The 461,373-nt window shown below is 40.4% G+C and carries 407 protein-coding genes, 2 tRNA genes, 4 pseudogenes and 1 riboswitch (2 of these 414 running past the window's edge); of the genes and pseudogenes, 208 read left to right on the top strand and 205 right to left on the bottom strand.

Annotated elements, in window-relative coordinates; all coding sequences use genetic code 11:
• The 7 genes from FCN14_RS05575 to FCN14_RS05550 all read right to left on the bottom strand — a co-directional run.
• On the bottom strand, window positions 1–615 hold the 5' portion of the coding sequence (locus FCN14_RS05575; RefSeq protein ID WP_171032822.1) for an endonuclease/exonuclease/phosphatase family protein. Its footprint begins 381 nt before the window's first position; 615 of the gene's 996 nt are visible here — the first part of the coding sequence; the start codon lies at window positions 613–615; the stop codon falls past the left edge of the window.
• 16 nt (window positions 616–631) lie between these two features.
• Window positions 632–1,513 carry a universal stress protein gene (locus tag FCN14_RS05570; RefSeq protein WP_138430130.1) on the bottom strand — a complete coding sequence of 294 codons (882 nt, stop codon included), beginning with the start codon at window positions 1,511–1,513 and terminating at the stop codon, window positions 632–634.
• 54 nt (window positions 1,514–1,567) lie between these two features.
• Complete coding sequence (gene corA, locus FCN14_RS05565) at window positions 1,568–2,689, bottom strand: magnesium/cobalt transporter CorA (RefSeq protein WP_138430128.1); 1,122 nt, start codon at window positions 2,687–2,689, stop codon at window positions 1,568–1,570.
• A 90-nt stretch (window positions 2,690–2,779) separates the two neighbouring features.
• Complete coding sequence (locus FCN14_RS15705) at window positions 2,780–2,950, bottom strand: hypothetical protein (RefSeq protein WP_171032821.1); 171 nt, start codon at window positions 2,948–2,950, stop codon at window positions 2,780–2,782.
• 121 nt (window positions 2,951–3,071) lie between these two features.
• Window positions 3,072–3,758 carry a YiaD family glycine zipper/OmpA-like lipoprotein gene (locus FCN14_RS05560; RefSeq protein ID WP_138430126.1) on the bottom strand — a complete coding sequence of 229 codons (687 nt, stop codon included), beginning with the start codon at window positions 3,756–3,758 and terminating at the stop codon, window positions 3,072–3,074.
• A 75-nt stretch (window positions 3,759–3,833) separates the two neighbouring features.
• Window positions 3,834–6,380, bottom strand: coding sequence for an ABC transporter permease (locus tag FCN14_RS05555; protein ID WP_138430124.1), 2,547 nt, complete (start codon window positions 6,378–6,380; stop codon window positions 3,834–3,836).
• 21 nt (window positions 6,381–6,401) lie between these two features.
• The gene (locus tag FCN14_RS05550) at window positions 6,402–7,121 is read right to left on the bottom strand and encodes an ABC transporter ATP-binding protein (protein WP_138430122.1); all 720 of its coding nucleotides are present in this window, start codon (window positions 7,119–7,121) and stop codon (window positions 6,402–6,404) included.
• A 124-nt stretch (window positions 7,122–7,245) separates the two neighbouring features.
• Between FCN14_RS05550 and FCN14_RS05545 the strand changes: the two genes are divergently transcribed.
• Window positions 7,246–7,896, top strand: a complete 651-nt coding sequence (locus FCN14_RS05545) for an arylesterase (RefSeq protein WP_138430121.1) — start codon at window positions 7,246–7,248, stop codon at window positions 7,894–7,896.
• Between the two features lie 17 nt (window positions 7,897–7,913).
• Window positions 7,914–8,846: a PIG-L family deacetylase gene (locus FCN14_RS05540; RefSeq protein ID WP_138430120.1), complete on the top strand. Its 933-nt coding sequence runs from the start codon at window positions 7,914–7,916 to the stop codon at window positions 8,844–8,846.
• 64 nt (window positions 8,847–8,910) lie between these two features.
• On the opposite strand, the gene FCN14_RS05535 is transcribed toward FCN14_RS05540, so the two are convergent.
• The 8 genes from FCN14_RS05535 to FCN14_RS05500 form a co-directional block, all read right to left on the bottom strand.
• On the bottom strand, window positions 8,911–9,597 hold the full coding sequence (locus FCN14_RS05535; protein ID WP_138430118.1) for an SIMPL domain-containing protein: 687 nt from the start codon (window positions 9,595–9,597) through the stop codon (window positions 8,911–8,913).
• Between the two features lie 32 nt (window positions 9,598–9,629).
• Window positions 9,630–10,589: a threonine/serine dehydratase gene (locus tag FCN14_RS05530; RefSeq protein WP_138430117.1), complete on the bottom strand. Its 960-nt coding sequence runs from the start codon at window positions 10,587–10,589 to the stop codon at window positions 9,630–9,632.
• 155 nt (window positions 10,590–10,744) lie between these two features.
• Window positions 10,745–10,969, bottom strand: coding sequence for a hypothetical protein (locus tag FCN14_RS05525; RefSeq protein ID WP_138430115.1), 225 nt, complete (start codon window positions 10,967–10,969; stop codon window positions 10,745–10,747).
• Between the two features lie 425 nt (window positions 10,970–11,394).
• Window positions 11,395–12,195, bottom strand: a complete 801-nt coding sequence (locus FCN14_RS05520) for a DUF4097 family beta strand repeat-containing protein (RefSeq protein WP_138430114.1) — start codon at window positions 12,193–12,195, stop codon at window positions 11,395–11,397.
• Between the two features lie 86 nt (window positions 12,196–12,281).
• A complete protein-coding gene (locus tag FCN14_RS05515; protein WP_138430112.1) occupies window positions 12,282–13,175 on the bottom strand; it encodes a DUF4097 family beta strand repeat-containing protein in 894 nt (297 codons plus the stop codon).
• On the bottom strand, window positions 13,172–13,990 hold the full coding sequence (locus tag FCN14_RS05510; RefSeq protein ID WP_138430111.1) for a HEAT repeat domain-containing protein: 819 nt from the start codon (window positions 13,988–13,990) through the stop codon (window positions 13,172–13,174). Before FCN14_RS05510 ends, FCN14_RS05515 begins: the two co-directional genes overlap by 4 nt.
• Entirely contained in the window at window positions 13,983–14,549 is a 567-nt protein-coding gene (locus FCN14_RS05505) for an RNA polymerase sigma factor (protein WP_246043104.1), read from the bottom strand. Before FCN14_RS05505 ends, FCN14_RS05510 begins: the two co-directional genes overlap by 8 nt.
• Window positions 14,550–14,958: 409 nt before the next feature.
• On the bottom strand, window positions 14,959–16,791 hold the full coding sequence (locus FCN14_RS05500; protein WP_138430107.1) for a MutS-related protein: 1,833 nt from the start codon (window positions 16,789–16,791) through the stop codon (window positions 14,959–14,961).
• 222 nt (window positions 16,792–17,013) lie between these two features.
• On the opposite strand from FCN14_RS05500, the gene FCN14_RS05495 reads away from it, so the two are divergent.
• Complete coding sequence (locus FCN14_RS05495; protein WP_138430105.1) at window positions 17,014–17,586, top strand: fasciclin domain-containing protein; 573 nt, start codon at window positions 17,014–17,016, stop codon at window positions 17,584–17,586.
• Between the two features lie 61 nt (window positions 17,587–17,647).
• Here FCN14_RS05495 and FCN14_RS05490 read toward each other — a convergent pair whose 3' ends face one another.
• Together FCN14_RS05490 and FCN14_RS05485 are read right to left on the bottom strand one after the other, a co-directional pair.
• Window positions 17,648–17,926, bottom strand: coding sequence for a Smr/MutS family protein (locus tag FCN14_RS05490; protein WP_138430103.1), 279 nt, complete (start codon window positions 17,924–17,926; stop codon window positions 17,648–17,650).
• Between the two features lie 18 nt (window positions 17,927–17,944).
• Window positions 17,945–19,834, bottom strand: coding sequence for an ABC-F family ATP-binding cassette domain-containing protein (locus tag FCN14_RS05485; protein ID WP_138430101.1), 1,890 nt, complete (start codon window positions 19,832–19,834; stop codon window positions 17,945–17,947).
• 172 nt (window positions 19,835–20,006) lie between these two features.
• Here FCN14_RS05485 and add point away from each other — a divergent pair, with 172 nt between their 5' ends.
• Window positions 20,007–20,993: an adenosine deaminase gene (gene add / locus FCN14_RS05480; protein WP_138430099.1), complete on the top strand. Its 987-nt coding sequence runs from the start codon at window positions 20,007–20,009 to the stop codon at window positions 20,991–20,993.
• Between the two features lie 18 nt (window positions 20,994–21,011).
• On the opposite strand, the gene FCN14_RS05475 is transcribed toward add, so the two are convergent.
• The 3 genes from FCN14_RS05475 to FCN14_RS05465 form a co-directional block, all read right to left on the bottom strand.
• A complete protein-coding gene (locus FCN14_RS05475) occupies window positions 21,012–21,608 on the bottom strand; it encodes a MarC family protein (protein WP_138430098.1) in 597 nt (198 codons plus the stop codon).
• Window positions 21,609–21,798: 190 nt separating this feature from the next.
• Window positions 21,799–22,995 carry an amidohydrolase family protein gene (locus tag FCN14_RS05470; protein ID WP_138430096.1) on the bottom strand — a complete coding sequence of 399 codons (1,197 nt, stop codon included), beginning with the start codon at window positions 22,993–22,995 and terminating at the stop codon, window positions 21,799–21,801.
• A gap of 70 nt (window positions 22,996–23,065) precedes the next feature.
• Entirely contained in the window at window positions 23,066–24,400 is a 1,335-nt protein-coding gene (locus FCN14_RS05465) for an amidohydrolase family protein (RefSeq protein WP_246043103.1), read from the bottom strand.
• 127 nt (window positions 24,401–24,527) lie between these two features.
• Between FCN14_RS05465 and FCN14_RS05460 the strand changes: the two genes are divergently transcribed.
• Together FCN14_RS05460 and FCN14_RS05455 are read left to right on the top strand one after the other, a co-directional pair.
• Complete coding sequence (locus tag FCN14_RS05460; RefSeq protein ID WP_138430095.1) at window positions 24,528–25,526, top strand: amidoligase family protein; 999 nt, start codon at window positions 24,528–24,530, stop codon at window positions 25,524–25,526.
• A complete protein-coding gene (locus FCN14_RS05455) occupies window positions 25,519–26,322 on the top strand; it encodes a gamma-glutamyl-gamma-aminobutyrate hydrolase family protein (protein ID WP_138430094.1) in 804 nt (267 codons plus the stop codon). Before FCN14_RS05460 ends, FCN14_RS05455 begins: the two co-directional genes overlap by 8 nt.
• A 63-nt stretch (window positions 26,323–26,385) precedes the next feature.
• Here FCN14_RS05455 and FCN14_RS05450 read toward each other — a convergent pair whose 3' ends face one another.
• The 3 genes from FCN14_RS05450 to FCN14_RS05440 all read right to left on the bottom strand — a co-directional run bounded on the left by FCN14_RS05450 (window position 26,386) and on the right by FCN14_RS05440 (window position 28,605).
• Entirely contained in the window at window positions 26,386–26,706 is a 321-nt protein-coding gene (locus FCN14_RS05450; protein WP_138430092.1) for a Dabb family protein, read from the bottom strand.
• Window positions 26,707–26,783: 77 nt separating this feature from the next.
• On the bottom strand, window positions 26,784–28,319 hold the full coding sequence (locus FCN14_RS05445) for an HU family DNA-binding protein (RefSeq protein WP_138430090.1): 1,536 nt from the start codon (window positions 28,317–28,319) through the stop codon (window positions 26,784–26,786).
• The gene (locus FCN14_RS05440) at window positions 28,312–28,605 is read right to left on the bottom strand and encodes an HU family DNA-binding protein (protein ID WP_138430088.1); all 294 of its coding nucleotides are present in this window, start codon (window positions 28,603–28,605) and stop codon (window positions 28,312–28,314) included. The genes FCN14_RS05445 and FCN14_RS05440 overlap by 8 nt, the downstream gene beginning before the upstream one ends.
• Window positions 28,606–28,846: 241 nt before the next feature.
• On the opposite strand from FCN14_RS05440, the gene FCN14_RS05435 reads away from it, so the two are divergent.
• Window positions 28,847–30,811, top strand: coding sequence for an aconitate hydratase (locus tag FCN14_RS05435; RefSeq protein WP_138430086.1), 1,965 nt, complete (start codon window positions 28,847–28,849; stop codon window positions 30,809–30,811).
• A gap of 185 nt (window positions 30,812–30,996) precedes the next feature.
• Here FCN14_RS05435 and FCN14_RS05430 read toward each other — a convergent pair whose 3' ends face one another.
• The gene (locus FCN14_RS05430; protein WP_138430084.1) at window positions 30,997–32,862 is read right to left on the bottom strand and encodes a CocE/NonD family hydrolase; all 1,866 of its coding nucleotides are present in this window, start codon (window positions 32,860–32,862) and stop codon (window positions 30,997–30,999) included.
• Window positions 32,863–33,214: 352 nt separating this feature from the next.
• Between FCN14_RS05430 and FCN14_RS05425 the strand changes: the two genes are divergently transcribed.
• A complete protein-coding gene (locus FCN14_RS05425) occupies window positions 33,215–34,036 on the top strand; it encodes a ZIP family metal transporter (RefSeq protein ID WP_138430083.1) in 822 nt (273 codons plus the stop codon).
• A gap of 28 nt (window positions 34,037–34,064) precedes the next feature.
• Window positions 34,065–34,403, top strand: coding sequence for a ribbon-helix-helix domain-containing protein (locus FCN14_RS05420; RefSeq protein WP_138430082.1), 339 nt, complete (start codon window positions 34,065–34,067; stop codon window positions 34,401–34,403).
• 30 nt (window positions 34,404–34,433) lie between these two features.
• Here the strand turns inward: FCN14_RS05420 and FCN14_RS05415 are convergent, their stop codons facing one another.
• The 3 genes from FCN14_RS05415 to FCN14_RS05405 are packed head-to-tail and all read right to left on the bottom strand — an operon-like array spanning window position 34,434 to window position 38,171.
• Window positions 34,434–35,582, bottom strand: coding sequence for an FAD-dependent oxidoreductase (locus tag FCN14_RS05415; protein ID WP_138430080.1), 1,149 nt, complete (start codon window positions 35,580–35,582; stop codon window positions 34,434–34,436).
• A 27-nt stretch (window positions 35,583–35,609) separates the two neighbouring features.
• On the bottom strand, window positions 35,610–36,578 hold the full coding sequence (locus FCN14_RS05410; protein WP_138430079.1) for a pyridoxal-phosphate dependent enzyme: 969 nt from the start codon (window positions 36,576–36,578) through the stop codon (window positions 35,610–35,612).
• Window positions 36,579–36,590: 12 nt separating this feature from the next.
• Window positions 36,591–38,171 (bottom strand): DUF748 domain-containing protein, encoded by a 1,581-nt coding sequence (locus FCN14_RS05405; protein ID WP_171032820.1) that lies wholly within the window; start codon window positions 38,169–38,171, stop codon window positions 36,591–36,593.
• A gap of 173 nt (window positions 38,172–38,344) precedes the next feature.
• Between FCN14_RS05405 and FCN14_RS05400 the strand changes: the two genes are divergently transcribed.
• A complete protein-coding gene (locus FCN14_RS05400) occupies window positions 38,345–40,975 on the top strand; it encodes a M14 family metallopeptidase (RefSeq protein ID WP_138430075.1) in 2,631 nt (876 codons plus the stop codon).
• Window positions 40,976–41,321: 346 nt separating this feature from the next.
• On the opposite strand, the gene FCN14_RS05395 is transcribed toward FCN14_RS05400, so the two are convergent.
• From FCN14_RS05395 to FCN14_RS05365, 7 genes are all read right to left on the bottom strand, one after another.
• Window positions 41,322–41,699 carry a (2Fe-2S) ferredoxin domain-containing protein gene (locus tag FCN14_RS05395; RefSeq protein ID WP_138430073.1) on the bottom strand — a complete coding sequence of 126 codons (378 nt, stop codon included), beginning with the start codon at window positions 41,697–41,699 and terminating at the stop codon, window positions 41,322–41,324.
• Window positions 41,700–42,012: 313 nt separating this feature from the next.
• Window positions 42,013–42,588 (bottom strand): PepSY domain-containing protein, encoded by a 576-nt coding sequence (locus tag FCN14_RS05390; RefSeq protein ID WP_171032819.1) that lies wholly within the window; start codon window positions 42,586–42,588, stop codon window positions 42,013–42,015.
• A gap of 108 nt (window positions 42,589–42,696) precedes the next feature.
• Entirely contained in the window at window positions 42,697–44,292 is a 1,596-nt protein-coding gene (locus FCN14_RS05385) for an amidohydrolase family protein (protein ID WP_138430069.1), read from the bottom strand.
• 81 nt (window positions 44,293–44,373) lie between these two features.
• Window positions 44,374–44,844 (bottom strand): methylated-DNA--[protein]-cysteine S-methyltransferase, encoded by a 471-nt coding sequence (locus FCN14_RS05380; RefSeq protein WP_434084069.1) that lies wholly within the window; start codon window positions 44,842–44,844, stop codon window positions 44,374–44,376.
• A gap of 238 nt (window positions 44,845–45,082) precedes the next feature.
• Complete coding sequence (locus FCN14_RS05375; RefSeq protein WP_138430067.1) at window positions 45,083–46,294, bottom strand: MFS transporter; 1,212 nt, start codon at window positions 46,292–46,294, stop codon at window positions 45,083–45,085.
• A 93-nt stretch (window positions 46,295–46,387) separates the two neighbouring features.
• Window positions 46,388–48,808, bottom strand: a complete 2,421-nt coding sequence (locus FCN14_RS05370) for a TonB-dependent receptor (RefSeq protein WP_138430066.1) — start codon at window positions 48,806–48,808, stop codon at window positions 46,388–46,390.
• A 54-nt stretch (window positions 48,809–48,862) separates the two neighbouring features.
• Window positions 48,863–49,174 carry a hypothetical protein gene (locus FCN14_RS05365; protein ID WP_138430065.1) on the bottom strand — a complete coding sequence of 104 codons (312 nt, stop codon included), beginning with the start codon at window positions 49,172–49,174 and terminating at the stop codon, window positions 48,863–48,865.
• A 669-nt stretch (window positions 49,175–49,843) separates the two neighbouring features.
• Here FCN14_RS05365 and FCN14_RS05360 point away from each other — a divergent pair.
• Together FCN14_RS05360 and FCN14_RS05355 are read left to right on the top strand one after the other, a co-directional pair.
• Complete coding sequence (locus FCN14_RS05360) at window positions 49,844–50,197, top strand: hypothetical protein (protein ID WP_138430063.1); 354 nt, start codon at window positions 49,844–49,846, stop codon at window positions 50,195–50,197.
• Entirely contained in the window at window positions 50,190–51,668 is a 1,479-nt protein-coding gene (locus FCN14_RS05355) for a dihydrolipoyl dehydrogenase family protein (RefSeq protein WP_138430062.1), read from the top strand. Before FCN14_RS05360 ends, FCN14_RS05355 begins: the two co-directional genes overlap by 8 nt.
• Window positions 51,669–51,708: 40 nt before the next feature.
• Here FCN14_RS05355 and FCN14_RS05350 read toward each other — a convergent pair whose 3' ends face one another.
• Window positions 51,709–51,888: a hypothetical protein gene (locus FCN14_RS05350; protein ID WP_138430060.1), complete on the bottom strand. Its 180-nt coding sequence runs from the start codon at window positions 51,886–51,888 to the stop codon at window positions 51,709–51,711.
• Window positions 51,889–51,973: 85 nt separating this feature from the next.
• Window positions 51,974–52,849 (bottom strand): succinate--CoA ligase subunit alpha, encoded by an 876-nt coding sequence (gene sucD / locus FCN14_RS05345; protein WP_138430059.1) that lies wholly within the window; start codon window positions 52,847–52,849, stop codon window positions 51,974–51,976.
• 212 nt (window positions 52,850–53,061) lie between these two features.
• Here sucD and dnaG point away from each other — a divergent pair, with 212 nt between their 5' ends.
• Both dnaG and FCN14_RS05335 read left to right on the top strand, forming a co-directional pair.
• On the top strand, window positions 53,062–55,107 hold the full coding sequence (dnaG, locus tag FCN14_RS05340) for a DNA primase (RefSeq protein ID WP_246043102.1): 2,046 nt from the start codon (window positions 53,062–53,064) through the stop codon (window positions 55,105–55,107).
• Between the two features lie 34 nt (window positions 55,108–55,141).
• Entirely contained in the window at window positions 55,142–55,981 is an 840-nt protein-coding gene (locus FCN14_RS05335) for an inositol monophosphatase family protein (RefSeq protein ID WP_138430057.1), read from the top strand.
• A 15-nt stretch (window positions 55,982–55,996) separates the two neighbouring features.
• Here the strand turns inward: FCN14_RS05335 and bshB1 are convergent, their stop codons facing one another.
• Window positions 55,997–56,740, bottom strand: coding sequence for a bacillithiol biosynthesis deacetylase BshB1 (gene bshB1 / locus FCN14_RS05330; RefSeq protein WP_138430056.1), 744 nt, complete (start codon window positions 56,738–56,740; stop codon window positions 55,997–55,999).
• Between the two features lie 144 nt (window positions 56,741–56,884).
• Here bshB1 and FCN14_RS05325 point away from each other — a divergent pair, with 144 nt between their 5' ends.
• The 11 genes from FCN14_RS05325 to FCN14_RS05275 all read left to right on the top strand — a co-directional run bounded on the left by FCN14_RS05325 (window position 56,885) and on the right by FCN14_RS05275 (window position 67,368).
• Window positions 56,885–58,126 carry an ABC transporter permease gene (locus tag FCN14_RS05325; RefSeq protein WP_138430055.1) on the top strand — a complete coding sequence of 414 codons (1,242 nt, stop codon included), beginning with the start codon at window positions 56,885–56,887 and terminating at the stop codon, window positions 58,124–58,126.
• Between the two features lies 1 nt (window position 58,127).
• The gene (locus FCN14_RS05320; protein ID WP_138430053.1) at window positions 58,128–59,351 is read left to right on the top strand and encodes an ABC transporter permease; all 1,224 of its coding nucleotides are present in this window, start codon (window positions 58,128–58,130) and stop codon (window positions 59,349–59,351) included.
• Between the two features lie 109 nt (window positions 59,352–59,460).
• Window positions 59,461–60,705: a glycosyltransferase gene (locus tag FCN14_RS05315; RefSeq protein ID WP_138430051.1), complete on the top strand. Its 1,245-nt coding sequence runs from the start codon at window positions 59,461–59,463 to the stop codon at window positions 60,703–60,705.
• Window positions 60,706–60,782: 77 nt separating this feature from the next.
• Window positions 60,783–60,995 carry a hypothetical protein gene (locus tag FCN14_RS05310; RefSeq protein WP_138430049.1) on the top strand — a complete coding sequence of 71 codons (213 nt, stop codon included), beginning with the start codon at window positions 60,783–60,785 and terminating at the stop codon, window positions 60,993–60,995.
• Between the two features lies 1 nt (window position 60,996).
• Window positions 60,997–61,437 (top strand): hypothetical protein, encoded by a 441-nt coding sequence (locus FCN14_RS05305; RefSeq protein WP_138430048.1) that lies wholly within the window; start codon window positions 60,997–60,999, stop codon window positions 61,435–61,437.
• A 4-nt stretch (window positions 61,438–61,441) separates the two neighbouring features.
• Window positions 61,442–61,825 carry a hypothetical protein gene (locus FCN14_RS05300; RefSeq protein ID WP_138430046.1) on the top strand — a complete coding sequence of 128 codons (384 nt, stop codon included), beginning with the start codon at window positions 61,442–61,444 and terminating at the stop codon, window positions 61,823–61,825.
• 105 nt (window positions 61,826–61,930) lie between these two features.
• Window positions 61,931–63,304, top strand: coding sequence for a TolC family protein (locus FCN14_RS05295; protein ID WP_246043101.1), 1,374 nt, complete (start codon window positions 61,931–61,933; stop codon window positions 63,302–63,304).
• A 12-nt stretch (window positions 63,305–63,316) separates the two neighbouring features.
• On the top strand, window positions 63,317–64,681 hold the full coding sequence (locus FCN14_RS05290; protein WP_138430044.1) for an efflux RND transporter periplasmic adaptor subunit: 1,365 nt from the start codon (window positions 63,317–63,319) through the stop codon (window positions 64,679–64,681).
• An 8-nt stretch (window positions 64,682–64,689) separates the two neighbouring features.
• Complete coding sequence (locus FCN14_RS05285; protein WP_138430042.1) at window positions 64,690–65,424, top strand: ABC transporter ATP-binding protein; 735 nt, start codon at window positions 64,690–64,692, stop codon at window positions 65,422–65,424.
• Window positions 65,425–65,539: 115 nt separating this feature from the next.
• Complete coding sequence (locus FCN14_RS05280; RefSeq protein WP_171032818.1) at window positions 65,540–66,250, top strand: PIG-L family deacetylase; 711 nt, start codon at window positions 65,540–65,542, stop codon at window positions 66,248–66,250.
• A gap of 41 nt (window positions 66,251–66,291) precedes the next feature.
• Complete coding sequence (locus tag FCN14_RS05275) at window positions 66,292–67,368, top strand: AI-2E family transporter (protein ID WP_138430038.1); 1,077 nt, start codon at window positions 66,292–66,294, stop codon at window positions 67,366–67,368.
• Between the two features lie 4 nt (window positions 67,369–67,372).
• Here FCN14_RS05275 and FCN14_RS05270 read toward each other — a convergent pair whose 3' ends face one another.
• Complete coding sequence (locus FCN14_RS05270) at window positions 67,373–68,539, bottom strand: lycopene cyclase family protein (protein WP_138430037.1); 1,167 nt, start codon at window positions 68,537–68,539, stop codon at window positions 67,373–67,375.
• 30 nt (window positions 68,540–68,569) lie between these two features.
• The gene (locus FCN14_RS05265; protein ID WP_138430035.1) at window positions 68,570–69,037 is read right to left on the bottom strand and encodes a TspO/MBR family protein; all 468 of its coding nucleotides are present in this window, start codon (window positions 69,035–69,037) and stop codon (window positions 68,570–68,572) included.
• 550 nt (window positions 69,038–69,587) lie between these two features.
• Here FCN14_RS05265 and FCN14_RS05260 point away from each other — a divergent pair.
• From FCN14_RS05260 to FCN14_RS05250, 3 genes are all read left to right on the top strand, one after another.
• Entirely contained in the window at window positions 69,588–71,666 is a 2,079-nt protein-coding gene (locus FCN14_RS05260) for an amino acid permease (RefSeq protein ID WP_138430033.1), read from the top strand.
• Window positions 71,667–71,938: 272 nt separating this feature from the next.
• Window positions 71,939–72,961, top strand: coding sequence for a serine hydrolase domain-containing protein (locus FCN14_RS05255; RefSeq protein WP_171032817.1), 1,023 nt, complete (start codon window positions 71,939–71,941; stop codon window positions 72,959–72,961).
• A 91-nt stretch (window positions 72,962–73,052) separates the two neighbouring features.
• Window positions 73,053–74,099, top strand: coding sequence for a DUF6920 family protein (locus FCN14_RS05250; protein ID WP_138430029.1), 1,047 nt, complete (start codon window positions 73,053–73,055; stop codon window positions 74,097–74,099).
• 8 nt (window positions 74,100–74,107) lie between these two features.
• Here the strand turns inward: FCN14_RS05250 and FCN14_RS05245 are convergent, their stop codons facing one another.
• On the bottom strand, window positions 74,108–74,479 hold the full coding sequence (locus FCN14_RS05245) for a hypothetical protein (protein WP_138430028.1): 372 nt from the start codon (window positions 74,477–74,479) through the stop codon (window positions 74,108–74,110).
• Window positions 74,480–74,713: 234 nt separating this feature from the next.
• On the opposite strand from FCN14_RS05245, the gene FCN14_RS05240 reads away from it, so the two are divergent.
• Window positions 74,714–75,610: an SMP-30/gluconolactonase/LRE family protein gene (locus tag FCN14_RS05240; RefSeq protein WP_212747574.1), complete on the top strand. Its 897-nt coding sequence runs from the start codon at window positions 74,714–74,716 to the stop codon at window positions 75,608–75,610.
• Window positions 75,611–75,812: 202 nt separating this feature from the next.
• Here the strand turns inward: FCN14_RS05240 and bioB are convergent, their stop codons facing one another.
• Window positions 75,813–76,817, bottom strand: a complete 1,005-nt coding sequence (gene bioB, locus FCN14_RS05235) for a biotin synthase BioB (RefSeq protein ID WP_138430026.1) — start codon at window positions 76,815–76,817, stop codon at window positions 75,813–75,815.
• Window positions 76,818–77,181: 364 nt separating this feature from the next.
• On the opposite strand from bioB, the gene FCN14_RS05230 reads away from it, so the two are divergent.
• Window positions 77,182–77,874, top strand: a complete 693-nt coding sequence (locus FCN14_RS05230) for an alpha/beta hydrolase (protein ID WP_138430025.1) — start codon at window positions 77,182–77,184, stop codon at window positions 77,872–77,874.
• Window positions 77,875–77,978: 104 nt separating this feature from the next.
• On the top strand, window positions 77,979–78,656 hold the full coding sequence (locus tag FCN14_RS05225; protein ID WP_138430023.1) for a response regulator transcription factor: 678 nt from the start codon (window positions 77,979–77,981) through the stop codon (window positions 78,654–78,656).
• 9 nt (window positions 78,657–78,665) lie between these two features.
• Here the strand turns inward: FCN14_RS05225 and FCN14_RS05220 are convergent, their stop codons facing one another.
• Window positions 78,666–79,109 carry a CBS domain-containing protein gene (locus tag FCN14_RS05220; RefSeq protein WP_138430021.1) on the bottom strand — a complete coding sequence of 148 codons (444 nt, stop codon included), beginning with the start codon at window positions 79,107–79,109 and terminating at the stop codon, window positions 78,666–78,668.
• 86 nt (window positions 79,110–79,195) lie between these two features.
• Here FCN14_RS05220 and FCN14_RS05215 point away from each other — a divergent pair, with 86 nt between their 5' ends.
• A complete protein-coding gene (locus tag FCN14_RS05215) occupies window positions 79,196–79,882 on the top strand; it encodes a TrmH family RNA methyltransferase (protein ID WP_138430019.1) in 687 nt (228 codons plus the stop codon).
• 607 nt (window positions 79,883–80,489) lie between these two features.
• Here the strand turns inward: FCN14_RS05215 and FCN14_RS05210 are convergent.
• From FCN14_RS05210 to FCN14_RS05190, 5 genes are all read right to left on the bottom strand, one after another.
• Entirely contained in the window at window positions 80,490–81,464 is a 975-nt protein-coding gene (locus tag FCN14_RS05210) for a M23 family metallopeptidase (protein WP_138430017.1), read from the bottom strand.
• A 121-nt stretch (window positions 81,465–81,585) separates the two neighbouring features.
• Window positions 81,586–82,614: an HPr(Ser) kinase/phosphatase gene (gene hprK / locus FCN14_RS05205; RefSeq protein ID WP_138430015.1), complete on the bottom strand. Its 1,029-nt coding sequence runs from the start codon at window positions 82,612–82,614 to the stop codon at window positions 81,586–81,588.
• Window positions 82,615–82,620: 6 nt separating this feature from the next.
• Window positions 82,621–82,920: a ribosome hibernation-promoting factor, HPF/YfiA family gene (hpf, locus tag FCN14_RS05200; protein ID WP_138430013.1), complete on the bottom strand. Its 300-nt coding sequence runs from the start codon at window positions 82,918–82,920 to the stop codon at window positions 82,621–82,623.
• A 14-nt stretch (window positions 82,921–82,934) separates the two neighbouring features.
• Entirely contained in the window at window positions 82,935–83,858 is a 924-nt protein-coding gene (locus tag FCN14_RS05195) for a tyrosine recombinase XerC (RefSeq protein WP_138430012.1), read from the bottom strand.
• Between the two features lie 72 nt (window positions 83,859–83,930).
• Window positions 83,931–85,097: a glycosyltransferase family 2 protein gene (locus FCN14_RS05190; protein WP_138430011.1), complete on the bottom strand. Its 1,167-nt coding sequence runs from the start codon at window positions 85,095–85,097 to the stop codon at window positions 83,931–83,933.
• A 99-nt stretch (window positions 85,098–85,196) separates the two neighbouring features.
• Between FCN14_RS05190 and FCN14_RS05185 the strand changes: the two genes are divergently transcribed.
• Window positions 85,197–86,279, top strand: a complete 1,083-nt coding sequence (locus tag FCN14_RS05185) for a hypothetical protein (protein WP_138430010.1) — start codon at window positions 85,197–85,199, stop codon at window positions 86,277–86,279.
• A gap of 2 nt (window positions 86,280–86,281) precedes the next feature.
• Here the strand turns inward: FCN14_RS05185 and FCN14_RS05180 are convergent, their stop codons facing one another.
• Complete coding sequence (locus tag FCN14_RS05180; protein ID WP_138430009.1) at window positions 86,282–86,944, bottom strand: lysophospholipid acyltransferase family protein; 663 nt, start codon at window positions 86,942–86,944, stop codon at window positions 86,282–86,284.
• A 324-nt stretch (window positions 86,945–87,268) separates the two neighbouring features.
• On the opposite strand from FCN14_RS05180, the gene FCN14_RS05175 reads away from it, so the two are divergent.
• Entirely contained in the window at window positions 87,269–87,904 is a 636-nt protein-coding gene (locus FCN14_RS05175; protein ID WP_138430008.1) for an O-methyltransferase, read from the top strand.
• 55 nt (window positions 87,905–87,959) lie between these two features.
• Here the strand turns inward: FCN14_RS05175 and FCN14_RS05170 are convergent, their stop codons facing one another.
• Both FCN14_RS05170 and FCN14_RS05165 read right to left on the bottom strand, forming a co-directional pair.
• Window positions 87,960–88,397 carry an FKBP-type peptidyl-prolyl cis-trans isomerase gene (locus tag FCN14_RS05170; protein WP_138430007.1) on the bottom strand — a complete coding sequence of 146 codons (438 nt, stop codon included), beginning with the start codon at window positions 88,395–88,397 and terminating at the stop codon, window positions 87,960–87,962.
• 77 nt (window positions 88,398–88,474) lie between these two features.
• On the bottom strand, window positions 88,475–89,569 hold the full coding sequence (locus FCN14_RS05165; RefSeq protein WP_138430006.1) for a DUF2914 domain-containing protein: 1,095 nt from the start codon (window positions 89,567–89,569) through the stop codon (window positions 88,475–88,477).
• A gap of 107 nt (window positions 89,570–89,676) precedes the next feature.
• Between FCN14_RS05165 and FCN14_RS05160 the strand changes: the two genes are divergently transcribed.
• Window positions 89,677–90,093 carry a CoA-binding protein gene (locus FCN14_RS05160; protein ID WP_138430005.1) on the top strand — a complete coding sequence of 139 codons (417 nt, stop codon included), beginning with the start codon at window positions 89,677–89,679 and terminating at the stop codon, window positions 90,091–90,093.
• 5 nt (window positions 90,094–90,098) lie between these two features.
• On the opposite strand, the gene FCN14_RS05155 is transcribed toward FCN14_RS05160, so the two are convergent.
• Window positions 90,099–90,812, bottom strand: coding sequence for a DUF5673 domain-containing protein (locus FCN14_RS05155; RefSeq protein ID WP_171032816.1), 714 nt, complete (start codon window positions 90,810–90,812; stop codon window positions 90,099–90,101).
• Between the two features lie 72 nt (window positions 90,813–90,884).
• Here FCN14_RS05155 and FCN14_RS05150 point away from each other — a divergent pair, with 72 nt between their 5' ends.
• Window positions 90,885–91,226, top strand: coding sequence for a gamma-butyrobetaine hydroxylase-like domain-containing protein (locus tag FCN14_RS05150; RefSeq protein ID WP_138430003.1), 342 nt, complete (start codon window positions 90,885–90,887; stop codon window positions 91,224–91,226).
• Between the two features lie 48 nt (window positions 91,227–91,274).
• Here the strand turns inward: FCN14_RS05150 and FCN14_RS05145 are convergent, their stop codons facing one another.
• From FCN14_RS05145 to FCN14_RS05135, 3 genes are all read right to left on the bottom strand, one after another.
• Window positions 91,275–92,366 carry an aromatic ring-hydroxylating oxygenase subunit alpha gene (locus FCN14_RS05145; RefSeq protein ID WP_138430002.1) on the bottom strand — a complete coding sequence of 364 codons (1,092 nt, stop codon included), beginning with the start codon at window positions 92,364–92,366 and terminating at the stop codon, window positions 91,275–91,277.
• A 3-nt stretch (window positions 92,367–92,369) separates the two neighbouring features.
• Entirely contained in the window at window positions 92,370–93,074 is a 705-nt protein-coding gene (locus tag FCN14_RS05140; protein ID WP_138430001.1) for an SDR family oxidoreductase, read from the bottom strand.
• Between the two features lie 77 nt (window positions 93,075–93,151).
• Entirely contained in the window at window positions 93,152–94,573 is a 1,422-nt protein-coding gene (locus FCN14_RS05135; RefSeq protein WP_138430000.1) for a pyridoxal phosphate-dependent decarboxylase family protein, read from the bottom strand.
• Between the two features lie 72 nt (window positions 94,574–94,645).
• On the opposite strand from FCN14_RS05135, the gene nfi reads away from it, so the two are divergent.
• The gene (nfi, locus tag FCN14_RS05130) at window positions 94,646–95,356 is read left to right on the top strand and encodes a deoxyribonuclease V (RefSeq protein WP_138429999.1); all 711 of its coding nucleotides are present in this window, start codon (window positions 94,646–94,648) and stop codon (window positions 95,354–95,356) included.
• Between the two features lie 127 nt (window positions 95,357–95,483).
• Here nfi and FCN14_RS05125 read toward each other — a convergent pair whose 3' ends face one another.
• A complete protein-coding gene (locus FCN14_RS05125; RefSeq protein ID WP_138429998.1) occupies window positions 95,484–96,908 on the bottom strand; it encodes a phytoene desaturase family protein in 1,425 nt (474 codons plus the stop codon).
• Window positions 96,909–97,131: 223 nt separating this feature from the next.
• Here FCN14_RS05125 and FCN14_RS05120 point away from each other — a divergent pair, with 223 nt between their 5' ends.
• The 8 genes from FCN14_RS05120 to FCN14_RS05085 all read left to right on the top strand — a co-directional run bounded on the left by FCN14_RS05120 (window position 97,132) and on the right by FCN14_RS05085 (window position 109,404).
• Window positions 97,132–97,470, top strand: coding sequence for a hypothetical protein (locus tag FCN14_RS05120; protein WP_138429997.1), 339 nt, complete (start codon window positions 97,132–97,134; stop codon window positions 97,468–97,470).
• A gap of 109 nt (window positions 97,471–97,579) precedes the next feature.
• Entirely contained in the window at window positions 97,580–100,471 is a 2,892-nt protein-coding gene (locus FCN14_RS05115) for a sensor histidine kinase (protein WP_171032815.1), read from the top strand.
• Window positions 100,472–100,725: 254 nt separating this feature from the next.
• Window positions 100,726–101,394, top strand: a complete 669-nt coding sequence (locus FCN14_RS05110) for a response regulator transcription factor (protein ID WP_138429995.1) — start codon at window positions 100,726–100,728, stop codon at window positions 101,392–101,394.
• Between the two features lie 523 nt (window positions 101,395–101,917).
• Window positions 101,918–103,279: an acyclic terpene utilization AtuA family protein gene (locus FCN14_RS05105; RefSeq protein ID WP_138429994.1), complete on the top strand. Its 1,362-nt coding sequence runs from the start codon at window positions 101,918–101,920 to the stop codon at window positions 103,277–103,279.
• Between the two features lie 90 nt (window positions 103,280–103,369).
• Window positions 103,370–104,404, top strand: coding sequence for an NAD(P)/FAD-dependent oxidoreductase (locus FCN14_RS05100; RefSeq protein WP_138429993.1), 1,035 nt, complete (start codon window positions 103,370–103,372; stop codon window positions 104,402–104,404).
• A gap of 46 nt (window positions 104,405–104,450) precedes the next feature.
• Window positions 104,451–106,253, top strand: a complete 1,803-nt coding sequence (locus FCN14_RS05095; protein ID WP_246043099.1) for an ABC transporter ATP-binding protein — start codon at window positions 104,451–104,453, stop codon at window positions 106,251–106,253.
• 85 nt (window positions 106,254–106,338) lie between these two features.
• A complete protein-coding gene (gene rnz / locus FCN14_RS05090) occupies window positions 106,339–107,601 on the top strand; it encodes a ribonuclease Z (protein ID WP_138429992.1) in 1,263 nt (420 codons plus the stop codon).
• 12 nt (window positions 107,602–107,613) lie between these two features.
• Complete coding sequence (locus tag FCN14_RS05085; protein ID WP_171032814.1) at window positions 107,614–109,404, top strand: ABC transporter ATP-binding protein; 1,791 nt, start codon at window positions 107,614–107,616, stop codon at window positions 109,402–109,404.
• On the opposite strand, the gene FCN14_RS05080 is transcribed toward FCN14_RS05085, so the two are convergent.
• The 4 genes from FCN14_RS05080 to FCN14_RS05065 all read right to left on the bottom strand — a co-directional run bounded on the left by FCN14_RS05080 (window position 109,401) and on the right by FCN14_RS05065 (window position 113,630).
• A complete protein-coding gene (locus FCN14_RS05080) occupies window positions 109,401–110,585 on the bottom strand; it encodes an aminotransferase class V-fold PLP-dependent enzyme (RefSeq protein WP_138429991.1) in 1,185 nt (394 codons plus the stop codon). The genes FCN14_RS05085 and FCN14_RS05080 overlap by 4 nt on opposite strands.
• A gap of 232 nt (window positions 110,586–110,817) precedes the next feature.
• Window positions 110,818–111,123: a methyl-accepting chemotaxis protein gene (locus FCN14_RS05075; RefSeq protein WP_171032850.1), complete on the bottom strand. Its 306-nt coding sequence runs from the start codon at window positions 111,121–111,123 to the stop codon at window positions 110,818–110,820.
• 468 nt (window positions 111,124–111,591) lie between these two features.
• Window positions 111,592–113,094, bottom strand: coding sequence for a DUF5343 domain-containing protein (locus tag FCN14_RS05070; protein ID WP_212747573.1), 1,503 nt, complete (start codon window positions 113,092–113,094; stop codon window positions 111,592–111,594).
• A 146-nt stretch (window positions 113,095–113,240) separates the two neighbouring features.
• Window positions 113,241–113,630: a response regulator gene (locus FCN14_RS05065; protein WP_138429989.1), complete on the bottom strand. Its 390-nt coding sequence runs from the start codon at window positions 113,628–113,630 to the stop codon at window positions 113,241–113,243.
• A gap of 734 nt (window positions 113,631–114,364) precedes the next feature.
• On the opposite strand from FCN14_RS05065, the gene FCN14_RS05060 reads away from it, so the two are divergent.
• Complete coding sequence (locus tag FCN14_RS05060; protein WP_138429988.1) at window positions 114,365–114,829, top strand: hypothetical protein; 465 nt, start codon at window positions 114,365–114,367, stop codon at window positions 114,827–114,829.
• A 199-nt stretch (window positions 114,830–115,028) separates the two neighbouring features.
• Here FCN14_RS05060 and fabF read toward each other — a convergent pair whose 3' ends face one another.
• From fabF to FCN14_RS05025, 7 genes are all read right to left on the bottom strand, one after another.
• Entirely contained in the window at window positions 115,029–116,276 is a 1,248-nt protein-coding gene (gene fabF / locus FCN14_RS05055) for a beta-ketoacyl-ACP synthase II (RefSeq protein WP_138429987.1), read from the bottom strand.
• A gap of 47 nt (window positions 116,277–116,323) precedes the next feature.
• A complete protein-coding gene (locus FCN14_RS05050; RefSeq protein ID WP_138429986.1) occupies window positions 116,324–116,911 on the bottom strand; it encodes a TetR/AcrR family transcriptional regulator in 588 nt (195 codons plus the stop codon).
• A 37-nt stretch (window positions 116,912–116,948) separates the two neighbouring features.
• Window positions 116,949–117,494 carry a DUF2867 domain-containing protein gene (locus FCN14_RS05045; protein WP_138429985.1) on the bottom strand — a complete coding sequence of 182 codons (546 nt, stop codon included), beginning with the start codon at window positions 117,492–117,494 and terminating at the stop codon, window positions 116,949–116,951.
• Between the two features lie 685 nt (window positions 117,495–118,179).
• Window positions 118,180–120,408, bottom strand: coding sequence for a TonB-dependent receptor (locus FCN14_RS05040; RefSeq protein ID WP_138429984.1), 2,229 nt, complete (start codon window positions 120,406–120,408; stop codon window positions 118,180–118,182).
• A gap of 108 nt (window positions 120,409–120,516) precedes the next feature.
• Window positions 120,517–121,017, bottom strand: a complete 501-nt coding sequence (locus FCN14_RS05035; RefSeq protein WP_138429983.1) for a hypothetical protein — start codon at window positions 121,015–121,017, stop codon at window positions 120,517–120,519.
• 118 nt (window positions 121,018–121,135) lie between these two features.
• The gene (locus FCN14_RS05030; protein ID WP_138429982.1) at window positions 121,136–121,465 is read right to left on the bottom strand and encodes a hypothetical protein; all 330 of its coding nucleotides are present in this window, start codon (window positions 121,463–121,465) and stop codon (window positions 121,136–121,138) included.
• Between the two features lie 483 nt (window positions 121,466–121,948).
• A complete protein-coding gene (locus FCN14_RS05025; RefSeq protein ID WP_138429981.1) occupies window positions 121,949–124,357 on the bottom strand; it encodes a BTAD domain-containing putative transcriptional regulator in 2,409 nt (802 codons plus the stop codon).
• 116 nt (window positions 124,358–124,473) lie between these two features.
• On the opposite strand from FCN14_RS05025, the gene FCN14_RS05020 reads away from it, so the two are divergent.
• Complete coding sequence (locus tag FCN14_RS05020) at window positions 124,474–125,574, top strand: hypothetical protein (protein WP_138429980.1); 1,101 nt, start codon at window positions 124,474–124,476, stop codon at window positions 125,572–125,574.
• 891 nt (window positions 125,575–126,465) lie between these two features.
• Here FCN14_RS05020 and FCN14_RS05015 read toward each other — a convergent pair.
• Window positions 126,466–126,550, bottom strand: a tRNA-Leu gene (locus FCN14_RS05015).
• 224 nt (window positions 126,551–126,774) lie between these two features.
• Between FCN14_RS05015 and FCN14_RS05010 the strand changes: the two genes are divergently transcribed.
• From FCN14_RS05010 to FCN14_RS04995, 4 genes are all read left to right on the top strand, one after another.
• On the top strand, window positions 126,775–127,251 hold the full coding sequence (locus tag FCN14_RS05010) for a DUF411 domain-containing protein (RefSeq protein ID WP_138429979.1): 477 nt from the start codon (window positions 126,775–126,777) through the stop codon (window positions 127,249–127,251).
• Between the two features lie 24 nt (window positions 127,252–127,275).
• Window positions 127,276–127,875 (top strand): TlpA disulfide reductase family protein, encoded by a 600-nt coding sequence (locus FCN14_RS05005; protein ID WP_171032812.1) that lies wholly within the window; start codon window positions 127,276–127,278, stop codon window positions 127,873–127,875.
• Between the two features lie 440 nt (window positions 127,876–128,315).
• A complete protein-coding gene (locus FCN14_RS05000; RefSeq protein ID WP_138429977.1) occupies window positions 128,316–132,872 on the top strand; it encodes an FG-GAP-like repeat-containing protein in 4,557 nt (1,518 codons plus the stop codon).
• Window positions 132,873–132,908: 36 nt separating this feature from the next.
• The gene (locus FCN14_RS04995; RefSeq protein ID WP_138429976.1) at window positions 132,909–133,625 is read left to right on the top strand and encodes an InlB B-repeat-containing protein; all 717 of its coding nucleotides are present in this window, start codon (window positions 132,909–132,911) and stop codon (window positions 133,623–133,625) included.
• A 7-nt stretch (window positions 133,626–133,632) separates the two neighbouring features.
• On the opposite strand, the gene galE is transcribed toward FCN14_RS04995, so the two are convergent.
• From galE to FCN14_RS04950, 9 genes are all read right to left on the bottom strand, one after another.
• Window positions 133,633–134,640 (bottom strand): UDP-glucose 4-epimerase GalE, encoded by a 1,008-nt coding sequence (gene galE, locus FCN14_RS04990; RefSeq protein ID WP_138429975.1) that lies wholly within the window; start codon window positions 134,638–134,640, stop codon window positions 133,633–133,635.
• 75 nt (window positions 134,641–134,715) lie between these two features.
• Window positions 134,716–135,078 (bottom strand): Hpt domain-containing protein, encoded by a 363-nt coding sequence (locus tag FCN14_RS04985; protein WP_138429974.1) that lies wholly within the window; start codon window positions 135,076–135,078, stop codon window positions 134,716–134,718.
• A gap of 106 nt (window positions 135,079–135,184) precedes the next feature.
• Complete coding sequence (locus FCN14_RS04980; RefSeq protein ID WP_138429973.1) at window positions 135,185–135,556, bottom strand: acyl-CoA thioesterase; 372 nt, start codon at window positions 135,554–135,556, stop codon at window positions 135,185–135,187.
• A 152-nt stretch (window positions 135,557–135,708) separates the two neighbouring features.
• Complete coding sequence (locus FCN14_RS04975) at window positions 135,709–138,963, bottom strand: S41 family peptidase (RefSeq protein WP_138429972.1); 3,255 nt, start codon at window positions 138,961–138,963, stop codon at window positions 135,709–135,711.
• Window positions 138,964–139,071: 108 nt separating this feature from the next.
• Complete coding sequence (locus FCN14_RS04970) at window positions 139,072–139,977, bottom strand: alpha/beta hydrolase family protein (RefSeq protein WP_171032811.1); 906 nt, start codon at window positions 139,975–139,977, stop codon at window positions 139,072–139,074.
• The gene (locus FCN14_RS04965; protein WP_138429970.1) at window positions 139,949–140,335 is read right to left on the bottom strand and encodes a VOC family protein; all 387 of its coding nucleotides are present in this window, start codon (window positions 140,333–140,335) and stop codon (window positions 139,949–139,951) included. Before FCN14_RS04965 ends, FCN14_RS04970 begins: the two co-directional genes overlap by 29 nt.
• A 366-nt stretch (window positions 140,336–140,701) precedes the next feature.
• The gene (locus FCN14_RS04960; RefSeq protein WP_138429969.1) at window positions 140,702–141,328 is read right to left on the bottom strand and encodes a tetratricopeptide repeat protein; all 627 of its coding nucleotides are present in this window, start codon (window positions 141,326–141,328) and stop codon (window positions 140,702–140,704) included.
• Between the two features lie 78 nt (window positions 141,329–141,406).
• On the bottom strand, window positions 141,407–142,042 hold the full coding sequence (locus tag FCN14_RS04955) for a class I SAM-dependent methyltransferase (protein WP_138429968.1): 636 nt from the start codon (window positions 142,040–142,042) through the stop codon (window positions 141,407–141,409).
• Complete coding sequence (locus FCN14_RS04950; protein ID WP_171032810.1) at window positions 142,042–143,178, bottom strand: BtaA family protein; 1,137 nt, start codon at window positions 143,176–143,178, stop codon at window positions 142,042–142,044. Before FCN14_RS04950 ends, FCN14_RS04955 begins: the two co-directional genes overlap by 1 nt.
• Before the next feature lie 294 nt (window positions 143,179–143,472).
• On the opposite strand from FCN14_RS04950, the gene FCN14_RS04945 reads away from it, so the two are divergent.
• The 4 genes from FCN14_RS04945 (at window position 143,473) to fbp (ending at window position 146,605) form a co-directional block, all read left to right on the top strand.
• Entirely contained in the window at window positions 143,473–143,715 is a 243-nt protein-coding gene (locus tag FCN14_RS04945) for a hypothetical protein (RefSeq protein WP_138429966.1), read from the top strand.
• Window positions 143,716–143,786: 71 nt separating this feature from the next.
• Window positions 143,787–144,906, top strand: a protein-coding gene (prfB, locus tag FCN14_RS04940; protein ID WP_138430714.1) for a peptide chain release factor 2 whose coding sequence is annotated in 2 segments (ribosomal slippage) — window positions 143,787–143,846 and window positions 143,848–144,906 — 1,119 coding nt in all. Because the reading frame shifts where the segments join, the coding sequence is not laid out codon by codon here.
• Window positions 144,906–145,532 (top strand): dephospho-CoA kinase, encoded by a 627-nt coding sequence (coaE, locus tag FCN14_RS04935; protein WP_138429965.1) that lies wholly within the window; start codon window positions 144,906–144,908, stop codon window positions 145,530–145,532. Before prfB ends, coaE begins: the two co-directional genes overlap by 1 nt.
• A 41-nt stretch (window positions 145,533–145,573) precedes the next feature.
• Window positions 145,574–146,605: a class 1 fructose-bisphosphatase gene (gene fbp, locus FCN14_RS04930; protein WP_138429964.1), complete on the top strand. Its 1,032-nt coding sequence runs from the start codon at window positions 145,574–145,576 to the stop codon at window positions 146,603–146,605.
• Window positions 146,606–146,635: 30 nt separating this feature from the next.
• On the opposite strand, the gene FCN14_RS04925 is transcribed toward fbp, so the two are convergent.
• A complete protein-coding gene (locus FCN14_RS04925) occupies window positions 146,636–147,082 on the bottom strand; it encodes a DUF192 domain-containing protein (RefSeq protein ID WP_246043098.1) in 447 nt (148 codons plus the stop codon).
• On the bottom strand, window positions 147,027–149,912 hold the full coding sequence (locus FCN14_RS04920) for a WD40/YVTN/BNR-like repeat-containing protein (protein WP_138429962.1): 2,886 nt from the start codon (window positions 149,910–149,912) through the stop codon (window positions 147,027–147,029). Before FCN14_RS04920 ends, FCN14_RS04925 begins: the two co-directional genes overlap by 56 nt.
• Before the next feature lie 283 nt (window positions 149,913–150,195).
• On the opposite strand from FCN14_RS04920, the gene rimP reads away from it, so the two are divergent.
• The 13 genes from rimP to FCN14_RS04855 all read left to right on the top strand — a co-directional run bounded on the left by rimP (window position 150,196) and on the right by FCN14_RS04855 (window position 164,973).
• Window positions 150,196–150,657, top strand: a complete 462-nt coding sequence (gene rimP / locus FCN14_RS04915) for a ribosome maturation factor RimP (protein WP_138429961.1) — start codon at window positions 150,196–150,198, stop codon at window positions 150,655–150,657.
• Window positions 150,658–150,681: 24 nt separating this feature from the next.
• The gene (nusA, locus tag FCN14_RS04910) at window positions 150,682–151,938 is read left to right on the top strand and encodes a transcription termination factor NusA (RefSeq protein WP_138429960.1); all 1,257 of its coding nucleotides are present in this window, start codon (window positions 150,682–150,684) and stop codon (window positions 151,936–151,938) included.
• Window positions 151,939–152,040: 102 nt separating this feature from the next.
• Window positions 152,041–155,082: a translation initiation factor IF-2 gene (infB, locus tag FCN14_RS04905; RefSeq protein WP_138429959.1), complete on the top strand. Its 3,042-nt coding sequence runs from the start codon at window positions 152,041–152,043 to the stop codon at window positions 155,080–155,082.
• A 34-nt stretch (window positions 155,083–155,116) separates the two neighbouring features.
• Complete coding sequence (gene rbfA, locus FCN14_RS04900) at window positions 155,117–155,497, top strand: 30S ribosome-binding factor RbfA (protein WP_138429958.1); 381 nt, start codon at window positions 155,117–155,119, stop codon at window positions 155,495–155,497.
• A gap of 8 nt (window positions 155,498–155,505) precedes the next feature.
• Window positions 155,506–156,267 carry a tRNA pseudouridine(55) synthase TruB gene (gene truB / locus FCN14_RS04895; RefSeq protein ID WP_138429957.1) on the top strand — a complete coding sequence of 254 codons (762 nt, stop codon included), beginning with the start codon at window positions 155,506–155,508 and terminating at the stop codon, window positions 156,265–156,267.
• Window positions 156,268–156,305: 38 nt separating this feature from the next.
• On the top strand, window positions 156,306–157,241 hold the full coding sequence (locus FCN14_RS04890) for a bifunctional riboflavin kinase/FAD synthetase (protein WP_138429956.1): 936 nt from the start codon (window positions 156,306–156,308) through the stop codon (window positions 157,239–157,241).
• 98 nt (window positions 157,242–157,339) lie between these two features.
• Window positions 157,340–157,609 (top strand): 30S ribosomal protein S15, encoded by a 270-nt coding sequence (gene rpsO / locus FCN14_RS04885; protein ID WP_138429955.1) that lies wholly within the window; start codon window positions 157,340–157,342, stop codon window positions 157,607–157,609.
• Between the two features lie 166 nt (window positions 157,610–157,775).
• The gene (gene pnp, locus FCN14_RS04880) at window positions 157,776–159,896 is read left to right on the top strand and encodes a polyribonucleotide nucleotidyltransferase (RefSeq protein ID WP_138429954.1); all 2,121 of its coding nucleotides are present in this window, start codon (window positions 157,776–157,778) and stop codon (window positions 159,894–159,896) included.
• A 132-nt stretch (window positions 159,897–160,028) separates the two neighbouring features.
• Window positions 160,029–161,285 (top strand): M16 family metallopeptidase, encoded by a 1,257-nt coding sequence (locus tag FCN14_RS04875; protein WP_138429953.1) that lies wholly within the window; start codon window positions 160,029–160,031, stop codon window positions 161,283–161,285.
• 90 nt (window positions 161,286–161,375) lie between these two features.
• Window positions 161,376–162,872, top strand: a complete 1,497-nt coding sequence (locus tag FCN14_RS04870) for an asparagine--tRNA ligase (RefSeq protein ID WP_138429952.1) — start codon at window positions 161,376–161,378, stop codon at window positions 162,870–162,872.
• A 79-nt stretch (window positions 162,873–162,951) separates the two neighbouring features.
• The gene (holA, locus tag FCN14_RS04865; protein WP_138429951.1) at window positions 162,952–164,016 is read left to right on the top strand and encodes a DNA polymerase III subunit delta; all 1,065 of its coding nucleotides are present in this window, start codon (window positions 162,952–162,954) and stop codon (window positions 164,014–164,016) included.
• Window positions 164,017–164,083: 67 nt separating this feature from the next.
• Complete coding sequence (locus FCN14_RS04860; protein ID WP_212747572.1) at window positions 164,084–164,695, top strand: sigma-70 family RNA polymerase sigma factor; 612 nt, start codon at window positions 164,084–164,086, stop codon at window positions 164,693–164,695.
• A 62-nt stretch (window positions 164,696–164,757) separates the two neighbouring features.
• Window positions 164,758–164,973: a hypothetical protein gene (locus FCN14_RS04855; protein WP_138429950.1), complete on the top strand. Its 216-nt coding sequence runs from the start codon at window positions 164,758–164,760 to the stop codon at window positions 164,971–164,973.
• Between the two features lie 394 nt (window positions 164,974–165,367).
• Here FCN14_RS04855 and FCN14_RS04850 read toward each other — a convergent pair whose 3' ends face one another.
• Entirely contained in the window at window positions 165,368–166,333 is a 966-nt protein-coding gene (locus FCN14_RS04850; RefSeq protein ID WP_138429949.1) for a phosphoribosylaminoimidazolesuccinocarboxamide synthase, read from the bottom strand.
• Between the two features lie 189 nt (window positions 166,334–166,522).
• On the opposite strand from FCN14_RS04850, the gene FCN14_RS04845 reads away from it, so the two are divergent.
• From FCN14_RS04845 to FCN14_RS04810, 8 genes are all read left to right on the top strand, one after another.
• A complete protein-coding gene (locus FCN14_RS04845) occupies window positions 166,523–167,500 on the top strand; it encodes a phytoene/squalene synthase family protein (protein WP_138429948.1) in 978 nt (325 codons plus the stop codon).
• A 96-nt stretch (window positions 167,501–167,596) separates the two neighbouring features.
• A complete protein-coding gene (locus FCN14_RS04840; RefSeq protein WP_138429947.1) occupies window positions 167,597–168,307 on the top strand; it encodes an esterase family protein in 711 nt (236 codons plus the stop codon).
• 8 nt (window positions 168,308–168,315) lie between these two features.
• Window positions 168,316–169,821: an acetyl-CoA carboxylase biotin carboxylase subunit gene (gene accC / locus FCN14_RS04835; RefSeq protein ID WP_138429946.1), complete on the top strand. Its 1,506-nt coding sequence runs from the start codon at window positions 168,316–168,318 to the stop codon at window positions 169,819–169,821.
• 12 nt (window positions 169,822–169,833) lie between these two features.
• On the top strand, window positions 169,834–170,187 hold the full coding sequence (locus FCN14_RS04830) for a DUF4260 domain-containing protein (RefSeq protein WP_138429945.1): 354 nt from the start codon (window positions 169,834–169,836) through the stop codon (window positions 170,185–170,187).
• A 56-nt stretch (window positions 170,188–170,243) separates the two neighbouring features.
• On the top strand, window positions 170,244–171,173 hold the full coding sequence (gene murQ, locus FCN14_RS04825; protein ID WP_138429944.1) for an N-acetylmuramic acid 6-phosphate etherase: 930 nt from the start codon (window positions 170,244–170,246) through the stop codon (window positions 171,171–171,173).
• A 5-nt stretch (window positions 171,174–171,178) separates the two neighbouring features.
• Window positions 171,179–171,904: a lysophospholipid acyltransferase family protein gene (locus FCN14_RS04820; protein ID WP_138429943.1), complete on the top strand. Its 726-nt coding sequence runs from the start codon at window positions 171,179–171,181 to the stop codon at window positions 171,902–171,904.
• Window positions 171,905–171,992: 88 nt separating this feature from the next.
• Window positions 171,993–172,622 carry an energy transducer TonB gene (locus FCN14_RS04815; protein ID WP_138429942.1) on the top strand — a complete coding sequence of 210 codons (630 nt, stop codon included), beginning with the start codon at window positions 171,993–171,995 and terminating at the stop codon, window positions 172,620–172,622.
• A gap of 46 nt (window positions 172,623–172,668) precedes the next feature.
• Window positions 172,669–172,756, top strand: a tRNA-Ser gene (locus FCN14_RS04810).
• Between the two features lie 515 nt (window positions 172,757–173,271).
• Here FCN14_RS04810 and FCN14_RS04805 read toward each other — a convergent pair.
• On the bottom strand, window positions 173,272–173,691 hold the full coding sequence (locus FCN14_RS04805) for a hypothetical protein (protein ID WP_138429941.1): 420 nt from the start codon (window positions 173,689–173,691) through the stop codon (window positions 173,272–173,274).
• Window positions 173,692–174,167: 476 nt separating this feature from the next.
• Between FCN14_RS04805 and FCN14_RS04800 the strand changes: the two genes are divergently transcribed.
• The 5 genes and pseudogenes from FCN14_RS04800 to FCN14_RS04780 all read left to right on the top strand — a co-directional run bounded on the left by FCN14_RS04800 (window position 174,168) and on the right by FCN14_RS04780 (window position 181,279).
• Window positions 174,168–174,389: a hypothetical protein gene (locus tag FCN14_RS04800; RefSeq protein ID WP_212747571.1), complete on the top strand. Its 222-nt coding sequence runs from the start codon at window positions 174,168–174,170 to the stop codon at window positions 174,387–174,389.
• Window positions 174,390–174,555: 166 nt separating this feature from the next.
• Window positions 174,556–175,155, top strand: a pseudogene (locus FCN14_RS04795) (Vat family streptogramin A O-acetyltransferase).
• Between the two features lie 249 nt (window positions 175,156–175,404).
• A complete protein-coding gene (locus FCN14_RS04790) occupies window positions 175,405–177,189 on the top strand; it encodes a PAS domain-containing sensor histidine kinase (protein ID WP_138429940.1) in 1,785 nt (594 codons plus the stop codon).
• A gap of 346 nt (window positions 177,190–177,535) precedes the next feature.
• Window positions 177,536–179,767: an autotransporter outer membrane beta-barrel domain-containing protein gene (locus FCN14_RS04785; protein WP_138429939.1), complete on the top strand. Its 2,232-nt coding sequence runs from the start codon at window positions 177,536–177,538 to the stop codon at window positions 179,765–179,767.
• A gap of 18 nt (window positions 179,768–179,785) precedes the next feature.
• Complete coding sequence (locus FCN14_RS04780; protein WP_138429938.1) at window positions 179,786–181,279, top strand: DUF5723 family protein; 1,494 nt, start codon at window positions 179,786–179,788, stop codon at window positions 181,277–181,279.
• Here FCN14_RS04780 and FCN14_RS04775 read toward each other — a convergent pair.
• From FCN14_RS04775 to FCN14_RS04760, 4 genes are all read right to left on the bottom strand, one after another.
• Window positions 181,262–182,059, bottom strand: coding sequence for an ion channel (locus tag FCN14_RS04775; protein WP_138429937.1), 798 nt, complete (start codon window positions 182,057–182,059; stop codon window positions 181,262–181,264). The genes FCN14_RS04780 and FCN14_RS04775 overlap by 18 nt on opposite strands.
• 164 nt (window positions 182,060–182,223) lie before the next feature.
• Window positions 182,224–183,330: an NAD(P)/FAD-dependent oxidoreductase gene (locus FCN14_RS04770; protein ID WP_138429936.1), complete on the bottom strand. Its 1,107-nt coding sequence runs from the start codon at window positions 183,328–183,330 to the stop codon at window positions 182,224–182,226.
• Window positions 183,331–183,333: 3 nt separating this feature from the next.
• Window positions 183,334–183,948: a bifunctional nicotinamidase/pyrazinamidase gene (pncA, locus tag FCN14_RS04765; protein WP_138429935.1), complete on the bottom strand. Its 615-nt coding sequence runs from the start codon at window positions 183,946–183,948 to the stop codon at window positions 183,334–183,336.
• A 17-nt stretch (window positions 183,949–183,965) separates the two neighbouring features.
• The gene (locus tag FCN14_RS04760) at window positions 183,966–185,396 is read right to left on the bottom strand and encodes a nicotinate phosphoribosyltransferase (protein ID WP_138429934.1); all 1,431 of its coding nucleotides are present in this window, start codon (window positions 185,394–185,396) and stop codon (window positions 183,966–183,968) included.
• A 201-nt stretch (window positions 185,397–185,597) separates the two neighbouring features.
• Here FCN14_RS04760 and FCN14_RS04755 point away from each other — a divergent pair, with 201 nt between their 5' ends.
• From FCN14_RS04755 to FCN14_RS15700, 4 genes are all read left to right on the top strand, one after another.
• The gene (locus tag FCN14_RS04755) at window positions 185,598–187,208 is read left to right on the top strand and encodes an Ig-like domain-containing domain (protein ID WP_171032809.1); all 1,611 of its coding nucleotides are present in this window, start codon (window positions 185,598–185,600) and stop codon (window positions 187,206–187,208) included.
• A gap of 30 nt (window positions 187,209–187,238) precedes the next feature.
• Window positions 187,239–189,806: a bifunctional lysylphosphatidylglycerol flippase/synthetase MprF gene (gene mprF, locus FCN14_RS04750; protein WP_138429932.1), complete on the top strand. Its 2,568-nt coding sequence runs from the start codon at window positions 187,239–187,241 to the stop codon at window positions 189,804–189,806.
• 107 nt (window positions 189,807–189,913) lie between these two features.
• Window positions 189,914–193,408 (top strand): methylmalonyl-CoA mutase family protein, encoded by a 3,495-nt coding sequence (locus FCN14_RS04745; protein ID WP_138429931.1) that lies wholly within the window; start codon window positions 189,914–189,916, stop codon window positions 193,406–193,408.
• Window positions 193,409–193,673: 265 nt separating this feature from the next.
• Window positions 193,674–193,922: a hypothetical protein gene (locus FCN14_RS15700; protein ID WP_171032808.1), complete on the top strand. Its 249-nt coding sequence runs from the start codon at window positions 193,674–193,676 to the stop codon at window positions 193,920–193,922.
• Between the two features lie 117 nt (window positions 193,923–194,039).
• Here the strand turns inward: FCN14_RS15700 and FCN14_RS04740 are convergent, their stop codons facing one another.
• Entirely contained in the window at window positions 194,040–195,038 is a 999-nt protein-coding gene (locus FCN14_RS04740) for a LacI family DNA-binding transcriptional regulator (RefSeq protein WP_138429930.1), read from the bottom strand.
• A gap of 446 nt (window positions 195,039–195,484) precedes the next feature.
• Between FCN14_RS04740 and FCN14_RS04735 the strand changes: the two genes are divergently transcribed.
• From FCN14_RS04735 to FCN14_RS04720, 4 genes are all read left to right on the top strand, one after another.
• Window positions 195,485–196,438, top strand: coding sequence for a sugar phosphate isomerase/epimerase family protein (locus FCN14_RS04735; protein WP_212747569.1), 954 nt, complete (start codon window positions 195,485–195,487; stop codon window positions 196,436–196,438).
• 201 nt (window positions 196,439–196,639) lie between these two features.
• Complete coding sequence (locus FCN14_RS04730) at window positions 196,640–197,443, top strand: 3-keto-disaccharide hydrolase (protein WP_138429928.1); 804 nt, start codon at window positions 196,640–196,642, stop codon at window positions 197,441–197,443.
• Between the two features lie 40 nt (window positions 197,444–197,483).
• A complete protein-coding gene (locus FCN14_RS04725) occupies window positions 197,484–199,196 on the top strand; it encodes a GMC family oxidoreductase (protein ID WP_138429927.1) in 1,713 nt (570 codons plus the stop codon).
• A gap of 42 nt (window positions 199,197–199,238) precedes the next feature.
• Window positions 199,239–199,847, top strand: coding sequence for a gluconate 2-dehydrogenase subunit 3 family protein (locus tag FCN14_RS04720; protein WP_212747568.1), 609 nt, complete (start codon window positions 199,239–199,241; stop codon window positions 199,845–199,847).
• A gap of 138 nt (window positions 199,848–199,985) precedes the next feature.
• Here FCN14_RS04720 and FCN14_RS15985 read toward each other — a convergent pair whose 3' ends face one another.
• Window positions 199,986–200,108, bottom strand: coding sequence for a hypothetical protein (locus FCN14_RS15985; RefSeq protein ID WP_281280567.1), 123 nt, complete (start codon window positions 200,106–200,108; stop codon window positions 199,986–199,988).
• Between the two features lie 178 nt (window positions 200,109–200,286).
• On the opposite strand from FCN14_RS15985, the gene FCN14_RS04715 reads away from it, so the two are divergent.
• Together FCN14_RS04715 and FCN14_RS04710 are read left to right on the top strand one after the other, a co-directional pair.
• Window positions 200,287–201,459 (top strand): Gfo/Idh/MocA family protein, encoded by a 1,173-nt coding sequence (locus FCN14_RS04715; protein WP_138429926.1) that lies wholly within the window; start codon window positions 200,287–200,289, stop codon window positions 201,457–201,459.
• A 53-nt stretch (window positions 201,460–201,512) separates the two neighbouring features.
• On the top strand, window positions 201,513–203,129 hold the full coding sequence (locus FCN14_RS04710) for a sodium:solute symporter (protein ID WP_138429925.1): 1,617 nt from the start codon (window positions 201,513–201,515) through the stop codon (window positions 203,127–203,129).
• Window positions 203,130–203,438: 309 nt separating this feature from the next.
• On the opposite strand, the gene FCN14_RS04705 is transcribed toward FCN14_RS04710, so the two are convergent.
• The 11 genes from FCN14_RS04705 to thrS form a co-directional block, all read right to left on the bottom strand.
• Window positions 203,439–204,125: a tetratricopeptide repeat protein gene (locus tag FCN14_RS04705; RefSeq protein ID WP_138429924.1), complete on the bottom strand. Its 687-nt coding sequence runs from the start codon at window positions 204,123–204,125 to the stop codon at window positions 203,439–203,441.
• A 70-nt stretch (window positions 204,126–204,195) separates the two neighbouring features.
• Entirely contained in the window at window positions 204,196–204,879 is a 684-nt protein-coding gene (locus FCN14_RS04700; protein ID WP_171032807.1) for an ABC transporter ATP-binding protein, read from the bottom strand.
• Between the two features lie 6 nt (window positions 204,880–204,885).
• Window positions 204,886–205,707, bottom strand: coding sequence for a TIGR00282 family metallophosphoesterase (locus tag FCN14_RS04695; protein WP_138429923.1), 822 nt, complete (start codon window positions 205,705–205,707; stop codon window positions 204,886–204,888).
• 90 nt (window positions 205,708–205,797) lie between these two features.
• Entirely contained in the window at window positions 205,798–206,091 is a 294-nt protein-coding gene (locus FCN14_RS04690; protein WP_138429922.1) for a cell division protein ZapA, read from the bottom strand.
• Complete coding sequence (locus tag FCN14_RS04685) at window positions 206,088–206,345, bottom strand: hypothetical protein (RefSeq protein WP_138429921.1); 258 nt, start codon at window positions 206,343–206,345, stop codon at window positions 206,088–206,090. Before FCN14_RS04685 ends, FCN14_RS04690 begins: the two co-directional genes overlap by 4 nt.
• A gap of 9 nt (window positions 206,346–206,354) precedes the next feature.
• Window positions 206,355–208,763 (bottom strand): phenylalanine--tRNA ligase subunit beta, encoded by a 2,409-nt coding sequence (pheT, locus tag FCN14_RS04680; RefSeq protein WP_138429920.1) that lies wholly within the window; start codon window positions 208,761–208,763, stop codon window positions 206,355–206,357.
• Between the two features lie 105 nt (window positions 208,764–208,868).
• Window positions 208,869–209,882 (bottom strand): phenylalanine--tRNA ligase subunit alpha, encoded by a 1,014-nt coding sequence (pheS, locus tag FCN14_RS04675; RefSeq protein ID WP_138429919.1) that lies wholly within the window; start codon window positions 209,880–209,882, stop codon window positions 208,869–208,871.
• Between the two features lie 173 nt (window positions 209,883–210,055).
• Window positions 210,056–210,403: a 50S ribosomal protein L20 gene (rplT, locus tag FCN14_RS04670; RefSeq protein ID WP_138429918.1), complete on the bottom strand. Its 348-nt coding sequence runs from the start codon at window positions 210,401–210,403 to the stop codon at window positions 210,056–210,058.
• A 29-nt stretch (window positions 210,404–210,432) separates the two neighbouring features.
• Complete coding sequence (gene rpmI, locus FCN14_RS04665; RefSeq protein WP_138429917.1) at window positions 210,433–210,630, bottom strand: 50S ribosomal protein L35; 198 nt, start codon at window positions 210,628–210,630, stop codon at window positions 210,433–210,435.
• 153 nt (window positions 210,631–210,783) lie between these two features.
• Window positions 210,784–211,344 carry a translation initiation factor IF-3 gene (gene infC, locus FCN14_RS04660; RefSeq protein WP_138429916.1) on the bottom strand — a complete coding sequence of 187 codons (561 nt, stop codon included), beginning with the start codon at window positions 211,342–211,344 and terminating at the stop codon, window positions 210,784–210,786.
• Window positions 211,345–211,391: 47 nt separating this feature from the next.
• A complete protein-coding gene (gene thrS / locus FCN14_RS04655) occupies window positions 211,392–213,338 on the bottom strand; it encodes a threonine--tRNA ligase (protein WP_138429915.1) in 1,947 nt (648 codons plus the stop codon).
• Between the two features lie 193 nt (window positions 213,339–213,531).
• Here thrS and FCN14_RS04650 point away from each other — a divergent pair, with 193 nt between their 5' ends.
• Window positions 213,532–215,997, top strand: a complete 2,466-nt coding sequence (locus tag FCN14_RS04650) for a PAS domain S-box protein (protein ID WP_138429914.1) — start codon at window positions 213,532–213,534, stop codon at window positions 215,995–215,997.
• 14 nt (window positions 215,998–216,011) lie between these two features.
• Here FCN14_RS04650 and FCN14_RS04645 read toward each other — a convergent pair whose 3' ends face one another.
• Complete coding sequence (locus tag FCN14_RS04645; RefSeq protein ID WP_138429913.1) at window positions 216,012–218,732, bottom strand: UPF0182 family membrane protein; 2,721 nt, start codon at window positions 218,730–218,732, stop codon at window positions 216,012–216,014.
• A 229-nt stretch (window positions 218,733–218,961) separates the two neighbouring features.
• On the opposite strand from FCN14_RS04645, the gene FCN14_RS04640 reads away from it, so the two are divergent.
• Window positions 218,962–219,603, top strand: a complete 642-nt coding sequence (locus FCN14_RS04640) for a SatD family protein (protein ID WP_138429912.1) — start codon at window positions 218,962–218,964, stop codon at window positions 219,601–219,603.
• A gap of 4 nt (window positions 219,604–219,607) precedes the next feature.
• A complete protein-coding gene (locus FCN14_RS04635) occupies window positions 219,608–220,348 on the top strand; it encodes a hypothetical protein (RefSeq protein ID WP_138429911.1) in 741 nt (246 codons plus the stop codon).
• A gap of 898 nt (window positions 220,349–221,246) precedes the next feature.
• Here the strand turns inward: FCN14_RS04635 and FCN14_RS04630 are convergent.
• The 7 genes from FCN14_RS04630 to FCN14_RS04600 all read right to left on the bottom strand — a co-directional run bounded on the left by FCN14_RS04630 (window position 221,247) and on the right by FCN14_RS04600 (window position 228,494).
• Window positions 221,247–222,089 carry a CvfB family protein gene (locus tag FCN14_RS04630; protein ID WP_138429910.1) on the bottom strand — a complete coding sequence of 281 codons (843 nt, stop codon included), beginning with the start codon at window positions 222,087–222,089 and terminating at the stop codon, window positions 221,247–221,249.
• Window positions 222,090–222,179: 90 nt separating this feature from the next.
• Window positions 222,180–223,193: a metal-dependent hydrolase gene (locus FCN14_RS04625; RefSeq protein WP_138429909.1), complete on the bottom strand. Its 1,014-nt coding sequence runs from the start codon at window positions 223,191–223,193 to the stop codon at window positions 222,180–222,182.
• 111 nt (window positions 223,194–223,304) lie between these two features.
• On the bottom strand, window positions 223,305–223,652 hold the full coding sequence (locus tag FCN14_RS04620; protein WP_138429908.1) for a cupin domain-containing protein: 348 nt from the start codon (window positions 223,650–223,652) through the stop codon (window positions 223,305–223,307).
• A 470-nt stretch (window positions 223,653–224,122) separates the two neighbouring features.
• Window positions 224,123–225,160, bottom strand: a complete 1,038-nt coding sequence (locus FCN14_RS04615) for a matrixin family metalloprotease (RefSeq protein WP_138429907.1) — start codon at window positions 225,158–225,160, stop codon at window positions 224,123–224,125.
• Between the two features lie 88 nt (window positions 225,161–225,248).
• On the bottom strand, window positions 225,249–226,205 hold the full coding sequence (locus FCN14_RS04610; RefSeq protein WP_171032806.1) for a matrixin family metalloprotease: 957 nt from the start codon (window positions 226,203–226,205) through the stop codon (window positions 225,249–225,251).
• A gap of 120 nt (window positions 226,206–226,325) precedes the next feature.
• The gene (locus FCN14_RS04605; RefSeq protein ID WP_138429905.1) at window positions 226,326–227,171 is read right to left on the bottom strand and encodes a lytic murein transglycosylase; all 846 of its coding nucleotides are present in this window, start codon (window positions 227,169–227,171) and stop codon (window positions 226,326–226,328) included.
• Between the two features lie 618 nt (window positions 227,172–227,789).
• Window positions 227,790–228,494 (bottom strand): DsbA family oxidoreductase, encoded by a 705-nt coding sequence (locus FCN14_RS04600; RefSeq protein ID WP_138429904.1) that lies wholly within the window; start codon window positions 228,492–228,494, stop codon window positions 227,790–227,792.
• 232 nt (window positions 228,495–228,726) lie between these two features.
• On the opposite strand from FCN14_RS04600, the gene FCN14_RS04595 reads away from it, so the two are divergent.
• On the top strand, window positions 228,727–229,758 hold the full coding sequence (locus FCN14_RS04595) for a sodium:calcium antiporter (RefSeq protein ID WP_138429903.1): 1,032 nt from the start codon (window positions 228,727–228,729) through the stop codon (window positions 229,756–229,758).
• Between the two features lie 27 nt (window positions 229,759–229,785).
• Here the strand turns inward: FCN14_RS04595 and FCN14_RS04590 are convergent, their stop codons facing one another.
• Complete coding sequence (locus tag FCN14_RS04590; protein ID WP_138429902.1) at window positions 229,786–229,995, bottom strand: zinc ribbon domain-containing protein; 210 nt, start codon at window positions 229,993–229,995, stop codon at window positions 229,786–229,788.
• 534 nt (window positions 229,996–230,529) lie between these two features.
• On the opposite strand from FCN14_RS04590, the gene FCN14_RS04585 reads away from it, so the two are divergent.
• On the top strand, window positions 230,530–231,891 hold the full coding sequence (locus FCN14_RS04585) for a DNA recombination protein RmuC (protein ID WP_246043097.1): 1,362 nt from the start codon (window positions 230,530–230,532) through the stop codon (window positions 231,889–231,891).
• Between the two features lie 148 nt (window positions 231,892–232,039).
• The gene (locus FCN14_RS04580) at window positions 232,040–232,630 is read left to right on the top strand and encodes a hypothetical protein (RefSeq protein WP_171032805.1); all 591 of its coding nucleotides are present in this window, start codon (window positions 232,040–232,042) and stop codon (window positions 232,628–232,630) included.
• 4 nt (window positions 232,631–232,634) lie between these two features.
• Here FCN14_RS04580 and FCN14_RS04575 read toward each other — a convergent pair whose 3' ends face one another.
• The 4 genes from FCN14_RS04575 to FCN14_RS04560 all read right to left on the bottom strand — a co-directional run bounded on the left by FCN14_RS04575 (window position 232,635) and on the right by FCN14_RS04560 (window position 236,783).
• Window positions 232,635–233,549, bottom strand: coding sequence for an anti-sigma factor (locus FCN14_RS04575; RefSeq protein WP_138429900.1), 915 nt, complete (start codon window positions 233,547–233,549; stop codon window positions 232,635–232,637).
• A gap of 138 nt (window positions 233,550–233,687) precedes the next feature.
• Entirely contained in the window at window positions 233,688–234,566 is an 879-nt protein-coding gene (locus FCN14_RS04570; RefSeq protein WP_138429899.1) for a class I SAM-dependent methyltransferase, read from the bottom strand.
• A gap of 55 nt (window positions 234,567–234,621) precedes the next feature.
• Window positions 234,622–235,311: an RluA family pseudouridine synthase gene (locus FCN14_RS04565; RefSeq protein WP_138429898.1), complete on the bottom strand. Its 690-nt coding sequence runs from the start codon at window positions 235,309–235,311 to the stop codon at window positions 234,622–234,624.
• Window positions 235,311–236,783, bottom strand: coding sequence for a sodium:solute symporter family protein (locus FCN14_RS04560; protein ID WP_138429897.1), 1,473 nt, complete (start codon window positions 236,781–236,783; stop codon window positions 235,311–235,313). Before FCN14_RS04560 ends, FCN14_RS04565 begins: the two co-directional genes overlap by 1 nt.
• 386 nt (window positions 236,784–237,169) lie before the next feature.
• Here FCN14_RS04560 and uvrC point away from each other — a divergent pair, with 386 nt between their 5' ends.
• The 6 genes from uvrC (at window position 237,170) to FCN14_RS04530 (ending at window position 243,691) form a co-directional block, all read left to right on the top strand.
• Entirely contained in the window at window positions 237,170–239,026 is a 1,857-nt protein-coding gene (gene uvrC / locus FCN14_RS04555; protein ID WP_138429896.1) for an excinuclease ABC subunit UvrC, read from the top strand.
• A 386-nt stretch (window positions 239,027–239,412) separates the two neighbouring features.
• On the top strand, window positions 239,413–240,060 hold the full coding sequence (locus FCN14_RS04550) for an RNA polymerase sigma factor (RefSeq protein WP_138429895.1): 648 nt from the start codon (window positions 239,413–239,415) through the stop codon (window positions 240,058–240,060).
• Entirely contained in the window at window positions 240,044–240,697 is a 654-nt protein-coding gene (locus FCN14_RS04545; RefSeq protein ID WP_138429894.1) for a hypothetical protein, read from the top strand. The genes FCN14_RS04550 and FCN14_RS04545 overlap by 17 nt, the downstream gene beginning before the upstream one ends.
• A gap of 156 nt (window positions 240,698–240,853) precedes the next feature.
• On the top strand, window positions 240,854–241,591 hold the full coding sequence (recO, locus tag FCN14_RS04540) for a DNA repair protein RecO (RefSeq protein ID WP_138429893.1): 738 nt from the start codon (window positions 240,854–240,856) through the stop codon (window positions 241,589–241,591).
• Window positions 241,592–241,593: 2 nt separating this feature from the next.
• Window positions 241,594–243,129 (top strand): trypsin-like peptidase domain-containing protein, encoded by a 1,536-nt coding sequence (locus tag FCN14_RS04535; protein WP_138429892.1) that lies wholly within the window; start codon window positions 241,594–241,596, stop codon window positions 243,127–243,129.
• A 10-nt stretch (window positions 243,130–243,139) separates the two neighbouring features.
• Complete coding sequence (locus tag FCN14_RS04530; RefSeq protein ID WP_138429891.1) at window positions 243,140–243,691, top strand: hypothetical protein; 552 nt, start codon at window positions 243,140–243,142, stop codon at window positions 243,689–243,691.
• 96 nt (window positions 243,692–243,787) lie between these two features.
• Here FCN14_RS04530 and icd read toward each other — a convergent pair whose 3' ends face one another.
• A complete protein-coding gene (gene icd, locus FCN14_RS04525; RefSeq protein WP_138429890.1) occupies window positions 243,788–245,035 on the bottom strand; it encodes an NADP-dependent isocitrate dehydrogenase in 1,248 nt (415 codons plus the stop codon).
• Window positions 245,036–245,235: 200 nt separating this feature from the next.
• Between icd and FCN14_RS04520 the strand changes: the two genes are divergently transcribed.
• The 3 genes from FCN14_RS04520 (at window position 245,236) to FCN14_RS04510 (ending at window position 248,599) form a co-directional block, all read left to right on the top strand.
• Window positions 245,236–245,436, top strand: coding sequence for a hypothetical protein (locus tag FCN14_RS04520; protein WP_138429889.1), 201 nt, complete (start codon window positions 245,236–245,238; stop codon window positions 245,434–245,436).
• A gap of 85 nt (window positions 245,437–245,521) precedes the next feature.
• On the top strand, window positions 245,522–247,381 hold the full coding sequence (mutL, locus tag FCN14_RS04515; protein WP_138429888.1) for a DNA mismatch repair endonuclease MutL: 1,860 nt from the start codon (window positions 245,522–245,524) through the stop codon (window positions 247,379–247,381).
• Between the two features lie 84 nt (window positions 247,382–247,465).
• Entirely contained in the window at window positions 247,466–248,599 is a 1,134-nt protein-coding gene (locus tag FCN14_RS04510) for a tRNA-queuosine alpha-mannosyltransferase domain-containing protein (RefSeq protein WP_138429887.1), read from the top strand.
• Window positions 248,600–248,791: 192 nt separating this feature from the next.
• Here FCN14_RS04510 and FCN14_RS04505 read toward each other — a convergent pair whose 3' ends face one another.
• Together FCN14_RS04505 and lysS are read right to left on the bottom strand one after the other, a co-directional pair.
• Window positions 248,792–250,018: an ABC transporter permease gene (locus FCN14_RS04505; RefSeq protein WP_138429886.1), complete on the bottom strand. Its 1,227-nt coding sequence runs from the start codon at window positions 250,016–250,018 to the stop codon at window positions 248,792–248,794.
• Between the two features lie 84 nt (window positions 250,019–250,102).
• Window positions 250,103–251,635 (bottom strand): lysine--tRNA ligase, encoded by a 1,533-nt coding sequence (lysS, locus tag FCN14_RS04500; RefSeq protein ID WP_138429885.1) that lies wholly within the window; start codon window positions 251,633–251,635, stop codon window positions 250,103–250,105.
• 166 nt (window positions 251,636–251,801) lie between these two features.
• Here lysS and FCN14_RS04495 point away from each other — a divergent pair, with 166 nt between their 5' ends.
• The 9 genes from FCN14_RS04495 (at window position 251,802) to FCN14_RS04455 (ending at window position 257,568) form a co-directional block, all read left to right on the top strand.
• A complete protein-coding gene (locus FCN14_RS04495) occupies window positions 251,802–252,437 on the top strand; it encodes a 4'-phosphopantetheinyl transferase family protein (RefSeq protein ID WP_138429884.1) in 636 nt (211 codons plus the stop codon).
• 17 nt (window positions 252,438–252,454) lie between these two features.
• Entirely contained in the window at window positions 252,455–253,216 is a 762-nt protein-coding gene (gene amrB / locus FCN14_RS04490; protein WP_138429883.1) for an AmmeMemoRadiSam system protein B, read from the top strand.
• A gap of 12 nt (window positions 253,217–253,228) precedes the next feature.
• The gene (locus FCN14_RS04485; RefSeq protein ID WP_138429882.1) at window positions 253,229–254,095 is read left to right on the top strand and encodes a Rossmann-like and DUF2520 domain-containing protein; all 867 of its coding nucleotides are present in this window, start codon (window positions 253,229–253,231) and stop codon (window positions 254,093–254,095) included.
• Window positions 254,096–254,181: 86 nt separating this feature from the next.
• The gene (locus FCN14_RS04480; protein WP_138429881.1) at window positions 254,182–254,502 is read left to right on the top strand and encodes an MGMT family protein; all 321 of its coding nucleotides are present in this window, start codon (window positions 254,182–254,184) and stop codon (window positions 254,500–254,502) included.
• 6 nt (window positions 254,503–254,508) lie between these two features.
• A complete protein-coding gene (locus tag FCN14_RS04475; RefSeq protein WP_171032804.1) occupies window positions 254,509–255,036 on the top strand; it encodes a TlpA family protein disulfide reductase in 528 nt (175 codons plus the stop codon).
• Window positions 255,033–255,650, top strand: coding sequence for a thioredoxin family protein (locus FCN14_RS04470; RefSeq protein ID WP_138429879.1), 618 nt, complete (start codon window positions 255,033–255,035; stop codon window positions 255,648–255,650). Before FCN14_RS04475 ends, FCN14_RS04470 begins: the two co-directional genes overlap by 4 nt.
• Before the next feature lie 157 nt (window positions 255,651–255,807).
• Window positions 255,808–256,197, top strand: a complete 390-nt coding sequence (locus tag FCN14_RS04465; RefSeq protein ID WP_138429878.1) for a 6-pyruvoyl trahydropterin synthase family protein — start codon at window positions 255,808–255,810, stop codon at window positions 256,195–256,197.
• The gene (locus FCN14_RS04460) at window positions 256,190–256,846 is read left to right on the top strand and encodes a 7-carboxy-7-deazaguanine synthase QueE (protein ID WP_212747566.1); all 657 of its coding nucleotides are present in this window, start codon (window positions 256,190–256,192) and stop codon (window positions 256,844–256,846) included. The genes FCN14_RS04465 and FCN14_RS04460 overlap by 8 nt, the downstream gene beginning before the upstream one ends.
• Complete coding sequence (locus tag FCN14_RS04455; protein WP_138429877.1) at window positions 256,846–257,568, top strand: SDR family NAD(P)-dependent oxidoreductase; 723 nt, start codon at window positions 256,846–256,848, stop codon at window positions 257,566–257,568. The genes FCN14_RS04460 and FCN14_RS04455 overlap by 1 nt, the downstream gene beginning before the upstream one ends.
• 83 nt (window positions 257,569–257,651) lie before the next feature.
• Here the strand turns inward: FCN14_RS04455 and FCN14_RS04450 are convergent, their stop codons facing one another.
• Window positions 257,652–259,070, bottom strand: coding sequence for an NAD-dependent malic enzyme (locus FCN14_RS04450; protein ID WP_138429876.1), 1,419 nt, complete (start codon window positions 259,068–259,070; stop codon window positions 257,652–257,654).
• 307 nt (window positions 259,071–259,377) lie between these two features.
• Here FCN14_RS04450 and FCN14_RS04445 point away from each other — a divergent pair, with 307 nt between their 5' ends.
• Both FCN14_RS04445 and FCN14_RS04440 read left to right on the top strand, forming a co-directional pair.
• Window positions 259,378–259,932 carry a DUF2267 domain-containing protein gene (locus FCN14_RS04445; protein ID WP_138429875.1) on the top strand — a complete coding sequence of 185 codons (555 nt, stop codon included), beginning with the start codon at window positions 259,378–259,380 and terminating at the stop codon, window positions 259,930–259,932.
• Window positions 259,933–259,946: 14 nt separating this feature from the next.
• Window positions 259,947–260,303 (top strand): sll1863 family stress response protein, encoded by a 357-nt coding sequence (locus FCN14_RS04440; RefSeq protein WP_138429874.1) that lies wholly within the window; start codon window positions 259,947–259,949, stop codon window positions 260,301–260,303.
• Window positions 260,304–260,518: 215 nt separating this feature from the next.
• Here the strand turns inward: FCN14_RS04440 and FCN14_RS04435 are convergent, their stop codons facing one another.
• Together FCN14_RS04435 and FCN14_RS04430 are read right to left on the bottom strand one after the other, a co-directional pair.
• Window positions 260,519–260,767 (bottom strand): hypothetical protein, encoded by a 249-nt coding sequence (locus FCN14_RS04435; RefSeq protein WP_138429873.1) that lies wholly within the window; start codon window positions 260,765–260,767, stop codon window positions 260,519–260,521.
• 136 nt (window positions 260,768–260,903) lie between these two features.
• Window positions 260,904–261,746, bottom strand: coding sequence for a universal stress protein (locus FCN14_RS04430; protein WP_138429872.1), 843 nt, complete (start codon window positions 261,744–261,746; stop codon window positions 260,904–260,906).
• A gap of 340 nt (window positions 261,747–262,086) precedes the next feature.
• Between FCN14_RS04430 and FCN14_RS04425 the strand changes: the two genes are divergently transcribed.
• The 4 genes from FCN14_RS04425 (at window position 262,087) to FCN14_RS04410 (ending at window position 264,504) form a co-directional block, all read left to right on the top strand.
• Window positions 262,087–262,560 (top strand): DUF4175 domain-containing protein, encoded by a 474-nt coding sequence (locus FCN14_RS04425; RefSeq protein ID WP_138429871.1) that lies wholly within the window; start codon window positions 262,087–262,089, stop codon window positions 262,558–262,560.
• Window positions 262,561–262,568: 8 nt separating this feature from the next.
• Window positions 262,569–263,450 (top strand): transporter, encoded by an 882-nt coding sequence (locus FCN14_RS04420; protein ID WP_138429870.1) that lies wholly within the window; start codon window positions 262,569–262,571, stop codon window positions 263,448–263,450.
• A gap of 155 nt (window positions 263,451–263,605) precedes the next feature.
• Window positions 263,606–264,022 (top strand): hypothetical protein, encoded by a 417-nt coding sequence (locus FCN14_RS04415; protein ID WP_171032803.1) that lies wholly within the window; start codon window positions 263,606–263,608, stop codon window positions 264,020–264,022.
• A gap of 35 nt (window positions 264,023–264,057) precedes the next feature.
• Window positions 264,058–264,504: a MamS/MamX family magnetosome protein gene (locus FCN14_RS04410; RefSeq protein ID WP_138429868.1), complete on the top strand. Its 447-nt coding sequence runs from the start codon at window positions 264,058–264,060 to the stop codon at window positions 264,502–264,504.
• Window positions 264,505–264,584: 80 nt separating this feature from the next.
• On the opposite strand, the gene FCN14_RS04405 is transcribed toward FCN14_RS04410, so the two are convergent.
• On the bottom strand, window positions 264,585–265,154 hold the full coding sequence (locus tag FCN14_RS04405; RefSeq protein WP_138429867.1) for a YciE/YciF ferroxidase family protein: 570 nt from the start codon (window positions 265,152–265,154) through the stop codon (window positions 264,585–264,587).
• Window positions 265,155–265,392: 238 nt separating this feature from the next.
• Between FCN14_RS04405 and FCN14_RS04400 the strand changes: the two genes are divergently transcribed.
• The 18 genes from FCN14_RS04400 to FCN14_RS04315 all read left to right on the top strand — a co-directional run bounded on the left by FCN14_RS04400 (window position 265,393) and on the right by FCN14_RS04315 (window position 279,502).
• Entirely contained in the window at window positions 265,393–266,064 is a 672-nt protein-coding gene (locus tag FCN14_RS04400) for a response regulator (protein WP_138429866.1), read from the top strand.
• A gap of 303 nt (window positions 266,065–266,367) precedes the next feature.
• The gene (locus FCN14_RS04395) at window positions 266,368–266,811 is read left to right on the top strand and encodes an Hsp20/alpha crystallin family protein (RefSeq protein WP_138429865.1); all 444 of its coding nucleotides are present in this window, start codon (window positions 266,368–266,370) and stop codon (window positions 266,809–266,811) included.
• A 296-nt stretch (window positions 266,812–267,107) separates the two neighbouring features.
• Window positions 267,108–267,869 carry an SDR family NAD(P)-dependent oxidoreductase gene (locus FCN14_RS04385; protein ID WP_138429864.1) on the top strand — a complete coding sequence of 254 codons (762 nt, stop codon included), beginning with the start codon at window positions 267,108–267,110 and terminating at the stop codon, window positions 267,867–267,869.
• A 20-nt stretch (window positions 267,870–267,889) separates the two neighbouring features.
• Window positions 267,890–270,298 (top strand): phosphoenolpyruvate synthase, encoded by a 2,409-nt coding sequence (gene ppsA / locus FCN14_RS04380; protein ID WP_138429863.1) that lies wholly within the window; start codon window positions 267,890–267,892, stop codon window positions 270,296–270,298.
• A gap of 15 nt (window positions 270,299–270,313) precedes the next feature.
• Complete coding sequence (gene atpD / locus FCN14_RS04375; protein ID WP_138429862.1) at window positions 270,314–271,744, top strand: F0F1 ATP synthase subunit beta; 1,431 nt, start codon at window positions 270,314–270,316, stop codon at window positions 271,742–271,744.
• A complete protein-coding gene (locus tag FCN14_RS04370) occupies window positions 271,741–272,151 on the top strand; it encodes a F0F1 ATP synthase subunit epsilon (protein ID WP_138429861.1) in 411 nt (136 codons plus the stop codon). The genes atpD and FCN14_RS04370 overlap by 4 nt, the downstream gene beginning before the upstream one ends.
• The gene (locus FCN14_RS04365; RefSeq protein ID WP_138429860.1) at window positions 272,148–272,450 is read left to right on the top strand and encodes an AtpZ/AtpI family protein; all 303 of its coding nucleotides are present in this window, start codon (window positions 272,148–272,150) and stop codon (window positions 272,448–272,450) included. Before FCN14_RS04370 ends, FCN14_RS04365 begins: the two co-directional genes overlap by 4 nt.
• A gap of 1 nt (window position 272,451) precedes the next feature.
• A complete protein-coding gene (locus tag FCN14_RS04360; RefSeq protein WP_138429859.1) occupies window positions 272,452–272,736 on the top strand; it encodes an ATP synthase subunit I in 285 nt (94 codons plus the stop codon).
• Between the two features lie 14 nt (window positions 272,737–272,750).
• Window positions 272,751–273,443, top strand: coding sequence for a F0F1 ATP synthase subunit A (locus tag FCN14_RS04355; RefSeq protein WP_138429858.1), 693 nt, complete (start codon window positions 272,751–272,753; stop codon window positions 273,441–273,443).
• A 27-nt stretch (window positions 273,444–273,470) separates the two neighbouring features.
• The gene (locus FCN14_RS04350) at window positions 273,471–273,743 is read left to right on the top strand and encodes a F0F1 ATP synthase subunit C (protein WP_138429857.1); all 273 of its coding nucleotides are present in this window, start codon (window positions 273,471–273,473) and stop codon (window positions 273,741–273,743) included.
• Between the two features lie 3 nt (window positions 273,744–273,746).
• Complete coding sequence (atpF, locus tag FCN14_RS04345; protein WP_138429856.1) at window positions 273,747–274,541, top strand: F0F1 ATP synthase subunit B family protein; 795 nt, start codon at window positions 273,747–273,749, stop codon at window positions 274,539–274,541.
• 5 nt (window positions 274,542–274,546) lie between these two features.
• Complete coding sequence (locus FCN14_RS04340; protein ID WP_138429855.1) at window positions 274,547–276,058, top strand: F0F1 ATP synthase subunit alpha; 1,512 nt, start codon at window positions 274,547–274,549, stop codon at window positions 276,056–276,058.
• A gap of 27 nt (window positions 276,059–276,085) precedes the next feature.
• A complete protein-coding gene (locus FCN14_RS04335) occupies window positions 276,086–276,964 on the top strand; it encodes a F0F1 ATP synthase subunit gamma (protein WP_138429854.1) in 879 nt (292 codons plus the stop codon).
• A gap of 260 nt (window positions 276,965–277,224) precedes the next feature.
• The gene (locus FCN14_RS04330) at window positions 277,225–277,530 is read left to right on the top strand and encodes a sll1863 family stress response protein (protein WP_138429853.1); all 306 of its coding nucleotides are present in this window, start codon (window positions 277,225–277,227) and stop codon (window positions 277,528–277,530) included.
• 160 nt (window positions 277,531–277,690) lie between these two features.
• Window positions 277,691–277,891 carry a dodecin family protein gene (locus FCN14_RS04325; protein WP_138429852.1) on the top strand — a complete coding sequence of 67 codons (201 nt, stop codon included), beginning with the start codon at window positions 277,691–277,693 and terminating at the stop codon, window positions 277,889–277,891.
• Window positions 277,892–278,087: 196 nt separating this feature from the next.
• Window positions 278,088–278,873, top strand: a complete 786-nt coding sequence (locus FCN14_RS04320; protein ID WP_138429851.1) for a universal stress protein — start codon at window positions 278,088–278,090, stop codon at window positions 278,871–278,873.
• 89 nt (window positions 278,874–278,962) lie between these two features.
• A complete protein-coding gene (locus FCN14_RS15695) occupies window positions 278,963–279,124 on the top strand; it encodes a hypothetical protein (RefSeq protein ID WP_171032802.1) in 162 nt (53 codons plus the stop codon).
• A 21-nt stretch (window positions 279,125–279,145) separates the two neighbouring features.
• Complete coding sequence (locus tag FCN14_RS04315; protein ID WP_281280651.1) at window positions 279,146–279,502, top strand: MgtC/SapB family protein; 357 nt, start codon at window positions 279,146–279,148, stop codon at window positions 279,500–279,502.
• Between the two features lie 55 nt (window positions 279,503–279,557).
• On the opposite strand, the gene FCN14_RS04310 is transcribed toward FCN14_RS04315, so the two are convergent.
• From FCN14_RS04310 to FCN14_RS04275, 8 genes and pseudogenes are all read right to left on the bottom strand, one after another.
• Complete coding sequence (locus tag FCN14_RS04310) at window positions 279,558–279,944, bottom strand: hypothetical protein (protein WP_138429849.1); 387 nt, start codon at window positions 279,942–279,944, stop codon at window positions 279,558–279,560.
• A 162-nt stretch (window positions 279,945–280,106) separates the two neighbouring features.
• Window positions 280,107–280,769, bottom strand: coding sequence for a phosphoribosyltransferase (locus tag FCN14_RS04305; RefSeq protein ID WP_138429848.1), 663 nt, complete (start codon window positions 280,767–280,769; stop codon window positions 280,107–280,109).
• A 19-nt stretch (window positions 280,770–280,788) separates the two neighbouring features.
• On the bottom strand, window positions 280,789–281,022 hold the full coding sequence (locus FCN14_RS04300) for a hypothetical protein (protein ID WP_138429847.1): 234 nt from the start codon (window positions 281,020–281,022) through the stop codon (window positions 280,789–280,791).
• Between the two features lie 17 nt (window positions 281,023–281,039).
• Window positions 281,040–281,435, bottom strand: coding sequence for a TraR/DksA family transcriptional regulator (locus FCN14_RS04295; RefSeq protein ID WP_138429846.1), 396 nt, complete (start codon window positions 281,433–281,435; stop codon window positions 281,040–281,042).
• A 790-nt stretch (window positions 281,436–282,225) separates the two neighbouring features.
• Window positions 282,226–282,786 carry a menaquinone-dependent protoporphyrinogen IX dehydrogenase gene (gene hemG, locus FCN14_RS04290; RefSeq protein WP_138429845.1) on the bottom strand — a complete coding sequence of 187 codons (561 nt, stop codon included), beginning with the start codon at window positions 282,784–282,786 and terminating at the stop codon, window positions 282,226–282,228.
• A 104-nt stretch (window positions 282,787–282,890) separates the two neighbouring features.
• Window positions 282,891–284,714, bottom strand: a pseudogene (locus tag FCN14_RS04285) (adenosylcobalamin-dependent ribonucleoside-diphosphate reductase).
• A gap of 122 nt (window positions 284,715–284,836) precedes the next feature.
• Window positions 284,837–285,451 carry a Tll0287-like domain-containing protein gene (locus tag FCN14_RS04280; protein WP_138429844.1) on the bottom strand — a complete coding sequence of 205 codons (615 nt, stop codon included), beginning with the start codon at window positions 285,449–285,451 and terminating at the stop codon, window positions 284,837–284,839.
• A 133-nt stretch (window positions 285,452–285,584) separates the two neighbouring features.
• A complete protein-coding gene (locus tag FCN14_RS04275) occupies window positions 285,585–285,893 on the bottom strand; it encodes a hypothetical protein (protein ID WP_138429843.1) in 309 nt (102 codons plus the stop codon).
• A 275-nt stretch (window positions 285,894–286,168) separates the two neighbouring features.
• Between FCN14_RS04275 and FCN14_RS04270 the strand changes: the two genes are divergently transcribed.
• Window positions 286,169–287,899: a PAS domain-containing sensor histidine kinase gene (locus FCN14_RS04270; protein WP_138429842.1), complete on the top strand. Its 1,731-nt coding sequence runs from the start codon at window positions 286,169–286,171 to the stop codon at window positions 287,897–287,899.
• 70 nt (window positions 287,900–287,969) lie between these two features.
• On the opposite strand, the gene FCN14_RS04265 is transcribed toward FCN14_RS04270, so the two are convergent.
• A complete protein-coding gene (locus tag FCN14_RS04265) occupies window positions 287,970–288,347 on the bottom strand; it encodes a hypothetical protein (protein WP_212747564.1) in 378 nt (125 codons plus the stop codon).
• 244 nt (window positions 288,348–288,591) lie between these two features.
• Here FCN14_RS04265 and FCN14_RS04260 point away from each other — a divergent pair, with 244 nt between their 5' ends.
• Window positions 288,592–288,807 (top strand): hypothetical protein, encoded by a 216-nt coding sequence (locus tag FCN14_RS04260; RefSeq protein ID WP_138429840.1) that lies wholly within the window; start codon window positions 288,592–288,594, stop codon window positions 288,805–288,807.
• A gap of 470 nt (window positions 288,808–289,277) precedes the next feature.
• On the opposite strand, the gene FCN14_RS04255 is transcribed toward FCN14_RS04260, so the two are convergent.
• The 3 genes from FCN14_RS04255 to FCN14_RS04245 form a co-directional block, all read right to left on the bottom strand.
• Window positions 289,278–289,511, bottom strand: a complete 234-nt coding sequence (locus FCN14_RS04255; RefSeq protein WP_138429839.1) for a hypothetical protein — start codon at window positions 289,509–289,511, stop codon at window positions 289,278–289,280.
• Between the two features lie 389 nt (window positions 289,512–289,900).
• Window positions 289,901–290,000, bottom strand: a riboswitch (TPP riboswitch).
• A 692-nt stretch (window positions 290,001–290,692) separates the two neighbouring features.
• Window positions 290,693–293,236, bottom strand: a complete 2,544-nt coding sequence (locus tag FCN14_RS04250; protein ID WP_138429838.1) for an efflux RND transporter permease subunit — start codon at window positions 293,234–293,236, stop codon at window positions 290,693–290,695.
• A complete protein-coding gene (locus FCN14_RS04245) occupies window positions 293,236–294,378 on the bottom strand; it encodes a bactofilin family protein (protein WP_171032801.1) in 1,143 nt (380 codons plus the stop codon). Before FCN14_RS04245 ends, FCN14_RS04250 begins: the two co-directional genes overlap by 1 nt.
• 322 nt (window positions 294,379–294,700) lie before the next feature.
• On the opposite strand from FCN14_RS04245, the gene FCN14_RS04240 reads away from it, so the two are divergent.
• The 5 genes from FCN14_RS04240 to FCN14_RS04220 all read left to right on the top strand — a co-directional run bounded on the left by FCN14_RS04240 (window position 294,701) and on the right by FCN14_RS04220 (window position 308,882).
• Window positions 294,701–295,030: a DUF5335 family protein gene (locus FCN14_RS04240; protein WP_138429836.1), complete on the top strand. Its 330-nt coding sequence runs from the start codon at window positions 294,701–294,703 to the stop codon at window positions 295,028–295,030.
• 9 nt (window positions 295,031–295,039) lie between these two features.
• Complete coding sequence (locus tag FCN14_RS04235) at window positions 295,040–303,745, top strand: GH36-type glycosyl hydrolase domain-containing protein (RefSeq protein ID WP_138429835.1); 8,706 nt, start codon at window positions 295,040–295,042, stop codon at window positions 303,743–303,745.
• A gap of 141 nt (window positions 303,746–303,886) precedes the next feature.
• Window positions 303,887–304,984, top strand: a complete 1,098-nt coding sequence (locus FCN14_RS04230; RefSeq protein ID WP_138429834.1) for a chemotaxis protein CheB — start codon at window positions 303,887–303,889, stop codon at window positions 304,982–304,984.
• Between the two features lie 29 nt (window positions 304,985–305,013).
• On the top strand, window positions 305,014–307,668 hold the full coding sequence (locus tag FCN14_RS04225; RefSeq protein ID WP_212747563.1) for a cation-translocating P-type ATPase: 2,655 nt from the start codon (window positions 305,014–305,016) through the stop codon (window positions 307,666–307,668).
• A gap of 92 nt (window positions 307,669–307,760) precedes the next feature.
• Window positions 307,761–308,882: a site-2 protease family protein gene (locus FCN14_RS04220; protein WP_138429833.1), complete on the top strand. Its 1,122-nt coding sequence runs from the start codon at window positions 307,761–307,763 to the stop codon at window positions 308,880–308,882.
• A gap of 44 nt (window positions 308,883–308,926) precedes the next feature.
• On the opposite strand, the gene FCN14_RS04215 is transcribed toward FCN14_RS04220, so the two are convergent.
• The gene (locus FCN14_RS04215) at window positions 308,927–310,912 is read right to left on the bottom strand and encodes an alpha-ketoacid dehydrogenase subunit alpha/beta (protein ID WP_138429832.1); all 1,986 of its coding nucleotides are present in this window, start codon (window positions 310,910–310,912) and stop codon (window positions 308,927–308,929) included.
• Window positions 310,913–311,202: 290 nt separating this feature from the next.
• On the opposite strand from FCN14_RS04215, the gene speD reads away from it, so the two are divergent.
• The 6 genes from speD (at window position 311,203) to FCN14_RS04185 (ending at window position 316,767) form a co-directional block, all read left to right on the top strand.
• Window positions 311,203–311,607, top strand: a complete 405-nt coding sequence (gene speD / locus FCN14_RS04210; protein ID WP_138429831.1) for an adenosylmethionine decarboxylase — start codon at window positions 311,203–311,205, stop codon at window positions 311,605–311,607.
• Window positions 311,608–311,616: 9 nt separating this feature from the next.
• A complete protein-coding gene (locus tag FCN14_RS04205; RefSeq protein ID WP_212747562.1) occupies window positions 311,617–312,132 on the top strand; it encodes a pyruvoyl-dependent arginine decarboxylase in 516 nt (171 codons plus the stop codon).
• Window positions 312,133–312,187: 55 nt separating this feature from the next.
• Window positions 312,188–313,039, top strand: coding sequence for a polyamine aminopropyltransferase (gene speE / locus FCN14_RS04200; RefSeq protein WP_138429830.1), 852 nt, complete (start codon window positions 312,188–312,190; stop codon window positions 313,037–313,039).
• Between the two features lie 569 nt (window positions 313,040–313,608).
• Window positions 313,609–314,508, top strand: a complete 900-nt coding sequence (locus tag FCN14_RS04195; RefSeq protein WP_138429829.1) for a DMT family transporter — start codon at window positions 313,609–313,611, stop codon at window positions 314,506–314,508.
• A gap of 43 nt (window positions 314,509–314,551) precedes the next feature.
• On the top strand, window positions 314,552–315,292 hold the full coding sequence (locus FCN14_RS04190; RefSeq protein ID WP_171032800.1) for a DUF1499 domain-containing protein: 741 nt from the start codon (window positions 314,552–314,554) through the stop codon (window positions 315,290–315,292).
• A 41-nt stretch (window positions 315,293–315,333) separates the two neighbouring features.
• Window positions 315,334–316,767 (top strand): amidohydrolase family protein, encoded by a 1,434-nt coding sequence (locus FCN14_RS04185; protein WP_138429827.1) that lies wholly within the window; start codon window positions 315,334–315,336, stop codon window positions 316,765–316,767.
• Between the two features lie 314 nt (window positions 316,768–317,081).
• Here FCN14_RS04185 and FCN14_RS04180 read toward each other — a convergent pair whose 3' ends face one another.
• From FCN14_RS04180 to FCN14_RS04155, 6 genes are all read right to left on the bottom strand, one after another.
• Complete coding sequence (locus FCN14_RS04180) at window positions 317,082–318,461, bottom strand: phosphatidylinositol-specific phospholipase C domain-containing protein (protein ID WP_138429826.1); 1,380 nt, start codon at window positions 318,459–318,461, stop codon at window positions 317,082–317,084.
• A gap of 102 nt (window positions 318,462–318,563) precedes the next feature.
• On the bottom strand, window positions 318,564–319,691 hold the full coding sequence (locus FCN14_RS04175) for an EndoS/ChiA family endoglycosidase (protein ID WP_138429825.1): 1,128 nt from the start codon (window positions 319,689–319,691) through the stop codon (window positions 318,564–318,566).
• A 1,025-nt stretch (window positions 319,692–320,716) separates the two neighbouring features.
• Window positions 320,717–321,424: a ribonuclease H-like domain-containing protein gene (locus FCN14_RS04170; protein ID WP_138429824.1), complete on the bottom strand. Its 708-nt coding sequence runs from the start codon at window positions 321,422–321,424 to the stop codon at window positions 320,717–320,719.
• A 232-nt stretch (window positions 321,425–321,656) separates the two neighbouring features.
• Complete coding sequence (locus FCN14_RS04165; protein ID WP_138429823.1) at window positions 321,657–322,061, bottom strand: Cif family virulence factor; 405 nt, start codon at window positions 322,059–322,061, stop codon at window positions 321,657–321,659.
• Between the two features lie 105 nt (window positions 322,062–322,166).
• On the bottom strand, window positions 322,167–322,940 hold the full coding sequence (locus FCN14_RS04160) for an alpha/beta fold hydrolase (RefSeq protein ID WP_138429822.1): 774 nt from the start codon (window positions 322,938–322,940) through the stop codon (window positions 322,167–322,169).
• Window positions 322,941–323,508: 568 nt separating this feature from the next.
• The gene (locus FCN14_RS04155) at window positions 323,509–324,036 is read right to left on the bottom strand and encodes a hypothetical protein (protein ID WP_138429821.1); all 528 of its coding nucleotides are present in this window, start codon (window positions 324,034–324,036) and stop codon (window positions 323,509–323,511) included.
• 526 nt (window positions 324,037–324,562) lie between these two features.
• Between FCN14_RS04155 and FCN14_RS04150 the strand changes: the two genes are divergently transcribed.
• Complete coding sequence (locus FCN14_RS04150; protein ID WP_138429820.1) at window positions 324,563–325,384, top strand: ion transporter; 822 nt, start codon at window positions 324,563–324,565, stop codon at window positions 325,382–325,384.
• Window positions 325,385–325,646: 262 nt separating this feature from the next.
• Here FCN14_RS04150 and FCN14_RS04145 read toward each other — a convergent pair whose 3' ends face one another.
• The 10 genes from FCN14_RS04145 to FCN14_RS04100 all read right to left on the bottom strand — a co-directional run bounded on the left by FCN14_RS04145 (window position 325,647) and on the right by FCN14_RS04100 (window position 337,150).
• Complete coding sequence (locus FCN14_RS04145) at window positions 325,647–326,165, bottom strand: hypothetical protein (protein ID WP_138429819.1); 519 nt, start codon at window positions 326,163–326,165, stop codon at window positions 325,647–325,649.
• 147 nt (window positions 326,166–326,312) lie between these two features.
• Complete coding sequence (locus FCN14_RS04140) at window positions 326,313–326,771, bottom strand: hypothetical protein (RefSeq protein ID WP_138429818.1); 459 nt, start codon at window positions 326,769–326,771, stop codon at window positions 326,313–326,315.
• A 159-nt stretch (window positions 326,772–326,930) separates the two neighbouring features.
• A complete protein-coding gene (locus FCN14_RS04135; RefSeq protein WP_138429817.1) occupies window positions 326,931–328,028 on the bottom strand; it encodes a calcium/sodium antiporter in 1,098 nt (365 codons plus the stop codon).
• 180 nt (window positions 328,029–328,208) lie between these two features.
• A complete protein-coding gene (locus tag FCN14_RS04130; RefSeq protein WP_138429816.1) occupies window positions 328,209–329,105 on the bottom strand; it encodes a c-type cytochrome in 897 nt (298 codons plus the stop codon).
• A gap of 243 nt (window positions 329,106–329,348) precedes the next feature.
• Window positions 329,349–330,200 carry a DUF5694 domain-containing protein gene (locus FCN14_RS04125; protein ID WP_138429815.1) on the bottom strand — a complete coding sequence of 284 codons (852 nt, stop codon included), beginning with the start codon at window positions 330,198–330,200 and terminating at the stop codon, window positions 329,349–329,351.
• A 321-nt stretch (window positions 330,201–330,521) separates the two neighbouring features.
• Complete coding sequence (locus tag FCN14_RS04120; RefSeq protein WP_138429814.1) at window positions 330,522–331,724, bottom strand: hypothetical protein; 1,203 nt, start codon at window positions 331,722–331,724, stop codon at window positions 330,522–330,524.
• A 156-nt stretch (window positions 331,725–331,880) separates the two neighbouring features.
• Window positions 331,881–332,189 (bottom strand): hypothetical protein, encoded by a 309-nt coding sequence (locus tag FCN14_RS04115; RefSeq protein ID WP_138429813.1) that lies wholly within the window; start codon window positions 332,187–332,189, stop codon window positions 331,881–331,883.
• 190 nt (window positions 332,190–332,379) lie between these two features.
• Window positions 332,380–333,504, bottom strand: coding sequence for a hypothetical protein (locus FCN14_RS04110; RefSeq protein WP_138429812.1), 1,125 nt, complete (start codon window positions 333,502–333,504; stop codon window positions 332,380–332,382).
• A gap of 169 nt (window positions 333,505–333,673) precedes the next feature.
• Window positions 333,674–334,903 (bottom strand): amidohydrolase family protein, encoded by a 1,230-nt coding sequence (locus tag FCN14_RS04105; protein ID WP_138429811.1) that lies wholly within the window; start codon window positions 334,901–334,903, stop codon window positions 333,674–333,676.
• A gap of 246 nt (window positions 334,904–335,149) precedes the next feature.
• Window positions 335,150–337,150 (bottom strand): PD40 domain-containing protein, encoded by a 2,001-nt coding sequence (locus FCN14_RS04100; protein WP_138429810.1) that lies wholly within the window; start codon window positions 337,148–337,150, stop codon window positions 335,150–335,152.
• A gap of 219 nt (window positions 337,151–337,369) precedes the next feature.
• Between FCN14_RS04100 and FCN14_RS04095 the strand changes: the two genes are divergently transcribed.
• The gene (locus tag FCN14_RS04095) at window positions 337,370–338,431 is read left to right on the top strand and encodes an IS110 family RNA-guided transposase (RefSeq protein ID WP_138429809.1); all 1,062 of its coding nucleotides are present in this window, start codon (window positions 337,370–337,372) and stop codon (window positions 338,429–338,431) included.
• A 278-nt stretch (window positions 338,432–338,709) separates the two neighbouring features.
• Here FCN14_RS04095 and FCN14_RS04090 read toward each other — a convergent pair whose 3' ends face one another.
• The 5 genes from FCN14_RS04090 to FCN14_RS04070 all read right to left on the bottom strand — a co-directional run bounded on the left by FCN14_RS04090 (window position 338,710) and on the right by FCN14_RS04070 (window position 342,537).
• On the bottom strand, window positions 338,710–339,318 hold the full coding sequence (locus FCN14_RS04090; RefSeq protein WP_138429808.1) for a hypothetical protein: 609 nt from the start codon (window positions 339,316–339,318) through the stop codon (window positions 338,710–338,712).
• 25 nt (window positions 339,319–339,343) lie between these two features.
• Entirely contained in the window at window positions 339,344–339,904 is a 561-nt protein-coding gene (locus FCN14_RS04085; protein WP_138429807.1) for a DUF8453 domain-containing protein, read from the bottom strand.
• Between the two features lie 182 nt (window positions 339,905–340,086).
• Window positions 340,087–340,737: a hypothetical protein gene (locus FCN14_RS04080; RefSeq protein WP_138429806.1), complete on the bottom strand. Its 651-nt coding sequence runs from the start codon at window positions 340,735–340,737 to the stop codon at window positions 340,087–340,089.
• A 176-nt stretch (window positions 340,738–340,913) separates the two neighbouring features.
• A complete protein-coding gene (locus tag FCN14_RS04075; RefSeq protein WP_138429805.1) occupies window positions 340,914–341,606 on the bottom strand; it encodes an ABC transporter ATP-binding protein in 693 nt (230 codons plus the stop codon).
• Entirely contained in the window at window positions 341,593–342,537 is a 945-nt protein-coding gene (locus FCN14_RS04070) for a hypothetical protein (RefSeq protein ID WP_138429804.1), read from the bottom strand. The genes FCN14_RS04075 and FCN14_RS04070 overlap by 14 nt, the downstream gene beginning before the upstream one ends.
• A 300-nt stretch (window positions 342,538–342,837) precedes the next feature.
• On the opposite strand from FCN14_RS04070, the gene FCN14_RS04065 reads away from it, so the two are divergent.
• Entirely contained in the window at window positions 342,838–343,194 is a 357-nt protein-coding gene (locus FCN14_RS04065; RefSeq protein WP_138429803.1) for a hypothetical protein, read from the top strand.
• Window positions 343,195–343,201: 7 nt separating this feature from the next.
• Here the strand turns inward: FCN14_RS04065 and FCN14_RS04060 are convergent, their stop codons facing one another.
• Window positions 343,202–343,435 carry a hypothetical protein gene (locus tag FCN14_RS04060; protein ID WP_138429802.1) on the bottom strand — a complete coding sequence of 78 codons (234 nt, stop codon included), beginning with the start codon at window positions 343,433–343,435 and terminating at the stop codon, window positions 343,202–343,204.
• A gap of 77 nt (window positions 343,436–343,512) precedes the next feature.
• A complete protein-coding gene (locus FCN14_RS04055) occupies window positions 343,513–344,385 on the bottom strand; it encodes a hypothetical protein (protein ID WP_138429801.1) in 873 nt (290 codons plus the stop codon).
• 990 nt (window positions 344,386–345,375) lie between these two features.
• On the opposite strand from FCN14_RS04055, the gene recC reads away from it, so the two are divergent.
• From recC to FCN14_RS04035, 4 genes are all read left to right on the top strand, one after another.
• A complete protein-coding gene (gene recC, locus FCN14_RS04050; protein ID WP_138429800.1) occupies window positions 345,376–348,621 on the top strand; it encodes an exodeoxyribonuclease V subunit gamma in 3,246 nt (1,081 codons plus the stop codon).
• 1 nt (window position 348,622) lies between these two features.
• Complete coding sequence (gene recB / locus FCN14_RS04045) at window positions 348,623–352,243, top strand: exodeoxyribonuclease V subunit beta (RefSeq protein WP_138429799.1); 3,621 nt, start codon at window positions 348,623–348,625, stop codon at window positions 352,241–352,243.
• On the top strand, window positions 352,161–354,074 hold the full coding sequence (recD, locus tag FCN14_RS04040; protein ID WP_138429798.1) for an exodeoxyribonuclease V subunit alpha: 1,914 nt from the start codon (window positions 352,161–352,163) through the stop codon (window positions 354,072–354,074). Before recB ends, recD begins: the two co-directional genes overlap by 83 nt.
• A gap of 1,213 nt (window positions 354,075–355,287) precedes the next feature.
• Window positions 355,288–355,983 carry an inorganic pyrophosphatase gene (locus FCN14_RS04035; RefSeq protein WP_138429797.1) on the top strand — a complete coding sequence of 232 codons (696 nt, stop codon included), beginning with the start codon at window positions 355,288–355,290 and terminating at the stop codon, window positions 355,981–355,983.
• Between the two features lie 157 nt (window positions 355,984–356,140).
• On the opposite strand, the gene bamJ is transcribed toward FCN14_RS04035, so the two are convergent.
• Entirely contained in the window at window positions 356,141–356,887 is a 747-nt protein-coding gene (gene bamJ, locus FCN14_RS04030; protein ID WP_212747561.1) for a BamJ family beta-barrel-assembly machinery protein, read from the bottom strand.
• Between the two features lie 162 nt (window positions 356,888–357,049).
• On the opposite strand from bamJ, the gene FCN14_RS04025 reads away from it, so the two are divergent.
• Together FCN14_RS04025 and FCN14_RS04020 are read left to right on the top strand one after the other, a co-directional pair.
• Window positions 357,050–358,696: a DEAD/DEAH box helicase gene (locus tag FCN14_RS04025; protein ID WP_246043096.1), complete on the top strand. Its 1,647-nt coding sequence runs from the start codon at window positions 357,050–357,052 to the stop codon at window positions 358,694–358,696.
• Between the two features lie 5 nt (window positions 358,697–358,701).
• Complete coding sequence (locus FCN14_RS04020) at window positions 358,702–359,460, top strand: lysophospholipid acyltransferase family protein (protein WP_138429795.1); 759 nt, start codon at window positions 358,702–358,704, stop codon at window positions 359,458–359,460.
• A gap of 33 nt (window positions 359,461–359,493) precedes the next feature.
• On the opposite strand, the gene FCN14_RS04015 is transcribed toward FCN14_RS04020, so the two are convergent.
• Both FCN14_RS04015 and FCN14_RS04010 read right to left on the bottom strand, forming a co-directional pair.
• Window positions 359,494–360,705: an exo-alpha-sialidase gene (locus tag FCN14_RS04015; RefSeq protein ID WP_138429794.1), complete on the bottom strand. Its 1,212-nt coding sequence runs from the start codon at window positions 360,703–360,705 to the stop codon at window positions 359,494–359,496.
• Entirely contained in the window at window positions 360,702–361,100 is a 399-nt protein-coding gene (locus FCN14_RS04010; RefSeq protein WP_138429793.1) for a hypothetical protein, read from the bottom strand. The genes FCN14_RS04015 and FCN14_RS04010 overlap by 4 nt, the downstream gene beginning before the upstream one ends.
• A 59-nt stretch (window positions 361,101–361,159) precedes the next feature.
• On the opposite strand from FCN14_RS04010, the gene nei reads away from it, so the two are divergent.
• The 3 genes from nei (at window position 361,160) to FCN14_RS03995 (ending at window position 363,018) form a co-directional block, all read left to right on the top strand.
• Window positions 361,160–361,987 (top strand): endonuclease VIII, encoded by an 828-nt coding sequence (gene nei, locus FCN14_RS04005; protein WP_138429792.1) that lies wholly within the window; start codon window positions 361,160–361,162, stop codon window positions 361,985–361,987.
• A gap of 19 nt (window positions 361,988–362,006) precedes the next feature.
• Complete coding sequence (locus FCN14_RS04000; RefSeq protein WP_138429791.1) at window positions 362,007–362,456, top strand: DinB family protein; 450 nt, start codon at window positions 362,007–362,009, stop codon at window positions 362,454–362,456.
• A gap of 67 nt (window positions 362,457–362,523) precedes the next feature.
• A complete protein-coding gene (locus FCN14_RS03995) occupies window positions 362,524–363,018 on the top strand; it encodes a putative metallopeptidase (protein WP_138429790.1) in 495 nt (164 codons plus the stop codon).
• A 99-nt stretch (window positions 363,019–363,117) separates the two neighbouring features.
• On the opposite strand, the gene FCN14_RS15690 is transcribed toward FCN14_RS03995, so the two are convergent.
• The 5 genes from FCN14_RS15690 to FCN14_RS03975 all read right to left on the bottom strand — a co-directional run bounded on the left by FCN14_RS15690 (window position 363,118) and on the right by FCN14_RS03975 (window position 367,281).
• Window positions 363,118–363,294 carry a hypothetical protein gene (locus FCN14_RS15690; protein ID WP_171032745.1) on the bottom strand — a complete coding sequence of 59 codons (177 nt, stop codon included), beginning with the start codon at window positions 363,292–363,294 and terminating at the stop codon, window positions 363,118–363,120.
• A 57-nt stretch (window positions 363,295–363,351) separates the two neighbouring features.
• A complete protein-coding gene (locus FCN14_RS03990) occupies window positions 363,352–363,576 on the bottom strand; it encodes a translation initiation factor (protein ID WP_138429789.1) in 225 nt (74 codons plus the stop codon).
• A 520-nt stretch (window positions 363,577–364,096) separates the two neighbouring features.
• Window positions 364,097–364,696 (bottom strand): hypothetical protein, encoded by a 600-nt coding sequence (locus tag FCN14_RS03985; protein WP_138429788.1) that lies wholly within the window; start codon window positions 364,694–364,696, stop codon window positions 364,097–364,099.
• 78 nt (window positions 364,697–364,774) lie between these two features.
• Window positions 364,775–365,704, bottom strand: coding sequence for an acyl-CoA desaturase (locus FCN14_RS03980; protein ID WP_138429787.1), 930 nt, complete (start codon window positions 365,702–365,704; stop codon window positions 364,775–364,777).
• 134 nt (window positions 365,705–365,838) lie between these two features.
• Window positions 365,839–367,281: a carboxypeptidase-like regulatory domain-containing protein gene (locus FCN14_RS03975; protein ID WP_138429786.1), complete on the bottom strand. Its 1,443-nt coding sequence runs from the start codon at window positions 367,279–367,281 to the stop codon at window positions 365,839–365,841.
• A gap of 749 nt (window positions 367,282–368,030) precedes the next feature.
• Between FCN14_RS03975 and FCN14_RS03970 the strand changes: the two genes are divergently transcribed.
• From FCN14_RS03970 to FCN14_RS03935, 8 genes are all read left to right on the top strand, one after another.
• Complete coding sequence (locus FCN14_RS03970; RefSeq protein ID WP_138429785.1) at window positions 368,031–368,462, top strand: hypothetical protein; 432 nt, start codon at window positions 368,031–368,033, stop codon at window positions 368,460–368,462.
• A 121-nt stretch (window positions 368,463–368,583) separates the two neighbouring features.
• Window positions 368,584–369,924, top strand: a complete 1,341-nt coding sequence (locus tag FCN14_RS03965) for a type II secretion system F family protein (protein ID WP_138429784.1) — start codon at window positions 368,584–368,586, stop codon at window positions 369,922–369,924.
• A 172-nt stretch (window positions 369,925–370,096) separates the two neighbouring features.
• A complete protein-coding gene (locus tag FCN14_RS03960; protein WP_138429783.1) occupies window positions 370,097–371,869 on the top strand; it encodes a GspE/PulE family protein in 1,773 nt (590 codons plus the stop codon).
• Window positions 371,870–371,970: 101 nt separating this feature from the next.
• On the top strand, window positions 371,971–372,474 hold the full coding sequence (locus FCN14_RS03955; protein WP_138429782.1) for a cyclic nucleotide-binding domain-containing protein: 504 nt from the start codon (window positions 371,971–371,973) through the stop codon (window positions 372,472–372,474).
• Between the two features lie 171 nt (window positions 372,475–372,645).
• Window positions 372,646–373,896: a type IV pilus twitching motility protein PilT gene (locus FCN14_RS03950; RefSeq protein ID WP_138429781.1), complete on the top strand. Its 1,251-nt coding sequence runs from the start codon at window positions 372,646–372,648 to the stop codon at window positions 373,894–373,896.
• Between the two features lie 23 nt (window positions 373,897–373,919).
• Entirely contained in the window at window positions 373,920–375,596 is a 1,677-nt protein-coding gene (locus tag FCN14_RS03945) for a PilN domain-containing protein (RefSeq protein ID WP_138429780.1), read from the top strand.
• Between the two features lie 15 nt (window positions 375,597–375,611).
• A complete protein-coding gene (locus tag FCN14_RS03940; RefSeq protein ID WP_138429779.1) occupies window positions 375,612–376,484 on the top strand; it encodes a type IV pilus inner membrane component PilO in 873 nt (290 codons plus the stop codon).
• Window positions 376,468–378,372 (top strand): secretin GspD/PilQ domain-containing protein, encoded by a 1,905-nt coding sequence (locus tag FCN14_RS03935; protein ID WP_212747560.1) that lies wholly within the window; start codon window positions 376,468–376,470, stop codon window positions 378,370–378,372. Before FCN14_RS03940 ends, FCN14_RS03935 begins: the two co-directional genes overlap by 17 nt.
• A 36-nt stretch (window positions 378,373–378,408) precedes the next feature.
• Here the strand turns inward: FCN14_RS03935 and FCN14_RS03930 are convergent, their stop codons facing one another.
• Complete coding sequence (locus FCN14_RS03930) at window positions 378,409–379,509, bottom strand: alanine racemase (RefSeq protein ID WP_138429777.1); 1,101 nt, start codon at window positions 379,507–379,509, stop codon at window positions 378,409–378,411.
• Between the two features lie 60 nt (window positions 379,510–379,569).
• Window positions 379,570–380,790, bottom strand: a complete 1,221-nt coding sequence (locus FCN14_RS03925; RefSeq protein ID WP_138429776.1) for a dipeptidase — start codon at window positions 380,788–380,790, stop codon at window positions 379,570–379,572.
• A 156-nt stretch (window positions 380,791–380,946) separates the two neighbouring features.
• Here FCN14_RS03925 and FCN14_RS03920 point away from each other — a divergent pair, with 156 nt between their 5' ends.
• On the top strand, window positions 380,947–382,329 hold the full coding sequence (locus tag FCN14_RS03920) for a M28 family metallopeptidase (RefSeq protein WP_138429775.1): 1,383 nt from the start codon (window positions 380,947–380,949) through the stop codon (window positions 382,327–382,329).
• Here FCN14_RS03920 and FCN14_RS03915 read toward each other — a convergent pair.
• Window positions 382,326–382,838, bottom strand: coding sequence for a hypothetical protein (locus FCN14_RS03915; RefSeq protein WP_138429774.1), 513 nt, complete (start codon window positions 382,836–382,838; stop codon window positions 382,326–382,328). The genes FCN14_RS03920 and FCN14_RS03915 overlap by 4 nt on opposite strands.
• Window positions 382,839–382,997: 159 nt before the next feature.
• On the opposite strand from FCN14_RS03915, the gene FCN14_RS15685 reads away from it, so the two are divergent.
• From FCN14_RS15685 to FCN14_RS03890, 6 genes are all read left to right on the top strand, one after another.
• Window positions 382,998–383,147 (top strand): hypothetical protein, encoded by a 150-nt coding sequence (locus FCN14_RS15685; RefSeq protein ID WP_171032797.1) that lies wholly within the window; start codon window positions 382,998–383,000, stop codon window positions 383,145–383,147.
• Window positions 383,148–383,338: 191 nt separating this feature from the next.
• Window positions 383,339–384,094: a ParA family protein gene (locus FCN14_RS03910; RefSeq protein ID WP_171032796.1), complete on the top strand. Its 756-nt coding sequence runs from the start codon at window positions 383,339–383,341 to the stop codon at window positions 384,092–384,094.
• Window positions 384,095–384,116: 22 nt separating this feature from the next.
• Window positions 384,117–384,464, top strand: coding sequence for a hypothetical protein (locus FCN14_RS03905; RefSeq protein WP_138429772.1), 348 nt, complete (start codon window positions 384,117–384,119; stop codon window positions 384,462–384,464).
• 163 nt (window positions 384,465–384,627) lie between these two features.
• On the top strand, window positions 384,628–385,395 hold the full coding sequence (locus FCN14_RS03900; RefSeq protein ID WP_138429771.1) for a GNAT family N-acetyltransferase: 768 nt from the start codon (window positions 384,628–384,630) through the stop codon (window positions 385,393–385,395).
• 16 nt (window positions 385,396–385,411) lie between these two features.
• Window positions 385,412–386,194 (top strand): lysophospholipid acyltransferase family protein, encoded by a 783-nt coding sequence (locus FCN14_RS03895; protein WP_138429770.1) that lies wholly within the window; start codon window positions 385,412–385,414, stop codon window positions 386,192–386,194.
• 26 nt (window positions 386,195–386,220) lie between these two features.
• Window positions 386,221–388,827 (top strand): alpha/beta fold hydrolase, encoded by a 2,607-nt coding sequence (locus FCN14_RS03890; protein WP_138429769.1) that lies wholly within the window; start codon window positions 386,221–386,223, stop codon window positions 388,825–388,827.
• Between the two features lie 5 nt (window positions 388,828–388,832).
• Here the strand turns inward: FCN14_RS03890 and FCN14_RS03885 are convergent, their stop codons facing one another.
• From FCN14_RS03885 to FCN14_RS03860, 6 genes are all read right to left on the bottom strand, one after another.
• Window positions 388,833–389,390, bottom strand: coding sequence for a tetratricopeptide repeat protein (locus tag FCN14_RS03885; protein WP_138429768.1), 558 nt, complete (start codon window positions 389,388–389,390; stop codon window positions 388,833–388,835).
• Window positions 389,391–389,456: 66 nt separating this feature from the next.
• Window positions 389,457–390,446: a Gfo/Idh/MocA family protein gene (locus FCN14_RS03880; protein ID WP_138429767.1), complete on the bottom strand. Its 990-nt coding sequence runs from the start codon at window positions 390,444–390,446 to the stop codon at window positions 389,457–389,459.
• 52 nt (window positions 390,447–390,498) lie between these two features.
• Entirely contained in the window at window positions 390,499–390,951 is a 453-nt protein-coding gene (locus FCN14_RS03875; protein WP_138429766.1) for a dCTP deaminase/dUTPase family protein, read from the bottom strand.
• 70 nt (window positions 390,952–391,021) lie between these two features.
• A complete protein-coding gene (locus FCN14_RS03870; protein WP_138429765.1) occupies window positions 391,022–392,467 on the bottom strand; it encodes a lipase maturation factor family protein in 1,446 nt (481 codons plus the stop codon).
• Window positions 392,468–392,601: 134 nt separating this feature from the next.
• Window positions 392,602–392,820, bottom strand: a complete 219-nt coding sequence (locus FCN14_RS03865) for a hypothetical protein (protein ID WP_138429764.1) — start codon at window positions 392,818–392,820, stop codon at window positions 392,602–392,604.
• A 90-nt stretch (window positions 392,821–392,910) separates the two neighbouring features.
• Complete coding sequence (locus FCN14_RS03860; protein ID WP_138429763.1) at window positions 392,911–394,029, bottom strand: chymotrypsin family serine protease; 1,119 nt, start codon at window positions 394,027–394,029, stop codon at window positions 392,911–392,913.
• Window positions 394,030–394,603: 574 nt separating this feature from the next.
• On the opposite strand from FCN14_RS03860, the gene FCN14_RS03855 reads away from it, so the two are divergent.
• The 3 genes from FCN14_RS03855 to FCN14_RS03845 all read left to right on the top strand — a co-directional run bounded on the left by FCN14_RS03855 (window position 394,604) and on the right by FCN14_RS03845 (window position 398,116).
• On the top strand, window positions 394,604–395,170 hold the full coding sequence (locus FCN14_RS03855) for an AraC family transcriptional regulator (protein WP_138429762.1): 567 nt from the start codon (window positions 394,604–394,606) through the stop codon (window positions 395,168–395,170).
• Between the two features lie 640 nt (window positions 395,171–395,810).
• Window positions 395,811–396,182, top strand: a complete 372-nt coding sequence (locus FCN14_RS03850) for a SpoIIAA family protein (protein WP_138429761.1) — start codon at window positions 395,811–395,813, stop codon at window positions 396,180–396,182.
• Complete coding sequence (locus tag FCN14_RS03845) at window positions 396,182–398,116, top strand: heavy metal translocating P-type ATPase (RefSeq protein ID WP_246043095.1); 1,935 nt, start codon at window positions 396,182–396,184, stop codon at window positions 398,114–398,116. The genes FCN14_RS03850 and FCN14_RS03845 overlap by 1 nt, the downstream gene beginning before the upstream one ends.
• Window positions 398,117–398,382: 266 nt before the next feature.
• Here FCN14_RS03845 and FCN14_RS03840 read toward each other — a convergent pair whose 3' ends face one another.
• The 5 genes from FCN14_RS03840 to FCN14_RS03825 all read right to left on the bottom strand — a co-directional run bounded on the left by FCN14_RS03840 (window position 398,383) and on the right by FCN14_RS03825 (window position 402,996).
• A complete protein-coding gene (locus FCN14_RS03840) occupies window positions 398,383–399,504 on the bottom strand; it encodes a chymotrypsin family serine protease (RefSeq protein ID WP_138429760.1) in 1,122 nt (373 codons plus the stop codon).
• A 198-nt stretch (window positions 399,505–399,702) separates the two neighbouring features.
• Complete coding sequence (locus FCN14_RS03835; protein WP_138429759.1) at window positions 399,703–400,515, bottom strand: nitrilase-related carbon-nitrogen hydrolase; 813 nt, start codon at window positions 400,513–400,515, stop codon at window positions 399,703–399,705.
• 166 nt (window positions 400,516–400,681) lie between these two features.
• Window positions 400,682–401,527: a DUF5694 domain-containing protein gene (locus FCN14_RS03830; protein ID WP_138429758.1), complete on the bottom strand. Its 846-nt coding sequence runs from the start codon at window positions 401,525–401,527 to the stop codon at window positions 400,682–400,684.
• Between the two features lie 640 nt (window positions 401,528–402,167).
• Window positions 402,168–402,344, bottom strand: a complete 177-nt coding sequence (locus FCN14_RS15680; RefSeq protein WP_165267207.1) for a YegP family protein — start codon at window positions 402,342–402,344, stop codon at window positions 402,168–402,170.
• 454 nt (window positions 402,345–402,798) lie between these two features.
• On the bottom strand, window positions 402,799–402,996 hold the full coding sequence (locus FCN14_RS03825; RefSeq protein ID WP_138429757.1) for a hypothetical protein: 198 nt from the start codon (window positions 402,994–402,996) through the stop codon (window positions 402,799–402,801).
• Between the two features lie 369 nt (window positions 402,997–403,365).
• Here FCN14_RS03825 and FCN14_RS03820 point away from each other — a divergent pair, with 369 nt between their 5' ends.
• The 9 genes and pseudogenes from FCN14_RS03820 to FCN14_RS03780 all read left to right on the top strand — a co-directional run bounded on the left by FCN14_RS03820 (window position 403,366) and on the right by FCN14_RS03780 (window position 412,359).
• A complete protein-coding gene (locus FCN14_RS03820) occupies window positions 403,366–403,665 on the top strand; it encodes a hypothetical protein (RefSeq protein WP_138429756.1) in 300 nt (99 codons plus the stop codon).
• 1 nt (window position 403,666) lies between these two features.
• Window positions 403,667–403,898: pseudogene (locus FCN14_RS03815) on the top strand (helix-turn-helix transcriptional regulator).
• Window positions 403,899–404,129: 231 nt separating this feature from the next.
• The gene (locus FCN14_RS03810; protein WP_138429755.1) at window positions 404,130–405,899 is read left to right on the top strand and encodes a response regulator; all 1,770 of its coding nucleotides are present in this window, start codon (window positions 404,130–404,132) and stop codon (window positions 405,897–405,899) included.
• A gap of 280 nt (window positions 405,900–406,179) precedes the next feature.
• Window positions 406,180–409,626 carry a two-component regulator propeller domain-containing protein gene (locus FCN14_RS03805; RefSeq protein WP_138429754.1) on the top strand — a complete coding sequence of 1,149 codons (3,447 nt, stop codon included), beginning with the start codon at window positions 406,180–406,182 and terminating at the stop codon, window positions 409,624–409,626.
• A gap of 58 nt (window positions 409,627–409,684) precedes the next feature.
• Window positions 409,685–411,112 carry an ATP-binding protein gene (locus tag FCN14_RS03800; protein ID WP_138429753.1) on the top strand — a complete coding sequence of 476 codons (1,428 nt, stop codon included), beginning with the start codon at window positions 409,685–409,687 and terminating at the stop codon, window positions 411,110–411,112.
• 172 nt (window positions 411,113–411,284) lie between these two features.
• Entirely contained in the window at window positions 411,285–411,374 is a 90-nt protein-coding gene (locus FCN14_RS16065) for a two-component regulator propeller domain-containing protein (protein WP_138429752.1), read from the top strand.
• 18 nt (window positions 411,375–411,392) lie between these two features.
• On the top strand, window positions 411,393–411,596 hold the full coding sequence (locus FCN14_RS16060) for a two-component regulator propeller domain-containing protein (protein ID WP_138429751.1): 204 nt from the start codon (window positions 411,393–411,395) through the stop codon (window positions 411,594–411,596).
• Between the two features lie 150 nt (window positions 411,597–411,746).
• Window positions 411,747–411,884, top strand: a pseudogene (locus tag FCN14_RS16055) (hypothetical protein); the annotation flags it as partial.
• 55 nt (window positions 411,885–411,939) lie between these two features.
• Window positions 411,940–412,359, top strand: coding sequence for a DUF1761 domain-containing protein (locus tag FCN14_RS03780; protein WP_138429749.1), 420 nt, complete (start codon window positions 411,940–411,942; stop codon window positions 412,357–412,359).
• Window positions 412,360–412,364: 5 nt separating this feature from the next.
• Here FCN14_RS03780 and FCN14_RS03775 read toward each other — a convergent pair whose 3' ends face one another.
• From FCN14_RS03775 to FCN14_RS03765, 3 genes are read right to left on the bottom strand one after another with little or no spacing between them, the layout of a single operon-like run.
• Entirely contained in the window at window positions 412,365–413,048 is a 684-nt protein-coding gene (locus FCN14_RS03775) for a LytR/AlgR family response regulator transcription factor (protein WP_205720054.1), read from the bottom strand.
• Window positions 413,045–414,091 (bottom strand): sensor histidine kinase, encoded by a 1,047-nt coding sequence (locus FCN14_RS03770; RefSeq protein WP_138429748.1) that lies wholly within the window; start codon window positions 414,089–414,091, stop codon window positions 413,045–413,047. The genes FCN14_RS03775 and FCN14_RS03770 overlap by 4 nt, the downstream gene beginning before the upstream one ends.
• Complete coding sequence (locus FCN14_RS03765) at window positions 414,091–414,738, bottom strand: LptM family lipoprotein (protein WP_138429747.1); 648 nt, start codon at window positions 414,736–414,738, stop codon at window positions 414,091–414,093. Before FCN14_RS03765 ends, FCN14_RS03770 begins: the two co-directional genes overlap by 1 nt.
• A gap of 209 nt (window positions 414,739–414,947) precedes the next feature.
• On the opposite strand from FCN14_RS03765, the gene nfo reads away from it, so the two are divergent.
• A complete protein-coding gene (gene nfo, locus FCN14_RS03760) occupies window positions 414,948–415,790 on the top strand; it encodes a deoxyribonuclease IV (RefSeq protein WP_138429746.1) in 843 nt (280 codons plus the stop codon).
• A gap of 5 nt (window positions 415,791–415,795) precedes the next feature.
• On the opposite strand, the gene FCN14_RS03755 is transcribed toward nfo, so the two are convergent.
• From FCN14_RS03755 to FCN14_RS03740, 4 genes are all read right to left on the bottom strand, one after another.
• Complete coding sequence (locus FCN14_RS03755; RefSeq protein ID WP_138429745.1) at window positions 415,796–416,539, bottom strand: class I SAM-dependent methyltransferase; 744 nt, start codon at window positions 416,537–416,539, stop codon at window positions 415,796–415,798.
• Between the two features lie 6 nt (window positions 416,540–416,545).
• The gene (locus FCN14_RS03750; RefSeq protein WP_171032795.1) at window positions 416,546–417,418 is read right to left on the bottom strand and encodes a DUF1684 domain-containing protein; all 873 of its coding nucleotides are present in this window, start codon (window positions 417,416–417,418) and stop codon (window positions 416,546–416,548) included.
• A 74-nt stretch (window positions 417,419–417,492) separates the two neighbouring features.
• On the bottom strand, window positions 417,493–418,107 hold the full coding sequence (locus tag FCN14_RS03745; protein WP_138429743.1) for a hypothetical protein: 615 nt from the start codon (window positions 418,105–418,107) through the stop codon (window positions 417,493–417,495).
• A gap of 3 nt (window positions 418,108–418,110) precedes the next feature.
• Entirely contained in the window at window positions 418,111–419,130 is a 1,020-nt protein-coding gene (locus tag FCN14_RS03740; protein ID WP_138429742.1) for a glycosyltransferase family 2 protein, read from the bottom strand.
• Between the two features lie 111 nt (window positions 419,131–419,241).
• Here FCN14_RS03740 and FCN14_RS03735 point away from each other — a divergent pair, with 111 nt between their 5' ends.
• On the top strand, window positions 419,242–419,745 hold the full coding sequence (locus tag FCN14_RS03735; protein WP_138429741.1) for a metallophosphoesterase family protein: 504 nt from the start codon (window positions 419,242–419,244) through the stop codon (window positions 419,743–419,745).
• A 57-nt stretch (window positions 419,746–419,802) separates the two neighbouring features.
• On the opposite strand, the gene FCN14_RS03730 is transcribed toward FCN14_RS03735, so the two are convergent.
• Window positions 419,803–421,275, bottom strand: a complete 1,473-nt coding sequence (locus FCN14_RS03730; RefSeq protein ID WP_138429740.1) for a phytoene desaturase family protein — start codon at window positions 421,273–421,275, stop codon at window positions 419,803–419,805.
• A 199-nt stretch (window positions 421,276–421,474) separates the two neighbouring features.
• On the opposite strand from FCN14_RS03730, the gene FCN14_RS03725 reads away from it, so the two are divergent.
• Both FCN14_RS03725 and FCN14_RS03720 read left to right on the top strand, forming a co-directional pair.
• The gene (locus FCN14_RS03725; RefSeq protein ID WP_138430702.1) at window positions 421,475–422,971 is read left to right on the top strand and encodes a S10 family peptidase; all 1,497 of its coding nucleotides are present in this window, start codon (window positions 421,475–421,477) and stop codon (window positions 422,969–422,971) included.
• 18 nt (window positions 422,972–422,989) lie between these two features.
• Entirely contained in the window at window positions 422,990–424,132 is a 1,143-nt protein-coding gene (locus FCN14_RS03720) for a lactonase family protein (protein ID WP_212747559.1), read from the top strand.
• Window positions 424,133–424,294: 162 nt separating this feature from the next.
• Here FCN14_RS03720 and rlmD read toward each other — a convergent pair whose 3' ends face one another.
• From rlmD to FCN14_RS03700, 4 genes are all read right to left on the bottom strand, one after another.
• Window positions 424,295–425,704 carry a 23S rRNA (uracil(1939)-C(5))-methyltransferase RlmD gene (gene rlmD, locus FCN14_RS03715; protein ID WP_138429739.1) on the bottom strand — a complete coding sequence of 470 codons (1,410 nt, stop codon included), beginning with the start codon at window positions 425,702–425,704 and terminating at the stop codon, window positions 424,295–424,297.
• Between the two features lie 10 nt (window positions 425,705–425,714).
• Window positions 425,715–426,263: a cyclic nucleotide-binding domain-containing protein gene (locus FCN14_RS03710; RefSeq protein WP_138429738.1), complete on the bottom strand. Its 549-nt coding sequence runs from the start codon at window positions 426,261–426,263 to the stop codon at window positions 425,715–425,717.
• A gap of 76 nt (window positions 426,264–426,339) precedes the next feature.
• Entirely contained in the window at window positions 426,340–428,778 is a 2,439-nt protein-coding gene (locus FCN14_RS03705; protein WP_246043092.1) for a BamA/TamA family outer membrane protein, read from the bottom strand.
• 62 nt (window positions 428,779–428,840) lie between these two features.
• Window positions 428,841–429,095 (bottom strand): DUF2795 domain-containing protein, encoded by a 255-nt coding sequence (locus tag FCN14_RS03700; RefSeq protein WP_138429737.1) that lies wholly within the window; start codon window positions 429,093–429,095, stop codon window positions 428,841–428,843.
• A 196-nt stretch (window positions 429,096–429,291) separates the two neighbouring features.
• Here FCN14_RS03700 and tatA point away from each other — a divergent pair, with 196 nt between their 5' ends.
• The 6 genes from tatA to FCN14_RS03670 are packed head-to-tail and all read left to right on the top strand — an operon-like array spanning window position 429,292 to window position 434,647.
• Complete coding sequence (tatA, locus tag FCN14_RS03695) at window positions 429,292–429,516, top strand: twin-arginine translocase TatA/TatE family subunit (protein WP_138429736.1); 225 nt, start codon at window positions 429,292–429,294, stop codon at window positions 429,514–429,516.
• A 19-nt stretch (window positions 429,517–429,535) separates the two neighbouring features.
• A complete protein-coding gene (locus tag FCN14_RS03690; RefSeq protein WP_138429735.1) occupies window positions 429,536–431,068 on the top strand; it encodes an amidase family protein in 1,533 nt (510 codons plus the stop codon).
• Between the two features lie 15 nt (window positions 431,069–431,083).
• On the top strand, window positions 431,084–431,851 hold the full coding sequence (locus FCN14_RS03685; RefSeq protein ID WP_138429734.1) for an SDR family NAD(P)-dependent oxidoreductase: 768 nt from the start codon (window positions 431,084–431,086) through the stop codon (window positions 431,849–431,851).
• Window positions 431,844–432,842 carry a M28 family peptidase gene (locus tag FCN14_RS03680; RefSeq protein ID WP_138429733.1) on the top strand — a complete coding sequence of 333 codons (999 nt, stop codon included), beginning with the start codon at window positions 431,844–431,846 and terminating at the stop codon, window positions 432,840–432,842. Before FCN14_RS03685 ends, FCN14_RS03680 begins: the two co-directional genes overlap by 8 nt.
• Window positions 432,843–432,872: 30 nt before the next feature.
• Window positions 432,873–433,712 (top strand): 50S ribosomal protein L11 methyltransferase, encoded by an 840-nt coding sequence (gene prmA, locus FCN14_RS03675; protein WP_138429732.1) that lies wholly within the window; start codon window positions 432,873–432,875, stop codon window positions 433,710–433,712.
• Window positions 433,712–434,647 (top strand): Ppx/GppA phosphatase family protein, encoded by a 936-nt coding sequence (locus FCN14_RS03670; protein WP_138429731.1) that lies wholly within the window; start codon window positions 433,712–433,714, stop codon window positions 434,645–434,647. Before prmA ends, FCN14_RS03670 begins: the two co-directional genes overlap by 1 nt.
• 30 nt (window positions 434,648–434,677) lie before the next feature.
• On the opposite strand, the gene FCN14_RS03665 is transcribed toward FCN14_RS03670, so the two are convergent.
• On the bottom strand, window positions 434,678–435,178 hold the full coding sequence (locus FCN14_RS03665; RefSeq protein ID WP_138429730.1) for an outer membrane protein: 501 nt from the start codon (window positions 435,176–435,178) through the stop codon (window positions 434,678–434,680).
• Window positions 435,179–435,437: 259 nt separating this feature from the next.
• On the opposite strand from FCN14_RS03665, the gene FCN14_RS03660 reads away from it, so the two are divergent.
• Entirely contained in the window at window positions 435,438–436,076 is a 639-nt protein-coding gene (locus FCN14_RS03660; protein WP_138429729.1) for an RNA polymerase sigma factor, read from the top strand.
• Window positions 436,077–436,104: 28 nt separating this feature from the next.
• On the opposite strand, the gene queG is transcribed toward FCN14_RS03660, so the two are convergent.
• The 5 genes from queG to FCN14_RS03635 form a co-directional block, all read right to left on the bottom strand.
• Entirely contained in the window at window positions 436,105–437,058 is a 954-nt protein-coding gene (queG, locus tag FCN14_RS03655; RefSeq protein ID WP_138429728.1) for a tRNA epoxyqueuosine(34) reductase QueG, read from the bottom strand.
• A gap of 111 nt (window positions 437,059–437,169) precedes the next feature.
• Window positions 437,170–437,853: a cell division ATP-binding protein FtsE gene (gene ftsE, locus FCN14_RS03650; protein WP_138429727.1), complete on the bottom strand. Its 684-nt coding sequence runs from the start codon at window positions 437,851–437,853 to the stop codon at window positions 437,170–437,172.
• Window positions 437,835–438,620, bottom strand: a complete 786-nt coding sequence (locus tag FCN14_RS03645) for a class I SAM-dependent DNA methyltransferase (protein ID WP_138429726.1) — start codon at window positions 438,618–438,620, stop codon at window positions 437,835–437,837. The genes ftsE and FCN14_RS03645 overlap by 19 nt, the downstream gene beginning before the upstream one ends.
• On the bottom strand, window positions 438,617–439,630 hold the full coding sequence (gene pdxA / locus FCN14_RS03640; protein WP_138429725.1) for a 4-hydroxythreonine-4-phosphate dehydrogenase PdxA: 1,014 nt from the start codon (window positions 439,628–439,630) through the stop codon (window positions 438,617–438,619). The genes FCN14_RS03645 and pdxA overlap by 4 nt, the downstream gene beginning before the upstream one ends.
• A gap of 3 nt (window positions 439,631–439,633) precedes the next feature.
• A complete protein-coding gene (locus FCN14_RS03635) occupies window positions 439,634–441,046 on the bottom strand; it encodes a GWxTD domain-containing protein (protein WP_138429724.1) in 1,413 nt (470 codons plus the stop codon).
• Between the two features lie 162 nt (window positions 441,047–441,208).
• On the opposite strand from FCN14_RS03635, the gene FCN14_RS03630 reads away from it, so the two are divergent.
• The 5 genes from FCN14_RS03630 to FCN14_RS03610 all read left to right on the top strand — a co-directional run bounded on the left by FCN14_RS03630 (window position 441,209) and on the right by FCN14_RS03610 (window position 448,066).
• Complete coding sequence (locus FCN14_RS03630; RefSeq protein WP_138429723.1) at window positions 441,209–442,837, top strand: acyl-CoA carboxylase subunit beta; 1,629 nt, start codon at window positions 441,209–441,211, stop codon at window positions 442,835–442,837.
• Window positions 442,838–443,004: 167 nt separating this feature from the next.
• Entirely contained in the window at window positions 443,005–444,351 is a 1,347-nt protein-coding gene (locus tag FCN14_RS03625) for an amidohydrolase family protein (protein WP_138429722.1), read from the top strand.
• Window positions 444,352–444,355: 4 nt separating this feature from the next.
• Window positions 444,356–445,762, top strand: a complete 1,407-nt coding sequence (locus FCN14_RS03620) for an amidohydrolase family protein (protein WP_138429721.1) — start codon at window positions 444,356–444,358, stop codon at window positions 445,760–445,762.
• A gap of 27 nt (window positions 445,763–445,789) precedes the next feature.
• Window positions 445,790–447,109: an amidohydrolase family protein gene (locus FCN14_RS03615; RefSeq protein ID WP_212747557.1), complete on the top strand. Its 1,320-nt coding sequence runs from the start codon at window positions 445,790–445,792 to the stop codon at window positions 447,107–447,109.
• Between the two features lie 138 nt (window positions 447,110–447,247).
• Window positions 447,248–448,066 (top strand): carbon-nitrogen hydrolase family protein, encoded by an 819-nt coding sequence (locus FCN14_RS03610; protein WP_212747556.1) that lies wholly within the window; start codon window positions 447,248–447,250, stop codon window positions 448,064–448,066.
• A 7-nt stretch (window positions 448,067–448,073) separates the two neighbouring features.
• Here FCN14_RS03610 and FCN14_RS03605 read toward each other — a convergent pair whose 3' ends face one another.
• From FCN14_RS03605 to FCN14_RS03590, 4 genes are all read right to left on the bottom strand, one after another.
• Entirely contained in the window at window positions 448,074–449,234 is a 1,161-nt protein-coding gene (locus FCN14_RS03605) for a DUF445 domain-containing protein (protein ID WP_138429720.1), read from the bottom strand.
• 91 nt (window positions 449,235–449,325) lie between these two features.
• A complete protein-coding gene (gene ybeY, locus FCN14_RS03600; RefSeq protein ID WP_138429719.1) occupies window positions 449,326–449,763 on the bottom strand; it encodes an rRNA maturation RNase YbeY in 438 nt (145 codons plus the stop codon).
• Window positions 449,763–450,227: a hypothetical protein gene (locus tag FCN14_RS03595; protein ID WP_138429718.1), complete on the bottom strand. Its 465-nt coding sequence runs from the start codon at window positions 450,225–450,227 to the stop codon at window positions 449,763–449,765. Before FCN14_RS03595 ends, ybeY begins: the two co-directional genes overlap by 1 nt.
• A gap of 104 nt (window positions 450,228–450,331) precedes the next feature.
• Window positions 450,332–453,226, bottom strand: coding sequence for a protein O-mannosyl-transferase family (locus FCN14_RS03590; protein WP_246043091.1), 2,895 nt, complete (start codon window positions 453,224–453,226; stop codon window positions 450,332–450,334).
• A gap of 337 nt (window positions 453,227–453,563) precedes the next feature.
• On the opposite strand from FCN14_RS03590, the gene FCN14_RS03585 reads away from it, so the two are divergent.
• Window positions 453,564–455,069, top strand: coding sequence for a sodium-dependent transporter (locus tag FCN14_RS03585; protein WP_138429716.1), 1,506 nt, complete (start codon window positions 453,564–453,566; stop codon window positions 455,067–455,069).
• Here FCN14_RS03585 and FCN14_RS03580 read toward each other — a convergent pair.
• The 8 genes from FCN14_RS03580 to FCN14_RS03545 all read right to left on the bottom strand — a co-directional run.
• Window positions 455,066–455,599 (bottom strand): PH domain-containing protein, encoded by a 534-nt coding sequence (locus tag FCN14_RS03580; protein WP_138429715.1) that lies wholly within the window; start codon window positions 455,597–455,599, stop codon window positions 455,066–455,068. The two genes, FCN14_RS03585 and FCN14_RS03580, sit on opposite strands and share 4 nt — an antisense overlap.
• Before the next feature lie 118 nt (window positions 455,600–455,717).
• Window positions 455,718–456,167 (bottom strand): peptide-methionine (R)-S-oxide reductase MsrB, encoded by a 450-nt coding sequence (msrB, locus tag FCN14_RS03575; RefSeq protein ID WP_138430697.1) that lies wholly within the window; start codon window positions 456,165–456,167, stop codon window positions 455,718–455,720.
• 333 nt (window positions 456,168–456,500) lie between these two features.
• Window positions 456,501–457,115: an acyloxyacyl hydrolase gene (locus FCN14_RS03570; protein WP_171032794.1), complete on the bottom strand. Its 615-nt coding sequence runs from the start codon at window positions 457,113–457,115 to the stop codon at window positions 456,501–456,503.
• A gap of 92 nt (window positions 457,116–457,207) precedes the next feature.
• Window positions 457,208–458,119 (bottom strand): cation diffusion facilitator family transporter, encoded by a 912-nt coding sequence (locus tag FCN14_RS03565; protein WP_138429713.1) that lies wholly within the window; start codon window positions 458,117–458,119, stop codon window positions 457,208–457,210.
• A 70-nt stretch (window positions 458,120–458,189) separates the two neighbouring features.
• Window positions 458,190–459,467: a PQQ-dependent sugar dehydrogenase gene (locus FCN14_RS03560; RefSeq protein WP_138429712.1), complete on the bottom strand. Its 1,278-nt coding sequence runs from the start codon at window positions 459,465–459,467 to the stop codon at window positions 458,190–458,192.
• Between the two features lie 160 nt (window positions 459,468–459,627).
• Window positions 459,628–459,954, bottom strand: coding sequence for a hypothetical protein (locus FCN14_RS03555; RefSeq protein WP_138429711.1), 327 nt, complete (start codon window positions 459,952–459,954; stop codon window positions 459,628–459,630).
• Window positions 459,955–459,992: 38 nt separating this feature from the next.
• Complete coding sequence (locus FCN14_RS03550; protein ID WP_138429710.1) at window positions 459,993–460,580, bottom strand: hypothetical protein; 588 nt, start codon at window positions 460,578–460,580, stop codon at window positions 459,993–459,995.
• A 94-nt stretch (window positions 460,581–460,674) separates the two neighbouring features.
• Window positions 460,675–461,373 carry the 3' portion of a TonB-dependent receptor family protein gene (locus tag FCN14_RS03545; protein WP_171032793.1) on the bottom strand. It continues 1,362 nt past the right edge of the window, so only the last 699 of its 2,061 coding nucleotides appear in the window; its start codon lies beyond the right edge, outside the window; the stop codon is at window positions 460,675–460,677.

Genomic DNA, 461,373 nt, shown 5'->3' with positions numbered 1-461,373 from the left:
ATAAAGGTCCTGCGCTGCTTGTTTTCTGCGATTATATGCCTCTTCATATTCTTCGGCATTATCTCCCGTATTAGCTTTGGCATGTATTACAATAGCATAAAACTCTTTGCCTGAATTCTTATAGCTGAATTGGAAATATAGCGGTAATCGACCGGCCCAGGCATATTCACTTTGTCCCTGCGTAATAGGCCCGGTAGAAATAGAGTCGATGGTATTGGTATTGTAAACAAAGCCTGTTTTTTGGATCCAGTCGATATGATTTGCAACAAAACCTTGATAGCCTTTCATGTTTGAGGCAATATCTTCAATTGCTTTCTGGCTATAGACTTCTTGGAAAGCATACAGGTCGGCCTTTAGAGAATCGGTAACACTGAGGATGTTTTTGGTTTGCTGTAGTTCATCGGACGGACCGTTTCCTTCGTCACCGTCTCCGTACCATTCAATATTCCAAGTCACCGTTTCGAGTGTGTCGTCTGCTGCTACCGGATCGTTAGGTGTTATTTGTGCTTTTGGATCTTCTTTATCCTCAGGCGGAGGCTCATATTCCGTACCGCATGCATTAAAAAAAATTAGGAGTAGTGAAACGGGAATAAGGGTAAGTTTAAGTTGTTTCAAATGCTGCAAATGTAAGTTATTTATTGGTCTTAGGGTTAATACTTAATACAGGGCTTTTAACGTGACGAACGACATTTGTTGTAGTACTTCCCATCATAAGATAATCGATTCCAGTACGTCCAACAGTAGACATTACGATAAGGTCATGAGGATTTTTCAGATTGTAATTTAGTATCGCCTCATGAGGTGTTTCTGGGGAGACAATAACTTTGGTTTCAAGTTGATCTCCCAGTTCATGCATTCCTTCTTTTGCCAATACTCGAAGACGTTGTTTGCGAAGCTCTGTTTGGGATTCATCAGGTTCGTCTTCATGCTGTGGGTCGTAGGCCATAACATTGACGAGCTCGAGTTTGGCATTCGCTTTTTGGGCAATCTCCATAGCAACAGGAAAAGCTGCTTTTGAATGATCCGAAAAGTCGGTGGTAACCATCAGTCGGTCTAGGTTTGAAAGTTCTCTTTCTTCGTTTACAATAAGTACCGGGACATGTGAAAGGCGAAGTACTTTTTCTGAGACCGAACCGAGGAAAAAACGAGAGAACCCGGTACGCCCGTGGGTAGTCATTACGATCATGTCGAAATCTTTAGCGTCTTCGACAATGGATTGGGCAGGGTTACCAATGGAAATAAGGGGTTCTGTTACTAGACTTTCATCAATTGCTTCTATTGCTAGGTTTGATAGTCGTTCATGAAGGGCATCTTCAATCTCATCATAGCTCTCTATTGAGGTAGTTCCCATACCAAACATATAGGGGCCGCCGTCTACTTCATTTAAGGGGAGGTATGAGTGGAAGGGAGTAATTGTTCCATCAAATAAGTCAGCTAATTTTTGTGCCGAATGAAGAGCTCGAGCTCCTAAATCTGAAAAGTCAAGGGGGACAAGTATTTTGATGTTTTCCATGATGATAGAAGTAAGTTAAATTTGAAACGTTAAAATACGAATTTAACTAGATTTTTAGAACCATCCTTTATGTTTAAAGTAGAAAATCATAACTACGGCTGAAGCAACCATAAGTGATAATGAGGCCGGATAGCCCCAGTACCAACTAAGTTCTGGCATATTGTAAGGGCTAACTTGCGGATCAAAGTTCATTCCGTAAATACCCGCGATAAATGTTAAGGGAATAAAAATGGTAGCGATTACGGTGAGAACTTTCATTACTTCGTTCATCTTATTACTTGTATAAGACATATACATATCATGCAATCCAAGTATCATATCTCGATAATTCTCGATAGTATCAATAACCTGGATTGTATGATCATAGACATCACGAAGATATAACTTTGTATTATCTTCTATGAATTTTGAGTCATCTCGAATGATCGAATTTATAGCATCACGCAAAGGCCATACTGTTTTTCGAATGTGTATAATTTCTCTTCTTTTTTTGTGAATATCTTCAAGCAACTGATCTTCAGGCTCTTCTAATAGCTGTTCTTCTAAGGTCTCAATTTCGCTAGCAATATTTTCTATGACATTGAAGTAATTATCAACTACTGTATCAATAAGGGCATATGCGAGATAATCGACATTGTGGCTACGAATACGTGATTTTTTCTCAGCCATCCGTTTTCGTACCGGTTTAAAGTGATTGGTATCTGTTTCTTGAAAAGAGAGAATAAAGTCTGAACCCAATACAATACTTATTTGCTCTGTTTGAATATTTTGATGGTCTTCAGAATAGGTTAGTAATCGTAAAACAAAGAAGATGCAATTATCATAAATCTCAAATTTAGGACGTTGAGAGGTATTGACAATATCTTCTTGGATTAAGGGATGAAGACCAAAGAAATTCCATATGGATTTTAGCTTTTCAATATCGTGAAGTCCCTGGGTCCGTATCCATGTTTTGGTAGAACTGTCGAGATATGGAAGGGCATTTTCTATATTGTCAATGATAAATTCTTCGTAATGATCGGCATCATAGTCTTCAACTGTAATTTTAATCTCTTCCATATGCCGTTCACCGATATGCTCTACCGTACCGGGGGCTGTTCCGGGAGTTAACTGCTTTTTACTTTGACGAAATCGGATGGAGGGCAACAGATGATGGAACTTATTTTGAGAAGCCATATTTCAGCAATTTGGTTAACATGATACCTCTAATGTGTCTAAGCTTAGAAGATTAAACAAACTGGATTCTTTAACATTTCATTAAATATGCTAACGGTTTTTATCACGGTTACGCTTTTGTAAAATCCAGTGAATAATGGGAGGAGCAAAAAAGATGGCAATGATAATATTTCCGGTATAGATATAGATGATTGCTGCTATAAGCAGGCAGATTAACAGGATAATAAATGAGACCAGGTAGGTTTTTTGCTTTGCGTCCATAACGGCTTGTTAATTGAGTTGAACATACTGAAACTACAGGCAAGATCAATGTAATCAAAATGAGAAGTCCCGCACTCTTAACGGGACTTCTCTAATACGCAAGAACTAAATGATTAGGGTACTAGTCACTGAGGGTGCCATTTTTGGCAGCTTTTTTGAGCTTTTCGTTTGCATAAATAGCAACTTCAACCCGACGATTCTGTTGACGCCCGGCCTCTGTATTATTAGAAGCGATAGGATCGTTTTCGCCGTAGCCAATAATCTTCATGCGCCCAGAATTTACATTTACAAAGGCAGTATATTTGGCCACAGATTTTGCTCGTTTCTCAGATAGTTCTTTGTTATAGCTTTTTGAACCGGTATTATCGGTATGACCAGTGAAAAGGATATTGGTGTCATCATATTTTTTAAGCGTTTCGGCGAGCTCTGCAATATTCTCCTTTGACTGTTCTCGGAGGGTATATGAGTCAACATCAAATAAGATACCAGAGTCAAAGGTGATTTTAATCCCTTCTCCAACGCGTTCCACTTTAGCATTTTCGAGATCTTCTCGCATTTCACGAGCTTGGCGATCCATATAGTTCCCGATAGCAGCACCGGCAGTACCGCCTACTGCGGCTCCTATAATAGCACCTTTGACAGTATTATCTCCTGTGGCTTTTCCAATAAAAGCTCCTGCCAAGGCTCCAGCTCCTGCTCCAACTGTGCCGCCTTTGGCTGTTTTACTCCAGTTTTTACAGTTTCTGGCGGTAAGTGATAATATTCCTAGACAAAGTATAAATGTTAGTAGCTGTTTTGATAGTTTCATACCTGTAATATCTGTTGTGATTCATTCATCTCATGAATATTAAATCCAATATGACAGATATTGTTACCCATAAAACTAGGTTGCTTCTTGTCGTAGTACTTCGAGAGGCGTTTTTTTGTAGATGCTACGACTGTTAAACATCCCAATGAGAATAGTGAGTCCTGTTAACACCACAGTACCAACAGAAATCACCCATAGATTTGGTGTGAATGTAATATCGAAATAGAAGTACCCTAATAAACTGGTGGCACCTAATGATAATATAAGGCCCGTTAAAGAAGAGAGAATACCCAGAAACAGGTACTCAACGGATAATATTTTCAATATCTGCTTTTTGCTAGCCCCGATTGTCCGCAATAACACACTTTCTTTAATACGTTGAAAGCGACTGGTAGCTACAGAACTACCCAACACAATAAGCCCCGTGATAATGCTAAAGAGTGCCATAAATTGTACGGCAAATGAGATTTTATCAATAAATTGATTAATCGTTTCCAATATGCGACTCACATTTATTGCCGATACATTGGGATACTTACGAACCACCGTTTGTTGTAGCTGGGCAGAGGCTTCCTGATTAGGGGTGCGTGTAACAGTGACGTAGATCTGCGGAGCCGGTTCCAACACGCCGGTTGGAAAGAGCATAAAGAAGTTGGGTTGAACACGTTGAAAATCAACTTCCCGAATACTACCTACATAAGCTTCAATAGGTACGCCCTGTACATCAAAAGTAAGGGAATCTCCAATAGATAGATTTAAATCTTCAACAATTTGTTTGGCTGCAGAAACGGGGACCCGGCCAGTGTCGGGAGCCTGTCCAATCCATTCTCCTTTAAGTAGTGTTTCTGACCCTATTAATGAATCTCGATAGGTAGATCGGTATTCTCGCCGCAGCGCCCAGCCTCGAACTTTAGTGGTAGTATCTTTGGTAATTTCTTGAACGCCGCGGCCGCGCAGAGAGTCCAGCCGCATCGTGACCATCGGTACATTTTGGACAACCGGAACGTTCTGTTCGTTTAGAATTGTATTTATTCCCTCATTTTGATCAGGTTGAATATCAAAGAAGATAAGGTTAGGGGCATCTTCGCGAGTTGCGAAATCTAGTTCTTCCATCAGCATATCCTGGCTAAAATAGAGCGTACTTACCAGTAACATTCCCAATCCCAGAGAGAGCATCAGAGTAGTGGTCTGGTTATGAGGACGATACAAATTTGCTAATCCCTGGCGCCAAACGTATGTCCAGTTCGAAGGAAAAAAACGTCGAACTAATAACATCAATCCCTTTGCCACTAGAAATAGTAATCCGAAAGAAACAACCATTCCAATGGTAAAGATGCCACCGACTTGCCAACTTTCTGTAAGCAAGCTGGCATACCCCATCACAGTAAGCGTGATTGTCAGATAGATGATACCTTTTGTTTTGCGAGGCAGCAGTGAAGTTATCGTACCTTCAACTTTACGTAGTGCATACAAAGGAGAGCTTTTACGTAGGGCTAGCAGTGGTAATAAAGCAAAGGCCAGGGCCACACCAGTGCCGGTAAACAACCCCAACCCAATAGCTAACCATGAAATAGTTAGTTCCACATTAACAGGCAGGAAATCACTTACCAAACCGGGAAGCAAATATTGTATCCCAATCCCCAAAATAGTACCTGCCAAAGCACCTAAAAATCCCAGCACGATAGCTTGTATGAGAAAGATACTCATCGTTTGATTTGATGAGGCCCCAAAGCAGCGCAGGACGGATGCGGTTTCAATTTTTTGATTAATATATACATGAATAGAACTTGCAACCCCTATACCACCAAGAAGAAGGGCAATAAAGCCGACGAGATTTAAAAACTTTCCGAGATTCCCAATGGCTTCCCCAATCTCTTCGCGTCGTTCTTCTACGGTTTCATAGTCAATATCCATAGCTAAACTCTCTTCAAGTGAGTCCAGTTTAGCCTCAATAGGTGCTAGGTCTCTGCCGTCAGAAAATTTAAAGTACTGTTTATACTCTATTCGGCTCCCGCGTTGAACAAGTTTTGTTGAATCCAACATTGAATGGGGGATAAAAATACGGGGGCCAATCATCGATGCCGCAGCAGCTTCACCGGGTACTTTGGTAATTGCACCACTTATTGCAAAGGTTACGCTACCCACCTTAACCGAGTCGCCAACTTCAATGCCAAACTGGGTCATAAGAGCTTGGTCAACCAGCGCTGTAGTGTCAGATTTGAATTGTGAGGCTGCAGCACTGGGTATCGTTTCCAGTGTGCCATAAAAAGGGAAGGCACCCTTTAGCGCGCGGATATTGGAGAGACGAGAATTTCCTCCTTTTGGGAAAAGAACCATAGAAGGGAATTCCGTTATTTGAGCCTGTTCACCGCCAAGTTTATTGAAATATGCTGTGAGGGTATCAGGTGGAAGCTGTTCAGTCTCAATCTCGAGATCGGCACCCAAAAGTTCTTTTGATTGATTATTGATCGTGGTATTTAAGCTGTCGCGAAATGAGGTAATGGCAACTTGTGCAGCCACACCTATGATAATGGCTGATATATAAACAAAAAGCCGTTTTTTATTAGACCGAGCATCGCGCCAAGCCATTTTCCATGACCAACCAGAAAAAAAAGAAGACATATAAGTAAAGTAAGATCTGCGTTATTTTAACTGTTCTGCTTCAGGAGAGGTAACCCACTCATCCTTAAATATTTTCCCATTTTTTAACCTGATTATACGCTGACATTGTTTAGCCAGGGAAAGGTCGTGTGTTACAAGAATAAGGGTAGTACCGAGTGATTTGTTGAGATCAAAGAGTAGGTTTTCAATTTTTGAACCTGTTTCGGCATCAAGGTTTCCCGTAGGTTCATCAGCAAATAGTATTTTAGGCTTATTAATAAAAGCCCGGGCAATAGCTACGCGCTGCTGCTCACCTCCTGAGAGTTGGGTAGGGTAGTGTTGAAACCGATCTCCAAGACCAACCTTTGTCAGTAGTTCTTCGGCTTCTTCTTGTACTTCAGATGATTTTATTCCCCGCAGTTCCAGGGGAACCATCACATTTTCCAAAGCCGTCAACGTAGGAACAAGTTGAAAGGTTTGAAAAACAAAGCCTACATGCTTATTACGGACCTCTGCTCGTTCATCTTCATCGAGTGGTCCCAGTGGTACCTCGTTAAGTGTTACCTGCCCCGTTGTTGGTCGGTCAAGTCCGGCACATAATCCCAGTAAAGTGGTTTTGCCACTACCCGAAGGACCGACTACAGAACAAATTGTTCCTTCCTGTATCGAAAAATCGACATGATCAAGTACGGTAAGCTTATGATCACCATTCGTAAATTGTTGTGTAAGATTTGTAACTTCCAAAATTGGATTTGAACCCATAAAAATAATATCATAGTTAGATTATGGTTTGAAACAACTTCAAACGGTTGAATCATTCCGTTAAGAAAAGCGTTCCTAAGTTTTAATGAAAATGCTAAAACAATCTTTAACTTTTTTCTTCTTAATGAGACGATTTTTATTAGTATTTGTTATACTTCTCTTATTTCCACTGTTGCTTGCTGCTCAAGATTCGGAACAACGGATCCTCTTTTTTGGAGATAGTATCACGGCAGGTTATGGGATTAATACAAAAAAGGCTTTTCCGGCTCTGATACAACAAAGAATTGATTCGCTGGGATGGAATTTTCAAGCAGTGAATGCTGGATTAAGTGGGGAAACTTCTGCAGGAGGGGTTCGCCGGGTAGATTGGATGCTAAGACAACCGGTCTCTGTTTTTGTACTTGAATTAGGAGGGAATGATGGGCTTCGGGGTATTGATCTTGATGCCACTAAAAAGAATCTGCAAAAGATTATTGATAAAGTGGAACAGCAGTATCCCAAAGCTGAAATTATTATTACCGGTATGCAGGTGCCTCCTAACCTGGGACCCGAATACACAGAAAAGTTTAAAGAAATGTACCCTGAATTGGCAAGAAAGAATGATATTATCTTGCTCCCTTTCTTACTGAAAGGGGTGGCCGGAGATCCAGAGCTTAATCAAGCTGATGGTATTCATCCAACGGCAAAGGGACATGAAATAATAGCAGAGACGGTTTGGGATACCTTAAAACCCATATTGAAGAAAAAAAGAAAAGAAGAGACATACTCTAAATAGTTGAAAATATTCTTGTTATGCGAAAGCTTAATTTATCGATTCTAATAGTATTTTTAATCTGTTTTGTAGGGTTACAGCAGCACATAGAAGCTCAACACCTTGAGTATCAACCAAAGATTTTGTTAGTGACGGCACATCCTGATGATGATGCGCTTTTTGCTGCCACGGTTTTCAAAACAACCCATCTTTTGGATGGGAAAGTTGATTTAGCTCTTATGACCAATGGCGAAGGTGGATATAAGTACTCAACGCTGGGAAACTATATTTATGATCGCGAGCTGGATAAAGAAGAGGTGGGCCGCGAATATCTGCCGGCGATCAGAAAGCGAGAGCTGATGAAAGGAGGTGAGATTGTGGGAATACGTAACTATTTCTTTTTTGACCAGGTGGATGATAAATTCTCAAAAGATATATTAAATCCTTTAAACAGCTGGAATATTAGCTGGATTAAACAGCGACTTCATAAAATCCTTTCGGACCAACATTATGACTTTGTATTTACCATGATGCCATCGAAAGATACCCACGCCCATCATAAAGCTTCGGCTATACTTACACTGCAAGCTATTAACAAATTGCCAGAAGATGATAGACCGGTTGTGCTTACAACTGATATTGTTTCTTCTGTGGATGATACTACTGGTTATAGTGCCCTAGAAGGCTATCCGATTTCAGAGATAAATAAAGATCAAGGTCCCTTTCTGTTTGATCGCACACAAACCTTTGGCCACAATGATCGCCTTAGTTATAAAATTATCGGCAATTGGGTAATAGCAGCACATAAGTCGCAAGGAACGATGCAGATGTATATGGGCCGGGGTAATGTGGAGCAGTATTGGCCATATTCATTTAACAATGCACAACAGATTCAGAAAGCCAGAGATTATTTTAAGGCAGTGAATGAAATACCTATTTATAGGAATCCTGAGATCGATTTTGATAATGAATAGTAAATGATGATAAACATATAAAGCATTATCATCGGAAAAGGATAATAACGCTTTCTGGTGAAATTTACTTTTCTTCAACGTCATAATTGATAGAAACACGAGCCGAAACGCTAACCGTTTGGTCAAATTGCAATAAACTGCCGGAAGAAGGCATAGCAGCTTGTTCCATCATTTTTACCGGTCGGGGCGGATGCTGGTTATAGGAATAGTTGATGTTGGCAATACCAGATATAGTAAGTCCTGTTTCATCAGCTATAGTATCTGCTTTTTCACGGGCTAACTTCAGTGCCTTTTTTAAAGCGTTATCTTCACCTTTCTCTTTTTTACTGGATGAAAAGCTGCCACTAAACTCGTCAAAGTTATTTTTAATAAGGGTTAATTGGATTTCTTCATAAATGTCAAAACTACCCAGCGAGAGTATTACTGCTTGTTGGGTTCTAATTCGCTTTTTTTTCCTGTTTTGATAAGATCGATCATATTGTGAGTGGATAGATATAGGGTCAAAATTAATATTTTTATCTTTGATATCATGTTTTTTGAGCAATTCGACTAGCACCCTTTCGCGCTCTTTGTGCAGCTTATATACTTCTTGTGGGGTATCGGCTTCTGCATTTACGTTTATGCGAAAAGAGATTATATCAGCTGGTAAAAGTACCTGTGCCGAAGCATTTACAGAAATTTGACCCTGATTTTGAGCATGAGCTGTTCCAATGAAGACAAGTAACGAAAATAGTATTGTTATTACTCTCATAGGGAATAGATTAATAATTAATTATATAAGATTTAATTACATAGTACCGATTGTAATTTATCGGTTGATATGTTTGCGCCACAAATGACTATTACAGTTGTTTGATTAGTAAATTGCTTAGGATGTTTAAGCAAGCTTGCAATTGCAACGCCGGCCGATCCTTCCACTAATTTACTGTGTTGTTCGATCATAGAACGAATAGCCCCGGCGATTTCGTCTTCAGAAATGAAGATAAATTCGTCAACTAATTTTTTACACAGGTCAAAGGTTATGGAGTCGGGTTCAAAACCCCCTGCCGAACCGTCAGAAAGCGTTGGTTTTGACTCAAACTCTTTATATACACCGGCTCGTACGCTAATACCCATTTCAGGCGAATTTTCTGGTTGGCAGCCAATAATGTTTGTCGTTGAAGCTTCTGCATTTATATAAGTTCCAATACCTGAAATTAGTCCACCTCCACCAACCGTGGCTAGAATATTATCTGGTTTTTCAGAGAGTTGGTTTAACATTTCTACTCCGATAGTACCTTGCCCAGCTACGATTTGCGGATCGTTATAAGGAGAAACATAAACCCATCCCTGATCGTCTGCTGTTTGGCGGGCATACTTTTCTGTGGTATAGGGATCATCACCGTGAAATTCAATATCTGTATCATAGCCTCTGATAGCTTCAACTTTAGAGGACACAGCATTGTGGGGAAGAAAAATCTTTCCTTTAATATCCAGAAGAGAACATGCCCGGGCGAATCCAAGTCCGTGATTCCCTGTGGAAGCTGTAACGGGCATTTTTTTTATGTTATTCTCCTGCATCCACTTCAATTTATTGAGGCTCCCTCGTGCTTTAAATGATCCGGTTAGTTGCTCACTTTCCATTTTAAGGTACACATCACCATCACATACATTGCTAAGCCAATTCGAATAAAGTAGCGGAGTTTTTAAAATTTCATCACGAATACGTCGGTGGGCCTGTTCAATTTCGTTGCTTAAATCCATCAGTCAAAAATAAGAGATAAATTGATAGTTGTGTGATAAAATAATACGAAGGATTTTTCGCAATAAAAATGTCCCCAGATCATGAAAACATGAGGCCGTTTTATGCTATGTATGCTTAGAAGGCGTAAATGTCCAATCAAGTCACTACCGTAATTTCATCCATAACCATCTAAAACCCACATGTTATAAATGCGGAATAGTTTGGGTGAGGTTTCTCTATAGGCAAGAAAATAGGAGAGAGCATGTGGACCGATTTCGTTAACTTCATAACCCGGACTAACTACGGAATAGCTGAGGGAGCCCCGCCAATGGTTACCAGCAAGCTTACCAAAAGAAAGCTCGCCTGCATAACCCGATAGAGTGGTTTTATTGGAATCCACTGAAAAGGGTAGCTGCTTTAGAATCCTTAGCAGTGTCATAAGCAGGAATTCCTACATATAAAGTATTATTGGAATAAACTATACGAACTTCGGTTTTTCTGTAGCCGGTTGCCCATCATCAGGTATGCGTTGCGTAAATTTGCTGGTTACTTGGGCAGTAGTCCAGACCTGTTCAATTAGCTTTCCATCCAGTTTTATTTCATATTCGGCTGGTAGCTTTATGGGTTTTAGCGATGGATCATGGGGCTATCATCTTGCTTTCTCTTTTCTGTTACTGTGGTTTCCTGACCATAGGCTAAAATAGAAATGCAGAACAGAAAAAAAGTACAGCTGTTAAATTTTTATGCAGGAGGTGTGTCATTATATTTTCATCGGTTAGAATGCTTCTTTTTAGTAGACATGGAGCTGCTTATTAGGTTGCATTTTTATTTTTTTCGGATATAAATATTGCCCCGCATACTTTTGAAATGATATTCGGGTCCGCCGCCGTTGATGTCTCCATAGATCCAGTTATTGACAGAAACTTTATAGACACCGTCATCAGCAGAAGATTTGACCTTCTTTTGCTTGTTTCGGTTAATATCAATTTCAAAGTCAGTAAATACTTCCCCCCATTCCGATTTCATTTTAGCTGTTATTTTTGCTTTTGCCGGAAGAGTTATATCGATATCTCCATTTAGATTACTGAAAGCCATAGGGCTATTGGGAGAAACGTTTTGGAAAATGGCTTTGATATCTCCATTTACTGTATTTACAAGCGCTGCCCCGCCAACATTTGTCAAGCTTACTTCTCCATTAACATTACTGATGTCCATTTCTCCCTGAACATTTTCAACATGAATTCCTCCACCATTCACAGTTGAGAGGTTGAGTGAGAAGTTGCGAGGTACGGTGACCTCAAAATCGATGGATTGCATGGGAGAAGCCCCGCTAATTTCCACCTTATTATTTTCTTCGCTGACTTCAAAGCCTGAGGAGTTAGTTGAAATTTTGCGCAGACCATTCTTAGTAACTTCATGTTCTTTCTTGCGATCTCCTTGGTATCTTACCAATACTTCTTCACCATCATAGCCAGTTACGGTAATAGAACCTCGTACAATGCCGATATCAAGTATCCCCGCTTCTCCGGGTTTAGAAAGGGGCACAGCTATCTGTTCTTGGGCCATAATTTGCATTGGAAACAGGCTAGCAAAGAGAAGAAGTGTTATATATTTAAGTGCTCTCATAACTATTTGTTTTTAGATTGTTATAATTATTAGTGTTCAAATGTTGTCCCAAATGGTTTTTAGATAGTCTGTGGTTAATCGCCGTGTTATTTTTTTCGAATGTAGACATCGCCATTTAAAACGTTAAAGCTAAGTTCAGTACCACCTTCTCCGATTCGGAAAGGGCTCTGTTTACTCAAGTAATACTTGCCTTTGGAGCCGTGCGAGTTTGTTTGTATATCTGTGTGGGACTTCAGACGCTTCACATCCTTGAAGTCGGTATATAGGTCGCCGTGTAAACTTTTAAAATAGATATCAGCAGAGAGGTCCTCGGGTAGAGTGATGTCGATTGTTCCGTTTACAGTTTTAAAGGAAGAGTTATTCTTGGGCGCTTTATCATATGAAAGTGTAATATCACCGTTTACGGTATGGGCTTTTGTTTTTGATACCAGGTGTGAAAGCTTGAGTGCCCCATTTACATTACGAGCCTCTACCGTTTTAAAATGACCATCAATTTTTATATCTCCTTTGTTGATAGTAGAGGTTTTAAGGTGTACATCCTGCGGCACTTTAACCTCTACATTGTGAACAAATTTATAATCATCATTCTTACGATTGACCGAGTAATATACTTCTCCATCTTCAAATCGAACTTTGATAAAGGGGGCGTCCAGATAGGCCAGAACCACGTTTCCACGTTGTTCAAATTTATATTTTAATTCGTTTTTAGCTTGTTTAATATTCTTACTACTGCCATAAAGTTCTTCATTGATGGTAAAGGAAATTCTTTTTCCGTTGTATGATTCAACCGTTACAGAACCATTTAGATTCATGATTTTAAGCATGTTGTCTGTATCTGATATATCGGAAAATGTTATCTCCTTTTTTATAGTATCTCTTTCACCTTGGCCCAAGGCCGTGAAGGGTTTGTTTAGTACCAGTAGTGTAGCAAGCACGGCGATGGTGATGGTTGGACGAAATATAAAGCTAGGGTATTTCATAATGATTGTGGGTTTTTGTCTAAGGCAGCAATAGTATTTTCAAGTTTATCACGTACTGCACCATTTAATCCGTTTTGTTGCAGTAGCTTCTGAAGTTCATCAACAGAGCGGGGTTCTTGCATTGCCAGCATTGCATCGGCCAAGGCTACTTGAACCTGCGGCGATTGTTGTTTAGAAATTGACTGTACAAGACCTTGCCGAACATCTGGGTTGCTGGCATGTCGAACCAAAGCTTCGACTGTAGCTAGCCGAACATTTACATTGGGATCATTATTTAAGGTTTTAAGTAGTGCCGAAATCATTCGACTATCGGCTGATTGTATATTGGTGCTTATATTTACAGCTTTTAGGCGTTCCGAAGAGGACTGGTTATCCAGCAGACTCATCATCATAACTTGGCGCATCTTTGATACTTCCTCAGATAGTTGATTCATCTGCTGGCGGTAATCCTGGAAAGGGGTAAGAAGATTGCCGGCAAAAATACCAACCAAGAAGATCACTGATGCAACGGCTATGCGTCGAATTCCTATTGGGCGAAATAGTGCTTTAAGGCGGTTCAATAATATTGTTAATCGCTGGGGAGCCTGTTGTTTTTTCTCCTCTTCGAGCATAGTATAAAAGGTGTTATGCATCTTCTCCGTGGGTTCCGAAGCAGGTAGTTTGTCCATCTTCTGGTAAGTAGCCTCCATCTGCTTGATCTCAAGGATATCTATTTTGCCTTGATCAATAAGGTTGTTTAGCCGGGCTCGTTGCTCTGTGGTGATGGAATCATCGATATAGGCAATAACCAGATCGATATGTTTTTCGTTAATCATAATCGTTACGGTTGAATTCTTTTATATGTACTTCGATTTCTTGTAGCGCACGGAATATTCGAACCTTAACAGCACTTTCCGAGCACTCCATGATGTTAGCAATTTCTTTGTATTTAAAGCCTTCAAACCGGCTCAGGATGAGTGTTTCTTTTTTGATGTCATCCAGTTTGTTGATGGCTTGTTGCAAAAGTTTGAGTTCATTTTTTCTCCGGTACTTTTCTTTGTAAGCAAAGGTGTCGTCTTCCAGTTGCTCCCAGTTGATAAACTCTTCAGGGGTACCACTGTATTGATTCTTGCGATAGTGATCGGCCTGTAGGTTTCGAGCAATTTGGAATATCCACGTAGAAAAAGAACCATCGTTGGTATACGTATTTCGATATTTTAATATGCGTTCGAAGACACCTTGCACTAGATCTTCACTGAGATCGCTGCGATCTGTCAGCCGGTAAAAAAAGTGATAAAGACGCTTGTTGTAGCGTTCAAAGAGTAACCCCAATTTATCAAGGTCGCCTTCCTTCACTTTTAACATCAATTCATTGTCGGAGATTGAATTCAACACCAGTGTGGTTAGGTTTTTCTTTTGCTTTATCCACTATAGTACACTGATGAAATTAAGAAAGGTTACAAATGAATTAGGATTAGAAGAATTGGGGGATGCCGGACTGAAAAATAAGATCTTACACTTCTTTGGCTGACACTAAACAAGATTATTGCACAAGCACGCTTACGCGATAATGATACCGCGAGCCCTCATGATTTTCCGCTGGTGGGCTTAAGGCTATGCTTTAAGGACAAACTCTTTTTAACAAATGGTGTTAGATAGAATTAGAATTGTACTAAAAACCTCCTCTTTAGAGGGGCGGTGGTCCGTCCAAAAACTCGGGAAGAGTAAGCAAATTGTAATGAAACATGTACTCTTCCTATCACTTAAAGTGGCATATATATTTATTACGATTAATTCCTGATTTTCAAGTAGGCAGGCCTTCCATCTCCATGATTTTGAGGGCGTTGGTAGTAGGGCAGGGACCTGGCTTGAGTTTATATTCAAAGCTCATTTTTCCATCCTCTATCGTTTCTTCAAAATGCCAGTTTGTTAATTCAGGTATGGTTTTTTCGAGCTGAGCCAGCTCCAAATCGTGGGTAGAAACAAGCCCAACTCCATTTTTACCGGCTACATTTTGCAAAAAGGCTTCACTGCCACGCAGCCGTTCCCTGTTATTGGTGCCCCGGTATATTTCATCAACCATAAAAAAGACAGGAGTATGATGATCATCTCTGAGCAACTCAAGAAGTCCGCGAAGTCGTTTTACTTCGGCATAAAAGTGAGAAAGACCGTCGTCAAGAGAATCACTGACATTGATACTGCTATATATGCGAAATGGAATAGTAGAAAGGCTAGAGGCATTGACCGGCGCACCGGCAAAACAGATAGCGAGGTTGACCCCCATAGTACGTAAGAAGGTGCTCTTTCCAGCCATATTAGAGCCGGTAATAAGTAAAAGATCTCCTTTCTCCTTTATAGTAATATCATTGGTCACTTTTTGATCCTCGGGGAGTAGTGGATGACCAAGATCAGTAGCCTTAAAAGGGGTATCCGTTTGAGTATTGGGAGAAGAAAAAATGTAATGGGGATGTAACCAAGAGAAATTAGCCATTCCCGAAAATGCTTCAAGCTTATAAAAATGATCTATCCATTCCGAAAGGTGGGGGGCTAATTCTTTTTTATATGAGCTCAGCTTCTGAGAAAAATAGAGGTCCCAGGGCATTAAAAAGTTTAGCAGTATCCAGACTATTTCACTTTGTTGAGAGGAAGCGGCCCCGGCAATACGAATAATACGTTTAACATATTTCGATGGGGAATATTTGCTATCCCAAAAGGGGCGACAATATTCTTTTAGCTTAGAACTCGATTCATAATTGTACGTTTCTAGAAAATGTAGTATAGCATTAAATCGGCTGAGCAGCTTCTCAATTTGGTATGATTCTGTATAGAGTCCAGCTATTTTCTCACTGTTAAAATTGTATATGACTAAATAAAGGATAAAGGAAAAAATCACATAGGGATTTATTACCCCCGCAAGATATAACCCGCCAAGAACGATGTTGAGGACGGCTAACCCACCCAAAACAAGAAGGGGAACGGTGTAGTTAACCTCATCTGATTTTTCGAGATATTCCAAGAGTTCTTCCAGTGACCAGTCATTATCGGTTTCTTGCTTTTTATTGAGTTCAGCTAGTAGATGAAGTTGATCTCGGAATTTGGGTTTGTTAGCAAGCTCTTGAACTATTTGCTGTCTTGCATTGACTTCTTCAGGAAAAGGTTCTCGAGTTAACAAAAAATTTGTGAGTTGGTCTGTACTTCCCTGGTAGTTTGAGGTATCAATGAGTTGTAGTAATGAATGTTGTCCAATAAGATCCAGGTCGGTGGCAAAAGGATGGTCTTCATAGCTTTTAGATGGTGACTTTTGAGGGATATTTGTCCAATCTAAAGAGAGTCGGGCCAAATGAGTTGATCGTATTTGCTGCCAAACAGATAGTTTTTTCTTAATTCTGTCAACCTGTTTGTGTACCCTTACTAGCTTCCAGAATCCACCAAAGAATGCAAGAAGACTAGCCCAGAACAACCACTCGGGCCCCATTTGTCCAATTAGGTAAACAAGGGCTAATCCGCCAATGAAACAAATAAGCCGCCCCATAGATAACCGACTACTTAATTGGTCAAGATCCTGAATTTTCGATTGCAAGCGACGGAGTTGGTTTTGTAATGCTTGCCGTAGTGATTGTTGGGTATGGTTGTGCATAAAGGTCAGTTATTGAAAAAAGTATCAGCCGAAGGATAGTAAAAATGCAGGTGAAAACAACATTTGAACTACATTTATGATCGATATTATAGTAAATGTAAATATGATTTTGTTAAAGTTCTGTTGGGGGATTATCAGCTTTTTTGTATTTTAAAAAAGACAAAAAGGTCTTTATATCTTATATAAAATGCTTTTACGGTAAACCAAAAAACAATAAATGCTATGACTACGATAAATAAAATAATAAATATCGCCTTGGTGTTAACTATTTCAGGGGTGCTAATTTCTTGTGGTAACACTGATAAGAATTCAAGTTCTTCATCAAAAACAACAAACATATCTGCTTCTAATACAGGACAGGCCGGGGTAGTAGATGATGAATCAAAAGCTAATATTTTGAAAATTGCTAAAAATTCTCCAGATCATACAACTTTAGCTAAAGCAGTAGAAGCTGCCGAAATTCAAAATGTCTTGGTTAATGCAGGGCCATTAACTGTTTTCGCTCCTACAAATGAAGCTTTTGAAGCTCTGCCAGAAGGTACGGTAGAGAATTTGTTGAAACCGGAAAACAAATCTAAACTGGCTAAGATACTCACTTCTCATGCTTCTCCCGCTTCTTTGAGCAAAGAGCAGCTTGCAGATGGTATGAATGTATATCTTGCGACAGGGCAGTATGTTAAGTCCGAGGAGAAAGATGGTGAAGTTTATGTAAACGGTGCAAAAATTTTAGGCACAGTTGATGCGTCTAACGGTGTTGTTCATGTGGTAGATAAAGTTTTCCTTGTTGAAAACTAGAAAATTGAATCTCTTTATGGATAAAGGCCTATCTGTTTTTAGGGAAGCAGGGAGGCCTTTTTTAATTAGCAGGCTGCTTTCTTTTTAGTGATGCAATAGTCGCCCCCCACCCGCTACGGTCGTTGGCTAATGAATAAGTTTGGACATTGGGATTGCGGTCGAGAAGCGCATGTACCGAGCGACGAAGATTTCCTGTGCCTTTTCCATGTATAATTCTAATTTCATAGATCTCTTTTTTTAGGCATTCGGAAATAAAGTTGGGTATTAAAGATCCCAATTCATCAGGGCGAAAGGTATGTAGATCCAGTGTTCCGTCAATAGGCAGCTCTTTTGGATCCATAAGTGATTTGTTTTGAAATTAAGCTCTTTCTGCTAGTTCAAACCAACGTTCAGTGCAATCTTCAATTTCCGATTCCAGTTCGGCATAACGATTAGATTTTTCGCGCAGTTCATCATGGGCTAACTCTCCACTGCTAATCTGTTTTTCTAACGCTTCTTTCTTCGATTCCAGTTCAGCAATTTTGTCTTCGAGCTTATTATATTCCCGACGCTCATTATAGCTTAACCTTTCATCGTACGAAGAACTGTTCTGGCCGTTTTGGGAGGAGGAACTGCTATCTTTTTTCTTTTGAGCTCGTTTTTTCGTTTGTCGTTTCTTACGAAGTTTGCGGTATTCCTCATAGGTACCGTGATGACTCTCAATCTTACCTTCACCTTCAAATACGAAGTAGTGTTCTACCAGCTTGTCCATGAAAAACCGGTCATGAGAAACCAGGATAAGGCAGCCTTGGAAATCCAATAAAAACTCTTCGAGCTTGTTAAGGGTAAGTAGATCAAGATCATTGGTAGGCTCATCAAGGATGAGAAAGTTCGGATTTTCAAGCAGAACCATCATGAGACTCAGGCGTCGTTTTTCACCGCCACTGAGCTTTTCTACCGGAGTATATTGCATCTCTGAAGTGAACATGAAATGCTTAAGAAATTGAGAGGCAGAAATCTTTTTTCCATTGGCAAGCTCTATAACTTTGGCAGCATTTTCGATGACATCAATAACGCGCTGGTTTTCATCAAAGTCGTGTCCCTTTTGTCGATAGTGACCAAAGACAATTGTTTTTCCAACGCGTCTCTTTCCGGAATCGATCGGTTCTTCGCCCGTTAGTATTTTGAGAAACGTACTTTTACCAACGCCATTTTCTCCGATAATGCCGATGCGTTCCCCTTTTTCAAAATCGTAATAAAAGCTATCGAGGATTTTTTCCTCTCCATAGCTTTTCGATACGTTTATTAATTCCAGTATTTTTCCGCCCATTCTACTCATATCCATCTGCAGGCGTAGCTCGGGACCATCAGGTCCGGTATCCAGCTCATTTTCTAGTTCTTTGAAATCATCAATCCGAGATTTGGACTTGCTGGTACGTGCTTTGGGGGACCTTCGCATCCATTGCAGCTCTTTTTTGTAGAGCTGATTTGCCTTGTGGGTTCTTTTTCTTTCCACTTCACGCCGTTCGGCCCGTTTTTGTAAGAAATATTGATAATTGCCTTTGTGGTGATAGAGATTTCCACCTTCAAGTTCGATAATATGATCACAGACACGATCCAGAAAATAACGATCGTGTGTTACCATCAGGAGGGTTAAATTGCTTTGTTTGAGATACTCTTCAAGCCACTCAATCATTTCAACATCCAAGTGATTGGTAGGCTCATCGAGTATAAGCATATCAGGGTCATCTAGCAGTACAAAGGCCAGTGCTACCCGCTTGCGCTGTCCTCCCGACAGGGTAGCGATAGATTGATCAAGATCATGAATACTTAGTTTGCCAAGGATCTGTTCCATACGCTGTTCATAATCCCAGGCATTGGCGGCATCCATTTTAGCAGCAGCTTCTTCAAATGCTTGTTGTGTTTCTTCATTATAATCTTCGGCTTGTGCCTGTACCGCCTGTTCATAGTTTTGGATGAGTTGCACCATCTTATTGTTACTACGGGCAATATAAGAGCGTATGGTCAGGTCTTCATTGAGCTTTGGATCTTGTTCTAAAAAACCAATGCTTACATCATTTTGTATCATTACTTTGCCTTCATCCGGGGTTTCATTACCGGCTAATATTTGAAGCAAAGTGGTTTTCCCTGTACCATTCTCAGCAATTAATGCTGTTTTATCACCTTTGGAAATCCCAAAAGAGAGTCCCTCAAAAAGTGTTTTATGGCCGTAGTTTTTAGAAAGATTTTCAGTAGAAAGGTATGTCATAAATTGTTTATAGTGATCGGTAAACCGTGATCAATTAATTGCATTGATCCAAATAGGATACTTAAAATAAGGAACCAACGGACAATTTAGAAACGCAGAAGGAATGGTATTTGGCTTGATAAAGCCCTAAATTTTATGGCTTTTTGCAGAACCATATAAAGAGACAGCAGTCATGAATTTTTCCACGGTCCCAAAAATTGAGCTTCACTTACACTTAGACTGTTCATTGAGTTTTAAAGTTGTAAAAAAGTTAAGGCCTGATATTACGAAAGCTGAGTACAGAGAGTTTTTTATTGCTCCAGCAAAGTGTAGAGACTTAGCCGATTATATAAAACGGTCTCAACCTGCGATTGAGTTAATGCAAACAAAAAAAGCTCTTAAATTGGTTACCAAAGACCTTTTTGAACAGCTGCAGGCTGATAATGTATTATATGCAGAGCTCCGATATGCGCCATTAGAGCATACACAAAAAGGGTTAACAGCTGAAGAAGTAGTTCAGGTAGTGAATGATACGGTTGAGGACCAGATCAAAGAAACCGGAATTGAAGCAGGTATTATATTGTGTACACTACGACATTATTCAAAAGAGCAAAGCATGGAAACAGTGAAATTAGTAGAAGAGTTTTCGGGTAGCCGTATTGTGGGCTTTGATATTGCTGCTGATGAGGCTGGATATCCCGTTGATAACCATGTTGCGGCATTTGAGTATGCCAATGAAAAAGATATTAATTGTACTGCCCATGCCGGAGAGGCTTGTGGACCTGAAAGTGTGTGGGAAACCCTTAAAAAGTTTGGACCCTCGCGAATAGGTCATGGGGTACGTAGTTATGATGATCCAGAACTGGTAGAATATTTACAAGAGCATAATATCCATCTCGAAGTTTGTCCTACCAGTAATGTGCAGACGGATGTGTTTGAGACTATTTCAGATCACTCCATTGATAGTCTGTTTGATTCAGGAATTTCTCTGAGCATAAACACGGATACGCGGACGATTTCAAATGTAACTTTAGAAGAGGAATATGAGACCGTAACCTCGGTATTTGACTGGGGTAAACAAAAGCTGTTACAGAGTAATTTGGATGCTATAGAGCATGCTTTTACAGATGATATGACCAAAGATAAGCTGCGAAATAAGATTACGGAAGCATATCAATAATATATTTTTTTATCAGCTTTAACCGGTGATATTGGCAATACCATCGTAAACAAATTGTATGGCGAGGGCTGCAAGAATAACACCCAAAAATCGCCGTAGAATCTCATCCCCGGTTTTCCCTATTATTTTCTTCAGATAATTTGATATGAGCATCAAAACCAGCGTTAGTGTAAATATAGACAGTATTGCTGCAGTTACTGCGATATCAGCACTGGCTTCACCAGATTTAGAAAAGAGAAGAATGGAGAGTGTTAACGAGCCCGGACCTGCTAAGAGGGGAATAGACATAGGAAAAACAGAGATGTCTTTTTTCTTTTCTGTTGTACTATATTCTATCTCTTCGGTAACCATATTGAATGCCGTATAGAAAAGAAGCAAACCGCCCGATATTCTCAAAGCATGAATACTTATACCTAGCTGTTCGAGCAAAGGTTCACCATAATTACCAAAGACAATTAGTAGTACCGCGGATATAATAATTGCTTTGAATGCCATGATGCGTCGATGACGCTTTTCTCCCGGTGGTACTAGTGAGTGGAAAATGAGTGCTGCACCTATGGGATCAATGATTACAAAAAGTCCCGTCAAAGCATTTAAATATGCGGGAATATCCATGTTCGCCTACGAAGTTTATTTTTCTTATAAGAACCCCTAGGATAGGCATTAATTATGCACAGGGCAATCAAAGTTTAGTTTTTGCAATGGATAGAGAGTTAGGTATCAGCTGTTCCAATAAAAAATCCCCTCACCATTTTATATAAAGCAAGGGAGGGGATAATAATATTAAAACCTAGAGTTGCCTACGTTACTTTTTTACTACCTTTCCATCAACAATAACGGATTTGATATGAGTTGTATATTCTAGTGGGTCACCATCAAAAAGTACGAGGTCGGCATCTTTGCCTGTTGCCAGAGATCCTACCTTGTCAGAGATACCGAGAAGTTGAGCAGGTTGTTTAGTTAAAGCTTTAAGAGCTTCTTCACGATCCAGACCATATGCAGTGGCAACAGCTGCTTCATAAAGTATGATCCTCGTTTTAGGAACATAGCTCTCAAAACCACTTTGAAAGGCGAAAGGAATCTCTGCTTCGGCCAGTTTTGAAGCAGTAGTAAAGCTGGCATTTTGGGCATCCCCATACGTTCTGGTCATGGTAGGATGGATAAAAACCGGTATTCCGGCATCCTTGATCTCATCAACTACCAAGTAAGCTTCTGAAGCTCCGTCTAGTATCATATTAAAACCAAACTCTTCTTTAAGTCGAAGGGCTGTCATGATATCATTCGCACGATGGGCCGTGATCATAGCGGTCAGTTCCCCACTTAATACATCGGCCAGGGCTTCCATTTTAAGATCGGTGCTGTGGTTTTCATCAGAGTTTCGTTTATCAAGATATTCTTGGGCATCAATAAACTGTTGGCGAAGCATTGCAACACCCTTTGCACGAGTGCCGGGTTTATCAAAATAACGTTCTACTGTTGAGCCGAGGGTAAAGGAGACAGTAGTTTTTGAGTCTAAAACTGCTTTTTTGACAGTATTATATGCTGTTTTAGCGATCATCGTTTGTCCGCTGGCTAATGCCCCGGGACCATGACCGGTATGAACTGTGGTTACCCCTTTGTCGAGTACAAATTTCACGAGTTCTTCTCGGGCATTGTAAGCATCAAAGGCACGTAAATGGGGTTGTATCGCAGACGATGTTTCCAGCTGGTCTTGATCGCTGTCTTGGTTAAATATTCCAGCTAAACCAACCACCGTGTGGGCATCAATGAAGCCCGGTGTTACCACAGAGGTCTTATGCATCTGGTAATCAGAAGGAACTTGAACATCAGTTGCCGGGCCGATCGCTTCAATTTTTTCTCCTTTTACTAAGACGATGCCATCAATAATTTTATCGCCGTCCATAGTGTAAATAGTATCCGCCTGTACGGCTACTTGCGAATAACTGCTCATAGAAATACCAAGAAGCAGCGTAAAAAGAAATAGTGTAATTCGGTTCTTCATAGTTGGATGATTTTTTGTCTTAATTTCTTTGAACTAACCTTTTTTAGTATAAAGTCAGCAGTAAAGAGCATTACTTGCGTCCGTGGTTGTGATTTTGGGTCGTCCGTTCAAAGACGTTATAGCCGCCGGTAGCGTACTTTCGATCTTTAGGATTTGAGATATCGAACCTTTTCTTTCCCTCAACCCACGTTTGTTGCACACGGGTGTACACGCTCAATGGATCACCGGAAAGAATGATAAAATCAGCATCCTTACCTTTTTCAAGGGTTCCTACACGGTTTTGGGCATCCAGCATCTTCGCATTTTCAATAGTAAGTGCTTTGAGTGCTCCTTTACGACTCATGCCGGCTCGTACACCGAAGGCACCTGAACGTAGAAATAAGCGAGTGTCGGTAATAGAAGCATCGGTATGATATCCTACAGTAACGCCTGCGTCTTCCAAGACTGCCCCATTTTTATATTTAATATCTACCGCCTCCATTTTACCTCCGGGAGAATCCAGTACAATAATTGAAGCAGGGATATCAGCTTCAGCAATTTCATCAGCTACTTTCCAAGCTTCGCTTACATGGTGTAGAACTAGTCGGTAATCGAACTCTTCAGCGAGGCGAATAGCTGTTAAAATATCATCATGGCGATGCGTATGATGATGAACAATGCGTTTTCCATTTAATACATCTACCAGTGTTTCCATACCGATATCACGGGTCGGCATTTTTTCCGGGTCGCCATCGGCTTTCTCTACTTTACCTTTATAGTTTTGGGCTTTAATAAAGAGTTCGCGAACCATTGAGGCCGATTTTGCTCGTGTACCGGGAAAGGGCCCCTTACCAATAGGATTCGTACCATTTGCCATTTTTAGACCGCCTGCCACTTCTTCTTGAGGGTCTTCAACAAGCAGCATATCCTCAATTTTATTAGCTTTTCGTAGCTTTAGATAAACAGTTTGGCCACTCATTAAATGACCAGAGCCCGGCATTACATTAACGGTAGTAATGCCACCGGCCAGTGCTTTTTTAAAGGTGTCGCTGCGGGGGTCAATACTATCCATTATACGTGTATCCGGATGGAGGGCCGAAGATTGATCACCACCATCACCTCCGCCAACATGAGAGTGAGAATCTACCAGTCCGGGCATTATTACTTTACCCGAAACATCATAAGTTTTAGCATCAGATGGAATGTCAACTTTCCCCTGAGTACCTACAGCAATAATTTCACCATTCTGGATTACTAATACCCCATTATCAATAGGATCGCCACTGATTGGAATTATTTTACCGCCTGTAAATACTTTTGGTTGTTGTGCTAACAGAAGAGTGGGGATGCAAAAGATCAGCAGTATACTAAGCTGAATAAAACGTTTCATAGATTGTCCCTGTATTTTGTTAATAATATCTTTCATATAAACTGAATATGATTATGTTAAGAACATTAACGGTTGGCAAATTTAACTGGTTCCCATTTTCAATCTTTTACAATACGAACAATTTTTCAACGGCATTTTTAAATTAGCTTTTAATTAGACTGATATGAGTTATCAATTTCCTCCTACGAAAATAAATGCTGATGGGAAGCAGCGAAAGGTTGGTCTTGAACTTGAGTTTGCTGGCATAGAACCTCAAAAAGCTGCTGAAATTATAACTTCACTCTATGGAGGTACTATAGAAAAGGAACATCGGTATCATTACAGGATACATGATACCTCTTTGGGAGATTTTCGGGTAGAGCTTGATGCCCGTATCCTACAAAAGATGGCCGAACATAATATTTTTGACAAGTTGGGCATTAAATTGGAGGAGGATTCTTTGCGCCAGTCTATTGAGGATGTAATTGATAAAATGGCACGATCAGTTGTGCCTATGGAGATTGTAATGCCTCCCTTAGCAATTAATGAACTTCATGAGCTTGAAAAAATACGAAAAGGGCTTCAAGAAGCGAAAGCCAAGGGTACCTATGCTTCTTTCGTAAATGCGTTTGGAATGCATATTAACATAGAGTCCCCGGATCTGAACGTATCAACGCTGGTCGACTACCTGCGTTCTTTTATGATTTTATACCCGTGGTTGTTAGAAGTATTGAATATTGATATGTCACGACGTATTTCTCCTTTTGTTGATCCGTTTCCCGATAAGTTTGTTCGAAAAGTATTAAACCCGGACTATAGTCCCACTCAACGGGAGATGGTGAACGATTATATCGATAAGAATCCGACAAGAAATCGCCCGGTTGATATGATGCCAATTTTTGAATTGTTAGAACCGGAGCTGGTTAATCCCGTAATGGAGGGAGAAAAAAATGATCCACGGCCTACTTTTCACTATCGTTTGCCAAACAGCCGTATTGATAATCCGGCTTGGCGATTTGAGACAGAATGGGAGTATTGGCTACAGGTAGAATTGTTAGCAGAAAACAAAGAAATGTTAAACAAGTTAAGTCGGTTATATATTTTTCGTAAGAAAGAAACGGTTATCTCTTTCAAAAAGGAATGGGTAAGCACCGTAAACATACTATTAGACCTTGATGAATAGTAAGCGACCTAATATTGGTGTAACAGGGCCGGACAAAGGAGGAAGGGCCGCTTGGTGGTTTACGTGGTTTGCTATACTTATTCAGGGGGGGCGAGCAATTCATATATGTCCTAAAGAGGGCATACCGGATGCAGATATTCATGGATTAGTAATTGGAGGGGGAGCTGATGTTAATCCTAAAAGGTATGGCAAATCCCAGCTAGGGGAACTATTTTCGGAAGATCAGAAAGTATCCGGCATCCGGCAACTGTTGATTCGTATTGCAACTATCTTATTTTTTCCCTTTATCTTTTTTCTGCGCAAGCTGTTTTCAACTACATCGGTGGGTATTGATAATGATCGCGACGAGATGGAGCTAGACCTGTTAGGCAGGGCAGTGGAAAAGGGAATTCCCATTTTAGGTATATGTCGTGGAGCCCAATTAATGAATATCTATTTCGGGGGGACCCTGCATCAGGATATTGAAAACTACTATACAGAAGTTCCTCGGCCGCATAGTGTTTGGCCCAAAAAGAAAGTAAAAATTGACGAGCAGAGTAAACTGTTTGATGTGTTAGGTTTTGGGACGGTATGGGTTAATGCCATGCATCGGCAAGCTGTGGATGAAGTGGGAGATTATATGACGATAGTAGCTCGGGAAGAAACTGGAGTCGTTCAGGCGATTGAACACCAGTACCATAACTTTATGTTGGGGGTACAATGGCATCCCGAATACATGCCCCAGGTACCATCGCAGCGACAAATTTTTAAACGAATGTTAGAAGAAGCTCATGGGTTTGTGAAAAACCAAAAATAGGGCAAAAGAAAAAGGGATTTGTAAGCACAAATCCCTTTTCTGATAAATAACATACTGAAAAGATTAAGTGTCTACTTTATAGTCTACAAAGTGACGATCTTCTATTACCGAGTTAATAAATTTAACTGCTTTTTTATGATGATCATTACGAGTATACATCGTATAGTCGAGTTCGGTTTCAAAATCAGAAATTAGTACGACATCGTGCGGAGATCCCGCCTCTTCATCGTCTTCACTGATGTTAATACCGACTTCTACATTTTTTATTTCATCGATATTGGTTTTGAGCCCTTCAAGAATAAGCTTCATTTTTTCAGCATTTTTTTCTTTTGTGGCTCCTTCTGCTTCATCTTTTAATTTCCACATTACTATATGACGAATCATAAATATTTCTCCTGTTAAGTGTGGTTTTATTGCGAATTTAAATTCTTAAAAGTAGTTAGACCTTGAATGTATGACCTTTATTGGGCTTTATTAGCGTATGAAAGGTCAGCTTCATCAATTGGGATGTCAGCCAGGTTCTTAATGTTACTATGGTATACTTTAGCTCCCCACAAATGATTCTTAGCTTTCGGAGAATCCTGTTTTTTATACCACTGGTAGGTAGATAGAAAACCTTTGGCAACACCGACCGAATCGGAAGACGTTAAGTTATTCCGAGGTCCCGAGGGTAGGGGTACAGCAAGAGAACTACCGGCAATAATAAGGTCCGGATCATTTAGTGATCCGTTATTACCGTATATCCAAGGCCAGAGCCGTGGGTTGCCATACTTGTCTTCAGCTATACTCCAAAGGGTCTGCCCTTTAGTAATAGCGTGCTGTTCTCTTTTCTGTGAAGCTGATGAGTTTGTATTCGTTGCTTGTTGAGATTTGTTGCTTGTCGTTTGGTTTTGTGCCGACTGTTTTTGACTGTTGGTTTTTTGAGATTGTTGTCTGTTGTTTGTAGATGATTTTTGAGAAGGTGTTTCTTGATTAGGCCCCTGTTGTAGGTTCGCTTTGGCTGATGATATATTTTTTTGGCTAGCTAGCTGAGAAGGATTATTTGTTGAAAACATCCCAAAATACCAAGCCCCAACAGCTAATAACACCAAAATCGAAATTGCCGCTACTACCAAAGGTAGAGATGAGCTACTTTTACGATCGGGAAGTTTCCGATCAAATGCCCGACGATCGTCCTTTTGTGTTTCCTGATCATCTGAATCAGTAGATTCTTCATCTGATGTTGTGCTCATAGGCGCAAAAGGAGATTCCTCTATTTGCTTGTTCGACGGTTCAGCCTCTTTGTCTTCGGCTTCAATAGGTTCAGACGTATTCGACTCAGCTGTAATCTCTTCTTGTTGTTTATCAGACTTTTCTCGTGATTCCGAAATTTCTTCAGCCTCTTGCGTTGCTCCTATAAACTCTTCAAGGTCTTCGGCCGATTCATCAGGCTGTTCTTCGGTAGTTTCTGCTTTAAATTCCACAATATCTTCTTCCTCATCAGTAACTTCCTCACCTTCTTCTAATGAAAATTTTGATGAAGGTTTGGAACTCATCGCTTCAAAACCGAAAGGATCTTCTTCTCTATATTTTTCTTCAGTCGTTTTTTCTGTTGATTCTTCTGAGGTAGAAGGCGACTTTTCAGAAGTGTCGTCTTCCTTAGGTGTAGGTTCTGTGGTGGTATCTTCACTTTCATCAGTCTCAATAAGTTCAGATTCTAGATGAGCATAGGGTGCATTGACGAGTTCTCTAACGCCCTTATAAGGCTTGAACACCACCTTGTTATGTGCAGGAATGGTCATTTTTTCTTCTGTTTGGGGATTGTACCCCTCACGTTCTGTTACATGACGCAGCTTAAATTTACCAAAACCGGCAATGCTTACATTTCCGTCTTGTTCAAGACCGTTATTAATGACATCGACAAAATCTTTGAGGAAATCGTGAGTAAATTGCTTTGTGTTATCGCTTTCTTCGGCAATTGACTCAATGAGTTCCTGAAATGTTACTTTCTCACTCATTGTCAGACTCCACTTGTTTTAAATCTTCTTTTAACCCCTTGCTGGGCGAAAAATCAACAACTCTTTTGGGCGGTAATTTCATATACTGTTCATAATGAGGATTGTATGACTCCCGCTCTCCACGTGTTGATAATCTAAAAGTGCCAAGGTCCGGGATTGTAAAAGTATTACCATTAGCCAAATTCTCTGTTAACCGTTCGACAATAGTATCCAACAACCGGCGCGTTTCGGCTTGGCTCATATCCCAATTATCTGCAAGTGCTTTAACCAGATCACTTGTATTCATAATGTCTGACGCCTGTGTTGATGTTTAAACAAATTCTTTTACCCTCACACCCTTAATTAAGAAAAAAAACTTTTAAAAACTAAGTAAGAATCCTAATACAGCTTAGAATACTTATAAATAGTGCTTTTTGAGCTATTAACTTGATGGGTAGGGTAATGCTATAGTATTTTATGGAACTATTTACGGGAGTTAAACTTTAGATAAATAAGAATTTAGCGGAAATCAAAACATATAATTATTTATGAGTAAACCACTAAATGTTACGGAAAAACTGATTAAAAGCCATCTTGAGGATGGTGAAATGGTTCCCGGCGAAGAAATTGGGCTTAAGATTGATCAAACCCTTACTCAAGATGCCACTGGTACAATGGTGATGCTTGAGTTAGAGGCGATGGAACTTGATGAAGCTCAAACAGAACTATCTTGTCAGTATGTTGATCACAATCTGATTCAGACGGATTTTAAGAACCCTGATGACCATGTATTTTTAAAATCTGCTGCTGAAAGGTTCGGAATGTGGTATAGTCGTCCGGGTAACGGAGTAAGTCACCCGATTGAAACGGAACGCTTTGCTATTCCGGGTAAAACACTGGCCGGTTCTGACAGTCATACTCCAGCAGCAGGCTGTATGGGAATGTTAGCAATTGGTTCAGGTGGTCTGGATGTTGCTTTTGCTATTGCCGGAGAACCATTATACATAAAAATGCCCAAAGTATTGGGAGTTGAACTTAAAGGAGAACTGCCTGACTGGGTAAGTGCAAAAGATGTTGTACTCGAAATGTTGCGCCGTTACGATGTTGATGGTGCTACCGGTTATGTTATTGAATACTTTGGTGAAGGGTTGAAAAATCTTTCAACTATGGATCGCCATGTGATTGCCAATATGGGTACCGAGATGGGAGCAACAAGTACGGTATTCCCGGCAGATGGTGAGATTCGCCGCTTCATGGAATCGCAAGAACGGGGCCATGAATTTGTAGAGTTGAAAGCTGATGAAGGAGCTGAATATGATAAGTATGAAGAGCTTGTACTTGATGATGTAGAGCCGCTGATTGCTCTGCCAAGCAGTCCCGGTAATGTAGTACCTGTACGTGAGGTCGAAGGACAGGATATCTACCAATCTTATGTAGGATCTTCAGCAAACCCGGGCTATCGAGATTTCTGGATTGCCTCGGAAATTGTAAAAGATAAAACAGTTAATGATAATGTCTCTTGGGATATTAACCCCACATCACGACAGATTATCGAAAATATGGTCAAAAATAATGTGATGTTTAACTTGGTACAATCAGGTGCACGCATCCACCAAGCAGGATGTAACGGCTGTATCGGGATGGGGCAGGCACCTGCATCAGGGCAAAACAGTCTGCGTACTGTGCCACGTAACTTCCCGGATCGCTCAGGAACCCCAGAAGATTCTGTCTTCTTGGTAAGTCCTGAAACGGCAGCTGCTTCGGCACTGACGGGGAAGATTACAGATCCTCGAGATCTCGAAGATCTATATAATATGAAGTATCCTGAGTTTGAGCATCCGGATGAAATTCATGTTAATACCGAGATGCTTACTCCACCAAAGCCTAAAGAAGAGCGCGGTGAAATCAAGAAGGGGCCCAATATATCTACTATGCCCGACTTTGATGAACTCAAAGACTTTGATGTGCCGGTATTACTTAAAATGGGTGATGATATTTCTACAGATGAGATATTACGTGCAGGAGCTGAAGTGCTTCCATTCCGAAGTAATATTCCCGAAATCAGTAAGTTTACTCTCGATGTAGTGGATGAGAATTTCCACGATCGAGCTATGGATGCAAAAGAAGAACATGGCGGACATGTTGTTATTGCCGGTGAAAACTATGCGCAGGGTTCCAGCCGTGAGCATGCTGCTATTGCTCCCCGTTATTTGGGTATGCGTGCAGTGATTGCTAAAAGCTATGCTCGTATTGGTTGGCAAAACCTGATTAATTTCGGTATTCCTCCGTTAGAATTTGAAAACGAAGCGGATTACGAAGATATCGACCAAGGAGATGTCTTAGCTGTGAACGACATTCGTAGTGCCATCAAGAATGGTAATGAAGTTGTTATTCATAACAAGACCAAAGACAAAAAGTATACTGTTAAGCATACTTTCAGTGAACGGCAGAAAGAGGCTGTTCTCCATGGTGGCGTTATTAATCGCTTTAAAGCGAAAAAGAATGGTAGCTAAGTGTTTATCATTTTTTTAGAATTATCATTAAAAGGCCCCGATTTCTCGGGGCCTTTCTATTTTTAAGGGAGATATGATCTTCGTATGCAGGATTGATTATGCTGGATGGAAAAGTATAATTAATTCATACTTTTACTATCCTACAAGCTAGACGCTTGCACGAATCAGACAATTGAACCAATAAATTATTCTTTTTCTAATACCTTTATTTCAATATTGGTTGGATGTTTTTCGGTGTGGTATACCCGCTGGACAGCATCTCTGAAATCACTCTCTTCAGCTTTGAAAATATTTGGCACATATTTTTGGGGGTTCAGATCTATAAGCGGGAACCACGTACTTTGAATCTGAACCTGAATTTTATGGCCTTTTTTAAAGGTGTGGAATATATCTTGTAGGGGAAGGTCGATATAAGTTACCTTGTTGGGCTCGAAGGGTTTAGGTGTTGAGTAGCTTTCCCGAAATCTTCCCCGTATCACTTCACTGCGGACCATCTGGTGATAATTGTCCAGCTCCACACCTTCAGGAGTATGTTTTCCTTCTTCAGTCTTGGCAGGATAGATATCAACGACTTTTACAATCCAATCAGAAGCTGTTCCGGAAGTTGAAACATAGAGATTGGCCAACATATCACCGGCTAGGGTTACATCCTCTTTCAATACGTTTGTCTCAAAAGTAATAACATCGGGACGACGAGCGGAAAATCGTTGATCATCCGTCATATAATCCTGGGGAATAAAAACGAGACTATTTTCTTCTCGATATGGTACAGGATTGTCAATATCACTGGTATACTCGGTATAGTTGGCATCGGCATTGTCTGGCTTTTGGTCTTTTAAAGAACCGTCATGGTGGATATACCAATTCTCTTGGGTAGCTTTTCGAGGAGGCCAGTCTTGAAATTGACTCCATGCTTTTGTTCCTGTATCAAACATATAGGCTTCAGGAAGTTTTTTTGTCTTGGCTCCCTTTAGGTGCTTCATAAAGAACGGGTACTCAATTTCTTTTTGATAAAAATCGGAAATGCCTTCCCCAAAATATATTTCTCCTACCATTTGATGGGATTTATTGCTGGCCCATTGTCCATGACTCCAGGGCCCCATGACGATCGTATTTTGGAGATCCGGATTTTTTTCTTCAATAGATCGATAGGTATTTAAGGGGCCATAGAGGTCTTCAGCATCAAACCAACCGCCAACAGTCATTACAGGATGATTAATGTCATCTAGGTGAGGCAATATGTTTCGTTTTTGCCAAAAATCATCATAATTGGGATGGTTTTTAAGTTCTTGCCAAAAAAAGTTTTCATCAGAGTAATAGTTATCCGCTTTTTTCAGTGGAGTGATACTGTTATAAAACTTGTACATGTCATTCGTTTCAAGATCCGCAAAACTGTACCACGCAGTATTTGTAGGTGCATCATGTTGAATGCCAAAGAGAGGAGTGACAAACCAGTAGCTCATAAAGTATGCCCCGTGATGATGAAAGTCATCGAAGAAAAAGTCTGAAATTGGTGCCTGTGGTGAAGATGCAGCCATGGCAGGATGGGCATCCGGCAGGCCAGCGGTAGTGTAAAATCCGGGATAGGAAATACCCCATTGTCCCACCTTACCATTATTATTGGGGATATTTTTAACCAGCCTTTCTACAGTATCGTAGGTGTCAGAGCTTTCATCAATATTGTTTTTTCCCTCTTTATTAGGGGTCATTGTGGTATAGCTGCCTTCCGACATCCACCGTCCGCGAACATCTTGGCAAACAATAATAAATCCTTCTTGTTGCATATAGGGATTAGAAATGATGCGCTCGGGTACTTGTTTATTGTAGGGCCGACAGCTATAGGGAGTACGTTTTAATATGATTGGATACGTTTCGCTGGTATCATTTGGGGTATAAACCACAGTGTGCAGTTTTACCCCGTCACGCATTTCGATATTATATTGTGATTTAGAATAATCGTCCGAAGTTAACTTTTTGGATCCGCTTTGTGCAAATAAAGCTGACCAAGTGGTTAGCAGAATAACGCAGAAGAGAAGTGAAAACTTTTTCATAAGACACTTGTGAATTAAAGAGTTATTAGTCCTAATATATTAAAATAAAGAAAGTATGTAAGGGCTTACTGCTCATACCAACTAAGTAGAGGTGATATGAGCGCCAATCAGTTTTTTACTGGCCCGGTTTGATATTGATTTATACCTCTCGGCCATAGCTTTTAAGCTAATCAGATATATTCTTGTGTTAATAGAGAAGTTGTTTTTGAGTATGATAGTGTGTATCATGATACACACTAATAAAGTTGCTTGGTATTCCGCTATCCGGTGATTTTATACAGAGCAGTTAAAGGTTGCCTGAGGTACTGTTCTACAATTGATGGCACAATTACAAGATAATGTAAAATGAATTATGTCTAATAAATCTATTATTTACGGAACGCTATTTATTCTGTGTGTATTCACTTTTTTGGCAGCGCTGGAGTCTAGTTGGAAGATTATTGGTATTTCTGGGATTGCTTTTGCTTCTATGGCTCTAGCTATTCCCATAGGAACGAAAGCAGCCAAAAAAAATAAGGTCAATCACTTGGTTATTGGATATGGATTGGCAAGTGGGGCGATGATTACGAGTGCAGCTATCTTTTTGGTACCTACTGCTATTAATCATCATCCGGTCTATGGGGGATTAGGAATTGCGATTGGTATCATGGCGGGCTTTGCCATTCATACTCTTAATCATGATTTAACTCATGCTTCTTCGTCATTGCCACCCGTAGTGTTAGAGTTAACCTCCCATGCTCTTTCTGCGGGACTTATTATCGGGATGGTATATGCAGCAATGCCTGAACTGGGATTATTGCTGGGAATTGCTATTGTTTCACATAAAGCACCAGCCGGTTATGCTGCTTCACGGCGGCTTGCGATTAAGGGTAAATCCCCGATGTTGATACTACTACCGGCTTCGGCTATTGGACTTACTGCTCTCCCGGTGAGCTTGTTAGATATCCCGGAGAATGCTCTTATAAATGCTATCATATTTGGCTTTGCAACGGGGGTTTTCTTTCATGTGGCTATCGACTTTTTACCAGAGTGTGAGGTGGGTGGTAATATTCATCAAGAAACTGATTTAGATAATCATGAACATCACGAATTAGATCGGTATCGCCGTTGGGCTGTCCTTAATACATTTATTGGAGGATTAATCGTGTTTGCAGCTTGGTATATTGTGTATTAAAAGGAAACTTTGAATAAGAAAAGATGTTATGAAACGGTTGAACTTTACCCTAGATAATGAGACCGTTCAACTTTTGGAGGAATTATCTGAGAAATATTATAACGGCAATAAATCCCAAACAGTACGTGCTGCTTTAGAAAGTTTGGCAGTGCATGCTGGTCATGAAGGTTGGGTGATCGCAGGCTATACTCCTAAAGAACTTGATGGAGCGGAAAGCTGTCACAGTTGTGGAGAATCACATAAAAAAGGTGATGTGTTATATCGGCCGGTGTTTGAAAAAGGCAGTAGTCCGAAAGCTCTGCCATCAATGCCATCAGAGCATTGGCTGGATTGCCCTGATTGTGCCGAAAAACAGATTCAAAGCTGATTCCATTGTCCTTTAAAAGTATACTTGTGGTTATTGTTGTATCTCTTTTAATAAGGTTTGTTTGTTTTCGTCAGCAGAGTTGTTGTTTACATGCGAGGTTACCGCTAGGGCACATCCCCAGGAAAGCGTAACCCCGGCGCCCCCATGGCCATAGTTATGTATTACTTTTTTATTTGCTACAGTTTCTGATTCAAGCCGAAGGCCATTCTTTTTATTTCGGATATATCGATAACCTACCGATGGAGTAAGCTCATTCTTTATGCTCAGTTCGGTTTCAAAAAAGGTGTTAATGATCCTACTATTGAGATCGATGATCTGTTTAGGAAATCTAATACCATCAATTTCATAGTAATCTTCACTGACTTGCCATTCTTCGTTTTCAAGGGTTCCAACTTGGCGGCTCCCTCCAAGTATCCAACCATCTTTTCGGGGGTAGCAATATACATCAGCAGCTTTGCCCTTACTATCGGAATAGATCTCTGCTTTTGGGGTATAATTGTAAGATACAATTTCCCCGTTTGAATTTGTGAGTAAAGGGGCATCCGCCTTGTGGAGCAGATGGCCACGGACAACAAGTTGCTTATTGCTGGGGTCATCAAATAAATAAGGGCTACCGGTGCTGCTACAGTTAATAATGATTTCCGCCGGCAGGTCAGAAATTGTTTCCCGGTTAACTTTTTGCTGCCTGATTGTTCCACCATTTTGTAAATAGGTATGGAGCAGTGCCGGTAAGTATAGTGACCAATCAGCGAAAATACAGTTGAAACTCCAGCCGTACAATTTATCAACTACCGGTCGATGTGGTAGTTTTTCTATCTCTGTATTAGAAACAGCTTCAAAATTCAACATCCAATTACAGTAATCGGGGCGGTTGGGTTCAGACTCCCAAAGCTCATAGTGTTTATTGATGGTAATGCCCGGGAAAGCTAGTTTGCGAAGCTCATAAAATATATACTGAGACCGTTTGAATAGCTTCTCCAATTGATTGGAGTATACCGAGTGGGGAATTATTGAAGCGGATGGAAAGAGACTGGCAAATTCCGGGTGTCCATTTTTATTTGAAATGTCTGTAATGGTTTTCTCAGTATAAATTGCAGTCTCATAACCCAGCAATTGTAGGGTAAGGGCTGTAGTAAGTCCCGATACGCCACTGCCAATAATAATGATCTGCTCTGACATTTATGCCTAGGTCTCAATTTTTGATTTTTAACTTTGCCACGGCAGTTTATCTAAATCAATATTGCCGCCTGTTATAATAATCCCAGCTTTTTTCCCTTCAACATCAATTTTTCCGTTAAAAATTGCAGCTGCCGGAACCGCACACGAAGGTTCAATAATTATCTTCATGCGTTCCCAAATAAAGCGCATAGCCTCGACAATTTCTTGTTCTGTTACAGTGTAAATAGCATCTACATGTTTCTGTATGCAGGAAAAGGTGAGGGGACTCAGAGAGGTTCGTAGTCCATCTGCTACCGTATTAGTGCTTTGGACAGGATGAAGTTCCCCCGTTTTGAAGGAAAGGTATGCATCATTAGCTACTTCTGGTTCTGTGCCAATAATTTTTGTCTCCGGAGATAAACCAGATGCTGCAATAGCTGTCCCGCTCATAAGACCACCACCGCCAATAGGAGCAATGATGAGATCGAGGTCGGCCTTCTCCTCCAGCAGTTCTATGGCGGCACTACCTTGTCCCATGATAATATTCGGATTGTCATAGGGATGAATAAAAGTAGCCCCGGTTTTTTTGACTACTTTTTGCAGGGTTGCTTCCCGCCCTTCTTGTGTAGATTTGCTAAACGTAATATTAGCCCCGTAGTCCCGCACGGCATTGACTTTAACTTTTGGAGCATTTTCAGGCATCACAATATGAGCGGGGATACCGCGAAGTTTAGCTGCTAGTGCTACTGCTTGTGCATGGTTGCCAGAGGAGTGTGTGGCAACGCCATTTTTCGCTTCCTTCTCAGAGAGTGTTCCTATCGCATGTGTTGCTCCCCGAAATTTAAAGGCACCTACCTTTTGAAAATTTTCACACTTAAAGTAGAGTTCGCCGCCAGCGCGCTCATTTACTTTTTTGCTACTTAAAACCGGTGTTCTGTGAACGTTATTTCGAATTTTAAGATAGGCACTTTTTACATCCTCATAACTGGGAATGGCAACCGTGTTTAATTCTGACATGAATTGAATTCTTTAGATTCCAATGCTCGTTTTAAGTCCTGATAAAAGGCTTTTCCACCAGTAGTTAAAAACTGATTTATTTGTATCTCGTTCAAATTTAATTGGTGCTTTTTTGAGGTTTTCGCCTTTGTTATGAGTATTAACTTTGAAAGCGTTAGCAAGAAACGATTTTATTTTATTACCAAAGTTTTGGTCTTTATTTCCTTTATTCAACAGTGATATTTTTAAGTCTTGGTATGTAAAGGTCATGGAACCTTTGGCTTTCTTTTCATCTAAAGTCATATTAAAATCCATTCCCAGAATATGCCCATCCTCTATGCGTACAAAGGCCAGGGGAGTCAATGCTTTGTTCAGGGGCTTTATTGGCATTGATGATAAATGGCCGAAGATATATTGTTGTTGAGAACCCATAGGGAAACGAAATGAGGCCTTAAGTTCTGCATGGTCCATTACTTCAGTTTTAACCTGCAGGGTTGGGGAATGAGCACGCCATTCTTTTTTAATATTGGACAAGTTTTGAAAAATAGCTGTGAGATCAGCAAAAATTATATACCCGGCTTTTTGAGCACTCGGCATCCGTTCACTGTACCGGATTTTACCATCAGTAAGAGTAATGCGATTGACAGTAGTAGGAAATGGAATACTTTGTATTATCTCTTGGGGCAATGGTGGGTTGTTATTCGGAGGAAAGGGAAGCCGTTTATCACGATAAATGTCAAAGTCGGGCTTACGGATCAGAATATTTTTTACTCTGAGTATTTGTCTGGAATTTAGTTTATGGCTGTCAATGCCGGACCAATAAATTTGGCTCATTTTTATTTTTATCCGGTCTGCTTCGTGATCAAACTGGTTGGGAAAAGTAGTTTTATCAAATTTCGGTTGGAGTTGTAGGGAACGAATGTCCATACTACTGTCAAAGGATGAAAAGGCTATTTTGTGGGTAGAAAGTTTATATACACCATTTGCTGTATGGTACTGAAGATCACGAAAGTCAGCTACCATATTTTTAGCAGGGATAATCTCGTTACTTGTTAGAGCGGCGGAGTCAAGAGATATTTTATAGAAATGGATATCACTGTTGCGGAAGCTAAAAGATGATTTGTCATTTTTGGTTTTCGTCGTAAAACGAAGGGATAGTCCGGTGATTGAGAGTTTTGGGATTGACAGTTGCTGTAGCATCTTGACATTTGAAAATTGCTTCCGGATATGTCGAGGAGTAGTAGAGGGATTTGAGGAGGGAGCTTTGGCCAGTGAAATATTCGGGTTGTTAATCCGGACCTCTTTTAGTTTAAGCTTTTGATGCACTAATAACTGCCAAAAGCTAATTCCTCGAATTTGGATACCTTCTATTTTAGCATAAAAAGTATTTTTTTCGTCTTGTTTATTTGAAGAAATAGTAGTACCGGAAATATTAATACGCCTTCCCAGCAATTGAAGGTCTAGATCATTAATTGTGAATCGAATCCTATGGTTTGTAGACTCCTGAAAATGGTTTGTGAGCGTTTGTTTAATCTGGGTATCTAAAAAGAAACTAAAATAGATCTGAATACTGCCGACCAATATAATGATGGCTATGCATATGCCGAGTAGCATTTTTTGATAGCCTTTCATAGGAATAGATGCATAAAGTGAACAGGATTATTCGCCAAATCGCTTAACAGGCCTTATTATAGCTAATCACGACTTTTTTTTACGCCATTTTACTTTCAATTTTTGTACCATGATTAACTATTACAACATAAAAAAGTAAACAAACAATGTAACTCATGTTCGAATTTCGATTTCGATACCTCCTTTTTGCTGTTGCTTTCCTTTTTATAAATTCTAGCATTTTACATGCTCAAGAAGAACGCTTCCAGTTTGATCCGGATATCTCTTATGATTCTGAGATCTCATCTCCGGCAGAATTCCTGGGTTATGAGTTGGGCACTGAATTTAGTTTCCATTCAGATGTGGTAGCTTATCTCAAGTATTTGGCTGAAACGTCTGATCGTATCAATTTAGAAAAGTATGCTGAAACCTATGAAGGTAGAGGCCTCTACTTTGCGGTTATCAGTTCTGAAGAAAATCAGTCAAATATCGATCAGCTGCGTAATAATAACCTCCAGCTTACTGATCCGGAAAAATTGGAGGATAATACAGCGGAATCTATAAAGGGCGATCAGCCTGTTATGGTATGGTTGAGTTATAATGTCCATGGCAATGAACCGTCTAGTAGTGAAGCAGCTATGCAGACGGCCTACCGTTTGGTTGCGGGGATGGATGCAGAGACCAAAAAGATGAGGAGTGATGCTATTACTATTATTGATCCGATGCTCAACCCTGATGGGCGAGATCGATATGTGTACTGGTATAAATCTTCACGAAGTGCAGTGTTAAACTCTAACGCGGATGACCTGGAGCATGATGAGATCTGGCCCGGTGGACGTACCAATCATTATTGGTTTGACCTGAATCGCGATTGGGTTTGGTTGGTTCATCCGGAGTCTAGAGGTCGCATAGCCACTTACCAGAAATGGATGCCCCAGGTTCATTTAGATCTGCATGAGCAGGGGTTCAACAGTAATTACTTTACGATGCCCGGAACTACACCACGAAATCATGAGTTGCCAAATGATTATAAAAAGTGGGCGGATGTTTTTGGACGTGGTGTGATCGCGGAGTTTGATGATCACAATATTAATTATGCCACCCGTGAGGCTTTTGATTTCTTTTACCCCGGTTATGGATCTTCTTATCCCAGCAATATGGGAGCTATCGGGATGTTGGCAGAACAAGGGGGACATAGCCGCGGGGGGCGCTCCGTTGAAACTGAAGATGGCTATAAATTGACCCTTCGGCAGCGTGTATTTGATCATTATACGAACTCGATTGCAACAGTCCGGACTTCCATTGAACATCGGAAGCCACTGCTTGATTATTTTCAAAATGCTTTTAGGGAGGAAGCAAAGAAAGGGGATGTGGAGGCATTTATTGTCCCCAATAATGATCGGGCCTACACCGGTGAGTTGATCAATATTATGTTGCAGCATGGAGTTGAAGTAGGGCAGGCAACGAAAGATTTTGAAATAGATGATGCCTATAGTTATTGGGATGGAGAAGCAGAAACCCGCCAGTTCAATAAAGGTAGTTTCATTATTTCTATGAATCAGCCACGTCATATATTTTTGAATACACTTATGAAGCGCCAGTTGGCAATCGGCGATTCGGTGATGTACGACATGTCAACTTGGTCGGCCCCGATGGCATATAATCTGGATGCCGCCTGGTCAAATGATGAGGTAAAAGTAGAAACCACTCCGGTATCAGAAGTTTCAGCGTATGAATATGGAGTAAAAAATAGTGGGGCAGGTTATGCTTATGTAGTTGATGGAAAGCAGCGATATACTCCCAATGCACTGGCTAAACTATGGGATGCTGGTTATCGTGTACGTGTTGCCAAAAAATATTTTACCTACGATGGACAACGATATAGCCGGGGCAGTCTGGTAGTTCTTCTTGGTCGTAATTATGAAAAGCGCGATACCATCGTCTCGGATATGGAGCGTATTGCTAAAGAGGCCAAAGTTACGATCGAAGGTTTTGATACCGGACGCATGGTCAGCGGCATGGACTTGGCCTCACGGGACAGCGAGCCGGTTGATAGGCCCAGTGTAGGGCTTATGGTTGATAGCCCCTTTAGCTCGTATACAGCTGGCCAGATTTGGTTTTTATTCGATCAGTGGACCGAATTTGGGATCAACCGAATTCGAAGTGATCGACTTCCATACTTAGATCTGGAAGAATATGATGTATTAGTACTGCCCGGTGCCTGGGGCGGATTTTCTTCGACCCTTGATTCTACTGCTCTGGATATACTAAAAGGATGGGTGAGAGACGGTGGTACTCTTGTTGCTACAGAAAATGCTGCAGAATTTATGAGTAAAGACAATTCTGGGTTTACTTCTGTAGAGCTTACTGATGAACCTTCAAAAGGAGATAAAGATGAGGACACGATTAAACCAGCGGCCTATACGACATATGCTGCCCGTGAAGATTCATCCGGACTTAAACGTATTCCCGGTTCAGCTTTCCAGGGACATATTGATAATACCAATCCACTTGCCTTTGGAATGCCCAATAAGTTATTCTCACTAAAGTTTAGTGATGAATCATTGGTACCCTCTACGAACTGGCAGGTAGTCGGTCATTATGGTAAGGATCCACAATCGGTACTGGCGTCAGGATATGCCTCTCCTGAAAATAAAGAGCAGGTGGCTGGTAATGCTTTTGCTGGAGTAAAACCCATGGGATCCGGACAGGTAGTCTTTTTGTTGGATAATACCCAATACCGCATGTTCTGGGTAGGTCCAGCACGCATGATGCAAAATGCGGTTATGATTTTGCATGATATGTGAGAAAATTGGTTTTTAAGCTAGGTATTTACTTAAACGATGGCATCACTCCAAGTGATGCCATCGTTAGTTATATGATACGCTGCACAAGTATTTCAGTTGTGAGAATCTGGGAATGTTTATAATAGCTATTAAGTACTGAAGGAGTTGCACACCTGAAGAAATAAGCAATCTGTAGGATACCTATCCTGTTACAGGAAGATGAGAAAATGCGTCTAATAGGATGTTAGGTATGTCAGATGGGTTATAACTCTCTTGTAGTTATTGGGAGGTAGAGAAAAATAGTTTATTAAATCAGACTTTTTCGTGAGCGATACGTTTACTTGGTGTTGCTATATATTACAGAAAACTAGGTTACTTCATCTTCCTCTTGGAGGGGATTTTCAGCAAACATATATTCTTCCACAGGATTACCATTAATAAGGTGTTCTTGGATAATACGTTCCAGCACTTCTGGTTTGCAAGAGTGGTACCAGGTACCCTCGGGATAGACGACTGCTACCGGACCTTTTTTGCAGATACGCAGGCAATTTGCTTTGGTACGATATACTCCACCGGTTCCATCTAACCCCAGTTCCCTTAGCCTCATTTTCAGGAAATTCCACGCACGTATACTCCATTCCTTTTTACAGCACTTGGGTTTGGTCTGGTCGGCACATAGGAAAATATGTCGTTGTATTTCGTCGACATGTAGTTCTTCTGCTTTATCGCTGGGTGTCTGAGCCATTTTTTATTTTCAATTCTTCCATTTTAGAATGATCCAATGATACGAATTTTTAAGGTGAGATCGGAAATTTATTAGCTCATAACTTCTGTCTTGTCCCGGTTGTTGGCCCTGTCTGTTTTTGGTCGTGGCAAAAATTATCGAAAGAAGATGTGGGTAGCTTTTTGAATACTGCTAATAATGATCTATAAGAAAACGTACAGGATCCGTCATTATCATGGGAGTTTGATTAAATCCCCCAACAGTACCATACAAGAGACTGGTTTGCTGGCCTATAAGCTTTATGGACCAATTAAATGGTTCTATATCTTGAAAACTAAGCAGTTATCTCGTCCGATGCTTTTTGTTTCCTTCGGCGTTCTAACTTACGCTCTTTGAGTCGTTTCCGGTTTTGCCATTTAGCAAAGTAGGGGTAGAAAAATAGGTAGATACCTGTAAGCCAAAGAATGAGCACAACAACTGCTGAGGGTAAAAACAGCCACAGTTTGGCCTTATCATGGAACCATGATCCGTCATGTATAGCTTCAATAACATCAGATCGACGGTTGGCCACTTGTAGCTTTTCACCAGTATGGGCATCAATTTGGGCTTCCCATCCGTTGGCTCCGCGGATTTTAATGACTCCATCATCCGGGCGTACATCCAGCCGGTCGATATCTTCCCATTTGCTGACGGCAAGTTCGGGAATTGATTTAGCAGTGTTCAAAATACTATCGAAAGGGAGGGAAGCTCCCACTTGACTGCCGGATTGTGTAGAGGGTTGTATCCAGGCGAACTCCTTTTTTACTTGAAGAAGGAGTCCCGATAATAGAACAATCAAAAAAGGAAGTGCTATCAAGATAGCACCCCAACGGTGTAATTTTCGTGAATCTTTACGTAGATCGAAATCCATCAAGAATTGAAACTTTAAAAATATTTTACTCCTACTGTAATGTAATTATCAAAGATACAGCAGGAGAGATATAGCTAGGCAATAAATATAGGTAACAGGCGGTCAGTTTTAATAATCAAGGCCCGGCTGAGTAATCTCATAATTTTTCTCAGCTTTTGACTTTTTAACCATTTCGGCTACATCCTGAAGCATTTCTTCGGCATCATAGACAATACCATCTTTGATCGTATACTCAACACCGCCGATGCGGACCGGTTTGTTATCATCATTAACGTGGATAGCGCCGGTTCCGTATAATGTTTTAAGGTTTTTCAATGGATTGGCATCTACCAGCACCATATCAGCCAGCTTACCTACCTCAATAGTGCCTAGCTTGTCATCCATATTCAGCACTTCTGCTGCTTTCAGTGAAGCCGACTGGAATATTTCGAGAGGATGAAAGCCGGCTTCCCGAAACAGCTCCATTTCTTGGATATAACCAAAGCCATAGAGCTTATAGATATAGCCGGAATCGGAGCCCAGAGTAACTCGTCCTCCTCGATTCTTGAATTCGTTGACAAACTCAAACCATAGGTCAAAGTTTTCTTTCCATGCTACCTCTTGTTCGGTTCCCCAGTTGAGCCAGTACGAACCATGAGATTTACGGCTGGGTTTATAGAAATCCCAAAGAGAGGGCAGGGTGTATCGTTTGTGCCACTCGGCGCGTCGTTGGGCACTTAAGTCCCGACTGGCTTCATATATCGTAAAAGTGGGGTTGAGCGTTATATCCAGTTCAAGCATCTCGTTCATCACGCTGTTCCATTTATCACTATAGGGTTCAGCAGCCTGTTGCCAGAGTTTGCCGGCCTCTTCAAAACGATGCTGCTCATTACTGTAGTTATAATCGAGGGGATAATCTTGGATAATTTGATCAGTAAATAAGGCTTCTGGAATGCCGTACCAGTGTGTGATGCTGGAAAGTCCCAGCCGGGCCGACTTCAGGGCATTATTGTAGACAACGCGCGTTTGGGCATGGTGTGTCATTGTTCCCAGACCGAGCTTCTTAGCTTCATCAATAGCAGCGGCATACACCGGCTTGCTGGCCCCGAAAAACTTGATGCCATCAGCACCTTCATCGTGTATCATCTGTACCCATTTGCGTGCTTCTTCAGGAGTAGTAATAGGTTCGTCATGCCCCATCCCAAAACCGATGTATGAATAGATTCTGGGCGCAGTAATCTCGTTGTTTTTACTTCGTTTTTTCTGGCGCAAGGTCCAATCCATCCCATTAAATGAGCCTGGTTCGCGAACGGTGGTTATACCATGGGCCATCCATAGTTTATACACATATTCTGCAGGGGTACCTTGTTCAACGCCGCCTGTATGGGCATGCATATCGATAAAGCCGGGCAGCAGATACATGCCTTTAGCTTCAATTTCTTTGGTATTGGCATTTGCTTTGGGACGTTGGTCTTCATCAATAGGAATTCCTGGATATCCTACCGAGCGAATTGAGGTAATTCTATTGCCTTGTACAACAATATCCACCGGTCCGCGTGGTGGGGATCCCGTACCATCAACGAGCATAACACCTCTGATAATCAGTTTTTCATAGGGCCCGTCGCCTATTGTTCGTTCAGGAGCCTCTTGAATTTGGCCCGAAACAGTGGTTACAATCCCGATGATACAGACCAATAAAGCGATTAAGCGTCGATATATTACCATAAAATAAAACTTTCTTAAAGTGAAGATTACTGGAATGTACAAATTGCACAGCCATCCGACAGTAAAAAGTTTTTAAGATGATTATAATAGTAGAGTCCCTTCGTGTTTGAGCAAAAACTTTTTTCTATTGACGCCTCCCGCATATCCTATAAGATTGTTGTTTATACCTATTACCCGATGACAAGGTATAATGATTGGAATGGGATTTTTACCACTTGCCCGCCCTACTGCACGAACTTTATTTGTATCTCCAAGCCGTTTTGCAAGTTCACCATAGGTTATTGTTTGCCCAAAAGGAAGCTGTTGAAGCTTATTCCATACAGATTTTTGAAAGATTGTACCGCTGGGCATTACGGGAATGGAGAATCGGTTGCGCTCTCCGTCGAAATATTCTTTTAGCTCACTCTTTACCTGTTTTTGAATACTATTCTTAGCTTTTAACAGGGGATTGGGGACCGCATCTAACATAGTAAGACTAAGCAAAGAGCCCTTGCAGCTAACCAATTCCAACCAGCCTAAAGGTGACTTGTAATGGCTTTTTATGATGTCCAAAAGAGGGGGGGAGAAATTAATTTAATTTTTTTGTAACAAATACCGTTCGCATTACTCTTGTTAACAGAACGCACTATTATTGTCTCTCTAGACCTAATCTAGTTAGTCAACTAGTCACTCCTAAATGCTGAAACCTAAAGCACAGGGCCTCGGAACTGATACTTCTGAGGTCCTTTTTGTTTTTAGTAATATATAGAATTAAAAAGAGCTATTCATCTTTTACCTTGGATTCCTATCTCTATTCTCGAATTAAAAGAATACCGACACCGATTAAGCAGGCTGCCGTTACTGCTGATACCCAAAATGTGCCTGCAATCCCCACTAAACCATAAACTATTCCCAGTAAAAAAGGTCCTACGGCTTGTCCACTTCGTAATATGGTCCAGTTTACTGAAAGAAATGCAGCTCGGTACTCTTTTGGAGCTTGATGGGTTAACAGGTTTAATATACTGGGAATGTTGATACCCTGGGCAAATCCAAATACAATAATTGGTAGCGTAAATAACCAAATATTATTTATAAAAGGCAGACTAATAAAAACTCCTAGGTATAAAAATGCGGCAGTTATGATGAGGGATGATTCCTTAAATATTTCAGTGAGATTTCCCAATTGAGAGGAGACCGCAGCCGTCACTAATGAAGATCCCGACAACATTAACCCAATAAAAAATGATGATTTTCCAAACTGTTCATCGAGTAGTATTGGAAAATAGGTAAGGTAGCCACCGTAGAGGATGATAAAGGTGAGAAAGTTGGCGGCAAAGAGGCCAATTACTTTTTTAGATTTCAGGGAATCAAATACATTTTCAACATAGGTTTTTAAATCTTTGTGATTGTCAGGTTCGGGGTTGTCAAGTTTTATGAGCACGAAAATCCCTACGGGAATAGCTAACAAGGAAAGAAAGAAAGGGTAGAACCATCCCAGCAATGCCAATCCTCCACCGATGGCAGGATAGGATGCCGTACCTATACTAAGGATGCTCCCATTATATCCCATTGCCGTAGCACGCCTGTTAGCTTCGTAGAGATCACCAATCAGCGTAACGTTTAAGGCACCGAGTGAGGCTCCTCCTATTCCTTGAATAAATCGTAATATTAAAAGCCAGCTAAAGTCGGTTGCAAAAGCGCATGCTGTTCCTGCGATACCAAAGATAAAAAGGGAGGGTACAAGTATAGCTTTTCGTCCAATTCGGTCAGCGAAAACACCAAGAAGAGGGGTTAAAAAAACACCCGGAATAGTAAAAGCCGTAATTAGTAATCCAATTTTCTCATTAGAAACCTCCAATACATGTGCCATTTTTGGAAGGGCCGGTGCAATACTTGCTACCCCCATTACGGCCGAAAGGGTGATGCCAAAAATGACATAGAGGTTCAGATCTTTGAGAAGAGGAGTACGTTGAGTGATAAAGTTATATATGAGTTTTTGGAAATTATTGAGAGTGAATATCAAGAAAATGAATGGGCAAATCGTTCCACAATATTATAAAAAAACCCTGCCAGCTTTGAATACTGACAGGGGATAATTAAGAGGATCATTGGGAGGTTAAAGAATAGTAAAAGGAACCTTTAGTCGAAAGGTGATGTTTCTACCCGGGCTTAAAGCATAGCCCTTATAGGTATCAAGAAAATTGCGATAGTCTTCATTAAGTAGATTTTTAGCAGAAATCTGGACCGATATTGCACGATTCCACAGCGAAATTTCACCGCCTATGGTAGTATTTACCAAGGTATAGGCATCTGTAGAGGCTACTCCAAAGTTATCGAACTGAGGAGCATTGCCGAACTGCCAGAATGGTTCATAGCGTCCGGCCGCTTTTTTTGAAGAAGTGTGGCTTATTCCAAAATCAACAAAGACATTCTGAAATTCCCCCAACTCTTTTTGGATGAGTTTGATGTTGCCGCTAATTTTTGTGGGGGGAAGTAGCGGAAGATCATCAACTTGTGATATCTTATCATCTACATTTTTTCCGGCTACGGTTTCAAATGTTCCTGAAAATTGTAGCCATGGTAACAGTTGGGCCGTTACATCGGCATTGGCACCTATTAAACGCGCATCTCCTTGTACGGTTTTTAGGATAGGCGGTCCGCCATTATTGGGGCCTGCAAACTGTCCGGTGTTTACCAAGAAGATGTAGTTCTGTATCGCATTTCTATAGACTGTTGCTTTCGCTTTCACCTTTGTTGATCGCCATCGTAGCGATAAATCTGTATTTAACGACCTTTCAGGCTCAAGGTAGGGATTACCGATTTGATAGGCCGCAATACCACCATGAACGCCGTCTACATGAAGGTTGAAGAGGCTGGGGGCGCGGAATCCACGGCCGATATTTGTTGCAACAGCAAATGAATTGGTAATTTGGTATGTAGCGCCCATTGATCCGCTAAACTCAAAATAGGACTGTTCCAGGACATCTGCCGTTTCTCCTGCTGGGTAATCAGGCAGATTTAGTTCACTGTTGGAGGCTGCTTCTTGGAAACGGGCATCAGTTCTGGCTCCTAAAGAAAGAGTAAGATCACCAAGTTCTGCTTTTTCAAATATAAAAGCTGCAATATTTTGTATTGTAGCTGAGGGAACGAGAGGTTCAACGCCCCGGCTGTCTTGGTGTTTTTGTTTGTATTCCAGTCCAATAGTTCCCGAAAAAGGGCCTGCTACAGCATGTTCCAAATCCAGCTTACCGGTATAGTTTTTGGTTAATATATCTAGATGAGCATAGCCATTTTCAGGAAGTTCATCACGGGGGTCAGCCTGTGCACCGCCCGGGTTAGATTGGCGAAGATTGCTGGCGTAGGTAAAACTGGGTTTTAGAATGAAATTGTTACCCAGCTGAAGGTTCCCTTCAAACTGCAGCGAATTATTTTCGAGATTTTGTCCTAATCCCTTACCATTCGGTAACAAGAAGTTATGGTTATTTTGCCAGCGGGTATATTCAGCGGTAATTTGGCCTATCGAAGTTTGGTAACCAACACCAAAACTTCCGTTTAACTGATCATAGTCAGTATGATCAAGTTCTCCCGAAAATTTAGGTGCTGCAGGATCAGCTGCTTTTGGGAAAGTGGGTACATCAGGTACTGTCATATTGCCGGCAGAACGGCGAATAATGGTACCGGTAAAACCCCATGGACCGGTGGCACCATTAAGGTGGAGGCCACCTACCAGTTCGTTATTGTTAGTGGCGAATTCACCGAGCATTTGCCCTTTTAAAAAAGAATCTGAATCTATAGCATCCGGTAGGGAATTAGAGATTACATTTACAGCACCTCCCAAGGCATCTGAACCATATTGAACACTGGCTGCGCCCCGAAGTACTTCAATACGTTCAGAAGTAAAAGGATCTACATTAGGACCGTGCCGTACTCCATATTGTTGGTAGTCCATCGCCACACCGTCATCAAGAACACGAACCCGGCTGCCGCTGAGCCCCCGGATAACGGGTTTCCCCATCTGGCTACCGGTTGAGATGCTGGAAACACCTGCAAGATCGTCAAGTGAAGCTCCCAAAGAGGTTTGCTGTTTTGATAACTTGTTGTTTCCTGTCAGTACATCAACATCCGCAGGGGTTGTTAATGGATCTGAAGCAAAGGGGGTTCCTGTTACAGTTATTGTTTCATTCTGAATAAGTGTTTGCTTTAGAGAGATATTCAGCGTTGCTGCTTCTCCAGAATTCAAAATGATTTGCCGGCTTTTACTTTCATAGCCAACAAAGGAAAACACAATGGAATAGGTTCCCGATGGAAGATTTTGAATTGTAAATGAACCGTCTGCTTTTGTAAAAGTCCCCCGATTTAATTGGGGAAAAGCAACATTAACACCTGACAGTGGTTGATCGTTTTCTTGGCTAATTACAGTGCCTTTAATTGTTGCCTTATCTGTTGATTGAGCGAAACTTATTGTTGAGCCAACAAGGAGAATCAAGCAACTTGTAAGTAAAAGTAACTGAAAAAAATTAGATCGATTATTCTTCATATATAATATAGTCTTTATGAATCATGGGTGAGTTGGCGGCAAGAAATCATACGTTTATGTCGGGGGCGATTTGTTATTAAGGTCCGAGTTTATGAATATTTTTGAAACAGGATCACTGGCAGAGAAATGCCGGTCGGTATCAGGGTATTTCTTGATCGTTGTTTCCTGTACAGTATTTGGAGCTTTAATAAGATGTAGACAGGCAATACAATCCGGTTTCTCAACACTGATATGGTGGTTGAGATCGTGGTCATGTAAACTGTAGTCAGGGTGAAACTGATGGATATGGAATGTAGATCCAATCAGGCAAATACTAGCTAATAGTATTACGAACTTACTTAGCTCTTGGGTTTTATGATTGAACATAATCCTTAACTAATGACGTAGGATCCAACCGATCGATTAAAAATACTAACTGCAATCACCGGCAGGGAATACGTAGCTCTTTATAGTGAATAGAATAGAGTGTAGAATAAATTGTCTTTCTGCCTTTAAAATTTACAGCAGGGAGACATATTATTTCATTACACTGCTACGGGATGATGGGTAGTCAAACAGTAAAGGGGGGAGAACGGCCTCTATTAGCAAATAAAGTAACAGAATTTTTATTACTATCCACTAATAAGATATTCCCATCAACTTTAGATAAAGAATTAGCTGACTGAGAATAATTCAGCGTTTCTACATCGATCAAATGTGCACATATTGGACATACCGTGGTGTCAGAAGTGAGACATTGACCTGTGTCTGCAAAATCAGTTGAATTGTGGAGGTCCAGATCATGGTGAGAGTGAAGCGTAGATATAGTAAGGCCAATGCTCATGAGCATTAACAGAAAAAAGCCTACGAATATTTTTAATCTATACTTCAACATGAACTGAATTTATTCGGTATAAAGTTATGTTATTAATCCAAGCCTGCCAAACTGGAGGAAGTAAAAAGATATTTTAATTCTTAGTCTGGAGGCGTTATGAAGGTAAGGTTTGTAAGTTTGTTGCATTCAGTTAAGAAATAGAAATTCATATCCGTGATTTAATGGCAGATTATTTAGAGTTAGTAAAAGTATGGTTTTTTGGACTTGGACAGCAGTATGGTGTAAATCCCATTATTTTTGGCAGTATTTATATAGGTGCTATTCCATTTTTCTCACTAAGCATCGGATGGTTAGTGAGAAACTATCGGCTGCAAAAATCAATAGTTCTACCTTCGCTTTTGGCTACCTTCTTTTTTATATCAGCATACCTATATTTAATTGTTGTGGGACAAAATGTTCCGTGGTGGGTATATGGAATTGTATTATTGATGGTACTGTGTGGAGTGTATTCAACGTATACGAATGTTAAAAAGCGTATAAAAGATATTAATCAGGAACAATCTACAGATGAGTAAATACGATTTCGACGCAATTATTATCGGTGGTGGGGCTGCAGGTCTTACGGCTTCAGGCATTGCTGCTAACTTTGGAGCTAAAACAATGATGGTAGAACAGAATCGATTGGGGGGGGATTGTACATGGACGGGTTGTGTGCCCAGTAAGGTTTTGCTTAAAGCCGGTAAAGTGGCTCAGAAAATTCGGGAAGCAAGCAACTACGGTTTGATAGACCAGGAACCAGAAATCAATTTTCAAAATGTAATTGAACATGTACATGAAACCCGGCAAAAGATCTATGAGGATGCTGATGATCCGGTAATATTTGAGGATATGGGTATTGAGGTGGTACCAGGTTCTGCAAAGTTCACAGATAATCATAATATAGAAATAGATTACTCAGATGGCACCGTTCGGGAAGTGTCTTCACGGTACTTTATCATTTGTGCAGGTGCCAGTGCATTGGTTCCGCCCATTGATGGTATTGATGAAGTGCCTTATCTGACAAATGAATCCCTTTTTGAGATTGAAAATTTGTCTGAAAAAATGATCATTATCGGGGCAGGGCCCATTGGTACAGAGATGGCCCAGGCAATGAATCGGTTGGGGACCCAGGTAACAGTTATTGATATGGCAGATCGTATTATGTTGAACGATGATCCCGAATTAGCTGCCATGTTGCGTGAAAAACTTGAAAGTGAAGGTATTATCTTTGAGCTGGGAGTAGAAGTAAAAAAAGTTAGTAGTAAAAACGGAGTAACGGCAATAATATCATCAGATGGGGGGCTGAAAGAAATTACAGGAGATCAGCTATTGATGGCCACAGGAAGGAGTCCGAATATTAATGGTTTGGGGTTGGATGAAGCGGGTATCAAATATTCGGCTGACGGCATTGAAGTAAATGAAAAGTGTCGTACTAATCAATCTCATATTTATGCCTGTGGAGATATTACAGGGCGGTATCAGCTTACTCATATGAGTGAGCATATGGCTAAAATGGCTACTACCAATGCGTTATTGAAATTTCCTATGAAGATTGATGTGGATCATGTACCTTGGGTTACCTATACCGATCCGGAATTAGGTCATGTAGGAGCCACAGAAAAGCAGCTCCAACTAGAGGGAACAAGCTATGAAACCTATCGTTTCCCCTTTTCAAAAATTGACCGCGCACTAACCGATTCAGAAGAAGAAGGACTCATCAAAATCCATGCAAGAAAATGGGATGGGAAAATTTATGGGGTCAGTATTTATGGGGCTCATGCAGGGGAGCTTATTTCAGAATATGCTCTGGCAATGAAAAATGGGATTTCACTACGAAATTTTGCGGATACGATACATCCGTATCCAACTTATGGGCTCGGAGCTCGGCGTGCTGCTGATCAATGGTATATCAAGAATCAATCGGAATGGCAGGTGAAACTTGTCAAAAAAATATTTGGCTATCGTGGAGAGGTTCCCGATTTCAGCGATCCCGATAGAATTGTATAATAAATGGCTGGGGAAGACTTAGATCTCGCGAAAAGGGGAATTAAGAAAAGACCTGAATAAGCAGGGGCCAGGCTACATAGATAAAGACTAAGAATATGGCACCACTTAAGGCAAAAAGGTAAGAGGGTTTTATCCAGCCTGACTCATCTGGTTTGTGGAAATGTTCAATAAGCCCGCATACGAAAGTACCGATGGCAAATCCAAAGATAAGGTAATGCATAGTCGGAAGGCTTACTTACTTGAATATGGGTATTATAAAACTGATCCGACCATTTGAGAGTGATCGGATCAGTTAAAATAGGGTATTAGGCTGTTTCTAAAAGGTTTTTGAGCGTAATCCCGATTTCAGCAGGACTGTCTACTACAGTAACTCCAGCATTACGCAGTGCCTCTTTCTTGGCATCAGCTCCACCTTCGCCGCCAGAAATAATAGCACCGGCGTGGCCCATTCGTCGGCCGGGAGGTGCTGTGCTTCCGGCAATAAATGCAACAACCGGTTTATCAACATTTTCTTCGATATAAGCGGCTGCTTCTTCTTCAGCTGTTCCACCAATTTCACCAATCAGAACAATGGCTTCAGTGTCATCGTCATTTTCAAAGAGTTTCACGGCATCGGTATGTGTGGTGCCAATTACAGGATCACCGCCAATACCGATAGCAGTACTTTGTCCCAAGTCTGCTTTCGTGAGCTGATCAACAGCTTCATAGGTGAGTGTTCCTGAGCGTGATATCAGTCCTACTTTGCCGGGCGTAAAAATGTTGCCGGGCATAATACCGATTTTCGCTTCGCCGGGAGTGATTACACCGGGGCAGTTGGGTCCGACAAGCGTAGCATCATGACTATCAACGATCTGCTTGGCTACAACCATATCTTTAACCGGAATACCTTCTGTAATACAGATGATAACTTCAATACCGGCAAAAGCGGCTTCCGAAATTGCATCACCGGCGAATGCAGGCGGTACAAAAATAACCGAAGTGTTAGCATCTTCTTTTTCTACAGCGTCAGCTACCGTGTTATAAACCGGCAGATCGTGATGTGTTTGCCCACCTTTTCCGGGGGTAACACCGGCTACTACATTAGTGCCGTATTCTATCATCTGCTCAGCATGGAAGCTGCCTTCGCTGCCTGTAATTCCTTGTACAACTAGTCGAGTATCATTCCCTACAAGTACGCTCATGAACTTTTCTAAATTAAGTTAAATGATTTTCGTAAGTCGGACGGAATATACCGACATCATCATGATTTGGCAAAGATAACAGCTGATAAAAAATAATTTTGAATAGAATGCTCTGGAATGACTAAAATTTATCCGTTAACAGCCAGTTTTTCTTCCTATTCCCCAAATAGCAGGATGATTATCATTCGTAATTCTGTTATCATTTCACTGCTATGGCAACAATGATTCCAGATGAAAAAAAAGAAGAAGTGCGCGGAGCGGCGGATATCGTCGAAGTAGTCGAAGACTATGTTAAATTGAAGCGTTCCGGACGCAGTTGGAAAGGGCTTTGTCCTTTTCATGATGAGAACACACCTTCATTTCATGTGACTCCTGATCTGGGTATTTACAAATGTTTTGGATGTGGCGAGTCCGGGGATGTCTTCAATTTTGTGATGGAGATGGAAGGGGTAGGTTTTGTTGAAGCCATGCGCTCGCTTGCTGATCGATACGGTGTATCCCTACCCGAAGAAGACGAAGAAGAACTTACAGAAGAACATAATCTGAGAGAGGGGATTTATCACGCTCTTAAATATGCGGGTGTGTTCTTTTTTCGGCATCTGATGGAAACTGATCAAGCCAAAAAGGCTCGCGACTATCTCCAGAAGAGGGGCTATAATCGCCAGATTATTAAAAAGTACGGGTTGGGATATGCACCACCTGATGGTGAGAAACTCTACAAGACGGCCATTGATTCAGGAATTAATGAGGAGTACCTGCTGGAGGCCGGGCTTATAAAACCCAGTAAGCGCGATGATGGTTTTTATGATGCTTTTCGTGGGCGATTGATGTTCCCGATTTTTAATCCCTCGGGTAAAGTTATTGCTTATGCGGGTCGCATTTTAGGTAAGAAAAAGGCTGCTAAGTATATCAATTCACCTCAGACAAAAGTATATAATAAGAGCAAGGTACTCTATGGTATCAATTTTGCTAAAAATGATATCCGTAAAAAGAATGAAGTTATCTTAGTAGAGGGATATACAGATGTTATTTCATTACAGCAGGCAGGTATAAATAATGTAGCTGCCTCCAGCGGAACATCGTTGACGCCTGATCAGATGAAGCTGTTGCATCGTTATGGAGATACGATTACGATGATCTATGATTCTGATTCGGCCGGGAAACGGGCAATGAAGCGCGGTATCAATATTGCATTGCATGAAGGAATGGACGTAAAACTGCTGGAGTTGCCTGAAGGAGAAGACCCCGATTCTTTTGTGAGACAGTTTGGCAAAGAGGCCTTTCGCGAACTCAAGAAGGACGAATCGGAAGGATTTCTTGATTATACGGTGCATAAGGCCAGAAGCTCAGGGCGATGGAATGAGGAAAAAGATAAGGTCGTTACAGAAATCCTTGAGTCTATTGCTCATATTCCCGATCAGATAAAACAAGAAGTAGAAGTACAGAAACTTAATAAGGTTTCGAAAATTGGTGATCGAGCTCTTTTTGATGAGCTGGGGAAAATAAATAGTAGACTTAAAGAAGAACGCAAAAAAGCTAAAAAACGGGAGCAGCGTCGCAGAGAACGAGAAGCTCGCAGAAGAGATCAGGAAACAGATGGTCAGGGGCAGCGACCGCAGGCCCCACGTCCACATACGGTAGGGTTTAATGAGCAGCGTAAGCCCAGTGCTGCCCAAAGAAGAGCCCCCAAACAACCCCAGAAGCGGCCTAACTATGAAAAAGAGCTTATTCGTCTCATGTTAGTTTATGATCGGGATATGATTGATTATATCGGCTCGTACTGTAATGAAACACAGTTTGAGGATAAGCAACTCAGGCAGTTTTATGAAGATATTATTGAACGTTATAAAGAAGAAAAGGAAGTTTCCGTTGAAGCTTATGCAGCCCGGGAGCATCCCTACCCCAAATTAATAGGGGAAATTGTGATAGATGAGCATACGGTGAGTGAACGACATCACGAAATGGTAGGTGTGAAATATCAAAAGGATAAAAATCCATACCGGACAGCGAAAGGGGCAATGAAAGCCCTTAAAATTCATTATCTTGACCGCTTGCAGGTAGACCTGTACAAAAGGTATAATGCTGTAGATAAAGAACAACGAAAAAAAGTGATGAAGGCGATGAAAGAAGCAGGGCGTCAGCGATCGCTCTTACAGCAATCACCCATTGATGAACTCTTCCCTGATCCGGATTCTGATGCTGCCAAAAAAGTATCAGACAAAGTATTTGAATATAAAATGAAGCATGAACGGGAATAAGCCACTCTAATTTTATTTTTAAACCAAAAAACTCATGTCTAACTACACAGCTGAGCTAAATATTGCTAAGCAAGCAGCAAAGTCAGCTGCTGAAATTATTAAAAAATACCAGCGCGACCGTAATTTTTCAGTGGATTATAAGGGGAAGAATGACTTGGTTACCGAGGTGGATATAAAAGCGGAACAAAAGGTGCTTTCTGTAATAGAGAAGGAATTTCCGGATGATCATATCCTTGCCGAGGAAACGGGAGGAGAGCTGCGATTACCTGAAGAACGAACTTGGCTTGTGGATCCTATTGACGGAACCACTAACTTTACACATGGATTTCCGGTTTATTGTGTTTCAATAGCCCTTTGGGAACAAAAAGAGCCGAAGATGGCTGTTGTACTTGAAGTATCGGGGGGAGAAATATTTACTGCTTTAGCGGGCAAGGGGGCATATCTGGATGGCAATCCCATTACAGTATCAAAGCTTAGTGATCCCAAAGATGCGTTGGTTGGCACAGGTTTCCCCTATAACGATATGAGTTTAGTGGACAACTACCTGAAGTTTTTTCGCATGTTGATGGACAATATACGAGGGGTAAGACGACCGGGTGCCGCTTCGTATGATCTGTGCTGTGTTGCAAGTGGGCGCTTTGACGGATTCTATGAATATGCACTAAACCCGTGGGATGTGGCAGCAGCAGCGCTTATCGTTAAAGAAGCTGGAGGTAAGGTTTCTGACTGGCAAGGGGGTGATGACTGGCTATTTGGTGAACGAATTGTTGCGGGTAATCCCGTTATGCACGATTTCTTACTTAAAGAAATCAGTAATTATTTTGAAGAAGGTGAAATTGATACCCCTTATAAAGAAAAAAGAGATATCACCTAGAAACCTTGACCCATTCTATCGCTGAGGACTTGTCTCAAATAAGTCATTGAATGCAGCCATCGGTATGGGGCCGTTGTGGTACTTAAACGGTTCACCATAGGTAGCACCAATTAAATGTCCATAATGTTGGGCACGTGCTTCAATGCCTTCAAAGAACTGTTCGTTGGAAATATAGGTTCCCGGTTCTTCTGTAGGATTTTGAACATTAAACTGCGTTTTAAAAGCGAGCAGTGCTTCTTTCTTTATCTCAAAAGTGTCGGAGATATCAAAGACCAGGTCGGGTTCAAAGGGCCGATCTTGCATAAAGTGAAGTACATGCGATGGGCGCCAACGCTCTTGGGGATTACCGTCGGTATCGACAGTTTCAATTTTAGTCAATCCACTGAAGAAAATGGAATCCAGAGCCAATTGAGTAGCATTACCGTGATCGGGGTGGCGGTCTGAAGGCGCCCCAATAAAGCAGATATGAGGACGGTGGGTTCGAATTTTTTGTATAATCTTTTTCTGATATTCTCTCGTGCTTTCGAGCTGGGTGTCTGGTAATCCTAGGTTCTCACGAACTGATACCCCAATAATTTTTGCTGCTTCTGAAGCTTCCTGAAGTCGTGTTTCGGGAGTGCCACGGCTGCCCATTTCACCACGAGTAAAATCTATGACACCTACTTTTCGACCTTGTCTAACAAGGGCAGCAAGAGTACCGCCACAGCAAAGTTCGGTATCATCGGGATGTGCAGAAAGCGCTAGTACGTCGAGTTTCATAAAAGTTTTGTCAGGTTATTTTTCGGTACAATATAGCTTAAAATTGTGGGATCATTAAAATTATACTATGCATTATAAATTAAGTGAAACGATTTTGTTTATATATCGTATTGAGGCTATTGTCAAAGAAAATAACAAGAGGAAATGTCCAGATTAAATCGATTTATCAATAGTAGCTGGGAAGGGTTAAAAATTTCTTTAAATGCATTAAGGATTAATAAAACGCGATCAGTTCTTACAACACTCTGTATTATTATCGGTATTGTGATGGTAACACTGATGAATGCGGTCAGTAATGGGATGGACTCCGAGTTCGATAAAAGCATGGCCATGATGGGACAGAATGTTATTTATGTGGAGACCCAACCTTGGAATCGCGGTCCTGATTATAAATGGTGGGAATACCGGAACCGGCGCGATATGAAGCTGGATTATGTTGAAGAAATTAAGGAGGCCAGCAGGTTAGCTTCTGAAGTATCGGCAACGGTTGCACAATCTGCAACAATACGGTATAAAGATACCAGTACAGAGGGGGTGTTTTTAGCTGGGGTTACGCAAAAATATTTTGATACAGCTGGATTGGATGTCGAACAAGGAAGAGTGTTTACTACTGAAGAGGTTCGCCGAGGTCAAAAGGTGACTGTACTGGGTGCTACGTTGGCAGATAAATTGTTTGAACGGGGAACCCCTTTAGGCAAAGAAATACGTATTAGTGGACAAGAGTTTACTGTAATAGGTATTTTGGAGAAACAAGGAAAGTTTTTGGGATTGGCAGATATGGATCGTCGGGCGATAACCCCTATTACAGTTTACGGACAGATATACGGATTACGTAGCGGTATCCAGTTGGCGGTGAAGTTTCCTAATGAGGAAATCATGAAGGAAGGAGAATATGAAGTTGAAGGTATTATGAGGCGTATTCGTGGTTTAGAAGCTACAGAGGAAAATGATTTTTCGATTAATAAACCACAGGCCTTTAAAGCACAGCTGGAGTCTTTTAAAACCGGTCTTTATATCGTAGGTGGAGCCTTGACGGCTTTATCACTTATTATCGGGGGTATAGGTGTGATGAATATTATGTTTGTATCAGTACGTGAGAGGACCAAAGAAATTGGAATCAGAAAGGCGGTGGGGGCTAAGGCGTGGGAAATTCTCTACCAGTTTTTAATTGAGGCGGTGGTTATGTGTTTGTTGGGAGGTTTGATAGGGCTGGCAATTTCTTATCCCCTGAGCTTGTTACTGAACCAGCTTTTTATAGCTAGTATCGATCTGAGTGTGGTATTCTCAGCTTTTATACTATGCTCTCTGGTTGGATTGGTATTTGGTTTTATCCCTGCTTACAAGGCTGCAAAATCAGATCCTATAGAATCATTGAGGTACGAATAGTATGAACTTAATAGAGGTATTTAAACAGGCTCTCGATTCGCTATGGGCAAATAAGTTACGCTCCTCGCTTACCTTATTAGCCTTGGTGGTAGGAGTATTCTCTGTGATCGTTTCAACAACGGCTGTTGCCGTGCTGGATAACTTCTTCCAGAATACCATGAGTATTATGGGCGGGGATGTAGTGAATGTTTCACGAACACCGTCTGTCCAGATTGGTGAAAGTGATCGGAGTAAAAGAAATCGGGAAGATATTACCTTCGATATAGCTGAAGAACTGCAGGAGCAGATGCGATTGGGTAAAAAAATGAGTCCCGATGAAACCTTTGATTATACCAAAGTGGTTTATGAGGATGAGGAGACCGATCCTACGGTGCGAATTATTGGTAGTAATGAAAATTATCTAGACAATAATGCCTATGATTTAAAAGATGGACGTAATTTTTCTTCAGAGGATATACAATACCGACGCCCCTATGCAATTATTGGAAAAGATATTCGAGATAAACTGTTTAAAAATGAGCATCCCATAGGAAAAGGTATTCGCATTGCCGGTCACCGATACCAGGTTATTGGGGCTTTAGATAGCAAAGGGAGTATTATGGGGCAGTCGATGGATGAGATGGTCATTATTCCATATACGACGGCATTAAATGTCTATGGAGGAGATCGTAATATTGATATTATGGTAAAGGCCCCGGCGATGGATTTGATTGACGCAACCATAGATGAAGTGACCGGTATAATGCGTGTGGTTCGCAGAGTGGCACCGGGAATGGAAAATGATTTTGAAATAGAAACCAATGATACGCTGGCCGGAACCTTTGATCAGTTCACCTTTATCCTTTATGCCGTAGGTTTTATTATTGGTGGAATTACGCTCTTTGGGGCGGGCATCGGGGTTATGAATATTATGTTGGTGTCGGTTACCGAACGGACCCGTGAGATTGGAATTCGAAAAGCAGTTGGTGCCACAAAAAAAGCCATTGTTTCACAATTTTTGGCAGAAACGATTTTTATCTGCCAGCTGGGGGGACTTATCGGTATTATACTTGGTGTATTGGCTGGTAATGGAATGGCACTTTGGATTGAAACCGAACCTGTAGTACCTATTTGGGCTGTAGTAACTGGTTTTATGGGGATGTTTGTAATTGGATTGTTATTCGGGGTTTATCCCGCTTATAAAGCGGCACAGCTTGATCCTATCGAAAGTTTACGATACGAGTAAACGATTTGGATCGGGTCGGTTTTAACAATTTTGATTGCTAATATGGTGTGATACCAAGCAGATTGTAAATGATTTTATAACATGCTTGGGGCTGGCTATATTCGAAGCTATGAAAGAGAAAAAACAGATACTGATTATTGGTCTTGTATGGCCTGAACCCAACTCCTCTGCAGCGGGAGGGCGGATGATGAATCTCATCAAATTATTCCAACAGCAAGGGTGGAAGATCACTTTCGCGACCTCAGCTGCAGAAAGTGAGTATCAAGCTGATCTCAAATCACGAAACATCAATACCGTCCGCATTGCAGTTAACGATTCCAGTTTTGATTTGTTTATTAAAGAATTACAACCCTCTTTTGTACTATTCGATCGTTTCTTGACGGAAGAACAGTTTGGATGGCGGGTGGCGGAGCAGTGCCCGGGTGCCTTGCGTATTTTAGACACCGAAGATCTGCATTTCTTGCGCCGGGCCCGGGAAACGGCTGTGAGGCAGGGACGACCTTTTGAGAAAGCAGATCTATTGCATGAAGAGACTACCAAACGTGAGATTGCCAGCATTTATCGAAGTGATCTTTCTCTCATAATATCAGAATATGAGATGCAGCTGTTAACCAATTTATTCGGCATAGATGAGAAGCTATTATATTATCTGCCTTTCATGCTTTCGAAGATAGACAAACGGGTTATTGATCAATGGTCTGATTTTTCTGAACGTAACCATTTTGTGATGGTTGGCAACTTCAGACATCCCCCAAATTGGGATGCTGTGAGGTTTTTACGAGCTGAGGTTTGGCCATTGATTAGGAATAAATTGCCTGAGGCAGAACTTCATATTTATGGGTCATACGTTACGCAGAAGGCCAAACAGCTTCATAAACCCGAAGAAGGCTTTTATATTGATGGAAGGGCATCTGATGCTCAACAAGTGGTTTCAGAAGCTCGTGTATGTCTGGCACCGCTACGTTTTGGGGCCGGACTCAAGGGGAAGCTTGTAGAAGCCATGCAGTGCGGCACTCCCAGTATAACTACTACGATTGGTGCCGAGGGCATTTCCGGAAAATTTGAGTGGAGTGGAAGCATACAGGATAAGGCTACAGATATTGCTGATGCTGCAGTAGAATTATACCAAAATGAGACGGCTTGGTATAAAAAGCAAAAAGAGGGTATTAGAATTATAAATGAGCGATTTGCGAAGCCGGAATATGGCGATCGTTTTATTCGTAGGATCACTGAATTAGTTGAAGAGTTAGATACCCATCGCCTCCAAAACTTTACCGGCCGCATGTTAGAACACCATACGATGGCCAGTACTAAGTATATGTCACGATGGATTGAAGAGAAAAATAGTCTATAGGTGACAGTATTTTGTCTGAAATTATTTCCTTATAATTAAGCAGACGCTGATATCAGATATTAAGAAATCATATAATTATGGACGAAGAGATACTTGAAAATATTAATGAACGTTTAGATAAGACACTTGATCGCGGTCGACGTATGGTAGAAGAGGAAGAATTGGCCGAACGTATTGATGAACTAAAGTTACGAGCTGAGAAAATAATCCGAAAGCACCCGGTAAAGAGTGTGGCAGGGGGATTATTAGCCGGATATATTTTAGGTAAGTTATTGAGTTCAGACGATTAATATGAAAAAGGAAAAGAGCAAAGATCGATTGGGAAATCAGTTTCGACGAATTTCCGCAGATCTAAAGCTATATATTGAAAAACGTATTGAGTTAATGATGCTTAATACCGGGGAATATTTGTCCGGTTGGATAGCAGCATCACTACATCGGGGGGCGGGTGCTTTGTTGATATTGGGTGGCGTCTGCTTCCTTCTTTTTGCGCTGGCGATCTATTTGGGAGATCTGCTGGGAAGTGATAGCCTTGGATATGTACTCGTTTCGTTGCCCCTGCTATTGACCGGCCTCTTGTTTGTTTATTTAAAGCCGGATGGACTATTTAAACGTCTGCAGCAGATGTTTGAGGCCGAGGTGATTAAGGCTATTAATCAGAATGGAGAGCTTCCTCAAAAGAAATTAGACACAACAGAATCTGCTCGATCAAAAACTCAGAAAGACGATTAGTATTATGGCTAAAGATCAAATAGATGAACTTGAACAGAAGAAGAAAGAACTGGAACAAGAGCTGGGAGAGATCCAGGAAGAGCTGGACGATTCTATTGACCGTGTACGTGATGATGTGAGTACCAAACTGGATCCCAAATCAATTATTAGGGAGCATCCACTGCCGATTGTAGGGAGCGCTGCAGTTATTGGATTTTTATTGGGACACCGGGGCCGCTCATCCGGCAAAAGTTCATCAGCCGGAGAATTCAGCGGTGCTTTGCTGTCTGAACTAAAAAGGCTGGCAACTCGTAAAGCGATCAATTATGCAACAGATTATGTTGAGGAGCTTTTAGAAGAGAAAGCCGAGGAGCATTTATCAGTTTCAAACGGTACTGAAGAAGAATAACAACTCCTTTTTATTTTTTTACTTACTAAAGCCACATCTCACTGTAACAATTACTAATGTTGTTCGTGTAATTGCACAAATCAAATAATTTACAACCAATTTTTTATGGATATGCGCAAAGGGATTCTATTCTTATTTGTAAGTCTGTGTCTGGCAACTACCACAATCGCTCAAGAGACTAAAAAAATATCGCTGCAAGACGCTATTGATATCGCTCTGGAAAATAATTATCAGCTGAAGCAGGCAAATAATAATTTGAATTTTGCTGAAAAGCAGATATTAGGTGCTAAAGCTGATTTTTTGCCTTCTATTAATGGACAGTTTAGTGGTCGTAGTACCCAAGGTCAGCAGTTTAACAACACTACTTTGCAGCTTGAGAATACGATCCGTAATTCTCTTAGTGGGGGAGTTAGTGCTAGTCTTACAATATTTGAGGGGTTTACGAATATCATCAATCTTCGTCGTAACCAGTTGAATGAAAAGTATCAGCAGGCTAATAAAAATCGGGCAAGACAAACTGTTATCTTCAATTCAGCTAGTGGGTTTTTACAGGTTGTTTTAAATAAAGAATTACTTAAGATTGCCCGACGAAATTTGGAATCGGCGCGAGAACAATTAAAGCAGGTTAAAGCTCAAGTAGAGGTTGGATCCCGTCCTACTGTAGATCTATATAATCAAGAGTCTACTGTTGCAAGCAACGAACTAACAGTTACTCAACGTGAGAATGATTTGTCATACAGTAAAACACAACTTATTGGTACACTGCAACTTGATCCTCAAAAAGAGTATGAGTTTATTGCTCCAGACCTCAGGGATTTAACACCTGCTGCAAAATCTTTAGAACTTTCTGAATTGATCAACCAAGCATTAAGTGAACGGAAAGATTTGCAGGCACAACAATTATTGATTAAACGTAATCGGGAGGATTTAGGATTGGCACGTGCCAGCTACTATCCTTCGCTTTCTGCAAATATAGGTATAAGTAGTAGCTATTATGATACCTACAGATTGCGAACAGGTCCCCAAACTGCTGAAGCAGTAAATTTCTCAGATCAGTTTTTTGATCAAAGTGTAAATAAATACGTAGGGTTTTCAGTAAATATTCCGATTTTCAACAATTTGAATAGTCGCATTAATGTTCAGAGCTCAAAGATAACGTATAAGAATAGCAAATTAGAATATCAGAATCTGAAGTATACAGTACTTAAAGAGGTACGACAGGCTTATAATGATTATCAATCATATGTAAAACAACTTAGTTCAACTCAAAAGGCTTTACAGGCTGCTGAACGATCGTATCAAACACAAAAAGAACGATATGAGGTTGGCGCCGGAACTTTAGTTGAGCTTAGTGATGCTAATGCACAATATATTGAAGCTCAATCTAACAGAGCCCAAGCTATTTTCCGATATGTGTTTCAAGAGAAGTTGTTAGACTATTATTTAGGTAAGATTGATCAAGATATATCTTTAAATTAAATAGCGAGAAGGATGGCTAAACAAAAAAAATCAGCTACAAAAAAGTTACTATATGTAGTTGGGGGACTTGTTATTACGCTGGGAGTGGGGCTGGTGGTTGCTAAATCGATGGGATGGTTGGGTGGAAGCGGAGTTAAAACAGAAGTTGAAACCTCAGAGGCAAAGTTGAAAATAATTACTCAGGAAGTTTCAGCGTCAGGAAAGATACAGCCAGAGGTAGAAGTTATTCTGCGTCCCGAAGTATCCGGTGAAATTATTGAACTACCAATTAAAGAGGGAGACTATGTTGCCAAAGGGGATTTGCTTGTTCGTATCAAACCAGATATTTACCAGGCTCGTATTGATGAGATTAATGCTTCAATGCTGACGCAAAAAGCTCGATTGGAAGAGGCTAAGGCAAACTTGTTAGAAGCTAAGAATACCTATCAGCAGAACAAGAAATTATATGAGTCTGAGGCTATCTCAGAGTCGGAATATATTCGTACTAAAACGGCTTTTGAGGCGCGTAAAGCGAGCTTTAAGGCCGCAAAATACCAAGTGCAAAGCATTGAGGCGCAGTTAGAGCAGGCCAAAGAAGAGCTTCAAAAGACTATTATTAGAGCACCTCGAAAAGGAACCATAAGCAAGCTTCCGGTAGAAGTTGGCGAACGCGTGCTCGGTAATACCCAATCGATCGGTACCGAACTGCTTCGCATTGCCAAGATGGACCAGATGGAAGTACAGGTACAGGTAAACGAAAATGATATTGTGAATGTATCGGTAGAAGATACGGCAAATATCGAGGTGGATGCTTACCCGGATAAAACTTTTAAAGGATTAGTGACAGAAATTGCTAATTCTGCGGATGTATCGGGTTCCGGCACGGCAGAACAGGTGACCAACTATGAAGTGAAAATTCGGGTTTTAACACCCCACAACCTCAATATGGCGGGCAATAAGCGTATTGTTCCAAAAGCCTCTCGAGAAGTGCCTGAGGGCACGTTTACACCATCTTTTAAGCCGGGGATGTCCGCATCGGTAGATGTGCAGACTGAGACAGCGCGAAATGTGGTATCGGTTCCTATACAGGCGGTTACAGTACGCGATTTTGCTGACTCCTCAGCTAGTGATGACTCAACAAAAACGGATACTACCAAGCAAGTTGTTATTCCAAAAGAGGACCTCCGGAAGATCGTTTTTGTAGTCGAGGATGGCATTGCTAAACGGCGCGAGGTAAAGACGGGAATTAGTGACAATACACATATTCAGATTTTAAATGGAGTTGAGGCGGGAGATACAATTGTTACCGGGAGCTATCGGACGTTATCAAAGAAACTTTCGGATGGAGACAAAGTAAAAGTTAATAACCAGATCTATAGCGACCTGGTTTCAAATTAAAGGTAAGCATGTCAAATTCAGTTATTACTGTGAACGATCTGACGAAAGTGTACCAGATGGGAACCCAAGAGGTTCGTGCTCTTGATGGAGTTTCATTTGATGTCCAGGAAAACGAGTATATCGCCATTATGGGGCCATCAGGTTCCGGAAAGTCAACGCTCATGAATCTTATTGGTTGTCTGGATACACCTACATCGGGAACCTATATTCTTAACAAGCAGGATGTGAGTGAGTTTGAAGATGCTGATCTTGCTGAGGTTCGCAACCGTGAAATTGGGTTTGTCTTTCAAACTTTTAATCTGCTACCGCGGACAGACTGTTTATCAAATGTTGAGCTTCCACTTATTTATTCCGGGATAAGGACTGCAGAACGTCATAGACGAGCTGCTGAAACGCTCCGAAGGGTAGGACTGGGAGATCGTATTGACCATAAACCCAATGAGCTATCCGGTGGGCAGCGCCAACGCGTGGCTATTGCAAGAGCTCTTGTAAACAATCCATCCATTCTTCTGGCTGATGAACCGACCGGTAATCTTGACACTGAAACCGGTAATGAAATAATGATGCTCTTCGAAGAGCTATATAGAATGGGAAATACCATTCTTGTTGTTACTCATGAGCAGGATATCGCTGATCATGCCCGTCGTATTATAAGACTGAGAGATGGTGAGATTGAAAGTGACGAAGGAGTGGAAAAGCCTGCTTTGGAGGGTATAGAGATAAGAGTACCCAAAGCCGGGTAATGTTCACCATAAGAGTTTAAAGCCTCAACACTTGGAAATGTTGGGGTTTTTTTGTTGCATAAAATATGGTTAAAATCGAGGTACTCATTATTATTTAATTTAGTAACAATCGATTATGAAAATTCTATACGTTTTCCCACATCCCGATGATGAGTCATTTGGTCCGGCGCCGGCGATTGCAGCACAACGCAGAAAGGGAGATGAGGTATACTTGTTGACCCTGACTAAAGGAGAAGCTACCAAGCAACGGTTTCGCTTGGGGGTTGACAAAGAGGAGATGGGGCAGATCCGGTATAAGGAGATGCAGTGTGTTGAAAATGTTTTGGATCTGAATGGGATGAAGGTTTGTGACCTTCCTGATGACGGGCTAAAAGAGTTAGATCCCCAAGAGATAGAAATTGTAATTCGTGATCATGTGGAAGAAATCAAGCCGGATATACTGGTCACTTACGCTGTTCATGGGATTAGTGGATTCGAAGATCATTTAGTAAGCCATGCGGTGGTAAAGAACGTATATTGTGATTTAAGGAGATCAGGTGAATCTTACCCCCGCCGGCTTGCCTTTTTTACACGTTTTAGCGAGGATGATAGTGGAGGGAAATTTAATCTCAGCTCTTCAAAGCAAGCAGAAATTGATTGCTGGGTAGAGGCAAATGATGAAGACTATCAGAAGTTTGAGGATGCACTTGATTGTTATGAAACCTATCAGCAAGTAATAGAGGAGAGCAATGTAAAAGAAGAAGTGGGATACCGAGTGCCGTTTGAAATTTTTCAAGAAAACTTTGATCCGCCATTGCAGGCACTGGATGAGCAGTTAAAGAAGTAATAATGATTAAATTGTCAAATAGATGAGGCAGGTGACAAAGCATGGGTAAATCGTATCCATTTTGGCTAAAAGGAACGACTATTTTATTAGGTATTTTCCTGGTGTTTTTGCTCTTCTCATATGGTAAGTTTATTCTGATGCCTCTGGCTTTTTCTGCACTTTTGGCCATGCTATTGCAACCCATTAGTAACTGGCTGCAGAAATATAAATTTAACAGGGTGTTGGCTATTATTACTAGTATGCTGTTGGTAACAATAATATTGGGAGGAATTATCTCATTATTGTCGTTTCAGCTGGTGCAATTTGCTGATCGTCTGCCTGAGGCGAATGCAAAAATTCAGGCTGTAAGTAATGATTTAATTCAGTTTTTACAGGTAAAATTTAACCTATCGCCCAACAGACAGGTTGAATTTTTAGAACGAGGATTGGAGACTGTAGTTGATAAAAGTGGACAGTATATAAGTACGGCCCTAGGGGCTACTACCAGTGTGTTTACAACTATTGGGCTGTTGCCGTTTTTTGTATTCTTTATGATGTATTATAAAAAGATGTATCGTACCTTTTTACACAAGGCAGTGGAGGGGAAGAATGATGAGATAGATTCGGTGCTTGACGGTATACAGCATGTAACACAGAGCTATTTAGTGGGAATGATGATGGTGATTAGCATTTTAGCTTTACTAAATGCCATAGGTCTCTGGATTGTGGGCATTGATCATGTGCTCTTTTTTGCTGTTTTTGCAGCTGTGTTGGCTATTATTCCCTATATCGGTATCATTATTGGGAGTTTGCCGGCAATCCTTTTTGCGTTATTATTTACGGATTCTTTATTAAATCCACTGGCTGTTATGGGCGTTTTTGCAGCAGTACAATTTTTAGAGGGCAACTTTATTACCCCGAATATTATTGGTTCTAGTGTAAGCATTAACCCTTTTATGGCACTGATTGCCTTAATTATCGGTGGTCAACTTTGGGGGATTTCCGGAATGATTTTATTTGTTCCTTTTCTCGGTATTCTAAAATGTGTTTTTGACCAGGTTGACGGACTTAAACCATACGGATACCTCTTTGGTGATCATCCTGACTATAATGCAGCCCATTTAGAAACGGAAGAATGAATAGTTATATCTCCCAAATTCTATCTCGACTTTCCCAAATGGCGTGTAAAAAGGGGAGGTAAGGGACACTGCTCATAATATGTAGATCCTGCATTATGGTTGTCTCTTCACCAAGGAATCTGAAAATTTCATCAATGGAATTATTCTTAAATAGATGATTAAAAACTTTTCGAGCTTCTTCAGGATGATTGTGAATAATATGTAGCAACCAAAGATCGTAGGCTCGATACCGTTTTTGTGAAGGCGGATCTGCTTTGGGGTGTTCATCTGTGGAAAGCCCCGCAACAATATCTTTTACCTGTTGCTGAATGCGTTTGAAAGTGTAACCAGTAGATGGTTTAGTCCGGCCACCAACAGTGCCAATATTAAGGATGTTGGGTTTATACCAAGGCACGAACGGCCGGTCTTGCATTGGTATTTTCCCAAACTCTCGACGTGTTATATTATAATGAATAGGCTGTAGACCAAATCTGTTATTGAGGTATAGAGATATTTTTTCTTCATACTCTTTTTTCTCTAATAATTGATCTGAAAAAACGGTGTATTCTATAAGCCCGGTTTTGGTTGACCAAGGTAACAAATACATAAAGGCGAGATAATCATCAACAGTCTCATCGAAATCCATTAAGGTAAGTATGGAATCATCAAAAATTGCCTTTTGGCATTGAATCTCCCATCCCAAGAAATGTTGTACTAAAGGATAGTTGGGAGTAGATTGAAGATGCTCGTGAGGAAGAAAACAGCTCTGAAAGATATATTCTGCAGTATAAGAATGATCTGATGTTACCAGAGTTGCACCAGCAGATGTGGGTGTTATATCCACGATATCCATTTCTTTCAAAGTGAAATTTTGTACCGATTCTAATGCCTCGAACACCTTCATTTTAAAATCAATACTTCGCAGGCAGTAGTATGGATAATGATCAAGATATTGTACAACGTGCTCACCAAAAATACTGAGTTCAATCTGATTCCATTTTTTATATATTATGTCTTCAAATGGGGGAGCGCCTGAATCCCAGAAACACCATGTTTTTTCATTTTTTGGCTCCAGGTCAGAATCAACAATTAGCACTTCTTTATCTCTAAGTGGGGAATGCAATAACTCCCAGGCTAAACTGAGTCCCGCTGCACCCGCTCCCGCAATGATATAGTCGTATTGATGACTCACTACTCAAATAAATTATTTACAGTGTTAATTTTAATTGAGCTGCCAGATCGCGAAATTTAATGCTGATGCATAACTAACCCATCCCAAGTAGGGTAGGAGTAGCAGACCAGCTATCTGCTTTTGTCTCCAAAATAGGAGTATGGTAAAAATGATAGCTATCCATAGTAAGAAAATTTCTGCCAAAGCCGTACCAATAAGATGCATTCCAAAAAATAACCAAGACCAGAGTGCATTTAGTACTAACTGTACAAAGAACCACGTAAAAGCATGATCTCTGACAGAGACGGTTTCTCTTTTCCATAAAAGCCATGCCGCCGTTCCCATCATCATATAAAGAATGGGCCAAACAACTGGAAATACCCAATTAGGGGGAGTCCATGTAGGTTTTTGCAGAATTTCATACCAGGTGCCGGGCTCAAACTGTGCGCCAAATATACCTGCCATGCTGCAAATAATAATCCAGCTTATCAGCCCAATAATGGATTTATATTTTTTCATGGTTCAGCTAATGTTCTTTAGAAATAATAAAACAATCTAACAGAAAATATGATATAAACATTTACCATGTTTCTAAGTACCCATGTTTATTACGTCGGTTTATTATTAACAAATTGTTATCAATACAATAATGACCCAAAAAAAGTTGTATTTATTTCATTAATAGCGGTAAATTCCCTTGAATTAGCTAAACTGCAATTACGCTTTAATTAACAGCCTCTGGCTATGTTTTACTTAACCTTTCTGATTCTCACATCAATAAATCACCGTTTGCCAATCTCGTTATATCGGAAAGCCGATCTAAGCTATCACTCAATGGATATTTTAGAACATTAATATGCAGTTAAAATATCTGTAATTCTACTTATATCAGTACGTTAGACAGGAAGACCAATATTTTAAAATAGTGATCCTTCTTGAAATGATAGGGATAAGTATGGTGTTATTTTCTACTTATTGATACTCTTCAAGGGAACTTTTTTTACTCGAAAAAATTATTGAATTTTAAAAGGCCAAAAATTGGTCTAAATTATTTAACAATAAATACAGCATGGCTAAGACGACATTAAAGAAACAATTACGTCTATTCGATATTTTTGCAATCAGTACGGGTGCAATGTTCAGTTCCGGTTTTTTTCTTTTACCCGGCTTAGCTGCAGCACAAACAGGTCCATCCGTTTACCTGGCCTATCTTGCATCAGGGTTACTTATTCTGCCGGCGATGTTAAGTGTAGCTGAACTTTCCACTGCTATGCCCAAAGCAGGAGGAGCTTATTATTTCCTGGATCGGAGTTTGGGACCATTGGTTGGTACTGTTGGGGGACTGGGATCCTGGATCGCATTGATGTTTAAAAGCTCGTTCGCACTTATCGGAATGGGGGCATACCTTTCCTTGTATTTGGATATCTCATTTACCCTGTTGGCATTAGTACTTACAGTGATTTTTGGGATACTGAATGTATTTGGTGCCAAAGAAACTACGATGCTCCAGCGGGTTTTGGTAACGATTCTGGTTGTAATAATGGGTATTTTTGTTATTCAGGGGCTTACCGCGGTACCAGCTTTTAAACTTAGTGGGGGGATTGATAGTTATGGTGATTTTTTTAGAAATGATTTGCATGGTTTTGTAGCAACTATCGGTCTTGTATTTGTTTCGTATGCGGGGTTAACCAAAGTGGCGAGTGTGGCTGAAGAGGTCCAAAATCCTGATCGCAACATCCCGTTAGGCATGGGACTGTCGTTAATTACGGCTATACTGATTTATGTACTGGGAGTATATATAATGTTGAGTGTGCTTGAGCCAGGTGAGTTTTATAAAAGCCTTACCCCTGTTGTTGATGCAGGAGAGCAATTTCTATCGTGGTTGCCCGGCTCATGGGGGGTGATTGCTATGGTGGTAGCAGCTGTGGCAGCATTTGCTTCAACAGGTAATGCAGGAATTATGTCGGCATCACGGTATCCATTTGCAATGGCTCGGGATAAGTTGGTGAGCCCGGCTTTTGGCCGTGTGGGAAAAACGGGAACCCCCACCGTGGCTATTATGGTAACTGTTGTTTGTATGATAGTGATACTTCTAACTTTTGATGTGCAAGCTGTAGCAAAACTTGCCAGTGCATTTCAGTTATTACTATTTGGTTTGCTCTGCTTTGCAGTTATAGTAATGAGAGAAAGTAAGATAGCGGCCTATTCTCCGGGCTTTAAGTCTCCTTTCTATCCCTGGGTACAAATTGCGGGGATGTTAATATCGGTGTGGCTAATCGCTGAAATGGGACTTCTGGCCGTAAGCTTTACGGGAGTAATTAGTGTGTTTTGTGTGGCATGGTACTACTATTATGTGGATAAAAACGTGCAAAGACAGGGAGCTATATTTCATGTCCATGAGCGCTTAGGGCGTAAACGCTATGAGGCCTTGGAACATGAATTGTTATCTATAGTGAATGAAAAAAATGCACCCAAGCGGTTATCGTATGAAGAAATTGTGGCCCGAAGTGTAATAATTGATATTGAAGATGAAGATAAGGAGTTGGATGAGCTGACTAAGGATGCCGCCGAAATTTTTGCTGAAAGAGTTATACTGGATAATGAAACAATATCCGGAGAGTTAACTAAGAGGAGTGAATATCAGCTTTCATCCTTGGGAAATGGGGTTGTTTCTTGTTATGTGAGTTTGCCAGAGGTATCTACAGCAGAGATGGTTGTTTATCGGTTACCAGCAGGATATGAACTATTACTAAATGGTAAGAATACCGGTGTTCATGCTATTATATTTTTGATTACACCCCAGAATGAACCAGGGCTTGATTTACGTGTAATTGGTCATGTGGCTGAAATTATCCAGGTTGATACGTTTAACACCCGATGGAAAGAGGCTTCCACTGAAAAAGAGTTGCGTGAAGTATTAATGAGTGATGAGCATTTTTCTCATGTTTTTGTTGATCATAATCCTTATTTCCGTGATAAAATCGGTCAAAATATTCGGAGCCTTTCATTGCCGGGAGAATGTTTGGTAGCTATCATATACAGACATGGTGAACTTGTAATTCCTCACGGACATACCAAGTTAGAGCCAGGTGATGAGCTTTCTGTAATTGGAGAGCCGGAGGATATTAAGCAGCTTATGAGTGGCTGAGTGAGAATGGGGCGAGCAAATTCCTTTTATTAAAATAGATCTGGGGACTTTATGTTTAATTGGCTATTAACTAAGATTCCCAGTCGGATCTGAATATTTAAAAATATGCCGTCGATTATCTAAATTAACCGCATTATTAGGTTTATTGAAAAAGTATTAAAAGATTCATCGGGGGATAGATGTTGAAGAGATTATTAGCGGCTTTCGGGATTTTGTTTCTAGTGGTAGCTTGTAGTAGTATTAGTGAGCCACTAATAGCAATTAATAGACTAGTGACTGATAATAAGGTTAGTCGGGAACAGAGAGATTCCATTGCATCTGTTTTAAAATATTATCCCAATAATACCCAGTTGGCTATTGGAATCATTGATGACAGTATAACAACATTCTATGGGGCAATAAGGAAGCAAGATACTCTAAAGACTATAGAAAATAGAGACAAGGTTTTCGAGATTGGGTCTTTAACCAAGGTGTTTACTTCTGCTTTAATGGTTCAGCTGTCTCATGAGGGGAAGATTAAAATCAGTGACTCTATTCAGCGCTATTTAAATTTCACTCTAAATATTGAAGAGGATATAGCTTTTAAACAGTTAGCGAACCATACTTCGGGGCTACCGCATCTACCGTCAGGATTTATATGGGAATCAATTTGGCATATGGACAACCCCTACAAAGATTATGATGAGGCAATGCTCAGAGAATATATGAGTACTGAGATGGAAGTTGAAACTACCCCGGGAGTTGAACATCAATATTCAAATTTAGGAGCAGGAATACTTGGCTATGTACTATCTAAAGTAGATCAAAAGCCATATGAAGCAATGTTACAGCAGTATATTGCCTCTCCGCTGGAAATGACGAGTACAACAACGGCACGTAATAAGATTAAAGAACAACTGGTGCTAGGTTTATCTAAGAGGGGGAGTGTTACCTCAAATTGGGATATAGCCGCTTTAAATGGAGCAGGGGCTATCCTTTCTACGGTTAAAGATTTATCAAATTTTGGGATTGCTAATTTTAATGCCCAGGATTCTTTCTATCATCAGATGCATCAGAAAACGTTTACGGTAAATGATAAATTGGATATTGGTCTTGGTTGGTTTATTCTTAAAAGAGATTCCGGAGATCGGTGGCACTGGCACAATGGAGGTACAGGTGGGTATCGGTCTTCAATGACACTGAATATTGAAAAGAAGAAAGGAGTGATTGTATTATCAAACATATCTGCCGGGCATAAAGAAAGCAGCAAAATTGACAAGCTGGCTAGGATATTACTTGAAAGCCTGCAGGAATAAAAGGAAAATATAGAATTCTTAATTTGGTTACCGATTTATGATAAAAGTGGGGTGGAGTGTTATAATCCTGTTACACGGATTTATCCACTTAATGGGGTTTTTAAAAGCATATGACTTGGCAGTTATTGATCAACTTTCAATACCTATTTCAAGAACGGCAGGGGTAGTTTGGTTTGGAGCTTTTTTATTATTTCTAGCTTCAGCAATTACATACTTGTTTGGGATAGATTGGTGGTGGATGATTGTTGCAGTAGGAATTGTTGTTTCTCAAACACTCATTATTACATACTGGGGAGATGCTAAGTATGGTACTATAGCAAATGTTATCATACTGGCAGGATGCATATTGGGCTATGGACACTGGAGCTTTAATGCAATGGTGGATAGGGAAGTCAAACAGTTCTGGGATAGCATACCTGCCAAGCAGACGAAAGTGCATGATAAAGTGATATATGATTTACCCCCTATTGTATCCAGATGGATAGATCAAACGAATATCGCTGATCAGCAATTTGTTCAAGCCATACAACTCAAACAAAAAGGAAAGATGAAGACCACGCCAGATGGTGGTTGGATGTCCGTTCAGGCTGAACAGTTTATTAAAACAGCTAATCCATCATTTTTATGGGTGGCGGAGGCTGAAATGGCTCCTTATATCCATTTAGCGGGACGTGATAAATACAAAGATGGAAAAGGGCACATGCTTATAAAGTTGCTATCCCTGTTTCCTGTGGTTAATGCTGAAGGGGCCGAAATGAATCAGGGAACATTAGTGAGATATTTGGCTGAAATGGTTTGGTACCCCAGTGCTGTGACAGAAGAATATTTACGATGGGAACAGTTAGATAGTAGTAGCGCCCGGGCTACCATAAAATATGGGGGAATTACCACTTCAGGTATATTTGAGTTTAATAAAGATGGGCTTCCGGTTCGGTTTAAGGCCGAACGTTATTATACTCGTCAGGAAAGGGCTACATTAGAGAGATGGGTTATCAATATTGATCCTTCTTCTTATCAATTATTAGATGGTATAATGATTCCCACTCAAGCTAGTGTTACATGGCAGCTTGATGAGGGAGCGTTTAAATGGTATATCCTTGAGATAACAGAAGCTACGTATTATTTATCTAACCATTAGTAATATGGCTATTGGGGCGGGTTCATTGTGAACTTTGCCCATTTGCCTTCCATGTCTGTACATTTTCCGGAAAAAGAGTTTTTATCTTGGATTAGCTTACAATTCAAATAGACCTGCTTGTCAGGCTCATTAAAAGAAAAGGTGAGTGTATCAGCGTTTAGCTTCGGTTTTCTTGTTTGTATAGGGGCACCACTGGGACCAATAAGTATAATTTCCAGCTCATCTGACTCATTATAAGACACGTCATAAGCAACGGGGTTCTCCATCTTTGGGTGATTCATTGGACTTAGAGCTCCCACCCAACGACCTTCTTCCAGTTTGTGTTCATTAGATTGGCATGATACAGTAAGAGTTAATAACAGCAAAACCAAGTATCTCATTATATCAGATCTTTTTAATTTTTAAACGGATTGCCAATTTAGAATAACCGTAAGAAATTACAAAACATATAACATAGTTTTATTTGTTTTATAATTTGCTAACAGGAAGAGGTCTGTTTGAAACAGCTAAATATTAACCTCAATAATTTTTTTAATTAAGGTTTTTGTATATCATAATTCTTCCTGTTAGTATTGTATTTGCTGGTATCTTTAACTGTCAAAACGGGAATAATTATGAGACTTTTGGTAAAAGAATCTATTGCACTTCTGGGTTTTTTATTGGTGATTTGTTCAATATCTATGGGACAGCAATTAATTGAAGAGGGAGCTGAACTGAAAAAAATAACCAGTGATTATGAGTTTGCGGAAGGTCCGCTTTGGCACTCTTCAGGATATCTTTTATTTAGTGATATTCCAGCAAATACTGTGTATAAATGGACTGCTGAGGAGGGCGCTACTGAGTATCTGAACCCCAGTGGGCACGCAAATGGTCTTACTTTTGATGGACAGGGACAACTCCTTTTAGCACAGCATGATGGAGCCATTGCTAAAGAGAATAATGACGGAGAGATAACGATAATTATTGATAATTATAAAGGAAAACGATTAAATAGCCCCAATGATCTGGTCGTAAAATCTGACGGTTCTGTCTATTTTACGGATCCTTCATTTGGAGTGTCTGATGAAGAAAAAGAGCTGGATTTCCAAGGGGTGTACCGCTATTCAAAGGGCAGTGGGTTACAGTTGTTAGTAAAGGACTTTGCCTTACCTAATGGCATCGTATTTTCTCCCACTGAAGATAAGCTATACGTCAATGATAGCAAGCATAATCACATTCGAGTATTTCCGGTTAAAAGTGATGGTACCCTTGGCAGTGGAGAAGTATTCGCTAAAATGGACGCAGAAGGCGTCGGTGCCGCTGATGGCATGAAAATTGATAAAGAGGGGAATCTATATTCTACCGGCCCGGGCGGTTTATGGATTTTCTCAGCTGATGGAGAGCTGCTTAAACAATTTGAAACACCAAGAATTACAAATCTGGCATGGGGTGGACCAAACAACGGGATGCTATTTATGACAGCACCGAATGCCGTTTATAAGCTTAAAATGAACACAAATGGCATACCATAAGGGTATATAGGGTCTTATAATTTTTTTATTCTCGTTCTGAGGAGGTTCTTCCGGTATCGCGTATATATTTTAAAGGGCGTATAACTCTCTTGTGGTTTATGTTTGGGAGCTGTTAGATGATAGGTTTGGCAATTAAACACCTATAAAAATAAAAGAGCTGCAGGATTACCCTGCAGCTCTTTTTTGTAAATGGGTGCATTTTTTATTCAGCAGCTTCTACTTTCTCAGGCACATGCTTTTCTTTGGCCTCTTTAAATGCTTCACGTGGTTGCAAGCCAAGGATATCAAACATCTTTTTGTCTTCCTCAAGCTCATTATTATCAGTAGTGAGTAGCTTTTCCCCGGTAAAGATTGAGTTCGCACCGGCCATAAAGCAGAAGGCTTGTTCTTCCATGCTCATGTCTACACGCCCGGCCGAGAGACGTACCATAGAATTGGGCATGGTGATACGTGCGGTAGCAATCATACGGGCCATATCGTACCAGGGAACTTTTGGCTGATCTTCCAGCGGGGTACCTTCAACAGCAATAAGAGCATTTACTGGTACAGATTCCGGATGTTCGGGCATAGTAGAAAGGTTATGGATAAGTTCTATTCGATCTTCGTCTGTTTCACCCATTCCAATAATACCGCCGGAGCAGACACTGATATCATTTTCCCGAACGGTTTCAATGGTATCAAGGCGGTCTTGGTATTTACGAGTGGAAATAATACGATTGTAAAAATCTTCGCTGCTATCCAAGTTGTGGTTATAAGCATAAAGACCAGCTTCTTTGAGCTTGGCTGCCTGCTCATCAGATAGCATACCCAAGGTACAGCAAACTTCCATATTCATGTCGGTAATGTCACTCACCATTTCGAGCACTTTATCAAAATCTTTTGTTTCGCGACCACATCGCCAAGCAGCTCCCATACAGAATCGAGTACTACCGGCTTCTTTTGCTCGTTTAGCGGCAGATATAATCTCATCTCTGTCCAGCATTTTTTCTGCTTCTACATCGGTGTCATGGTGTGCCGATTGGGGGCAATAGGCACAGTCTTCGGGGCAACCGCCCGTTTTGATAGAGAGTAGTGTACATACTTGTACTTCTCCGGTTTCTTGATGTTCTCGGTGTACTGTCGCGGCGCGATAGACCAGCTCCATTAATGGGGTGTGGTAAATCTCAGAAATCTCATCTTTGCTCCAGTCGGTTCGTACTTCTGCCATAAGTATGGGTTTTCTTCAAGCTGCAATTCAATTTGTCCAAAACTAATAGGATGAATCACAAATCCCAATAGAAAATTACACAAATATAAACCTATACTACTTAGCATTTCTTGTTAAAAATGACTAATGAGTATAGATTTTTTTTATATTTGCAGTCATGTGGTCACTAAACTAATAGAAGATAATCATAGCTTATACTATACCCCTACGAAAGTTCTACTAGAAGCTTCGTAATGACTTTAAAGATATTAAAGTGATGCTTCATGGTATGAATAGCAAGATACAGAAGTACTTTCGGGGATTAATTATAATTTTTATGGTTTTGGCCCTTCGGTTAAAAAGCTTAAAGATTTGATCTAGTGATATGCGAGAATTATTAATGTCTGGAGAAACCACTTTTGAGATAGAGGTACCCTTTAAACTGCTAGAAACTGGGAAGTCTGATGAGAAGCCGCTGATTGTATATCTTCACGGGTTTAAACAAAATATTAAGATTTTTGAGGGATTGGTTGAAGAGCTATTGGATATTGATGCTTATCACCTATTCATTCAGGCACCATATCCTATTTATGATCGCAACCGAGAGAAATCTGTAAAAGAGTGGGGGAGGGCTTGGTACTTGTACGATGGCAGCCAAGAGCAGTTTACCAGTTCTTTGGAAGCCACTTCGGAGTTTTTAGAAGAAACTATTAATAAGATTCGTAAACAGGTTTCACCGACGCATGTTACGGTATTGGGATATTCGATGGGAGGATATTTGGCAGGGTATTTTGGGCTGTCACGGTGGAAATATGTAAAAAATTTGATTATAGTAGGAGCTCGTATTAAGACGGAAATATTTGAAGGCCAACAGCATCCGTTTGATCATATGAATGTGTTGGCTCTGCATGGTGCAAACGACCGGAGTGTGAAAAGTACCCCTCAGAGAAAGTGCTGTAATCAGCTTTCCAAATGGGGAGCAAATGTAACATTTAAGGAGTTGGAAGATTCACATGCTTTAAGTAGTTTATTTCTCAAAGAAATAAAACAATGGCTGTTTGATATCGGTTATTGTTAGGTTTTTAAAATTCTATATTAAATCTTAGCATATTTATGCTTAGATGTTTATAATCAGTTAATTCTAACAACGGGATTAAATCAGGGAAGGAAGATACTCTTACTATGAATGTATTAGTTATCGAGGACGATCCTTCAGTTCGTGCACTGGTGAAAGCGGTACTGGAGAAAAATAATCACACCGTTGATGTAGCAGAAACTGCTACTAATGGTGAAAAGCATGCATCTGAAGATTCATATGACATTATTATCTTAGATCTGGGATTACCCGATGGGGATGGTTTCGATCTTTGTAAAAGTATGCGGGATGATGAAATTACTACCCCCGTACTAATTTTATCCGCTGAACAAGAGACAGATGTGAAAATTAAATGTCTTCGTGTAGGAGCTGATGACTACATTACCAAACCCTTCGATACCGAAGAGTTAATGGCTCGCATTGAAGCTATTAGTCGTCGTAGTACAGATTCTAATGGTGATCGTATATTAGAATGTGGCGAACTTAAAGTAAATATGTTGGAGCGTACCTTTTTTGTTAACAACACTAAGGTTGATCTTACAAATAATGAGTACAACCTGTTGGTATACCTGCTTAAAAAGAAAAATAAAATTGTTACGCAGGAAGAGATTGCAGAAAATGTTTGGGATATCCATTTCGATACGCAAACCAATTACATAAATGTATATATCAGTTATCTACGAAAGAAAATTCGTAGCAATTCAGAGAATGAGTATATCGATACTGTCCGTAAAAAGGGATTTATTATCCGTTGTGAGAGTTAATTAACTAGGTTATCCTGGGTAGGAGCCTTGGCCTTGGATGTAGTGCCTCAAGTTGCTTATTTCACTTTTCTGCTTGGAAATAATACTCTTGACCAGATCACCAATTGAGACAACTCCAATTACTTTATCTTGCTCTATTACTGGCAGGTGGCGTATTTTCTTCTCGGTCATAATTCCCATACATCGTTGTACGGAATCTGAGGGAGTTACACAGTGAACATTAGAGCTCATAATCTCATGAACTTTTGTACTCTTGGAACTTCTTCCTTTAAGAATTACTTTACTCCGGTAATCGCGTTCACTGAGAATGCCTTCTAATGATTCACCCTCTAAAACAATTAAAGCACCTATATCAAGTTCATCCATTGTAGCAATGGCTTCATATACGGTTTGGTTGGGATCTACCGAATAGACTTCTCTACCCTTATTTTTTAAAATGTCACGGACAAGCATAAGACCTCCTTCTTTGATTAAAAAGATCAGATAACAAAAGTAGTATACGATATCTTTGGGACTAAAACATTTGTATTTATAATTTTATGGATAAGTCACTTAAATTACAATTGCTTAACTACCTTAAAGAGTTCATTACTGCCAATCGGTGGGAAAAGATAAATGAGGTACTAAATTCACGAACTCGTTACCTTACTGTAGTTTTGGAAGATATATACCAGCCTCATAATGCCAGTGCTGTATTACGAAGCTGCGACGGCTTTGGCGTTCAAGATGTTCATATTATAGAGAATAAAAATGATTTTGATCCTAATAAGGGAGTCACTATAGGTGCTGACAAGTGGATCTCTCACTACCAATATAATAAAGAGGGGGTAAATAATACCGAGCGATGCTTTCGTTCTTTAAAAGATCACGGATATCAAATTATTGCTACAACGCCCCATCATGATGATGTTACTATTGATGAAGTATCGCTTGATAAACCTACCGCACTTCTCTTTGGTGCAGAACTTACCGGGCTTTCAGATTATGCCATGAATGAAGCTGATGGTTATGCAAAAATACCGATGCATGGTTTTAGCGAGAGTTTCAATATTTCAGTTGGCGCTGCACTTTGTTTATATGATCTTAGTAGTCGGCTTCGAAAAGGTAAACAAGATTGGGCATTAACGGATGAAGAGAAGTTAGACCTTCAACTAGATTGGGTACGGAAGTCTGTACGAGCACCTAAAAAGCTTGAAGAGCGCTTTATGCAGGAAAAAGGGAAATAGAAAGGTTATATGAGTGATTAAACTATCAAATAGTAAGATAGTCAAGCTTCTAAGTAATACGGGAATATAAATGCTTGACTTTGGATGTTGAGTGTTGAATTAAATCGACACTAATAACCTTATATGCATCTTGAATCCCAAATGCTCCAACTGGTTTAACATACAGATATACGATCACTGTGGGTTGAAGGAGCTGATATTACTAAAAACTCTGTGGTCTTATCAAATATGTTCTTAACTTGGTGGTCGTAATGGACAGGAATATGTATTCCTTCTGCTTCGTTAAGAGTATCTGTTTTTGAATGATACTGACCAGTGAACTTTTGAGTAAATAATATCAATCATAATTCCCTTCTCAGTTATAGTGTTATGCAATTTCTTTACTAATTTCATTGTTTTAATTTCAAAAGTACTGTTCAATTATTTTCAGAAGGGGATCTGTTGAGGTAGATCAGCCGAGACATAATCCATAAAAGCCATGGTTGGTATTAATTTATTGAAAGCTTTCCCTTGCATAGATACGTAAAGATATGACTTAAAGATGGTGTTAATCAAAAAAGGCTACCCTTATTGAGCAGCCTTTCATACCTTAGATCAATATTAAATTCTAGTCCATTGATTTGTGGTTATTTTCTACAATATCTTTGTACATCATGTATTCTTCCGGCGTAGTATCTGCAAAGATATAACTAAGCGGATCAATTGATTTATCATTTTTATGAACTTCATAATGTAGGTGTGGGCCTTCAACACGTCCCGTTTGGCCCGAGAACCCGATAAGGTCGCCGCGCTTTACTTTGGCTCCGGGTTTAATGCCTTTGGCATATGAGGAGAGGTGGGCATAGTATGTTTCATACCCAAACTCATGGTCAATGATAATAAGACGACCAAAAGTCCCTTTAAGACCAGCATATTTGACGGTTCCATCACCGGTAGCAACAATTTCGGTGCCTACACTGGCTCTGAAATCAAGTCCCTCATGTGGAGTACGATATCCCAAGATAGGGTGCATGCGCATCCCAAAACCACTTAAAACTATCCCTTTTGTTGGTTTAATAGCGGGTATATGCTTGAGTTTTTGTTTGTTTTTATTGTAATGCTTTTTAATCTCATTAAAGCTTAGCTTTTGAATATTGATACTGCGTTCAAGGGTTTCCAGGTTCTCAGCAGTCCATTTAAGGATATCAGCTGTTTCTTGGCTATATACATCGAATTCCGAATAAACATCAGCACCACCGGCACCTGCTTGTCGTTCGTCGTATGAAATTTTGTCCATTCCCAAAACCGAACGGTACATTTCATTATCGGCCTGTGCAAGTTGGTCAACCTCTTGGTCAAGGTTTTTAATGGTACTTTTGGTTTTTTGGAGCTGATTAATCAATTCTTGGTTTTCAGCTTTAAGGGCAATTTCTGCCGGTGTGCCTACAGAAAAAGATAGAATAGAGATTCCTACACCTGCAAGTACCACTCCACAAAGTATCCAAACACATGCTGTGTATATAATACGTTCTAAGCCATTGTACTCGACGGGAACAAATTCGCAATTTTGTTCGTCGTAGTAGTAATAATTATTGAGAGCCATATATGATATTTTTATTCAAACTGATCCCGACACAGTTACAAGAGAACAGCAGGAGCCGTTTGTTACAGAAGAAATGAATGATACGGAAATTTTATAAATTTTCGAAAACTTGAACTGTTTACTATTCGATATCTCCCTCAAAATATTCTATGGCCCGTTTGGGCATAGCACCTGGGTGTTCTTTTTCTGCGATATGGGTTTTGACTTTATCTTGGAACGCTTCGGCTGCATCATATCCATAATGTCGTAATAGGTAGTTCATAGCAATAACTTCGGCAATAACCGTAATGTTTTTACCCGGTGTTATAGGCAGATTTATCATTGGTATTTCAATGCCCATAATAGAAACAGTATCTCTGTTTAAACCGGTTCGTTCAATATCTTTTGATTCATCCCATAGCGATAGTTCCAGTACTACTTCCAATCTCTTCTGGTAGCGAATTGCTCGTACTCCAAACATTGACATAATATCTATGATTCCCAGCCCTCGAATCTCCATAAAATGTTTATTCATTTCTGTAGCTGAGGTCATGAGAACATTATTCTTTTTAGTGAGAATGACCACATCATCTGCTACCAGCCGGTGTCCCCGTTCAACTAAATCAAGGGCAACTTCACTTTTGCCAATACCTGATTTTCCGGCAATAAGAATACCGATACCATATACATCAACCATTGAGCCATGCACCATTGTTTGAAGGGCAAACTGGTCTTCCAGAAAATCCCGAACAATGTGCATGAAGCGGGTGGTTTCTATCGGAGTGCCATAGATGGGAATATTTGCTTCTTTGGCAATATCGAGTAGGTAATCGGGGAGGGTGTTATTGTGGGTAAGGAATAATACGGGAATTTCGAATTGGGTCAGATTCTTGAATGCTTCAATCTGTTTCTCTTTTGAAAGGTTATGGATATAACGGTTTTCCGTATTGCCGATAACCTGTATGCGTTGATGAGTAAATAGTTTAACATAACCGGCCAACGCCAGACCGGGGCGGTGAAGTTCCGCCTCGGTCACAAAACGTTGGTTATTATCGCTTTCGGCAACAAAGGTGTTCAATGTTAGCTGAACACGTTCACTAAGCCGTTCAATAAGGTATGAAACGCTTATCTTTTCTGTTTTTGGAATAGTTTCATTATCACCGAAAGGCATAACTAATTATCGTTGGTGTAAAGTTTTTTGTTTGTACTTTTTAAGTTGTCGAGAAATATTATCAATGACCATATTTATCGCCTGTTCATAAGATGGTGCCTGCTCTTTGGCATTCAATAGTTTTTGAGGCACTTTAACATTCAGCTCTGCCTGCTGGGGATTATCATCGCTGGGTACAGGTTCCAAGATGATATCGCAGGTTAAAATACGGTCATAAAATTGATCCAGTTTCTGTACAGAATCCTCTGCATAAGCATGTAGGTCAGCACTTGGATCAAAATGTCTGGCTGTGAATGTTGTTTTCATAAGAACCTCCTAAATTAACTTTGATTTTCGGCTCGCGGATGAGCCTGTTTATAAACGTTTTTCAGTCTTTCAACTGAAGTATGTGTGTAAACTTGTGTTGCTGCTAAATTAGCGTGTCCTAATAGCTCTTTAATAATACGTATATCTGCGCCTTGGTCGAGCAGATGTGTGGCAAAACTGTGGCGCAGTACATGGGGACTTTTTTGGGTTACTTCACTAGCCCGCTGTAGAAAATCTTTAACAATACGTTGTACCGCCCGGGCATAAATCCGTTGACCGCTTGCTGCAATAAATACTGCCTGCCGTGCATCTTCATCGGTACGTTCACCATAAAGTTCAGCTTTGGTATCGAGATGATTTATTAGCCACTTTTTAGCTTGCTTACCAAAAGGGACAATTCGCTGTTTGGCGCCCTTGCCCAAAACCTTAAGTTGGTTCAACTTCAAATTAATATCTTTTACATCAATATTTATCAACTCGCTAAGGCGAAGTCCAGTTCCATAAAGCAGTTCCAATAAAGCCCGGTTTTGAGTTGAGCGAGGAGAATCGCCTTCAGCCAATTCCATCATTCGAGAAATATCTTCGGGACTAACCGTTTTAGGTAAGGGCGTATCTTTTTTGGGTACCACTAGCAGGTGAGCCGGATTTTGCACTACTATTCCACGTTTAAAGCAGTATTTGAAAAATGATCTGATTGCAGCCACTTTGCGTGCAATAGAGCTTTTTGCCAAGCCTCGTTCCGAGAGCTCTCCCAACCATAAACGTATTGTAATTCTTTCAATTTGTTCCGGTCTTAACTGTTCGGGGGGGAGTTCAAAATGAGCGCTACAAAAACTGAGAAATTGGGTTAAATCATTTTCATACGAAGTGATGGTATGCGACGAGGCGTTTCGCTCGATATTTAAATAGCGTAAATATTTGTCTATCGCTTTCTTCATCTATCCCTAATATGGATACTTTGATGGTAAAAATAAACAGGAAGTTGTATCAATTTTAGGTGTAGACAAAGGTCAAAGATCACGTCCCTTCCATTGAGTAGGTTTGTTTTTTAAGTAATCGGCGAGCACCTTTATACCCAGTGCTTGAAACCATCCAACTGCAATGGGATGTAGCAATCCAAAAAGAGGATTCCAACCAAACCAGCGATCTACGATAAATCGTTGTATAATCATAAGAGCAACTACTATTAAACAAACAATAAATAGCTTTGATGTGCCAAAGAAAAATAAAAAGGGTAATGCAATTACAGGGAGCATAAAAGTTACAAATTGAAGAAGAGCCATTCCGATAAAAAGGAGGAGATTATTTCCAAAACCTGCTAAAAAATTCTTGCGAAAGCCCTGCCATAGTTCATCTGCCGAACGGTACATTCGGCAGCCTATGGTATCTGCTCCGTGATACATTTTCATGGCATACCCATTTCGCTTTATCTCTTTAGCAAGCTCTACATCCTCAACTACTTTGCTTTTTACGGATTTATGACCTCCGACTTTTTGGTATACGTTTCTTTTAAAAGCCATGAATTGTCCACAGGCAGCAGCAAATTTGGCCCCTATTTTATCTTTTAGAAAAACAGGCAGCCACTTTGGGTGACGGTATACATAGCGGGTAGGAAGGAGGGTTAAAAGTCCCCAATATACAAGAGGAATCACCGTTTTCTCCCAAAAGGTACCTAGTTGTTGTTTTGGCCAGAGGGTAATAAAGTCGACGATATCTCGTCCCATTGCTCGTACAATTTTGGTTGTAGCCTCCGGTTCTATCCAGGTGTCTGCATCAATGAAGGTAATTATTTCGCTGGTCGTCTGTTCTGCGAGTTGGTGGCAGGCCCAAGACTTACCCAACCATCCTTTTGGCTTGGGTTGGCCTGATATGACGGTAAGTGTATCAGGAAATATATCAACAAGCTTTGCAAGGATTTCGGGAGTTTGATCGGTGGAGTTATCATCCAGGACAACAACTTCAACATTTGGATATTGCTGGTCAACAGCGGAACGGACGCAACGCTCAATAGAGTTGGCTTCATTACGAGCTGGAATACAAATACTCACTTTGGGAGCTTGGCGGTCAAAGTAATGATGGGGCACAGGAGGCAGCGGGGTAAAATCGATCCGATTCAAAAATAGTATACCGCTTGTAATAAGCAGATATACCAAGGCTATGTAAAATATTATGATCATTACTTAAATGTAGGATTGTAGAGAAAAAGATCAAACTTTGTAGTAGGCTATAACTCAAAGAGTTGCAGCTATCGTTTCAATTGATTTAATTGCCGACTTATGAGATTATTATCCAATCCCAATGAAGATATACGGCACCTTCCTCATATTTCGGGTGGCTATGAGTGGTGGTATTTTGATGGTCTTTCAAAAGATGAGAAATATAGTTTTGTAATTATTTTTTATGAGGGAAATCCCTTTTCAACTCGTTATAATCGGGCTATTGAAGAGGGTAAAGAGCCAGATCCTTCGGCCCATCCGGCCATCAGTATTTCTATCTATGAGAATGGTACGCCAATATATTATAGTTTCACAGAGTTTGAAGAAGCTGAGTGTAATTTTAGTGAAGATCTACCTTACCTGAAGCTAGGTTCGCACCAAATGAAGTTGGTAGAGCACGAGAGTACCCTCGTATATGAGTTAAGGCTTGCTGAAATATTAGCTTGCGGCGATCAGCTTAATGCAACTATACATTTTGAGAGCCCCAGTTTGAAGTCTCAACTGTTCCAGAATACATCTAATACTGGAAAAGGACATCTTTGGAATTTAGTTCAACCACGAGCTCACATAAAAGCTAACATGCAGATAACACCCAGTGGCGAAGAGCTCCGACCAATTTCTTTTGAGGGCAGAGGCTACCACGATCATAATATTGGGCATGAACCGATGCGAAATGAGTTTGTGGATTGGTACTGGGGACGAATTCATTTTGATTATGCTACTTTGGTATACTATGTGATGAATCGTCAAGAAGAAGAGCAGCACCGGGCCTGGCTTATTAGCAGGGATAACGGTATGGTGCTAGAAACATTTGATGAAGTATTATTAACTGACAAGGGGTGGACCTTGTTTGGACTAAAGCCTGCCCGGAAAATTGGGTTGCGGTCGGATCAAGGAGAAATTCATATCCAACATAGCAGATTGCTTGATAATGGCCCCTTTTACCAACGGTACCAAAGCGATGCTTTTCTACGTTTTAAAGATGAAATTGTGGAAAAGAAGCAGGGAATATGTGAGTATATTCATCCCGATCGTATTTTTAACCGTTTTTTTTGGCCATTTGTCGATATGCGGATACGATATAAAGCTGAGAAACCCCACTGGGTACAGCAATCTAAGCGATTATATCAATGGACTTGGTAATTTTACACAAAACGTTCGAATTCCGAATCGTCAAATCCGGCAGTTGTATGTAACTCATCTAAGATGCTATCCAATGTGTTTTCAAAGTGGCGTGTTCTTTCATCTCCGGTAGTCTTATCATTTATTTTTGCGGGTCGTCCTACTTGTAAATGAAGCTCTGGTTTATCATGTCGTATGGTATGCATATAGATGCCTACGGGAACAAAGTCTACTTCATTGAGCCGTTTGTGTAACCAAGTTAAGCCTTTCTCAAAGTTCATTGAGCTGCCTGCAGGCGTTATGGTACCCTCGGGATATATAAAGAGGCTAGCTTGATCACGTTCAAAAGATTGTACGGCATACCTAAGAGAAGGGAGGGCGTTTCGGGGATTATCCCTATTGATTGAAAAGGCCCCTATTTTTTGGAAAAAGGGATATTCTCTCATCTGCTTATCTTCCATGAGCGCCCGAGCTTGCTGATGAAAACGGAATTCATTTAATAGAAATGGAATCAGACCATCCCACCAAGAATGATGATTAAGGTAATAGACCGTTTTACACTCAGAACAGGGAGAATACTCCTGCTTGAGCCAGACCTTCTTAAATCGTCGTTTAAAAAGTAGCCAGGTATACAGACGGAATCCTTTAATAAAAAGCGAAGACTCTTGTGCGGGGATAAAATCCACAGATAAAATATTTGTTGAGCATTTCTGACCTGAATATCTTTAGGCTTAATTAGAGTTGCCAGTTTTAACTCGGATTATTCAAAAAAAGTATAAAAAATACGGTAAGTAGTCGATGTTACTTCAGATATGGAATATTTTTCATAGCTCAAATTTGAGTGTTTGACAAAAGGGTGTGAAATTTAACTGTGCACGGCGTTCAAATACAAATGGCTCATATATGCCAGGCTTTGTTGAATCGCCTTACGACTTTGCCTGCCGTGACTTGATCACAACAGAATTCCTTACGCAATAATCCGAGTTCAATAAAATTAACGCATTTATTATATGGATTTACGTGTTGCAGAAGAATATGCTCTCGCACATACCACAGAAGATTCTGATATTATTAAGGAATTGATTGCTGTTTCGGAGGAGGACTTAGAGTTTACCGATATGTTAAGCGGCAGGCAGGTAGGGCGCTTGCTAGCAATTTTGATTAAGCTTTCAGGAGCACACCGAGTATTAGAATTAGGAACCTTTACCGGTTACTCTGCTCTAACCATGGCCGAGGCACTGCCCCGGGATGGAGAACTCTTCACGTGTGAATATAACAAGCGGTATGAAAATATAGCACGAACCTTTTTCGAGAAGAGTGAGCATGGTTCAAAAATTACGCTTTGTATGGGAAAAGCACTTGAAACCATTCCTACCATTGACGGTGAGTTTGATTTTGTTTTTTTGGATGCTGATAAAATTAATTACCCGAGCTATTATGAAATGATACAGCCACGCTTAACTCTTGGTGGGATCATGGTTATCGATAATGTGTTATGGGGCGGGGAAGTGTTGGAGCCAAGTACGGATAAAGCAAAAGCAATTGATAGGCTCAGTAAACAAATACACCGTGATAAATCGGTGGAGCAGGTCATGTTAACCGTACGTGATGGGATAACGGTGGTACGGAAAAAAGTAAAAGCCTGAACTCGAATAAATCGAATTCAGGCTTTAAAGAATCAATAACTAAGCTTGGGTGGGATTAGTCCACTTTTTCAACAAGCTCAATTTCAAATGTTAAGTCTTTACCAGCTAACGGGTGGTTAGCATCAAGCTTAACAAATTCATCTTCAACGGCAGTAATTTGAACTGGAATAGCTTGGCCGTTTTCTTGCTGCTGCATTTGTAGCTGCATACCGACTTGTGGTTCGATGTTGTCAGGAAGATCAGACTTTGCAACTTCCAGTTCCAGATCTTCACGGCGCTGGCCGTAGGCATCTTCTGATTCAATTTCTACAGTTGTATCGTCGCCAACTTCCATGCCGATGACAGCCTGTTCAAAACCGGGAATTAATTGACCTTCTCCCAGCGTGAATTCTAAGGGCTCTCGATCTTCGGAACTATCAAATACTGTTCCTTCTTCCGTTAATGTTCCTGTGTAGTGCACTTTTACGGTGTCACCGTCTTTTACTTTAGACAAAATACTTTGGTTTGTTTCTGATTGTCGTGAATTTCTGTCAATATAAGGGTTTTTCTGGAGAATTTAGACCCTAATTGTCAGTTGAATTTACGTTTGGTCAGTTTGTTCTTGTCAAATGTTGAATCTGCTATTATCCTAAAGTCAATTCGGCCCAGAACCATTCCCCCTTCGGTGGTAACATTTACGCGCCATCGCCCGGGCCAGATATTACTTTTATAAGTATGTCCCCTAAAACCGGCTTTACGACCTCCTATTAGGTTATATCGGATATTGTCTGTAGTTTGCCATTGTTTGCTTTTAGGATCATAAAATCGCCATTCGTGTTGGACCGTCTTCTTTAAATTTGTCGGAGCAAAGATAGAAGTGAAGACAAAAACGGAATCGCCGGAAGTGTAATTAAAGGTTCGGTCGTAGGTTTCAAAGATATCATAAAAAGCAGTTTGTTCGTAGGAAACGAGAAATGTGTTGTTTTCTTTCTCTACTTTGTAAGCAACCATTCCGTTTTGAAGAGAGAGGGGAACAGGGGGGATAAGGTTAAAATAATAACAACCGTTTATAGTACCATAGATACAAAAAATGAGAAGAGTAACTTTCCACCGTGATACTTCTTCTCTGGTTGAGGGACTTATTCTATAAATATAGATAATTAAAAATAACGTAGAGATAAGGCTTATAAAACCGGAAACGATGAAAAGAAAGGTATTCATCACTCCGAATAAAACAGGTGTGAAGAAAGTGAAGAAGGTAAAGTTTACAAAGAAGTAAGCTCCAAACTGCAGGTATTTATTTGAGATTCGATGTTTGAGCAGTTCATTGGAAAGCAAAAGAGCAACCAAGATTAAAAAAAATACCATTGCTTTTGAAAAGGAGACACTCTGGAAGAAGAAAATAACATAGGCACTGCTTAAACCTCCGAGGAAGAACTGTATTGCCAATGGTGAATATTCTTGGTAGGGTTCTATAAATGTGTCCTGCCAGTGATTATCATCGGCCAGGTTAAAAATGTACAGACAGGCGGTAAGACAGACAAGATAGGTTGTTAGAATGGTGTTGCTATACCAGCCATCGATGCGTCCGAGGGTAAGGCTGTCCCAGATAAATCCCCCGATAAAGAATACCACAGGAGCATATTTTTTGTGTCTCCGAATGAACTGTTTAGCTGTAGAAACCATTTACACTATTTCTATGCTATTGGGTTAAATGCCAATGATAATTGAAATCAATCAAATCCCGTAATTTTAATTATTTTTGAGTAATTAAAAATTCAATAAATATTTCTATGGATCCTGATTTTAAAAAAAAGCTTGAAAATATTGATACCGTAGTGGTTGTTGGCTGTTCGGCTAATAAATATCGGACGAGTTATCATATTGCCAATTACCTGAAGGAAAATGGAATTAACATAATACCGGTAAATCCAAAATATGATGAGGTGTTGGGGGAAAAGTGCTACGCTTCTATTAAAGAGATAGCTGCTGATGTGGAAGTTGATGTGGTAGATATATTCCGAGATTCTGAATATACCGCACAGATGGTTCAAGAAGTTGTTGATTGGTCGAAAAAGTCGGGACAAAATCCACTGATATGGACGCAGCTTTCAGTATCTTCTCCGGAGGCTAAAGCGCTGGCAGAAGAAGCTGGATTAGACTATGTGGAAAATAAGTGCTTAATGGTACAGCATGGAAAAGTAGCTTGATCATCTTATGCTTTGTTTGTTATCGTCTTTTTATGTTCTTCTTCATTTTCTTCAAGCTTTTTTTTCAGCAGCTTTTCAATGATTCGGCGATCTTCAAATGGTACATAGGTTGTAAAATCTGTTAAGATATCCCCCTTGATGTAATAATCTATCTGTAGTAATTGTTCTGATTGCCAGCTGTACGACACTACTTTTGGCCAGGGTACAAACTGATCTATAATAATAATTCCTTTTTTCCGAAATTCGGGCACTATTTGAACGGTTAACCCGCAGCACCCAAAGCCAATAAGAGACAAGCCGGAAGTAAGGTTGATTCCTGTAAAAGGGCTAAACCATAATATACCGGAGCGAGAGAGTCCAAATAGTATAATGGCAAGGGCTATAAGGGCGGGAGCTGTTTGAGTCCAAATTGACCGGTTTATATATAGTTGAGTCTGGGCCTGCTTGCGCAACTGTAGCATTTTGGTGGCAAATCCCAGAAAAAACCCTCCAATGAGGCAGTAGAAGAGCATCGTGATTTGGGTAACACTCTGTTCTGTGATGATCTGTAGCCACTGTGCGGAAGAAAGGAGGATAAAAACAGCCAGGGCAGTTACAAGCCCGGCAACCACTCGTTGCTGAGTGAGGTGGCGAAACTTTAAGATACGACGATACCCCATCCCAAAAGAAAGTACAAAACCCAAGCCTAAAACAGCCAACAGATGTATAAGTTCGTTCATTAAATTGATAATATCATTGGATTCCATGGTGGTATCGCTTTACCTTTGCACTTAATATAATAAAAGAAGATTATGGATAGCGATATTACACCTACAGGAATTGAAGTTTCTAATAGTGAGCAGATTTTAGAAATAGACTGGTCTGACGGCCACCATTCGGAGTATGCATTATTTGGGCTGCGAAAAAATTGCCCGTGTGTTATGTGCAGGGGTGGGCATGGAAATATGAACACTTTTGAGATGGAGTTGTTTTTTGTTGAGCCTACCCAGTATTTTGAGATCAAAGATATTAAGCAGATTGGCAACCATGCTATCAAGATATTTTGGAGTGACGGCCACGATAATGGTATGTACCAGTGGGAAACGTTACGTGAGATGTGCCCGTGTGAAAAGTGTTATCCTGAGCAGGGTTAATCTCTATATAAAAAATATTTAATGTTGTTTGGTGAGCATTATTGGTTTTTAAAATACAGATGCAAACTCTTGTTTAATTAATGATTGAAAATGGTAAACGCCCTTCTCTCGTTGAACGGAAAACCGTCCTTTATCATAAGCTTTGGATTTTAGGCCTTTTTGGACGAGTTCACATATTTCGATGTCTTCAAGCTGTATTTTGTGACTGTATTCGATATCGTCTTTGATTACTTTTTTGTTATCCTTTTCGAGGTAATAGAAATTGAATATGACTTCTGTTTTTGTGGGGCTAACGGGCTGTATAACATTTGTCTGTAGCCGCCCCGGAAGAATATTGAGCATAATATTGGGAAAGATGAAATAGTAGTAGGCTTGTCCATCTGATGCTTGGTAGAGATTGTCATCATCTTTGTCCTTGAAAGGACTGTGTTGCAGAGAATACCACTCTTCGGTATCTGTTTTATATTTCCCATAGTCGAGTAGTTGGGCTAGCTCGGGATGGACAATGGGGATGTGATATCCTTCCAAGAAGTTATCGACGTAGACTTTCCAGTTGCAGTCAATGGTATATGATTGGGTTTCTACAAATTGGAAGTCGGAAAGGTTAACGGGCGCGATCTGTTTGTCGATTCCGGCTACAAAATGTGAGATCGGCTTAATTTTATCATTTAGCGATACAAAGACCAAGCCTTGCCACTGATCGAGTGTAACCGGTTCAAGCCCAAAATCTTTTTTGTCGAAGAGCTCTACTTTTCGAAAATGGGGAACACCCCGGAGTGAGCCGTCAAGAAGATAGGTCCAGCCGTGATATTGGCACTGTAATACCGAGGTAGTTCCTTTTTTGACTGCAACGGGGCCACCCCGATGTTTGCATACGTTATAAAAGGCGTTTATCTGCTCTTTTTTGTCGCGAACTAACAGCAGGGGATTATCTGCCACCTCCAGCGTGTGCATGTCACCGGTTTTGGGTAGCTCTGACTGGTGAATCCCGAGTTGCCAGTAGTTTGAAAAGATATGCTCATTTTCGAATTCAAATATTGCTTCAGAATGATACCAGCTCGAAGGGATTGTTTCAGCTGATTCTATAGGCTTTTGCTGGAGGTTTTCGGATGTAACATCCGGCAGATCTTGTGTATTCATAATTTACTGTGGATTCGTTGCCCATACACTGGTTTCGGGGATAAAGCCGCGATCGGGTAGCGACAGCATACTGCAGATTGTCTGAGCAATATCGTCCGCAATGAGTTTGCTTTCATTAAAGTCTCGTTCTTCCAGCCCGGCATTTTCGGGAAAAGCAGTTTGTACTTCGCTGGGATTGATCTGCATCACTCGAATGTTATGTGGACGCAGCTCTGATCGCCAGCATTCTGTCATACCGCCCAAGGCAAATTTGCTGGCAACATAGGCCGTGCCCCCTTCAAACCCTTTCTTGCCTGCGGTTGATGATACGTTGATGATGTTGCCATAATCCTGCTCAATAAAATATTTTGCAGATTCGCGTGCTACTACCATTGCGCCAATGGTGTTGGTTCTTAGCTGTTCGGCAAAATCAGATGCTGACAGATCAACAAGCCTCGAAAAGGTACCGTAGCCCGCATTGTTGATAAGCACATTGTAGCCATCCAACGCCTTGATGGTCTTTTCAACAAGCTTGACCACTCCCTGTTCATCGCCTACATCGCATTGCAGGGGTGTGGCCCCAACCTCTTCGGCTGCTTCTTCTAAACGCCCTTTACTTCGAGCAGCTATAACAACATTGCCACCAGCTTCAGTAATGGCTTCTGCTGTTGCTTTTCCGATGCCAGAGCTTCCACCTGTGACTAATGCTTGAATGTTTGATAAATCCATATTTCACTCCTTAATAGTTTTTAATTTGAGCCTATTGCTATTTTCATACTTCCTATAGGTGATCGGAACACAGATCACTAGTGAATTAGTTCAAAAGCTTTTTCTTTGATAATTTTCCATGCCTGCTCAACATGTTTCTTTTCAAGGTTAGTATTCCCTAGTACAATACGAATAGTATACTTTCCGTCTAGCTTAGTATGTGTTAAAAAGAGGGATCCGTCTCTTTGAATATTGTTAAGCAGTTTACTGTTAAGTTCATCAAGTTTCTTTGCATCATCAATATGATTCGGATGAAAACGAAAACAGATCGTATTCAAGGGCACCGGGGCCAACAGCTCAAAATCTTTATGCTCTTCGATTGTTTCTGTTAAATCTTTGGCCAGGGAGATATGCCCGCGTATTTTTTTCTGTAATCCGTCAATTCCAAAGCTGCGCATAACAAACCATAGTTTCAAGGCACGAAATCGTCTTCCCAAGGTGATGCCCCAGTCGCGATAGTTTTTGACGCGCTCATCTTCAGGCGTCTTCAGGTATTCAGGCATAATTTCGAATGTTCGTACCAGTAGGGCTTCATCCTCTACATAAAAGGCTGAGCAGTCAAAATTGGTAAACATCCACTTATGGGGATTAAATACAAAGGAATCTGCATATTCGATACCCTCATTCATCCAGCGTTTTTCGGGCAGTAAAAGGGCTGTTCCGGCGTAGGCAGCATCAACATGCAGAAAGATTTCGTATTTGGAGCAGAGTTTTCCAATCTTTTTTAATGGATCGATAGCGGTAGAGCCTGTTGTACCAATCGTGGCTACAACTGCGGTTGGTTTTTTTCCGTTTTCGAGGTCATTGCGGATTGTTTCTTCCAGTGCTTCCGGTTTCATAGCATAGTCTTTGTCTACCGGTATTTTTCGGAGATTTTTTCGACCAAAGCCCGCAATTTTTACGTCTTTTTCAATGGATGAATGGGTTTCTGATGAGCAGTATATCGTATAATCTTGATTGCCACTAAAACCCGATTGATTGACGCCGAAATCGGTAATCTGTTCTCGGGCCATCAGTAGCGCGCAAAGGGTTGATGTGGAGGCCGTACCTTCAATAACACCGGTGAAAAAGTCAGGCAAGCCGATAAGTTCTCGTAGCCACTCCATTACTTTCTCTTCAAGCTCCGTAGCAGCGGGAGAGGTGAGCCAGCTCATGCACTGTGCACCAAGGGTAGCCGTCAGCATTTCGGCCAATACAGATGGATAACTTTTATTAGCAGGAAAATAGCCCATAAAGTTGGGGCTTTCCCAGTGGGTCATCCCGGGCATGATAATATTTTTAAAGTCAGCAAACATCGCTTCGAAGGATTCGCCTGCTTGTGGTGCCGAATTCGGGAGTTGTGCTAGAATATCACCGGGCTCTACGTCGGGCTTTACCGGATATTCTTCTACTTCTTCAAAGTAGTCAGCCATCCAGTCAACAAGTTCATGAGCGTTCTTACGAAATTCATTATTATCCATAGGTAATCTTTTATTATTCTTTTTCTGCTGACTTTAAATAAACGAATTTTAAAAGAACTTTTTTTCTATCTGATGACCTTAACAAACCATTTGGAATATTATAAAACGATCTCCACCTCAGAAGCAAAGCAGCTACAGCAGAAATTAAAAAAACAGATTGTCATAGAGCCACTTATAGAGACTCCGACATTAGTCGCCGGAGCTGATATCTCTTTTGATCGCGGCTCGGATATGTTGCATGCGGCCATTGTAGTGTTGGAATTACCAAGTCTGCAGCCTGTGGTGTGTTCGCTGGTCTCTGATGAAACGTCTTTTCCATATATCCCCGGTTTGTTGGCTTTTCGTGAGATACCGGTTTTATTAAAAGCCTGGGAACAGCTGCAGCAAACACCGGATGTGCTCATTCTTGACGGGCATGGGGTTGCGCATCCGCGACGTATGGGTATTGCTACCCATTTGGGTATAGAGATTGATCAACCGACAATCGGATGCGCCAAAAATATTCTAATTGGTGAACACAGTGAAGTCGGAACTGAAAAAGGGAAGTGGTGCAATTTGAAAAAAGAGGGTGAAAGCGTTGGAATGGTACTACGCAGTAGAACTGGGATGAATCCTATTTATATCTCACCGGGTCATAAGGTATCTTTTGAAGATACATATGAAATTATAATGAGTGTGTTAACGAAATATAAGCTACCAGAGACAACCCGCCAGGCGCATTGCTGGGCCAATAAATTACGAAAGGGAGAGGCTGAGCAGGGCTATATAAAGATTGAAAAGTAGTAAAGGATGGCTTTTTAGAAGGGGGGCGAGAGATGAGGTGGGGTAGGCTAGGGCATTGTTTGCTATTACGTATCAATACAAAAGTAGTAAGATGAAAGGAAAACGTTGTATAGCTCTCAAAATGAGATTAGAAATAAACCTTATTATATTTTTGCAGTGCCGATTCTGCTGCATGGAACCCACACATACCATGTACACCACCGCCCGGCGGAGTTGAAGAAGAGCAGATATACATATTGCTGTTGGGAATATGATAGGGGTCGAACAAACCGGTAGGGCGTGTAAAAAGCTGCGAGATGTCCTGTCGTCCGCCGTTGATATCACCGCCAATGTAATTGGGATTATAGTTGTGCATAGCGGTAGTGTTCATGGTATGTTGATCGATAATACAATCACGGAAGCCAGGGGCAAAGCGTTCTATTTGATCGATAACAGGGTCCGTCATATCCTGAGTAGCTCCGTTTGGTACGTGGCAGTATGCCCAGCCGGTATGGTAGCCTTCCGGTGCACGGCTGGTATCACCGAGACTTTGTTGAGCTACGAGTACGTAGGGGTTTTTAGGACACTGACCTTCTTCAACCTGCTTTTCTGATGCAGCGATCTCTTCAAATGTTCCACCTAAGTGTACCGTTCCTGCTTTACGACAGATTTCATCTTTCCAGGGAATAGGTTCACTGAGAGCAAAATCAGTCTTAAATACGCCATTACCATAACTGAATTTTTTTAGTTTTTTAGCATAATTCCGATGAAGTCGTTTGCCGGCAATATTCAGGATTTGTTGTGGTGTGGTATTAAAAAAGATCTGTTCTGAAATAGGCAGTTGTTCCAGCGAATGAACCTTAATGCCGGTTTTAATCGTACCGCCGAGCGAAGTAAAATAGCTAGCCATAGCTTTGGTGATAGCATGAGAACCGCCTTTGGGGTAGGGCCAGCCCACAGTGTGAGCAGCAGTGCCAAGCACCAGTCCAATGGCCGAAGTAGCTATTTGGTCAAAAGAGAGAATGCCATGTCCGGCTAAACCAGCAAAGATGGCACTGGCCTTTTCGGTATCAAAGCGTTTGGCAAGGGTTTGGGCAGGTTGTAATCCCCAGAATCCCATTCGGGCCAACAGCAGAGGATGATTGGGAAATATAGAAAAAGGGGCAAGGATATCGGGAAGGAGCTCATTCCAGTGTCTAACAAAAGGTTTCACCAGTTTTCGGTAGCTGCTACCGTCACTGCCGAGGTAATCAATGGTCCGGTCAAGCGAGCGAAAGAGGGCCCCGGCGGGTCCGTTATCTAGAGGATGCGCTACCGGCACTTCTGGCTGAATCCATTCGAGCCCGTGTTCTTCCAATGGCAATGACTGCAAGAAGGGAGAGGCCTTGGCCAGTGGGTGGATGGCCGAGCAGATATCATGATGAAAACCGGGCCGTGTCAACTCCATGGTGCGGGTACCGCCGCCTACTGTATTGGCCTGTTCATAAATGATGACCGTGTGCCCTTCCTGGACTAGGCGAATACCGCAGGCCAGTCCATTGGGGCCTGATCCTATGATAATTGCATCAGCCATAAAATCGTAGCGCTTTTATTGCTGTTAAAAGTCTATTTACATGATACAAAAGTCTTCTAAAACTATGTAAAGTAGTTAACATTCGATAGAACTGGATTCTTTGCAAAAAAAATGGTTAAATGTGATTGTTGGATTTGGGGTCACAAAAAGAAAGAGATAAAAAAATATTACTGACCTTGAAAATTATTATTAGTCACAATTTCAAAATAATTACGGGATCAATATGTCAGATAGAACAATTAAAAACGACTTGGATTTTGCAGTAGAATTTCGATTAGTCAAAGAATCGGGGAGTAATAAGCCATTCAAAGAGTTAGGGTCACATGATGGAGCTCTTATTCCCAAAGAAGATTTGGGGCACGTACGACTGGACTTTAAGACACCCAAGAACAAAGATATTGAAACTGTATTCAGTAATTATATACAAGTACATACAGCGAGTACTATTCAAAGCAAACCTGACTATGATATCTACAGTTACCACATAATTATTTGTGAGCTTAATGATGACTGGGTTGGAGATGATGATGAAGATGTTGAGCTTATTGAACCTAATGTGTGATAGGGTAGGAAAAGAAGTAGATTTATACAATGGCATTAGATTAAGGCGACCTAGTGCAAGTGGGAGGATACTTGAAAAAATACAAACCTTTGTATTAGGTTTTTTTTTCTTGTTTCTCTTTACTAGCACTGTCTTTGCTCAGGAGGATGGGATTAGAATATTTTCGAATCCCATAGTTCACAATTTTTCTGACAAAGAATACGATGGATACATACAAAATTGGGATATTGCTCAAGACAGTAGCGGATTTATATATATTGCCAATCTGGGGAAGATTCTACAATATGATGGGACATATTGGAAAGGTACTCAGGTTGATAATAATCGGGCACTTTCTATTACTGAGGGGAAAGGTGGTAAATTATATATAGGAGGGGTTGGCTCTTTCGGATATTTAGACAAATCGGATAGGGACACAGCTATCACTCCTGAATATCATTCTTTGATACCCCTTTTGCCAGATTCTAATGTTAGTATATCAAATGTTTGGAATGTTTTACCTCATGGCGAATCAGTCTTTTTTCAGCAAAAAAATGCCCTTTTCCATTTAAAAGAAGGTCAGATTAATATTTTTAAACCCCAAAAACAGTTTTTCAAGAGTTACAAAGTTAATGATAAGGTGTTAATTTCTGATGTTTCTGAAGGGCACTATACGGTAGGTGATGAGATGTCATTTTGGCCCAACAGTGATAAACTCGCTGGTCGAAAGGTAATGGTAATGCTGCCATATAAGGAAGATACTTGGTTAGTGGCAGATCTTACGGAAGGCCTATCATTATTTGATGGAGATAATGTTAGGAAGTTAGAATCAGAGGTCGATGAATTTTTGATTGAAAATAAAGTTTATGCTGGTATTGAATTACCTGATGGGAGTTATCTTTTCGGTACACTAAACGGCGGTATTGTGCAGGTAGACAAAGAGGGCAGATTGTTACGAAAGATTGACAATAATACCAAGTTGCAGAGCAACCAAGTACATTCTCTGTTTTTGGATGAAGCAAACAACATTTGGGCGGCATTGGGAAATGGGTTGAGCCTGATCGAAGTGTTGAGTCCTATTTCGTATCTCGATGAAAGAAATGGTATAGCGGGTACTGTGATAGATATAGAGGTGCAAGGTGATTATTTATATGCTTCTACTACTGAAGGACTTTTTCGACTTCATATTTATGATTACAAGGCAGGAGTAAGGTCCAAGTTTGAAACGCTATTAGATAAATCTATTCGGTGTGAAAAAATTAGCAGCTATAATAATCAATTACTTGTTGATTGCGGGAATAGGATATATCGTGTTTTCGAAGGGACCGAAATTGAATTGTTTGAAGAAAAAAATATCCGGATTATATCCAGGTTCACACAAAGAAATAATTATTATGTATTGAGCAGAAATAGCTTCCAGATTTTCAATTCCAATCATAAACCTGTATTTGTAAATAATGAATTTGGTTATGAAGTAATCTCATCAGTTGAGGAAGAAGATGGTGATTTATGGATTGCAACGGTAAGTAATGGTGTATTTCGTATTGAGTCAGATTTTTTTGAATCTTTTGACAACTTTGACTCTCATTTACACCATTATGAAGTCCCACATAACCAAGATGATCAGGCTTTGCGAGTGTTCAATATTTCCGGGGAGGCGGTGATCGGTAGTTCAGCAGGGTTATATCACTATGATGTGGAAAGTGATTCGTTGGTCCCAGATCATCGTTTTGGAGAAGAAATGGCCGATACTGAGCGCCAGGTATTCCTGATGGAAGAAGATGCCAACGGCAATATATATGTGCGGTCAAATCGCGAGCACCAAATACTGCTAAAAGAAGAGGATGGCTATCGCTATACCGAGGCGGGGCTCAAGCGTATTGATGCCAACCAGGTAAACCGCATCTATACGCATGAAAGTGGGCTGGTGTGGATGGCTTCAAATGAGGGTATCATTCAGTACGATTCCTCCATGGACCCGTTTCTGGATCCGGAATACGAAGAATCCTATAATGCTCATGTGCGGGAGGTACGAGTGCGGGGCGATTCGCTGATCAATGCCGACCTAAATAACAGGGGGTATGAGCTAGAATATAAAGATAATGAGTTGCGGTTCCAGTATTCTGCCACTTACTATAAAGAATCATCGAAAATTCGTTACCAAGTCAAGTTGGAAGGATTTGAGGAGAACTGGAGCAGCTGGACACCCGAAGTGCAGAAAGATTATACCAACATCCCGGAAGGCAGTTATACCTTTAAGGTGCGTGCAAAAAATGTATACGACAGCATTAGTGAAATTGATACCTTCTCCTTTACGGTACTGCCGCCGTGGTATCGCTCTTGGTGGGCCTACAGCTTATATGTGGTGCTCATTGGCGGGCTGCTGTACGGCCTTCACAAAATTCGCATTAACCGCCTGATGCGTGAGCATCGCATTCGTAATCGCATTGCCAGTGACCTGCATGACGAGGTAAGTGCGACTCTGAGTTCTATTTCCTATTTTGCCCAAGCCATTCGTCAAGTGTCCGATGAAAAACAATCAGAACGGTTTGTGGACCTTATTTCTGAAAGTGCGGGAGATGCTAAAGAAAAGATTACTGATATCATCTGGTCGATCGATCCTGAAAAAGACTCATGGGTTGACTTACTTTCAAAATGCCGCCGTTTTGCTTCCGATTTGTTCGAAAGTAAGGGGATGGAATATGAATTAAATATTGAAAGTGACATTAATAAACCACTCGATATTGAGTTGCGTCAGCATTTGTGGCTTATTTTTAAAGAGCTTGTTGTAAATGCTGCCCGTCACTCCGAGGCGGATAGGGTAGAGGTCCAATTGGGTATGCAACAAAACACGTTGGAGCTGCGTGTTCGTGATAATGGTATAGGCCTGGAAAAGCCGTTGGATCAATACAACGGTAAGGGCTTGAAGAGTATCAGAGATCGTGTAGAGAAAATAGGGGCAGATTTAGAATTGCATAACAGTGATAAGGGAACATTTTGGCTCATGACTTTGGATATGTGAGCGGTTAGCAGTATTTGATGAATAGTGTTTGAGTTGCAACGTAAGTATCATTAGTGATTAAGGATAAGACTATTTTCTCTTGAAGTGAAGGTTACAAAGCGGCAGGAATATAGCATTTGAGGTTAAGATGGTTAAAGTGCCAGCTAGCATAGCTTGCTATTTACCATTCCAATATCAAGCTTGATTATTGGATCTTTTTAAAGTCTACATATTTATGTAGTGCTAAGGGGGTATTCTTTTTTTATATTTAATTTATGGAAAATTCAGTGCAGGAGCTTATCAAAATTGTTATTGTTGAAGATAATAAGTACATGCGAGAGGGGTGGACTACCATCTTGGATTTTGCCCCGGATCTTCTGGTGTTGAAAGCATTTGAGTCTTGCGAAGAAGCCTTTGATTCCGATGAGATCTCAAAGGCCAATATAGTACTTATGGATATAGAGTTACCGGGCATGTCGGGTATTGAGGGTGTAAAGTATCTTCAGAAAGAATATCCTGAGCTGATTATTATAATGGCGTCAGTATTTGATGATGATAAAAATGTATTTGATGCACTTTGTGCCGGGGCAGTAGGATATTTAATGAAAAAAGTATCACCCGAAGAGTTAAAAAAAGCCATCAGAGATGCCTATGAAGGGGGGTCTCCGATGACGCCCAATATCGCTCGAAAAGTTATTAAAACGTTTCATCAGCCTTCATCCAATGATGAGGGAGAACAGCTTAAAGAGAGAGAGTTAGAAATTTTAGCTGAACTTGCTAAGGGCAAGTCTTATGCTGCCATTGGAGAAGAGATCTATCTTTCTGTTGATGGGGTTCGGTACCATATCCGAAATATTTACCGAAAACTCCAAGTGAATTCAAGGTCTGAAGCAGTTTCCAAAGGTATCGCTCGTCGTTTAATAAATCCCGATCTCTCTGACTAGTTACACCGAAGGCTTTTAGCTATTGAGGTGTTCATATCTCCTATTGTCGTATTATTAATTCCACATGTTTATGTAGTGATACGGACTTGTTCAACCATTACATTGGTAATCCATACATAAAACGGAATATAATATATGAGAGATCCCATTTAGAGCGTAAACGAGTAAGAGAGAGAACCACGAAAACCCCGGCCTGGCGAGAGGTCGGGGTTTTCTATTTTATATAAGGAGAAGAAATTAAAAGCCTTGTTTTCTTGCTCTTAAATTTTCTGACTGTATCAGTAGCATGTTCATCTTTTGTTAGTTGCAATCGCCAGATTTTCCCGCGATTCATTCCAAACTCGACTTATATACCAATATTGTCAAATAGGAACTCCTAAAAAACGATATTAGGATTTTGAGTAGAGGCCTGCTGCAGGCTGGAACTGTTTTGCAATTTATAGTCTTGATTTTTCGTTTATTTTTGTTAGTGTAGCATGAAATCTTATCTTTGCAGAGAATTGTAATACAAGAAATTATTCTCGTGAAAGAATCAATTAGAATAGCTTCAGGACAAGGGTTTTGGGGGGACTTACCAAATGCCCCAATTAATCAGGTTCGCAAGGGCCCCATTGATTATTTGGTAATGGATTATCTTGCTGAGGTAACGATGTCCATTATGCAAAAACAGAAAATACGAAATCCCGAATATGGATATGCTCGCGACTTTGTTGGAGTGGTTTCAGAAGTGTTACCGGATATCGCTGAGAAAGGTATTAAAGTGATTTCCAATGCGGGCGGGGTGAATCCCGAAGCTTGTAAAGACAAAATTTTGGAGGCTATTGAAGAACAAGGATATGAAGATATCACTGTTGCTGTAGTGGATGGCGATAATATCCTCGATCATCTTGATGCGCTTATTGATGAGGGACACGAACTGGCAAATATGGAGACAGGCGAACCGGTTACTACAATCAAAGATGAGCTTCTTAGTGCCAATGTCTATTTTGGATGCCAACCTATTGTAGAGGCCCTTAATAAAGGAGCCGATATTGTTGTTACCGGTCGTGTAACTGATACCGGGTTGACCTTGGCCCCTATGGTTCATGAATTCGACTGGTCATTTGATGATTACGATAAGATGAGTGCAGGCACTATTGCCGGGCATATTATAGAATGCGGTGCTCAGGTGTCAGGGGGTAATTTTACAGACTGGAAACAGGTTGATGATTTTGTTGATATTGGATTTCCCATCATTGAAGCTAAGCCCGATGGCAACTTCTATGTAACCAAACACGAAGGTACTGGTGGGTTAGTAAATGAGATGACGGTTAAAGAACAGTTGATGTACGAGATTGGGAACCCTGCCGAATATATTACACCTGACTGTATAGCAGACTTTACTTCAGTTCATCTGGAGTCGGATGGCAAAAACAGGGTATATGTGCATGGAATTACTGGTAGGCCCGAAACAGATACGTACAAGATTTCGGCAAGTTATAATGACGGCTATAAGCTGTCATCGACGTTGGTCTACTCTTGGCCAGATGCGCTCGAGAAAGCTCAAAAAGCTGGTGAAATTTTAGAAGGTCGGGCAGAAACACTGGGACTCGAATTTGATGAATTCCGTGTAGAGTATGTTGGTGTTAATGGATGTAGTGAGAAACCGATCAGTGATGAACTGCTTGATGAGGATCACGAAGAGGTACAGATTCGGGTATCCGTTTCAGGGTCAAATAAAGAAGATTTGAACCGATTTGGTAAAGAGATGGCTCCTCTTATACTTACTGGCCCCAGTGGGGTTACCGGTTTTGCAGGTGGACGTCCTAAAGCCAGTGGCGTTGTAGCATACTGGCCGGCTTTATTAGATAAAGAGGCGGTATCTCCGCGCGTTCGAGTCTTTTAAAAATACATTACAAATAACTTAGAAATTTGCCGTAATATTTTGGATTTTACGCAGTCTTAATTTAAACGGCTTAAAACAACTTCCGATTACATGGTTATAGGAATTATTGGTGCCAGTATTTCAGGACTAATTGCAGGTAAACGATTAGCTGATGCTGGTCATGAGGTTACAATTATCGAAAAAGAACGCTCTGTTGGTGGACGTTTGGGATCAGTTACACTTGATGAAATAACCTTGGATTATGGTCTTTCGCATTTTAAGGCCAATTCACAAACTTTTAAGACATTTGTTGATGAGCTAGTAGAGAAAGCAGCTGTTGCTGAGTGGACAGATGAATTTAGTTTGTATGACGGTAAAGAAATTCTTGATGTTGATCCTAATGCAGACCCCCAGATGAATTATATTGGCACAGCGGGCAACCAGGCTATTGCCACAGATTTAAGTCGCTGGGTAGATATCAAATCGGAAGAACAGGCCGGGGGAATAACCTATATCGGGCCTGATGCTGCCAAAAAACGTTCTTGGATGATTAACTTAACGGATATAACCGTTTTTGAATGTGATGCTATCATTGTGGCTACTCCTGCTGTTGAAGCTTATGGTATCATACAAACAGTACAAAACCGGACAGCTACCCGAAAAATTATACGTAATATCAATGAGGTACGCTATGATGGACGTATTTCTCTAGCGTGTACTTTTGATCGATCTGTACCTGATTGGGAGGCTATTGAAGTAGAAAATAGTGATATCCGGCTGATCACTAATGAATCATCTAAGCGTGAATCTGCCGATGGTACCGGATTTGTTATTCATTCATCTCCGGAATTTTACCGTTCTCACGCACAAAAAGATGATAAGGTAGTACAACAATTACTCCTTGAAGAGGCGTCTGCAATTATTAATGCACCGTTAAAAAAGCCTAAATCTTCTTATCTGCATCGCTGGAAGTATTTTGAAGCCCAAAATCCTATCGATGAATATTTTATGGAGTTGGAAATGGAAGAGGCTCCACTTGCGTTAATAGGAGACTATCTTGGGGGCAGTTCACTGGATAATGCTTTTGTCTCAGGTTATAACCTGGCTGAGTATTGGATTAATAAATTCAGTGAAGTACCTGCATAAAATCATTATAGTTTCAAGCATTACTTCGAAAATAGATTGGTGATCCGTGGGTTCTCTTCGAAAACTTAATACCTATTTTAAAAAATATAAGGGTACCATTATATTTGGTTCGCTCTTTCTTACCGCATCAAACTTTTTCTTGGTGTGGATACCGGTATTTCTTCGTCGTACGGTAGACCAAATTTCGGAGGTAGATCTTGAGAAATCACCAGAGGCGTATGACAGTATTGTTGGGGTACTTTTTTACAGTTCAGCAAGTTGGCCCCTGGCTAAAAATGCTCTGTTCTTGGTAGGAGCAGTATTACTGTCTGGAATACTGCTTTTTGCTACTCGGCAAACTCTGATTGTTGCATCTCGCAAAATTGAGTTTGATTTACGAAATGATATTTTTGATAAATTGCTGGAGCTTCCCCAGCGGTTTTACAGTAAATACAGTTCCGGAGAAGTATACGTAAGGGCTACTGAAGACGTCTCTAAAGTACGTGAGTATTTTGGCCCTGCCTACATGTATACCATAAATACATTAACTCGCATGGGGTTTATCATAACGATGATGATTATTGTTAGCCCTGAGTTGACGATGTGGGCCCTTTTACCGCTTCCCTTTCTTTCTGTTTTTGCATATTGGGTAAGTGGATATATCAATGATTATTCTCGCATAATACAGGAGCAATATTCCACGATAGCCGGACGAGCCAAGGAGTCCTTTTCCAGTGTTCGACTGATTAAAGCTTATAATAGGGAAGAGTATGAACAACAGCGATTTGAAGATGAGAGTGAATCATATCGGAAAAAAAAGCTTAGGCTTGATCTGGTAGAATCCCTTTTTCATCCTACACTAAATCTCTTGATCGGTCTTTCCGTTGTTATTGTAGTTTGGAAGGCCGGGCAGTTGGTGATAGAGGGGCAACTTACGGTAGGGAACATCTTGGAGTATATTGTATATGTAGCATACCTGACATGGCCTGTTGCTTCACTGGGATATACTGTGAATCGTTTCCAACAGTCTATGGCTTCGTGGAAGAGAATTGATAAAATTCTGACTGAAGGGGTAGATATTGAAGACCACGCCCAAACTGATCAAGGTATAAATGATATTGAGGGCACAATAGAATTCCGAAACGTATCGTTTAAGTACCCAGAAGCCGATGAATATGCATTGAAAGGTGTGAACTTAAAGGTTGAGGCAGGGCAAAACGCTGCTATTGTAGGGCGTACCGGAAGTGGTAAAACTACACTTGTAGAAATGGTTCCGAGACTTTTTGACGTTACCGAAGGTGAAATTTTAATTGACGGTATCAATATTAAGTCTATACCAGTCAGGCTTTTACGAGAAAATATCGGTCTCGTCCCACAAGATACTTTTTTATTTTCTGATACTATTGGAGAAAATATTGCGTTCGGAACACAGGAAGCATCGCAGGATGAAATTGAAGTAGCTGCAGAAAAAGCAAAAGTTCGGGACAATATTTTGGAATTTGAGAAAAAATTTGAGACTATATTAGGTGAACGAGGTATAACCCTGTCGGGCGGTCAAAAACAAAGAACTGCTATCGCCAGGGCCCTGATTCGGGATCCAAAAATTATTATATTAGATGATTCGTTGAGTGCGGTCGATACGAAGACCGAAGAAGCCATTCTGCAACATTTAAGGAATGAGTTAGAAGGACGTACAACCTTAATGATTAGCCATCGCATATCAACCATAAAAGATGCTGATATCATATACTATTTAGAAGATGGCACTATTGTAGAACAAGGAACTCACAACGAATTATTAGAAAATGAAGGTCGTTACTCAGTTATGTATAATAAACAACTCATAGAACAAGAGCTGGCTGAGATTTAACACCCAAATAGTAAACATTCAACTAACGAACCCAAGATTGATTGTTTGACCGCAATTCAATCCCAAATTACATAGGAGTACCAAGATGATTATTGTACCACTAGGAGTTGCCTCAGCAACACCCACAGCAACCCGTCACCTTTCGTCGGTGGCAGTATGGAGAGAGGGAAGTGTTTTTCTTTTTGATTGTGGCGAAAATACACAAATGAGAATGCTTCAAGGGGGGCTTAAGCGCTCACAAATAGACTGCATTTTTATTTCTCATTTCGACACAGATCATTATTCGGGGTTAATCGGGTTACTGTCAACTCTGCAATTACAACGAAGAGAACGAAAATTAACCCTTGTTGGTCCAGAAGGAATACAGGATTTTGTAGAATGGAATTTTGACTTTGCCAATATCGACCTCAACTATCCTATTGAATATGTAGAGGTTGAAGAAGGGTTTGAGGAAGAACGAGTCGTCGATGAAGAAGAATATTATATTGAGGCTCGCCCCCTCAACCATACCAAATTTTGTATCGGATATCGCTTTCAGGAAAAAGATAAGCCCGGAAAGGTCGATGCCGAAAAAGCACAAGAACAGGGTATTAGCGAAGATTGGCAGTATAAAGAGTTGAAGGCCGGAAATGATGTGGAGCTGGATGATGGTACTGTTGTGAAATCAATGGATATTGTCGGCCATCCTCGTCCCGGTGATAGTTTTGCTTATATCACTGATACAAAGTATTGCCCAAACTCTGTTAAGCTGGGTAAAAATACGAATGTATTGTTTCACGAAGCAACGTTCAGTAATAGTCTTTCTGACAAGGCAGAAGAAACAGGACATTCTACTGCAAAAGATGCGGCGCGTGTTGCAAATGAAGCTAAAACTAAGCTTCTGGTTATTACTCACTTTTCTGCCCGTTATACCAACGAATATGTTTTACTGCGAGAAGCTCGTGATGATTTCTTCCCAACATGGGTTGCTACTGAATTACGACCCATCTTTACTGATCCTGCCCATGAAAAAGGCATTATTGAGCCCAAAGTTTATCTGAAAGAAATAGATAATAAGGGCGGTAACAAGAATAAAGGCGGTAAGAACAAATCTTCCAACAAGAGAAAACGGAAACGTCGAAGTAAAGGAAAAAAGAAAAAACGATTCCGTAAACGGAAGAATTATTCTGGTAAGAAGTCGCGAAAAAAGTACGATAAGAGCAGTAATAACGACGATCGGAAAAAGCGAAGGAAAAAGAAGAAAAAAGATAAGAAAAATAACAATAGTGGCAGTAGCAGTCATGATTCGCAGCGTAAACCAAAACAAATTACGCCACGTACTCCATTTGATGATTTCGATCGATTCTAAAACTTCGATAGCGTGAACAAAAATAAGGAAGATGATAAAGCCGTTGACTCGGATCTGATTAGGCGGCTTTATCAATTTATTCGACCATATCGGTGGTATGTACTGCTTGGCATTGTATTGACTCTCAGTGCCGCCTTTTTGGGAACAATACGTCCCAAGCTGACTCAGCTTGCTATCGATGATTATATCCGAAACAGGGATTTCGAGGGCTTACTATGGATCATTATACTGCTCGTTGGTGCCCTTGTCGGAGAGTTTTTTCTACTCGTCGCCAACACCTATTTAACACGCTGGTTCGGGCAGGGTACGTTATTTAAGATGCGTAATGCTGTGTTTGAAAAAATACAGTCTTTACACGTACAGTTTTTTGATAAAACTCCCATAGGTCGACTTATAACACGTACAACCAGTGATATTGAGGCACTGAGTGATCTACTAAGTGATGGAGTAGTTAGCATAATCGGGGATATGTTCCGCCTGTTTTTTATCCTTTACTTTATGTTCAGCATGAGTTGGGAGCTCTCACTGGTTGCTATTTCTGTATTACCACTACTTTTTTATGCCACATTTCTTTTTAAAGCAAAGGTACGGGTATCTTTTTTAAAGGTACGGGACCAAATATCCCGTCTTAATTCTTTTGTCCAAGAGCATATCAATGGAATGTCTATTGTGCAGCTCTTCAATAAGGAAGAGCGCGAGCGTAAAAAATTCCGTAAGATCAATAAAGGACATAAAGATGCTTATATAGAGACGATCTTTTACTTTGCCATTTTTTGGCCGGCCATTGAGATTATAGCAAGTCTTGCCATGGCATTAGTCATATGGTATGGCGGCGGGCGTGCTATGATGGGAGGGGAAGTGACATTTGGTATACTGGTCGCTTTTGTACAGTATGTTCGAGACTTCTTTAGGCCCATACGCGGACTTTCAGAGAAGTTTAATACCTTACAGTCAGCTCTGGCATCCTCAGAACGTATTTTCAATATTCTGGATACTAAAAATGAAATTACCGATCCGGAAGATCCCAAAACGATTGAGAATAGAGAAGGACGTATTCAATTTGAAGATGTTTGGTTCGGATATAACGATGAAGAAACGGTTCTCAAAGAAGTCGCTTTTGAAGCAGATTCGGGAGAAACTATTGCAATCGTTGGGGCTACAGGGGCCGGCAAATCGACCATTATTAACTTATTATTGCGTTTCTATGATATCGATAGTGGATCTATAAAATTAGATGGTGTTGATATTCGTGAAATCAAGCTCGATGAATTACGAACAAATTTTGCTCTGGTACTCCAGGATAATGCATTATTTTCAGGTACCATCATGGAAAACATAACGCTGGGTAACCCCGATATCTCAGAAGAGAAAGTCAAAAAGATAGCTCATCAAATTGAAGCTGATCGTTTTATTAACAAGCTTCCCGGGACATTTGACTATGAATTGGCTGAACGGGGAAAATCAATATCGATGGGGCAGCGTCAGCTTATCTGTTTTATTCGCGCCATGGTGTACGATCCCAATATATTAATTCTCGATGAAGCTACGTCAAGTGTTGACTCTGAGACCGAAGAAGTCGTTAATAAGGCCTGTGATAAAATGATGGAGGGAAGAACATCCATAGTCATTGCTCACCGCTTATCAACCATACAGGGTGCTGATAAAATATTAGTTATGCATAAAGGCAAAATTCGGGAGACAGGAACCCATCAGGAGTTGCTCGGAAAAGAAGATGGTATCTATCGCAAGCTGTATGAATTACAATATAAGGATGAGCTGTTGCCCACTTCAAAATCAGCTTAAGGGTTAGCCTGTGTAGATATTGCCCGAACGGCATCGCTAAATGTTGAAATCTCTTTCTCTGTATTGTAGTAATGTACCGAAGCTCGAATTAACTGATCCAAACTTCGTTGTTCCATATCAAGTCGCGTACTGCTTTTCCTCGAGACGCTTACATTGATATCATTACTGGAGAGTTTTTGTTGTATCAATTCAGCCGATATATTATCAATCGTAAAGGTAACAATACCTCCTTGGGTTGTACCGATATCATGAACTGATACATTCGATATTTGAGAGAGTGTGTTACGGAGAGTTGAGGCGAGAGTTGTAATGCGTTTCCAAATATTAGAAATTCCCAAGTTTGTAGCGTATGAAACGGCCTCTTTAAGGCCCATGACCCCTGCATAGTTGGTTTCCCAATTTTCAAATTGCCGTGCATCATTTCGCACACGGTACTCTTCCTTTTTGATCCATTCTGCAGAGTGCAAATCAAGAAAAGGAGGGGTTAGCTGAGTAAGAATCTCATTGTTGACATAAAGAAAGCCCGTTCCCCGGGGGCCTCGAAGATATTTGCGTCCGGTTGCCGAAAGCATATCACAACCGATCTTCTTTACGTCTACGGGATAGTGTCCTACAGACTGACAGGCATCAACCAAATACAGGCAGGAATAGGGCTTAATGATGTCGCCAATCTGTTCAACGGAATTTACAAGCCCGCTGTTGGTCGGGATATGAGTAATACTCACCAGCTTAACTTTTTCATCCAACATGGATGAAAGAGCTTCTACAGAAGTCATTCCAGCATCTGTATTGGGAATAACCTCAACCGAAATATCCATCATTTTTTGAAGCTTTAGGTAGGCAATATAGTTACTGGCATATTCTGATACTGAAGTAAGAATACGATCCCCCGGCTGAAAATCGATAGCCCAGAAAGCCATATTCCAGGCCATTGTTGCATTTTCTTGAAGAGCTATTTCCTGGGGAGTTGCATTAATGAAAGTTGCGATAACTGGATAAACTTGGTCAATCTGGTCTCGGTAGTTATTTGCAGTTTCATATCCACCTCGTAATGTTTCTTTTTTGAGAAAGGATATAACAGATTCAGAAACAGTAGAGGGCATTAAAGAAGCTCCGGCATTATTAAAATGGATCACATGAGAAGTGCCGGGGGTCTGGTTTCGAAGCTTATCTATATTCATTGCAATTATTACTGATTATTGTGAATTTCATTCTTTATTAAAAAAGGAATCCCATTAACAGTCAACAATAAAAAAGGCAGTAGCAAACTCAATTGCCACTGCCTGAGGGTTACTATGCTTAATGGGGGGTAATCATTAAGTTTGAAAAAACTATCATATCCTTCATTTGATTAGCTTGGCTACTTAGCTCTTCGGAGCTGGAAGAGAGTTCTTGGGCCGTTGTAGCATTCTTTTATAAAACTTCGTTCATTTGTTGTATAGAAGCGTTAATTTGATCGGCCCCAGTACTTTGCTCCACACTGGAGGTGGCAATATCCTTAACGAGATCAGTTGTTTCTTCAATATTAGGTACCATCTCTTTCAAGATATGACCTGATTCTTGAGCTACCGACATACTTGATTCAGAGAGGTCATTAATTTCAACAGCAGCCTCTTGGCTCTGCTCTGCAAGGCCCCGCATTTCTTCGGCAACTACAGCGAACCCTTTTCCATGATTGCCTGCCCGGGCTGCCTCAACTGCTGCATTTAGAGCTAGCAGGTTCGTTTATCGTGCAATATCACCAATAATTGAGATTTTGCCGGCAATAGTTTGCATCGAATCAATTGTTTTAAAAATAGTCTCACTTCCACGGCTAATATCAGTTGAAGCCGCTTCTGCTATCTCCTCGGTTTCACTTGCTCAGCTGGATAATTCCTGTGATGAAATGTTTAGTTCATTACTTGCTGCGGAAATATTAATACTATTGGTTTTTATAGTACGCACGATATCACGCAATTTATTCATCATTTTCTTCATATTGTGCATCATACCGAAATAAGGTGGTATTATGTCCTACCCGTCTTCTGTTTATGGGATTATCGGGGAAAGAAAAAAACTTAAGACTTATTTTTTTCTTATGATAAAAGGTCTTTATTTATGAAACCTTTCGAGATAGGGGTATTATCCCAGATGAGGAGCGACAGGAGTCGGATGTTTTATTGCTGAGATGGGAGAAAACAAGAACTATTATCCAAACATACCCAAAAACTGATTGTAGGCTTTCAGTGCTTCTTCATCTCGGTTCATGTTGTCCAACATTTCGGCTCGCTTTATCATCGCTTTTTGAATATAGTCGGTATGCTTACCACTGCCTTTGAATCGATCAATTAACTTAGAACTTGCATCTAAAATTTCGTCCTCGTTATTGGATTCAAGAATAAGATCAAAACGTTTTAAATAAATATCATCAAGCTTTTCAAGCATCTGAATTTCAGAACTGTCATTAAGACGATTTACGATTGTATTATAAAGAGGCAGCAATTCTTTAGAATTACCGGTCTTTTCCAGGAGTTGCACTTTATGTAGCATAGCATGAGAAGCCTGGTTATAGAGTTCGGGGTTATCCGAATCTTTAAATCTATTAATGACCTGGTCTAGGGCAGGTAGAGCCTTTTCATTGCGATTGAGCTTTAACAAAGATATTGCTCTTCGCATTATTGTTTTGGAAACTTCTTTTTTTAGTGTGGGATATTTTTTGGTGTCGTAGCGGTTAATAATTTCTTCCAGAGTTGGAATCAGTTGTTCCCATCGCTTCATTTTAAACAGGAGATCAGACTTCCGTAATAATGCCTTTTGTACAAACTTCTGTTTTGAAGTACTATTCTTGGTACTTATCTCTGTTCTTTCAGTTTCGTTGAGTGGTATATTCAGATCGATAGGATTCTTATCGTCGATGTTTTGACTGTTGCTGTCTTTTGTGTCGTCCTTTTCCTTTTTTTCTGAAGATTCTTCGAATGGTTCCGGGTCTTCTTGGTTCTCCGAAACAGATTGTGCTGGCGTTGGTGTCTCAGTTTGTTCAGAAATTGAATCTGCTTTACCTTCTTTGGGGATATTAGCTTCAATGGTATTATGTGAACCGGCTAACCTGTTGATAATATCCTCGACATCAGATTTACCGATAGTTTCACCAGAAGGTAAGTTTTTAGTACGATAGGATCCGTTTTGGGTTAGTACAGCTGCTTCTGATTCAACAGGTTGAGAGTCTTCGTCAGTATCTTCATTTAGAGCTTTTGTTATCGTACTTACCCCTACATAGTTAACCATCTTATAAAAGGTATTAGAGATGTATTTAATAATAAGTTCTGTTTTGTGATTCTTAAAAACCTCTAGAAAAGCATTGTTAATTTCATCGGGTTTAGACTGGTAAAGCTTAGGATAATTGTTAAAGATATCCTCATAAGCTGTTGTAAGCCCCTTTGCTAAGGCAAGGTTTGTAGTTTCTGGATTTTGAAACTCTTTAAAATGAGTACTTGGTTTCCCGTCGTTATTGATGATATTTAAATCTTTAAGTAATCGGATAACCAACAGGTCATTGGGGTCAGAATAACCAAGACGTTCAAGCAGATCAGAATCTATTACAATGTCATCAGCGTCATAGGTTGCCAGTGCATTGATGATAGTATCAAAATTCTTTGTATTAACTAAGAAGGCTTCTGAGACTTTCATACCCTTAATATTTGTAAGTTCCATTTGTAAGTTCATGTTGCGCATTTATAAGTAAATGCGCCAATTAGAAACTTTTAACATTATGTGTATCCTGGAATGGCAGATAAAGTCGGAAGGGATGAAAGTTATTTAACGGAATGATGGTTTACAGGCTGTCAAAAGGGGGGTATTTAATTGGGAAAGGCTTTTGCAAAAGTCTCTTCGAGAATATCCTGTGAAATTGGTTTATGCAGATATGCTATAAAGTCGGTTTCTTTTGCTCGTTCCAGTTTGCCCGGATCTTCGGAAGCAGTGATGTAGACGAGTTTAACTTTGCGGTGTTTGCTAATCTCTTTTGCGGCTTCAATACCATCTATATCATCGGCTAGGTTAATATCCATTAAAATGAGATCAACAGCCCCAATTCGCAATGCTGATTCAATAGCTTTGGTCCCTTCAGCACTGGAACCAATGACCGTATGGCCCATTTGAGCAATGATACGTTCAAGAATAATCTGCTGAATATTGTCATCTTCAACAATAAGAATTTTTTTTGCGTCTGTAGATATATCAGTACTCATGGAGCGTGGTAACTGCAAATTAATGTGGCGTAATAATGCAAAAATCGATTCATTAAAACAATTGCTTCCCTAAATTTTAAAGAAATTATATAAAGCTGATCATTAAAAGAGGGTTAAATAAAAAAATAAGTAAAGAATGCAGTTAGGCTCCGTTAATTTAATTATAACAAACTTCTTTTCAATGTATGACCTCAAGTAGATCTAATGGCAAAAGTTTCTATTGCAGATGATTTGCAGAGTCGGATTATAGTACCCGGGAAAACGCTTAATCACGAGGGGGGGAGTAGATACAGTTTATAAAAGGCGCGAAATTATATAATAGTCTAGATAAAGAGATTTCTATTTTAGGTATTTCAAACCTGTAAATATCTGAAATGAATGGGTTTAACCTATATCTTCTATCTATTCCCATAAGAAATATTAATATACTTCTTTCTTTTTTGTTGCATCTTTTAATAAAAAACTCACAATTTAAAAGTAAATGAATGTAGGCTAAATCCATTTCAGGAAACCAGTGGAGGGCATGCCTTCATTTTGGCAGGTTCAAAAAAAATATTTGTATAATTCCATCCTGAATTAATAAATTAATTGAACCTAAGATAGGTTTCCCAATAAATCTTGCGTCACTAAAAATTGTGGGCAGTTTCTATATATATTTATATATTCGGGGAAATTAAGGGTACGACTAGGTTAAGTTAAAAAGAGCATTTAGGTTAAGTTTAGGGGTCTGAATAATGAAAAATATCACTAAGGTTGATGACGAAAATTTTCGCGGCTATTGGGTACGTATACAACGTGACCATAGGAAGGTAAGTAAGCGCTTTCGTCGGCGTAATTTCGACAGTTGGGAAGAAGCTAAGGAAAAAGCAATCGAATATCGCGATAACTGGATCAAAGAGTGGGAAGAGTCTGCTCGCAATCCGGACCAAAAGATTCAGTATAAAAATAGCGTGACCGGTGAGCTAGGTATTCACAAGACTACCAAAAATGGCGTTGTATACTTAGGAGTTAGTTATATTGACGAAAATGATGAACAAAAAGTTAAGTCATTTAAGGTGGGAGTTCCTGATGAGAAGGATTATTCCAAGAAGTATGACGAGGTGATGGAAACAGCTAAAAAGTTTCGGGATAAAGTGAATATGAAACGATTTGGCGTTCGGTGGATTAACTACAAAAAACGAAAAGGGGTAATCAAGTAGGGTCCTCAATATTTAAGTTGAGATTATTTGTCTGTATACCGAAAACAGCATAAGTACGAATTGAATGACAGCATAAACGTGGCCAATCTATTTTGAGAATAGATATTTTCTTTAATTAAAAGCTTTTTATAAATAGGCTGTTTTGTTTTCAGAAATGTAATTAATCATTGCAGGTTGTTTTTTCATTTTTTTTAAACAGTTAGCGGTTATACTTCTTCATCACAACTGCTGAACAATGACCGCCAAAACCGAAACTGTTGCTTAGTGCATAGGTGATCTTTTTTTGTATTTTGGTTTTAAGCGTCAGGTTTATTGGCGATGGTATCTGATCATCAATAGTTCTTGTATTAATGGTAGGTGGAATAAGATTATTATTTAGACTCAGACATGTTGCAATTGCTTCTACAGCCCCGGCTGCACCGAGCAGGTGTCCGATCATAGATTTTGAGGCACTGATCTGCAGTTGATCAAGATCTTTTTTAAAGAGTCGCTCAATCGCTTTTATTTCAGATAAATCACCTAGCCCGGTTGATGTTGCATGAGCATTGATGTAATCAATATGAGAAGGGGTGATTTTTGCTTCCTCAATGGCTTTACTCATTGCTAAAAGGGCACCTTCCCCTTCGGGATGAGTTGCAACAATATGATGAGCATCAGAACTTTCACCGCCACCTACTATTTCAGCATAGATTGTTGCGTCTCTCTTGAGGGCATTTTCCAAACTTTCAATAACAAGCGCACCGGCACCTTCACCAAGTACAAATCCGTCCCTATCGGTGTCAAAAGGGCAAGAGGCTGTTTTAAAGTTTGAGTTGTCTGTAGATAAGGCTCTCATGGTATTAAAACCTCCGATTGAAGATTCGGTAATTGGGGCTTCAGCTCCACCTGTGATTATAAGGTCCGCTTTATCCCATTTTATATAGTTAAATGCCTGAATAAGACCATTTGTTGATGATGCACAAGCCGTTACCGGGGTATAGTTAACGCCACGAAGTTTATATTTTATAGATAGTTGTCCGGCAATACCGTTTGCAATGATTTTTGGGATAAAGAAGGGGTTAAATTGTGGGGTATAGTCATTTTCAGCATAGCTCAACGTTTCTTTTTCGAATGTTTCAAATCCACCAATGCCACTTGAAAATATTACACCAGTGCGATCGGTGTTAAGCTTATTGAAATTGAGACCTGCATCATTTATTGCCTGTTCAGCTGCAATAAGTCCATATTGATTAAACCGATCGAGCCTTCGAATCTCTTTTTTATCAAAATAGGAGGTTGGATCATACTTTTTTAGCTCACAGGCAAAGTTTGTTTTAAACTTTGTAGTATCGAATCTTGTGATTTTATTTGCTCCGGACTGCCCATTAAGCAATCCATTCCAATATTCTGAGGTGTTGCTACCAATGGGGGTAAGGGCACCAAGGCCAGTAATTACTACTCTTTTCATAAGCTTATTTTTTATATACCGTTCGGTATATAGTGGGTTAAAATTTTTTATGGTTTCAATTGTTTAATTTTATTTTCGAGCAGTCGGATGTTATCAATCAAAATTTTGGGTTCATTCATGGTCTTTGCCATCATAATACTTCCCTCAATGAGGGCAATGATCTGATTGACTAATTTATGGCTGTCAACTTTTTGAATTTGATTGTTGGCAATCCCCTCTTCAATAATATTATTGAGTCTTTGTTTCCAATTTGAGAGAGCTTTTACAACTTCCGATCGCAACAATTTGTTACCGTCATCGGCGTCAATGGCTGTGTTAAGTATGGCACATCCCCCGCGATTGAAGATAGTCTGATATTCATCTTTGTAGTATTGGAGAAAGGCCAGTAATTTTTCATCTGCCTTATTAACCGACTGAATGCGTTGATTGATTTTATTTAGCAGTTGACTATAGTTAAACCTAAAGGCTTCTAAGGCGACTTCATTTTTGTTTTCAAAATTACCGTAGATGCTTCCTTTGGTTAAGCCGGTCGCTTTTGTCAAATCTGATAAATGTGTACCGGTATATCCCTTTTTATTAAAAATGGGAGCTGTCTTCTTTATGATTAACTTCCGGGTTTTTTCTGATCGTATCATGTTTGAAATATACTGATCGGTATATGAATCTCAAAAACTAATTATCTTGCTTGGCAAGATTCTGGATAGTGCTTTGTAACATAGTAGGGACAATCAGCCTGTGAAAAGGTTTTACAGGTAAAAAGTAGATTCGTCCAAGCCAGTTATGGAAGGAAACGGTTGTGGTAATAATCAATTTTCTTTTCTGGGATTTCTTTTTGTAAGGCTCAATCAGCATGGAAACCCTGAAGTTGAGGTGTTTGTCATCTTCTCCCAAAATAATTTCACTATCTGTTTTGTTTATGACCTTAAAAAGACCGATTTGTTCACCAGGGTCACAGGTGAAATTATTCAATATTCTTTCCCTGTTATTTACCTTTACCGGCGTCTTAAGGCCAAAAACGGAAACAATAGTATTCCGCAGAGAAAATAAATTGGTAATCCATTTCGGTTCGCTGGAAAAAAATGCTTTGGCTATTTCTTTAGGGGTAGTGTCATGGTGTTTGGCTTTAAGAGTGCCTTGAAAGCTGTCTACATAGTGATAATTATTTTCGGTAGCTCTGAGTACAGAGCTATCGGGTGGTGTGGTTTTAGTAATTTCCATCTCTTGATTTTGAGTGTGTTCTTCCAGCTCTTTATGCCAGGTTTAATTTGTAATTCTTAAAATAGATCTTGAAAGGATGAAAAGTTTAGATCTAATATCAAAATTAAAATACCTTTATTTCCTCAATTGTATAGATGTTTGGTGAGACTATTGAATTCCAGCTTGGAGACAAGTAATAACAGAAATAACTTATCTTATTTTGGGATTCAAGGAAATTTAAAAATTTATCTAAATGGTTAAGAGTAAGGACTTTGGTGTTTGAAACAGCACCGTTCCTTGAAAACAGATTGAAATAATCGGGATAATATTGGTAAAGAAAAGTTTATATCTACTGTATTTCTCTGGAAATTAATATAAATTTATGGATGAACAGCTGTAATAGTGATATCATCTTGAATCTTTTTTAGTCATATTAAAATTTAAACTTTCGTTGAAGTATTGCAGTGATTTAGTAGTCCCCGTTTTAAGCAATCAGGTCTGTTAACTTGTACAGTATCATTCCGATATGCATAAGTTGAAATTTGGGTAAATAAGCCCGTTTGCAGAATGCCCAGTCATTGGGGCCATCGCGAAGTTTCTGCTCTTCCTTATAGTGAGTAACTGTTTTATCTGCTGCAGCTGCAAAAACATTATTTTAAGCTTATCCGAGGATATGAGATATAAGCAGTTATTTTTTTAAACTTCACTAGAAGTACACTCTATAGAGTAGTGATGCTCCAATACCCGGTTCAGGTGTAATTTCCTTTATTCGAGACAAATGGTTACGGTAAGTGGTGTTGAATAGATTCTCAATATTAAGAGAAAAAGTGTGTAGCAGGTTTCCCGACTGGAAGCGGTACTGTGTGAACAGATCAAATACTATGTATTCATTTGTTAGTGTTTCAAACTCACCGGTTCGGCTTTGTTTAGCTGCAAAGTGAACCTTGGTTCCCAGCCGCAGATCTCCCTCAGCATAGGTAATGCTCCCCGTTCCTTGCAGCGGAGGAATCATTGGCAATGGCTGCCATCCTGAATCATTAGTATTATTTATTTTACTATGAGCGTGGGTATAACTTACCGATCCTGTTAGAGCCCAACTGTTTAACACTTGCAGCTGTGAGGAGACTTCAAACCCTTGGAACACCGCATCGACACCGATAAACTGGTAGATATTCAATGAAGGTAAACGGGGACTCGGACTCCCGGTATTACGAGGGTAGATATAACTGTCAAAGGAATTGTGGTAAAGGTTTAGTTCAGCTCTGACAGTAGTTGTTTTATATCGTAAAAATAATTCTTTACCTAGCCCGCGTTCTGGTTCCAGGTCAGGGTTGCCCACTTCATAGGAATAGGAAGCAAGGTGGGGCCCTTCTGAATACAACTCTTCCTGTGAAGGAGCCCGGAAAGAGTGCATCAGTGCAGTCCCTGTGTGAAACCCTTTTCCGAGATTATAAATAATGGAAACAGAGCTGGAAAGGGCATTAAAGGAACGCTCACGAATGGTGCCGATTTGTGAAATAGGATCTTTTTGGGCAGGGATGGTATTGACATAGTCAAATCGAGCACCGAGCTCAAGGTGAAGCGAACCGATATCCTTAGCTTCTATGAAATAACCTGATAGGCTATACGAATCGGAATTGGGTGTGCGTGCACCTTGAACAGCATAGTTTTTGGCTTCTGCCCAGAGTCCAATCTTCCCTTTATCAAAAAATGCGAGTTCATCATGACGGGTAAATATTGAGGCATTTCCGGTCAGCATGCCAAATTCAGTTCCAATGTTACCACTCGATTCTATTTCTCGGTGATAATAATTTTTATACGAGATATCTGCTTTTATAGATTTGAATACCGAATTTTCCAAGACTATTTCTGACCCGACTTCTGCCTGGTATTTCTGCATCTCAATATTAGCCCCATTGGGATGTCCGGCATTAGGATCAGGGGGAATACCGTAGGTATTAAGATACATGCTGGAGGCAAGTCCGACATGACCCCATGGCTGAATGTAACTGAGCCCCATGGCATTATTGGTTGACAGAATTCCCGAGTTCTTAAGTTCACCCTCAGGAGTATTGATATTTTGGGCGCTACGCATGTTCCCATCCAGTTTTAAAGCAATATGTTTGCCCAGCGGAAGACTGGTTTCGAGTCCGGCGACTGCCCCCATATTGACTGATTCTCCTTGCAAACTGGCTGTGCCGTGTAGGTGTTGGGGCTGAACGGTAGCAATCTGATTGCGTACAATATTAATTACGCCTCCAATAGCATTAGCACCATATTGAAGTGCCGCAGGTCCGCGGGCAATTTCGATCTTTTCAGCCGCCATTGGGTCAACCGTTACCGCATGGTCTGCCGACTGGGAAGAAACGTCTCCCGTTTTTTCTCCATCTTGCAAAATCAATAGTCGCTTACCGCCTAATCCACGTATTACCGGTCTACTGGGGGCTGATCCCATTGATCGTGAACCAAACCCAGGAATCTCATCCAGTGTACTGGCAAGGGTGGTACCGAGATCCTTGCGAAGTTCTGTTCCCGATATTGTTTTGGATGCATGTTCCAAATTGGATTCACTGTGTACCGCAGAGCCTATCACTTCAAGTGCATCAGAATTAAGCACGGTTGGTTTTAGTGAGATAGTTATCTCAGTGGTCTTGTCGTCAGTAATGGTTAATCTTTGCGAAAGTGTTTGGTACCCTATCCGATATACAGAAAGGGTATAGGTGTCCGCCGGCAGGTTGCTAAATTGAAAAGTACCGTCGCTGTGAGCCGTAATTGTACGATTAAGTTCTTCAATATGAAGGTAAGCATAAGCTACAGGCTCTGAGGTTTCCCGATCAACCACACGGCCGGATAACACTCCAGAATCATCTGCTAGCGCAAAATTTGGGAAAACCCCGATAAATAGTATTAGGAAAGTTAAGGTATAGTAGTTCATAACAAAATTTATAAAACAGGCAGGCAAGCAATACCCAAACCATCTTGCCCACCTGTTTAATTTTTAATAATTACCTGATTATATCAGTTGGCGAATCCGCATAATCCTTTATGAACTCTGGGTTTCAACATGGATTTCAATGGCATTTTCTTGGTTAGAGGCAGGAGTTTCGAAATCAGAGTGATCGCCATGCATCAGCTGGAACTGTACTCTGGATTCTCCAACACTCTTTCCCTGAAAATGGAAGCTCCAGCGGCCATCTTCTGCATGCTGCTCGATTCCAAGGATGCTCTCGTCTTCAATATTCCAACCAAGGTTATATTCGTCACCGAGATCTTCGTCGTGGATATGCTCACGTTCTTTATTTAGGAATTCAACGGTTACAAGGGGTGTTGCTCCACCTTCCTCAACATGCAGGTGGCCCGTGACTTTTCCATCGAAGTATTCCATGACTGTTTCACCGTTCATGACAAGCACGAGTCCAAATGGCTCGGTGTGTTCATTATGGTCGTCATCAGAACTAGCAGGATTACCACATCCGGTTGTCAAAATTGCTACGGCCAAGGTAAGAGAAAATATAGTTTTGGTAATAAAAGATGTCTTTTCCATTGATCTATTAATTAGTTGTAATAAAGGATATTGAGATTGATTGACGGTATAGTACACCAGACCCACTTCAGCGAGCTATCCCTGTTCAATCATTGATTATACTTTTGAAGAAAAATAATTAGCCCGTGAGGGGAGGGGAGCGTCCTTTATTGACAATTTCAAAAACAGAATGGGAAATAAGATCAACGGTAATTTTAAATTCCCTTGAAAAGAAAAAGGCCAAATCACCAGAGCTGGGATTGGGCAAATTACTTTTCAGAAAGATTCCACAAATGGGGCAATGGCTTTCATCTTGAGAGATACAGTTTCCGGTGTCAGTTGTATCTTCCGGATGGTGATGATCCCATTGTAATTCATGGTGGGAGTGAAGCGTAGAAATAGTCAGTCCCAAAGCCACAAAGGCAACGAGAGACCAAGCAATACCTAATTTTATACTACGCTTAAACATTTCTTTTATTTATGAAGAATCAATTTACGAATTAACGTTCGATCTACAATTGAAGTACTTTTAATTTTTATTAAATGCTACATCGTTGTGTGTCACAATTGACGTAAATTTATAAGCGTTTATATTACGTACGATTTATGAAATTTAAAATAGTTTTCTTTTACTGTTTTTATATCAAACCGTTAACGCAACTACTCGTTCCCAATTTGCCCTGGCCAGCGGGAACACGGTCATTGTCAACTACAACGGCGACGGTTAATGCATCCTCAAAAAACTGAAAGGGGGTCTTGGCAGTTCTACGTGATGGACGACAGTCACTGGTGGTGATCAAAGACGGGAGTCTTTTCCACATCAACCTGGTGGGCAACAGCACCTTCGGGTGCTGGGAACCGACGATAGCAGGCCCATAAGTACGCAACGATTTTCATAAACCACGTATGCATAAGTTTTTTAAAAATCAGGTAGGAAACATTTGTTTAGTATTTAAAGGACATCAACTTTTCGTTCAAGTTTCTTTTCAACTAAGTTCTTAAATCTTATATCGTTACGAATTGAATCGAAAATGGGATCCTTAAATACGCGATGATTAAATCTTAAATTCTGATCAATAAGTCGTAATGCAATTTCGGTCTCACCAATTAATAGTGAAGAATAGAGGCGTGGAGCTATTGGCAAAGATTCATTGTCAAAGCTTTTGAGCGTTTCAGTTCTTTTACCCATAGCTGCAGAGATAATGGTTTTTTCCCAGCCGGTATTATGTCCCCATATTTCATTAAGCATCGTATTCGCATTTTCAATCAATGCAATGGCTTCTGCTTCTCTGCCCTTATTAAACAGTTGTTGGCTCCGTTTTAAACGGGCCGTACTCAAATACTTTTTTGTATTGGGATATAAGCTGCCAAGTTTTAGAGAAGTCTCCAGCTCTATAATGGCATTTTCATAATTACGTGCACAGTAATAGGCATAACCTAAGCCGTGATGGCTAGCCCATGAGACCGGATCAAGGTTTACTGCTTTCTTCATTTGAATCAAGGCTTCATTTATATTGCCCATTCTAAGATGATACCATCCATATTCAACCAATGATTCACTATGGCTGGGATTCAATTCCAATGCCCGTTCGAATGAACTTCTACTCTTTATCCAATCTCTATACCAATACCCGGAGACAATGGCCTGTACCAAGTAAGCATTCACCATTGTTGAATCAAGAGAAAGAGCTTTTTCAGAAGTTTTCATTGCTAGGCTTGATGCGTTTTCAATAGATATTCCATCAACTCCTATCACATCTTTATCGAATCTGGAAATTCGGCCCAGACGTTGAAATGCCAATGCTAATTCAGAATAGGCCGGAGCAAATGTAGTGTCTATTTCAATAGATTGTTCAAAGTAATCAACGGCATTAAAAATATTGCTGGGTTCATTCATATCCATCAAATACTTACCTCTCAGATAAAGGTGATAAGCCGTATTATTGACATCTCTCTGGTTGGAACTATTCTGAAGTTTTGTTGGCAGCAATTCAGCCTGGAGCCTATTTGCTATATGAGTTGCAACCTCACTCTGTACTAAAAGAATGTTTTTCATTCTTCTATCGTAGCTTTTCGTCCATATGTTATGCCCTGTTCGGGCATTTATTAATTTAGCGGTAATCCTGATATCGTTCCCGGCCTTTTGCACGCTCCCCTCAACAACCGCGTTAACACCAAGTTCACGGGCAATTTGACGAATATCTTTTTTTTGTCCCTGGTATTGCATTACCGAAGTTCGAGAGATCACCGAGAGGTCGGGAATACGTGCTAACTTAGTAAGGATCTCTTCTGTCATTCCGATGCTAAAATAATCAATGCTGTCCGGTGCATTGATGTATGTGAATGGCAAAACGGCTACCGTATGATCTTGGCCAATTACGCCGGCATGTTGTTGGTTTGGCTGCCAGCTCCAAGTATAAATTCCTGCTATCAGAACCAGGATTCCAGCAGTAATTATACCTAGCAGCCAGTAATTCCGTTTTTCATACTGGGATGTGAAGGGAGTGGGCCCCGATCCCCCGTTGATTTTTCTTGTATTCTTATCGGCAGTGTTGGCCTTCGATTTTTCAACAGGGAAGGGAAGTTGGGGATTTTCTACGGCCCGTGGTAATTCTACTTCTTGTGTTTTGGGAGATGAATATTGACTTTTTAGTTTTCTGGCAAGTACCTGCAGGTCATCAGGAGGTTGTACCCCTAACTCTTTTTCCAAATGCAATTTATATTTCTCATAGGCTCTTATAGCACTAATCTTTAGATCATTGCTAAGCAACAGTTCCAAATAACTGCTTTGGTGTTTCGGGGACAAAGGTTGTAATTCTATCGCTTTTGCAGCCATCTCAACTGCATGGCTGATGTTACCATTCTCTTCTAATTCATTAGAAAATGAAATGTATCCATCAGCTGCCCGTTTTCGGAGTCTGTTCCTTTCTATATCAAGCCAGTCCTGAAAATGATTTGAAGTATTTTTTACATGAAAGCCTTGGAGTAGATCCCCCTTATAAAGGTTAACTGATTTCCTGAATTGCCCTTTATCCAATGCCTTCTCAAATTCTATGGCATCACACTGTACCAGATCGCTATTTATGGCTATTTCTTCCGTGCCTCTATTAATTATAGTTTCCTTTCCCAGGGCATCCCGAATATTATAAAGAAGGTTACTGAGCGCATTTCTGGCATTTTTTTGCCCTATCTCGGGCCAAAAAATAGCTATTAACCTATCTCTTCTGTGATACCCGCGTGGGCGTGCCAGCACCAAATAGGTGAAAAGAGCTAGTTTCTTTGGACCATTTAAAAAAGTGTGACCATACTCTTCGTTGTCTTTCTGGAGGGATATGGAGCCAAGAATGCGAAAGTTAACCATAACACAATAGAATAAGTTCTCTCTTAGTTGCAATCTAAGAGGAAAAACGGATTAAACAAAGAGTGCTTCCTTATTATGTTGCTGAACTAAAATCTATTCACTTAAAACGAGGTTTTATGAAATATCTAACATGGTTCTTTCATCAGCGACTTACAGCTTTTTTGGTAGTATTCTTAATGCTGTTATCAGGTTGCTCTGACTTTCAAAGTGTTTCTTTTGACGAAGAAAACGGTGAGAGTAATGAGATAAGTAAACAGGAGTCAAAATTTGTTGTAAAAGGCGGGCCAAATGTGGTAGAAATAACCACCGAGCACAACCACGATTCCAATGAACACCTATTTAACCTGAATATAAATGAAGTGCCGGAAGGATGGATACACTTTCGTTTAAATAATGCCACTCATGCTGATCACTTCTTTTTACTATATAAAGTACCGCAGGCAGCGATTGATGCCGCCGAGTCTGCTAACCAAACACTTCTGGAACACTGGTATCAAACGGTAACTGCTCCTTTTCAAGCAGAATGGAATCCTTATATAAACGGTGATATCAGTTTTGGAGTCTTTGTGAATAATTTATTTAGTGCGGTGCTGTCTTCCGCCCCCTGGTTCCCTAATGCTGTGACGGTTGGTGGGCCCGGAATCACATCACCGGGACAGATATCAGAGACGACAGTGCATCTCACGGAAGGGGTTTATATTGCCGAATGTTATGTAAGGGATGAAAATGGTGAATTCCATTCCTATAACGGGATGCTTGAAATGATTACCGTAACGGGGCAGTCTTCTGGTGAACGGGAACCACGAGCTACTATGGACGTTATGGTTTCACAATCAGGAATAGAAAACCCAGACCTTGTACGTCCCGGGGCGCATACCGTTGCCATTCATTTCGGGGAACAACCGCCTTTTGGTTATGAACACCTTTTAGGCCATAATGTTCAGCTGGTATATTTTGAAAATGGGTATAATTCGCAGTTGCTTGACGAACTGGGAACCTGGATGGACTGGACTGAAATGGACGGTCTCGTAAACCGTGCCCCCGACGGAGCTACTTTCCTGGGAGGAGCAATGGAAATGTTAGGTGGTAATAAGGCGTATTTTAAAATTAAGTTGAAACCCGGTGATTATGCATGGATAGCGGAAGTGCCTGATCCCGATGCAAAAGGAATGCTGAAAACATTCACTGTACCTTTCGGCAATACAGCTGGCAAGTGAAATAAATGAGTATTGAGTTTAATCACACTCACTGTAATGACTAGTCTTGGACTTGAGTATAGCTCAATAATTTAAGCCCTGACATCATGTATCACGTCAGGGCTTTTTATATTTATATCGTATTTATTTTTCTGATACTCAATCATAAATGGATAAGGAATGGAGAAATTTAGAACCCAAACGGGGGGGGATCTAGTTTATTGGACTGGATAAAGCAGTTATTATTTATATTTCAGAATCTTGAATCTGCCTGTAATTTTGATCTGCTCAGTTTTATTAATTGTATACTTTAACTAGTATGGTACCAGTAACCCCTTCAAGTGTTCGTTCTTCAATTGTTATCTTAGCTTCATCAAGGATAGTTAACGACGTAGTCTTTTAGGGCATGTATCAGCTAACTACTGGAGAACTAACAATCGATAGAACATTAGGAGAGTCGTTTTTTGGATAGAGAAACATCTCCATAGCCCAGTGGATTTGGTTTTTAACTTTTCCATTTTAAGCTCGTTTTGCCTCCGATGGAGAAGAACAGCCAAAGATCCCGAGACTAAGTATCAGGGCGGTGTAGAAGCTTGATAATGAGTTTATATTTTCAGGATGAATGAAATATGATGTTATTAGATAATAAATCAGTAATGGTAGCATTTTGAGTTGCCAAAGTTCTAATGCAGGAGTGGTAAACTGTCCACGATCACAAAAACCAGTTGTGGCTGCTCATCTTGCATTGCAGAGTGAGGAAAAGGTTTGTATAAGAAGATTATTGGATGAATATGAAGCTAAGGGTAGGAAGAAGAGAGTGTCCAGTTATATGAAACCTGTTTTACCTTTTTTAAAGGGTGATCTTCTAACAAAAAAAAGCTAAGCTCTTTTATATAAGAACCTAGCTTTGAGTACCCGAGGTCGGACTCGAACCGACACGACCGCAATGGCCACCGGATTTTGAATCCGGCGCGTCTACCAATTCCGCCACTCGGGCAGTATGTCATTTTATAACGGTCCCAAATATAACATATATTCCAGCACTTCTACAACGGGGAGTTCTATTTTTTTGAGCCATTATGGTAACAACTTCTATTACATTTTTTTGCGTTTATTTAAATAATATACAAGTAGAATTGGCGTTAGCCATCTCTATAAATTAGTGGTAAGTTACGAGCCATATTTTTTAAATATTGATTCAAAGTTAAACCCATTATTTTCATGAAACCTTCTCGATTCTTAGCCTATGCCGGTGCCGTTATCCTCGTAGCCGGTGGTGCCATCTGGTATATTATCAACGATTATTACGCCAACCAGCCCAACCAGCAGCAGGCTGATGTAGTGATGTATAAAAATGAAGGCTGTATGTGTTGTGAGAAGTGGGCAGATTATATGCAGGGCAGTGGATATACTGTAAAAAGTATCAATGCCCAGAACCTTAATGCCGTAAAAGCAGAGCAGGGTATTCCCCGGAATATGGGTGCTTGTCATACTGCAATTGTCGGTGATTATGTGGTTGAAGGACATGTGCCCGCCGAAGATATTATGCGCTTGCTTCGCGAACAACCCGATGCCAGGGGATTAGTAGTGCCGGGAATGCCGGCAAGTTCGCCGGGTATGAATACGGCACTTAATGAACCCTATGACGTGCTATTGCTTAAGAATGACGGCAGTACCGAAGTTTTTGCCCAGCATTAAGGTTAAAAGATGGAACTGATACATATGTTTAAGACTTCACGAATTTCTTTTTCTACGATGGTTATTTTGGCTGTCGGTTTATTACTGGTCGGTTGTAACAACGGCAAAGAAAAAAAGAAATCAACTCCTAAAGAACCGCTTGAGCAGCTAGATCCCTATTCGGCAACGCTCTATCCGGCACAGGCAGAAGCAGAGGCCAACGATTTTAAGGTTACCCTTATCAACGGCGACTCCTTTCAGCTGTCAAACCACAGGGGTAAGGTTATTATGCTTAATATATGGGCTACTTGGTGCGCGCCCTGTGAGGAAGAGACGCCAGATTTTGTAGATCTTTATAATAAATACAAAGAGAAGGGGCTGCTCGTGCTGGGGGTTTCGATTGATGAGCAGGGCGAGTCGGTGGTGAAGCCATTTATGGATAAGTATGATGTTAATTATCCTATGGTGATAGATGATGGCACAATTATGGATAAATACGGACCTACTATGGGGGTACCTACTACATATATCATTGGTCCCAAAGGGAACCTTCAGTATTTTGCGGTGGGCGCTCTTACCAAGAAAGAGCTGGAACCTCGCCTTCAGAAACTGTTGGATGTAGGTCAGGAGAATAAAAAATCGTAGTCTGCTGCGGTGGAACAACGACCGAATAAGAGCCCAATTTTTTTATATATGAGTGTTTGTTCTCTTTCTTCCAAAGTTTTTTATAGCATCGCTTTGAGAGATTTTGAAAGAATAGAACCTTTGTAAGGGAAAGCGCTCATATTTTTGACTTTTAGAGATGTTATGAAGATTATGTAGTTGTGGCAAATTTAGGTAACGGGGCCATATTGAAAAGGGGTACAGTTTAGTAAAAGGTAGGTTAAGTATATGGGCCAAGCCTTCCTGTTGACTCCTTAATATTTTGTTCTTTACCGCCGATAATTGGGTTTAAGTAAAGATCCATTTACTACCAAAACATTTTACAGTAAAGGCCGGCTATTACAACGATATTGGGTATTAAGTAAAAGCTAATATGTACGGCTGCATTGTTTTAAAACTAACATAATGACCGGGTATCAGTTATGGAATCTATTTGCAGTAAACGTTCAGCTCTCCTTTGCGCTGTATATTTTATTGTATTGGGGATTGTTTTAAGTATTCCTGTCGAACTTATGGCTCAACAAAAGACGTGGAGTGAGAAAATAAATCCGCCCTTCTATCAGAAGAAGCTGGAGCAGATACAACGCCATCTGGAATCCGATGATGGGGAATTGACTCCTGTTGAAAACGGGGTAGATCTGCCGACGCTTAATGAAAAGTATACGGCTTTTATTAATGATCAAAGTTGGAATAGGAATCCCAATACTGACCCTGCTAATAACTTTGTGCTCTTTGATCAGGGTAAACCCGCCGGTAATATTAACGGTGACAGCAGCGGAACCGGTAACAGTATAAATGATTATGTCGTAAGCAGTCCAGCACGTGATGAGCGTACTGCTGCACTGGAAGATCAGGTATGGAAAACTGCTGTTTTTTATGGTGGTAATACCATTGGTACCCCCGATCAGATTATCTATCGGAGGTTGGTACCGATAGGAGATATTAACGGTGATGGTTATGCGGATGCAGTAGCTTTTGAGCCGGGCTTTCTACAGTATCCATCAAACAATGATGACACTCCCTATATTTATACGGGTTCCCCTTCAGGTTACCAAAAAACATCCGTTGTGCTCCAGGGCATACAAGAAAATATGCTCGCATTTAATGATATAAATAATGATGGTTTTGATGATGTTTTCATGTATTCGACCTATAATGGCGACTTTTCTATTACATGGGGACGCACTTTGCAAAGCACCGATTTTAGTCCACAAATGTTTAGCGGACTATTAACGAATAACAATAAAAGTGTTGCTGTTGATGACATAGATGGAGATTCCATTTCAGAGATTGTTGAGCTCAGCGGATACCCCGATTCTGATGGCCAGATCAAGATTTTTGAGATAGATACTACTGCCCAATCCATGTTTCCTTCTGATGCTGTGACAACAGAACAAAGCTTTTCATACAACGCTTTTTTACAGTCGGCTGAATCGAGCACGCTAAATCTTCTTGATTACAATGGTGATAGTTATCTGGAGATATTTGTAGGTCACAATTGGGAAGAGCCCAAATACTTGGTGCCATATGATGCTACCAACTCACAGTATCAGAATACGCCTATTTCTTTGTTTAATGGTCCGCTGTATCCCATGGGAGATATGAATAATGATGGTATCGATGACTTTGTGATAGCCGATACCACCGATCCCAATGAAAAGGCCTATATCGCTTATGGCCCGGGCGATATGAATACCAAGCTCAGCTTGGATGTAACCTTAAGCGGTAATAATAGCTCGAATTGGGAGTGGAGGGCAGAATTTAATCCCCATGGAGGATTTGGCGATCTTACCGGTGATGGAGTGGATGATGCAGTGATTGGGCATGGTGAGTTTGACATTTCTACTCCAACAATTGGCCGACGCATTCTGGCAGGTATTCAAAGTGGCAGTGAAAGTCACAGCTCAACCTTCCATCAATATCCCCTGGAAAATTTCTATAGCAGGGTGGCAGCAACAGAAGAAGTAGGCGATCTCAATAATGACGGTATTGATGATTTTGTTATTGCTTTTTACAACCTCAACAAAGTGGAAATATTTTTTGGCGGGGCCACACTTTCGTCTACTCCAGACAAGACTATAAACTTAAATTATAACCCCAGAGGCATAGCTGGCGGTGATTTTAATGATGATGGTGTTGCAGATCTTGTGATACCAGGAGTGAATGAGGATCAAACATCTGCTACTATTTCGATTTTCTTTGGAGGTTCTTCAATGGATGTAACGGCAGATAATACTTTTAGTGCCTCTAATTTTCAGTCTGTTGATTATCCGGCGTTGGTTAATGCAGAGAATATAGGGGATGTTAATAACGATGGGATTGAGGACTTTTTGATAGGGTCTGGTTCGGCGGCAAATGCATTACCTCCTGATTCATTATATGATCGTGAATATATTAATGATGTCTACCTCTTTTTTGGTAACAGTACCATCGGTTCCCAGACCGCACCTGATATTACTATTTCTGTTGCACCGCCCAGCACCCAATATATGTCGGCGGGTGAAAGTGGGGCCGGACTCGGGGATATAAATGCTGATGGAATTGATGATTTTGCAGTGGGAGCTCCATTTGCTGGCACTCAAACAAACAGCAGTGTGGGCGAGGCATATATTTATCATGGAACTGGGAGTCCCTCTTTTTCTTCTCCGGATGTTACCCTCACTGCTCCGCAAAGCACCTCCGGATTTGGTTTGGGAATTGCAGCCGGTGACTTTACGGGAGATGGCCATAATGATATTGCGGTGAGTGCGTTGAGTGCGTATTCCGAAATGACGAATACTCCTCCGCTTGTTTATATATATAACGGAGGTACTGCATTTGATACACAGTATGATCGAAGTTTGGCGATTCCTGACTTTACCTTTACCAATGGTGCTGATGATAATGGCGTATTAGCTCAAAATCGGGGACAGATTGAGACCGTGGCCGATTTTACTAATGATGGTAGAGATGAACTTGTGGTTGGTACCGGTAGCGGGAATTCTCATGCTGCTTTATTTACATTTAATAGTGCTAATTCACTGCCTGAAATTGCCATTAAGGCCCCAAATAAAGGATCAGGGCTGGGCGGAGAACATGGAATGGCTGTGGGCGATTTTAATGATGATGGGGAGATAGACTTAGTGTTAGCACAGCCAAACGACAATAATGATGCTTTTCAATCCAGCAGGGTTTACAGGTATACTCTGCCCAAACCCTTGGCTATTACCAAGGTCGAAGACGTACCTGATGACCAGGGGAATAGAATTCGTGTTCATGCAGGTGGCTTTTTTATGGATGCATTGAGCCAGGATATTTACGGATTTGATAGCTGGAGCGTATGGCGAATGACCGAAAATGGTGATTGGACTAATCTTAAAACTGTTTCACCATCTAGTGAAGGGGCACAATTTGTTGATGTAACAGTGAATAAAAATCAACCTACCAATGTAGATAGTGTAGACAACAGCTATGTATTCCGGTTAGAGATATTTGAATCGGGAGTAGGTGTGATTGCACGAAGTGACACTGCAATCGGACGGGCCTATGATAATCTGGCACCTGCATCGGTATCTTCCGTTAGTTTGAACGAAGAGAATGGAGAAAAAGTAATAAGCTGGCAACCCGAAGGTTACCAGGATATTGGGGAGTATTTGGTGTATGAAACTGATGCTGCCGGCAGTGCGGTAAAAAAGGTCCTCGGACGAAGTACCAGCAATAATTATTTATTGCAAAGTAGTTTTGAAGGGGTTCATAATTTTGGGGTTAAAGCTCGTGATGTAAATAATAATATTGGAGCAGCATCGGTACCAGTTGCGGGCATCTTCTCCCAAACACAAAGTTATAATCTCACAGAAGGTTGGAACCTTATAGGCTTGCCGGTTGATGCAGCACAAACAGATATCGATTCCCTGATGTCTGTTGTTAGCAATGGGGCTGTATATGAGTATAACGGCACTTATCAGCAAGTGGAAAGTATTAAAGCAGGGCAGGGTTACTGGATGAAAATTTCAGCACAGGATCTGCGAGAGCTTACAGGATTACCGGAGACAGAGCTTACGCTTAATCTGAAAAAGGGCTGGAACTTGGTAAGCGGAGTTGGGGGAGCGCTTGATGTGACCGATATTAAAGATCAAAACAATGTTATTGTGCCCGGTACTATCTATTCTTTTGATCAAAGTTATGCCCAAACTGATACTATTCGTCCCGGTGTTGGCTATTGGCTCCGGGCTTCGGATGCAGCTAGTATAACACTTACACATCCTGAGCTATTAACAAGTAGCACGGTGGCCAAAGAGAAATCCTCCTTTGCCAAGACCTCAAAAGAGGTTGAAGATACCTTTGACAAAGTGATCATATCGGCGGGAAAACACCAGCGTACACTCTATTTTGGCGGTTCGTTAGCTGAAACAGCAATTAGGGCCAGTTACTTATTACCCCCGTTGCCACCAGGCAAGGTTTTTGATGCGCGTTTTAAAAATGGGTCAACGCTTATAGAAGATGATAGGTTATATATCGAAATCAATAAGCTGCCGGGAACAACCGTTAAACTTGAAACCAAAGTAGAATCTTTGGCTAACTATGATTCTTTTGTAGTGAAAGAATTCGGCGATGGACAATTGCTCAAAGAATACACGGTAGCTGCTAATAAAGAGGTAACACTTGCAGGTAGTGAAACAGATTTGGTACAGATGGCTCCGGCAAGGGGGGCTTCACTTTCAGATTCAAAAATACCGGATAGCTTTAAGCTTGAACAAAATTATCCGAATCCATTTAATCCAACAACACAAATAAGTTATTCCGTACCCCAAACAGCGGAAGTTACCCTTGAGGTCTTTAATATTCTGGGTAAACGGGTGGCAACGCTTATTGATGAGCAAAAACAACCTGGTACGTATAAAGTAACCTTTAATGGCTCTAATCTAGCCAGCGGTCTTTACCTATACCGTTTAAAAGCAGGCAGTTATGTAGCAACCCGAAAGTTGATTCTGGCTAAATAAGTGCCTTTATAAGGTGTAATTCCAAAGGATGTTATTATGAGACTTTTTGCTCTGCTTGTAATTTTCAGTCTTCTGTCTATCTCCTGTACGGATGGGGGACTCGGCTATAATGATCCCTTGTTTGATATGAAAAGTTCTGTTACTCCCCCGGGCGCGGGAGAGGTAAATCCACCTTTTGGAACGTATGCAGAGGGTAGGTCGATAACTGTTGAGGCAGTAGATCTTCAGCCGTCGGATACGCTGCATTTTCTAAATTGGACCGGTGATACGACGGCAACCGATAACCCGCTCACTTTTGAGATAACCCGCGATATGAATCTAACGGCCAATTTTGGGGTGCCGGACTATATATTCAGATTGCTAGTAACCGATGGGGTTAATCCCGAAATGGACTTGGTTCTGGGTATGGAAGAAGGAGCTACCGATGGTTTTGATGAAGGTATTGATCGAGATTTACCGCCGCCCCCGCCCGATAATGGATTTGATGCCCGGTTTTCAATTCCCAACTATGGATTGGCTGAAGATTACCGTTCTTTTGATAAAGACACTCTTAGCTGGACGCTCGATATTCAATCGGAACAGGCTAATGATGTGACGCTGAAGTGGAACTATTCCGATAAAACCTATTTCAATACAATTCAATTAACCGATAGTCCCAATGAGCCCTCCTTTATTGTGGATATGAAAACGGAGCGCTCATACATCATTAGCGGGGCTACCAAGACAACTCTTTATATAATTGGTGAGCGATAAACGGTATCTAATAACCAGTAGGATTGTTTGACTGCCAGTTCCAAGAGTGTTTGCACATATCAACCAGTTCATATTTGGCAGCCCAGCCTAGTTCTTTTTCTGCTTTAGCGGGATCAGCATAGCAACTGGCAATATCACCTGGACGCCGTTCTGTAATATTATAGGGCACATTCTGGCCAGAAGCTTCTTCAAAAGCTTTGACTACATCAAGTACACTGTAGCCTTCGCCGGTACCCAGGTTGTATGTTACCACCCCGGGATCTTCTTCCAGCTTTTCTAAAGCTTTCAGATGACCTTCGGCTAAATCTACAACATGGATGTAATCACGAACGCCCGTACCATCATGAGTGGGGTAGTCATCTCCAAAGACCGAAAGTTCATCCAGTTTGCCTACTGCAACCTGTGTGATATAGGGCATCAGGTTGTTGGGAATATCATTGGGATCTTCACCGATTCGGCCACTGGGATGAGCCCCCACGGGGTTAAAGTAGCGAAGTAGCCCAATATTCCATTGTTCACTTGAGACATGGAGATCTCGTAGTATCTTTTCGATAAAAAGCTTGGTTCTGCCGTAAGGATTGGTAGCCGACGTAGGAAAGTCTTCGGTGATGGGTACTTTATGGGGATCACCATAAACGGTGGCCGAAGAACTGAAAACGAGATTATAAACATTATGTTTGCGCATAACCTCACACAGGTATAGGGTACCGGTAATATTGTTATGGTAGTAAGAAAGCGGCTTTGCTACCGATTCACCTACCGCTTTATATCCGGCAAAATGGATAACGGAATCGATGTCGTGTTTGCTAAAAACTGTATCAATCTCCTGTTTATCCAAGAGGTCGGCCTGGTAAAAGGTGAGCGATTTACCGGTGATTTCTTCAACGCGGTCCAGGGCCTCTTTTTTACTATTACTTAGGTTATCAACAACAACAACGTCATCGCCTCGTTCCAGCAGTTCAACAACAGTGTGGCTGCCAATATACCCTGCGCCGCCTGTGACTAATATATTCATTCACTAATTATATTTAGATTTAGATAGAAAATGTGCTAAAAAGTCTGCCCGAAGAAAAAAAGAATCGGCTAATAACTAGCTATTTGCCTTTTCAGCTTTGGCCAGTGTTTTAAGTTCATCTTTAATAGAATTACAGTAGCCCTCCATCGTATCAATTGAATCATCCAGCTCTTGATCTGAAGCATCATTTTCCAGAAGTTCTTTGGCACGTTCATATTCTTCTATCACTTCATCTGCTCCCATCATTTGGGCTCCCGGCTTTATTTTGTGTCCAGCTTTACGAAGTTCTTCCATATTTCTATCACGCAGATGAGTACCAAAGCCTTCCTCAAATTCACCAAAGGATGAGAGCCCGGCCTCACAAAATTCAATGACGTATTCAGCATCATCAAAGAGCATATCTTTTATTTTCTGTGGTTCTATAAACTGGTAATCCATGATAATGGGGTTATTTAAAAATAAATAGCAGAGCCCGTTAAACAGTTAATTTCTGGCTCAAGATATCACTTTTGGTGGACTAGGTAAAGGTATGGTAGCGAATTAGCTAGTCGTTTTGAGGTTCAGTAATGCCGTGAGGAAGAGGTTTGCCATTTTCATCTACATGTACAAAGACGATCTCATCAATTTTGATAATGCTATCTTTTGAAAATTTATTACGAACTTCACAGCGTACAGTAATGGAAGTTTTGCCGAACTTGACGGTCTCCATGCCAATTTCAATAATATCACCCAGTCCGGCCGAACTTACAAAGTTAATTTCGGACATAAACTTTGTAACGATATTGCCTTTGTTGAGCTGGCAGGTTACATAGATTGCAGACTCTTCATCAATCCAGCTGAGTACAGAACCCCCAAAAAGGGTGCCATGGGCGTTTAAGTCTTCAGGTTTGATAAGTTTCCGACTAAAAAATCTCATAATATTGTGTAATTATTAGTATAGTGCACCCAAAGGTAGGCATTTATTTGTGTGGTTGCTTATTGAGATTTTAAATCTTTTATATAACAGGTATCTATGCATGCCACACGTTGTTTTAGAGGTACAGATGGCTTTGCAAAACCATTTCAATATTAATTCCAACCCTCAGTTTTATCGGCACGTTTCCATTTCACCGGTGGCTCAGGTTCTTTCTTCAGTTCGATACCTTCTATTTTTAACAATTCTTGGGCTTCTTTTACGGCACGGATCAGCTGGGGATCCTTCCCTTTTATTACTTTAGCCGGAAGTTGCCTGACAGGGATGTCGGGTGCAATTCCTTTGCCCTCTACTTCCCATTGGCCTTTCGTATTATAGAAACCGCCGCGGGGAGCAATCATACCCCCTCCGTCAATAAATGCGGGGGTATCCCAGGTGCCTACCAATCCACCCCAGGTTCGTGTACCAATGAGGGGACCGATCTCTTTTTTACGGAACATATAGGGCAGTAGGTCTCCGCCAGAGCCGGCTCGTTCATTGATAATCATTACTTTGGGTCCCCAAACACCGGCCATGGGGGTGGTGAATGGCGGGAATTTGTCGCCGGCTTTACTATTGAAATAGCCCAGCAGTTCGCGGTCCATTACATCAATCATGTAGTCTGCTGCCGACCCTCCGCCGTTATTACGTTCATCGATAACGATACCATCTTTGTGCTGTTGAGCAAAATAGTAGCGGTTGAAGGCGTTATAGCCGCCATTACCGGTATTAGGTAACCATACATAACCAAGTCGTCCGTTTGAAAGCTCTTCCACTTTACGTCTGTTGCTTTCAACCCAGTTTCGTAGTCGCAAGGCGCTTTCATCTTCTATTGGCTTTACGGCAACTTGCCGGGCTCCTTCACTTTGGGCTTTGTCATTGACTGTGAGAATGGTGTGGCGATCTGCTGTACCCTCGAAGAGACTGAATGGGTTATCGGGAGCACGCAGTGGATCACCGTTTACGGCCAGGATATAATCACCTTCTGATATATTGATACCGGGCTGAGCCAGTGGTGCACGAAGGTCGGAATTCCAGTTTTCTGATGTATATATTTTTTTTATCTGATAGTATCCGTTGACTTCTTCAAGGTCGGCCCCCAGCAGTCCTATTTCTACTTCTTCGGCCTCGGGAAAGTCGCCCCCATAGGTATAGGAATGCCCAACCGATACTTCGCCCCCCAAGATATCGATAAGATAGCTCATATCTGAACGGTGACGAATATGCTTAACCCATGGTTTATACCATTTGTAAATTTTCTGCCAAGGTGCACCATGTTCGTTATCTACATATAGAAAGTCACGCTGGAAACGCCATCCTTCCCGGAAAATTTGAGCCCATTCTTTTGGAGGATCAACGCGTACTTGTATATCACTAACGTCGATTTTTCCATTTCCCGGTTCTTGTGCTCCACCGGTTGTAGATATGATGCCCCACTGTTTACCGCTGCGGTACAGTAGATTCTTTCGATCTTGTGAGATGGTAACATCCTGTATAGGTCCAATGAATTTCTCTTTCTTGTTTTCTTGTATGTTAAAGCGGTAGAGATCACTCCCTTCTTTAAAGAAGATGTGATTTTCCGGACCGCCCATCAGTTCACTGTACTCTTTTTCGGGGATATCCACAGGTACAATGCGATCGGTAATGCCTTCTATATCAATGGTTGTGTTATTTGAATCTTTCTTTTCATTCCCATTTTTATTTTCGCTATTAGTTTTTGGTTCTTCATCACTTTCGGGAAGGAAGGGAGAGGAGGTATCCTTATCAAGTATTGCTATATAGAGTCCCCATGTCTGTGACATGTCGTATGAACTCATATCAAGCCAGCCGGTATTAAGCCCAAAATTGGTGCTCGATAGAAAATAAATATATTCACCGTTCTCATCCCAAACGGGATCGATGGAGTCTGCCATGCCGTCGGTGATCTGGTAGGTGTCATCGGTTTCAATATTATGTACTTTTATCACATGGTAATGACTGGGAAGACGCTTGGCATAAGCTATCCATTTACTGTCGGGCGACCATTGGGGGTTTAAGGTCCTGTTTGGATGGGCATAGCCGTCGGTATCAATATGATTGGCTTCGCCCGTTTCAATATTTACATACCAGAGGCGATAGTGGGTATCAGTATAGGAGATATATTGGCCGTCGGGTGACCAGGTCGGAGTAAAGAAGAAAGTGGGTTCTGGCAATGTTATCCGACGTGGTTCTTCCAATCCTTTCTGATCGGATATATACAGCTGGTATTCACCGCTTTCATCTGAAAACCAGGCAATATTTTGTCCGTTAGGTGACCAGATGGGATAACGGTTGGCAATGCCCGAGCTCTTGGTCAGGTTGCGCCAGTCGCCGGCTTCTTTGGGTACAGAAAGAATCTCACCGCGAAATTGAAAGAGAGCCCTTTGCCCGGTAGGAGAGAGGGTTGCATTACTTAGGGTTGTAGCTGGGGCATCAACCCAGCGTGGACGTGCCCTGGTCATATCACCACGCACATTAATTTCTATTTGGCTGTGTTCCCCTGTAGTTGGATTCAGTTTGTAGAGGTAGCCTCCTTGCTCATAGACAATGATCTTGTTGCCGGCATCTAGGCTTTTGACATCAAATTGTGAGTGAAAAGTGTATTGTTTGCTCTTCTCGGTCTCCGGATTGTATGACCAAATATTCATCGTGTAATCACGCTCGGAGAGAAAATAAACGGTACCATTGAGCCATACCGGATCAATATGTCGTTCGCGATTGGCGCGTGGTGATGTCTTAAGTTCATCGGTTTCCAGGTTTAAAATCCATATCGGTTTAGCTTGCCCGCCACGATAGTTTCTCCATTCAGGATCCCAAAAGTCTACAGGCTGGTAAGCAATATACTGTCCGTCGGAAGAGAATTCACCAGTGGCTGCTCGTGGCACTTTATGCTTTTGCGGTAGCCCGCCTTCGGTACGTACAGTATAAAAAGTGTTTCCTTTTGTGGGTACTCCTTTGCGTTCGGATACGAAAAGCACCTTTTCTCCGTCGGGGCTCCATCCGGAGACTTCATCATTGTCGCCGTGCCAAGTCAGTCGTTTGGGTTGTCCGCCTTCGGCTGAGACGATATACACATCGGTATTACCGTCATATTCGGCGGTAAAGGCGATTTGTGATCCATCGGGTGAAAAGTGTGGTTCAGATTCTTCACCTTTGCCGCTAGTGAGGCGTCGGGCTGTACCTCCGCTGTTATCGGTTATCCAGAGGTCATCGGCATAGGCGAAAACAATATGATCTTCGCTCACCGTTGGTTCGCGCAGCAAGCGTGTTCCTTGGGCATACAATTCAGCTACTGGGACAGTTAATAATATAGCAATAATGATGAGCAGGCAGACGGAGATAGGTTTTTTCATAGTGAGCCAGTTGTACCCGAAAATTGGTTTTTACTAATTAATCTGTACCTAATTTAAGAGCCTGTTATTGAATAACAAACTGCATACGTTCTTCAATAAATAAAAGCACTATGTAAGTAGCCATTGGGCCCAGTTATTCCAAAGTGGATGGGCAAAGTCATCTTTTAAAAAGCCGAAATGCCCAACCTTTTTTTTGTTGATTTCGGAGGGAGCGATGATTTGAACTTTTGATTCTGTTTGGGGATAGTAGTTCAGCAACTTTTGTACTGATTCTGGGGGACCAAAGAAGTGATCATCGGTAAAGCCCACTGAGAGCAGTGGAAAAGAAAGTTTGTTGTAGCGGTCGAGGGCTTCCTGGTTTATGTTATCCCAGAGGTAATTTGTTGATCTTCCCCATTCAGCCCATTGTCGGGCAACTCCGCTTGGTATGTTAACAGAGGAGATACCCAAAGCTCGGGCTGGAAATTTATCGAACCAAGGAGTGAGTAAGGGTAAGCTGTACCATATGAAGCATACGCCCCAACGGTAAGGGAATTCCCACAGTTTCCAATAACCGGATTGACTGGCTACAAAAATTGCTTTGTCAATGTTGTGAGCATTTTGTGCAAGCCCTAGCACTTGTCCGCCACAACTGTGCCCGAAATAGGTTATTTTTTGTGGCTGCCATTCATTGTTGGCCCAAGCTAGTACAGCATCAATATCTAGGGCGCCCCAGTCGGCCATTTTAATAGATGAACCTGAGACGTTTTCGTTTTGTGATTGATGAATGCCCCGGTAATCGAAAGTAAGGGCAGTACATCCGTTTTGAGCAAAGAAACGGGCCAGTTTAAAATAGATATATCGGGGAACGCCGAGGGCCGATCCGATAACCACAACCTGTGTAATAGTATCATCTTGTGGTACAAACAGGGTTGCTGCCAGCGGGAAACCGTCTTCTGCCTGTATGGTTATATCTTTTTTAGTTACGATAACTTTTTTGAATCTGTTATTCTTCTGCCGGTTCCCAAAGTTCAATTTTATTATTCTCGGGATCCATAATCCAGGCAAATTTTCCGAATTCGGTATCCTGCATACTATTTAGTTGGTTAATGCCTTCTTCTTCCAATACCTGGAGTAGTTCTTCGAGATCATCAACAATAAAGTTGAACATGAAGTTTTTAGAACTCGGTTTCATGTACTCAGTATCTTCTTTAAAGGGACTCCAGAGGGTGTAGCCATTCATTGGGCGTTGGTTTTGATTATTCCAATTGAAGGAGTATCCACCAAAACTTTTGTCAATGGGAACACCCAGATGTTCCTCGTACCAGCTGGCGAGTGCGGCCGGGTTTTCTGCTTTAAAAAAGATACCTCCTATTCCGATTACTCTTCTCATAGTAATTAACTTTTAATTATGATTTATACCCTTTTAGGTAAAGGAGGATCAGTTTTAAAAGTAGTAAATTTCTACAAAAAAAGTAGTTGTATAACAAAACCGCTCCTAATGGCAAAAGCTGCTTTGATCCCAATTAGCTGTTTAGAGATAATAAGTGGGCATTACGGAAATTCCCATCGAAAGACGATTACAAGTAAACTCTCTGGTAGGCACAACTTATACTCTCTTAAAACGCCTTATGTGGATTAGCAGGATAAGAGTATGAAATCCCTTTTTGCGGCAAAGGCAAAATCCATTAAATACTATTGCAATACATCAAATCCATCAGTTAGTCAATATGCGTCAAGCACGATCATATAATTTGAGCTAAGCATCAGCTAGTGCCTCTTTACAGGCAGTTAAATCTCGTTGGGCCGGTTCATAGTTGGGTTCTATTTCAAGGCATTGTTCAAAGTATGAGATCGCTTCCTCATACTCCTGTAGATGCTTCAGGATAAACCCGATATTATTATAGGCTTCGTAAAACTCCGGGTCTTGCTCAATAGCCAACTTATAACAGCGTCCTGCTTCGGCCGTATTATTACACCGGAGATGGAAATTACCGAGATTAAAGTACCCCATAGGATCTTTGGGTTTAATCTTAGTAATATATTCAAAAAGCTCCAGCGCCCGTTCTTTATCTTCGGCCAGCTCATATACATCTGCCAGGTTATTTAGGGCGGGTACATAGTCGGGTTGGATGTCTAATGCATTAAGATAATGATTAACCGCCTTTTCAATGTTCTGTTGCTCAAAAAAGGTGTTGGCAAGATTGAAATGAACCTTGAAATTGTCGGGATCTTGAGCCAGGGATTGCTGATAAGCTTCAGCGGCTTCCTGATATTGACCCAGCATATGGTGTCCTACTCCCAGTTCATTTAAAAGCTGGGCATCTTGCGGGGATTCTTGCAGTTCATTTTTTATCTCTGAAATCTTTTGTTTGATCTGTTCCATAGATCCTTAAAATAAGAAAAGATGAGGGGTAACTCATCATAAAAATAGATAAAATATGGTTCATGCTAATCTTTTGAATCAAATATATTGACCTATAAATTTAAAATAGGACCATAGGCCCAGGTAGGCGTCGTTTCTTTGTGTTTTGATAGGGCGATAATAATTATTGAGAAGGGGTAGGATATGACCGTCTAGGTCAACGTGATTCACTCCCATCCATTTTCGAAACCACCTATAAGGTGAGGTGTCAAAGTCAACAACGGCAATATATCCTCGTTTATTGAGATCTGCCGACATCTGTGTCATAACATATTCAATACCACTACCAAACATGCTAAGAGAATAAGAAAAGAGTATGAGGTCAAAAGGTTCTAGGGCCAGGGCGTCTGAGCCGTATTTTGCTTGTAGTAATTCTACTTGTTGGTTGTCACCTAGTTTATCTCTAGCTATTTTAAGCATTGAAGGGGAAAGGTCGATGCCTACGAGCTGTGCATCGGGGAAATGGTATTGCAATCGATCCAGGTTTTTGCCGGTACCGCAGCCTACTTCCAGGATACGAGGCTGCGAAGGTAGTGTTGGGATCATATCAAGTAGCTGGTCGCGACCAAACAGAAAACTCCAGCGCGTAACATCGTAGATATATGAATGAAAGCGATAGTAATTTTCAACATTGCTATCATGAGAATGATCGGTATAGGTACGTTGTATTTCCATTATTTTACAATCCCCAAATGTGTAGATTCATAAGTGCCCACCCTGTCTTTGGCATGCAAAGGGGTGGTCTGTTCCGGATGGAACTGTATGCGGTCCGTAACAAAATCAGGTATAAAATCTAATGAAGGAGCTGCTGAGCGAAACAGTATTTTTGCACCACTTTGGGCTTTTCTGAGAATGCTTTTCCATTCTTTAGCCAAGAGCTCAGGTTTAGCTTCCCCCATCCAGTCTTGATGGTCAAGAAGGATAAAGTGAGAAAAAGAACCGGGTTGGGTATCTAAAAAATGAGAAAAGGAAGTAGTGTGTGTCTCAATATTATTTATGCGATTTCGCAAGTCACTAAAATTGTACTCGTGTAGGTAGTTCGGACAACAGTCCGTACTATAAGAACCAGTAAGATAAACTCGCCAAAAATAGTTATCGTGCAGGGGCAGGCCAGTAAAAATATTGTGAAGAGACTGGCGAATAAAGTCGAGTATACCGCCTTGGTATTCTCGTTCAATCATATCTCGCTGGGTCGTTGGTACCCCCAGCATCGTCATTGTAGCGTTACGGCGGACCAACCATTTGGAAAAAGCCGACCAAAGTTGAGGTTCAATATCTTCAAAATAGTAAGCTTGTTCTTCCAGGCTTTCAGCATTGAGCATCTCTAGTACTTTTGGGTACAAGCCCTTGCGTTGAATACGATTGTGTATCAAGCGGGCTACATTGCCAGAAGTACCCCTGAAGTAAAAGCTGGGAAGGGCAGAGGTTGGAATAAAGTAATTGATATTTCTATCCCAATACTCCCGGGCAACTTGTGGTAATAGTTGCCGAAGATGTTGGTGGTATTTTAGTTCGGCTCCCTTTTTTGCACCGTTACCAAAAAACTCCCAGAGTAATGGATGGCTGTTATAATTGAAAAGAGCTTTTTTAAGTTCTAGTAAAGCATTTTGAGCAGGATTAATATCCACGCAGTGAATCTCTTCAGGAGCATCAAGCAGGTAGTCTAAAGCATTGCAGCCCGCACTGGTAAGCATTACAATGCGGCTGTCGGGGGTAATATCCAGCAGTTTGCGATCAATGCGCGGATCTTCCCAGCATGTGTTATATATGAGATTGCTGGAGATGACCGACTCGAAAAGTCGATTTTGCAACTTGGTTACTATGTTTGATAGTTTTTGCATCACGGATTTTAACATAAGATATGAGTATGTATTGTGTGTGAATCTATCGTAAAGTTTTTGTTAAGAATTGTTTTTGAAAAAGCTTACTGGCTACAGCTCCCAAGCATAAGTTTCGGGGGAGTTACATTCTCGCTACAACGCACTTTAGTCAGATGCATGACTGTAGAAAAGACTCCTGAGAATTGATAAATTAGTTATAAATTTAAGCTGTGATTCCTTTTGAAATTTGTATCTTTCAAGAAACTGCAATGAACTATTAAAGCTATGGCTGAAGAACAAAACAGTACACAAGAACAGATTGAAGAGAAGAAAAAAGAAGCACTCAAACGTTATGAAAAGCTTATACATAAGCTGAAGAGTGAGCGAGAAGAACTTAAGGATGAGCTTGATAGAGATTATCGGGAGGCCCGCCGATATGTTCGTTCGCACCCCGAAGAGGGGGTACTACTTTCTCTTTTAGGAGGTATTGCTATTGGATACCTTCTGGGGAAGATCGGCAAAAGGTAAAAACTGTTTTTGCAGAATATTTTTAGAAGAACTTTAATTACAAAGCATTTGATACCGTGAGTACTACAACAATCAATACAGACCATCTTAATGAGTTATTCGAGCGTGTTGATGCGCTCAGGGGGTATCTTTGACTATGAGCAACGCAGAGTAAAAATTATTGAGCTTCAAGAGCAGACGCAGGATCCCAACTTTTGGGATGATCCAGATGAAGCACGTAAAATCATGAAGAAGATCGACCATGAAAAAGAGATGGTTGCTCGATGGGATTACCTGGATGAGCTTCGTGACAGTATTCGGGTATACCGAGAATTTTTAGAAGAGGGCGAAGATGTACAGGAAGACCTTGAGAAAGAAGTAAAACAGCTTGAAAAAGAGTTGGATGCCTTGGAGCTTCAGAATATGTTGCGCGGCGAAGATGATCATCGCGATGCTTTGCTGACCTTCAACCCGGGAGCTGGTGGAACCGAAAGCCAGGATTGGGCCGAAATGCTATATCGCATGTATACGCGTTGGGCTAAAGATCAGGGTTATGAAGTTTCTGTAATTGAATACCAGCAGGGAGATGTTGCAGGTCTCAAGAGTGCTACAATTCAGGTTGAAGGAGAGTTCGCATATGGATTTCTAAAAGCCGAAAGTGGCGTGCACCGATTGGTTCGAATTTCTCCCTTCGACAGCAACTCTCGTCGGCACACCTCTTTCTGTTCGGTTTTTGTGTCTCCTATTGTAGATGATACTATCGAAATAGATATCGATCCGAGCAATGTAGAGCTTCAGCGTTTCCGTGCCAGTGGTGCAGGGGGGCAGCATGTCAACAAGACCGAAACGGCTGTGCGCTTGGTTTGGGAAGGAGAACTTTCTGACGGTACCAAAGAGCAAGTAGTGGCCGAATGCCAGCAAGAGCGTTCGCAGAAACAAAATCGTGATAAGGCGTGGGTTTTGCTGCGTTCCAAGGTATATGAGCTCGAAAAACAGATAAAAGAGCGTGAAAAGCAGAAGCTTGAGGATTCCAAAAGTAAAATTGAATGGGGTTCACAAATTCGTTCCTATGTATTCCATCCCTATAATATGGTAAAAGACCATCGTACGGATCATGAAACCTCAAATGTAGAAGCGGTAATGGATGGAGAACTGGATGAGTTTATCAACGCCTACTTGCTTTCTATATCATCATCTTCAAAAACAGAATAATGGTTACTGTAGGTATTACCGGGGGCATCGGTAGTGGCAAATCGACGGTGTGTGAAATATGGGCAGAGAAAGGAGCATATATTGTGAATGCCGATGATTTAGCTAAGGAGTTGATGGTGAGTGATCCCGAGATCAAAGAGGATCTACTGGAAACATTCGGGGAAGAGGCATATATAGCCGATGGCAGCTTGAATCGCCAATATCTTGCTAATGAGGCTTTTGAAAAAGGAAGGGTGGAGGAACTTAATGCTATTGTTCATCCCAAAATACCTGCAGCGGCGCGCCAGAAAATGGCAGAGGCCCAAAAAAAAGGATACGCAATTTTTGTGTATGAAGCCGCCCTCTTATTAGAAAACCTGGAACCGGGTGCGCTCGATTATATCGTATTGGTTTTGGCCAATAAAGAGCAACGACTGCAACGGGTACAGATCAGAGATCAGAGTTCGGCAGAAGATATTAGGCAGAGAATGAATAAACAGCGAAATTTTGAAGATTCTACAGATGTAGCCGATATTATAATTCGGAACAATGGGACGCTGAAAGAACTCAAAAAGAAAGCTGAAATTGTGTATGAAAAATTTTTACCTTTGGGTGGGAAAAATGGAAAAAAATCCCAAGATGAATGAAAATTATTAAAATAGATTAGTCTTTTAATCAAAGAGTAGGCATGGTAGATCGCAAATTTAACCGGGTTATAACGCTAGAAGAGTATATTATTCAGTCCCAAAATAAATTCCCCGGGGCCACAGGAGAGCTATCGCAGCTCGTCAGAGATATAGGGTTAGCTGCAAAAATTATATCGAGAGAGGTTAATAAAGCAGGCATAACTAATATCCTGGGCGAAGAGGGATCAACAAATGTACACGGTGAGTCGGTTAAAAAACTGGACCTCTTTGCTGATAAGCAACTTATTTCTGCCCTGAATCGCTCAGAAATTACCTGTATGGTGATATCGGAGGAGAATGACGGTATTGTCGAGCTCGACAATGAAGGGGGCAAATATATTGTGTATTTGGATCCTCTTGATGGTTCATCCAACATCGATGTTAATGTGTCTATTGGTAGTATTTTTTCAATTTATATGCGCGAAGATACCAGTACGAATGTGCTAACCGAGGATGATGCTTTACAACCGGGAATAAAGCAGGTTGCTGCCGGTTATGTTCTGTATGGCTCTAGCACTTTGATGGCATATACAACAGGGTTAGGTGTTTCGGTCTTTACATTGGACCCCAGTATTGGAGAGTTTATCCTTTCCGACGATGATGTTAAAATTCCAGATCACGGAACGATATACAGCGTTAATGAAGGGAGCTACCATTCGTGGGAAGAAGGGCTTAAAAAGTATGTGAAATATTGCCAGGTGGAAGATCCGGAAACCGACCGCCCATATAAAGCACGGTATATTGGGTCCATGGTGGCAGATGTACACCGAACGTTGATAACAGGGGGAATCTTTATCTATCCCAACAGTAGTCAGTACCCCAATGGTAAATTACGACTGATGTATGAGTGTAATCCGCTTAGTTTTGTTATTGAACAGGCCGGCGGTATGGCTATTGATTGTAATGGACGTATTCTGGAGATTAAGCCTGAAGCTATTCACCAACGCACACCGATTTTTATTGGCTCAAAGGAAAATGTACTAAAAGTGAAAGAATTTTTAGATAAGTATAAAGATAAGGGAGTAGAGGTATAACCTTACTCCCTTGTGGGTCCCATTTATAACTTATAAATGGACTTTCATGCCTTCTTGAATATCATGGGCTATACAATAGCCGGCATTGGTCTCGATTACATATTTAGCCGGTTTCTCTGAGGCAAAACTCTTTTCTGAAAAGGGTTGGGTGTTGTGATGGATACGAACAATTTCATAATTGTTGTTTACGAAAATAATATCTAGGGGAAGAGGGGTGTTGGCCATCCAGAAGCTTCGGGGCTCGTTGTTTTCAAATATAAACAACATTCCCTTTGACTTAGGCAGGTCTCGTACATCCATTAGCCCTTGATTGCGTTCGATATCTTCATCCGCTATAGCAACCTCTACAGTAGAGAGCGTATCGCCCTGGGTTGACAGAAAAGAGACCGAACGCTCGAAAGTAATCGTTCGGCCTTCTTTTTTAGTGTTCTTCGAATTCGATTTCTTCTGGGCTTGAGAACATGCGCTGAGAAGCATTACTGCCGTTATTACGGCTAGTAATCTTAAATGTGGTTTCATCAGTAGATCCATTAAATTCATAAGTAATTGTATAGGTACCTGGCTTAAGGTATGTGTTCAATTCGTCGTCTTTTTCCGCTTCTTTTACTAGTAGGTTCCAATTGAAAGTGTTAAATCCGTAGCTGGCTTTATCAGTAAGTTCTTTCTTCATGTCACCATCTTCTTTTTCAATCGTAATGGTGATTGTTTTATTATTAGCATCTTCGTCACCAATCCAGTATAACCATTCTACGTCCGGTTCGTTTATAGGCCGATAAGCCACGCTGCGGCTTCCCCAACTGTTGGAATAACGAACGTTATCTGTTTCTAGTGCCAAGACTGATTTGTCGGATTGTTTGGCAACGGTACGAACCGGTTCCAGATCCATTACATAAACGCTGCGGCCATGGGTACCAACCACTAACTCATTATCTCTAGGATGCACCACCATATCGTAGGAAGCCACGTTAGGAACACCATTGATGAGATGCCAGTTATTTCCATCATCAAAACTTGTATACGTACCATGGTCGAGGCCGGCAAATAACAGTTCGGGGTTTTCTTGGTCCTGAACAATTACATTTGTAACGTCTTCGGGCAGATTCCCTTTGATCGATTGCCAGCTTTGGCCATAATCAGTAGTTTTATAAACATAGGTTTTGAATTCATCAAAACGATACCCATTGAGTGAAGCATAAGCAGTAGCAGGGTCGTGGGGAGAAGCCTGTACTTCACTAACCCAGCGTTGTTCGGGCAAGTCTTCAGAGACAAGCTCCCAGCTTTGCCCCCCATCTTTTGTAACTTGGATATTGCCATCATCGGTACCGGCCCAGATAACACTAAAGTCTTGTGGTGATTCAGAAATGGTGGTAAGGGTAGAATAGGGGACGTTTCCGCTAGGAAGATCCTTGGTCAAGTCAGGACTGATCGTTGTCCAGCTTTTACCCCCGTCCATCGTTCGGTTTATTTTTTGCGAACCAAAGTAGAGAATATCAGGATTGTGATTACTCATTTCTACTGGGGTATTCCAGTTAAAGCGATAGGGCGCTTCACCAATTTCGTGGCGGGGAGTAATCTTGTTGTAGTTATTTTCAGATCGGTTAATGCGAAAATAATTGCCGAACTGAAAACCCGTATATACAAGCTCACTATTTTCGGGATGTACGGCAACATGCATACCATCTCCACCAAATATACGTTCCCAATGATTGCCGTCATTGGGAGCCCCCTGCGAAGAACCAGTAAAAACGCCATTATCTTGTAAACCACCATATACGTTATATGGTTTTTCCATATCAACAGCTACGGTATAAAATTGACCTACCGAGGCATTGTTGTGATGGATAAAGTTTTTGCCGCCATCGTGACTTTCGTAGAGTCCACCATCATTACCAAGCAATAGATGCTCAGAGTCAGTGGGATCGATCCACAGGGCCTGATGGTCAACATGCACATCCTGATTTTCAGCGATCGGGTCCCAGGTTTTTCCACCGTCTTGTGATTTTAGCATAGGGACACCCATTATATAGAGTTCATCGGGATTGTCAGGTGATATACGTACTTCCCCGAAATAATATCCATAGGTGAAGATTAGTCGATCCAGATCGTAACTGTTGATCAATTCCCAGCTTTTGCCGCCGTTTTCAGATCGATAAACCTGAGCACCTTCAATACTTGTATTAAATAAAGCATCGTTGGCATCGCCCCCTAGGTAATTTGCTAATGCCTTGGGGGTATATTCACCATTTTGAACGTCTTCTTTTACAGATTCAGCCGTGTATTTTTTTTGGAAGCCGTTATTGCGCAAAAAACTATTCAGCTTTTCATTATCGATTTCAAGGAAATTATCCTTGCTCATATCGACAAAATCTTGTTGCGTTAGCTGACCTTCTTCGACTTCTTTTTTTGTTTTCGATTCTTTCTGATTGTCCAAAAAGGCATACATGATATTGGGGTTACTCTCGCTGACATCAATACCAATACGTCCTACATGTTTACCTTTTGGGAAGCCTGTCATTGATTTTTTCCAGCTTTCGCCTCCATCTTCAGAGAGATATATGGCAGAACCTTCACCTGCTTCATCAAAGTTCCATGCCTGTCGGTGCCGTTCCCAAGTAGTTGCCCACAATTTATTTGGATTGTCGGGATGGATCGCTAAATCAATTACACCGGTACTGTCGGCGGGGGTAAGCGTTTGTTTCCATGTTTGACCTCCATCCGTTGTTTTGTAGACGCCTCGAACATCATTAGTAGAATAGAGGGGGCCAAGGCTTGCAACCCATGCAATATCAGGATCGGTAGGGTGGGTAACAATTCTTCCGATATGTTGTGAACCGCGAAGCCCAACATATTCCCATGATTTACCGCCATTAGTACTTTTATATATTCCTGTTCCGGCATAACTCGAACGACTGCTGTTGTTCTCGCCGGTGCCAACCCATAAAATATCTTTGTCTGCATTAGAAATTGCAATATCACCAATGGTGAGTGTACCCTGATGGTCAAAGATTGGCTCAAGGGTATTACCACTGTTTCCAGTTTTGAAAACGCCCCCTGACGCAAAAGCAACATAAAATTTTCGTGTCTTTTCTTCTTCTACAGCAAGGTCGGTAATACGACCGCCCATAACAACAGGACCGATATTACGAAGTGGATACTCTTTAAATATAGAGTTGCTGCGCATTTGTTGCCGAAGTTCAATTGATTGTGCACGCTCGGCAGATGTGGTAGGGGTGATATCGGTATTTTGGGCAGTAAGGGCCAATGGGCTAATGAGAAAGCTAAGAATTAAAAGCAGGAACGTTCGCATAATGTTATTTTTAAGTTTACCTGGAAACAGATTTGAATCCTATTATAGGAAAAGCTGATATAAATTTTTTATTAAAAATCTTAAAAACCTGCATAAATGCAGATAGTCTACTATATTATAGGTGTTAATAAGAATTAATGGCAAAACTGATTCTCAAAGATAAGAATTGCATAAATACAATTTTAAATCAGTTGTTTTTTAGGCGGATTAACGATATCTTTGATTGCTTTGAGTGAGCACCGAAAGGTCCTCACTTTTTTTTGTACCTATAATTGCCAAAATCGTGTCAAACAAAGTTACAGATAAGATCGCAGAAGTTGCTGAGTCGGTTCTTGCAACCACTGACTTTTTCCTCATTGACGTGGAAATAAAAGGTGGTGATACACCGGAGGTGTGGATTTCTATAGATGCCTCAGACCGAGGGGTGAATATGGATGAGTGTGCTGATGTCAGTAATGAGATAAGCTTTTTGATGGACGCGCATGATATTTTCTCAGGAAAATATCGAATGAATGTATCGTCTCCGGGATTAAGCCGACCGCTTGTTGATCGGCGACAATATCCTAAGAACGAGGGACGAAAGGCAAAAGTGAAGTACAAAGAAAATGGTGAATACTGTAAGGTAGAAGGTGTCTTGCACGAAATTCTAGAAGATGAAATTATAATCGAGTTGGAGGATGAATCGACTCTTGCCGTACCTTTTGATGATCTGGTAGAAACGAAGATCATCCCTTCATTCAAATAATTTTAAGAATACAGGAGCCCACTGATGTCAAACGACGTTTCAAAACAAATTATTCAATCTTTTGCTGAAATTGCGAAAGACAAAGATATTGGCAAGGATCTTTTGTTGTCGATTTTGGAAGATGTTTTTCGCACAATGATCCGCAAAAAGTATGGATCTGATGATGCATTTGAGGTTATCCTGAATGCGGATCGGGGTGAGATTCAGATCTTGCATATTCGTGAGGTTGTACCCGAAGAGGAGCTGACTGACGAGGTGCAAGAGATAACCTTGGAAGAGGCACAGAAGAATGATCCGGATCTTGAACTGTACGATGAATACGCACAAGAACTTTCGATCCAGGACTTTGGACGTCGTGCGGTAATGATGGCTCGCCAGCAGCTTGCTCAACGAATACGAGAGATTGAGAAAGATAATATTTTTGAAGAATACTCGGATCGGGTGGGAGAGATTGTACTTGGTGATGTGTACCAGATTCGCAATCGTGAAATGCTCGTTAACCATAATGGGGTTGAGCTGGTTCTGCCGAAAGATGAACAGATATATAAAGATAGGTACCGTAAAGGGGATACAATCCGTGCCGTTGTTAAAGAAGTAAAACGATATCATGGCAACCCTTCGGTTATTATTTCTCGAACATCACCGGTATTTCTCGAGCGCCTTTTTGAGAATGAGATTCCAGAAGTTTTTGACGGTATTATCGATCTCGTTCGTATTGCACGCGATCCCGGTGACCGGTCAAAGGTGGCTGTACGCTCACATGACGAACGCGTAGACCCTGTTGGGGCGTGTGTGGGAATGAAGGGAATTCGTATTCATGCCATTGTGCGGGAGCTTCAGAACGAGAATATTGATGTTATCAACTATACCGATGACAAGCATGAATTTATTAAGCGAGCGCTGCAGCCTGCGAAGGTGTTGAGCGTAGACCTCAGTGATGCAGGACGGCATGCAAAAGTACTTGTGCCGGCTGATGAGGTGTCAAAAGCCATTGGTAAGGGTGGTGTTAATATCCGATTGGCATCAAAATTAACCGATTGTGAAATCGATGTGTATCGTGAAGTTGAAGAAGAAGATGATATCGATCTGCAAGAATTTGAAATCGATTTTGGACCCGAAGTGATTGAGCTTCTACACGAGATTGGTTGTGATACTGCTCGCCAGGTACTGGATCTGGACGAAGAAGAGATTGTTCGCCGAACAGAAGGCAAAATTACCGAGGACCAGGCAGAGCGAATTATTGATATTATTGCTTATGAATTTGAAGATGAGGAGTTGTAATTGAACTTACATTTCCGATAATCCTGTTTTACCTTATACAGTACATATATAAGCGAACTGCTTAACAGAAAACTTTAGAACGTACTTTCAGAAATAAATTTTATGTCCCGAAAGGCCAAGCCAAAACGTTTATTTAAAGTTGCATCCGAATTTAACGTCTCTACTTCATCTATTGTAGATTCGTTGTCGGATGAAGGCTTTGAAATTGCTAATAAACCGAATTCCAAGATAACGCCCGAAATGTATGAGGCGCTAGAAGAGGTGTACGGCGTTGATAAAGCCAAAAGTAAAGAGCATGAAAAGGCAAAAGAGGAGTACGAAAATCGTCGAAATCAGATTCGATCGAGCCGTAACGAAAGCGTTTCGGTAGAAGACTACCTTGAACCTCTCGAAGAGGATATGCCGCTTGAGCCTGAGGATGAAGAAGAGGTTGAAGGGATTAAATCTCAGGATGAGGAGGAAGAACCGAAGCAGGAAGAAGAAGCTGCTGCGGAGCCTCAGTTAGAGCCTCAAGAAGAACAGGATGAAGAACAATCTGCAGAATCTGAGCAAGAACAGGATGAGACTGTCGAAGAAGCTGAAGAGGAAAAAGAAACCGAAGAGGTAACAGTTTCTGAAGATGAAGAAGCTGAACAAGTTGAAAAAGAGGAAGAGCCAGAAGAAGAAACGGCCGAAGGTCCAGAAGAGGTCGAAGCTCAAGATGATGAGGCTAAAGAAGAGGTAAAAGAAGAAACAGTTTCTGAAGAAAAGGAAGAATCTGGAGTTGAGGAGAAAGTTGAAGAAGAGGCTGAAACTAAGACTGTATCTGAGGAAGAAAAGGAACAAGTTGAGGCCAAAGAGACTGAAGATAAGCCTGACGAAGATAGCGATACTGAAAAATCTGAGCAGAAGGAAGTAAAATCAGAAGACTCTGACGAAGATAAAGACGATAAGAAAGAAGAGTCTAAGAAAAAGGAAAGTAAAAAAGACGATGAAGAAGAGGAGGACGAAGAAGAGGAAGAACAGGGTGTCATCCGTGGAAGAGCCGGTCGCCTGAAGGGGACAAAGGTCGTTGGAAAAGTGAAGGTAGACGACAGTAAACCCAAGCGACGTAAGAAACGTAAGCGTAAGAAAGACCGCAAAAAGGATAAGAACAAAAAAGACTCTTCGAAGAAGAAAAAGAGTAAAAAGAAGAGTAAGAAGAAGAAAAAGCGGAAACGACGCGGAGGCGGCGTAGACGAAGAGCATGTTGAAAAGAAACTGAAGGAAACCCTGCAGAAGATGCAGTCTTCCGAGACGGTTGGTAGTAAGCGACAGAAACGCCGACGTAAGCGAAAAGAAGAGCGACAAGAGGAAGAAGAGCTGCAGGCAGAGCTCGAAGAATTAGAAGATCAAATTATTGAGGCGACCGAATTTATTACGGTCAGTGATCTTGCTGATTTGATGGATGTGCAACCCAATGATGTTATCACAACCTGTATGAATCTGGGTATGATGGTGTCAATTAATCAGCGTCTGGATGCCAGCACTATTGAGTTGGTAGCAGAAGAATATAATTATGAAGTTGAATTTGTTGATGCTGATGAAGGCCTTGAAGAAATTGAGCTTGAAGAGGATGATCCGGAAGATTTAGAGCCACGAGCTCCAATTATTACGGTTATGGGTCACGTTGACCACGGTAAAACATCACTGCTTGACTATATTCGTAAATCACAGGTTGCTGCAGGCGAAGCCGGTGGTATTACCCAGCACGTTGGTGCTTACGAGGTAGAAACAGATGATGGACGACCTATTACATTCCTTGATACACCGGGTCACGAAGCCTTTACTGCTATGCGTTCGCGTGGTGCACAGGCTACGGATATTGTAATTCTTGTTGTTGCTGCTGATGATGCGGTGATGCCCCAGACTATTGAGGCTATTAATCACTCTAAAGCAGCCGGCGTTTCTATTATTGTTGCGATTAACAAGATGGATAAGCCCGGTGCCAATCCGGATAAGATTAAACAGCAGTTGGCCGAACACGATGTTATTGTTGAGGAGTATGGCGGTACAAACCAGGCCGCAGAAGTATCTGCTAAAACCGGGGAAGGTATTCCGGATCTGCTCGAAAAGGTTCTTATTGAAGCAGAATTGATGGAGCTAAAAGCCAATCCGGACCGACAGGCAGATGGCGTTGTGCTGGAAGCCCGCGTTGATAAAGGGAAAGGTATTGTTTCGAACATTCTTGTTCAGAATGGTACGCTTGAAGTTGGTGATTCATTTGTTGCCGGTCCATGCTACGGCCGTGTTCGGGCAATGGAAAATGAGCTTGGAGAACGTGTTGAAGCAGCAGGACCATCAGAACCAGTACAGCTTACCGGTTTTGATGATATTCCACAGGCTGGTGATAAATTGGTTGTGCTCGAAGATGAGAAGAAAGCCAAAGAGATTGCCAACCAACGACAACAGATTCGACGTGAACATGAATTGCGTAAATCTAAGCACTTAAGTCTCGATGACTTGTCCAGACGTCTTGCCCTTGGTGAGGTTGAGGATCTTAACCTTATTATTAAGGCAGATGTTGACGGTTCTATTGAGGCGCTTTCCGGTGCACTCCAGAAATTGAGTAACGAAGAAGTATCGGTTAAAGTAATCCATACCGGTGCGGGAGCTATTACAGAATCTGACGTGCTGTTGGCTTCTGCTTCTGATGCGATTATCATTGGATTCCAGGTGCGTCCGACATCAAATGCTCGACAGGTAGCTGAAGAAGAGGAGATCGATATACGACTCTTTAGCGTTATCTACGATGCTGTTGATGAGGTTAAAGATGCAATGGAAGGTATGCTTTCTCCTGAAATTAGCGAGAAGCTCTCTGGAAATGCAGAAGTTCGTGAAATCTTCAAAGTGTCAAGTGTTGGAACTATTGCCGGTTGTTATGTGACTGATGGCAAGATTAAACGTAATAACCCGGTACGGGTTGTACGCGATGGTGTCGTTATCTATGACGGTGAAATTGATGCACTCAAGCGCTTTAAAGAGGACGTTAAAGAGGTGCAAACCGGATACGAATGCGGTATCAGTATCGTCAACTACAATGATATTAAGGTAGGTGACGTTATAGAGAACTATGAAGTGATCGAGGAGAAGCGTCGACTCGAAGATGTCAAAAGTGATGACTAACGATCGATCACAGTAACGTTTAAGATTTGTTGTTATGAGTATTCGTACAGAACGGTTGGGAGCCGTAATAAAACGTGATTTGGGTAAAATAATCCAAAAAGGTTACCAACGCAGCGGCTCGTTTGTAACGGTAACAAAAGTGGATGTGACGCCAGACTTATTGATGGCTAAGGTGTTGCTAAGTGTGTATGCCCCGGGAAAGGATGAAGATGCGCTTTTTGCCCACATCGAAGAGCAAAATGCTGAAATCCGGAAAGAGTTAGCACAGAAGATTCGACATCAGGTACGGCGTATTCCTGAGCTTCATTTTATAAATGATAAAACGGCAGAGCATGTAGAGAAGATGGAAAACCTCTTCCAGAAAATCCGTAAGGAACGTCAGGAACGAGAAAACAAAGACCAGGAAGAGAATTAATATCCTAGATGCCCAGAGCGATACCTCTTGATGAACTGCCTATCTTTTCAAGGAAAAATCGACCGGATCCTTCTTTCAATTTTAATGATGGATCAGCATTTTTAGTTGAAAAACCTAAGGGGTGGACTAGCTTTGATGTTGTTAAATTCCTACGCAAGTGTCTGGATATCAGGAAGGTAGGACATGCCGGCACACTTGACCCCATGGCTACAGGTTTACTTATTTTATGCTGTGGAAATGGGACACGAACTGTTTCTGCTTTTCAAGAGGCAGATAAGGAATATATCGCAGAAATATCTTTCGGTGCCTCAACACCGAGCCTCGATGCCGAGACTACTCCCGATAAGAGAGCTGCTTTTAACCATATCACGAAAGGGGCGATAGCAGAGACCTTAGAAGAGGAACTATCTGGATTGATTGTTCAGATTCCACCCATGTATTCCGCTTTAAAACACAATGGAAAGCCCCTCTATAAGTTAGCCCGAAAGGGTAAAAAGGTGAAAAGAAAGCCCCGGCAGGTTATTATAGAAGAAACTAAAATATTGGAATGTAATCTGCCACGATTAGAGTTATATGTTAACTGTAGTAAAGGTACTTATATTCGTACTCTCGCTGATGATTTGGCTCGATCTTTAAACTCATTGGGACATCTTGTTGGGTTAAAGCGAACAGCCATTGGGAACTTTAAGAATAAAGATGCTCTTTCTATTCAGCAGATGGAAGATATTTTTGGTGTGAAGGATTATGAACAGAAAGTAATGTATCAATAGCCTATAGGGAATATAAATTTAAACAGAATACAGCTATAATGGCCAACTTGGTTTTTTTAGAAGATGTAGAAAAAAATCCTAATACAGTGGTAACTGTTGGTACTTTTGATGGCGTACATGCAGGGCATCGTGCTATTATGGATACGGTGGCTGACAAAGCAGAAAAAAGAGGGGCCCGCAGTGCCATTGTGACTTTTGATCCACATCCACGGGATATAATAAATCCCGGAGAGGCCGGTATCAAACTGTTAACAACTCTGCAGGAGCGAGCCGAGATTTTGGATGAATTGGGCATCGATACGATGGTTGTTATTCCCTTTGACCGAGATTTTTCCCTGTTGAGTTCTGAAGAGTTTGTTCGGGATATAATCTATGAAAAGATAGGCGTAAGTGAGTTTGTAATTGGGTACGACCATCAGTTTGGGCGTAATCGTGAAGGAACCATTGAAACAATAGAGCAAATAGGAGGGGAACTTGATTTTGATACTTATGTAGTCTCAAAGCGTGAGGTAGGGACGAAGACTGTAAGTAGCACGGCTATCAGGGATGCCATAAGCGAAGAGGGAAATATGGAACAGGCTACTCGCTTTTTACAAAGACCTTATCGTCTTAACGGTATGGTGGTACACGGTGATAAACGCGGCAAGAAGATTGGATTTCCAACTGCAAATATTCGTCCAGAACATAACAAGAAGATTATTCCCAAGAGTGGGGTCTATGCTGTAAAAGTGCGTATTAATGGCGATTGGTATAAAGGGATGATGAATATTGGAGTGCGTCCAACTTTTGATGGGGAGCAACAAACCCTAGAAGTACACCTTTTTAATTTTAATAAAGATATTTATGGAAAAGAGGTGCAGGTGCGTTTTTATAAGCGAATAAGGGATGAAAAAAAGTTTGAGGGACAAGATGAGCTTGTTAGTCAGTTACAAAATGATGAAAGAGAGGCCGAAGAGATCTTGGCCGCTCATTAAATATTGCAAACGAAAACATAAAAGCTTATCTTTGACCGCTACTAAGATTTGTCTATAATTTAGTTTTTTCGTAAAGCAAATAAGAATTTATTTAACACATGGCAATAACAAAAGAACGCAAAGAAGAACTTGTCGAAAAGTACGGTGGATCAAAAGAGAATACAGGGTCCACAGAAGCTCAGATTGCAATATTTACTGAGCGGATTAACGATTTAACTGATCATCTCAAAGAAAATGGTCAGGATCATGCCTCTAGAAGAGGATTGTTGAAGTTGGTAGGAAAGAGAAGAAAATTATTGGACTACCTAAAAGACAATGATATTGAAAAGTATCGTGAGCTTATCGATGATCTAGGGATCCGAAAGTAAGTTAAATAAGGCACGCATTATCAGCGTGCCTTTTTTATCTGTATTATATCCGTTTTTAATCTTGTAGGCAGTATACCCTCCTGTAATTGTGCAACAGTTAAAAACGGGAGTGTATGCAATTTAGTTTTTGCAAGGAAATGAAATTTAAATAGAATATAGTATTACGATGAAAGAAGATTTTAAAAGTGTAGAATTTGCACCGGGTAAAACATTATCAATAGAGACCGGTCGTATCGCTAAACAGGCTGATGGTGCAGTAGTAGTACGCATGGGCGATACCATGGTATTATGTACTGCTGTAAGTTCAAAAGAGCCTACTGACAAACCATTTTTTCCTTTAACAGTTGACTTGCGAGAAAGTTTTTCTGCAGGTGGTAAGTTTCCCGGCGGCTTTATTAAACGCGAAGGTCGTCCAAACGATAAAGAAGTTCTTTCCAGTCGTTTAATTGATCGTAGTCTTCGTCCACTTTTCCCGGACGGTTACAACTTCGATACACAGATTGTTTGTAAGGTGCTTTCTTCTGACGGAGAACATGATGGTGATGTTTTAGGGGGTGTTGGTGCTTCTGCAGCATTGCACATTTCTGATGTGCCTTTCGCAGGTCCGATCGCTGAAGTCCGAGTAGGACGTGTTGACGGTGAGTTTATCATCAATCCAACAATTAGTGAGATGAAAAACAGTGACATCGATATGATTATCGGTGGTACTGCAGAGAGTGTTATTATGATGGAAGGGGATATGGATGAGATCTCTGAGAAAGAGATGCTCGATGCCATCAAGGCTGCTCACAAATCTATCATCAAGCTTTGTGAATTCCAGGAAGAGCTTCGCGACGAGTTTGGTGTTGAAAAACGTGAATTCGAACCTGAGCCGGTTGATGAAGATCTAAAAGAAAAAGTACACGAACTTGCTGACGAGAAGATTCGTGATCTCGTTAATGTGGGGCTTGGTAAAGAAGAATACAGCTCACGTCTCAAAGATATTAAAGACAGCGTTGTTGAAGAACTTACCGATACTGAAGAGTATGAGGATGCCGGTGGAGATATCAAAGATATTCTTAGCAAGATTGAGAAGGAAGAGCTCCGCAACATGATTCTCGAAAAAGAGAAGCGTATTGATGGGCGTACTCCCGGAGATATCCGCGATATCTGGACCCAGGTAGACTATTTAGCACGTACGCACGGTTCTGCTATCTTTACTAGAGGCGAGACACAGGCGTTAGTTTCTGTGACACTTGGTACTCAAAAAGATGCACAGGCAGTAGATACCTTACTTACTGAAGAAGATAAAAAATTCTTCCTGCATTATAACTTCCCTAACTTTAGTGTAGGGGAAGCTGGTTTTATGCGAGGACCCGGCCGACGTGAAAAAGGTCACGGACACTTGGCTGAACGTTCTATTAGTAAGTTGATGCCTTCTTTTGAAGAGTTCGGATATGTGATTCGAGTTATTTCTGATATTACAGAATCTAACGGCTCTTCTTCTATGGCTTCTGTTTGTGGTGGTTCGATGGCTCTTATGGATGCCGGAGTTCCGTTGAAGAAACCTGTTGCAGGTATTGCAATGGGAATGATTGTTGGCGACGACAAAGAAGTCGTGCTCTCCGATATTCGTGGAGAAGAAGATTTCATGGGCGACATGGACTTCAAAACGGCTGGAAGCCGAGACGGAATTACTGCTTGTCAGATGGATATGAAAGTAAGCGGTATCTCTTTTGAGAAGCTTGAAGAAGCACTTGAGCAAGCTCGAAAAGGACGTCTGCATATCCTGGATAAGATGGCTGAAACCATTACTGAACCACAAGATCAGATTTCCGAATTTGCACCCCAGTTCTTAAATATGGAGATCGATGCTGACGAAATCGGATCTGTTATTGGGCCTGGCGGTAAAGTGATTCAGACACTTCAGAAAGAAACGGATACTGAAATCTGGGTTGAAGAAGATGAAGAACGCGAAGTAGGTAAAATTACCATTACTGCTGATGATCTTGCCAATGCCAAAGAAGCAAAGAAACGTATTGAAGGAATTGTCGGTCATCTCGAAGAAGGAGCAACCTACCAAGGTACTGTAAAAGCCATTAAGGACTACGGTGCTTTTGTTGAGATTGTTCCCGGTAAAGATGGACTGCTTCACGTTTCAGAAATCAATCACTCACACGTTAATAATGTTAGTGATGTACTTTCTGTAGGAGATGAGCTTGAAGTGAAACTACTTAAAGTTGAACATGGCGGAAAGCTTCGTCTCTCACGTAAAGCATTGATTGATAAAGACAGCGATCAGGGATAACGTTTATTTTTACCTGACTTATGATAATATTAGCGCCATCTCGAATAGTCGGGGTGGCGTTTTATTTTTATCCCCATTTAATGAGCTAGTTACCAGGGAGTTGAACTCCCGCACCTAAAAAGAATATACTTTATGAGTACAGAACGAATAAAAGAGATCGATTTTGTAAATAAGACCGTTCTTGAAAACGGCTTAACCATTGTTACGGAAGAGGTAGAGAGCGTTAAAAGTGTTTCGGTAGGTATCTGGGCCGAAACCGGCAGCCGAAACGAAACAGAAAAACAGGCCGGGGTGACCCACTTTTTAGAGCATATGCTCTTCAAAGGCACCGAAAGCCGTTCTTCTTTAGATATTGCAATGAGCATGGAGTCGGTCGGGGGATATCTCAATGCTTTTACTTCATCAGAGTATACTTGCTATTATTCACGCTGTCTCAATTCACAGCTCGAGCGGGCACTGGATGTGCTTTCTGATATGGTACTACATCCTTCATTTCCTAAAGATGAGATTGAGAAAGAGAAGAATGTAGTTATTGAAGAGATGAAGATGTATCGCGACAGCCCGAAAGACTACCTTTTCGAAAAGTTTAGTGCCAACATCTTTAGCGGACACCCCTTGGGAATGTCGACACTTGGAGTTGAAGAAACAGTTTCTGCTTTTGAACGTGCAGATCTGTATGAGTATATGGATGAACGCTATCAGCCTTCAAATCTATTGGTAGCAGTAGCCGGAAATATGGATCATAATAAAGTAGTAGGTTTGGTTAGTGATTTTTTCAGTGATGTGGAGGCCAAAGAACCTGTGGATAAAAGTAAAGCCCTTCCAGAGTATAGTGTTGATGATGTTGAGCTGACGAAGCCCATTGAGCAAACACACCTTATTACCGGTCGCCGTGGATTGGATTACAATCATGAACATAAGTACCAGCTATTACTAGCAAACACGGTGTTAGGGGGAGGAATGAGCTCGCGTCTGCATCAAAATGTTCGGGAAAAATATGGCTATTGCTATACCATTACCTCATTTAATCAGTCTTATAAAGATACTGGCTTATATGGTATTTATGTGGGTACTGATAAAGACTATGTTGATCATGTTCGAGAGCTTATTGGCAAAGAACTCGATAAGATTAAGCAAGATCCTATTCCTGAAAAAGAACTTTCTGAAGCCAAGGCCCAACTCAAAGGTAAACTTATGCTCTCGCTCGAGAGTATGAGCAACAGGATGTCACGATTAGCAAAAAATGATATCTATTACGAGCGATTTGTGACGATGGATGAGCTGCAGCAGAAGATAGAAGCAGTTCAGTCTGCTGATGTACAAGATTTTGCACAAGAATTCTACGACAATGAACTATTCTCTGAAGCCCTGTTACTGCCCGAAGAGTAATGGTTTCTGTATTTCGAGTTTGACCAGAATTGGTTAGATTCGAGCTCTGACATTTTCACCGCAGTTGTAACATAAATTATTTGTAGAAGCATGGTTTATATCACCAATTTATCCGACCACGTTGATGAAGAAGTAACACTGAAAGGTTGGGTATATAATTACAGGAGTAGTAAAAATCTCTATTTCGTAGAACTTCGTGACGGGTCAGGCATCTGCCAGTGTGTGGTTGCAAAAGATGCCGTTAGTGATGAAGCCTGGGAAGCCGCAGAAGCATTGCGGCAGGAGAGTTCTGTTGAAATTACTGGTACCGTTGTTGAAGATGAACGGAGTATTGGGGGACATGAGCTGCAGGTTACCAACTTGAAGATTTTTCAAGTTGCCGAAGATTATCCTATTACCCCCAAAGATCATGGCGTCGATTTTCTAATGGAGAACCGGCACCTGTGGTTACGTAGCCGACGCCAGTGGGCGGCTATGAGGGTACGAAATGAAATTATTTATGCAATCCATGTTTTTTTCCAGGAGCGAGGCTTTGTGCAAATGGATGCCCCAATTTTTACAGGTAATGCTGCTGAGGGTACTACAAACTTGTTTGAAACCGAATATTTTGATGAAGAGGCTTACCTTACTCAGTCTGGACAGCTATATGGTGAAGCAATGGCTATGGCTCATGGATTGATTTATACCTTTGGTCCGACCTTCCGTGCTGAGAAAAGTAAGACCCGTCGTCACCTTACCGAGTTTTGGATGATTGAACCCGAGATGGCGTTTTATGATCTTGATATGGATATGGATCTGGCAGAAGACTTTATCAGGTTCATTGTGAAACGTGTGCTGGATCGCTGTCCCAAAGAGCTCGATATTCTTGACAGGGATACTTCTAAGCTCCGAAAGACAGTAGAAGAGGGTTTTTCCCGCATATCCTACACCGAGGCCGTAGAACAGCTGCGTAGTGATGAGATGGCAGAGATGCTGGACCAGATGGTTAAAGATCGCAAGCAGGAAGCAGAAGAGCTTAAAGAAGAGCGTGAGGAGATTAAAAAAGAGCACGGACAGGCCAAGAAATGGCGTAAGGCACAGATCGATCAGCGTGTGAAAGAGATTGGTATGCGTCTTGATGAGATTGAAGAGGATCTGCGAAATATTCCTACTTGGAGAGAATCGGCACTTAACTTTGAATGGGGTGAAGATTTTGGCGGCAGTGATGAAACTCTTCTTACCAAAAAGTATGACACGCCGATATTAGTGCACCGTTTCCCCGCCGAAATTAAGGCGTTTTATATGAAGCGTGATCCTGAAGATGAGAAATTAGCACTCGCTGTTGATATGCTTGCTCCTGAAGGCTATGGTGAAATCATCGGTGGCAGTGAACGAGAAGAAGATCTGGATACCCTCAAAAAACGTATAGATGAACACGACTTGCCGGAAGATGTCTTCCAGTGGTATATTGATCTGCGTCAGTATGGCTCGGTACCTCACTCGGGCTTTGGCTTGGGATTAGAACGAACCGTAGCCTGGTTATGCGGACTTGATCACGTTCGTGAAACTATTCCTTTTCCCCGGATGATGGGTCGACTTACTCCGTAGTGTTTAGTTAACTGTTATTGGTTATTAGGAAAACTAATAACCAATAACTAGTAACTGATAATCAATAACTGACAACAAAGTGGCCAAGAAAACCAGTATAGAACTTTATTCTGAAATTCTGAATGAACTACATTCAGAAGACAGAAAGCCCGTATATTTTCTGTATGGGGAAGAAGAGTTCTTCTTGGATAAGTTGCAAGAAGCCGTTGAAAAGCTGATCCCAGAGGATCAAAAAGATTTTAACTTTGATCTCCTCTATGGTCGTGATGTGACCCCGGAAAAGGTCTTATCTATCATTCGTAGCTACCCGATGATGTCGGAACAGCGTGTGGTTATTCTTCGGGATTTTAAAGAGCTGAGCGGTTATGGGGCCAATGCAGAGGGTTATCAGGGGGAGATTAATGATTTGATTCCCTATCTGGAGCAACCGAACCCAACGACTCTTTTCGTCTGTATTGATACAAAGAAACCTTCTGGACGTTCTAAGTTTGGGAAAGCCCTCAAAAAAAGTAAAAACGTAGGGTTTCATGAGTTCGAAGAAGTGCCCGATTATCGCCTGCCTGATTGGATAATTGCCTGGGCACGAGATCATCATAATAAAAAAATTGAACCGCCGGCGGCACAGATGCTGGCCCAATATGTTGGCAACAGCCTACAGCTACTGTCCACAGAAATAGATAAAGTGTGTACTTTTGTGGACACTTCTAAAACCATCAATGAGAGCCAAATAAAAAAAATAATCGGTCTTTATCGCGAATATTCAGTGTTTGAGCTAAAAGACGCCATTATTCAGCGAAACCTGGAGCAGTCCCTGTTCATTGCGGAACAGATGTTGCAACACTCTAAAGCGAACACGGGAGAAATTATTCGTTCCGTGGGGTTCTTTTACAATGTGTTTTCAAACATCTGGAAAATTCGTCGCCTAGCAGGACAGGGTAATTCAAAAAAGCAAGTTCAACAGACCTTAGGTATCAATAATAATTGGTACTTTAACAAGCTTTGGAAAGATGCTTCTGCTTTTAAGCTGGCCGAAATGCCCAGAATATTTGAAGCGCTCTTAGATGCCGATCGAGCTTCGAAAGGCTTTACTAAGATGACCCCCTCTACAATACTGTTTTTGATGATCAAACGTATCATCGATTAGAGGTATTACTTCCCGGAACGGTAATGACTCCCACAATGATAATTTGTAACAAGTATTGGAGTCATTTATGCAAGCTGTTTCAAAAGCTGAACTTCACAAGATGTCTGATGAAGATTTAATGGAAAAGTTTCAATCAGGATATGAAGAGGCTTTTAACCTGTTGGTAAATCGCTATCAAGATCGTCTTCATAATTTTTTATATGGCTATACTCATAATCATCAGGATTGCGAAGACTTAGTACAAGAGACATTTTTCCGGGTTTTTCGGAGTCGACATTCTTACGAACGTATTGCCAAATTTTCGACCTGGATGTACACTATTGCTATCAATCTTGCTAAAAGTCTTTATAAAAAGAAGAAACGTATGACCAAGGTTACTATCCACAAAGATCCCGATGATTCTGAAGATCGACCAATGAAGCTGGAAGACAGCAAGATTTTACCGGACGATTCTCTGCACGAGAAAATGTGCATGGATGAGCTTGAAGATGCGCTTATGGAGCTTAGCAAGAATTTTCGCGAGGTTGTTGTATTGCGTGATATTCAGCAGCTTTCCTATGAAGAGATTTCAGAAATTACGGACCTTCCCATGGGTACTGTGAAGTCCCGCATTAATCGTGGAAGGGCACAATTACAAGAATTATTAGAAAATTACGTTCAATTGGAAACAATTTCATAATAAGCCAGTAAGAGGTAATAGATAAGGTCCTGAACTTGCACACTAATCTATTACCCCTTACTATGGAACCAACAGCATTTGACCAAGACGAGATGTTAACAGATTTCTTAACTGATTACCTGGATAATAAATTAACCTCTCCGGAGAAGAAATCTTTTGAAGCCTATTTGGCAGAGAATAAGAAAGAAAAAGCCTTTGCCCGTAAAGCGATGAAGGGCAAAAAGGCATTAGCTCGTCTGGCAAAACATATTGATCTAGCCGAACCATCTACAGCTTAACCCAATTATTCCGAAATATTATATAATAAATGACACGTTTTTTAATATTGCTTTAGTTATGGAAAATTGGTTGGAGCTCACACTTACGTGTTTTACAGAAGACAGCAAAGTTTAGTTATGCATGGTGTGTAAGTAAAAATGGCTTACTCAGGGTATTGCAGTACCCTTCTGTAACTATTTCCACCTCAGCATGTTCACAAACAATTTATTGGTGAATAATACAGCTCCGTAACAGCCCAACCTTAGCTGTTATTGAGCTGGTTTTTGTTTTGGGGTATATTCTAAACTATGGATCCTTGGTGGCGTTATACGCCCTGATATCAACTGTTATAGAAGTAGACAGGTCGATTATGGGAACTCTTCCACGTTTTTAGAAAGTTGAAAGGTCTTTATATTAGGTATAGTATTCGAAGATCTCCTTTAGCTCTCCGTTAAAGGTAGTCATGTTCAGGGGCGTAGGATCAAAGGTATTTCCGGTGAGTTTCTCATATAGTTCGGTATACCGATTGTACACTTTGATGCGAAATTCATCCGGTAGGTCTGGCAGGGTTTGTCCTTTTTTACCTTGGAAATCGTGGTCCATGAGCCACTCTCGTAAAAATTCTTTTGATAATTGTTTTTGGGGCTCGCCTTTTTCCTGGCGCTCTTCATACCCATCCGCATAAAAATAGCGCGAGGAATCGGCGGTATGCACTTCATCAATAAGAGTGACTTCACCATTACACAACCCAAATTCATATTTGGTATCTACCAGTATCAGCCCCTGCTGGTTTGCAATCTGTTGGCCGCGTTCAAAAACTTTAAAGGCTTTTTCTCGTACTTCTGACCAGATACCTTCATCGACAATACCTTGATTGAGAATCTCTTTTTCTGATATATCTTCATCATGTCCCTCTTCAGCCTTTGTGGCTGGAGTAAGGATAGGTTCCTCGAACTTTTGATTTTCTATCATTCCATTAGGCAGTTCTACGCCACAAAGGGTTCGTTTACCAGATTTATACACGCGAGCAGCATGGCCGGTGAGGCAAGCGCGTATCACTACTTCTATAGGAATAGGTTCACACTTTTTTGCTATAGTAACATTTGGGTGGGGCACATCAATAATATGGGTAGCAACGATATCATCAACCTTATCGAAAGCAAAAGCTGCAAGGGAGTTTAAAATCTGTCCCTTATAAGGTATAGCTTGCTTCATGATATGATCGAAGGCAGAAATACGATCACTGGCTACTATCCCCAGCTTATTATCCCCAAGAGAATAAACATCACGTACTTTACCGCGATAGGGTTCGGCATGACCGGGAATGTCGGTTCTTGTAATACAGTTATTAAGAGCTTTAGAATCGATATCAGTATGCACAACAGTGTAGATTAGTTGAATGATAGAAGTCGATGGAAAATCAGAAAAAGTTTAGAAGAAGTGAAATCTGAATGTCAATTGATTTTAGCTATTCAAAAAAAATAAAAACTCTTTTCAAATATGGGGAACTATTTTGTTGCTAATCAGCATTTGGTAAACTACAGCAAGAAATAATGAAATCAATAATTGATGACTGATCTATTCCGTATTCCATATGTACTCATCAAGCCCCTTTATCAGCGGACTTCTTTTCACCGTTCGGTAATAGAAGAGATCGATGATGAGCGATTGAAAAATGCTTATTCGGAGTGCAGGGCTATTACTCGGCATCATGCTAAAACCTTTTATATGGCTACCCGTTTTCTTCCAAACCACAAGCAACGGGGTATTTTTGCTATCTATAGTTTGTGTAGGTACATCGACGATTTGGTTGATGAAGCTGAAGATTTGTTGGAACAGAAGAAGTTGACGAAAGAAGATATCCGCGGAAGGCTAAATAGGTGGAAACAGAAGCTTGAAGATACGTATGAAGGACGCACGCAAGATAACGCCATTTTAATTGCCTTTTCGGATGTTTTAAAACGCCATCATATCCCTATAGAAATGCCTTTTGAGCTGATGGAAGGGGTGTGTATGGATCTTTTTAAAAATCGCTACGAAACATTCAATGAGCTTTACAATTACTCCTTCAAAGTAGCTTCTATTGTTGGTTTGATGACAAGTCAGGTTTTTGGATATGAAAATGAAGAAGCACGTAGTTATGCCATAGATCTGGGTATTGCAATGCAGCTTACCAATATTTTACGGGATGTGGGAGAAGATCTTGAGCGTAATCGTATTTACCTGCCTCAAGAAGATCTGCAGCACTTTGGCGTCACCGAAGACGATCTGTTTTGCCATAGGTTAAATGAGCATGTTAAAAATCTGCTTCAGTTTCAAATTGAACGTACCCGAAGATACTATAATCGATCAGATAAGGGAATAGCCCTGCTCTCTAGCGACAGCCAATTGCCGGTATATCTGGCACGGCAAAATTATAGTCGTATCCTTAATAAGATAGAAAAAAACGATTATAACGTTTTTGATACTCGCGCCTATCTAAATACAACCGAAAAACTGTCCATTTTACCTCGGGCGTACTACCAAATGAAGGTTGGAAAATCCTGAGATTACAGTATCCAATTCCCCGTTTACACAATACGTTCTGAACTGTTATATTCCATTCAAATTTATTGACAGTATCAATCCAATAACAGGTGCAGAATGGAGAAGAAAACGGAAAACTGGAGGAGCCCAAGTCTTGGAAAAGATATGGAGCTGACAGTGTATGGCAAGTCAGGAACTCCAATTATCGGGCTTCCGACAAGAGGGGCTTCCTGCCATCAGTGGGAAGAATTTGGGATGGTTGATGCCATCTCTTATCAGCTTGATAATGAGTTTAATCAGCTTTTTTGCCTTTCATCAATCGATAAAGAAGGGTTTTTGAATGACGATGCAATGCCCTCGCAACGTATCATTCGTCAGCAGCAATATGAGGCGTATATCGTCGAAGAAGTTGTGCCCTATATCCTGGAAGAAAATAATATCGATTTTATTATTATTGCAGGTATTGATCTGGGAGGCTGCCATGCACTTACCACTGCTCTTAAACATCCCCAGGCATTTGGCAAAGCTATTGGCATGAGTGGTATCTACGATATAAAACCATTTATGGACGGTTTTTATGATGATGATGTGTACTACAATAACCCAATGGATTTTGTGCCTAATATGAACAAGCAGTCGCTTCTTGAGCGTGTTCGGGATATTGATTTCCGACTTGTTAGTTATGAGGCTGATGAGCGTAAAGAAGACACGCTGCGCATGAGTAATGTGATGCGTATGAAATTTATAGAACATGATCTCGATATCTGGGGTGAGACTGGTGACGAATGGGAACTGTGGCCACAAATGTTAAAAACTCACGTTATTTAAGAACTATTATGCCCAATATTTCAAAAATTTTAGTCGCCAACAGAGGCGAAATTGCGTTACGTGTTATCCGTAGTTGTAAGGAACTTGGTAAAGAGACCGTTGCGGTTTATTCTACGCCCGATGCTGAGGCTCCGCACGTGTTACAGGCCGATGAATCGGTACATATTGGTCCGGCCGCTTCTTCTGAAAGTTATCTGGTGATCGACAAAATTATACAGGCAGCCAAAGATACAGGGGCTGATGCTATCCACCCGGGTTACGGTTTTTTGAGTGAGAACGCGGAGTTTTCGGAGCGGTGTAAAAAGGAGGGGATTATCTTTATCGGTCCCGATGCTTACGCCATTAAATCGATGGGAGATAAAACGGCTGCCCGTGAAATTATGAGTAAGGCGAATGTGCCCTTTCCACCGGGGACCAAAAAAGAGCTCGAAGATATTGAAGAGGCTGAGAACATTGCCAATGATATCGGTTACCCGGTGCTTGTGAAAGCTGCAGCCGGCGGTGGTGGTAAAGGGATGCGCATTGTTGATTCTCCGGACGAATTTAAATCGGGCATTAAAGCGGCTAAGTCGGAAGCTCGTAATGCTTTTGGGGATGATCGCGTTTATATCGAAAAATATTTAGTAGAGCCACGTCACGTTGAGTTTCAAATTATTGCTGATGAGCATGGTAATGTACTGCATGTCTTTGACCGGGAATGTTCCATCCAGCGGCGCCACCAGAAAGTAATCGAAGAAGCCCCTTGTTCAATTTTAACGGAGGAACTGCGTTCCGAAATGGCCGATGCGGCGATAGCTGCAGCAGAAGCAGTGGATTATGTAGGAGCAGGAACGATTGAGTTCCTGGTTGATGCCGATCGTAATTTTTATTTCCTGGAGATGAATACCCGTCTGCAGGTAGAACATCCTGTTACCGAACTGATTACAGGCTTGGATCTGGTTGCCTTGCAAATCATTGTAGCGGAAGGCAAAAAGTTGCCAATGACGCAAGACGAAATTACCATGGACGGACATGCTTTAGAATGCCGTATTTATGCCGAAGATCCGCGGGATAACTTTTTACCCAGTACTGGTACCTTGAAAAAACACCGCATTCCCTCGGGGAATGGAGTACGTGTTGATTCCGGAGTTGAAGAAGGGCAGGCGGTGACCATCAATTATGATCCGATGATCTCTAAACTTTGTACTTATGGAAACGATCGTGAGCACGCTATTAAGAGAATGCTGCGAGCATTGGATGAGTATGAAATTGCGGGTTGCCGTACGACCATTCCATTCTGTAAATTCGTATTGAATCACGAATCTTTTACTTCAGGTGAGTACGACACACATTTTGTACCTGATCACTTCAGCGAAGAGAAGTTAGACGGTACTATTACTGATGACGATAAGGTAAAAGCTTTAGCCGCAGCACTGCTTAAGAAGGAAGGTAAAGGAGAGAAGAAGACACAAAAAAACAATCAATATTTTGCCAGTGGAGCTGTTTCGCCGTGGTGGGATCGACGCTCATCATAAATAACCCCATATATGAAAAACCTTTTAAAGCTGGAAGAGCTGGGTATGTTCCTGCTTTCAGTTTTCCTATTTGCAGAAACTGAAATAGTTTGGTGGCTGTTTCCGGTTTTGATACTCCTACCCGTTATAGGGATGGTTGGCTATGTTTTAAATGACAGATATGGAGCTTTCTGTTATAATCTTTTTCACCATAAAGGACTTGCTATTCTATTTTTTGCGGCCGGTCTTTTTTTCAAAATTCCAGTTTTTGAGCTTATCGGCATCATTATATTTGGCCATGCTTCGGTAGATCGCATATTTGGATACGGACTTAAATATATCAGCTCTTTTCAAGATACGCACCTGGGAAAGATTGGTAAGAATTAACGCCGTATTTTTTTACATTATCATCTCACTAGAAAAATAGGACAACCTTTTTGTACGTGGAAGAAAAAGAGCAACAGCTTTTTACCCAGCTTAAAAAACTAGATACTGAGCAGCGTAACCGATCAACCCTGGAAATCGATTTGGCGGATTCTCTGGAGATTGCCCGCCTGATAAATACAGAGGATCAGAAGGTAGCAAAAGAGGTTGAGAAGAAGCTTAATGAAGTAGCACAGGCTATCGATTTAGTGAAAGAAGCATTTGATGCCGGAGGACGCCTTATCTATGCGGGGGCAGGCACCAGCGGCAGGCTGGGAATTCTTGATGCAGCCGAATGTCCGCCTACTTTTGGATCCGATCCCGGCCAGGTTATTGGCCTAATCGCCGGGGGTAAAGAGGCCGTTTTTGAAGCCCAGGAAAATGCTGAAGATTTTGAGGAGAATGGGCGGGAAGCTTTGCGTGAAGCCAACCTTTCGGTGAACGATATCGTGTGTGGTTTGGCAGCCAGCGGACGTACGCCTTATGTACACGGGGCTCTTAAAGAAGCCGATGATATGGGGTGCCACACCATCTTTGTGACAACTGTTCCCGGTGAACAGATCACCATTGATGTGGATGTTTTAATTGATATCCCGGTAGGTCCCGAAGTGATTATGGGCAGTACACGAATGAAAAGTGCTACTGCCCAAAAGATGGTGTTGAATATGATTACGACAGGGGCCAATATTCGCCGCGGTAAGGTCTATGAAAATGTGATGGTAGACCTGCAGCTGTCAAACCAGAAGCTGCACGAACGCTCTAAACGAATTTTAATGATGTTCGCCGATATCGATTATGATAAAGCGGAAGAATACCTGGAAGCGGCTGACGGACATGTTAAAACAGCACTGGTAATGGTGTTGGGAGGTTTAGACAGGGAGGACGCGAGACAAAAGCTGGAGGAGAATAATGGCTTTATTCGTAAAGCATTACAGAATATTAACTCCTAGCAGGAATGAAGAGAGTCATTTTTAGTTTTTTCGGGTGGATCTACTGGGCAGTATGTATTATTTCTTTCTTTCTTATCATATTTCCCCTGTATATTATAACGGCCCCCTTTGATCGTTACAATAAAATTCCTAATCAGCTACTGCGTGGACTTGGCTGGTTGATGATGAAGGTGAACCCGGGCTGGTCTTTCAATATTAAAGGAGCCGATCCCCAAAAGGTAAGTGAGCCCACGATTGTTGTTGGCAATCATCAGAGTTTTTTAGATTTACCGCTATTATACCTGCTGCCCTGGAGTATGAAATGGGTGGCTAAGAAAGATCTTTTTAAGATTCCTATACTGGGTTGGATTATTTATATGACCGGCCAGATCGGTATTGATCGGCAGAGTATGCGTTCGTTCAAAAAACTGGACACCTTGGTTGAGCCTATACAAGATGGGGTTCCGGGTATGATCTTTCCAGAAGGAACACGTACCGAAGATGGCAAATTGAAACCGTTTAAGAATGGCGCTTTTAAACTGGCGAAACGGTATAATTTTAATATACTGCCTCTCGTTTTGAAAGGGGGATATGAGGCAATGCCCCCGGGAGACTGGACGGCCTCTCCAACGCAAGAGTTTATGATATCTGTACTGGAACCTATTTCGGCTGATGACTATGATACTGAAAGCGAATTAAAAGAAGCAGTACATATGTTGATAGAGCAGGAGCTGGAAGAGCTTCAGAATTAACTTTTATTACTAAATTTTCAAGCAGTAGTAATTGACAGGTCTTACTAAATATAATCAATCCCATCGTTTTCCCTATCGATTACGGATAATGTCCTGCATTATTGCTGCTGAGCTTATTGCTTTGGCATTTTTCACCTTTTGGCCGGCCCCGGAAACCGGTTCGAAATCAAATAAGAATAGGTCTTTTGATGATGATGTCATTGTCATGGAGGAGGCTATAATTACGAAACAAGCAAGTACTCCGCCTCCACCTCCCAAACCCCAAGCCCCGGTACCCGTGCCCAAAGATGAAATAATAGAGGAAGAGATCGTGATATTTGAGGATATTAACCCCTCTGATTTTACAGACTCCTTGTCTCTTTCCAAGCTAGAAGGAGCCGGTAATTCTGACCAAGTAGCCAGCAGTCCCGCCCAACCGCCCAGTGTAATACGTATTGTGGAGGCAGTAACGCCCGATGCAGCTCAAAAAGCGGGTATTAAAGCTGAGGTTACCGTTAGGTTGCTGGTAGATAAAAAAGGGCGTGTCGAAGATGCCAATATCATGGTCGTCAAAGTATATCCGGAGGGCAGTAGTGAGCCTCGGATACTGGATACCATCGGTTATGGAGTTCCAGAAGCCGCGCTCAAAGCGGCTCAGCAGTGGAAGTTTCACCCAGCCAGGAACAATGGCAAAGCCGTAAAAGCATATAGTAAACAGGTGTTTACTTTTGGATTTTAAGAATTGCGATCAAAGCTAAAATAGCCTATATTTGCGTTCTTTCTTTGGAGAGGTGGCCGAGCGGTCGAAGGCGCACGCTTGGAAAGCGTGTGTGCGTCTAGCGCGTACCGGGGGTTCGAATCCCCCTCTCTCCGCATCTATACAATTATGTCAAGGTTTCGTTGAGCAAGCATCGATGCTTGTTTAGTGAAGCCTTGGTTTCTTTGCACCTCCTCCGAATTCTTATCTCTATTTAATTTTATCATACAGGAATAAAAGGGAGTATTTTATTCCCAAGTCGTTCAGGATATTCGTGAAAACATCCGCATAGAATTTATAAGGCAAGAAATAGTCGTCTTTGTGGCAGTAACTGTGTTAGGTTGGTAGTATGACCGGAAGGAGGTGTGGGGTGATAGCCCAGATGTCTTAACTTTTCCCTTCTGAAGTGAGTTAATCGTTTTTCTACCTTGCTATCATATTCTATTTTAAATATTTGGTGACACCTTCTTTAGAAATATCTTTTGATAAAAAGCAAAAAGAATGAGACCAAGTCTGCAAGTTCTAGTTCATAGGTTTCTTGAATTTTATATCCATTGAGATACAAGAAGGAGAGGTAAAAGTCTATCCGTGCACCGATGAATTGATCAATTCCATTTTTAAGGAGTTACGCTTACCATTCATATAGATAGTAACTGGTAATAAATGTCACAGTATATATAGCAGTTTGATATATCCAATACCCAGTACTTTTGGGTGGAACTTCCACTAACATTGTTTGCTTACTATTTGGCTGTATATTCATTTCCTCTACGTTATTAACATCATCCTTTAACTCCCAGCTAGATGCTATAACTTTAACTTTATGTTTGCCAACAGGCATATTGGCAACTTCAACTCTTTCAGTAAATTTATCTTCTGCGATAAGATTACCGTCAACAGTTATGTTCACATTTTTTATAGGGTTAGAAAACTTTACAATTAACGTCCCATATTCTTTACCCTCTGAAGCTGACTGGTAACTTGTATAATAATCTTTAGCACAGCCTATAATTAAAAGAGGAAGGATGAATAGCCATAGTAGTTTTTTCATTTTCTTAGGTTATCGTTGATAATTTGATTTTAGATTTAAGTATTAAGCCTGACAAACTTACGCATATGCACATGTAAGAAGTTTATTTGTTAAATAATGAACAAAGAACTAAAAAGCCAGAAAGCGGTATGTGTTGATGAGCTTTCTATGAAATTTGGTGATTTTTTTAAAATGAGATATCTAAATCAACTAATTGTACCAAGCTGAATAAAATGAGCTTAACTTTAGATCGATGCAAGCAAGGTTATTTCCCTTCCTTAGATATGTTATGGTCCCTGATAAAAGCACTCAAAAATTCCCTCCCCAAAGGGGCAACTGCCGTAGGTTAGGTTTTAGGTTTCGAAATAGCATCTCACAGATATAAAATATTTATTGATGGAGGTAGGTCTTGCTTTTGTAGCCTAAATATTGCTCTTTATTAGTGCATTAAAACGACTGGGCTTTCCGGTTTGTATCCTTCATAAAATAGCACATCGATGCGTTTCCATCATATTGGCATTCCAACCACAGAATCTTTTGAAGGCGAAATTGACCTACTGCATCTGAAGATGACGGTTTCTGATCACGAGGATAATCTCTATGGTATACAGTGGCAGTGGTACTGGGAGGATGCCCCATATCCCGAATTGGTGAAGACGGTGCCCCATGTAGCTTTTGAGGTAAATGATCTGCAAAAAGCTATAGAAGAGAGCATGTGATTATTAAACCCAACTCACCCTCTGAGGGGCTTACCGTTGCTTTTATTGAGGTGGAAGGGGCACCGGTGGAGTTGATGGAATTTGAGGAGTAATTGTATTCTAAGTATATCTGAAAAAAATTACGAGGTAATGTATACACGGACCAGATCCCAATGTTAAAGAACCGATGGAAGGATTTCCACAAGTGGGATATTTGAAGAATTATATCAATAATGAACAGATTATTGTAGGCGACTATACCTATTATGATGATCCCGAAGGGCCAGAGAACTTTGAAGATAATGTGTTATATCACTTTCCATTTATTGGGGATAAGCTCATTATCGGCAAGTTTTGTGCTATAGCAGCCAAGACGAAATTCATTATGAATGGCGCAAATCACAAAATGTCGGGCTTTTCAACCTACCCATTCCAAATTTTCGGTAATGGGTGGGAAAAGGTGATGCCCAAAGAAGGAGAGTTACCCTATAAAGGGGATACCGTAGTAGGTAATGACGTGTGGATTGGCTACAATGCCACTATCATGCCGGGAGTAACTATTGGCAATGGTGCTGCAGTGGCTAGCAAATCAGTAGTGAGCAAAGATGTAGCCCCCTACAGTATTGTGGCGGCAACCCGGCTACTGAAATAAAAAAAACGTTTCGAGCCTTCCATTGTTACGCAGTTGCAAGAAATTGCCTGGTGGGATTGGCCGGCACAAAAAATCACTGAAAATCTCGAAGCTATTGTTGGAGCTAACCTTAAAATCCTTAAAAATGCCTTTTAAGCATTACATAGGTATGGTACTTCGGGTTTCAAGACAATAATATGGGGTATCATTTTTCGAAATGAGGAGTCTGAATTAAATTCAAGGGGAATCTGTTTGGTTCAATGCAGAACATTACCGCTTTTTAAATATGATATAACAAAGATTAAAATATTTTAAGAGTCCACTGTAACAGGTCTCGGTAGATATATTAAACACTTGCAGTGGCGACTATTCAATTTAGCGATATATAATGCAGGTAAGTGTTGTATGACGTTATCTAAGATTCCTCTAGATTTTGAAGAGAATTCCATTCCTATGGTTATCTACAATGAGGATAACCAATCTATTATAGAGGTTAATAAGGAAGCATGTGAGTTGTATGGATATGATCGTGAGGAACTACTTTCTTTAGCTCTCACTGACTTGGAAACGGAGGAAGCGATACCCGAACCTCTGAAACGACTTGAACGTCAACAGGAAAAGTACAACGCCCATTTTTGGGAGCATAAAACGTGTGAGGGTAAATCCATTCTGGTTGATATTTTGACACAGACGGTTTCGCATGAAAACAAAAAACAGGTATTGGCAATAGTACAAGATGTGACTCTACTGGGGCAAAAGGAGTTCCGCGACCAAGTATTTCAAAGGATATTGACCTGTCTGCAAGACAATCTACCGGCCCTGTTTTACCTTTTTGATGAAGAAGGTAATCTAAAACAATGGAACAGCTATGTGGAGAATACTACCGGCTATTCATATGATGAGATATCAAGTATGAAAACAACTGATTTTTTTGCAGAGGAGGAAGAGTCCGAAGTTATTCAAGCTATAAATAAGATGTATAAAGAGGGAGAGGCCGAACTGAAAACCCAATTATCATCAAAGTCAGGCGAGAAGATTCCTATTCTGTTTAGAGCCGTAAAAGTAAAGCATGAAGACCGAGTTTTTGGGATGGGGATTGGACTCAATTTGTCAAATCTTGTAGAGGCCGAGAAAGAGGCTGCCCATCACCGTCAAATTCTGGAAGCAGTGATTGATCAATCGCCTTCGCTAATGTATATCAAAGATAATGAGAACAGATTTAGGTTTGCCAATAAGGCTTTTTTGCAACTTCACGGCTTGGATCATGATGAAATTATAGGCAAAAAAGATTCAGAAGTGTTGCGAGACTATGATATTGAATTAATGCGTAAGACCGATCGGCAGGTTCGCCAAACGGGGCAGATGTGCAATATTCGGGAAGAAGTGAAAGTAAATGGAGGTACTCGTACTTATTTATCTACAAAACTGCAATTAAACAATATTGAGGGATATGAGAACTATCTCTTTAGTATGTCTACTGATATCACCAAGCAAAGGGAGATGGAAAAAATGCTTAAGAAATCTCTTAAACAAAAAGAGGTACTTCTTTCCGAAATTCACTATCGTGTTAAAAATAACCTGGCCGTTATTTCTGCTATTATGGAACTGGAAGTATTTGATAGTGAGGATTCCCGGCTTCAGGAAAGACTTAACAAGAACTTATCTCGAATTAAGACCATGGCTTTTATTCATGAGATCTTATATCAAGAGCAGGACGTTTCACAAATTGAATTTGGGAATAATATCACCGGTCTAGTTAATACGATTACTGCAACATTTGAGGAGAAAGTAGAGGTAGAGTTAAATGTAAATAAATTGGGGCTGAATATTAACCAAGCCTTACCGTGTTCGCTTATTATTAATGAAGTTGTAACAAATATAATTAATGATAATACAGAACAGGGAAAAGAAGTGTATTTGGCGATTGAACTCAGTATTGAAGGACAAAATGTTATTCTGAGAATAACTGATAAGAGCAATGGAAAGCCCAATTATATGAATGGAAATAGAGCAAGCTCTATTAGTGACCAACTGATCCAGACTTTAAAAAAACAACTTATAGGTACATTTAAGGTTACTTCCGGGGAAGATGGCAAAACATCTTTTGAGCTATATTTTAAGCGAGAACAGGTGAAAGGTACAAGTAGTTCTTTGTTCGAATATCCGGAATTGAAGATAGGGAATTTCTAAAAACAGATTCGCTAGAGTTACTACTTTTATATGCCGGGCAAAATAATGGTTCATTATTTATTAAAACAACCTAATACCGATTTTTCTATTTATTTTCGCAAAACTTACTTTTTTATTTGTAAATTGAAGGCTAAAAAAAAGGATATGGCGTACAGGTTTCAGAGCTTAGATTACCAATCAGGTGATTTTTTTAAAAAACTGCTAATCTCTTTACGTTAACTTTTTTAGAATATCGTCGATACTTCATTTGTGGTTTGTACTAGAGGGGCAAGTTCCTTTCTCAATAACTACACGCAAAAAACAGGATAAGATTTTCCATTATCAATAAAAATCAGGGTACAGTAATATGAAGAAAGTTATTTCTACAGGGATATGGCTATTATTAGCAATTTCTTTTTGGGCATGTGAGCGCCCTGAATCTCCCGACTTTAAACTAAACCATAGTGTAGAAGCTCCACTATCGTTAGAAAAAAGTTATGTGTTTTTAGGAGGAGAGGATGCACTAATTGATAGCACAAAAGAAGATTTTGATAATATTTTCACATCTGATGCTGATGGTTTGGTTCGTATTACCAAAGAAGAGCAATTTAATTTCGGAGACCTGAATGATGCGGTGCCAACGGTGCAAGCACCTACTACAACGGTGAATGCAACGGTAGGAGATATAGAGATTGCAAACTTTAACTCTTCAGGTAATGTAGGAACAGCTTCAATTAATGATATTACCGGTCAATCGGGGCTACAGAAGGATGATAACCTGCCGGCAGGTTCTACGCCTAATCCGGTTGAGATCTCACTTGCTACAGAGTTCTTTAAGAGTGCTACCATAAGCAGTAATGGTTCTCTGGTGCTTACCGTGACAAATAACCTCGGCTTTGATTTTGATGTCGTCAATATTGAATTGAATTCTAGCGGTACTTCGGTTGGTACGGCAACTATTGGTACCGATAATGATCCCGATAATTTTAATCACGGAGCTACTGAAACTACCTCAATTTCCATTTCCTCTGGAGAAACCCTCTCAGATTTAAGTGTGATAGTAACGGGTAACTGGGATAACCAAAAGATGCAAGCTGATCCCCAAAATCTTGTGGTTGAGGATGTGAAAGGACAAAATCTAACGGCCTCACAATTAACCGCAGCCCCCGAGGCACAATCGTTTAACAGCAACGGTTCTTCAACTATTGACGAAAGTGATTTTAAATTTCAAAACACCGGTGATTTTGTTGAGCTCAAAAGCGGGGATCTCAATATTGATATTACGAACGGTATTGATGTGAGTGTGCCCTCATTGACGATTAACTTTACGGGTCTGGAAGATGCCAACGGCAATGCTTTACAATTAGATGTAACAAGTTCCGGGGCGATACCGCGAAGTGCCAACGGCGGACAGTTTTCCACTTCATTGTCGCTGGCAGATTATCGGGTAACAAGCAGTACCATCACATATACCGTTAATGCAACGACAGAGAACGTGCAGGATGGATTTCAATCCGGAGATTCGTATCGAACCATTAATGCCACAGATCAGCTGGATGCGAGTATTGGCTTGAATAACCTTACCATAAAAAAAGCTAAGGGGTATGTATCGCCCCGACAGGTATTACTGAATACCGATGCAAATACTGACGGTAAACTCGATGTGTTTGATGATAATGAGGCAGAGTTGACCCAGATTGATGGGATTAGTGATTTGTCCGAGCGGGTATCGGATATTACCTTTGATAATCCCATATTGAGTGCCCTTTATAACACGAATCTCGGAGTTAATACCACTATTTATGCAGCTATTGCCGGTACTGATGCCGATGGTAATACGGTTTATTTAACGGGTAATAATGGTTCCGTTAACGAAGTTCAGGCTGGTGAAGCACCCCCAGAGTTATCGGCTAATGGGGTATCTTTGGATGAGAGCAAACTTATTAAGTTTTCTGTTGAGACGGCATCGAATCCCGATCCCACACAGGGCGAAACGGGTAGTAATATCTTTAATTCAACGAATACCAATTCTTCTGCATTTTTCAGTAACCTCCCAACTTCTATACGATTTGTAGGAGTCGCAAAGGTGAATGAAGATCAGACCTCCGGGACTATTGTAAATCCCGTAATTTTTGACCCTAAGCTGGGTGTAGAGCTGCCATTTAGCTTTTCAGCCAATAACGCTACTTTTAAAGATACTATGACCGCAGATTTGAGCGACTTGCCTGGAGAGGATGAAGACCAGCAACTTAAAGAGGCTACTCTTACACTCAATTATACAAACGGTTTGCCGCTTAGTTTAGATATGTCGCTTGTATTTGTTGATGAAAACGGAAATACGGTGGTAAGTAAAAGTGATATAGCAGTGAGTGCTGCCAGTACAGGTTCTGATGGTTTTGTCGGAGATGACGGTGAAGCCCAAGGCAGTACGGAGATCAGTTTTACTGAGAGTGAGCTAACAACGCTTCATAATGCCAGAGATCTTCAAATCAACATGTCAGTTAATACACCTCAGCAAAATGTTGTGAAACTTCGAGAGGATGATGCGATCAGCATCCGGATGGATATGAATGTGTCATTAACATCAACAGTAAATTAAAAGATAGGGTAGATTATTATGAATTTTGTTAAACGATATTTGAGTCTTTTAGTCGCTGTTATGTTTCTTGGCAGCTTGAGTAATATGGTATGGGCGCAATCAGGCCATTTTTCATCTGCTACGTTAGGTATGGGAGGAACCGGTGCCGCTTATATGGATACCTATCATGCTAACTTCATTAATCCGGCCAACTTAATGTTGAATAGTGAAACCAAACCCAGTACAAGTATTGGATTACTTGGAGGGGTTTCTGCAACTACAGGGGGCTCACTTCTGAATATAGCAGCCTATAATAAGCATTTCACGACGGGACAAGTTGTGAATGTTGATAAGGCTCTCAATGATTTTTTCGGTTCAGAACCCACCAATTACAGACGACTGGGGTTTGAGTTAGATCTTATTCCACTGGGTGGTTCCTGGCGGGGTAAAAACAGCAGCTTTAGTTTGGCTTTGCGTAATAGAACGCTCATTAATAGTTCTATTAACAGGGGATATGCCGAGGTATTTTTAAGTGGAGTTGACAAAGAACGTTTTGGAACACCTAAACCGGTTAATTTTAGCAGTGAAGCAGTAGCATTCAGTGAAATTTCAGCAGGTTATTCTCGGAAAATATTGGAACTGCCGTCCCTATTTGGCATTGGTGAGAATGTGAAGCTTTATGCCGGAGTTGCACCAAAATATATTGTACCTCATGCTACCACGGGAATCGATTTTAACTCAACACTACACGTAGCCTCCGATAAAATAACCCACGATTTTAATTACACTTTTAAAACGGTAGGGTCAGTAACTGATCAGTTCAAAGAGTTTAGCAGTGCCAGCAAAAATGATAACTTTGATGGCTCAATTGGAGATTTTGTTGAACCTGATGGAGAAGACTTCTCGCAAGTACAGGGGAGTGGTTTTGGAATAGATCTTGGAGGTACTATTGAAATGGATCTCGCAGGCCCCCTCGAAGCGTTCTTTTCTTGGATAAAAGGCCCAAAGAAACTCCGGGTGGCTTTGTCTGCAACAGATCTGGGATCAATTACTTATGATAACAATGCGGGTACGTTCTCAAACAACTCCGAATTTGTCTGGGACGGTGTTGACCTTCAGGATGGTTTTGATGATGCTTATAAAGATAGCGTGGCGAATGATATATTTCTGAATTATGAGGCCGGCACAGAAGATAAAATTGTTAGAAAATTACCAGCTAAAGTACATTTAGGATCACAACTGCAACTTGGCAAGCTGGCAGTAGCACTGGACTTTACAAAAGGAATGAATGAGGCTGGAATGAATAGTCGACGTGTAGCAATGGGTTTTGGGGTCGAATACGATTTCTTCAATATCATTCCGCTTCGTGCCGGATATCGAACAGGAGGGGCTACCTCTTCAAGTATAACAGCCGGTACTGGATTAGAGTTTAGAAATTTTGAGTTTTCGGTGGGAGCTTTGTTGGTACCTAATTCCGAAAACAGGGGAGCAAGTTACGGTGCTGCCTGGAGTGGTTTACTCCTTCGCTTCTAAATAATTTGTTATATCAATATGGTTATGCTGGATTGCATTATGGAGCATTTCTGAACTTTTCAGAACCGTAATGCTCCCGGCTAACTCTTTGAGAAGTGGATGTTTTTCGTTGTGAAGCTCTACAAATATAGAGGCATCGCTGTTTAGCTCTGTTATTCGGCTCACAACATGTAAGGTTTTGGTATCCGGATCGCTAAAGCGGTGATTGGGAAACGCGAAAATGGTATCTGCTTTACTAATATTGGCTCGTTGCAGCACTTGTGGACTGATAGGTTCGCCATGAATAAAGGAGTGTTCTCTGTAGGGAGTTCTGCTGACCAATGCGCCAATAATAACTAATTCTCGGTTATTAAATAGCTGCTTTTCCTTTATCTCTTGGATGAGTTCATCGGCAAAGGCCGTGTATTCACAAATAACAACATGACCTGTATACTTAACGGAACCCCGCCCCTGCTCTTCCTCCGAAAATTTATGTTGTATAAACTGTAGTATGAGACCTATTACATGCGTATATCCAAATAATCCAATAATAATTGCCACTACCCCAGCTATACGTCCTGCTGTAGTATAAGGCACGATATCACCATAGCCTACCGTAGCGGATGTTACAAACCACCACCAAACTACATCACCAAAATTCTGCACATTTTCTTGGCCGAATTCATATCCCCAAAAGATGGTAGTGGTAAGCAGAAAGCTTCCGGAAAGAAGCACTACCAAGAATAACACCTGCTTCCGAAAATGTGACTCTGATGGTGGCTTGCTAGTGTTTGTTACCATATTAGATACCCCTTGTGATTCTTCTCAATCAGCTGAATATTATGTACTCTCTTTTCTAAAATCGTTCCAAAATAAAAATTTTGACGGCCACTCTTAGAAATTATGAATTCGAATTAAATAAAAAGGAATAACCTTTCAAAGAGACAGGGTAAACAAACAAATTATTAAGCAGGATTTAGCTGATGCCGGGCAATATCTATTTCGGGAAAGAGTTCGGTGTTACCTATGAGATACTCTACGTAATGATCAGCCAAATACTTACTAAACAGTAGCCCTTTGGAGCCGAGTCCGCCAAATAAATGCAGGCTGTCATGGACGGGATGGCGTCCGAGTATCGGTTTGTAGTTTGGGGTAGAGGTGCGTACGCCTGCCCATTGACTAACAGTTCTAACATGTTTTTCAAGGTTGGGGAGGGTGCGCCGCATGCGTTTGCGCAGATATTCTTCACCTTGTTGGTCAGTGTTGATATGCGTAAAATCATGTTCATAGGTACTGCCCTGTATAAAGCTTACATTATCAGTAAGGCGAGCCATATACCCAAGACTTGATATGGAATGATCAAAATTGAGAGTACCGGTTTCAATTTTAAATTCAGCTACTTGTCCCTTGATAAGGTTAAAGGGCAGCCAATCCCAATAAAAAGAAGTAGCAATGGATTGTCCGGTAGCAAAAATAAGGTTTTGAGTACGTACTGTTGTGCTTGTAAGTTCAATATGCCAGCGGTTGTTATGCTCTATTTTGATAGGTTCTTCGTCCAGTAAAAATATGGTGTCGTTCTTACCTTTTAAATAAGAGGCATAGGCCTGCAGATATTTTCCTACATCTACCGTTAAGCCTACGGGTATCCAAAGCCCGCCGTCAACACAATTGATGCCGGGATGCATTTCTTTGATTTCACCTTCTCTTTTCCACTGGCACCAGCCCTTGGGCCAGCTTGTCTGTTGGTACTCTTCTTTCATCTTACGCGCCATTTTTTCCATCAGGGCAGGGCGCAAAACCCCATTATTTGTATAAAAGGTTTCTTCAGTAGTCTGCTGTACCTTCTCAAGATTGGAAGCAATGGCTTCATAGCCTTGTTCAACCTTCCAAACTTTTTTAGCACGTCTTCCGGTGGCCGGGTTAACAAGCCCGCCCGGCGTACCGGAGGCACCCGCAGCGATATCGCTTTTATCGATAACAATGGTTGAAAAATCATGATCGGCGAGACTGTCAGCTATAGATAAGCCCGCCAATCCCGCACCAAGAATACAGTAATCTGTGTGATGGCTCATTAATCAGGAAAGCAGCTTTTGAGTGGTGACTTTTTGTGCACCGGCATCAATCATTTCTTGCCATGACTTTTCTACCGAACCCTCAATATCGATTCCTTTGACGGCATCTTCTACAACAAAGATGTCAAACCCTTCTTCAAGCCCATCGATAACAGACCATTTTACGCAAAAGTCGGTGGCCAGTCCTACAGTATAAAGGGTATCAATATTACGTTCATGCAGATAACCGCTGAGACCCGTACTGGTAGTATCATCATTTTCATAGAAGGCCGAGTATGAGTCGATCTCTTTTCGAAATCCCTTGCGAATAATTAATTGACTGTGATTAGTTTCAAGGTCAGGATGAAATTCGGCACCTTCACTGCCTTGTATACAGTGGTCGGGCCATAATACCTGTTCTCCATAGGGCATTTCTGTAGTTTCAAAAGGTGCTTTGCTCTTGTGAGATGAAGCAAAAGAAGAGTGCTCTTTGGGATGCCAATCTTGGGTTTGTATAATTACATCAAACTGTTTTGACAGCTTATTTATTAGGGGTACAATCGTATCTCCATTGGGAACCTCAAGGGCACCGCCTGGGCAAAAGTCGTTTTGAACATCGACAATTAAAAGAGCTTTCATAGCAATGAAATCAGCATTTATTTAAAATTTTGGGTTAATTCATCGCGCAGATCCATCAGTTTTTGGCTAATACCAACTTTATAAATGTGTGGATTTTCAAATCGTTTGTGTTCGGGATTTAATTTTACAAGACGTTTTTTTGCGTAGTCTGCACTTTGTGTTGGGGTAGGGAGATCAATATTTACTGTCCCGTTCTGCATAACATTATGTAATAACGGTTCAGCATTAAAGGAAGTAACATCTGCATGTTTAGCAGGGTAGAAGGGATGAAAGATAGTGTCGGCATTTTTTTCATCTTTAAGCAGTATTCCATCCCCATAAAAGTTACCATCATTGTCACTGTAGCGCAGCACTTTTTTACGACCGGGTAAAGTGTTCTTTTCGATATTTTCAGAAATCTTTAGCTTGGGCTCATCATCAATAGCAGAAAGTTTATACACTCCATCCAGGGCAGGGCTTTCATGTCCGGTTACTAATCGCGTCCCCACCCCAAAAAGGTCAATAGGCGCATCTTGACTACGTAAACTTTTTATTAGGCGTTCATCTAACTGGTTTGAGACCGCAATTTTCACATATTCAAGTCCGGCTTTATCCAGTTGGCGGCGCGCTTTTCGTGAGAAATAGGCAAGGTCGCCGCTATCGAGTCGAATACCCTTCATCTTATATCCTTTCTCTTCCAGTTCTTTGGCAACAGTTATTGCATTGGGGACTCCACTTCCGAGGGTGTCATAGGTATCAACAAGGAGGATGCAGTTTTCAGGGTAATATTCTGCATACTTTCGAAATGCAGTAAGTTCATCATCAAAAGATTGAATCCAAGAGTGGGCCATGGTACCGCTTGCCGGTGTGCCGTGTACAAACGAAGAGTATACATTAGAAGTCGCTTCTACGCCTCCAATTATTGCAGCTTTACTGGCCTGTATACCTCCCAGACCTTGCGCACGACGAAGACCAAAATCCAGCACTTTGTGGTCGCCGGCAGCATGTTTCATACGGGCCGCTTTTGTGGCAATAAGGGATTCGAAATTCAAAATGTTAAGCAGAAGTGTTTCAAGAATTTGTGTTTCAATAATAGTGCCTTCAAGTCGAAGGATAGGTGTTCTTGGGAATACTACTTCGCCTTCTTTTGCGGCATGGATATCTGCTTTTAATTGGAAGTCACTTAGATATTCCAGAAAGCTTTTCCTAAACCCTTGATTGGCAAGGTATTCGAGTTCGTCTTCATGGAATTTGAAATTTTCGAGTGTGGAAAGCAGGTCCGCAAGTCCCGCAAATATTACGTAACCGCCATCGAACGGGATATCCCGAAAAAAGTAATCAAAACAGGCTTGCTCATCTTTACGCCCGGCTAAAAAGTAGCCTTGAGCCATCGTCAATTCATAATAGTCGGTATATAGGGCCGGCCTGCTAAGTAGGGATGATCTGCGCTTTGATTGCACTCTGTTCATAAAAAGGATTACTTCAGGTTATTAAATACAAAGCAAGTTAAGATACATAATACTAGGGATAAGAGATAATTTATACTCTAGGTTATCTAAGACACAACAGCTAAACAGAACGCTCAAGTATTGGTTTTGAGATTACTATAATGGTCTATAAAAATTTAGTATCTTTGGGCGTAAAAAATAATCGCAGTTGAAACAAATTTTGTGAAGTTATATAGCTGGATCAGTGTAGCGATATTGGGGATTTTATTTGTTGTTGGCTGTGCTACTCCATCGTCACCGACAGGTGGACCTCCTGATAAGGAAGGACCTAAAATTATTAAAACAGAGCCCCAGACTGGTACTACTAACTTTACAGGTCAGGAGATTATTTTACACTTTTCTGAATTTGTTGATCGGGCTTCACTGGAGCAAGCTATTATTTTGGAACCCGATGTGGGCCTCTCTTTTGATTTGGACTGGGGGCGTAAATCGGTTGCCGTGGAATTTGATCGGGCAATACCGGATTCTACTACCCTCATCGTTACTGTTGGTACAGACTTTAAAGATGTAAATAATAACAAGCTCGCTGCGCCGAAAAAGGTGGCAGTTTCAACAGGAGACGAGATTGATGATGGGAAATTGACAGGGCGTGTACTGAATGCCCAAACAGGAAATGGAGCTGAAGGGGATCGGATATTGTTATATCGCGAGCCGGTAGACCTGTCTCAAAAGGCAAATTATATTGCAGAAACAGATACCGGTGGAACGTTTAACTTTTCATACCTTAGTGAGGGCAGGTATAAAGCATTTTGGGTAGATGACAGAAACCGGAATAAAATATGGGACCGACAAAATGAACGTACTCAACCCTTTAAAGATGAGTTTGTTGAGCTTGAAGATGGTGATACCGATACCCTCGGCACGATCTACAAAACGCCTGTCGACACTACAAAACCATCACTCCAGGGAATAGGGCTTTTTTCTTCTCAGCGGTTGCGAATGCGCTTTAGTGAAAATGTTGTTCTTACGGATAGTATCAATGTTTTGATAACTGATACAACGGGGAATGTCCAATCAGATGCGTATCCCCTATATGTGCAACCAGGCGAGCGATTTGTTATGTTTGCATATAGCACAGAAGATTTGGTAGAGTCTGGGAACTATAGGATCGATATATCCGGGCTTGTTGATGAGTTTGGAAATCCATTATCCAAGGTAGAACAACATTTTACAGGTTCGGCCCAAGAAGATACAACACGCCAGCGTATTATAGAGCGTAATAGTGTATCGGGATATTATCCTGAAGATCCATTCACAATAACGTACGCTAAACCTATTGAAGGATCTTTACTGCGAGATTCGTTAAAAGTGGTAGAAGGGGATAGCTTGGTAGAGCGCTGGCCAAATGTAAAAATGGATAAGAATAAGTTTTCTATTTTACCTGGTAAACAATGGAAGGATGGAGTAACGTATGAGGTTCGGCTGTGGGACCCTGCTATTGAAGATTATAGAAAGTTTAGTCCCGAGATATGGCATTCTTCACGGATGGGGGCCTTGAATGCATTGGTAGAAGATTCTACTGTAAGTAATGTTCGGTTGGAAATTATAAATGACGAAGCAGAATTCTACCGTGATACCGTATTTTCTGATTCTATTGAAATAAAACAGTTGCCGCCGTTAAAATATACAGTCATTGCATACGAAGACTTAAATGATAACGGGAACTGGGATTTTGGGCGTGTTGATCCTTTTAAAGCACCTGAACCCTATTTTATTCAAAAAGATGTACCTGTTGAGAAAGCAATGACGGGCGAACTTACGATCATATTTTAATATTAGCTGACTTTAGTATTTTTTTACTTAATGAAGAAGGTTCTTAAAAAATTAACACCTTTTATAAGTATTATCTTTTTTGGGGTTGCTTTATGGTTTTTAGACCAAAAGCTGCAGCAATATGAACTCGCGGAGATAACAGCACAACTTAGTGAGATCCCCAACCTTTATATTGGATTTTCGTTAATCTTATCATTTTTCAGCTACCTGCTTCTTACCGGCTATGACGCTCTGGGAGTAGACTATATCGGGGAAGAGTTAGAGACGGGAAAAATAATTCGGGCCGGTTATGTGGGCTATGCCTTTAGCCATAATATTGGTTTGGCCCTTATTACAGGTGGTTCTATCCGGTATCGAATCTATTCTGCATGGGGCTTTTCGGGTATGCAGGTTACCCAGATTGTGGCTTTTAGTGCTTTTACCTTATGGATAGGTTTTTGCGCTGTTGCGGGTCTAGCACTGCTTTTGGCCACACCAAACCTTCCAGCTGATGTAGTGGTGCCTTTTGTATCTCTTCGAGTGCTGGGCATTATTTTGTTAGTGATGGTTGTAGCTTACGTATGGGGGAGTGCGGTAGTGAAGAAAGAACTATCTTTTAAAAATTGGTCTTTTAAATTTCCAAGCCTCACGTTATCTCTCAAGCAAGTTTCCATAGCATCTGTAGATTGGTTGTTAGCTGCTTCGGTGCTATATGTGTTGCTTCCGGAGGTGGGAGTAAGCTTTTTTAGTTTTGTAGGTGTCTTTTTATTAGCACAGATAGTGGGTCTTTTTAGCCAGGTACCCGGGGGGCTAGGGGTCTTTGAGTCGGTCATGCTGCTTTACCTATCGAACTTTATGGAAGGTTCACAAGTGTTGGGCATCCTCGTGGTCTATCGTATCATCTATTACATTCTTCCCCTGTTGGGCGCCCTCATCGTATTAGGGTATCAGGAGTATATTGTGAACCGCCAAAAAGTGCATGCGCTCAAAGATAAGGCATTGGATTGGGTACCGCGCGTGGTACCCCAAGTAATGAGTTTCTCTGTTTTTGTTGGTGGTGCTATACTCTTGTTTTCTGGAGCACTACCTTCGGAGGTACCCCGGATGCAGTGGTTACAGCACTTTATTCCACTTCCAGTTATTGAGATGTCTCACTTTTTTGCCTCTTTGGTAGGAGCGGCATTGTTGGTATTAGCAGGTGCGTTACAGCGCCGTATTGATGGTGCCTATCATGCTACCATTGGGTTGCTCATATTTGGAATCTTATTTTCTATACTCAAAGGGGCCGACTATGAGGAAGCTATACTATTGGCAATAATGTTAATGGCATTGGTACCGTGTAGGACTGAATTCCATCGTAAAGCTCCCCTCTTTAGCCAGTCATTTTCAGGTCGATGGTTTACACTTATTCTAATGGTCTTGGCGAGTGCTGTGTGGTTAGGAGTGTTTTCTTATCGCCATGTGGAGTATCAGAAAGAACTTTGGTGGGAATTTACGTTGATGGGAGATGCTCCTCGTTACCTGCGGGCAACAGTAGCAGCACTAGGTTTTGCCGTTATCGTGGGACTTGTCAAGCTGTTACGGCCCCGGAGAAAAGCATTTGGCAAACCTGATGTTAAAGACTTGGAAATAGTACGTGCCGTTCTTGAAAAACAGGGTAACGCTGCGGCGAATTTGGCTCTTTCTGGGGATAAGGAATTAATGATTAATGAGTCGGAGAATGGATTCATCATGTTTACCCGTGAATCCCGCAGTATTATTGCTCTTGGTGATCCTGTGGGGCCGGAAGAAGAGATTGAAGAGATGGTCTGGGAATTCCATGAAGACTGTACAAATGATGATAAGTGGCCGGTATTTTATAAAGTAAGCAGTAACTACCTTGATTACTACGTTGACCTGGGACTTACCCTATTTAAAATTGGAGAAGAAGCGCTTGTGCCATTGGGTAATTTTGATATGGATAAACGTCTTGAAAACCCGGTAAAACCAAATGTAGAACGTATGGAAAACGCCGGCTATGAATTTGAAGTAGTGGGGAGAGAATATGTGGAGCAAAACAGTGCTGATTTCCATAGAATTTCAAAGGAGTATTTGGAATATAAGGAGCGGGAAGAACGTGGGTTTTCGGTAGGTCAGTTTAGTAAAAAGTACTTGCAGGAATTTCCTATAGCTATTGTTAAAAAAGATGAGGCCATGATTGGTTTCGCAAATATACTAACTAGTGCGAATAATGATGAATTGGCTTTAGATCTGCTTCGTTATAAGCCGGAAGTACCGGAGAGTATTGTTGATTTTATGCTGGTTCGTAGTATCTTTTGGGGCAAAGAACATGATTATAAATATTTAAGCCTTGGTATGGCCCCCCTTTCAGGTATGGATGAAGATGATTATTCACCAGGATGGAATCGATTAGCCAAATTTGTTTATACCTATGGAGAAAATTTTTACGGTTTTAAAAGTGCACGATTATATAAAAGTAAATTTAACCCTCAGTGGAAGGCTCGATTCTTGGTTTGTCCTGGCGGATGGGCACTGCCACGGGTCATATCTCATCTAAGGAATGTTGTTTCAAGGAGATACACACATTTTTTACGTGAAGGATCATCTGATTCCAAATAAATGGTAAGGAGTCACTAAACGTTAAAGATTGTAGTAGACTGCAAAAAATCCCACAAATTTATTACATTCCCAGTCTAAGAACTGTCACTTCTAAAGAAATTTTTGCTATGTCCAAAGATACAGCAACATCTACAGAGGCCAATAACTCGGTTGCAACTAAAGAGCCGGCTTCAAAAAAAGGCGGTCAGCCAAAAGTCTATGATGCAGATCATAAGATTCGATTTGTAACAGCCGCTAGTTTATTTGATGGCCACGATGCCAGTATCAATATAATGCGTCGTATTTTACAGAGTAGCGGGGCCGAAGTGATCCACTTGGGACACAATCGCTCGGTACAGGAGATTGTCGATTGTGCTATTCAGGAAGATGTGCAGGGTATCGCCATCAGTTCGTACCAAGGGGGGCATATGGAGTATTTTAAGTATATGGTTGACCTACTTGAGGAACGAGGAGCCGGACATATCCACGTGTTTGGTGGCGGTGGAGGTGTTATTGTCGATGAAGAGAGAGAAGAACTACACGAAGCCGGTGTTTGCCGTATTTTTTCTGTGGAAGATGGCAGTGAGATGGGGCTACAGGGAATGATAAATTATATGCTCGAAAAATGTGATTATGATACAGCTGATATAGAATCAGTTGATGCTCAAAAAATTACTGAGCGCGATACAAAAACCCTGGCACGGTGTATCTCGGCTCTTGAAAATGGCCATAAAGAGATAATAAAATTTGAGGATGACAAACTGCTTGATGGGAAGGGAAATGTGATTCCTGATCAAAAAAATGGGCATCCTATTCCTCTAATTGGAATTACGGGAACGGGGGGAGCAGGTAAAAGTTCTCTTACAGATGAGTTGGTAAGACGATTTTTAACTGAGTTTGAAGATATTAATTTAGCTGTTATCTCTATTGATCCCTCTAAAGTACGTACTGGCGGGGCTCTTTTGGGTGATCGAATCCGAATGAATAGTATTGAGCCGGACCGGGTGTTTATGCGTAGTCTGGCTACTCGGGCCAGCAACAGAGCAACAAGTCTATCAGTAAAGGGAGCGATAGAAATTTGCAAGACCGCAGGTTTTGACCTGGTTATTGTTGAAACAAGTGGGATTGGTCAAAGTGATACCGAAATTGTCAATATTTCTGATATCCCAATGTATGTAATGACCAGCGAATATGGGGCAGCTACCCAGCTCGAGAAAATTAATATGCTGGATCTGGCCGAATTGGTTGTACTGAATAAGTTTGAGAAGAAGGGATCTCTGGATGCCCTGCGCGACGTGCGAAAACAGATCAAACGTAATCGTGGAGCTTGGAATGCAAATGCCGAGGATATGCCCGTTTATCCAACTATAGCGGCACAGTTTAACGATGAGGGAGTAAATCGACTTTTTAAAGCGTTGGTTGATACTATCAATGGCCATTACAGCTTAAATTGGGAAACAGCGCTCTATAATAATCCTGAACCGGCAGAAGATATTCAGGCCCAAGCTATTATTCCCGGTAAACGGCAGCGCTATTTGTCTGAAATTTCTGAAAGTATTCGCGACTATCACAGTTGGGCGGAAAAACAGTCTGAAATTGCCAGTAAACTGGATGAAGTGGAAGGGACTCTTGAGCAGATTGAACGATGGGATCCCGATGGGTCTGATAATTTTGAAGACCGTCTGCAAACCATGCGTGAGCACTGGTTAAGCAAGCTCGATTCGCGCTGTAAGAAAATCCTTGAAGGCTGGGATGAACTCTATGATGAGTACCGCTCGGAGTACGTAGAGGTACAGGTGCGAGATCGTACTTTTAAGAATAAGATGTTTAGAGAATCGCTAAGTGGACTTGATATTCCAAGGGTAGCTTTGCCTAAAACCAAGCACAAAGGAGAGCAGCTAAAGTTTGCCCTAAAAGAAAATCTTCCGGGCTATTATCCATTTACAGCGGGTGTATTCGAATTTAAACGTGAAGGTGAAGATCCTACTCGAATGTTTGCTGGAGAGGGTACCCCGGAGCGCACCAATAAGAGGTTTCATTATCTAAGTGAAGGCATGCCGGCTGCACGGCTCTCGACGGCATTTGATTCGGTAACGTTGTACGGTGAGGACCCAGATCACCGTCCCGATATTTACGGGAAAATTGGGAATTCAGGCGTTAGTATCTGCACGCTTGATGATATGAAAAAACTCTATTCCGGTTTTGAGTTAACGTCTCGCAAAACTTCAGTTTCAATGACGATTAATGGGCCGGCCCCGATGATCTTGGCGATGTTTATGAATACCGCTATTGATCAGGAGATAGAACGATATTTAAAAGAGAACGGTAAGTGGGAAGAAGCCCAAAAGAAGATTAAAGCATATTTTGAGAAGCGAGATGTAGACGCTCCCCAATATAATAGCGAGCTACCGGATACTAACGATGAATTTGGGTTAGGTTTATTGGGTATTACAGGTGATAAGTTGGTGGATGATGAGGTGTATGAGGAGATTAAAGAAAAAACACTCTCTGTTGTGCGTGGTACGGTACAGGCCGATATTCTCAAAGAAGATCAGGCGCAGAACACCTGTATTTTCTCTACGGAGTTTGCCCTGAAGATGATGGGAGATATTCAACAGTATTTTACAAACCATGAGGTGAGAAACTATTATTCAGTTTCTATCTCCGGTTATCATATAGCAGAAGCCGGGGCTAACCCTATTACACAGGCTGCCTTTACGCTGGCCAATGGTTTTACATATGTGGAATATTACTTGTCGCGTGGAATGGATATAGACAAGTTTGCGCATAACCTGTCATTCTTTTTTAGTAATGGATTGGACCCGGAATATGCGGTTATCGGTCGTGTAGCCCGACGTATCTGGGCCGTAGCGATGCGGGAAAAATATGGTGCGAATAAACGATCACAGAAGCTTAAGTATCATATTCAAACCAGTGGTCGTTCGTTGCACGCTCAAGAGATACAGTTCAACGATATCAGAACAACCCTGCAAGCATTACTTGCGATCTATGATAACTGTAACTCGTTGCATACCAATGCTTATGATGAGGCTATTACTACACCTACTGAAGAGTCTGTGCGGCGCGCTCTGGCCATTCAGTTGATCATCAATAAAGAGATGGGTACGGCTAAGAATGAGAATATAAACCAGGGATCGTATTTCATTGAAGAGATGACTGATTTGGTGGAGGAAGCGATACTCTCAGAATTCGATCGGTTGACAGAACGAGGTGGGGTACTTGGTGCGATGGAAAATATGTATCAACGGGGTAAAATACAGGATGAAAGCCTGCACTATGAGTCTAAAAAACACAGTGGTGAGAAACCGATTATTGGTGTTAATACCTTCCAGAATGATGAAGCTGATGGTACCGAAGAGGAGAAGGAAGTTGATTTAATTCGCTCTACTAAAGAAGAGAAAGAACAACAGATTGAAAGTCTGCAAGCATTCTGGAAACGCAATGAACCTGAAGCTGAAGAGGCTATTGAACGACTGAAAGAAGTTGCCCGTAACAATGGAAATACATTTGAAGAGCTGATGGAAACGGTAAAAGTAGCTTCGCTGGGACAGATTTCTCGGGCACTCTACGAAGTAGGTGGACAGTATCGTCGCAATATGTAAGCAAAAAATCATATCGATCCCTCTTTGAAGCGGGGAAAATGAATTCAACGACAGCCGAAGAAGGGGTAGCCCATTTTGCTGGTCCTACAATGAGGAGTAAATAATCTGCTTTTGTGTTAGTACCGCAGGTTCCCCAAGGGGCGTATTGGTCCTCCCCTAAGGACACTACTTTTACCGAACCTATGGTGGAACAACCAAGTACACCAATGAGGTTTACAGTTAAGCTAATTGAAAAGCTTCAATATCAGTTTTCTGTGGATCAAAATTGTCTTTATACGACGGGAATATTGATGGGATTTATTCTACTATCCAGTGTTATCCTCGTAAATTTGCCGTCGCCGTTCCGATATGTGGAGAAGGTGATGTGATTCGGGCATTTCTTCGTACTGATATACTCATGTGTTTTTTTCACGGTATACAAGACCAGATAGTACGTCCTGAATTTTCACGTACAATAGGCGATGCCATTCAGCTAGCAGGAGGCTCACCCGGTTTTACCGAATATTCAGGTTAAAGTAATGTGGGGGGCTGGACACAGTCATATCATAATCCACATTTATATGAATGGATGTTTGATAAAAAAAGATCCCAACCAGTACTGATTGGGATTTCTGAAGGATAAAGATTTGTGTTAAGAGGATTCCCGAATATTAAGTTCTACGGGGACGAGGCTTAGCAAGGTTTTAGGATCTTCTGGATTTGCCAGCATTTCTTTCATCTTTTGGATCGATACTTTCCCCAGCAGCTCATAATCGGTATGGACTGAAGAAATTGTAGGGCGGTGGTTACGGCACATCGGCAGGTCATCAAAGCCAACAATAGCAATATCATCGGGGAAGGTATAGCCCTGAAGCATAGCCTCTTTCATAAAGGCTTTACACATATTGTCATTGGCAGAAAAGATTGCACGTGGTTTCTCCTCTAACTTTTCAAAAGTCTCGAATGCCTGTACGCCAGAATCAAATGAATAGTTGCCTTCGACCTCCAGTAGCATTTCCATCCCTTCAACACGGGTTACATAATCTGTAAATCCATGTCCTCGTTGTCGGGCTGCAGTTTTTTCTGAAGGTCCTTGGATGATTCCGCAGCTTTTGTATCCGCGTTCTTCAAAGTGTTTTGCAACAAGATTGCCGGCACTGTAATTGTCAAAGCCAACGGTGTCAAAGATCTGGTTATCGAGAACCTCATTAGAAATAACGGGAAAGTCTTCAGGCAGTGCTTCTTTGAGTTCTCGATACTGAGCCGTACTGAAACGAGGAGTATTGATGATAAGTCCATTATAGGATTCATCTTCAATGTTAGCTGCAATTTCCTGGAGATCAGGAATTTCATTTTCAAGACTGGTTAAACTCAACCGAACCTTCTCTCGAGAAGCAGCATTATTGATACCGTTAAAAAATGAGGCATAAAATTCTCCTATCTCTACGCCGGTTATGAGCATAACATTTAGCTCTCCGGTTGCTGCTGCACTATCAATTTTATTGTGCAGGGGATAGTTAAGCTTACGAGCACTTTTAAGGATTTCTCGTTTGGCTTTAGTACTGGTTTTATCAAGTCCATTTAAGGCACGAGAAATTGTCGAAATAGAATAACCGGTATCTTCAGCAATATCTTTAAGTGTAACTTTCACTGCTACGTCGTTTACATTAATAATTAATTTGTGGCCTTTTGTTAGCGCTATAATAGTCGTTTAAGCGCTATCTACCGCTAAGAAATAAAGCTATAACATAAAAATAGGATCTTTTTCCCTTTTTAAAAGAGAAAAAGGGAATTATATGTAATTGGCACTAATCTCAGCTATCATGAGTGTTTGTAGATCCTGTTGCAAACTATATGAAATTGCAATAAAATATAATTTTTATCAGACTAAATTGAGCACTTTATGTTTTAAAGTGATTTTATCGTAAATGATGAGAAGGGACAAATAACAATACCATTTTTTTAAAAAAATGGAACCGCTTCCATAAATCGATAAAAGTGCAGAATTGCCTTATTTATCTTGACTAATTCAATAAAAAAAAGGTTGTTATTTAAAAATTTTGTTGGGTTACTATTAATAAATAAGGTTGAATGCCAATGAATAGAAAAAGTTTTCTTAAAGTAGCCGGACTGATTGCTGTATCGGTCAGCGTACCAGGGCTTGCAAAAGCGGCATCTTTGTACTCAAATTCCAGTTCGGAATCCTTTTTTGATATTTCATTGGCAGAGTGGAGTCTGCATCGTCATATTTTTGATGATAAGATTGATCACCTCGAATTTCCAGCAATAGCTAAAAATGAGTTTGGTATTAATGCTGTAGAATATGTGAACCAGTTCTTCGCTGATAAAGTAAATGATAAGTCCTACTTGGACGAAATGAACAGTCGATGTGAGGATCTGGGCGTTGAGCAATTGCTTATTATGGTTGATGGGGAAGGAGACTTAGCAGTAACTGACAAGCAAAAGCGCAAAGCCTCTGTTGAAAATCATTATAAATGGGTGGAAGCTGCAGAATACCTTGGTTGTCATTCAATTCGGGTTAATACCTATGGGGATGGCACACCTCAAGAACAGAAACGGGCAGCGGTGGATGGCTTGGGACGGCTTGCTGAATTTGCCAGCGACTACGATATAAATATAATCGTTGAAAACCATGGGGGATATTCATCTCATGGCCAATGGCTTAGTGAGGTGATGGATGAAGTAGAAATGGAAAACTGCGGTACGCTACCTGATTTCGGTAACTTCTGTATCAAAAAGAAAGGAGATAGCCGATGGGAAGGTGAATGCGTTGAGGAGTACGATCGCTACCAGGGAGTTAAAGAGATGATGCCGTATGCAAAAGGAGTTAGTGCAAAGAGTTACGCTTTTAACCAGCAGGGACAGGAAACAACGATCGATTTTAGAAAAATGCTCAATATAATTCATATGGCTGGTTACAACGGGCATATTGGAATAGAATATGAAGGCGAAGGCCTGAGCGAATTTGAAGGTATTAAAGCCACCAAATCACTGCTATTGAATATAGAAAAGCAATTAAGTACAAAGTAAGATTGTAGTTACAATCTTTGCGGTGTTGTTATTTCTATAGGAGATTTGTAAATGCTTTGAAAGTTATCTTCTTTCAAAGCGTAATGCATCTAAAGTTTGGTCGGATTAGTTTTAATTGCATTGTTCAGGATTACTGCCCCAGATATTGATAATTAAACAAAATATTTACAAACAGTTAATAACTTTAAACCTAATATTATTATGAATACAAGTAGAGTATTATTATTGGCAATTGTTGGATGCGGACTCTTCTTAACGGGATGCCAATCATCGGAAAAAAAGGATGAAAACCACAAGGAGGAGAAGGTGGAGGAGAATATTCCGGACAATACGTTAACTGAAGCGGAAAAAGAAGATGGCTGGAAACTGCTGTTTAATGGCGAAGATCCAGAGGAGCATTGGCGGGGATACTGTAAGGATGGATTTCCTGAAAAAGGGTGGACTGTAGAAAATAGTGCGATTAAAGTGATTGGTTCTGGTGCTGGAGAAGCAGGTCATGGAGGTGATATCATCAGCAAAAAGAAATATCGCAATTTTGAACTCAAGTTGGAGTGGAAAGTAGAGAAGGGCGGTAACAGCGGTATTTTCTACCTCGCCGAAGAGCAGTGCGGTGAAGAGGGAGAGCCGATCTGGAAGTCTGCTCCGGAAATGCAGATCCTCGACAATGAAAATCATCCCGATGCCCGTCTTGGTGAAAATGGAAATCGGCAGGCCGGTGCACTATATGATATGATCCCTGCTGAACCGCAGAATGCCAATACGCATGGCGAGTGGAATGAAGTTCGAATTTTAGTGTATCAAGGTACGGTTGTGCATTTTCAGAATGGCGAAAAAGTGCTGGAGTATCACCTATGGACAGATGATTGGAAAGAGATGGTAGCCAATAGCAAGTTTGATGATTTTGAAGGCTTCACTGATGTTGCCAAAGAAGGCTATATTGGGTTACAGGATCATGGCAATGATGTATGGTTCCGAAATATCAAAGTTAAAGAAATGACAAACTAGTCACTGGCAACATTTTCTAAAATTATAGAAACAATTTTATATGCAAATTATTGAAAGTTCTGAAAAATATGATGTTTGTATCGTTGGGTCCGGTGCTGGTGGTGGAATGGCTGCCCATGAGCTGACAAAGGCAGGTTTAAATGTATTGATGCTAGAAGCCGGTGACTGGTTTGACTCTGAGGATTTTGCCATGTTTACCTGGCCTTATGAAACACCTCGACGTGGCGGTCCTACCGATCGGCAGCCCTTTGGGGAATTTGATGCCTGTTTTGGTGGTTGGGATATCGAAGGAGAACCCTATACGACGACCGCAGACACTGACTTTAGCTGGTTTCGCGGACGCATGCTTGGAGGACGTACAAACCATTGGGGACGTATATCGCTGCGGTTTGGTCCGGACGATTTTAGAGCAAAAAGTGTTGATGGACGTGGTGACGACTGGCCCATTAGTTATGAGGAGATATCTCCCTATTATGATAAAGTAGATCGCCTTATTGGAGTATTTGGCACTAACGAGGGAATCCCCAATGAACCTGGAGGCATTTTTCTTGATCCTCCGGAACCGCGGTGTTATGAACACTTAATAAAGAATGCGTGTGAGGATATGGATATTCCCATTATTCCTTCGCGCTTGTCGATTTTGACGGAAGCAATTAACGATCGCGCTCCATGTCACTATTGTGGACAGTGTAACCGCAGTTGTGCTACGCATTCTAACTTCTCATCACCATCAGTACTGTTACCGCCAGCCCTTGAAACCGGTAATTTGAAGATCATTAACAATGCGATGGTGCGTGAGGTTACTTATAGTGACGGTAAAGCAACGGGCGTTTCATATGTAAACAAAGAGGATGGAAAGGAATACAAGGTAAAGGCCAGAACAGTTGTACTTGCTGCTAGTGCATGTGAGTCGGCTCGGTTACTGCTTAATTCTAAGTCGCGAGATTTCCCCAATGGGTTAGCCAACTCCAGTGGAGTGGTGGGAAAGTATCTAATGGATTCGACCGGGACATCTGTTGCCGGTCTTATCCCTCAACTGATGAATTCTCCAGCTCATAACGAAGATGGTGTTGGTGGGGGGCACTTATACATCCCTTGGTGGAAAGATAACAGTAAGCTTGATTTTGCACGTGGCTACCATGTAGAACTGTGGGGCGGTCGCGGAATGCCCAGTTATGGTTTTATGGGCGGAATCCACGGTTATAATGATATGTTTCAGGATCGTCCTAAGGGCAGAGGAGGATACGGCAAACAACTTAAAGAAGATTATCGCCGGTATTACGGTTCTGTAGTTGGTCTGTCGGGACGTGGCGAAAGTATTGCCTATGAAGATAATTACTGCGAAATAGATCCGAATGTGGTTGATGAATGGGGAATTCCGGTACTTCGGTTCAATTATGAATGGAGTGATCAGGAATACAACCAAGTGAAGCATATGCAGGAAACTTTTCGTGAGATTATTGATGAGATGGGTGGAGAAACGTTTGGAGATATGCCTGGAAAAGAGGATGGTTACGGCATTACAGAACCGGGACAAATTATCCATGAGGTGGGTACTACCCGCATGGGAGATGATCCCCAAAAATCAGTACTTAACAAGCATTGCCAGGCTCACGACGTAGATAATCTATTTGTTGTGGATGGAGGCTCTTTTGTATCGCAGCCCCATAAGAACCCAACGTGGACCATACTGGCTCTCTCAATGAGAGCATCGGAATATATAACGGATCAAATGAGTAAGCGAAATATCTGATCCGTTTACTGTTCATCACTAACTTATACTAAACCAATCTTTATGGATAGAAGAGAAGCTTTAAAAACACTTTCACTTGGTACATTGGCGGCCGGCTTCGCCATGACGGGGTGCCAGTCTGCGCCTAAAAAAGCGGCAGAGCAGCCTGAATTCTGGAAGCATGTAACCGAAGAGGAACTGGAGAAATGGAATTCCCAATTCTTTACGGATCATGAATTTGAGACGGTTCGCCAGCTGGGTAATATGATTATTCCGGCAGATAAACGGTCAGGTAATGCCGAAGATGCCGGTGTTCCCCAGTTTATTGATTTTACAATGCTGGATCGACCTCACTACCAGACTCCAATTCGTGGTGGATTAAAGTGGCTGGATGTGCAATGCCAAAAGCGTTTTAATACTACCTTTGTTGACTGTACAGAATTACAAAAGAAAGAAATGCTCGATGAAATTGCCTACCCGGATCAGGCAAAACCGGAAATGCAGCAGGGAGTAAACTTCTTTAACCAGTTTAGGGACTTAGTTGCTTCGGGCTTTTGGTCCAGTAAAATGGGAATTGAAGATATCGGTTATATCGGAAACCAGCCGAGCGACTGGCAGGGATGTTCCCATGAGGCCCTCGAACATTTGGACCTTGCCGATGAGACGAGTTGATTTTCTCTAACAGGTTTATATATGGAGGGTTACTTCCAGTGAGTAGGGGATAGGGCAACCATTTGTTATTTTTTCATACCCATATCTTTCCTGTTGTAGACATCGGAAGTTTTGTAATATCGATGTCTATTATAATACCTAATTTGGGTCACAATTTTGGTAAGCATCAAGTACCGCCCATCCACCACTGATGCCTGTTTCTACCACAATAGCATCAAACTTATTTGTTTCTGATTGGATATTGAATCGTTTTTCCACCATATGCCTTTGAATCCTTTCCTTTAGATGAATAACCATTATAGATCACAAGAAAGATACTTGCAAACTCTTTTGGTTTATAGGATAGTGAAAGGAGAAACCAGAAAATTGCTTGCAATTTAGTTTTGAATATTTCTTATTGAAGAGCATTGAAATGAGAGTTAATAGAAAAAAGATATTTGTGAAATTGGATCGAAAAGTTAGATATGGGATGGTAGGCGGTGGCCCGGGAGCTTTTATTGGAGAGGTACATCGTAAGGCAGCAGCTTTGGATGGCAATATTGAGCTGATTGCCGGAGCCTTTTCATCCGATCCGGAAAAGTCTGCCCAAAAAGGTAAAGAGCTTAACTTGGATCAAAGGCGTGTATATGACACCTACAAAGAGATGGCACAAGAAGAGTCGGCACTGCCCCAGGATGAACGCATCGATTTTGTCTCTGTAGTCACGCCTAACCACCTCCATTTTGATGTGTGTAAGACCTTTGTTGAGGCCGGTATTAATGTGGTTTGTGATAAACCGATGACGAATACTATAAAAGAAGCCGAAGAGTTATGCCGATTGGTTAAAGAGTATGGTGTGATTTTCGCTCTTACCCATAACTATACAGGGTACCCCATGGTGAAAGAGGCTCGGCAGATGATAATAAATGGAAAGCTGGGTAAACTTCGAAAGGTTGTTGTAGAATATCCCCAGGGATGGCTGTCGGAACCAGTGGAACAAGAAGGAACTAAACAGGCCGTTTGGCGGACTGACCCAAACCGAGCGGGGGTGTCATCTGTTGTAGCCGATATAGGCTCGCACGCCGAAAATTTGGTAGAATATATTACAGGACTCCGACTCAAAGAGCTCTATGCTGATATTCATACATTTGTTGATGAAAGGGCACTTGAAGACGATGCCAATATGTTAGTGCATTATGAGAATGGTGTACGGGGCATCCTTTATGCTTCGCAAATCTCGATTGGTGAGGAAAACGATTTTAATATTCGCATTTATGGTGATAAGGCTGCTTTAGAATGGCACCAGGAAACACCGAATACCCTCAATATTAAATATCCTGATAGGCCCGAGGAGATATATAAAAGAGGAAATCCTTATTTGTCGGAAGCAGCAAATAAGGCAAGTCGAATTCCACCCGGGCACCCCGAAGGGTTTATAGAAGGTTTTGCCAATATTTATTGTAATGTTGCGGATGCAGTGACAGCTCGTCTTCAGGGTGAAGAAATAGATATTACCAGTTATGACTTTCCTACTGTTCAGGATGGGGCTGTGGGCGTGCATTTTATTCACAAAGCTATTGAAAGTGGAAAAGAACGTAAATGGGTAGATATGCAATATTCGCCCCCTTCCTAAACGCTCTTTTAGTGTATCTCTAATTAAATACTATATAATTGTAATTAAATTATATGAGTGGATCTGAAATTATTTCAGTAGATCTTAGCTTTTTTGATATCGTTACCATTGGTGTTTACTTTCTTATTGTTTTTGCGATTGCCTGGTGGGCTTCTCATCGTGAACGTTCACAAAATGAATCTACCGATTACTTTCTGGCTGGTCGGGATGTCGGATGGTTTGTAGTGGGGGCTTCACTTTTTGCCTCCAATATTGGATCTGAGCATTTAATTGGTCTTGCGGGCAGTGGGTTCGCAGAAGGCGTTCCTGTGGCACAGTACGAGATACTTGCGGGTATTGCCCTGTTGATGTTAGGATGGATTTTTGTACCGTTCTATTTGAAAAGTAATGTGTCAACGATGCCCGAGTTCCTGGAGAAACGCTATGATAGTAAATCTCGTATGTATCTTTCAGTGGTTTCTATTATTGGATATGTACTTACCAAAATTTCGGTTACGATTTATGCCGGAGGTATTGTGTTTGAAGCCATTGGGGTCGATTTTTGGGTTGGCGCATTTATCCTGGTTGTAGTCACCGGCATCTATACTATTTTCGGGGGACTTAAAGCCGTGGTCTATACCGATCTTGTGCAGATGTTCGTGCTTTTGGGAGGGGCCTTAGCAGTTACCTTCTTTGGCTTGCAAGAACTTGGAGGATGGGGGGAAATGACAAAAGTTGTTGATCCGGAATTCTTTAGTCTGTGGCGCTCGGCAGAACACTCCAACTATCCATGGACAGGTATTCTATTTGGTGCACCGATACTTGGTATTTGGTACTGGTGTACCGATCAATTTATCGTTCAGCGGGTACTTTCAGCCAGAGATGAAGAGAATGCCCGGAAGGGTACCATTTTTGCTGGTTATCTGAAGATGCTTCCGTTGTTTATTTTTGTATTGCCCGGTATTGTAGCTTATGCATTGGTACAACAGGGAACCCTGAATATTAATGAACCCAATAATACGCTTCCGGTTCTTGCACAAGCAGTACTGCCGGTAGGTCTGCGGGGCTTGGTAATAGCAGGACTTTTCGCAGCGCTTATGAGTTCACTGTCATCTGTATTTAATTCGTGTTCTACCCTAATTACGCTCGATTTCTATAAAAAATATAAGGAAAACACTAGTGAACATGAGCTCGTTATTGTCGGGCAGGTCTCTACGGTGATTTTGGTTATCCTTGGGCTATTGTGGATTCCATTTATGGAATATTTTTCTAATCAATTGTTTTTATACCTACAAAGTATACAGGCCTATATTGCGCCTCCTATTACTGCTGTATTCTTAGTGGGGCTTTTCTATAAAAGACTCAACAGTACCGGAGCTTTTGTATCATTGATATCAGGATTTATCCTTGGGCTGTTGCGTTTTTTCCTAGAGTTGTATAAAAGCTCATTGTCGGGTTTTTGGTATGACATAGCTACCATCAACTTCCTGCATTTTGCTCTGCTTATGTTTGTGATTTGTACAGTCATTTTGATTGCGGTAAGTCTGTTTACTGAAAAACCGGATGAAGAGCAGATTAAAGATGTTATTTATCACAAAACCATTGAAGACACACAGCTAACAAGACGTTCAATATGGTTTACAATTGGTCTCATTGGAATAATTGCTTTTATGTGGATCTATTTCAGTTAATTCAGAAAAATGGGTACTGGATGAGATGAACTGATACTTTTCAAGCTTATACTTCAGTTTATTATGGCACAAGTGGAATACCTGTGTTAGTGTGAGGGGACAGAGAATAGGAAGATATAAGTTCGGGATGAGGTTTTGAGGTTCCTGAATGGGGCGTGACTTAGATGTCGGATTTTTGGGCAATTCCCTCGGAGCTTATGTTTGACAGTTCTCGATTGACACTTATATAAAAGTCACTATATCTTTCCTAAATAAAAAAAAGCGATCAGCAGAACTGATCGCTTTTTCTTGTTCAAAGAGTTATAAAACCTATTGCGCAACAGCCAGTGTGCCTAATAACTTTTCGGCCGTTGTTATATATGAACTTTGGCTATACTCATCTACAACCTTTTGGGCATACTCACGCGCCTTATTTGTGTTACCAGCATCTTGGTATGCTCGTGCAGCTTCAAGATAATTGTAAGGAGTAGTAGACTCGTTTTTATCCCATTCAGCTGCTTTGACATAAGTTTCAGCTGCCTGTGCATGGTTACCCAGATCTGTCAGTAGGACACCATGAAAAGAGATTGGGCCAACACCTAAAATGCCATCGGGGATTTCATAGTTATTAATGTAATTGAGAGCTTCTTGGGTGTTCCCAAGTTTGAACTCACAAACAGAAGCATAATAGCTGGCTAGATTTGCAGCATCAGTTATAGAAAAATTATTAATAATCTGCTCAAAACCTACAGTGAACTGGGTCTCAGATCCTGTCAATGCCGTTTGATAGTCTTGATTCAAATAGGCCTGGGTAGCTTTAGCCATAAGTTGCTGGGCTTCACTTTCTTGTGCAGCTGAATAATAGTAGTAACCAATTGAACCACCGATTAAAACGATAACTGCAATAGCTGCACCTATAATAGCCGATTTGTTGTTATCGTATAAGCTCTGTGCCTTCGAAAATGTCTCCAGCAGAATGTCTTGCTCGAGTTCCTCTTTTACTTGTTTTTTACTCATGGTTAAAAACGGATTAATCTTGGTTTCTTGAAGATGCTGAAAATATCATTGTTTTGCTTGATAGCAAAATTTAAACTTCATGAAGTTTGCCTTTTGACAGTTCGTAGGTTATATCTGACTGCTTGGCAATATCTTTTTCGTGTGTAATAAGTAAAATACTGAGATCTTTCTTTTCACGCAGATCAAATAGCAGGGATAGCAGTATGTCGGTATTTTCCTCATCGAGATTTCCTGTAGGTTCATCTGCCAATATAAGGTCGGGATCATTAATTAATGCCCGTGCCATTGCTACACGTTGTTGTTCACCCCCCGAAAGTTGGGTAGGGCGGTGTTCTGCGCGTCCCGGGATACCGAACTCTTCTAACAAATTATTAGCGCGTTCTTCCACTTCTTGTGGTGCTTCTCCTTTAATAAGGGCAGGCATCATAATATTTTCAAGAGCGGTAAATTCGGGTAGTAGATGATGAAACTGGAACACAAATCCGAGGTTGGTATTTCGAAATTTTGCCAACTCTTCTTTCTCCATTTTATAAATAGATTGGCCATTCCAGAGTACTGAGCCTAAATTCGGTTTATCTAATCCACCCAAAATGTGGAGAAGAGTACTTTTTCCACAGCCACTGACTCCGGAAACTGTGATTACAGATCCCTTTTCAATAGCAATTGAGGTATCATCAAGTACAGTAAGGGGACCATTGTTACCTTCACTTGCAAATTGTTTGGTTATATGTTGTCCTTCTAAAATTATAGACATCAGATACTAATCTTCAAGATTACTTGAGTTGAAGGAGGGATAAATAATCGGCTCGATATGTTCGCATTTCGCAGATTCAAGATCCACTTTTGCCACTAGTCCACAAAGGTGATTATTACCATTAGCCAGTCGATAACGATGAGGTGTTCCCAGTTTAAATCGATTCATAGAAGTGTTTTTATCCATACCTAGTACTGAATCAAAGGATCCGGTCATTCCAACATCACTAATGTAACCCATACCATTGGGAAACAGGCGGGCATCATGGGTAGGCACATGGGTATGAGTTCCAACAAAAACTGAGATATCTCCATCCAAATGCCAGGCCATAGCCAGTTTTTCGGCAGTAGCTTCAGCATGGAAATCTACAAAAATGAGGTCCGTTTCTTCTTTCATTCGCTCAATAACCCAATCGGCAGTGGTAAAAGGATCATCAATAGGCTGCATAAAAGTTCGACCCTGTAAATTCAAAACTCCAATCTTATGATCAAAATCGGGAATCTCATAGACCCCAAAACCGTAGCCGGGATTTCCTTTTGGATAGTTCATTGGCCGCAGTACATTACCGTCTTCTTTCATATAATCAAAGACTTTCCACTTGGCAAAAGAGTGGTTACCACCTGTTATAACGTGCACGCCAAGATCGTAAAGGCGTTTGATAATAGAACGGTTAATCCCTTTACCTTTATGAGAGTTTTCTCCGTTAGCTATAACGAAGTCGGCATCATGTTTGTCAATTAAACTTGGTAGAAAGGTATCAAGTAAACTTAGGCCCGGTTCCCCGACAATATCACCTATAAAAAGTATATTGAGCAGATTTTTTGACATGCTTCAGTTAGGTTTAAACAATAAAAAGCTTCTGGATTGAAGCTCTAAAGGTAAAGAAAATAAGGAGTTTATCAGAACGAGAATTTTTGGCTAGCTTTTAATCTCCTCAATAAATTCTTCCAGAGATTTGTTGACGTTTTGTAACACTTCATCTCCCTGATTATCGAGCTCTCTGTTACGTTTTCGCTCTTCAAAGAGCTCTTCTGCTATACTTAAGGCGGCGAGGGTCATTACCGTGGTATCGGGTTGTTTATTGAGTTCCTTTTTATATTGTCGGAATTTTTCATCCACATATTGCGCAATGCGCCTCATGGCTTCTTCTTCCGAATCTTCAACTTTTAGCGGATACTCTTTCCCCAGTATGGTTACTTTAATAGATTTCATTCGTTATCCTCGAGATGCTCATCAATTTTAGAAATCAGTCCTAATACCTGGTGACGCATAGAAAGACGTTCAGACTCCGAAATAGCTGAATAGATATCTGTTTGTCCGTCCTGAATTTCTTCCAGTTTAGAGCGTAGCTTACTGTTTTCTTTTTTAAGCTTCTTGATTTCTCCTTGCAGAGAGTCAACCTCTTCCCGGACCTGGTCCAGGAGATTGTGAAATTGCTCGTGGTATGGGCTTTTATTTGAAAGCACTGTTTATCTCTACGACCGTAATTTTGCTGAATATTCTTTTTCTAAAACCTTTAGAACTTTATTAATTATAGGTTCTACATCCTTGATAGTCAAAGTTTTATTTTTATCTAAGAAGGAGAGTCGAAAGGCAATACTCTTTTTATTTTCTCCAAGTGATTCTCCTTCGAAAACATCAAATACATCTAACTCTTTAAGCGAATCACCCGCTGTATCTTTTATTGATTTTAGTAATGTACCTGCTTTAACAGAACGATCTACAATTACCGCAAAATCAAATTCAAAAGAGGGGAACTTAGAAACAGTTTCATATCCTTTTTGAGTGACTTGCTGTCTGGCTTTTTGAATTTGAGTAAGTGAAAACTCTGCTACATGAGCAGGGAGCTCGAAGTCATATTCTTCGCGCATGTTTTTACTCACTTCATATAGACAGCCTATTTCTGTGCCATCGAATGTATACACGAGCCTATTTTCACTATCGGCCGTTTCTTCAACTTGTTCGAAGATGTTTAGTTGTTGTAAGAAGCTCTGGACCGGTGCCTTAAGATCAAAAACATCATAATGTTCGGCTTTTGTTTTCCAATGTTCAATAGTTTTAAAACCGGCAAGTCCAAAAAGAATGTTGGTTTCCTCTTTAATACCACTGTGGTATGTACCTTCCTCAGAATGCTCAAATACATTGCCAATTTCAAAAAAACGAACTTGGTTGATATTCCGATTAAAGTTGTATGCTACTGAAGTGAGGAAGCCATACAACAGAGAAGGGCGCAGGGTTGTCATATCTGTAGAGATCGGGTTAAGCGTGTGGATCATATTATCTAGGCTGCCCAGTAACTTGGCATCTTTGTCGGGCATTAGTGAATTCGAATAGATCTCACGAAAGCGCATGCCTTTGGCAATATCTTTTGTTTTAGATACCAGCTGTTCCCAATCGGTGAGCGGTTCGGGCGAAATAAATTTTCCATGCTCGGGAGTAGGAATATTATTGTAGTCAAACAGTCGACCTACTTCTTCAATAAGATCTACTTCGCGCTCCAGGTCGGGACGGAAGGTCGGGATCTTATACTTTATCGTATCCTGATCCTGCTCCAGTATTTCAAGCTCCAGTCCATTTAAAATATCTCTGATTTCATCCGTAGAAAAATCGGTACCCAATAGGCGGTTTACATACGATTTACGTAAGTCAAGCTTGGTTGCTTCCGTTTTTTGGGGATGTACATCGGTGCAAGACTCGACAACAGTGCCACCGGCAATTTCTTCCATTAACTCGGCTGCACGTTCAGCAGCAATACGCTGCAACTGGGGATCTACACCTCGTTCAAAACGGTAGGATGAATCGCTTTGCAGCTGTTGCTCTTTTGCAGTCTTACGTATGTCTCCGGGATTAAAATAGGCACTTTCAATAAGTACGTTTGTGGTATTATCACTTACCTCAGAATCAACTCCTCCCATGACACCGGCTATAGCAACAGCTTCTTCGGCGTCACAAATAAATAAGGTGCCGGCAGAGCATTCCCGTTCTATATGATCAAGCGTTTCAAAGGTTACTTTTTCATTAAAGTCTTTAACAACAATCTTATTACCTTTAATGGTATCAGCATCAAAAGCGTGAAGGGGTTGGCCTAGCTCAAACATTACGTAGTTGGTGATGTCCACTACGTTATTAACGGGACGTACGTCGATCGCTTTCAGCTTATTTTTTAGCCAAGAGGGAGATTCTTCAATAGTTACATCCTTAACCATTTTACCCACATAGCGATGGCATTTTTCCGGTGATTCAATGCTGATATCAATTTCATCAAGCGGATTTTGTTCATCAAAGTCGGTAGAAAAAGGTTTCTTAAGTTCCAAGTCTAAGGCTGCTGCCAAGTCTCGGGCAACACCTGTATGACAAGTGGCGTCGGGACGATTGGGGGTTATCTCAATCTCTATTACGGAGTCTTGATAAAGATCTAGCGCCTCATGCAGCGGTGTGCCGACTTCAAGATGGGGGGCAAGCACCATGATACCGCTGTGATCATCGCCCAGCTGTAACTCATCTTCAGCACAAATCATACCCTTGGATTCTTCGCCACGTAGTTTAGCCTTGCGAATGGTAAAAGGATCATCACCTTCTTCCTTAGGGGGCAGAGAAGAGCCTACTGTGGCCACAGGAACTTTTTGTCCTACCGCTACATTGTCAGCTCCACAAACTATTTGCACCTTTTCCGTACCAATATCTACTTGGCAGATATACAGGCGGTCAGCATTGGAATGCTCATTAACTTCGAGCACTTCGCCCACTACAACACCTTCCAGTTTAGAACCAAAAGAAGTAACTTCTTCGACTTCCAATCCTATTAGTGTGAGTTTTTCCGCCGTTTCTTGCGGTGATAACTCCAGGTCTATTAATTCCTTAAGCCAGTTGTATGAAATATTCATCTAAATAAAACTATTTTTTTGCAGTAGTCGGTTCGAGGACCGGGATGCCTTTATGATAATTCATTGGCAGTTTTCCGGATCGAAATGACAGAATAATAAATTTGATTAGTTAAATTGTTTTAAAAAGCGGACATCATTTTCATAAAACACACGGATATCATCAATCTGATGGCGTAACATAGCAATACGCTCAACGCCCATACCCCAAGCAAAGCCGGTGTACTTCTCAGGGTCGATATCTACCGCTTTCAATACATTGGGGTCGACCATGCCGGCGCCAAGAATTTCCAGCCATTTGCCATCTTTCTTATGGGCAGGTTCCCACCAGATATCCATTTCCAGGCTGGGTTCAGTAAAAGGGAAATAGCCCGGACGTAGCCGGTATTTTACATCCTTGCCAAACATTAGCTTTACAAAGCTGATGAGCGTTTCTTTTAGTTCAGCAATGCTTACATCAGTATCAATATAAAGTGCTTCAACCTGGTGAAAGAGGAAATACGATTTCGGGGAAACCGCTTCATTTCGGTAAACCCGGCCCGGCATAATTGTGCGAATTGGAGGAGCTTGTTTTTGCATAAGTCGAATTTGAACCGGTGATGTGTGCGTGCGCATCACTAAATCATCAACTTCCGGATCATCATCCTTCCGAATAAAAAAAGTATCTTGTTGATCGCGGGCCGGGTGATTGGGAGGAAAGTTTAAAGCCGTAAAGTTATGGAAATCATCTTCTACTTCTGGTCCGTCAGCAATTGAAAACCCCAGCCGATAGAAGATGTTTTTCATTTCTTCAAAAGTCTGTGATAACGGGTGAAATGATCCCGGAGTATAGGGTGGGGCAGGAAGTGTAATATCATCAGTTGCTTGTAAATCTGCCGTCTCTTCACGCTCTAACTGTTGTTTCGCAGTATCGAAGGTTTCTTGGGCAAGATTTTTCACTTCATTCATAGCCCTGCCAACCTTTGCCTTTTGATCATTAGGTACTTCACTCATCCGGGAAAACATAGACTGGATTTTCCCTTTTCGGGATAGGAATTTGAGGCGAAAAGATTCGAGCTCTTCTTCGGTGGAAATAGTATAATTTTGTACTTCTTTCTTTAGCGCTTCTATATCGTCGAGCATGAGAATTAATCGATCGTATTTATTGGCTATATATGAAATAGACCATACGCAGGTTTGGGTATGGCGTAATAATGAGTGGAATCTAGCTAATTAGGACTAATCCTTCAATGAAAATAAAAAACCGATCCTCCCAACAAGCGGGAAGATCGGTTTATAATATCTTCACATCGCTATTAGTTGGATACTTCGTTAACTATAGCGGTGAAAGTTTCCGGATCATTGACGGCAAGGTCAGCTAAAACCTTACGGTTGATCTCAATATTTTGCTTTCCTAAGGCTCCCATCAGTCGTGAGTAGGTAGTACCGTTTTGACGGGCAGCAGCATTAATGCGTGTGATCCAGAGCTTTCTGAATTCACGTTTACGAACTTTGCGGTCACGATACTGATATAGCATCCCTTTTTCGACCGTATTTTTCGCAAACTTATAAACATTCTTTCGCTTGCCCCAGTAACCTTTCGCCTGTTTTAAAATTTTGCGGCGACGGCGACGGGAAGCCACCTTATTTCTTGAACGTGGCATTTTGTCTAATGTTTAAGAGTTAATATTAATTACTTGTACGGAAGCATTTTCTCGACGCTATCTTCTTGGGTCTTATCAACCGTTGTAGCTTTGCCGAGTTTACGCTTCTTTCTGCTAGTTTTTTTGGTGAGGATATGTCCTTTCCCAGCTTTTTTACGCTTGAATTTACCGCTAGAGGTTTTTTTGAAGCGTTTACTGGCCCCACTATGGGTTTTCATTTTTGGCATAACAAAACACCTTTTAAAAATTTCTTGGAAATTATGGCTACGAAGATAAGCATTTAAGTTCGAATATTAAACTTAAATACACAGAATAATTTTAAGAAGTGATACCACCCCTAAATTTGGATGGTATCACTGGTCATAAAATCAGGTGAGCAGTTATGAACCGCCTTTACCGGTGGGGGCCAACATCATGATCATGCGGCGACCTTCCATATTCGGTTTGGATTCAATCTCGCTGATATCATCCAACTCTTCGGCAAGATCGTGTAATAACTCTTTGCCCCGATCGGTGTAGAGCATATCGCGTCCACGAAACTGAACGGTAGCTTTTACTTTATCACCGCCTTCGAGAAACTCACGAGCATGACGCGTTTTAAATTCAAGGTCATGATCATCAGTGTTAGGGCGGAAGCGAAGTTCTTTAACCTGTACGGTATGTTGCTTCTTTTTCGCTTCTTTTTCTTTCTTCTTTTTTTTGTACATATACTTGCCGAAATCCAACACCTTACAAACTGGTGGTTTGGCGTTGGGTGCTACCTCAACGAGATCAAGGCCATAACGTTCTGCGATCTCTAGTGCACGGTCAATAGGTACAACTTCGTGCTCTTTTTCTACATCTTCAGGGTGTATGACACGTACTTTAGATGCTCTGATTTCTTCATTAGCATTAGGGCGGTCATCATTACCCCGTGGTCGTCGTCTTCTGGTTCTTCCGATAAGTAACCTCTATTGTTTTTTATTAGAAATTAATACTGTTAAAAAATCTAATGTTTGGGAACTTCTTTGTTATCAATCTCATCAGTGAGATTAGAAATAAATTCAGAAAAATCAAAAGTTCCAATATCACCTTCTTTGTGGCGGCGAACAGAAACCGTTCCTTCTTCTTCTTCATCGCCACCAACTATTAACATATATGGAATCTTGCTCGTTTCAGCATCCCTGATTTTTCCTCCAATGGGTTCACTTCGGGTATCTACTTCTACGCGTACATCTTCTTTTTTAAGTGCAGAAGCACATTTAAAAGCATATTCATTAAAGTCATCAGATACAGGAATGATTTGTACCTGTTTTGGAGATAACCATACCGGGAAATCACCGGCGAAATGCTCTATCAGGATACTGGTAAACCGTTCCATGGACCCGAAAGGAGCCCGGTGTATAATAACAGGACGATGCTTACTGTTATCAGAACCTACATAAGTTAAGTCAAAACGTTCTGGCATTACATAATCTACCTGTACGGTACCTAGTTGCCACTTTCGACCAATTGCATCTCTAATAATAAAGTCAATTTTGGGGCCATAAAAGCTAGCTTCACCACGGCCAATCGTGTAGTCAAGATCCATCTCATCGGCGACTTCTTTAATTTCTTGTTCGGCACGGTCCCAGAATTCGCTCTCTCCGCCATATTTATCTTCGTTATCATCACGGAAAGAAAGGCGGATATCTACTGGCATTTCAAAAGTACCGAATACTAGTTCGGTAAGGTCGATACAGTTCTTAATCTCATCTTTCAGCTGGTCGTGCGTGCAGTAAATATGTGCATCATCCTGGGTGAAGCCTCGCACTCGTGAAAGTCCATTGAGTTCCCCTGATTGCTCATAACGATATACGCTTCCGAACTCTGCCAGTCGTAATGGCAGGTCACGGTAACTGCGCAGCTCGTTCGAGTAAATGCGATGGTGGTGTGGGCAGTTCATTGGTTTTAGAAGGTAGCCATCTTCTTCACCTTCCATCTCAATAGGATTATATTGCGACTCGCGATAGTAGGGATAGTGGCCCGAAGTACGGTACAATTCCAAGTTCCCTATGTGAGGGGTTATAACTTCTTTATAGCCCCGTTTCTTTTGTTCTTCTCGTAAAAATGCTTCCAGTGTACGGCGAAGTACTGTACCGTTTGGCAGCCAAACAGGAAGACCCTGACCCACCATCTGGTCGATCATATAAATTCCGAGCTCTTTCCCCAACTTTTTGTGGTCGCGCTTCTTAGCTTCTTCAACCCGTTCAATATATTGGTCTAACAACTTCTTTTTGGGAAAAGAGATGCCATAAATACGAGTAAGTTGTTCATTCTCTTCATCACCGCGCCAGTATGCTCCTGCCAGGCTGGTGAGCTTTACAGCTTTGATGCGCCCGGTATTGGGGATATGGGGGCCACGGCAGAGGTCAGTGAAATTGCCCTGCTTATAGAAGGTGATATTCCCGTCTTCAAGATCATCGATAAGGTCTATTTTATATTCATTGCCCACTTCTTTGTAGTGTGCAAGGGCTTCTTCCTTTGATACAGGAAGCCGATCAAACTCAGATTTCTTTCGGGCCATCTCAATCATTTTATTTTCGATCTTTTCCAGATCATCATGGCCAATAGTTTGGTTTCCAAAGTCAATATCATAATAAAAACCATCTTCTATGGGAGGTCCAATACCGAACTTTGCGTTGGGGTAGAGTTCTTGAATAGCCTCAGCAAGAACGTGCGCAGATGAGTGCCAGAAGGTGTACTTTCCATCTTCACTATCCCACGTATTAATAGTTATGGTGCCGTCCTCTTCGATAGGGCGGTCTAACCCCAGTACTTCATCGTTAAGCGTTATACTTAATGCTTCTCGCGCTAAACCTTTTGCTATTGATGCGGCAATTTCGCGTCCTGTTGTTCCTTTCGGGTATTTTTTTTCATTCCCATCAGGAAATGTAATGGTTATTTGTTCAGCCATTCAGTAATAAATCTGCAGTTTTGGATAATTAAGACTGTAATTTTAGCCTCTAAAGATATAAAAATAACCAAAGAGGGACAGACTCAATTAGAGATTTTATCAAAAAAAGTGAATTATGGTTTTACAAATACATTTAGAATTTTACATTAAATGCGATTCAACTAAATTATGGCTTTAACGGGAAAATATAGGGATGGATAGTAATAGCATATCTTTTTTTGATGAGCAACCTATATTCATTTTGGATCAAAACTCGGGGGATATCCTTGACGTAAATAGTTCAGCTGTTGAATGTTATGGGTATTCGAGCGAAGAGTTTTCCTCCATGAATATTGACGATTTAGGTATTGAAAAAAGAAGGGCAGAGGTGCTGGGTATCCCAGCTAGAGATTCAGTTTCTGATGATAAAATTTGGGTACATAACACGAAGCAAGGGAAAAAACGTTATGTACAGTTTAGTTCACACTCTTTTGAATGTAACGGGATGGAAGCTTACTTGGTTATTGCCCATGATATAAGTCATGAAATTATAGAAGAAAAGCAACGGCTAAGTTTTCCGGATATTGTTGATTCTAAATCCAATCTTTCTTTTACAGAAGTAGAATGGGGGAGTGATTTAGAGATTAAAAATTGGTGGGACCAGTCAGAAGATCTTTTTGGTTGGGATAAGGAGGAGCTAGAGAGTCGGGAGATGAGTATGAAGGATCTCCTTGTTGAAGAAGAAGTGCCCTATGTTCAGGATACCCTTACAAAAGCCATTGGTAGTGAGGAGGAAAATCTTAGTTTTGAAGCAGAAGTAAAAACAAAAGAGGGCAGTTCATTAATCTGTAAATGGTATAATTCGCTACAATATGACGAGGAAAAGGAAGTTTCCAATATCCAATCGCTGATAGTTGATATTAGTGATCAGCGACAGTCAGATAATTTGTTTAGAGCACTTTCGGAAGAATCGCTCGTTGGGGTTTATCTGATTCAGGATAACGTTTTCAAGTATGTGAATCCTCGATTTTCAAAAATATTTGGTTACGATCGACAAGAGATTGTAGGATCGATGTCGCCATTTGATCTTACCCATCCAGAGGATCGTGAGTTGGTTAAAGAAAATTTACGTGCTCGTATTGAGGGAGAAGAAAATGCAATTGAATATGATTTTCGTTGCAACACTAAGACCGGCGAAGTAATTGATGTAAGTGTATATGGGACTCGTATCATATATATGGGCCGCCCGGCGGTGGTTGGTACCCTGTTGGATATCACCGAAAATAAAGAAACTGTACGAAAATACCAGGCGAGCTTAGATACGTTTCAAGATTTGTTTGATTCCATATCTGATGCAATTTATATCCAGGATAAAGAAGGGCGTTTTCTTGAAGTCAACCAAGGAGCTGTGGATATGTATGGCTATGAAAAATCTTTCTTTATTGGGAAAACCCCCGAGGTGCTATCTGCACCGGGAAAAGTAGATATGGAAGCGACGAAGAAAAAGGTGCAGAAAGCACTTAATGGTAGCCCACAGAGTTTTGAGTGGTGGGGAAAACGTAAAAACGGAGAGGTATTTCCGAAAGAAGTTGTAGTTAACCCGGGTACCTATTTTGGAGAGGATGCTGTAATTGCCATAGCACGTGATATTACTGAGCGCTATAAGGCAGAAGAAGAGTTGCGAAAAAATGAAGAGATGTTTCGACAGCTCTTTCAGAATGCGCCTATACCTATAGCTCTGTTAGACAAGCGGCAGGAGGTAAGAAAGGTTAATGAATCTTTTGAGCATACCTTTGGATATGAAACAAGGGAGGTAAAAGGATTAAATATTGATAACTTTTTAGTTCCCGACGATGAGAGAGAGAAGGCTCGTGAGGTTTCAAACAAGATATTAAGTGGTGAAACAGCTTTCCATACCGGTAAAAGAGTATGTAAGGACGGTAGCCTTGTTGATGTATTGATATATGGTGTTCCGGTTAATGTAGGAGCAAAGACGGTTGCTATCTTTGGCATTTTTGTTAATATCACTGATCGCAAAAAGGCCGAAGAAAAAGTCAAAAAGTCGCTGAAAGAAAAGGAGGTGCTGTTGGCAGAAATTCACCACAGGGTCAAGAATAACTTGGCAGTGATTACAGGTCTACTGGAGTTGCAGGCATATAACACCACTTCTGAGGAAGCTAAAGAGGTGCTGACAGCGAGTCAGATGCGCATTAATTCTATAGCCCTAATTCATGAAAAACTCTATCAAAATAAAAACCTGTCGGAAATTTCATTTGACAAATATCTGCAGGAACTTACAGAGGTTATTGTTTCCTCAATGAAATCTGAGGAAACAGATGTGACTATTTCTATTGATGCTGATCCTATTGATTTTACCATTAATCAGGCTATCCCATGCGGACTTATCTTAAATGAGCTTATTACAAATGCCTATAAGCATGCATTTATTGATCGGGAGAGAGGAACGATAAGTATTGATATAACTAACAACAGCGGACAAATATTGATGTTGGTTAAAGATAATGGTGTAGGGATTTCTGAAGAAGTTAGCATGGATAGTCCAAAATCACTGGGTATTAAGCTTATTCATACGCTTTCAACCCAAATTGGAGGGGAGTCCGAGTTTACTCGTACTGATTCCGGCACAGAATTCTCGCTCCAATTTGAGCTGGAAAAATAGTTCAAGCCAGGCTATTAATTTTGATTTAGCAACTCTTCAATTTCCTTCATTTTGCTACCGAAGGTTTCCCAGTCGCCGCTTTTTAAAGCTTCGCTCGCCTCTTTCCAAAGGGTTTGAGCTCTGTTAAGCTCCTCAGAGGATGAAGCGGACATGGCTTGGGAGGTTGGCGGCATTACACCACTTGTATCGATTTTTGTAGAGGCAATACGCTGACCTTTTTTACCATAAAGTGCTTCTATCGATTCCCAAAGGGTCGGTTGCATGGCTATTTTTTCGCCTGATGTGGCAATGACACGTTGCAACTGGGGAATATCAACACCTTCTGCAATAAGGAAAACCGGCTCTACATATATAAATGAATTTTCTATTGGGATGACCATAAGGTTTCCGCGGATGACCCGAGAACCGCGCTGATCCCAAAGGGCTAGCTGTCGTGATATTTCAGTATCCTGATCTATACGGGCTTCAATCTGTGCAGGGCCAAGAATCAATCGTTCTTTTGGGAGCTGATAAACAGAAACTTCCCCATAGTTGGGATAATCGGAATTGGCTGCCATCCATCCAATCATATTATCTCTGTTGTTGGGGGTTAGGGGACTAATTAGCAGATATTGCAGTTCTTCTTGCCCAGGAAGCTTAGTGAGTACATAGTAAGGTTCCATTTTGATGGATTGTCCCCCATATTTCTCATTGGGGCGTGTCCATAAATCCTCGTTGTTATAAAATACCTGAGGATCGGTCATATGGTATTCGTTGTATTTTTCAATCTGTGCCTTGAAGTAATGGATGGGGTAGCGAATATGACTGCGAAGACTACCGGGCATTTCATCCATCGGTTTGAACATAGTCGGGAAAATATCACGATAAATATTAAGTACCGGATCTTGTTCATCCGCGACATAGAAATCAACAGAACCGTTGTACGCATCTACTACTACCTTAACAGAATTTCGGATATAGTTGTATTGCCCTTTGTATGGTTCTGAATAAGGGTAATCGGGTGAAGTAGTATAAGCATCTTGTATCCAATAAAGTTTGCCCTCATTGAGCACAAGGTAGGGGTCATCTTCCAGACGTAGGAAAGGGGCAATTTTATTAACCCGTTCTTGAATTTTTTTCCAGAAAATGATTTTACTATCCTCATTGATATAGTCGGTTAGCAGAATATTAATATCCCCAAAATTCCATGAGAACAGAAGTTTCGAAAATAAGCTACCAATATTGACTCCACTGCTTCCCTGGTAGTTGGTATAAACATTTTCATCTCCACTGGGATAATCGAGCTCACGGACATTGGTATTAACAATCTTATAGTCAGAATTATGTTCACCGTAGTAGATGGCAGGTTGATCGACTGTGAGTCCCATATCCGTAACAGGAGGAATATCTTTGATAGTTAACCGCGGGTCACCCTGCGAGCCTTCCTGGGCAACGGGACTCATTACTAGTCCATAGCCGTGTGTATACTGTAGCCGACGATTCACCCAGGTGTTGGCTTGCTCCGGAAGTTCCTCAGACAGTTCACGGGCAGAAACCATCATCTGCATATATCCTTCATCAGTTTGGTAACGGTCCACATCAACATTGTAAAACTGGTAGTATAGACGTATTTCCTGTAGCTGCCGATAGGTTTGAATCAGTAGCCTGGGGTCCCACAGCCGTATATTTTCGATAGTCTGTTCATTTTCTTGAATGGTAGACCAATCCATCTGTTCCGATGGCTCTGCACTGTATGGCTGGGTATCCATCTTATCCAGTGCATAAGCTTCCCGTGTTTGTTCAATACTGTTTTTGATATAGGGTTCTTCGAGCTGCAGTTCGCTGGGTTCTACAATAAATTGCTGTACCATGCCCGGAAGCAGGCCATTGCCAATTCCGCCTATTAATATTGTTGCAACACCGCCAATGATCAGCCATTTAAATTGGCTCTTATAGAGTTGGAAAAAAGCAAAAGCAGCAAGCGCCAATGACAGGATGCATAATAACCATATAATAGGGAGGCGAACATTGATATCGATATAGCCGGCCCCATATACTGCACCACCCGAATTGTATAACAGGTTATAGCGCTGCAAGTAATATCCCCAGGAGAGCAGTAATAACCAGATACCGATATTGATACTAATATGTCTTTTAATACCCGATGAAGCTATAACCTTCTTTGACGATCCAAGGCTAAGGGCACCGGAATATACATAAAGTAAGATGGTGATGGCTGTAACAAAGAATACCAGTGAGCTCAAACTGTTTTGAATAAGCTCAATAAAAGGAAGTCGGAAGAGGTAAAAGCCGATGTCATGCCCAAAAATAGGATCAACCTGTCCAAATGTTTCATTCCAGTGAAATCGGAAGTAGGTATCCCATCGCATGAAGAATGCTAATGAGAAGAAACCACTGATAATCGCTCCGACCCCGTAAAAGGTTGTTTTTATTTTTTTACTGCTGATTTCGTGCAGTTTGAGCTGAGCCAGCGGCGATTGTCCAAAACTCATGGTGCTAAATCTCTTGCCCAACGCTCTCATATTGGGGATTACATACAAGAGTGCAAGAAAAAGTGCACCCACAAGCAAAAGACCTTGTGTTGTTTTTATGGTCCAGAACACCTGGTCATACCCTAGGTTATCTAGCCATAGCCATTCTATGATCCAATCAGAAAATAATCCTATCACTCCGATGATTACTAATAGCGGAAGAAGAATTTTGAAGAGTCTATTTGAAAAGGCAGAATTACTCATAGGTTAAATTGGTGTGGTGGCGTTGTTGGTTTTGGACAACATCTATCAGTGAAGAAATAAAAAATATGAAGCATTACATAGAAAAGAGAATAGGAAATAAAACGGGCAGAAACTAATTTAAAAGTAACCCATTTAGGTTTAATAAAAATATTGTAAACCGATATAGTTTAAAATTGATTTTTTATACTAAAATGGTTAAATATAGAGAAAGATAATTAATTAATGTGGCATGGATAAGTTTATTGTGTTGATAGGAGATGTTGAGGATTCTAAGGAGTTATCTAATGAAGAAAGGGAGAATCTACAAGTTGAGCTTGATCGCATCTTAGGGAGGTTAAGTGAGGGTAATAGCGCGATAGTATCTCCCTATACCATTACGCTGGGTGATGAATTTCAGGCGGTATTCAAAAGGGCTGATGGGGTGTGCACTGATATCCTAAAAATTCTTGCAGAGCTTTACCCGGTAAAAGTACGTTTTTCTGTTGGGGTAGGGGATATAAATACCCCAATAAATAATGAGCAGGCTATAGGAATGGATGGGCCAGCCTTTCATGTCGCGCGGAGAGGGGTTGAAAAACTCAAGAAGAGTGGGTTCCTGTTTCATCTTAGTGTAGCCGGTCAACAGCTGTCGACTACTGCTTTCATAAACAACAGCTTGCAATTATTGTCACAGCAGGTGCGAAGCTGGAACAAAAACCGTTTGCGAATTTTATATATGATTAAAGAAGGGGATAATTATAAAATCATAACTGAAGAACTGGGGATATCAAAAGCGGCATTTTATAAAAATAAGAACGCAGCTTTGCTTGATATAATAGGGGAATTGAGTGAAAATATGGCAGACATTATTAATCATGAAATAGAGAGCTGATCTTATGAAATATGAGATATTACTGAGTATTCTTAATCTAACATTATTAGGACGATTACATTTTATGTTGAGGGATGAAGCCCTGGATTGGAAGGGCGTGCTGAGGGTAGAGATGATCCCTTTTCTTGCACTTCCTTTTTTGCAGGTTAATATAGGATGGTTCTTATTAGTGTGCTACTTTATTGGGATATCATTTTTGATGTGGGGGACGGAAAAGGAGGTATGGAAACTCCGGAAAAGTCGTGGCTTTTTATTGGTTTTTCAGCTTGTTTTAGTAGCGCTTATTTGTAGTCCACTTACTTCTTTACAGGCAAATAATTTGACCACTGATATTGTTGGTTCTATGGATCAAATTCTGCTAGCGGATGGAGCGATTAAAACTGCAAATTTTGTGGCTGTTCAGGGGTTATTATTTGGCTTCCTTTTGGTACTCAACGAGATGAATATTTTACTCCGCTATTTATTAAGAGTATTGGGAGTTAAATCGTTGGGAGATGATAAGAAACAAGTAGATGATGAAGAGTATAGTACAGGCAGGATTATCGGTTTGTTGGAGCGTATTTTTGTATTCATTTTTGTTTTGCTGGGACACTATACAGCTATCGGTTTTATTCTTGCAGCAAAAGGGGTGGCAAGGTTGATAGATATAAAAAGCAGGGATTTTGCTGAGTACGTTCTGATCGGGACTTTGCTTTCTACTTTGTTGGCTATGACAGTGGGTTATGTAGTGAAATTGATAATTTAGAATAATAGAAAGTTTACTGATGTCTCAGCTGAATAGGGCAGGAAAGGTGGCCCGGTTTCTGTTAAAACCACTGAATAATACCCATCAAAAACAAAAATTGGACTCATTTGTGCGATATTTGGCTAAGTTATTGTTTTTTAAGACTATACGAATAAGGTGTGATGGGAATGAGTTGCCGTGAAATATTATAGATAAAATAAACTAAAGTATTGAATATCAATAAGATAGAATATATTAATTAGTAATTATTATAGGTTTTAGTTTTTTGATTCTTTAACAGCCCAATCGAAATTGATGTTGGGTATATTGGTTCAGCTTTAGTTAAGTTTGCATAGCAGTATATGCTCATACAAGGTGAAAGGCAGGAGGGTTGACTATATTATTTATACAGTCTGATAAAAATCTGTCAAGAGCGGACTTTTGAGACTAATCCAACTAAAAAAAGACCAAAAAATAATCCTATCATCCCCTCGAATGTTATAAGGTAAGATCCCGTAATTTCGATGCCTAGTTCCAAGTAGGCTACTGCGATATTAAAATAATGTTCAATCATTTGAGTACCTCCCAAAAATAAGTATTAGGTGTATTCATTTATAGTCGATTTGATATTAAAAGTTCCAAGAGGAATGAACTTTTTTAAAAATCAATTTTATACCTTTTTTATCCTGGTATTGGAAGCTCCAAGAGAGGAGAAAATGAAGTCTAAGTGAGAGAAAAATCAGTGTTTCTTAACCCTGTGTCGGGGAGCTTTATAATGAAGAGTTTATTGTGGTATTTGAGGAGGATATGAAGACCGAATATAAGGGAAATATCCAGATCGAATTGTAGGCCCGATTTCCCAAATAAGGAGAGTTGAAAACCGGGAATAAAAACTTAGCTAAAAAATGATAACTTCTGCTTAATTTCGAAGGTATATTCCGTCATCTTCAATACGGATGATCTCTTTTTTGTAGAGGCGACCAATGGCCTTTTTGAATGTCTTCTTACTCATTTCCAATCGATTGTGAATCTCTTTAGGATCACTTTTATCATGGAGATCAAGGTAGCCGTCTGTATGTTTTAACCGCTCTAAAATATGTTGAGCATTGGGTTCTACTTTATCGTACCCAATGGGTCGTAACGTGACATCAATTTTGTTATCGTCTCTTATCTGCTTTATCCAGCCGGTAGTTTTGTCACCGTAAAAAATATCTTCATAAAATTCATTGTGATATACGAGACCCTCATGCGTATTATTGATAATCACTTTATAGCCAAGGTCTGTCTCTTTCCAGATCCAGAGATCAACCTTTTCGCCTTCCTCAACAGTAATCTCCTCCCTCTTCATAAAACGTCCCAGACGTGTTGAGGCGGCCAGTCTGTTGGTTTGTTCATCGAGGTACATATATACCAAGTACGACTGCCCTTCCCTCATTTTATTCACCTGTTCGCTGTGGGGGACAAAAAGATCTTTATCCAGTCCCCAATCAAGATAGGCACCAAAGTTATTGGCATCTTTAACGGTTAGAAAGGCCACATCGTTTAAGGTGATATCAGGGTCTTGCATCGTGGCTGTTAGGCGCTCTTCACCGTCCTTATAGAGGAATACCCGCACATTCTCTCCTTCTTGCAGGTCACGTAAAGCTAACTTATTGGGAAGTAGCACTTCTTCATCTGTTCTGCTGGATGTGTTCTGTAAAAAATAGCCGTATTCTGTAATTCGAGCTACATTGAGCGTTTGGTAGGTACCGAGTTTGAACATGGAAAAGAGAAATAAGTGGATAGGTGAAAAATAACTGTGTTTAAAATAAGGGCCTTTTGCTTGATTCCCCAATAATTTTAACTAAAGGTTTTATCTGGTGAATGTATGATTTCTGCCCAGTAGCATATTCAAGAAATTCGAGCGTACATTCGAGGTAGGGTTGCGAAATGTCTTAAAGGGAACATGCATTTCGGCATTGGTAGTATCAATTTTGATACCCCATAATGGATTTAAAGCTGTAGGCAGCATAGCATAACGTCCATCCCCAATGATGTTAGGGTGTTCGGGATGTTGAATAAGATATCCATCAGAGAGGGTATCAAAACGTTTAATATCATTATAAAGGGTTGTTCCCTGATATGAACGATATTTTTTTTTCCAGTCTAAAAGGGGGGCAGCACTTCCTTCATAGATGGTAGGGGCTGTAAGAGACATAAGATGCAGACCGTCGGCATAAAGTGTATCGGTAGTTTTATAACGGATGCTCCATAAAAATATGTTGCCTATTGTAGGCTTTACTACAAGCTCTTCAATTTGGTGATTGCGTTGATTGGCTAATGACTTGGCAACATCTTTACCTCGTTCCTGCTGTATCATACCAAATAGCAGATATAGAAGCATCCAGGCCCAGGCAAATTGTGCTATTTTATTGTTACTATAATAGAATGCAAGCCCTACAGCTATTAGAACACCCAGAGAAAAAAGGGGATCAAAGACTGATATGATATTCCAAGAGAACCGCTCATCAATAAAGGGCCATAATAGTTTAGTACCATAACTGGTTAAAGAGTCAACTATCCCGCTGGTAGCATAGCCTAGTAGGCTAAAGAGGTATACCTTTTTAAATGAGATTTTTTGGCGCATAAACCACCAGAGAATACCTGCTGCGAGTAGGGCACCTACTGGAATAAAAATTAAGGAATGAGAAAATTGACGATGTATCTCAATATTTAGTAGGGGATCACTGGCATCGCTGATCAAGATATCCAGATCGGCCAACATTGCGGCAAGGAGACCGGTTACTGCCGCATAGCGATGTTCTTTTTGGGTGCTAAAAGATTGTGAGGCTGAGGCCCCTATAATACCGTGGGTAACGGGATCCATGAATTATAATAATAGTTCAAAATGAAATGGCCCGTTAATATAGCAATTGTAATGCTTCTGGCGAAGGACGGTAATTACACCTTGTATAAGGTTAAAACCAAAAGTACTATTTTATTCTTCTTCAGATGATGAGCCCACAAAAAGTATAGTTACTAATAGTACAGTATCTTCAATAATATTCAGCGAGTGGGGTTGATGGCGGCTAAGGTATAGCCAGTCTCCTTTTGATAAAACCTTTGTTTCCCCATCTACAATAAATTCTGTTTTTCCTTCCAGGCATTGAACAGATACCTCCCCGTCAACACTGTGTTCTGTAACTTCTTTCCCTTTTGGAAGGACCATACGTATGGCTTCCATATCTGAGGTTTTCATGAGGGCAAGGGTAGCACCTTCTGGGAATTCGTCGTTTAAATCATATAAATTAATGACTTCACCCGGTTTAATACGTCGTTGACTCATAATAATTTATTTAAATAGTTAGATAATAATATTTGTATACTCCTTAACATGGGAGTATTTGGTAAACATTCCTAGAGCTTTCCACATACGAATGATCTATCTTTTATTCACCATTTACAACTTGATCTACTTGTTCTGCTGAGCCGGTATTTACCCATATCATAATGCTTCCTTACCTGTTTTTGATTGGGAGGGGAGTGGCCATAAAGTTGGTTGGCATATATCTGTCAAAGGGGGGCAAAATGATTATCGTGAATTTCTTCACATGCCTTGTTAATATTATTTTGGAACGTAGAATCTACTGTGGATGATTACTGCGCAAAAAGGTGAGCTGAAGATCCTAAAAATTGAGCCACAAATGTAATTCCATGAGTGTATCTCATGACAATAAATTGTTGTTAAATAAATAGATCGACTTTTAGATAATTCACATTCTTTTTTAAAAAAAACCAGAATGTGAATATCAGCTGTTAATAGTTGTTACAACGTTTACGCAGAGCGTTGATATCCTCTTCTGTTAGGCTCAAATCAAAAATATTTTGTTTGGTCAATACAATATGCATAATTGATCTTGGGTTGTCGACATGGTCAAGCCCCAAGGCATGACCCGTTTCATGCGCTAAAAGGATTGTAAGTTCTGCCCTAGTGCTAAACTGGTATATATTGATACGTTTCCGATTACCTGTTACCAGATACTGTCCCTGATTAAATCGTTGTGCTTCACCGAATCGGCTGTTATACTCGGCAATCATTTCATTTCGTCGATCTAATAAGTCGTCAAGTTCTTTTGATTTTTTATTAGATCGCTGTCGCAATGATTCCGCAGTTTGTTTTAGATTAATTGCTTTATCTTTTAGCTGTTTAGGCATTCTCTGTATTTGTTCTATTTCTTGTTTTTTGCTGCTTGGTATTCCACCGTTTTTTTTCAACTCCTCTATTTTTCTATTGTACCTTTTTGCAGCTTTGTTGTATTTAGCCAACGCTTTTTCCATCTCTTCGCTTTTTTCTTTATATCGTTTAGAAAGGCGTTTATATGACCTTCTTATTAATTTGATACGATTTTCTAATGTCTTAATCTTAATGTGTTGAGGAAACTTGTTGTCGTTCTCTAAATGTTGTTCACCGCCATAGATCAGATGAATGCCAATCTCTCCGTTTTTTTTATATTGGAGTAGATCTTCTCCTATCGGTTGTTCCCAAAGAGATTCAACCTTTCTCATCACCTGCTTTAATTCACTATTACTGATATTGTATTTGATATCAATATTTGCAATTCTATAGGTGATAGTTTTTCCACAGGGTTCTGTTTGGGGATAGTTTTGGTAGTAGGGATAAAAAGGGTCGGCATATTTATTTGGAAGGATTTCAGAATGGTTCTTCCGAATCTTTTCGAAGGCCGTATTACTTTTCTTTAAAGCAGAATCTACAGTTGGTGTTTGTTGAGCATTAAGGTAAGCTGAGGATCCTAAAAATAGGGCCGAAAAGATGACGGCAAAAATGTGTTTCATGAGAATAAATGAATGAAGAATGAATAATACGATTGTTAGATAATTCACATTCGTTTTTCACAAGGTCAAAAGATGCTTGTATCAGCTGTTAATAGTTGTTACATCGCTGACGTAGAGCACTGACATCTTCTTTTGTTAGGCTTAAGTCAAAGATATTTTGTTTATCCATTACAGCATGCATAATCGATTTTGGGTTGTCGACATGGTCAAGCCCCAGAGCATGGCCCGTTTCGTGTGCTAAAACAGCTGTAAGTTCTGCCCTATTTCCAAACTGATAAATGTTAATACGTTTTTGATTACCTGCAACACGATACTGTCCCTGATCAAATCGTCCTACTTCACTAAATCGGCTGTTATATTCGGCAATCATTTCATTTTGTCGATCTACCAAATCGTTAAGTTGTTCTGACTTTGCATTAGCTCGTTGTCGTAATGATTCTGCAGCCGTTTTTAGTCTATTTCCTTTACGTTGTAGCTGTTTGAGATCTTTTTGCATCTGTTCTACTTCTGATTTTTTGCTACGTGGTATTCCACCTTTTTTGTTCCACTCCTCTATTTTTTTATTGAATTTCGATGCAGCTTTATTGTACTTATCCAACGCTTTTTCCATTTCTCCGCTCTTTTCTTTATATTTTTTAGAAAGACGGTTGAATGATTTTCTCATCAATTCGACGCGATGATCTAATGTCTTAATGCGTCGAGATAATTGTTTTTCATTCTGTGAACGTTGTTGTTCGTCGCCATAGATCAGATGAATGCCAATTTCTCCCTCTTTTTTATATTGCAGAAGTTCTTTCTGTACTGATTGTTCCCAAAGCGATTCAACCTTCCTCATCACCTGCTTTAATTCGCTATTACTGATATCGTATTTTTCATCGATATTTGCAATTCTATAGGTGAGAACTTTTTCACAGGCAACTGTTTGGTGAGTGGAAATTTCGGCAGTATTACTTTCAATAAGGTATTGCCCGACACTGAAATAGGAATAGTAAAATATTCCTATAAGTGAAAAAAAGAAAATTGAGCCAAAAGATTTCAGCTGCACAGTATTGATAATAAAGATTATAAAAAAACAACTTAACAAACTGTCACAATAAAATCATTGGCTGTACGGAAAGTAACTCATCCAATAATGAACAACTAAACTCGATATCTCCTCAGTAAACTAGTGGGTTCCATAATGCTGTTTCGCGGTATCAGCTAAGTCTAATACAGCTTTGGTATATAAACTACTGGGGTTATATCGTAGCACAGCCGTTTCGATATTATTGGTCCGCTTTTTAAAATAAGCCAGGTAGTTAGCAACTGACATAATATTATTATTCATATCAAAGATATCTTTTCCCACAAACCATTTGTTTAAGGAGTAGGGGATAAATTGGGCAAAAGCCATAGCACCGGCATAGCTAGATTTCAATTCAAATACGTCGATATTTTTACGTTCAACAAACTCCATTAACTCTCTTAATTGCGCTTTGGCAAAATCACGACGGTAATTTTCAGCGTACATCGATACATAGGCATTGAAGGGATTATAGCTGCCAATGTTTTGTCCAAAGTCTGATTCTATTCCAATGATAGCTGAAATCACATACTTTGAAATGCCATATTTCTTTGAAGCTTTATTAAGCTGCTTTGAGTGCTCGTCGATAAAATTACGAATTTCACGGGCTTTGGCATCGAATCCAAGTACTCTCTTATAGGAGGCTAGGGAGTGAGATTTTCGTTCAGCAGATTTACGAAATCGATCGGCAATTCCATCGTAGAGTTCAAAACGGGGATCTTCAAGTAACTTTCCTACTTCAAAGCCTTTTTCTTTTAAATATGCGATGAGGGACTCGATCTGCTTTATATCTTCTGTAGTCTCAACTGTAGAATATTTGGAGGATACGGCATTGTTGGTAGTAGCAGTGTTTCTATAAGAGGTGGCATCAAAGAAAAACAATAAAATCCATAACAAAGTCAGGATTACTATTGTTAATAACGAAAACTGTTTGGATGAGAGTCTCATAGGGCACCCCGATTTATATTGTTCTGTTTGCAATGAGCCGCTGCCGATCTCTGTAGGTATATCACTAATCCGGTGTTATGATGCCGGTCAACAAAAGATCGTCTGTATGATATCCTATATACTACTATTTATATAACGATTGAAGCGATTAATTAATTCTATGTTATCTTATTAATAGTTATCGGGAAGAAAACTGGTTAGTTAAGGCTTCTTATTTTTAGACTATTTGAGCCTGTTTCAGGTTTGGGCACACGGTAATAATTTCCTTTTTTCTTGTTGTAGAATCAGCCAGGTGTAAAAAATGTATCATATAGCTGATACCAAACAATACTAATATATAAGAATAAAAATCCTCTGCTCTATTTAAAACAGAGGATTTCGATTTAAGAGACTTTTACAAAACCTGTTAAGCATTAGCTCACAAACATAAGTTACAAGGAAGTTGTAATTCCTTTAACATGATAGGCTAGCACTAATAATAAAACCACGTCAGACCGAAGATTAATGATTCTTCATTAAAGTGAAATGAAGGTTTGTTCCCTATAAAAGAGTCAAAGATGAAGTTAATGGGTGGTTGGTAAACAAATTACTGCTTATCTTGTACTAATGTTGAATTAATCAGCAGTTGCCATTAGGCCCACAAATAATTCCATCTACATCAGCATCTTGGATCTTTTGTTGTTTTTCCAGCCAGTTATTCCATCCCTGTTTTAAAGCACTTAAAAAAGTTTTTGTCTCTTGTGCACCGGAAACTACAAACTTGCGGTCAAATAAAAATAGGGGAACACCGCGAATGTTCATTCCCTGCGCCGTTTGGAAATCATGTTTTACCACATTAGTAAATTTGTCACCTGTCAAGATATTTCTGGCTTTGTCTGTATCAAGTCCAAGCTGATCGGCAATATCAACAAGGGTATCAATCTCATCGATGTTTGCACCTGCGGTAAAATAAGCCTCAAATAACACTTCTTCTGCTTTATGGGCGAGACCGTGTGTCTTAGCCCACTGGATAATCCGATGGGCATTATAAGAGTTAGCAACTACGATCTTATCCATGTTAAATTCCAACCCTTCTTTTGCAGCCATGGTTTTAACGCGATTGGTCATCTGTTGAGCTTTATCAATAGAAATATTCTTTGATGTTGATAAATGCTCGTTAATTGTTGCCTCTGTATCAGTTTCCATATCAGGATTTAACAGGAAACTACGCCACTCAATATCAATACGATCGGTATATTCAAAATGTTCGAGGGCTTGGTCGAAACGGCGCTTTCCTATATAACAAAAAGGGCATACAACATCGGACCAAATTTCTACTTTCATATTATTTCATTTGAGGAGTAAATTAATTATTGAAGATAAGATAACCAGATGAATACTCCCTCTCAATAGGAAGCGAATGGGTAACGTTGAAGGATTTCTATCACTTGCAACAGTTTATCATTTATAAAAGCAAGATAATCCCATTTAGAGAAATAGCAGTTAAAAACACTTTATTCGGAGTAATAAACTTCATTTATTGAAAACCGATTCACCATTAATTGCATATGCCTATATGATACTTTCTTTATTGCTGTGGACTTTTGTGGCCTTATTGGCTACTGCGATACTTTGGAAAGGCAGTGATTGGCTTGAAAATGCCAGCGAAGGGCTATCTATATATTATGAATTGCCTGATATTGTACAGGGAGCCTTGGTAGTGGCTATCGGGTCCAGTTTCCCAGAGCTCTCAACGGTAGTGATTTCTACTTTATTACATGGAGAGTTTGAGCTTGGTGTAGCAGCAATAGTGGGGTCAGCAATTTTCAATATTCTCATTATTCCGGCTGCAGCGGGGTTGGTGGCAAAAAATCCGTTGGAATCTAATCGTGACCTGGTTTATAAAGAAGCACAGTTTTATATGATCTCTGTGGCCGTTCTTATCATTACGTTTTCATTTGCTGCTATTTTTTATCCTGTAACCACTGAAGGAGAAGCCATTTTCGGGAAGATGAGCCGTACTTTAGCTTTGTTACCCCTTTTACTTTATGGGTTTTATATCTTTATACAGTACCAAGATACTATGGATTATGAACCGGAGATAGAGTCAGTAAATATTAATCCCCTGAGACAATGGGCAATGTTGGTGGGCAGTTTAGTTATCATCCTAATTGGGGTAGAACTGTTGGTATTATCGGCTATTAAATTTGGAGATCTTTTGGGTACCCCCTCATTTCTTTGGGGAATTTCCGTTGTTGCTGCAGGGACCAGCATCCCCGATACCTTTGTAAGTGTTCGAAAAGCCCAGAAAGGTGATGCGGTAACTTCACTGGCTAATGTGCTGGGCAGTAATATTTTTGACCTATTGGTTTGTATTCCGATGGGCGTACTTATAGCTGGGGCTACTGTCATCAATTTCAGTATGGCAGCTCCGCTAATGGGGGCACTTACCCTGGCAACGTTGCTATTGTTCAGCTTTATGCGGACCGATATGATTCTCGATCGAAAAGAATCAGTAACCCTTATTATAGCATATGTTGTATTCTTGATCTGGATGGCACTCGAGAATTTGGCTATAATTGACTCTATTCCATCCTTACCGGCTTAGAGATAAGCCCCAAGAGAGATAATCACCTTAGTTACCGAAGAAATCCAAGATGTTACTGAGTGTACTGGTTTCTCCTTTGTACATTTCCGTGTAGGTACACTTTGTACAGGTAATAGTGGTAAAAGATTGGGTTTGGATATTGAAAAATTTGGAAAAGAAACCACCCGTCCCGGAAACCTCTCCTGTTTCAAATTCCCTGTTTTTGCACTTTGGACACTGCCAGTTCTGATGTCGCATAGTAATATCTGTTTGCGTTATGAGTAATGATTTAAGATGAATCGATATTAGAAAATAGCCCTTCAAAAACCAAGCTAGCAGTATAATGAATTGGCAATGGAAGCTGGACCTCCGTTTTCTTTACTAATATAGAAATCGTTTAAACGTCTCTTTTTGTTGGCTAATAGGTAGAGGACAGGATTGGTACCCTAAAAGCCATTATAACCTTTCTCTAATGTTTTACTCATGGTCTGTTAAATCCTAGTTAGTGAGTAAAATATACCACTTGGACAAGTTAGTACTTCATAAGGAGTTAAGGTATGTAGCCGTAAATAGAATAAAGGAGGAATGGAGGCGGAATTAAAATATCTACCCTGCCACTATGTAGTCACTCTGCATTCCTATTTTATTTCCACACTGGAAACTGGACCGCAGAACCGTGATATTAGCTTCAAGTTATCAGATGTCACACCTTATGCTCAATACATCAAGAACAAAGCATAATATATACTGTATCCTGTAATCTGAATCCTGAAAACAGCTTTACTATAACGCATGGAATTATTGTCAATCGTTTATATCATTCTAGGCCTGGTTTTAGGCTACATCATCGCCCATTTCAAATACAAAAGTAGTCAGCCCCTTACCAACGAAGAAGCAGAAACATTAAAACAGGAGCGTGAGCAGGCTATGCAAACCATTTCGCGGCTTGAAGAACGCAATGAGCGGCTGGATGCCGAGGTTTCGGAAGCAAAAAATAATTACCATAAAGAACAGGGGAGGGCCAATGACGCAGAAAAACAGCTGGCCGAGCTCAATGCTGAATATCGAAATTTAAAAGAGCGGCTCAGCGAGCAGAAAGAGGAGATGGCGAACTTACAGGACAAATTTAAAGATGAGTTTGAGAACCTGGCCAATAAAATCCTTGAAAAAAAATCGCAGAAGTTTACCGAGCAGAATAAAGAGAAACTGGATCAGCTGCTGAAACCACTGGGAGAGAAGATGGAGGCGTTTAAAAAGAAAGTAGAGGAGACCCATAAAGAAGATATAGAGGGTCGGAGCTCACTGAAAGAGCATCTCAAGCATCTGAAGGAGATGAACCAGCAGATGGCCAAAGAGGCCAAAGACTTAACGCAAGCCCTGAAAGGGGAATCGAAGACACAGGGCAGCTGGGGAGAAGTGATATTACAGCGTATCCTTGAAAAGTCGGGGCTTACAAAAGGTCGAGAATATGAAATCCAGGAGCACCATACCACCGAGGAGGGGCGTCGGCTGTATCCGGATGTAGTAGTGCATCTGCCCGATGAAAAACGTCTTGTTATCGATTCTAAAGTGTCGTTGACTGCTTATGAGCGGTTTAGTTCCGCTGATGATGACGTAGAACGGGAACATGCTCTGAAGCAACATGTAAACTCATTGCGCAGCCACGTAAAAGGATTGAGCAGTAAAAATTATGAACAGCTTTACGGAGGAAATAGCCCCGATTTCGTGCTGATGTTTGTGCCCATAGAATCGGCTTTTGGTATTGCTTTACAGCAAGATACCAGCCTCTATTACGATGCTTTTGACAAAAATATTGTCATTGTAAGTCCATCAACTCTGTTAGCTACCCTTGCAACTATCGATAGCGTATGGAAGCAGGAGTATCAGAGTAAAAATGCCCAGGAAATTGCTGAACGGGGCGGGGCACTATACGATAAGTTTGTACTATTTGTGGAAAGTATGCAGGATATCGGTCAACGTATTCGGCAAACACAGGAAAGTTATGATGAAGCTATGGGACGTCTGTCGGAAGGGCGCGGGAATGTAGTACGACAGGTTGAGATGCTGCGTGAGCTGGGGGCGAAAGCCAGTAAAAACCTACCGGGAGAGTTGACCGATCGGCCGCAAATAGAACAGGATAATAGTGATTCATAAGTATTTGGCCTGAGGGGTTCACCTTTCGTAGTGAGTTTAATGATTGGATATTAGCTGTTGGGGATAGGTAGGGAACAGAAACCAATAAAAATATCTGGGTATAGAATTATAATTTTATTTATAGTAAAAGCTTTTCATATTTGTATCTATGGAAAAATATCACTCTACACTTTTGTTCACATTACTATTCGTATGTATCGGACTCCCATTACAAGCACAAAATGATATAACTGTTGAAGTTGGAGATGAGGATGCCAAATCGATATCGAAAGCACGGAGCATCGGCTACACAAATACAGTAAGTCCTATTGCTTTGGGGATTGGAACGGTAGCCATTACTGAAAACAATACTCTTGAAACTGCAGGAGCAGCTTTGGCAGTTTATGGGTTAATTGTTGGTCCTTCTACTGCCAATTTTCATGTAGAAGATTATAAACGAGGTGGACTGGGGGTAGCAATTCGCGGTGTTGGGGCATTTTTGATGGCAGATGCTACCCGAGAAATATTTGGTAATGACTTTGCCGATGCCCTTACTATTGATGACAAAGAGGTTTCTTTAACTGATACTAAAATACTTATCGGAGAGGTGCTGATATTAGGAAGTATCGTATATAATATTGTCAGTGCTAAGGCATCGGTCAGAGAGTACAACAAACAGTCACGGTTTTCTTTTAAAATTAATTCTGAGCAAATTAATAATAAAATAGCGCCGATGCTTACGGCTCAGTTAAAATTATAGAAGTTTATTGGCTAGGATCCTGCCGCAGTGGTTCTACCAGTGATGCCAGCGTATTACCGTCATGGTTTGAAATAGCAGCATACCAAACATCATTCCATTTCCAAGAGACTACATGTTTCCCATTGATATTTCGGATATAAAAGTCTGTTGGAGTATCACATTGTTGTATCGCTTCTTTGGATCTGGTGAGAGTCCCATTCTTATTTAACTCAGCAAGTTTGAATGCAAAAATATAGATGTATTGATCTTCTTCGGGCAGATAATACTCGAGCATGGGGGTTTTGAAATCAGGTACAAAGGTTTCATAAACTACGCCTTCAAAGCGAGTATTTTGCAGTGAGGGTATAACCATTGGCATGTCGTAATTCGAGACAAGTTGGAGTTCTGCTGCTCCTAAATCAGAAGTTGCAATAGTAGGTTGTACCCATTGCCCATTGTGGCGAATGAAGTGATTATATGCTGCTTGCTCTACATTATGTGATCTCTCATTTTGGGGAACAGTTTCATGAAAGTTCATGTAGGTCCAACCAATGAGAACAAATATAACAATGGCTGCAGCTGACTGTATAAATATATTTTTCCCGGATGGGGATGGTTTTGTATTATTTTTTGTACCAACCTTTGAGTGGCTGGCTGGTTCACTGGTTGGAAGGTCATATATAGGAGCTTCCCTTTCTTTGGAATACTCACTTATATTTTTAACAAAATTCTTGATCGAAGAGGGCGCCTTGGCACGTGGATAACGAGATTTTACAACAGCTTTTATTTCCTTCATCAAATAATATTCCTGTTGTATATCCTGATTATGGGAAATATAGTTCAAGAGAGCAGCTCGTTCATCCTCAGTAGCTTCTCCATCTATAACAGGAGTGATGAGTTTAAATGCTTCTTCTTGCGAGAGATTGGTATTTCTTCCCATAGTATTGCTTCTAATACCGTAGTAGAATGTTATATTAAAGATATATAAGTCTTAATTACATAACAAAGAGGTATTTGTTAATGTTCCAATTTGAGAGCATTTAACGAATTTTTGACTATCATTAACGTTTGTAATGAATTACTCTAGCTGTAGGATGTGAAAACCACTTAACAAGGGTAAGTCGGTATTACAATGTTTTGTTATTTCTTCTCTAATTGTTTGGCAGTCATAGTGTCGGTTTAGCCGGTATCCAATTTCTGATAATAAGTCTTTGAATTCATTTATTGATTTTTGGAGCTGTAATTCTTCACCGACTAGTTTAACACTTGACTTAAAAATATGTTGATGGAATGGAAACAGCTCATTAAGGTCAAAATGTGTGCTTATGAGGGTTGGAGTAGAGGTGAAATGTTGTTTTAGCCCTTTTAACAGAGAATGGACAGTATTACTATTGAGATAGTCGAAAAAACCTTCAGCAACTATAGTAGTTTTTTTATTAGGATCGACTTCAGGATGATTTTCAAATATATCGACCAACTGGTCTTTTGGGAGAAAGGCCTCAACGATTAAAGGGTGCTGACTGTTTGGATAGAATTGCCGGAGAAATGCTTTTTTTCGTTTTGCCATATACGGAACATCACATTCGATGCAATATATGTCTTGTTGGCTGTAGTGATGAGCCAAGTGGTCAAAACCGGCCCCCAGAACGATAAGTTGTTTTGAGCCTTCAGCAATACTTTTTTTTACCATCCGATGGATATACCATTTACGGGCTACTACATGCAGCAGATCACCGGGTAACAAAAGTTCTTCTGACCATATATATAATTTCCGAACCCATCTAAACTGCAACCAGAAGTGATAATAGCGATTAGGGGCAGGAAGTGTTTTGACGAGTCGTTCATAGAATATGATTACGGAATCATCAAAGAGGGAGCGGAAGGAATCAAAACGACTCAAACCATAGAATTTGATCGCTAAGAAGGCCGCTGTTTGGCTAAGCTGATCGGCTTTCATTAAAAAAGTATATAATGCTAAAATTCTATATTATCTGTTGTTTCAGCAGCACTGATTAAGATTGTGCAATTGAAAATCTACGCCAAGGTTCTTTATTAGGTGGAGCCAGCTCAAAGTGCATCTGCTGGTTGAGCTTAGGATGTTTAAAGGTCAATTCTACAGCCCTTAGGGCAATATCTCGACCATCGGGCTGGTTCTTGCCGTACTTATAGTCACCCCAAATAGGATATCCTTTATGGGCCAACTGCACGCGTATTTGGTGTGGTCGCCCTGTTTGTAAGTGAACGGATAGCAAATTAAGATCATTCGCTTCTTCCATTTTAGCAAAAGAGAGTATCGCTTTCTTACCTTTTTTTTGATTCCCGGCTACTACTTCTACTACGTTTCGATCACGATCTTTTTGCAGGTGATGGGTGAGAACACCATTCTGAGGAGGAGCTCCGGAAGTTACAGCCCAATATGTTTTCTGTATTGTTCTATCACGTATTTGTTGGGAAAGAGCATTTGCTGCTTGTGGATTTTTTGCCAATAACATGAGTCCACCAACAGGGCGATCAAGACGATGAATCAATCCCAAAAATGGATTCTTTTGTGACCGAGATAGATAGTATTTGCATAGACTAACGACATCGGGATCTCCGGTATGGTCTTCTTGAGAGAGGACATTAGCGGGTTTTTGAATAAGAAGAAGATGGTCATCCTCAAAAACAATTGGGATATCAGGTTGGGTACGTGTTTGTTTCATTATGCGTTTAGGTACCGTTCAATACGTTCTTTCGATTCGGGTTCTGTGGATAAACTCACTGTAACAAGAAGGCCTATATTTATTAAAAGCCCGTATATTCCTTCATGTATCGGGAAAGGCCGGAGCTCGGGATAGAGTAAGAAAAAGATCGTTGTTAGAACTCCTCCCAGAAGTCCGGCTATTGCTCCGTAACCAGTTGCCCGTTTCCAGTAAAACATACAAAGGACAAGGGGGAAAATTTGAGCCACTCCTCCGTAGGATCCTAGCAACAGGTTCACAATAGGCACATCAGATATAACGGCAAAATAGTAGGCAATAAGACTGATAATAATAACCAGTAAGCGGATAAGGTTACGTTCTTTTTTATCAGTATGCCATTCGGCCGGCAAAATATGGGAAAGTCCATCGCGTACACCAATAGAAGCCGCAGAATGGAGTATAGCATCACCTGACGACATAGAAGCAGCCAGCGTTCCGGCACAAACCAAGCCGATTATGATAATGGGTAAGTCCAGTTGAGTAAGAATATAGGGAAGAATACTATCGGCAGGTGATACGTTGGGGTAGGCCAGGATAGCGGTAAAGCCAATAATTAAAATTGGGATCAGAAAAAATTGGAATGTGGGGTATAAAACTGCTGTGAGTTTCATTGTTCGATCATTTTCTGCAGCAAAAGCACGCATGAAAAGGTGAGGCCAGACCGAAAACCCCACAGCGGATACAATAACAGCCGAGCTGTAGCTCCACCAATTCCAGGGTTCGCCGGAAGCATTTAGACCGGGAGCTTTTAGCATAGCTGACATGTCACTTTGGGCAATCTGGGTAAACATTTCACCAACGCCACCAAATAGTTCATATGGCAGATAAATTCCCAAAAACCAGGCAATGATCATCATAAAAATCCCTTGGAAGGTGTTGGTCCAACCTACACCCATAACTCCGCTAAAGTATACATAGATCAGAACCACAAGATAGGCAATGCCGGCTCCAAGCCACTGTGGAATAGCCCCTTCACTAATAGTAGTGATAACATAGCCGGCACCTTTCATTTGCAGGGTCAAATATGGAATAAAAACAACGATACTTATTATAGCTAGTAAGGCTGAGAGAGAGGTGCTGTTAAAACGATCTTGCAGAATTTCGGCCTGTGTCACAAAATCATATTTTTCTCCCAATCGTCGCACTTTGGGTCCAAAAAAGTAGATGGGAATCATTCCTGTGGCTCCATAGGATATTATATAAAAGGCTGCAGCACCCCGGGAGTAAGCCCAGCCGGGTCCGCCAAGGAAAGCAAAGGAGGAGAATATGGAAGCACCTAGTACAAAATAAAGCAGCAGCAAATTCATACTTCGGTCGCCGGCAACAAAGCCACTAACACTGTCAGAAACTTTTAATCCCGGAATAATACCCATTGCCAGAGTTATGGCAAGGTATATTCCACAGATAAGTAAAATGATGACCCAGCTTTCCATCAGGATTCAGGAGACTTCGGGTTACTGTGTTCGGGATCGGTTAAAAAGTACCAGAGTAACAGAAGAAAGGCTGATATCAGCATTGCTACAACCCAGAAGAACGAAAGTGGTAATCCAAATATGATAGGATAAATATCCGAAAATAGGGCATAGCCTGGCCATACCAGTCCTATTTGAATGAGGATGAATATGGTTATAAAAAATTTTTTCCGAAGACTCATAGATAATAATACCGATCTTATGTCGTCTACTAATGTAATAATTATAGCTAATGATTCAATCCCGGATTTGGGAACAGCTTAATTATTAAATGTTTCCATTCCAGAAACACTATATGTAAGTTAATGCATAGAAAAATTGAGGTTTGAACAGAGCTATTTTGTACGATGAGTAATGAGCACAACCCCGATGTGGATGTAAAGGAAAAAGTGGATCATCTGCCACTTTCGCCCGGCGTATATATGTTTAAAGATAAAAAAGATCGGCTGCTTTATGTGGGCAAAGCAAAGCGCTTGCGCAATCGCGTGCGGTCATATTTTCAGGATTCAAGTGACCATGACGGACGTATTCGGGTGATGATAAACAAGATTGAGGATCTGGAAGTAATTGTTACGGATTCGGAAGCCGAAGCTCTTATTCTTGAGAATAACCTGATTAAGAAACATCAGCCACGTTATAATATCCTCTACAGGGATGACAAAACCTACCCCTATATCTGTGTCACCAATGCCGATCGTCCAAGGGTATTTCCAACTCGAACAGTAATTAACGACGGCAGCAAGTATTTCGGTCCTTACGACAGCGTAAAACATATGAAGCGGATGCTGGAGACGATTCGGAAAGCTTTTAATCTATGTACATGTGCCGTCTCAAGAAAGAATATTGACCGTACGAAAGGGGCTCCTAAATGGCACTCTTGTTTTGATGATTACCTGGAGAGCTGCTCCGGGGACTGGAATATTGAAGAGTATCAGGCTACTATTGAAAAGGTAGAACGTATGTTAAATGGCCGTACTAATGCTCTTATTCAAGATCTTAAAGAAGAGATGTCAATTGCTTCTGAGGCATTAGAGTATGAAAAAGCAGCCCGTATCCGTGATAGCTTACAGGCGGTGCAAAAGTATAGTAAGAAGATGAAAATGGTTGCGGGCAAAAAAGTTGATCGTGATCTGTTTGCTGTTAAGGTCGATGAAGAGATTAATGAAGCCTGCGGGGTACTCTTTAAAGTTAGGGAAGGAAAGCTTATCAGTAAATTTCATCGGTTCCTGAAGAATATTAAGCATCTCGAGAAAGGGGAGATGTTACAATCGTTTGTCGAAGATTACTATACCGGACAATATGCAGGTGCAATACCTGATGAAGTTTATGTTAGTGATGAACTTAAAAATAAGGAGCCCCTTGCCCAGTACCTGTGGGAAGAACGAGGTAAAAAGGTGCGTGTGCACCGACCACAACGGGGTGAAAAGGCAAAAATGATTCGCATGGCATTATCTAATGCCAAGCTTTTATTGGGAGAACGAAAGCTGGAGAAAGAGAAAGCAGCCCGCAAACACATTCCACACTCAGTGAAAGAACTCAAAGAACGACTGAATTTAGATCGGTTGCCACGGCGTATTGAGTGTTTTGATAATTCGAATTTGCAAGGTAGTGACCCTGTAGCTTCAATGGTTTGTTTTGTAGATGCCCGTCCTAGAAAAAGTTCATATAAACGGTTTAATATTAAGACGGTTGAAGGACCTGATGACTTTGCATCTATGAAGGAGGTATTGAGTAGACGATATAAACGGGTGATGGATGACAAAGAACAAATCCCTGATTTAATTGTCGTAGATGGGGGCAAGGGACAATTAAGCAGTGCTGTTTCTGCTCTCAAAGAGATCGGTTTTTACGGACAATGTGAGATTATCGGTTTAGCTAAACGGCTTGAAGAGGTTTTTGTTCCGGACAGATCAAAATCTATTATGATTCCAAAAAAATCATCGGCCCTTAAATTATTGCAAAAAGTAAGAGATGAAGCGCATCGTTTTGCTGTGGATTTCCATCGGGATAAAAGATCGAAGCGTACTATAAAAACCGAATTGACGCAAATTAACGGGATCGGTGAGAAAACGGCAAAGCAGTTGCTGAAATCATTTGGATCAGTGAACACCGTGCGAGAGAGCTCTTTAGAAGAGCTCCAGGAAGAAATTGGAAATAAAACCGGGCAAAAAGTTTTTACTTATTTTAATGGGGAGAAGGAGTAAAGAAAGAAATGTTTTCGAAATGCAGCATGTTAGATAAAAGTGTTTGCCAACTGACGACAGTAAAAGACACTTTTTGAGGGATATAATGGCAGTTTATTATGGTTCGGCATGGTACTTGTACATATAACACCTCTAACATTATCATGTGATAGATATTATTTCTGTCATGAATTAGAATGAAAATAGCTATTAGCAGTAGGCGATTGGTTTCTGTTTTTGGAACAAATGTTTGGTTTGTGCCTATATTAACTGTTTACTAACAGATAGTGAATCACAACAAAGAATATAATTTGTTCTGAATGAAAGATGAAGTCAATATTATGCATCTAATAACTTGTTAGTTGCATCGCTGACTAAAATTTTCTTAATTCAGCCGTGAGGTTATTATGAAACTCAAGCAATCAAAACATATTAGCAAAAAATACCAGCAACTCGATGATAAAGATCTTGTTCGTTTCTATCGCCAGAATGGTGACGAGCAAGCATTTAACGAGTTGATGAATCGGCATCAGACCAAGATCTATTCCTATATCTATAGTATGGTAGGGAGTGCTGGAAAAGCTGATGATATTTTCCAGGAAGTCTTCACTAAGGTCATCACCAAGATGGATGACACCTATAATGAACAGGGGAAGTGGATTGCCTGGGTTATGCGTATTGCCCATAATGCAACAATCGATTATTTAAGAAAACAAAAAAGGTTTGTAGACGTTAGTTCTAACTACGACAAAGAGTCAAACACTGACTTCTATGATCGTTTGCCTGATGAAGATCTTATCAGCGCGCAGGAACAGCTTGAGAAGGAAGAGGCACAAAGTAGTCTCATGAAGCATATAGGCGAGCTTTCCAAGGAACAACGTCAAGTTGTAATGTTACGTCACTATTATGAAATGCCGTTTAAAGAGATCGCAGAACTTACGAATGTTTCTATTAATACCGCACTAGGACGTATGCGGTACGCGCTCATAAATCTTCGAAAACTTTTTGACAAAGAAAAAGAACAAGAAGAAAATAATTATGCCCAACGAGGATAATGATTGTATTCGGTACCTGATGAAGGAGATGGATCCTTCTGAGGAGCTACTTATGGAACAAGCTATGATGGAAGATGAAGATCTTCTCATCGAGGTTGAAAGCATGAGACAGACGCTCCAGAAATTAAATAAACTTCCGGAGATGGATCCCCCTTCTGATGTTACCGATGCTATTATGCAGAAAGCGGCTGAGCAAGCCGAAAAGAATCGCAAATCACAGAAAACATTTAAGCCGGTTCTACAGTATGCTGTTGCTGCTACGTTGGCACTTACGGTTACAGCTGGCGGCATGTGGTTCTATATTGGCAGTGAGGGAAAACAAAACACATCTTCTCAAGAAAAGAACATTTCTTCAACTGCATCTTCTGCCAATGTTTCTACTGATATTGGGGGAATGCAACTTTCCAGAGTAGGTAATGAGGCCACCCAGAAAAATATAAACAACCGTTCAAAACCTAAGATTAAACCGTGGACTGACCGAAATGATATTCTGCGGTATGAGGATCAGTTTATGAACCAAAATGGCCAGTACCAAGCTCTCATCAAAAATGCTACTCAAAAACTACGTTTAATTGAACGACCTACAGGGGGAACAGGCCGGGTAAATTCTCTTCAATTAACAGGATCGGGTAATTAATAGAGCTGGTTTTGTTAGCCGAAAGGTTCTATACTTCACTTTAATGTTCAACTGGAACAGAGCATAAGCTGTAGTTAGGCTCGAAATTAACGACATATCTCTCAGTTGAACATAATAGAAGGATATGCATGAAGGTTGAACCAGCTAGAATAGTAAATGATTACCCATACTGAAGCAATCATTTTCAGGACTGTCGATTACCAGGAATCCAGCAAGATTGTAACCATGTTTACTCGCAAACATGGTAAGATTGCGCTTATGGTTCGAGGAGCTAAAAAGCCCAAGAGTAAATTTTCGGGACTCATTGAGGTCGGCAATATCCTTGATGTAGTCTATTATCATAAATCCTCTCGTTCGGTACAGATCCTTTCTGAGGCAAGTTATGCAGTAAAGAATGACAAGCTGCGCACCGATTTTGAAAAGATGGCTACGATGACTTCAGCTATTGAGATGATTGGTCAGCTTTTGCATGATGATGAAGTGAATACGCCTCTGTTCGATTTTTCAAAAAAGATGTTAACCTGGCTTAATTCGGCCGATATATATCCTCCACAAATGTTTCCTTACCTGCAGATACGTTTGGCTGGCCTTACCGGAATCGGACTACAGCTTGATGTAAATCAATCAAGAGAAGAAACGAACTATTTTAACCTGGAATCGGGTTTAATAACTACCGAAAGTATTTCCTCACATTCATATAAGTTAACCCCAACCCAGTATGATTATATTCGTATCGCTTTGCAGGCGAGAAGTTCAAAACTGTTTGAGTTTTCTTTTGAAACTGGGGAGTTGCGGTCATTAATTGATCATTTGGATCGATATTTAAAATACCATGTAGAAGGACTTCGAGACCGTAAGTCTGATGCCATTTTTGAACAAATATTACAGGAGTAAGTATGAAAAGAAGAGACCGTTTTTTATCAGGTATTTTATTGGTGTTGATTGGTGTGATAATTGGCACTCTTATCGCTTTTTACCAGCAACAAAATATGGTAGATGACCGTGCAAAGGTTAAGGTTACAGAGGTAAGGCACGGTAGAACACCTGTTTTTACAGATGAAGAGCTTGCTAAAATTGATGATCGATTCCTTTTTAAACAGATAGCTGAGCATGTTACGCCTACGGTTGTTTATATAGAAACGGTGATACCGTTCTCTAGACGAAATATACCCGATGATGAATTTCACGAAGAGGAAGACGGTTTTTGGGGAAATATTATACCACGTCGCACGCGTACGGTAGGTTCTGGAATTATCATAAGTAGTGACGGATATATATTAACAAATAATCACGTTATTGATGGGGCTATTGAGGATGGAATAGAAGTAGTATTAAATGATAAACGTACATTCGAAGGACGTATTGTGGGACAAGATCCTACCACAGATTTGGCTGTTCTTAAGGTACCGGCCAATAATCTACCGGCTATTACTATTGGTAATTCCAATGAAGTTGATGTGGGAGAATGGGTGCTTGCTATCGGGAATCCGTTTCGGTTGCGGTCTACTGTAACCGCAGGCATTGTAAGTGCCTTAAGTCGCGATGTACAGATTATTAATGATCAGATGCGGGTCGAAAGCTTTATACAAACAGATGCTGCCATTAATAAAGGGAATAGTGGAGGTGCCCTTGTTAATACAGATGGAGAATTAATTGGAGTTAACACGGCTATTGCCTCCCAAAGTGGAAATTACCAGGGGTATGGATTTTCCGTACCATCGAATTTAGCAGCTAAAGTGGGGCAGGATTTAATCGAATACGGTGAAGTGCGGCGCGCACTGCTGGGGGTGACAATTGTAAGTGTAAATGCAGAGCTGGCAGAGCAATTGGGTATGGATGAAATTCGCGGAGTTCAGATTACTGCTGTATCGCCTGGTGGTGCAGCAGATAAAGCAGGACTGCAAACGGAGGATGTTATTTTAAGTGTCGATGGAGATATTGTGAATGAATCGAATCAGCTTCAACAAAAAATTGCGGTACGAAATCCAGGGGAGTTGGTTGAGCTGGATATTCTGCGAGACGGTATTAAAATGACTAAAACTGTTAAGCTTGGGCTTCTTGAGCAGGAAAATCATCAGTTTGCCAATACTCCCTCCTCTAGAGATCGTTTGGAAAAAGATGATGAAAGAGATTCATCTTCTGATGATAATAATTTTGCAGTGTTCGATTTTGGCATTAAAGTTATGGCAATTCAAAAAGAGGAGGTAGGGGATAGATACCACTTAATCATAACCGAAGTAGTGGATGGATCTGATGCTGATGAAAAAAAATTAAAAGCGGGATTTGAGATAAAAAAAGTAGGAGATCAAAAAGTTGAAGATCTGGAATCTTTAAAGGATCTTATAAACCAATTTTTTAACAAATATGATTCGGTTTTGTTAGAGGTCGCTACCCGAGAAGGGGAGACCAGAATGATCGAATTAGAACAGTAAAATTATTTTTATGCATCGTTTTTTGGGTTTAGTAGTTGTTGTTATTTCATTTTCATTTTTTGCATCTTGCACCGGGACCACGGAAGTGGTTAAAAAAGGGTCCTCATCCCAAAAGGAGGTAAAGGATTATCCTTCGTGGTTTAGTACTGAAACAGTTGTAAACAGCGGTTCCGAGATGGTAGGATATGCATCGGCCCTAAACAGTGATTCAGCTTCATCGGTTTCGGAAGCGGTTAAGCGTGCTAAAACAGAGGTGAAGGCGGCCTTGTCTGATAAGCTGGAAGAAATTCGAACTGAAGCACTTTCTGAGTATGGATCAGGTTATGGGTTGGATTCAGCCCGCTTTCTAATTGCTCTACGTAAAGCAGATAAGGCTGTCAGTGATGTGGTTTCTGTGAGTAATACTAATGCCAGAAGTGTAGAAGGTTATGAAAGTTACCGCGGTTTTGCAGAAGTGAGTGTTCCAAAAGCTAAATTAAGTGAACGAATTGGCAAACGGTTAGCAGGATATGAAAAAGCTTGGAATGCGATGAAAGAATCTAAGGCATTTGAAAGCTTCTGAATTTTATTCTAAAAAAATTAGTAAAAAAGCCCGCAAAGTAAAACCTTTGCGGGCTTTTCATATATAGAGCTGTTAGGAAATGATGTAGAATTTATACTACATATTTTCTATAATTTTTTCTCCAAACTCAGAACATTTGAGAAGAGTTGCATCATCCATCAGGCGTTCAAAGTCGTAAGTAACAGTTTTTTGCGTGATAGAAGCTTCGAGTCCTTTTTCAATAAGATCAGCAGCTTCATTCCAGCCCAGATAGCGGAGCATTATAACACCAGATAGAATCAATGAACCGGGGTTCACTTTATCTTGGCCAGTATATTTGGGAGCCGTGCCGTGTGTTGCTTCAAAAACAGCAAGTCCTGTATTATAGTTGATGTTTGCTCCGGGAGCAATACCAATGCCGCCTACACAAGCAGCAAGAGCATCAGAAACATAGTCGCCGTTGAGGTTCATAGTAGCTATTACGTCATACTCATCAGGACGGGTTAATATCTGCTGCAAGAATGCATCGGCAATAGCGTCCTTTATAACGATACCGTTGGGCAGTTTACACCATGGACCATCGCCAATAACTTCAGCATCAAACTCTTCACGGGCAACTTCATATCCCCAGTCTTTGAAGCTACCTTCGGTAAACTTCATAATGTTTCCTTTATGAACAAGGGTAACACTGTCACGATCGTTCTCAATAGCGTAGTTAATTGCCGACCGAACGAGACGTTTGGTTCCTTCTTCAGAGATTGGCTTGATTCCAAGAGAAGTGGTATCCGGGAATCGCATATTGTCTACCCCCATCTCATTAATCAAGAAATCTTTCAGCTTCTTGTTTTCAGGGGTTCCGGTCTGATATTCGATACCGGCATAAATATCTTCGGTATTTTCACGGAATATCACCATATCGGTTTTTTCAGGATGTTTAACCGGGCTCGGAGTACCTTGGTAATATTTAACTGGTCGTACACAGGCAAAGAGGTCTTTATGTTGACGAATCGCAACATTTAATGATCGTATTCCACCGCCAACAGGAGTTGTTAATGGTCCCTTAATAGCAACCTTATAATCTTCAATGGCGTTAAGTGTATCTGCAGGAAGCCATTCGCCTTCACCATAAAAATCTACGGCTTTTTCTCCAGCGTAAATTTCAAACCATTCAATTTTCTTTTCACCGCTATAGGCTTTTTCAACAGCGCTGTCAAGTACATTGCGCATGGTTGGCGTAATATCGATGCCAATACCATCACCCTCAATAAATGGAATAATAGGATTATCAGCGACGTTCAGGGTACCGTCGGCTTCGGTAGTAATTTTTGTCCCGTTTTCGGGGGGCGTAATCTTGTCGTAACTCATGGATATTTCAGCAATAAGTTCGGATTAAATTTGGTTTCTAAGTATAGTAAAAAAATGATGCAGGTGCAGAGTTATGCGGAATTTCAAATAAAATTAATAAGAAGGGGTATTCTATGCCTTATAATGGTTCTGAAAATTGGTTATTTTCTCGTTATATTATTAGTTGAAAGAATTCCTACATCCAGATAAAGGAATCCGTTATGATTAAGCCAATGTTCGGGCATCGTCCCAAAAACAAAAAGTTCAAATACCAATATCGGTATTATGATCCCAAAAAGGAGCAGAGCCGACGAGAGCGTATCAAAATAAAACGGCCTTATAAAAAATCCCACCAGGGACGTTCTGTTTTGATGTATGCACTTGGGCTGGCTATGGTAATTTATATTATGTATTTGCTGTAGTTTTTTGGGTGATTTCGTCTTACTTATAGGATGATATTTTTGTATCATCAGCCTTAATAAAAATTATGCAAAAGAAGTAGGTACATTGACTCAGGAAACGGATTCTTCAAACTCCATAATACGTCAGCTTCCCCCTGAAATTTCAAATAAAATAGCCGCCGGCGAGGTTATTCAGCGTCCCAGTTCTGTTGTTAAAGAACTGTTGGATAATGCTATTGATGCAGGTGCCGATCATATAAAAATTGTGATTCAAAATGCAGGACGTACCCTAATCCAGGTTATAGATAATGGCTCGGGTATCGGCAAGGAAGATATCCCTCTCTGCTTTGAACAACATGCTACCTCTAAAATCCAAGATATGGATGACCTGTTTCGTGTTCGAACCCTTGGGTTTCGAGGCGAAGCGATGGCTTCTATTGCATCGGTAGCACAAGTGACGTTAAAAACGAAGCGTCCCAATGATGATATCGGATATAAATATGAAATATGGGGCGGTGAAGAAAAATCATTTGAGCCTGCCGCTGTTGAGGATGGTACTTCGGTTTCTGTGCGAAACTTATTTTTTAATGTGCGAGCCCGCCGGCAGTTTTTGAAAACAGATGCTACTGAATTTCGCCATATCCTTAAAACAGTTCAACAGGCAGCTTTAGCTAATGTAGATATTGGTTTTGAGCTTATTGCTGATACGGATACGATCTATGATCTGCCTAAAGATCAGTCGATGAAAGAACGAATCAGCGGTATGTTTGGTAAAAGCTACAAAGCGAGCCTGATTAAATTCAGGGAAGAAACAAGCTATCTGACTGTTCATGGAATTCTTGCAGATCCAAAGCTGACGAAACGCAGTAGGGGCGAGCAGTTTATTTTTGTTAATGGACGGCCAATACAGCATCGATGGCTTACGCATACTATCCTGAGTATTTATGATACATGGACCGGCGAAAAGGATTATCCCTTTTATGCTATTTTTCTCGAAGTGGATCCCAAACAGGTAGATGTAAATGTGCATCCTGCCAAAGAGGAGGTAAAGTTTGAGGATGAGCGAAGTATGATCAAGCTCACAAAATCAGTGGTTAAAAAAGCATTGAATGAACAGTTCCTGGTTCCTGATGTTACTGACCGTGAGCAGCAGAAGGAGGGATCCTCGTCGAGAGGTTTTTCTTCAAATTTTAACTTTGGCGGACGAAAAAACACCGGTTCTCAACAAAAGAAAGAAAAGCCGGTAAAATTTCCTTCACGCATTAATTTCGATCGCCCCGAGAAGTCCTCCCAGAAAAGGGGACAGAGTGATTTTTCAAAACAGCTTTATGATTTTGATGATCAGTCAAAAAAACGGGGAGCGGAACAGGAAGCGGAGCAATCTAATCGCCCGCAACGTATGCGTGATCGTGGTTTCTGGCAGCTTCATGACTGCTATATTTTAACGCAAACGCGTTCGGGTCTTTGTATGATTGATCAACATGCTGCTCATAAGCGAATTGTTTATGAGAAAGCATTGAGTGCTACTGAGGCTGCTATTCCAAGTACTCAACAACTCCTTTTTGCACAAACAGTGGAGTTCTCGGCTTCCGAGTTTTCCTTGCTCGAAGAGTTACATCCGATTATTCAGCGAATGGGATTTAATGTACAGCTTATGAGTGGGAATACTGCTATGGTTAGTGGGGTACCGGCTGATATCGATGTGGGAGATGAACACTCTGTTTTAAAATCGATGCTTCATCAATACAAAGAACTGGATGGTAAATTTGATTTTGATGAGCGACGTAAGCTTGCTATTGCATTTGCTTCAAAAACGGCTATACAGAAGGGGAAAAAGCTTACTGATCTGGAGATGGAAAATCTTTTGGATCAGCTTTTTGCCTGTGAAGAGCCTTATAAAGATCCATTGAATAAAGCTACGATTGAATATATTCCACTCGAAGATATTGAAGCTCGCTTTCGATAAGAGTGTTACTTATAATCGAGATTGGTACGTGAGACCCATTTTATATTGGATGAAAAATAGCATTAACTGTTTAGCGTTATTTCTATGAATATACTGGCTGTTGAACCGTTTTACAGCGGATCGCATAAGGCTTTTTTAAAAGGATTAGAGAGAAACTCGCGGCATAATATTATTCCGGTGAACCTGAGCTATAAGGGGAAAAAATGGCAGATGCATGGGAATTCGGTAGTATTAGCCGGTATGACTCAGGAAATTTCTGAGGATATTGATCTGCTGCTGGTCAGCAGTATGACGAATTTGCCCGCTTTCCTGTCGCTGACCAATCCGCATTTTTCTGAGGTCCCTAAAGTAATGTATATGCACGAAAACCAGTTTACCCAGCCGATGCCGGAGGGGGAAGATCGTGATCTTACCTACTGTTATCTCAATTATTTGAGCATGCTCTCTGCTGATCAACTGATCTTTTCATCAAACTTTCATCGGGATGATTTTTTAGAAGCTTTGCCCAAGTTTTTAGAGCACTATCCTGATGATAAACACTACTATCCTGTTGATAAGATTGCCTCAAAGAGCAGGGTGTTATACCCGGGATTGAATTTAAAGCGTTTTGATAAGCAAGAGGCACAACGAGAGTCGAATGAGAACCCAGTTATCGTGTGGAATCAACGTTGGCAGTTTGATCGGAATCCTGCCATGTTTTTTCGGGTACTTAATCGCTTAAATGATATCGATTTGACCTTCGATCTTATTTTGGCTGGTGATACCCAGCATGAAAAACCGGAAGAGTTTGAAAAGGCCTGGGAGCGGTATGGGCGGCATATCACCCATTTTGGATATGTTGAAAATGAAGAGAGTTATAGTCGATTATTACATAGCGGTGATATCGTGGTATCGACGGCAACATATGAATTTTTCTGTGTTGCAATTATGGAAGCGATCTATTGTGGATGTCATCCATTACTTCCGAATCGGTTGCACTACCCAGAGCTTATTCCTGAAAATTTGCATGAACCATTACTACATGCCCCGGTGCTTTATGATACAGAAGATGATCTTTTCCACTATCTCAAAGATCTGTTGACTGAGGAGACCAAGCCATTACCCAGTGCTACTTTGCAGAATATCAATAAGCATTTGGATTGGTCTAAGCGTATAGACGAATATGACAGGATGTTTGAGGAGTGCAGGGATATGGATGTTACTACCTCGTTATCTTAACAGACTTTGCAAAACTATCTTCATTTTGTGATTTATCTTCCGGCGGATCAGAATCTCCAAAGACGTTGTAGGTGTTTAAAATAAGAAACTGAACTGAATTCAGGGTGATGAGCTAGGTTTTCCCCCTTCTCTTAATAAAAGAATGAAATACGTTCTTTCGATAGCAGACTCGTGCAAAGCGGTAGAGGTATACTATCTGCCGTAGGCAATAACTTTGAGAGGGTCTGTTTTAGCTGCAATACGTGCCGGCAGCCAGGAAGCTAATGCACATAGGATAAATGTAACGACACTAACAAGAAAAAAGTCTATTAAGTGGGGTTCGACTGGTGCATAGGCCATATAGTAATTTTCTTCGGAGAGGGGAATGATATGATAGGTTGATTGTAACCATGCAAAAATAAGAGACAGTCCTATACCGACTACTAAACCAACCAGAGCCACAAAAAATCCTTCTAGCAAGAAAATGCCTCGAATACTTTTATCACTTGCGCCCATTGTTTTAAGAATGCCGATATCCCGTGTTCGAGTAAGAACCATCATCAGTACCGTGCCAATGAGGTTAAATGCAGCTACAATGATCATTACACTTATTACAAAGGGTATGGTCTCTTCCTGCAGATCAACCCAGGCAAAGAGGCTACTGTAGCGTTTATAAATAGTTTCTGAAAAATAAGGATATTCCAGCTCTGCAATGAATTTCTGATTTAATGATTTAATCTTGGACTGGTCCTTTAACCTGATTTCAATAGCAGAAGCACTGGAATTTTGGAGCTGAAATAACTTTTGGGCATGTGGGCGGGCAACAATGGCTAAAATATTATCAAATTGACTAATTCCTGTCTGGTAGATCCCTGTAAGCCGAAACTGTTTGATCTCCGGGGAATTAAGGGGAGAGGGCATTCCTTCAATAGTATAAGCGGTGAGTACATCGTTTATATCGGCATTCAACGACTTAGCTATTTCAGATCCCAATACCATGCCGGGTAAACCAGAAGAATTAGTACTCAGATCATAACTTCCTCTGCTTATATATTGGCGGATATCGGTGACATCTCCTTCTTCATCAACACCTTTGAAGAGGGTGCCTGTTACATCCTCGGAAGATTGTAACATGCTTTGGCTATTGATGACGGGCTGAATTTGATCAATCTCAGGGTATTTATTGAGATCTTTGATAAGGGTATCAGCCTGCGAAATGGGCGTACCGTTAAAGGTCGTTATTGTGATATGAGGAGCAAATCCCAGAACTTTATCATTGATAACAGACTTAAAACCATGAACTACAGAAAGGGCAATAAGCAGGCCTGCAGCCCCTACGGCTACGCCGGTTATGGCCATTATTTTGATAAAGGACAAGAAGCTGGATCCCTTGCGCTTACCCTTGAAATATCGCTTGGCCAAATACCACTCGAAGTTCATAGTATATTGTTATTGGTTCTAAGTTATTTGTTAATTGGCTATTGAAGCTAAAGGCCCCAATAGCCAATCACCAATAACTGTAATTTACTTCTCAGGTTTCATCTGTGGAAAGAAAAGGACATCACGGATTGAATCTGAATCTGTCATGATCATAGCTAATCGGTCAATGCCGATTCCGAGCCCAGCAGTTGGAGGCATGCCATATTCGAGAGCTTGTAAGAAGTCTTCATCAATAGCCATTGCCTCTTCGTCACCTTCAGCGCGCAGGCGTGCTTGTTCTTCGAAGCGTTCACGCTGGTCTACAGGATCGTTAAGCTCAGTGAACGCATTGGCGATCTCTTTACCGTTGCAGATGCATTCAAAGCGTTCAACCAGCCCTTCTTTTTCGCGGTGTTTCTTAGCCAACGGACTCATCTCGATAGGGTAATCGGTGATAAAAGTAGGCTGTATTAATTTTGGTTCAACATACTCACCAAAAATCTCATCGATAATTTTTCCCTTGCCATAACTATCTTCTAGTTCAATATTAAGTTCTTTGGCAGCGGCTTTAAGCTCTTCTAGTTCTTTGCCATACAGGTCTTTGCCTGTTTCATTTTCAATGGCTTCAAACATAGGAATGCGCGGCCAGGGTCGCTCGAAGTCAATTTCATTATCGCCTACCTGCACTTTGGTAGAACCATGGAGTTCTTTAGCAACGGTTTCGACCATGCTTTCAACAAAATTCATCATCCAGTCGTAATCTTTATAAGCTACGTACAGTTCAACCTGGGTGAATTCCGGATTGTGGAAGCGTGAAAGACCTTCATTACGGAAGTCTTTGGAGAACTCATAAACCCCATCATATCCGCCAATAATAAGGCGCTTAAGGTATAGCTCATTTGCTATACGCAGGTAGAGCTTCATATCCAATGCATTATGATGCGTCACAAAAGGTTCTGCAGACGCCCCACCATAGATAGGCTGCAGTATAGGAGTTTCAACCTCCAAATATCCTTTGTCATTCATATAGTCTCGCATTGTTTGTACCATATCGGTACGTTGCTGAAAGACATCCCGAACTTCCGGATTGACAACGAGGTCAAGATAGCGTTGGCGATAGCGTTGTTCTTTGTCAGAAAATGCATCATAAACTTTAGTTTCGCCATCTTCTTCAACTTCTTTAGGAACAGGAATTGGCCGCAAAGTTTTACTCAACAGCTGAAATTCCTTGGCAAAGACTGTAGTTTCCCCGGTACCCGTTTTAAAAACGTGTCCTTTGATGCCGACAATATCGCCAATGTCGGTAAGTTTTTTAAAAACTTTGTTGTACTCTTCTTTTCCCACATCATCACGACGAATGTAGACCTGTATAGTACCTTCGGAATCTTGCAGATTAAAGAAGGTGGATTTTCCCATGATGCGTCGCGTCATAACACGTCCTGCTACCGACACTTTTTCAACATCGTCTTCGTCTTGGTCATCCTGTTTAATAAGTTCGGGATGGTCAAGGATATATTTACTCTTGTGGGTCACTTCGAAGTCGTGGGGATATGGTTCATATCCTAATTCACGAAGCTCCGCTAATTTTTCTAGACGTATTTCGTGTTGTTCGCTTACTGAAGATTCAGTATTGCTCATGAGAAAATGCTGTATTTGGTTCTATTGTTTTGAAAGTTGTTACAAGTCGCTAAAAATAAAGAATTAAGCGTAAAGTTGTGATTTTTTTCTGAACTTCCAGAAATAGTTTCAGATGTGCATATATTTAAAGATTTTCAGCCATTAATTATTGAAATAGATTACTGATATGCGGGACATCCCCCAAAAAATTAAAGAAGAATTACCCTTTGAGGGACAATTTGCTATAGAGGAGTTACGTTCTATTGGTAAACACTTAAGATCCCACTTTAACGAAAGGGAATTGCTAGAATTTGAGTCCTTTTCGAACGATAGGAGGAAAAGGGAATATACCACTTCCCGTTTGTTATTAAAGAATATGGCTCTCAAATGGAATGAGGATAAGTTTATAATTAAGAAAGATGAACTGGGTCAACCTTATGGATTGGGGAATTCCCGTCGATACTACGTAAGTATAGCACACAGTCGGGACAAGGTATTTTGTGGTATTTCACCGAATCAGGCTGTGGGAGTTGATTTAGAACCGGTTGCAAGGGAAGTACCTGCACGGTTACGTTCAAGGATATTGCACTCGGAAGAAACAGAAGAGTTAGCTAAACTGGAAACAATTCGACTATGGACTATAAAAGAGGCTTTTATAAAACTCCGGGGACAAGGGCTCCGCTTGAACATGAACGAAGTGCAGGTACGAGGTGAAAATGATAGGTTTTTTGTAGAAATAAATAATGACAAAAGAGCTAAAATTTGTAGTTTCAAGTCAGAAAATGACTGGTTGGCCATTGCACACTATCAGACTAAAAAATAGGTTAGCATAATTTTTTTATGAATATTACTTCCTACTCACGGGAACAAATTGCGAAAGGTATTAGCAAGGCAAAAGAGAAACAGGATGGTCCCAATGATCATATCCGCCTTCTTTTTGCTCCCGAACGAATAAATGAAGATAATTTTGACCGTGCCTGCGATATCTATAGTCGCTTGGATATGGATAATTATGATACAGTTGTTATTGTAGAGTCATACGATCAGAAGCTAGATAAAAAGCTGCCGATGTGTTCTAACACTACATATGAAACACCGCTTGGCGAAGTTATAGTGAATGATTATATGCGTAATGAGTTTTGTGATGAAGATGATGACTTTTTTATCCATGATGAGGCTTTTGATAACGATATCAGTCTTTTCCAACAGCTCATGTTTCTGCAGACCATTTCGGATGATTTTCAAGCATTGGGAATTCAAATTGCAGATCCGGATCCTTCTATTGTAAAAGAAATCGGGTATGTGTTGGAAGAGGTTTTGGCATCTCGTAGTGCGCTGATCGTATTTTGTTGTGACCTGGATAATGATCGCAAAGAAGAATTTGCTCAAATTGTTGAGATGATAGAAGAAAAAAATGAATCTGGGTTGATGAATTACCTTAATAGTGGGGATTCTCACATAAAAGGGACGACCTCATTTATTGCAGGTATTCTTGTCGCCAATAAATGGGATTTGGATCTCAACTTTTTGCGCGGCGAGTATGATAATTATTCAGGAAGCCTGCTGACCGCTTATGCGGATCGCCAGCGAGTGGTTTTTTAATTTATTTTTAGCATGCTTTCGCCCGATATAACTATTATAGGAACAGGCGGGTTGGGGAGTGCCCTTGCAAGAGGTCTTAATGCCAAGGATATTTCCATTAAAAGTATTTTTAACCGTACCAAAGCCAAAGCTACATTATTAGCCCGGCAAATAGAGGTTGAACGAAGCGGTACATTTCCCAACTCAACGGTTGAAGTAGGTGAGCTTATCTTTTTGACCGTTCCAGACCGGTGCATAAAACCGGTTTCCAGTCGATTGGCTAGTCTGGATGATGAGTGGAGTAATAAAACAGTTGTCCATTGCTCAGGAAATGAATCGGCAGATTTGTTGGATGACCTTAAACAGAAGGGCGCAACCACAGCTTCTTTCCATCCTCTCCAAACCTTTCCTCCTGAATCGTCACCGGATCGTTTTGAAGATATTTATTTTAACATGCAGGGAGATCCTTCTGCTTTCCCATTACTAAAACGTATTGCAGAACAATTGGAAGCTAATTCTTTTGAGGTTGACGACAATGAAAAGTCACACCTCCATGCTGCCGCTGTTATTGCTTCTAATTACTTGCATACTATTCTGGATATTGCTGTTGGTACTGCAGTTCTTGGGGGGCTTTCCAGAGAAGAAAGCAAAAAAGCTCTACTTCCCCTTGTTAAGCAAACCGTAGAAAATGCTGAGAAGTTTTCTTTAGAAGATTCGCTTACCGGTCCAATCGAGAGAGGAGATATCTCTACCGTTAAAAAACATCTTAAATTACTGGAAAAGAACGAATTGCTCCGGGATATATATGTTGAACTGGGGCGTAGTACGGTTTCTCTGGCGGCCCGCTCAGGGGCAATATCAGAAGAAACAGCTGACCAGTTTTATGGTCTCTTGAAATAGATGATTGTTTTTTTAGCTCTTTTCTTTGTATAAATAGATTCTGTAGATAGAATTTATTTACAATGTGATTTGAATACGAATAAACAATGCCTAAAGATTATTATGAGCGTGTACATAGTGTCGTTGAGCGGATTCCAAGTGGAAGAGTTTCGACCTATGGTTTAATCGCAAAATGTTTGGGCATTGCTTCCGGTGCCCGAATGGTAGGATATGCACTAAATAATTCGGGAGAAACGAATATCCCGGCCCACCGTGTTGTTAATAAAAAAGGTGAGCTAACAGGGCGTTCCCATTTTCCGGATGATACCATGCGAGAACGGTTGAAACAGGAAGGGGTCGGTTTTGTAGATGATTACAAAGTAGATATTGATGCACATTTGTGGGATCCAACTATTGAAGATCAGTAAATGATTATGATAAAGAATAGATTTTCAAAAATGCGATTAATTTCAATGTTATTTTTTCTGTGTGTTGTTTTTACTGAAGTATCAGCACAAACGACAGGTACCCTGCTCAAAGACATAACCCCTGAAAATATTAACGAAGTTGTGAACTCATATCAGGGTGAGAAAGCAGTGCTCATTAATGTTTGGGCGACTTGGTGTGCGCCTTGTGTTGAAGAGTTTCCGGAAATTGTAAAATTACAGCGAAATTATCCCGATAAGTTGAAAGTTATATTTATCTCCGCCGACTTTCCTAAAAGCAGGCAGAAGGCCCTGAAGTTTTTGAAGAAACAGGAGGTAGATTGGACGACCTATTTTAAAACCGGTAAGGACGAAGCTTTTATTAATGCCATATCTGAGGATTGGACTGGTGCATTACCGTTTTCAAAAATTCTAAGTATTCAAGGAGAAGTAGTAGACAGCTGGGAACAAAAGGCCAGTTACAAAAAATTTGAACGTCATATTAAAACTGCAATAAATAAATCCGTAGACCTATGAAAAAAGTATACTTAATACCACTATTTTTAACGGCATTATTTTTAATTGCTTTTATTCCCTATGAGGAGGCAATAGATGAAATTTCAATAGGAGCGAAAGCACCATTGGCAAATGTAGAAGTTACAGATGTAACGGGTGATAAGCTTACGTTAAATGATGTGGTTCGGAAGAATGGACTATTGGTGAATTTCTCTTGTAATACCTGCCCATGGGTTGAGTCTTGGGAAGATCGGTACAATCCCATTGCCAAGTTGGCTAAAGAAAATGGGATAGGGGTTATCGCTTTGAATCCTAATGCAGGATATAGGAACAATGGAGAATCGTTAAAAGATATGAAAGAGCGCGCTAAGAAAAGCGATTATCAGTTCTATTATGCCTTGGATAAAAATGCGAAAATAGCCAAAGCTTTCGGTGCTACACGAACTCCCCATATTTTCTTATTTAATAGTGATATGGAGCTTGTTTATCGCGGTGCCATTGATGATAATGCTAAGAATGCCGATAAGGTAGAACAACCCTATCTGAAAAATGCGATTAAAGATTTGTCAATGGGTAATAAGATAAATCCCCAAACCACAAAATCATTGGGTTGTACTATTAAATGGCCTCGATAAATTAGGCTTATATCAATTAATACTTTATTAGGATACAAAAGGATCAGCTTAACCTCTATTAGTTTCCATATTCCTAATTGTCGCAATATTTGCTTATTTTTAAGGTTTGTCGGGGAACCGGCAAACCTTTTTTTGAATAAAATTTTCGTTCTCCAAAATGCCTACGTGGACTCTACATACAGAATTTAAATTTGATGCTGCCCATTTTATTGAAGGATACGACGGAAAATGTGGCAATATGCATGGTCATACTTATAAAGTGCATATTTCTGCCAAATCACAGAAGTTAAACCCTTCCAAATATTTGGATACTGATGATATGGTATGCGACTTTCGTGAACTAAAATGGGCTTCTAAGAGTCCAAAGAAAGGGGGATTAGATCATGCTGTATTGAATGAGGAACTCCCTGTTAATCCAACGGCAGAACGAATTGCAGAATTTATTTACAAAGAGACTCAACAACGCATACCCGAAGGTATAAATTTGAAAATAACTGTTTGGGAAACAGAAGCATGCTGGGTCGAATACACTGAGGACAATGTTTAACGATATAGATCAGGACAAGTTAGAATCTTTCGTAGACCAGGAAGAGATGAAAGCGGTAGAATATCCATTGGTAGAAGATTTCTATACCATTCAGGGAGAAGGGGCCCATACAGGACGTCCAGCCTATTTTATCAGAACTGCAGGCTGTGATGTAAACTGTTGGTGGTGTGATGTACAGGAAAGTTGGGATGAAGATGCTCATCCTTCAAAAACTGTTGAGCAGATTGTACAGAATGCCAAAGATAGTGGCGCCGAATTTGCTGTTATAACCGGGGGCGAGCCTCTGCTTCACGATCTTGATCCGTTGACCTTTCAGTTAAAGAATGCAGGACTCGAAGTTCATATTGAGACCAGTGGCTCTTCACCTGTTTCAGGCTATTTAGATTGGATTACATTATCACCCAAACGCTTTAAAGAGCCCGTTGATGATATTTTTCCTTTTGTTGATGAATTGAAAGTGGTGGTATTAACGAATAAGGATTTTGAATGGGCTGAAAAAAATGCCGAAAAATGTCCTGATGATACTCAGCTTCTTCTACAGCCAGAGTGGGAAAAAGAGGGATCAGTTGAACTTATTATCGATTATGTGAAAGAAAATCCTCAATGGGGGATTAGTTTACAGACTCATAAATTTATGGGAGTTCGGTAATGCAGAGCCAATCGCAACACTCGGTTGTAATTACTGGCGCCAGCCGGGGTATTGGTCGATGTATTGCCCTTACTTTTGCTCAAAAAACTGATTTTGCCCTTCTGCTTATTGCTCGTTCTGTTAAAGGGTTGGAAGAAACAAAACGGCAGTGTAAATCAGCCGGATGCAACCTGATACATATTATCAGTTGTGATGCCAGTGATGCCAATGCTGTGGCTGGTATTGAGCTACCGGATGATTTTCCTATCCCGAAAGTGTTGGTAAATAATGCCGGTAATTTTTTATTAAAAAAACTGAGTGACACCAGCAGTGAAGAATTTATGCAGCAGATACAAGCCAACCTATTTACTGCTGTTAATACGACCAATCGCTTCTTGGATGACCTAATTGCCAACGAACAGTCGTTAATTGTTAATATATGTTCTGTAGCAGCTACAGAAGGGCGTGAAGAAAGTGGGGCATACTCAGCTTCTAAGCATGGATTGTTGGGCTACACGCGGTCTCTCAGGCAGGAGTTGATGGATACCAAAGTAAGGGTCACGGCTATCAACCTGGGTCAAACAGAATCCACTTCTTGGGAGGACTCTACCATAGACCGGCAACGACTGATCGATCCCGCGGATGTCGCGCAACTTATCATAACGTTGACGAACCTATCTAGTCGTACGATTATTGAGGAGATGAATATCAAGCCGCAACATGGACGGGTACCGCCGATGTAAGTAGTTTATTAGATATAATAAATAGAAAAGCTTCTGCATATCAGCTGCAGAAGCTTTTTCTATTTTGAAAGAGTTGTATGATGTTAAGGTTGGGGGCGTTCGGCAACACCACTGTCGTAAGCCGCTTCCTCGACGGCCGAAGAAACGAGTCGAACCACATCTTTACTAAAGACGCTGGGCACAATGTACTCTTCGCCAAGTCCATTCTCATCAATACAGTTAGCAATGGCATGAGCAGCAGCCAGTTTCATCTCTTCGTTAATATCTGTTGCTCGTGCATCCAAGGCACCGCGGAAGAGCCCCGGAAAGGCCAATACGTTGTTGATTTGGTTGGGATAGTCGCTTCTGCCCGTGGCAATGATACGAGCAATATCACTAATTTTTTCCGGCATAATCTCTGGAACAGGGTTAGCAAGAGCAAAAATGATAGGATCATCAGCCATTTTTTCAACTGCTTCGATCGGAACGGTACCCGGTCCGCTTACCCCAATAAGCAGGTCAGCATCCGAAGTGGCATCCATAAGAGAACCCTGCAGGTTCTCGGGATTGGTATTATTAGCAAGCCACTGTTTACTGGAGTCAAGATTTTCAATTTCGCTTCGGTTGATAATACCTTGACGATCACAGCAAAGAATTTCTTCTGCTCCTGCTTCTAATAATATTTTTGTGATCGCAACACCGGCAGCGCCAGCCCCAACAATCACGATGCGCAGATCAGATAGCTCTTTTTCCACAACTTTTAAGGCATTGATGGTAGCAGCCAAGGCCACAACAGCAGTTCCGTGTTGGTCGTCATGAAATACAGGGATATCAAGTACTTTTTTAAGCTTATCTTCAATTTCAAAACAGCGGGGAGCACTGATATCTTCAAGGTTAACCCCTCCAAAGCCTGGAGACATATGTTTAACAGATGAGACAATTTCATCAACATCTTGGGTATCCAAACAGATAGGATAGGCATCAACATCAGCAAATTCTTTGAAAAGCATTGCTTTCCCTTCCATAACCGGCATTGCAGCTTCCGGCCCAATATCACCTAATCCCAATACAGCTGAGCCATCGCTTACAACGGCCACTGAATTTTCTTTGATGGTAAGCGTATGGGCTTTTTCTTTTTCATCTGCTATAGCCTGACATACTCTTCCTACTCCGGGAGTATAAGCCATAGAAAGTGCATCACGGGTATCAACAGGTACTTTGTTTTCAATACGGATTTTGCCGCCCAAATGTAATAAGAAAACGCGATCTGATACATTGCGTACCTTAATACCATTAAGCTCTGTAATGGCATTTACGATATCTTTGGCATGTTCTTCGTCACGGGCGCTTACAGTAAGATCACGAACTTTGTAATTACCTTCTACTTTAACTACATCAACGGCACCGGGATCTCCTTTGTGATCGGCAATTATGTTCAGTACTTCTGCCAGCATACCAGGCTTGTTTTCAATATATAAACGCATGGTAAAGCTGTAGCTGACACTTGGCTGTATTTCACTCATCTGATCTCGGTCTAGTTTTGTTTTATGAAATTGATTCTGCTGTTATAAATAAATGTCTGCAAATATATCAATAATATTTAGGAATCTTAATAACAGAATTGTAATCATTTTAATTTATCAGTCTGATATAAACCTCCCAAATGTATTGACTGATAAAGTAGTAAGCAATTATATCGGCTGTTGAAAATTTTTTGTCAAATGTGAGAGATATCCCCGCGTTGATAATCGGTATTGCCTGTCCTAATCGCTAAGTATAAATGACTTTTATTTCAATAAAGATAGAAAGCATACACCGTAGGACTTAGATATGAAAAAAAAATTAAAGTGGTTTAGCCGATATACAGGTGAACAGTTGGAAAAAGAGAATGCTAAAGGCGAAACTCACAAGAAGAGCTACAAATATTTAAAAGATGGTACCATGAAAAATAGTGTTGATCTGGAAAAGTATGAAAAAGATGCAAAACAGTGGATATATGAAGTTGCTACATGGCTAAAATTGGATCCTGAACGATCAGTATCTTGGAACGTACTAAAAGTAGTATTACATAGCTTACGAGATCGGCTGCCTGTAGAAGAGACCTTTCACTTTTCTGCCCAATTACCATTATTAATAAGAGGAGCTTTTTTTGAGGGGTATCGCGTGACTGGAAAACCCGAAAAATTCCATAAAAGTGAAATAGAAAAACGTCTTACTAAAGTGCTACCGCCTACATTGAAGATTGATGCTAGAGACGCTTTTAAAGCGGTATTATTGGTTTTACATGATCATGTTAGTACAGGGGAACTTGAAGATATTTATGAAAACATGCCCAAAGATATAAAGCAACTATGGGACGAAAGTTTAAAAACACATTCCATTTAAATAAAACAAGAATTATGAAGAAGAATGAACAACTGATTAAAACGAATGTAGCTGCTGCCGATGAAAAGAAGTCGGCAGAAAAGCGAGAAGAATATATTGATAACTTAACTACCAAGTTGAAGGAGTGGAACCGAGAACTTGAAAAGTTTGAAATAAATAATGCAAAAAAACTAGCTGAGATACGAAAGAAAATGGATGACAATCTCGCTTATTTGAAAACCAAAAGAGATAAACTAAATAATAAGTTAGGCCAAGTGGAAAGAGTTAGAAAAGAAAACTTTGAAGAGATCCGGAACGATCTGGATACCCTTTGGGAAGATCTGAAAGTTGGTTTAACAGCAATCAAAGAGGCAATAAAACGGCGTGACTAGCTGTTTTCATTGCGGTCGTCATAGGTCATAATTACACAATAAGGGTATCTCTAATTTTAAAAATTATCTGTAAATAGGTGGTGTGGAGTAATATATTCCAATAATCTGTAACGCCAGAACTACCTCAATACGAGTCTCAATCTTTTGTAAAAAATCTCAATAAACTAAGTACGTCTCAGATAATTGGATATGGGGAAAATAGAAGTGCATTTTGTTTAGTGAAGAGCTAGTATATTTATTTCTACACAGTAATATGGATCGTCATCTTCAAAAATAATTTCACCCCCCTTGGATACTTCAAATACTTCTCCAGGCTTGAGAGGGAGTTTGGCATATGATACTGGGTCATTAGAAGAGGTTGCTCCGCCACCTTCACTTTCCCATCGTGCAATACTTTCCCATTCTGTTTTAAGAAAATTGGCGTTTTCCAGTTTTATTTTGAGTGATCGCCTTGCCTTTTTCATGATAAAATTTGCTTAATTTACCAGTTTACGATAATACTAATAGATTGTACCTATTTACTTTCAATTACAGGGTAGGCAATAGGGAACTTCTTTATGTAAGGGAAAGTCATACGTTCTGCAATCAGGAGTTCTTTTTCTATGTATTCATGAGATTGTTACCTGCTAATATTAGCAGGGGGATTGTAATATTGTCACTCATTTTTTGTGAATGTTTCTTCTTAAAGATGGAAAATGCATGTTGGTAATGGATCATTATTACCAAATCTACCGGGGATTTTTGTAGATGAGAGAGCATACCTTCAAAAAACGAACTTCCGGTATGTTGAAGAAAGTTTAGCTTACCGTATGATATCGTTTCAGTTGCAATTTCTTTAAAGCCTCGAAATAAACAGGTACTCCTGAGGTTATCATCCTCCGTGATATGAAACACATCAATAGTTGCATCGAAATGCGCGGCAAATGCCGTTATAGATTGTAGCCCTTCTAAATCAGCATCTTGATAATTAGTGGTAAATAGCATCTTTTTAAATGGACTGTATTCAGAATCTTTAGGGATAGCCAGCACCGGTACATCTGATTGTTTTATTATTTCTGATGTAGTACTGCCCAAAAATACTTTTTCTAGTCCAGTACGTCCTTTTGATCCCATTACTATTAAGTCGAAATTACGATTTTCGGTTTCTTCTATTATTGTATACATCGCGGGACCAGTCAGTATATCAGTATATATCTCTAACTCTTGGTAGCGCTTTTCTTTTTTGATATTGTTTAGGAGGTCATCAAATAGCTGTTTAACTCTTCGCTTTAAGGCTCCTTTAGCTTTTTCAATCAAAGGGGCAATGTCATAAGGTTCTTCAATTGAATGTAATAAATGAATAGAAGCACCACACTGAATGGCAATTTCCAAGGCAAAGGTAAGAGCATTTCGGGCATCTGTAGAAAAGTCGGTTGGTAATAGTATATGATCAATATTTCTCATATCAGTTTTATTTGTTACAGACAGTTTTTTTAAAAAGCTAAGAACAAAAAGACTTATCTGTAATGATAATATAGCTTGAGCAAGTAGGGGTTTCTTGATTATCCCAGATGTACTGGGATGTTTAAGCTTTGTTAAATCGATAATGAACTGTTTTAACAATTATATCTGTGATTAGATATGATTGATTTCAAATTTGGGTAAGATACTTATAGGGGTAAGACCTACTCGTAATTGGTTCTTTAAACCACGCTTGAGGTGGTGAAAATTGTTACGATCAGTAATCCCGTAATTAAACACATTGCTAACACTTAGTTTTTTAAAACCAATAGATAGGAGAGTCATGAAAATTTTATTAAAAGTATTTTATGGAATTTTTGTTGGGGCTTTATTGATAGTGAATCCAATATTTGCCCAACAACAGTCACAGAGAATGATGAACAAGCAGATGCAAAAAATGTCGCAAGACATGACTAAAATGACAGAACGTATCACTATGATGAACCAGCAAATGGCAAAAATGATGCAACAGGCCAAAAATGAACAGACAAGAAATCAGTATCAGATGATGAATAGTATGGGTGAGCAAATGGGATTCATGGTAAGAAATATGGAAAATGCTGCTGAACATTGTAATCAAATGTTACAGGATAAACAGATGATGCAGAATCGTGAGATGAAAAGAGATATGGAGCAGGTCTGGCAAAACCTTAACACAATGATGGGACAGCTTAATGAAACCGTGGAAAAAATGGAGGGCATAACAAAAAGTATAAACAAAGGTCAGCCTATGCAGCAGGGAAAGAATAATAACTAACTACTATTTTGTCATTATATAGAATTCTAAGAAAAAGTATTGCTACCACCGGATTTTATTTGTTGTTGATTGGGATGTCAAATGCACTATATGCACAACACAAAATATATTATTCGGGAAGTATTCAGTTAGCGGAGGGAAATTACTTTTTTGAAAAGTCGACGTGGTCGTTATATGCTACTAACAGTATTACTATATCGGCATTAAAATTTAGGGTATCTGTAGATATTCCGATGGTTTTCCAAAGTTCACCATGGGTATCATATAATAATGTGGGAGGAATTCCTACTGGAGGTCCCCAAAATAGTTCAGTGCGTGGGTATGCTAGAGGGGGAAGACATGGAAATGGGAAAACGAAACGAAGGGCCATACTTGTATTATCTGATACTGCCTCATATTCAAAATTTGGTATTAGTGATCCCTCTGTTTTTGGAGAGTATTCTTTGGTTCAGTCAGAATCTGGGGCAACAGCATTGAATATTAATTTTTCTGTTAAATTTCCTTTTGCTGATCCCGACAAGGGATTTGGCACAGGGGCATGGGATTTGGGAATCGGCGGTTCAATGGTAAAGCGCTTTGGAACATGGTTTATAAGTGGAAATGTTATGTACTGGAACCTTGGAGATATGGATGAATTAGTTTTAGAAAATACTTGGTATTTTGGGGCTAGTCTTGGTAAGGAGATGCTAAACGGGAAATGGACAATAATGGGATCTGTTGGAAGTATGTCAGAGGTGATTGAAGGTATAGATCCACCGATAACTGTCGGTTTGGGTATTAACTATATTCTTAGTGAACAAATTACGTTACTGGTTAATGCTTTTAAGGGATTTTCTGAGGGGGCGTCTGATTTATCCTTTGGCGGAGGCTGCCAAATTCGCCTAAATTGATCGAGAGTGTTGTCCTTTGGGGTTCGTGTGGACGTAGGAAATTACATTACCTGAAGATCTGTGATATAAACTACAGTTCTATCTGCTAATATATTTTAGTATAAATAAGCATGATTTATACTGTCTATTTTAAAAGTTGACTAAATCAGATGATTATGGCTCATCACCCACATAATCTGATATTAGGATGTAAGTTTGCAAGCCGGACGACAGCCCGTTATATAAGAGAATTTGCTGGAGAGAATGTTAAAATAACGTGTATAGTTCGAAATCCTTATCTCGTGTTTATACCCAATATTCCTCTTGAAGTATTGGCCCATTTTATTGGCCAAGAGGAGGAAAATTATAAACCTAAAGAAGGAAATGATCCCTTGGAATTTACATTAATAAGCATGGATGATTTGGGGGGACATAAAGGCTTTTATATGCATAACGACGAGTGGTGGGGAAATTACACGAGTGTCTTAAAGATAGGATATACACCACATCTGCTTAAAATGAGGGTTAAGTCAATGTATTATACTTTGGTGGCAAAATACCGACTTAGGGGGTTGCCTATTCAGAGTTCATAGATGATTGCACAATAATATAATCATTAAAATATGTTATGAGTACACGCGAGCTGCTCCGGAATTTACAGATACTTGGTGGAAGTATCGCATTACTTACTATTGCAGGTACTGGCTATATCATCGGGATGGCTCTCAGACATTATAAAAAACCAAGAGATCGTAATTCAATTGATAAGTGGACTGGCAAAATACGGAATTTAAAATATGTAGAAGAAAAAGAGGATCTAGCAGAGACTGTTATAGCTGATCTTACAACCAAAGATGGAGATGTCTTGGTGTTTCTTGGTCCAGCCTGGTATATCAATCACCAAAAGAAACAGCTAAAAAAAGGAGACAAAATCACTGCTTTTGGGTCAAAAGTAGAGTTGGAGGGGCAGCCACTCATTATTGCTTCTCAGATTATTCATGATAGTACAAAGTTAATACTTCGTGATGAAACAGGAATGCCTTATTGGGATAATTGCGGCAAGACTGATGATTAAAGCTCAATATGTCCCCACAAGGGCGTAAATACTGGGTTTTGATAGTTGTAATTTTTACAACTATTTATGCTGATATTGGGTTAGTTATTCCGAGTATTTTTTATGCTTTTTTTTCCCTCTACTTTTTCAACCAATGCTGTCCATTTTGCATCTGGATTGATGTAATTTTCAGCAAGGTCGCTTAGCCCCATATCTGCCTTTTTCTCCTCACGGAGTGTTTCCAGTAATATCTCCCCAATGTCATGGCGGTCATGTGCTTTTGCGTAAGCAATAGCTGTACCGTAGCCTGCAATTTCGTAGTGGTTGATATGTTGAATTGCGGTAATAAGAGCTGCATCACGAACTTCAGGGTTCTGGCAACGATCTGTTAGCTTCATGGTATCACTGATAATACCTGATATGCCTTCACAGGCTTCACCAGTTGGCTCTTCCTCCAACATATGAAAAACCTTGTCGAGTCGATCAAGTTGTCGTTTTGTTTCCCGACGGTGCATATTTATCGTCTCGTCAAGTTCAAATGCAGTGGTTCTTTTTTCTGCTTCTAGAAGAAAGTTCAATTGCTGACGCTCTCCATCATACAGATCTCTTACTTGTTCTAACATCAGGTCGTATAGGTCAAATATTTCCCGATTTTTAATGGCTTTTTCCATAGCTTTTCTCGTATTATTTGGAGTTGTCCTTCAACAATATAATTACGGTCTCATGCTGTCTTTATTAAGGAGTGAAAATGGTATGGAATATGTGGGGAAAACCCTTACAATGATGTGGGGAGAAGTGCTGATGCAGAGAAGTTATATATTATGTATGCTACAATTGAAAATGAAAGGTAATAGCTGTTCTATAGACAGTACTACACTGAATCTATAAATGATAAAAGAGTAAATAATAATGTCGGATACCTATAAAAAAAGAATTATTGTTGTTGATGATCACCCGATGATGCGAAAGGGGTTAACACAGACGCTGAATAACGAGCATGGTTATGAAGTGGTAGGGCAGTTTGAGCAGGCCGAAAATGTGTTGGAAGAGTTTGAGGAATTAAATCCTGATATGGCGATTGTAGATATTTCGTTACCTAGAATGAGTGGGCTGGAGTTGGTAAAGCATCTTATTTCACTAGACACATCTTTAAAAATATTGGTACTATCCAGGCATGAAGAGACCTTATATGCAGAACGGGTACTGCGGGCAGGCGCAAAAGGATATGTTATGAAGCAAGAAGCGGGAGAGGTCTTAGTGAAAGCGACAAAAAAAATAATGAATGGGGGTATTTATGTCAGCGAAAATGTTAATGAAAAGTTACTATTAGATATGGCGGGGGGAAGGTCTGATATTTCTGAGTCGCCCATTGACCTGTTAAGTGATCGCGAGCTTGAAGTTTTTGAGATGACTGGAAAAGGAAATAAAACTCGAAAAATTGCCGAAAAACTACACCTGTCAGTAAAAACGGTTGAGTCATATCGTGCTCGTATTAAAACGAAACTTAATCTAAAAAATGCGACGGAACTTATGATGCATGCGGTAAAGTGGGTTGAGAATGAGAAAAAGTATTCACAATAAAATGATCGCTTTATAAATGGGGTAAAACTACTATTCTGTACTGTCTTTAGTTCCTCTCTTTGGGTTGTTTGCCCATCAGCTTTTTGCATAATAATTGTATACCAATCTTGATGTCTGGGTTTATTCAATAAAGAACTTTCTTTGTAGGGAAAAGCCTTAAAATAGAAGCTGACCATTTCCTACAATCCCCTCTATGGTTCGTACTGCATACTTAATAATCAAGGTTTCCTTTCTTAAAAAACAAGTAGGAAATGATGTTTCAATTACAATTACTATAAATAAATTTAAACAAGAGGTACCAGTATGAAATCGATAAAGAGATATTCAGATATTCCTGCACTTGAATCTATGAGAAGAGATATGGATCGTTTTTTTGATGATCTGGCCCCATTTTCATGGAACCGAGGCAATGGTGGCAAAGAGATTTGGGCACCAAATACTGATATGAGTGAAACCGATGATGAATATATCGTAAAAGTAGACCTTCCCGGTATATCAAAAAAGGATATTGAAGTTAATTACAAAGATCATCGTTTAACAATAGCAGGCGAACGCAAACTGGCAGAAGAGGAAGAAAATAAAAACATGATTCGAAGAGAACGTTACTTCGGTACATTTTTACGTACATATACGCTTCCGGATGCTATTAGTGAAGATAAAATTAAAGCTAAGTTCAAAGATGGAGTTTTAACGGTATTGGTTCCCAAAGTTGAAGTTAAAAAACCTACTCAAATTCAGATTGACTAGACAATAAAATCCCCACAAGGATGTAGATCCAGCTGTGAAAGGTTGGTTCTACTTTTAGTAATAACGAATGAAAGGATACCAAACTTTTACAAAATGTAGAGACCTTGGATAAAATAATCCGAATTCCATTAGGAGCTATTCTACTAGCAGTTGGATTTATGTGAACAGCTCTTGGGGGGTAGCATACCTTTTGTTTCGGCTATTAGCAACATTTGTCCATTGTGTGATGAGTTTGATATTTCAACGGTAAATAATCAAAAAATGTACAAGTAAATAATGATTCTGAAACTTCGAATATGGATAGAATAAACAATAAGGTAGCACTTGTTACAGGTGCGGCTATGGGGATAGGAAAAGAAACAGCAACTATGTTGGCAAGAGAGGGAGCAGATGTTGTTATTGCAGATGTTAATGAAATGGCATTGGAACAAACTGCTCGTGAAATAAAAACAGAAGAGAGCAAAATTTTAAAAGTACATGCTGATATCTCAAAAGAGAAAGATATAGAAAGTCTAATTCAAGAAACGCTGCGCACTTTTGGCAAGCTTGATATCGCCTGTAATAATGCCGGCATTGAAGGGAAAATGGCTTTAACAGGTGATTATAGCTTAGACGAATGGGACCGGGTACAGAGTATTAACCTACGGGGGCAATTTATATGTATGAAATATGAGATTGGTGCTATGTTAAAATCGGGAGGGGGTTCAATTATTAATGTCTCGTCCATTTTAGGTAAAGTGGGATACGAACAGGCACCGGCCTATACTGCTGCTAAACATGGTTTGCTTGGCCTAACAAAAACGGCAGCCTTAGAATATGCAAAAGAAGGAATTCGAATAAATGCCGTTTGCCCGGCCTTTATTGAAACCCCGATGCTTGAAAGAGCAGGAATAACAACAGATAAAGAGATAAAAGAACAGGCAATTTCCTTACATCCAGTTGGAAGATTAGGACAAGCAACAGAAGTAGCCAAAGCTATTGTGTGGCTAGCATCAGAGCAGGCTTCTTTTGTCGAAGGCCATGCTTTGATGGTTGATGGAGGATATACAGCAAAATAATTGCATTTGAATAAAGGCTAATGAATAATCAGTATGATAGTTTAATTAAGTGGTTTAGCGATATTGATATAGACGATATTGCTCATGTGGGAGGTAAAAATGCCTCCCTGGGAGAGATGTGGCAATATTTGCAGTCTACAGCTGTAAATATCCCTGATGGGTTCGCCACAACTGGTGAAGCATATCGCTTATTTATCAAAGCTAATGAATTAGAAGTAACCATTCGAGAAGAGCTGTCAAAATATAAAGAAGGATCCCAAAAATTACATGATACAGGCTTTCATATCAGGGATGCTTTTATGAAAGGTATGATTCCCATTTTCATAGCTAATGAGATCCGTAATGCTTATGACCAACTCTGTGAAAAATATGAAATAGAAAATATCTCAGTTGCAGTACGTAGCAGTGCCACCGCCGAAGATTTACCTTCAGCCAGCTTCGCAGGATTGCAAGAAACATTTTTAAATGTTGAGGGGAAGGAACAGCTGATGGAGATGTGTAAAAAATGCTTTGCTTCTTTATTTACCGACCGTGCTATTTCTTATCGCGAAGAAAAAGGATTTGATCACTTAAATATTGCCCTTTCTATAGGGATACAGCGTATGATAATAGCAGATGATGGGGGTTCGGGAGTACTATTTACATTGGATACCGAAAGTGGCTTTCGGGATGTAATTACGATCAATGCCGCGTGGGGGTTGGGTGAAAATATTGTTCAAGGCACCATTAATCCCGACCAGTATCTTGTCTTTAAACCACTGCTATATGATGACAAATTTACACCAATCCTCGAAAAAAGATTAGGAAGCAAAGAGCAAAAGATGGTTTTAGCCGATAAAAACGGCAATAGAATTAAAAATGTACAGACTACTGTTAAGGAGCAATCCACATTCGTATTAACTGATAATGAAATTGTGAAGCTCTCACAGGGAGCTGTTAAGATAGAAGAACACTATCAAAAACCGATGGATATAGAGTGGGTGAAAGAAAGCAAAACGAATCAATTCTTTATTGTACAGGCACGACCTGAAACAGTGCACGCTACAGCTACTGACGGTTTATTTCAGTCATATGAACTTAAGGAGAAAAAAGTAACTCCTATACTTGAGGGTGTCAGTATCGGCAGGGCAATAGTTCATGGTAAAGTCCGACTTGTACAGCATATCAGTGATCTTGACACTTTGGAAGAAGACAGCATATTAGTTACACAAATGACAGAACCCGATTGGGTGCCCGCTATGAAAAATGTTAGAGGTATTATTACTGATTCTGGAGGGCGAACATGTCATGCTGCTATTATTAGCAGAGAGATGGGTATACCGGCTATTGTGGGGACCAAGAGAGCAACCAATGTACTCAACGAAGGCAGAGAGATTACCCTTTCAACTGCCAGTGGGCAGGTGGGGATGGTTTATGATAACTACCTAAAATTTGAGAAAAGTACCATTAATTTAAAGCAGCTTCCCCATATTAATACGGATATCATGATAAACCTGGCTACTCCGGATACAGCGTTCAACTGGTGGCAGCTACCCATACAAGGAGTTGGACTTGCACGAATGGAGTTCATCATTAGCAACCATATTAAAATTCATCCGATGGCACTCCTGAATTTCGATAAAGTAATCAAAGAGACAGATCGAGAAAAAATTCGGAAAATTACTAAGCATTATAAAAATAAAGCTGATTACTTTGTTGATAAATTATCGGATGGAATCGCAAAAATCGCGGCCTCACAATACCCAAAGCCGGTTATAGTACGTACCAGTGATTTTAAAACCAACGAGTATGCTGGTTTGATTGGGGGAGAGGATCTGGAGCCTCACGAGGATAACCCCATGTTGGGTTGGAGGGGAGCTTCACGCTATTATTCTGATAATTACAAAGATGCGTTTGCTCTGGAATGTAAGGCCATAAAAAGGGTAAGAGAGATGATCGGGCTCGATAATGTTATTGTAATGATACCATTCTGTAGGCGACTTAGTGAAGCGGACCGGGTGTTAAATGAAATGAAAAAAAACGGGCTTGCAAGGGGAAGACAAAACCTCAAAGTATATATGATGTGCGAAATCCCCTCCAATATTATTTTGGCAGAACAGTTTGCACAATATTTTGACGGGTTCTCAATTGGATCTAATGATTTGACGCAGCTTACCCTAGGTGTAGACAGGGATTCAACAGAGCTTAATTACCTTTTTGACGAAAATGATGAGGCTGTCAAAATATCTATTCAACAGCTTATTGAAAAAGCACATAGGATGAATTCGACGGTAGGCTTTTGCGGTCAGGCACCCAGTGATAGACCCGAGTATGCTGAATTCTTAGTTCGCAGTGGTATTGATTCGATTTCCGTAAATGCGGATAGCGTAGTAGAAGTAATTAAGCATGTACATCAAGCAGAAGTACATAGCTATAATGAATCTGTTTAGCATGAATACAAATATATGTCACATGTTACTTCCATATCACGAGTTCATTCAGGTTACGCTTCCCATAATAATGGAGAGGAATTAAATACAGGAACTGTTGTTGCTGTTCGGGGTAGTATTGTCGATGCCCGTTTTTATGGTTGCCTTCCAGAGCGGCAGTCCAGTTTAACTGTGGAAGGTGAGCAACCGGTTATCCTCGAAGTAATAACGCATCTTGATGAACATACGGTTCGTTGTTTGGCTTTTACCACTACTAAAGGACTAAAGCGAGGATTCAAAGTATATGATTGTGATGCAACTGTAACGGTTCCTGTTGGAGATGCATTGTTGGGTAGAATGTTTAATATGTTTGGCGAACCCATTGATGATAAAGGAGATATAGCGACTGACCATGTAGAGTCGATATATCAATCATCTACTTCTCTACATCTTTACCATCCGCAACAGGAAATTCAGTTTACAGGGATTAAAGCCATTGACCTGTTAGCTCCCATAGAGCGAGGAGGAAAAGCAGGATTGTTTGGAGGGGCAGGAGTAGGAAAAACGGTTTTGATCATGGAATTGATTCGTAATATGGTGACCCAGCATGAAGGAGTAAGTTTATTCTGCGGAATCGGCGAACGTAATCGTGAAGCGGTTGAATTGTATAAAGAAATTAAAAATGCCGGGGTGCTGGATAACACTGTAATGGTATTTGGACAGATGAATGAACCGCCGGGTGCACGTTTTCGAGTTGCCCATACTGCGTTGACTATGGCAGAGTATTTTAGAGATGAACAACGCCGTGATGTGTTATTACTGATTGATAACATTTTTCGCTTTGTACAAGCCGGGGCTGAGGTTTCAGGCTTGATGGGTAAAATAAACTCCCGTTTAGGATATCAGTCAACATTAGGCAGTGAGTTGGCAGATATTGAAGAACGTATATGCAGCACCCAAAATGGAGCTATTACTTCTATCCAGGCAGTGTATGTTCCCGCTGATGATTTTACCGACCCGGCAGTTACGCATACGTTTGCTCACCTTTCATCATTTATTGTGCTTTCCCGTGAAAGGGCTAGTCAGGGCTTATATCCAGCTATCGATCTGTTAAACTCTGGGTCAAAGATGCTATCACCCCATATAACAGGTAAAAAACATTATAAAATTGCTCAAAAGGTAAAACAAACTTTATCTCAGTACGAGGAGCTCAAAGATATTATTTCGATGCTGGGCATGGAGGAGTTATCAACCGATGATCAAAAGGCCGTACAACGTGCCCGTCGGCTGGAACGATTTTTAACACAACCATTTGAAGTTACCCAACAATTTACCGGAAAAAAAGGAAAAGCAGTAGACGTTCAAGGAGTAGTGGATGGTTGTGAACGAATCATTCAGGGGGAATTTGATGAGATATCAGAGCATAAATTATATATGATTGGGAATATTGAGGAGGCAATACAATGAATAAAATGCAGATGCATCTTAAAATAATGGTGCCTGAACGAATTAATACTGCTCTTCATGTACATAAAATAATTGCCGAGAGCTATAATGGTTTTTTCTGCTTAAAACCGAGGCACATAGATTTTACTACAGCCCTGAAACCAGGAATCCTCTATTACTACATAAATAATGAGGAGCATATCGTTGCTGTTGATAATGGAGTCTTAGTGAAATGTGGATTAAAAATATCTGTATCTGTATTAAATGCATTTAAAGGAGAAAGTTTAAAAGAATTGGAGCAACAGGTACAGGCTGAATTTAACAAGGCTCAGCAACTTGAAAAGGCTTCTGTTCAGGCCTTAAAGAATTTGGAGGCTGAGTTGGTTCAGCATTTTGTGAATCTCCAAAAGAAAGAGTCAATACTTTGAATAACGAGAACAATCATACCGAAAAAGCATTTAAAGAAAGCGTCAAAAAAAAATCGCAACGTAAGCTTAATTTTAGAAAAAAGGATGAGAGAGGCTTGCTTTATGGGTTTGGAATGTTTGGGCTGGTCGGATGGTCGGTTGCTATACCAACCTTAGTACTGTTAGCATTGGGGATATGGATTGACAGTACATTTAAAGGACCTTATTCATGGACCTTAATGCTATTGGTTTTAGGAATCATGATAGGTTGTATTAACGCCTGGTATTGGGTGAAAAAAGAAAGTGAAAACGGTACATAATATGAATTGGGCTTTTATTCTGATAGCAATAGTAAGCGGGGCTATTATCAGCGTCTTTTATTTTGGGGGGTTATGGTTAACGCTGCGTAAAATTGCCCAACATAGGTTTTCTTACCTGCTGCTACTGGTGAGTTTTGTAGTAAGAGTTACTTTTTTGCTGCTGGTTTTTTATGCCCTGTTACAATACCACTGGGCATATCTTGGATTAGCACTTATATCATTCCTTATTGTTAGACAGATACTATTATTAAAACTAGGTACCCCCGAAGATGCACTTTATAATTAATAGTGTAACCGGATATGGAACTGAATATTGATGACATCATTTTATGGCAGTATGGTTTTTTAAAAATCAATGAGACCTTAGTTAATACCTGGATCGTGATACTACTGCTCATATCCGTATCATGGCTGATTACTAAAAACCTAACGGCAGGTGTCCATATTAAGCGGGGACAGGCATTTCTTGAATCTTTTGTGGTATACGTTATTGATCAGATTCGAGAAGAAACACATGAGGATCCGGGTAAATATCTTCCTTTCATCGGTTCATTATTTCTGTTTATCGCTCTCTCCAATATTATTGGCATTATACCGGGCTTTGAGGCACCTACAGCATCGCTTTCAACGGCCACAGCATTGGCAATTTGTGTGTTTATAGCTGTACCTATTTTTGGTATTTCTAATCGGGGATTTGCCAGTTATATAAGGCACTATATAGAGCCAAGTCCCTTGATGCTCCCATTTAATATTATTGGCGAACTTTCTCGAACGCTAGCTCTTGCTATTCGTTTGTTCGGAAATATTATGAGCGGTAGCCTTATAGTAGCAATAATTTTAAGCTTAAGCCCGCTCTTTTTTCCTGCTATAATGCAAGCCTTTGGTCTATTGATTGGTGTTATACAGGCATATGTCTTTGCTGTTTTGGCATTAGTTTATATCGCATCAGCTACAAGGGTACGGCCGGTAAAAGAGAATAGCAGAGAAACATAATAGAAATAGTAATTTAAAGATATAAATATGGATAGTATTAGCATTATCGGAATGATTTCAATTATCACAGCAGGGATAACTATTGCTGTGGGATCTATTGCTCCGGCTTTGGGAGAGGGGAGGGCGCTGTCTAAAGCATTAACTGCCATAGCGCAGCAGCCTGATGAGACGCCCAGCATTACACGAACACTATTTGTGGGGCTGGCTATGATAGAATCAACGGCAATCTACTGCTTTGTTGTAGCCTTAATTTTAATTTTTGCTAATCCCTTTTGGGATTATGTGATTGGAGGAGGATAGGAAGTGGCTATCGATTGGTTCACATTGGTTGCTCAAATCATCAATTTTTTGATTTTGTTGGCCCTTATAAAACGGTTCCTGTTTGGGCCTATTGAAAATATTATGGCAAAAAGGGAAGAACAGGTTACTTCCCGATTGAATGAAGCACGTCGAAAATTAGGGGAAGCAGAAGAAAAGAAACAGGACTATCAGCAAAAACTTGATGAACTAAAAAGGTCAAAAGAAGAAATATTGCATGATGCTAAGGAGAAAGCGGCCCAAACACAAAAGAAGCTAGAACAGGAAGCTCGTGAAGAGGTAAAAAAGATGCAGCATAACTGGGAAGAAGCTATTGCATCAGAGAAAAAGTCATTTTTTAAGGAATTACATCAGCAGGCAACGATTAATGTTATCAACATACTTAAAAAGCTAGTTAAAGATCTTTCAAATAGCACACTGGAAGAGGAAACACTCAATGTCTTCAAAGAAAAACTTCAAACATTGGATAAAGAAGAACGCCAAAAGATTACAAGAGCAACCGTGGATGGGGAGACAAAAACAGTAACTGTAATTAGCTCATTTGAACTCAATACTGAAGTGCGCCAACAAATAACCAACATCATAAAACCGTTATTTTCAGACGAACTTAAATGCGAGTTTGAAGTTTCCTCTAGCATAGGATTTGGTGTTGAACTGCGTACAGATGGGTGGAAGTTGGGTTGGAATGCTGATATTTACCTGGAAGATCTTAAAACAAATATTGAGCAACTTTTTAACTCTAATATTGAGACAATACAGCAACCTACACAAAATGAGTAATAAAGATGACTTCGGAATCTATAGTATCGGTTGTTGATCAAATTTTTGAATCAATAGTTAAATCTAAAAAAAGTACACCTGATCTTTTTATCCGGGAGAAAGGGGAAGTACGTTCCGTAGGGGAGGGTATTGCCAGGATTTGTGGATTGCCAAATGTTGTAACTGATGAACTGGTGAAATTTAACGATGGATCACTTGGATTAGTCTACAACCTTGATGAGTATGAGATCGGAGTGATACTGCTTGATGATGAGCAGCATATTGATGCCGGCGATGAAGTGTTTAGAACCGAAAGAGTACTGGGGGTTCCGGTAGGAGAGACTCTATTAGGGCGGGTAGTAGATCCTCTGGGACGCTCTTTAGATGATAAATCTGCTTTTCGGGCTGTTACTTATTTAGCTGTAGAACGTGAGGCTCCATCTATTATGAATCGGGAATCGGTGGATACTCCGCTACAAACGGGCATTCTTACTATTGACGCTCTATTGCCTATAGGCCGGGGGCAGCGCGAATTAATACTGGGAGATCGCCAAACCGGGAAGACGGCTATTGCTGTTGATAGTATAATTAATCAGAAAGATACAGAGGTAATTTGTATTTATTGTGCTATCGGCAAACAACGGGCTGAAGTAAATCGTGTAGTGGCTGATTTGAAAAAACATGATGTCTTCGAAAATACGATTGTGCTATCAGCAAGTAGCAGCGTGCCGGTGGGCCTGCAATATATTGCGCCGTATGCGGCTACCACCATGGGAGAATATTTTATGGAACAGGGTAGGGATGTACTGATTGTTTATGATGATTTAACTTGGCATGCTCGAGCTTATCGTGAATTGGCACTACTGCTTCGCCGTCCACCGGGACGGGAAGCATTTCCCGGGGATATATTTCATATTCATGCTCGCTTGTTGGAGCGTTCAGCACATCTTAAAGAGTCTGGTGGCAGTATGACTGCTCTGCCCATTATTGAAACTCAAGGGCAGGATATATCAGCATTTATTCCTACCAATCTTATTTCGATAACAGATGGTCAGATATTTCTGTCACCCGAATTATTTCAAAAAGATGTGTTACCGGCCATAGATATTGGGAAATCAGTATCACGAGTAGGGGGAGCAGCACAACTGCTTGCATATCGCATGGTGTCGGAAGAGTTACGACTGGCTTATTCGCAGTTTGAGGAGCTGGAAGCCTTTTCTCGGTTCAGTTCGCGATTGGATGAGGATACTTTGAAACAGATAGAACGGGGAAAACGCATTCGGGAAGTGCTATGCCAAGACCAGTTTGATACCATTGAAGTGGTTCAACAGATTGCACTTTTAGTAGCCGTAACGAATGGTCTGTTTGATGAGATGGAGTTATTCCAAATTGAAGCTGCTTGTAATGTCATACGTGCTAATATTGAGTTTGAAGCAGGGACGATCAGTACGAAAGTTAAGGCTGGAGAAAAGTTGGAAAAAAGTGAATGTGAAGATTTGGTGAATACAATTAACAATATATTAGCAAAAAGATTTTAACAGAAGATAAAAGAAGTACCTTCTACCATGCAAACTGTTGAACACTATAAACGGAAAATTAGTAATGCAGAGGATCTACACTCAATTGTGCATACGATGAAAATCTTGTCCTCGGTAAGTATACATCAGTTTGAACAGGCAGCAGAATCATTGGGAGAATATTTTCGAACGGTGGAGATGGGGCTCCAAATTGTATTGGAAACATCACAAAAAAAGGGGTTTCCATATTTAAATATTTATAACGAAGCTCAAGAATGCGTCATAATTTTAGGTTCAAGTCAAGGACTCTGCGGATCATTTGATGAGCAGCTACAAAAGTTCTTAGAAGTACAATTGATAGAGCAAGCACTGTTAGGTCCCCAGTTGCTGGTAATGGGAGAGCGCTTAGCTTCAAAGTTGATAGCTAAATATTCAGTGAATGATATAATTCCATTACCTGCTTCGGTAGCAGGGCTTAATAAAAGAGCAGTGCAGTTGTTACATGCAATCGAAAAATTACGGGTAACTAATCATGTGAATAGGGTTGTAATTATTCATCAAAAACCTGTAAAGCAAGGTTTATATAAACCCCATATACAATTTTTGTTACCGCTGGATAAGCACTGGTTAGATCGACTGGCTGCTAAAGAGTGGCCTACTAATAATCTGCCACAGTTTACGATGAATGCCAAGCATATTTTTGCTCATTTTATTCGGCAATATTTGCTTGTTTCACTATACCGTGCTATGGCTGAATCTCTTGCTGCAGAACACACAAGCCGATTAAATGCGATGGCAATAGCAGAAGATAAAATAGAGAAACGACTTTCGAAGCTGCATAACAAGTATGCCCAAGAAAGGCAGAAGAGAATAACCGAAGAACTGCTTGATATATTATCAGGTTATATTGCTGTCGAGGAGTTATAATATTAAATCTCCTAATTCCTTATTTGACTAGTAGTTTTTTACAGAGCTATCCTCACTATGTTATCCTGAATTGGATTCAGGGTGTTGAGTTACTCATTGTAAGAAAATGCCCTTCAATTATAAAATGGATTAGCCCATATGTTTTTAATGTGAAGTTCATGACTTTTTAAAAGTGATGAGCAGCTATTTAACGAGCTTTCTGAAGTGACTTATCACATTGAAAACTAATTATTATTTATTCACCCAAAAGACAGAACACTATGAAAGCAACCAAAGATAAAAGAGAAAAATTTATTGACCAATTTGCCGAAAAACTAAAAGAGTGGAATAAGGACTTAGAAAAACTGGAGAATAATCTGGATGAGGAATATGAAGAGCTGAAAAGTGAATATAAAGGAAGGATTAAAGAGCTTAATCGGTATAGAGATGAGATGGAAACCAAGATCGAAAAAATTGAAGACGTAAGTTCAGATCGTTTTGAATCTATCAAGAATGATCTGAATAAGCTTTGGGATGATTCAATAAATATATTGAAGTCATTAAAAGCTAAAATTAAGAACAGTTAATAGTTGGGTGGAAGAATATTATCAAGATCGTTTCGAATATCTCTTGAACTTTTATAGAGTTTAAAGCTGTAATATTCTACACATATACTTTAAAACCCAATAACTCAGATTTTAGCAAAGAGCAATAGTAAAAATATTAAATTATAAACAGGAGAATATTATGTCATTAGCAAAAGTAATTGAAGTAATGGGAGAAGGCAGTACCATAGAAGAAGCAGTCCAAAATATTGCAGAAGAAGCTTCTAAAACGGTACATAACATAAAAAGTATTTATATGGAAAATATTCAGGCCATTGTTGAAGATGATCAAGTGGATCACTATAGAATTGATGCAAAAGTAACTTTTCTGTTGGAAGAGTAAAATGATAAATAGCAGACCTTGTTCCTTAGGGGGAAGAATTATTATGTCCGATAAATTAAAAGTATGCTTGGTTTACTAACTTTAAAAACATAGGTACTGGGGGGATATATAAATTTCCAGGATCAGCTGTAAGTAACCGTTTGATACATATTGGTCGACTAGTCAATTTGTAATTCTGGTTTAAAAAATATCCGAAATGAATATTAATAATATTCTGGTTCCTACTGATTTTTCAAGTTATTCGGAAGCTGCTACTTCTTTTGCTGTGGATTTTGCGTTAGCACAAAATTCCCGTCTTTATTTAATGCACTCGATGAAAAGTATCTACTCATTGAGCTCAGAGAGACTTTTGGAGGAGCTGACGGCTGACGACCGTTTCAAGGAAATTGAAGTATATCCAATAACAGAAATTGGGGATTCTGTTTCGGCAATACTGAAAGGATCTAAAGAAGTGGAAGCCGACCTCATATTGATGGGTAATAAAGGTAGGTCGGGAGTAAGAAAATTTATAGGGAGTACAACTACTGAAATTATCTCAAAATCTTCAATTCCCGTACTTACTATTCCCAAAGAGAGTACATATTCTGGTTTTGATGACATTGTATTTATGACTGATTTTAATGAGGGGGATTTGCCAGCCCTTAAAGATCTGTTAGATTGGGGTGAGATTTTTGATGCTGAAGTACATGTGGTTCATATTTCTACTGACAATGACTTTGAGGAAAGGATTAAATATCGGGGGTTCAAGGAGGTAGCAAATGAGCATACTAACTATGATAATTTAACTTTTAAACGGCTTGTTAATCCTTCATTTTTTGAAGGTTTTGTTAATTTTATAAAAGAGAAAAATACGAAACTTATATCGGCGACCAGATATCAAAAGACCTTTTTCCAAAAGTTGCTACAAAAAGATCATACATCTATGATTGGTTGTGAAGCCGATACTGCTTTTTTGACATTAAACGGAGAGAAATATTTATAACTATGAGAAATGGATGTTTGACTCTTCAAATGAAATACAACTAATACTGCGAATGGGATTAGTCCTGGTATCGGGCTTTCTTGTTGGTGTTGAAAGAGGTTGGAGCTTTCAAGGGAGCAGGTATTCGAACCTTTACCCTTATTGCTCTTGCAGGAGGGTTATGGGGAATACTTTCAGATCATGCGGGAGATGTATTATTGAGTATCGTTGTAGCCAGTTTTGTAGTCATTTTTATGGTAGGATATTTATAACATGCCCAACAGACCGGTTCACTGGGGTTGACTACTGAGATGGCTGCTTTTGTTACTTTTGCTGTAGGTATTGCTATGGTGAGAGGATATATTGTCTTATCTGTATCAGTCACTATTGTTATGATACTAATACTAAGTACTAAACCTAAGCTTCATGACTGTGTCAAAACAATTGAACCGAGTGAATTATACTACGGTATCATATTTTTGATTATCTCGGCAGTAATGTTGCCCTGCTACCTGATCGTGGTAATGACTAATGCTTTAGTAAAAGAGGGCATTTTTACCTTTTTCATTGGGACTCGGAAAGCATGGAACCTATTAACAATGTGTGGTATTATCGTTGCCGGTGGAGTATTGGGAATACTATTCTTCTGATTATATCAAACCCAGAAGGGTAGACCGGGACACATATAACTTGGTTAGCAGATGTTTAAGTCGTTGTGGCCTTGTGGGGCTGCTTTTCCAGCAGCAGATCGATTAATTGATTTTGTTGCTGAGCTACGGTCTCCAAGCTTGTAGGGTCACCACTGAACAACATATAAATGCTGGCAAGTTCTGATATTTTCCAATCTTTGAAGAGATTCCCATCTTTATACCGGAATATCAAGTAAAAGTGTTCATCGGTAGAAATATTTAATGTTTTGAATACCTCCAGTGTATGTTGCACCAAGGGTTCAACTTTATCTAGGTTTTCATCATTTGCACCTATCACTTCACTTGCGTAGTACACACACTTCTTTTTTGTAAGATTCTCCAAAAAGTATTGTAAGTCTTTAAATTGGAAGTAATCAAATAAAACAGGTGATATGTCATCCATAAGGCTATCCCTTATCGTTTTTATTTACGATATATCTTCTACAAATATAACTCCTACATATAGACCTGCCGTAAGCTTTTACTTGATGTAAGTGTGGCAGTATTACCTACAGCGGCATATACTAAATTATTTCTCAATTTTATGTAGGATAATATTTTCGCATTATTTATGGCCTGAACTCTTCTTCATGAAAAAGCGCTTTTTCCTCCAAAGCTCCATAAAATGGATTACTTCGTTGTCCGTGAGCTTTGTAAATCTTTGGTAACCTTCAGATACCGCAAAAAACTTCTCTCTTTGATCAAGGATGATTACCTCATCTGCTTCATCTTCAAGCCTCATTAGTCTATCTGTACCAGAAACAGGAGCTGCAACAACCAGTTTTTTCGGTTCTTGCTTTTGACACATCGAAAGTGCAGCAAATATCGTAGAACCGGTGGCAATACCGTCATCAACCAAGATAACAACACGGTCAGCGAGATCCGGCAAGCTCATTTTTTTTCGATATTCATTTATGCGTCGACGTATTTCCTGTCTTTCTTTTTTAACAACCTGTTCAATGATTTCTTTATTTAAGTATTTGTTTGACCAAGGGTTAAGATACAGACTCCCATCTTCTGCAATAGCACCGAAAGCAGCTTCCGGGCCGCAGGGATATCCAAGTTTACGTACTATAACGACATCAAAATCGCATTTAAGGTGTATAGCGACATAGTATCCCACTTCTACACCGCCTCGGGGAATGCCCAATACCAGCGGATGTACATGCTGATATTTTTCTAGTGCCTGGCCAAGCTTATTGCCGGCATCTTTTCTATCAATAAACATTATGATATATGTAGGTTGTTTATTGGTCGAATAGCAGATCAATTTGATTAATTATTATATTGACGGCCTCTTGTTCGGTATCTCCACTTCCAGAAATTTTTATCCCTTTGCTGTTAATAGCTGTTATTTTTACCCCATTCCGGTTTTTGGAAATGTTGTCAGTTGAAAATCCCCGGTACTCTTCTTCAGTCAGTAAGTGCGGAGGCTCTTCCAATACTGCATTTGTTTGGCGTTTATATTCTTGGTTACTCATAGTATTAGTTAGTTATTTTAAACAAGTCCTTTTTCTTTAGCTTTCATACTGTATCTGGTATGGGGTACAGCTTCCAGTCGCTTTTTAGTAATGGGGTCGCCAGTGGCCTGACAGATTCCGTACGTTTTATCCTCGATCCTTTTGAGGGCACCGTTGATATGCATGATATATTCTCGCAACCGCTCTATTTGTAAATAGTTCATCTCCGATTCTTGCTCTTCGGATCCTACATCTCCCATGTGATGAGTCAGCGAAGAGTAATCGGCGTCATCTGCCTCATCTAAATTGGATTGGGTATCGCGAATAGTATTCAATTCTTTCTGTGCTTCAGCTCTTTTATCTAGTAATAGTTCTTTGAAGTATTGTAACTCTTTATCTGAGAGGGAGGTTTTTTGTTTCTTTATATTTTCCATGATAACATGATTGGTATGATTTAGTTGTAAATCATATAATCAATATTTTAGTGAAAAATTTGTATGGGAGAGGTACTGAGATTACTGTAATGGTTAGGCTTACATTTCATGCCAATCTAGCTTGAATGTTTTTCGATCTGTCTCTAGCAAAGTTTTAGTTTTTTACACTCGCGGTTATGGCGCTCAAATATCAATTTAGTAACAGATATATACGATGTGATTAATCAAAATGGCTGATTTTCATCAGGACCATCTGTAATGAGACAAGTTACCACGATAAGTTAAGGGTGGAAGGTAGAGCAGTGAAAGATCATCACGAAATTCTTCATACTCATTGATGCTGTCGGATTCGGTAATCAAGTTGCCACAACATAATGAAGCAGACTATCTTGGTAAATCTCAATCCCTTTTGGGATGATAAGGGGAGTGCCCGTGTAGAAGGTCACTGGTACACGAATCGATGAAGATATGGGCAAAGTATCCCTGGGATTTTGGAATCCTATATCCCTGCCGCCCCATTATATATACAGTATAACAATATCATCTCCCCAAATATGATGATATGAAATATTCTTGGGGATCTTTCCAGATTGTTTTTCTGCAAGCCTGAGATAGTCGTGGGCATCGTTTAAAATATTGTTCATATAGCTCAGCATCTACCGAATGGGCAGTACCCCGTTGGATTATCACTAATATCATACGTTGGCGTCTTGTTAATTTCCATAATCATTAAGAGGTTTCAATTGAATAGAGGTAATTGCAATGTGAAACTCTTTGCCTTCCTCTTCAATTAATGGACTGTTTGTTTTTCTTGGGATTGATCAGTCACTGCTCGTTCCAATAGCTTTATAATTCGTTCCACTTGGTCCCAATCGGTATACTCATGATCTTTAGAGGTGTCGGTACTGCCCCCATTTTTTTGAGCTATCAATCGCATGATTAATTTCTTGAAGAAATTGTATTTGGAGTAGCGCAAAGCTCCGGCGACTTGTTCAATAAAAGTTGGGTTCCATCTGGTACTATCCAGGAATAGTTGGGTGATCTTGGGTAGATCTACATTTGATTGTGGTTTTTCACTTGCAGCGGTAAGACTTACAGAGATAAATGCACTTGGTTTATGATTAAGGTCTTTGTGATTTTCATTAACATACTTTTGTACAACTTGCAGATATTTGCCCGCATGTATTGAAGCACCAACAACAGCTGCATCATATTGTTGGGGATGGATATGGCGTTCAAGGGCATTTATAAATGTTACATTATGTCCCTCTTCTTTTGCTTTTTGAGCTAAAAACGAACAAATCTTTTTTGTTTGTCCTTCTGTCGTAGCGTAAACAATTAGCAATTTCATGACAGTAGCTTTGGGTTAAATAAAGTGTAAAAGAAGCTAGAAGTTATGTATTGCATAATGCAGAGGAGAAAGGAGGGATAATGGTTGGGTAATTTCCCTACAATTTAGTCTCCTTCACGGTCCAAAGTACAGCAGTGTACATGAGATTCTCCGATCTCTTCTAATTCCAAAATCGCACCGGTAATTTTGTCGGGGCGATAGGTGGTACATCCTTTAAGTTTGCGACGATAGGCCTTCTGATAAATGTTTTTGAATTCCTCAAATGATAGGTCTTCGGCGACATTAATTGTCTTTGAAATGGCGTTATCTACATATTTCTGCAGTACAGACTGCATTTTAAGATGCTCATCAGGGGAAAGATTCTTGGCGTTGACAAAATAATCCGGAGTTTTTCGATCGGGGTACTCTTCTTTCCACAGTCGATAGGAATAATCATTCACTTCATATGTTTTTTGCTCACCTCTTTTGTTGAGTACTTTCCGATTGTACCGGAAATCATACACAGGCTCCAATCCACTGGATACATTTTTGGCCAATATACTGATGCTTCCGGTAGGGGCAATAGAAAGCAGGTGGCTGTTTCAGATACCGTTTTTGAAAATCTCATTTTGGATTTCTTTAGGCAGTTTTTGGATGAACGGACTTTTGAGGTATCGATCTTTAACGTACAGTGGCCACGTCTCTTTTTGTTTTGCAAGCTGTGTAGAAGTCACATAAGCCGTCTGACATATCTCATTTATAATCTCTTCGGCAACCGATCGTGCTTCTTTACTTCCATAGTGATGACCCAGCATGATTAACGCATCTGCCAATCCGGTTATACCCAGGCCTATTCGTCGGCTTTGCAGTGCTTGTTCTTTCTGTTGCTTCAAAGGGATACGGGAAAGTGAAAATACATTATCTAGCATACGTACGGCCGTTTGTTTACTCTTACGATTATCTTTCAGATCAATATTGGAATCGGCACTAAAAGGTTGCTTAACAAAATGCGTAAGATTGATGGACCCCAGATTACAGGTCCCGTAAGGCGGCAATGGTACTTCGCCACAGGGATTTGTGGCGGTAATATATTCGCAGTAGTTTAAATTGTTGAGGGAATTGATCCGATCAATAAACAAGACACCCGGTTCTGCAGTATCATAGGCCGCTTGCATGATTGTATTCCATAGCTTTTGTGCCCGAACTGTTTTAAAAACCCGGCAGGGTACTTTCACATCGGTACCGTTCCATCTTTTAAAAATGGGTTGGTCAGCCTTATTATTATTTTTTAGGGTTTTATCCGGAAAAACGAGAGGCCATTCATCATTTTCATGAACTGCTTCCATAAACGCATCACTGACCAGCACCGAAAGATTGAAATTAGTGAGTGTTCCTGGCTGTTGCTTGGCATTAATGAATGTCATGATATCAGGGTGATCACATCGCAGCGTAGCCATCATTGCACTGCGGCGCGCCCCGGTAGAAAGCATCGTTCCACACATGGTATCCCAAATATTCATAAATGAGACCGGTCCTGATGAAATATTGCTGCTACGGGCTAATGAACCTTGGGGTCTAATAGTGGAGAAGTCATAACCAATGCTCCCGCCTTGCTGCATAGTAAGAGCTCCCTGTTTGAGATTTTCAAATAAGGAGGGGATAGAATCTTCAATTATTCCCATCACAAAGCAATTAAAAAGGATTACTTTATGCTCCGTACCGGCACCGGCCAGAATGCGTCCGGCAGGAATAAAGGTAAATCCCTCGAGGACTTTGTAAAACTCTTGTTCCCACATATTAGAATCCTCTTCAACTGATGCCACCGCTTGTGCCACTCGTTGCCAGGTATCTTCGATTGATTCATCTATTATTTCACCTTTGTGGTGATAGCGGTATTTTGTATCCCAGATATGATGGGATATTTTGCTTTGAAAGGGTGTATCTTTCATGAATAGGTGATGGTTATAATGCTATGAGTGTATCTATTTTGATAGCACTGCTCGGATGGCTCTTAATGTAAGGTGTGAAATTTGGTCAATATAATTATAAACACAGTGGAGTGGGTATATCATTATAGTGATTGGGTCAAGGAATCGACGTAGGATTGGGAAAATTGGATACTCCAAATTCCGCGTAATTCTCCCATTTTGAATCCTGTTGCCTCATCCTTGGGATATAGCTCTTGAATGGTTTCTAGATCAGCTTTGGTAATATCCTGGCCCGGGTTGCCGTGACAATGCAAGCAAAGTTGATTGGGGATACGAATAGGGGCATGATAGCTAATATTATTGTCATGGGTTGTAGCTATCGGTTCCACAGACTCTTCTTTTCGAATTTGTTCCAGGTAATTCCGAATCGTTGACATCTCTAACGAGTCAGCTCGATTACTCGGATTTCGCGGCCGGTGAGAAACCCGCCGCAGTTCAACCCCATAATCTGTAGAGAGCGAGTCGGTTAGCGGCATAGCACGAACGTTGCAGAACTGCAGTGCATTTCGTACACCACCTTCAGCAAGTGCCCGTTGTAAATTGTTACTTAATGTGTTAAAAGCTGCTTTTGTAATTTTTTGTCCTTCGTGTATTACTGCTGTAGTATCAAAGGAAATACTGCTGTCAATAACTTTCTTTTTGGATTGATCACCGCAACCGATAGTAAGAACCAGAAATACAATTAATAGGCTTTTCATAAGATATAACTGGTTACTGTAATTTGAATAGAATGAAATCTTTGTGTTACTACTATTTCTGATAGCATGTTAATGTGCTATTAAAACGTAATACACTACAGGTGGTTGAGCATATATCATTTTGATAGAAATACTAGGTTTTTGGTAAGTCATATTTACTTTCTGATAATGCATATTCGATTTTATTCCATAGTTGCTCCACTCTCTGTGTTTCTGAATGCAAAGAGGTTTCAACCGGTGATTCAAGTTCTTCTAATCCTTTCCTTATTTCAAGTCGTACCTGTTTGATATCTGCAATTTGATTCCGATAATCTCTTCTCAACTTATTGAAACGTTCATGAATCTTTTTTTCTAAATCATCGAGTTGTTGATCCCAACTAAGGAGCTTTTTAGCTAGTTTGCGTTCTAATTTAGTTTGTTTGGTTTTGTTGAGTGTTGCCATAATTGATGAGAATAAAATTACCCTTAAATGTGAAACCTGTATTACTATTAACTATGATTTTATAAATGTGAAATAGAGTTAGATCCCCAACTAGGTGTAGGTATATCCCCTACAAATGGGAATACGCCGACTTCTGTATGAGTTTTAAGGATGACTTCAGGGTTGAAATATTAGTGTATTAGATGAGAAATTTGTACTATTAATTTTTCACTCTGTCGATTTTAAGGTTAGAAAAGTACTACCGCTATTTACTACTAAGTGTCAATATTAAGAGCATGCCTAAAAGTAATCATGTATTAAATTCAGATTATATTCTGTCGGCAATTATTCTCGTATGTTCTGCAGTCTTATTTATTATTGATAGCCAAATTTCGTTTGGGATTGCCGGGGGAGTCCCATATGCACTGCTCGTGATGGCTACCTATTGGAATAGTTCAAAATGGATAACAATTGGCGCAGGTATTATAAGTACGGTATTGATTGCTTTGGGGTATATTGTATCAGAGCCGTCAGATTTTATGGTAATGGCGGGTGCCAACAGAATTATAACTATTGGTGTTGTGTGGGGCACCGTATGGTTTGTAACTCAGTATAGAGAATCATTATTACGGATACAGAAAAATGAAAAACGAGTTTCAGCTCTTTTTGAAGCTGCTACAGAGGGTATGCTTGTATCAGATCTGGAAGGCAATATTGTAATGCTGAATGAAAAAATAGAGGAACAATTCGGCTATTCTCGTGATGAGTTGATAGGAAAAAAAATAGAAATACTGGTTCCCGGCCTCTTTAGAGAACATAATCAAAATCAGCGGCAGGAGTATTACGATGATCCCAAACCACGGCAAGTGAGGGTAGAGCGTAGCTTGTATGGGATAAAAAAAAATGGTGAAAAGTTCCCTGTTGAGATTGGCCTCAATGATTTTAAAACAGATAACGGGAAATTTCTAATCAGTTATATCATTGATATAACACAGCGTAAGAAGATAGAGCATCAAGTGAGAGAAAATGAGCACCGCTACTCAATGTTGTTCCAGGCACTGACTGATGAAGTGCTTGTTTTCCAGGTAGATAAAAATATGAGCCCATTGCCTTTTGCCGAGGTTAATAATGTTGCTTGTGAAATGTTAGGATATAGGCGGGCAGAGCTACACCAGAAGACAATTTATGATATTGTTAGTGCTTCTAAAAAAGAAGTTGACGATCGAATTCACCATATTTTGGAACATGGAGAGGTCCTTTGGGAGACAGAACATCTGACTAGCCGTGGAGAGGTTATTCCCTTAGAGATTAGTGCAAGGGCTTTTACTTTCAACGAAAACAATACGATTATTTCCATTGGACGCGATGTGCGTGAACTCCGTAAACTGGAGCAGGAAATCTTAAATATTAGTGAAGAGGAGCGCCGGCGTATAGGACAAGATATGCATGATGGACTGGGGCAGATGCTTACTGGTATTGGTCTGATAGCACAAAATTTAGCAAGTAAGTTGAAATCAAATGAGTTGCCGGGAGCAGAAACAGCCCAAGAAGTCTCTGATATGATTAGAGAAGCAGATGACCAAGCCCATTTACTGGCCCGTGGATTGGTACCGGTTGATGTGGAGGCCAATGGGTTGGAGGTAGCTATAGGTGAACTGGTTGAGCGTATGCAGAAATTGTATGATCAAGATATAATATATAAAAGAAATAATACTGCTAGTTCCTTAGTTATAAAGGATAATAATATAGCTATTCATTTGTATCGTATAGTTCAAGAAGCTTTAAATAATGCGGTTAAGCATGCAGAAGCTTCAATAATTATGGTAGGGTTACAAGTTTCCGAATCCTCTTTAGAGATCAGTATTCAAGATGATGGAAAAGGATTAGATAAAATAGAAGACAAGACTAATGGGATGGGATTGCGATTGATGAATTTCCGGGCCCAGATGGTTGGGGGGTATTTGGAGGTTCATAGTAAAGAAGGAGAGGGCACTGAAGTAACATGTAAAATCCTTAATGGTTCCTAATCAATGATTGCTTAAGACTAAGTTACGAGGTTCTCACTAGTTTTATTATATAGGCAAAACTATTAACGGTTTACAGTTCCCACACCTGTAAAGGATAAATATTAAAGTGGTTATTTAATTTATTTTTTACTTCAGTGCTTCCATACTCAATAACTATGACAGTAGTAACATCCCATTTGTTATTTGATGTTTCAAGCATTCTTTGAAGTGCTGAATTTGAAATGGCTTTGTCTAGGCAGTATTCATTAATAAATTCAAAATAATAATCAATGCCATCTTTTTCGGCTACAAGATTTGGATTATACTCTTCATCAATGATTTTGGAAGGCGGTGGACTGGGATATTGGGGATGTTCCTCTATCCAGATACTTCCAAAGTTCAGTTTCTGAAGCATTGGTACGAGCTTCTTTAAAAATAAATCTAGTTCATTAGCAGATAGTTGCCCCATATAATATCTCTCTCCCTCTCTATTTATAAAAAATATAAGCAACTTTACTTTTAAATGTAATAATTAGTATTAGGTAATTAAAGAACATTGATAAAATATCATTTCAGCAGTAACAGAAAATTCCTTACACGTAATTTGGTTATTATTTTTTAAATTAAGTATTCACGGTCGTCTAAAGAAGAGGTGGGTATGAGTGAGTTAAATGGAAAATCTATTTATTGATTCATCTCAGTGGGTTTAGTAGTTGGTTTACTCTTTTGGTGTCATTATTGGCAGTGAAGGAATATCAGTACGGGCAAATACCCTCTTGGCTGTGTTATCTTCTGTTTTATGTGGTTCAATTGGCATTGTCTTTGGCATGGGGGATGGTTTATTATTTGCCTTTTTAGGTACATTAGGTGTACTATTTTTGACAAATGTATTTCATCTTCACCACATCGAAGATATACGGGGATACTGATTTACATCTGCATATAAAGAAAGGTACTGCAGATTAATGAGATAATGACTCATTTATAAATCCAGTGCTTTTGAAGCTATTGATCGGTATGCGCTGGGGGAGCAAAAAGATAACACCGCTATTCGTTGGTTAGGAGAAAAGGAGACAAGTCACAAGCATTTATATATAAACAAAGAAAACAACAGACGGATTGTTTTGCCTCTGTGCTTGCAAAACTGGGAGTCGGCAGATGAGAGGTAGTGTGTACGCTGGCCGGCCTAATATCTGAGGTGCATATAGCAGCACTGGGGGCATTAAAAAACAGAAGTATCTATTGCCCATTATTTACAGTATCCCAAAGAGCTGTGTATCAGTCCGAATTGAAAACTTCTATTCTGATAAGATAAAACCTCTTCACGGTTCAAGGGCTACTTCTTTCCGACTTAAAAACAGTTCATGAATTTACTTATTATGATTAATTACAAACAGGCTTATCCCGGTTCATCGAGACTCTGGTCAATATTGTCAATTGCATTTTGATAGGCTTCCTCTATAGTTTCACCCCAAGCTTTGACCGTTTTACCGTTATTTTTTTGGGCGGTTATTTGTACTCCATCCCATTTGGTTTTTGCGTCGATTACCGAGTACCCTAGGTAGCTTTTTTCTTTTAACAAATCAGCACGTTCATGAAATATGTTTTCCCTATTTTGTTTATCAGATCTCATGGCTTTTAGTTGAAATAGTTAACTTATCTTTTCCTAGTTTCTTGGTTTGTACAGTATTTCGGTTATTGGGCACCACTCGGTTCCCTTGGTAGTTTGCGTAAACCATTCCATTCTTGATATGCTCCAATGCATCATAGAATTCTTTGTATATGTCAATATTATGGTAATTATGATGTAGTAGGTAACTTCAAATGTATTGTAGGGTAATTTCTGACATTGGATATAAGAACTAAGATCTGATGGTTATTTTTCTCTATAATTTTCAAGTACATTGATTGTATGGAAGGCAATTATTTTTGCTGTAAATGTTAATATTGGTATTACAATAATTTCTAAAACAAAATACCCCCCCATAATGGGGGGCACTTTGTTATCTCTCTCTCTTAGTTTTTTGAAGCCAACAATTTCCTTTCGCCGGTATTGCCCGGATCAAGTTCAAGGGGTATAATCTCAGTCCCGATAATTATCAGGACACCCTCAACCATTGGCTTATAATTAACCACCTGTCGGTGGCCAATAAAACCTGAGTACACTTTTTTGCCTTTTGAGGAGGCGTAAAAGAAACCAAAGGATAGCTTTTTGGTTTATTTATTTCTGTACCGTAGCACAGCTATAAATTGTACTCATTTAGTAATCACTACACCAAAGATTCTGTAAATAATATAATTGGTGATGGGTTTCTTGTATGCAGTTTAAACCGATAGTTACGTTGTGGGGATTTCCCTATTGAAAATGTATGATTTTATCAACTTGATATGTATCGACACCTATATTTTCCTATGAATCCTGTTTTATTTAAGAGCATGTCCATTTATTGGTTTGAGTGGTTATTCATTTGCTTGGATAGTAATTATCCTGGACCTGTAATATTTTAACTAACAATTGGTGGTTTATTTCCAAGTTATATTTGTCTGATAAGTACTGGTGTATTTTTTTTCATCTCCTTGCAGCATGTTACCATCTGCTAAGAAGTGCAGTATATCTTCTGAAATGGCCCATTGGTAGATTAGCCATTTCCAGTCAGGTAACTGTTTAGCAGTATAGTCTTCCTCATAAATCGTTTCCGACTTTTCGTGCAGTACGGCAGTTTTTAGCAGGAAAGGGAAAACTCTCGAATATCTTTATTAGCTGTTAATTGAGTGGCATACGCCCCACCTGTAAAGCGATGGAATTAACTTTCCTTAACCTCTTATTGTATCTTTTGTAAAGTCCTTAGAGCTAAGCTTGGTAGATAATATTAAAAGAGCAGGCAGTGTAACTAATGCGGTTATCAGTGAAAGGCCAATTCCCAGAATGGCCACCTCTCCGATTGAACGCATTCCCGGATGTATTGAAAAAAGAAGGCCGCTAAAACCGAGCATAGTGGTAAATCCGCTTACCAATACATGCTCACCTGTTGACTTCAAGACAGTTTTGATGGACTTTTTTCCCTCTTCCAAGTAACGATGGACTATATGAATTCCACTATCATCACCAATACCCAATATCGTAGGTAATACAACCAAGTTATAAAGGTTAAGACGCCACCCCAGCAGGTCCATAAGCCCAAATAACCAAATAAAACTAGCGATCAAAGGGAGTAGGGCAAAAATCATCCATTTAACTTTATGAAGGATCAGGAGTTTGAAAATGATGATAAATAAGATAGTTAATATAAGCATGGTTGGAGCTTCGGCAATCATTAACCGTAACATATCGGAGGCAACGATGGAGGTCGAGCCTGCGTAATAGGTTTTATTATTATCCAAAGTGACTTTACCAACATCATCAGTAAAATTCATGGAATTTCGGCCATCAGATAACCCTACCGATGGATAGATAATGACTAAATTTCCTATATCACCATTTTTTGAAGTAAAGGGAGCTTTAAGAAAGTCGGGGATTTTTTTAAGTGGTATTGCGGTCTTTGTAGATGCAGCCGAACGCAGTCGTTGTATCACTTTGCTGTCATTTTCTTTGATAAAAGGATCCGATAATAATGCTCTTATATTTTTGAGTCTATTCAATTTGTGCTGTATCTCAAGTGTAGTTGCTGGGAATCGATCCTGAAAAATCTCTACTTCTCTTATAGTAGGGGTTATAGTATCTTTTGCTGCACGCTCGCGAAGGATTTCTGCAACTTTGGGTGCGTGCGAAGCGTTGTCAACAATAATATAAGCGGCATTGCGTGTTTCCCGGTCACTGTATACGTTCCACACCTTTTGGTTGAGTTCTCGATAGCGTTCGTATTTAGGTTCGAGTTTTCCAAAATCATATTCAAACGAAAGATTGGGTAGTTTGATCAGTGTAATGGCTGTAACTACAATTGATATTCCTATGATACCAATTGCGATATTTTTCCAGCTGTTACTCTTGGTATAAGGATTTTGGTGATCAGCTAAACTACTTTTCGGAGATTTTTTTTGCAGGTTTAGTATGGGGCTCTGTTCTAGCAATACAAGCAGGGCCGGCAAGAAAAAGAGATAGGCAATAATAGCAAATTGAAGACCAATACCGGCAATCATTCCAAATTCACTGAAGCCCTTGAAGTCTGCAATGAGGAGTATGAAAAAGCCAGCTGAAGTTGTTAGACCTACCGTAAAAATAGCTTGACCTGTGGTCATAAAAGTGGTAATAATTGCTTCATCAACAGTCTCTCCTTTTTCGCGCTGCTCGGCATACCGTGCGAAAAAGTGTATGCCGAAGTCAATCCCCATCCCAAAAAGGAGCAAGCCCAGGGTTGAGGTCATGATATTCAATGTCCCGTGTATTATATAAGTGATTCCGAAGGTCCAGCAAAGACTAAATGCGAGGGGCAACCCAATGAGTAAGAGATAAGCCGGTATTTGAATAAGCTGCTTACTAATATTGTGAAATAACAATTGCTCGCTACCATTTCTTCGATAGCCTTTATAGGAAAAATATAGTACGACTATACTCATCAGTAATAAAACGCCGGCGCCAAATGAATCTATTACATCATCAGTAATGGTTTCAATTTCGATGAGAGTTCGTATCAAACGCCCGGCTGCCACAACTTCCATTTGCGGGTGATAAGAAGAGGGGACAAGTTGGTCTATCAGCTGATTCAAATCGGCATAGGTATCCTTGATGAATTGAAGATCCGTTTGGGCCCCGCTGGGAAAAAATTTTACTACCAGTATTGTAGAATCTGCTGATAGGTTATATTCTGATCCAACAAGCGCCTTATATTTTTCATCTAGTTCTTCTCCCAGCGAATCAGTATCAACAGAATCATCTTCTTCAAGATCAACGAAAAAGGGATTTGCTTCCTGTTTTGCTTCGGTGATTTTGGTGGTCAAGAACTTCTCGAGTAGATTAAGTTCATCATCCGTAGCTAAATAGAGGGCATTTTGCTGCAAAAAATTGATCTCTTTTTTAAATTCAGCGCGGAAGAAATAGGGAGTGTCATAATCATCACCCCAAAGATTGAGGGCCGGATCTATTAAATCTTTGGCAAATTGTTTGTTGGCTTCAAAAGAGGGGCTGTGTATTGCTACAGCTAATTCATGTTCAGCCCCTACTTGGTTGCGTAAAGTGTTTAACGCTTGTACACTGGGGTATATTTGGGGGATTAGTTTTGATAGGTCATTATCAATACGGAGATTGGTTGCCAGTACAAAACCGGCCAAAGCAACTAACAAACTTACTGAAAAAACCGCTATTGGTCGGCGAATAGCCTGTTGCAGTATTGGCCGTAAGTGTTGAAACAGCCAGTTAATCATTACATAGCTCCCTGGGGATTCTCGATACTTTCAGTTACTGTTCGGTTTATCCATACATATCGCACAATACTACCCAAGCCAAAAAAGAGTAGCAGAATATTTAGCACCCAACCTATAAAAGGCAGGTTAACTAGTATCCCAACAAGGATCATCCCAAGTGCCAGTCCCCAATAATAGGTAGAAGTTGTAGCTTCTTGTTTAAAATACACAATGCCCATACTACCCAATAGCATAGCTACGAATAGGTAACTGAAAAGTAGTGCCAAACCATACATGAATAATAAAATAATGGAAAGAGGGATTGTTAGGACAAGTATAAATAGCGCAGTTATAACAATGGGCCAGGCGATAAACGATAGTAAGCCTGTACCGGTATTTTTCAACATCTGTTCGGTAGAGAAACGGTATAGGTCTTTGGAAGTCTGTTCAAACAGTCTTATAAAAATTAGGCCAGTGATTAAAAGTGCGAGGTATAATCCAATTTTAAATAGTAAGACAGGCCATATTTTTGGTTTATTTATTGTGATTGTGAGATTGGGCGGGATGATGCCAATATTTTCTCTGTGCACTTCTTGATCGCTAATTATATTGGTGCCGTAAGTTGCCTGATAATTTTCACCAAAAGTTATATCAGGTGTATAAAAATGAGCTTTATTATTGATACGGCCATCTATTCTTATTGTGGAAGCTGCAGCGTTTAACTGTCCTTCAACTAATCCTCCTTCAATAATAATGGTTTCAGCAGCTATATGAGCATTTCCTATAATGTGGGTGTTATTTGTGATACGAACTTCACGACCGGCCACAAAAATATCTCCATTTACGTTTCCGTCAATAATGAAGGTTTCAGCAACCCCAGCTAAAAGATCACCAATAGTTCCCCGAATGCTAGCGTGTCTACTTGCCAGTATAGCATCATCAGTGATATACCCATCTATAGAAATAAGTTCTGCAGCCGAAAATAAATCATTGCCCAGCCATCCGAAGATATCAACAGTTTGGCCTGCGGCCATAAATTGCGTTTTAATGGAGTCCGTTTTCACAACCTGGATATACTCTCCAATTCTATAATTGTTGCTTTGGGCTGTTGCTAACTGAAAGAAAATAACTGATAGCATAAGAACCAGACATAGTTTTTTCATCGTGCAACTCTCTATCATTTTCATTAAGTGGCATTGTAAAATCCATTGTTTAAATAATGGTATTTGTGGGGTTATTCTGTAGCAGGTATACTGATATTATTGTAAGAAATATCCTGATAGCTTAAACTTTAACTAAGCTATCAACTACCTCCTATAACAATGCTTCCCTTCTCAATACCTTTTATAAGATATTAGAGGCACTTCGAAGTTGCTTTTCATGTAGGGCTTTTACTGTCATATATGGGAGTAATAAACCCTCTTTAATCTTAGAGAAGAAAGAAATATTAAGCAGTAATTGTAAATCATAAAGAGAAGTGAGGAAATGATGGCTATTAAAGAAATTGAAAAAAAAGAGTGGGGGGAGTATTTCAACTCTTTTTCTAAGAAATATTTAAAAGATGAAGAACCTGAATATGTAGAGATCAGAGTGCTATCTGATTCTATGGGAGCCCAACAGGCAACAACATGGGTACTACTCAAGGGTATTACGTATGATGCCAAAGGAGATTTATTGGATATACGGTTAGAGGACTCAAGTCATATAATACATAAACCGAAAGAAATATATGTGACAGAAAACAAGGATGGGTGGATACTTAATTTGGAAGTTATTCAGGAAGACGGTACCAAAGATATTATAGAAACTCGGTAAAATTAGCTGATGCCTACTCAAACACCATTAATGTATCAACCGGAATTACTAAGGAAGGATGCTAAAAAACTGGCGCAGCGACAGTCTTTTTCTTACGAGGATGAGTATATTGCTCCTATACAGCCTCAATTGGCAGCAATAAAAGAAGAGTTGACAGAAGCCTATCGATTGTTAGCAACTTCCGCCAAGCAAAATAAAGAGATGACGCCGGCATCTGAGTGGATAATCGATAACTTTTATATTATTCAGGAGCAGATTATTCAGGTTGAGCACGACTTTCCTATGGGATTTCAAGAGAGCCTCCCGCATCTCACGACAGGGCCTAACCAGGGAAAGCCTAGGGTATATGGGTTAGTACAAAACCTGGCGATGCATACCGATAACAAAATTGGAATTGACAATATTGCGCAGTATACCGATGGGTACCAAGAAGAGCTGACTTTAAAGATAGGAGAACTCTGGGCTACTCCGATTATGGTGCGTTTTGCCCTGCTCAAGCAGTTAACAATTCTTGCTCAACAGGTGGTAAAATACCGGAAGGTGCGAACCGCAATTCAACAATTTATTTCAGAATTAACACAGCAAAAACAACATGCCGAACCGGGTTGGCTATTATATCGAATTATTGATTGGGTAGAAGAGCAAAAGAAGCTACACGGTGAACGAGAATTATACATCGAGTTGATTCGACAGCTGCGTTCAGCAGAACTGCTTACTGAGGAGGAGAAAAAATGGTTTGAATATCATTTGAATAACTTTGGAATTACGGTTGATGAGGCTATTCGCCAAGAATCACAACGACAATCCAAGTTACAGGTAAGTATTCAAAACGCCATTGTTTCTTTACGACAGGTATCAGAAACAGAGTGGCAGGATTTTGTCGAGAGCTGTTCTATGGTAGACAAAATATTGCAGCTCGACCCTTTGGGAGTGTATGAAGAGATGGATGTGCAAACCAAAGACCAATACCGGGATACTATTGAACGGTTGAGTCGTAAGTCTAATTATTCTGAAAAGGAGGTAGCCGAAAGGGTATTACTATTGGCTGAACAGCACCTTAACGGCTCAGGTCAAAAGATAACAGATATACTTGATGATTATACGGTTTTAAAGAAACATGTAGGGTACTATCTCATTGGTGAAGGGTATGATCAATTATGTTCCCAAGTTGGGTATCAAAAGCCTATAGGGGAACGTATTCGTAAGAAGCTTGAGCAAAGTACCTTGTCTTATATTGGGATAGTTGGAATTGTTACTTGCCTGTCACTGGCGGCCTTAACGGCAGTTACTGACTTCTTAACCCTGCCGCTATTTGTTGCTGTCAGTGCTTTTTTTATAGCTATTTTCCCGGCCCTTGAATTGTCAATATCGGTGGTAAATCGGTTTTTTGCTTTTTGGATACCTCCCCGAATCTTACCAAAAATGGATTTTGATGAAAGAATTCCTGCCAGTGCACGTACAATGGTAGTGATACCTACGCTTTTTCATTCACAGGCGGAGGTTAGAGAACTGTTGGAAACGCTTGAAATATCTTCACTGGCGAATAAAGATGTAGGACTGCAATTTGTACTACTTTCTGATTTTGCAGACGCAGATTCCCAAAATAAGCCAGAAGATAGGGCAATTATTGAGGAGGCAAGCAGGGGAATAGATCAATTGAATGAGCAGTATTCTTCTCACTATGGAGATAAGTTTTTTATTCTTCATCGCGAGCGCAAATGGAATGCAGCCGAAGAAAAATGGATGGGTTGGGAACGCAAGCGTGGTAAATTAGAGCAGTTAAACAGGGTTCTTAGTAATCCGGAGGAAGAATTACCGTTTGACTATATATTTGGGGACTTCAAGGGGAGTATTCAACAAAAGCAGGTGCAATATGTATTAACGTTGGATGCTGATACTCGTACTCCTCCTGATAGTATCAGGGAACTGGTTGAGGTGGCTTCCCATCCACTAAACAGGGCATGGTATAATGATGAAAATGGGCGTATAACAAAAGGGTATGGCATTATACAACCTCGCATTTCTATCCCCCCTGATGAAGCTAATAAAACCTGGTTTACTCATATATTTTCAGGAAATGTGGGTATAGATCCGTATACCACAGCAGTTTCTGATATATACCAGGATCTAATGGGAGAAGCCGTTTATACCGGCAAGGGAATATATGATGTGCGAGCTTTCTATCGGGTATTAGATAAACGGTTTCCGGAGAATAGAATTCTATCTCATGATCTGATTGAAAGTAATTATGTGCGGGCGGGATTAGCTACTAATATCGAACTATTTGATGGGTATCCCAGAAATTACGACAGCTTTAGTAAACGCAACCATCGGTGGACGCGCGGTGACTGGCAAATTGCCCGATGGCTGTTTAAAAAAGTCCCTAGTAAAGAAGGCAAAGTAAAAAATCCTATTAATCTATTATCGCGTTGGAAAATATTCGATAACCTGCGTCGCTCATTAAACCCCCTTTTCCTAACTCTGTTTTTAATTTTCGGGTGGTTTGTAGTACCTAACTCTGCCATATTTTGGACTCTTGCAGCAATTGGTATTCTTGCTTTCCCTATTTTTATAAGTTTTTCTACTGACATTGTGAATCGTCCCAAAAGGGTGAAATGGAAGCTGTACTTTGAGAGAATCCGTTCAAATATTAGAATTAATACTATTCAATCAGTTTCTACGCTGGCGATACTACCTCACCAAGCTATTATCCAGTTAGATGCAATTATTCGAAGCCTGTGGCGGTTAAATATATCCCGTAAAAATTTGTTGGAGTGGACTACTTCTTTCCAAGCTGAAAAACAGAGTGCAGACTCATTAGCTCATTATCTGCGTCTTATGTTGGGGGCTGTGGTACTTGGTATTGGTATTATGGGAGTATCCTTAATTATAGATCACACCAAGGCATGGTTAGTTATTCCTTTTGGGTTGCTTTGGATCGTTTCGCCATGGTTTGCCTGGTATTCAGGAGGTTTATATGAAGGCGAAGAAGAAGTGTTATCGGAATCTGAAAAAAAAACGCTAAAGACGTATGCTCGCCGCACGTGGTTCTATTTTGAGCAATTAGTAAATGAAAATTATTTCTGGTTACCTCCTGATAATGACCAAGAAGAACCTTCACTGCCAACAACGGCGCGTACCTCGCCTACAAATATAGGGCTTACACTTATTGCTACACAAGCAGCATATGAGTTCGGTTATATCACTTTTAATGAGTTCCTGAACCGTCTTGAGAATACACTGGATGTTTTAAGTCAATTGAATCGTTTCCGGGGACATTTTTATAACTGGTATGAAATACGTCTTGGGGAAGTCTTAAATCCCAGGTATATCTCAACTGTTGATTCTGGTAATTTGGCGGCTGGCTTAATTGTTGTTAAACAGGGGATAAAGCGACTTTTTTCTGAACAGGTACTTAACGATCAGTATTGGGAGGGGTTAGATGTGACCCTTAGAACGGTCAAAGCTGTAACTGATGATGTTAGCAAAAAAACGGAGGATTATTCCAAGATCTGTCAAAAGATGGAACACTGCATCAATGATATGCTGAAACGGATTGAGGGGGTGGCTCCAAAGACAGTATCAGAGAGTTTGGAGTTATTACAAGAACTCAAGGATGTTGCCTGTCAGTTATGTGGTGAGAATTTAATGCAATTGCGTAGTGCCTTGGGCGACAAAGGGGTTGAAGATTTACAGTTTTGGTTAGAACGTCCCCTTCATCAAATTGATAGTTATAAGGATGAGCTAGCGTACTTCGCTCAAACATCTATAGATAGTTTAAAAATATCGCCTGCTGAATTACTGGAACAATTTGAGGGAAGAGATCAGGAGGAGGACGCTTTCAAAATAACCAAGTCTTGGCAGCAGAAGGTTAATTTAATTCGAGAAATATGTAGTAGGTTGATATCAGAGATGGATTTCTCTTTCCTATATCTAAAAGAGAAAAATCTATTTAGTATCGGATATAATGTTGATAAAGCTGAACTTGATAAGGGGACTTATGATTTGTTAGCCAGTGAGGCCCGTATTGCATCGCTTATTGCTATTGCGAAAGGAGACGTCCCATCAGAACACTGGTTCCGACTAGGTCGTCGGCTGACAAGCAGAAATGAAAATGAATTCTTGTTGTCATGGGGTGGAACTACCTTTGAATACTTAATGCCCCAATTATTCATTCGTTCTTATTCAGCAACATTATTAAGCCATACCTTCTACAGAATTATTGAGTGGCAAAAAGAGTATGCGCAAAGTTTTAATCGTCCCTGGGGATTCTCAGAAAGTGCCTATAACCGGTTGAATATGGATCTGCATTATCAGTATCGTTCGTTTGGTGTTCCGGGTTTGGGACTTAAACGAGGCCTTGCTGAAGAATATGTGGTAGCTCCATATGCATCAGCGTTGGCATTGATGATTGAACCTATAACGGCGTTTGAAAATCTTCAGAACTTGGAAAAGCTGGGGGCATTGGGACTAAAAGGATATTATGATGCGGTCGATTTCACACCTGATCATTTAGAAAAAGGTGAGGAATATAAAGTAGTGAAAATGTATATGGCTCATCATCATGGAATGACCCTTGCTTCATTGCTTAATGTATTAAACGATTGGAAGATTCGTGATGACTTTCATGCTGAACCAATGATCAGATCATGTGAATTACTCTTGCAAGAGCGCATTCCGAGAGGCATTCCAGTCAAAGAGCCATACCCTATTGATGTAGAAATGGAGCCTGGTGAACAGGATGAGATGCAATACATTGTTGAACATGCGGATGTATCTAGCCTTGATGCTACGCCACCACGTGTTCACCTTTTATCCAATGGAAGTCTTCATAGTTTCATAAGTCATGCAGGAACAGGATGTACCAGGTTCAATAACATAAGGCTTACTGGCTGGAAGGCCGATACTACCGAAGATCCACTGGGTATGTTTATCTATATCAAAGACCAGGAAAGTGGGGATTACTGGTCGGCTATGCACCAACCGGTTAAACGGAAGCCCGATCGATATGACAGTTGGTTTCATAATAGCAAGTTACAAACCTCAAGAGTTGATGATTGGATTGAGACTACAACTGAAATCTGCATTTCTCCTGAAAATCCCATTGAATTGCGAAAAGTTACATTAACTAATTATTCTGATAAGCCTAGGACACTTGAGCTTACCAGCTATATGGAAGTTGTTTTGAATGAAGCAGGTAGTCATGATTCACATCCGGCTTTTTCGAAACTTTTTGTACAAACAGATTACTTACCCGAACACCATGCCATAATTGCGTGGCGTAGGCCCCGCAGTGATGAAGAGACACCGATATACATGGTGCATACTATGGCCATGGAAAACTGGGAATTGATAGATGAAACCCTTGAATTTGAAACTGAACGTTCACGCTTTATTGGGCGGGGACGTGGACGGGAGAATCCGAAAGCTATTGCGTTTGATTATGATCTAAGCGGGTCTCGCGGAAATATATCAGATCCGATAATGAGTTTGCGCCGTACGGTACAGCTGGATGCCGGTGAAAAAAAGACTATTACCTTTGGCGTTGGGTGGGCTGGTAGCCGCAAGGAAGCCGAAGAGTTGGCGGATATTTTTGATAATCCTCCGGCGGTAGAACGGGCATTTGATATGGCATCTATTTATAATACAGTGGAGCAAGAACATCTGGGAATTAGTAGTGCCCTTTCCCAATATTTTCAAAAGTTAGCTGGATATGTGATTTATCCTTCTAAACAATTTAGAGCAGAAACAGCAATTCGTTCTTCCAATAGAAAACAACAACCAGCATTATGGACATATGGTATCTCGGGGGATTTTCCCATCCTGGTATTTCGTATTCGTCATACTGATCAGTTGTCGTCATTAGAAAAAGCATTAAAAGGACATCTATTTTGGATGCACCGGGGCCTTCAGGTAGATTTTGTCATTATAAATGATCACCCGCCAAGCTATGCTGATGAGTTGCAGGAAGGTATCCAACGAATCGTAGACGCAATACACGGTAGTCATCACGGAGGGGGGGAGCCCAATATTTTTACTCTACGTTCTGACCGCATTCCAGATGAAGATTATCGTTTGATACTAACAGTTGCATCTATAGTCTTGGAGGGTAAGCTGCCAACTATAGAAATGAAAAAGGGTGATAAAGTACCCCGATTTAGTAGAAATGATGAGATGCCTTTATATGAACCTGCTTCATTATTGTTTGATAAGCACAACAGTGATAAGAAAGAGTTATCTGAAAAACTCAAATTCTATAATGGATTCGGAGGATTCACAGAAAATGGCAAGGAATACCAGATATATATTACACCTTCAAAAGAGAAAAAAGGATTAGAGTTTCCTCCAGCCCCTTGGGTAAATGTTATTGGAAATAAAGAAGGCGGCTTTATAACGACTGAAAAAGGAGCCGGATATAGCTGGAGTAAAAATAGCCGAGAGAACAAATTGACCTCGTGGTCAAATGATCCATTACTCGATCCGGTTTCCGAAGCGTTCTTTATTAGAGATGAGGAGAACAAGGAATTTTGGTCACCCACACCGGGTCCTACTCCTGGAAAGCAAGGATATAAGGTATCGCACGGTTTTGGATATAGTCGATTTGAGCATGAAACCCATGGTATTGAGAGTAAATTGGTACAGTTTGTACCTCGGAAAGATCCTGTAAAAATATCGTTACTGACCCTTAAAAATAATGGAAATAGTAGGCGCAATATTTCCATATTTAATTATACGGCTTGGGTTCTTGGAATTGATAGAGAAAAATCGGCGCAATTTATTGTTCAAGAGAAAGATGATCAGTATCAGGCAATAATTGCTCAAAACTGGTATAATAATGAATTTGCAGATCGTACTGCATTTGCCTGCATTCCGGATATCGAGGGAAAGGAAATGCAATCAGCATTCACTACAGATCGTGAGACATTCATTGGACGAAATGGTTCTTTGAAACGGGCAAAAGCTATATCTGAAGATGAACTATTGGATAATAGTATCAATAATGAGAGTGATCCATGTGCTGCTTTTCAACGTTTGTTGACTCTCGAAGTGAAAGAGGAAATCACCTTTGTTGTGTTGATTGGTGAAGCCGTCAACCGAAAACAGGCCGAGATTATTATTGATAGATACAGTGATATAAAACAGGCTCGTGAAGCACTGCAGAAGGTAAAGTCGTATTGGCAGCACAGACTGGGGCGTGTCCAGGTACAGACCCCGGACCAAGCACTTAATATATTGATGAATGGGTGGTTGCAATATCAAAATATCGTTTGCAGAATGTGGTCACGTACTGGGTTTTACCAGGCAGGGGGAGCATTCGGTTTCCGTGACCAGTTGCAAGATTCAATGGCCGCACTCTATGTAGATCCCCAAATGACCAGAGATCAAATATTACTGCATGCATCCCGACAATTTAAAAAGGGAGATGTACAGCATTGGTGGCACCCGCCGACAGGGCGTGGTATTCGTTCCCGTATTACCGATGATAGGCTTTGGCTGCCTTATGTAGTGGATTACTATATAAAAGCAACGGGCGATACAGGGTTATTGGAAGAGAATATACCGTATTTAAAAGCACGAGAGCTGGAAGATGACGAACATGAAGCATACCTGCATCCAGAGGTAATGAGTGGGCCCGATGGGGAAGAATCATTATATCATCATTGCATTCGGGCAATTGATGTAACCTTGCAGATGGGAGAACATGGACTACCGCTTATCGGGGGTGGTGATTGGAATGATGGCATGAACAGGGTAGGGCATGGTGGAAAGGGAGAAAGCGTCTGGTTGGGCTTTTTCTTGTATTCCGTATTAAAGCAGTTTAAAAATTACGCAGAAATAATGGGAGCAGAAAAAAAAGCTCGGGACTTTGATATTGAAGCAGAAAAGTTGAAACAACATCTAAATAAAGAAGGGTGGGATGGGAAATGGTATAGACGGGCATTTTATGATGATGGAACCCCCTTGGGATCTGTTGAAAATGATGAATGTAAAATTGATGCTATTGCTCAGGCTTGGTCGATTATTTCTGGTGTTGCCACCTCAAAAAAAGCTGAAAAAGCGCTTTCGGCACTTGATGAACACCTTGTATCGGAGAGTGATCGTATTATTCGATTATTGACTCCACCCTTTGATCAAACGGAAAAAGATCCGGGTTATATAAAAGGATATATTCCCGGTGTGCGTGAAAATGGCGGGCAATATACCCATGCGGCGATTTGGGCTATTAAAGCTTTTGCCAAGCAGGGCTATGGGGATAAAGCTGTCTCATATTTAAGCATGATAAATCCGGTGAATCATTCCTCAAGTAAAGAGGATGTTGCCCGGTATAAAGTAGAACCATATGCCGTAGCTGCAGATATTTATGGGGAGCCCCCTTTAACCGGACAGGGCGGGTGGACATGGTATACCGGGTCAGCCGGTTGGATGTATCAGGTGGCCCTGGAATCGATTCTGGGGATTACTATAGAACCTAAACTATTAGTTATTGAACCGGCTATTGCTTCATATTGGCAAGGGTATGAGGTAGAGTGGAAACGATTGGATAGTGAAACCATTTATCATATAAAAATTATAAATGATCAAGGGATTGAACAGGGATTATTACGAGGGACTATTGACGGAAGAGAGGTGCAGTTCCCCGGGGGAAAAGCAGAAATTAAGTTAACGAAAGACGGTAAGGAACATAATATAGAGCTAAAGATGGTTGCCCGATAGTATACGAATAGCAGTGTAGTGATTTCTCTTACATTGAGCCTCTCTCTAAACCGCACAGATAATCAATTTGTGTTCATTTATTATAACACTGATACAATTCAATGTCAGGTGAAAATAATAAGGTTAAAGAATATTAGAGGAATGGAGAAATTTAATGCCATAGTTATCGATAAAAATATATTGGTACGGCGTGCAATTGCGAATGTTTTACGTAAAGAATATGGTGCTAACGTTTACACGATTAAAGATTTTACCAATTGTAAAAAAGTGATTGAGGAACAAAATCCGCATATCGTATTTTTAGACATAGAGCATCCTAATGATGATGCTTTAAAGCAACTGGAAAAACTGAAGAATTTATTTCCTCAGGTGACATTTGTTGTATTAGGGTCACTTTCAAAAGAAGGTGGAGAAGCTGTGCTTAAGGGGCTGGAAAAGGGGGCTGCAGATTTTGTTACAAAACCTCAGAATAATATTACCCGCTTATTATGTGGTGATCATCTTGAAAAAAGATTACCGCCTATTATTAAAGAGACTGCAAAAGAAAACTTTGAGTTAAAAACGGCTAAAAGCATTTCAAAAGATAAAGAATCCGATTATCGTAATTCAGTATCAAGAAGTACCATTAAGCTGATTGTTATTGGTAGTAGTATTGGGGGAGTAAAAGCGTTACGAATACTATTCAAACAATTTACTTCAAATCTAAATGTACCTATTGTCGTTGTTCAGCATATGCCCAAAGTTTATAGTAGGGTACTGGCAGATGAATTGAATATGATTTCAGAATTGGTAGTAGAAGAAGCTGATAATAATATACCATTGAATCCACCTAAAGTATGGATAGCAAAGGGAGGATACCATTGTGAAGTACAACAATTAGGAGCAAACTTTTATCTAAATACACATAGGGGATTAAGAGAAAATAATGTACGTCCATCTATTGATGTATTGTTCAGGTCGGCAGCCAGACTTTTTGGTTCTGAGGTTTTAGGAGTATTATTAAGCGGATACGGTACCGATGGAGTATTTGGAGCACAAGCTATAAAAAAGGCAGGAGGCCATATCTTTGTGCAAGAACCAGCTTGTGCTTTTGCTGATACACTGCCCAAGTCTGTTATCGAGTCTGGACTGGCAGATAAAAGCTATTCGATTGATATTCTCGGAAAGGAGATTGAAAATTATATTTCAGATCAGCAAAGAAAGGCATTTGAAAATTTATCAGTTTCGGTAGATATGTGAGCGAAATCGGGAAATTATAACACATGTATATGAATAGGTCTGCTGATTTAACGACACTGGAAAAGGTATGGAAGATGGGTTCCGGTGCCGTTATGAAAACCTTGCAGACAACCCCGGAAGGCCTTGATAAAAATGAAGTTAATAAACGCCTGAATCAGTTTGGACCAAATAAACTTAGAGAGAGTAAGAAAAAAAGTATTTGGCAGATACTGTATAACCAAGTAAAAAGTCTCATTATACTGCTACTTGCTGCTGCCGCATTTGCTGCATTTCTCTATGGGGATACCTTGGAAGGTTGGGCAATTATCATCGTTATTGTTATTAATACTGCTATAGGTTTTTTTACTGAGTTTAGGGCAGTACGATCGATGGAGGCCCTGCATAAATTAGGTACTGTTGAAACGAAGGTGCGACGAGGGGGGACGGTTGTAAATATTGACGCCCATGACTTAGTGCCCGGTGATATAATGCTTTTTGAGGGGGGAGATATGATTACTGCTGATGTTCGGCTGACGGAGGCATCTAAGTTACAGGCCGACGAATCGGCTCTGACAGGTGAAAGCTTGCCAGTATCAAAAATGACTGAGCCTGTAGACGAAAAAACAGTGTTAGCTGAGCGTAGCTCAATGTTGTATAAAGGCACTGCAATAACCCGTGGCGCAGGAGAAGGAGTTGTAGTAGCAACTGGACAGAATACAGAGTTAGGAAACATTTCATCATTAGTAGAAACAGCAGAAGAAGAGCGAACACCACTCGAAGATCGACTCAACCAGCTTGCCTTTAGACTTATAGTATTGACGATATTTTTAGTTGTATTGATCGCAGTAATGGGCGTCATTTCCGGGAGAGAGCTGCTGCTGATGGTACAAACTGCTATAGCTCTTGCTGTTGCTGCTATTCCTGAAGGCCTCCCGATCGTTGCTACCATTGCTCTTGCAAAAGGGATGCGTATTATGGCTCATAACAATGCTTTGGTAAACCGATTATCTTCAGTAGAAACATTGGGGGCAACTGCTACAATTTTCACGGATAAAACTGGCACGCTTACTGAAAATAAAATGAGTGTAGCCAAAGTGTTTACCGAAACTATGAAGGTAAGTTCTGAACAAGAGTTTAGAGATAGTAATAATGAAATAAATATTGATATTAGGTTATTATTGGAAATCGGTGTGCTCTGCAATAATGCCACTATTGATGTGGGAAGGGAAGAGGAAACTGGTGACCCTTTGGAGGTGGCTTTACTTGAAGCAGCTCATAAGGCAGGTATAGACAGAGAAAAGCTGGCAACCGAATATCCCGAAAAAAGAGAAGAGGCCTTCGATGCTGAAGTTAAAATGATGGCAACCTGGAATGCCACGACAGAACATACCTATCGAATTTCAGTTAAGGGGGCCCCGGATACAGTATTGGATCATTGCATAAAAAAAGTAGAGCAGGGTAAGGAGTCATCTATATCGGAGGCAGATAAAGAAAAATGGAAGAGACAGAATCAGGAATTAGCTGCGGATGGATTACGAGTCATTGCTTTAGCATATAGAGAAAGTAAAACTGTTGAGGGCAATCCATATGAAAATCTTGTGTTTGTAGGATTGGCCGCTTTGCTAGATCCTCCCAGAAATGATGTGAAAGAAGCAATAAAGATTTCAAAGAGGGCTGGTATTCGTGTGGTAATGGTTACCGGAGATCAACCGGAGACTGCCCGTTATATAGCACAATCAGTAGGTATAACAGGTGAAGAAGGACGAGTAATTCATGGGCATGAACTATCCGAAAATGGAATGTATAATGATAGTACTCTTCTAAATACCAATATTTTTGCTCGAATAAGTCCAGCTCAAAAGTTAGACCTAATCGATCTGTTTCAGAGTAAAGGTGAGGTTGTTGCCATGACAGGAGACGGTGTTAATGATGCTCCTGCCCTAAAAAAAGCGGATATTGGCATCGCCATGGGGAAGCGCGGTACTCAGGTAGCTCAAGAGGCCTCAGATATGGTTTTACTTGATGATGCTTTTTCTACTATTGTTACTGCTATTAAACAGGGCCGCATCATTTTTCGTAATATACGTCGCTTTGTCTATTACCTGCTTTCCTGTAATGTCAGTGAAATAATGGTCGTTGGATTAGCCTCTTTTGTAGGAGCTCCGCTGCCGGTATTGCCACTGCAGATCTTATTTCTAAATTTAGTTACAGATGTTTTTCCGGCGCTGGCTCTTGGTGTAGGAGAGGGAGATGATAACATTATGCAAAAATCCCCACGTAAATCTGGTGAACCGATTCTGGAAAAACATCATTGGCTGGGAATTGGGGGATATGGAATATTAATAACGGTAGCGGTATTATCTTCGTTATTTATCAGTTTATCTTGGCTAAAGTTGTCGCAAGTTGAATCCGTAACGATAAGCTTTTTAACACTAGCTTTTGCTCAACTTTGGCATGTATTTAATATGCGCAACACGCAAACTACATTGTTGCATAATTCTGTTATTGAAAATTATTGGGTATGGGGAGCAATTGTTTTGTGTATCGCTCTGATTTTAGGGGCCTTGTATACCCCTCCCATAGCTTTAGTCATGAAGTTATCACCGCCTAATTGGAATGGCTGGATAGTGGTTTCCATCTTGAGTTTATTTCCACTTACTGTAGGGCAAATGGTAAAAGTGTGGAAAAGAAGCCATATAAAATGAATATGAGTTTATATATTATATCCTTGAGGCAGTTCCCATTATTGATTAGATATTGAATTCAACCATCTGCTGAACCGTAGATCGAAAATATTATGAAAGGATCATTGAACCTGGGTCGTGCATTCGGTATTAAAATTCGAGTACACTGGACCTTTCTTTTGCTGATACTGTGGATCGTTGTTCTCGAATTAACAAAGGGCAGTAGCACTGATGTTATTTTATGGAGTATCTTCTTTATACTGGTTTTATTCGCATGTGTAGTACTTCATGAACTGGGCCACGCATTAACGGCGCGAAGGTTTAATATCCCAACGCAACAAATTACCTTGTTACCAATAGGAGGGTTAGCCAGTTTGGAAAAAATGCCGGAAGATCCCAAAGAAGAGTTTTTAGTTGCTATTGCCGGTCCGGCGGTAAATGTCGTGATTGCTTTTCTTTTGTATCTGATTTTGCCAGTAGAGCAATTTCTTGTGGAAGACCCGGAGGTGGCAGAAGAGGTGCTGAGTACCATTAATGGATCCAACTTCTTGTTTTATCTTTTTTCAGCAAATGTGCTGCTGGTATTATTTAATATGATACCGGCTTTCCCTATGGATGGCGGTCGTGTTTTCAGGGCCCTGCTTTCGCTGAAATTTAATCGTGTGCAAGCTACACAGATGGCTGCTAAATTGGGTCAGCTGGTTGCCTTCTTTTTCTTGTTCATCGGGCTATTTTATAATCCTATTCTAATTCTTATCGCGATATTTGTCTACTTCGGGGCACAGGGCGAAAGCGTGATGGTACAGCAGCTTTCAATCCTCAAAAACCATAAGGTTGAAGAGGCAATGATGACAAATATAACAACACTACAGCCGGAGGATAGTTTGGATGAAGTAGTAAATATTATCCTAACAGGTACTGAGCGTGATTTCATTGTCACAAAAAGTGGAGAGGTGACAGGTATTCTACATCAAGCTGATCTTATACAAGCTTTTAAAACCAATAGAAGCAATACTAAAGTAAAAGATATAATGGATGAAAATTTCAAAACGATACAGAGCAGTGATCATTTGACAAATATTTATCCCATGATACAATCAAAAAGCAGGGCATTTTTCCCGGTTATGAAGGGGGATAAGTTGGTGGGAGCTATAGATCGGGAAAACGTTAACGAATTTATGGTTTTCAGTGGGTTAAACAGACACCGAATGCTGAGAGGTAATACCAACGTATAAGTTTTTGTAATCCTTTCATTGAGTTGTTCGTACAGGATTGTTTATTAGTAAGCTAATAATTTTTCCAGGGTCTCTTTGAGTCGCGAATCAGCCAAGTAGTGCTTTTCCAGTTTCGGACTAAAAGGAACCGGCATATCAAGAGAAGAGCACCGCATAATAGGGGCGTCAAGGGCTTTAAAACACTGTTCACTAATCAGGGAAGAAAGTTCGCTCATCGGGCCCATCGTTTTAGAGGGCTCTTGAAGAAGCAATACTTTATTCGTTTTTTCCACTGATTTTTTGACCGTATCAAAGTCGAGCGGGGCCAGTGTTCGAAGATCCACTATCTCTATTTTGACTCCATCGTCTTCATATTGTTCAGCAATATCCCGGGCCCAGTGCACGCCCATACCGTAGGTAATAACAGAAGCGTCAGTACCCTCACGTTTAATCTTTGCTTTTCCAAGTTCTTCGGGAGTACAAAAGTCGGGGGTAACAGAGCGGATGCTTCGATACAGTTTTTTATGTTCGAAAACCAATACCGGGTTGGGATCGTAAAGGGCACTGTAAAGCAGGTTTTGAGCATCTTCGACCGAAGAGGGCACCACAATTTTGAGCCCGGGGTGCTGCATGAACCAGCCTTCCGGAGATTGTGAGTGGAATGGTCCTGCCCCTACACCGGCGCCATGCGGTGCGCGAATGGTAATATTAATTGGAGGCATCCACCGATATTGTGATTTGGCAATATTATTCACGATCTGGTTAAAACCACAGGAGATAAAATCGGCAAACTGCATCTCTACCACCGGTTTAAAACCTTCCAATGCCAATCCAACAGCACAGCCCAAGGCGCCCGCTTCAATAATAGGAGTGTTTCGCACGCGCTCTTTACCAAACTGCTCAACGAAGCCTTCGGTCACCTTGAAAACACCGCCGTATTCGGCAATATCTTGTCCCATGATGACAAACTCATCATCCTCTTCAAAAGCTTCTCGCAACGAAAACTGAATAGCATCGACCATCCGCTTTTCAGACTCGCTGCCGTTTGTGTTCTGTTTTTGGGGTAGTTCTACAGCTGTGAATAAGCGGTTTCTTTCCTCCTGAAGGTCAAAAGTCGGTTCTTCGGCGTTAAGGGCTTTTTCCAGTTCCGGTAAGAAGATTTGATCTACTTCTTCTTGGATGGCTTCAAATTCATCATCTCCAGAAATAATATTCTGTTTTTTTAACCATTTCGCCATTCGATCGATGGGATCTTTCTCCCCCCAATTTTCAAACTTCTCATCAGGGACATAAAAGGTGCCAGAAGCCTCTTCATGTCCACGCATACGAAAGGTTTTGGCTTCAATAAGAGTAGGAGCCCCATTTAATGCTGCTTCTTTTGCTTCAGTAACGGCTTCAACTACAGCAAAGATATCGTTACCATCTACCTGCATTCCCTTTAGCCCATAGCCCCGCGCACGATCTACCAGGTCGTCACAGGCATACTGTTCATTGGTAGGGGTGGAAAGTCCGTAACCATTATTTTCGATCATAAAAATAACCGGTAGCTCCCATACGGCTGCCAGGTTTAAGGCCTCATGAAATTCTCCTTCGCTGGTAGCGCCATCACCACAAAAGCTGCAGGCTACAAATCCGCTATCGCGCAATTGAGAGGCCAATCCCAGCCCGTCGGCTACAGGCATGGTAGCAGCAAGGTGCGATATCATCCCTACAATACGCTTTTCAGGGATTCCAAAGTGAAAAGAGCGATCATGCCCCTGGGTAAAACCATCGGTTTTGCCCAGCCATTGGCAAAAGAGACGATATAGATCTACTTCGCGGGTGGTAAATAAACCCAGATTGCGATGCATGGGTAATAAATAATCATCATCAGCAAGGGCGGTTACCGTTCCGACAGAGATTGCTTCCTGTCCCATACCGGAGAACCATTTGCTGATTTTATTCTGTCTCAGCAGTTTGAGCATCCGTTCCTCAATACGTCGGGGCAAAAGCAAGTTTTTGTAGTATTCGAGTGCTTGCTGATCAGTTATTTTTTTTTGTGGCTGAATCATTAATTATTACTGAAAATTCTGTAATTTATCCGTTCTAAAACGTGAGCCAAACTTGCAGCAGTTATACAATAATTGCAACCCTTTATTCGGTGTTTTTCGTTTACGAAAAGATCCGAAATGTCGGGTTCAAATCATCACTGTTTAAATATAGTGTAACGGTTTTTCTTCATTATTGACAGTAGGCGAATAGATACAAATAGCAAAAATAGTAAGGGTGATGTGAACATCGTTGCTATTGCGAATGTGCGAGAAAGGCTTACAATCACTCATGTTAATTAGTTTTGAAATGGATGGATGCTCTTGGTCGCCATATTTTGGTTGAACTTTATAACTGTGAAACGGATAAAATAAATGACACCTCTTTTATTGAATCTAACATGATTGCGGCAACGCGTGCATCGGGGGCGACGATTGTATCTCATGATTTTCATAAATTTAGTCCCCATGGGGTAAGCGGGGTGGTTGTAATTGCAGAATCTCATGTTTCAATTCATAGCTGGCCGGAATATGACTATGCTGCTATCGATATTTTTACTTGTGGGGATACGATTGATCCTATGGTTATAAGAGATATACTTAAAAAAGAGTTTGGGGCCGAAACCATATCCAGCAGAGAGATAAAACGGGGCTTGGTTAAACCCCAGGCGGGTGAGAAGTTGTTGCATAAACCTCAGCAAGAAATGATGGAGGAATAGATAATAGGTATGTCAAAATTAGCACCAAATGCTACAGTTAAGAACAAAATGATGGTGAAAACACCGAATATCTATTGCCTGGTAAAAGGGGCATCAGAAGGACGCACAAAATTGAATGCGTTTGATAATGCCTTGCTGAATGCCGGGGTGGGAGATACCAACCTTATGAGAATGAGCAGTATTTTACCCCCCAAAGCGGCTCAACGCCCTGTTGATGATATTGATCTGCCGGCCGGGGGATTGATTCCATTGGCGTATGCCCATATTGATTCGGCAACACCGGGGCGGTATATCTCCTCAGCTGTTGCTGTGGGTATTCCTGAGGATGAAACCCAGCCTGGTGTAATTATGGAGTATGAGGATCACGGTCGCTTAGAAAATGTAGAAGAAATTGTAAAACAAATGGTTATTGATGCTTTTGATTATCGTAATCGGGTATTGAAGGAGATTAAATCGATCGGCATTGAACACCAAGTTCAAAACTGTGGCGCCACTTTTGCGGGCGTTGTTCTTTGGTACGAATGATGATTTTAGATGCGTGACACGAATCCAGTAACCTAAATATTGCATCCTAGATAACATGTCTTCGACGTTTAATGAATTTTATGAGAAAAAAACCGGACTTACTGTTGGAATAGAGGAGGTACTGTTTTCTAAGGAAACGGCGTATCAAATGGTGGAAATCCTGGAAACCGATAGCTGGGGTCGTATGATGACTATTGACGGGATGGTGATGCTCTCAGAGAAGGATGAGTTTGTTTACCATGAGATGCTTACGCATGTAGGGCTGTTGGCTCACCCTAATCCTCAAAGAGTACTTATTATTGGGGGAGGTGATGGCGGTACGGCCCGTGAGGTGCTACGACATCCTAACGTGCAAATAGTCGATATGGTAGAGATTGATGAAGTGGTTGTAGGCGCGTCGAAGGAGTTTTTGTCGGGTATCGGCGATTGGGATAATCCTAAGCTGAATATCATTATAGATGACGGTATCGAATATGTGAATAATATCGATGATTCCTATGATGTTATAATTATTGATGGCTCTGATCCTACTGGTCCGGCTGCCGGGCTGTTTGAAACTTCGTTTATCAAGGCCTGTTATGATGGATTATCAGAAGATGGCATCTTGACTGCGCAGACTGAAAGCCCTTGGGTTGAAAGCTACCAACCCAGCATTAAAAAGATATTTGCTGCCCTCGATGAGATTTATGAAGTATCAGAAATGTACCTTGCTCATATTCCCTTGTACCCTGCAGGGATGTGGTCATTTTCATTTGCAAGCAAGGGTAGGGATCCACTTGCTGATGAGGTTTTAAACCGAGTAGAAGATGGGATGTCTTATTTAGGAAACGAATTGCAATACTATAATCCTGAAATTCACCGGGGTTGTTTTGCATTGCCTGGATTTGTGAAAGAGATTATAGAATAGCTAGTGGCTTTGGGAGGGATTGTCCACTCCAAAAATCTTTGCCAAGCTTGTACCCCCCCCTCCCACAGATCCACTAATTTTTCAAGAACCCTAGAAAAAGCAGTGTCACTGCGAGGGATTCCGATGACCTTTCGGAAGACCGCGACAGTCTCCCTTTCTGAGTCCGCGTATAAGCTAGAGGGTATCCGTCACAAATCAACCAATCGTTAAAAAAAGATTGTCGCGTCGTTCCAATACTCTATGGGACTCCTCGTAGAGCAATGAAAAGTTCTCCTTGCGGCTTCAACGATGATAGAGCTAACAATGAGAATCGAAGGAGGTGCAGGAGGATAACCTTTTTCCTTCATTCTAGTGCTATGTTTGGGAATGGATTGCCTATCTTCGGCATGTTCATATTTTGTCATTAAATCCCGATAGAGTTCGGACCAACAAACTGTGAAGATAAAAAGAAAGGCTCTTTTATTTTATCTCAATCCGGTGCTTTGCGCCGGACGGCAGAACCTATTTGCAATTTCACTAAGCTTCAGATATTCTGTTTGAGTATTGAACAGTAGCTAATACCCGATTTATTGTCTACCGCTAAAAACCGAATTGCTTACTTATACGTTTTGTTGGGGGCCGCACTATGGGGCATCATCGGTATCTTTATTGATGCCCTCTCGGCTGCAGGCTTCACTGCTCTCCAAATTGTTACACTTCGGGTTGTGAGTGCTGCTGTAATGCTGGTTCTTTTTCTAGCAGTTAGGGATTGGAAGCTACTGATCATTGATATTAAAGATTCATTCAGCTTTATCGGGACCGGAATCTTCAGTATCGTGTTTTTTAACTGGTGCTATTTTACAGCTATTGAAGAAGTTTCTCTCTCTGTTGCGGTAATTCTGTTATATACCGGTCCTGCATTTGTAGCCATATTGTCTCGTATCTTTTTCAAAGAACCACTAACCCGGCGTAAGGTTGGGGCACTACTCTTGACGCTGGTTGGTTGTACGTTGGTCATTAAATTGATACCGGTTGGAGATCAACAGTTCTCGTGGTATGGTATTCTTGTAGGGTTGGGCTCCGGCTTTGGCTATGCGTTGTACAGCATATTCGGTAAGCATGCCCTAAAAAAATACCGTTCACTTACCGTCATCACCTATACATTCGTGTTTGCTTCGGTTGTCCTGCTACCAATTAGTGGCATTACTATAGAAGCCAGTCAACTTGCCTCTACACAAGTTTGGCTGCATATACTGGGACTAGGATTTTTCCCTACAGCACTGGCGTATATGCTTTATACCGTGGGGTTATCGATGGTAGAGAGCAGCCGTGCTTCTATAACAGCTACTATCGAGCCGGTTGTGGCTACCTTACTGGGTGTTTATGCTTTTAACGAAATACTGAGCTTCTATCAGTTGGTGGGTATTGTATTGGTGCTTTCTGCCGTTGTATTGATACAGTTTAAGCGAAAAACAGTTGCTGCTCGATAAAAACTGTTTTATGTTCTTTTAAATGTTAACAGAGGGCTTAGATATGGATACAAAAAAATCAAAATGGGCATTGGGAAGCGTCATAGTAGGATCGCTGGCAGTATTAGTTATGTTAGGGGCAGGATATGGATATCAGTGGGAGCTATGGGGTTTAAGTATAGCCTTTACCTGGCTGTTGCCCGGCAGTGCTATATTGGGACTAATCGGTTTTTCACTGGCAGTGGTTTTTGGTTTTTCTCGGCTTAAGAAACCCGAACTGGAAGGAAAGGTAGTAGCATTGCTGGGATTAGTTCTGAGTATTGCGGTATTGGGAAGCATCGGCTACTGGTTTAATGAAGCACAAAAATATCCGTCCATTCACGATATTACTACAGATATTGAGAATCCCCCGACTTTTGATGCAATTGTGGCTTTGCGAGCTGATGCCCCTAATGATACTACCTATGGAGACCAAGAAAAAGCCCAAACGCAGCGTAATGCTTACCCCGAACTGGAAACACTCTACCTGGAGGTTAGTTACTCCGAAGCCTTTGATCGTGCTCTTGAGGCTGCCCGCCAGATGCCTTGGGAAAAGATCGTGACCGCAGATAAAGAAACCGGCCTGATAGAGGCGGTGGATAAACTGGCTTGGTTCGGCTTTAAAGATGATGTGGTAATACGTGTCGATACCGCTGAAACGGCAGGGAAAAGTAAAATCGACGTTCGTTCTGTATCGCGCATTGGGCGAGGAGATATCGGTGTTAACGCCCACCGCATCAGGCAATATTTAGAAAAAATAAAGTGAGTGTAGATTAAAAAGTCTTGTAAATTTAATAGGGAGGGATTATGAATTTCATTTTGAAAGAGGAAAGTAGAATACTGTTAATAGCGGTATTGTTTGGAATGGTGTGGACCATTGGTTGTACGTCGGTTAAAGAAAAAAACAATATCCTTGTTCTCAAAGGTGCTACCCTGTATAATGGAACAGGGAGTAATGCCGTTGAAAATAGTATAATTGTTATTAAGAATGACCAGATTGATTGTGTGGGAAGTGATGAAGATTGCAATCCTCCACAGGATGCTACCGTCAAAGATATAAGCGGTAAATATATTACGCCGGGACTTATTGATGCCCACGTTCATTTTTTTCAGACTGGTTTTTTTGACAGCCGTCCCGATGCCATGGACCTGCGCGATACCTATCCAATGGGCGAAGTGATAGCCTACCAGCAACAACATCCCCAAAGATATTACGATGCCTATGTTTGTTCTGGCATTACCGGGGTATATGATGTGGGCGGGATGAGTTGGTCAGTGCCTATGCAAATAAGCGCCGAGAAGAATCCACAGGCGCCTCATGTGGCTGCTGCAGGCCCGCTTATAACTCCGGTTTCCGGAGCTCCTTTTGATTTGCCTTCCGATAAAGTATTGGTTCCTTTAAATTCTAAAGAGTCTGGTATTCAAACGGTGCAGTATCTTTCGGCACTGGGAGCTACAGGCATCAAATTCTGGCAATTGGATGCCGATAACGAAGATTATATGGAGCGCGTGGAAGCGGCGGCACAGGAGATTGAAAAGCAGGGAAATAAGATGATTGCCCATGCCACTACATTGAAGCAGGCCAAAGCCGCACTGCAAAATGGTACTAAACTGCTGGTGCACAGTGTACAAGATCGAGAGATAGATCAAGAATTTATTGATTTGGCTAAAAGGGAGGGTACCCTATATAATCCAACTCTTATTGTAGGATCGGGATATATGCTGGCTTATCGTGCAGCGGCAGGAATTGCTCCTTTGACAGTTGAAGATCCCAATGGTTGTATAGATCCTAAAACGAATAAGCTGTTGGCTACTGCGTCACAATTCAGCGATCATCCAACATTTACTAAGGGTTTTAAGGAGCGTTTAAAATCCTTTGATCCCGATTCAGACCGGGTGAGTAGCACCAACATGAAAAACCTGAAGAAGGTCTATCAGGCCGGTATTCCTATAGTGGTGGGTACCGATGCCGGTAATCCGGGGACGCTGCATGGCATCTCTATCTATGAGGAAATGGAATGGATGCAGGAAGCGGGTATACCGCCGCATGACCTCATTGTGATGGCAACAAAGAATGGAGCCATGGCTATGGAGCGGCTGGATGATTTTGGCACCCTGGAGCAAGACAAGTTAGCAAATCTCATTATCTTGGAAGAAGATCCAGCAGTCGACATTTCTAATATGCGCTCTATCTCCCATACCATGATCAAGGGGGAAATGAAAAAAGTAGGAGGGTATTGATATTTAACGATCTAAACTACGTATCTTTAGGAAGAAGTTCTGTACCGAACGGAGGTTAGCCACAACTAAACTGGACACCAAAAGAAACGATATATCGTAAGTATCTTGATTGAATGGTATTATGGTGTATCTTAATCTAGGTGAGATGTAGGCACTATTGAGGAATCGGGTAGGAGGGAATGATTTCATCAATGGCATATTACATAAAAGAAGATCTGTAATGCACAACCATGGGAGCTAGCTACTTTCTAGTGGAGTTGAAGTAGCAATATTTTGGAGGCATTACAGATCCGGTTATCAAAGGTTGAGGTTATTTATAATTCATCATGAACTGTTACTTCAAACTTGTCTTCATAGCCCGAATAGTTTGAGTTTGAAGAAATAATAAGACTGACAATATCCATACGTCCATAGGTATTGGTAACGTATTTTTCGAAGGCATAATCGAGCATTGTCCAACCGAAAGTTTTCGGCCTATTCGCTGCAGTATGTTTTCCAAAGTAATTAAGCAAGTCCCCCATAATGTAAACGCCAATAACTCCATACCATGTGGCACTGGCAAAGTTCAATACTACTTCACCTTTCTTTTTCTTTGCAAATGCTTCTGTTACCAAATTTAATTTGGTGCTTTCGGCCCCAAAAATTGGTAATCCCTTGTATTTATCCTGTACATATACCTTATAAGATCTGTTTGAATAGCTTTTAGCATAAGCTCCACTGGTGGCATCGGGCCAACGAACAGGGGCTCCGAACCGAAGCTGATCATTTATACGATTGTATAAAAAGATCTTGCCCCTTATATCGCCCAATTGGGGCAATATTTTAGAGGTCGCTGTTGGATACGATGAAAGTAATTTCTCCAGAGCTTTTAAAACATTACTTTGATCTCCATCGTGGCCAGCCCAGTCATCGATTTTTAGTGACATGATAACCGTCTCACTTCCATTATTGTTTAAGAAGTTTTTGCATTCATCAAGCAGGGTAGGAAAAGATTGGTATTCATTGACCCCGGTACTGCTTCCTATATCCCCGTGACAGGTTATGAATTTATATTTCCCGTCCTTCTTGTTGACTTTCAGTCTTACATCCAACACACGAATTCCGCCGTTCAGCTGATCTGTTATAGACATATTGTGGCAGGCATATGGTGTATGGACAGTCGTATTTATTGCGGCCGAATCATGAGTGCCCGGTAGGTTGATTTCTGCTATGGATTTGGAGTCAGAGATACCGGCCAGCCAATTGTTTTTGCCGGTGGGAGTATCATAGATATCCACAATAGCATACTTCATAAACACTTTGGTGTGACCACCTACCAGTTTCATGACGATCTCATTATCGCCGGCTTTTAACATATCCGCAGGTACCGACCACACCATATCATAAAAGTGGTCAATATGTGGGTCAAAACTGCTAACAAGCAGTTCCCCGTTTACGGTTATATCTATCGGGCAGTTAGATTTCCCATGAACGGTGGCACTACAGAGTTGAAATATTAGGTTAACGCCCTGTTTTTTGGGCAGTTCAAGGTTAAACTTAAAAAATCCGTTTACATAATTAATAGACCAGCAATCATATTGACTATTGTAATCACATCCCTGGTAAAGAGGCAGGGAATAGTTAGTTGTTTTCGAAGGATTCGGAACAGTAAAATCTATCGTTTGTTTACTTTTTGTATTAACTGTTTGTAACATGATGAATATAATTTTTTCCTACTCGTTTGGCTTTTCAGTTGCGCCCCGTTTTTTTGATGTGGTTTCTGGTCTCCACAAATTGTTTCATGAAAAAACGTAGTGTTATTTCTGATTTTGGTGGACCTTTTCTTTTAATGAGCTGCCTTCTGGCTCTTTATTCCAATTGCCCGGACCGTATAAAGTATTTACCAGTTTACCCATTAATTTGGTGTTCTGAGGATTGAAAAAATTGTAAATCATAATTCCTTCATATCCATTTTTCTTTAGCCATTTAACATCCTGTACAGGGTTTCTGGAGGGGCGATTGGCAACAAAGCCTAAAGACAACTTGTGTTTGACCATTCCCAACTTCACATATTTAGGTAATCGATATTCAGGGCTTATTCCATAGCTCATCTCCCAGCCGTAGGTAAGGGTATCAGCCAGCGTCTTACCCTTATATTTAGGCTTAAAGTATTCGGTATCCCGAAATAACGCTTTTGAAATAATTTTATCAGGCATCAATTCTTTCATCTTAGTGGTAACAGTCACCAATGAATTAGGGATTCGCAGGTTAGGATTACTGTATTCATCGTCGATATCAATACCGTCGAGCCCATACTTGTCGACGACTTCTGTTTTAAGATATGTGGCAAAATCTGCTGCTGCTGATTCTGTTTTAAAGTTTGACCAGCCGCCTTTGTGATGGCCTCCCAGAATAGTGAGTAGTACCGTAATTCCTTTCTTCTGAAGCTTTTGAACAGATCCATTCGAAAGAATTTCCATTATATTGGCGTTAAAGGGGTTCTTGGCGCTAGGGTCGTTATGTGCTTTTAGGTAGGGGCGTTTATTAAGGACTAAGTTACCCGCAAAAATACACACTACATCTATGGCAGGGCTGCCATTATCGAGAAGGTAGCATGCCGATTCGAGAAACTGCTCGGAACTATTTGGCGAAACGTAAGCGATAGACATTCCCTCTTTTTGGTAGCTGTCACATTGTGGAGCATCGCCATACCACGGTTCACCGCTAAAGAAAATAGCATCTCCCTTGTTGAAAGGACCATGATTTTCATACACAGGGCCTTCAAGAATCAGGTTATCTCTGCAATAGAAAAAAAATGATATCTCTGGGTTTTGTAGTGCTATTCGTTTTGCTTTTGGAGGTGGGCAATCAGGCTCTTTTTTAATAAAGTTTTTCCAATTGGCTTTTTTATACTGAGCTACATCTGATTTTTTTGTCCAACCCATAATATATACTCTCTATTGTGCCTTAAAGGCGTTAAAAAAAGCTCTCTGCTTTAGTGCCTTGTTGTTAGGCAAGGCAAGTCATTTGTACTTGCAGAATATATTGTCTGCACAAAAAAATGGATAAATCTTCCACTAGATACAAGAGAGCATAATTTTGAAAAGAATAAATAGAATAGATTGCCTAAAACACTACCCGTTTATGCAGTTGTTATAACAGTATCTCCTTTCTTTATAAATATTGCAGAAAAGTTTCGTTAGTGAGGTTATAGATGAATTTTCTGATCACCAATAATTACAATACGTGGTGATTGCAGAGATCTTGAGATCAGATAGTCTTTGAAGCAGCAAAAATGTATTTAAAAAAGAAGAATAGTACTATGCAGGCAAAAACGCATGGAAATATTTACAAAAACAGTTAAATCATAGTGAAATATCCTCTATTCGATTAGGGGGTAACCCATTTTAGTGCGCTATCAATTTTTTTGAACCCTTTGAACTGCCAACTAGAGTTAAGATTACGCGAAATTTCAATATATCTTTCAAGTTTTGAAATTATCGGTTTGTCAGTAGCCACGTATGCAACCTTTAGATCCTCAATTACATAGCTGGCACCAATATCGTATGCGGCTGTTTCTTTGATATTGTTTTCAGCCCACTCTACACTGTCTACTTCTCTGGCATCAATGATTTGATAATTGGTTCTGTCACTACGCTCGTCGGTATAGAATTCATTATTTGCCTCGGAAATTTCTGCTGCCGTAACATCACCATAAAATACCCATATAATACCCCGACTTTGCTAGTTAGTTTGATATGGCATAAATATATCTCCTCCTTTTTTAGTACAATTTGATGCTTTTTAGGGCTTATACCGTTTTAGAAAAGCCCTTAACCGATACCCGTCATGTGATATTTATTTAAAACACAATATACTAACGGTCTCTTCTGAGTGCAAATGTTGTACTATTACAGCTAAATAAAGAAAATTAACCCTTGATTTCTATATACAGAGAGACGAAAAGTTCTTAATGTTCAAGCCAGTCGGTAAATTTTGATCGAGACCAAGGATTATCCATCCAAGAGGTATCGGGTAGGGGAAGTTCAGATGCCTCCTTTACAGTCAGCCAACCCGAAGGCAGGGGATAGGAAGATTTGGTACCTCGCCGGGTAATCCAGCTGATCTGTCCATTCTTTTCACTAGCTTCAGCTACATCTAGTGTAAGGCGACAATCTTGTGCAACATAGTCCAGTACTGTTTTATATTCTCCATCTTTCCAGAGTTGTGGGGCTACTGAACCATCCACATCTGCCGGTTTACTGATGCCAATAGCCTTTGCAGCTGCGTTAAGTCCTATAGGGAACCCCTTGCCACAGAAGAAATGGTACATCATATCCACGTGGTTGCGAGCTAAGTTCCGACAGCTTTTCCATTGCCCTGATTCCTCGCCAAGGATATCAAAATCAAAGCCAAGTCCGTTATGAGTAACAATCGTATACCCCTCGTCCACCTTTGCTTCCAAGTGTTTGATGAAAGCAAACAGATCTTGGGGAGACATTTTTGGAGCGTGGGATCTATTAGAAGATGATGAAAAAAATACTTCGGGCTGATCTTCATCAGCACACCAAGTAGCGGCACAGCTTATCCCCAGTGGACGGTGAGCATGAAGATCATCAAAGTCTTCGGGAAGTATTTTTGCTGTTTCAATATCAAATGCGAGGTATTTTCGACTCATAACTATATTACGTTGTAATATCTTCTGAATTCAAATTTCAAGATGGAGACAGGACGTATCTTAATTATTTATAGCATACTGTTTGTAGCTTTTGGAAGCAATAAGTAATGATCCGTTATTACTTGTTGATCTTGTACCAATAAAAAAATCTATCCTATTTAACAAGTACTCTGAGCTAGTTGGTATGCCAGGTAGTCATGCGGATTTTCCAGTCTCCACTTTCTTGCTTTTGTCATACCGCAATCCATGTGCCAGTGGCACGAGAGGTATCCTTGGATTCAGGATTGATAAATATCTCATCAAAGGTATTATAGGAAACCACCTGTTCTTTGCCGACTATAACTTCAGGTTTGCCGTAACTGAGGAGGTCAAAGTTGTCATCCTGAATACGTTGTTCCCATTTTTCCCTAAATGATTTGTTACCCATGACTGGTTTACCATCGGTTCCTATTCGGATAACATCATTTCGGTAATAGTCCACAAATGCTATATCTTCATTTTTATATTTAGTATAAAAATCTCCAATAACTTGTGTAATCTCTTTTTTGATCGTTTCGGAGCTGGGTTGTTGAACTGGAGTGCAGGAGATGAAGAATAGTGTTATACAAAGTACAACTAAAAATGTTTTTGAAGTCATAGGTAAATAGCATAGGGTTATTTTTAATACTATTATATATTGAATAACCGGCCCATTTCATAATATAGTTAGTGCTTACCTATTTTATTTCAATGTAAAATCGCACTAAATTGGTGCCAGTGATTTGACAAATCGATTTGTCTCTTCTAACATTAATTCGGCCTTTGTTCGGTGTGGAGTATGTTTGGCACCAGGAATAACCAGTTTTCTTGACCTTCCGTTGGTTTTATCAACGATGCCCCGAACTTGTTTAAGACTGCCATATTCATCATTGCTACCCTGGATAACAAGAGATGGACAAGTAACAGAGGGTAGGTGTTTTTCGATATTCCACTCCCTGAAATCTTCTGAAGTCCAGGTGCCTGCCCATGCCCAAAACATCTGTTCCGTTTTATCACCATGATACTTCGCAAGTTTTGACTTTAGATCAGTTGTTTCATACATCTTTATTGCCTCTCTTATTCCTTCAATGGTGATATCTTCCACAAAAATATGGGCTCCCTCTGTTATAATCCCCCTGATATTCTTGGGATACTTTGCTGCGGCAATCAATGCAATAGAGCCACCGTCGCTGTGGCCAAAAAGGATGGCATCATTTACCTCCCAATACCGCAACAGCTTATGAAGAATATCTGCTTCTAGTTCCATGTAATCCTTATCACGGTTGGAATAGGAGAAGGGAGGCGATTGCCCATACCCCTGCCGATCATATATGATCAGGTTGCATTTTGTCTGTTTGGCTAGCTTTTCCGGAAAATCACGCCACAATTCAATACAACCAAGGGAGTCATGTAAAAATACCAGGGTAGGGCGTCCCGGGTACTTCATGATCTTTTTTACAGCAACTTCATCAAGTGAAAAGTTAAGCTTTTTCTGCATGTTAATATTAGAGTTTCAGAAAATAATAATGACTTTTACAAAGTATATTCAGATTATCGTGAATGAGTAAATAAAGAAGGGAAAAAGAAAATGCTAGTGAGAAAGGCAGTTTTTTCAAATTAGATCCGGTTGCTAATCATTTGCATACTGTTTTTCTGCACCCCCATGAGAATATTCAAAATAGCTGGGGGTATATGTGTAATCATCGACCGTCTGGAACTACCGGTCAAATATTTCTGAGCTTGAGGTAAATGGTTTAAGCCTGTGCTCCTTGGTTAACTGCAAAGCCTCATATCCTTAAGAGGTACGCATCACGATAGGACTTAAACTGGTAGAAGAACATCGATTTAAGGCTAAAGGTATGACATTGCTGGTAGAAACCATTAAAATAGATTTGACTTCCGAAATGTTAGCTACTTACGATCATTTTTAAAATGATGGTCTAATTTCAACTTGAAACAATTATAAGGCAGTATAGTATTTTGAATCCCTTAATTCGGTCACATCCAAATTCAAAATACCATACTATTATTATTAAGTTGAGTATCAGGGCAATTGGAAGTTCAAACTATTTACCCAGAATACGTTTTTTTAATTTTTTTCCATTCCAATCAAAGCGTTGTGACATCTTTTTGCCATCGCGCTTAAAATATACCGTATATGTTTTTTTATCTTCTCTGAAGTTTCGCATCACTTCCTTATCGCCGGTTATAGTCCAGCCAGCAAATGCTTCATCTTTTGCAATCTTATCTCTGATTGCTTTCGGGAGTGGAATTTTTTTGCCAATAGTTTTTGAATATAGGAGTTTCCCATTTTTATTATAAACAGCATGTACTCTGTAATTATTCCCCTTACCTTTTACAATATACCGGTTGATATTTGTAAGCTGAGGAGCCCATTCTTGGGTTTCTTCACTGTCGAGGTACCATTTGGTTTTATTGATATTCCAACCAGGAAAATCACTTTGGATGGCTACAACTACTTGCTTTGGTATTTGATTCATAGCAATCTCTTTTTGTTGGGCTTTCAAAGTATCGGTCAACCCTATAAAAAGTACCGCAGTCAAAATCACAGATAAAAATTTACCAGCTTTCATTTTTAAACACCCTTTATTTATTTTTTGTTACAAATATGTAAGTATCTCAATTCACTGTTTTCAAATTTGAATCTATTGTCAATTTCACTTATATCTTGACAATAATTTTGATTGTTGCGGATTGGATATTCATATCTTATTGAGGATAGAAAATATAATGCGAAAGGAGTATCAGGGGATTTCGGATTATAGGTGTGAGATAATGTCTTATAGCACCTAATATACGGGATGACACATCTTTTCTTTTTTCTTTGACATGAATACCGAAGAGCTCTTTCATTTCTAAAATCTTAATGTAAAGTACGGTGTGAGTATTCTGTTAGTTCATATTTCTTTCTCGAATTGCGGAAAATAGGTGGTCTTAAGTTCCTCTAGTTTTGGGCAGATTTATTTGTAAAATAATAGATGTTTTTGAGGGTAGGTATCTGTGTTATGAAGGTTAACCTATTCTGTTATTTGTCAATGTGATAGTATTTGCCATATTTAATGGTAGTTTGAAAACCTCATTACCTAATTGCACTATTATATGGATAATACGAATGAAACTAGCTTTCGGCATCGATTACACGAAATTATCTTTGAGGCCGATACCGCCGCCGGCAAAGGGTTTGATGTCATATTGATCGTAAGCATTATTGCCAGCGTGCTGGTGGTGATGCTGGATAGTGTGGCTTCTTTTCGGATGGCTTACGGGGATTGGTTTTATCGTATTGAATGGTTTTTTACGCTTCTATTTACCGCCGAATACATTTTGCGAATTATATCGGTAAAAAAGGCCAAGGGCTATATCTTTAGTTTCTATGGTATGGTAGACCTGCTGTCTATTCTTCCCACGTACATCAGTATTTTAATTCCCGGCAGCCAGTATTTTTTAGTGATTCGTATTTTACGTGTGCTCAGAGTATTCCGGGTACTCAAATTTACCCAGTACCTTATTGAGGTTAACCAACTACGTAAAGCATTGGCTTCATCTCGTCGAAAAATAACGGTATTTATTTTTACGGTAATAACGATAACGGTTCTTGTCGGTTCTTTGATGTACGTTATCGAAGGTGCTGAAAATGGGTTTACTAGTATTCCCAAAGGTATGTACTGGGCAATTGTGACGTTGACAACAGTCGGTTATGGGGATATCTCTCCACAAACTAACTTGGGGCAGTTGCTTTCAGCTATGATTATGATATTTGGATATGGTATTATAGCGGTTCCAACAGGTATAGTAACGGTTGAGTTGAGCAGGGCACAACCGGAGGGAGCTACGACAGAGGTATGTCGCTATTGTTCAAAAGAGGGACATGATGCCGATGCCGACTATTGTAAATATTGTGGCGGGAAACTGAATCCGTAGTAGAGTTAGCATGTAATAGTTGATTAGCTGAGCTTTTTTGGAAGAACGTAATCCAGTGAAAAGTTGAGGTTCATCCCTATTTCTTATTTACCTAATTGTTTTGCCAAAGTAGGATATCATAAAAAATAAGCTTGGGATTGTATCTGACCTCTATACCAGGATTGACTAAGAATACCTTTACATTCGGTGTCTTTACTCCGAAGCCTTTCTGATCCTTGAATCCTGGTGTAGGGGAGAGGGCTATCTGCTTGACATTTCTTTCTTAAGAAGGATAGGGAAGTTCTGTATTATCAAAGAATTTAATAAGCAAACGGTGGTTGAATAAAGGAGATTTAGAATCCAGTTTGGAGTGATTAATGCTGTATGAGTTGAAGCTGAGACATCCAAAACATCCTCCGTAGCTAATTAGCTCGCCGTTTGAGGTTGTATCCAGTCTATGGGTATCAAGGGCAATAGTGTATTCTTTATTTTGCTCGACGACTAACGTGGCATTTCCTTGGCTGATTAGTTGTTCTGTATCATACTTTTTAAAGCTAAATTCAAAAGCAAATGTATCGGGAGATACAGTGAATAGTTGTGATTCAGATTCGCTATTGTCTAATGTAATTTCTTGATCATTCTCAGCAATTGTTATTTGGATACTACCTTCTTCTAATAGCTCTTCCGATTGAGAATAAAACTGGATCGTAGATTTTTCTACTTCTGTACCAGATATAGAACAATTATTTACGAAAACTGATATAGTTACAAGTAGAATTGCAAAGTTGATTATTGATTTCATAATGCCTCTTGATTTCAAATAAAGTAGGTATAACGCTCTTGTGTTTAACCGATACACGGAGTGTATTTCTCACAAAATTTTACCAAATAGTACCCAAAAACAAAATTGGAAGGGTACATATAAATTGTTAATGCAATAGTTAGGTGGTTAGTCAGTATTGTTGAAGTAATAAATATCTGTTTCAACAGTATTACCGATCAAAGTTACTCCAACTGCCCCTAAAATAATTGCTACACCTGGACATTTAGTGCACTCCCACCCTTGGGGCTCGGGAGCCGTTAAGATTTGGTAAGTGCCTATCCCCAATAAAGAGAACGATATTATCGATGAGGTGCTAAATTTAGGTGAAACAATAATAGATCTAACGTTTAGCAAGGGAATAGACATCTGTGTCGAGTTCTGATAAAACAGTGAATCAGCAGAAATTGTTGCTTGGGAGGTTGTAATTTGTTCTCCTTCTAGTGGATTAATTTTCACCTGTTTATTCTTTATTTCATTGTTAAGCCAGGCAATTCGATCCGTATTGTCTAAATTGATAACTTTTTTAGAGGGATAACATCCGCTTAGAAATATCAAGAATAGAAGAAAAGAAATTTTATTTAGCATCTCATTACTTTGGTTTAAATAGGTAACGCCCCTGCATATAAGGTGCGCACGGATGAATGTTGAGTTAATAAATAATGAATAGAAAGGGAAAAAGCCAGAAGGTGGCAAGTTTTAAAGCCTGTCCTCCGAAATCTTGGTGAAGGAGGGAAGCGTGTGCGCTTAATGCGCTTGGTTAGGTGGCGTTTTACTCTTTCCAACCATTTCCTGAAACACCACTACGATGATCGTTATTACTGTTAAAGGAATTACAAAATATAACATTATATAATTAAAAATCGGGAGCAGGTCATGTTGAGTTGCATTAAATGCAAGATATAAGGTGTAAGCAATGTAGTAACTCAAAAATAATGCTCCTTCCCATCTATTGATTGTACCACCCGTGAAGAATATAGGCAGACAAGCTATTGCAACCACTATCATAAGTGGGATATCATACCCAATTATTGGTTCTGAAACTGGGATACCTGAAGGGGCTAGAATAGTAGATATCCCAATAACACTCAATATGTTAAAAATATTACTACCTACTACGTTTCCAACGGCAATATCACGCTCTCCTCGAATAGCTGCAATAATCGATGTTACTACTTCAGGCATTGAAGTACCTGCAGCAACAATAGTAAGGCCAATTATCAATTCACTGAAGCCAAGATAGCTGGCGATACTAACTGCACCGTTGACAAACCATTGAGATCCTAAAACCAATAAAGCCAGGCCTCCAGCTACAAGAATTATATTTTTAAACCAGTTAAGTTCTTCTTGGGTAGTTTGATCCTCTAGAGAGTTTCGATCGGATCTATTTTCTGTAGAACCTTTTTTAAAACTTAAAACTGCTAAAACAATTAAATAAAATAGCAAGCCGATGACCAATAACAGGCCGTCAAAAAAATTGATAGTTTGATCTAAACTAACAAGAAATAATACTACCGATAGGCCGATCATAAGCGGCACATCAAAACGGATCAACTGTTTAGTAACGTAGAGTGGGGTAATTAGCGCTGAAATGCCTAAAATAAAGAGGATATTAAATATGTTGCTTCCGATTACATTACCTAATGAGATATCGGCCTGCCCTGACAAAACCCCATTGATACTGATTGCCAATTCTGGTGAACTTGTTCCGAATGCCACTACTGTTAAACCGATAATAAGCGGGGAAATACCTAGGGCAGTAGCTATCTTCGATGCCCCGCGCACCAGTACTTCCGCCCCTAGAATGAGAAAAGCTAAACCAACTATAAACAGTATAAAAGTCATTTTAATCTGGACCTTAATAAAAAGTCACCTAACAAAGTTAGGTAATACCCGCACGCAATGAATGTTGATTTATTAAATAACGAACGGAATGGGAAAAAGCCAAAAAGGTGGCAAGTTTTGGAGCCTGTCCTCCGAAATCTTGGTGAAGGAGGGAAGCGTGTGCGCTTAATGCGCGTTTTTTTAATTTTCCCTACTACTATCAGCTCTTTTCTTTAGATAGGAATGGATTGCTTGTATTTCCGAATCGGTAAGGTGTGAGAGGTATCCCTTGGCGAGTTTCGTCATAAACCCAATATCCCGATCTCCAAGTGCCTTTCCCTCACGAAGTAACCTTTCAAATTGATCTAAGGAATAACCAGCTCCAACGGCTAAATCAGCTGTTTCCCAGTATCCATTTTCACCGGATAAGTTTTCCCCGTGGCAACGGGCACAATGAGTCTGGCTTAGATATTGCCCGTAGCGCATAATTCCGTCACTGGGATAAGCTGGTCGGGGAGACGAATAGACAAATTCATCGACATTCGGTTCCCAGCCCAAAAATACATTAGCATATCCTCCGCGAATTAAATCGAAGATACTAGTTCCATTTTTATTTCCGTAAGTAGAAGGAATATTTTCATTACTGAGGTTGGGAAGACTTCTGATATAGGCAACTATAGCTTTTATGTCGGTATCATTTAGATGATAGTACGACTCAGCAGAAGGCATATCTCCACCAATCAATGCACCATCTTTGTTTATGCCATACCGAATAGCTTTAACAAGTTCAGCATTGCTGTATTGATGTCGCACTTTTGTCAGGTTAGGACTTACACGTTCTTCGGTTTCTCTTCCTTGGAGCAGGTCACCGTGACAGTACGTGCAGTGTAAAGTGTTTGAAAGCCTTTTGCCTCTGGAGATGAGGGTAGAGTCTATAGATTTCGGAAAGTTAATATCTGCTGGTAATCGTTTCTTGGTATATTGAATTTCATTTGCCTCATATCCTTTTTTTAACTGATAGCCCTTCCAATAAAAATATCCAACTATTAATATTATTAGGCTAAGAATGATTAGCACGATTTTCATTGCTTTTTTCATAGCAAAACTGATCACTTAGTTGATGAATGATTTTACGCAACTGATCAATAGTTTAAATCAAGACCTTGCAAATAAGCTGCAGGCATCATAGTGTTGTATTGATTACCTATAAAAGAGTAACTATAAAAAGAGAGGTTGGCAAGAATTGGCGAGGCCTGTCCGCCGGCCGGCGGATTGTTATTTTCCTTTTTAAGGGGGTTAGGCAGTTATCACTGGGGATTAAAATTACAAATTGGATAACTTTTAATCTCTAAGATATTTTAATGGACTTTCAACTTCATAAAAAGCAGATTCCTTGGCCAATTGATTCAACAGTTTATTATGCCCTGAGCCATAAACTACCAAAATATGATCCTCGGAAGATTCGGTGAATCGAATAATATTCATTAAAATCTTTAAATTTCGGCTGTACCACCACGATAAATAGTTAGCACCAACATATTCATCCCCTTTCCCGATGCGTAGGAATTTAAAATACTCCTGATGATCCTTCTCAATACTGTCGGGATGATTGATGGCGATCAGGTTATCAACAATAGAGCGGGATGCTATTCTTTCTGCAGCTCTGGTGGCTTTCTCTTCATTATTTTTATACAGTTCATTTAGATATTGATTCAAATCAGGGTGCTGCCTTGAATAGGTTTCATAATTGTATAGGGGATCATCTGGGAAAATACCCCAGTCAATGCAGTATATTTTTTTATGGCCTAATTCTTTTCCCAGCCGAAATCCAATTTGATGAACTTCATTTCTTGTCAACTCAAAGTCTCCTGCCAAATAATCCTTGTATTGTTTTTGTGCTTTATCATTTACTTCATAGTCACATTCCAGGGCTATTTTAGTAGGTTTGAATTTTTTTAGCTTGTCCATCAGTTCAAGTATCTCCCGTTGCCTTTCAGGAGTAGTTACATCATCCACATCTGTATTAATGACATTACTGGTTGTTGTTGCCATATGGTAGGTACCCAAAATGACAAGCTTTGGCTTTTCCTTTGCATTTTGGGTGACATTGCCAAGTTGGGCTTTTAAAGTGATTGGAAGAATCGTCCATAGTAAAAGACCTGCAAAAAAGAGTGATTTCTTGAAATGTTTCATTAATGATTAATCATTTTCCGGGGGATGATTTCAAATATATACGAAAGTAAATGCAGCTGGTTACAGGTTAAGGAGAAAGAGCGGCCTAACGGCCCAGCGCTTAAATGGCAGGAAGATTACTCTCCCAATTTAACATGCAAATCCGGAACTGCAAGGAGGAGGTTGAAAACAACGGCCGAGTCCTGTCCATTTGAATGCTATGACTTTTGCAAGTATTAAGCGACTTTTTTCTGCCGATCAAAAAGAGACTCGTAAGCCTGCTTCCGCAGGGTCGTGGCTATGGCTTTCGAGCCGGTCGGAGACCGCGTTACAGTCCGCAGGTCAGAATCGGTCCCGATTGCCGATACCTCCGAAACGCGTGTTAACAACGTTGTTGAGCAGCGAGCCAAAGCGGTAGCGGAACCCGAAGCTAATGCCCGCCTCGTAGTTGGTTTCGAGCTGTCTGCGTCGCAGGAGCACCTCTTCCAGACCTGCGTTACCCTTTGGGAGGTTGATCTGGTCGTGAATGAGTTCGAGGAAACCGCCAACCTCGACGGAAAGGCCCCTCGTAACGCGAATTTCGAACTCCGCATCAAACTGAAGGCTATGGCGCGACAGATCGTGCAGGTACTGGGAGCCTTTGACACCTATTTCGATCCCTCCCCATGGTTGGACGACTTTGTATTCGGCGTTAAGGAGATGCTGTGGAAGCAATTGTTCGATTTCATTGTAGATCGTCGTGTCTCTATAGGTGATGTGCGAGCCGCCAAGGCGATAAGCAACCGTCAGCTGTCGCCGATTCGACTCACGGTAAGGGTAGAGGCTCCACTCCGCTGCGCCCATAAAACGGTAACGCCAGTCCACGTTGGAGAACGTCGAGGTAAGAACATCTCCGTAGGCACCGACGGACCAGTGAGGCGAGATGCTCCGTATGGCATAGCTGGTGAAACCGTCGCGTCGGGACGAGCTCGTGATCGTCCCTTCCTCACGTTCGAATCGGTCGTAGTTGTAATTGAAGAAGGGACGAAACTGAAGCTTCCATTCCTTAGTCACGCGGCCGACGTACACCCCGTAACGGGTGTCTAATGAGCGCTGCTGGGACTCGAAGTCGGCACTGCCGTCGGCATAGATCTCGATCGTCCAATGGTTCCAGGGATCTTCCGTTGTCTGCGTCTGCTCGACGGTGTCCACTTCGGATGGGGCAATGCTCACATTCAGCCGCTCGCGCATGGGAGTCTGTAAAAGGTACGGCACGAGCGCGGCTTCGAGGGTTCGAAGGAATTCGTTCCGCTCTACGGCCTCAGTGGCATTGGCAGGTGTGTTGAAGACGGTCGATAAATCCAGCCCGTCGAAGATGTCCAGGCCGATGACGTCGATAGTCCAGGCCTCTCCACCTGATCCCGTGCCCTCGCGGGTGACGAGGACGTGAACATCAGCGACTTCACGGTCACGGACATGATCCAGATAGGGCATCTCTTGCCGTATGAATGTCTCATCGCAGAAATCACAGTCGAGGAAGAGGGCAAGCCGGGATGGTGGTTCCATTTCGACCTCCTGTGCTGCCACCGGACCGACGGCAGCACAGAACCATAAAAGTACTATCAGACATACCGCGGTTCTGGTATTTTGATGTCTCTTCGCGAAATCGTGTATCAAGGGTAGTGTGGTTGAATGATGCATATGGCTCGGTATGAAAGAGAACTACGGGCCGTCTCCGGATTGAGCCCACAGTATGGCGCCTGAACGGATACCCTGCAACTCAAAACCGTCTCGAATTGAAAGGGGCTGTTGATTATGGACTGGTCGCGCCATTGTGCTCAAATAAGGGGTTAACGGCCTCGAATGAACGGGGCTAATGTTATTAATTGAATAGTATAAGGTGAGTTCGCGAAAAAAGAAATGAGTATCGTCAGTTAGAGTCTGCCTACGTAGGCAGACAGGCTCTGTTTCTACCGTTTTTTGATCGGAACGAAGCCCAAAGCACATTTCGCTCAATGTGACATATTCCATTATTCTTACCATCGTTATCTCAAACTTGCGTTAATTATAAACGGTGTGGCAGGTAATCCGAACGTGATCAACCGAAACCGGTTGCCAGTAACTGGTTATAGATGTAGGATTTATGAAATAAGTGTCAAAATACGCTGGGTGAGGACTGTCTGCTTGACATTTTCCTTTTTAAAGGGGTTATACGCAATTTTTAAGTGCCAAATTCTCGAACTTTCTTACGCCAAAAATTATTAGCATCATCTTTTTGAACTCCTAAAACTTGGCTCATAGCATTGAAAATTCCTTCTTTACTGGATGCTTGTTTAAGAAAATCTTTAACTGCTTGACTACCGCCTTTTTCTTCGGCTGCTTTTATTAAAACAGCCCCACTAACGTAATACATCTGGGAAGAAATTCTTTGTCCAGTTAAAACTTTGTCTAATGTCAGAGACTCATTAGAATTTATTTTTTCAGCAACTGATTGAATCAGCTTATTAAAAGGTTTTTGTCCCATTCCGCCATAATAGGTTGCAAGACCTTCGTCAATAAAAGTACTTAGTTCATAATCTTTAAAAATAGTATGCACTAATTCATGGGGATATTTTTCTGATCCTGTACCAACAAATACCTGATTATTTTGGGGATATCCACGCCCATCATTTCCATCCCAGGCATAATCTAAGCCACTGATTTTTGCCATTTCCATAAAGCTTGGAGCCAAGTAATAATTTATAGGGTCATCAATAGTGATATCGAATTTATTTTTCAGGCGTTCAACAAAGTTCGCTGAATCTTGAGCTTCATTTTTATCGAAGGTAAAGTTTGGTGGATAGATGTATTCAATATCTCCAACTTGTTTGTGTTGCCAATCATCAGTTAGAATGGGAAGGGCACTGAATAGTTTCCATTCTCCATATTCCTTACCAGCATATACTCGTTGAATAGAATAGATCTCTTGGGATTTTTCAAGATTATTAGGAGCGTAAAGTGTTTTTATAGCATATTTATTTTCCTGTTTCTCGATACTTAACACTCTTGGTTTTAGACCAAAGGTATTATGTAGGTTCATTCCATTTGCCAACTCATATCCATAAGTCCATCTTCGAGAAATATCATAATCATGCCATTTTTCTTTTTGTTGCTCTGACCAATATGGATTGTCATAGATTTTATTTGGCTGATGACTTAAATGTTTTTGCCAAAGCTTGTAAACTTTTTTGACTTCAGCATTAGTTGTATCCACTCTTGGTGCGGTTGGTAGATCAATTAATTTTTGGGCATTTCCAGTAGAAAAGCAGAATATTGATAATACGATTAAAATACTGAGTTTCTTCATGGCACTTAATGATAGTTAGGGTTTAAAATTACCGTATAACTTCGGGATAAGCGGCGTGATTTGCTCCTTGAAATTGTTGATGAATTACATTGTAGCTTAAAACTTTAGACCAAGCAAGGCTCAGGCTAGTTGCGTTCACTTAATGCACAGGTTATATCACTTTAGCGTTTTATTTAATGACCATATTTCCTTCTTTTACTCCTTGAGAGATAGCTTTTACACATTCAAACTTTTCAACTGGATTACAATTTAAAGCTATAAAACTTCCTTCATATCCTTTGCTCAAATGACCAATTTTTCGATCGGGAAAAATAGTCTTGGGTGTTGTTGTAGATAATATATTTAGCAATTCTATATTATTGAATATCTCATATTTTTGAATATATATGGCTTCAAATAATACAGTTTTTCTCCATTCATCTGCTCCCAATGCAATTTGGGCTCCGGCTTTGTGTAAATCCCGCAATTGTTTTTGTTGACGAGCAATTTCTTCTTTCAGGGTGTCGGGGTCGGCACCTTCAATAAGTTTTGATGCGGTTGGAATTACAGTAATATTCTGTTTGCCCGCTTTTGCTATTGTCTTGTCGTCCAGCCAGAATTCCTGTTGCTCTACACCTATACCATCATTGCCGCTGGGAAGATGAGCCAAAACATCCACCTTTGCATCGAGGGCGAAATTAACATCAGATGCTGTATTAACATGAGCAAAAACTTCCGTGCCGTTGCTATGAGCACTATCCACGATAGCTTTCAGAACATCAGGACAAAGTCCATAACATTCATCCTTTTTTAAGCCTTTAGAAACGTATGTAAGGTATACTTTTACAACATCAGGTTTTTGTGCTAAGAATTTTGACCATTTATTTTCAATGTCATCCTTCGTGTCAAAAAACCAATAAGCATCATTTTCCAACTCCAAATTACCCAGTGTTATCTTTTCTTTATCGGTAAAAATCCGTTCCATAGCCCCCGTTGGATGCGATCCGGTAGAAGTGATTCCGCCATTGGCAAAAGCGACATCTAAAGTTGCATCTCTCTTGAACCAACCCCGAATCTGGGTGATTTCTGAATAAGGATTTGTTAAATCTGCAGCATAAAATACCCCATTCTTTATATATTTATTTTTTGCGATCTGCTTAGATATTCCGCCCACACCTAAGTTATGAGTATGTGCATCTCCAAAAGGAGGTAAGATATATTTTCCACTTAAATTAACCGTAGAATCTATGTGGGAAGGCTCTTCTATAAATTTCCCATCACGAATAAAGAGGGGCCGTTCTATAAAGTTTTCTCCGTTCCAAATCTGGCCATTAACGTAGGCGATGGTACTTGATGAATCAGAATGAGTAGTTTGAGGTTGGTAGCCAAAAAGCAAAGAAAGTATAATAATTAAATACATGGTTTCTCTAATATTTAAAGTAAACGATTGTAACTTGACGAATTATGTTTTTCTCAAAAGAGTATAACGGCACTGCGTATAACCTGTAGGCATAGATATATTTAGTAAGTAACGGAATTTTAGCAGGCAACCGAATTATTAGCAAACAGCTGGCTAGCCTGTCAGGTTGATACGCCTTGTTATACTATTTTAAATGTTATTGCTTTTTTTAAGGTTTGTATCCCATTTTATACAAAATTAGCATCATTAATAACCCCATCTTGCCAGCCCGTCCTCCCATTTGTCATTGGTCAGGCGAACAGCATCTCCTCCTTCTATCGGAATTGCCCAGAGTTCTCCATAAGCTTGAGGAGCGTTTGATAGCATTTGTTCATCCCCGATCCCACTTCGACCTGAGATAAAAAGAATCCATTTCCCATCCGGAGAAAAACGCGGATGCATATCTCGTCCGGGTACGCCAACCAGGTCGGGTTCCAGAAAACGACCTTCAGTGCCGTCAACGCTTTGGATATACAGACGGAAGCCGGCGCCCCCACCACGCCCTTGGCGTGAAATGGGAACCAATTTATCAATATCTTCAGCACCTAAATCCTCTCTGCCGGTTGCGAAAACAACCCACTCACCGTCAGGAGAAATATCAGGTGCCGTATCGGTGGCCGGATGTTCGGTAAGCCTCCGAGGGTTGGAGCCATCATCCTCCATAATATAAATTTCTTTATTCCCATCCCTGCCGCTACGGAAAATGATATGTTCGCAATCCGAAGACCAGGCTGGAAAAGCATCGTTGGATGTAGAATCGTTTGTCAAATTCACGAAGTTCGTGCCATCCGAATCGACGGTCCAAATATCAACAGGTGCATCCACCGGGGCAAAAGAAGGACCGGTATTGAAGGCGATACGACCGTCCTTCTTGCAGGTAGATGTAGCCCAGGCACCAAGAGAATCGGTATCCAGCACAACCTGGCGTTCCGTACCGTCAATGTGCGAAGTTACAATTGGAGGAATACCATGTTTGCTGATATAGCCTGTTTGGGGGAGGCTTTCTCCATATACAATTCGATCGCTAGGGAGAAAATCGGGAAAATATCCATGCATGCCGGTCAGTTCGACGTTGCGATCCGGAAGTTTTACCGTTCCATGAGTACTCGGTCGCAAAAGCGGGTTACCATCGGCTTTAGGTTTTAACGCATCTGTTGGCCCTGGTCCATGACAGGCAATCAAACCCTCGAAATTAACTGCTGGATTGAGACAAGCTTTGATTTGACTATCAGCACCCTCCATATGAATATTCGTTCCATTCGGGTTAACGGAATAAATTTTTCCATGTTCATAAGATACTTGTTCTCGGGGTGGAAGAGCAGGACCTCTATAAAATATTATACGATCATCAGGTCCTACAACCGGAGAGAGAGCCATTGAATCCAGGGATACCACAGGTTCTGGGCCTGACCCATTTGCATTTATTCGCCAGATGTCAGCAGACCAATTTTGGCCGAATGACATGCTGTCCATAGAGACTTTGTGGTAATAGATCGATTCTCCGTCATTCGACCAAGTTGGTGAGCCTGATATCATGTGTCCGGCGCGTAAGCGAAAAGGTGTCTTTCCAACGATGCGTCGTTTGTTTGAACCGTCCGCATTCATCAAAAAAATATGAGTGACATTGTTTTGAATGGGTCCTTTGAAAAATGGATTTTTTACATTGATGTCTTCAAATGGTAATTGACTGGAGTATGCAATAGTCGATCCATCGGGTGAGAATGCCGGTCGAAACTCACCAAGCGGACTTTGAGTTAAATTTTCAGCCTTATTTTCCGAACTCAGATCACCCGGTGTGAAGGGCATCATAAAGATGTCAGCGTTACCATCTCTGGTACTTACAAATACAATTCGTTCCCCGTCAGATGAAATATCTGCTGCGTCGTCCATTGCGGGGTTGCTAGTGAGGCGGACCGGCCCACCTCCGTTATCTAAATCCAACGCATAAAGATCAGTATTTCCATTTCTTTCAGAGGTGTAGACTAACCATCGTCCATCAGGAGAAAAGGTGGGATTATAGTCTAAACCCAGATGGTCAGTCAGGGGGCTTGGCTTCTCACCATTATTATCTAATAAATAGATGTCCTGATTTGCCGGTCGTAAGGTTGTATAAATTATTTTTTCGGGCGGCTTTTCCTGGGCCAACGATGGAAAAGAGTTAGTTAATAAGATGATTCCGAAGGTCAGTGAGAGTAAATATTTTAACATAATAGCTCTTATTTACTTTTAAAATAGTATAACGACATTGCGCATAAGGTGCGTGCAAAGTCGCGTTGAATTTGATTTAAAATGTACTACGGAAACTGAAAAAATTGAAACCGGCAACCGATGGCGAGGCACGTCCCACTTAATGCGCTGGATCTTTCCAAAAAGAAAGTCCTCACTTAGATTAGAAGTATCAACTGTAACTAATCCAAGGAGGACTCCATGACCTATGTAGGAATAGATCTTCACGCTAATAATATGGTAAATGTAGCACTTAACGGCAATGGGAAGGTGGTAAGGGAGGCAAAGCTGCCGACGTCCCGGCGATCACTGGAAGATTTTTTCGGCGACTTCGAGGGGCCCGTTAGGGCAGTGGTCGAATGTACGAGCAACTGGTACTGGCTCAGTGACTGGTGTCGGACGAACGGCGTCGAGTTGACGCTGGCCCATGCGAAGATGGTCAAGGCCATTAGTTACGCCAAGGTTAAAACCGACACCGTGGATGCGAAAACGTTAGCAGAACTGCTCCGGGCGGACCTTATCCCGGAGGCCTACCAGGTTACCCGCGACCGGCGGGAGCTTCGGGAGCTGACCCGCGGCCGCCTGCGCATGATCCAGTGGCGGGGGAAGCTGCAGTCTGCGTTGTGGGGTCAGGCTATCAAATACAACGTGCAGATAAGTGGAAGTCAGTGGCGAGAGCTTGGCCAATTGCAACAGTGGCTAGCCTCCCGATTGCCTCCGGCAGCTAGCTTGCAGGCCGAGCTGATGATCGAGCAAATGAGCCAGATACAACAGCATATCCATCGGATAGAACAGGAAATTGAGAAGCAGGTACCCTTTGAAGCAGCTGCCCAGCGTCTGATGGCCGTGCCCGGGATGGGCAAGGTAGGAGCATGGACAATCCTGGCCGAAATCGGGGACATCACCCGCTTTCCCAGTGCCAAACAGTTTGTCAGTTATTGTAGGCTAGTACCGGGTAGTAAAAACAGTGGAGGGAAGAGCAGACATAAATCAGGAAACAAGGATGGCAACAAGTACCTGCGAGCAGCTTTTGGGCAGGCCGCGGTCTCGGCCTATACCCATTACAAGGTTGTGAAGAAATTCTACCAAAAGATTAAACGCCGAAGCGGTCGCTCGGTAGCGCGAGCGGTGGTAGGAAAAGAGCTGGCCAAAGGCGTGTGGTATATGTTAACAAGAAACGAAGAGTATAACGGATTTAAGGGGCAGCCAGTAAGGGCTGCTTCCCAAACCTGCTGGCCCCAGCCTATAAACCCGAACGCCTAAGAGGGACACCGAGCCCGTGCGCGGGATTGGGGAATAGGCTGGCTGGCCGGCCGGAGATCTGGGATAGTAGCTTCTTAGGAGCTACAGCTTCTGCCCATTGGCGGAAGATAAGCCCGAAAAGGGGTTTGGATGCCGGCAGGTAATCCGAACGTGATCAAACGAAACCGGTTGCCAGTAACAGGTTATAGATGTAGGATGTATGAAATAAGTGTCAAAATACGCTAGGTGAGGACTGTCTGCTTGACATTTTCCTTTTTAAAGGGGTTAGGTAAACTTATTTATGGGGAATAATGTCTTTTCATTTCTTTTTTGTGGTCAATATAAACAGAGATGGCTGTGCTTACACCGTCGAAAAAAGCTGAAACATTTTTTATTACTTCTGAGAACTTTTTTATGTCAATATTGTTTAGATCTGGGTTGGGTTTATTTCCCTGTTTATCACGATCATATCTAAAAGCATAGGAGCCAGGATCTAAGTCGTTGAGCTGTAATACTGTCTTTTCTACAGCTTTTAAATCATCTTTAGGTGAATCAGGCCAAATTTCTTCAATAATTTTTTTAGCATCGTCCCAAAGATTGTGGAGTTTATGATGGTTTCTCATAACTTTTTCATCTTCCAATAAATAGCTCCCTTCTTTGATAATAATTTTTAGCTCAAGCTCAATGTGATGTCTGTATAAAAAAATTAGAGGATAGATTAAAAAATCTATACCATTACGATTTTTTTGTAATTTATCTGATAACATATTGCCAGCTCGTTTATACCCTTCTGAATAAATGCTCAATTCATCAGATGAATAATTCAAGCAAGCATTGTTTGTCCAATCATCACCTAGTTCTAATAAATCATCATTTTTATCTGGCCAAGGCAAGTTATCAAAATCCATATAACTAAATAACTAATTTTGATATTTATGTTTGTTTAAACTCAACTACCCTTTTATCAAAAACATAGTTAGTTGTATCAATTTTGTAATCTTCTTCAAACTCCTTCCCTTTGTAATTTTTATAGGTGATAGTTACGTCAAAAACTGATTCCTTATCATTTTTTTCTAATAGGTTGGAAATCGGGGCGACTGGATGTGAAATGATTTCATTTGGTCTAAGATAGGATTGTTTTAAAAAAGTTGAATTTTCCATCCCATCATACTCAATAGTTTTCAGCTTTGGATTTAGGTCTATTTTCATATCATAAGCAGGAGTTTTCCCAATATTTTCAATCTTGAGAAAAATGACCTTTTTCTCTTGTGGCAGGCTAAAAACTACGTATGGTCGATTTTGAAATTCTTTTAATTCATTGTTGGATTCTAAAATTAAAAATGTTAGAACTACATAAGCACCAGTTAAGCTGACAAGTAACAAATTTGATGAAAGTGTGTATGGAATAACTTTTGGAAAAAAGAGAAGTGAAGTCATTCCAATAAATCCGACTAAGAAAACAGCGAGAAGAAAATAGGAACCTTTTTTTAGCATACACTGAAGAGTTTAAGATTTTAGTTTGCCTAACGACATGGCGCATAAGGGGCGTGCATAGTGGCGTTAAATTTGTTTTAAAATTTACTTCGGAAACTGACCAAATTAAAACTGGCATCCAACGGCGAGGCACGTCCCACTTAATGCGCGGGTTATAGAGCATTTAGAAATATTAGCAGAATCTATTCTGACTGGTCAAAATGTTTCATTAATTCATCAAGAAAATCATGAGTTTCTTTAACAGGTCTAATACTTTCTAGTTCTTTATCATAATTTTCTGTAAATATTTTCTTTGCTTCAATCCAATTACCTTCCTTTTCTATTAATTTAGATAAACGGGAAATGACTTCATCTCTTGACAAAATTGCTTGTTGAGCAATTTTAAGTTTCGATTTGAGTTTCAAGAATTTCTGAAAAGTTCTTTCATCAAAATACACTTTAATATTAACTCCTAAGCCCGTCACTTTGGAACTTAATTCGCGCATTTCTAAAAAGCTGTCTTCAGCATTAGATTTTTGGACATCAAATTGATCAGAAAAGAATTTTGCGTCTTTTGGAGAGCTGTCTTTAAGGAGTTTAGATAATGCATAGCTGACATCGCGGTTGGCTGCATATACATGATGATGCATAATTGCATCATTCGTTTTATTCAATAATTCGAGAATCTCTCTATAGGTGTCAATTTTCAACCTGTTTATTTCAAGCTCCTTTAAATAATTCTGTTGTTTTTTCCAGTAAGATTGACGCTTTTTTAATCGGTAGTTCACTATTAACACAGTAAAAAGCGGAGTGAGTAGAAAAGTTAAGATCGAAACTATTAATTGAGCTTTCACAGGACTAATTTCTATTTCTTTGATTAGTATGCTCTATAACGACCTTGCGCATAAGCTGCACGCGAATAAATGTTAAATTTAAATATCAACTAACGAAAGAAGAGACTTAAAACCAAGAGGAGCAAAGAGTTGGCGAGGCGTGTCCGCTTAATGCGCGTGTTAGGTATTTTGCATAGTTATTGACTAAAAATACTCTGAATTACTGATTCCGAGTGTTGAGTTATATCTGATTTTATATATCTATTTATGTCTTGAAAATCAGGCTTACTAAATGTCTTTCGCACTGTCCCTTTGTTTAAGAAGCTAATTTTGTCACAGTTAATTTTTAATACCTCAAGGATGTGAGAAGTTAAGACTATAATTTTATTCTCTTTTTTCAACTCTTTCAAAATGAGGTTTAAGTTTTCAACTGTTTCAAGATCCAGACCATTAAAAGGTTCGTCAAGAAGCATGACAGGTTTATCTTGAGATATGATACCAAGTAAAGCCAGCTTCTTTTTCATTCCAGTGGAATAAGTATCAATTAGTTTATTTAGCGGTAGTTTAAAAATCTTATTCCACAGCTGCACATCAAATGAAAGATTTCCATGGGATAATAAATCAATGTATTCAGACCCTTTCATATAGGGATAAAACCATGGTTCGGTCTCTAAATATCCTATTTGTGAAGCATCAAAATTTTTATCTGGAAAAATAACTTTTCCTTTCGAAGCTGTGAGCAGTCCATAAATTATTTGAAAAAGTGTGGTCTTCCCGGCTCCATTGGCTCCTAAGATACCATGAATATTACCAGCCTTTAACTCAAGAGAAAAATCACGTAAAACTTGTTCCTCTCCATATGAAAAGTAGATGTTTTTAATTTTTAACATATTCAGGGAGTGCTTTAATGGCTTTTCGCCAATAGAAATAAAGAAATGCTATTCCAATCGGAAAAAATAATATGGTGCTTATAAAAAATATGACAAAAGGAACTTGGTTGTGAATTGCTGATTTGGCATATCCAAACCACGAATATTTATAAAGCAGACAAAAACAGATGGAGCATTCAATTATAATCAATAGTAGAACTAAGATGTACCATAGCTCAAGATGAAAAAGCAAAAATAGAGCATAACATGGTAGAAACAGTAAATGAATAAATACTGAATGATCCTTCAATTTTGACGACAGAAAATTTGATTTTTGGGGATATGCCTCAATCAGTTCTTTAGATTCAAGATGAGTAAAAGCCTCTGAAAAGCCTGCAACTAAGATGAGTATTGCAATAGACATCGCAATAGCATAAGCACTTAATAAGACGGTAATGACAAAGCAAACCAACAAAAAATATTTTCGTTGGCGCATATAGCTACGCCACTCAAATAATTTAATTGGGATCCAGTTGATAAATTGGCTATTGCTTCGATACCTTTTTTCGACTTTAATAGAAGGAAGAAACAAGATTATTGATATTAAGAAGTGTCCAATAAATATAACCGGCCATTGTCGAAAGAACGCAAGAAAAAGAGAGAAAGGAAGTGCCAAAGTATTATACTCTCCTGCTAAAATGGCTTCTTTCTGAAAATATAATTTCCTGAGAAACCCTTGATCTTTTCGAAGCAGATGAATGGGTAATATAATTGACGGATAGATTAATACTGCTAAGAAATCATTATTTGAAATTAAATTAGGCAGCTCAAATACTAAAAACCCGACTACTACAATTGCTAATAAAAAAATACGGACAAATCCGACTTGCTTAAATAGACGCCAAAGTTGTTTTAGGCGAAATATTAAGATCTTTGATACAAGTGATTTCAATATTATTTAGGGTAGCAGTTGAGGTTAATAGGGCAAAATACCTAACGACCCAGCGTTTAAGGGGCGCAGAGATTATGGTTTTTTAAAAGGCTACTCATTTCAGCAATTACAAGCAAGAATGTGAAACAAAGTCACGTCTTCGTCCCCTTAAAACGCTTTGTTAGCCTGCTGCATTACACTTTAGTTTAGAAGTTGAAAAACAGCAGTACTATTATATATTTGTATTATGAATTGTACTTTTAATATAAATGAGAAAAGATTATGGGTGAAACATAATCAAAACTAAAAAACGAGGTTACTATGAATTTGCCCCATAAACTACAAAAAGCACAAGAAGCTATAAATAGACCGGAAGTTCAAGAAATGTTGAAAAAGCTATCCGAATATAATTTGGGAGTTTTTATGCCCCATATGCATGATGATGAGACTGGTGGTTTTAAATTACTTCCTGAAAACATGATACAGATTGAAGAAAATCAGGAAGTGAAATTTATGGAAAGGAAAAAGGCCGATGATATTAAATTTGTTCCAGTAGGTTGGATTTGGCAATCTAATGAGACACAAGTGGGTGCAAAGTGTGTTGCACAGGGTTGTAGATATATAGAAAATCAATCTACTGGGGATGAAGAGCATCAAACTGTCCATAAACGAAAGTGACCTACACCTACAATGTTACAGTCACTTCTCCATTAGGTGAAGTTTCACTAATTCTACATTCTCCATTTACATAAACATCAGCTGACACACCGTCAAAGTTAAAATATGCTTTCCCATCAGTGTCTGTGTATTCCTCAAGCCAAGTTTGTGGAGAGAAAGAATGTGAAATAAATATGCTGACTTTTTTCCCATTTACTGGCGAACCGTCTGAATCTAGCACTTGAACATTTAAGTAGGCCATAATCTTTTCCTTTTTGTTATAATAAGGTAAAAGCAGACTAACGCATAGTTAGCCTGCGAACTGTATTTTACCTTACCTTAATTACCAGAACGCCAACGGTCTTTTAGTTTTGTTGCATCTTCCTTTAATTGAACCATTTCTTCACGACTTATGTAATCAGAAAGATTTTTCATTACGTTGTCATATGCAGTAGAATAAAGGGAGGTGATTGCTGCTTCTCGACCATCATAGCCTTGAACCGGATGTTTTTCGGTGCGAATTACTTCACCTTGATCGTTTTTTAATTCCTCACTCCAATAATACCAAGTCCAATTTTCAGAAAGCTCATCTATAGGAATATCTTGTACCCAAAGTTTTTGTTCTGAAAGGGGCTCAATTAATTGTAGGCTGATACTTCCTCTAAAAATAAACTCACCTTTTTCTTCAAATTTATCCCCTCCAAGTGCAACCTCTCCATAATAAACTTTTAAAGGCAATTCTTGTGGACTGCCGCTTCCATACGAACTTCTCCAATAAACTTTATTCGTACTTCCACGTTCAGGTATTATTGATAAATTTATTACTGGGACAAGAACCATTGTGCTTTGATCTTTTTGTGGGAAAGTCATCTCATCAAGACTTGAGAACTCCCCTGAAATAGAAAGTCCTTTGGCCACAAGGTCTCTTTGAATGCCATTTGAAATAGCATTTTTAAGTTCATTAGAAAGTGTTGAAGCTCTATTTTCTAATAAGCCATTTAATCTAACATCGGCTGAATATTGTGCTCCAACAACGCCAATAGAGATATCTGTTTTTGTTTCACTTGAAGAAGGCTCATAGGAAAATTCTGCCGTTGTTGCTTCAGGAGGTGGGTCCACTCGAACAAAGTCAGAATCATCCAGTGTCGCGCAACCAGTGGATGTAAATATTAGAGTTACAACAATGAGTATAATCGAATTATAGTTTTTCATCTTATTGCTCCTTGTTTGTTAATTGTTATTTTTGTGTTAATGCAGCAGGCTAACTACATTGCGGATAACCTGCGCAGCGATGATGAACGTTAAAAAAGCAAGAACGTAACATAGTAATTTGGGGCCATTTTAAAAATAATAGGCTCGGCAGGTCGCCAGAGGCACTCGAAAACAACGACTGCGGGGCAGGGAATGGGAGCCAAGTCCCATCTGCGTCCGGTTAATGCGCCGGGTTAGGCTCGGCTGATGGGACCAAGGCCACCGAAACCTGAATACCCAGATAAAAGCAGTGGGTTGGGAAGCGAAGCGCGGCGCCAGCGCCCGGCCGAAAGAAAAGAGACCGTCAACGGCTAGAGCACCAGGAAAAACTGTAGTAAAAGCAGGAATACAGGATTTGCCACGAGAGCAGAGAAACGAGCTTGAAAAAAGCACTGGTGCAGATTCGTGACTTTTGAAAGCCACTCGTTAAAAGAAGCGACCGGCTGTAATTTTGGCCAGCTGACCTGATAGAAGCAATCGTTCACCAAAGCCCGGAACCCGTACTCTGCTAACAGCCCAAATACAGCAGAAAATGTAGCCGCAACCTTTGACAAAATGGGACGGCCTTAGCCGCGCAGCCTAACCTAGTCTTATCTGTACGAACTCTATACTACTTATCGTATACATAATATCCAAAAATGCCACTAGTTTGGCTTAAAGTTTGTTTTAATTCACATTATGTGTTTTAATTTCTTCATACGAGTACACATAATGTCTATGCATAATATTATATTATGTGTACAAAAAGAGAGGCACTAACAGTAGGTAAATCTTAAAAAGGAACACTGATAGCTTCAGCTAGCCCAAGACTGGCAAAAATCCACCGTACCTTTACTAATAACAAATAACTATTAACCAATAACCACCAACACAGGGTTTACTTTCACCCGCTTTTTTCGGTTTTTGCTAGCAGTTCAAATCATTGCGGATCACCGATCAAGCGGGAAGCGGATGCTCAATTTTTTTTACGGATCAGAATTAGAACCACTGGCCAAGCGGCTTTGTGCCGAGATGGAGGAACATCCACCGGCAAATCCGCTGGCGCCGGAGATTTTTGTGGTTCAGAATCACGGCATCGGGCAGTGGCTGTCGCTCTACCTGGCCGACCGCGACGGTATCGCCGCCAATATGGAGTTCGAATTTCCCTCCGAGCGCATCTGGAAACTTATCCGCAGTATCGATGACGATATTCCGCAGGACCTGCCTTCCGACCGCGGACCCATGACTTGGAGCCTGGTCGAGCTTTTTGAAGATCAAGAGCTGCTGGAGGATTTTCCGCGGCTGCGTCACTATATCAGCGATGAAGATCCCGGACAGCGGGCCATGCGCAGCTGGAAGCTCGCCTCCAAAATTGCCGACGTTTTTGACCAGTACCTTATTTATCGTCCCGGCATGATCAACAGCTGGGAGCAGCAGAAGCTGAGCAGTACCAGTCTGGAGGCCGAAGGCTGGCAGATGCAGCTTTGGAACCGGCTCACCGCCCACTGGAAGGAATATTATGACGGCCAATGGCTGCACCGGGCCGAGCTGCAGCAACAGCTCATCGAACATATCGAAAACGGCACGCTGCCCTCCGAAGAACTGCCCGACCGCATCACCGTCTTTGGCGTCTCCACCGCCTCACCCGCATTCATTGAAACCTTGGTGAAGCTCTCAAAACGAACAGAAGTCTACTTTTATCATCTTACCGTTGATCCGGCCAAAAAAGAAAGCGATGCTTTTGTTAATCCTTTACTACAGTCGATGACTACCGAAGGGGCCGGCTTTATGAAGCAGTTTTCAGCAGCGGTGCGCTCGGACACTGAGATCAAGAAAAATGTGAATTGGGAAGAGGTCACTGCCACAGAGGAGCCCGGGCAGTCGGTGATAACTGCCATTCAGTCTGACCTTAAGGAAGACAGTCCGCTGTTGGGACGCAACCTGAAAGTGCCTGCCGCTGATACTACCGTGCAGGTGCACTCCTGCCACAGCCCCATGCGCGAGATAGAGGTGCTCTACGACCAGCTGCTGGCCCTGTTGGATCGCCATCCGGATCTCCATCCCAATGACATATTAATAATGACGCCCGATATTGAGACCTACGCGCCCATGATAGAGGCGATCTTTGGCACGCCCGACGAAGGGCAGCCCGCTATTCCATACGCTATTGCCGATCGCGGCGTCGAAGGGGGGCGTCCGGCTATCGAGGCATTCCAGAAGATCCTGGAGCTTAGCGACAGCCGCTTCAAGATCACCGACGTGCTCGACCTCCTCGATTCCGATCCCATACAGGAAGCCTTTGGCTACGGCGAAGAAGAACTTAACCGGCTGGAGCAGTGGATCAGCGATAACAATATTCGCTGGGGTATAGATGGCAGCAGTAAAGAACAGATGGGGCTGCCCCCAAGCAATCACTTTACCTGGCAGGCGGGCTTACAGCGTATTTTGTTGGGATATATGATGCGGTCTTCCGATGACGAGCTCTATCATAATATCTACGCCTATGGTGAGGTGGAGAGTTCAGACGACGCGGCCCTGGCCGGCACTTTTTCGCGGCTGCTCAATCAGCTTTTTGATTTCCAGGGGCGGTGCCGGGATGCCCGGACGCCCGAAGAGTGGCAGAAGCCGTTGGAGTCCCTGGTCGATACCTTTCTGCCCGATAACAGAGACTATTTCCGCCAGGTGTCACAGATTCGTGATGCCATAAGCAGTCTCACCGAGGAGACCAAGCTCGGTGGCTGTAACAAGCAGCTGCCTTTTGCTATCGTCCGCCGATGGCTCGTTGACCAGCTCGACGAGCAGACCACCGGTGGGGGACGCATAGGCCGCGGGGTTACCTTTAGCTCGCTGATGCCGATGCGCTCCATTCCTTTTGAAGTCATCGGGATGATCGGGATGAATGAAGGCAGCTTTCCGCGATCGAAAATTCCTATTGAATTCGACCTTATGCACCTTGATCCGCAGCCGGGCGACCCGGTACAATCGGAAGAGGATCGGTATCTCTTCCTGGAAAACCTGCTATCGGTCCGTAACACCCTTTATTTCAGTTACGTGGGACAGAGCAATCGTCAGGATACGGAGTTCCCGCCGTCGGTGGTCCTCAAAGAGTTTCTGGATTACCTGCAGGAGTACTATGGACTGCGAGCCGGAAACCTGCTCACCAGGCATCGCCTGCAGCCTTTTAGCCCTCGCTACTTTGAAGGAGATCAATATTTTAGCTATTCCCGCTCGCAGCTGAAGCTGAGCCAAAGCCTGGCCGAAGGCAAAGAAAACGATACCGCCTTCTTCGAAAAAGGGTTGGGTGAAGCCGATCCGGATCGGAAACAATGTTCCATAAACGATTTGATCTCCCTTTTTCAGCATCCCGCCGAATACCTGCTTCGCAACCGGCTCGGCATCTACCTGCGCGAGGAAGATATCATCACCGAAAATCGCGAGCCCTTTGAGCTCGATAAATTGGGACAGTACCAGGTGGGGCAGCAGCTGTTGCAGCGTTTTCTTAAAGAGCAGTCCCTCGAATCCTATGAACAGGTGATGCGCGCCCGCGATATGCTGCCCGAAGGGTGGACCGGCGAACAGGCCTTCCAGCAGAAAACCCGGGAGGTAGAAACCTTCGGTATGGAGATTCAGGAACGACTGGATGAGCAGCCGCTGCCCGATATCGAGGGAAGCCTGCAGATCAACGACTTTCGTATAACGGGCACCCTCAGCAATATCTACCGGGGCGGGCAGATGAACTACCGTTTTGGTAAAGCGCGTCCCAAAGACAAAGTGGGGTGGTGGATTCGTCACCTGCTGTTTCAGCAGCTGAAACCGGACGATCATCCCGGCAACAGCATGTTTTTCAGCTGGAATAAAGGATCATTTGAAGAACACCGGCTGCAAGCAGTAGATGACAGTCATAAAATTTTACAAGAGCTGTTGGACTTGTACTGGCAGGGACTTCAGCAGCCGCTACCGATCTTCTGTAAATCCTCTTACGCCTATGCCAAGGCCGTTTTACAGGATGATAAGGAAGAAGAGGAAGGCATCTCAAAAGCTATTAAAAAGTGGGAACCTATCGATACCCCCAGCTTTTATATGCCAGGGGAAGGGGACGATCCCTATAATAAACTGGTAACCGGCAGGGAGCATCCCTTTGATGAGCCAAGGTTCGCAGAATACAGTCGCAGCTTGTGGGCTCCTTACTTTGAAGCTTTAATACCGGGGGAGGGCTGATATGAAACTGCTAAAACCATTTGAAGTCGCATTTTCGGGTATCAATCTCGTTGAAGCCAGTGCCGGCACGGGCAAGACCTATAATATAACTTCCCTCTATATCCGGGCGCTCATCGAGCAGGATATCAGCGTGGGCAAAATACTGGTAGTTACCTATACCGAAGCGGCCACCAAAGAGCTAAAGGATCGACTGCTCGATCGTATCCGGGAATCCATTGCTGTACTTAAAACCGGGAACGTGGAGGATGAGTCCGACCAGTTTTTAACAGAGCTGCTGGGGCAGGTGATCGACCGGCAGCAGGCAATCGCCAAGCTGGAACAGGCCGTTCGTATGTTTGATGAGGCCTCGGTCTATACCATTCACGGCTTCTGTTACCAGGCGCTGCAGGAGCAGGCTTTTGAGAGCGGTGCCATGTACGATGCCGAGATGATCGGAGACGACTCGGAGCTGGTGCAGGAAGCAGTGGACGATTACTGGCGCAGCTGGGTGGCCGAGGTCTCTGAAAATCCCCATAAAGAACCGCTGCTAAAGTTATTGGACGATAAAGGGGTGGGGCCGGAGTCCCTGGCCAAAGAGCTGGGCAGCTATATCGGTAAACCGTATCTGGAAATTTTACCCGGGGAGATCGACGATGAAGGGTTGGATCTGCAGCTGCAGCAGTTTAATGAGCTCCACAGGGAGATGAAGGCGATCTGGGAAGATCAGCGTTCGGTTATTGTAGAGCTGCTGAGTCGCGACGAGATGAGCAATTATCGTTCGGACTGGTTATCAGGCTGGCTCGCCAGTATGGATGCCATTTTTGAATCTGAGACGCCTTCTGTGAATATTTTCGAGAAATTTGAGCGCTTCACCAAGAGCTATATCGATGAGAAGGGATTAAAGAAATCGGCCAGCCAAGAACCGCCGCAGCACCCGTTTTTTAAGCTGGCTGAGGACTATAGCGAGCTCGCTTCCAAATTTGAAGATTTCGATATCATCTTTAAGAAAAAGTTGCTGGCCTACCTGCGCGAAGAGCTCAATCAAAAGAAAGAGGAGCTGCAGGTGCTCTCCTACGATGATCTTTTGCTGCGGCTGCGCAATGCTCTGCTCAAAGAGGATCGGGGAGCGAAGCTGGCGGCCAGGCTGCGGGAGAAATATCCCATCGCGATGGTCGATGAGTTCCAGGATACCGATCCCAACCAGTACGATATTTTCAGGCGTATCTATAAAGACAGCACAGGGGCGCTGTTTATGATCGGGGACCCCAAGCAGTCGATCTACAGCTTTCGCGGGGCCGATGTCTACTCCTATATCAAAGCGCGCGAAGACGCCCCCAAAGAAAATCGCTATCGACTGGATCGCAACTTCCGCTCAACGCCCGACCTGCTGCGCGGACTCAACGCTTTCTGGGGCGGACATGAAAATCCCTTTGTGGTGGGCGATGATATCGCCTATCAAAAGGTAGAGTGGGGGTGGCCCGAGAAAAAGTATGATATGCTCAAAGAACACGGTCGGGTGCGACCGCCCATCCGTTTCCGACGTCTCTCGGAGCCCGGGCAGGATCAGATGACAAAAGAATCTGCCAAAGAACAGGTGGCCGAAGATACCGCCGATGAGATCTACCGCCTGCTGGAGGGCGCCAAGAAAGGCGATATTATTATAGGCGACCGACCGCTGCAGGCCAAAGATATCGCGGTACTCGTTCGCCGCCACAAGCAGGCCGACCTGATCAGCGAAGCGCTACAAGAGCGCGATATCAAAAGTGTACGTCACAGCGATAAAAGTGTATTTGAAAGTGAGGAAGCCGCCCAGCTTACCCAGCTCCTGAAAGCGGTAGCGGAACCGGCGAATGAAACACTGGTGAAAACAGCCCTGGCGTTACCACTCACAAGCTATTCTACAGAAGAACTTTATGCCATCGAAGATGATGAAGAGCAGTGGGTAAAGGTACTGCAGCAATTTGCGGATTGGCACAAAAGGTGGCAGCAAGAAGGGTTTGCGGCTATGTACCGATCGCTGCTGGCAGAGCTGCAGGTAACAGAGCACAGTATCAAATATCCCGATGGGGAACGGCGACTTACTAACCTGCTTCACCTGGGTGAGTTACTGCAAGAGGAGGCACAGCATCGCAAAGAAGGCACCCGAAGCCTGCTGCACTGGCTGGTTCGCAAGCGCAAAGAAAATAGTGCTAATACAAGCGATGAGGAGCAGCTGCGGCTGGAAAGTGACGAGGAACTGGTCAAAATTGTGACGATGCACAAAAGTAAGGGCCTGCAGTATCCCGTGGTCTTTTGTCCCTTTTTATGGCACGGACCGCGCATATCTGACAGCGGACAGCCGCTGGTATACCATCGTCCCGATGAAACAGAAACCACCTACCTGGATCTGCACGGCAAATCTGACGATAATCGCGCAGAAAAACGTTTTTATGCACAGCGAGAAGAGCAGGCCGAAAGCCTGCGGCTGGCGTATGTTGCTATGACCCGCGCCCAGCAATGTCTCTACCTCACCTGGCAATTTGCCAAGGCTGCTGAATTTTCATCCCTGGGTTACCTGCTGCAAGATCTGCAACAGGCCGATGCACTGCTCAAGAAAAAAGTAAAATACGGGCCCAAGGTGGAATGGTCGGGCGACCAGATGCATCACCGTATCGAAAAACTGTGTACCCGTTATCCCCAGCTGTTTACGCTCAAGCAGGAGCCTGAGGTTACCGAAAGTCCACAGCTCGAATTCCCGGGACTCGACAACGCCAAGCCCAGGCTCAAAGCACGAACCTTTGACCGTGATCGTCCGCTCACAACCAGCTACCGGGTGTCAAGCTTCTCATCACTGACCAGCATTACAGAAGAGGACGATCCCGACATGCCCGACTATGACCAGTATATCGATGAGCCTGCGGCCGCTCCCGAACAGGAGAATGAAGAGAAGAACATTTTTACCTTTCCCAAAGGGCCGCAGCCCGGAACCTGTATCCACAATATTTTTGAGGATGAGGATACCGACTTTGCCCGTCCCCAAGAGGCCGGTGCGGTGATACGGAAAAACCTGCAGACCTTTGGCATCGATACCAACTGGGAAGAGGTGGTAACAGAAATGCTGCAGACGGTGGTAGAAAAGCCGCTGTTGGAAACCGACAGTACGCTTTGCCTGTCGGCCCTGGAATCCCGGCAGATGATTCCCGAGATGGAGTTTTATTATCAGAACGATCATATCGAGGCGCAAAAGCTGCTTTCTATTATACGCGCCAATGGACATTCAGCAGGCGGAAGCGGACGGGCTGAATCGGGCTACCTCAAAGGGTTTATCGACCTTACCTTTGAATACAGCGGTAAATACTACCTGCTGGATTATAAAACAAACTACCTGGGCGACTCGGTTAAAGACTATAGCCGGGAGCACCTCCGTGAGGAGATGCAGGAGGCCTCTTACGATCTACAGTATCACATTTATACCGTAGCACTGCATCGTTTTCTCAGCAAAAGACTGCCGGGCTACTCCTACGAGCAGCATTTCGGCGGTGCATTCTATCTCTTTCTGCGGGGCATGAATCCGCAAGGCAATGAAGGCATTTTCTATGATAAACCTGCAGCAGAAACGATTGAACAGCTCAATACCTATATCCGGGGAGGGGAAGATGAATAATATCATAGAACAGCTTTCGACCCTTCGCAGCGAGGATATCATCCGCGATATCGATCTGGAGATCTGCCGGTTCTTGAAAAGTGAGCACCCCGATATTGACGAGGCGGTATTGCTGGCGGCCTGCCTGACCAGTTACAACTATAGCCAGGGGAATGTCTGTATGGAGCTGGGTCGCTTTGCCGGGCAACGTCTTTTTGTTGATGAGGATACCGAAGCAGAAATTTCGCCCCCGGACCTGCAGCACTGGCGTCAGCTATTGGCCGGGAGTCCTGCCGTGGGTTCACCGGGCGAATTTTGTCCGCTCATTCTGGATGACAGCGACCGGCTCTACCTCCATAAGCTGTGGCATTACGAAGATGTACTGGCCCAAGAGCTGATCACCAGGAGCACCGAAAAGGCTGAAGATATCGACCGGGAGCGATTAAAGGACGGTCTGGACAGGTTATTTGCCCATTCCACCCAGCAGCCCGACTGGCAGCAGGTAGCGGCGGTAAGTGCCCTGTATCATAAACTGTCGATCATTTCCGGGGGACCCGGAACCGGCAAGACCTCTACGGTGGTACGCATTTTGGCTCTGCTGCTCGAACAGCAGCAGGAGCGGGAGGGAAGCATCAATATCGCGCTGGCTGCTCCCACGGGCAAGGCCGCTGCCCGGCTCAAGGATGCCATTGCCGCTGCCAAAGAAGAACTTAACGTTTCCGAAGAGATTCGGGCCGCCGTTCCCGACGAAGCGGTCACGATCCATCAGCTATTGGGCGCCCGTCGACATACCGCAGCTTTTAAACACCACAGCGACAACCCCTTACCCTACGATACCGTCATCGTTGATGAGGCCTCAATGGTCGACCAGGCGCTGATGAGCAAGCTGATGGAGGCCTTGCTCGCAGACTGCCGCCTGATTCTGCTGGGCGATAAAGATCAGCTGGCTTCGGTAGAAGCGGGCTCGGTACTGGGCGATATCTGCAGTGTTGATCAAAATCACTTTACAAAAGCTTTTGCCCGGGATTTGCATCAGGTCGGTTTGTCTGTCCCCGAAAAGAATATTGCAGAATCCCCTGATCCATTAACGGATAATATTACTTTGCTCACAAAAAGTTACCGGTTTGAATCCGACAGCGGTATTGGACAGCTTGCTGACTATGTTAACAGGGGCAAAACAGAAGAAGCGCTGCAAGTACTCGGTGATTCCGGCTATTCGAACTTATCACTGGTAGACATTTCCGACCATGCAACCCTGGAACAGTTGTTGGAAGATGAGCTGGAAAACTATTTCGAGAATATCATCCATACTTCTTCTCCAAAAGAAGCTTTGGCTGCTTTTAATCAAATGCGGATTTTGGCCGCCCATCGCCAAGGTCCATGGGGCGTGCAGTACTTGAATCAGCTGGTAGAACAGATATTGAAGCATGCACACCTGATCCCCAAATATCGGAAGTGGTATCCCGGAAAGCCGGTTATCATCAATGTTAATGATTATAGTTTGCGTCTCCATAATGGTGATACCGGGCTCTGCCTGCCAGACGAAGAGGGCGAACTTAAAGTATACTTTTCTCATGAGGATACTGTCCGTGCAATTGCTCCCGGACGTCTTCCCGAACACAGTACGGCCTTTGTGCTTACCGTTCACAAAAGTCAGGGCTCCGAATTTGAAAAAGTGATGCTCGTATTGCCCGATTCTGACTCCAGGGTACTAAGCCGTGAACTGATTTATACTGCGATCACAAGATCGCGCACAACAATCACAATATTGGGAAAAGAATCTGTATTAGATAATGGAATTCAGAAGAAATTGCAGCGTGCTTCAGGCCTCCAAGACCGTCTTTGGGACTAAAAATATTGGTTTATAGTTAATATTCCCCTTTTTCATGCCTTTTTATTGTTCAATAAAAAAAACCAAATAATTCGGAACATTACTGCGGCACTACAGTAAAACTATTGAACATACTGATCCCTGGTTACCTATTTAGTAACCATCGATTTGTACCCCGAAAAGCCAACGTACAAAACAGGGCCGGTTGATTCTGGTCCTGTTTATTTTTTTGCCCTTTTGGTAATGCCCATCTTTATTAGTACTCCCCTAATTAAAAAGCAATCTCATCCTGAACTTGGTTCAGGATCTCCCTAAATAGGCTCGTATAGTAAATAAAAGAACTCCTCGCTTTTCTAACATATTTCCCACGATTCATCCCAGCACCCCGTTTTTAAACCACCTTTTCTGTACTGGATATCCCAAAGCGACATTCGAATTGCGAGCGAAGGGCAAAGCAGGCGGTTGGGTATTTTGTACCGATGATGACGTTTAAAATAATTTATGAGTGTAACGGACCATCAAAATTCGCGCCTGCTGCAGGCCGGAGCTGTCCTGCAATTTTTAGTCTTGATTTTTTACGAGCCTTTTGTATCAAGACAAAAGGCGGAAAAAAATAGCATCAATACTACTATTTGTACCCTCTTTCAATAACGCTTTACCGGTAGTCGGACCAGCAAAGCTGGAAGAATACCTGTAGAACAGGGTATAGCAAAGGCAGAAGAAAAAGAGTAAAGTGGACTATTGCTATAGGGTGTGTCCATTTTTTGTCATCAAAAAATAGACGAAAAAAACTGCTGGGGGAATCGTAGATTTTGTACTTGTTAAATTACTTATTCAGAGAATTGCTCTGTCTCGGTCGTTGCTTTTCTAACATATTTCCCGCGATTCATCCCCCCATTTTTAAAAAACTAACTACCTTGTCATCCTGAGCTTGGTTCAGGATCTCTTGGTATAGGTTCGCGTGGGATTTAAAGGGCAAGAAGAACTCCCATTGATTTCTTAATATGACAGATTAATTGTTTCGTTCCTATCATCCGCTTTTTTCGTTTTCTACTCATCAGCAGGGAACAAGGGCAGTAATATTATCAAAGATATGCTCGAGAGGTATATATTCGATTTTATGCAGAAGAATAAAACCAAAATAAATTCATCTTTATTATTCGGAATGACTTCCAATTAATTGTGTTAAAGTCGTTATCTTTCAAGCACTAATAAACTATTAAAACAAAAGAGAATGAATAGATCTCAAATTCGCAGGTTTCTAAAACTCACTAAACTATTTTCCAAACCGCATCCATGGCATGGAATAGATATTGGGGAAGATAAACCCGATGTCGTTAAAGTATTTATTGAAATTGTACCCGGTGATACGATGAAATATGAGCTGGATAAAGAAAGCGGGTATCTTAAAGTCGATCGTCCGCAGCGCTTTTCAAATATTTGTCCCTTACCGTATGGATTTATCCCCCAAACCTTATGTGCCGAACAAGTCGGTAATTACTGTGCTGAAAAGACAGGCCGTTCAACAGTAAAAGGAGACCAGGATCCCCTGGATATCTGTGTGATCACAGAACGAAATATACCGCACGGCAATTTAATACTGGATGCTATACCTGTAGGCGGTTTTCGTATGATCGATGGGGAAGAAGCTGATGATAAAATTATAGCTGTTATGAAAGGGGATGCATCATTTGGGGATATGAATGATATAAAAGATGTGCCCAAACATATCATTGAACGCTTGTCACACTATTTCCTGACTTATAAAGAGCGTCCATTTAGCGATAAAAAAAGGGAGGTAGAGATTACCCATATCTATGGTGGAAAAGAGGCAAAAGAAGTGGTGAATCGTAGTATTAAGGATTACAATTCTCACTTTGATACCGATAAGAAAGAATTGTTTGAACTAATAGGAAGTGGTCTTGAATAATCAAGGGTTTCTAAGTTATAAGGTATACTCTTTGGGCACTGGTAGAAATATTTTAATAGGAATCTACAGATAATTTTTATTTAGCTGACTAAATATATTAAAGAAGCCGGCAGGAAATATTCCTGCCGGCTTCTTTTTAAGAAACTAATAATAAGATCTAGTTTGAGGAACTCTCAGGATTTACCTCTAACAATTCAACTTCAAAAATGAGAGTTTCATTAACACCAATAGGTCCACGTTGGGGAGGTTGGGTGCCGTAGGCAAGGTTGCCGGGAATGAAGAACTTATACTTAGCACCTTCTTTCATTAATTGAACGCCTTCGGTCCAACCGGCGATTACTTTATTCAACGGAAAAGTAACAGGTTCACCTCGCTGATATGAGCTGTCAAAAACTTCACCATCAAGTAAGGTACCTTTATAGTGTACCTTAACTTCATCTGTTGAATCAGGAGATACGCCAGATCCTTTTTCAAGGACTTTATACTGTAGGCCGCTGTCAGTAACCTCTATGCCTTCTTTTTCCTTGTTTTCAGCAAGAAATTCTTCGCCTTTTTTAGCATTTTCTTCGCCCTTTTTCATGCGCTTTTGCTGCATTTTCTGCTGAGCCTTCATCTGGTATTGGCGTACAATACGTTGCATCTCACTGCTAGACAATTTAGCAGTAGTATCTTCAAGCGCAGCTTTAATACCCGCAGTCAAAAGCTCCGGTTTTACATCAGTCATGCCTTGTGGCTTTAGTGACATAGCACCCATTTGGTATCCCATGCTGTAGCTTACACTATCAATCTGGGTTTCCAAGGATACGTCGCCATAAGAACCGGAATTTGAGTTGCATCCTATTAATAGAAATGATCCTGCCAAGAAAAGACAGAATGTTTTAATCGTTAATTTCATTGATTTCATCGGTTATAGATAAATTTTTGTGTTCTTAATTCATGTCGAAGTTATTTAAATTTTCATCCGTAAAAAAATTTACAGCTACATTAAGTGAATTGCTTATAAAATCGTATCTTGGGCTTCTTATTCGCATATCATGATAACTGTTAATTAAGCCACACACCACTTTTGAAATTTGAGAAGTTTGAACTGAGCAACGAGCTTATGATGGGATTACGCGACCTTAGGTATGAGGAAGCAACCCCCATCCAAGAAGAATGTATACCATTGATTCTAAATGGGCAGGATGTAATTGGGGCTGCCCAAACCGGTACGGGTAAAACAGGGGCTTTTGTTATTCCCTTGCTTCAAAAGATTATAAAAAATAAATCGGAGCATACTCAGGCTTTAATTTTGTCGCCAACCCGTGAACTGGCACAGCAGATAGAAGAACAGATCTTCGCCCTTGGATATCATACCGGGGTTACATCAGCAACGGTGACCGGTGGCAGTGACTATGGCACACAGGTGAAAGCAATACGCGCGGGAGTAGATATTATTGTTGCTACTCCAGGACGGTTAATCGACCAGATGAATGTACTGAACATTGATTTTAGTGGACTTGAGTACCTGGTGCTTGATGAAGCCGACCGTATGCTGGATATGGGCTTTTTGCCGGATGTGATGAAGATCGTCAAGCAGCTCCCTTTGGATCGGCAGACGATGCTATTTTCTGCTACGATGGTAGACGAAGTGCAGAAGGTGGTGGATGAAGTCATGAAAAACCCTGCAGAAGTTGAGTTTGAAGTCTCTAAACCGGCCGACAGCGTAGACCAGCAGATCTATTTTGTACATCCCAAAAAGAAGTTGGGCTTGTTTGAGCAGCTTTTTGATGCTGATAAGTATAAAACGGCTATTGTTTTTTGTGCAACCCGAAGAGGTACCGATGAGGTTGAGCGTATGCTCAAAAAGCGTGGTGTAAATGCGGTAAGCATGCATGGCGATCGTGACCAGCAGGAGCGCAATGAGGCTCTGCGCAAGTTTAAGAATAAGACGCATCCCGTGATGGTAGCTACTGATGTGCTCTCACGCGGTATTGATATTGACGATGTCTCGTTGATTGTTAACTTCGATGTGCCCAATAATCCGGAGGATTATATTCACCGTATCGGAAGAACGGGGCGATATGACAAAAAAGGAACGGCCATTACGTTTGTCAGCAATAAGGATAAAAAGTATTACCATGCCATTAAGAATGTAGTAGGCGACCAGCTGACAGTAAAAGAGGTTTCTGATAAAAAAAGCAGTGGTGCATCTAAATCCGGCAGAAAGAAAGAAGAAAGCCGTGATAAGCATAAAAAGAGGTCTTCTTCAGCCAGCAAAGGGTCCTCTAAACCGGCCCAGGCGAAAACGGATGAGGGCGAAAAAGCAAAGCAGGATGATGCTGCGAAAAGCAAAAAGGATTCTAAAAAAGCTGAAAAGAAATCTTCTAAAGATACACGCAAGCCACGGCCTCCACGTCCCGGATCAAAAAGGGAAAAGAAAAAGAAGCAAGATGAATCTTCCTCTTCTTCAAATGGACGTGAGACAAAACGTGATACCAAAGATCAGCAGACATCAAAAGGGAATGACTCAAATAAGAAAGCTCCCAGTTCAGAAGAAGTTAAGGAGAAAGCTCAGAAAATTTTAGAGCGTCATCGTAAAGACTCTGAAGAAGAGAATTTCTTCCAGCCCGAAGTGATTGAAAAGGCGGTTTCCAGAAATAGAAATGCCTTAAAACCGGCCAAAGGATTTTGGGGTATTATCAAGAGTTTTATTCCTAAAATTGGTTCATAAATATTATGTGGGAAGGATTGAAATCCCTGCTAATTTGGTTGGGTGTTGTTTTGTTGATCTTACTATGGTTACCACTGTTGGCAATAACCCGTTTCTTCGACCGAGATAAGGCACATTATCGTACCGGAAAGCTGTTTAGAAAATTGGGACATGCGATATCAAAAATTAATCCGAATTGGCAGATCAGTATTACTGGCAATGTTGATATTGACGACCGTGAGCCCTACATAATGGTTTGTAACCACCTTTCGCAAGCTGATATCCCATTGATTTCTAATTTACCTTGGGAGATGAAATGGGTTGCAAAAAAAGAACTATTTGATACCCCCGTAATAGGATGGATGATGAAACTGGCCGGTGATATTTCTGTAGATAGGAGAGCTGCAGACCGTAAAGAAAAAACATTTGAGCAGGCTCGTTTTTACCTGGAAAAAGGTTGTTCGGTTATCTTTTTCCCTGAGGGTACTCGTTCTCGAAATGGTAAGCTTAACGCATTTACGCGCGGAGCTTTTGAGCTGGCAATCAGAGAGCAGAAACCTATTTTACCAATGGTAATAGACGGAACCCAAAATACCCTGCCCAAAAGAAGCTGGAAATTCGGGATGGCAAAACAAATAAAATTGAAGATACTGGAACCCGTTTCTGCAGATAATTATGATATACAAGATACACGGGCATTTTCAGAACACATCCGTAATCAGATCTTGAATCAACTCTCTGAATGGCGAAATAAAGAAGCGGAAGAAATCGACAACCTTGCCTAAGTAAATAGTCGTTAGCTGCTGGAAAATAGTTTTTTAATCCTTTACCGGCAGCGTTATTTTTTTTGTAATAATAGCCGTTTGGGCAGTATCAGCTTTTGTCCAGGCAAAAATGAGATGGTCTCGATGGCGTTCCATCCGTGGAAAACCGGTCTTTCTACTTCTTTTTATTTCGTCAATAGTTTGGTGGCTTACAACCTCACCGCTACTATTAATAGCTTTGAGTTTTAACCGTGGCTTGCTTTTTCCTTCTTCGACCCACGATACGTATATATGTTCATTGTGAAGCACTGCATCAACACGACCTATTGAAGTATGATTATTCAATACAATGGGTTTGCTAAAATTATTAGCGCCATCAGTTGATATTGCTACTTTGGCTTTTGGTTTATCGTTGGCACCGGTATGCCATGCAACTGCAACAATATCACCTTCAGCTACTACACTGGGACCATTTACCGGGCAAGCAGCTATTTTCCAATCATCTTCATATACAGCCTTGGGTTCCGACCATTTATGCCCATCAAATCGGCTGATCTTAATATCCCTTATTTCATCATCGGTGCGGTTCCTATAGGCTATAATAGCCCCTTCCTGGGTAGGTACAAGGGATGTTTGGCAACAATCACAAACAGCATTATCTATTACAAACTTTTCTCCTATCTTTCTGTTCTTGTTGATAATAGCTCCCCGCAGAGTCATTGCTTTGTCAATGTCATAATATTCATTTTCAGATCGGTTGGCGGTCTGCCGCCCATCAAGCCATACAGCTAAAATCGTAGATTCATTCCACGGGACCATTGACACAAAACCGTGCTCAGTAGCAGTACTGTCGAGATGGGGGACGACGGCTGGTTTCCACTTACCATTGGCCGTTACTGTAGAAATGTTCACATTATATGAATAAGTGCCGCCTTCTATTTTGTTTAACCAGTGGGCAGCCATGGGTTTGCCATCATGAGCAATAATGGAGGGGTAGTCTGCCCAGTTTACAAACCATGAAGAATCAGTGGCTATAGTTTTAGGAGTACTCCAGCTGCCATCCATGTATTGAGAATATTGTAAGTTGCTTCTTTCATCTTCTTGATGTAACCAACTCATAAACAGTACATCAGAACTACTGTATAGAAAGGGATATCGACTGTTTTCAGGTGCAGGGTTTTCAAAGGCTGAATGGTTATCTTGAGTAGGAGCGCAACCCCAAAAGGTAACTCCAACGATTAATAAAGCAGTTAACTTTAACTTCATGATGTTGTACCTTGCAACTGTTGTATTTGTAGTTTATATCCGAAGAATACCCCTGTAACCCTGAGTGCAGGAGCTGTTATTAGGTACCAAATGGGTTCTCGTTCGTTTAACATTGTGTAATTTGTTAACCCAATAATAACCAGCAGTAAAATGAGACCAAGGGTAGCCAGATGTTTTTCTTTATCTGCAATGGTGCTGGCAAGTAAGCCCCCAAATAACCCGATAGCCAACTGTAATGCCGTTATTCCAGCTGTCCATGTTACAGATGGTAAGTTTGCTACTCCACTCAGGGTAATCGTTGATTTAAAATAAAAGGATACTATCAGGTGTACAAAACCATTGGTAGCTGCTATGGAAAAATAACCGGCAGCTATTGCTATCATGGATCGAATCATAAAACCGTTGAATTGTAATTAACGTACTATAAATTAAATTTAAATACTAAACTTTTATTATGCCCGAAGGTCCTGAAATTTGGAGAACCGCTGATTTATTAACTGAATATCTGCAAGATAATACTATTACTGACCTTTATTTCGCTTTTGATGAATTAAAGGATTACGAATCAAAGCTAAAAGGGAAAAATATAAAAAATGTTGAAGCCCGGGGGAAAGCGATTCTTACCTTTTTTGAAGGGGATATCGTAATGTATAGTCATAATCAACTTTATGGTAAGTGGATGTTCAGTGATAATGGGCAACAACCTGATACAAACAGGTCTTTAAGAGTAGCAATCCACAATGAAGAAAAATCTGCTTATCTATATTCCGCTTCTGAAATTGAGATGCTTGATAAACAGGATATATCGGCACACCCTTATATAAAGAAGTTGGGGCCTGATGTTTTACATCCGGATACGACCTATGATGAAATTTTAGCTCAGTTCACTTCTGATGAGTTTAAAAATCGCAAGCTTACGACCTTATTATTAGATCAGGGCTTTGTAAGCGGAATTGGCAATTACCTGCGTAGTGAAATTATGTTCTATGCTAAAGTTAATCCCCACAAGAAGCTTCGGGAATATTCTAAAGAGAAAAAAGAAGCGTTAGCCGAAGCTACAGTTAAGCTGACGGTGCGTTCGTATGAAACCGGGGGGATAACGAATGACCCTTCTATTGTAGAAGCACTGAAACGGGAGGGGGCAAGCAGGTCGGAATTTCGTCACTTTGTATACAAACGAACCGATGACCGCTGTCACAAATGTGGACGTGTCATAGAAGAGGAAAAAACCGGGGGAAGAAAAATTTATTTCTGTCCCAATTGTCAGTTAGAAGAGTTTTAACATAAATGAGGATCAAATTATGAGCTCAGTCATTGAAGATCTGCACACCCTTTATAAACGTGATTTGAAGAGGCTTATAGAGAATCTAGAGGTTATACCCGAAGCCAAGCTCTGGGAAGTCCCGGAAGGTGTTACAAATAGTTGTGGAGTATTAGCACAACACTTGGTGGGCAATCTCAACCATTTTATAGGTCATGGAATGGGAGGTACCGACTATCAACGAGATCGTGAACAAGAGTTCACTAATACTGGGAAACCCAAAGAGGAGATAATTGCACAGGTGAAATCATTACGGCAAAAGCTGGATACGATTTTTTCATCGTTAGAGGGAGATCTAAAGGAGGATTTTTCTCTTAATTTACCCTTTGGAGATACTAAGAAAGGGGCGCTTCTTCATTTATATGGTCACCTTAACTACCACTTGGGACAGATTAATTATTTGCGCAGAATCATCTCTAAAAACAGGTGAAAAGAAGCTCACAGAATGATACCTTTGGACTCCTGAAAATTTGAATTTCAAATGAGAACTGCGTTCAATGAAAGATAATGATTTTTTAAAGCCAGGCGATACTATTGCCCACAGTAATAAGCAGCTGATGGAATCTCCTGAAGTAGAAAAGATTGCCGAAATGGTAATAGAGCGGGAAAGTTTGGATTTTGGTCCTGCTGAAATAGGATACTTCTTGGTATATCCTAACCTGTCAAAGTATAAAGCTGCTAAATGTAAAAAAGCCTCTCGAGAGGTTGAATATTACTCGGGTAATAACTATCTGATTGAAATATCCGGAGAAATGTGGGATATGCTCGATCAAAAAACTCGGGAAATGGTTGTTTTTCACCAGCTGTTACATGTTGATCCTGTGTATAAGGCCAAGAATCAGGAATGGAAGATGAAAGTCCGTAAGCCGGATTTCTCTGATTTCTATGAGATTAATGATAAGTATGGTAACGATTGGTATAAAACAGTACAGGCTACCGTATCGTCACTCTATGACTTGGATCCCAAGCGTGAAAGTAAAGTGAATCTTTAAGAAATGATGGTCCTTTGTAGGTGCAGCATCTAAGCTGCACCTTTTTTTCTAAAGTTTTTAAAATAAAGAACGATGGAAAGGTTGGTCTTACAAATGCCTCTATTCCTCTTCTTCAAAAAAGCGCATTTCAAGGGCTTCCAATCGTTGTTCTAATCGCATGAGCTTTTGTAGAATCAGCACATGGGTTTTTCCGGCATCAATACCTACCGGACTGTCTTCACTTTCTATCTGTTCAAGAATTTCTTTGTACTCTTTGTCTGAGATATTAAGATTCATGACTATTTAATTTTTTAAAAGGAGATTGCCAATTGGATAATAAGGGCGTAGTGGTTGTTATTTTACGTTATAGCCTTCATCCTTCAGATATTTGCGTACTTTATCAACGTGATCACCCTGAATTTCTATCGTTTTGGCATAACTGGTACCGCCGGCACCACATTTCTGCTTCAGCTTTTTTTCCAACTTTTCTATAACCTGTGGGTTGTGCTGAATATTACTGATCATTGTAACCGTTTTTCCTCGACGTCCGCCAGTATCTAACTTTACTTTGATAGCCATAAAACTGCTTTAAAAAGTTAATTGATAAATTGCTTTGTGTTTCAAGTCGAAGATAGCAGATACACCCATGGGTTACAAGTTGAAGGTATGGGGTAAAACGTGTTTTCTAAAAGATTATCGTACTTTCTACACTTGGGGTATAGATTTGTTTTGCTAATAAAAAATATTGGATGGATGGTACAGTCATCTTGTGAAGATTGTTATTTGTTGAGAGGTTTATCAATCCGTTATAATTTGAACGGAGTACCCATCTACTACTAGAATAGCGTTTATACCCAATAACTATCGCGCAGGAACTAGATTTGTGCAGTAGTAATATTGTCTTTGAAAGTCTTTCAAAACCATAATGGCACTGGTGGGACAATAGTGCTATTGTAGCTATATTTTTTATAGATCTATTGAATAGAAATAATAAGTATTAATCTTTTAAAGAAGACAGGCGGGAAGCTTTTTTGCAGCAATAACAAAAGCGGTAGCCTTGAATGGCCACCGCTTTACAAGTAAAGCAGAAGTTGTTAATCTAGGTAATTTCCAAATCTGCTTTGGGACGTTTGGTCTTAAGGTCATTACCATTGAAGGAATAATTCTTTAGGTGCCACATAAATCGTTTGAACGTAGATTTGGGCAATTCAAAAGATACAATGGATTGAGCAGCACGACGCAATGTTTTGTCAGCGTCGATGTATTCGGGAATATCAACAATAACCAATCCTTCGAAGGCTTTTACCTTTTTAAGAAAATGTCGCTCTTCCGGCGTGGCATATTTAACGCGAGAGTGAGTATTACCGGTATAGACACCACAAAGTTTGTCTCCATTATCGAAATATAGAATTTCATCCGACTCTTCCAGCCCTTTAAAGAAGTGGTCCAGCTGTTCAAATGTTTCGGATTCAACACGCCCTACAAGCTCAGAAGTATCAATAAATTTAACTTCTCGGTCGAGAGTTGAAGCCAAATCTTCTAATGCAATTTCTTTGTTAGGTTTATAAGTCCCCAAAAAAAGGCATAGATGATGGTGCTTATTGTCAATCTCACTGACGAGATGCTTTTTGAGTTCATCAAAAGAAGAGTCGTTGTATGATACGTCTTTAAATTCGTCGGCGGGTGTTTCAATATCCATAGATCAATAAAATCAAACTAATGCGTTAATGTAATCGAATGAGGTAATATAAATATATCTTGGATGATTCTATAGTATTTATCGTCCTTGGGGATGTTCAATAACTTCAGGGGGACGTTTAAAAATCTTATTTTCTGCATAAACTCTTTTGGGTGGAACGCGCAAGTCCCAAACTAAACGAAACCAAGAAAGTATTTTAAGAGCATAATGTGAGATATCAAATTCCCACCAATAAAAGCCCTGTCGTTCAGAGGAAGGAAAGCGGTGATGATTGTTATGCCATCCTTCACCCAATGTTATTAAGGAGATGAACCAGTTATTACGGCTGTCGTCATTTGTTTCGAAACGGCGTTTGCCAAAAACATGAGCAAGAGAATTGACTGTAAAAGTACCATGATAAAGTAGCACGGTACTGATAACAAAACCATATACAAGAAGCTGGAAGCCGGAGGTACCCAACGAAGGGAAATATGCGTTGAGAAGTTCTCCCGCCACAAAGGTGCCTATAGCTAATTGAATTGGGGGGATGAGGTGGTATTTGTTTAAATATTTTAGCTCTGGAAATTTCTTTAAGTCTTTAACCATTTTGAAATTAGTATCCTTAAAGCGATTACTCAGTATCCATCCTACATGTGACCACCAAAAACTTCTTTTCACAGGGGAGTGAACATCTTTTTCCGTATCGGAGTGCTTATGATGATGACGGTGGTGAGCAGCCCACCACAAGGGACCCTTTTGCGCCGAAGCGGTACCTAACCAAGCAAGTACAAACTGAAAAGGGCGGGATGTTTTAAATGAACGATGCGAAAAATAGCGGTGAAAACCGGCAGTTATACCAAACATTCTAATAGTATAAGTAAACACAAGAGCAATAAGGGCTATCCAGCTAAAACCAACGAAGAAAATAAGCAGACAGCTTATATGTAAAAGAATAAAAGGTATCCCGCTTACCCAGTTTATATTATCAAGATCTTTGTTGTACTCCTCAGGAGTATAAGGCGCTTCCATATATTAAATATTGTTGTAATTATTTTCGAGGCCAAATATAATAATTGTTGGTTGTTTATAGAAAGTAGGATTTATAACAAAAAAGAAAAGCCCTGCCGTTTGAAAGCAGGGCTTTTGGATATTGAATTAGTAAGCTATCGGGTTTTTGAGCGGTCTCCACTAAAGGAGCGTGATACTTTCACTCCTTTTGGAGTTTCAACAGTGATGGTTATTTGGGTTCCTTGGGTATTAGATTTTTCATCATCTACATCTGCTACGGTAAATTCAAAATCAGTAACTCCAGGACCAGGCAGCAGGGCATTGGGAATTTCAATGCCACCCCCTGTTATTTCCAATCCTTCAGCAACTTCAATGGACACGGTAGTACCTGCAGGCAGTGGGTTATCATTTTCGTCGGTAACCGTTAAACTAAAATTGACACTGCTGTTCGCTGCAATTGAAAAGGGGGCAGGAGTCAATTCTATATCATTGTATGTTGGTCCCCCAGAAAAAAGTACTGTCTCTTTTTTGGTAATCTTTTGGTCAGCTTCATTGAAAGTGCTGGCTGTTATTTCTGCATATCCATAGCCTAATGTCGGATGGTTGTTAAGTAGTGATCGGTCTCCACCTGAAATGAGGTCTACGGTAACAAATCCATCTTCATCGGTATGTCTGGTATTAGAACCCTGAATAATGCCGGCAGTAGTTTCAAAGTATACGGCTGTACCCGGTTTTACGGGGTTGCTGTATTTGTCACCTACAATAACGGTTATTTGATCCCTGACACCATCAAAATTGAGTCCCTCAAAATTACTTTTTTCAACCGACATACTGGTACGATCTGCATAAGGGAACCCACCGTGAATAGCAATAGCCACCGGTTTAGAACGAATGGCAACGTTGATATCACTGCGTTGAATTAAGGCCTGTATTTTAACCACTCCGGCAATTTTTCCTGCAGAGATATTAGATGTCGCTTTTCCGTCTGCATTTGTAGTTACCACCTCAGGAGTAATGCTTGCATCAACACCATTGGGGTTTTCAATGATACTGAATGCTACCTCTTCAGAATGGTCAAGATTGATAGCTCTACCTGCCGAATCACGTACAACAAATGTGAATGAAGCATTTGTTATGCCCCCTGTTTCAGCAATATTTATGCTTGTTCGACTCAGGCTTGTTAATTCAATAGCATGAGCACCACCGGCTTCGCCGCCAACGCCATCGTCTCCGCCTCCATCATCGCCACCGCTGTCTTCAGACGTTAGTCGAATAGTAAGATCATCCACACTTTTACCAGCACCTATCTTAAATTTTGTGGTGGCGGTTTGGTAAGTTGGTTTTGACACTTCAAGGGTGATATTTGCTGTTTCAGCAATATTGACATCAAAGGAAAAGCTTCCGGATGAATCAGTTTCCGCTGAAGCAGCAAGGTTTTCCGGGGATGTGATCTCTACCAGAGCATCCTGGATTGGAGCACCATTCGCTTCTTCAATAACCTGGCCAGCAATAATAGAAGAATCAGAACCCGATTTACAGCTTTGAAGAATAAATGCAAGGAGAACGAAAGGGAGTAAAAAAAAGAGACGTTTTTTCATTTTGTGTATAGTTTGGTAGATGATGAATTAATAGCATCCTAAGTAAGTAGGAGGTCTATGAACCAACGTTGTTACTAATATTAATAAAATTTAACTTTTCTGTACAGGCTAACCTTTAAACAATGTTGATAACATAATTATATGTTTCTGGTACAGATATAACAATTTTTAAATCTTTAATTCACACATAATTAATGTTGTAATCAGAAAGTTGAAAATACAGTATATAAAAAATTGCATTTTAATTTAGAATTGCTCTGTTTATGGGCCAAAATATTTCAATTAATACCGTGGGATACTGGTAAAAATAAAATGTTTTTACTTTAATTATTGTTTTGAAATTTCTCTAGAAAAGAACAAATTCGGAACGAAAGCTTGTTCAGGTATTGAAAAATTAACTTATAGGAAAGGTTTTTGCAGCAAATTATTTTTGTCAAATGTCTCAATAAGCGCCGTTTATGTCATGATGGGGAGGTCTAATTAGCAAATATTAAAAAATCTTAATATATATCTTGCATTTATTTAATGAAGCCTTAATATTGTTAATAGAGCATTTGCAGATCGTTTAAGATATCATAACTTGTAGAATGCTAAGCAATGGGTTAATCATATAAATGACAATTTAATTTGTAACAAATATACTTTCTGACACTCTTGCTTTTGAGCTGACGAATTACTCGGTGTTCATAAACTTTATTTATAAAGAATGGTTTCATAAATAAACAATCATCTAATAAACAGGTAAAACCATGGGACAACAACAACTCTTACTCGTAATTCTTGTAACGATTATCGTAGGTATTGCGACTGTCGTGGCTATTAACACATTCTCAAGTGCTTCTGACAGTGCTAATCTAGATGCTGTTCGGCAAGATATGCTTTCTATAGCATCTTCTGCCCAGCAATACTATATGAAACCTCAAGCACTTGGCGGTGGCGGTAACTCTTTTACTGGTATAAGTATCGATAATTTGGGTGGCGTACCCGGAGATATAAGCGGTAGTTATATCGTAAATGCAAATGGTACATATGAAATTGCGGTTACTTCCAGCGGTGACAGCTTGGAAATTACCGGTTATCCATCTAGTCAATCTGGATATTCTGAAGGAGCATCGAACAGTAATTCTATTGTAGGAACTGCTGGTGCTGATGCTTATGCTATTACTACGACCTACAACTAATAGGTATTGGGTATAATAGGACTAATTTAAAGGCTCTCCCTCTGGAGAGCCTTTTTTATTAAAGGTATTTTTGCTTAACATATTAATTGGTGGGAAAGCTTTAAACAACAAGATCTAAAACATGGCTGATTTCAGACTTACTGCTGTTTCTCCAAAGGGCAAAAAAATAAAATCGGAATTTGAGGCGGATAGCAAAAAAGAGGCAAAGAACAGGGTAGAAAAACTATCTCGAAAAAATGGGTTTAAAGTTAAATCCATTGATAAAAAACAGACCTTCCAATATAAAGTCCAAAAAGGTGCAAAGGATCCTGTTACTGGAGAGCAGGAAGCTTATACCAAAGAAGAGGTTGAGAAAGCGCTTGTTAAGCTGGGATATAAGGTTATTCGGATTAATAAAAAGTGGTTTGACTTCAAAGGAGGAGTTCCGCAAAGTGAGGTTGTTACCTTTATTAGCTTAAGTGCAGACTTGCTTAATCAGCAGCTTAGTTTTGATGAGATTTTAGACCTTCTGTATGAGGATACCACAAACAAACGGATGCGGGAAACTATCAGTACCATCCAGAAAGATCTTAAAGATGGGAAAGAAGGAGATGAGGTCTACGGCAAACACAAAGATGTATTTGGAGAGTTTGCAGCCTATATGCTGAGTGTTGCCTCTACCAGTGGTAATATGGCCCAGGTCTTTGAAAGTACTGCTAAGTTTTTGGAGCGCGATGCTGAATTTAAAAAGAACTTGCGTCGTTCACTATTGATGCCGGCTATTACCGTTCTGGCAACTATTGGAGTAATACTGTTTTATGTGGGCTATATTTTCCCGGCTACTGCTGAGGCTTTTGTAGATATGGGCATTGAATTGCCCCCAATGACCGCTGCAACATTGGAATTAAGTTACTGGTTGCAGGCAAACTGGATTATCTTAACACTTTCATTTGTGACACCGATAACTGCTGCTTGGTATTATTTGACTCAAACGCCAAAAGGGCAACTCTGGAAGGATAGGAATATTATCAAAATACCCGTTATCGGTGATTTGATGCATAAAACCAGTATTGAGATATTTTCACGCGTATTTTATACCCTCTACAGCGGGTCTGGACAAAATATTGAAGTAATAAAAGTAGCGGCTGAGGCTTGTCGGAATAAATACATGGAGAAACAGATTAAAGAAGTAGCTATAAAAATGATGTTGAAAGAGGGGGCGGGTCTTATTGAGTCTCTGAAGGCAACAGAGGTATTTACTGACACCGCTATAAGCCGTTTTAAGCTAGGGGCAGAATCAGGGGCACTTAAAAAGAATGCCAGGCAGCTTGCACAATACTATGAAACGCAGACTACCTATAAAATGGAAACAGTTATTGATATGATTAGCTTGGCTGTAAACCTATTTATTATGGTTGCATTGATTGGTATTACTATCGTTTCTGCAGAGTCTGCACTTATTAAACCTAAGTCAGGGGCCTAGATATAGTTTAGACCTTGTGGGGATTGAATGCGATTATTACTACATGGGGTAAAGTCGAAAGGGTAATCAAGCCTGGAGTCCATAAGTTTTTTACTTACATTTGGGCTGTTATAATGTATATTAGACGGTAAGTTTCATTGTTGGTTCCAGCAGAAATCGTTGTTTTTTATAAATGGGTAAAGTAAATACACGCAAACATATTGGCGATATCCTTGTAAATCGAGGTATTATCTCCGAAGAGCAACTCAATGAGGCCTTGGCCATCTTGCGCGAGGAGCCTGATTCTTCTAATCGAAGGATTGGCCAGATCTTGTATCAGGATTTAGGTATTGACCGGCATACGGTAATGAAAGAGGTCGCTTCTATCTATGCTTTTGATGAGGTTTTTGCTGATAAGGATGAAGTTGAAGATGATGTAATAGAAAATATAAAAAGCCATATTGATGAACTTCCTTCCGAGGTCATTGATGAATTGGTTCACCAAAAAGCAGTTCCTTTAAAGAAAGGGAAAAATACGCTCACTATTGCAGCTGCAGACCCTTCTGATCCTACACTTAACAATATTATAAGTAAACTTAACTTTAGGCAACATCAGATTGTCTATTGCCGATATGAGTTGGTCGAACAGATTCTCACGCAGGTTTATGAGCAGAAGAATGAGTTTTTGGACCTTCTTGAAGAGATCGAATATGAAGAGCCTGATCTTGAAGAAGAAGATGATGAGATTAATGAGGAAGAAATAGATGCGGAAATTAACCAGAGTATGCTCAATTCTCTGGTTGAGGGCTTCTTGGTAGAGGGGGTTCGCAAAGGAGTAAGTGATATTCATATTGTACCTTGTGGACCAACATCAACGGATATCAGGTTCAGGATTGATGGTAAGTTGGAGTTATGGCATCAGCAAAATAATGTGAAGCCGGAAGCGATATCTGCAGTTGTTAAAGATAAAACACGTAATGTTGATCGTTTTGAGCGTGATGCTTCTCAAGATGGCTTTATACAGCGTATCGTAGATAACCACAGCATTCGATACCGTGTTTCTATTATGCCGATGGTGGGAGAGCAATTTGATCGGAAATTTGAATCTATTGTTATCCGTATTCTCGATGACAGAGAAGTGATTACTGACCTTAATGTACTGGGTCTGCAAGAAAAGGCGAAAGACGATTTTGTAAAAGCGATTGAAAAGCCTTCCGGTATTGTTATTGTAACAGGTCCTACAGGAAGTGGTAAGTCGACTACACTTGTTGCTGCATTATACTATGTGATCGACCCATCGGTAAATGTTCTTACAGTTGAAGATCCTGTAGAATACCTGATAGAAGGGGCAAGACAGTTGAAAATTGGAAATCACATGAGTTTTGATCTTGCTATGCGGGGTATTTTGCGTCATGACCCTGATATTGTACTTGTTGGTGAGATCCGGGACCTTAAAACAGCAGAAATTGCTATTAAACTTGCCAATACTGGTCACTTGACCTTTTCAACACTCCACACCAATGATGCACCAAGTGCTATTTCACGTTTGTATAAGATGGGAGTTGAAACATTCCTTATTGCCAATGCAGTAAATCTTATTATGGCACAGCGGTTGGTTCGTACGCTTTGTGATGAGTGTAAAGAAGAATATGAACCTCATATAGAAAGTGCCAAGGGGATAGGATTTACCGAAAAAGAATATGAAGAGACTACATTTTATCGGCCGGTAGGCTGTGATAAATGTGGTAATGGGTATAAGGGACGAACCGCTATTATGGAAGCCCTGTATTTTGATAAAGAAATTCGAAAAATGATTCTTGAATCCGGTGACGAAATTGATGAGGTTGCGATAAAAGAACATGCTATGAGTCAAGGAATGTTGAGTCTGCGCGGCTCGGGCCGGGAACGTATTAAAAATGGCCTTACCACTATAGAAGAAATTGCAGCAATTACAATAGAGGATTGACTTTGCATATAAACATCGTTCTATTGGAGCAAATACTAACAGTAGAAATAATCGAATGTGTTTTGATGGGGTTAGCACAAGTTTAAATTCGGAGTACAGTTATGACAACTGAAAATCAAGCAGAAAAAGAGGCAGCACCAGAATATATACGGCAATTCCTAAAAGAACCACCGTTGTTGCTCAGAAACTTCCACTATGAAGATATTATGGAGTTTTTGAATTTGGGGCAGCTAGAAAAGTTTGTTCAGGATGATATCATCATTAATGAAGAGGAATACGTTAATTCTGCCTACCTGATAGCAGAGGGGAAGGTGTCTATTTGGAAGGATAATATACAGTTAGCTACTCTTTCTAAGGGCAACTTTCTAGGAGAAACATTTCTTTTCAGCAAAAATAATCGGATGGCAAAGGTAGTGTCAGAAGGGGATACCCAACTTTTAAAGTTTGAACGATACGAAGCCTTAAACTTCTTTCGTAAGAAGCCGGAAAAATTGTTCAACATCTTCACACGTAATATTATTGAAATTCAACAGAAGAAGATCAGTAATATGAATATTCAGTTATTACAGCTAAAAAAACGTCTGCTAGACGATACCAGTTGGTAATAGTAAAAATATATTTGGAAATATTAAAAAAAATTAATGTTTTAGAGTGTAGTTAGGTCCAGTACCCATTATAAATATGGAGATAATGGGGTATCCCATTTATTTTGTAACAAATAGGGCATTGGTCTCTCTTTATTAGTGAATTATTATCAATAAAATATGCAATAACAGATGGAAGTAGGGGTACAAGTAGATAGAGCAAAAGAAATTATTACGCCGCTTTCCGAGCAGTTAAAAGCTAGCTCAAAGGGATTGGAGCGCCATCAGGAAATTGGGGCTCTTGTAGACGATTTACCCCAGGAAGTACGAAGCGAATTACAAGATGTTGTTGAAGGGTTACTTAATAAGATGTTCGAAAATGATGCTTCGGATATTGATTTAGGTGGTCCGGGTTGTGATAATAAAGTTTGGTATCGAATCCATGGCGATAAATCTCCTGATAAGAGTGCACCCGAATTTACGTTAACCGAAACTGATTTTCTCCTTCATAATTTAATTATGCCCAGCCAACGTGAGCATCTGCTGGAGAATCGTAATTTAGATTTTTCATACTCCATAAATACTGGTGAAAAGATTTCAGATGCCAAACGGTTTCGAGCAGATATGTACTTTGATCTTGAACATCTGGCGCTTAACATGCGAAAGATTGATGATACTATCAGGCCTTTTAAAGGACTAAACCTACATCCTGAAGTTGCCAAGGCTTTAAGTCTAAAGTACTTCAAATATGGTTTAACGCTGGTAACCGGTATTACCGGTTCTGGTAAATCTTCAACGCTCGATACTGTTATAGATGCAAATAATAGAACGGTTGATTCTCATATCGTAATTATTGCATCTCCGGTTGAGCTTATTCATAAGCCAAATAAATCAGTTGTTCGACATCGTGAAGTCGGCCGTGATGTTAAATCGTTTAAGGAAGGGGCTATTCAGGCACTTCGTCAAGATCCGGATATTATTGTTATTGGGGAGCTTCGGGATCCGGAAACGATTATGACGGCCCTTGAAATTACTGATTCTGGACATAAAACTTTTGGCACTTTGCATACAAGCTCAGCTATGGAAAGTATTGAGCGTATATTGGGTGAGGTGCCTGTAAATGAACAAAACCGGGTACGAACTCGCCTTGCTGATGTACTTACATGCGTTATTAGTCAAAAGCTTATTCCTTCACTTGACGGTAAGCGTGTTTTGGCAAAAGAAGTGTTAGTCGTTACCAGTTCTGTAAAAGCTGCTATCCGAAATAATAATATTGGGGAAATCTACCAGATGTTGATGGAAGGTAGTTCGAAAGGTATGAATACAATGGAGCAAGATCTGAAGCGGTTATACGACGAAGGAAAAATATCCAAAGAAGAAGCGATTAATAACGCCAATAATAAAAAGCGTCTCAAGCAGCTAATTTCAGAAACTGAATATTAATCTATAGCGGATTATTTAGCCCGATGTTTGGAAATAAAGAATATATAGGACTCACCATACAGGATGATGCCATCCGAGTAGCACGGATTCGTATGGACGGTGGTACGCTGAAACTAATCAAGATCGACAGCTATTCACTGGTCGAAAAGATTAGCAGCGATACTAGCTCAGAAGAGCATGAAAAACCCGAAGATCGGTTAGAAGATCAGGATGCCGATTCTATATTTGGATTAGAAGAGGAAGATCAAGATGAAGGGGAAGATATCGATTTTGAAGGCCTGGAAGAAGAGGCCGATGATTTTGCTATGGATATGGTTGAAGAATCTGAAGAAGCTAAATCCAATGAGTTGTTGGTTTATGATCTGCTTACCGATCTGGATTCGGATAAACTTCATTTAGGGCTGAATGTACCGGCCGGAGATACAATTTTTCAAATTATCAGAGATACAGACTTTAGTGAGGTCAAGGAAAAAGACCTTATTGAAGATCTCGAAGATAAGCTGGAATCGATCTATGGCATGCCTAAAACAGAAGATAACTACTCGTATGAAGTCAGGGAAGATGGGTCCCTGTTATTAGCATCTATAGATGATGAGTCTTCTACGCTTAAATTGATTAATAATGTTCGGGAGCTCTATTCAGGTAAAATAGCTATACAGAACATTATTCCGGATGAAATTGCCCTGGTTGGATTAGTTCGAGCCAACTATGAACTGGATGCTGATGAAATAACAGGCATTATACAGTTTGGGAAGGAGCAGTGCAGGGTAGTATTTATGAAAGGGGAAGAGGTTTGGCTTGTTTCACCTATTATAAATGAGGGAACATCTAAAAAATCGTTTTTAAATACTGTTTTTAGTAAGATTTTATTCCAGCTAGATACTGGAGAGGTTCCAAGCCTTGATCGTATTTTGTTGACCAATAATAGCCGGGGAGATCAGGCAGTAGAGTTTTTTGAAGATAACTTCCCGGATATTCATGTCGAAAATTTCACGTTCAAGGAGGAGTTTTTTGATCTTGAGCATGTTGATCCATCTTCAGTATCCTCTTTTACAACCGCTATTGCAGCTGCTATATCAGCTTCGGGGGCTAAAGATGAATATTTTCCTGAAATCTCTTTTGTACCAAAATATGTTAAAGACCGGCAAAAGATTTTTCAACTTCAGTGGCATGGGATGCTCATTTTATTTTTAATTTTTCTGGCACCAATTACTGTCAACTATTTTTATACACAGAATGCTCAGCAAATTGAGGAATATTCCAGAGAAATAGATCAGATGGAATCCCAAATAAAAGAGCTTAATCCTGTTGTGGCCAGTTCGAAAGAGCTACAAAATGATCTGGGGACTCTCACCGAAAAACTTGTAATGCTAGATACTTTGGCAAAGGGTAGCCGAGAATGGGCCACTAAACTTGAAATTCTTAATCAAGGTATACAAAAGGTAGGCAGTAGCTGGCTTACCTCTTTTTCAGAACGAGCTTCTGAAGGAGTATTCATACAAGGATATACGTTATATCGATCTAGAGTACCTCAAATTATTGAAATTTTTGAAGAAGCCACATTAATGGATGTCAAAAACGAAGTGGTCAGAGAACAAGATGTATACAATTTTTCTATACTGATTAAGCAATTTACTGCTAACGATTCATTATACTCTCCTGCTACGCCGGAAGAGGTTCAAAATCTAATTGAAAAATAACAGGAAGCAGTTTTTATGTCCTACGGAGTTAGAAATACGTTAATATTACTGTTTGTATTGGCAGTCTTTATCGGTGGAGGCTGGGGATATATCTATTATTATCAAAAACCCCAGATCAAAGAGTTAAAAGGTGAGCTTCAAAAAACCCGGCAAGAACTTAACAGTAAACAGCAAACAGCGGATCAGTACCCCATACTGCAAAAACAATACAAAGAGGCAAGGTCTTTTTTCAATAACTATAACAAAGCGTTGTATCCAAATAGTAATGAAGATTTGGTTTATGAATTCTTAAGCAATGTAGGCACAGGTTCTGCTTATACAGATTTCTCCTTTAGTTTTACTGATTCAACGACTTATGGGCAGTATGGGACCATGGAAATGTTGATTGAGGGAGAAGGCTATTATAGAAATGTGAATAACTTTATACGTCAGATTGAATTGAGTAGACCGCTTAATAAAGTAAGCAAGGTGGATATGAGCCCCATCAATGAGCTCGAATCTTATGGAAAAGTGAAATTCAATTTTATCCTAACCAGTTTTTATGACCGCGTGAAATTACTAGGGGAAGCTGATCTATCTATTACCAATAATCTATACGGATCGGTACATAATCCGTTTTTCCCTTTAATTCGATCGATAGAGCCTAATGAAGATAATTTAGTTAATGTAGAGTCTAGTTCTTTAATGGCGGTAAGTAGTAATCAGATTTTTATGATTGACCAAAACGGAGTTATGAAAAAGCTGTCTATAGGCGATGATGTTTATTTGGGAGAATTAACACAGATTAATGTAAATGAGGGTTCTGCCACTTTTAGGCTTAATAGAGGTGGTATTATTGATCAACTAACCTTGCAGGTTAATAAAGATGAAAATGAAAGAAGTAATTAATATGAGATTGTCTAGATTGAAAATATTTACATCACTTTTATTTGCTACCCTGCTTATTTCTGTTTCTTTAGCAAATGCTCAGAATAGAGATAATTTACCTGCAGAGTATCGAGAATACACAAATCCAGAGGAGGTGGTTACTTTTGATCGAAGTACCTCTTTTAAAAGGGCATTGGATGTAATCAATGATTTTGCTCAAAAATTCAGAAATAAAATTGTTATTGATCGTGCCCAAACTGAGGGCAATATTGGTATTTCTGTTCCCCCAATGCACTGGATGGATGCCTTAAAACTTATCTTAAAGGTTAAGAACAGGACACTCCTTGACAAGAAAGAATTCTATGAAATAGTAACGATTCAATCTCAACAGAGTCCAGCTCAGCAAGCTAAAGCATCAGGTGGTGGGGGCCAAGGAGAGCAACAAGGTCCAGTAGCTACCACAGGAACACAGGAAGTACGTATCAATGCTATCTTTTTTGAAGGTAATCGCCGGGCACTGCAAGAAATCGGGGTTGATTGGTCTACCATCTCAGAAAATGTACCTAGTTCCGTCTTGGGAGGCGGTGACGGGGGTAGTGGAGGTGGCCGTGGAGGTGGACAAGGTCAAGGTAGTCAGATTCCAAGCTCAGAATTTAATGGCACTGGACCTTTTGTTCAGGTCAATTCAAAAGGTGCACAAAATGTTTCTCAAGAGGTTTTTAATGCTATCGTAAATGTTGGTGAGATTGGGAATACCGGTATTAATGTTCAGGCTTTATTTAGTGCGTTTGAGGCAGATAACCTTGGTGAGATTTTAGCCTCCCCAACGATTAAAGTAATGGATGGAGAAGATGGCCGTATCCAGGTAGGCCAAGATTTTTCTATTAAGCAACGTGATATTGCCGGTAATGTGATTGAGGATTTCTTTAGTGTTGGTACAATCTTGGAAGTTACTCCGAAAGTAATTGAACAAAATGACACTACTTTTGTACACCTTGATATTGTAGCTGAACGTTCAACAGCGCAACCTGATCCCGTGAGTACAATTATTAACAAGCAACAAGCTTCAACTCAGGCGCTGCTGCTGGATGGAGAAGCTACGGTTATTGCCGGTTTGTATAGTACTGAACAGTCGGAGGTACGAAGGGGTATTCCAATATTAAAAGACTTGCCACCATGGTTTTTTGGTCTCCGTTATCTTTTTGGGTATAACTCCAGTGATACCCAAATGCGTGAGCTAGTGATTTTATTGCAAGCTGATTTAGAGCCCACAATCCCGGAACGTATAGATGAAGACGGTGATTACAAGGATAAATATGAGGTTCTGCAGGATGAGCGTCAGCGGATGCGCAAAGAAATTAGAGAAAGTCAAAAAGCGAAAGAAACAGATGCCGGTTTTGATCCTGAAGAGCTCGAAGAGGATAATCAGGATTCTCTGGAAAAAGAGGTTAAGGAACAGCCGGAGATGGATGAACAACCTAAAACGGATCCTTCTACTGCTGAGGATGAAGAAGAAAAAGTTGAGCTGAAAGAGGAAGCTGAAAAAAAAGAGCCAACAATAGCTGATCCAGAGGTTAAAACCGAGAAAGTAAAATTAGATCTCGGAGGAGATCAGAACCTAACGGCAGATACGCTTGATGTTAAAATGAATCATCAAGAAACTACTCAACCTACTGCACCTAAAAGTTATTACATTATCGGAGGTGCTTTTAAAAATGTAGGTAATGCAGAAGATTATAGAGATCGATTAGTTCAGCAGGGATATGGAGATGCTGTGGTCATTAGAAAACAAGGAAATGGATGGAGGTTTGTAGCCTATAATGCCTTTGAGAAGCTTGATAACGCCCGCAGAGCACTCAAGGATATCAAAGAAAAGGATAGTGATGCTTGGTTATATCGAGCGAAATAAAGCTTGATAGGAGTACAAATTAATATCTGTAGGTATCTACCGCGTTTTACGCATCTGCTGTATAATCTTGCCTTGGGCAAGTTTATAGTGTTCCATTAAGTTTGCTGTAAGGCAAGAATGGACAGGGGCAATATAAACAGTATCCCCAATTTTATAGTGTTTCATATCTTTGGGGTCGAAACGTACAATACCGTGTTCCTGTGATAGCGATACAAGGTAGGCTGGATTATGGGGGAGTTGCCAATGATCATCGGATGGAGTTACCAATTGGCCATAGTGAGTGATATTTCCTTCTCTTAACTTTTCCTTAGAAAAGTGTATTGCTCCACCATGAATAGCTACCTCATTTCTTTTGGGATACCGATCTACAATAGGACATGCCATTACTACAGCAATATCAGCAACCTCACAACTTCCTATTTGTGTTTGCATAAGGTCATAGAATATAAAGTTGCCGGGACTAATTGCATCAATTCCGGTAAATGATTCAGCAATTGAGCAACAGGGAGTATCACCAATACATATTTCAAAGGTATTTGATAAGAAACTAAACCTTTCTCTTAATGCTTGAGCTTGCTTTAAAACGGATTGATGTACCTTGCTGATCTCTGCCTTCGAACGTGCTTGGTAAGAGTGTCCCGGGTGCGAATAGAAGCCCGTCCATTCTAATTGTTTTGTAGATTGAATAGCAGAGATGAGATCGTTGATCTGTTCAGTATTTTCCGAAGGTATACCTGTTCTATCTGCACCGGTATCAATTTCAATATAAGCTTTAACAGGGTGGCTTAGTGATTCTGATAGTGAATTAGCAACAGTTTTACTGTTTATTAAGATCGTAATATCAACTTGGGCTGCCAGCTCATTTAAAGCATGAGATTTATTCGGATTTGCGGGAAAAGCAATAGTGATATCCTTCCAACCAGCCTCAACGAAGTATTGTGCCATCTCAATGGAAGAAACGGTAACAGCATTCACCCCTTCCTCTTTTATCCACTCTCCAACCGTTTTTGATTGATGGGTTTTCATATGAGGTTTTAGAACGAGGTTGTGAGCTCTAGCTTTTTCAACCATCCTGTGGAGGTTAGCTTTACAAACGCTTTGGTTGAGTAAAAGGGTAGGGGAAGAAATCGGTTGCATGATTATATAGTTGGTATAATAACCCGAACACTACAGTTGTGGTCGGGTATTTAATCAGAATTATTGAGGTTGTTCGGTCTGCATCTGTTTAGATACTTCTATTACTTTATTCCAAACTCGAAAGATATTACCTGATGCAATATTTTGAATATCTTCTTTGGTATAACCGCGGTTCAGCAGCTCTTTAAATAGGTTGGGATAAGTTGACACATCTTTTAGGCCGGTGGGCAGAGTAGGGCCTACACCATCGTAGTCTGATCCCAATCCTACGTGTTCAACACCGACCAGTTCAACGACGTGATCGATATGATCTGCAACTTTCTCAACGGTACTGAATTTAAAATTCTCTTGGAAGTATTTTCTCTGAAATGACTCAGCTTCTTTACTTCCGCTTTTCAAGCCTTTTTCTTCCAATTTTTGAGCGATCTCATTTCTTACTTGTTCGATGCTGTTTTGAGAGATACTGTCGAGAAAAGTAGATCCGAAATTAATCATTATCACTCCGTCATTATCTGCTAGTTCTTTAATGAGCTCATCACTCATGTTACGCTCAAAACCAGGGGTGAAATGCCGACAGGAAGAATGAGTAGCTACTACTGGAGCCTTTGTAATTTCTATTACATCTTGAAACGCTTGGTCAGTAATATGAGATACATCAACCATCATGCCCACACGATTCATTTCATTGACGACATCCATACCGAACTCACTTAACCCTTGGTGTGTATTTGCAGTAGTATCGTAAGAGGAGTCGCTTATTTGATTGTCCTTAGAATGTGTTAAGGTGATGTATCGAATGCCCCGATCGAAAAAGTATTGTACATTTTCCAAACTGTCTCCTATGGGAGCTCCATTTTCCATACCCATAGGCAGGGATATAAGTCCCTTATTAAATTGCGATTTAATCTCTTTGGGAGTGTTGGCAATGGCAAACTTATCGGGATTATCAGTCGCAATACCTTTAACCATATCAATCAAACTATCAGCCACGGCTTTGGCACCTCCTGTTTTTTGGTATCGGGCTGGAATGTATATCGACATAAAAGGGGCATCTAGTCCTCCTTTTTTAGCTCGCGGATAATCAAAGTCCCCACTTTCTGTTTTTTGAGAAATATCTTGCCAGTTACTTTTTAGCCTATAGGGTACATCTATATGACCATCAACAATAATAAATTCTTGCGCTAGCTTCTGAGCTTGCTGCATATGATTTTCGGAACTTGAGCATCCGACCATTAAAAGAACAGCAATACAGAAAAGAGAAAGTTTATACAATGATTTCATACAATGGCAGTTTGTTAAAATTTTATGCTTAGATGTTGCCCAAATAATTATTGTTTTGCAAATGATATAAAAGCTTTTACAACATTTATGTACAGAGTCCTTTATCCTTAGGTAAAAGTTCTCTTAGGAAACTCTTCCAAATCATAATTAAAATTCATGTTTCTCAGAAAATATTTATTGGTATTGATCTGTTTTACTCTTGGAATAACAGGAGGGTGTAATACAGAGAAAGCAGACAAAAAAGCAAAGTCTAAAGATCAGCTTTCAAAAGTATTACATGAGATTTCTGCAGATTCTATTGAAAAAAATATTCGTAAGTTAGCTTCCTTTCATACTCGTCATACAACCTCTGATACCACAAGTGATTCTGTTGGTATAGGGGCAGCCCGCCGATGGATTTTTAAGAAGTTTAAAGAGTATCAAAAAAGGTCCGGTAACAGGTTAAAAGTTCAGTATGATCGATATGTTGAAACTGAGAACAGTAGGATTGAAGAACCAACAGAAATTGTGAATGTGGTTGGGAAGTTACCGGGCAAACAACTGGAAAGTAAAGATCGAATTTATCTTGTTAGCGGACACTACGATTCGAGGGTGTCAGATATTATGAATGATTCCAGTTATGCCCCGGGAGCTAATGATGATGCTTCCGGAACCGCTGCTGTTATGGAACTGGCCAGGGTGATGTCGCATTTTGAGTTCGATGCTACTATTGTATTCATGGCTGTTGCCGGTGAAGAACAGGGATTACTTGGAGCTAATCATTTTGCTGAAAATGCAAAGAAAAGAAATCTCAATATTGCAGCAATGTTTACAAATGATATCATCGGCAATACGATAAAAAGAATTGATGGGAGTGTACACGACGATGAAGTACGGGTGTTTACACAAGGTATACCGGCTGATAAAACGCTTTCTGACTATCATCGGATGCTATTATATACCGGGGGCGAAAATGATACTCCTTCAAGACAACTTGGACGTTTTATCTACCGGGTGAGCCAGAACTCTAATATCGATTTGGATACTAAGATCATTTATCGAAAAGATCGATATTTGAGAGGGGGAGACCATTCAGCTTTTTTGGAAAAGGGATATCCGGCAGTGCGTTTTAGTGAGCCACATGAGTACTATGAACGACAACACCAGGATGTACGGCTAGAGAATGGTACTCAGTATGGTGATTTACCTAAATTTGTAGACTATCCTTATGTTGCCAAAGTAACAAAGCTTAATGCTGCAGCTCTTGCAACATTAGCTAATGCTCCTGCACGTCCCCAAAAGGTTGGTATTAATGTTTCAAAATTAGAAAATAATACTACATTACGCTGGGAAGCAGGGAAGGAGCCAGATCTTAAAGGATATGAAATAGTATGGCGCCCAACCCATACGGCTTTTTGGAAAAATAAAAAATTTGTCGGTGATACAACCCAGACTACTATCAAAGGGGTTTCAAAAGACAATTACCTGTTTGGGGTACGTGCTGTCGATCGAATGGGGTATAAAAGCCCTGCTGTTTACCCATTGCCATATAGAGATTAAAGAGGAATGGATTCATCTATTTCTACAGACTGTAAAAAATCTTTGATCTTTTTTTGATCTGTTGCCTCAAAAAGGAGGGGACGCCCACTAAATTCAAAAAGAAAAAGCTCACGCTGGGTATCACTGAAGTTAATTTTGAAAACTACTGTCTTGGGTTGTATGTAGGCAATCAAAGGGTTTTCCGATGGTGCCGCAGATGTTATTTGGTTGATGGTATCGATTTCGAACTGCTCTTCCTGAATAATAGTATCTTTTTTTCGGTAGCTCACGACTAATAGTTCTTCTGTATTATCTAGCCTAACCTGTAGGGGACCGTTCATTAGTTTCAGATAGCCTAATACTGTTAAGGCAAAGAATATAAAGGCAAGGAGTCGAAATATGCTACCCCAGAACGGGTCTGTTATATTCCAGAATACAAGGAAAAGAACAATGCTGAGTATTGCTGAAATTACTGTGCCGATCTTCCAGAGCTTATAGGAATGTTCTTTGAGGGTAATTGGTGTTGCCATAAATATGTTTTAATCAGAGATATAAAAATGTAAGTAACAAAGGAAATATGGAAATTTGTGGCAAATAAAATAATGAATTAATTAGTGATCATAAGAATTTGCAAATAATTTATTACCGCCCTAGATTGATGTAAATACTAACGAGACGAGATCAACGGTATGGGTAAGAAGAAAAAGAAGCAATCCACAAAAAAAGAGATGACAGAAGGTCAGGCAATTGCCGTAACAGTATTAATAATTGCTGTTGCCATTACAGCAATTATTTTTGCAGCACATTATTTGATCGATTTTTTGTTCCCAAACTGGTGATGGTTAGTTAGAAGAAGGAGTTAAACCCCTATTAAACCGTGTAAAGAGCATTTCGTAAACTTTATAATTTGGAATATTAAAATTTTTTAATATAACTTGTAACAAATGGGTGTTGACTTACTCTAGTTAATAGGAAGAAGAACTTCTCCTTTTAATAAAAATGTTATCTGGGAATATTAATAAATAGAATTATGAAAACGATTGCTTTTACAAATCAAAAAGGTGGAGTAGGAAAAACAACTTCAACTATTAACGTGGGTGCCGGTTTATGTCGAGAGGGCAAAAAGGTATTGCTGGTTGATCTTGATCCTCAGGCAAATTTGACATATTCACTCCGGTTGAGTTCGAATCGATTAGAAACAAGTATCTATGATGTTATGAAGGGTAAGGTTGATCCGGAAGAAACGCTGATTAGTCATAACGGTTTCGATATTATGCCATCATCAATAGATCTGTCTGGAGCAGAGATGGAGTTTGCTACTGAACCGGCTCGGGAAAATATTCTTAAGAATAAACTTGCTCCTTTCTACGATAAATATGACTATATCTTAATTGATTGTCCGCCCAATTTAGGGTTATTGACGCTCAATGCCTTTACGGCTGTTAATGAGATATTTATTGTTCTGCAGGCAGAGTATCTTGCTCTTCACGGGCTATCGAAGCTAATGGATGTCATCCAGGTCGTAAAAGAACGTTTGAACCCGGATATAGAAATTTCAGGTATAATCTGTACTCTCTTTGATGGGCGAAAAAATTTGAATAAAGAGGTTGTAGATCATATTCAAGATTATTTTGGTGAAAAGGTTTTTGACACATTAATAAGAGATAATGTAGCGTTAGCAGAGGCGCCTAGCCATCATAAAACAATTTTTGAGTATGACCCCAACAGTCATGGAGCTAAAGATTATGCAGCATTAGCTAAGGAAATAAGAAATGGTCAGGGCTAGATTCTAATTAGGTTTATACATTATGGGTAAAAAGAAAAGTCTGGGTAGCAGTCCTATTGGGTTTGGGTCAGGCAATAGTTCTAAGATGGACTTTATCCCTGATTTAGGGGTGTCTGATAGCAAACAAAAAAAGGAGCCGCCCAAAAAAGAACAGCGAAATACAAGCAACGGTTTTTCAACAAAGAGTACGCCATCCCAATCTCAACCATCTCTTAAAGAAGAGAAAGCAAAGAAAAAGGTTGTTAGCTATAACCTGGATATTACACTTGTGGAAAAAATAAAATCTACGGCTGAAGAAAAGGAGATGTATTATTCGGGTTTAGTTAATAAAGCCCTAAAAAGTTGGTTTGCGAATCAGGCATTGGATTAAACTGTTTTGTACAAAAATATCACTTTTTATTTGCGAAACTGTTTGTGAAAAGTGTATCATCCCACCGATAAATACGGTTTAATAAAGATCTAATAGTTTCATAACTCTATTGGGAAATTAATAGGTTACTTTAAGGGCTATTTGATATTTAATAACACGATATATGTCTGAAGACAAGGATTTTTCTAAGCAATTGGTATCCTCCCAAAAATACTTGGTACGTTTAGCCGAAACAGAGGCAGAGTTACGTAAAGCTCAATCGTTACGGTACCAGGTTTTTAATGTAGAACTGGATGAGGGCTTGGAACGGTCTCATAAAACAGGGTTAGATGTCGATAAATATGATCAACAGTGTGATCATCTGCTTGTTATAGACAAAGAGTCGGGGTCAGTAATTGGAACCTATCGAATGCAGACGTACGAAACGGCTGTCCAGCACGAAGGTTTTTATACTTCGGATGAATATTGCATAGAAAATCTATCGGTTGATATCCTGAAAGGATCAGTAGAAGTCGGACGGGCCTGTATTCATGAAAATCATCGTAATGGACGCGTATTGTATCTACTTTGGCGGGGTATCGCTGAATATATGAAGCTCACCGAGAGTCGATATCTTTTTGGTTGTTGTTCCCTTAGCAGTACCGATCCTACCGAAGGATGGATTGTGATGGACTATTTAAAGGAGAAGGGATTATTGCATTCTGATTATACTATCGGAGTGAAAGGAGAGTTTGATTGTCCGGAAGTTAGTCGCGATAAAGAGGCATGGAAGAAGGTAGAGTTACCTCAACTGTTTAAACTTTATGTTGATTTGGGGGCTAAGATTCTGTCTCGACCTGCCTTGGATAAACAGTTTAAAACAATTGATTACCTTATTCTAGTGGATATAATGGGTCTTGACGAACGAACAAAAGCTCTATTCTTGAAATAAGCTCAATTATTATTGTATGATCAAGTATATACGAGCATCTATACGATTGGTCCTATTCTTTGCCGTTTCATTAATGACGGTGCTTTTGGTTGCGGCAGGAAATATACTATTACCATTCATTAGCCGTAATTGGGCTGTTAGATGGAAAAATAACATCATTAAAAGATGGGCTTGGATAACGGGATATTTAATAGGTCTTAATTTAACGGTTAATGGATCTCCTCCCAACCCTCCCTTTTTTTTGGTATCCAATCATCTGAGCTATGTCGATGTTATTCCCTTGTGGCGATATCTGAACGCTACTTTTATAGCCAAAAGTGAAATAAAATCATGGCCTTTCTTCGGTTGGGGAACAAAAGTATTAGGTGTTCTTTTCATAGATCGGGAATTAAAACGGGATGTAAAACGGATGAATAGCCAAATATCGGATGTAATTTCAAAACAACAAGGAGTTTTATTGTTTCCCGAAGGTACAAGCACCAAGGGGGCTGCTGTTAACACTTTTAATGCGTCATTATTGCAATATCCGGCTAAAGTAAAGATGCCCGTTCATTATGCGACCATTACTTATAAAACTTCTAACCCTGCTAAGCCGGCTTCTTTAAATGTTTGCTGGTGGGGGGATATGGAATTTCTACCACATTTTTGGGAATTGTTAAAATTGAAAAGTTTTAAAGCGACAATTACATTTGGTAGGCAGCCGATCTCTAGTACTGATCGAAAAAAACTTGCCGAGGATTTAAAACAAGAGGTAAGTCGTAACTTTTCACCCGTGACTATCGAAGAAGTACCACAGTGAAATAACTAAGAGTTAAATCGATATTAATGGAAAAGAACTTTTTTGCCGGTCTTACGGGGTGGAAAAAATATGCTCTTGGTTATGTATTATTATTACTGGCCTCACATTTTGTACTATGGGTTTTAAATCAACCACTGCCAAAAGAACAAACAGCAGAGCGTTCGGTTACTGTACATGTAGTGGAAGGTGACAGCATTTTAAGCGATTTAGAAATAGAAATCCACTACGAGGATATCTATACGGGGAATAAGAAAGATCCTGCTGTAATGCTTTTATTGCCGGGTGGACCGGAAGGGCCGGAGGTGTTTGAAGGGTTGAAAAAAAAGCTTTCAGATAAATATCGTCTCATCATTCCTCACTTACCTGGATATAACAACGGAAGAGGACTTTCAGATCTGCCAGATTACTCTTTTGAGTCGTTAGCTTTATATACAAACCAGTTGTTGGAAAAGCTAGAACTTTCGTCTACACATCTGATAGGGTACGGGCTGGGAGGTGCCAGTGCAATTTATTTATCACATGATTATCCGGAAAAAGTATCTTCTATAAGTCTTGTATCATCCATTGGTGTACAGGAACTGGAGCTCTTAGGGAGCTACCGTTTAAACCACTTAGTTCATGGTTTGCAACTGGGTACCGTATGGGTCTTACATAATGCAGTTCCTCATTTCGGGTTGTTGAATGCAATCGGAATTAACGTGTCCTATGCTAAAAGTCATTATGAATCAGACCAACGCCCACTTCGCAAGTATCTTAAAGAATATGAAAATCCTATGCTCATTTTACATGGTGAGATGGATCCCTTAGTTCCCTTAGCTGCAGCCAAGGAACATCATCGAATTGTTCCTCAAAGTATTCTAAAGATTTTTAAAGCAGATCATGACCTGATTGAAACAAAAACTGATTCTATAGCTCAGGCTTTAAACAGCTTTGTTTCTAAGGTAGAAAGAGGAGAGGCTATGATAGCAAGTACTGCTCCTGAGCAGCGTGTTCAGCAGGCAAAGCAACCGTTTTCAAACATGGAGTTTCAGAGGTTTAAGGGGGTATCTCTGCTTATAATCATGCTTATTATTATTTTGGCAACTCTGGTAAGTGAAGATTTAACCTGTATTGGAGCGGGATTATTAGCTGCGCGCGGGCTCATCGGTTTTTGGCCGGCTACCATAGCAAGTTTTATTGGGATATTTATAGGTGATATTGGACTTTATCTTGTCGGACGTTATATGGGACGTCCGGCCGTTCGTCGTGCTCCTTTTAAATGGATGATCTCTGAAAAAGATCTTGATAAAAGTGCGGAGTGGTTTAAAGCCAGAGGTCCGGCTATTATTATTGCCAGCCGATTTTTGCCGGGAAGTCGCTTACCCACATATTTTAGTGCGGGGGTGATTGGTGCAGGTTTCTGGATGTTTACCACTTATTTTTTGTTAGCTGCCATTATCTGGACTCCTATGCTGGTAGGTATATCTAAGTTACTGGGTAATGAATTAATACGATATTTTTCGCTTTACCATAATTATGCAATCTGGGTTTTTCTGGGAGCGATTGTATTCTTGGTTATGATGGTAAAAGTGATACTACCTGCATTCAGTTATAAAGGCCGAAGGTTATTGATTTCCCGATATCGACGCTTAACAAGTTGGGAGTTTTGGTCACCGTTTATTTTGTACACCCCGGTTTTTTGTTATGTGATATATCTTGGTATCAAATATCGTTGCCTAACGCAGTTTACAGCTTCAAATCCGGCACTTCCTCATGGCGGTTTTGTTGGAGAATCGAAGGTTCAAGTTTTGAAACTCTTTAATTCAGACGATGTTGCTTGTTATCGATTAATACCTGTTCATATTGACTTGTTAGAGAAAAAGAAACGAGCAGAATCATTTATGGAAGAGCATGATTTATCTTTTCCTATTGTGTTAAAACCGAATGTTGGGGAACGAGGTAGGGGGGTAAAAGTGATTAGGAGTATTCAGGCTATGCAAAATTACCTGGAGGCTGCAGAGCACGAGACCATTATTCAAGAATATGTGCAAGGAGATGAATTTGGGCTCTTTTATTATCGTTATCCGGATTCTACTACTGGGAATATCTATTCTATTACTACTAAGAAAGGCTTAAAGGTTATAGGAGATGGCCAAAAAACGATAGAAGAACTAATTCTTGATGATGAACAGGCTGTGAGCTTGGCCAAAATGCATCTTCGCCAGAATGAAGATCAACTATACGAGGTTCCGGATGAAGGAGAGATCATTTCTATTGTAGATATTGGTACCCATGCGCGAGGCGCAATATTTAAAGAGGGCAGGGATTTGATTACGGATAAATTGACTCGAAGTATGGATGAAATTTGTAAACCTGCCGCAGGTTTTTTCTTTGGTCGGTTTGATATTAAAACGACTTCCCCCGAATACCTTAAAAGGGGGGAACAGATAACAATACTGGAAGCAAATGGAGTCTCATCGGAGTCGACAAATATCTACGACTCTCGCTATTCATATTTGGATGCTCAATGCATTCTGATGAAACAGTGGAAACTGGCTTTTGAGATAGGAAAAGAGAACCAACGAAGGGGTATTAAACCAACTCCAGTCTTTGAATTTTTAAAGAGTATTTTTAATGCTCTCAAAAAGAATTGATATGATTAGCTAAAATATTGATCCAACATATCTAGAGCTTTACTATGCCCGAGATCTGCGGCCTTCCTGAAATCTTCTTTAGCCTTCGTCATATCCTGTAAGATCATATTACTGCATCCACGGTTAAAGTAAAGATCGGTTTCTTTATTATTAATTTCTATAGCTTTATTAAAGTGGGCGACAGCATTGTCATGATCATTAAGGGCATTAGCAAACAACATACCTAACCTTTTATGAGCAAGATGATTTTGTGCATTTAAATCGATAGACTTTTCAAATTGTGCCAAGGCTTTATCAGGTTCATTGTTATTTTGATAAAAGCTTCCCAGCATTTGATAAAGCTGGTCATCTTTAGGCTGTTGGTCAATAGCAAAAAGCAAAAATTCTTCGGCCTCTTTATAATTGCCTTCCATCATCTTAAGTAGGCCTTTATTCCGTAATGCCTCGGTGTGGGTAGGTTCACGGTTTAGTACCTGGTTAAATAGCCTAAGAGCATTCTCATTGTTACCCTTCTTAAAATTAACTTTGGCACGTTCTAAAATTTTGTCCGTTTTCTGGCCCATAAAACTGATAAAAATCTATAATTAATTCGCATCAAAGATAGTAAATAATATTGAGGCAGACAGGGGCTAATATCCGTTCGGTGGAGAGGAGCCAGCGGATCTACGGAATCGATCTATTACGTGCATATTTTTTATTGCATCATCTAATGGGGTAGGAACTGTTGTGTTATTTCTTATGGCATGGTTAAAAGCTTCTACTTCTAAGGTGTAATGATTGGCAGGATCAAAAATTATATTTTCTGATTGTTGGTCTTTATGCAAAGTTATTGTTGTTTTCTTCATAGAAGGTGGATTAAAAGGAATGGGAATGACAATTCGCCCCTCTGTTCCTACCACATTAACGTGTTGGTAAGGAGTCGCTTTGGTACTGCAAGAGAATGTTGCCGTACCATCCCTGAAATTAAGTACACCGGATGCTATATAATCTACATTGGTTTCAGGATTAATTTTCCAGTATCCGGAAACCTCATTGGGTTCAGAATCAAAAAGAAAGCGAGACACTGAAATACAGTAGCAACCGATATCCATTAGTCCTCCGCCTCCCATATCCGGATTATTACGTATGTCAGCCGGATCGTCGTTGTAGTATGAAAAGAATGATTCTATTGTCTGGAGATTGCCAATTTTACCGGAATCAACAATTGATTTTGCTTTTCTCCATTGGGGATGAAATCGGTACATAAATGCTTCCATAATTTTAAGATCCGGGAACTGCTGACTCGCAAAGAGTAAATTCTGTGCCTCATTTTCATCCAAAGAGATCGGCTTTTCACAAAGCACATGTTTTTGGTGCTGTAACGCTTCAATAGATTTTGGAACATGAAGGTGATTGGGAAGAGGATTATATATGGCATCTATATTAGCATCATTAAGAAGTTCTTCATAGGAACCATAGGAAGTGGGAATATCTAATTTATTGGCAATGGCATCGGCTTTTTCAGCAGAACGAGAACTGATCGCTGAAACCGTACTGTTTTCAGCCTGCTGAATAGCAGGAATTACTTTTTCGACAGCAATTTTTGCAGTACTAAGAATTCCCCAGCGTACAGTTTTCATATGAATTGTAAGTTAATAGAAGTAGTTCAATAGTTATTATTTTAAACGGACATTAATATGAAAGGAGATAGAGAGAAGCGACTCGGGCATTTTCCTTAATATTACAGCCTACCGAAGGTATATGTATAGTCATTGTAATCGGAGTATTTTCTGTTTCTTGTAGAATAGTTGTATTGGCTGTAACCCCCGCTTTTTGAATATGAGGGTGTGGGGTCAGGAGTGCTGTGGCATCAGTTATTTCGGTAAGGGTCTCGTTCATTATTATTTGATAAGTTCCTTCAGATAGGTGCCACCATCCATAATCGGCACTTTGTTTTTTCTGTAATTCTACGGATTCTGTTTGTACCGGTTTAAACTCACTTCCTCCAAAGTCGAGGGCTCCAGCGATGGTAAACCGGTCTATTTGGGCAGCACTTAGGTCAAAGTGATCTTTATGTAACTGGGTGTCTTCATGGATGATAGATTTGAGATGATTAACAAGTTCCTTCCCTTCCAAAAAACTCATAATGACGTAGTTTAATTAAAAGAATTGCTTAAATAATTACTAGAAAATATTAATTCATTTTTCTGCGAATTTAAAACCTGATTCCTTCCAGTTCATCTAGTGATTTTGGTGGCATATAGATCTGTTTAAACTCTCGCTGCCACCACTGGCTATTCTGGGAGAACTCCTCAGAGTTACTAAATTCATATTTAAATAACCGAGCTCGTATATAAGTTGGGGATTGCTCTGTAAACGGGTTATGAGCTATCAAGCCGATAGCTGAAGGGTCATTCTTAAGAAGTTTCTTAATTAAACGTAATAGCCATGAATTAGATCGTAAAGAGGACATGGCAGCAAACCACATTTGCCAGTCCAGACGCAGATGATAAGGGGCGATTTGCAATGGCATGTGTTTGGGATCATCGACTTTACCTTTAAATTTATATTCCTGCCATTGGGTATCTATATCTATTTTGTCATCGGTAGTACCTTCAATGATTATTTCATATCTGGTTTTAGTGACACCTCCGAATGCACCATATGTATTTACTAGGTGCAAGGGATTGAAGCTTGCATTCATCCGTTGTCGGGGAGATAGCATGTTTTTAATAGGAGAAATACTCAGGTACGTTACTAAAACGGCAAGTCCGATAATGATAATTTGAAAATAAATAGGTGTTACAAGGCTTTGAGGGATATGAAGAGCGAAAAGGTGCTGTAGGTAGGTATCACTGATACCGCTAAAAGCCAGTATTAAGGTCATCCAGTTTAACCACGCATAGTTTCCGCTTATGATAAGATATCCTTGAGATAAAATGATCATACCGGCACCTATGGAAGTAAAAGGTTGGGGAAGAAATAACAGCCATACCGCTCCGAGTTGAACAATATGGTTGAAAAGCGTTTCGATCTTGTGATAAAATTCCGGCAGTCGGTGAAAAAATATGCTTAAAGGATTGGGTAAAGGCTGCGTTTCATGGTGATAGTTGAGGCATGTGAGATTTCGCCAACACTGATCCCCCCGCATTTTAATGAGGCCTGCACCAAATTCTAGTCGAAATACTAGCCAGCGAATTATAATAATTACTAAAAAAGGAGTTTGGAAATGTAATGGACCTAAAAAAATTGCATAAAATCCGGCTTCCAGCAGAAGTGACTCCCATCCAAAACCATAGAAAATTTGTCCAACATTAACGATGGATAGATATAAAAACCAAAGCAGCGACCATATAACGACGGACAACCAAAGAGGGCCGTTATCGGATACTCCGGTTACTGCCAGCATGGATAGACCCAAGCCGATCCAGGCAATGAAGGAAAAAAAGGAATCGGAGTAGTGCCAATGAAAAATACTGGGTGAGCTGTTAAATGAGATGCGTTCAATAAAACGTGGTACAGGGAGTAAGCCATTTTCACCAAGCAACGGTCGAAATTGATTAATAGCTACAATAAAAGCAATCAGGTACATAAGCCCGATTCCACGCTGTATAATAAACCGGCTTATCCAGTAATCTCCCGTATGAAAAGCATCAAGCATCGCAGTTGATGTTTTGATGGCAGTTCGAGCTCAAAAAGTATACCATTTGTTAAGATAACTATCATAGAAGGGTAATGCATATACTCAATAAATATCTAATAATTAATTATATCCTGATGGATATTATAGATAGTTTATTGGCTTTTAAAAGGCCCGCCACTGTCTCTAAATACTACCTTGTATCCTTTGTATTCAGTTGGTATTTGTTCTTTTACTTTCTCGTTTTGGTTAGCTAGATAAACATCAATACATCGTTTTTTATCTTGTAAGCCTTCAGCTACAGAAATAACATCCTTAATATTCATCCAGTTGTTTTGGGCTTTTCGGAGTACGTTATTAAAGTTTTTATCCATTGCTGATCTATATTTAGAGAGTGAGAGGCAGTTTAGGGTTGCCTCTCACTATTATCGTTTAAAGTTTAGAGGATATAATTCCAGTCATCATTATTTTTCATGTATGCGAATATTGAGTAATGATTGTACATATAAGATATTATTCAGAACCGTAACATAAGGCGATCCAGCAAATAATAGTCCTACTGCTTCTTCATCTAGTGTAGTAACGAGACTACCCGAGTCACCACCAGCACTCATTCGACTAGTTAGGATTTGGTGAGCAAACCGAGCTATACGACCATTTCCATAATTTACATCAACCGTAGCATTAATACTTTTGACCCGTCCGGTACTAAAATTGGTGGTACGACCAACTTTCTGCACAATATCACCGACTTTTGGTGCTGCATATAGATCTTTAACGTGTCCAATCCAGTATACTTCACGGTTAGCGATATGAAATGGGACTTCGGCAATAGCGGCATCCACATAGTTACGGGGAGTAGTTCTAGAATTCTTGAATCGAATAGGAATAAATCTGCTTAAACGGCCTACCATATCCCGCGGATATGTACCACCATCATAAGGGCCCGGTTGCAATATCGGATCTCCCATGTTGGCATTATTGGAATTAGCCAAGACGTGGTTATTACTTAGGATATAAAACTTCTGAGGTATACCAGGGAAGGATTTTAGATCGTAACAAGCAGTTGCCATTGTACCGGCAGTGACTTTATAGTGTCCAATACTAAATCCACCTCGTACAGGACGGCTGCGTTGGTGAAGCTGTTCTGGTGATATTTCTGTTACAGGTGTTTGCTGCCATTGTTTTTTCTTAGTGCGTCTTTTAGATTTAGACAGTATATCATCCAGTTCATCCTGCATATTCCAGTCAGCTAAATCGCCATTACCAGAGTCTATATCGGTTTTGTTGATGGGTTCAATATCAGGAGCTAAAGGGCCTGCTACAATTTGGCCAACTTCTATGACATCAGTTTTTGTGCCCTTAATCGTTTTAGGAACTATATCATTCTTGGAAAGTAAGGAGGGATCCATTTTGTGTTGCACTAAGACATGAATAGATGGTTCTTCAGTATCTTTACCATTCTTGATCTTGTTTCCGAGTGCAACGCCTACCACATTCTCTTTCGAAAAGAGCTTTTCTTCATTTTCACGTTGTTCTTCTGCAAGTTTAACGAAGTTGTTGGGAAGTGTTTTTTCAATCATAATTAGTACCTCAATGGGTATGTTTTGTGTTAAATGTAACTAACACAAATGAGATACTTAGCTTTGTAGATTTATTGTGATCTTGAACACCCCATGCTTTCCAACGCTTAATTTCATTGAAAATAGTAGAATAAAGTTTGAAAAAATGTAGGGGGGAATACCACTGACTATGTCAGGGTTTGAATTAGGTGGGAACTTTCCTTGGGTATTATTTTAACGGCAGCTATCGAACTTGAAAAATAGCTCACTACCATAATCAGAGAGATATCTCGCAAATATGATATCAAGCTGCAACTTCGAATAGTAAAAAAAGAAAGCATAACAGGGGTAGAGGAGATACGAAGAATTTCCTGTAGCTTATAATGAGCTAGCTGAACATAATTCTGCAAGGAATTATCAAAAAAGTGCAAGAGAATACGATAAATCATTCCTAACATTTGGAAGGATATTCTCAATGTGAACTTGTTAGGAAATGAATATAGATAAGTATGACAAATTCTATAGAACGTTAAACGTTATACTCTGTTTTGGTAAATAGTAATAGTTTTCCATTAATTGTTTTATTTTATTTCCTATGAACAACAAACACTTTCATATTAAAAATATGGTGTGCAACCACTGTGCTGAGGTATTAGAAGAAAAGCTGAAACTAGCTGGATTTGAGGTGCAAAATATGGAACTTGGTGAGTTGTATCTGACTCAACCTATTGATGAAGATCAGTATGCCAAACTTATTTCCATTATTCGTGATAATGGTTTTGATATTATTGATGATGAGAACAGTCGCATTGTTGAACAGGTGAAGCAACTTATTATTCAGCAAGTGAGGTCAGGCACTCCATTAGAGAATAACTTATCCGACTTTTTAGCAGATAATATTTATAAAGACTATCAGCAGATTAGTCGCCTTTTTTCTGCCGTTGAGGGCAAATCAATAGAGCGGTATTTTATTCTTCAAAAAATAGAACGAGCTAAAGAACTTATTGTATATGATGAGAAAACCCTAAGCCAGATTGCTTTGGAGCTTGACTATAGTAGTCAACAGCATTTTTCACGACAGTTTAAAAAAGAGACGGGACTTGCACCATCCCATTTCAAGGACATCAAGCAAAATAAACGTACTTCTATTGACCGATTATAGTATTATCAGCAGGAGGAAATACCCAATTTTGAAATTGTTCGGAGTATTGCTGAATAGAGGGTGAAGAGAAGGTTGTGAAAAACTCCTAACCTAGATCTTTGAGAAAGTAGCCGTTATCCAATTTGGTGAACATACTATACTGCCTTTCTTAAAATAGAAATATCTGAGAAGCGCAAAAGGATCTTATCTTTGAGGCTTTTGGCTCAGTCGGCAAGGTTCTAGTTCAGTTCGCTAAATATTTTTGAGCAGAAGTTATTGGATTTTGCCGTACTACTAACATAGAAATGGTAAAACCATTGAAAGCCGAAGAGATGATTGATTACACCCACAGGGAGTCTATTTGAGGCCTGTCCAAATAACGTTATCTGTGATTTAGGGGCAGGTTACCTGGCTGAATTAGCGGGGCGAAAAGAAAACTATACTTCTCCTTAAGGAACTGATTTAAATGGGAAAGTTAAAACTGGTAATAGACAGGCGCTACTCATTGAAAGAGTATAGCTATGTTGATTAAAGGCCATAAAAAAGGAATGTAGTGGTAGATTTCATAATTTTGCACAATAAATACATAATGTTGTAAGAATTAAGTTTATCAAGGGTTTATTTTTGAAATAAAGATTGAAATAAAAATAAATCATTGAAAATGATAGAGATAAATGAAGATGTGAATAATGGGAACCTGGCCTTGCGGGTGGCCGGAGAGATTTCTAGAGAAGAATTAGCAGAGCTAGCAGAATTGATTAGAAAACAAGCTCAATATTTGAAAGATCCTCACCTATTAGTCATTATAGAAGGTTTTGAAGGGTGGGCGGCCTTTAATGTACTTAGGATGAGCCGCCGCCTGTATGCGAAATATGCTAACTGTTTTGACCGTATTGCTGTTGTTCATAGTCATAAGAATCAAAAACAAACGAGACAGTATTTTGGTACCTTAATGAAAGGAGAATTAATGATATTTTCTATTGACGAGGCTGAAAATGCATGGAGCTGGATCGATCAAAAACCTCATTTATAATGTCATATCTCAAAAAATACAAAGAAGTCATTATTAGTGCTGTGTTCCTGGTAGGGGCATTAGTCGCAGAATATTTAATATCCTTTACAGGACAGCAGTACGTGTATCTATCGCTATATATACTTTCGTACCTGTCAGTAGGTGGCCCGGTATGGATAAAAGCATTTAAATCCATTAAAAAAGGAAACATATTTAGTGAATTTCTGCTGATGGGTATTGCCACGGTTGGTGCTTTTGCCATCGGCGAGTATGCTGAAGGGGTAGCCGTAATGCTGTTCTATATGGTTGGAGAATATGCCCAGGGTAATGCTGTACAACGGGCACGACGATCTATCAAATCATTAATTGACAGTCAGCCCGATATAGCAAACGTTGAACGAAATCGCACTGTGTTAAAAGTTAGTCCCCAAAATGTTAAAGTAGGGGAAATTATTCGTGTCAAACCCGGGGAGAAAGTGCCATTGGATGGGATATTGCTTTCAGATCAGGGATCTTTTAATACGGCTGCCTTAACCGGAGAATCCAAGCCGATGATACGCAAAACTGGGGAAGAGGTATGGGCCGGATCCATCAACCGCCAAACTCCTGTGCGTATTGAAGTAACCAGTGCCTATGAAAAAACGAAGCTATCCAAGATATTAGAGATGGTAAAAGAGGCTTCCTCGCGAAAGGCACCAACAGAACGGTTTATGAGCCGTTTCGCTAAAGTCTATACGCCCATTGTCGTGTGGATGGCTGTGGCTGTGACTTTTCTGCCATATTTATTTGTAGAGAACTATGTTTTCCAAGAATGGTTCTATCGTGCTCTTATTTTCTTGGTTGTTTCTTGCCCCTGTGGGTTGGTGATTTCCATTCCCCTCGGCTATTTTGGAGGCATTGGTGCGGCATCGCGCAATGGCATCCTTTTCAAAGGCGCTAACTTTCTGGATCAACTTCGCAAGATGAATATCCTATTTATGGATAAAACAGGAACCCTGACAAAGGGAGAATTTAAAGTTCAGGAGGTTTATCCTGTGAATGGTTACGATAAAGAGGAGCTGCTTAAATTGGCCGCCTCATTGGAACGGCAGTCTACTCATCCCATTGCAAAGGCTATAGCAGATTACGTGAATGGGCAATCGTTGTATTCGGTGGCCAATCAAAAAGAAGTATCTGGTAAAGGACTTGTAGGGACCATTAACCAGAAAATGGTAGCTGTTGGGAACCGTGATTTATTGAATGATTATGATATCCAGCTTGTAGGTAATGGCTGGAAAGATTCTTATACCTATGTGCATGTTGCAAAAGAGGGTATGCATGTAGGAACCATCAGCATAACAGATAAAATTAAAGAGGATAGCAAAAGTGCAGTTCAAAAGTTACATCAGCTAGGCGTTGAAAAGCTTGTAATGTTGTCTGGTGATAAACAGGAAGTAGTCGATCGTGTTGCGAACAAGTTGGGGTTGGAGTATGCTTATGGCGGTCTTATGCCTGATGATAAATATAGTTACGTTAAAGGGGCGCTGGGACCTAAGAATGTGGTAGGTTTTATCGGAGATGGTGTGAATGATGCCCCGGTGATTACCTTAGCCGATGTTGGAATTGCAATGGGTGGTATAGGGTCAGACGCAACAATAGAAACAGCTGATGTGGTTATACAAACCGATCAGCCTTCAAAAATATCTACAGCTATAGAGATTGCGAATTTTACGCACCGGGTGGTATGGCAAAATATTGGCTTTGCGCTGGGTATTAAACTATTGGTAATGGCGCTTGCCGCTTTTGGAATTGCAACGATGTGGGAGGCTATCTTTGCTGATGTAGGGGTAGCGTTATTAGCAATTGCCAATGCCATTCGCATTCAACATAGATACTCAGACGTGCATTTAATTCTTGGCAATGGTAGACAAGGGGAGGAAGAAAATACTCCTGCAAAAAAATGTTGTGACCCATAAAGGTTACCGAAAATATTTTGTATCCTGAACGGATTTATTGATTAATCTTATTCCCAGATCCAAAAAAATAAATATCAATAGTTCTATGCTGATTATTGAACCCTTCGGCAACAGAAATTACCCTCTTATTATCCATTGAGTTATCTTGGGTATAACGATATTCTTCAAAAAATTGTTTGATATAGTTATTTGAAGGCTGTGGTATAAGAGGGGAGACAATTATACTGTCTCCCCTTTAGAATTAGATGCCATTACTCTAGAGGGTATTATTTTTCGTGGATACGAATATTGAGCAATGATTGTACATAGAGGATATTGTTAAGTACTGTTACATAGGGCGAACCAGCGAATAACAATCCCACAGCTTTTTCATCCAATGTAGTAACAAGGCTACCCGAATCGCCTCCCGCGCTCATACGAGTAGTAAGGATTTGGTGTGCAAATCGAGCTACCCGCCCATTACCATAATTGACATCAACAGTTGCGTTGATACTTTTGACACGCCCAGTACTGAAATCAGTAGTACGCCCTACCTTCTGGACGATATCACCAACTTTTGGAGCTGCATACAGATCTTTAACGTGTCCAATCCAGTATACTTCACGGTTTGCAATATGGAAGGGAACTTCAGCGATAGCAGCATCTACATAATTACGAGGAGTCGTAGAAGAATTTTTGAATCGAATAGGAATAAATCGACTTAAACGAGCAACCATATCTCGGGGATATGATCCTCCGTCATAGGGACCCGGTTGTAAAATTGGGTCTCCCATGTTGGCTTTATTAGAGTTTGCCAGAACATGATTATTGCTCAAAATATAGAATTTCTGGGGTATACCGGGAAAAGCTTTTAAATCGTAACACGCTGTAGACATTGTACCGGCAGTGATTTTATAATGGCCGATACTAAAACCACCACGAACGGGACGACTTCGTTGGTGTAGCTGTTCAGGAGATATTCCTCTTGCCGATTTCGCTCGTCGTTTTTTGAGAGCACGTGTACGTTCTTTGGGGTCGGTAAGTATATCATCCAGCTCTTCTTGCATATCCCAGTCAACCATATCCCCATTGCCTACATCTAAACCAGTTTGAGTCACAGGCTCTATATCAGGAGCCAAGGGGCCGGCTACAATTTGACCTACTTCAATTACATCTGTTTTAGTTCCTTTAACCTTATCGGGTATGAGGTCATTTTTGGATAGTAAATCTGGTTCCAGTTTGTGCTGTACTAAAACCTGAATGGCAGTTTCTTCGGTATCTTTACCATTCTTGATCTTATTACCAAGGGCAACTCCTACCACATTTTCTTTCGAAAAGAGTTCTTCTTCACTTTCTCGTTGTTTATCTGCAAGTTCAACGAACTTGTTTGGGATTGTTTGTTCTATCATAACAAGTACCTTTATGAGTATGTTTTGTATTAAAAAGCTACTTAACAACAATGAGGTACTTTCCTGTATAGATGATTTCAAAGTTTTGAAACACCCCTTTTTTCCCAACAGGTATGAAGGTAATAGAACAGTGAACTAATTGGTGTGGGGAGAAATAACTCTCAGTTTATCAGGATTTGTATTATATCAGGTATGAGGTTACCAATCCTTATATATATTTGGCCGTCGATCTCTCATAAAAAGCTTTCGTGCATGGGAGTTGGGAACTTCTTCTAAATTTATATCACAATACAGTATCGCTTCGTCTTGACTTGCTGCCTCTGCAATGACAGATCCTTGGGGGTTACAAACAAAAGATTCTCCGGCAAAGGTAAGTTTTGGTTCTTCGCCTACTCGGTTGCAAAGTGCGGTAAAATATCCATTTTGAAAAGCCGCAGTACGCAGTTCCGATTGGTATAAGCCTTCGGGCCATTCCCCAACGGCACCGGCTTGTGGTACAAATACAATTTCGGCACCATTCAAAGCTAAAGCTCTCATATACTCCGGATAATGCCGATCGTAGCAAATAGCAACACCGATTTTACCATAGGGAGTATCATATACCGGGGCCCCATTATTACCGGGTGTGTAATACTGTTTTTCATGGAAACAAGCATAATCAGTAATATGAACCATGCGAGTTGTTCCCATAATGGAGCCATCAATATTTATCACGGGAGAACTGTCATAGGTTTTATCTCCATCTTGCTCGTATAAATTAAGTATGATGACCACTTCAAATTCTGCTGCCAGCTCAGAAAAAGATTCGGTAATAGTACCCGGTATTTTCTGGGCATGCCGTTCCGGTTCAGTTGGGTTATTGTACTGAGGGTAGAACGGTTCAAAAGCCAGTTCCGGGAAACAGATGATATTAGCTCCTGATTTCGCAGCTTCGCGAGCCGATTGAAGACCACGGTCTAGGTTTTCAAATTTATGTTCAGTACATGCTTGCTGGATAAGAGCAATTTTCATGAGTCAGTGATTTCTTGACAATTATGGTCTTCATAACAATAAGATATTAACAGTAATTATGCCATTTGCCAGCTTAATATTTAAGCCCGGCTTTGGCCGGGCTTGCATAATGATTATATAGTACCAATATGAGTATACCTAATTGATACTTCCGTTGATATTATTGTCATAAATAATCCAGTGGTTCTACGAGCTTCATTCTTTTGGAAGAGTTAACGAAATATCGCAGGAGTGGGGCATGACCACTTCCAAAGAGTACGATAATTCGATCCCCTTCTTCTGCAATTTTAGCAAGATGACCAAATATTTTGATATTGCGTTTATGCCATTGAGATACCAATTTAGCTCCTACCCAAGTGGTATCGGCTCCAACTGCAGCTGTTTGGGCATAAAAATCACGTTGCTTCTGCAGATTTTGTGGGCTATTTTTTTCCTGCAAAATCTCGCGAATGGTGGCATTATTATAGAGTTCTTGATCCTCTGATTCGATCTCTTTTCTGAGCGCTTTGAAGTAATTAACAAATTGGGGGTTGTGTTGACGGGCATACTTGACGACTTTGGTAAAAGGAAATTTACCCTTGTGATCAATTGAATAAAGATGGGAATGGTTAAATCGTTTTCCTATTCTAAAGCCGATCTGTTGTCGTTCATTTCTACTTAAAGAATGACTTCCTTCCAAATAGGCCTTATAGAGACTGTCAAATTTGGACTTATAGGAGGGGCGTACTTCTACCGCCATTTTTGTAGGGTTGAAAGTCGCCAGAGAATCGAGAACTTGGCCGACCTGTTTTTGATATTTCGGCTTCAGTACATCTGGGAACTTGATATTAATAACATCCTGGCCGGGGTTACCGAAATGCCCGGTTCCTAAAATCATTACTTCCACGGTTGTATCCGTTTGATAAGTAGTCGCTTGTGACTGCCCAATAGCCGGAATCGAAGTTGATAAAATTAGAATGAGTGCGAGAAAAGCTTGTATTCTGAACTTATTGATTGAAGTATTTAAAAACATTGATTGCCTATTTTCTTTAAATAGATGTGTTCTTTTAAAGATGTAAGCATTACGAGATATTTATATAGTTGTTACATTTTAGCAATTATGATCTTTTGAAAAAAGAAAATCCACGGGAAATACCTTTACGAACGTTTAATATCCGAGAGACTGTTTTTGATTTGCTATTATATTTTTCTTCTTATTAGAGGAGATCTGTGGATTGTATGCTATTTTTAACCTGTTATTTCAGGATTTGCAATATAATCTATGCATCCTACTCAGAAATTTTCCTAAGGCTAATGGCAATTCCTGTTTCTGAAAACCTTTTAAAAAGCATGTACAAGCTTCTTCTGAGGATACGTTACCGGCCTGTGAGCGCCTTTTGAATCCACTTATTTGGGATATTACCCGCACCCTTGTTCAAGGTATCTCTGTCAAAAATATCTTATTAAAAGCCGTTGATCTAAAATGAACGTTATGTCTTCCTTTTTAAGGGTGACATATCAAAGATATCTCTATAAAACTAGCTAAGTGTTGTTGTCTACTGAGTGCTAATTGTCCAAAGACTAAGAGCTTGATAGACTGGTCGTTAATGAGAAAAGGCTGTTCATCATTTAAGATGAACAGCCTCTGTAAAATCGATTATTAAATATTGGGCTTAGTAAGAATTACTGCGGGTATAACTTGTGCAGTTTCCGTTTTCCTTACCATCTTCTTTAGCTTTTTCTTTTTCTTCAAATCCGCCGTTGGAGTAAGCTTCGATATCACCATTCTTTGCGGTTCTCCGCCATCTCCATTCACCGTGGGCGTCTTGGTATAATTCACATCGTGGCATAAAAAAATACGTACCTTTTTAGTATTACTATTTTAAATTGTACAAAGGTTAAAGAAACTCTTGCACATCTATAAAATTGCAAAAAAAATAGCAGTTTTCGAAGTATTATTTTCTCTAATTTTGTACTTAACCGGTTGTTACCTACAGGTGGTAAAGAAACTCAGAAGAGAAAAGAAGTTGGTACTCTTCAAAATGACATACAACAGCTGATATAAAGAAAAAAAACGCCGGTGAATATCAATATCATTATTCCAGCCTGAAGAAGTACAAAATGAAGTTGATATCTTTTTTGGAATGTCTCAGATTTGAATCACCGACGTTAAATATTTATAAATGTCTAATACTAAAAAAGAAGTGACTAGTGAGCCACTGTCAATACAGCACATCTTTTTATTTCCTTATAGCCTGGGAAAGCATAGGTTGTTCTGGATAGTTATTATTTTTAAGAACGGGATTAGGGGAGCAGTTTATAATCATATTCTACATTGTCCTTGATCTCCATCCGCGGTAAATCAATAGGTACATCATGTTCCTCAGCTTCCTTTTTAAGTGCATTATAAAATGTACGGGAAAGTAACAAACGTTGGTACTCTTGGCCTTCGTCATAGATATAATCAGTAATAGCATCACGAAGTTGGTCCATTTTTTCCATGTTGGTTGTCTAGCTATGTTGAAGTTAGGATTTTAAGTTACTTTAAACATACAATTATATTTGTAGAGGGCAAGAATTAGTGGCAGAAGCCAGAGTTTGGGAAATAGCCTTGAGGCTTGGATGTTTTCTGTCGTAAATCAGCAAACAGCTTGATAAGTGTAAGAATAAGTATAAGATAATTTACTTTTATGAAATATAAACTCAAGAAAAAATAGCTATGTCTAAAAAGAGATCTATACGTGGAGCTCGTTAACTTCATCAATTCTGTTACTAGGATTATATCTGGTTGCTGTATTCGGATGGCCAACAACCATTGAAGCGCATGCAGATTATATCTCAGGTTTATTCTGGAAGGTTTTGGTAATTGCGGTGGTTATTGAATTAGCGATAGAGGGCTTAAAAGAGATCAATTCAACCGGGGCTTATGAAGATGAAGGCGATGAAAAAATTCAATCAGTGGGATATAGAAATGCCTATTATTTTTTGATGGCATCGCTTGTCATATTGGCATTGTATATTTTTCTAAATAATTTGGGACAAGAGATATTTGAAGATCAGCTGGTTTTATCCGTTCCATTTTTATCACTGCACCTGTTAGTCATGATTTTCTTTATTGCTGATATAACAAAGGCCGGTACCCAGTTATATTTCTACAGAAAACATATTTGATATGGATAAGAATCCTATTGATAATAACATTAGCTTATTACGTTTTAAGAATGGGGAGATGACTCAGCAGCAGTTAGCAGACAGGGCAGGAGTTACACGTCAAACGATTCATGCGATTGAAGCTGCTAAATATTCTCCTTCTTTAGAATTTAGCTTTTCGGATTGCCAGGGTATTTAATCTATCTATTGAAGAAGTATTTAACTATCCCTCTAACAACATTGAAACGAATTAAGATTATAATATCACCAATCGAATAATCAGATTGAGTTATTAGGGCAAAATTGATTTTCGATTAATTATTTCTAAAATCTGACGATAATATTGTAGTGTGAGTAGAGTTAAGACGTAAAAATATTTTTACAAAGATTTTATTATATTAATGTTACATTGGTTCAGGTTTTAAAGAAGTGTGTAGGGTCAGGTTTTGAAATAATAATTGGGACGATTGTAAACATCAGCAAATATGGGGCATAATCATATTTTAATAGTCGATGATAATGAATCTATCCATGAGGATATTGAGACTATATTATCGAACTCCAGTGGGGATTCTGATCCTGAACTTCAGCAAATTGAAGAAGATCTTTTCAGTGATGGAAGTGAAAAGAAAAAGGAGCCTGTTGCGCAAGTTGAGTATGAGATTGACCATGCCTACCAAGGAGAAGAAGCTGTTGAAAAGGTAGCTAAGGCTCAGGAAAGTGACAATCCCTATTCATTGGTATTTATGGATATCAGGATGCCACCGGGCATAGATGGGATACAGGCGATTAAAAGAATTTGGGATGATTATCCATATACCGAAGTTGTAATTTGTACAGCCTATTCAGACTATTCGCTGGATGAGATTATACAAAATCTGGGAACAACGGATAAGCTATTGTTTATCAAAAAGCCATTTGATGCTACTGCTCTTAAGCAGACAGCCTTAACTCAAACTACCAAGTGGCAGCTCCAGCAAGAGGCTATTTCTTATACAGAAAAACTAGAAGAGAAGGTTAATGAACGTACACAGCAGCTCAATGAATCGGTAGAAAAGTTTAAAAAGATGAAAGAAAAGGCCGAAGAAGCATCGGCTACGAAGAGCATCTTTTTAGCGAATATGAGTCACGAAATTCGCACACCCATGAATGGGGTTATTGGAATGAATGACCTGTTGATGGAGACCGATCTTGATGAGGAGCAAGAAGAACTTTCACGGCTGGTAAAGCGTAGCGCAGAATCATTGCTACGCGTTATTAACGACATTTTAGACTTCTCCAAAATTGAAGCAGGAAAGATGGATATTGAAGAGATTCCATTCAATATCCGTAATGTTATTAAAGAAGTTGTTGAGATAATAACATATTCTACTGAAGAAAAAGGTCTGGATATAACATATTCTGCAGATGAGGATATTCCTCAAAAATTGCTTGGAGATCCCACGCGACTGCGTCAAATATTACTCAATTATGGTAGTAATGCCGTCAAATTTACCGAAGAAGGATATGTTGCATTTAATATCGATTTAATTGAATCAGAGGAAGATGAACACTTGGTACAATTTTCGGTAGAGGATACTGGAACGGGAATATCCGAAGATAAACAGTCAGATATTTTTGGATCGTTTTCACAGGCTGATTCATCTACAACGCGCAAATTTGGGGGAACCGGACTTGGGTTGGCAATTTGCCGGCAACTGGCAGAACTTATGGACGGAGAAGTTGATGTGGAGAGTGAACTCGGAGAAGGATCAACCTTTTATTGTACTATTCCATTTAAAGATGTTGAAGAAGAGACAAATGAAGTCCAGACAGGCAGAGAAGAGGAGAAAGAAGAGAAAGCTTTCCTTTCTGAAGATATGAAGATATTGGTTGCCGAAGACAATGAAATAAACCAAATGGTTGCAACCAAAATATTAGAAAAAGAGGGGCTTGATGTTGAAATCGTAGAGAACGGTCTTGAAGCGGTTAAGGCTGTCAAAGAAAATGATTATGCTTTTGTCTTGATGGACATCCAGATGCCTGAGATGGACGGTTATGATGCCACTAGAGCAATAAGGGAAATGGAGGAGGAAACCGGTAAGCATATACCCATTATCGCCCTTACGGCTTCGGCTATGGAAGAAGATCGCAAACTTTGCCTGGACGCCGGCATGGACGATTATGTACCTAAGCCTGTTGACAGGGAATATCTGATGAAAGCTTTGAAAAGAACATTAACTCAAGGAAATACGTCACAGGTTACTACGGGTTAGTTTGGGTAACCGAGTGATTTATGATAGCTGAAAGATGTAGTTCATGTTAACTTCTATTCCACCAGGTGTCAATGGAGGGAATATGAGTAGAGTATTTTGCTGGTAAACAATTAATTAAAATCTAATATCAGGGTACAGGGCAGATAACAGTCTTGATTTGTTTAAGGGAGATATGATACTCCCTGAAAATATGAACAACGCAAGGTTTTCCATGATAAAGCTACAAGATAATGTGGCAGTTATGGAACCTATTTTGCCCCAGTAATCAAATAAGTTATAAATGAATAGATTGACTCCGTACGTTCTGAGTGTTTTACTCCTCCTTTTGCTGAGTTCACCCAGTTACTCCCAGGTAGATAGTGTAAAGTTCAACCACCTTGGACTTGATGATGGGCTTTCTCAGGTCACTGTTACATCCATATTACAGGATGACAAGGGATTGTTATGGTTCGGAACCGTTGGTGGATTAAATCGCTATGACGGGCAAAATATGCTTATCTACAGGAGTGACTTAACAGATCCCAACACTTTGAGTAACCAACAGATTACGGATATGTGTAAGGATCCGGACGGTAATTTTTGGATCGGTAGTTCAAACGGTATTTCATTTTTTAATTTGAAAACCGAACAATTCCTCCGGTATTCTGATGAGTATGGGCCGGGTCAGGTTAGCCATAATGAGATTAATAGCATATACTGTGATGCAGACGGAACAGTTTGGGCAGCTACAGACCGAGGACTGAACAGCCTGAAGAATAAACAGGAAGGTTTTAACCGCCAGTATTTTGCGCCTGAGGGAACTGAGGAGATGAATGATTTTCAGGCGGTATACCGCGACCGAGCCGGAAGATTATGGGTTGGTTCTTTTGGAGCGGGGCTGTATTACCTGGATTCTGAGACCGATAAGCTGGTTCAGAGTCCGATTTCTAAATTACAGGATAAAGTGGTAAATGCTATTTATGAAGATCGTCAGGGATACTTATGGGTAGGCACCAATAATGGGGTTATTCGGATTAATGAGGATGAGACAACAGTAAAAATATTTAAAAATATTCGTGGTGAATCGACCTCTTTGAGTGATAATACAGTTAATGTTATTTATCAAGACAGTAGAAAAAATATTTGGGTTGGTACCGAGAATGGTTTGAATTTATTTCATCCTCAAAGTGGTAACTTTAGTCGGTTTAATAACGATCCCAAGGATGAACAAAGTATTGGATCGAATCGGGTACATAGTATCTATGAGGACAATCACAATACCCTTTGGATAGGAACCTGGACAGGGGGGCTCAGCAAGTTTAGCTACCACCGGAAAAATTTAAAGCATTACCTCTATACCCCTAACGACCCCAACAGCTTAAGTGATAACAGTATCCTTGATTTTTATGAAGGAGCTGATAACAATATTTGGATTGCTACTGACAAAGGTCTGAATCAATTTGATCCTAAGACAAAAAAATTCAGTCATTACTTTAATGAGCAGGGAGATCCTAATACTTTAAGTAGTAATCGGATCTATAATATAGAACAGGATCAAAACAAAGACTTATGGGTAAGTACCGCAAATGGACTGAATCACTTTGATCCCCAGTCGGGAGATAATAAACGTTATTATCATGAACCGGGAAATCCTAATTCGCTTAGTTACAATGCTCTTTGGGGACTTGATATTGACCATAAGGGGCATGTTTGGATTGCTACAAGGGGAGGGGGACTGGACGTACTAAATCCTGAAACAAATACTTTTAAGCATTATAATCATGATCCCAATAACCCCCAAAGCATAAGTGGTGCCTTTGTTTCTGATGTCTATGTTGACAGCAAGGGTCAGGTCTGGATAGGTACCCGGGGAGGACTTGATCTATATCAGCCTGAGACCGACTCATTTAAAAAATTTCCGCGTTCATCTGATAATCCACACAGCCTCGACGATAATATGGTGATGGATTTCTATGAAGATTCCAAAGGACGTCTATGGGTAGGATCTATGATGGGAGTAACCGTACTCGATATTGAAACCCATGAGGTGCTACAATACTTTTCGCGAAAAGACGGCCTGCCTGATGATACCATCTGGGGTATAACCGAAGATGAAAATGGCACTATCTATTTAACGACTACCTTTGGTTTAGCTGTTTGGAATGCCGAAAACGAAACCTTCGATCTATTTGATAAGAGAGACGGATTACAGGCAAATGAATTCAACGCTGGTGCTGCACTTACTGCTTCGGATGGGAAAATTTATATAGGCGGAATTAATGGGTTCAATACGTTTTATCCTTCCGACCTGGAAGGAAATCCCCATCCACCACCCGTAGTTATAACTGAATTTCAACTCTATAATGAGAAGGTACCTGTCCGTGATACAGCCAATGCGGATGAGACCTATGGTGATATCCTAACAAAATCTATTACCTATACCGATACACTTACATTATCGCATGCTGATGACGTCTTTTCCTTTGAATTTGCCGCTTTGAATTATACCATACCTGAAAAAAATAAGTACGCTTATAAGATGGTAGGCTTTGAGGAAGATTGGAACTATGTGGGAAGTCGTAACTTCGCTACATATACGAACTTGCCACCAGGTGAATATACTTTCCGGGTGAAAGCCGCAAATAGTGACGGAGTTTGGAATGAAGAAGGGACTGCTCTTACCATTAATATAATGCCTCCATTTTGGCAGACAACATGGTTTTACTTGTTTGCTTCAGTATTTATTATTGGCATTGTATTTACCGGGTACAAGATAAAAGTACGCAGGTATAAAGAGTATAGTGAACGGCTGGAACAAGAGGTAGCAGATCGCACATCGGAACTAAATAATAGAAATGAAGAGCTTAAAAATGCTCTCGAAGAACTTGAAAAAGCAAGAGATGAAGTAGTAGAAAAAGCTCATAAAGCCGGTATGGCCGACCTCGCGACCGGAATTCTGCACAATGTGGGAAATATTTTGAATAGCGTAAATACTTCTGCAGCTCTTATTGAAGATACTATGAAGCATTCAAAACTGCAGGGGCTATTGCAGGCAAACAACGTTTTACGAGAACATGTGGAGGATATTGAAGATTTTGTTGCCAATAATCCTAAAGGCAAGAAGTTGATGCAATATTATTTAAAACTGGAAGAACCTCTTAAAAAAGAGCAGCGCAAGGTTATTAAACAATCGAAGCGATTAACGGAAAAAATCGAGCTTATTAATGAGGCCATAGCAGCACAACAAAGTTATGCAGGAGCAAGTATGTATGCCGATCATATTTCGCTTGGAGAGATGATTCAAGATGCCTTAACGCTACAAGCCGGATCTATTGACCGTCATGGATTAACAGTTGATAAAGATTTGGAATCTGTAGATCCGATTATTGCCCAACATTCAAAACTGATGCATGTACTTGTAAATCTCATTAAAAATGCGAAAGAAGCAATGGCGGGCAATCGTCCGGATAATAAAGTATTAAACATAAAAAGTTGGCAGGATGATGATAGAGTGTTTTTGTCGATTTCTGATAACGGTTCCGGAATTAAAGACGTGAATCTTAAAAAGGTATTTAATCATGGGTTTACTACTAAAAAAAGTGGCCATGGTTTTGGGTTACATAGCTGTGCTAATTATATGAAAGAGATGGGAGGAGACATCGAAGTAGAAAGTGAGGGTAAGGGGCAAGGAGCTACTTTTACTTTAGTTTTTTCCAAAGCCGAAGATAATAAAGATGAAGAGAAATAATAATATATCCCGGGTCAAGAACAGCAATTTTATAACCCAGAGGGTGTAACTAAGTTATATGCCATCATTTTTTAGCGGTCTTAAATTGGGTGATGCACATCGTTTGGCACGTGCTAACTACATTCCGCGAATGGTGGGGTTCATTGCTTCTTTTATTATTATTGGTCTATTAGTTAGAGAGAGGGGATGGTCCAGTTGGTATTTTTTCTTCCTAACAATATCACTGTTAGTCTATCCCAATTTTATTTTTTTGTTATCCAAGCTAAAGTCCGGCGATAAACAAGTTGAATTATTGGCAATGAGATTTGAATCAGTGATGATTGGCTTTTGGATTGCTGCCATTGAATTTTACTTGTGGCAGTCATACGCTTTTTTAGCCGGAGGCCTTATTACCAATACAATGATTGGAGGGTTTAAACAGATGTTTGAAACACTAACCTTGTTTATAGTAGGAGCTCTTCTTGGAGGGCTGGTAATGGGGATAAATTTTAGCTTGGAAGCTCCTTATTATATCGACATTATTGTTATGGTAACGCTTATCCTTTTTATAATTAATGCAGCAGCCTCTTTTTACAGCCAAGCACGAAAGCTAGCGGGAATGCGTAGCAAGATGGAAGAAAAGAATGAAACGCTTAATGAAACGGTCCAGAAGCTTAAATCAACAAGAAATGAATTAGTTGAAAAAGCTCATAAGGCCGGTATGGCCGATTTAGCAACGGGAGTACTCCATAATATCGGCAATATCTTGAATAGTGTTAATATATCAACATCGGTTATCAATGAAACGCTGGAGGAGTCAAAAATTCCGAAAATTCGGCAAGCCAATGAACTTTTGAATGAAAACAAAGATGATTTAAAAGAGTTTATTACTGAGGACTCACGGGGACCAAAGTTATTGAACTATTACCTAAAACTTGATGAGCCCTTATATAAGGAGCATGAGAAACTGAGAGAGCATTGCGATAGGCTAAATGAAAAGGTTAATTTGATGTTGGAAGTGATTGATGCTCAGCAAGACTACGCAAAAGTTGGGCGTATTGTGGAAGAAGTTCAGCTAGAAGAGATCATCGAAGATACTCTTAAACTGCAAGCAGGCAGTATTGAACGCCACGAATTGCATATTAAAAAAGAGTTTCAAGATACTGATGTTGTCAAAGTACAAAAGAGTAAGCTGATACACATACTGGTTAATTTATTTAAGAATGCTAAGGAGGCTATGACCAATGTTAACAGAGATAAGAGAGTGTTGACTATTGGGACCAAACAGGATGAGAAGCATATTTATATATTTGTTTCAGATAATGGGGAAGGAATAACGGAAGAAAACAAAGAAAAAATATTTAATCACGGATTTACTACAAAGGAATCGGGGCATGGCTACGGCTTGCATACCTGCGCTAATTATATGACCGAAATGAGTGGTAAGATTCAGGTAGAAAGTGAAGGACAAGGAACGACGTTTACATTGTATTTTCCAAGAATTTAGAAGGAAAGCATTCAAATAGGGTGTTTATAACAGCTTTAGGAATAGTAAATAATGGAAATTCAAAGCCGAAAAGTAATATAGGGCTTTGCCATATTAGCTTTGGTATTATCAACTAACTTGGTGCAGGGGCAACATCCCAAGATTAATCAGTTTCATCAGTTAACGCCGGTAGATGGGCTTTCCCAAACGTTCTGTTTATACAACCCTGCAGGATGAACAAGGGTATATGTGGTTCGCAACTCAGGATGGTTTAAATAAATAATATGGATATGAGTTTTCAGTGTTTAGCCATTATTCTGAAGACAGTTTTAGCATTAGCTCAAATGAGGTTCGAACATTGTATGAAGATGACACGGGTGATATCTGGGTTGGAACTTTGGCCAGAGGATTCAATCTATATGATCGAGGAAGAGATCGTTTTATTCAGTTCAAAGGAGAAGTTAATAAACGTCATCAAACTTTGAGTGTTAATATTAAAGAATAAACGTTACACAAGCCGGCTTCGGAACGGATCATTTCTATCAAATCCTGGCAAAAAAATGATAACCTCTATTTATCCATATCAGATAATGGTACTGGAATTAAAAAAGAAAACTTGGGGAGTATATTCACTTAAGGTTTTACAACAAAAGATGATGGTCATGGTTTTGGATTACTCAGCAGTGCTAACTACATTGCAGAAATGGGAAGCAGTATTGAAGTTAAGAGTGATGGAGAGGGAGAAGGGGCTACATTTATCTTAACATTGCCTGCTACAGAAAATTACCAGTAGGGAAATCTTCAAAATGTTGCTGTCTAAAAACATTTAACTAAAGCAAAGGGGAACTATGGATTTATCCAGCATTAATATGTGGGCCGTTTTAGTAGCTACACTTTCAACCTTTATGGTAGGGTGGTTATGGTATGGACCACTTTTTGGTTCGGCATGGTTGGAAGTGGTAGGGTTAAGTGAAGAAAAACTAAAAGAAGCGAATATGGCTAAAATATTTGGTTTGGCTTTTGTTTTTGAACTCATTATGGCACTAAATCTGGCTCTCTTTTTAACGGGGTCACCCGAAGCAGCCTCAAATATAACGGCCGGCACTGGGGCCTTATATGGATTTTTAACCGGATTCGGATGGATCTTTTTTGCCCTTGCTGTCAATAGTTTATACGAGCGTAGATCTTGGAAGTATATTGGAATAAACGGTGGCTACTGGAGTGTTGCTTTTACGATAATGGGGCTTATTATTGGATCCTGGAAATAGGTCCATTACGATATATTGAATCTGCTTTTAACTTTTTCACGGTAAGTTCCCCCTATGGGAATCTCATCTGTACTCAGAATAAGGCGATTGCCTTCCAGGTAGTTGACTTTATCGATGCATACAATAAAAGATTTGTGTACGCGCATAAAGTTAGACGGTAATTTTGTTTGGATATTCTTCAATGTTTCGTAGGTCGTCAACTTTTTATCAGAGATATGGATCGTTATATAATCTCCTAACGATTCGATATATGAGATGGAATCACTATCGATTCGGTATGTTTTGTGGTCGGCTTTTATAAAAAGGGTATTTTGTTGATTATCGTTCTGAACCCGATCCTCATATTTTGAAATTGCCTGCAGGAACCGTTCGAATGAAAATGGTTTGAGCAGGTAATCAATTACATCTAGCTCGTAGCCTTCCAAGGCATATTCGTCATAAGCAGTAGTTAAGATAACCTCCGGCGGGTTTCTCAGTGACTTTAAAAAGCTAATTCCCGAGAGGGTGGGCATGTTGATATCTAACAGTAATAAATCAGCGTGGTGATCAGTGAGGTAGCTTCGAGCCTGGAGCGCGTCGTCACAGCTTTTGAGTAGCTCTAGCCTTGGAACATCTGAGATATAACGCTCCAGTATCTGCTGGGCAGAAGGTTCATCATCAACAATTAGACAGGTGATAGTATTACTCATAGTAGTTCCAATTCTAAATCAACTTCAAAAAAACGATCATTTCGTTTAATGTCGAGGTTGTACTTATTCTCATAAAGCAACACAAGGCGGCGTCGTACATTTTCGAGTCCTAGTCCATTCGATATTTTGGGCAGTTCATGATCTTGAGAAATTCTGTTTTTCGTTTGCAGGCGAAGCTTCTGCTCCTCAATGGATAAAGAGATATCTATGGAGTCGTTTTTGAGGGGTGTGCTGCCATGTTTAAAACAGTTTTCAACAAATACCACAAGCAGTAAAGGGGCAATAGTTAGATTTTTGGGGCTGCCGGTCACCGAAAAATGAACCCTTTCAGGATGGTGGGTTCGGCTTTTATAAAGAGCCACAAACTTTTCGAGGTATTCAATCTCTTCCTCTAATGGTACTTTCTCATGATTCATCCGCTGGATTGCATAGCGCAAAAGCTCAGAAAGCTGAAGTACCGCAGGGGCTGTCTGGGATGATTTTTTAACGGCCAGAGCATAAATGTGATTGAGACTATTAAATAAAAAATGAGGATTTATTTGAGCTCGCAATGCTTTGAGCTCTGTAGCTATTTTTTCCTCTTTTATTTCGGCTAATGATTGCTGCATTTCAGCTTCCCTGAACCAGCTCCGTGATAGTTGCAACAGGGTTGTGATGCCCGTGAATGCCAGTATATATTGTAAAATTTGGTACCATTCAAAGTATGAGATGAAATAATAGTCGGGAAAGAGCCAGTCAGACAGATATTCGTAGGTAAGAATATTAAACCAGGTGGCTCCCAACATGGTAAGGGTTATTAACCCGAGGTACCCAACGTTTCTTTTATGAGCCAGCAAACGGGGAATAAGTGCAAAGCTGTTTATGATTACCGCCCCCCATATACTCAGCATAAATAGGCCGGTATATATAAGATCAATCTTTTTAATGGTACCATCGTAGGAAAAATGCTTTGTTAATACGAAGTAACAAAGCATCCAGAATAAAAAATACTGTACCCAGTGGTTGCTTAAAAAAGCAGTGGTATAGGTCTTAAGGCGGTCCACTAATCATTTATTTTGTTGAAAATAAGTTCATCCCCGTCATAGGCTTTTGGGTTATCTCCATACTTGCGGATAAATGCTTGCAAGTCGTTGGTAGAAGCCGTTAGCAAAAAGTTATCAAAAGAGACTTCATGTTTAATACGAATTTCTCTTTTTTTGATCAATTCCTTGATCCATTGCTCCCGAAACTGGTGCATTACAATTTTATCGTCATGCAGATCAACTTTTACAAAAAGGTGTACCGGGTATGAAAAGTTGTCCGCAGAGAAACCTGGATATTTATATAAATCCAAATAGTAGTTTTTATCAAGCTTTACAAGCCCGCCTACGAAAATTTCTGAATCTGCCTCGCCAATATCTGACTCAACAATCAAGTAGGTATTATCAAGATTAATCTCCTCAAAGGCCGCAATAAGACTATCATCCTCTTTGATACCAAGTGTGTCGCGAACCTGTTGATTTACTTTCAGGTCTTGTAGATGAAATACATTATAAACATCACTGCTTCCCTTTTTTTTCCACTTACCGGACAACTCTTCTTTTACCACCAAATCGTCAGGATTATAGAGGGGATGCACCGAAGGAATGCCACAACCGGTAAGAATGAAAAGGAGAAGTAGAACCGGGATACTATATGTTATTTTTTTCATGATTTATGGCTTTGTTGCGATTGAACTGTCCTCAACTAATGAAATTATAGGATGTCTCAAAAGGGGTTTTCGATGAACACCTGTTTTGACACGATGAATTCTCTTAAATGATTATAATATCGGGAGTGATTCATCAGAAAGCGGTTGAAATTGCTACTTCTTTTGAATTACTTCTCTCGTGTCCTAAAAAGAATTTAACCCACAGGTTTATGAAATATATAGGAGCCCATGTAAGTGCCGCAGGTGGTGTAGAAAACGTCCCGGAACGGGCAGATAAAATTGGAGCTAAAGCGTTTGCCCTTTTTACTAAAAATCAGCGCAGGTGGGAGGCTCCGCCGCTTACCCCAGAAAGTATAGAGGGATTTAAACAGAAGTGTGCAGATCTTAATTATAAGATGGATTACGTGATGCCTCACGACAGCTATTTGATTAATCTGGGCCATCCTGATGAGGATAAATTACAGAAATCAAGAAATGCTTTTACCGTTGAATTAAAGCGATGTGAGCAGCTTGGGATAGAACTATTGAATTTTCATCCCGGTAATCATTTAAGCAAAATTAGTGTTGATGAGTGTCTGCAACGAAATTCTGAGTCCATAAATCGGGCACTGGAGCAAACAGAGGGCGTAACTGCTGTTATCGAAAATACCGCCGGGCAGGGCACCAGTATCGGTTATAAGTTTGAATACCTGGCTGAAATCATTGATGGCGTAGAAGATAAAAGCCGTGTTGGCGTTTGTATCGATACATGTCATGCCTTTGCTGCGGGATATGATATGTCAACGGCCGAAGGATACCAACAAATGATGACTGAATTTGACCAAACCGTAGGGTTTGAGTATCTGAAAGGAATGCACTTAAATGATTCGCAAAAAGAGCTGGGAAGTCGGGTAGACCGCCATGCCAATATTGGGGAGGGAGAGATCGGGACAAAAGGCTTTGAATTACTAATGCAGGATGACCGCTTTGATGATATCCCGATGATACTGGAAACACCTAATACCGAGCGATGGCCCGAAGAGATTGAGCTACTCTATCAAATGGCAGACTAAGCTTCTTAACGGGCGGCTATGCGTCCCAGTCGCATAAAGATGGGAAAGGAAACCTCTATTTTTTTATTTCCCGGAAGTTTAGATTTTAGCTTATTTATTGTTTTTGGAACTGGGTTATACCCTTGATTACTTTTCATCTTTTGGATGGCTGACCAACTGTTGAAATAGCCTTCCAGTTCATCTATCGACCACGAAACAGTATACTCTAAGTTTGGGGTTTGGATCTCCTCAAAGGGGAAGGGGATGGTTCGGTAATACTGGTCCAGGTATTGACGGTTTTCATTGAAATAGGTACCAAAAGCCTCTTCATACAGGGCTTTTAAAATGGGATCCACCTTATCACCAATACTAATCATGCTATAGCCAATAACGGCCAGCATTCCACCAGCTTTTCCCACCCGACAGACCTCATCATAGAATTCATCAAAGCTAAACCAGTGAATAGCCTGGGCAACAGTGATTAAATCAAAATGATTGGCTGGCAGACCTGAGTTTTCGGCAGGGGCAATGGAATAACTGATATTCTCTGTTTCGGGGGCATGTGCTAACTGTTCCTGGCTAATATCAGTAGCTGTCACATGATTAAAGTTTTTTGCCAGCTGTTTGGCAACTTGCCCCGAACCGGTGGCACAATCCCATGCTCTTTCGGTAGCCTGTAAGTGATTATAAATAATATTGTAGAGCTCAGGGGGATAGTGAGGTCGATACTTTGCATAGAGATCTGCTTGTTCCGAAAAACGTGAACCCATAATAATTTATTTAGAACCTTCGTAGACCTTTTCGCCTGCTGTAATTGTCATATCTAATCGGTTTTCGGGAGGGGGTAAGGGACAGGTGGCAAAATCAGTAAACACACAGGGTGGATTGTAAGCTTTATTGAAATCAATATGTGTGTAGCCATCTTCATTGGGAGTGGGGATATAGATATATCGTCCTCCGCTGTATGTGCTTTCTCCATTTGTTTTGTCTCCCAACACGATGAAAAATTCATCATCCTTTTGAGGATGGCCAATAGGTAATATGCTATAGTTTTCTCCATCCATTGAAAATTCAAGGGTTCCATAGATCGTTTCCTCATAGGTATCTCCTAAAATATCTGGTATGGTCAACGTTTGGGGATTATCAAAGGGTTTAAAGTAGGCTTTAATGTTCCACTCTTGGGAAACTGGAAACCTGTCAATTCCGTTGAAAATTGATAAATTTGGGTGCTTTTGGTCTTTTAATCGGATATAATAGTGCCCTCTTCGTTCAATGATATACCAGAGAAAGGTTTGGTGTTGCAAGATGGTTGTCTCATCCGAGGAAATAGGATTCAGCTTTATAGATGAAATTCTGGAACTGTCATGTAAAACATTAATGCCATCTCGGATATCAATATAAAAGGTACTGTCTTCTCTGGTGATTGTTCCTATGTTACCTGCTGATTTAGGAGGGAATATAATATCATTTGTGGAATCGGATCCGAAACTAAGGTTTTTTTTCTTCAAGGGATACAGCCCGGCCAACGTTAACCAGCTGTCATTTTCTTTCAAAGAGGTTACCCGCTCTTGATGCCAGCTGTCAATTTTCTGCTGATACTCTTTTTGAGATTTTTGAGGTTGGTGATCATGGCATGATGTAAAAATCAATAATAGTGATATACCGAATAGGACATAAACTGAATAATGAATGGAGATACCTCTCATGGCAATGATTAATGTTATTAGGTGTCTAAATTAAGGTCTATTGAAACTTCAGCCGGTTGTTTAGGAAATAGCGGAATTACTAACGCCCAAAGATAACAAATGGTTCCTAAGGCCACGAAACAGAGGGCAAAGGTAAGATCATGTTCCAGGATATTGATTTGTGTTAAGAGGTTATACCAATCATGCGATTCTTTACCAAGTCCACCAATAAGTGGCAGTTGTCGGGCTCCGCCGTCAGCGGCATAACCAGCTACATCCAGCCAGCTAAAACCTAGCAGTACAAGAGAGAATTGCATGCCCCTCTTTTTCCTGTTAAACCAGTAATATGCGAATATTATCAGTGGCAGAATAATTTGGAATAGCGATCCCCCCAATATGGTTATAAAGCGTAGCCCGAAAAGACCAAAAAAAGTGTGGCCGGCTTCATGTACAATCAATAAAAAATTATCGACAAAAATATAGACGATATTTAAAGGGAAGGGGTAGTCGTAGTTAACCGCAAAAAATATGTTATACCGAAGGGCCCAATAGATCTGATGTAATGAATATATCAGAAAAGGGAAAATAAGCAGAGAACTCCACCACTTTTTTAAGAGTGATAGTGCTAACGTCTTAAGTTTTTTTACTTCCATTTTTCAGATAATATTTTGGAATATTTTCCTTCCCTTGACGAAGTATTCATGAATAATACTAACGGGTAACAGAGTTTCAGGATCGGTAATAACGGTACGCTGCTTTTGTAACTGTTTCCGCTTTTGTTGCGTGTTATGGAAAGATCGCCAAAAATGCATATGCGCACGAGCAATGGCTTTAAATTCTTCCCAGTTTCCACTTAGCAGCGAACGAAAAGAAGCTACAATATCAAGGAGGTAGCGTCCTGCAAATCGCCAGATGTAGGTATCACTGCTGCTGTTTTTCCAGAGCATCCTGAGATTATTACGATAGTTGTAATATACCTTACGGGGAGACCCCATTGCCATTGATCCCCCGCCCAGATGGTAGACGGTACTGTTGGCACAGTATCGAACTTTGTGACCGTTATTCCAGAGTCGCCAACACAGGTCAATCTCTTCCATATGGAATTCGAAATCCTCATCAAAAGGACCGACTTCGTTAAATACCTTTTTTCGAATAGCCAGTGCTGCTCCGCTGGCCCAAAAGATATCGGCATTATCGTTATATTGCCCCCGGTCTTTTTCGACGGTATCAAAAATTCGTCCTCGGCAAAAAGGATAGCCAAAACGGTCAATAAATCCACCGGCTGCCCCGGCATATTCAAAATGGGAGGGTTGATCATCAGAAAGCATCTTCGGTTGTGCCGCAGCTACGGAAGAATTGTTTTGAAAACATTGTGCGAGTTCATTGAGCCAAGTAGGGGTAACACGAACATCATTATTCAAAAATAAAAGAATATCCCCTTGAGTATATGAAACAGCACGGTTATTCCCGCCACAATAGCCATAGTTCTTATCAAACTCAGCGATCTTTACATTGGGGTAGTGTTTCCTGACCCATGCCTTGGATCCGTCCTTAGAAGCGTTATCAGCTAAAATTATCTCAAAATTCGGGTATTCTGTTTCAGCAACACTGGGTAAATACTTTTTGAGATGGTGTAGGGCGTTCCATGAAACAATTATAATACTAAAAAAGGGCATATTAGATTTTGAATAATAAATAAATTGTTTTTCTTGCAAGGGATTACCGCATTCACATATACTTATAAAATGAATCCCTATCATTTAGCTGAAAATGATAAAGAATAATCTATGATCAAAGTAGGATTAATATCGGATACTCATTCTTATCTAGATCCACAGGTTTTTGACTTTTTTGAAGACCGGGATGAGATCTGGCATGCCGGGGATTTTGGAACCCTTGAAATTGCTGATAAGCTGTTAGAAATAGCTCCGCTTATTGGGGTATATGGAAATATCGATGGGCAAGATATTCGTCAGGAGTACCCACTGCATCAGCGTTTTGATCGCCAGGGCATTGATTTTTGGATGACCCACATCGGAGGTACGCTTGGGCGTTATTGTTTGCCTATCCGAGAAGAAATGGAAAATGATCCCCCGGACGTATTTATTTGTGGACATTCCCATATTCTAAAGATTGGCCGGGATCAGCAAAAAGATAAAATGTTATTTATAAACCCCGGGGCAGCTGGCCGGCATGGATTTCAGGTTTATCGTACTTGTGTACGGTTTGCTATCGATGAGGGCAAAATACAGGATGTTGAAGTGATTAATTTGGGAGAAAAGGGAGCATAGTATTCGGAGCCTTGATATGCTGCATGCCTCATTAGTAAGAAATTAGGATTTGATAGCTTATTCGAAGCGGCTTATAAGTTCACAGGCGTGAAATGCTGAAAGGGTAACAAGGGGAATGCCGCCCCCCGGATGAGTACTGCCGCCTACCAGGTATAACCCCTTCACTGAACGAGATTTGTTGCGGGGTCGTAAAAATGCGGCCATTTTACTATTGGATGAGGTCCCATAAATACTACCTTTATTACTGCGATATCGTTTATAAAAATCCTTGGGAGTAATGGTCTCGCTATAGGTTATATGTTCTTTCAGCTTCTTAAGCCCTCGTTTTTGGAGCGATCTAATTACTTTTCTTGTATAGGATGCTGTTTCCGTATCCCAATCATAATTATCGCTTAGATAGGGAGCATTAACCAGGATAAACAGATTGGACCCGCCTTTCGGTGCATCTTTGGGATTAGAATAGGAAGTATTGGCAATGTAGATAGTGGGATCGTCCGGCATCACTTTTTCTTCAAAGATCTGCTCAAATTCATATTTGTAATCATCAGAAAAGAAGATATTATGATGCGATAGCGCACTATATGTTTTGTCAATGCCTAATAAAAGTACAAAACCAGAGCACGAAGGCTCGAGTGAATTCATTTTTTTCTTTTTTAAAAAAGGGAGTTCATCATTGGGGAGAAAGTTCAGGTATGTTTCGGCAGCATCTGCATTTGATACCACAATTTCTGCTGAATGGAACTCACCGGTGTTCTCTCTGATTCCAGATACGGTACTGTTATCTGTTTCTATAGCTGATATATTGGTTTCATACTGAATAGAAACACCTAGTTGGTAGGCAAGCTCAGTTAATGCTTCAACCAAAGTATAAATTCCCCCATCAATATAAAACCCACCCATAGCTAGTTCTACGTGGGGAATAACATTGAGCGTGGCCGGTGCTTGGTAGGGTGATGATCCATTATAAGTAGTAAAGCGCTTAAAGAATTTTCGAAGCATAGTCGATTCGAACATTCGATCAATACGCTCAGATACGGTCTTGAATGCGTCAATCTTAAAAAAATCAGTAAGGTCTAATGAGTTTAAATCCGAAAGACCGTAGAGAGGATTAAAAAGGAACGCATCTTTTGTATGGTTATAAAGTTTGGCAGCATATTCATGAAAATCGATAAAGGCTTGAACGTCCGTGGGTGCATATTTCTGAAGTTGTGCTATATTAACTTCTTTCTTTTGATAACAGTCAAACTGGGTTCCATCCGGGTAGAAATATCTGCAGATGGGATCTATGGGTTGAATATCCAAGTAGTCTTTGAGGTTTTTACCACACTCTTCAAATAGTTTGTCGAGGATAAAGGGCATAGTTAGCAGTGAGGGGCCAGTATCGAACCGAAAACCAGAGGCCCGAACCTCATTAATTTTTCCTCCGGGCTTTGCATTTTTCTCAAGAATGGTAACCCGGTGTCCTTCTTTGGCCAGCAGGCATGCAGTAGTAAGTCCGCCAAGACCGGCACCAATAATTTTTATATCCATAAAAAGTATTATAAGAATTTTCTAAAAGGTAATCGTTATTTAAATGGATTACCTTCGTACATTGAAGATTTTTAACAAGATTTGACAGTTTAATAATCCCATAAATTTGTAACTGAGTTTATGGCAACTATTTTAATGATCTGTTATTTAAGGTTATTACTTTTTTTATTAATAAATAAGTTGGGTTATGGATGCTAAAATGGAAGACAATCGCTCGTTCTATCCTATGGTTTTTGGGATGTTGTTACTGCTAAGTTCATCACCGTTATTTGCTCAGAATGTTGAAGTGAATATTGATACAGCGGTTACTACTGATCATGAACAACGGATTAACGGAGAGGAGGTTTCTTATTCTGCTACAGTTGGCCATCAGCCGGTATGGGATGAAGATGGAAAACCTATAGCCTCTCTTTTTTATACTTATTATAAACGTACTAATGTTGATGATACGGAACGACGTCCACTGGTAATATCATTTAATGGCGGACCCGGATCGGCTTCCGTTTGGATGCATATCGGTTACACCGGCCCCAAGAAAGTTAAAATTAGTGATGAGGGATTCCCGGTCCAACCCTATGGGGTCGAAAGCAACCCCCATTCAATTTTGGATATAGCAGATATTTTATATGTAAATCCTGTTAATACCGGTTTCTCCAGAATTGTTGATAAGGAGGTTAAAAAGGAAAAGTTCTTTGGTGTCAATGCTGATATCGATTATTTGGCTGATTGGATCGATACTTTCGTCTCGCGTAATCAACGGTGGAGGTCACCTAAATTTTTGATAGGTGAAAGCTATGGTACAACTCGAGTTTCCGGGCTTGCAAAAGAACTGCAGAATTCTCAGTGGATGTTCCTGAATGGGATTATACTAGTTTCACCAACAGGACTTGGTATCGATCGGGACGGTCCGGTAGGGGATGCCCTTACGTTACCATACTTTACAGCTGCAGCCTGGTACCATGAGGCCTTGCCAAACGCACTGCAACAGCAAGACCTTGCTGACATATTACCCGAAGTAGAAGCCTATACAATTGATAAATATATCCCTGCTTTATCAAAAGGAGGAGCACTTGAGGATTCGCAGAAGCAAAAAGTGGCTGAGAAAGTGGCTTATTATTCCGGTATTTCTAAAGGCGCAATACTTGATCGTAACCTGAGTATATCAACGTCATTTTTTTGGAAAGAGTTGTTACGCGATGAAAAAGAATTAACTATAGGTCGCTTGGATTCCAGGTATAGGGGGCAGGATCCCCAGAGTGGGGGAGAGCGCTATACGTATGATCCCGCGCTAAGCTCTTGGAACCATGCATTTACTCCTGCTATTAACCACTATCTACGCAACGATTTAGGATATGAAACAGATCTTCAATACTGGCTATTCGGTCCCGTGCATCCGTGGGATCGCGAAAATAATAGAACCGGCCAAAACCTGCAGTCGGCAATGAATGAAAATCCTTTTCTGAATGTAATGGTGCAGTCGGGATATTACGATGGCGGAACTCCGTATTTTGATGCTAAATATACGATATGGAATATGGATCGTAGTGGGAAGCTGCAAGACCGTATCCAGTTTAAAGGCTATCGAAGCGGGCATATGATGTATTTACGTAAAGAGGATCTTGAATCTGCTAATGACGATATTAGAACATTTATCAAGCAGTCGATACCAAAAGATGGGGTACCTGCTAAATACTAACATTTGAGAGTAGTACTTATGAACCATTTTAGAATTTTGATGCTGGCAATATTTGTTATTTTCAGCGGATGGGCTTGTAATACAACAGATACCTCCTCCGATTACTTTCTTTTTGTAGGAACTTATACCAGTGAAGCCAGTGAAGGTATCTACCTGTATACTTTTGATACGAATACAGGGACTATCGATTCCATAGGAGTGACCAAGGGTGTTGATAACCCATCCTATCTAACATTATCCGAGGATCATTCCAACCTATATGCCGTCAATGAAGCTGCTGATTCGGCTAATTCAACCGTTAGTGCATTTTCATTTGATAAAGAAAAGCAAGAGCTCATGTTTCTGAACAAACAGTCCAGTATGGGCGGTGCTCCATGTTATATCAGTACTGATAATAAAGGGAAGGCTGTATTTGTGGGTAATTATGTTGGTGGCAATGTTTCACTCTATCCCATACGCGATAATGGTACATTGGCAGAGGCCACGATGACGATCCAACATCGGGGAAACAGTATTAATAAAAATCGGCAAAATAGCCCACATGTACACTGTACTATACTTTCTGCTGATGGAAATCATTTGTTAGTGACTGATTTGGGAACCGATAAGGTGTATGGCTATGCATTCGATCGTAAAACAGTTAGTTTGGATTCTAAACCTGCTTTCAGCTCTGCTGCAGCTGCCGGTGCTGGTCCTCGTCATATTACGAACCATCCTAAAAATAGTTTTTCGTATTTGATAAATGAGCTTAATGGAACGGTCTCAGCTTTTAGCTATCAAGGGGATTCTCTTCGTCCTATACAGACTACCAGTACTCTCCCAGAGGGGTATAAGGGACCTAAAACTGCTGCTGATATACATATTTCTCCTGATGGTCGATTTCTGTATGCGTCGAATCGTGAGAATCTAAATGATATTGTTATTTATAGCATTGATCAGCAAGAGGGAACGCTTACCAAAGTGGGAAGGCAATCAACAAGAGGGATACATCCCCGGAACTTTACGATTGATCCTACAGGAAATTTCTTGCTTGTGGCAAATCGTAAAACTGATAATATCGTGGTTTTTAAACGAGATAGGGAAAATGGACTTTTAGAGTCTACAGAGACAGAGATAAAGGTTTCTCAGCCTGTATTCCTAAAGCTAATTCCAGCAGATTAGTTTTAAAGGACTTCCAAAAACTGCCTGGTAAAAACACCTCATAGGGAGTTATGCTTTCGTTAAAAGGACAAACATAGGGTGTGCGTATAACCGAAAGCAAGGTACAGATATTTGTAGAAGTCCCTTTTAATAAATGGCCCAAGTAGTTATCCTTGTACCGAATTATTTTCTAAGGGCCAGTTTAGCCACTGTTTCTATGTGATAGGTCTGTGGAAACATATCTACCGGTTGAACTTCCTGTATCTCATAAACTTCGTTAAGTTTTTGGAGATCACGTGCCATAGTCGAACTATTACAGCTTACATATACTATTCTAGGTACTTTTAGCTCTTTAAGACGATCGACTACATCAGGGTGCATGCCGGCACGTGGGGGATCGGTAATTAAACAGTCAGGTGCGCCAAATTTATTGGTAACCGCCTCGGTGAATACATCTTTCATGTCGCCCTTAATAAATGAGACATTTGCAATATTATTCACTTCCGCATTTCTCCGGGCATTTTTAATTGCTACTTCCTCCAGTTCAATTCCCACTACTTTTTGTGCTTTGTCACTTAGGTATATTGTCAAAGTTCCAACTCCACAGTAGAGATCATAGATAATATTATCAGCTTCTATGTCAGCAAACTGTTTAACAACCTCATACAGCTGTTCGGCTTGTGGGGTATTGGTTTGGAAGAAGGCATTAGCATCAATATTGAAGTGATAGTCACCAATCTTATCCGTAATATATCCTGGTCCGTAAATAACTTTTTCGTATCGGCCTTCGGAAGTAGGGGACTTGGTATCGTTTACATTATTGATGATAGTTGTAATTTCAGGAAATTCTTCACGTAGGGCTTTAGCAAGTGCCTCGATTAATCCCTGATCGTCCTGATAGGTTACAACATTAACCATCAAATCATCGGTGTAAAAAGCCTTTCTGATGATTAAATTGCGCATAAAACCCTTATTCTCAATTCGGTTAAAGGGCGCAATATCATTTTTTATACACCACTGCCGAAAGAAATCCATTATTTTATACGAAATGGGATCTTGGAGGTGGCATTCTCTGATGTTTAAGATCTTATCGAAACGACCCGGTGCGTGTAACCCTACCGCGAAACAACGGTCATCTACATATTCATCACGATTCACTTCTTCTTGACTTAGCCACCGTTTGTGCCCAATGGAGTACTCCATTTTATTGCGATAGTAAAAAGGGTTATCGCAACTGATAATGGGACTCACTTCGAGGTCAGTCAGACCCCCGATGCGATGTATGTGATCACGCACCTGATCTTGCTTAAACTCTTTTTGATGCTTGTAAGAAACATGCTGCCAGCTACATCCTCCGCAATTTTTAGCGTGTTGGCATTTGGGATCGATACGATAAGGGCCTTCTTCAAGAACCTCTAGCAGTTTTGCTTCGGCATAATTCTTTTTCTTTTTCATGACCCGTGCCTTGATACGGTCGCCGGGTGCGGTATTGGGAACGAAAACAGCTAATCCATCAATTTTACCAATGCCCTTGCCTTTATATGCTGCATCATCGATTTTGAGTTTAATATCATTTCCTTTTTTTAATGCCATTCGAGTAATGCTAAAGAGTATTTTCGTTTTCTTTGTTTAAATATGTTTTAAACTGCAGAGAAAAGGCGTGTTCGGCAGAACTCACTTTTTTTAGTTCTTTCGTTACAATTTCAAGCTGTTTCATAGAGATCATAGCTAATGTTTCCATAAATTTTACAGCAATACTGGGATGACGTTTTTTCAAGGTCTCAAAATCCGGTTTAAAAAATCCCATCAAAACACAGTCGGTTAGGCACTTTGCACTACTAATGCGCCTCAGTTCATAACCAATTGACAGTGCACCAAAGCTTTCAGGTGATTCAATAGTACAGCTTTGGGCTTCATCCTCTGCGCCAGGTTCTGGTTCTACTATAAGCTCTACTTTACCTTCTTCGATAAAATACATACCAGTACCGGGATCTCCCTGGTAATAAATATGCTCATTCTCTTTGTATTTACGACGATGGCAGTATTGTAGAAACTCTGATCGTTCCAGGGTAGTCAGGTTTTTGAGAAAACGGGAGTTGAAAATGATGTCTCCCTTATTTTTGACTTTCCCAAACTTTTTAGATCCGAACATTTAACTATGATTTAATGAAAGAGTTATACCGACAATCTCAATGCTGTGAAGTACTAAATCAACTTAAAAAAAGAATTTAGAATGAATGACCGATACCAAAACTAAAGTATAACTTTTTATCTTCAAACCAACCTTTTTGCAAGTCATGAATCCGAAAGGCAAAATCGAACCGAGCGACTACATATTCCCAGTCGAATCGTAAGCCTAATCCAGAACTGACAGCAATTTGTTTATAGAATTGGTCAAATTTAAACTTACCTAGTTTGAGTAGTCGTTCTCTCTGGCTGGCAGTAGTTTGTTGATTCATTCCGTCAGAAGGGAATTCTGTGCGTGGACCATACCAAGTATTACCAGCATCAGTGAACCATGCAGCAATCCAATCTGCAGATAAAAAGTTGCGAATAAAACGTTGCCGAACTTCGGTTTGTGCCAATAGCTTAATTCCCCCACCGTTGATAGTAACATCATCAAGTGGAATTGCACCGGGACCCAAACTGTAAATATCCCATCCGCGAATATCATTGTTTCCTCCGGCATAAAAGCGTTGGTTTAGTGGGATAGAGGTGCTTTTACCATAGGGGAATGCGAGTCCCAAGAAACCCCGATAACCAAAAACAGCATTATTGGAAATAGGGATATATTTTCGGTAATCAGCTGTTCCTTTTACAAAACGACTATAGGCAAGATTATTTTGGCTACCCGTTATTATAGGTGGTAAATGGCCTTCAAGTGTATTGGGCGTTACAATAAAACGATCAGCCAAATAGGGGATATTACCCCCGACTGCAATAGAATATTCGCTAAAATAGCCATAATCACGTTTGATAAGATCAGTGCGTTTACTCCGAAAGGTGTAACGAAGTATAGATGATACCTGCGGTCGAAAATCTTCCAGTATGCGCTGGTATTCAAAAGAATCTTCTCCAAAATCATTACGCAAGGCTTCCCGAAATTGTGGAGAGGGATCGGTATCCAATAAGTCTAACTCTATGAAATCAAGGAAACTGGAAAAGCGTTCATTGTGCTTTACTTCGTAGCGTAAGTTAAAACGGATATCTGAATTGATATCAAAAAGCAACTGATTAGAGCGACTAAATGAGAGGCCATATCTTGTTCTTCCGTTAGAAAAGAATACATTATCGTTGAGGTTGCTAAACGGGAAAATAAGACGAGGAAGGGTGTAGTTTATTTGTGATTCGAAACTTTGGAAAAACCGACCGTCGTAAGAACCAGAATTTGAGTTGGCAATATCTCGCACAGTTTCGGATGTGACATATTCAAAGCTTCCATTTAAACTTATTTGAAGATTTTCTGCCTTTCCGAAGAGATTATTATTAGTATATGTTACTCCCGCTCCCGAACCAAAACCATATCGCTTCATCCCAAAGAGGTTTAGGTTAATGGAATGTTTAGGGATGGTCTGAAGGGAAAACATAGCAGGTATCTGGTCCTTTGAGTAGTCCGGCAGCCCTCCATCTTCACTAAGCCCAAATTGCCTAAAGGTTAACATGCCTAGGTTTTGAAATTCATTAATGGATCGAATATAAAGTTCGTTATTAAAGGTTTCACCAGGCTTGAAGAGAATCTGATTTGTTAGCAGACTATATTTTGTTTGAGCTGATTTCTTTTTTTGTAGAATTATTTTGGCTTTTCCTGTTGTGTGAGGTTTGCCTTGCAGCGTATCTTGTTGTTGGTAATTGGTGGTATCTCCCTCAGGTCCGGTTAAGGAAATATGCAAATCTCCAAAGGTATACTTCTTTCCAGAATTGATTTTGAACAAAGCATCAAGCTGGTGGCGATTGGTTGAATCATGTCGCATCAATACTCTGACAGAGTCTTTTTGAACAGAAGCATAACCATTGTTTTTCAAAAATGTGATAAGTCGATTACGTTCGCTTGTTAACTCATTTTCAGAATATCGTTTATATACAGTAAAGGTAGAATCGTTGATACTGCTCTTCGTAAGTGGGCTACGGGCAAGAAAGTTGGGTACAAGTGTAGAATCCTCAAAGCTGGGGATACCTGAGTAGGCCAATGTCTGTATATTAAAGGCCTTACTTTCATCAATAAGAAAAGAGACCTCAACACGGTTTTTCTTGAATTCTACAATGTTTGTATCAACCGTTGCTTCTAGATAACCAATAGTTTTATAATACTGTTTAATTCTTTCTATATCGTTGGCTACAGTTGCACGGTTTAAATACGCAGGTTTTTCTCCAAACTTGTCGGTGAGTTGCCAAATAAAATACCAGGGGGTAAATCGGGGAATACCGAGAAATTCGCGATTGGTTTGAGTACGTATAAGAGTTTCAAGGGTATTATCTTTAACATTATCGTTACCCACAAAACGAATGATGCGTACTACATTATCAGTAGTATCACTGCTGGTTATGTTGTTTTGAGATAAAGCAATAGTAGGAGTGCTGGTGGAAATAATTCCGAGCACACATAACGATAAAACGAAAAGGATGATGTCTCGATTCAAAGGGCAAAGAGAGTCATTAAGATTTTCCAAAAAAAAGCGGTTGTAGGATTAGCCCATACAACCGCTTGAAGGTAATGTTATTGTACTACGAATTAAACATCATCATAATTAAATCCTTCATCATCTTCATTATGGAAAAAATCCTCCTTACCAATATAATCGGGCCAAATATCTTCTATACTTTCATATACGACATCTTCTCCTTGTTCAATTTCTTCTAGTTCGTGTAAATTATCGAGCACCTGCTGAGGACTACCATTGCGCTCAGCCCATTCAATAAGTTCATCACGGGTTGCGGGAAATGGTGCGTCATCTAATACGGCTGCTAATTCAACAGTCCAGATCATAAATAAAACTTCTTAATTTTGTTTTGGGTTCAACTATAAAACTGAGAACCTTAATAAAAGGTTTCATACATTAAATTCAAGTCATTTTTTTAGGAAAAAGCAATTATTTTTTTCTTTCTAATGCTCAAAGGTTTAGAAAATTATTCATATCTTAAGGTCTCATTAATCTTAAACTCAAAGTTAGAAGGAATATTTTATGTTAGGTGGATTTGGTGGTATGGAGGTTTTAATAATCCTGCTGGTTGTTTTATTGTTTTTTGGAGCAAAGCGGATACCCGAACTTGCTCGAGGAATCGGTCAGGGAATCAATGAATTCCAAAAAGCCTCAGATGAGATCAAAAAAGAGATCAAAGAAGGTGAAAAGGAAGGCTTAAGTTCTAGTGACAAGAACGAGGAAGAAGTTAAGAACAAAGAAGATTAATTAAAACCCATACTTATTGTTGAGTTTTTCAGATTTTAGCCAGGTTCAAGAATCACTTTTCTCTGGTGATCTAACACTCCCGGAAATTGTACAGCATTATATCACAAATATTGAGCAGCGCAATGATGAAGTCAATGCAGTAGTAAGCATTGATAAAGAAAGTGCGCTTAGTAGAGCGCAAGATATTCAGGAACGTATCGATAACGGAACGGCCGGTAAGTTGGCCGGGATGGTTGTTGGAGTCAAAGACCTGATTTGTGAGCGTGATAAACAAGCTACCTGTGCATCAAATATTCTTTCAGACTTTGAGAGCGTTTACGATGCCACGGTGATAGAACGTTTACGAAATGAGGATGCCATTTTATTGGGGCGCTTGAACATGGATGAATTTGCCATGGGATCATCAACTGAGAATACTATTTACGGGCCAACCCATAACCCGCTTGATACTGATAAGGTAGCCGGTGGATCGTCGGGGGGTAGTGCTGCTGCAGTGGCGGCAGATTTTTGTACTGCTTCTCTCGGCTCCGATACAGGCGGATCTATTAGACAGCCTGCTTCATATTGTGGGGTAGTAGGACTAAAACCTACATATGGGCGTGTTTCTCGTCACGGGTTAATTGCTTTTGCTTCATCCTTCGATTGTATTGGCCCACTTACACATTCGGTAAAAGATGCTGCTATACTGCTGGAAACGATAGCAGGACCAGATCCGAATGACAACACTTCTTCAAGTCGAACTGTACCTAATTATCGACAGTTTGCTGAAGAGCCGGATGCGAATATTCGTATCGGTGTTCCAGAAGAGTATTTTGGGGAAGGTCTTGACGAAGAGATTAAAGAGGGGATACAGTTAAAATTGGATGAACTTGAACAGAATGGAGCAGAATTGGTCCCCATCCACCTGCCACACATGAAGTATAGTATTGCTACCTACTATATTTTGGCAACAGCCGAAGCGTCCAGTAATCTTGCTCGATATGATGGCATTCGTTACGGTCATCGTGCTGATATCAAAGATGTAGAAGAAGATCTCAAGTTAGAACGTGAAGCAATTACTGACCAGATAAAACAGGTTGAGGGCGAAAAAAAGGTTGAGCTAAGTGCCAAGCTTGATGATATGGACTCAGCTTTAGTTCGACTTTATAAAAAGAGTAGAACCGAAGGGTTTGGTCCCGAAGTAAAACGCCGCATAATGCTGGGTACTTATGTGTTGAGTGCCGGTTATTATGATGCTTACTATGCCAAAGCCCAAAAAGTTCGCCGTTTAATTAAAGAGGATTTTACCAAAGCTTTTGAAGATGTTGATGTCATCATATCACCAACGGCACCAACCACGGCCTTTGATCTTGGGACTAATGAAGATAATCCAGTGCAAATGTATCTCAATGATATTTATACTACATCTGCCAACCTTGCTGGAATTTGTGGGTTGAGTGTACCTGCAGGCACTCACTCTAATGGATTGCCATACGGCCTACAGTTTATGGCAGATACCTTTGAAGAGGGAAAGCTGTTTAATGCGGGTCGACTTATTGAGCAACTGGATTAATTTAATATTTCAATAATGACTAATCGATTGGAAGAGAAATGGGTTTTTGTTACCGGTGCTACTTCTGGTATCGGTAAGGCGACGGCCAAAATATTTGCTAACGCAAGTTGTAATCTTATTATTAATGGGCGTCGCAAAAAAAGGCTTGAGCAACTTCAAAAGCAGCTGAAAGAACAACATGCTGTTGCAGTAGAAATTGCCTGTTTTGATGTTCGTGATCGACAAGTTTGTTCCGATTTTATATCAGAACTCGAGCCATCTGTGGATATACTTATCAATAACGCAGGTTTAGCGCGAGGAAAAGATGCGGTCTATGATGCCCCATTTGAAGACTGGGATGAGATGATAGATACTAATATCAAGGGAGTTTTGAATATGACTCGCCTTATAAGTCCCTCGATGAAAGAACGAAATACCGGGCATATTATTAACGTAGGGTCTATTGCAGGGCATGAAAGCTATCCGGGCGGGTCGGTCTACTGTGCCAGTAAGCATGCAGTTAAGGCTTTTACTGAAGCTACAAAAAAAGACTTACATGGCACCAATGTACGGGTAAGTATGGTCTCTCCGGGACTAGTGGAAACAGAATTTAGTAACGTTCGTTTCCATGGGGATGATGAACGAGCTGATGAAGTTTATAACAATTTGGATCCTTTAACAGGAGAAGATATTGCCGAGATTATTCTATTTATGGCTAATCGACCGCCTCACGTGAATATTATGGATTCTATCGTATTACCGGTATCGCAATCCTCGTCATCGATGGTTGCCCGCAATGAATAAAAGCATTGTTTTTACTTTTTTTTGTTTTGCCGCCTTCTTGCTTGTTGGATGTGGAGAAGAAGAATCATCTAATCAGAGATTGTCGTTTCAGGAGCAAGGCCAGTTTGTACCTGATTTCAATGCCGATAGTGCTTATCATTTCATTGAAAAGCAGGTTGCATTTGGTCCGCGTAATCCTGGATCAAAGGGGCACCTCAAAGGTCGAAACTACCTATTAGATAAATTAAGGGAATATGCTTCCGAGCGAGCTGTATATCCTCAAGATTTTACTGCAGAAGGATATAACGGAGAAATCTTAGAGCTCACCAATATTATTGCTGCGTTTAACACACAAAGCTCAGATCGAATAATGTTATGTGCACATTGGGACACACGTCCCCGTGCTGATAAAGCCGATATAAACAAGCAAAAACCCATTTTGGGAGCTGATGACGGCGGCAGTGGGGTTGGTATTCTCTTAGAGCTGGCTCGCTTGTTTCAGCAGCACCCTCCACCTATTGGCGTCGATATCGTCCTTTTTGATGGTGAGGATTATGGCAAAGAGGGTGATTTAGATAATTATTTCCTCGGGTCAAGATATTGGGCACAAAATCCGCCGGTAAAAGGATATTCTCCCCGTTTTGGAATCTTATTAGATATGGTAGGAGGGGATGGAGCAACTTTTCCTAAAGAACAGTACTCCATGCGTTTTGCACCGGCGCTGGTTAATGAATTATGGTCAATTGCTGATGAAAAAGGTTGGGGCAATCTGTTTTTGGATAAAAAAGGCAATGCTATTTCCGATGATCATGTTATAGTTAATAGGGAACTTCAATTACCTACTATTGATATTATTCGACATCGCGTTACAGATAAGGGTGCAGAATTTGCTCCTTATTGGCATACCCATGATGACGATATGGGTGTGATTAGTCATAACACCCTGGATGGGGTAGGTCGTGTATTATCTGAATTAATATATAATCGGATTGCAAGATCTCCTCAAGAGTAAATGGGGAAAAAGATCCTCTAAATTTCATTTATGAAATATATTAAACTGGTTATCAAGATTGCTGATAAGTACCAAGAAAGTTTGATTGCTGAGCTTTTTGATATGGATTTTGACGGCTTTGAACAACGTGAGAGTTCTATTATCGCCTATATTGCAAAAAAGAATTTTGGAATTAATGATAGAGAAAGAGTTGACCAGCTGTTAGGAGCATATCCGGGAAACGGGTATATAGAAACAGAGGAAATAGTTGCTGATCAGAATTGGAATGAACAGTGGGAACAGACTGTAAAAGCCCAAGAGATAGGAAGTTTTTTTGTAAAACCTACCTGGTCACAAGCTACTGTGCCGGATGACAAAATATTATTGGAGATCGATCCTAAAATGTCCTTTGGGACCGGCTATCATGAGACTACTCGATTGATGTTAAAAGCATTGCCCGACCTCTTAGATGGAGATGACACAGTGATCGATGCTGGAACTGGTACAGGTATATTATCCATAGCTGCAATTAAGTTAGGAGCGAAAGAAGTACTCGCTTTTGATATTAATGAATGGAGTATTACTAATACTCATGAAAATATATTACTCAATGGAATCAATGATAGTATTACGGTAAAACAGGGTTCAACTGAGGTAATTACTGAGGGTACCCGAGTAGATTTGGTCTTGGTGAATATTGAAAAAAATGTAATACTTACTTTGTTAGAAGATTTAGTAGTAGCATTGAAGAAAGAGGGGCAGTTACTGTTATCCGGGCTCTTGGAAACTGATTTACCCCAGATGAAAGAAGAACTTAAAGATCGTTTTGAGATAGTTGAGGTCTATCAGGAGAATGAGTGGATCGCAATTCAGGCAAAAAAAATCAATTGATGAGAGCATCTATTGATATAGGTACAAATACGGTACTGTTACTTGTGGCCAAAGTATCTGATGGTGAGCTAAAAGTAGTAAATGAGCAACAGCGTGTACCTCGCTTGGGAGAAGGAGTTGATAAAGAGAGGAATCTAAGTGAAAAAGCAATAAGAAGAGTAATAGACGCATTAATATACTTCCGAAAAGTTCTCAAGGAGAATTATCCTTCGGTAAAAACTATTAAGGTTACAGCAACAAGTGCAGTGAGAGATGCCAATAACCGGAATGAGTTTATAAAACAAGTTAAACAGGAAGCTGGCTTTGAAGTATCAGTGTTAAATGGCTATGAAGAAGCACAGTTTACTTTTTGGGGTTCGCAAAGCGTACTTACTGTTGAGAAACCGATTGCCGTTATTGATATCGGCGGAGGGAGCACAGAAATAGCTGTCGGCTCTCCTGCTGAAGGACTAACTGATCGCCATTCATTTAATATGGGATGTGTGCGATTCACCGAACGCTATCTTTTCGCAAATCCTCCTAATCGCAACCAGATTGAAGATTGTCGCACAGAAATCAAAAATGTTTTGATCAACAGGCCGTTTTCTTTTGCAGAAGGTACGAAATTAGTGGGGGTAGCAGGTACCGTTACTTCTTTGGTTTATATGGAATTAGGTCTCAGATCTTATAATGCTGAAGCATTGAATGAATATCAATTGGAGGTCGCTACTCTCCGAAAATGGATTGCGTATATTCAACAGCAGAATAGCTCTGAGTTAATTGATGAATATCCAGAAGTGATGAAGGGAAGGGCAGATATTTTTTTAGCCGGATTGCTTATTTTAGAGCAAACGATGGAATTATATAACTTTGATAGGTTATTGGTTTCGACTGGGGGTATTCGGCATGGGGCAATTCTAAAATCTATGGAAAATAAAAAAGGGCGTCCTGAATAGGACGCCCGGAAAATATAATTCAAATAGATCTTATAAACCGAATCGAAGGCCAGCAGAAATACCTAACTGGTCAGCATCTCCAAGAACATATTTTAATTCGGTGTAGAGATCAGCAAAACCAAGGCCGAATTCAGCACCGCCACCGAGGTTAAGCCCAACCTCTGAATTGCTTGCTGAGGCCGTAAAACCACCACTGCTTACTGTAGCTTCAACAGTAGCATAGTTAAGACCTCCTAAGGCATATACCGTAGTGGTTGCTTCAGATAAGAAAACATAGTGTACATTGGCATTTAGTTCCCACCAAGAAGTATCAACTCCATTTTCTTCTTTGCCGAAGAAATAGACAAAATCTGCGGCTCCTCTAAAGCTTTCGTTGAAACCAACTACAGCGCCAGCTTGTATACCTATAGATTCGATCTCCGTACCATAAGCTAATCCTCCGCCTGCTTTAAAGTCTTGAGCATAAGTGTTGGTATTTGAAAAGAATAGTACCCCTAGAATTAAGCATCCTAATGTTAGTAGTTTTTTCATTGTCAGTAAGCTTTATTGTTTTTGGTTAGTGATTAACTTCAAACTGATGAAGTTGTTATTTGATATGTAAGACCTCTTGAAAACGTAAACCTTACAATTTAATTTGCGTCACTCTTATAATGCGTTTCATTATATACAAAAAGCTCAAAAAAATAAATGTTTTTATGTTTTTTCTAAAAGCAGATGGGAAAAATGTTTTCGATTCAGTATGTTAAGACACTAAAATTAACACCTGTTTAGTTCAATTTTTTAATTGGTAATGTCAGAAAATCAGACAGCAAGTGAAGAAGGGTATGAATCTCCTCGTGAGAATGCCTCTGAAAGTAGTCTCGAAGATGATAAACTTGTAAAACAAGCTATTGGGGGCGAAGAGGAGGCTTATACCAAGTTGGTAGATAAATACCAGCGCGCATTGTTTTTCCATATTTTAAAGATGGTAAAAGACCGAGAGCAGGTTGAAGATTTGGTTCAGGAAGCTTTTGTAAAAGCTTTTGATAATTTGAATACCTACAATACTAATTATGCTTTTTCAACGTGGTTGTATCGTATTGCTACCAATCACACCATTGATTATCTGCGTAAGAAAAAGCTAAAAACACTCTCTATTGATGATCCTGTAAAGACAAAAGACGGGGAGATGGAGATGCAGCTACCGGATGAATCGGCAAGTACCGATCGTGATATTATAAAAAAGCAGCGCAAAAAAATTGTTCAAAATGCGATAAAAGAGCTACCCGAAAAATATCGGAAGGTTATTGAGCTGCGCCATATGGAGGAGAAAAGTTACAAAGAGATTGCCGATATATTGGATTCACCATTGGGAACGGTGAAAGCCCATATATTTAGAGCACGAGAATTATTGTACAAAGAGCTTAAAGACAAGAAAGGGCGTTTCTAGTATTCACAATTCGTCAACTTCGGATGAATTAAGCATTCTCGTGTCTTAAATTACTGGCCACAGCAGCAATATTGTCTTTATATTTTTCGAATTTAGCCCTACGAATGGGAGTTCCTTCAAACAGTGCGTCATACTGTTTAATATCAAGCTCTTCCCAAAAATTGATATCATGGTCCAGTAATATTTCGCGTGGTGCTAAATCTTCGATTTTGCTGTATACAGCATTTCTATTCCAAGGACATACATCCTGACAAATATCGCATCCGAACATCCAATCACCCACGTCATCGCGTTGCTCTTCTGGAATTTCTTCTTTGAGCTCAATGGTTAAATAGGATATACATTTTGTAGCATCTACGCGGTAAGGCTCATATATAGCATTGGTTGGGCATGAGTCTATACATTGCGTGCAACTGCCACAGTGGTCGGTGATAGGCGCATCATACTGGAACTCTGCATCGATGATCATTTCGCCAATAAAAAAGAATGACCCCATGTTTTTGTTCAGGATGTTTGAATTTTTACCCATCCAACCCAAACCGGAACGCACCGCCCACGCTTTATCGAGTACAGGAGCAGAATCAACAAATACGCGACCTTCTAATCCCCCCAACAGTTCTTCTGTTTCGGCATAAAGTGTTTTGAGCTTCTGCTTAAATACTTTGTGATAGTCTCGTCCTTGAGCATATTTAGCTATTTGAGGGCTACTATCTTTAGCCATTTGCTTACGGTGGCGGGGATGGAAATAGCTGGCTATTACTGATACTACCGATTTAGCACCTGGCACAAGCTTAGTCGGGTCTACTCGTTTATCAAAATGGTTTTCCATCCAGCCCATTTTGCCATTACGATCTTGGTTTAACCACTCTCTTAAACGACGTTCTTCTGTTTCCAGTCGCCCGGCTTTAGCGAAACCACAGGCGTTAAACCCTAGTCGAAGGGCTTTTTCTCGTACCTTTTGTGTGCGGTCATGCAGATTCATGGCGTGAGACTAAAAACATTTGTCTACCAATGCAGGTAGTTTACTCAATAACGAGAGTTGTCTTTAAATGTAATGATTGTGGTATTGTAAATAAATAACCTCAATAGCTTATTACAACCCTTTGACATCTATCTCTTTAATTTCTCCCTCTTCAAGCTTAAGAGTTCGGTAGGGATACTGTTTTACGGTATCATAGTCATGTGTCACCATCAGGACGGCCATGCCTCGGTTATTAATCTGCTTAAGCAGATCCATGATCTCTGAAGAAGCAGCCGGATCAAGGTTGCCTGTTGGTTCATCGGCCAACATAATGCGAGGTTCATTGGCCAGTGCACGGGCAATAACAACTCGCTGCTGTTCGCCTCCTGAAAGATCTTCGGGCATATTACGGCGTTTATGGCTTAGTCCAACCATCCCTAATACTTCTAATACTCTCTGTTTAATGAAGCTTTTCTTTTCGCCGGTAACTTGTAGAGAAAAAGCTACGTTTTCATAAACAGTACGATCGGGTAGAAGCTGGAAGTCTTGAAATACAATTCCCAGGCGACGGCGTAAATAGGGTACTTTTTTATCTTTTAGGGAAGTAACATTCATTCCAGCTACCGATACCGATCCTTCATCGGGTAATAGGTCGCGATATATGAGTCGTAAAAAAGAGCTTTTTCCGGCCCCGGTTTGGCCAATAAGGTAGGCAAATTCTCCATTACCTAAACTAAAATTGATATTATCAAGTACCGGTCGGTGATCGTATGAGACACTAACGTTTTGAAATTTAATTACTGAATGTTGGGACATTGTAAAACCATTGTGATTCGTAAACTATGTTCATCTGCTTCTTCAAATTCGAAGTCGCTATATTTCGCTATTAAGTTATACGCTGTTTCATCGATAATATCAAGCATTTGTTCAAGGGTATAGGCGCGTTGACTGTGTGATTCCTGGTATTCAGCTAATACAGTTTCTCGATCCTCTGCGAGTTTTCGAATCTTAAAATCATTAACATGAATTTGATCACCGGAATCATAGGTGCTTTTCCGAAAGAAATGATATCCGTCATCAGTATATCCTTCTTCGTTATGCAAATAATCTATTGCACGCATTGAGTTTTTAGGGGTCGTAAAATCAAATATTAACAGACTTTGCGAATCTAGCACCACTTTAACTTCTTTTAAAAACTGTTTTATCTCTTCAGGGGAATGTAAATAATTGATACTATCAAATACAGAAACAACAATATCAAAGGTTTGATCCAGATTGATATCGAGGAAGTCCATGACCTCAAAGTCGACGTTACATCTCATTTCTTTATTTTTTTCTCGTGCTTTGGTGATCATGTGGGGAGATTTGTCAGTCCCTAAAATGTCATAGCATTCTAACTCGTCAAGAGAAAGGGCCAGAGAACCGGTACCACAGGCTAGTTCTAATACTGTTTCAGGATTAGGATGATGATTTAACATTAGGGCATCAATAAAATCAGCCCAAAGGTCATAGTTGACATCCTGCATGACGGAATCATAGATATCGGCTAGTTTAGAATATTCCGGATATTCAATAGTACTCATGAGTGTATTACTTCATTTTGGCGATTCTTAGCAAGAGTTACTGCTAGTTCAAAAGCTTGGGTAAAAGAAGATGAGTTGGCTTTGCCCGCTCCTGCAATGTCGAAAGCGGTACCATGGTCAGGCGATGTGCGAATAATCGGGAGGCCTGCCGTAAAATTAACACCGGCTCCAAAAGAGAGGGTTTTAAAAGGGATCAGTCCCTGATCATGATACATGGCTAATATACCATCATATTCTTTGTATTTTCGGTTTCCGAAAAAACCATCAGCGGGATGAGGCCCACTTGCATTAATGCCTCCTTCATAGGCTTTTTCGATAGTAGGTGATATTATTTCAATTTCTTCATTCCCAATAATACCACCGTCACCGGCATGTGGATTTAAGCCCAATACGGCAATGTTGGGATGCTCGATGTTAAAATCATTTTTAAGGCTTCGATCCATAATTGAGAGATGGTGCAATATATTTTGCTCGGTAATTTCGTCAGCTACCGAAGCCAAAGGCACATGAACGGAAGTCAACCCTACTCTCAGTCCATTATTAACTAACATCATCATGAAGTCTGTACAGTTGGTATGCTCAGCTAAAAATTCGGTATGACCCGGAATTTGGTAGCCAGCAATATTGACGGCTTCTTTTGATATAGGTGCTGTAACAAGAGCATCAGCAAAATTGCTTTTACATAGTTCAATGCCTTTTTCTACAGCAAGCATAGCACATTTGCCGGACTGTTTGGTAAATATACCGGGGTTAACATCAGGTGATTCATCACCATAGCACTCAAGAATATTTACGTGACCCTCTTTTATATTATCAATGCTATGAATTTGATGATATTTAACCTCTTCTGTAATTCTCTTAGAATAAAAGTCGAATACATCAGCATTACCCAGAATAATTGGGGTAACAGAATCCCTTGGTTGTATGGCCAGTGTTTTTAATATGACTTCTGGACCAATTCCGTTGAAATCACCGCTACTGATTACTATTCGCTGATTTATTGTCGACATAAACTAAAGCTTTTCTTTTGAGACCAGTTTAAAGTCCCCAAACCCTGTTGTGGCATGAAATATAAATTTTCTGGATGGGTAGGTCCAGATCTCTGTTGTAGGGCCGTTTGTAGGAAACTTTCGTTGCATATCTTTTGGGGGGCCAAACTTAATATAAACTTTACCACGGTCACTTTTATGACCTGCTCTGTTTTGGGTTGAAAATTTGTTGTAAGCATAATCTATACGCCGATAATACTCGGCCATAAGTTCATTATAATCTGTATTTGGGCTTGGGTCTCGCTCTTTCCAAAAATTATGGAATTTTTGTTCTCTTTCTTTGGCCGAACCATTTGATAGACGATCAAGTGTTTTGTCATCGACGATATAGTGCAACATATCTATTGCAACATTTAAGTTGAGCAGACTTTTGGGCATATCTACCCAAATAGATTTATAAGTTTCATAAACGATAGCCTTATCCTGACCGCTTTTTGAAATTGTTAAGCGATAAAATCCATTTGGGAATTTCTTATTAGGTACTTTAACTAAGGCATAGGTATAGCTATTCTCAATATTCTGTAGGCGGATTTGAGTTTTACCCTCTTTATCTTTTGATAGAGTAGGAAGAACCTCTGTTTTAATGTCATCTCTGGAAAGAGTATGTGAATAAACAGTACTACTTTGGCTTGTATCTTTTTGTGAGACTTCCAGATTATTTATCTCAAGTGAGTAATTGGTTGTAGAATCGTAGTCAGGGATATACGCCAGCATATAAAAATTCTTGCCATAAGTTACATTGCTGCCTAATCGTGATAAACTCAACTGTAAATCTCCATTTTCTTTTGTGAGTTTATTCCCCAAAATAACGTTACCCTTCTTTCCATTTTTGAAGGAGGAGATATGTACTGTTTGTCTTTGCGATATTCTGCTTTGAGAATCTGTACTTTTTTTCATTTGCAGTACATAATCATACGTTCCGGGGGGTAACGGTATTTTTAAATATCTGTTTAAAAAATATTCCCTAGATTGGCTTTGTTCATAGTTTTTAGCATAAACAGTGTCTTCCCAAAAGTCCCGGGCAATAGGCTCTAATCCCTCAATTGAGAATTCATCATTTGAAGATGAGTGTGTTTTTGTATTTTTAAAAACCTCTACATTGAATTCAAGACTGGTAGAAAAATCATTTCCATTATTAGAATGGTCATTTTTCTTAAAATGTAAATAGCTGTAAGGCATACTGAATACAATACCTAAGGTAACAGTCGAGTCTGACTTTTCCGGTAAGGTAATTATATGAACCGAAATAGGGTTCTTTTCTTTTGTATTTACTAATTGTTGGTATTCCGTATTCCATTGGGCAGAAGCAGTATCGGAAATAAAAAGCATACCCAAGACAAACAGCGCTGTTGATAATAAATAATTAAATGATTTCACAGCTCATCTGATTTGTTAGAAATTGTATTTACCCGAAAAAAGAACAAAGTAATGAACTTGAATCGAAATAGATACATTCATTACTTTTGCAATTGCTAAAAATCGTTATTTTGAGAACGCTTAAAAACAATAATCTAGTATCTATAAAACGTTATCCGCTCTATGAGTTCCAGCAATTCTAGTTCTTCGCAAGATTTAAAATCACTTATTAAGCAGATTAATGAAACTGAAAATGAGATAAAAAAAGGAGGTGGAGAGAAAAGGATTGCGAAACATCATAATAAAGGTAAGCTCACGGCTCGTGAACGTATCGATATGTTAATTGATGAGGATACGGAGCTCTATGAATTGGGGCTATGGGCCGGATACGAGATGTATGAAGAGGAAGGCGGATGCCCGTCTGGTGGAGTGGTAACGGGAATCGGCAGTGTATCGGGGAGAGATTGTATTATTGTAGCCAATGATGCAACCGTAAAAGCGGGGGCTTGGTTTCCAATAACGGCAAAGAAAAATTTAAGGGCTCAGGAGATTGCATTAGAAAATAAACTCCCTATTCTTTATCTGGTTGATTCTGCAGGGGTTTACCTTCCGATGCAGGATGAAATATTTCCGGATAAAGACCATTTTGGTCGAATTTTTAGAAATAATGCTCGCTTAAGTGCCGAAGGAATCCCACAGATTGCTGCTATTATGGGCAGCTGTGTGGCAGGAGGGGCATATTTACCCATTATGAGTGATGAAGCATTAATTGTGGATGGTACCGGTAGTGTGTTCTTGGCCGGAAGTTATCTTGTAAAAGCAGCAATAGGTGAAGACGTAGATAATGAAACACTCGGTGGTGCCACTACCCATACAGAAATAAGTGGGGTAACAGATTATAAGGTTCAAGATGATGAAGAGTGTTTAGAGACTGTACGAGATCTGGTAGATAAGTTGGGGCCTTTTGACAAGGCGGGTTTCAATCGAACAGAAGCTGTAGCCCCTGCACGCAATGCGGATGAAATTTTTGATGTTTTCCCTGATGATAGAACAAAACCTTATGATATGCATGAGGTTTTGGAATGTGTAGTTGATAAAGATTCATTTACAGAGTTTAAAAAGGGCTACGGACAAACATTAATTACGGGTTTCGCTCGTATTGACGGATGGAGTGTAGGTATTGTTGCTAATCAGCGCAAAATTACCCGGACTAATAAGGGGGAAATGCAGGTTGGTGGGGTCATATATTCTGACTCAGCCGATAAAGCAGCACGGTTTATAATGAACTGTAACCAGAAAAAAATACCACTGGTCTTTTTACAAGATGTTTCAGGTTTCATGATTGGGAAGCGAGCAGAACATGGAGGAATCATTAAAGATGGTGCTAAAATGGTGAATGCGGTATCTAACAGTACGGTACCCAAGATTACTATTGTTGTTGGTAATAGTTATGGCGCCGGAAACTATGCCATGTGTGGTAGAGCTTATGATCCTCGCTTTATGTATGCCTGGCCATCAGCTCAGATAGCAGTAATGGGAGGAACACAAGCTGCTAAAGTTTTAACTCAAATTCGGGTTTCATCACTTGAAAAACAGGGTAAAGAGATTACTGAAGAGGAAGAGCAACAGATTATGAAAGAGATTAGTGAGCGATATGAACACCAAACAGATGCACGTTATGCCGCTGCACGACTATGGGTAGATGGTATTATTAATCCTGTTGATACACGTGATAGAATTTCACACGCGATAAAATGTGCTAACCACAATCCTGAAATGGATGATTTTAAAACAGGTGTTATGCAGGTTTAAAAGGTCGGTTATCAGTAGTACCTGAAATAGGTAGGGGCATTGGCCGTACCTTGTAGTGAATAATTTCTTCTTCTCTTTACATCTTTTATCGTTTTGGAACTTTTATATCGTTAACAGATTGTTATTATTTCATTTCATAATTAAAACGACAATCCAATACCTATCTTATGAAGTTAGTGCGTACCACTGTGTTATGTATCGCCCTTCTGATGGTGTATTCATTACCAGTTTTGTCACAGACCTCACCTGCTGAGGCTTTTAAGAATGTGATAATTCATGCTGCAGATGGAGAAACCATAGAAAGTGGCACTATTGTTTGGCGTAATGGGGTAATAACCTCATTGGGCAAGGATGTGACCATTCCATTTGATGCTTATGTTCGTGATGGCGGTGACAGCCTCCATGTATATCCCGGATTTATTGATGGCCTGGCACATTGGGGAAGTCCCGATATTGCAAATGACTCAAAACAACCTGATGAGCCCGGAAACCCCAGCTATGCCAGAGCAGGTATACAACCAGATCGTTCAGCTGCAGACCAGTTAAAGTTTGATGATTCAGCATTTGACGACGCCCCCAAACATGGATTTACCACGGCTGCTATTGGTTTAAAGGGACGTATGCTGGCAGGACAAGTCGATTTGTTTTCGATCAACGGTGAAAAAACGAAAGAGCATATGCTTGAAAATGGTATAGGGGTATTAGCTCAATTTGAAGAGGCAGGGGGTACAGCTTATCCTTCTACTACAATGGGTATTATGACAACCTTCCGTCAATTATTCAACGATGCCGAGGCATTACGTCAACAGCAACAATACTATGCCTCAACATCTGGGAATTATTCTGCACCGGAAAAAGACAAGGTTTTGGAAGCATTATATCCCGTAATGGATCAGGAGCAACCTTTCTACTTTGCTGTTGATAGTAAAGAGAACATAGAACGACTTTTTTGGTTGCAAGATGAACTTGGCTTTGAGGTTGTGATTGTGTCTGGCAAGGAAGCATATAAGAAAGCTGATGCATTGAAAGAGCGTAATATTCCCGTATTGGCGAGTATTGATCTTCCAGAAAAGCCCGACTGGAAAAAGGCTGAAGAAAAGGAAGACGAAAGTGAAGCTAAAGAAGAGCTCGAAGAAGTAACCGAGGAGATGCGTGTATTTCGTGATCGGCAATTAACAGCTTATAAAGCAGATATTAGAAATATCCGAAAGCTTGTTGATGCTGGTGTGAAAGTAGGCTATGCCTCACATGGGATTAAGCTTTCCGATATTCAAAAGAATATTATAACCCTTAATGAAGAGGGCGAACTTTCCGAAGGTGATATTTTAAAAATGCTGACTCAGAATACAGCAGAAATTTTGGGATATGGGAATAAGATGGGAGACATTGCAGCAGGCAATATGGCCAGCTTTACAGTATTCTCTAAACCATTTACCGAGAAGGAAACGAAGGTCCTTTTCTCTGTATCAGATGGAAAGCTTTCAGAATTTGAATCAGAATCTTCCAACGAGTAATATTATGAAGAAGCTATTATTATTAGTTATAGCACTGTGTATTGGCGTTAGTGGATATGCACAGAAAACAGGCTCTGTTTTAATTAAAAATGGTACGGTAATGACCATCACTGATGGCAATAAAGCCGATACCGATGTATTAATTGAAGATGGAGTCATCACGAAAATAGGAAAAGATCTTTCCGCTCCCAGGGGAGTTGAAATAGTTGATGCCGGTAGTAAGTATGTAATGCCGGGAATTATTGATGCGCACTCACATATAGCTGCAGTTGATGTGAATGAGTGGACCAATCCTGTAACTGCTGAAGTCTCAATGGAGGAATCCATCGATCCTACAGATGTCAATATTTATTGGGCACTGGCAGGAGGGGTAACCTCAATTCATCTGATGCACGGGTCCGCAAATGTAATTGGTGGTCAAAATGAGACACTAAAGCTGCGCTATGGATCCAGTATGGATGAAATGCGTTTCAAGGGGGCACCCCGAACTATAAAGTTTGCACTCGGTGAGAACCCCACACGCGTGCATGGTCAGGGATTTGACGTTAAGCCTCGTAGTCGTATGGGTGTTGAACAGGTTGTGCGAGATCATTTTGATGCAGCCTTGGACTATAAACGCAACCGACAAGAATACTTGGATGCGAAAGAAGCTTACGAGAGCGGAGACCGCGATAATCCTCCTATCCCAGTAGCAAAGAATGAGCGTTTAGAGGTATTAGTTGATATTATTGAAGGTGAAGTTTGGGTACACACCCACTCGTACCGTGCAGATGAAATTGTAATGTTGATGCGCGTTTTCAATGATTACGGAATCGAGAATTATACCTTCCAACATGCTAATGAAGCGTTTAAAGTAGCACCGGAGCTTAAAAAAAATAATGCATATACCTCCGTGTTTGCAGATTGGTGGGCCTATAAGTTCGAGGTATACTACTCTACGGCTTATAATGCTTCCATACTCAATGCCAATGGCGTAAGAAATAGTATTAACTCTGACAGTGGTGAACTTATTCGTCACCTTAATCACGAGGCTGCAAAAGCAGTACACTATGGAGGCACTTCTAAGCAAGATGCTCTAAAGATGATTACGATTAATCCGGCAATGCAGTTGGGTATTGATGATAAGGTTGGCAGTATTGAAGAAGGAAAACACGGAGATATAGCTATCTGGAACGGCCATCCGTTGAGTATCTACAGTATTGCTGAGAAAACGTATGTGGATGGAAAGAAATATTTTGACCGCTCAGAAGATAAGAATGATATGCGACTGGAAGCAGATGCCGAGACTGATTTTGATGAAGGCCGCAGCCGTTGGTACAATGAAAACGGTCGTCAGAACAATACATGCCTGCAAGGAGCTGAGATTCGCTTCACTAAGAAGGGCATGAAGCTCAATCAGAGTAGAAATTAATTGAAATTGAAAGAGGCAGAAATTCTTATGAAGTATTATAAATCATTTTTGACAACATGCCTGTTGGTTTTTGTTATCGGAATGAGCGCCGAAGCTCAAATTACCGAAAAAGCTGAATATGGCAAGTTCGCAATTACAAATGCCACCATCCATACTGTGAGCGATGGTGTTATCCAGAATGGAGTGGTATTGATCAATGGCGAAAAGATTGTCCATGTCGGTAAAAATGCAAAGATTACCGCGGATTATCAGCGTATTGATGCAACCGGAAAGCATCTGTATCCTGGATTTATGGATGCAGGAACCCAACTCGGACTTCAAGAAATTGGAGCTGTAGCAGTGACGAATGATCAAGCTGAATTGGGTGATTTGAATCCCCATGTACGAGCATTTACTGCTATTAATCCAAGTAGTGTTAATATCCCGGTCACACGGGTAAATGGTATTACTCATGTAGTTTCCTTACCCGTTTCAGGTTTGATTTCAGGAAAAGGAACACTCATTGACCTTTATGGCTATTCACCTGATTCCATGGCTGTATCTGCTAATACGGGTTTACACTTAAACTGGCCAAATTCTCAAAAAAGAGGATGGTGGGATGACCGCAGTGACAAAAAGATTAAAAAAGAGTATGAAGAAAAGCTTAAAACTCTGAATAATTTTTGGTCTAAAGCTGAATTTTACCATAAGATGATGTTGGCTTATGAAGCCAATCCACAAAATAAAGAGAAACCCGATGCCGATAAAAAAATGCAGGCGATGAGAGAAGTTATAACTGGAGAAATACCGGTAATAATCTCTGTTGATGCTAAAAAAGATATATTGAATGCTATAGAGTGGACAAAAGAACATCCTGAAGCACGTTTTATTTTAGCAGGCGTACAAGATGGATGGCGGGTAGCTGACGAAATTGCTGATGCCGGTCTACCGTGTTTGGTTTCTACACTTTATACCCCTCAGCGAGATTACGATAATTATCAGAGGCCTTATCAAAATCCCGGAAAGCTACATGAAGCCGGAGTTAAAGTTGCTATTGCTACTGGTGGAGTTGAAAATGTGCGTAATGCGCCTTACCACGCTGGGTACGCGGCAACGTATGGGTTGGGAAAGAAAGAGGCTCTCAAAGCAATTACACTCAATGCTGCAGAGATATTCGATGTTGGGGATCAGCTGGGTAGTATTGAAAAAGGAAAGCAGGCAAATCTCTTTATCTCCGATGGTGATCCCTTTGAGCCGATGAACCATATTGAGCAGGTTTTTATCCGTGGTTATAAAATTCCAATGGTAAGTCGACATACGCAACTTTATGAGGAGTATCTGAATAGAGGAGCAAAATCGAATAAATAACTAAATATAATTACTACCGATCTATTGTAATGAGAAGGTGTGGCATGATAAATGTCACACCTTTTTTATTTTATAACTGATATAATTGCTCTTATATAATTAATTATGTTTCTGATAATATTATCAAACTGAAAATTTATGATGTCATCATCTTATAAGGCCGCTGTTATCCAAATGAATAGTCAAACAGATCTTGATGAGAATCTGGAAAAGGCATTTAATTTGATCAAAGAAGCCTCTGAAAATGGGGCACTCGTTGCAGGTCTCCCTGAAAACTTTGCATTTCTTGGAGGGTTATCGATGCGGATGGAGCGGGCTGATGAGATTGCCGAACGCATACCCCAATTTCTGTCAAAAACGGCAAAAGATTTTGGATTATACATAATGGGGGGCAGCTATCCCGTACCGACCAAAGAAGGGAAAGTTTACAACCACTCTACCATTTATGGTCCTGATGGAATGAAACGTTCATCATATAATAAAATTCATCTTTTTGATGTAGATCTAAGTGAAGAGGAATCATATCGTGAATCGGATTATGTCAAAGCCGGAAAGGTTGAACCGGTTATCTATGAAGATGAAACTATAGGGGATTGGGGATTGTCGGTCTGTTATGATCTCCGTTTTCCGGAACTTTACCGCATATTAGCTGATAGGGCACAGGTATTATCGGTACCTTCGGCCTTTACTTATACTACAGGGCAAGATCATTGGAAAGTGCTGCTCAAAGCTAGGGCAATAGAAAATACCAGTTATATTTTTGCACCGGCACAAACAGGTACTCACGGACCAAATAGAAAAACATGGGGACATGCAATGATTATAGATCCCTGGGGCGATATTATTGCTAATGCCGGTAAAGAACCGGGAGTAGCTTATGGTGAGATTGAACCTTCTAAAATGAAAATAGTACGGGAAAAAATCCCTTCTCTACAACATCGTAGGTTTCAACTGTAGGAATTTCTTATTTGGCTCGTTTCATAAGTATGGTATCAAGGGATAGTAGGGTACCGGATAATACAGCGAGGATTATAACGCTGAGAAGGGGTTCCCAAATAATAAAACCGCCTATTAAACCAAGTATCGCCCCTAAATATTGAATATAATGTAGCTGTTCATTCGTAGCAGATTTTATGATATTTGAGATATGCTGTTCATCATAACTACGTAAATTTTCTTCTACTAGCTTTTGAACATTGAGTTGATTGATAAGCTTGTACAGCAGTGATGTAACAATATTTTCGATGGCATCACTGTGATCATCAATTTTTTGGGGCAGTTCATCCAGCAAGTCATCCATCTTGTTTAACCCACTTTCAACAGAGGTCGGGATTTGAATAAGAGCTTCTTCAATAATATGCTGCATCTCTTGGCCTTTTACAAAGGAGTAGGCTTTGAGGGCTACTTTTTCAAAAGATTTATCATGAATTGCATCTTCAATTTGAAGAAGTATACGCCCGGCAAGAGCACCACGAATTTCAGGATCAGCAATCATTTCATCGAGGTAAATAATGACCCATTCTTTTAACTCATCCCGAAACTCTGGATTATCAATAATACTTTTAATGTATTTGGTTGATTCTTCCCGATAACGGCTTATTACATTTGATTCACTAATCTTTTTCTTTATTATTTCCGGATTGATTAAGTCCTCAGATACTGCGTGAGACAAACGATAGGCGATACGGTTTTTTTGTGCCGGAATAAGTCCGTGTCCTAGAATAGGACGTTTCTCAGCAGGTTTGAAAAGCATAGTAATAGCAAGCCAGTTGGTAAAAAATCCGATTAATCCACTTACACTTACTATTTTAAGAAGGCCCTCAAATTTGAGTTGCCATCCCCAGAGTCCCGTGGAAAGCCCGTTAAAATCCCAAAAGAATGAAATGAAAAACATTATCCCCAACAGGTAGGGGACAATAGATAAAAACTTAATGAGTGAGGCACTGTAGAGTGTTTTACGCTGAGGTGGTGTTGTGGGAGGGGCAGAAGTTTTGGTGAGTTCGTCAATCTTGCTGTATTGAGCAACGATTTTCCAAAGGTGACGAGCATGCTCACGGGTTTTATCTTTGGCTACATCAAGTGCTTTTTTACTATCTTCGTTGGTTTCTAACTGTTGTTTGCCCATAGTAAAGTCTGGTTATGAAATTGCTAACAGAAACCCTATACGAAAATATGGCAAAGTAGTTAGGGGAGAACAACTTTTTTCATGAGATAAATTAAGCGATACTAAGGTAATCGTTTTCTTTGGCAGTCATCAACTGCTTCTGTTCGTTTGTTTTATCTTCATAGCCCGCAAGGTGTAATAAGCCATGGATATATATCCGTAAAAATTCTCTCTTTAAGGGTTCATCAAATTCTACAGCCTGTTCTTTAATTCGAGGGGCACAACAGTACATAGTTCCTTCTATGGACTTATTGTTGGTAGATTCATCATACCGAAAAGTAATAATGTCGGTCACATAATCTCGCTCAAGATGATTTTCGTTTATACGGACGATCTCATCTTCATCCACATACACAACTTCAATAAAATTAAATTCACAACCCTCCGATTTAGAAAGGGCAGAAGCTACTGCAATATATTTTTCGGATGGAAGTGGAACTTCATAGTCTGTTTGGTTAAAAACCTGGACATCAGGCAGCTTACCTTTCATTATTGGTCATCTTCCTCAAATGAAAAGTCGTCGAGATCTACCGATTCTGTAAGAGAAAGGGCAATAGCACACATCATAAGGTCTTCAGGAAGCTGAGTGAAATCACTGTTGAGTATGGTATCTCCAACGTTAGCATAGAGGCTGCATCCCGCCGTTTGTTCAACAATAAGACCAGAAGTTCTTCCTTGTTGACGTCCGAAAAAGGTAACCTGTTTGAGCATGTCACTTGCTATAAAGGCAGTACAGTTATGGAGTTGCAAAAAAGTATTTTGCGCATATACTGAAACCATATTCATGTTATCGCCTTTGACATCAAGACCAAGATGAATTTCAAGGGCCAGCTTTCGACCTTCCTCTTCGTTTGAAACTTCCAGCCGATACACATCATTGCCTAAAGGTTTGGCTTCGGTTTTAAGGACGTCGGCGATAGCATCAATATTTTCTTTTGTAAACTGGTGAACCATTGAGTACGAACTTATGACGTATTTTCAATTACGGTGTAAATATACTATTCCGATTGAAGAATAAGAAATTTAAGATTTCTTTAATACAATAAATATCTGATTTATTAGAGTCCATATTGCTCAACTTTTGATTTACTGGCCTCTTTAGAATCCGGGAAGGGAAGCTGTCCGCCCGTAATTTCATTTACTTTATCGTAAAGCGCCGTGGCTTTCTCATCATTTCCTGCTAGATAGTATATCCGCTGAATAATAACCAAGAAGTCTCTACTCCGGGAGAGGTTGCGCGAAATTGTTTGGCGACGCTGCATTACATTTTGGATTCGACTGCGTAGTTGCTGTTGTTTACTCATGTCAGCATTCTGACGGGCCTCCTTGGTTTCTTGATTGAGCTGTTCTATCTCTTGTCGCATTTCAGAAAACTTTACCATGTTTTCTTTAAGCATTTCAATGGCCTTCTTTTCTGCCTTATTCGCTAGTTCAAGGGCTTCAGTTGTTCCTCCAACATCAGCATAATTATAAGCGTACATCACCAGCGGATACAGTCCTGTAGAGGCTTTAAGGAAGGGAATACGTTCTTGTCCCCATTTTAGCCAATAGCGGGCACTATCTGGTTGTCCCAGCTCTTTATATTTATCAGCTAATTCCGTGATGCTTACTTGGTAGTTGCTAAGCATGCGACGAATATTTTCATCAAGGTATACATCTGGGCTATTCCACTTACGGAATCGGAATTTTTTGAGTCGTTTTGCATGAATTTTTGGATTGATCCATCCATAACGATCACCTTTATGCTTATCAGGAACAACCCGGTAAGCCTTGCCCTCAAATCGGAAATAGGACTGTAAGTTTAATTGACTTTGACGCGATACTGTGTTGGCAAAATACACAGGACGAAGCCAGCGGTTAGTTTTTAAAATGTCTAAGATAACTTCGTCTTGTACTTGAGTATAATATCGTTGTTTGCCGTCACGTCCTTTCCCTAGTGAGCGTCCTTTATAATACCATGATACTTCATCATCTAATGAGTCTACGGGCATATCAAAGTCAATCCCTTTTGAATATATTTCGAGGGAAGTGTCAGGTTTTACACCAATTGTTTCTTTGTATTTATTTTCATCAGAGAATGCTTTTTGCAAAAGATTTCTATTAACAGGGATAGAAATGGTATCTGGCTCATGCAGATTGTAATTCTGAGTGAGTTGATCAATCTCGTCATTTGTAAGAGAAATTGGCAGTGGAGGAGACTCATGGGACCACTGATCACGCAGTTGCTTAATGTACCATTCGGTATTAAGAAGGCTCAAACAAACAATACGTACATCGGTACGTATCCCTTCTACCTCTTGTAGATACCACAATGGAAAGGTGTCGTTGTCACCATTGGTGAAGAGAATAGAATTGGGGGCTGCTGATTGTAAAAGGTTATAAGCATAATCGGGTGCTACGTAGCGTTCACTTCGATCATGGTCATGAAAGTTTTGCACGCCAACCAAAACCGGGGAAGCTAGCAATAGTATCCCAATGGTGCTATAGGCGGCTACTTTATTACTGTTAAGATATTCTTTGATCAATTCTATCAGTCCCATTCCACCCATACCAATCCATATTGAAAAGGCAAAGAAGGAACCGACGTAGGCGTAATCTCTTTCTCGCGGTTGCATAGGGGTTTGATTTAGAAATACGATAATAGCCAGACCGGTAAATGCAAAGAGGGCAAAGACCGAGAGGGCCCGTTTCCAATCATTTTGGAAGTGAAAAAGCATTCCGAAAAGGCCTAATAGGAATGGGATATAGTAATAACTATTATGCGCGGGATTATCTTCATGTTCCGTATCTACAAAACCAGCCTGCCATCCGGAATCCTGGATATCAGCATCTCTGCCAATGAAGTTCCAAGCAAAGTATCTCCAATACATATGCTTAAGCTGATAATCTAAGAAGAAGTCTAGATCACTGGAATACTGAGAGTATTGACGTATATGTTGGGGTGCCGTTGAATAACGCCGGGGAAAAAAGGTTTCATTATCCCTGTCAATAGTGCCTTTGGCATTATCATATGAATAACCAGTTAATAGGGGCGTATTCCCATACTGCTTACGTTCAAGATAGTCGATAAAAGATTCAACGGTTTCAGGGTCATTTTCATCAATTGGCGGATCTGCAGATGAACGAATAAAAATTAGGGCATATGAAGAATAGCCTATTAAAATCATCGTATAACATAATATCACGATGTTGGCAGTTCGGTGATTATTCTTATGCGTATAGTAAAGGCCCCAGCTAATAGCCAAAAGAACCATTATTATAAAAGCAATTGGGCCAATAAGACCATAGCTAGCTGTTGTTATCCCCTCCATTATGGACGGTATGGATTGCAGGGTAAAGGGATAAATTAATAAGAAGGAAACAGACGCCAAGCCCGCCATTAAAGCAAAAGAACCCCAGTCGAACTCTTTTTTCTTGAAGTAAATGATAAGAGCTACAAAGAAAAGGGCCAATAAATTCAGCAGGTGGACCCCAAGCGCAAGCCCGAATAAATAGGAAATAAGAATTAGCCAGCGCTCATTGTGGGGAGCATCGTGGTTTTCTGCCCATACCAGTGCCAGCCAAACCACCATGGCTGTAAAAAACAGGGATATCGCATATACTTCTGCTTCTACAGCATTAAACCAGAAGGTATCAGTTACGGCAAATGTCAATGCCCCCAACAGTGAACCGCCATACATTCCGATTTTGTCGATGCTAATCATACTTTCAGGTGCCCCTTTCCATTCTCGGACCAGGCGTACACTGATAAGATAGAGCAACATTACCGTTAGTGCAGAACTTAATGCACTAATAAAGTTTATACTTATGGCTACATAAGAGGCAGGCATGAACATAGAAAACAGGCGGCCCAGCAGCGAATAAAAAGGTGCTCCGGGAGGGTGATTAACCTGTAACCCATGGGCAACAGCAATGAACTCTCCGGCATCCCAGAAGCTTGCTGTCGGTGCCATTGTAAGGGTATATAAAACGAGACTAGCTAAAAAAGTAAATAGGGCTAAAGTACGGTTGGTCGAGGTATGGTTCGAAAACATTCGCGCCTATATTGTTTAAATACAATTAAATTCTGGTTGTGTAGCAGGCAATAATAGCCATAGGTGTGATAGAATCAAAATATCGATCTACAATAGGATAGTTCAACTATTTTTGCCCCTTTTAACGCATGGGATTATCAAATATTTTTAAAATTTGATAACAATTGAATGAAAGGGTTGCCACTCCCCCAAAAATTCCTTAAAAATAGACGCATCTGTTTATTTATTCTAAAACTATGAAATCAAAACTATATTCATGGGTTCTAAAAACCAAGGCAACGAATTCTTTTCATCAAAACTGGGACTTATTCTCAGTGTACTGGGTATTGCTGTAGGTACAGGGAATATTTGGCGATTTCCACGAATCGCAGCACAAAATGGTGGACAGGAAGGAGCCGGAGCATTTCTTGTTGCCTGGATCTGTTGCTTGTTCTTATTTTCGATCCCACTAATTATTGCAGAGTATGGGATTGGCCGGCATGGCCGAAAAGGGGTGGTAGGTTCCTTTATAAAGCTGGTTGGACGAAAATATGCTTGGATGGGAAGCTTTATAGGTTTTGTGGCCACGGCGATTATGTTTTACTATAGTGTTGTAGCAGGTTGGTGTTTATATTATTTAATTGAATCGGTTACCAGCAGTCTGCCGGCAAATATACAGCAGGCTGAAGCAGTATGGTATGGGTTTCAGGGATCGGCTTGGCCTTCCGTTTTTCATGCTGTTATGATGGGTTTAGGCGGTTTTATTGTTGTTAAAGGCATCTCTTCTATTGAACGTATCAACAAGGTTTTAATTCCGTCACTACTTTTAGTAGTAATAATTTCTCTGACACGTGCTATTACCTTAGAGGGCAGTGGTCAGGGGCTCGAATACCTTTTTACCCCGGATTGGTCAATGTTGAGTGAACCAAGTCTCTGGTTAGAGGCCTTAACACAAAATGCATGGGATACCGGGGCTGCGTGGGGGCTTATATTGACATATGGAGCGTATATGCGTACCAAAGACGATGTGACAATCAGTGCCTTTCAGACCGGTATTGGAAATAATATTGTTTCATTGTTGGCAGCAATGACGATCTTTGCAACAGTTTTTGGCACATTGGGAAGTACCATGGCAAATGGGGAAATTTTGGATATCATGAAAACCTCAGGGCCGGCTTCAACAGGACTAACTTTTATGTGGATGCCGCAACTCTTTAATGAAATGGCCGGCGGTACCGCTTTCGCAATACTATTCTTCTTGGGATTAACATTTGCAGCATTCAGTTCCCTTATATCGATGATTGAATTAGCAAGCCGGGTGTTGGTTGATATGGGATTCCCACGGAAAAATGCCACTATTGCAATTTGTATAACCGGTTTTTTCTTGGGTATGCCTTCTGCTATATCAACTGATATATTAGCAAATCAGGATTTTGTATGGGCTGTAGGTCTCATGGTTTCCGGTGCCTTTATGTCGTTTGCTATTATCAAGTTTAATCCTGATCAATTCCGTAAAAAGATTGTCAATAACAATGAAAGTAAAATTAAACTTGGCAAATGGTGGTCAGTAATCATTAAATATGTGGTGCCTGTTGAGGTCATTTCATTACTGGTTTGGTGGATCTATCTCAGTATTACCTCATACGCACCTGAAAGCTGGTACAATCCACTTAGTGCATTTTCAGTAGCGACTATAGCCGTGCAGTGGGGAATAGCAATGGGTGTTTTCTACTTTTATAATGGTAAAATAGCTGATAGAACAATGGCCGGTGATAAAAGTTAAGGTTCTATTTTTTGTTCAATTATTTTTAGTGAATCGCGGATCTCCTTAAGTACGGCCAATGTCGAATCATTATTATGGGCATTGGAAGGATTTGACTTATTTTCCGTTACTATATCACGTTGTTTAAGTACATTAGACCGAAATACAGAAGCGTCTTTAATACCAATTAGGGTGAGGTCTGCACCGTTTTTCGCACTGCTGCCGGCTGTTTCAACCTTTAGTATACTGAGACCAAAAAAACGTAATAGGGGCCCTTCTTTAAAGGTAAGATCTTGTATTTTATCTAATGGAATTGTGCGTTCAACGTGAAATAGGAGACCTTTCTCAAATCGCAAAGCTCGATTTGTTAATTCAGCACTCAGCCGATTAAAGTAACGATCGATTAATAACCATCCTACAATCCACAAAATTGGGAGCAATAGGATTCCAAAAATGGTAGCTGTTAATATCAGTGAAAGGTAAACTATTAAATACACTTTTATTTTGGGATTGAACTCCCCCTTGAGTATAACGTTATCTGATGTAGTCATAGGATATAAGCTGCATTACTGTTTTTGCAAGAGATAAATAATAAAACAGGATCCAATAAAAAAAGGACAGACCTTTTCGTCTGTCCTTCATTACGAAATTACAGCTCATTAGTTAGTATTATTCTTTTTTTTCTTTGACAGGTAGATTTTGCACATCAGTTTTGGACAATTCTTTTTCCTCAAAATCTAAGGCAAGTGAGTTCAGGCAGTATCGAAGTCCGGTAGGTTCGGGCCCATCTTTAAATACATGCCCCAAGTGTGATCCGCAACGTGAACATACTACTTCGGTACGGGTCATAAAAAAGCTGTTATCTTCTTTTTCGCCAATCGCAGATGGTTTAATGGGTTTCCAGAAGCTGGGCCAGCCTGTACCCGAAGCATATTTTGTTTTTGATGTAAATATCGGTTGACCGCAAGCTCCACAGTAATAAACACCTTCTTTTTTATTGTCATAATATTCATTGACGTAAGGGAGCTCGGTGCCTCGGTCTCGTAGAATCCGATATTCAGAGGAGGTCAATATCTGTTTCCATTCTTCTTTTGTTTTTTCAACTTTATATTTCTCCATTGTATCTGATTGTGCTGCCTCTAACTCATGGGTATGCATAGACGCAGCTTCTACCTCAGGTTGATTTGTAGACTCTTTACTGGCACAGGCCAAAAGCAATAGTGAGATTAGCAGTGCTGGATATTTCATGATCTGTCAATTTATTATTATTGGCATTTACCTAACAATACGTGCAATTCCAACATTCGGATTTATGATATCTATGATCACTTGGGGTTTTAATGGGGAATTTAATTTCATTTATAGCTAGATTAGATTTTATGTCAATCTAGGTTTGCATGGTTAATTTCAATAAGAAAGTGCTTAAAGAAATAGATGAGTGGTAGAGAGTAATCAAAAAATAGTAATGCCAGTGTAAAAAATATTGGAGTCGATGCCGGGATTAATAGTTCCCAAAAAGAAATTTGACATATGGTGGTACTTATAACCTAAAGTGAAAGAAAAGTTCTGGGATATCATATACTCAACCCCTCCTCCAAGTTCCAGAGTAAAGTTAAATTTTCTTCCTCGCTCATCTGGAAACGGTCGTTTGAAATACATAAAGCCAGTAGAAGTTTTGAAAAAGGGCTGAATAACATTTCGTTTGCCAAGATTTATTTGGAATCCTAAAGGGGTACCACCAAAACCAGAGAACTCTCCAGAGCCATATTCAAACTTAGTGGGGGATAATGAATAATGGACAGAAATATTAAGTTCAGAAACATACTCTATAGTATGTATATTATTTAATTCTAAAATTTTTCGATTATATCGCAAGCCTAAAACACCTAGGTTACCCTTTGGTATTTTCCCCCAAAATCCCCGGCTAGAGTGAAAGGAATAGCCACCGACTACATGAAATTCATGAATATTACTATTATTACCTCGAATCCACTCAAAATGATCTATGAATTTGGTTTGCGAGGTCTCTTTATTGTTAGCAGTAGATGGAACTTCAGTTTGTGCCAAGACTAATTGTATACCGCTAATGAGAGATATTAGCAGTATGAGTATAATGAATCGGTAATGCATATATAGTAATAACTAAAAGCAGATCGATATTAACGTTGTGTATGGTCCTCAGCTTCTACAAAAACGCGTTTAACTAATGGAAATTCTTTTTTGATCTCCTTAGTGATTTGAGCAATATCATTTTCTAACCCGGATACAGCTAAAGAATCCTTGAAGTCCACACTAATATTTGCAAGTATGAAATTAGGTCCCATGTGCATTGTCAGGGCTTCATTAACATTAAGTATTGCTTCGTGCTGTGATGCAATTTTGCGAATACCTGCAACTATTTCAGTGTCAGCACTTTCACCTATCAATAAGCCCTTCGTTTCATAAGCTAACCAGGCAGCGGTTACACCAAGTATAAGTCCGATGATGATAGATGCAATACCATCAAATATGTGAAGTCCGGTAAGTTGGCCCAGTGCAATACCAACAAAGGCTACTACCAGCCCGAGCATCGCAGCTGTATCTTCAAAAAGCACCACAAAGGTAGTGGGGTTTTTTTCTTTACGAACGGCTTCATAATACCCACGATCACCACGAGCAGCATTAAACTCTTTCCATGCAAAATACCAAGCAAAACCTTCAAAGATCATTGCCAATCCTAAGACCACGTAATTAACTAACGGATTTTTTACGGGATGGGGATCGATAAGGCTGTGAATTCCCTCATAGATTGAGATACCGGCCCCAACTGCAAAAATCATAATTGCAACTACAAAGCTCCAAAAGTAGATCTCTTTACCATGACCAAAAGGGAAATCTTTATCAGCAGGCTTTTTAGATTTCTTAAGACCTAAAAGGAGCAATATTTGGTTTCCGGTATCAACAAGGGAGTGAATCCCTTCCGACATCATTGCTGCACTGCCGGTAAAAAAGGCGGCAAAAAATTTAGTAATTGAGATTAAACCGTTTCCGATTAATGCCGCATAAATTACTTTCTTGGATGATGAAGCCATAGGTTATTTGATACTGAAACTATTGGTTATGGTTTTAAATATATTTTAGAGTAGATAACTAATAGATTGATTAATCACCGGTATAAAAGATTCGCCATATTTTCCCGTTACGAGAGTCTGTTATTAATAAGGAACCGTCATTATGAATGGCTAAGCCCATAGGACGATACTGGGCATTGGCGGGAGATTCGAGGCTGTCTTTCCCTGCAAAGCCATCAGCAAAATCCCAGTAATTACCGGTTGGCTTATCATTTTCAAAAGGAGCGAATACTATTTTATATCCTTGTTGAGGTTCAGGCGCCCTGTTCCAGCTTCCGTGGAAGGCAATAAAAGCACCATTGAGGTATTTTTGAGGAAACTGTGATTTTTTGTAGAACAGCAGGTCGTTAGGTGCCCAGTGGCCTGGAAAGGCTAAAATGGGATCTTCATACTTTCCTTTTTCAGCTACTGTCTCACCATCACCGCCATATTCCGGGGCAAGCATCTTTTCGCCTCGTTGGTGATCGTAGTAGGTATACGGCCAGCCAAAATTATCGCCTTCTTGAACTTCAAAAAACTCTTCCGCAGGCAGAATAGCATTCTGTTCTACGGTGTAATAATCCGGCCATAACGTATGTAATTGGTCTCTACCATGTTGAACAACATATAAATGATCAGTCTGTTTATTCCAATCTAATGCAACGGCATTTCGAATACCGGTTGCATAACGTGTACCATCCTCTTGAAGAGATTGGCCGGTAGTGTTAGCATCGAATTGCCAGATGCCGCCATGGCTTTCCAGTTGGGGGCAGGGGGCCATGCCAGGTGATCCCGGAGTACGCATCTCTTCTTGGCAAGCATTTGATGGACCGCCTATATTAACATAAAGGTTGCCATTTTGATCAAAGGCAATAGATTTAGCAGCATGTTGACGCTGTTCGGGGAAGCCATCAACGACTATTTCGGCATTATTGCTGGGAACAAGTTCATTTTCTTGGAGCTTATAACGAACGATTTCAGTTTTAGATCCAAAATAGAGATAGCCATCATAAATATGTATACCAGTGCCACTATAATCTCCAAAGTACTTTGTTATATCAGCAATACCATCATTATTCTCATCAGCCAGAGCAACAATGCCGTTGCCATTATGGGGTTCTCTAAGTGCGACATATATATTTCCATTCTCATCTACTGTTATATGTCTTGCCTGACCAATACTATCAGTTACTACAGTTGCTTTAAAGCCGTCTGGTAGGTTGATGCCTCCATTATCATCTGCAAAATCAATATTAGAGCTGGTTTGGCTGCTACAGGCAGTAAACGCAATAACAGTTATTAATAAAAGAAGATGCTCTACTGTTTTCATAGTTTTAATATTTATTGAAGTTTATTATACACTCATCGATAGTATAACGATTTACTTTCTGCAAGCCCATCAGGGGTGCCGCCATTAAATAAGGCATTTTATTTGAAAATCGTTAGGTCTAATATTAAAGTAACTGGTAGGTGGATGCTGATTAATATAATCAGCTATTGTCAATTTTACGTTGAGTAAGAAATGATAATCCCCATATTAGCAACCATCCACCGGCCAGGTACCAATGTTGGAAATACGTTAGGGTTCCAGTATTAATAGCATATAATAAGTGACTGAACCATTTGGGGGCTTCTGTTTTTGCTTTGTTCATCATATTAAGGAAATCATCACCAATAAGAACAAACAATTTAACAAAAAGCAAAAGACCTGTGTATCCCCAAAGTAGCCAAAAGAGAAAAGAGTGTTCTACCAAAACGGTAGTAATAATTGTAGCAGTTACAATTATATCAACGATTACGTCTTTGAGCCAGCTCATAAAAATTAATTTGGATAGATTAAACTAGTGCTCTCCAATTAAAGGATTGTAAGACTCTTTATCCAAACAACTTCACTGGAATTTTCACCTATATCTTTCCGAGTAAGGGAGGTTTTAAGTTTCCAGCCGTCTGGTGAGTTCACATTTACAAGAACCCCTTTCATTTTTACGACCTGTCCTTGACGTAATGAAGAAATTTTATCACGTATTTTTTGTGTAGAGCCAATAAGATGCATATTGGCAGCGTGTTGCCACATTTTTTGTTGCTCAAGTGGAGGGCGGGCCATTTCCCAGTAAAAACTACGATCGGACTGTCGAACCATCAAAGATTCAAGGTTCGTTTCGTTAGACATTGGCCCCCAGCCAAAAACAACATCGAAAGGTGTTAGCTCTGAGTATTTGTCGAAATAGTAGCCTTTAGTTGACAGCACTCTTGCTTCAAGTTTAAAATTAGCTCTTGGGGTGAGTATAAAATCCTTATAGCTAATTTTTTTACTATTAAAAGTGGTTTCCTGCACAGGTGTATTGGGGGCAACAATGCCAGGACCATGTGTAACGGGACGGGTGGTCCAATAATAATATATACCTCCTCCGATTAGTACAATTATTAGTAAATGCTTTATCATAATAGCCGTCTGTTTTTTTATTATCCCTTTTTTAACAAGAGAACGAGACCGCTAATTGTTACAATATTATTGAAAAATTTCTTGAATGGGGATTCTACAACGATACGGATACCCCAAAACGCCAACTACGACCGGGAGCTGGTTCATAATATCGCCCCCCAAAGGCATTAACTACAATAGAACCATTGTAACGTGTGTCTAATACGTTCTCAATATTTATAAATGGCTGGACCTTTGCTTTATTGCCTGTTATCGACCAGAGGTAACTGAACTTAATATCGAACACCCCGTAACGATCGTTATAGGCGGTATTAAGATTATTAGCGGTATAGCCACTGTTATAGTTATATGCCAGTTCGCCGGAGAATGTTCCAAACTTCCAGCTGAGTTGGTTGTTAAGTCTGAACGTGGGAATGCCGGGCACTTCATTTCCGGTAACCGATTGGTTTACAGTTTGTTTAAAAATAGCCCTGGTCAAGTTTGCTGTTGAACTCAATTTTAAGTTAGTGTTAAACTGTATCAAAATACGCCCTTCAATACCTGCATGGGATGTTTGGCCCTGATTGCGATAAAAGGTAGGCCCGTTCGGGTCTAACTTATAAGGTAGAAGCATATCTGAAATCCACAGCTTATATGCTGCGATATCATACGATAATGGGTTGTTCGGTGTAGTTTTTCGAACACCGACTTCTACTCCTACTGTTTGTTCTGGTTTTAGGGATGGGTTAAACCCATTACCGCCACCAGGACGATTTACTAATTCAGTAGTTGTTGGGGCTTCGAAAGAAGTACT

Source organism: Fodinibius saliphilus, from assembly GCF_005869845.1.
In the GTDB taxonomy this organism is placed as follows: domain Bacteria; phylum Bacteroidota; class Rhodothermia; order Balneolales; family Balneolaceae; genus Fodinibius; species Fodinibius saliphilus.
Note: the sequence above shows the minus strand (reverse complement) of the source record. Positions and strands in the feature narration are given on the sequence as shown.

Bases quoted from the DNA above. Each gene is read 5' to 3' on its own strand.
- FCN14_RS05570 (WP_138430130.1), bottom strand. From the start codon at position 1,513: ATGGAAAACATCAAAATACTTGTCCCCCTTGACTTTTCAGATTTAGGA.
- corA (WP_138430128.1), bottom strand. From the start codon at position 2,689: ATGGCTTCTCAAAATAAGTTCCATCATCTGTTGCCCTCCATCCGATTT.
- FCN14_RS15705 (WP_171032821.1), bottom strand. From the start codon at position 2,950: ATGGACGCAAAGCAAAAAACCTACCTGGTCTCATTTATTATCCTGTTA.
- FCN14_RS05560 (WP_138430126.1), bottom strand. From the start codon at position 3,758: ATGAAACTATCAAAACAGCTACTAACATTTATACTTTGTCTAGGAATA.
- FCN14_RS05555 (WP_138430124.1), bottom strand. From the start codon at position 6,380: ATGTCTTCTTTTTTTTCTGGTTGGTCATGGAAAATGGCTTGGCGCGAT.
- FCN14_RS05550 (WP_138430122.1), bottom strand. From the start codon at position 7,121: ATGGGTTCAAATCCAATTTTGGAAGTTACAAATCTTACACAACAATTT.
- FCN14_RS05545 (WP_138430121.1), top strand. From the start codon at position 7,246: ATGAGACGATTTTTATTAGTATTTGTTATACTTCTCTTATTTCCACTG.
- FCN14_RS05540 (WP_138430120.1), top strand. From the start codon at position 7,914: ATGCGAAAGCTTAATTTATCGATTCTAATAGTATTTTTAATCTGTTTT.
- FCN14_RS05535 (WP_138430118.1), bottom strand. From the start codon at position 9,597: ATGAGAGTAATAACAATACTATTTTCGTTACTTGTCTTCATTGGAACA.
- FCN14_RS05530 (WP_138430117.1), bottom strand. From the start codon at position 10,589: ATGGATTTAAGCAACGAAATTGAACAGGCCCACCGACGTATTCGTGAT.
- FCN14_RS05520 (WP_138430114.1), bottom strand. From the start codon at position 12,195: ATGAGAGCACTTAAATATATAACACTTCTTCTCTTTGCTAGCCTGTTT.
- FCN14_RS05515 (WP_138430112.1), bottom strand. From the start codon at position 13,175: ATGAAATACCCTAGCTTTATATTTCGTCCAACCATCACCATCGCCGTG.
- FCN14_RS05510 (WP_138430111.1), bottom strand. From the start codon at position 13,990: ATGATTAACGAAAAACATATCGATCTGGTTATTGCCTATATCGATGAT.
- FCN14_RS05500 (WP_138430107.1), bottom strand. From the start codon at position 16,791: ATGCACAACCATACCCAACAATCACTACGGCAAGCATTACAAAACCAA.
- FCN14_RS05495 (WP_138430105.1), top strand. From the start codon at position 17,014: ATGACTACGATAAATAAAATAATAAATATCGCCTTGGTGTTAACTATT.
- FCN14_RS05490 (WP_138430103.1), bottom strand. From the start codon at position 17,926: ATGGATCCAAAAGAGCTGCCTATTGACGGAACACTGGATCTACATACC.
- FCN14_RS05485 (WP_138430101.1), bottom strand. From the start codon at position 19,834: ATGACATACCTTTCTACTGAAAATCTTTCTAAAAACTACGGCCATAAA.
- add (WP_138430099.1), top strand. From the start codon at position 20,007: ATGAATTTTTCCACGGTCCCAAAAATTGAGCTTCACTTACACTTAGAC.
- FCN14_RS05475 (WP_138430098.1), bottom strand. From the start codon at position 21,608: ATGGATATTCCCGCATATTTAAATGCTTTGACGGGACTTTTTGTAATC.
- FCN14_RS05470 (WP_138430096.1), bottom strand. From the start codon at position 22,995: ATGAAGAACCGAATTACACTATTTCTTTTTACGCTGCTTCTTGGTATT.
- FCN14_RS05465 (WP_246043103.1), bottom strand. From the start codon at position 24,400: ATGAAAGATATTATTAACAAAATACAGGGACAATCTATGAAACGTTTT.
- FCN14_RS05460 (WP_138430095.1), top strand. From the start codon at position 24,528: ATGAGTTATCAATTTCCTCCTACGAAAATAAATGCTGATGGGAAGCAG.
- FCN14_RS05455 (WP_138430094.1), top strand. From the start codon at position 25,519: ATGAATAGTAAGCGACCTAATATTGGTGTAACAGGGCCGGACAAAGGA.
- FCN14_RS05450 (WP_138430092.1), bottom strand. From the start codon at position 26,706: ATGATTCGTCATATAGTAATGTGGAAATTAAAAGATGAAGCAGAAGGA.
- FCN14_RS05445 (WP_138430090.1), bottom strand. From the start codon at position 28,319: ATGAGTGAGAAAGTAACATTTCAGGAACTCATTGAGTCAATTGCCGAA.
- FCN14_RS05440 (WP_138430088.1), bottom strand. From the start codon at position 28,605: ATGAATACAAGTGATCTGGTTAAAGCACTTGCAGATAATTGGGATATG.
- FCN14_RS05435 (WP_138430086.1), top strand. From the start codon at position 28,847: ATGAGTAAACCACTAAATGTTACGGAAAAACTGATTAAAAGCCATCTT.
- FCN14_RS05430 (WP_138430084.1), bottom strand. From the start codon at position 32,862: ATGAAAAAGTTTTCACTTCTCTTCTGCGTTATTCTGCTAACCACTTGG.
- FCN14_RS05425 (WP_138430083.1), top strand. From the start codon at position 33,215: ATGTCTAATAAATCTATTATTTACGGAACGCTATTTATTCTGTGTGTA.
- FCN14_RS05420 (WP_138430082.1), top strand. From the start codon at position 34,065: ATGAAACGGTTGAACTTTACCCTAGATAATGAGACCGTTCAACTTTTG.
- FCN14_RS05415 (WP_138430080.1), bottom strand. From the start codon at position 35,582: ATGTCAGAGCAGATCATTATTATTGGCAGTGGCGTATCGGGACTTACT.
- FCN14_RS05410 (WP_138430079.1), bottom strand. From the start codon at position 36,578: ATGTCAGAATTAAACACGGTTGCCATTCCCAGTTATGAGGATGTAAAA.
- FCN14_RS05405 (WP_171032820.1), bottom strand. From the start codon at position 38,171: ATGCTACTCGGCATATGCATAGCCATCATTATATTGGTCGGCAGTATT.
- FCN14_RS05400 (WP_138430075.1), top strand. From the start codon at position 38,345: ATGTTCGAATTTCGATTTCGATACCTCCTTTTTGCTGTTGCTTTCCTT.
- FCN14_RS05395 (WP_138430073.1), bottom strand. From the start codon at position 41,699: ATGGCTCAGACACCCAGCGATAAAGCAGAAGAACTACATGTCGACGAA.
- FCN14_RS05390 (WP_171032819.1), bottom strand. From the start codon at position 42,588: ATGGATTTCGATCTACGTAAAGATTCACGAAAATTACACCGTTGGGGT.
- FCN14_RS05385 (WP_138430069.1), bottom strand. From the start codon at position 44,292: ATGGTAATATATCGACGCTTAATCGCTTTATTGGTCTGTATCATCGGG.
- FCN14_RS05370 (WP_138430066.1), bottom strand. From the start codon at position 48,808: ATGAAGAATAATCGATCTAATTTTTTTCAGTTACTTTTACTTACAAGT.
- FCN14_RS05365 (WP_138430065.1), bottom strand. From the start codon at position 49,174: ATGTTCAATCATAAAACCCAAGAGCTAAGTAAGTTCGTAATACTATTA.
- FCN14_RS05360 (WP_138430063.1), top strand. From the start codon at position 49,844: ATGGCAGATTATTTAGAGTTAGTAAAAGTATGGTTTTTTGGACTTGGA.
- FCN14_RS05355 (WP_138430062.1), top strand. From the start codon at position 50,190: ATGAGTAAATACGATTTCGACGCAATTATTATCGGTGGTGGGGCTGCA.
- FCN14_RS05350 (WP_138430060.1), bottom strand. From the start codon at position 51,888: ATGCATTACCTTATCTTTGGATTTGCCATCGGTACTTTCGTATGCGGG.
- sucD (WP_138430059.1), bottom strand. From the start codon at position 52,849: ATGAGCGTACTTGTAGGGAATGATACTCGACTAGTTGTACAAGGAATT.
- dnaG (WP_246043102.1), top strand. From the start codon at position 53,062: ATGGCAACAATGATTCCAGATGAAAAAAAAGAAGAAGTGCGCGGAGCG.
- FCN14_RS05335 (WP_138430057.1), top strand. From the start codon at position 55,142: ATGTCTAACTACACAGCTGAGCTAAATATTGCTAAGCAAGCAGCAAAG.
- bshB1 (WP_138430056.1), bottom strand. From the start codon at position 56,740: ATGAAACTCGACGTACTAGCGCTTTCTGCACATCCCGATGATACCGAA.
- FCN14_RS05325 (WP_138430055.1), top strand. From the start codon at position 56,885: ATGTCCAGATTAAATCGATTTATCAATAGTAGCTGGGAAGGGTTAAAA.
- FCN14_RS05320 (WP_138430053.1), top strand. From the start codon at position 58,128: ATGAACTTAATAGAGGTATTTAAACAGGCTCTCGATTCGCTATGGGCA.
- FCN14_RS05315 (WP_138430051.1), top strand. From the start codon at position 59,461: ATGAAAGAGAAAAAACAGATACTGATTATTGGTCTTGTATGGCCTGAA.
- FCN14_RS05310 (WP_138430049.1), top strand. From the start codon at position 60,783: ATGGACGAAGAGATACTTGAAAATATTAATGAACGTTTAGATAAGACA.
- FCN14_RS05305 (WP_138430048.1), top strand. From the start codon at position 60,997: ATGAAAAAGGAAAAGAGCAAAGATCGATTGGGAAATCAGTTTCGACGA.
- FCN14_RS05300 (WP_138430046.1), top strand. From the start codon at position 61,442: ATGGCTAAAGATCAAATAGATGAACTTGAACAGAAGAAGAAAGAACTG.
- FCN14_RS05295 (WP_246043101.1), top strand. From the start codon at position 61,931: ATGGATATGCGCAAAGGGATTCTATTCTTATTTGTAAGTCTGTGTCTG.
- FCN14_RS05290 (WP_138430044.1), top strand. From the start codon at position 63,317: ATGGCTAAACAAAAAAAATCAGCTACAAAAAAGTTACTATATGTAGTT.
- FCN14_RS05285 (WP_138430042.1), top strand. From the start codon at position 64,690: ATGTCAAATTCAGTTATTACTGTGAACGATCTGACGAAAGTGTACCAG.
- FCN14_RS05280 (WP_171032818.1), top strand. From the start codon at position 65,540: ATGAAAATTCTATACGTTTTCCCACATCCCGATGATGAGTCATTTGGT.
- FCN14_RS05275 (WP_138430038.1), top strand. From the start codon at position 66,292: ATGGGTAAATCGTATCCATTTTGGCTAAAAGGAACGACTATTTTATTA.
- FCN14_RS05265 (WP_138430035.1), bottom strand. From the start codon at position 69,037: ATGAAAAAATATAAATCCATTATTGGGCTGATAAGCTGGATTATTATT.
- FCN14_RS05260 (WP_138430033.1), top strand. From the start codon at position 69,588: ATGGCTAAGACGACATTAAAGAAACAATTACGTCTATTCGATATTTTT.
- FCN14_RS05250 (WP_138430029.1), top strand. From the start codon at position 73,053: ATGGGGTTTTTAAAAGCATATGACTTGGCAGTTATTGATCAACTTTCA.
- FCN14_RS05245 (WP_138430028.1), bottom strand. From the start codon at position 74,479: ATGAGATACTTGGTTTTGCTGTTATTAACTCTTACTGTATCATGCCAA.
- FCN14_RS05240 (WP_212747574.1), top strand. From the start codon at position 74,714: ATGAGACTTTTGGTAAAAGAATCTATTGCACTTCTGGGTTTTTTATTG.
- bioB (WP_138430026.1), bottom strand. From the start codon at position 76,817: ATGGCAGAAGTACGAACCGACTGGAGCAAAGATGAGATTTCTGAGATT.
- FCN14_RS05230 (WP_138430025.1), top strand. From the start codon at position 77,182: ATGCGAGAATTATTAATGTCTGGAGAAACCACTTTTGAGATAGAGGTA.
- FCN14_RS05225 (WP_138430023.1), top strand. From the start codon at position 77,979: ATGAATGTATTAGTTATCGAGGACGATCCTTCAGTTCGTGCACTGGTG.
- FCN14_RS05220 (WP_138430021.1), bottom strand. From the start codon at position 79,109: ATGCTTGTCCGTGACATTTTAAAAAATAAGGGTAGAGAAGTCTATTCG.
- FCN14_RS05215 (WP_138430019.1), top strand. From the start codon at position 79,196: ATGGATAAGTCACTTAAATTACAATTGCTTAACTACCTTAAAGAGTTC.
- FCN14_RS05210 (WP_138430017.1), bottom strand. From the start codon at position 81,464: ATGGCTCTCAATAATTATTACTACTACGACGAACAAAATTGCGAATTT.
- hprK (WP_138430015.1), bottom strand. From the start codon at position 82,614: ATGCCTTTCGGTGATAATGAAACTATTCCAAAAACAGAAAAGATAAGC.
- hpf (WP_138430013.1), bottom strand. From the start codon at position 82,920: ATGAAAACAACATTCACAGCCAGACATTTTGATCCAAGTGCTGACCTA.
- FCN14_RS05195 (WP_138430012.1), bottom strand. From the start codon at position 83,858: ATGAAGAAAGCGATAGACAAATATTTACGCTATTTAAATATCGAGCGA.
- FCN14_RS05190 (WP_138430011.1), bottom strand. From the start codon at position 85,097: ATGATCATAATATTTTACATAGCCTTGGTATATCTGCTTATTACAAGC.
- FCN14_RS05185 (WP_138430010.1), top strand. From the start codon at position 85,197: ATGAGATTATTATCCAATCCCAATGAAGATATACGGCACCTTCCTCAT.
- FCN14_RS05175 (WP_138430008.1), top strand. From the start codon at position 87,269: ATGGATTTACGTGTTGCAGAAGAATATGCTCTCGCACATACCACAGAA.
- FCN14_RS05165 (WP_138430006.1), bottom strand. From the start codon at position 89,569: ATGGTTTCTACAGCTAAACAGTTCATTCGGAGACACAAAAAATATGCT.
- FCN14_RS05160 (WP_138430005.1), top strand. From the start codon at position 89,677: ATGGATCCTGATTTTAAAAAAAAGCTTGAAAATATTGATACCGTAGTG.
- FCN14_RS05155 (WP_171032816.1), bottom strand. From the start codon at position 90,812: ATGAACGAACTTATACATCTGTTGGCTGTTTTAGGCTTGGGTTTTGTA.
- FCN14_RS05150 (WP_138430003.1), top strand. From the start codon at position 90,885: ATGGATAGCGATATTACACCTACAGGAATTGAAGTTTCTAATAGTGAG.
- FCN14_RS05145 (WP_138430002.1), bottom strand. From the start codon at position 92,366: ATGAATACACAAGATCTGCCGGATGTTACATCCGAAAACCTCCAGCAA.
- FCN14_RS05140 (WP_138430001.1), bottom strand. From the start codon at position 93,074: ATGGATTTATCAAACATTCAAGCATTAGTCACAGGTGGAAGCTCTGGC.
- FCN14_RS05135 (WP_138430000.1), bottom strand. From the start codon at position 94,573: ATGGATAATAATGAATTTCGTAAGAACGCTCATGAACTTGTTGACTGG.
- nfi (WP_138429999.1), top strand. From the start codon at position 94,646: ATGACCTTAACAAACCATTTGGAATATTATAAAACGATCTCCACCTCA.
- FCN14_RS05125 (WP_138429998.1), bottom strand. From the start codon at position 96,908: ATGGCTGATGCAATTATCATAGGATCAGGCCCCAATGGACTGGCCTGC.
- FCN14_RS05120 (WP_138429997.1), top strand. From the start codon at position 97,132: ATGTCAGATAGAACAATTAAAAACGACTTGGATTTTGCAGTAGAATTT.
- FCN14_RS05110 (WP_138429995.1), top strand. From the start codon at position 100,726: ATGGAAAATTCAGTGCAGGAGCTTATCAAAATTGTTATTGTTGAAGAT.
- FCN14_RS05100 (WP_138429993.1), top strand. From the start codon at position 103,370: ATGGTTATAGGAATTATTGGTGCCAGTATTTCAGGACTAATTGCAGGT.
- rnz (WP_138429992.1), top strand. From the start codon at position 106,339: ATGATTATTGTACCACTAGGAGTTGCCTCAGCAACACCCACAGCAACC.
- FCN14_RS05080 (WP_138429991.1), bottom strand. From the start codon at position 110,585: ATGAATATAGATAAGCTTCGAAACCAGACCCCCGGCACTTCTCATGTG.
- FCN14_RS05070 (WP_212747573.1), bottom strand. From the start codon at position 113,094: ATGGAACTTACAAATATTAAGGGTATGAAAGTCTCAGAAGCCTTCTTA.
- FCN14_RS05065 (WP_138429989.1), bottom strand. From the start codon at position 113,630: ATGAGTACTGATATATCTACAGACGCAAAAAAAATTCTTATTGTTGAA.
- FCN14_RS05060 (WP_138429988.1), top strand. From the start codon at position 114,365: ATGAAAAATATCACTAAGGTTGATGACGAAAATTTTCGCGGCTATTGG.
- fabF (WP_138429987.1), bottom strand. From the start codon at position 116,276: ATGAAAAGAGTAGTAATTACTGGCCTTGGTGCCCTTACCCCCATTGGT.
- FCN14_RS05050 (WP_138429986.1), bottom strand. From the start codon at position 116,911: ATGATACGATCAGAAAAAACCCGGAAGTTAATCATAAAGAAGACAGCT.
- FCN14_RS05045 (WP_138429985.1), bottom strand. From the start codon at position 117,494: ATGGAAATTACTAAAACCACACCACCCGATAGCTCTGTACTCAGAGCT.
- FCN14_RS05040 (WP_138429984.1), bottom strand. From the start codon at position 120,408: ATGAACTACTATACCTTAACTTTCCTAATACTATTTATCGGGGTTTTC.
- FCN14_RS05035 (WP_138429983.1), bottom strand. From the start codon at position 121,017: ATGGAAAAGACATCTTTTATTACCAAAACTATATTTTCTCTTACCTTG.
- FCN14_RS05030 (WP_138429982.1), bottom strand. From the start codon at position 121,465: ATGTTTAAGCGTAGTATAAAATTAGGTATTGCTTGGTCTCTCGTTGCC.
- FCN14_RS05025 (WP_138429981.1), bottom strand. From the start codon at position 124,357: ATGGTTAACTTTCGCATTCTTGGCTCCATATCCCTCCAGAAAGACAAC.
- FCN14_RS05020 (WP_138429980.1), top strand. From the start codon at position 124,474: ATGAAATATCTAACATGGTTCTTTCATCAGCGACTTACAGCTTTTTTG.
- FCN14_RS05010 (WP_138429979.1), top strand. From the start codon at position 126,775: ATGAAACCTTCTCGATTCTTAGCCTATGCCGGTGCCGTTATCCTCGTA.
- FCN14_RS05005 (WP_171032812.1), top strand. From the start codon at position 127,276: ATGTTTAAGACTTCACGAATTTCTTTTTCTACGATGGTTATTTTGGCT.
- FCN14_RS05000 (WP_138429977.1), top strand. From the start codon at position 128,316: ATGGAATCTATTTGCAGTAAACGTTCAGCTCTCCTTTGCGCTGTATAT.
- FCN14_RS04995 (WP_138429976.1), top strand. From the start codon at position 132,909: ATGAGACTTTTTGCTCTGCTTGTAATTTTCAGTCTTCTGTCTATCTCC.
- galE (WP_138429975.1), bottom strand. From the start codon at position 134,640: ATGAATATATTAGTCACAGGCGGCGCAGGGTATATTGGCAGCCACACT.
- FCN14_RS04985 (WP_138429974.1), bottom strand. From the start codon at position 135,078: ATGGATTACCAGTTTATAGAACCACAGAAAATAAAAGATATGCTCTTT.
- FCN14_RS04980 (WP_138429973.1), bottom strand. From the start codon at position 135,556: ATGAGATTTTTTAGTCGGAAACTTATCAAACCTGAAGACTTAAACGCC.
- FCN14_RS04975 (WP_138429972.1), bottom strand. From the start codon at position 138,963: ATGAAAAAACCTATCTCCGTCTGCCTGCTCATCATTATTGCTATATTA.
- FCN14_RS04965 (WP_138429970.1), bottom strand. From the start codon at position 140,335: ATGAGAAGAGTAATCGGAATAGGAGGTATCTTTTTTAAAGCAGAAAAC.
- FCN14_RS04960 (WP_138429969.1), bottom strand. From the start codon at position 141,328: ATGGAACAGATCAAACAAAAGATTTCAGAGATAAAAAATGAACTGCAA.
- FCN14_RS04955 (WP_138429968.1), bottom strand. From the start codon at position 142,042: ATGGAAATACAACGTACCTATACCGATCATTCTCATGATAGCAATGTT.
- FCN14_RS04945 (WP_138429966.1), top strand. From the start codon at position 143,473: ATGGCTGAAGAACAAAACAGTACACAAGAACAGATTGAAGAGAAGAAA.
- coaE (WP_138429965.1), top strand. From the start codon at position 144,906: ATGGTTACTGTAGGTATTACCGGGGGCATCGGTAGTGGCAAATCGACG.
- fbp (WP_138429964.1), top strand. From the start codon at position 145,574: ATGGTAGATCGCAAATTTAACCGGGTTATAACGCTAGAAGAGTATATT.
- FCN14_RS04925 (WP_246043098.1), bottom strand. From the start codon at position 147,082: ATGCTTCTCAGCGCATGTTCTCAAGCCCAGAAGAAATCGAATTCGAAG.
- FCN14_RS04920 (WP_138429962.1), bottom strand. From the start codon at position 149,912: ATGCGAACGTTCCTGCTTTTAATTCTTAGCTTTCTCATTAGCCCATTG.
- nusA (WP_138429960.1), top strand. From the start codon at position 150,682: ATGTCAAACGACGTTTCAAAACAAATTATTCAATCTTTTGCTGAAATT.
- infB (WP_138429959.1), top strand. From the start codon at position 152,041: ATGTCCCGAAAGGCCAAGCCAAAACGTTTATTTAAAGTTGCATCCGAA.
- rbfA (WP_138429958.1), top strand. From the start codon at position 155,117: ATGAGTATTCGTACAGAACGGTTGGGAGCCGTAATAAAACGTGATTTG.
- truB (WP_138429957.1), top strand. From the start codon at position 155,506: ATGCCCAGAGCGATACCTCTTGATGAACTGCCTATCTTTTCAAGGAAA.
- FCN14_RS04890 (WP_138429956.1), top strand. From the start codon at position 156,306: ATGGCCAACTTGGTTTTTTTAGAAGATGTAGAAAAAAATCCTAATACA.
- rpsO (WP_138429955.1), top strand. From the start codon at position 157,340: ATGGCAATAACAAAAGAACGCAAAGAAGAACTTGTCGAAAAGTACGGT.
- pnp (WP_138429954.1), top strand. From the start codon at position 157,776: ATGAAAGAAGATTTTAAAAGTGTAGAATTTGCACCGGGTAAAACATTA.
- FCN14_RS04875 (WP_138429953.1), top strand. From the start codon at position 160,029: ATGAGTACAGAACGAATAAAAGAGATCGATTTTGTAAATAAGACCGTT.
- FCN14_RS04870 (WP_138429952.1), top strand. From the start codon at position 161,376: ATGGTTTATATCACCAATTTATCCGACCACGTTGATGAAGAAGTAACA.
- FCN14_RS04860 (WP_212747572.1), top strand. From the start codon at position 164,084: ATGCAAGCTGTTTCAAAAGCTGAACTTCACAAGATGTCTGATGAAGAT.
- FCN14_RS04855 (WP_138429950.1), top strand. From the start codon at position 164,758: ATGGAACCAACAGCATTTGACCAAGACGAGATGTTAACAGATTTCTTA.
- FCN14_RS04845 (WP_138429948.1), top strand. From the start codon at position 166,523: ATGACTGATCTATTCCGTATTCCATATGTACTCATCAAGCCCCTTTAT.
- FCN14_RS04840 (WP_138429947.1), top strand. From the start codon at position 167,597: ATGGAGAAGAAAACGGAAAACTGGAGGAGCCCAAGTCTTGGAAAAGAT.
- accC (WP_138429946.1), top strand. From the start codon at position 168,316: ATGCCCAATATTTCAAAAATTTTAGTCGCCAACAGAGGCGAAATTGCG.
- FCN14_RS04830 (WP_138429945.1), top strand. From the start codon at position 169,834: ATGAAAAACCTTTTAAAGCTGGAAGAGCTGGGTATGTTCCTGCTTTCA.
- FCN14_RS04820 (WP_138429943.1), top strand. From the start codon at position 171,179: ATGAAGAGAGTCATTTTTAGTTTTTTCGGGTGGATCTACTGGGCAGTA.
- FCN14_RS04815 (WP_138429942.1), top strand. From the start codon at position 171,993: ATGTCCTGCATTATTGCTGCTGAGCTTATTGCTTTGGCATTTTTCACC.
- FCN14_RS04805 (WP_138429941.1), bottom strand. From the start codon at position 173,691: ATGAAAAAACTACTATGGCTATTCATCCTTCCTCTTTTAATTATAGGC.
- FCN14_RS04800 (WP_212747571.1), top strand. From the start codon at position 174,168: ATGCGTTTCCATCATATTGGCATTCCAACCACAGAATCTTTTGAAGGC.
- FCN14_RS04790 (WP_138429940.1), top strand. From the start codon at position 175,405: ATGACGTTATCTAAGATTCCTCTAGATTTTGAAGAGAATTCCATTCCT.
- FCN14_RS04785 (WP_138429939.1), top strand. From the start codon at position 177,536: ATGAAGAAAGTTATTTCTACAGGGATATGGCTATTATTAGCAATTTCT.
- FCN14_RS04780 (WP_138429938.1), top strand. From the start codon at position 179,786: ATGAATTTTGTTAAACGATATTTGAGTCTTTTAGTCGCTGTTATGTTT.
- FCN14_RS04775 (WP_138429937.1), bottom strand. From the start codon at position 182,059: ATGGTAACAAACACTAGCAAGCCACCATCAGAGTCACATTTTCGGAAG.
- FCN14_RS04770 (WP_138429936.1), bottom strand. From the start codon at position 183,330: ATGAGCCATCACACAGATTACTGTATTCTTGGTGCGGGATTGGCGGGC.
- pncA (WP_138429935.1), bottom strand. From the start codon at position 183,948: ATGAAAGCTCTTTTAATTGTCGATGTTCAAAACGACTTTTGCCCAGGC.
- FCN14_RS04760 (WP_138429934.1), bottom strand. From the start codon at position 185,396: ATGAACAGAGTGCAATCAAAGCGCAGATCATCCCTACTTAGCAGGCCG.
- mprF (WP_138429932.1), top strand. From the start codon at position 187,239: ATGAAGAAGGTTCTTAAAAAATTAACACCTTTTATAAGTATTATCTTT.
- FCN14_RS04745 (WP_138429931.1), top strand. From the start codon at position 189,914: ATGTCCAAAGATACAGCAACATCTACAGAGGCCAATAACTCGGTTGCA.
- FCN14_RS04735 (WP_212747569.1), top strand. From the start codon at position 195,485: ATGAATAGAAAAAGTTTTCTTAAAGTAGCCGGACTGATTGCTGTATCG.
- FCN14_RS04730 (WP_138429928.1), top strand. From the start codon at position 196,640: ATGAATACAAGTAGAGTATTATTATTGGCAATTGTTGGATGCGGACTC.
- FCN14_RS04725 (WP_138429927.1), top strand. From the start codon at position 197,484: ATGCAAATTATTGAAAGTTCTGAAAAATATGATGTTTGTATCGTTGGG.
- FCN14_RS04720 (WP_212747568.1), top strand. From the start codon at position 199,239: ATGGATAGAAGAGAAGCTTTAAAAACACTTTCACTTGGTACATTGGCG.
- FCN14_RS15985 (WP_281280567.1), bottom strand. From the start codon at position 200,108: ATGGTGGAAAAACGATTCAATATCCAATCAGAAACAAATAAGTTTGAT.
- FCN14_RS04710 (WP_138429925.1), top strand. From the start codon at position 201,513: ATGAGTGGATCTGAAATTATTTCAGTAGATCTTAGCTTTTTTGATATC.
- FCN14_RS04705 (WP_138429924.1), bottom strand. From the start codon at position 204,125: ATGAGTAAAAAACAAGTAAAAGAGGAACTCGAGCAAGACATTCTGCTG.
- FCN14_RS04700 (WP_171032807.1), bottom strand. From the start codon at position 204,879: ATGTCTATAATTTTAGAAGGACAACATATAACCAAACAATTTGCAAGT.
- FCN14_RS04695 (WP_138429923.1), bottom strand. From the start codon at position 205,707: ATGTCAAAAAATCTGCTCAATATACTTTTTATAGGTGATATTGTCGGG.
- FCN14_RS04690 (WP_138429922.1), bottom strand. From the start codon at position 206,091: ATGAAATCTATTAAAGTAACCATACTGGGGAAAGAGTATCCGCTAAAA.
- pheT (WP_138429920.1), bottom strand. From the start codon at position 208,763: ATGAATATTTCATACAACTGGCTTAAGGAATTAATAGACCTGGAGTTA.
- pheS (WP_138429919.1), bottom strand. From the start codon at position 209,882: ATGCTCGACGATATAGAAGCGCTAAAGAAAGAAGTACAAAATTATACT.
- rplT (WP_138429918.1), bottom strand. From the start codon at position 210,403: ATGCCACGTTCAAGAAATAAGGTGGCTTCCCGTCGCCGTCGCCGCAAA.
- rpmI (WP_138429917.1), bottom strand. From the start codon at position 210,630: ATGCCAAAAATGAAAACCCATAGTGGGGCCAGTAAACGCTTCAAAAAA.
- thrS (WP_138429915.1), bottom strand. From the start codon at position 213,338: ATGGCTGAACAAATAACCATTACATTTCCTGATGGGAATGAAAAAAAA.
- FCN14_RS04650 (WP_138429914.1), top strand. From the start codon at position 213,532: ATGGATAGTAATAGCATATCTTTTTTTGATGAGCAACCTATATTCATT.
- FCN14_RS04645 (WP_138429913.1), bottom strand. From the start codon at position 218,732: ATGAGTAATTCTGCCTTTTCAAATAGACTCTTCAAAATTCTTCTTCCG.
- FCN14_RS04640 (WP_138429912.1), top strand. From the start codon at position 218,962: ATGGATAAGTTTATTGTGTTGATAGGAGATGTTGAGGATTCTAAGGAG.
- FCN14_RS04635 (WP_138429911.1), top strand. From the start codon at position 219,608: ATGAAATATGAGATATTACTGAGTATTCTTAATCTAACATTATTAGGA.
- FCN14_RS04630 (WP_138429910.1), bottom strand. From the start codon at position 222,089: ATGTTCAAACTCGGTACCTACCAAACGCTCAATGTAGCTCGAATTACA.
- FCN14_RS04625 (WP_138429909.1), bottom strand. From the start codon at position 223,193: ATGGATCCCGTTACCCACGGTATTATAGGGGCCTCAGCCTCACAATCT.
- FCN14_RS04620 (WP_138429908.1), bottom strand. From the start codon at position 223,652: ATGAGTCAACGACGTATTAAACCGGGTGAAGTCATTAATTTATATGAT.
- FCN14_RS04615 (WP_138429907.1), bottom strand. From the start codon at position 225,160: ATGAAACACATTTTTGCCGTCATCTTTTCGGCCCTATTTTTAGGATCC.
- FCN14_RS04605 (WP_138429905.1), bottom strand. From the start codon at position 227,171: ATGAGACTCTCATCCAAACAGTTTTCGTTATTAACAATAGTAATCCTG.
- FCN14_RS04600 (WP_138429904.1), bottom strand. From the start codon at position 228,494: ATGAAAGTAGAAATTTGGTCCGATGTTGTATGCCCTTTTTGTTATATA.
- FCN14_RS04595 (WP_138429903.1), top strand. From the start codon at position 228,727: ATGATACTTTCTTTATTGCTGTGGACTTTTGTGGCCTTATTGGCTACT.
- FCN14_RS04590 (WP_138429902.1), bottom strand. From the start codon at position 229,995: ATGCGACATCAGAACTGGCAGTGTCCAAAGTGCAAAAACAGGGAATTT.
- FCN14_RS04585 (WP_246043097.1), top strand. From the start codon at position 230,530: ATGGAATTATTGTCAATCGTTTATATCATTCTAGGCCTGGTTTTAGGC.
- FCN14_RS04580 (WP_171032805.1), top strand. From the start codon at position 232,040: ATGGAAAAATATCACTCTACACTTTTGTTCACATTACTATTCGTATGT.
- FCN14_RS04575 (WP_138429900.1), bottom strand. From the start codon at position 233,549: ATGGGAAGAAATACCAATCTCTCGCAAGAAGAAGCATTTAAACTCATC.
- FCN14_RS04570 (WP_138429899.1), bottom strand. From the start codon at position 234,566: ATGAAAGCCGATCAGCTTAGCCAAACAGCGGCCTTCTTAGCGATCAAA.
- FCN14_RS04565 (WP_138429898.1), bottom strand. From the start codon at position 235,311: ATGAAACAAACACGTACCCAACCTGATATCCCAATTGTTTTTGAGGAT.
- FCN14_RS04560 (WP_138429897.1), bottom strand. From the start codon at position 236,783: ATGGAAAGCTGGGTCATCATTTTACTTATCTGTGGAATATACCTTGCC.
- uvrC (WP_138429896.1), top strand. From the start codon at position 237,170: ATGAGTAATGAGCACAACCCCGATGTGGATGTAAAGGAAAAAGTGGAT.
- FCN14_RS04550 (WP_138429895.1), top strand. From the start codon at position 239,413: ATGAAACTCAAGCAATCAAAACATATTAGCAAAAAATACCAGCAACTC.
- FCN14_RS04545 (WP_138429894.1), top strand. From the start codon at position 240,044: ATGCCCAACGAGGATAATGATTGTATTCGGTACCTGATGAAGGAGATG.
- recO (WP_138429893.1), top strand. From the start codon at position 240,854: ATGATTACCCATACTGAAGCAATCATTTTCAGGACTGTCGATTACCAG.
- FCN14_RS04535 (WP_138429892.1), top strand. From the start codon at position 241,594: ATGAAAAGAAGAGACCGTTTTTTATCAGGTATTTTATTGGTGTTGATT.
- FCN14_RS04530 (WP_138429891.1), top strand. From the start codon at position 243,140: ATGCATCGTTTTTTGGGTTTAGTAGTTGTTGTTATTTCATTTTCATTT.
- icd (WP_138429890.1), bottom strand. From the start codon at position 245,035: ATGAGTTACGACAAGATTACGCCCCCCGAAAACGGGACAAAAATTACT.
- FCN14_RS04520 (WP_138429889.1), top strand. From the start codon at position 245,236: ATGATTAAGCCAATGTTCGGGCATCGTCCCAAAAACAAAAAGTTCAAA.
- FCN14_RS04510 (WP_138429887.1), top strand. From the start codon at position 247,466: ATGAATATACTGGCTGTTGAACCGTTTTACAGCGGATCGCATAAGGCT.
- FCN14_RS04505 (WP_138429886.1), bottom strand. From the start codon at position 250,018: ATGAACTTCGAGTGGTATTTGGCCAAGCGATATTTCAAGGGTAAGCGC.
- lysS (WP_138429885.1), bottom strand. From the start codon at position 251,635: ATGAGCAATACTGAATCTTCAGTAAGCGAACAACACGAAATACGTCTA.
- FCN14_RS04495 (WP_138429884.1), top strand. From the start codon at position 251,802: ATGCGGGACATCCCCCAAAAAATTAAAGAAGAATTACCCTTTGAGGGA.
- amrB (WP_138429883.1), top strand. From the start codon at position 252,455: ATGAATATTACTTCCTACTCACGGGAACAAATTGCGAAAGGTATTAGC.
- FCN14_RS04485 (WP_138429882.1), top strand. From the start codon at position 253,229: ATGCTTTCGCCCGATATAACTATTATAGGAACAGGCGGGTTGGGGAGT.
- FCN14_RS04480 (WP_138429881.1), top strand. From the start codon at position 254,182: ATGCCTAAAGATTATTATGAGCGTGTACATAGTGTCGTTGAGCGGATT.
- FCN14_RS04475 (WP_171032804.1), top strand. From the start codon at position 254,509: ATGATAAAGAATAGATTTTCAAAAATGCGATTAATTTCAATGTTATTT.
- FCN14_RS04470 (WP_138429879.1), top strand. From the start codon at position 255,033: ATGAAAAAAGTATACTTAATACCACTATTTTTAACGGCATTATTTTTA.
- FCN14_RS04465 (WP_138429878.1), top strand. From the start codon at position 255,808: ATGCCTACGTGGACTCTACATACAGAATTTAAATTTGATGCTGCCCAT.
- FCN14_RS04460 (WP_212747566.1), top strand. From the start codon at position 256,190: ATGTTTAACGATATAGATCAGGACAAGTTAGAATCTTTCGTAGACCAG.
- FCN14_RS04455 (WP_138429877.1), top strand. From the start codon at position 256,846: ATGCAGAGCCAATCGCAACACTCGGTTGTAATTACTGGCGCCAGCCGG.
- FCN14_RS04450 (WP_138429876.1), bottom strand. From the start codon at position 259,070: ATGAGTGAAATACAGCCAAGTGTCAGCTACAGCTTTACCATGCGTTTA.
- FCN14_RS04445 (WP_138429875.1), top strand. From the start codon at position 259,378: ATGAAAAAAAAATTAAAGTGGTTTAGCCGATATACAGGTGAACAGTTG.
- FCN14_RS04440 (WP_138429874.1), top strand. From the start codon at position 259,947: ATGAAGAAGAATGAACAACTGATTAAAACGAATGTAGCTGCTGCCGAT.
- FCN14_RS04435 (WP_138429873.1), bottom strand. From the start codon at position 260,767: ATGAAAAAGGCAAGGCGATCACTCAAAATAAAACTGGAAAACGCCAAT.
- FCN14_RS04430 (WP_138429872.1), bottom strand. From the start codon at position 261,746: ATGAGAAATATTGATCATATACTATTACCAACCGACTTTTCTACAGAT.
- FCN14_RS04425 (WP_138429871.1), top strand. From the start codon at position 262,087: ATGAAAATTTTATTAAAAGTATTTTATGGAATTTTTGTTGGGGCTTTA.
- FCN14_RS04415 (WP_171032803.1), top strand. From the start codon at position 263,606: ATGGCTCATCACCCACATAATCTGATATTAGGATGTAAGTTTGCAAGC.
- FCN14_RS04410 (WP_138429868.1), top strand. From the start codon at position 264,058: ATGAGTACACGCGAGCTGCTCCGGAATTTACAGATACTTGGTGGAAGT.
- FCN14_RS04405 (WP_138429867.1), bottom strand. From the start codon at position 265,154: ATGGAAAAAGCCATTAAAAATCGGGAAATATTTGACCTATACGACCTG.
- FCN14_RS04400 (WP_138429866.1), top strand. From the start codon at position 265,393: ATGTCGGATACCTATAAAAAAAGAATTATTGTTGTTGATGATCACCCG.
- FCN14_RS04395 (WP_138429865.1), top strand. From the start codon at position 266,368: ATGAAATCGATAAAGAGATATTCAGATATTCCTGCACTTGAATCTATG.
- FCN14_RS04385 (WP_138429864.1), top strand. From the start codon at position 267,108: ATGGATAGAATAAACAATAAGGTAGCACTTGTTACAGGTGCGGCTATG.
- ppsA (WP_138429863.1), top strand. From the start codon at position 267,890: ATGAATAATCAGTATGATAGTTTAATTAAGTGGTTTAGCGATATTGAT.
- atpD (WP_138429862.1), top strand. From the start codon at position 270,314: ATGTCACATGTTACTTCCATATCACGAGTTCATTCAGGTTACGCTTCC.
- FCN14_RS04370 (WP_138429861.1), top strand. From the start codon at position 271,741: ATGAATAAAATGCAGATGCATCTTAAAATAATGGTGCCTGAACGAATT.
- FCN14_RS04360 (WP_138429859.1), top strand. From the start codon at position 272,452: ATGAATTGGGCTTTTATTCTGATAGCAATAGTAAGCGGGGCTATTATC.
- FCN14_RS04355 (WP_138429858.1), top strand. From the start codon at position 272,751: ATGGAACTGAATATTGATGACATCATTTTATGGCAGTATGGTTTTTTA.
- FCN14_RS04350 (WP_138429857.1), top strand. From the start codon at position 273,471: ATGGATAGTATTAGCATTATCGGAATGATTTCAATTATCACAGCAGGG.
- FCN14_RS04340 (WP_138429855.1), top strand. From the start codon at position 274,547: ATGACTTCGGAATCTATAGTATCGGTTGTTGATCAAATTTTTGAATCA.
- FCN14_RS04335 (WP_138429854.1), top strand. From the start codon at position 276,086: ATGCAAACTGTTGAACACTATAAACGGAAAATTAGTAATGCAGAGGAT.
- FCN14_RS04330 (WP_138429853.1), top strand. From the start codon at position 277,225: ATGAAAGCAACCAAAGATAAAAGAGAAAAATTTATTGACCAATTTGCC.
- FCN14_RS04325 (WP_138429852.1), top strand. From the start codon at position 277,691: ATGTCATTAGCAAAAGTAATTGAAGTAATGGGAGAAGGCAGTACCATA.
- FCN14_RS04320 (WP_138429851.1), top strand. From the start codon at position 278,088: ATGAATATTAATAATATTCTGGTTCCTACTGATTTTTCAAGTTATTCG.
- FCN14_RS04310 (WP_138429849.1), bottom strand. From the start codon at position 279,944: ATGGATGACATATCACCTGTTTTATTTGATTACTTCCAATTTAAAGAC.
- FCN14_RS04305 (WP_138429848.1), bottom strand. From the start codon at position 280,769: ATGTTTATTGATAGAAAAGATGCCGGCAATAAGCTTGGCCAGGCACTA.
- FCN14_RS04300 (WP_138429847.1), bottom strand. From the start codon at position 281,022: ATGAGTAACCAAGAATATAAACGCCAAACAAATGCAGTATTGGAAGAG.
- FCN14_RS04295 (WP_138429846.1), bottom strand. From the start codon at position 281,435: ATGGAAAATATAAAGAAACAAAAAACCTCCCTCTCAGATAAAGAGTTA.
- hemG (WP_138429845.1), bottom strand. From the start codon at position 282,786: ATGAAATTGCTAATTGTTTACGCTACGACAGAAGGACAAACAAAAAAG.
- FCN14_RS04280 (WP_138429844.1), bottom strand. From the start codon at position 285,451: ATGAAAAGCCTATTAATTGTATTTCTGGTTCTTACTATCGGTTGCGGT.
- FCN14_RS04275 (WP_138429843.1), bottom strand. From the start codon at position 285,893: ATGGCAACACTCAACAAAACCAAACAAACTAAATTAGAACGCAAACTA.
- FCN14_RS04270 (WP_138429842.1), top strand. From the start codon at position 286,169: ATGCCTAAAAGTAATCATGTATTAAATTCAGATTATATTCTGTCGGCA.
- FCN14_RS04265 (WP_212747564.1), bottom strand. From the start codon at position 288,347: ATGGGGCAACTATCTGCTAATGAACTAGATTTATTTTTAAAGAAGCTC.
- FCN14_RS04255 (WP_138429839.1), bottom strand. From the start codon at position 289,511: ATGAGATCTGATAAACAAAATAGGGAAAACATATTTCATGAACGTGCT.
- FCN14_RS04250 (WP_138429838.1), bottom strand. From the start codon at position 293,236: ATGATTAACTGGCTGTTTCAACACTTACGGCCAATACTGCAACAGGCT.
- FCN14_RS04245 (WP_171032801.1), bottom strand. From the start codon at position 294,378: ATGAAAAAACTATGTCTGGTTCTTATGCTATCAGTTATTTTCTTTCAG.
- FCN14_RS04240 (WP_138429836.1), top strand. From the start codon at position 294,701: ATGATGGCTATTAAAGAAATTGAAAAAAAAGAGTGGGGGGAGTATTTC.
- FCN14_RS04235 (WP_138429835.1), top strand. From the start codon at position 295,040: ATGCCTACTCAAACACCATTAATGTATCAACCGGAATTACTAAGGAAG.
- FCN14_RS04230 (WP_138429834.1), top strand. From the start codon at position 303,887: ATGGAGAAATTTAATGCCATAGTTATCGATAAAAATATATTGGTACGG.
- FCN14_RS04225 (WP_212747563.1), top strand. From the start codon at position 305,014: ATGAATAGGTCTGCTGATTTAACGACACTGGAAAAGGTATGGAAGATG.
- FCN14_RS04220 (WP_138429833.1), top strand. From the start codon at position 307,761: ATGAAAGGATCATTGAACCTGGGTCGTGCATTCGGTATTAAAATTCGA.
- FCN14_RS04215 (WP_138429832.1), bottom strand. From the start codon at position 310,912: ATGATTCAGCCACAAAAAAAAATAACTGATCAGCAAGCACTCGAATAC.
- speD (WP_138429831.1), top strand. From the start codon at position 311,203: ATGGATGCTCTTGGTCGCCATATTTTGGTTGAACTTTATAACTGTGAA.
- FCN14_RS04205 (WP_212747562.1), top strand. From the start codon at position 311,617: ATGTCAAAATTAGCACCAAATGCTACAGTTAAGAACAAAATGATGGTG.
- speE (WP_138429830.1), top strand. From the start codon at position 312,188: ATGTCTTCGACGTTTAATGAATTTTATGAGAAAAAAACCGGACTTACT.
- FCN14_RS04190 (WP_171032800.1), top strand. From the start codon at position 314,552: ATGGATACAAAAAAATCAAAATGGGCATTGGGAAGCGTCATAGTAGGA.
- FCN14_RS04185 (WP_138429827.1), top strand. From the start codon at position 315,334: ATGAATTTCATTTTGAAAGAGGAAAGTAGAATACTGTTAATAGCGGTA.
- FCN14_RS04180 (WP_138429826.1), bottom strand. From the start codon at position 318,461: ATGTTACAAACAGTTAATACAAAAAGTAAACAAACGATAGATTTTACT.
- FCN14_RS04175 (WP_138429825.1), bottom strand. From the start codon at position 319,691: ATGGGTTGGACAAAAAAATCAGATGTAGCTCAGTATAAAAAAGCCAAT.
- FCN14_RS04170 (WP_138429824.1), bottom strand. From the start codon at position 321,424: ATGAGTCGAAAATACCTCGCATTTGATATTGAAACAGCAAAAATACTT.
- FCN14_RS04165 (WP_138429823.1), bottom strand. From the start codon at position 322,061: ATGACTTCAAAAACATTTTTAGTTGTACTTTGTATAACACTATTCTTC.
- FCN14_RS04160 (WP_138429822.1), bottom strand. From the start codon at position 322,940: ATGCAGAAAAAGCTTAACTTTTCACTTGATGAAGTTGCTGTAAAAAAG.
- FCN14_RS04155 (WP_138429821.1), bottom strand. From the start codon at position 324,036: ATGAAAGCTGGTAAATTTTTATCTGTGATTTTGACTGCGGTACTTTTT.
- FCN14_RS04150 (WP_138429820.1), top strand. From the start codon at position 324,563: ATGGATAATACGAATGAAACTAGCTTTCGGCATCGATTACACGAAATT.
- FCN14_RS04145 (WP_138429819.1), bottom strand. From the start codon at position 326,165: ATGAAATCAATAATCAACTTTGCAATTCTACTTGTAACTATATCAGTT.
- FCN14_RS04140 (WP_138429818.1), bottom strand. From the start codon at position 326,771: ATGCTAAATAAAATTTCTTTTCTTCTATTCTTGATATTTCTAAGCGGA.
- FCN14_RS04135 (WP_138429817.1), bottom strand. From the start codon at position 328,028: ATGACTTTTATACTGTTTATAGTTGGTTTAGCTTTTCTCATTCTAGGG.
- FCN14_RS04130 (WP_138429816.1), bottom strand. From the start codon at position 329,105: ATGAAAAAAGCAATGAAAATCGTGCTAATCATTCTTAGCCTAATAATA.
- FCN14_RS04125 (WP_138429815.1), bottom strand. From the start codon at position 330,200: ATGAAACATTTCAAGAAATCACTCTTTTTTGCAGGTCTTTTACTATGG.
- FCN14_RS04120 (WP_138429814.1), bottom strand. From the start codon at position 331,724: ATGGAACCACCATCCCGGCTTGCCCTCTTCCTCGACTGTGATTTCTGC.
- FCN14_RS04115 (WP_138429813.1), bottom strand. From the start codon at position 332,189: ATGGAATATGTCACATTGAGCGAAATGTGCTTTGGGCTTCGTTCCGAT.
- FCN14_RS04110 (WP_138429812.1), bottom strand. From the start codon at position 333,504: ATGAAGAAACTCAGTATTTTAATCGTATTATCAATATTCTGCTTTTCT.
- FCN14_RS04105 (WP_138429811.1), bottom strand. From the start codon at position 334,903: ATGTATTTAATTATTATACTTTCTTTGCTTTTTGGCTACCAACCTCAA.
- FCN14_RS04100 (WP_138429810.1), bottom strand. From the start codon at position 337,150: ATGTTAAAATATTTACTCTCACTGACCTTCGGAATCATCTTATTAACT.
- FCN14_RS04095 (WP_138429809.1), top strand. From the start codon at position 337,370: ATGACCTATGTAGGAATAGATCTTCACGCTAATAATATGGTAAATGTA.
- FCN14_RS04090 (WP_138429808.1), bottom strand. From the start codon at position 339,318: ATGGATTTTGATAACTTGCCTTGGCCAGATAAAAATGATGATTTATTA.
- FCN14_RS04085 (WP_138429807.1), bottom strand. From the start codon at position 339,904: ATGCTAAAAAAAGGTTCCTATTTTCTTCTCGCTGTTTTCTTAGTCGGA.
- FCN14_RS04075 (WP_138429805.1), bottom strand. From the start codon at position 341,606: ATGTTAAAAATTAAAAACATCTACTTTTCATATGGAGAGGAACAAGTT.
- FCN14_RS04065 (WP_138429803.1), top strand. From the start codon at position 342,838: ATGAATTTGCCCCATAAACTACAAAAAGCACAAGAAGCTATAAATAGA.
- FCN14_RS04060 (WP_138429802.1), bottom strand. From the start codon at position 343,435: ATGGCCTACTTAAATGTTCAAGTGCTAGATTCAGACGGTTCGCCAGTA.
- FCN14_RS04055 (WP_138429801.1), bottom strand. From the start codon at position 344,385: ATGAAAAACTATAATTCGATTATACTCATTGTTGTAACTCTAATATTT.
- recC (WP_138429800.1), top strand. From the start codon at position 345,376: ATGCTCAATTTTTTTTACGGATCAGAATTAGAACCACTGGCCAAGCGG.
- recB (WP_138429799.1), top strand. From the start codon at position 348,623: ATGAAACTGCTAAAACCATTTGAAGTCGCATTTTCGGGTATCAATCTC.
- recD (WP_138429798.1), top strand. From the start codon at position 352,161: ATGAAGGCATTTTCTATGATAAACCTGCAGCAGAAACGATTGAACAGC.
- FCN14_RS04035 (WP_138429797.1), top strand. From the start codon at position 355,288: ATGAATAGATCTCAAATTCGCAGGTTTCTAAAACTCACTAAACTATTT.
- bamJ (WP_212747561.1), bottom strand. From the start codon at position 356,887: ATGAAATCAATGAAATTAACGATTAAAACATTCTGTCTTTTCTTGGCA.
- FCN14_RS04020 (WP_138429795.1), top strand. From the start codon at position 358,702: ATGTGGGAAGGATTGAAATCCCTGCTAATTTGGTTGGGTGTTGTTTTG.
- FCN14_RS04015 (WP_138429794.1), bottom strand. From the start codon at position 360,705: ATGAAGTTAAAGTTAACTGCTTTATTAATCGTTGGAGTTACCTTTTGG.
- FCN14_RS04010 (WP_138429793.1), bottom strand. From the start codon at position 361,100: ATGATTCGATCCATGATAGCAATAGCTGCCGGTTATTTTTCCATAGCA.
- nei (WP_138429792.1), top strand. From the start codon at position 361,160: ATGCCCGAAGGTCCTGAAATTTGGAGAACCGCTGATTTATTAACTGAA.
- FCN14_RS04000 (WP_138429791.1), top strand. From the start codon at position 362,007: ATGAGCTCAGTCATTGAAGATCTGCACACCCTTTATAAACGTGATTTG.
- FCN14_RS03995 (WP_138429790.1), top strand. From the start codon at position 362,524: ATGAAAGATAATGATTTTTTAAAGCCAGGCGATACTATTGCCCACAGT.
- FCN14_RS15690 (WP_171032745.1), bottom strand. From the start codon at position 363,294: ATGAATCTTAATATCTCAGACAAAGAGTACAAAGAAATTCTTGAACAG.
- FCN14_RS03990 (WP_138429789.1), bottom strand. From the start codon at position 363,576: ATGGCTATCAAAGTAAAGTTAGATACTGGCGGACGTCGAGGAAAAACG.
- FCN14_RS03985 (WP_138429788.1), bottom strand. From the start codon at position 364,696: ATGGATATTGAAACACCCGCCGACGAATTTAAAGACGTATCATACAAC.
- FCN14_RS03980 (WP_138429787.1), bottom strand. From the start codon at position 365,704: ATGGAAGCGCCTTATACTCCTGAGGAGTACAACAAAGATCTTGATAAT.
- FCN14_RS03975 (WP_138429786.1), bottom strand. From the start codon at position 367,281: ATGAAAAAACGTCTCTTTTTTTTACTCCCTTTCGTTCTCCTTGCATTT.
- FCN14_RS03970 (WP_138429785.1), top strand. From the start codon at position 368,031: ATGGGACAACAACAACTCTTACTCGTAATTCTTGTAACGATTATCGTA.
- FCN14_RS03965 (WP_138429784.1), top strand. From the start codon at position 368,584: ATGGCTGATTTCAGACTTACTGCTGTTTCTCCAAAGGGCAAAAAAATA.
- FCN14_RS03960 (WP_138429783.1), top strand. From the start codon at position 370,097: ATGGGTAAAGTAAATACACGCAAACATATTGGCGATATCCTTGTAAAT.
- FCN14_RS03955 (WP_138429782.1), top strand. From the start codon at position 371,971: ATGACAACTGAAAATCAAGCAGAAAAAGAGGCAGCACCAGAATATATA.
- FCN14_RS03950 (WP_138429781.1), top strand. From the start codon at position 372,646: ATGGAAGTAGGGGTACAAGTAGATAGAGCAAAAGAAATTATTACGCCG.
- FCN14_RS03945 (WP_138429780.1), top strand. From the start codon at position 373,920: ATGTTTGGAAATAAAGAATATATAGGACTCACCATACAGGATGATGCC.
- FCN14_RS03940 (WP_138429779.1), top strand. From the start codon at position 375,612: ATGTCCTACGGAGTTAGAAATACGTTAATATTACTGTTTGTATTGGCA.
- FCN14_RS03935 (WP_212747560.1), top strand. From the start codon at position 376,468: ATGAAAGAAGTAATTAATATGAGATTGTCTAGATTGAAAATATTTACA.
- FCN14_RS03930 (WP_138429777.1), bottom strand. From the start codon at position 379,509: ATGCAACCGATTTCTTCCCCTACCCTTTTACTCAACCAAAGCGTTTGT.
- FCN14_RS03925 (WP_138429776.1), bottom strand. From the start codon at position 380,790: ATGAAATCATTGTATAAACTTTCTCTTTTCTGTATTGCTGTTCTTTTA.
- FCN14_RS03920 (WP_138429775.1), top strand. From the start codon at position 380,947: ATGTTTCTCAGAAAATATTTATTGGTATTGATCTGTTTTACTCTTGGA.
- FCN14_RS03915 (WP_138429774.1), bottom strand. From the start codon at position 382,838: ATGGCAACACCAATTACCCTCAAAGAACATTCCTATAAGCTCTGGAAG.
- FCN14_RS15685 (WP_171032797.1), top strand. From the start codon at position 382,998: ATGGGTAAGAAGAAAAAGAAGCAATCCACAAAAAAAGAGATGACAGAA.
- FCN14_RS03910 (WP_171032796.1), top strand. From the start codon at position 383,339: ATGAAAACGATTGCTTTTACAAATCAAAAAGGTGGAGTAGGAAAAACA.
- FCN14_RS03905 (WP_138429772.1), top strand. From the start codon at position 384,117: ATGGGTAAAAAGAAAAGTCTGGGTAGCAGTCCTATTGGGTTTGGGTCA.
- FCN14_RS03900 (WP_138429771.1), top strand. From the start codon at position 384,628: ATGTCTGAAGACAAGGATTTTTCTAAGCAATTGGTATCCTCCCAAAAA.
- FCN14_RS03895 (WP_138429770.1), top strand. From the start codon at position 385,412: ATGATCAAGTATATACGAGCATCTATACGATTGGTCCTATTCTTTGCC.
- FCN14_RS03890 (WP_138429769.1), top strand. From the start codon at position 386,221: ATGGAAAAGAACTTTTTTGCCGGTCTTACGGGGTGGAAAAAATATGCT.
- FCN14_RS03885 (WP_138429768.1), bottom strand. From the start codon at position 389,390: ATGGGCCAGAAAACGGACAAAATTTTAGAACGTGCCAAAGTTAATTTT.
- FCN14_RS03880 (WP_138429767.1), bottom strand. From the start codon at position 390,446: ATGAAAACTGTACGCTGGGGAATTCTTAGTACTGCAAAAATTGCTGTC.
- FCN14_RS03875 (WP_138429766.1), bottom strand. From the start codon at position 390,951: ATGAGTTTTTTGGAAGGGAAGGAACTTGTTAATCATCTCAAATCTATC.
- FCN14_RS03870 (WP_138429765.1), bottom strand. From the start codon at position 392,467: ATGCTTGATGCTTTTCATACGGGAGATTACTGGATAAGCCGGTTTATT.
- FCN14_RS03865 (WP_138429764.1), bottom strand. From the start codon at position 392,820: ATGGATAAAAACTTTAATAACGTACTCCGAAAAGCCCAAAACAACTGG.
- FCN14_RS03860 (WP_138429763.1), bottom strand. From the start codon at position 394,029: ATGATTGAAAAAACACTTCCCAACAACTTCGTTAAACTTGCAGAAGAA.
- FCN14_RS03855 (WP_138429762.1), top strand. From the start codon at position 394,604: ATGAACAACAAACACTTTCATATTAAAAATATGGTGTGCAACCACTGT.
- FCN14_RS03850 (WP_138429761.1), top strand. From the start codon at position 395,811: ATGATAGAGATAAATGAAGATGTGAATAATGGGAACCTGGCCTTGCGG.
- FCN14_RS03845 (WP_246043095.1), top strand. From the start codon at position 396,182: ATGTCATATCTCAAAAAATACAAAGAAGTCATTATTAGTGCTGTGTTC.
- FCN14_RS03840 (WP_138429760.1), bottom strand. From the start codon at position 399,504: ATGATAGAACAAACAATCCCAAACAAGTTCGTTGAACTTGCAGATAAA.
- FCN14_RS03835 (WP_138429759.1), bottom strand. From the start codon at position 400,515: ATGAAAATTGCTCTTATCCAGCAAGCATGTACTGAACATAAATTTGAA.
- FCN14_RS03830 (WP_138429758.1), bottom strand. From the start codon at position 401,527: ATGTTTTTAAATACTTCAATCAATAAGTTCAGAATACAAGCTTTTCTC.
- FCN14_RS15680 (WP_165267207.1), bottom strand. From the start codon at position 402,344: ATGCCACGATGTGAATTATACCAAGACGCCCACGGTGAATGGAGATGG.
- FCN14_RS03825 (WP_138429757.1), bottom strand. From the start codon at position 402,996: ATGGAAAAAATGGACCAACTTCGTGATGCTATTACTGATTATATCTAT.
- FCN14_RS03810 (WP_138429755.1), top strand. From the start codon at position 404,130: ATGGGGCATAATCATATTTTAATAGTCGATGATAATGAATCTATCCAT.
- FCN14_RS03805 (WP_138429754.1), top strand. From the start codon at position 406,180: ATGAATAGATTGACTCCGTACGTTCTGAGTGTTTTACTCCTCCTTTTG.
- FCN14_RS03800 (WP_138429753.1), top strand. From the start codon at position 409,685: ATGCCATCATTTTTTAGCGGTCTTAAATTGGGTGATGCACATCGTTTG.
- FCN14_RS16065 (WP_138429752.1), top strand. From the start codon at position 411,285: ATGGGCTTTCCCAAACGTTCTGTTTATACAACCCTGCAGGATGAACAA.
- FCN14_RS03780 (WP_138429749.1), top strand. From the start codon at position 411,940: ATGGATTTATCCAGCATTAATATGTGGGCCGTTTTAGTAGCTACACTT.
- FCN14_RS03775 (WP_205720054.1), bottom strand. From the start codon at position 413,048: ATGAGTAATACTATCACCTGTCTAATTGTTGATGATGAACCTTCTGCC.
- FCN14_RS03765 (WP_138429747.1), bottom strand. From the start codon at position 414,738: ATGAAAAAAATAACATATAGTATCCCGGTTCTACTTCTCCTTTTCATT.
- nfo (WP_138429746.1), top strand. From the start codon at position 414,948: ATGAAATATATAGGAGCCCATGTAAGTGCCGCAGGTGGTGTAGAAAAC.
- FCN14_RS03755 (WP_138429745.1), bottom strand. From the start codon at position 416,539: ATGGGTTCACGTTTTTCGGAACAAGCAGATCTCTATGCAAAGTATCGA.
- FCN14_RS03745 (WP_138429743.1), bottom strand. From the start codon at position 418,107: ATGGAAGTAAAAAAACTTAAGACGTTAGCACTATCACTCTTAAAAAAG.
- FCN14_RS03740 (WP_138429742.1), bottom strand. From the start codon at position 419,130: ATGCCCTTTTTTAGTATTATAATTGTTTCATGGAACGCCCTACACCAT.
- FCN14_RS03735 (WP_138429741.1), top strand. From the start codon at position 419,242: ATGATCAAAGTAGGATTAATATCGGATACTCATTCTTATCTAGATCCA.
- FCN14_RS03730 (WP_138429740.1), bottom strand. From the start codon at position 421,275: ATGGATATAAAAATTATTGGTGCCGGTCTTGGCGGACTTACTACTGCA.
- FCN14_RS03725 (WP_138430702.1), top strand. From the start codon at position 421,475: ATGGAAGACAATCGCTCGTTCTATCCTATGGTTTTTGGGATGTTGTTA.
- FCN14_RS03720 (WP_212747559.1), top strand. From the start codon at position 422,990: ATGAACCATTTTAGAATTTTGATGCTGGCAATATTTGTTATTTTCAGC.
- rlmD (WP_138429739.1), bottom strand. From the start codon at position 425,704: ATGGCATTAAAAAAAGGAAATGATATTAAACTCAAAATCGATGATGCA.
- FCN14_RS03710 (WP_138429738.1), bottom strand. From the start codon at position 426,263: ATGTTCGGATCTAAAAAGTTTGGGAAAGTCAAAAATAAGGGAGACATC.
- FCN14_RS03700 (WP_138429737.1), bottom strand. From the start codon at position 429,095: ATGATCTGGACTGTTGAATTAGCAGCCGTATTAGATGACGCACCATTT.
- tatA (WP_138429736.1), top strand. From the start codon at position 429,292: ATGTTAGGTGGATTTGGTGGTATGGAGGTTTTAATAATCCTGCTGGTT.
- FCN14_RS03685 (WP_138429734.1), top strand. From the start codon at position 431,084: ATGACTAATCGATTGGAAGAGAAATGGGTTTTTGTTACCGGTGCTACT.
- FCN14_RS03680 (WP_138429733.1), top strand. From the start codon at position 431,844: ATGAATAAAAGCATTGTTTTTACTTTTTTTTGTTTTGCCGCCTTCTTG.
- prmA (WP_138429732.1), top strand. From the start codon at position 432,873: ATGAAATATATTAAACTGGTTATCAAGATTGCTGATAAGTACCAAGAA.
- FCN14_RS03670 (WP_138429731.1), top strand. From the start codon at position 433,712: ATGAGAGCATCTATTGATATAGGTACAAATACGGTACTGTTACTTGTG.
- FCN14_RS03665 (WP_138429730.1), bottom strand. From the start codon at position 435,178: ATGAAAAAACTACTAACATTAGGATGCTTAATTCTAGGGGTACTATTC.
- FCN14_RS03660 (WP_138429729.1), top strand. From the start codon at position 435,438: ATGTCAGAAAATCAGACAGCAAGTGAAGAAGGGTATGAATCTCCTCGT.
- queG (WP_138429728.1), bottom strand. From the start codon at position 437,058: ATGAATCTGCATGACCGCACACAAAAGGTACGAGAAAAAGCCCTTCGA.
- ftsE (WP_138429727.1), bottom strand. From the start codon at position 437,853: ATGTCCCAACATTCAGTAATTAAATTTCAAAACGTTAGTGTCTCATAC.
- FCN14_RS03645 (WP_138429726.1), bottom strand. From the start codon at position 438,620: ATGAGTACTATTGAATATCCGGAATATTCTAAACTAGCCGATATCTAT.
- pdxA (WP_138429725.1), bottom strand. From the start codon at position 439,630: ATGTCGACAATAAATCAGCGAATAGTAATCAGTAGCGGTGATTTCAAC.
- FCN14_RS03630 (WP_138429723.1), top strand. From the start codon at position 441,209: ATGAGTTCCAGCAATTCTAGTTCTTCGCAAGATTTAAAATCACTTATT.
- FCN14_RS03625 (WP_138429722.1), top strand. From the start codon at position 443,005: ATGAAGTTAGTGCGTACCACTGTGTTATGTATCGCCCTTCTGATGGTG.
- FCN14_RS03620 (WP_138429721.1), top strand. From the start codon at position 444,356: ATGAAGAAGCTATTATTATTAGTTATAGCACTGTGTATTGGCGTTAGT.
- FCN14_RS03615 (WP_212747557.1), top strand. From the start codon at position 445,790: ATGAAGTATTATAAATCATTTTTGACAACATGCCTGTTGGTTTTTGTT.
- FCN14_RS03610 (WP_212747556.1), top strand. From the start codon at position 447,248: ATGATGTCATCATCTTATAAGGCCGCTGTTATCCAAATGAATAGTCAA.
- FCN14_RS03605 (WP_138429720.1), bottom strand. From the start codon at position 449,234: ATGGGCAAACAACAGTTAGAAACCAACGAAGATAGTAAAAAAGCACTT.
- ybeY (WP_138429719.1), bottom strand. From the start codon at position 449,763: ATGAAAGGTAAGCTGCCTGATGTCCAGGTTTTTAACCAAACAGACTAT.
- FCN14_RS03595 (WP_138429718.1), bottom strand. From the start codon at position 450,227: ATGGTTCACCAGTTTACAAAAGAAAATATTGATGCTATCGCCGACGTC.
- FCN14_RS03590 (WP_246043091.1), bottom strand. From the start codon at position 453,226: ATGGCACCGACAGCAAGCTTCTGGGATGCCGGAGAGTTCATTGCTGTT.
- FCN14_RS03585 (WP_138429716.1), top strand. From the start codon at position 453,564: ATGGGTTCTAAAAACCAAGGCAACGAATTCTTTTCATCAAAACTGGGA.
- FCN14_RS03580 (WP_138429715.1), bottom strand. From the start codon at position 455,599: ATGACTACATCAGATAACGTTATACTCAAGGGGGAGTTCAATCCCAAA.
- msrB (WP_138430697.1), bottom strand. From the start codon at position 456,167: ATGGAGAAATATAAAGTTGAAAAAACAAAAGAAGAATGGAAACAGATA.
- FCN14_RS03565 (WP_138429713.1), bottom strand. From the start codon at position 458,119: ATGGCTTCATCATCCAAGAAAGTAATTTATGCGGCATTAATCGGAAAC.
- FCN14_RS03560 (WP_138429712.1), bottom strand. From the start codon at position 459,467: ATGAAAACAGTAGAGCATCTTCTTTTATTAATAACTGTTATTGCGTTT.
- FCN14_RS03555 (WP_138429711.1), bottom strand. From the start codon at position 459,954: ATGAGCTGGCTCAAAGACGTAATCGTTGATATAATTGTAACTGCTACA.
- FCN14_RS03550 (WP_138429710.1), bottom strand. From the start codon at position 460,580: ATGATAAAGCATTTACTAATAATTGTACTAATCGGAGGAGGTATATAT.